Source organism: Luteolibacter rhizosphaerae (assembly GCF_025950095.1).
Lineage (GTDB): Bacteria > Verrucomicrobiota > Verrucomicrobiia > Verrucomicrobiales > Akkermansiaceae > Haloferula > Haloferula rhizosphaerae.
In genome coordinates this window covers 57,672-464,721 of the sequence record NZ_JAPDDR010000005.1, presented here as the reverse complement: position 1 = coordinate 464,721, position 407,050 = coordinate 57,672, and the positions used below count along the sequence as shown (strand labels likewise).

Sequence of the window (407,050 nt, the reverse complement as noted above, 5' to 3'; positions counted from 1 at the left end):
TCCAATCCCGTCGTTTGATCCGCGACCACGAGGTAAGGATCGAACATTCGGAAGCGCTGATCTATCTCTCCATGACCAAGCGCATGCTCGCAAGAATCGACGCCTGACCATTTTTCAGACAGCTTCTTAGAAGGGATTGAAATTCTTGAGGGAAGCAAGGCGTTTCTCGATCTATCGAGGGTTAAGCATTCGATGAATATGCAGGCACATGACCTCAAAGGGGGGAATCTAAGCTGAATGAGCCGAACGAGAGTTGCGGCCGGTTCCTCAAGAGGTGGGGATAGGCAGATGGTGTCCTCATGGATCGAAACGACATCCTGCGCTCTATCGAGAATCACCGCACGGGCCTCGCACCGCTTTTGACGGCGTATGAGGATCTGACGAAGGCCACGAAGGCCACGAAGGCCACGAAGGCCACGAAGGCCACGAAGGCCACGAAGGGGACGGGGGAGGGCGGGAAGGACCGCGCTTTCACGGCCGAGGAGTGGGGGAAGCATGAAGCGCTGGGCCTCGATATCAACCGGCTGAACTCGGCGATCGCGACGGATCGCGCGGCGCTGCGGGCGCTGCGGGCGCTGAACTTGTCGGAGGCGACCGACGATCAAACGGCGGCTGTGATGGGCTTGTCGGATCGCTCGAAGTTGCCGACGGCGACGGACGAATACATTTACTCGTTCCTAGTGTTCGCGCAGGGCGGTTTCAGCGCGCGGGGTTGCGATCCGGAGAAGTACCGGAACCTGACGACGGTGGCGCCTTCGACGGGCGGGGTGCTGATCCCGACGGAGCTGGAGACGACGATCCTGATGGAGGCGGCGGTGCTGTGCGGTGAAGCGATCCCTGGTGCACCGGGCGAGCTCGAAGCCGTCGAAGGGGCTCTTCGGGGTCAAGGTGACGGTGAAGGGCGGGGCGCGGTCGAGTGATCGGCTCGCGCACCGGAAGGGGAATGCGGGGAAGGACTACTACCCCGACGCGGTCGAGCGCTATTACCGCTTCGCCGAGCTCGGCACCAAGTACCATCCGGCGCAGCCCTATCTTAAGCCCGCACTGGAAGGAAAGGCCGACGAGGTCTTGAACGTGGTGAAACGGGAACTGGCCGCGGGACTCGAGCGGGACTCGAGCGGGAAGCGAGGGGCCTTTGAAGTTCCAAGGGAAAAGTTCCAAGTGCCAACGAAGACAATCCGATGAATGAGCTTTTAACGTGGCTGGTGGCGGCGATCAAAGGGGAGGACTCGTTGGCGGCGCTGGGCGGACGGGTGTTTCCGGATGTGGCGCCGGAGGGCGCGAAGAATCCGTGCCTGGTCTATCAGCTCTTCGGGGAGGAGTCGGAGGCGGCGCTAGATGCTGGGGCCTTGAAGCTGGGGACGCTGGCGTATCAGGTCCGGATCTATGCCGACTCGCGGGCGCAGTCGAACGCGCTAAGGGAGGCGTTCCGGCTGCGGTTCCAGGGGATGAGCCCGGTGGCGATCGGCGGCGGGTGGCGGGTCGAGGGGAGTGCCTGGGGGGAACCTGGCGGATGACTATGACGAGCGGCTCAAGGACTATGGGGCCTGGGGGTGGTGGAGGTGCATTTGGTGAAATGCGCCAGGTGATCGCGAATACCCATCGATCTAGCGTCTCTATCAGGGGGTGATCAGATGGAAGAGCTAGCGAGAGGTTAAAAGGAGGTAGATGGACAGGTTCGCCAGCGCGATCGCCGACAACTCAACCCAGAAGCCTTTGGCAGAATTGCGCCGAACAAAGGAGTCGGCGTAAAACCATCTCATCGTAAAGATCGCCATACCGGCGAGGATCATGGACTGGACGCCGTCGATGACCCTGTAGTAATGGATGAGCTCCTGGATCCATGCGACGGATGGAAGCTCGCCGTCGTAGAACCACTTCACCGACCTGGATTGGAGAAGGAGCTCGTATTTGGCCATGTAGGATTTGACCGCCTGCTGGAAGTGGTCCACCCAATGGCCGATCAAAAAGGTGATGCCGATTGAACAGAGAGCCAGCCACCTGCCGAGCCTGCGAAAGATCAGGCTGCCTTTCTGGATTTCGCGACACTCCTCGATCGTCGAGCACCGAAAAAGGCGTGTGACTGGATTGGAGTCCAACTTCGCCGGGGAGGGCTCTTGATGGTTCATAGGCAGCGGACTAGCGGGCCGCCTTGCTGATCTGCTTCGTTTTGCCGCTTTCACCCGGAAAGCCGGTGAAGAGGGCGTCGATCATCGCAGGAAGAGCCACCGAAAGCTCGGAGTTTCTGCCGGTGGCGGCGACGCGACCTTCAAAGACTGCTTGGTCTTTCTGATCCCGGATTCTCAGATTCAAGAAGCTGTCATGGAAGGTCACGCTGTAGGGCATCGAACCCACTACGCCGAAGGTGGCCGGAGTATACGACGTCCCCGAGTAGGTCCCTCGTGTTGAGCCGTAGCTTCCGTAGGTGTTCACCGATCCGCTGTGGTAAGTGGTTCCCCCTCCGGTCTGGCCCATGATGGGTAGAGAACCATGCTCCTGCCGACTCTCGCCCATATTAGCGGCGAAGTTGACCGTATAGTCAGCGGACTCGGAGGCCGACTGGGTCCAGCCGTAAGTCTGGAGGTGAGCAGCCACCAGAGCGGCATAAGTATTAAATTCGAGGGAGTTTGTCCCCGTCGTCGAGAGAACCACGAAGCTCTGCCCGGAGCCTTTGGCGGGAAGAGTGTGGAATCGAGTGACGCTGCTGTTAACTGGCATGCAAGAGGCAAAGGCGAGCGATGCCATAACTGCAAAGAGGGGTTTGAGGAGGGGGTGCTTCATAAGACGCGCACCGAAAAACAACACATGGCCAGAGAACTCAAGTGGATTGAATGGGGCGAACCACGCTGCGCAGCAGTGGGCAGGGAGCAAAGCGGCGGGCTAGCGTGTCGGCAGCATGAAAGGCAACTGCTCGAAGCTTCAGCGATACAACGGCACGAATTGGGACACGGTTTCGGAGAAGGTTTCCATAAGCGGCCCCGGCCTCTCGCGGGAGACAGTCGAAGAAGAACCCGTGATCGATTGCGATGCCAGCGGCGGATTCCGTGCAGGTGACGATGAGGCTGCGGAGGAGGTGCTTGGCCTTGACCGTGGCGAGGTGTTTCTCGAAGTGGGCGGCGTTCGGCGCGTAGCCGAAAATGTCGGTAATTGCGGCGGGGCCGCCAAACCCTACGCAAGGCGGCGAGACAAAGCGGCTTGGCGAGGTGGTATTCGGAGAAGAGGGTTGGCCTCAAGATGCTCTCAGACACTCTTACGGCAGCTATCGAAACGCGACCCTACTGAACCTACACGCTCTAGCGCTGGAGATGGGTAACAGTGTGGACATGCTAAAGAAGCACTACCAAGTGCCGATGGCTCCAGAAGAAGGAGATGCGTGGTTCGGAATGCTCCCGGAAATGATCCGATGGAATCGAGATCGGATAGCGTTCCCCAAAAAATGAGGGGGGTGCCTGAAATACGGGGTGTTTCCTGCTTATCCCGGACTAGCAAGAGTAGTCCCGACAGGAATCGAACCTGTACCTACGGCTTCGGAGGCCATCGTCCTATCCATTGGACTACGGGACCATTTCGGTGGCAGGCGTTGCTGCCACGAGCGGCGGGGCGGAGGGTAGTGGGGGCGCGTCGGGCTTGGCAAGGATAACTCTCGCGAGCTTTCCGGAGGCCATCGCTCAGTGGCGCTCCCGCGCCAGCATCTCGGTCTCCTCTTCGTGGGAGTGGATCTGCAGGTTCACGTTCACGTCCTCGCGCTCGGCGATGGACTTGATCACGCCGCGGATGGCGGAGGCGCTGAAGCCGTTCCGGCCGATCAGCAGGGCCACGTCAGATTGCCGCAGGACGAGCTTGAAGCGGAGGCGTTTCGGGCCGAGTTCGGTGACCTTGAGCTGTGCTTCCGCCGGGAACTCGATGAACTGGACAGCAATGTACTGGAGGAAATTGCGGATCTGGTCGGTCACCACCTGCATGGATGTATGATGGCGCAAAAACCCGGCAGGGCAAGGTTTGAAGCGCCCCGGCCCTGTCAGGCACAAGATCGCGCTTCCCCCACGCGGGAAAGCATTCCAGCGTCGCGCCGTGAGCGGCGATCACCGATGGACCAAGGTTCTGCCGCCGGTGCTGCTCTGCGCCTTGTTGTGGGGGAGCGCGTTCCCCGGAATCAAGGCGGTTTACCGGATCTGGGAGTCGGAGGGCTTGAAGCCGACCGCCTCCGATTGCTGGTGGTTCGCAGGTGTGCGTTTCACGCTGGCGGGACTGATGCTGCTGGCGGTGGCGAGACGGCCGATGGAGGAGTTTCGCGCCACTTCGAAGCGTGCTTTGCTGGGCTTCTGCATCACCCAGACCTTCGGGCAGTATCTGCTCTTCTATCTCGCGATCTCGGCTGCGAGCGCGAGCCTCGCCGGCTTGCTCTCCGCGCTGGGAAGCTTCTGGTGGATGCTGCTGGCGCCCTTGGCGGCAGGTGCGCCGTGGCCGCGCCTGGCCCAGTGGTTGGCGATTGCGATCGGCGGGGTGGGGGTGGCGGTCGCGGCGAGTTCGGAGAAGGCGGGACTGGGGAATCCATGGCTCGGCACGCTGCTCCTGCTGGGCTCGACCGGCTTGGGGACCCTCGGCCTAGTGCAGTTCACGGGCCTGCGCAAGACCATCGGGGCGCGGGCTGCCACGGGCTTCTCGCTTCTTGGCGGGGGGCTGGGGCTACTGCTGGCTGGAGCCGGTTCGTTTCCGAAGGCGGCGCTGCTGATGCCTCCCGCCGCGATGGGCACCACGGTGTGGTTAGCTTTCGTGTCCGCCGCGGCCTTCGCGCAGTGGAATCATCTCTCCACCCTGCATCCGGTGCCGCTGCTGGCAGGCTATCGGTTCCTGATTCCTTTAGCGGCCACGCTCGAATCGATGCTCTTCCTCGGCGAGCGGCCGGGCCAGGGGTTCATTCTAGGTGGAGTCCTGATCCTTGGTTCGCTTATCGCTTCACAGCGCTTGAGCCGCCCGGCGGCAGTTGCTTGACTGCGGACCATGATCTCTCCGGTCGCCGCCCCCGCTCGTCCTGCTCCCGTGGGTGGACGCTTCATCCGCCAGATCCCGCCGACGCCGCTGGTGCCGGTGACCTTGGATGCGGAGCTGGGGCCGATCTGGTGCAAGTTGGAGTTCATGAATCCCAGCGGTTCCACCAAGGATCGCATCGCCCGCCATATTCTGGAGAAGGCATGGCGACGTGGTGAAATCCGGGAAGGGGACACGGTGGTGGAGGCTTCCAGCGGCAGCACCAGCATCGCGCTCGCGCTGGCATGCGCCCAGATGGGCCTGAAGTTCGTCGCCTTTATCCCCAGCAGCGCGACCAACGAGCGCGGGCTGATGATCCGGGCCTATGGTGGCGAAGTCCGACGGATCGAGGGCGGCATGTCGAAGGTGTTGGAAGCCGCGGAGTCCGCGGCGTTGGAGCACGGATGGTTCGCTGCGAAGCAATTCGAGAATCCGGACAACGCCGAAGCCCATCGGATGTTCACCGGGCCGGAGATCCTGTCGCAGATGGAGTGCGGCTGCGTGGACGCGGTCGTCAGCGGCGTGGGCACGGGCGGCACCTTGCGGGGTCTATGGGAAGCTTTCGACGATGCCGGGTGCGGAGCGCAGGCATTCGCGGCGATTCCCTGCGAAGGCCGGGCCTTCGGTGATAACGCCGAATGTGCCAGTTTGATCTTCAGCAAGGAGGTGCCGGGCGTGGCCGAGTGCCTGTCGCTACTCTACAAAGAATGGCGGGAGGGCCCACGGGGTGGTGCAATCCAGGAGGTGACCGTGCGCGAAGAGCTCTGCCTCGATCTCACGCAGCGCCTGTGGGCCCTGGGTTATCCGGTGGGACCGAGTTCCGGTTTGAATTATGCCGCGGCCTTGGAGGCGAAGCGCCGTCTGGGAAGGGATGGAAGGGTGGTCACCGTTTTCCCGGATCGCATGGAGCGCTACTTCTCGCACCGGGTCTTTGCCGGGCTGCGGGAGGATGGTTGAACTGCGCGGATGAACATTCCGACCGAAGTCTCAGCGTCGCGATGACTTGTCTCTCGACCGGAGCTGGCCTTCTGCTAGAGTCCGGGATCGCCATGGAAAACGAGCCCGAGAAGCCGCAATCCTCAACTCCGCCGCCACCGCCGGACATCCCGCCACCATCGCCAGCTTCACCGCTGCCGATGCCCAATCTGGCACCGCCGCCGCCCGCACCGGCCCCGCCGATGCCGGACGTGCCGCCCCCGCCGCCTCCCGCGACGAAGAGCAGCGAGCAGGCACCCAAGGCGAAATTCGATTCCGATGAGAACGACGCCGACGAAAATGAATCCGTGGTCGAACAACTTGCAGGCGAGGCACCTTTCGACACCCGTCTGATCGCTGGCATCATTGATGGCTTCATCGCTGGAATTGCGATCTTGGTCATCGGAAAACTGGGCTGGGTGATCTATTTCGCCTACATGCTTCTGAAGGATTCCTTGCCCTTCCTCGACGGGCAGAGCCTTGGCAAGAAGCTGATGAAAATTCGCGCGGTGGACTCCGAAGGCAGAAGCCTGAGTGGTAACTGGGAACTCGGCATCAAGCGCAATATCCTCATGATGATCCCCTTCGTTCCGCTTTATGAGGCTTATGTGCTTTATCAGAAGAAGGAGGCACATCTGCCGCTCCGCCGCACCGGCGATGACATGGCCAAGACCAAGGTGATCAAGGTCAAGGAGGCCACGGCTGCCTGAACGATCAAGGTTCGGGCTTCGCGAAGACACCCTTCGCTGCTCCGAGCTTGATCCTTTGATTCTTCGCATAAGCCGCGCCCGCTGCATCCCGCAGTGCGGCGCGGTCTTTGTTTGCCAGCCATGGCTCCAGCGAGGCGTGCAGGATAAAGGAGCCGGGATACATGTATTGCGTCGTCGTGAGCACGGGCCGTGCACCGAGATTCTTGAGCCGCGTGTCGAAGTAGGTGTCGCTCATGCAGCAGAGCACCACGGCATCCACTTTGCCCGCGACCTTCGCTGCGGGAGGATCGATCGGAGTGTCCATCAGAACATTGTGGCCGATGAAGGCGACGAGGTCTTGCTTGCCGGAGACCAGCGCTTGCTCGAAGGCGATGTAGCACTCCTTGAGATTCGAACCGCGCCATGCTTCCGCCACCAACACGGCATCTTCCGTGGCATGCCGGAATGTAAGGCGTTCGAGGATCTTCTCGTCCCCCGTCGCGGTCTCCTGCTTCTCGAGTTTCCAGCGTTTGCTCGCTTTGAAGTGGGATCGCAGGCCGTCGGTGCAGCCCCAGTAGAGATTGTCGTCGGGCTTGTTGCCGTCGCCGATCTTTGCCCCGACCTTCACGATGCCTTGGCTTGCATTGTCGCAGAGCCCCACGAAGACCGCGATCCGCTTCTCCGCAGCAGCGAGGGGCGAAAGCATCAGCAGGCAAGAGAGGATCAGGCGCATCGTGAGATAACGTCGCCGCCTGCGATGTTTTGTCCAAACTTCCCATAGTAAGAAATCGCTGTGATTCCCATGGGAAATCTCCCAGCCTTCACGATGATGCACGGGCCGTTCACCATCTTTTCACGCCGGGCATAACAGGCTTTCACGCAGATCCCTCTCCATCGCCGCCATGTCCTTTCCCAGCAAACTGCGTCCCTTCCTCTACCTTGCCGTCGGGCTTGTCGTGGGCGGAGCGGCGGCCGTGATGTTCCGCGACAGCCTGCCCGGTGAAGAAGGCACGCCGGAAGAGCGCATCGCCAAGCTGGAGGTGGATCTGCGGCGCTCCCAGAACCGTGTGCTTGCCCTCGAGGGCAACCGCCGCTCCGGCCGCACGGTTCAGGACGGGCTGCGCGAACTGAAGGAAAGCTATGAGATGGGGCGCCTGATCAGCCCCGATGATCTGCTGAGAACCTTCCAGCCTTGGGTCCGCGATCTCTCCCCGATCTTCGACCGCATCCGTGTGCGGGATCAGAAGCGCCAGAGCGACCGGATCGTGGGTGAACTCACCCGCAAGTATGACCTCACTCCCGCGCAACAGAAAACGCTCGGCGAGTGGTTCAAGCGCAAGGCCGAGGAGGACGCGAAGCGCTTCAGCGATCTGGCCGGGCAGCCGGGCACAACCTTGGAAGACCTCATGCGCGAGACCCGCGACGATCACTGGGACACCGGGCTCGATGCACAGATGGCTACGGTCCTGAGCGGCGAAAAGCTGGAGAACTTCAAGCACGAGCGGCTCACCGAGAAGACCGACCGTGTGCAAGGGGATGCCGACATGCGCCTTGCCCGAGTGGATGCCATCGTGGGCCTGGACGATGGCCAGCGTGACCAAGTCTTCAATATCATGGCCCGGGGCTCCGTGGACTACGATCCCGAAATGCAGCTCGGCGGCCGGGTGGGGGATCGCAATCAGGAGATGCTGTCCGTGCTGAGGCCCGAGCAACAGAGAGCTTGGGAAGCCGAGAAGGAACGCCGCCGCAGTGAAGCTCAGGCGGAGATGGAAGAGATCGGTATGACCCTGCCCTCCGGATGGGATGCCTTGGACGACTATTGAATCCCTATGCTAGCGACCGCACCGCCTGCTATCGACATCCGCGACCTACGCGTGGACTACGGCAACTTCATCGCCGTGGACGATCTGAGCCTGACCGTGCCGAAGGGCGAAGTCTTCGGTCTCGTGGGCCCGAACGGCGCGGGTAAGACCAGCACCTTCCGGGTGATCACCACGCTCATGCAGCCGACCTACGGGGAGGTGATCCTCGATGGCGTGGATGTGCTTGAAGATCTCGAAAGCGCCCGCCGCATCATCGGCTACATGCCGGATCTCGCACCCGTTCCCTCCGATCTCAAGGTTTGGGAGTTCCTCGAATTTCATGCGGATGCCTATGGCTTGGGTAGCCGCTCGCAGCGCAAGGAACGGGTGGCGGAATGCCTGGAGGCAGTGAACCTCACGCCCCAGCGGAACAACTGGTGCAAGGCTCTCTCGCGCGGTCAGACCCAGCGCGTCGTATTGGCGAAGACGCTGCTACATCGCCCGCGAGTGCTGGTGCTGGATGAGCCCGCCAGCGGCCTCGATCCCTTGGCCCGCCGCGATCTGCGCAATGTCCTGCGGGCGATCGCCAAGGAAGGCGCGACGATTTTCGTCAGCTCGCACATTCTCAGCGAACTTTCCGAGATGTGCACCTCGCTCTGCGTGATGAACCGCGGCAAGCTGCTGGCCTCCGGTACGGTCGAGGAGGTGCGGCAGCAGCTTGGCAACAACGAGCGCGGCGTGACCATCGCATTGCTCCGCGGTCACGAGATCGCCTTGGACTGGCTCGGTAGGCATGAGTTTGTCCATGACCTGCGCTTGGATGGCGAACGGGTAAGCTTCGGCTTCAAGGGCACGGATGAGACGCAGGCGGACCTGATCGAGGGTCTGATCGCCGCTGGTGTGAGGCTGCGCTCCTTCGAGGAAAGGCGCAGCTCTTTCGAGGATATCCTGGTGGGTGTGGCCGAATCGAACCGACTGTCATGAATTCCGAGACGAGCACCCTTGCCATTCCCACCCGGCACTCTGCGTGGAATCTGTGGCGGAATCCGATATTCCGCCGCTACTGCCAGTCGCGGCTGCGTCCGCGTGCGCTTGCGATCTGGTTGCTGCTCACGGTCCTCGTGTCGGGCTTCATCAGCGTGATGAGCTACGTCATCGCGATCCAGCAGCATGAGCGCATCGAAGAACGCACGCTCTTCGAGGCGAGCAAGGACGGGACTGCCGTCATCGACAAGTCAGCGGAGAAGATCCAGGCCACCGAGAATATCGCGCGTGGCTTTGTTCAGGGCCTATTCGTCTTCCAGGGCGTTATTCTCTTCATGATCGGCACGGCCATGGTTTCGGGCGGCATGACAGCCGAGCGTGACGAAGGCGTGATCGATTACCAGCGGCTGGTTCCCATGAGACCCATCGCGAAAGTGATCGGGTATCTCTTCGGCCTGCCGGTGCGGGAATATGTGATGTTTTTCCTCACGCTGCCTTTTGCCGGATGGCTGATCTGGCGGGGCGGGATACCGGTCTCCACCTGGCTGCCGGTCTATACCGTGCTACTTTCCTCCGCCCTGCTATACCACTTCACCGGCTTGCTCATCGGCACCGTGGCGAAGAACCGTCGCTGGGCTTTCCTCGCTTCCATCGGCACTGTCTTCGCCCTCTACACGGTCATCCCGCAGCTCTCGAAGTTCGGCCTGGTCTTCTTCAAGTATCTCACTGTGCAGCCGGTCGTGCTGGAGGTCTACCCCTCCTTGCTGCCGAAGGATCTCGGCGCGGCACTGGAGACGGCACGGCGCCTCGCCCCCACGGCGAAGTTCTTCAATCTGGAGTTTCCTGAACTTGTCTTCACGCTTTTCTCCCAACTCGGCTTGGTCATCACCTTCGCCATCATGCTCTGCCGCAAGTGGCGGCGCGCGGAGTCGCACTTGCTTGGCAAGGTTTGGGCGACCGGCTTCTTCGCCTGGATCCAGATCCTGCTGCTCGGCAATGCTCTGCCGCTGATTGATCCCGGCACCCTGTTCCCCAGCCGCGAGATGCGGAAATGGTCGATCGAGTTCCTTGCCGGTTGGAAACCCGATCCCATGGAAGCCGTCGCCCTGTCCGGCCTTTACGGACTTACGACTCTGGCCATGCTGATCGTTCTCGGCGGGATCATCACACCCGATACGGAGAGCCAGATCCGCGGCTGGAGGCGGGCGCGCAAGCAGGGTTCGACCTCGCTGCCCTTGCTATCCGATGCCGCTACCTCCTTCTGGTGGGTCGTCGTCATGGCCCTCGCCGGTGCCTTGGGCTGGTTCCTTTTCACCCGGGGGCTGGTGGAGTCGCGCTGGTTCGGCGCGGTGCTGCCGTTCCAAGTGTTTGGTTATTTCGTCGCGGTGCTGCTCGTCCTCGGCGTCTCCAATCAGGTGCTGTTGGAAGCAAAGGGACTGCGGGCCGTGGCTTTGGCAGGAATCCTGGTCGGCGTGGTGCCGCTCATGCTCGGCGCCATCTGCGTGCCCTTGGAGAAACCGGTGCTCTCGGCATGGTTCTTCGGGATCTCTCCGGCCGCCATGCCTTTCTTCGCCTCCGCGAGCGAGATCCCCATCGCTGAGCTTCCGCTTGAGATCGCCCGGGCGGTGCCGCGTGCCTTCCATTTCTGGCTGGCCATCGGCGGCATGGCCACCCTTTGGCTAGTGGCCCAATTGCGTACGACCCGCAAGGCCATGGCGGACGACGTCCTTTCCGCTCCCGCCGAGAGTGCGCCTCCGCTCGGGTCTTAGGCCTCAGCCTTGGGGTGCTCTCGGATCCTCGCCGGCTTTCAAGCGAGCGACTGCTAGACGTGTCCGCTCCGCCATCAGGACCCGCACCGCGGCCAGAAAGACCAGCAGGCAGAACGCGCCGGCGATGACCTCGAAGCGGGCGGAGGGCACACCTTCCTTGAAGCCCGACCACAGGGCCGGCACGGCACGCATGATCCCGAGGAAACCGAGAATGCCCGCACCGGTGATTCCATGCCATTTCGAGCGGAGGGAAAAGAGTCCACAAATCACGAGCCCGCCACCGAGGGTGAGCCCGCCTTGGAGCAGCGGGAAATTCTCCGCCGTCTTGTAGAAGGCGAAGCCGAGGCCGCAGATGGCAAGTCCGGCGATGAAGATCAGGGCACGCATGGGCGCGGGAAGCTAGGACAGGTCCGGCTCTTCGTCGAAGCCCTAAATCAGGATCGATGATTCCGGCCCGCAGGATTTCACCCAAGCTTGCAGGTCCGGGAAGAAATCGCGGAAACCTGCCTCGAATACCGACCGGTGCCGCTGGAGATCCTCGATGGAATCCTTGATCGGAGCGAAGAGGGGATTCCTCAGGGCGATGCGACGGAAAACACCGTCAAGTCCTTCGTCGGTGCCGTAGTGCTCCAGCCAGTGGTCCTCGATCCGCTGCTCCAGTGAGTCCCCGAGCTCGGGCGGAAGGATCAAGCGATGTTCACGCAGGGCGGCATTGCACGCCGCCACGAAGTCCGGCAGTGCTTCCCGGTGAAACTCGTCCCAATGGCGGGTGAGGAAATGATCGTGAATCAGGTCGGCGATAACTCCCGAGAAGCGGCGTCGCGGTGCCGCCACGTACTCCTTCATCCGCAGCGTCACACGATGGCTGTCCGTGAAGCGGTCGATCGCGCGGTGGCGCACGATCCCGCGCAAGACGGTATCGGGGAACTGCCCCTGCAAGGACTCCGGGCGGCCGGTGACGAAATCGCCCAGCAGGCTGCCGACGCGCGAGGCGGCGTTGTTCTCGGCGAGGAAAAGATGGGCGAGGTAGTTCAAGGCGGCGTGCGAGCATCCCCTCTGGAAACAAGTAGCGCAACTTTGCAAGTTGCGGCGCTGACCCTTAGAGGATCAAATCCGCGGTGTGGCGATGATCTGGTGCAACGGCGAAATCCTCGATGGTCCGCTTGCCGTCTCGGCCGGTGATCGCGGCCTGACCCATGGGCTCGGTGTCTTTGAAACGATACTCGCCGTCGATGGCTCGCCCGTCGCGCTCGACCTGCACCTGCAGCGGATGAGTTCAGGGGCAGCCCGGCTTGGCTTGGATGCCCGCCGGATCTCGGGCGCGACCATCGGCAATTCCATCCGGGATCTTCTCCGCCGCAAGAAGCTGACCCAAGGCCGAGCCCGGGTAAGGATCACTCTAACAGCGGGCTCCGGGGAGCTGCGCGCTCTTGCTCCCGGGAGCGACTCCATTCTTGCGATCACCGCCGCACCCGCTGCAACTCCACCGGTTTCGGTCGCTCTCGTGACCGCGCCTTTCCCTCGGAACGAGGCTTCACCCTTGGCCGGAGTGAAGTGTCTCTCCTATGCCGAGAATCTCCTCGCCCTGGACTACGCCCGCCGTATGGAGGCGGACGAGTGTCTCTTTCTCAATACACGGGGTGAACTCTGCGAGGCCACGACGTCGAATCTGTTCCTAGTGCGCGATGGAGAAATTCTAACGCCGCCGCTATCCTCCGGGTGTCTGCCCGGAACGATGCGCCACCGCGTGATCGCCGCCTGTGCGGATCTCGGGATCGGGGTGGGGGAGCCGGCGCTGCATCCCGCCGATCTGCTTGCGGCCTCGGAGCTCTTCACGAGTTCGGCGATCCGGGGCCTGGTGCCGGTATCGATTATCGACCAGCGCGAGATGCCCGATGCGGTGATGGTGAAGCGCCTCTCTCAGCATCTCGGCAGCCACGCCTAGTCAGCGCTTAAGGTGCTTGTCGGCGAAGGCGAGATACTGCTGCCAGTCGAAGTCTTGAACATCATGTCCACCGCTACGCACGTGGTAGCCGATTCCTCCTTGGACGGAGCGATTCAACTCCGGCCAATTATCGGTGGGGAGTTCCTCCGCCCCAAGTAGCCGGAATACCGGCTCCGCCGCCTTGGCCCCGGCGAACTCGCCTTCAGGGTTGGCATTCTTGTCGTCGATCGCGCTCGCGACGTAGAGTGGTCGCGGCGCGATCAGGGCCATGACCATGTGTTGGTCAAAGGGGAGTTCCTTGTCCTTGCCGGAATACTTGCGGAAGCTCTTCGCATACCAATGCGGGAAGACGGTGTTGAGCCGCTGGATATCCTCGCCCACGCCGCGCCGGAAAAGCTTGGCTCCTCCGGCTCCCGACTCGTTGCTGATGACCATTGCGAACCGCTCGTCATTCGCACCTGCCCACAGGGCGGCCTTTCCCAAACGAGAGAAACCAAAGGCCGCGACACGCTTGGAATCGATCCGCTCTTGCTTCTCCAAGACATCGACAGCGCGGCTGAGCGACCATGCCCAGATGGCGATGGTGCCGAAGTTGTCCTCTCTCTCCTGGAGTTCGGGATAGAGCTCGGGCACGCCGCTTGCGAAGTAGGGCGGGTGATCGGGAGCGACATCCTCGCGATACATCGTGGCCAGCGCATAGCCTCGCGCGATGATCTCCTCGACCGGCCATTGCTTCGCGTTGGTGCCGCGGGCGGCATCCGTGGCGCGGTGGTGCGAGTCGGGGTAGGGAGGAATGTTCGGCTGGAGCTGGTCCACCCAGCTCTCCGTGAGACGGATACCCGGGTCCTTGTGCACCGCGTGATTGCCTGCGAAGTTCAGACCGAGGATGGCGGGAGCGGGCCCCTTCACGTGATTCGGCACATACACCAGCAGATCGATCCGCGGAGCGGGCTTCCCGCCCGGATAGATCGCGATCTGGATTCGGGTGGCGGTGCCACCGAGAGCCTGCTCGTCGCGGTCGAAGACCTCGCTGAACATCCCCTCCGGCTTCCCCGGAGAGCGACCGTACATCTCCCGGGAAAAATGTTCTAACAGCTCTGGCCGGCGCTTCTCCCGCCACTCCTCCGTGCCACGGATCTTCGTGCCATCCTGCGCCGTGAGCACGTCGGGAAGCTCTTCCGCATGCATGGTTACGCAGGTGGCGACGAGGAGCATCGAGGGAAGCCTTCTCATATTCTCCGTGAAGTTAACGCTTCGGGGCCTTGTCGCCGGTCAGCACTTCAAAGGCAGCCTTTGCCATTTCACCGGCACCGGCGGTATCGGGGTGAACTCGATCGGGGAGCATTTCCGGGTGCCTCTTCAATGCCGCGTGCATGTCGATCACGCCGAGGTCCATCTCCTTCGCCAGCTTGTCGATCCGCTTGATCCACTCTTTCAGGTTCTTCTCGTTGATGCCGAAGTTGCCGGGTTCCGGCACCGGGCAGGGGCGGCAGACGTAGATCCGCGGCTTGCTCGGCAGCGCTTGGAAGGACTTCACCAGTTCCGTGTAATCGGCCACGAACTCCTTCTCGAATTTCCAGTTCTGCGGCTTTGTGTCGTTGGTCCCGAGCATGATGATCACCACGTCCGGCTCGGACTTCAGCGCGAATTGATACTTCTCTTCTTTCCAGTAGGGGAAGTCGCCGTTCTTCAGGAGCGTGCGACCACTGATGCCGAAATTGGTTACCTTCCATTTATCCCCGAGCAATTCCTGGAGTTGGCTGGGATAGGCCTTGCCGGGAGCGGCACCGGATCCCTCCGTGATGCTATCGCCGATGCAGGAGACCCTGACCGGGGCCTTGTAGTCATCCGGCTTGATCGGATCCATCGGACCCGCGAGCAAGTTCGACATGGCAAGGAGGCCGGCAGCAAGGGATCTGGAAATGAGTTTCATCGTCTGAGGTAAGGCCAGCTTGGGGCGAAACTTTCAAGGAGGTCGAGAGTCCTGCGTGTCTACCGTGGAAACGGACCACGGATGAGTGTCGGAATCGCTGCGATAGCGCGCACGTTGGGTCCTTGACCGCCGACAGGATTCCCGTCAGAAGGGGTAGATGGGTAATGGAAAGGCGCTTCTACTCCTGTCCGGCGTGGCCGGGCTCTTGTTAGCCGTGCCCCGATTGAAGGATGCCCGCGAGCCCGTTCCGAATGCGAAGGGTGCAAATGAATCTGAGGACTACACCGGGAGATCAGAAGTGCTTGCGGCTCCGTCGAAGTCCGCTCCGCGCAGACAGGGAATCGATTCCTCCCCGAGTGCCGTGGTGACAGGCCTCGAGTCCACTGGAAATGAGGAGCAACAGCAGACCTTGGATCACCTGCTACCGGAATTGATCCAGCGTGATCCCGTGGCGGCAAGTCACCTTGTCATGGGGCTTGCCGCTTGGGAGCGCCGCGAGGAGGCACTGCTCAAGGTTGCCGATGGCTGGGCGATGAAGGATCCCCGCGCCGCTGCCGGATGGGCAGCGGCCTTGGAAGACGAGACCGAGCGCATCATCTGCCTCAGCGCCGCTTGTGAGAGGGCTTCCCGTGCCGACCCGGCACTGGCGCTTTCACTCGCATCTAACAGTCCGGGCTTTGCAAGTAGCGAGCTGGTATGCGGTCTCGCAGGCAATTGGATGGCGGTCGATCGCGGCGCGGCGGAGAAGTGGCTCGCGGAGATCAAGGATAGCCACTTGCGGGACAGGATCTGGGTGGAGGCGGCGCGGAGCATCGGCACCCGCGCACCGGCGGATGCGGCCTTGCTCGCGGTGGAGAAGATCAGCCCCGGGCGCTTGCAGGAGGAAGCGGTGATCTCCGCCCTCCATCAGTGGGGCATGCGCGACCACCAAGCCGCGGTGGCGTGGGTGGAGTTATTTCCGGAGGGTCCCCTGCGCGAGCGGGCGGAAGGTGAACTGTTTGGTACACGCTAACCCTGTGCTATCGGTCGGACTTCACCGGGACCCGAAACCTAACACACAAAACCCAAAAACCATGAAGCAACACATGGGCCGTCTCCTCGGCCTCCTGTTGGCGGCGCTGTCTCCATGCGCCGGAGCCGCGGGGAACAATTGGATGACCCCGCTCGACGGGAATCTTCCCTTGTCCCAATTCTCGATTCCCGGAACCCACGATTCCGGGGCCTTGGTCGAGCCGGTCTCGGGCACCGCGAAGTGCCAGAACCTGAGCATCACCGATCAGTTGAATGCCGGCGTGCGCTTCCTCGATATCCGCTGCCGTCATATCAACGACGCCTTCGCGATCCACCACGGTCAGGTCTATCAGAACATGAACTTCAACGATGTTCTGAACTCGACGATCGGCTTCCTGAACGCGAACCCCGGCGAGACGGTGATCATGAGCGTGAAGGAGGAATATAATCCCACCGGCAACACCCGCTCCTTCGAAGCGACCTTCGATACCTACACCGCGGCGAATCCATCGAAGTGGGTGCTCGGCTCGGCGATCCCCACGCTTACCCAGGCGCGGGGCAAGATCGTGCTGTTCCGCCGCTTCGGTGCCTCGGGGCTGCCAAAGGGCATCGACGCTTCCAACTGGCCGGACAACACGACTTTCAGCACCGGCAGCACGCTGCGGGTCCAGGACCGCTACAACGTTTCTAACAACAACGACAAGTGGAACCAGATCCTTCAGCTCCTCAACGAAGCGCGCTACGGCGGGCCGAACACGCTCTACGTGAACTTCAGCAGCGGCACGACGAGCATCTTCGGGATCCCGAACATCCCTACCGTCTCGAACAACATCAACCCGCGGATCAGCACTTTCTTCAGTAACAATCCGAGCGGTCGCTTCGGTGCCCTGCTGATGGATTTCGCCGATGCCGCGAAGTCCTCGGCGATCTACAACACCAATGCTCCCTCCGGCCGACCGGTGCATCGGCCCGCCTACTTCATGATCGTGAACCGCAATAGCGGCAAGTGCCTCGACCTGATCAGCGGCAATACCGGCAACGGCGCGCAGGTCAACCAATGGACCTACGACTACAACGGGGCGAACCAGCGTTGGGTGCTGGCGCCGACCGAGAACTCCGATCACTTCCGCATCTCCTCATGGGTCAGCGGGAAGTGCGCCTGCATCGAGATGGACTCCACTGCCGCGGGCGCGAAGCTCCATGCCTTCGACTACACCGGGAACAACCCGGGCCAGCAGTTCGACCTGATCGATGCGGGCAACGGCTACTACAAGATCCGCAACGTGAAGAGCGGCCTGATCCTCCAGATCACCGGTGCGGGCACCGCGAACAACGACCGCGTCGAACAGGCAGCGGACACCGGCGCGATCAACCAGCAGTGGCGCTTGCAGCCCTGGGGCGACTACTTCGCCCGCGCATCAACCGGGAAATACATCTGCGTGGAGAACATGGGTAGCACCAATGGCAGCCCGATCATCCAATACTCCTACGAGAACAATCCGTGGTTCAAGTGGCGCTTTGAAAGCGTCACCAACGGCCATCTCCGCGCCTCCAGTCTGAATGCCCTCACCCGCGTGATCAGCGTGGTGAACGGCACCAGCAACAACGGCGAGGACTGCCATCTCTGGGACTACAATGTCGCCAATCCCGGCGAGCAGAAGCTCCGCATCCTGCCGAAGACGAACGGACTCTTCAAATTCTACTTCGTCCACGATGGCATGGCTTGGGATATCCCGGGCGGAAACGCTGCCAACAACGTCCGCCTGGAACAATACCCGAACAACACCAACGTCTGGCAGGACTTCCTGCTGGAGCGCGCTCCCTGAGGATTCGATTCAAGGCGCTGCGTCGTCCTTCGCGGGGCGGCGCAGCACCACGCTCTGGAGGAATCCACCGCGGGAGCCGTCGCTGGAAGTGAAGAAGTCCGCATCGCTCTTCAGCACGATGAACTGGACTTGCTCGTCCTTGCCCACGGTCACGATGTTGTTCTCCTGCAGCTTCCACTTGCCCTGCTTGTCGTAGGAGAGTTCGTAGGTCACCTGACCCTCCTGCGGTTCCGCGAGGAAGGAATCGCGGGTCTTCATCTCCATGGATTCCTTGCCGTTGCAGCGCACCGCGATTTTGATCGGGCTGTAGTTGTGCACCCGCAGCTTGCCGAAGGGAAGCTTGGTCGGATCGTCGTCGATGACGAAGGTCTGGTAAGTCCCGGCTTGGGCAGGCGCGATCAAAACGGTAGCGCGCTTCGAGCCAGCCGGCAGCTTGGCGAGTGCCACCACCGTGGGATCGGTCTCGCGACGCTTCGCGAGTTCGGGCGGAAGCGGCGCGGTGTTCTTGGAGTCCGCCGTCGCCGATGAGGCAGCAGCCGCCTCCTGATGGATCTCCAAGATCGCCGGGCCGGAGTAGGAGACAGGCTTTGAGTAGCGGAATGCCAGCGCGGTAATCGGCTCGCCTTTCCCTGCCGCCTTGAAAGAGAGCCCGTTGATATCCGAACCCCAGGAAACGACATCGATTTTCATGCTCACGGCGTCCTGTGCCCGGACGGCGGGGGCTGCGAGTAAGATCAAGGCGGCAGCGAAGACGCGGAAGAAGGAATCAGATTTCATCAGGAGAGAGCCATTTGAATGAGATGATGGAAAAGCGGCGCCCGAAGCGCGCATTGATGGGATTCAGTTCACTAGGACGATCCTCGACGGAATTGCTGCCGTCAACATAAGCGGGCATCCGTTGCACCACGGCTTCGCACCAGGCCCGGGCGGTCGCCACGCCGGTCTCGGGATCCGTGGCTTCGCCATAGGCGCGGATGCGGAAGGTGTCCGAGCGCACGTTCAGCGCCGGGCCGATGACCTGCAGGACATCCGCCTGTGTCAGCCAGCCGGGGATGCCCGTCGAGCGGAAGCCCTGCTCGCTGCGGTAGCGGGTGTCGGTGAGGATCTGCCGGTCTGCAAGGATCCCGGCGACCGCCCCCGGGTTTTCGTCGAAGGACTTCAGCGGCCATTGACCGTCCGTCCCCTGGTCCTGCAGTTTGGTGTCGCGCGTGCCTGTTAGATCCGCGCGCGGTCGGCTGCTGCTGCCTTCTCGTTGCAGGTTCATCCGGTCCTCCGCCACGCTGAAGTCGGAGGTCGGGAAGATGCTCTTGCTGCCGTCGGCGCTGATGTTGAGGCCGGACTCGTCGATCGCACTCTGGAGCGCTCCGCTGCGGGTCAAGGCACGGGCGGAGGTGGAAGTGATGTTGCCCAGAGAGCGGTTCACGAATTGGGACAGGGACACGAAGGGGCCGCGTATCCGCACCTGTCGCGTGATCTCCAGTGCCAGTTCGTGGATCTGCTGATCATTCAGTCGCCGGAATCCCGAGAACGAATCGGACTCGCTGCCGCTGGGCGGATTGCTCGCTCCGCCGGGTTGCTCCAAGCTCCGCGGGAAGATCGCTTCGTTCGTGGCCGAGTCGGACTTGTGACGCAGGCCGCGGGATGAAGCGAGCAGGGCTTTCCACGCATCGACATCGGTGCTGTTCACGTTGTGGGCACCGTTCACCATCAGCCGGCTCGCCGCCTTCTCGCCGTCGCGCAGCAGATCCGAACTGTCGCCGGCATGGATCTTCACCATGCTGCGGTTCAAGGGAACCCCGCTGGTCCCGGCGGGCAGGGTAGAGAAGAAGTAAGTATCCCACAGGGCCGCATTCAGGAGGTAGGCGATGTCGTAGTAGTTCTTCGACTTGGCCGTGGCGCCGCTGAAGCTTTCGATCGTGAAGTCGGACCGGCTCCGGATCGTGTTCAAGCGCGGCACGAAGAGACTCGCATAGGAATTGCCCACCGCGTTCCCCGGTTGGTGTCCCACCGATACCGCGTCGTCATCCGCAGTAAGATCCGCATGCTGGAATTGCGCGAGCGAGACCAGGCTGGCAGGCGGGCTGAAAAGCACCGTCTGGCGTGTATCCAGGGCGGAGCGCCCCCATGGCAGCGGCGTGGCAGCCAGGTTGCGGGTAAACTCCGGGCCCGTGTTCCCGCCCGGGGTTTGGAAGGGCAGGGTGCCCGGGCTATCCGCGATCAGCATGAAGTAGGGCGGGGGATTGTAGCAGATGATCGGCTTGCGGAAGTTCGCCGCCTGCAGGTTGAAGTCCATGAAGGTCCGCATGGTCGAACTCCTCAGCCCGAGCTGGTCGGCAGATGGCAGGATCGAGGCATAGTCCATTCCCGGTTGGCTCAGCTGGAATCCGTAGTACTGGAGCGGCACCGGCTGGGTGAACCTTGCCGTGTCCTGGGCCGTGAATGCCCGGCGCGTCGCGTTGTGCGGCGCATTGTCGAATTCCATGCGCTCGATGCGGCGGTAGATCGCGCTGCTGCCGGACGGGCGTAGCTCCAGCGAAGCCTGAGACGTGATCGTGTCCTCGCGGATATCCAGCGAGAACGGCGGCGTCCCGATGTGGTTTGACTCCAGCAGCACGCAATTGTTGAAGTTCGCGGCACTCGCTCCGCCGAAGGCCACCATCGGCACGCTCGTCCTGCCTATCGATCCCGCCGGCCGGTTGACCGGCCCGCCGATCGTGAAGGCCTTCGCCTCGCCGGGCTGCAAGGTCGTGTTCGGGATCTGGAAGACCGTGTTGCCGAAGACCGAAGCCTCCTGCGGCACGAACTGCGCGTTCACTCTCGGCAGGACGGCAGGGTAGACCATGGAGTCGGGACCCACACCATAGATCCGTGCCGGTTGGCGCGATGGATGCGTCTCGCACTTGAGTTCCAGATCCATGCCTGACCACACCAGCGGGTAAGGGTAGGGGTTCGCCAGGGAAACCGCGATCTTGGCGCAAGGCTGGATCTTGTAGCTGCTAGACCCTGCTGCTTGGGGAACCAGCTTCACTCCCATCAGCACGCGGAAGTCAACCACCAGCGGGGCGATCACCGTGTCGGTAACCTGAGTCGCGGCTTTCACGTTCATCCGGCCCAGTTGCTTCGTGTTTCTGCCCAGCTCTTGGAAGTCCGCGAGCTGTTTCCACTTCGGGCCGCGCAGACGGCTTGCGACGGTTTGCGGCACGATGTTGGCGTTCGACGTGATGCCGTTTATCAGATTTCCAGGTGCCGTCGCGGGCAGACCTTGCTGGAGGTAGTTGCTCAGATCCAGTTTCAGCCCCCCGTTCAGCGCATCCGTCAGCAGCCCGAAGCTCTCGGTGGTGGCGGAGTGAAATGCTTTCCCCAGTGGTGCGGCATTGCCTCCTAGCAGGGAAGGATCCATCACTCCGGCCTGAGGCAGGGTGATCACCTTGGCCAGCATCAGGTTGTCGCCGCCGCTGCGCTCCGGATAGTTCTCAAAGCCTTCGACGGTTTCCCAGCCACGCCGCGGTGCCGCCAGATCCTCATAAACGAGTTCGTTTTCGGGTGGTTCCGGATCGCTCATGTTCAGCTTCGCCTTCACCCCTTCGTCGCCGATCCACCATGCCTGCCGCCCCAGCGGATGCTTCGCCAGGCTGGAGGGACTCATGATCTTCACCAGCGGGGCACTGACATAGCCGTCACTGGAACTGCTTCCTGCGGAATTTCTGCCCACCAGCACCACCGCCGCTTCCGGATCGGTCGCACGGCCGGCGGAATCCACCGCGACTCCGTTTGTTGCCGGAGTGAAGTCGTTGCTGCCGCTACCCTTCTCGTTGCCGCTCACCAGCCATTTCCGGAAGCTCGGAGTCGGAGTCCGCGTATAGATGGTGGTTCCCGGGTTCGCGCTGTTGGAGTTGGTCCACACCCCGGTCCAGTGCCGCGTTCCCGGCTGCACGCTGGTCAGGCCTTTGTCGGTTCCTCCCAAGGGCACATTGTTCCCAGGGGCCGAGCCGGCAGTAAGTCGACTGCCATCGCTCGTGCCCGCCAGGTCAGCCGTGCCGGTGACCCTCTGATCGGGGCCCGCCTGCTTCTGCAGCTCTCCCAATGCCATCAGCATCGCGACACGGGCATAGCCGCGCGCGGTGACGAGCGCTTCCTCGCGTGTCGAGGAGCGGAGAGAGATCGAAGACAGACCCATCAAGCCGATGGCAAGGACGGTCAGGAGGACCATCAGCGAGAGGGAGATGACGAGAGCGAATCCTTGGGTTTTGGGCTTAGCGTGACATTTGCGGCTTGTCGTGCCATTCATCGTTATCCGTCAGCGGCACGATCCGCAGCAGCGCGGGAATAGGTCGGATTCCCTGCCAACTTCACGTTCGATACCACTCCTAGAGGTATTGACGAAGTATTCGGATCGGGCTAGCGGATTCTCGCCGAACCCGGCCCATTGCTTAAAAAAGATGTGGTTTTCTGCCCGTGCCCTGTGGGCTTCGCTCTCTAATGTGGAGAAATCCCAAATTCAGCCACGATCTCCCACAGCCTGCCTCTAGTTCCCGATCAGGCGCGCCCGGGTCGCGTCGTCCACGATCGTGCAGGAACGATAACCTTCGCCGTGCTCCGCGATGCTTCCGGTGAAGTGGCTTCGCTCTTCCTCACTGGTAAAATCCAGCCCGATCAAGGCTCGGCCGATACGCTCCCCGGATTGCCGGTAGTTGAAGTAGCAAAGGTTCGCACGGCCCCGCACCCGCTTGTCGAGGAAGTCGTGCAAGGCTCCCGCCCGCTCGTAGAAGTCCAGGCGCAAGAACAGGGGGTAGCTCAGCAAGTCACCGCGCAGCGGGATCGCCCGGAAGGCGATATCCACCGCACCCGTGAGGTCCTCCCACACGAAGCCCGCAGCCTCCAGCTTCCCGGGCAGCGCCTCGATCGCGGCAGGATCTTCCGAACCGACCGTGAAGGCCGGCCACGCATCAGCCTCGTCGGTCTTGCCGTATTGGAAGTCCGTGATGTTCAGCCCGGCGAAACAGGTATCGAGCAACTCCAGCATCGTGCCGGGACGCTCCGGAATGCGCACCCGCAGGCTCCGCGAAGCATTCTGGGCGGAGCCTTCGGATTGGGCGATTAGCCCCAGTTGCAGGAAGTCGATGTTCGCTCCGGAGACCACGATCAGCACGCGCTTCCCGACCAATGCCTCGCGATTCTTCATCACCGCGGCCAAGCCCATCGCACCGGAGGGCTCGGACACGCAGCGCAGGCCTTCCCACAGCAGACGGATCGCGCGGCTCACCTCGGCATTGCTCACCGTTTCCATCCGGTCGATCGTCTCGCGGCAGATGTCGAAGGGCAGGGCTCCTGCCTTCCTCACCGCCGTGCCGTCGCAGAAGATGTCCACCTGATCGAGCCCCACCGGCTTGCCCGCTTCGAGCGCCGCCTTCATCGAGGCCTGCCCGCTACCCTCCACGCCCACGATCTCGATCTCCGGCCAATAGGTCTTGAGCCACTCGGAGACCCCTGCCGCCATGCCGCCGCCACCGATCTGCAGGTAAGCCGCATCGAAGGGTCCGTGCCCGGAGAGCACCACTTCATCCGCCAGAGTCCCTTGCCCCGCCATCACCTGCAGGTCGTCGTAGGCATGCACGTAGGTGGCACCGCTGGCGGCCGCATCTTCGAAGGCAGCGGACACCGCCTCGTCATAGCTATCTCCGCTGAGAATGATTTCCACATGGTGCCCGCCATGGTGGCGCACCGCTGCCTGCTTCACGCGCGGCGTGGAGCGCGGCATGTAGATCCGCGCGTCAATTCCCAGCGAACGCGCCGCGAGAGCCACGCCTTGTCCGTGATTACCGGCCGATGCCGTGACCACTCCAGCCGCCTTCTCCTCGGCACTCAGCACCGCCATGCGATTGCAAGCACCGCGCCACTTGTAAGCCTTGATCGGCGAAAGATCCTCGCGCTTCACCCAAATCTCCGGCCCGGGTCCCGGCAGGACCAGATGCTCCAAGGGAGTCGCCTCGCCAAAGCGGTATACCCGCTCGCGGGCAAAAAGGATCTCCTGCCTCAATCGGCGGTCCAGCGGCAAACCATCGCGTTCCACGCGCCCCGTTTCGTTGATCCGCGCCGCTTGCGCAAGGGCAAGACCGAATCCCGATCCCGAATTTAAGATCTCAAATCTCGAATCAAGGATCTGAAATCGTTGCTCCCCGCGTCCCCGCTTGGAGCGCCGCCACCTTCCTGAAATCCTTCACCCCGGGGCTGATCTCCGCTCCCGAAGCTACATCCAGCGCCACCGGACTCACCGCCTGCACCGCCTCTGACACGTTCGCCGGCACGATTCCTCCGGCTAAAATCAGAGGCAGATCGGGATTCTGCGCTGCGAAGCTCCTCGCCAGTTCCCAATCAATCGTCTGCCCGGTGCCGCCATAGATTCCGGGGGCATGAGCATCCAGCAGGATACCCGCCGCGCCGAAGTCTCGCGCCCGCTCCAGATCAGCCAGTCCCTTCACGCCGATCGCCTTCAGAAAGGGGATGCCTGCCTCGCGAAGCACCGCCGCCTCCTCCGGCGTCTCGTCGCCGTGAAGCTGCACCAGATCGATCAAGCCTTCTTCCACCAAGCGCCGCGGAAGATCCGGCCCCGCATTCACGAAAACCCCGACACGCAGGATGCACCCCTGAAGCTCCCTCAGGAAGCCCGCCGCGGCGGGATCCAGATAGCGCTTCGAGTGCGGCCAGAAATTCGCGCCCAAGGCGTCGATTCCCATCGCCACCAGACGTTCCGCATCATCCGCCAGCGTCACGCCGCAGATTTTCAGGGATACAGGGGAGGGGGCCAGGAAGCGCTCGGCGGTCACGGCGCGAACATCGGCGGCACTTGCCACCCTGCCAAGGGGGAAGCGCGGATTCTGCCTCGTCACCTCAATCCCCGAGCCGCTTCCTCACCGACTCGCTCTCCAGCTCCTTCAGCGCGTGCTTCCCGATCCACATCGCCGTCGCATCGGCCGACTTCACCAGCTTCTTCGCGGTCGCTACCGCCGCCTTGTTCAGGGCCAAGCTCCGCTTCCCGATCGCCCGCAGCGCCATATCCACCGACTTCTTCACGAAGTTCCGCTCATCCGTTGCCGCGGCTTCGATCAGCGGAAGCGCCTCGTAAAATGGCTCATCCTCATCGGCCGATCCGGCCAGCGCCCAGATCAAGGCGAAGGCCCCGCGCTTCCCGAACTCGTCCTTCCTGGTGGCCCAAGCACGCACTTTGTCCCATGCAAAGGGCACCCGCTTGAAGAGCGCGAAGCATATCGAGTCGCAGATCGCCCAGTTATCGAATTCCCGGCACCAGCGGTCCATCTGCGCCGGCGTCACACGCGCCGGTTCATCCACATACCCGGCCAGAATCCTTGCCTCATACCAGCCGCTTTCCCAGAGCGCCGCGGCCAGTTCGTGATCCTTGCCAATCTCCTTCGCCAGCTTCTGAATCTTGTTCATCGCCACGCCGAAGGCCTTGTCGGAAGGGATCGCATAGCGCGCCATCCCTTCGAGGTCTTTCGTCGTCGCCTCGCTCTTCAGGCGTTCGATGACCGCGGCGATCCTCGCATCATCCGGCTTGGGCTTCTGCGGCGCAGGCATTCCTAGATCGGAGTGTGTTGTTTCGCCAGCGCCGCCAGATGCTCGTGCCGCGTCTTGGCCATTGCGTCGAAGATCCGCTTCTGTCCCTCGATCACCCGGCGCTTCACCGCATCATCCGTGGTTAGATCCCATTGTCCGCGGTCGAAGGTCCCCCCGAGTAGCAATCCATCGCCACGGGAGAACATGTAGTAGCTGCCTAGGAGCAGGTTGTAGTTCACCTCCGTCTGCGGCTTCAGGAAGCTGAGCTGGCCCTTCACCGGAATCAGCTCCTCGTCCTTGAAGAGCTCGCGCGCGCCCAGTCCCGTGCAGTTGAAAATCGTCTGTTCCGGCACTTTCAGGATCTCCTCCGCGCTCGCGAAGCGGCGGATTTCGATCTCGCCACCCGCTCCCTGCACATCGCGCAGTAGCGTCTCCAGATAGATCGAGGGCTCGATGAGAAGCGTGTGGAAACGCCGCGCATACTGGGCGGGGAAGACGTGTTCGCCCGGGCCGAAGTCCTTGAAGCCCACCTGCGTGTCGTGCAGCACCCCGCCGGGCCCGGCCATCCAGCCGTTGTCCGGCGCCCCATCGCTCAGATAGTAGCTCGGCACCCAGCGCACGCCCCAGCGCGGCCCGACCAGACGCTGGAAGTAGCGGTAGGCGAAGCGCGAGGCTTCCACGAACTGCGCTGCGAATTCCGGCGTGCGCTTGCTGGAGTCGAACACCGACACCGGCCACCAGTGCCCTCCCGCCACGTTCGAGGTCGTGTCGGGGGGCAGATGATCGGTGTAGATCTTCACCTTCGCGCCGCGCAGCTGCAGCATCCGTGCGGTGGTGAGGCCCATCACTCCGCCGCCGATGACCGCGCAGGAGAGTCCGGACACGCTCTCCATCGTTCTCATCGCCTGATCCGCACAGCCCCAGGAAAGCGTGATCCCGCCACCGCCGTGGCCGTAATTGTGCACCAGTGTCTTGCCTTCCCGCTCCTCCCGCCGCACCACATAGCCGGAGGGCCGGAAGGGGCGCAGTCCGGTGATTGTCCGGATCTCCAGCGAGGCATCGATCTTCGCCGGGACCAGATCCGCTCCCTCCAGCGGCTTGACCGGCGCGGGAGGCGGTGCCGGGGTGGGCTCGGCAGGTGCTACCGCGACCTCCTCTTTTCTCCGGCAGCCGGTGGCCAGTGCTAGGCTTCCAAGGGCGAGTGACAGCGAGCGACGGCGGTTCATTGCCATCTAATACGCCCGGAATCGTTGTGGGGATTCAAGCCAAGTTGAAAGCCTGTGGCATCCTCACACCGATATGGCTGCAAAAAGGATGCATGTGAAGGCGTTACCGGATGAGATTGGCTCCAGTTCTGCGTCACCCATTGAGGCCCCGCCGGGCGGAGAATTCCGGACTTGATTCTTATCTAGGATTCGATGGAAAGAATAAGTTGCCTCGCTCCTCAGAAGAAGGCGGCAAGAGGGGTTCCGATTCAAAGCATGAAAGCGTCTCTCGAGCGAGCAAGCGAACCTTCCCCCATTCAGTGCTCTGCTCTAGAGCTTCGTCGGTCCACAACGATGAATCATTACGATCGCTCATTCCGACGATAAACTCACTGAGCTGCCGAATTGATCGCAGTTGCTCAGGAGTCAGATGCTGAGCTTCGGCCGAATCCAAGAACTTCCTTTCCGCTCCCTCATGCTCCAAGACCAGTTCATCTGAAGCGCAAGCAAATTGGGGGAACAGTCGCTTTTGGGCTTCGCTGCAGGCTGCTAGGCTTTGAAGAGCCCAAATGAAAATTAATCTTTCGTTCATGCCTCGGCGTCCGGGCTATATTGACAAGGCCCGGCTCATTGGCGAGCCGGATCAGCCGCGGTGAAAATCTGATCATGCCGCCCTAGGGAGCATGAGAAATCTCGACAGCTGGCCGAACTCGACCCCGTCTGAAGCTGACGGAGGCGGACTGGGGGCGGGATTCATGCTACGCACGAAATTCCTGCCTCTATCGCCGCTTGCCCCCCGTGCCGCGTCCCGTCATGCTGGCCCTGCGCCGCCCCATGAAAGTCAGCCCCTACAAGCGCTTGGAGAAAGCCTTCAAACGCGCTTATCTCAAGCCACTTACGCTCATCCGCTACGGTACCCTGAAGCCGGAACGGGCGAAGCTCCATGGCAGCGACCACTGGATCTACATCGATGCCGCCGACCCCTGCGCCCTGAAAAAGGTCGTGGAGGAGCCGCTACGTGGCAAAGTCTCGGACAATCTGATCTTCTGGCGGGACTTCAACCGTCACCTGAAACCCGATCTGATCGTGGATGTCGGCCTCAATTACGGCGAGTGCCTCTTCGGCACGGACTACGACGACAAAACCCTGCTCTACGGCTTCGAGGCGAATCCCCGCCTGATCTCGCATTTGGAGAAGAGTCAGGCCGAGCACCCCGCCGGTCTCCGCATGACGATCACGAACTGCCTCGTCTCGGACTCCCCGGCCGAGGACATCCCGTTCTACGTGAATCCGGACTGGAGCGGTAGCTCCTCCGCCGTGCGCGAGATGAATACCCGCCCGCAGACCTTGGAGTTCAAGCTCTCCGCGAAGACCATCGATTCCGTGGTTCCCCTCAGCGAGGCGCGCGGCAAGACCCTGCTCTTCAAGATGGATATCGAGGGCTACGAATCGAAGGCGCTCAAAGGCTTCATCGAGACTCTTGCCTCCGTCGGTCGCTCGGTCGGTTTCATCGAGTTTGATGCCCAATACATCCGTTGGGCAGGGGAATCTCCGGAGGAGTATCTGGCATGGCTCCAGCGCCGTTTTGATACCTACCGCGTGGGGAACATCGGTGCCAAGAAGCTGCGCAAGGTCGAGTCCTATGACCAGATCCCGAAGCTTCACGGCGACCCGAACCGCCTCCACACCGACCTCGTCCTCGTCGGCAAGCAAACTCCGGACGGTTGGCTGGCCCCGGAGTGGAGCATCGCGCAATAAAGACCGATTTCGTAGAGCGTGATTCCCGAATTGCCCGCGTCCACCTTGGCCGAAGTCGTTTCACTGGCCGACGACCTCGATGCCCTGATCACCCGCAAACCGCGCACCACCGCCACGCCCTTCGACGAGCGTCGCCGCGCGCTGCTCTCGAAACACTTGGGCCGCGAAGCGCCGCAGGGGATCGAGCCGATCACCTGCCTTGGCGATAGCAATACGATGTTCTTCGCCGGAGCGGAGCGTCTGCGCTTTATCCGCTATCGCCGCAGCGCCTTTTGGAAACCGCATTGGATCAACCGCGGCCTCGATCTCTTGCCTTGCTTCCGCGTCTTTCACGTCGGTCCTGCCACCGCATGGAAGGCGGGCGACCCGGGTTCCTCCACCCGCTCCCGCGAGAAGATCGAGATCCTCCTCAAGAAGGACATCAAGCCCGGCTCGCGGATCCTCATGTCCTTCGGCGAGATCGATTGCCGCATCCACATGGCCAAGGCGGTGAAGGCTGGCGGCAAGATCGAGGAAGTCGTCGAGAAGACCGCGGCGAAGTTCGTGAAGCTCCCGGCGGAGATCGCGGCCCGCGGCTTCAAGCCCGCCGTCTGGGGACCTCCGCAAATCATCCCGAAGGACGAGAAGCTCTCCAGCCCGACCTTTCCCTTCATCGGATCCTATGAAATGCGCCGCGACATCACTTACGCCTATGTCGAGCGCCTGAAGTTCCACTGCGCGGAGCAGGGCATTCCTTTTCTCAGCGTCGCCGGGCTCTATCACCCGCGGGAGGAGAAGGCCGAGCGGGCGCTCTTCCACGACGGCACCCATCTTTCCCAACGCCTGATGCCGCTGGCGCTCCGGGAACTCCAGAAGGCGGGCATCCTCCAGATTCCCTGAACGATGGACACCCTGTCCGATGCCGTCATTGCCGCGATCGCCCACATCAGCAGCACGCCTGATGACTTGGACGCTCGTCTCGATGAGGAGGTGCGGCTGTTGGAGATGCTCACCCTGATGCTGCGCGAGGCCACCCCGGAGGAACGGGAAGCCCTGCGTGAGGCCTTGTCCCGGGCCCGCTCCTTCGCCGAGCGCTCGGGCAACCGCAATCCGGATCTGTTGGAAGCCTACCGTGCGATCGAGGCCGACATTCTGGACCCCGAGTCCGAGTGACCGATGCTGTTCAATTCCTACACCTTCCTTCTCGTCTTCCTGCCGGTGGCGCTGCTCGGCTACCTCGCCTTGCGCCGTGCTCCTTTCCGGCTCGGGCTCGGCTGGTTGGTGCTCGTGTCGCTGGTCTACTACGGCGTCTGGAATCCCGATCCGAGTGAACCCTGGAGCCCGAAGTATCTGGTTCTCATCCTCGGCTCCTGCGGAGCGAATTACCTTCTCGGTCGCCGCCTTTCCACGCTCAAGCACTCGGGGCCCGGGAAGCTTCTGTTAGGCTGCGGTGTTGCCGCGAATCTCGTCCTGCTCGGCTATTACAAGTATGCGGGCTTCCTGGCCGGGATCTCGCAGGAACTCACGGGCTGGCCCGGGGTGGTGCCCCACATCGTGCTGCCACTCGCGATCTCCTTCTTCACCTTCCTGCAGATCGCTTACTTGGTCGATGCGTGGAAAGGCCTGACGGAGGAGTATCACTTCACGGATTACCTGCTCTTCGTGACCTTCTTCCCGCACCTGATCGCGGGTCCGCTGATCCATCACCGCGAGATGATGCCACAGTTCCGCCGCAAGGATCACGGCTGGCATTGCGATTTTCCGGTCGGCCTCGGCATCTTCGTCGCGGGCATGTTCAAGAAGATCGTGATCGCGGACAACATGTCGCCAATCGCGAATCCCGTGTTTGCCTTGGTCGCGGGGGAGGGGCGCGTGCCCACCATGGCGGAGGCTTGGATCGGTGCCCTTGCCTACACGCTCCAGCTGTACTTCGATTTCTCCGGCTACTCGGACATGGCCATCGGCTCGGCCCGCATGTTCGGCATCCGCTTCCCGCTGAACTTCCACTCGCCCTACAAGGCGGTTTCGGTGGTTGAGTTCTGGCGGCGCTGGCACATGACGCTCTCACGCTTCCTGCGTGAATATCTCTACATTCCGCTCGGCGGAAATCGCAAGGGGCCCTCGCGCCGCTACGTGAATCTCTGGCTCACCATGCTGCTGGGCGGACTCTGGCACGGCGCCGGCTGGACCTTCGTCATGTGGGGTGCCCTGCACGGTACTTACCTTTGCGTGAACCACGCCTGGCTCTCCTTCCGCCAGCGCACCGGCCGCTCGCCCCTGCCCATGCCGTTCGCGGTCGCGCTTACCTTCATCGCCGTGGTGGTCGGCTGGGTCTTCTTCCGTGCTCCGGATTTCGCCAGCGCCGGCCGCATGCTCGGCTCGATGATCGGCTTGGAAGGCTTCACCGGCCTGCCGGACAAGGCGACCCGTGTCGTGGCCAGCGTCTCCTCGGTTCACATCATCCTCGCCCTGCTGGTCTGCTGGCTTCTCCCGAATACCCAGCAGATCTTCGCCCGCTACAAGCCCGCCCTGAAGGTCCGCGGCGCGCCCTATCCGGCTCGCACGCCTCACCGCTGGTACCAGTGGCGGCCCACTCCGCTCTTCGCCGCCCTCACCATCGTTTTCATCGTCGTGATCGGCCTGCAGTTCGACAAGGTCAGCGAGTTCATCTACTTCCAGTTCTAGACCGTGCGCCAGCTCCGCCGCTACCAGTGCTTTTTCCTGATCTTCTTCGCTGCCGTGGCGGGAATCGCGCTGGCATTCAATTCATGGGCGAATCCGTGGCGCATCATCCCTTCGCCTCTCAGTTCGCAGAAGATGGAGCCCTACCGCGCCATCGAGCAGAACTGGAACCGCACCTGCAAGGCCGGCCTCGCCAGTTCCGGCTCATGGGATGCCGGGCTCTTCGGGTCTTCCCGCGTCGATATCGGCCTGAATCCGCGGCACGCCGTCTTCAACGGCATGAAGTGCGGGAACTTCGGACTGAATGCGGGACTGCTCGCGGAAAATGAGGCGATGTGCCGCTACTTCATCGAGCATCAAAACCCGAAGCTCGTCGTGCTCGCCATCGATGCCACCGACCTGACTACCCCGGTCGCGAAGAAGCGGCAGGCGGACTTCGACATCTCGCCGCTCGCCGGTGGTCCCCGCTCCTTGGAACAGGAACTCCGCTACCGGGCCGGCATCTCCACGCTTTCGTCCTCGCTCGCCGCCACCGGCCGCATGCTGCGTGGTCAACTCGCCGAGCACACCCCGGAAGGATTCCGCCGCGAACCGGAATATCCTGATGGCCAGCTCCTCTACTTCTCCACCATCTACCGGATGGCCAAGCAGCACATCTCGACCGGCCAGGTCGATGCGGAGAAGATTGCGATGATCGAAAATATCGTCGCCCTCTGCCGTGCGAAGGGCACCCGCCTCGTGATCTTCTTCACCCCGAATCACGGCCTGTTCCAACTGGCTTTCCGTGAACTCGGCGACCCGGACCCCTATTTTGCGGAGGACCGCCGCGCGCTCGCCGATCTGGCCGCCCGCGCCAATGCCGCCGACCCTTCTGCTCCTCCGGTCGAAGTCTGGGACTTCCTTGATGCCCACCCGCTTAACACCCCGCCCATGCCCGATCCGGCCATCAAGAAAGGGCACCCCGCCGGATGGGTCGATCTCTTCCACGTTTTGCCCGAAACCGGAGATCACATGCTTGAGCGCTTGCAGGGCAGGGGAGATTACGGCGAACTGCTCCTGCCGGACGGCGTGGAGGCCCGGGTGGCGAAGGTGAAGGCCCAGCTCGATGAGTATGAGGCGCGGAATCCGGAAGACGTCGCATACCTCCGCAAGTCCTTGGCCAAGTTCCAATCCATTTCCCGGAAGTGAAACGTACCGTTGTCGCCATGATCAAAGGCGGGCTGGGCAACCAGCTCTTCGCCTACGCGGCGGCGCGTGCCTACGCGATCCGCACCCAGCGCGAGCTGATCATCGACGATGTGTCCGGCTACAAGAACGACGGCTACAACCGCTCTTTCAAGCTCGACCAGTTCCCGATCGCCGCGGCCATCGCCTCGCCGCGTTGGCGCTTCGGCGATCCCAAAGGCTTTCACCACAAATCGATCCGTTCCTTCAACAAGCTCCTCCCGAATCCCCTTCGCTCCTACCTCGCCGAGGATTCGGATCAGGATGAGACCCAGCTCACCGGCTTCATCTCGAACCGCCAGGTCGTCCGCCTGAATGGCTACTGGCAGAGCGAGAAGTACTTCTTCGAGCGCGCTTCCACGATCCGTACCGAACTCCAGCCTCCGGCCTTCGAGGAAGGTTCGGCGGATGCCGCCCTCGAGGCGGAGCTCTCGTCCGCACCTTCGGTCTTCCTGCACATCCGTCGCGATCGCTATTCGCCGCGGCTCGGCTCCGGCTACTACGATTCCAGTATCACTTCCGCGCTCTCCACGCTCGGGAGCTGCCAGTTCCACGTCTTCGGCGATGATCTGGACTGGGCCCGGCAGTACATCGATTTCCACGGTGCTTCCGTTCGCTACCACGAAGGCGGCGATGAATTGCGTGACTTCCGCCTGATGGCTGCCTGTCGCCACGCCATCGTCGCGAACAGCTCCTTCAGTTGGTGGGCTGCCTGGCTGCGCCGTCATGCCGACAAGCGCGTCTTCACCCCCTCCACCCCCGGCTGGCCCCTCAAGCCCGCTTCCGAGTGGACCAAGGTGCCGAACCGCCTCGAGCACTGACACCCCTCCGCCCGCAGCTTCGCCGCTTCCAATGTCCCAACGGGACTAGGGAACAGAGCCCGGGGTTGCCGACGCAGGAGGCTACCCCGGGGCTCACGAGTGCAGACATTCTACGCCAAAGGCGTTGCGGACACTAGCGGCCTAATTCTCCCTCAACTCCACCCGGAAGAATCTCATCGGGTCGGAGGCGGGAATCGCGATTTCCACGACACCACCCGCACTCGGCAAGCCTTGGTTGCCCGGAATGTCCCATGGCGTCCATTGACCCAGATTGCCGGATGTCTCGATCCGATACGAGCGGTTGAGGGGAACCTCGAAGGACAGCGTGAACTCGCCTGCCTCGCCCTCGATCTGCGGAACGAAGCGGCTGCTGCCACTCGATGGGTCGGTGCCTGCGAGATACTCTTCTTGGTTCGTGAAGCCATCGCCATCGGCATCCGCACCGGGTTCCCCCGCAGGATCCGCATCCGGTTCAAAATTCGCGATGCGCCACTCGGCATAGCTTTGGCGGGCATCCAGTTCGCCGTTGATCCAAGTGCTGAGCAAAGATGCCGCCGCGGTGTCGATCACGTTGCTGCCGAGCGGCGGCATGCGCGTGAAGCCATTGCTCACCGCCACGCGGTTGAGCACGATCGAATGCGTCGTGTCACCGGGCACGACGAGCTTGTTGGCCGGATTGCCACCGTTGTTCGTCGCATTGCCATTGATCAAGCCGGTCTCGCTAAGCAGAAGTTCGGGACGACCGTCCCATTGTCCCTGCGCGCTGCCGCCGGTCTTGTGGCAGTAGGAGCAATTCACCGCGAGGTAAGAACGAACCCGCGCCTCCACCGAGTAATCCGATTCATCCGCACGCAGATGACGCGGCAGCATATTGGGCGAGCCGGGATTCGCACTCAGGTAACCTTGATTGAAGAGCGTGGTGAGCTGATTCCCGGTGTGCCCGAGGATGTCTTTGGGAAGATTCAGCTGCCGCGTATTGAAGGACAGTGCATATCCGGCCTGCGGCGTATGGCAGCTCATGCACTGGCTCCGTGCCGGAATGCTCCAGACCTGGGGGGCTGGGATGCCACCCATGGTCACCGCGAGAGGGAAGCTCTCACCGGCATCTTGCACTAGCGTCGCTTCCGTGCCCGCGTTGTTCCAGCGGTAGCTCACGCCGTAGGCACCTCCGGCATTCTTCACCAGCAAGCGCGTCTCGAGGCGCTTCTTGCTCGCCGGATTTCCCCGCTCCATCTCCATCTCGAAATGCTTCACCCACAGGGCACCATCGGGAATCGTCCACGCCCCCTCCGCGGATGGACTCAGAGTGGCGCTCGCATTCGGCACGCTGAACCAGCGTGTCTTCACCGCATGATCGCTCCAGAAAGGAAGATTCACATCGTAAGGCACCAACCCGGGAGCGGGCGTCAGGGTCGCCACGTTGCTGAAAAGCCCTGTCTCGCTGAGGGTATCCGGGAAGTTACCGACGGTGGTGTTCGACTTCAGGCGCAGAACCTTGTTGCTGTCCCAATCCGTCACCAGCAGATCTCCGTTGGAGGGATCGGTTCCGAAGGATGAGATGAAGCTGCTGCCCGCAAGTCGTGTGACATTGCGGGTCGGTCCTTCCGGATTCATCGACCAGATGTGGCCGGAGACATGGTCACCGAAGATGTACTTACCATACAGGGAACTAATCCCGCCGCGGTAGATAAGACCGCCGATGATCGATTCACCGCGCAAGGTGTCCGGAACTTCCGACTGCGGCACGCTGCTGCTGCCGGTGCGGGGGTAGGCATGCACCGGATTCTCATGCACGAAGCCCGCGGGCTGCGGCGGATGGCTTCCCAAGGTGCCGCCGGTGCCGAGCCCCTCGCGGTAGATCCAGCCGTAGTTCTTGCCCTTCTCGATCCGGTTCACTTCCTCGCGCTTGCTCCCGCCGACATCGCCGCACCACAGGTCGGCACCATCGAAGGAGAAGCGCCAGGGATTCCTCAGCCCCGTGGCCCAGAACTCCGTCCGCACATACTCGTCCGCTACCGGCAGGCCATTGAAGGTCTCCGCCCCCACGAACGGATTGTCCGCCGGGATCGAGTAATGAGCGATCCCGTTGGTGCGCTGCACCGCATCCGCACGGTTGGTATGCTCGGCAGGATTCGGGTGCGGATTCGGCTCCAGGTTCCCTACCTTTTTGTCGACGTCGATCCGCATGATCGCGGAGAAGAAGTCCTTGTCGATGCGCTGTGAATTCAGGCCGACATCGTTCTGCCCTCCGCCATCACCCACGGAGATATAGAGATAGCCGTCCGGCCCGAAGTGAAGGTCGCCGCCGTTGTGGTTGCCTTCGTCATCGATCTGCTGCAGCAGGATGTGCTCGCTGGTGAGATCCACCGCATTCGGATTTCCTGCCAGCGTCGTGAAGCGCGAGATCCGCTGGTGCAGTTCATACTCGCCGCCGATCTCGATTCGAACCGAATAGAAAACGTAGAAGTAGCGGTTCTGCGCGTAGTTCGGGTGGAAGGCCAGCCCCAGCAAGCCTCCCTCGCTGACATTGCGGAACTCCTCGTCCGTCCGCGGGTTTACCACGCCCGCGAGATTGAAGAAAGCGACTTTGCCCGGGCTTGTCGCGGTGACGTCGGGAATGAGCTGGATCACCCCGGCCTTCTCGCAGACATAGAGCCGGAGCTGGTTGTTCGGCTCGGAAGCCAAGCAAGTCGGAGCCGCGAAGCTGAGAGGGAAGGCATCGACCAGCGAAAGGCTGGTGGTAGGCGGTGCGGCCGGCACATTCAGCGCCGGATTCGGCTGACGCAAGGGCAGGGGATCGGCCTTGAGCGAACCACACGCAAACGGCAGGAGGATCGCGGCGAGGGGGAGGCGACGCATGGCGAGGAAGTTAGAAGAACGGCTCTCCCTGTCAAAGCGTCTGATGTGCCATGTCCGATTGAAAGCGTGTGAGTTCCGCATTGCAAAAAGCCCCGGCATTCGCCGGGGCTTTCAGAAAACAAGTTAAGCGGTCACCGCATCTCAGCGCATCCGGTAGTAGCTGTCCGGATTGTAGAGGAAGTAGACATCCTTCGGCGTCAGGCGCGGCAGGAAGGCGAAGGGCTTGCCGTTCGCATCCACCTTCTCTTCCAGCTGGGCCGCCACCTGCGGTTGGGGTGCAGGAGCCGCATCCGGGTTCTTGGTGAAGGAGCTTTCCTCGATGCCCTGCACGATGTGGTTAACCCACTTCAGCTTCTGCGCATCTTCGCCGAATTCGCTCCAGTCGCCCGAGGTCGAGTGGGCATACATCCGCTGGATGAACTCATCCGTGGTGACTCCCATCTTCTGGGCCACCGGTGTCGCGAGGCGCGTCCACCAGCGCTGGCTCTCTTTCACCACCTCACCTTGCTCGGTCAGGTTCAGCTGGCCGAAGAGGGTGGAGCTGATCTGGTGGTGCAGGATGATCGCGTTCGGATAGGCGTAGGACTCCTTCGCCAGCGTGGTGATCCCCGCAGCCATCGAGGCGGCGAAGGACTTCACCACCACGTGCACCGGCGCATCGCTGGATTCCATGGCCTTCAGGATCCGGTAGCCGGCCATCACCGAGCCACCCGGCGATTGGTCGATCACGATGAAGATCGGCAGCTTGCGGTCGGCGTTGTTGAAGAAATCGATGCGGTCCGTGATGTGGTCCGCGGTCGCCATGGTGATCAGGCCGTTCAGCGCGATCCGGCGGTCGGAGATCACCAGCGTGCCGTCATCCTTCAGCGGGTTCTCCAGGTAGATCGGCTTCGCATCGGCATAGCCCTTGCGCTTGCTCTCCATCTCATAAGAGGCGATCTGGTTCTGCAGCTTGCTGATCTCGATGCCAGACTGGCTTTGCACGGCCTTCAGCTCGTTGGTGAGCAGCTCGGCCTTCGCCTTGGCGATCGAGGCTTCGCGCATGATCTTGGCGCTCTCCGCCTCCACCTTCGCGTTGGCATCTTCTTCGGCGGCCTGACGCTTGGTCGCGGCCAGCGAAATCCGCTCGGCCAGCAACTCCTTCTCCATCTTCAGGCGGGTGATCTCCTCGCGGATCGCGTTCGTCTCGGCCTTCAGGCGCTCGGCGGCCAGGCTGTTCTCCAGCGTCAGCTTCTCCTGTTCGGCCTTGATCGGGTCCGGCTTCGGTGCTTCCGGGGCCTTCTCGGCCGGCTTCTCCACCGCCGGGGTGGCGACTACCGGTGCATCACCGATCGCGATCGGCGGCGTGGTCGCGGTGGCAGGGGCGGGTGCTGCAGGCACCGCAGCCGGTGCCTGCGCGGGCTCTTGGGCGACGAGGGTGGTCGCCATGGCAAGCAGGGCGAGGGTGCTACGGGTGGTCACTTTCATGGGGCGTTCAGGTGTTCGAGAAGCACGGAATATACCGGGTTTCCCGGACATTCCCGCCATCAAGCGCCGCCGCCGTCCCGGCTTGTCTCGCCGGAATTCTGGTTTCGACGCTGTTTGCGTAGTCCCACAAACACCATCGTCCCCGCGAAGGCAAGAAAGACACAGGCCCCGATCCCCAGCCACTTCACCATCCGGCCCCCGCCTTGGCGGAAATCCGCGTCCCCGATCACGTCCGGCGGCGTCTCCCCGGGGATCCGCGACAGCACCAGTTTCCCGGGTTCCAGCTCGGCCCGCGTCAGCGTCGCCATTGCCGGTCCCAGCACCGGATCTTTAACGTAGGCCTCGAGAATCCGCAGGCTGGAGAAATGCTGCATGAATCCGTCCGCCACGATCATCCCCCCGGGCACCGCCAGCGAGTCCACGTGCAGCGCCAGCTCCCGGCGCCCGAGCTGCGGATGCCCCCTCAGCGTGCCGATCAGGTAGCGCGGATCCGATGTGATCGGGCCGTCCTCCCCATCCTTCGCCAGCCGCGGCCTGCCGTTCAGCTTGTAGCAGATGTCGATCACCAGCGCGTCCTTGGTGATTTCCTTCACCTGGAAGCTCCCGCGCAGCTGCTTGCCCGGCTCGTAGGCCGCGATCGCCAGGTTGATGTCCTCCGGGCTCAGCTCGATCCGCGCCGGCTTCTCCGCATCGCCTTGCAGCTCGGTCCTGAAATGCTCCAGCCGCTCGGACAGCGCGTTGACCTTCGCCTCCTGTCCCTCTACCGCCTCGATCGGCAGCGGGACAGGGGATGCCGCCGTGAATTTCTCGATCTCCGATGCCTGCTTGAAGGGCAGCCATGCCGCAAAGCCGATCAAGCTGACCAGCATCCCGACCGCCAGGATCAGGATCAAACATCCGGCGAAAGGAGAGCGGGCGGTGGCTTGCGGAGGCATCGGCGCGGCTTCTGTAGGCCCGGGATTCCGCTTTGTCGAAGGCGGAAATCTTGGAAACCGGCGGGAGGCGGCATTCAACGCTCTTTGGAGCGCTTCCCTGCAGGGGATACCTGATGGAGTCCGGTAGGAGAGACTCCCGTAATCAACTTCCCATCCACAAAGTAAGGATACGTGTAGCCCGAAATTCCCGGCTCTCCATTCTCGATGGCCTTGCATGAACCCCGGACGACTTGGAATTGGACGAGACCTCTCCCCTCGGCATGTGAGAGCTTGAGCATCCATTCATCGCCATTGCCGAGCCTCCAAATGTCGTCGGTCTGACCCATGGAAGTCATCCCGCTTAGAACCACGGCAGTTTCAAACCGAGCGAATACAAGACGATTCATTTCCTCCTCGGGTGCTGATCCGGGCTCGATGCTTGAAATCTCGTCAAGGAGCGCTTGAATCTCTGGAGGGGGCGATTGAGTCGAAAGAGGTGACCGGGAGTTCGCCTTTGATGTTCCTTCGCGATATAGGGTGAAGCTGCTGAGATCTTTGCTGGAAAGGTCCTCTTTAACAAAAGTGATCCGGTCAGGCTCGGAATTCAGGGTCTTTAGCCAGAAGAGACCGCTTTCGCTCAGAATCATCAGCTCTCCACCAAGCAGGAAGGTTTTATCTTTGAGATCGGGCCATCCCTTGGCGGAATGAAATTGGAGAAAACGTCCGTCGATCGTGGCCGATTGTTGGCCATCCGCAGACGACCAGTTCCCGGTAAACTTCGTAAGCGGACTGGAGGAAGTCTCCAGAAGATTGCTGTCTGGGGTGGCGACAGGGGCTGACTCTCGGATTTGCTCCTCAGCCCTCTTGGGTTCACTCGGATGATATTGCTTTCCCGCAAGCCACTTGGCTCCTAGGCAGCCAAGCCCCAGCCCGCTGATAAAGGCAAGAGCGAGTAGGATCTTCATCGGCACCTCTAGAAACGCGAGATCGCCCGCCGATATTCAAGCGATTACTCCTCTTCGTCCCCCTCCTCGAATTTCTCGTCCGCCCGGATCGCCTCCAGCTTTTCCCGGTAGCTCTTCTCGTCGAAGCCTTTCTTGCGCCGCCACATCGCATCGGTTTCCTCGCCCAAGCAGGCCGCGATCCGCTCCTTCGCATCCTTCTCGCTCATTCCGCCCCCGGTCAGCCGCTGCAGCGTCTTCGCCACATACCGCGTCTGCGGAGCCGCCAGCTGCTGTTCCACCGCGTTCAGTAGGTCTTGGAAAAATGCATCGTGATCCATACGGACAATTGCTCCTATTTTCGATTGATGCCGCGATCGGGTGATTGCCGATTGTGTCGGACTGCCATGACCCGAATCGACTCCGCCTTCTCTCGGAAAAGGATGTGGTAGGGGAACCCTCTCATATTGAATCGACGCCATTCTGTAGCGTCGAAGTGAAACCGCTCCGGGTGTTCGCCGATTTCCTCGAATGCCAGCCTGAGCTCGGAAAGAAAACGTGCCGCAACGTTCCCTCCGGCCTCCCGATACCAGTCGGCTGCGGCGGAAATGTCTTGCTCCACCAGCGGGTTGAACTCCACCCGCATCACTTCACCCCGCCCTCGATCCGGGAAAAAAGCTCTTCCATGGAGATTCCGGACACCGCTCCCGATTCCATCTCATCCCATCGCCGTTGGACTTCTTCGTCTGAAACCCGATGGTCGGGCGGCGGCAGCGTGTCCAACACGAACGCGGCAAATGCAGCCCGATCCTTCATGGGGAGCTGACTGACCTCGTTGCGCAGGGTTTCGATCGCGATCACGGGGAAACGCTAGCATCTTGCTCCTGATCTCGAAAGCCCCAAAAACCTTCCCGGCTGGACCGGAAAATGCCTGCCTGTCCCCGAATCCCCGCTAGCATCCCGCCATGCCACGCCTGCTCCTGCTGATCTTCTGCTGCTTCCTCGCTGCCTGCGGGAAGAAGGACAACTCCCTCCGCGTCGGCATGGAGCTGACCTACCCGCCCTTCGAGATGAAAGACGCCCAAGGCAATCCCGACGGGGTAGGGGTCAAGATGGCCGAGGCCCTCGCCGCCGATCTCGGCCGCCCGCTCAAGATCGTCCCGATGGAGTTCAGCGGCCTCATCCCCGCCCTGAAGTCCGGCAATGTCGATATCGTGATCTCCTCGATGACCGCCACCGACGAACGTCGCGAGTCGGTCGAGTTCTCCGAACCCTACGCCTTCACCGGCCTCTCGATCCTCCTCGGCAAGGACTCCACCGTCCGATCCATCGAGGACCTCAAGAAGGATGGCATCCGCGTCGCCATGAAAGCTGGCACTACCGGCGAGTCTTGGGCTGCAGCGAATCTGCCGAAGGCCAAGATCACCGCCTTCACCGAGGAACCCGCCTGCGTCATGGAGGTCGCCCAAGGCCGGGCAGACGCCTTCATCTACGATCAGCTTAGTATCTATCGCTACCACAAGGAGAACCTCGATACCACCCGCGCCCTTCTTAATGCCTTCGTGCAGGAGAACTGGGCCGTCGCCTTGCCGAAGGGTGACACCGAGACCAAGGCCAAGGTCGATGCCTTCATCGCGAAGTTCCGCGCGGAAGGCGGCTTCTCCAAGCTGGCCGATCAATACCTAGGCGAGGAAAAGAAGGCCATGGAAGAGCTCGGTGTGCCCTTCATCATCCGCTGATTGATCCGGGAATGAGCCTCAGCTCCCGTCGTCTCTGGAATTGGATTGCGATCGTCCTGATCGCAGCCTTCTTCGGCGGCCTTTGCACCCTGGTCTTCTCAAAGCTCAGCCCTGGCTGGAATTGGTCGAAGCCCTGGGACTACCGCGGCCTGCTTCTCTCCGGGTGGTGGTGCACGCTCATTCTGTCCTTGGGCTCTCTCGTGGGCAGCCTGCTCGTCGGTGTCCTGCTCATGCTCGGCCAGCGCAGCCCGCTGCCTGCAGTAAAGTGGACCTGCCGCATCTTCCTCGAGTTTGTCCGGGATACGCCGCTATTGGTCCAGTTGCTCGTCGGCTACTTCATGATCTTCGCCCCGCTCATGTCCCGCTCGCTGGAGTCCATCGGCTGGAATGACAAGCTGGTCATCGGTATGATCCTGCTCTCGCTGTTCCAGGGTGCCTACCTCGGGGAGATTCTCCGCGGCGGTGTGGAGAGCATTCCCCGCACCCAATGGGAGTCCGCCCGCGCCGTCGGCTTCAATCGCGGCCAGGTCTACCGCCACGTGATCTTCCCGCAGGCACTCCGTCGCGTCCTTCCGGCCATTGCCGGGCAATTCGTATCCCTGATCAAGGACTCCTCCTTGCTCAGCGTGATCGGCGTCCAGGAGTTCGCCTACCAAGCCCGCGTTTACACCTCCCGCACCTACGGCGGTTTGGAGGCCTACGTTCCGCTTGCCATCGGCTACCTTGTTCTAACAGCTCCGATCGCCTTCCTCGCCCATCGTCTCGAACGCCGCTTCCGCGATGAAACTTGAGATCACCGGCCTGACCAAATGCTTCGGCACTCATGCCGCCTTGGACGGCTTGGATCTCCATGTCGAGGAGGGCCGGGTGATCGTCCTCGTCGGTCCCTCCGGCGGGGGGAAGAGCACCTTGCTCCGCGTCCTCGGTGGCTTGGAAACTCCCGATGAAGGACGCGTTAGCCTGCGCGGCGAGGACCTGCCCGTGAGCGAGTCCGGCCTTCTCGCTTACCGCCGGAAGAACGGCTTCCTCTTCCAGCAGTTCAATCTCTTCCCGCATCTAACAGCACTGAGGAATCTCACCCTGCCTTTGGAGGAAGTCCACGGCATGCCCGCCCCGCAGGCCAAGCAAACCGCGGAAGCCGCCCTTGATCGCTTCGGCCTCCTCGCCCATGCCCACAAGCGCCCTGCGGAACTCTCCGGCGGCCAGCAGCAACGCGTCGGCATCGCCCGCGCCGTCGCCTCCAAGCCGGAAATCCTCTTCCTTGATGAGCCGACCTCCGCCCTCGACCCCGAGATGACCGCCGAGGTGCTGGAGCTCATCCAGGAACTCGCGGAAGGAGGTCAGCGCATCATTCTCAGCACCCACGAAATGGGCTTCGCCCGCGCCGTTGGCGATCTCGTCGCCTTCCTCGCCGCCGGCAAAGTCGTCGAAGCCGCCCACCCGACCAAATGGTTCGAGCAGCCGCAGTCTGAACAAGCCAAGCGCTTCCTTTCCCGCGTTCTCCGCTACGTCTAGCTCTTCGTCCCAACGGGACGGCTCATAACAGCCCGGCACATAGTGCCGGGTAAAAGCCGAGATTCATCGCGTCCTGTAGGGACGCCTCATGCTGGGTTCGTGCCCGATCAACCCCAGCGCTCCCAATCTCTTGGGGCCTTCTGTTCTTCATCTGCGTTCACCCCGGCAAGTCCCCATCCATCGCCAAGATCCACGGCGTATACTCCGGCGGCACCTCCGCCTGAAACTTCAACCGCTCGCCGCTCACCGGGTGATCGAAACTCAATCGCCACGCATGCAGCATCAGCCTTCCCGGCTTCGCCGTTTGCCTCTCCGGCCGCGCATAGATCGGATCCCCGATCAAAGGACAGCCCTTGTGCAGCATGTGCACCCGGATCTGGTGCGTCCGCCCCGTATGCAGATGGCATAGCACCAGCGTGCTGTTGCTCGCCCGGTCGATCGCCAGGATCTCGTAGTCCGTGATCGCCGTCTTTCCGCCCGGCGGATTCACCACCGCCATCTTCTGCCGGTTCACCGGATGCCGCCCGATGTGCGTGAAAACCGTGTCAGTCGCCGGCGTGGGCACACCCTGCACCACCGCCAGATAGAGCTTCTCCATCGTCCGTCCGGAGAACTGCTCGGTCAGCGAGTGGTGGGCTACATCCGTCTTCGCCACCACCATGCAGCCGGAGGTGTCCTTGTCCAAGCGATGCACGATCCCCGGTCGCTCCACACCACCGATCCCCGACAGGCGCCCTTTGCAATGATGCAAGAGCGCGTTCACCAGCGTGCCGTCCGGATTGCCTGCCGCCGGGTGCACCACCATCCCGGAATCCTTGTCCAGCACCACCACGTGCTCGTCCTCGAACAGGATCTTCACCGGGATATCCTGAGGCTGAGCCTCCGCGGGCACCGCCTCGGGAATCGCCACGCTCAGCCGGTCGCCCGCCGCCACCGCGTCCCGCGGCTTCGCCGGTTCCCCGTTCCTCAGGATGAATTGCTCGCGGATCAGCTCTTGGATGCGCGAGCGTGAAAGCTCCGGCAGCTTCGCCGCCAGCCACGCATCCAGCCGCATCCCGGCATTCCCGTCCACACGCAGTTCCATCGGCGGGGAGGGTGGGGGGCGGTGAGCCGGGCTGTCAATGGAGGGCCGGGGATCGGCGGCAGAACACCCGGGATTCTGAACTTCGCCTTCCCTTCCAAGTCCCTGCCTCAAGGCTCCGTTCTCTTGGCTCTCCGCTCTGTTCCCTTCACGCGCATTTCACGGAACTTCACTGAATTGAAGTTTCCAACCCGGCACGCCCGTAGCTACGCTCCTTTATGCCCGAGGGGGAACCGGAGATCGCTTGCTGCCATGCCTGTGGGACGACCATGGACGTGTCCCAAGTCGCGCCCTTTTCAAATGTCGAATGCCCGGCCTGCGGCCAGCAAACTCGCGTGAAGCGCGAGTTCGGCCCCTACACCCTCCTTCGCCGCCACGCCATCGGCGGCATGAGCGTGGTCTTCATCGCGAATGACAACACCCTCGGCCGCGAGGTCGTCGTCAAAATTCTCAATGAGGAATATGGCGCGAACGAGAACCGCATTACCGCTTTCGAGGAGGAAGCCCGCATCACCGCTTCCTTCAGCCACCCGCACGTCGTCCGCGTTTTCACCACCGGGCGAGCCTTCGGTCGCTTCTACATCGCCATGGAGCTCGTCGGCGGCGGCCACTTCGAGCATCACATCCGCGAGCGCGGCTCGATCCCGGAGGCCGAAGCTCTTCCGCTGGCCATTCAGGTCGCCGAGGGCCTCAAAGCCGCCCAATCCGCCGGCCTCATCCACCGTGATATCAAGCCGGGCAATATCCTTCTCGATGTCTCCGGCAATGCCAAGATCGTCGACTTCGGGCTCGCCCTCGTCACCAAAGGCGGCAAGGCCAAGGCCACCGAGATTTGGGCCACTCCCTACTACGTGCCGCCCGAGACCATCGAGGGCATGCAGGAGGACTTCCGCTCGGATCTCTATGCCTTCGGTGCCACCATTTACCACGCCCTCGCTGGCAAGCCGCCCTGCGATGAGGAGTCGATGGACACCAACAAGCTCCGCGAGGCCAAACGCCGCGTGATGCCTCTTGCCAAGATGGCCCCATGGGTCAGCCTGGACACTTGCCTCGCCGTGGATCGGGCCATGGCCCACGACCCGAATCAGCGCTTCCGCTCCTACAACGACCTGCTCTCCGCCTTGGAGACCGCTCGCCAGCGCCTCGCCGCTGGCGCCACCGTCACCCCCGCCTCGGTCGCACGTCACGCCGCGCACCGCCGCCGTGAGAAGATGTCGCTCATTGGCGCGGGCATCATGGTCCTCGTCGCCATTGCCTTCGGGGTCTGGTGGGTTGGCCGCGGTGAGGAGGATGAGCCCGCTGTTACCTCGAATTCTCACGCTTCCGCCCTCTCGCAAGCCGGAGGCAAGGATAACTCGGACAGCCTCCGCGCCGGGGCCAAGTATCGCGAGGCAGGCGACGCCCTCCGCGCGGGCGATTATGCCAAGGCGGGTCTCACCTTCGCCGCCGTCCGCGATGACCGCGGTGTCCTTGAACCCACCGGTTCATGGGCTGCCTGTCAGAGCGTCGTGTGCGCCTATCTCAATGGCTCATCGAGCGACGCCAAGAAGGAAGCAAGTGCTGCCATCACCCATATCTCGAATGCCATCGGAGTCGACGACCAGACGGGCGATGAGCTGATTGTCGCACTCGATAAGATCAAGAGCATCCGCCCGATGGTTCGGCCCGAGTCGGCTTCTCCTCCGACGGGTGCCGCGCTCATGGCCGCGCTCCTTTACGGCCTGAAAAACTGGGAGCAGGGCTCTCCGGACACGGCCCGTCCTCATCTCGAAGCCGTCGCGGCATCCGAAGGGAAGGGGAGCGATGCCTGGATCGAGCCTTATCGCGACATCGTCGCCGCCTATCTCAGCGATCTGCAGACTCTCAAGAGCGCCATACCGGACACGCTTCCGGAAGACCCCGAAACCTGCCGCAGTCTCGCGGATGAGCTTCATGCCGTTCACGCCGGACTGAAAACAAAGGGCCGTGCCCGCTTCAATATCCGCGCCCTTCAACTCGATCTCGAGAAGCGCGCCCGCTTGCTCGAAGCCAAACCTGCGCTTGCTCCGGCGGAACCGTCGGAAACTCAGGAGCAAATGCCCGTCGGCCCTCTTGCCGCCATCCGCGCCGTCGCCGCGGAGTGCCGCTTCGCCGAAGCCGCCACCCTCTTGAAGGACAAGGCTGATGGCGATGAAACGGTCGCCGCCACGCTCATGCTCGCCGAAGCTGCCGAGGCTTTCCTCGGCGAGCTCGAAGAAGGCCTCAAGTCACCACCCGCCGCGCTGGCCCTCGAGCTCCGGGATAGCACCAAGCTCGACAAGATCACCGGCACTCGCCCCGGCGGTCTCCTCACCGTGGATGCCTCCGGCAGCCCCCGGGACATCGCGTGGAGCGAGCTCTCTCCGGACAGCATGATCGCGCTCCATCGCGCGCTGGTCAAAAGCAGCTCCAGCGAGATCGAGCGCCTCCGCCGCCACGAACAGGCCATCGCCTTCGACCTCCTTGCCGGCAATCCCGAGCGTGCCAAGGAAGCGGGCAACAAGCTCGCCGCCAGATCCCCCGCATTCAAGCGCCGATGGGACACCATGCAGCGGGCGCTTCGCTGATCTCCTCTCGCGGATCTCTCTGATTCGCAATTGTTTCAGGGCTTCGGGACCCCGCGCTTGCCACCCGGCCCGGGATTCCTCAGGCTTCCTGAAGCATTCCCCATGGCCGAATACACCGAAGCTGACATCAAGTCCCTCGATTGGCGCGAACACATCCGGCTCCGGCCTGGGATGTATATCGGCAAGCTCGGTGACGGTTCCTCTCCGGACGACGGCATCTACATCCTCCTCAAGGAGGTCATGGATAACTCCATCGACGAGCACATCATGGGGCACGGCAAGGAGATCCGCGTCGAGATCGACGAGGAAGGCCGCGTCGAGGTACGCGACTTCGGCCGCGGCATCCCCCTCGGCAAGCTCTACGACTGCGCCGCCCAGATCAACACCGGTGCCAAGTACGACAGCGAGGCCTTCAAGAAGTCCGTCGGCCTGAACGGCGTCGGCATCAAGGCCGTCAACGCGCTCTCCGGCTTCTTCGAGATCCAGGCATGGCGCGATGGCCAGACCAAGGCCATCGAGTTCTCGAAAGGTATCGTCACCGAGAACATGGAGGCCTCCCGCAAGGAAGAGGCCCCCTCCGGCACCCGCCTCGCTTTCGATGTCGACCGCACCATCTTCCCGGCCAAGACCAAGTTCAAGGAGGCGGTGGTCGAGAAGATGTGCCGCTACTACAGCTACCTGAATCCGGGCCTCACCATCGTCTTCAACGGCAAGAAGTTCAAATCGAAGGACGGCCTGCTCGACCTGCTCCGCGAGGAGATGGAGAGCGAAGCCCTCTACGATCCCATCCACCTCACGGGTAAGGACATCGAGGTCGCCTTCACCCACACCGCGGAAAGCGGGGAGGAGTACTACACCTTCGTCAACGGCCAGAACACCACCCAGGGCGGCACTCACCTCCAAGCCTTCCGCGAGGGCCTCGTGAATGCCATCCGCGGCTTCTACAAGAAGCAGTACGATCCCGCCGATATCCGCGCCGGCATCGAGGCCGCCATCGTCGTCCGCATCGAGGAGCCCGTCTTCGAATCCCAGACCAAGACCAAGCTCGGCTCCGCCACTATCTCTCCGAATGGCGAATCGATCCGCACCTTCGTCGGCAACTTCCTCAAGCAGCACCTCGACAACTATCTCCACAAGCACCCGAAGGTCGCGGAAGCCATCCAGAAGCGAATCCAGGCCGCCGAGCGCGAGCGCAAGGACCTGAAGGGCATCCAGAAGATCGCCCGCGAGCGCGCCCGCCAGGCGAAGGTGCACAACAAGAAGCTTCGCGACTGCCGCGCCCACCTCGATTCCAAGCACAAGCAGCGCCTCGATAGCACCCTCTTCATCACCGAGGGCGACTCCGCTTCCGGCTCCATCACCAAGAGCCGCGAGGTAGAAACCCAGGCCGTCTTCTCGCTCCGCGGCAAGCCGCTCAATACCTTCGGCCTCGCCAAGAAGATCGTCTACGAGAACGAGGAGTTTGCCCTGCTCCAAGCCGCACTCGGCATTGAGGACGGCATCGCCGAACTCCGCTACAACAAGGTCATCATCGCCACCGATGCCGATGTGGACGGCATGCACATCCGCCTGCTGCTCCTCACCTTCTTCCTCCAGTTTTTCCCGGAGATCATCCGCGAGGGCCACCTCTTCATCCTGCAGACCCCGCTGTTCCGCGTCCGCAACAAGAAGGAAACGATCTACTGCTACGACGAACAGGCGAAGGAGAAGGCCCTGACCAAGCTCGGCAAGACCTCCGAGATTACCCGCTTCAAGGGCCTCGGCGAAATCTCGCCCGACGAGTTCAAGTTCATGATCGGCCCCGACATGCGCCTCGATCCCGTCGAGTTCGAGGAAGGCAAGGGCGTCAAGGAGCTCCTCGCCTTCTACATGGGCAAGAACACCCCCGACCGCCAGGACTTCATCATCGGCAATCTCCGTGTCGACGTCGACCGTCAGGTCGCCTGATCCTATTCCTCCGCGAGGGTTCTTCAGCCCCGGCAGGGGCGAAAGATATTAGCCGGTGGCGTGAGTTACCGGAAACGTCGGGTGAATGTCCGAAGCCCCGGTAGGGGCGACACGGAGCCCTCACCCCGTCGCTCGACACCCGTGTCCCCACCAGCCTCAATGCCGGTGTGCTGATACGTGCCCGCATCTCCATCCTCGCTGCGCTCTCCCTCTGTCTTCCCGCCATCGCGGAGACACCCGCGGACATCCGCTTCACCCGTCAGGCCAGCAGGCGCATGGTCTTCGATCGCGATCAGGCGATCCCTCTCGCCACGCTCGATCCCTCCTCGATCGTCGACCTTGAGCTGATGCACCCGCTCAAGCGCCACTCCGGCAGTGCCGAGATCAAGCTCGTCTCCGGGAAGCTCGTCGTCACCGCCGGTGCCGCCTCCGAAACCTCCGTCTGGTTCTCCGGCTTCAATCCCTTCGCCACCTACGAGCTCGAACTCACCTCCGCCGATAACGGCGACGTGGGCCTCGAATTCATCCACGGGGCAGGGGAGGCCATCCGCATCGATCTCCTCTGCGCGAACAAGAGTGTCCAAGGCATCCGCTGGTCCTTCACCAAAGGCGACCAAACCATCCTCAAGGAAGAAGCCCCCGATTTCCGCCCCCGTCCCTTCGAGCAGCCGATCTCCCTCATCGTCCAGATGAGCGCCGTCGGCTTCAATGTCTTCCTCCGCCACCACGACCAAGTCGAACTCATCGGCCGCACCGATGTCGTCCAGCACCTCGATCTCCGCCGCAAGGAGGTCCATCGCGCCATGTCTGCATGGGTCCGCACCTCCACCCGCAGCGGCTTCCACGCCAGCATCACCCGCGCCTCCGCCAGCATCACCCCCGGCATCGGCCAGGCCGACATCCGTGCCATCACCGATGAAGAAGGCACTCCTCTGTTAGAGAACGGCCGGCTCTGGTTCACCGCCACCACCCGCGGCGGAGGCCTCCCTCATCCCGCCCAAGGCGTCTTCAGCCTCGATCCCTCGATCTTCGATCTCCGCTTCGAAGGCCTCATTGCCTTCGACCGTGGCGATGGCCTCCTTCGCAACGAACTCGCCTCCCATCTCTTCCTTCATCGTCCCAGCGGCGAGTGGCGCGGTTGGACCACCGCCTTCTCCGCCTATGGCGACCCCGCCAAACAAGAGAAGAAAGAGATCCTCGCCGTCCGCTCCACGAAGGATCCCCGCTGCGGCTTCTCCATCATGAACTCCGCCCCCATGGGCCTCGTCGGCGATTACGAGGATCCCCACGGCATCTTCGACAAGGCCTCCGGCAAATGGCGCATGCTCCTCTGCCAGAATGTCGGCGGCTACAAGGCCGCCGTCTTCGAGTCCGCCACTTGGGATGCCGGCTTCTCCCGCATCGCCGGCCCCGTCGCATCGGATAGCACCGGCACCACCATTCAGAAGGTGGGGGGAGTGAACTACGCCCTCTTCGGCAACGCGGATCGCAGCTTCCACGTCTGCTCTTTCCCCGATCTCGAGCCTCTTGGAAAACTCTCCCTCGATCTCCCGCCATGGAGCGCGGAAGGCAATGGCCGCGTCTGGCCGAATCTCGTTCCGCTCCCCGCAGGCTATCCGGCACCCTACATCCTCCTCACCTTCGATCGTGCCAATTTCCCCGGCATGAAAGGCCCGAACTGGACTTACGGCGCCTTCCACCTCTACCACGGACATTCCTCCGTCGCCCGCTAAACCACCGGTGCCCGTCTTAGTTAGATTGAAATATCTGTATCATTGATTGATATTAGATAAATGAATTGATCTTCATGTTGGTGTTTCATTGACATGGCGGCGGTAATCTGTTCGAGATCCATCGTATCCTCCCATCCTCCCTGCGACTGGGCAAAGCGCAGGGTTCCATCCCTCCCCGGAATAGCCCGTTTGGATCTTAGCGGAACAAGGTCGTCCTCTCGGCTTTGAGCATCCGTCCTTGGTCGTGGCTTGCTCTCCCGGGGCCTCCCTCGTGTCGCCATGAAGACCAAAGCCATTTGCATTGGAGCCGGGCTCTTGCTCGCAACCTCGATCCGCGCTGCCGAGCTCCCGGGTGTAAAGATCGAGAAAATCGGAGACGATATCCGGCTCTCTTTTCTCTCGGATCCCGATAGTTACTACATCGCCGAATTCGGAGATTCCCTCGCCGCTTTCGATCGTCCCGTGGGACTCACCTTGGGCACCGGCCTTGAGGAACTCTTCGTCGATGCCGGAATTCTCCAGACAAAACCACAGCGCGGCTTCTACCGGCTCAAGCAGATTCCCCGCAATGCCCCCCTCGACCTCGACGGCGACGGTCTCAACGACGTCATCGAGCTCACCCAAGGCTTCCTCAGTCCTCTCAATCCCCACGACGCCGCTCAGGACCACGATCAGGACGGCTTCTCGAACAAGGATGAGATCCTCAAGTTCTCCACCAATCCCCAGTACCCGAACGAACCGACCCTCCCGCCCCGCATCCTCGGACTCAGCCTTCAAGCGGCCAAGGATAGCTTGGCGCTCGGTGGCTTCGGCATCGCCTCGGTGGAAGCCATCCGCCAGGTCCACAATCCCGCCAATGCGGTGCTCTCCCCCGACCTCTCCCCCCACGTCCCGATTCCATCGGGCGCCTCGATTCATGTGACGATCGCCCTCCCGCTCGATGCCAACCTCTTCATCGACCAGTCCAACCTCGTCGACTTCCAAGGCTCGGAGGCGAACTCACTTGCCTACTACGACGCCATCGATCCCTTCGCGCAGAAGACCACCTTGTCCGCTTGGATCACCGCCAATGGCTTCGGCCAATCCGGCGGCACCCAGGCCGCGGCCGCCTACTTCAACGAGGCAGACCTCGGCTTCGGCCGCCGCATGTTCATGCGCCACGATTCGAACCGCATCTCCTACTACGTGGTCAACTACACCACCGCGAACGAAGCGGCCCAAGGCGCCGGAACGGACATTGCCACCGTCGCCATGGAGTATTCCCCGCATCCCATTCAGGGCGGCAGGCCTTACATAAAATTCTTCACCTTCAACGGTCATCACCCCGATCCCTCGAAGCGCGCCGATCCCTCCGCCGGTCCCGGCGCCCGACTCACCAAGATCGACCTCGATGGCCGCGGCGCCAAGTTCCAGCCCGGCATGTGCATGACTTGTCACGGCGGCGATCCCCGCGAGCTCGTGAACAACACCTACCCGGACCTCGGCAGGACCGGCGCGCGCTTCATCCCCTTCGATGTCGACTCCTTCACCTACCCCTCACTCCCCGGCTTCGGCCGCTTCGACCAAACCGAAGCCTTCCGCCACCTCAACTTCGGCGTCCTCGCCTCCATTCCCGCCGAGGTCCGCACCCGCTACACCGGCCCGAGCATCGCCATCCCCGATAACAGCTCCGCCGGTGTGAGTATCCCCATCGTCGTCTCAGGCCATTCAGGCCCCATAGCCGATCTCGACTTCTCCTTCGATGGTGCAGGCCCGGGTTCACTCGATCCGGATGACTCTAGCAACGGCTTGAATCACTCCTACGTGGGCGATCTTACCTTCCGGCTCACTTCCCCGCAGGGAACGACCGTCATCTTGGCGAGCACGGTGGGCGGACCCGCCGAGGGTGGCCTCGGCATCAGTGCCCAGAACTTCTTCAATACCCGCTTCGACGATGACGCACCAACCCCGATTGCAACCGTAGTCCCAGCTCAAGCACCTTTCTCGGCAAGCTGGAGGCCGGACCAGCCGCTCGCCGCATTCAACGGGCAGGATCCCAACGGCACTTGGATCCTACATGTCAGCGATGACTTCGAATTGGACTCCGGCAGTGTCAACCAGTTCTCCCTCCACATCACCCCTCTCCCGCAGAACGATACCACCCTGTCCTCCATCGCTTACACTGGCCCCCCGGTCCCGATCCCGGACTTCAGCGGAAACGCCCCCGGTGTCGCCCAGGTAACCATCCCCGTCGGCAATCTCTCCGGCACCATCGCCGATCTCGATTTCTCCTTCGACTCCAACGGCCCGCCTACCTCCATCCTCAACGACCCGAACGCAGGCTTGACCCACAGCTTCATCGGGGACCTGGAGATCATCCTCACCGCTCCTTCGGGAGAGCAGGTCACGCTCATGCGCCGGACAGGAAGCAGCGGTAACAACCTCTGCAACACCCGTCTCGACGACGAATCCCCGTCGGGCAACGCCATCCAGGTCGCGGGTTCTTCTCAAGCTCCCTTCGTCGGATCATGGTTTCCTCACTCCAGCCTGGATGCATTCGAAGGGCTCGCCCCCAATGGCAACTGGACCCTCACGGTCCTCGATCATGCGGGCGCCGATACCGGCACCATCAACCGCTTCTCCCTCCACATCACCACCCGCACCAGCCCGCCCGCACCTCCTGGCAGCGATGCCGTCGTCGATCTCATCCACGGCTGGTACCAAACCCCCAATCTCGCCAAACCCTTCAACGAAGCCTTTACACCGGAGGGCTGGGCTCCTCCCTACGCTCCCGCGGAGGCCGTTCAACTTTACCATGGTGTCGTCGCGAAGTCCTGTCGCGCCTGCCACGTCATGCAGACCGATCGCGCCCCTCACCTCGACTTCTCCACCTATCAGAAGTTCGATGTCCTCCGCGCCCTTGTGAAGTCCGAGGTCTATGAACGCGGCAGGATGCCGATGGCCAAGCGCACCGCCGAGAAGTTTTGGAAAAGCTTCGATCCCTCCCAGAGCGAAATGCTCGCCGATTGGATCGCCGCGCCCAACCGTTTCCGCTACTCCGGGCCGGTCTCCGAGATCCCCGATGCTGGTCAGGGCGGCCCCGTCACCACCACCATTGATGTCACCGGACTCACCGGTTTCATCACCGATCTCGATATCTCCTTCGATGGCCCCGGCCCGGCCTCTCGGGATACACCGGGCGAGACCAACGGACTCAGCCATCCCTACGTCGGCGATCTCGTCGCTACTCTCACCTCACCGCAGGGCACCGTCGTGCGTTTCCTCAATCGCGAGGGCGGCGATGGCAACAACTTCGGTCGCACCCGCTTCGATGACGAGGTCGGCATCTCCCTTTCCTCCGTCACCGGCAGCCAAGCTCCCTACATCGGCTCGTGGAAGCCGAGCGGCGCCCTCAGCGCCTTCGATAACGAGCTCCCCAATGGCACTTGGATCCTCACACTCCAGGACATGGGCGGCGATGACGAAGGCGACCTCGTCGACTGGTCCTTGCATTTCAATACCACCGGTCATTCCGGTCCCGGCACACCGGTCGCCCGCATGCTCGCACCGCAGACCGGCACCATCGGCGCTCCCGTCTTCCTCGATGCACGCGAGAGTTCCTTCGCCACCGACTTCACTTGGCGCATCATCTCAGCGCCTCCCGGCAGCTCCCTGTTCTTTTACTGGGTCAGGACAGATCCCCAGACCTTCTTCGTTCCCGACCTCAATGGTGAGTATGTCGTCCAGCTCACCGCCAGGAATGGATCGCTCAAGCACAGCACCACCAAGAGCGTCCTCGTAAGCCAGAATCAGCCACCGCTTGTCCTCGCCGGTCCCGACCTCGCCGTCACCCTTCCCGCATTCGCCAATCTCGATGCCTCCGCCTCCGACGATGGGTTGCCGAATCCTCCCGCATCCCTTTCCACCCTTTGGACCCGTGTCAGCGGTCCGGGCCAAGTCACCTTCGGCGCTGCTGCCTCCATCGACACCACCGCTACCTTCTCCGTCGCCGGCACCTACGTCCTCCGCTTGGAAGCATCGGATGGCGCTTTCACTTCCTCGGACGAACTCACCGTCGTGGTCAACTCCCAGCCTACGGGCAACCAGGCCCCTTCCGTAAGCGCTGGTAGTGATGCCGAGATCACACCCACATCCTTGCCCGGCTCCCTCACACTCACGGGCACCGTCACCGATGACAATCTTCCCGCTCCGCCTGCACTCACCCGCACATGGAGCAAGATCAGCGGGCCCGGCACCGTCAACTTCACCACGCCCGGTTCTAACAGCACATCCGCCTCCTTCTCCCTTCACGGCACCTATGTTCTGCGCCTCACGGCTTCAGACGGAACCCTTCAGGCATTCGACGAGGTTACGGTGAAGGTCTTCGTCAGCTTCCCGACTTTCATCGCGCCCATCTTCTCCGCCGGCACTTGCACCAGCTGTCATGGATCGGCAAACTTCGGACAGATGAACTTGGGCGGCAGCGCGGCATCCATCTTCAATGAGCTCACTGTCGAAACTCCAGACGCTGAACCGGGATTCGCCACACGGGCCATTGCGGGCAACCCCGGCTCCTCCTTGATCCTCCTGAAACCTCAGGGAGGCAACTCCCACGGCGGGGGGAATCTTGGCCCCGGTGGATCGAACCAGTTTACCGCCGCCCACATCGCCCTCATCACCGAGTGGATCAATCAAGGCACCCGGTCAAACTGAACTGCCGACGCCCCGGGGCAATCGCATCTGGAAATTTGGACCACGAATTGACGCGAAAAGTCCCCAATTCCCGACGGGATCAGGCAAGCTGCCGACCATGCTGACCGGACCAAAGATCGGACGCCAGGAGGATTGGATCCCATTCGCGTCAATTGTCGTCCATTCGCGGTGATCAGAATCTAAGTGCGATTGCCCTGTCCGGCACCATCCTCATCCTCCCACATCTTCTTCAGCACGATCTTGATCTCGCTCTGGCTGCTGGAGTGATCCGGCTTCATCCAGCCCAGCAGGCAGGATAGCAGCTTCGCGGCTCCCAGCTTGTTGATCCCCTTCAGCGTTCTCCGCTTGCTGCCCTTCGTCTCCACCTCCGTCCACTCCTGCACCAGCAGATCGTCCGGTCCCAGATGCCCCACCGGCGTCATGATCACGGATACCAGGAAGCCCACCAGCTCTTGGTGCTTCAGCGAGCACGCCGCTGCCGCCTCCGCCTGCAGTCTTGCGATCTCCGCCGCCACCGCCGGCTTCCGTGTCAGCGCGGAGGCATAGGTCGCCTCCTTCCGGCCGTATACTTTTTCAAAGGCCGCATACTGCGACATCCCCTCGGCCACCAGCAGCGCGAATTTCCTCTGCCGCGCATTCAGTCTCGTCTCGATCATCTCTGCCATCCCCGCATCATACCGGCGGCGGGGCAGGGGACCTAGCGGACTCTTCCTTGCCGGCCTCAAATCGGAAATTTCTCCTTCCGCTTCGGAAACCTCGAGGCTGGTTCCGACCCGACCGCCGTCACTACGGCCACATCCACCTATCTCTATGACATGGGTGCATGGACCTTCACGACCGCCTCCGCATTGGCAACGACTTTTCGAGCGTCATCCATATCGACAATCTCAGTGTGGACATCAGCGCGATTTCCGAACCCTCGTCCGCCGTGCTTGCCTGCCTCTTCCTCGCCGCTATTGGCACCTCTCGCCGTAGGAAATAAGCTTGTCACCTTGGCCAAATTCGGTCTGGACATGATCTCGGCCCGCCGTTCCACCGGGAAGCCGCAAGCTCCGCCACTACAAACGGCGCTGAACCGTGGAGCGGACCAGCGGCTGGCTCCAGACTTTGCATCAGCTGGGATAATTCGACCGCGATGCTCCAAGTGGCGTGCCCCTACGGGCGATTAGATCCTGATGCGCCGGCGCATTGATCAGCGTTAGAGTCGCGGTCGTCGATTCGCCGCGGTGAATGTAATCCACCTCCACCGCGTGACTCGGCTTGCTGCCGGAGATCGCTTCGCGCAGCCCGTCGTGGGAACCCACCGCCTTGCCCGCAATCCTCGTCACGATGTGCTTCTGGCCAAGTCCCGCCGCCACCACCGGACCGCCTAGATCAAGCGTGCGGATCACTACACCCTCGCCCTCGGCGAGATTGAAATGCTCGGAAATAAGGTCGGGCACGGCGGCACCGCCGACATCGAGATAGGGCAGCACCAGTTCGGCGGTGGGGCCACTTCATTCTCGCGCGGCATCTCTACCGGCAGCGCGTCGGCGGTGCTGCACATCTCGGCATGATCTTCCACTACCACACGCGGCAGCGCAGGAGCGATCTCTACTTGGCTTCTTCGAACTCGCCTGCATGATGATCCTTGCCGGATACTTTTGAAACCACTTCTAGTGTAAAGTGCGCTCCAAACCTCATTGCCGATGAAGACGGAAGTTAGACATGTCGGCACCCCGGGCAAACTTCCGCGCAAAAAAGCATCCAGACTCCCACATATTCTCAATAATTCCCGCATCTAAATCTTTGAATATCTTAGGACTTCCGTGTCCTTTCTCCCAGAAGGTCCACGTCACAGGTCTGCAATGCACCCGATCCTCGAGCGGATATCCTTGAAGCATCAGAACTGTCGAGAAATACATCTCATCAGGTATCTCCACCAGTTCAAGATCCTTCGTGTAATCATTTGCATTAGCCCACAGTGCAGTCTCGCGACTCATCAACCACCATTGGGGTTGGAACCGCCAGCATGAATCAGGAACTGACGGGACGGCCTTTGCCCTAGCTCTCTGCATTAGACTGCAGTAATCCAATCCACTGAAATAGAAACGAGATTTAGGCGAGGCCTCCAGCGAAGCCAAAATATAAGAAAGAGATCTAATAGGCACGCAACTTTCTGAAAGCAAGGCAATGTGGGTTACCTCAGGATCGCAAAGCGCCGTGGACAAAAGAAGCCTAGTCGCCCTGACCAACTCATGTCCCCCCATTTCGTAAGAATGTTACTATCTACGATTGTTCCATGCAAGAACGCATCTACCCCCAAAGAGCGAACTTTTGAATGAGAATGAACTACCACCCGCTCAGGGCATTCATCCACAAAATCTCTCCATATAGACGGGTGATTTACATCGGCCCTAGTCAAAAAGATAAGAGCCAATTTTGATCGAATTCCCTTCACTCCGCCTCCATACATCTTGGTGAAAATATCTTCAGAGCCTTCTCCAACCTCTAACTGAATCCTCTTGCAACTTTGTGAAGACTGAGGGAAATCAGGTTCCCTTTTCCACACCAAAGCCGGAACACAAGTGAAGATAGGACGGGACGTCTGAAAAGCTCCAGAAAGAGCTTCGAGTCCATCAATACGAATCATCTTGCACAACCTCTTCAAGTCCGCCAAAACCACATTAAAATGCCGACGACTTACCATAAACGCAAGAGGCACCCCTTGAAGGGGGTCTTCTATCTTGGCTAAACCAAAACAAACCGGGAGTATGCACTTATTATGATTTCCATCGAGAAGCAGAACACCCCAGTCCTCGGGGAGGGCCAGTCTTGAGAGAAGTCTTTTGAAGTTAGCTCTCAATGTAACGTTGTCGCGAAAAATAGCCACAGCATTAAGCCGCTGTGACCTTGCGTTTCTAATAATAATAATCATCGCAATAAGGATAACGTAAGTATCCAGCGATGCCTTAGACATCGACCTTACACCTCCTCTCCTCACGCCAGAAAATGATCTCCATCTCCGATCTGGATCAACTCCGGCAAAGCGAATCACATCAAGATCGTTCTGCGCAAAATCCCACTCAATCAAACTTCGAAGATGCTGCGCCCTCGCGTTATTGATATAGTAACAAACCGGGAGCTCAGACCCATTCATGGCGATGTTACATTTCTAGCGAATCCCAGATTCCACCCCAACCTTCACCGAGAATGCTTGATAGAAAAAGACCAGAAGAAATGCGAGTTCTAAGATCTGAAGAAGAGGGATTTACATGGACAACCGCAGCATCAAAAGCATCAAACAGCAAAGCATCGCTAGAGGTGGTAGTTAAAACCTCTCCGGCCTCAAATCTGTCCATAGTCCACCCCCGTTTCGATACAATCTCACTTATGATTTCGGATCGCGATTTATCCCAATGCGACTCCACAGCAATCTTTAGTTCTGCCATCCAGATCAAAATAAAATCATGAAAAATTTCAGATCTGAGTGCGAGAAATCCTCCGTCAATTTTTTCGCACCCCTCCGCAATATAACGATGCAAAATCAGTTGACGAGAAGATTTCAGCAGGTGCCCGATATCCCGAAGAAATACAACATCTGCGTCAAATAATAGAATCCATTTATACCTATCGACAGGAATGGTCGATAAAAATTTCTTTAGCCATGTGAAGTACAGAAAAGAACAATGCAAATGCTCCTTCGCAGAAGTATCTCCCAAAGAGAAAGATTCAAGCTCTGCGCTGAAATCAAAATACTCCTCGCTTAAAAATTGGCGTCCGTGCGGAAATAGAGGTTTTTCCCATCCTCTCCAGATCTTGATCTCGCCTTGCCAAGTTGATCGGACCAAAGATGAGACCGCCCATTTGGCCTGCCTAGGCCAATAATGAGAAGTGCTGCCCGTAAAGGCGAACATTACTGCAAGATTCATCTTGCCTATTGGTATTACGCCCCGAGCGCTCCGAGATCTATCAATCCTCCAGCCGACGCGAAGTCAGATCCGATCTGATTTCCGGTAGAAGGATCAAATGCTCCGAATCGCAACTTAAACGTCACAGTATAGTATTGATCACTGGCCACTGCTGGATTACTAAACTTGCCGGCAGCTTGGTATTCCACCCAAACTCTATGGAAAACATAATCCTCCCACGGATCAATAGGAGTGGTCGAGCCGTTCTCATACCAATTCCAAAGCGCAATTTCCAACGAGTCGGAGGTGCTGGAAATATTACAATCGGCATCTCCACCTGAAAGATAACCTCTTACCCACTGCCAAGATCCAACGAAGGATGCTCCTACAGGGTTCTCGCCTGCCAAACGAAACGAAACTTCGCAATAGGAACCATAAGAGCCGCCCGATGGCCAAACTACAATATTCAGCCAACCCTTATAAGGATCAAGGGGAGAGGTGAACACTTGTGAGCACGCCTTCGCCACGTGAGAACTGGGCATGGGTATCACCGCTGAATATGGCCACGCCTCGGCCTTTCCAGTTAGACCATTCCAAATCGCCCAAGTCCCGAGAGATAAGCCGCTGGTTTTCTTTATAAACGCACGTCTATTCTGGAGAATGCTGTTTTGCTCACAGACATCCATGAGATCCACTTTAGGAGGGAGGAATTCTTCGGCTTTCATATATTTCATCAACTAGAAACAATCACTCTTGGTTCATTCTTGCTTTCGCTTCAAATATTTTATCTACCACCTTATGACCGAATCTACTTTGGAAGCTCTCGTGGGTTTCCCGTCCCTCCCTATATTTCTTTCCCGTTGAAGGATCGCTACACGAGTAGTCAACATAATAAACAGGCGTTCCACTGTGGGAAATCCCATCAGTCACCTGCAGTCTAACGTCTTGTTTGCCAAATGCTCCAAAAAATTGGGGGCAATGAAGTCCTCGCATTAGCGCATCCGCGATGGTGGGGCCAAAGCTTGTGGTCAGTTGTTGTCTGAACTCAAGAAGTGCGTTCGCCCCCCCTTGGGGATCAGCTGGGATATGATATACGACATTGCCCTTGGCTGCTTCCGCCTCGTCTTGAACTGCTTGATCAGATATCAAACTACCCATTGTGTCTGTGAGGCGGTCTACGATCGCTTCTAGCTCAGGACGGTTATCTTCGGTTAGGCCTACTTCCCTGAGAGCGTCACTGGGAATTTTATCTCCGACCCCTATAAGAAAGAATGATGCTGCATTCTCATCAGAGAAAACGCCCATGCTTATAAGTTTTTGTTGTTCGGGACTTAATTTCAACTGCGCGGCCCGATTGACACGATTGGATTTTCTTGCCTCCTCCGATTGTTTTAATTGAGATTCGGCTACCCCTGTTGGTTGGTTCCCATACGCTGAACGCTTTGCATAGGCAGCATTTTTCCGATCTGCGAGAATCAGCAAGAGGCAAATGAGCGCTGCTAGGACTATCACCCATCTTGATCGCCAGATTTTCATTTGGGGAAGAGAGTCAGAGTTTCTTGGAGCAAAAGATCTACTTTTCCGATGTCTAGGTTGTGACTTTCCATGATAGGTTTTGCTTTTTCAAGCAGATTCTACTTTTCGGAGAGCCTATCAAGCTCACGACCAGATTTCCGAGGTGAAATGACCATCCCATTTAACTGTAGATCAATAAGCCATGCCGACCTACCGTCGCCTGGGCAACTTTTAGATCTTGGGTCGGATTCCCTCAAAGAGAAGGGGGACAGACAATCCTCCGCTGCTGATAGCTCAACTCGGCGAACATCGGCACGGCGATTGTCCGGTTAGGCGGGAAAGGGGGGAGGGCGGGATCTGAAGCGGGTCTTGAGATCGTTCAGCCAGATCAAGTCGCGTAGATAGGGGTAACGAATTCAGGGCAGGTATCAACTCGGCGCCCCACGCTCATGCACCAACCTCGTTAGGTGGCACGCGACGGCCTTTGAGACGATGGGCCGCGCCACGATGCAGCGCTTAAAGCTCCGGCTTGGCGAAGCCTGCATAGCCGCGATCAGATCCGAGATCCCGACGACATTTCGTCAGAGAATCCCGATTCGATGGTCTGTCCTATTGGAGCATCTCGGTTTCTCACTGAGGAATGCCTGCTGGGATGAGCTGGCTAGGGGAAGGTTCACATAATTCTCTGGCAGAGTTTCTCCCTCCGATCTCTCACCAGCCTCACCACCAGCGAAGTCCAACCTGTCTGGTGCGAAGCCCCGAGTCCTTCCCCTGTCTCCGAGTGGAAGTATTCATGGAACAGCAGCAGGTTCTGCCAATGCTCCACGTCGCTGTAGCGCTTCGCCGTCTCCGCATTGCCGAAGCAAGGCCGGTATCCCGTTTCACACGGACAGAACAAGGAAATCAGCCGGTCGCAGATATCGATCGCCACTTCCTTGAGGGTCTTCTCGACGCCTGAACCGGTCGGATACTCGATCTTGAAGCTGTCGCCGTAGAAGTGGTGGTAACGCTCGAGCGCCTCCACGATCAGGAAGTTCGTCGGAAACCAGATCGGCCCGCGCCAGTTCGAGTTGCCTCCGAACATATCCGTGTTCGACTCCCCGGGAGTATACTGAACTTCGTTCCGTACGCCGCCGTGCTCGAAAACGAAGGGCTCTTTGTCGTGCGCCTTGCTCAGCGAGCGGATCCCGTAGTCCGACAGGAACTCGTTCGGATCCAGCATGCGGTGAAGCGTCTTGCGCAACTGCGCCTCGGAAGGAATCGCCAACAAGCATAGCGCCGACTTCTTGTCCCCGGTATTACGCCGCACGTTGATGTACTTCAACAGGTCCGGACGGCTGCTCAGGAACCAATCCATCCGCTTCCGGAACCCGGAGAGCGATTCGATCGTGGTTTGCTTCAGCACCGTCACCGCGCACATCGGCAGAAGTCCCACCAGCGAGCGAATCCGCAGTGGCACCGGCTCGTCATGGTTCACGATCAGCTGGTCATAGTAGAACCCGTCCTGGCTGTCCCATAGACCCGTCCCGCCCAGCGAGTTGATCGCATCCGTGATGCTGACGAAGTGCTCGAAGAACTTCGAGGCAATGTCCTCGTAAGCGGGCTTCTCGCTGGCCAGTTCCAGCGCCATCGCCAGCATCAGCAGGCAGTAGGACGCCATCCACGCCGTGCCGTCCGCCTGATGCAGCTTGCCACCATCCGGCAACGCATGCGAGCGGTCGAAGACCCCGATGTTGTCCAGTCCGAGGAATCCGCCGCCGAACACGTGACGCCCCTCGACGTCCTTGCGATTGACCCACCAGGTGAAGTTCAGCAACAGCTTCTGGAAGGCCCGCTCCAGGAACAGCAGGTCCCGCTGTCCCTTCGGGTCGGCGATCTTGTAAACCCGCCACACCGCCCAAGCATGCACCGGCGGGTTCACATCGGAGAAATTCCACTCATAAGCCGGCAACTGCCCGTTCGGGTGCATGTACCACTCACGTAGTAGCAAAAGCAGTTGATCCTTCGCGAAGTCCGGATCCACCGCGGCAAAGGGGATCATGTGGAAGGCCGAGTCCCACGCCGCGAACCACGGATACTCCCACTTGTCCGGCATCGAGAGCACGTCTCTGGCGAAAAAGTGTCCCCAATCGGAATTCCGCCCGTTCAACCGCGCTTCCGGCGGAGCCGGGCCGTCGCTGTCACCCTTCAGCCAGTCATCGATCACGTAGTGGTAAAACTGCTTCGACCACAGCAACCCGGCGTAGCCCTGACGGCAGATCAGATTCTCCTCCGGAGAGAGCCCGGAAGTAATCACCTCGCCATAGAACTCGTCGCATTCCGCGATCCGCTCCTCGAACGTCTCCTCGAACCCTGCCAAGCCGGTCACCCCGTCGGCCGAGGTGGTTGCGTGTAAGCGGCATCGGATCGTCACGCTTCCCCCGGCCGGCACCATGAACTTCAGGTGCGGCGCCGCCTTCGTCCCCATCGGCAGCGGGGAAACCGCGTCTTTCTCCCCTTGGATCAGCAGCTTGTGGAAACCGTCCTTCACATACTCCGTCGGTCCGCCAATCCCGTAGATCGCCGGATAATCCGTCTCGTTCTCCGTGAACAGCCACTCCGGCTCCTCCTCCGCATCCGGAGAGTCCGCATAGAACAAAAAGTCCCCCAAGGTCTCATGCGACGCAAACAAGTGGTCACCATGCAATGCAATTGAAGGCTTGCGCAAAGGTGTCTCTCTCTCCGACCCCCACTTCCAAACATTCCGGAACCACAAAGTCGGCAGCACATGAATCTCCGCCGCCTCCGCCCCCCGATTCGTCACCGTGATCCGCCACAGCATGTCCTCCGGCGATCTCTTCGCCACTTCTTGCAGCACGTCAAAGTAACGCCCCCCGTCGAACATCCCCATGTCCGCGAGTTCCAACTCCGGACCCTCGCGGCCGAGTTCGGCATTCTTCTCCCGGATCTCGGTGTAGGGAAACCGGCCCTGTGGATACTTGTAAAGCGCCTTGGTGTAGGAATGGGTGGGGGTGGAATCGAGGTAGTAGTAGCACTCCTTCACATCCTCGCCGTGGTTGCCCTCGTTTCCTCCCAGCCCGAAGAGCCGCTCTTTCAGGATCGTGTCCTTTCCGTTCCAAAGAGCAGGAGCAAAGCAAAGGCGGCATTGGCGGTCGCACCAGCCTTGGAGACCGTCCTCGCCCCAGCGGTAGGCGCGGCGGCGGGCGTGATCGTGGGGGAACTCGCCCCAACTATTGCCGTGCTCTGAATAATCCTCCCGCACGGTGCCCCACTGGCGCTCGCTGAGGTAAGGGCCCCAGCGCTTCCAGTTCTTCCCCCGGGTCAGATCTTCGTCTAGCCGCTCGTGTTCCCTCGTCATCCGAGCCCGTTAGAGCAGAAAGCGTGCAGGAATGCCAAGCCGGGGCAAGTGACGAGGGCACAAAAGATTGAAAATCAGCATCCCATCCAACAACGAAAAAGCCGGACCCCGTGAGGAGCCCGGCTTTTCAGAGAGGATTCAACTAAGCGCGGCTGATGTAGGACGCATCTTCCGTTTTGATGATCAGCTTTTCGCCCGGGTTGATGAAGAGCGGGACTTGCACCACAAGGCCGGTTTCCATAGTGGCGGACTTGTAAGCGTTGTTCGCAGAGTCACCCTTAACACCTTCCGGTGATTCGGCCACGATCATCTCCATCGAAGGCGGCAACTCGATGTCGGCCACCAGACCGTCAGCGAAGAGAAGGGTGTAGGTATTGCCCTCGATCAGATAGTTTCGAACGGTGTCGATGATGTCGTCGTGGACGGCCACATCGTCGTAGGTCTCGTTGTGCAGGAAATGGTAACCGCTGGAGTCCTTATAGGAATACTCGTGCGGGATGCGCTCCAGAAGAACGGACTCCATCGAGTCGTTCGAGGTGAGGCGAAGGTTCGCGACCTTCTTGGTCGCGACGCTGCGGATCGACATCACCACGTAGGACGCCATGCGTGGGGGCGTCTTGAGTTCGTGGGAGATCACGACGCAAACGTCGTTGTTGTGACGGACGGCGTGTCCCTTGCGGAGGTTGATGACGGGCGTGCTGGCCATGGTTGCGGACCGGCGAAATAGGGGTTGCGGAGGCCCGGTGCAAGCCCTGAGTGTACAGGCCCAGTCCTGGTATCCCCGAAACTGCGGATTTGCGCTGAACGGATTCGAATCGCTCAGGATCAAGTCGTTTTGCTTGCCGGAACGCTGCGAATGAAGATCCGAATGATTTATCGGTTTGCCCGGTGAATAGAATGGGGGATTTCTACGTCGATTTATTCGATCATGAAGCTTCTCCGAATTCCATACTGCGCGATCTCCTCGGTCGCACTTCTCGCTGGCAATGCTTACGCTTCTCCTGGCACCGAGTCGCTGGTCACCGTGAGGTTGACGGAGCAATTCTCGGTGGCGGGCACCGTGGTGAGGGATGAGTTCGGGCGGCCCGTATTTCCGACGACGCCGGCGTTCGAGAATGAGTGGACGCGGTATGATTTTCAGGGAAATCCCATCCAAACGAACTATGAGTATCAGTCGCGGATTACGACTTATCGCATGTCGAATCGAGAGTTTATGGGATTTTTAGTGAGTTCAGGTGTCATTCCAAGTATTGCGGGGTGGTCACTGAAGGCGATCTACAACGAGGAGTCGGCGGAGCCGACTTACTATGTTACGAAGCCGGGGAGTGCGCCGATTTATGTGGGCGATTACTTCGCCATGGATACCTACGGCTCGGCCGAGGGAGTGAATGCGACGAGCACGACGCGCTACAATTCCTCCGGCCAAGTGATCTCGTATGTCGCCCGGGACGTGTCGACGACAAAGACGGATGCCTTGCTTACCTTCTCGACCCAATCGGGCGAGGGGACCGAAGGATCGACGATGAACCTGGCGGGGATGTGGCAAAGCAGCCTTTCCCTGCGCCCGGTGCGGGTGGGACCATCCTTGGAATATCGCTATCTCAACGGGGCGGGTTCGATCTACTCCATCTCCGGGACGATTGATGATGCCATCGATGACGGTTCGGGAGGTTTGGATCTGTATCAGTCCATCGTGGAAGGATCCTGGCTCTTCTCTTCGGGTTTTCCGATCAACGATTTGTCGGTGAACTTCCCGGAAGCGGAGCCGATCAACCCTTGATCGCCGGGCAATGAAGCCACGGAACTTCCTTCTTGCCGGTGGTGTCGTCCTTTTGATCGCGGCCGGAGTGATCTTCGTGTCGCGCCCCAAGGGCGAGCCTTTGCCGGGAGTGACGGAGAACAAGCTCGCGCAGGAGCCAGCTACCAAGAGCGAGGGACGACCCGATGCGGTTTCTCCGGAGAAGAGGAAGGAGGCGTCCGTCAAAGCAGAGCCTTTGAGCGACGAGAAGCGGATCGAGATCCTGAACGAGATCGAGCAGGCCTCCGTCACTTACGACGCCAAGGCTCTGCCGCAGATCGAGCCTTACTTGCTGCACCCGGATGCCGAAGTGAGGGCGGCCGCGATGAACGGGATGATTGTTCTCGGGGATTCCGCGGCCGCACCGCTGCTCCGGAAAGCGGCAGAGAGTGCCTCGACGCCGAAGGAGTCGGTCGCTCTCAGCGAGGCGGCGGACTACATGGAACTTCCTGCGGGCACCTTCGTCCCCAAACAGCGGGCGGAGCAGAGCGGGGGACGCAAGCCTTTGGAGGGAAAGCAGGGGGAGAGGAAACGGTTGTCGCCCAAGCCAGCAGGGGAGGCCGTGGAGGAAGCGAAGTAGTGTGCTTGCACTCCTGTGAAAATAAGAAGGGCGCTCCCGTTTCCGGAAGCGCCCTTCAGATGATTGGATCTTAATTCAGCGAGTCGACGCCGCTTCGTGCTGCTCCTCGGCAGCTTCGAGGGCGGCGCGCTCCTTGGCGATCACACGGACGAACTTCTTGAGCGAGTTCGACCAGTCTTCGAGCAACGCCTTTGCGTGGGGGCTACCGGTCTTCTCGGCGTGGTCGGTGATCAACTTCTTGAGTTCCGTGATGTCCTGAGCGCGCTTTACGGGAAGCGGCACGACCATCTCGGGATTGATACGGGAATAGAAGCGGCCATCCACGTCATAGACGAAGGCGGTGCCACCGGACATGCCGGCACCGAAGTTCTTGCCGGTCTTGCCGAGGATCACCGCGGTGCCGTTGGTCATGTATTCGCAGCCGTGGTCGCCCACGCCTTCGACCACCGCCGTGGCACCGGAGTTACGAACAGCAAAGCGCTCGCCGGCGCGGCCATTGGCGAAGAGGTAACCGCCGGTTGCACCATACAGCGAGGTGTTGCCGAGAATGGTGTTCACCGCCGGGTTGAACTTCGCGTCGGGAGAAACCCTCACGACGATCTCACCCGCGGCCATGCCCTTGCCGGTGTAGTCGTTCGCTTCGCCGGTGAGCTCGATCTTCACGCCGGACACCAGGAAGGTGCCGAGCGATTGACCGGCGGAGCCGCGCAGCTTGAGCGTCACGGCGGTGTGGCCGTTGAATCCGCGATCACCATGGATCTCGGCGATACGACCGGAAAGGCGCGTGCCGATGTTGCGGTCGGTGTTCACCACGTCGTAGCTGAGCTCAACCGGCTGACGGTCAGGCAGGGTGCGGATGGCTGCCGCCACCGAATCCGGAGTGGAGGCGGGACCGTATTCCGGTGTGTTCTCCGCAATCTCGACCGTGCCCAGCGCCTTCGCGAGATCGCGCAGGACCTGGAGGTCGAGCGGGGTCTTGGAGATGCCGTCGTTGCGCTCCTTCTTGCAGATGCGGGAGATCGAGGAGTCTTCCACGCCCTGATGCTTGGCGAGATCGGGGATCACGTCCTTCAAGACGGGAGCCAAGTCGATGAGATTCGCCTTCGGGTGCTCCGGCACATGGCGCTGCTTGAGGAACTCGGGACGTCCGATCAGTTCGTCCAAGGTGCGGACGCCGAGCTTGGCCATGATCTCGCGGGCCTCGGTGGCGACGCCGTTGAAGAAGTTGATCACCATCTCGGGCGTGCCCTTGAACTTGGCGCGGAACTTCGGATCGGTGGTCGCGATGCCGACCGGGCAATTGTTCAGGTGGCACTTGCGGACATAGACGCAGCCCATCGCGATCATCGCGATCGTGCCGAAGTTGTATTCCTCGGCGCCGAGAATCGCTGCGATGACGATGTCCTTGCCGTTGCGCAGACCACCGTCGGTGCGGACGATCACGCGGTCGCGAAGATTGTTGATCAGCAGGGTTTGCTGCGCCTCGGAAAGGCCAAGCTCCCAAGGAGATCCGGCATGCTTGGTGGAGGAAAGGGGGGATGCCCCGGTGCCACCGTCATGACCGGAAATCAGGATCGTATCCGCGCTGGCCTTCGCCACGCCCGCAGCCACGGTGCCCACGCCGGTCTCGGCAACGAGCTTCACCGTCACGCGAGCGCGTGGGTTCACCTCCTTCAGGTCGTGGATGAGCTGGGCGAGATCCTCAATACTGTAGATATCGTGGTGAGGCGGCGGAGAGATGAGCTGCACGCCGGGCTGCGTGTGACGCAGACGGGCAATGAGAGCGTTCACCTTTTGGCCGGGGAGCTGGCCACCTTCGCCGGGCTTCGCACCCTGAGCCATCTTGATCTCAAGCTCGTCGGCATTGACGAGGTAGTGAGCCGAAACGCCGAAACGTCCGGAAGCCACCTGCTTGATCCAAGAACGGGCGAAGTCGCCGTTCGGGTAAGGCTTGTAACGCACCGCGTCTTCACCGCCTTCGCCAGAGTCCGACTTGCCGCCGATGCGGTTCATCGCGATGGCGAGGGTTTCGTGAGCTTCGGGCGAAAGCGCGCCGAGCGACATGGCAGCCGTGGTGAAGCGGCGGCGGATGCTCTCGACCGGCTCGACTTCATCGATCGGGATCGCACCGGATGAGGAGGGAACAAACTCGAAGAGGTCCTTGATCGCGACCGGCTTGGTTTCGAGCGAAACCTTCACGTAATCGTCGTAGTCCTCCGCCTTACCGCTCTTCACGAAGGTGTGGAAGTTCTTGATGACGTCGGTGGTCCAAGCGTGGCGTTCGCCCGACTTGCGGTAGCGGTTGTAGCCCGGATCGCCGAGGTCCAGAGTCTCGCCTGCGGGGACCTGGACCTCGAATGCAGCTTGGTGACGGATCAAGGATTCTTCCGCGATCTCCGCGAAGCCGATACCGCCCACCTTCGATTGCACGCCGGTGAAGGCGAAGTCCACAACCTCGCTGCCGATGCCGATCGCTTCGAAGATCTGGGCGCCTTGATAAGAGTTGAGCACCGAGATGCCCATCTTCGACATGATCTTGAGGATGCCCTTCTCGAGTGCCTTGGCATAGTTGGCCATGGCCTTCTCCACGCTGATGCCCTCGAACTTGCCCTTGCCCGCGTCCGCAGCCACGAGCTGGCGCACGGTGGCGAAGCCAAGGTAAGGACAGACGGCGGTGGCACCGAAACCGAAAGCGCAGGAGATCTGGTGAGTGTCGCGGATTTCACCGGACTCCAGCACCAGAGAGCAGCGCATCCGCTTGCGGATACGGTTGAGGTGATGATGCACCGCACCCGTGGCGAGGATTGCGGGGATCGGCACGCGGGCAGTTGAGGCCGCGCGATCGGAAAGGATCACGATGCTCACACCACGGTCCACGGCAGCCTCCACCTCGTCGCAGAGTTCATCGAGGCGAAGCTTCAAGCCGGCTGCGCCGGCCTCGGCGGGCCAAGTGATATCAAGCACGGTGGCGGGGAAGCCTTCTTCATCGAGGTGCTTGAGGCGCTCCAACTGGTGCTCGAAAAGCACGCCGCTCTCGAGATTCACGATGCGGCAATGCTCCGGAGTCTCATCCAGCAGGTTGCGCTCCGGGCCGAGGCCGGCGGAAGCACTCATCACCGCCCATTCGCGGATCGGATCGATCGGCGGGTTCGTGACCTGTGCGAAGCGCTGCTTGAAGTAGGTGAAGAGCAAGCGCGGATAGGTGGACAAAACCGCAAGCGGGATGTCGTCACCCATCGAGAACACGGCTTCCTGAGCGCCCTTGAGCATCGGCGGGAAGACCATATCCAATTCTTCGGCAGAGATGCCGTGGGCTACCTGCTGACGGGAGAGGTCGAGGGCGGCAAAGTCTTCCGCGGGAGCGAGTGCATCCGGGGAACAGAACTTGCGCAGTTCGAGGCGGTTCTCGTCGATCCACTGGCGGTAGGGCTTGGTCTTGGCCAAGGCTTCCTTGATCTCGCGATCATTCCGCATCTGGCCGGTGGAGGTGTCCACAGAGAGCATCTGGCCGGGCCCAAGGCGGCCCTTCCGGATCACCTTGGAATCGTCGATGATCACGGCGCCCGCTTCCGAGCCGATGTAGAGCAGGCCGTCTTCCGTGAGTTTGTAGCGCGAAGGACGCAGGCCATTCCGGTCGAGCGAAGCGCAGATCTTGGTGCCGTCGGTGTAGACGAGACCGGCAGGACCATCCCAAGGCTCCGAGAAGGAGCGGATGTATTGGTAGAAGGCGCGAAGATCATCCGAGATATCCTCGTCATTCCGATACGCGGGCGGCACGAGCATGCACATCGCGTGCTCCAGCGAGCGGCCGGAGAGGACGAGGGCTTCGAGAGCGTGGTCGAGCGAGGCCGAATCGGACTCATGCTCGTTCATCAGCTCGTGCAGGAGGGTGATATCATCGCCCCAGATCGGGCTGGAAAAGAACTCCTCGCGGGAAGCCATCCAGTTGCGGTTGCCTTCCACCGTGTTGATCTCGCCATTGTGGCACATCATCCGGAAAGGCTGGCCGAGCGGCCATGCCGGGAAGGTGTTGGTCGAGAAGCGCTGGTGGTAGAGCGAGATCGCGGTCTGGAAATCCGAGTCCTGCAAGTCGCCATAGAAGGCGCGAAGCGCCGCCGGCATGGCCAAGCCCTTATAGGAGATCAAGCGGCTGGAGAAGGTCGGCATGTAGAAGCCGTTGAGACCCTTCGTCTTGCGTTCGATCTCACGGCGGCAGAGGAAGAGCTGGCGCTCGTAGTGATCGCCGTCCCATGCAGAGGGCTTCTTGAGCAAGAGGTGCTCGATGTGCGGGCGGCTGGCCAAGGCGTTCTTGCCGAGGGCATCCGGATTCACCGGAACCTCGCGCCAGCCGATCAGGGTGATGCCGCGCTTGGCGACCACCTCTTCTGCCAAAGCCTTGAGCTGGACGCGGCCGGCCTGGTCGTCGATGGGGAAGAAGAACACCGCCACGGCGAGATCGCCCTCGTTCTCCAGCTTGGTGCCGAGCTTCTCGGCGGCTTTCAGGAAGAGCGGGTAGGGGATCTGGGAAAGGATGCCGGAACCATCCCCGGTCTTCATGTCGGCATCCACGGCACCGCGGTGGGTCATGTTGCAGACGGAGGTTAGCGCCATGTCGATGACCTCGAAGGAGCGTTTGCCTTGAATCTGGGCGATGGCTCCCATGCCGCAATTGTCGCGTTCGGCAGAGAGGCGGTGCAGGGAACCGGGGACCAGAGGCGTGCTCGGATGGTAATAGGGATTCATCGCAGGGAATGGCAAAAGTAGCCGTGTCCCGCGGAGCCGCGCAGTCTTACCGGCGCGGAGGTCTCCCGCGGGGCGGGGAATTAACGGTAGCTTCGCCCCCCTGCCAAGCAGGATTTGTGCCCCGGCCCGGCAATGACAGAGTGGCGGAAAGGGCGTTCTCCGGCACTTTGGGGCGAAATCGTCCCAACTTGGGAGCAGGAGCCCGTTTCTTTAGGGGAGTTTGCCGCTTTTCACCGTGATCATGCGGGTGGGATCGAGGCGGCGGCGGATCACCTCATTGACCTGATCCGGGCTCAGGGCGGCGACTTGGGCGGGGAATTCGTCCAACCAGGAAAGGGGAAGACCACGGCGAACCGTGGCGAGCACGACCGCGGCAAGATTCTCCGTAGTGGCGAGGCTGACGCGGTGTCTGCCAATCATGGCATTCTGGTGGTAGGCGAATTCCACCGGTCCCAAACCTTCGCGATGCCATTTGCCGAGTTCCCGGCGGACGGAGCCGAGCCCGCGTTCGAGAAGATCCGGGGCAAAAGACCCGGCGATCAGCCAGGTGCCATCCTCCAAGGCGCGGGACGAGAGCTGGGCCTGAACGCCGTAGGTCAGCCCTTCGGTATCGCGGACGGTATTGAGGAGACGGCTGGTGAAGCCTTGACCCAAGGCAGAAGTGGCCAGCGCGAGCGGGAGGTAGTCCGGATCGCCAAAACGGAGGCCGCTGGGCTGACCGAGAATCAGGCTCACGCTTTCCTTGCCGGGAATCGGGACCTTCAATTCCACGGCAGCAGCGAGCGGAGGAGCCGAAGCGGGAGCTTGCGCCACCTTGCCTCCGACCCAACCCGCGAAGGCTTCCGCCACTTCCTTCCGGCAGACGGGGAGATCGAGATCGCCCGCCAAAACGAGGGTGGCGCCGGCGGGGCCAATCCAGTCGCGATGAAAGCGAACGAGGTCCTCACGCTGCAAGGTCTTCAGTCGGGTGATCGTCTCATCGGCACTGGCCTCCCATTTCGGATGGCTGTCCGGGAAAGCGGCGCGGCTGAAGGCGAGCAAGGCTTGGGAATTGGTGTCCGAGCGGCTCTGCGCCGTTTCCGCGAGCATCTGGGTCCGGACCTTTTCGATTTCCTCCGGAGGGAAGCTGGGCTCGCGAAGTTGCCCGGCCAGCAGATCAAGGACGTGGGGCAGATCCTTTTTCATACAACGCCCGGCGAACTCGATGGAATCCTCCCTTACCCCGAATTCCAAAGTGGCACCCACTTCGTCGAGCAGAGTTCCGATCTGCGTGACGTCATGCTTTGAAGTGCCGCGATCGAGCAAACGGGCAGTGAAACTTGCGAGCGCTTGTTGCGCGGGATCGTCGAAAGGAATGCTTCCGCTCAGGATGACGAGATCCTGCGTGCCGGTGGGGCAGAGGAGGAGATCCAACCCGGCGGTGCGACTGCGCGAGATGCGCGGGGCGATCCGTGCCGCCTCCCCGACGGTGGCAGGCGGGCCTTCCGGCAGAATCAAAGGCGGTGCGGGCGTCGAGGCGTGGGTCTCCGGAAGTGCGGGTGCTCCCTCCGGTTCCGCATCCGGGGCCTGAGGGACGAACCAGCCGGTGGTGCTGCGGTCCTTCACCAACCAGCGCCGCGCCACGCGGTTTACCTCCGCGGCCGTCACCTGGCGGACGGCTTCATTCAAAGTGTGATAGAGAGTCCAATCGCCGACGGCGATGCACTCATTCAGGGCAAAAGCGATCTGGCTCGATCCATCCCGATCAAAGGTTGAACGGGCATCCAAGCGGGCGATGGCGGAAGCGACCTCTTCCTCACTCACACCCTTATCAAGAAGGGTGGCGATCGTTTCGATAATCCGCTGCTCCACCTCCGCATGCCCGGCCTCGCCGGTGAGTTCCGCCGTGATGGAGAGCAAGGATGGATCACGGGTGAACTCCGAGCCGGCCATGACTTCGGTGGTCATGCCGGCATCCGTGAGCGCCTTGCGAAAGCGGCTGTTCTTACCCTCGCCGAGCAGCTCGCAAAGCACGGCCAGGGGTGCGTAGTCCGGATCGGTGGCGGGCGGAGATTTGTAGGCAAGGGTCACGACGCCGAGCTCGCCGGGGCGCTTCATCTCAACGCGGCGCGGGCCGGTCTGTGCCGGCTCACGGGTATAAACCTGCGGGAAGGCCTTCGGAGATTTCGGGATCTCCGCATAGTGCTGCTTGATCAGCGGGAGCACTGTTTCCGGCTGGAAGTCCCCGATGACGGAGACCGTCGCATTGTCCGGCCAGTAATAGGTATCGTAGAATTCCCGGAGTTTCTCGATCGGCACGTTCTCCACATCGCTGCTCCAACCCAGAGTGCTGTGGCGATAGGGATGGGCGAGGTAGGCGGTGGCCCAGATCTCCCGCTGCAGCGAGTACATCGGATTGTTCTCAACCTGATCGAACTCATTTCGGACCACGGTCATCTCGGGGCGGCGGTCCTCCTCCCGCAGGCGGAGATTGCGCATGCGATCGGCTTCCAAACCGACGATGACCGGCAAGTCCTGAGGACCAAGGGTGGTGATGTAGTTGGTGCGGTCCAGCCAGGTGGTGGCATTCGTTTCCGCACCGGTGCGTTCAAGGAGCTGGTCGAAGCCATTGCCCGCTTCCTTGTTGTGCCTGGCGGTGCCCTTGAACATCAGGTGCTCCAGCAGGTGGGTGGCCCCGGTGGTGCCGTAGCTCTCGTTCCGCGAGCCGATGCGGTAGGTGACCATGAAGGTCACGGCGGGGACCGAGTGCTCCGGCCGCAGCAGAACTGTCAGGCCGTTCGACTCGAGCCGGTATTCGGTGATTCCATTCAGGGACTTAATCTCCGCAAAGCCCTCGGTGCGGGCTTCGAGCAAGCCGGAGAGTGTGACGAGGCAAACGAGCGAGGTGCGGCCGAACATCAGAAGCTAGCTGGCCAGAAGGAGTGCTCCGGAGCTAGCGGATTTTCCCCGGTGCACTAGTCGAGATGATCGACGAGGCCTTCCTCGATCACCGGTGCCGGCTCCAGAATGCCGAGATCCACGAGGAATCGATCCGCAGCCGCGACGCTGAGTTCGTAGTGGAGATCGGAGACATTAAAATTGAAGAAGGAGTGCTCGGCGTTCTCGAAATCGAGGAGTTCGATCTTGTTCCGCCTCCAGCGCATCGACTTCATGAACTTCTCGACGTGAGCGAAGGGGGCGACGCGGTCCTTCTTGCCATGGAAGAGCATCATGGGCGGGGCCTTGCGGCGCACCGCCTTGAGCGGGCTGAGGCGTTTGGCCGTGGCGGCATCCGGGAAGCGTTCGACGACCGGCCTCACGGTGGAGTCGAGGATCGAGCTAAAGAGCAGCAGGGCCGCGGGGGTATAGACCGCCGGTAACTCACCCTTCTGGAGCTTGGGCAGAGTCATGGCCAAGGCGAGGAAGGCACCCCCGGCCGCTCCGGCGAGGACAACCTTTTCGTGATCCACACCGAAATGGTGTTCGTAGCTTTTCAGCCAAGCGAGGAAGGCCTTCAGATCGGCAAGGGCATCCAGCGGGCCGGTACGATGGGTGGAGAAGACGCGTGTCTCCAAGGTCACAGGCACGGCACCGCGTGCAGCGAAGTGCAGGCAATGCGGGACGAACTGGGTGGCCATGGCGGTATCCCAGAGTCCGCCATGAAGGAAGACCATGAGGGGGCGCTTGTCTCCCGGCTCGAAGCCCGGCGGGGTGAAGAAGTGCGCGTGGAGCGGACCCTCGGGAGTTTCGGAATAGGCGAAGGAGGTGGCCGACTTCAGCATCTCCCGCTGCCTGGCTTGGCCGATCAGCGGGGTTCTTTGGAGCAGACTCATCGAGGGGGACGGGAAGGAAATGCCCGGACTCGTCCGGCGCGCGAAAAGAATTGTTATGTCCGCGTGGCACTTGTCCAATCGATTCCGCCGATGACGCGCTTCCTGACCACTCTCGTCCTTGTTGCCAGCTCCGCCGTGGCCTTCGCCCAAGCCCCGGCAGCGGAGACGGCCAAATCCCTAGTGAGCATTTACGGCGTCTGGCGCACGGCCGTCCTGAGGAAGGACGTTTCCGCGTGGCAGCGGGCCACGGCGCCTCATCGCCAAGCGGAGATCCGGAACCGGCTGGTTTCGGAAAAGCGGCCGTTCCCGGCTGCGGTTTTCGATATGCCGGCGCCTCCGCCTTCTCTGGAGAACCTGAAGATGATCCACCTGTCCCAGAAGGGGGCCACGGCGAAAGCGGCGTTCTTCGGCAAAATCAACTTCGGCGTGGGCGGGGATCCGACGGACAACGTGCTGGTGCTGTCTTTCTTGAATGCGGGCGGATGGAAGTATGACCGCGCGGATTTCGTTAATCTAGCCGCGCTGGAGGATGTCCGGAAGGAGCTGGCGGCGGGCGACTTGAAATATGTTTCCGAGACGCCGGAGTTCCAGGCGGACGGGGTGGTTCCGAAGGCACCTCTGCCCGTGCCCACCGCCAAGTACATTGCCAAGGTGTATGTCTTCTGCCCGGGGCGGGAGATCAACGTGCAGGTGAACCAGCTCAGCCGCCACCGCTTCGCCAATGCCAAGGAGGCGGAGATCGTGACGGGTGGGGCGCTCGACGGGGTGAACTCCGTGACCTATACCGCCAAGGCGCTGCCAGGATCCACCGGCAAGGAAGCCCTTTCGATCCGCGTCTATCTTATGTCGGAGATCGAGGGGACCAAGCCGATCAAGGCGTATGAATATCAGGTCGCGGAGGGCGGCGCGGTGAAGGGCTTCGGAAAGGGAACCTTCGAAGTGGATGCGGCTACGGCTACGAAGCTGGTTCCGACGCGTCGTTAAGAGATACCCTGTCTCTAACCCGTGGGGATAAGCCTGACGGAAATATATTTGCGTCAGGAACAGGCCTTACAAAGCACCCGAATTAGCCTGAGTTATTCACATGACACTTGAGAATCAGCGACGTTCAAAAATTGGACACGGATTTTCTTGTTAAGATTTCCGGATTTTCTACTATTCCGCAAAGGTCAGCCCGTTCTAACGGGGTTTGACCGGTCGGAAAAGTTCCATGAAAAGCCCCGGCATCATCGCGCCAAGCCAACCCTTTCTTTCCGGTTCTCGAGCCGGAAACGTCCCCGGAGCGGGACTGGAGAGTGGACCCCGGGTGCGGCGGATGAGCCTTCAGGGACGCTTCCGAGCAACCCTCTCTAGAATCCGCAATCTCACTGCTCCGTTTCCCCCGGAGTGGCAAGCCGGACGGCCGTCTTGCCGCGAGTTGCGTTTCGCCTGCCCCCTGCGGTCCTGCCCTAGGCCCGCGACAAGTGAAACCGCAAACTAGCCCATAGCAGATGACACCTTCGGTCGCCGCCAAAACATCCTACGACCTCGCGCCGGGAAGAGTCCTGGCGCGATTCCTCTCTCTTGCCACCGTTCTGACCGGTCTCGCGACCGAGGTCCGAGCGGCTGCGGACAAGACGGTTGATCTCGCTTGGAACGCCAATCCCGAGACGAACATCGCCGGTTACCGCCTGCGATATGGCACTGCCAGCGGCAGCTATACCAATACGATCGATGTCGGGAATAGCCTTTCGGCCACGGCTACGGGTTTGGACGGCGGGACGACGTATTACTTTACTGTCGTAGCATACAACACGGGAGGGCAGACCAGCCCGAACGCCGGCGAGGTATCTTATACGGTGCCGGGAACGCCGAACATCCCGCCGGTGGCAGAGGGATTCAGCCTCAGCACGCTCGAGGACGTGAGCGTGGCGGCGACGCTCTCGGCAAGCGATGCGGACGGCGATCCGATCACTTACTCGATCGTAAGCGCGCCGAGCAAGGGGACGCTGACCGGGACCGCACCGAATCTGACCTACCGCCCGGCCACCAATGCGGTGGGCACGGATAGCTTCACGTATCGCGCGAGCGACGGATCGGCGAACTCGGCGACCGTGACGGTGAGCATCGTGATCGAGCCGGTGAACGACGCGCCGATCGCGAATTCCTCTTCGATCAGTACCAGCGAGGATACCAATCTGGCCTTCACCCTGGCGGCGTCCGATCCCGATGGCACGGGGCTGACCTATACGATTCTCACTGCTCCGACGAAGGGGACGCTGACGGGGACGCCGCCGAACCTGACCTACCGTCCGGCTGCCAACGTGAACGGCAACGACAGCTTCACCTTCAAGGTGAGCGATGGGGTGCTGGAATCCGGGGTGGCTACGGTCTCGATATCCATCGCCGCGGTGAACGACGTTCCGGTGGCGACGCCGGGGTCCACGTCCACCCTGGAAGATACCCCGGTGGCGCTTACCTTGTTCGGCAGCGATATCGAGGGAAGTAATCTGAGCTATTCGATCGTAACGCCGCCTGCGAAGGGGGCCTTGAGCGGGACGCCGCCGAATCTCACCTACATTCCGGCGCTGAACAGCAACGGGGCCGATATTTTCGTCTTCCGGGTGAATGACGGCAGCGCGAATTCGGCGAATGCGAACGTCACCATTTCGGTGACGCCGGTGAACGATGCACCGGTGGCGAGTTCGACTTCGATCACGACCAGCTTGAACAATCCGGTGCCCGCGACCCTGTCCGCAGTGGACGTGGATGGGGATCCGCTGACCTATACGATTCTCAACCAGCCGACCCAGGGCACGCTGAGTGGCACTCCTCCCAACCTTACCTATCAGCCCGGGACGGGGAACCTGGGCAGCGATAGCTTCACATTCCGAGTGAGCGACGGCGTGCTGGACTCGGGGGTCGGCACGGTGAGTATTTCGATTGTGCCGGGCAATGCGGTTCCGACGGCGATCTCGCAAACGGTGAACGCTACCGAGGATACCGCGAGGTCGATCACGCTTGGCGGGACGGATCCGGAGAATAGCGCGCTTAGCTATGCGGTCGTGACGCAGCCGTCGAAGGGCACCTTGAGCGGGACGCCGCCGAACCTGAGCTACACGCCGCAGCTGAACTTCAACGGTACGGATAGCTTCACCTTCCGGGTAAACGACGGAGCTGCCAATTCGGCGGCGGCAACGGTGACGATCAATGTCGCGGCAGTGAACGATGCTCCGGTGGCGACGCCGCGGAGCGTGACGACGACGCTCAACAACTCGGTGGCAGTGGTTTTGGCCGGCAGCGATGTCGAGGGGAGTGCGCTGACATTCGGCATCGCCAGCCAGCCTGCGAGCGGCACGCTAAGCGGCACGCCGCCGAACCTGACCTATGTGCCGAACAACAATTTCTCCGGTAGCGACAGCTTCACTTTCCGGGTGAACGACGGGACGGTGAACTCGGCCACGGCGACGGTGAGCATCACCATCACCACCACCAACCGGGCACCGGTGGCGCAGGTGAGATCGGTGTTCACGCTGATGAACAAATCGCTTCCGGTCGTTCTTGCGGGAACCGATGCGGACGCGAATCCGCTTACGTTCCGGATTGTCAGCGGACCCACGAACGGGGTGTTGCTGGGAACGCCGCCCAATCTAACCTACAAGCCGAACACGAGCTACAAGGGCGATGATCGTTTCTCTTACGTGGTGAACGATGGCATTCTGGACTCGGCGGTGGCTTTGGTTGCGATCGATGTCCGCGGCAAGAATACGAAGCCGTCCGCGAACTCCTCCGCGGCGACCTCGCTTCAGAATGCGTGGGTGGGAACTCCGCTAAGCGGGGTGGATCCTGAAGGCGACGCGCTAACCTTCACGGTGGTGAAGGGGCCGAAGAACGGGAAGCTGGTGGGGACATCGCCCCATTTGATGTACATGCCGAACTACGGGTTCAAGGGAAAGGATAGCTACACCTTCCGGGCGAGTGACGGTCTGCTCAGTTCGAATGTGGCGACGGTATCGATCGAGGTAGTCAATCCGAACAACCGGGCTCCGGTGATCACTTCCCGGACTCTGACGACGCCGGCGAACAAGCCGATCGTGGTTACTCTCAACGCGCACGATTCCGATGGCGATCCGCTGACCTACCGGGTTCTCACGAAGCCGGCCAGCGGCAAGCTCTCGGGGAAAGGGAGCAAGCTGACTTACAAGCCCGCGAAGGGATTCATGGGAAGTGTCTCATTTACCTACGTGGCCAATGACGGAGTTACCGACTCGGCGGCCGGGACCGTGACGATCAACGTGGTGAATCCGAGCACCATGGCCTCATCCGCGGCGAATTCGAGTCAGAAGGCTGCGAGCAAGCCGGTGGATCCGCGACTTCTATTGACGACCGAGCCTTCGCGGCCGGATGGCTTGACGCTGACGGCTTCGGGCGGCGCGGGTGACATCTGGGTTCTCGAGAGCTCTCCGGACCTCCTGGAATGGACTCCTATCGGTGAGGTCGAGATCGGCGATCAAGGAGTGACCACGCTGGAAATGCCTCTACCCGCCGGAAAGAAGAGCGAGTTCTACCGACTGAACAGCCCGGTGAAGTGAACCAGACCGGGGAGAGGGCGATCTATCTCACGAAGTCGTCCTCGCTGTACATCTTGCGATCCGGGCCGGCGGAACGGACTTCGGTTTGAGTGGCACTCAGTTGGTGGAAGAACCATGGGGTGCCCCAGGGATCGCAGAGCTCGCCCTTGTCGTTGAGGGTGGAGCCACCGGGGATCTCCAGCTTGAGTTGTTTCTCGTTATCGCCTAGGAGGGCGGCGGTAATCTCGGCGTTGTTGCCGACGGGATTGCCGCGCATGGCGGTGGAGAAGTCGCGAAAGGCGAACTCGATATTGTCGATGGCATCGCGGACCTTCTGGAGATCCTCCGGAGACATCGCGGAGATGGTCGCAGGGGGAGGGGTGGAGGGCGCGGGCTGCGTGGACGGGCCAGCGCGCGGTGGTTCGACTCCGGGAGACGGCCTGGTAGCCGCCTCTCCTGTGGGTGACTGAAGAGCGGGAGTCTCGGAGTCCGACTCGTAGAGGCCCTTCCAAGGACGCCACACCAAGAGGCCACCGATGGCGATGGCCACGACTGCTTTCGACTGCGGGGACATTCTCAGGTATTGAGGAACCCGAGATCGGGATTGCCGAAGCGTCCGAGGTTGGGGAAGACGACCGGCATGTGCGCATCGTCCACGCCGAACCAGCGGGCGAGCGTGGCGCTGTATTCGTCCACGCTGGTGGTGGGAATCCAGCGGCCGGTGCTGGTGTCGTCGGGGCCGTTCACTTGGAGGACGGGGAAGGTGCCGTAGGTGCGCTTGCCGCGGACGGCGCTATTGTTCGATCCGTCGCCACCGAAGATCAGGTGATGGCTGCCCCAGCCGTGGTCGCTGCCTTGACCGTTGGTCGGCATCGTGCGGCCGAAGTCGGAAGCGGTGAAGCCCACGACACTATTCTGGAGCGAGGCACCGCCGATCTGGTTGAGTGCGGCGTGGAAGGCGGCGATGCCGTTGCTGAGTTGTCCCAGCAGGTTGGCATGCGTGCCTGTCAGCGGGTCATCACCGGTGCCAACCTGCGAAGTGTGGGTGTCGTAGCTGCCGAAAGAGACGAAAAAGATCTGACGCTTGATCTTGAGGGTATCCCGTGCCGCGATGATCCGCGCGACCATCTTCATCTGATCTCCGAAGCTGCCGGTGGGGAAGGCCGTCTGCCATACCGTGGTATTGGTCGCAGCGATCGCTTCATTGAGCAGCACGCCGGTTCCGATCGCATCATCGATGATCTCGCCATAGGCTCCCGACTGGAGATTGCCCTGCTGGAGCTTGGCGATATTGCGGATGGCATTCTCGCGATTCTTGGTGGCCGAGCCCGCGGCACCGCCGGTGCCCGACATCACCACGGCACCACCGGTGGAGACGTGGTATTGCTGAATGCTCGATCCCACCTCGAAGGTATTGGCTCCGGCGATGCTGGTGCAAAGGGCGATCTTCGCGCGGTTCACCGGATCGTTGATGAGGGAATCCTGAGAGGGGTGCAGGAGATCGGCCACGCGGCCGCCCCAGCCGGTGCGGGGAGGCTGATCCGGTAGCGAAGTCTGCCAGTGCATCACTTGGTCGGAGTGCGAGAAAAGCTGCGGCGGCAAGGCCACGAGCTTCTTCTGGTACTGGATGCGCGTTGTCGGGAAGAGCAGGGGGCCGACGTTGAAAAGGAAGGCTGCTTTCCCGCCTTCGAACATCTGTGCGAGACCCCCGCAGGATGGATGCAGGCCGTAGTCGTTGCCATCGCCATCCTCGGGCGTGATGGGGAGCAGGACGGACTCCGGGATGGTGAGGTTCTGGCGGATCGCGGCGTAGTTCGCGTGAGCTGCCCCGCGCGGGATCACCAGGTTGTTGCTATCGTTACCCCCGGAGAGGAAGACGCAGACGAGCGCCTTGTAGTCGGGGAAGGCGAAGGGTCCGTTGCCTTGGGCGACGGCCGAGTTGATGAGGCGGAAATCCCGCAGCGTGCTGGAAACCGCGAGCGAACCCAAGGCCGCGGTGCCGAAGTCGCGGAGGAAGCTGCGACGCGTGCGGAGAAACTTGGCGCGATCCTGATCGATGGTGGACATGGCGTGAGGTGGCGAGGTTCGAAGCTCAGTGTTGGACCGCGAAATCGGGGGACACGGCGATCAGGTGAAGGATGGCGCGGACTCGGTTACGTCGCTGGGTTTCCGTGGGAGCGGCAGCGGTGTAGGCGATGTTCGTCGTGTTCGTGGTGAAGTTGTAGATCTCATCCTCCATCGCCGTGCTCATCTGGCCGGCGAGTAGGACCTTCGAGAACTCGCGGATCAACGCGCGCAGGTTCGCATCATTGGTCCAGTAATCGCTGCCACTGGTCCTGGCACCCATCCAGGGGGAGAAGTCCATCATCATGTCATGGGCACCCGCCTTGAAATGGTTGAAACCATTCGTGTAGGTGGAAGACGATGTCGTGCTGGTGGCGTGCGAGTAGATGCCGCCAAAGAGGAAGTTCGCTTGGCGGATCACATTAGTGTCCGAACTGATCTGGAACTCCGGAGTGATCAGGCCGTTCGCGGCCAAGGTGCCCGGGAACTGGTAATCCGGCTCGAAGAAATTGAAGACCGTGGGTGCGCGCAGCGGGGTCTGACCGAGATCGGTGTCGGTGCTGCTGACATTCCAATCAGAGTAGCCGGACACCGCGATATCGGAGGCCGAGCCGCCACGATCCAGCACGGGGGTCACGGCACCGGCATGGAAGGTGCCCGAGCGACCGGTGAGAGTGGATACGACCCCGCTATCCGGCGTGAGGGTGAAGCGCCGCGGTTCGCCCTCCGCGATCGACGCGATGGTATAGAGACCATCCGGCGGCATGGTTGTCTGGCCGGTGACCGGCTTGAAGGTCATGTGCAGTTTGTTGCCGACAGCTTGCTGCGGCAGGGTGCCGCAAGTGATCGTCAGCGTGGTCACGCCCGCGGTGTGGTTCTGCGTGTAGCTTCCACGCAACCATGCCACATCGCAATCCCCCGAGCGGGTCACGGCGTCCGGTGCGGTGACCGTGAAGGTCGAACTCGTGGGTGTGGCCAAGATGGAATAAACCCCGTTCTCCACCACGCCAGCACCACCGGTGCGGAAGCGGATGTAGACCGACTGGCCGGGATCGTAGTCGTAGGTCACCGGGGTGGTCACGGTGATCACATTGCCCGCCTGTGCCCAAGTCGAGCGATGGACGTCGCGGGTGCGGACGGCGAAGCTTGTTGCAGTCGGAGCGATGGCCGAGGTGACCGAGTAATCGCCATCCGTGCTCTTCACGCTCGGGCCGGAGAAGCCGAGCATGACCTTCTGATTGTTGACCAAGCGGTGGACGGTCGGGGCCGTATCGACCGTGATCAGCCCGCCGTCTTGGGCATACAGGCCCGCGAAGTTGTTGTTCGGTTTGAAAGCGCGGACGAACTGCGTGACCCGGACGACCGGTTCACGTTGCTTGCCATAGCCGGGTGCGGATGCGGCCACGATCGAGCGGGCCTCGTAGTCGAGCAGGATGGCCTTGATCACGGCCTTCATGTCACCGCGAACGCCGGAGCCGTTGTCATTGAACTTGCTGACGACGCGATAGATGTAGCCGCGGCTGGGCGTCGAGGTGACCAAGCGCTGGATCAACTGCCGGCAGAGGAAAGGCCCCATATTCGGATGGTTGAAGAGCTGGTCGTGAACCCGATCGAGTTCTTGGCGGGCCAAGCCTTGGAAGCCCGGATCGGCAAGCACGGTGGTATTCGGCGTGGCGTAAGGATCGAGCGGGATGCCGCCGACTGCGGGGAGGCCGGGCAAGACGATGTTATTGAGGAGCCGCTTCCTACCGGTGAAGTGCCGCGCCGGAACCTCGCGCATCGGCTCGATCCAGTTCGATGAAGCGTTGAAGGAGGTCTTCAGATCACCTGTGTAACCATACTCCCAGCCGGTGAAAACATGGGCGTAGCCGATGATCTCTTCCTGCCCGTAAACCGGTATCGGCAAGCCATGGGAGTTCAGGATCATCGATCCGTCCGGATGCATGCGGTTCAAGCCGAGCGAGAAGAGCTGCAGGATCTCGCGGGCGTAGTTTTCGTTCGGAATACGGCCGGCAGTGAGACTCGGCTTGTCGTTCCGGAGCATGTCCAGATAGCGGCCCATGGCCGGATGGAGCGTGACCGCCTCGATCAGGTCACGGGCATTGCCGAAGGAATGCTCGAGCAACATGTCGTAGTAGTCCGAGAGGGCGTTCGCACGGTCATCGAGCGGGCCGTTTTCCGAGACGACCATGATCTCGCTGAGCGCGAAGGCCACGCGCTGGCGGAGTTGGTCGGGACCCTCGATCGAGTTCTTCCACCATGAGTTGAAGGTGAGGGTGCCCGGATACATCGGGCTGTTCGGATCGGTGACGGTCCGGAACTGCTCCACGAAGGGAAGATGCTTGGTAGCAGACTTCGCGAACTCGGCATTGATCCACGCATCGAAGGAAGCGGAACCTTGGAGGGCCGCGATGTCATTGGCATGAGGTCCGAAGGTTGCCTGCTGGAGGAAGCGGGCTGCCGCGGTGGCATTGGTGTGGGAAGCCGCTGGCTGAGTGGTCCAATCCGGCGGAGCGGGAGGCGCGGTGAAGGAGGAAGAACCGTCGAGCGGCTTGAAGTAGCCTTTGATCTCGCCGTTCATGTACTGAACGCTGTGCACGTTCAGGTAGGCATGTTGGGAGATGCCATCCGCGATTTGCTCCGCACTCAGGGTGCCTACCCCGGTGATGTGCCAGATATAGGAACCATCGGCCAGTTTCTCCACGCCCGGCTCATCGAGGTCGAAGACGATGTTCGAGGTGGGCGGCAAGCGGTCGTCATGCACATGCATGGCGAAGAAGTCCGAGCCGAGCCCGGTGAAATTCGGCCGGACCCATGCCGTGGTCTTGTCCGGAGACAGACGCAGGGTGCAGGAGCCATAAGCATTCGTGACCGCACCAGCCTGAGGCGTGAGCGAGGTGAAATAGAGCGTGCCATCCGGAGAGGACCCAAGGGCAACATCCTCAAAGCGGGTCAGCACGTGTCCCGGGACTACCACGGGAGTCGACGCCTCCGGTTGATCAGGGAGAACCCAGCCCAAGGCCAGATGGTCGCTGCCGGTGCCTTCCTTATGGCGGAGTTCAAGATAGTAGCGGCGCCCTCCTTCGAGACGCAGCAGGGGAGATTGCGCCGCGCCGCTCCAATCGGTCGCGATGACCGGAGTGGCAAGCTCGGCCCGCTTCCAGGAATTCACGGGCTCCTCGTCGTCGGAGAGATAGAACTCCGCGGCTTCATCCGCGCGCAGAAAGAAGCGATAGTCTCCGGACATCGGTGCGGTGAGGAAGCCGCGAATCCGGGCGCCGTAGTTGTCCGCGGAATTCGCGGGAGATTCCAAGGAGGTAAGCAGCGAGGTGGAGGTGGGTGGCGTGGTCAGCGGAATCTGCGAAACGCTAGAGCCATTCACGCCTGTCCAGAGCTCCCGGGTGATGCCGCCGCTGGTCCCGATGACGGTGATCTCCAGGAAAGCGGAGCCGGAGCCGAAACCGTTCGTAGCCGTCATCAGCACGCGCCATGTGCCCGGGACTGAAGGCGTGCCCGAGATCAGGCCGCTGAGCGGATCAATGGAAAGCCCGGGCGGGAGGTTGCTGGCAGCATATCCAGTCGGTCGCCCGCTGGCATTGATGCTGTAGTTGAAGTCCGGCCCGCCGATGAAGGTCATGGCATCGTAGGGCCCGAAAATTTTCGGCGCGGTATTCGGGAAGAGCCGGGTCTGGGGGACCACTTGCTTCGCTTGGCTGGCGGACTGCCAGGAAAGGATGGCACGGTGACCGCCGGTGTTGTTGTAGTGCTCGAAGACGATCGGATAGCGCTTGCCGCCTTCGAGAGGAACGACTGCCGACGCTTCACCGGAAAGAGGGATGGCAGGCGGCCAGTTGTTGATGACGAGCTGGCCATTGATCCAGATCCGGCAGGTTTCATTCGCGTTACCGAAGATCGTGTAGGCTTGGGAGAACTCCGGCAGGATCTCGCCGGTCCAGCGGCTGGAGAAATAGTTCGACGTGGTGCCGGAGACCGTGATTGGCGCACCAGGCCAAGCCCCGCTGGTGCCGCCATTGTCGAAATTGATCTGCGGATCAACGCGGCTGATCTGCGGCGTGCCGGTGAAGTAGGGAGCATTCGCCGTGGTGCCGGGATGCTTCCAGAACTCCGCGAAGAGCCCGGTTCCATTTGCTTGGATGCGGTCATGGATCAACACGGACGCGCTGACCTGCGTGCCCAAGGAGTAGGAAGCACCGGAGCCAAGGGTGAGCTGCACCGATTCATCCGATTCGACCACGCTGTCCGGGAGCGGTGTGACGGTCACAATGAGCTCCTTCACCGCCAAGGGCAGCACGATGGTGGAGGGAAGCGCGGTGAAATCCGAGGCGGAGGCCGAGCCGCCGGTAGAGAGATTCACCACCGTGCGTGCGATACCCGCCCTGCGCTTGATCACGAAGCTCGCGGTATCGGAGGAGGGGGCCGTGGCAGGCTCCGTCCCTTCCTCGTCGTTCACGGCGACCGAAATCTCCGGGGTGCCTTGGAGTTCCTCCGTGAGCTGTTCGATCTCGGTCTTTCCGCAGGCGCAATCGGCGCCGCAATTGCAATTCGTGCCGCAGCCGCAGGAGGTGGCGTGATCCACGTTCGGATCATGGCCGGCTTGGATCTCCTCCCAGTCCGTGAGTCCGTCGCCATCGGTATCCACGTCGGCCGCGACTACCCGGAAGAAAGTTTTCGGCGTGGCCGGGCGAGGGGTGGTAGCCGTCAACTCGCCGCCGGTGCCGGAATGCAACCCGGGGATGGGCTGCCAGCTACCGGCGACCGCAGGAGTCGGTGTGGCCTGCAGTTGGTAGCGCTTCCCGTTCTGGGAATCCCAGCGCAGCACCAGATCATTCCCCGAGAGGGCGATCGAGCCGATGGCGAAGATATCCTCCGGAGCCAAAGGGTCGGTGCCGGCCTCGCATTCCTCAAGATTGGTGCGGCCGTCTCCGTCCGGATCAGCGGACGGAACGAGGACGGCGGGCTTGAACTTCGCCTCCCAGACATCGCCTAGACCATTCGAGTCAAGGTCGAGATCGGCGCGGGCAATGGCGACGAGGCAAGATACGAACGCGAGAAGGCGTGCGGCGGTTTTCATGGCGGCTGGCTGGCGAGACCGATCCGCGGGGGGATGCCGGGCCTCGGGAGCAGGTCGACATCGGAGCAGGAGTGAGCGGTGAATCGGATGCCAGAAGCGGCGGGCGATGGCGAGAGGAAAGTCTCCCTTCCCCAAAAATCGGCGGGGACTGACTATTTTTGCGGATCTGCCATGGATAGAACCGCAATGACCGGGTGATGGTCGGATCCCATCCGGTCGGGGTGAACCTGCCTCTGCTCCCCCAGCCAGTCCGGGCTGGCGAGAATGTGATCGATGGGCAACCGGATGCCTGAACTACTCCATGTTCCTTGAAGGCCGCGACCGAGCGCTGTATCCTCCAGCTTTCCTCTTTCGAGGAAGCGCCCAAACCACGGAGAGAAGGGTGTGCAATTGAGATCGCCCGCGACGATCACAGGCAAGGGTGACATGGCCGACACCGAGGCGATCCGATCATACTGCTCATTCCTCTCCAGAAACCGCGGGCCGGAGCGCGGTGTGCGAGGATGCATGCCGACGAAGCGGACCGGGCCAAGCGGGGTGTGGATGATCACCGAGATCCAGGGCTTGTTCTTGGCGAGACCTTCGGGATCGGGCTGATCCAGCGGATGGCGGCTGAGCAACCACATGCCCTCCGCGCCATCGCGGCGGCTGTGGATTCGGTGGGGATAGGTCCGCTCCAAAGGCTCCAGAAACTTCATCCATTCAGAGGTGCACTCCGTTAGGAGCAGCACATCTTCGTTTCCGGTCTGGAGCCAAGCTAATGCATCGCTCTTGTCGGGATTCTCCCATAGTAAGTTCCAAGCGGTGACCTTGAAGGAGAGCCCTTTGCTGCTCCCGGCCGCGACGGCCGGGGATGGCGTCCAGTAAGGCAGCAGAGGTCGAGTTGCCATCACGGCGGCGATCAATGCCAGCAACGAGGTCAGGCGACGCTTGTCCCGGGCAAAGCCCAGCGTAAGAAGCAACAAGAGACCAATCCACCAAAGACGGAAATGGCTCATTCGCTCGATCTGGCTGGACCAGATCCCCAGCGGAGACCCGATCGTGCCGAGGAGCGCAGCCGCAAGTGCGACGAGAGGAAGCGCGCCTCCGATCCGCCGAATGAAATCAGGAGGCTTCATTTGAGACATGCTCCGCTGCCAAGCGGTTCCGGGTCAAGATAAGGCCCGAAAGAGAAGCGCCCCTCCGGCTTGTCCGAACCGGAGGGGCGAAAACACCATCATCAACTTTGAAGCCAGAATCAACGCTGGGGTGTTGATTCAACCGAATCCGCCGCAACGGTGGCGCATTGCGGCGGGGAGCGCTATCCCGTCATCACGTAGGACCTGACTCGCGAGGCATCCGTGTCATTGGCCCCGGTGATATTGACCTTCACAGGGGCTCACAAGATAACATGTCACCATGCCCGCCCGATCTTATCCCGGTTCATTGGTCGCAGTTCTCGCGGCTCTCGCCTGCAGCGGATGGGTCGTCGCCTGGCAAAGCTCCCGGCGAGATGAGCAGGATAAAGACGCAAGTGCCAAGGAGGAGCAGGGCGGTCCACGGACCCGCCCTAGGAGTTACGGGCGCGACGGTTCCGTGGCGAAACTCGTTGCGGATCCGGCGACCTCCCGCCTGCTGGCCACCTTCGACGAACTCGCTTCCGGAACTACCACCGGCGAGCCGAACAAGAAGCTGGTCGAAGCCTGCCGCGGCACGCTGATGGATAACGACGGTGCGCGGCGCAGCCGGAATTTCGCCCTCTTGCTGGAGCTCGCGCGTGCGGAGGACGCCCCCGCGATCCATGCGATGTTCGCGGAGCTTCATCAGGAGGGGAGGGCTTTCGATGAATACAAGACCTTCGCGATGCGCTGGGGCATGGTGGCCCCCACCGAGGCTATGGAGTTTCTCAAAACCCAGCACCAGAACGGCATTGTCCCTCGTGGCGATCTCAGGGCGATTGCCTTCGGCTGGGGGCGGGTGGATCCGGATGCCGCGCTCAAGTGGATGAACGAGAATCCCGGCGAGGCGGAGAGATTCGGCGGGAATGCCGCCGTGGTGGACGGGTGGCTGAAGACGGATCCCGTCGCCGCGGCAGGGTGGGTGGCAGCCAACGGGAAAAACCTGGATCCCAATACCTATCTCGAATGCGTGCGCTGGGGTTTCTCCGCGCAGATCTTCTCCGCGAATACCGATCTCGCCGGCGCTGCGGCTTGGCTGTCGGCTCTGCCGGATGACGAGATCTCGAGCGCTGCGGCCGAGAACGCTTGGGGGCAGATCCAATGGGCCCTGGGCGAACTCAGCTACGACAAGTCCGCGGAACTGTGGGGAAAGGTCGGCAACGAGCCTTGGATGGGCTTCGAGCAGTTCGTCCGCTTTAGCGGCGCGTCGTCGACCAACAAGTCGGCGGACCGGGGTGTGGACGGGTTTCTGGATGCCTTGGGCCGGAACTGGCCGGAAGACAAAGTCTCAAGCCAGTTCGAACATTGGTCCGAAGGAGGCTCTCCCGAGGTGGAGGAGTGGCTGGCCGGAGCGCCCTCGACGCCGGTGACGAAGGCTGCGATCCGCGGGTTGATCCGGAGCCTGGAGAAAAGCAATCCGGATGCGGTGGCAAGCTGGACGCAGAGGCTGGGCGAGTGATTCAGGTGTCAACCGGGCATGGTCATGAATCCGGTCTCATCCAGCGGCATCATGGGATTCCATGCCACCTCCCAGTGGTGTCCATCGGGATCGGTGAAGTAGCCGCTGTGGCCGCCCCAGAAGACGTCTTGGGCGGGCTTGACGATCCGGCCTCCGGCACGTTCCGCCTCGGCGAGGACGGCAGCGACTTCCTCCTTGGTGCGGACATTGTGGGCGATGGTGATGCCGCTAAAACCGCCGCTGGCGGGCCGGGTGTCCGGGGAGATGTCCTCGCAAAGAGCATGCAGGCCGTAGAGACCGAGCTTGGTACCGGAGAGATCGAAGAAGGCGACGCCATCGCCGTCCTTGTAGGTGGTGGGCCAGCGTAGACCATCGCGATAAAAGGCGACGGAGCGGGCGAGATCGGCAACGCCAAGGGTGAGAAGGGTGATGCGGGGTTCCATGCTTTTGGGCGGAAGTGTGGGAGGCTGGCGTGTATGGCGTCGATCTCCTTTCGCGGCACTGGACGGGGCGGGGGCGGGATGGCATGAAGCGGCCATGTCCGACGTGCTGTTCATCCGCCAGGTCCGCGTGGTTTCCGAAGATTCGCCCGAGTTCCGGGATGCCGACGTGCTGGTGGAGAACGGCAGCTTCAAGGCGGTCGGGGCGGGGCTCAGCGTTCCAGAAGGGGCGAAGGTGATCGAGGGCCGGGGGCGACTGCTGATGCCTGCGATGTTCGATGCCCACGTGCACTTCCGCGAGCCGGGCTTCGAGGCGAAGGAGGACATCGCGAGCGGCACGGAGGCGGCGATCAACGGCGGGATCACGGGCGTGGTGATGATGCCGAATACCTCTCCGGCGATCGATTCCGCCACGGTGGTGAAGATGGTTTTGGACAAGGCGAAGGCGGTTTCGCGGATCCCGGTTTACACCTCCGGCTGCATCACGAAGGGCCGCGAGGGCAAGGAACTGGCGGCCATCGATGGCATGCGCAGCCTGGGAGTGAAGATGCTGACCGATGACGGTGACGGCGTGGGCGATGCCGCGGTGCTCTACCGGGCGATGCAGTATGCGAGCGAGTTCGGGATGTTTTTTGCAAGCCATTGCGAAGTCCACGAGCTGGCGGGTCCGCGTGCTTTGAACGACGGGCCGATGGCTTACCGGCTCGGGATCAAGGGCAGCCCCGCCTGCGCGGAGGAGATCATGCTGGACCGGGATATCCGGCTGGCGCATGCGACCGGCGCGCACATCCACATCCAGCATGTCTCCAGCAAGCTGGGGATGGAAACGATCAAGTGGTGGAAGGAGCGCGGAGACGTGAAGGTGACCGCTGAGGTGGCACCGCATCACCTGATGTTCATCGATGAGGACATCGGCGACTACGACACCCACTACAAGATGAACCCGCCACTGCGCACGCGGGCGGACAACGAGGCTCTGTTAGAGGGATTGAAGAGCGGTGTCTTCGACTTGCTGGCGACCGACCACGCGCCGCATACGCCCTTTGAGAAGGCGCAGGATTTCGTGAGCGCGCCGAACGGGATCACCGGGATGGATACCGCGCTGGTGTCGATGTATGACCGCTTCATTTCGCGGGGAGAGCTGGGCTGGGATGTGCTGGTGAAGCGCTATTCCGCCGAGCCGCGTCGCCTGATGGGGCTGGAAGCGGTGCCGGTGGAGGAAGGGAAGTTCGCCGAATTCATTCTCTTCGATCCCGAGGGCAGCACGACCTTCACGGCGGAGTTCATGAAGTCGAAGAGCCGTAACACGCCCTTCCTCGACAAGACGCTGAAAGGGAGTGTGGATCTGGTAGTGCGCGGTGGAGAGATCCTACTGGAGCGCTGATTTACCAAAGGAGTATGGGACTCCAGCTGTGAGGGATGTCGCCGCCCGGGACGGTGCCAGCGACAGTAAGGTCGCTGCTCCTTAAAAGAAAGGCGCCGCCCCTTGCGAGGCGGCGCCTCTGAGTGAAGGCCGGATCAGCCTTGGTCGATCGTCTTCTCCGTGGCGGAGTCGATGATCAGGAAGCGCTCGCGGTGGAGCGATGGATCCGAGCGGAAGATGAGGCGGCCGGAGTGCTGGCGCTCTAGCTCGACGAGGTGCTTGCCGTCTTCGGTCTTGAAGCGGGTGAGCACGTCGGGGTTGACCACGATGACGAGGTCGCCCGCTTGGTCGCGGTGTTTGTTGATGACGGTCACGATGCGACGCTGGATCTCGACGCTCATGGTCATCGGGGTCTTCACGCGGCCGCGGCCCTGGCAATAGGGGCAGGGCTCGAACATGGTGTCGCGCAGCGACTCATTCAGGCGCTGGCGAGTCATCTCCATCAGGCCGATGGAGGAGATCTGCAGGACTTGGGTCTTGGCCTTGTCCTTCTTGAGGCGATCCTTCATCGCCTTGTAGACGGCCTGCTGGTCCTTGCGGTGGCGCATGTCGATGAAGTCGACCACGACCAAACCGCCGATGTTGCGCAGGCGGAGCTGGCGGGCGACTTCCTGGGCGGCCTCGACGTTGGTCTCGAAGATCATCTTGTCGACGTCCTTCGAGCCGCGGTTGCGGCCGGTGTTCACGTCGATGGAGATGAGGGCTTCGGTTTCATCGATCACGATATAACCGCCGCAGGGCAGCCAGACCTGGCGGGAGAAGGCCTCGTCGATCTGCTTCTGGATATTCACCGCCTCGAAGATCGGCTGCGAGGTCGGCAGATGATGGATGCGGCGCTTGGCGCGGCGCGACACCTTGCCGGCGATTTCGCGGATGAACTCGGTGGTTTCCGCGCTGTCGCAGAGCACTTGGTCGACTTCATCGGTGAGGAAGTCGCGGGCGGTGCGCTCGATCAGGCCGGGCTCTTGGAACACGCAGAGGGGAGCCGGGCCGGAGTCGCGCTTGTCTTCCACCGCACCCCACTGCTCAAGCAACATGGCGAGGTCGCGGACGAAGTGGCGGGCACGGGTGCCGTGAGCCACGGTGCGCATGATGATGCCCATACCTTCCGGCACGCTGAGCTTCTGCATGATCTTGCGCAGGCGCAGGCGCTCCTTCGGGTCCTCGATCTTGCGGGAGATGCCGAACTGCTCGGTGAAGGGCATGAGCACCAGGTAACGACCGGCCAAGGAGATATTCGTGGTGACACGCGGGCCCTTGGTGCCGATCGGCCCCTTGGACACCTGGATCATGATCTCCGAGCCGATCGGGTAGATGCTCGGGATGTCCTTGGAGGTGATCTTCTGCTGTTGCTTCTTCTTGTTGCTGCTCGCGCGCTCGATCTCTTCGAGACCGGCATCGAGAGCGGCAGGGATGGCGTCCCAGAAGTGGAGGAAGGCGTTTTTGTCGAGGCCGATGTCGACGAACATGGCCTTGAGGCCCGGTTCGATGTTCTTCACGCGGCCTTTGAAGATACCGCCGACGATGTTCTGTTCGCCTTCGCGCTCGACGGTGTATTCTTCCAGGACGCCGTTATCGAGGAGGGCGACGCGTCGCTCCAAGCGTTCGACATTGACGATAACCGTGTTGCCCTCCTTGGGGTTCGGTCGCCCGATTCCAAGGAAGCGTTTGATTTTCTGAATCATGGATTTGTTAAGACAGGAGGTGGGAAAGGGGATTAGCGGTTGCGCTTGGCGGGCTCCTGCTTCTTGCGAGGAGCCACGGTGCCTTCGGCGTCCGCTTCGAGAGTGATGGTGGGGCTGGGGGCTACTGCGGGTTGATCGTTCTCGGGGTTGCCGGGGACGATGCCGGCCGCTGCGGCGGCGTCGGCAGCTTCGTCGCCGGTCTCGCCGTCGTCCTGGGTGACATCGATCGCGGCGAGGACGTCTTCGGGAAGCGGGATCTCGTCAATGGCTTCCAGCTTGCCGGGGACCGGGTCGAGAGGGTGGAGGGGAAGCTTCATCCCTTCATCACGGGAGAAGAGGCCGCGCATCACGAGGTGGACGAGCGGACCGCAGACCTTGCCGCCGGACTTGCCGTCGTGCACGAAGATGACCACGGCGTAGCGCGGGTCTTCATAGGGGCCGAAGGCCATGGTCCATGAATTGTGGCGCTGGTAGCTGCCCACCATCTCGGCCTGCGCGGTGCCGGTCTTCGCGGCGATCTCGTAGCCGGGGATCTTCACTCGGCCGGCGGTGCCGCGTTGCTCGTTGACCGCCTTCCACATGCCCTTGCGGATGAACTCGATGTCCGAGGCCTTGATGCCTTCCTTGACCAAGTCCACCTTGAGCCGCGGAGCGTCCTCGACCAGCACGTTGCCTCTTTGGTCGACGGCTTTCTTCACGAGGCGGGGGTGATAGTAGCGACCGCCATTGGCGACGCTGCAGATCATGGCGCAAAGCTGAAGCGGCGTAGCGAGCGAGTTGCCCTGGCCGATGGCGGCGAAGCCCATGTTCACGCCTTCAGCCTTTTCGTTGGGGTTCTTGCGGCGCCATGCGCGGTTGCCGATGATCATGCCGGGGTATTCGCCAGGCAAGGGGACACCGGTCTTCTCGCCAAAGCCGAGCATCCTGAAGCCCTCGTTCATCTTCGTGGGGCCGAGCGAACCCGCGAGCTGCATGAAGTAAGGGTTGCAGGAAACCTGGATGGCCTCGGGCAGGCTAAGCGAGCCATGGCTGCCACCGCTCTGCTTGGCGATCCAGCAGCGCACGGCCATCGAGCCGTAGCGCACGGAACCGCTGCAGTTGTAGTTGTTGGTAGCCTTGCCGTAGATCGCCCCGACCAGGGCGGTCGGGATCTTGAAGGTCGAGCCCGGCGAGAAAGCGCTGATCGAGCGGTCGATCATCGGGTGGAGCTTGTTCTCGTCGTATTCCTTCTTTTTGGCGACCGTGATACTAGGAACGTAGTCGTTCGGGTCGTAGTCGGGGATCGAGGCCATGGCCAGGATCTCGCCGGTGCGGACGTCCATCACCACGCCGGAAGCGACGCCGGCACGCCGGAGGACATTTGAAAGGAGGTACTGGACCTCGGCATCGATGGTCAGGGTCACCTCGGCGCCGGTCCCGGGCTCCTGGGCATCGACAAGCTCCCCGATGATCTTGCCCTTCTCGTTCTTGACGATGGTCTTCCAGCCCTCGGCACCGTCCGGATTGTCGGCAGTCACCCCGCGCAGCATGTCGTCGAGGGTCGCTTCGACGCCGGCCACGCCGACATCATCGCCCACATACTGATAGCCGAACTTGTTGTAGGCGTCTTCGGGAATGTCGCCCTTCGCCCACTGGCGGAGATAGCCGAGCGTGTGGCAAGAGAGCGCCTTGTAGGGATATTCCCGCTGCGGGCGGACATTGAGGTAAACGCCGGGCAGCTCGAGCGAGTGTTCCGCGAAGCGCGCGAACTGCTCGTAGTCGATGTCCGTGGTGTAGGTGAAAGGTACAAGTCCGCCGTGGGTCTTGTAGTGGCTGACGAGGGCCTTGGAGTTGAAGTCCTTCGCGAGACCCAGATCCTGGAGCGGGGGGATGATCCGCTTCTTCACGATGGTCAGGATGTCCGCTTCCTTGCGGGTGCGCTTCATCCCTTTTTCCCAAGCGGCCACCTCCACCACCGGGCCGTCGCTCTGCTGCAGACGATAGGCGTCGTGGATTTCCTGGAGATTGAACGAGACCTCATACTTGCGCTTGTTTCGCGCCAACTCGACCCCGTGGCGGTCCTTGATGATGCCGCGGACACCGGGTTCGCGGACCGTGATCTGGCGAGGGCCGGGGACGTCCTTCTGGAACTCCTCGCGCTTCTCGATCTGGAACTCGTAAAGACGACCGAGAAGGACCCCGAAGCCGCCCAACACAAGCGCGGTAAGCAGGTAAACCCGGAGACGATAACGAGGTTCGATGATCATGCCAAAGTGCGTCGACGACGCGGTTTCTTTTTCAAGCCCTCGAACCTGATCTCATACCCGAACTTCTCCGCGATCTGGAACAGGATCCAGAACACGACGGGCGAGAACAGCATCGTGAGCACCGAGGTGAATACGATCTGGAACAGGGTCGCGCGGGGGAAACGGAAATCCCCGCGGACGAAATTGATGATGAGGAATTCCGCGACCAGATAGATGAAGATCGAGACCCCCACGAGGAAGGTCGAGAATTGCCACTTGCCCTGGCGGAACAGGGGCTGGATGCCCTGCATCAGGTAGCCGATCAGACCGTAGAGCACGATCGAGTAGCCGAAGCGCAAGGATTCCGCGGGATACTTGTAGACCTCCGGATCCCCCCCCGCCGGACCTAGCGCTCCCTGTGCGTCCCAAAGGAATCCGCAGATGAAAGCCAGCGCCAGCATCACCGGCGGTCCGACCGTGACCGAAGCGCAGAGGAAGACCAGCGTGACCAGCAGCAAGCGCGAGTTGTAGACCCCGGTCAGCGCAGGGATGAACTGCTGCGCCACAAGGGCGAACAGGATCATCAGGAGTATGCTGAGGGAGTAACGGATCACGGCATCAGATCATGGCAGCGGAAGGAGGAATACCGTGCCCAGATCCGTGAAATCGACCGATGGTCGGACCAAAGCTTCGGTATCCAGCGTGCCGGGTTCAACCGACTCGATGGTGCCCACCAGAACATTCGCGGGAAACAGTCCCCCGAGGCCGGTGGTGAACACGCGGGTGCCCGGACTGATCCGGGCCTTCGCGGAAAGGAAACGGAGACGGAGCAGGGGCTCCCTCTCATATTGCCCGCGCTGGCCGCTGAGGATGCCCACTTCGGGCGTCCCCTCGACCTGCACGGATACCTGACATGCTTCGTCGGTGAGAAGAATCACCGAGGAAAGTTTATCGCCTACCCGGTCGACCTTCCCGACCAAGCCGCCATCGGCGACGACCGGTTGGTGGACCGCCACGCCGCCCTCGCTACCGCGATCAATCTCGACCGTCTGCCACCAGGTGGTGGGCTGACGCCGGATCACGCGGGCCGCACTGGCTTTGAAATCCATCCGCTTCTGGAAATCGAGCGCACGCCGCAGACGGGCATTCTCGGCATCCACCTCGAGGGAGTGGGCCTCCACCTGCTTGAGGCGTTCGTAGTCGGTGCGGATGATGCGGAGCTCTTCCTCCAGCTTCTTCGAGTGATCGACCTCATCGAGGAAGGTGCGGGCTTCCGTCTCCATGGTGGAGCCCGCATTGAGGAATGGCGTGAGCCAGGAGTAGTAGGTGCGCTGGATCTCACGGACCGTACGCTCACTTCTGGTGAGCGCCCAAGCGGCGCCCCAGAGAAAGAGCAGGAATGCGAGAAGATTGAGCGGCCTCATGGCGAGGAGCGCCCGGCGATGCCGGTCAGGTCAGTAGTGGGATGATGTGGTCACCCGCTTCAGCACCTCGATCTCCTGAAGCATCTTGCCGGTACCTTCCGCCACCGCGCTGAGAGGATCCTCGGCGACGTGCACGGGCAGTCCGGTTTCTTCCCGGAGAAGGCGGTCCAAGCCACGGAGGAGTGCTCCGCCCCCGGCCAGCACGATTCCCCGGTCCACGAGGTCGGCGGCGAGTTCCGGCGGGCAGCGCTCGAGCGTCGTGCGCACGGCGTCCACGATGGTCGAAAGCGGATCTGACATGGCCTCGCGGATTTCCTGCGAGGTGATGGTGATGGTTTTCGGCAGGCCGGCGACAAGGTCGCGGCCCTTCACGTCCATGGTGATTTCCTTCGGCAGCGGTGCTGCCGAGCCGAGGCGGATCTTGATGTCCTCCGCGGTGCGTTCCCCGATCATCAGGTTATACGCGCGCTTCATGTAGGACACGATCGCTTCGTCCAGCTCATCGCCCGCGGTGCGGACGGAACGGGCGAAGACGATGCCGCCGAGAGAGATGAGGGCGACCTCAGTGGTGCCACCGCCGATGTCCACGATCATGTTACCGGAGGCATCCATGACCGGTAGGCCCACCCCGATCGCGGCAGCCATCGGCTCCTCGACGATGTGGACCTCGCGGGCGCCCGCTTGCTCGGCGGATTCGCTGACGGCGCGGCGCTCCACCTCGGTGATGCCGGAGGGCACCGCGATGACCACGCGGGGATTGTTGCGGCGGCGATTGTTGTTCGCCTTGCGGATGAAGTGCCGGAGCATGGCCTCGGTCACTTCGAAATCCGCGATCACCCCGTCCTTGAGGGGGCGGATCGCGACGATATTGCCCGGTGTGCGCCCGAGCATGCGCTTGGCATCGTCTCCGACAGCAAGCACCTCATTGGTGCCTGCCTTGACCGCGACCACCGAGGGCTCGCGGAGTACAATTCCTTGGTCCTTAACGTTGACGAGTGTATTTGCAGTGCCGAGGTCGATGCCGATGTCGTTGGAAAACCAGCTTCCGAATAAGCGAGAAAACATTCTGGTGGCGAGCGATTTGGAAAAGGTGAGTGACGGTCTGCACTACCCCGGCGCGGCACCGTCCGCCGTTTGTCGAGGAGCGAAAAACTTAAGCATTCCGAATATTCCGGTAGCCGTCGAACTATGGGGATCAGCCCCCCGCTGGGTCAAGGGGAATCCCCGTTTCCCAAGGACAACCAGCGAGTTCCAGCCGGGCTCCGGGTCGGTCTCAGGCCAAGGCCGGTCCCACCGCCGCGTGGCGGGTCAGGAACTCGTCCGCCAGCCCGTAGTAGGCCTTCGCGCCGATGCCGTCCGGATCGTGTTCGAAGATGGTCTTGGCGTGGCTGGGAGCCTCCCCGAGACGGATCGTGCGGGGGATCACCGTTTGGTAGAGTTGGTTGGGGAAGTAGTTGCCCACCTCGTCCACCACCTGCTTGGCCAGATTCGTGCGTCCGTCGAACATGGTCATCACGATGCCTTCCAGCGTCAGATCAGGGTTTGCTCCTGATTCGCGGATCTGGTCGATAACGTGGACGATCTTCGCCAAGCCCTCGAGACCGAACCACTCGCACTGGAGCGGGATCAGGATCTCATCGGCCGCAGCCAGCGCGGAGGTCATCAGGACGCCCAGGGAAGGAGGGGTATCCAAGAGGCAGAAGTCGAATAAATCATTGGGCTTCAGCCCCTGAAGATGGGTCCGCAGGCGGACCAGATGGTCATCCCCGCGGGCGAGCTCGATCTCCACCCCGGCAAGATCCATGTGCGAAGGAATCACCGAAAGATTATCGCGACCGGAGGCCATGATCTTGTCGCGCACGTTCGCCTCGCCGAGCAGGGCGGGATAGACGGTGGCATCGCCATCCACATCGAGCCCGAGACCGCTGGTGGTATTCGCCTGGGGGTCGAGATCGATCAAGAGGACGCGCTGCCCGCGGAGGGCGAGGGCAGCGGACAGGTTGAGCGCGGTGGTGGTTTTCCCCACGCCACCTTTTTGATTGGCAACGGCGACGACTTTCATCTGGCGCGAGCGGACAGGAGCGGCGCGGAGTCTTCCGCCCCGGGCGTCCCCTTGCAAACAAAACCGGAGCGAAGTGTGACGCGTGGATGCTAGCGCTTGGTGATCGCTTCTTCGATCACCCGACAGCTTTCATTCATCCACTCCTTCACCCGGAAACGCGTGCCGATCTCGCGGGCCCGTTGCTTCAAGGCCGTATCCCCGATGAGACGGTCGAGCATCGCCGCAATCCTCTTCGCCTTGAATTGCCGGGGATGCAGGCCATCTCCGACACAGAGATCCCGCACGCGGCTCAAGGTGTCGAGTTGGTCATGGGCCATCGGCTGGAGAAGATGGGGGATGCCTGCCTGCAGCGCTTGGGCGCAGGTGCCGACGCCGCCATGATAGACCAGCGCTGCAGCGCGGGGCAGTACCTGGCTGAAGGGCACGAAGGGGTAGTGACGGATTCCTTCCGGAAGATGGGATGGAATCGTGTCCGGAAAGCGACTGAGAAGGATGCCTCTCTTGCCAGTCATTTGCAGTGCCTTCACCGCTTCATCGAAAAAGGAATGGCCGCGATCCATCGCGCTGCCCGGTGTGAAGATCACCGGTGCCTCGCCGCCATCGAGGAAGTCCGCGAGATCACCGGGCAGATCGCGGATGCCCGCTTCATCGAACATCGGGAAGCCGGTAATGCGTGTCTGCTGCGGCCAATCCGGTTGAGGAGGGCCGAACCAATCCGGGAAGAGCGCGAGCACCCGATCGGGCGAGTGCCAGCTATGAAGCATGTTCCTCGCAGGTGGAAGCCCGACGCTCTTCCGGAAGCGGTTGAGTCCCGGCAGAACGAGAAAGTCGACCACTCGACCCGCCGCCCACCACTGGGTGCGCTTCATCCATCGCGGCGCATTCTGTGGAACCGGAGCTCCGTGGAGAACGGGTTGCCGATACTCGCTCACGAAGAGGGATGGCGCGAGGTGAACGCTCACGATCGGAATGCCCCACAGGTCTCGTGCGGCGAAGCTTCCCCATGCAAGGGAACTCGCAACGATCACGGTCTGCCCGGGCAGATGCAACTCTTTGGCGATCTCCAGGATCGCTTCGTAGCTCGGGTCGACCGCATTCTTCACCACCGAGGCGAGCGCCTTGCGCGGGTGCCAGATATGCGGATCGCCCTGAACTCGCTCGAAGTCGGCAACGGTTCCCAAGGCGCGGAACTCAAGCCCGGCGCGCTTCACCAACTCCTCGAAAAAGGCGCTGGTGGCCACGAAGACTTCATGCCCGCGGGCCTGAAGCGCACGGCCGAGACCGAGGAAGGGATGCACATCCCCGGCGCTGCCCATGGCGTAAATAAGTATCCGCATTCCTATCGCTTAAGTGCCCGGGCGAGCGGGGCTTGGCAAGCGGACTGAGCTACCCGGCGCTGCTATGACGCAGCAGGAAATACCACGCGGAACAAGGTGCCTCCCGCAGGGGAACTCTCGACTTCGATTTTCCCGCCGTGGCTTTCCACCACCGATCTCGCGATCGCCAGACCGAGACCGGTGTGGCCATTGGCCGGACCGCGGGCCGAGTCGGCGCGGTAGAAGCGATCAAAGAGGTGTGGCAAGTGCTCCGCGGGGATGCCGGGGCCGGAGTCCGAAACCTCAAGCAGCGAGCCTTCGGAACGCAGGAGGGTCCGCACCCTAACAATCCCTCCTGCGGGCGGATGAACCAAGGCATTCGAGAGAAGATTCTGCACCACCATGGCGAGGGAATGGGGATCACCTTGGAGCAGGGCGGGGGAGAGCTCCCGTTCGATCTTGGTCGCATGCTCGTCCGCCATCGGCTGGAGCAGGTCGGCCACGCCGGCAGTGATCTCCGCCAAGTCGCAGGGCACATGCGCGGCACCCACGGTTGGCAGGTCCTGCTTCGCGAGGATGAGCAAGGATTCGACCAAGGCCCGCATGCGCTCCGCCGCAGCGCGGCAGGTGCCGATGATCTCGCGGTATTGTTCCGGCTCACGTTCGCGCTTCAGGGCCCGCTGCGTTTCAGAAAGGATGATGGTGACCGGTGTGCGCAGCTCATGAGAGGCATCGCCGGTGAAACGCTTCTGGCGTTCGATGGCATCCGAAAGCCGGTCGAAGGTTTCATTCAGCACCCGCCCCAGACGTCCGAGTTCGTTGTCGGTATTGGCGATCTCGATGCGTTGGTCGAGGTTACCCGCGGCGATCCGCGTGGCCGTGAGCCCGATGTCGTCGATGGGCTTCAAGGCACGGCCTGCGAGCCACCAACCGCCGGAGAGACCTAGCAACCACAGCGCGCCGCCGCCAAGAGCGAGAAGCAAACCGAAGCGCACCAAGTCGCCTTGCTCCGCACTGATATCGCGGCCGATGATCGAGCTGATTCCATCGGAGCCCTTGCGGTGATGTTCGCGGAAGTTCTTCTTCTCGACGTAGCGCGGCGGGCCATCCGTGGCCTGCACCGGCGGGGTCAGGCCTTCCGGCGCATTCGCGGAAACGAAGAGCGGGCTGCCGTCCGCATCCCAGAAGGCGAGGTAGCATCCGCCGCCCTCACCGGAAAAGAGCGCATGCAGTTCGGGCGGGAAGGCGGAGACATCACCGGGGTTGCGGAGGCGCTCGCGGATTTCATCCATGTCGCTCTTCTTTTCATTCTTCTTTTCCACCGGCTTGGAAGCGAAGAGGGCGCGGAAGAATGTCCCTTGGAAGCCGCGGATCTCGCGGTCGATCTGGTCGGTCTTGTCATTCGCCGCGAGGCGGAAGGCCAGCAGGCAGAGACCTGCGATGAGCACGAGCAGGATCAGGCCATACCACAGCATCATGCTCCACCGCACCGATTGGAAATAGCGCCTCATTCGATGCAGTAGCCGTGACCGCGGCGGGTGGAAATGAAGGATGCGCCCAGCTTCTTGCGCACGTTCGATACGTGCACGTCGAGGAGATTGGAGAGCGTATCCTCGTTCTCGTCGAAGAGGTGTTCGTAGAGCTCCGTGCGGCTCACCACGCTGCCACGGTGATACGCCAGATACTCGACCAAGCGATACTCGCGGGCGGTGAGGGATACCACCTCATGATTGCGACTGATCGTCCTGCCGCCGGTGTCCACGGTGATCTCGCCGATCTCGATCAGATTCGATCCCGCGCCGGAACTGCGGCGGATCAGGGCACGCAGGCGGGCCAGAAGCTCGTCGAAATCGAAGGGCTTGGTGAGGTAGTCGTCGGCTCCGGCATCGAGCCCGCGAATGCGATCAGGAATGGCATCGCGCGCGGTGAGCATCAGCACCGGAGTGGCTTTCTCACGCCGCAAACGGAGCAGCAACTCCCAGCCATCGAAGCCGGGAAGCATGCCGTCCAGGATGATCGCGTCGTAACCGGCATCGCTCGCCTTCGCCAATCCTTCCGGGCCGTCTTCCGCCGCATCCACGGCGTAGTCCTCCTCCCGCAGCCCTTCGGTCAGGCTGTGGCGAAGGAGGGGATCATCCTCGATGACGAGAAGGCGCACGGTGCTGGATGATAGGGATGCTTACTCGTGCCTCAAGGCTTCGATCGGATCGAGCTTGGCGGCACGACGGGCAGGCATGAAGCCGAAGAGCACGCCGATGGCAGCCGAGAAGATGACGGCGATGATATTGATCTTCGGATCGAAGGTGAAGGGCGCGCCGACCAAGGGCGAGAGCACGTAACACAGGCCATAGGCCAAGCCGATCCCGCTCAGCCCGCCCACGCAGGATAGGGTGACGGCCTCCACCAGGAACTGGAGCATGACCTCCCTAGCCCGTGCGCCGATGGACATGCGGATGCCGATCTCGCGCGTGCGCTCGGTCACGGACACGAGCATGATATTCATGATGCCGATACCGCCTACCAGAAGACTGACTCCCGCGACCGCGCCAAGCAGTCCCGTCATGGTCTTCACGCTCGAGCTCATCACCTCCGCGATCTGGCGGGTATCGGTTACCGAAAAGTTGTTGGATACCGTGCGAGCGAGATTGCGCCTTTCGCGCATGAGCGAGGTGATGTCCGCCATGACCGCGTCGGTCGGATAACCGTCCTCCGTGGAGATCATGATCTGGTTGACGTTCTGCTTGAACATCTGGCCGTTCAGGCGGCTCTGCAGGGTGGTGATCGGGATGATGATGTTGTCATCCAGGTCATCGCCCCATCCGGCCTGTCCCTTCACTTCGGTCACGCCGATCACGGTGACGGCGGTATTCAGCAGGCGGATCTTCTCTCCGAGCGGGTCACGTCCATTGAAGAGCTCCTTCTTGATCGTCTCGCCGATGACTGCGACCGGAGCGCCTTCATTCAGCTCATCCATCTCGAAGAAGCGACCACTGGCGATCTTCCAGTTTCCGATCGGGAAGTATTCCGGGTAGGTGCCTTGGACATCGGTCTGGCGGGCTTCCTCGCCGTAAATGGCCTGCACGTTGGTATTCGACATCGGCGTGATGTGACGGATGCCGGGAACCTGGTTGCGGATCATGTCCACGTCCGTGGCGCTGAAGAGCGGCGCGGCGGACGGCCCCCAGCCTTGGCCGGGCCGGAGCGTGAGCAGGTTGTTACCGAGCTTGGAGATCCCTTGCTTCAGAGCCTCGGTGGCACCGCTGCCGAGCGTGACCATGGTGATCACTGCCGCCACACCGATCACCACGCCAAGCACGGTGAGGAAGGCGCGGGTGAGATTCCGCCGGATCTCCCGCAGCGCGATGATGAAAGCATTCCAGAACATGGACGTCATGGCTTCTTGGCCCGGGCCGGGCGATTTTCGTTGACGACGTCCGAGCCGATCAGGCCGTCGCGGACATGGACGATTCGTTTTGCATAGTGCGCCACGTCGTCTTCGTGGGTCACCATCAGGATCGAGATGCCGCGGTCCTCATTGAGACGGCAGAGCAGTTCCATGATCTCCAGCGTGGTTTTCGAATCGAGGTTACCGGTCGGTTCGTCGGCGAAGAGCGTGCCGGGATTCGTGACGATCGCGCGGGCGATGGCGACGCGTTGCTGCTGGCCACCGGAAAGTTCCGCCGGAGTGTTCCGCTCCTTGTCGGGGAGACCCACGCTGGCCAGAGCGGCACGTGCCATCTCATGGCGTTCGCGGCGGGTGTAGCCGCGATAGAGCAAAGGAAGCTCGACATTCTCCAGAGCGGAGGTGCGCGCGAGCAGATTGAAGCCTTGGAAGATGAAGCCGAGGGCGTGACGACGCAGCAGCGAGCGCTGGTCCTTGTTGAGTTGGTCCACGGAGATTCCATCGAAGACGTAGGAACCGGTGGTCGGGGTATCAAGGCAGCCGAGCAGGTTCATCAGCGTGGACTTGCCCGAGCCGCTGGGACCCATCACGGCGACGAACTCGCCTTTGTTGATGTCGAGATCCACGCCCTTGAGCGCTTGGAACTCGGCATCACCCTTGCCGTAGGTCTTGGTGAGGGACCTGAGCTCGATGAGACTTTCCATTCTCAGGCGGCGGTCACGGGTTTCGCGCTCACGATCACCTTCATGTCCTCGCTCAAGCCTTCACCGGAGACCTCGGTGTCATTGCCATCGGTGATGCCGACGGTGACCGGGATCTCGACCGGTTGACCGTCCTTGAGCACCCAGATGCGGGCGCCTTTCTTCGGGTCAGGAGATCCGGCGGCGCCTCCGCCACCACCGGCCAGGCGGCGCCAGCGACCACCACCCGGGGAGAGGTTTTGCACCAGCGTGCGCTTCCCATCCTCTTCCTCCGGCTTGCCGAGCTTGGCCGCCGCGACGGGATCGAAACGCAGGGCTGCATTCGAAACCTTGAGAATGTTCTCCTTCTTCGCGACGAAGATGTTCGCCGTGGCAGTCATGCCGGGACGCAGGCTGAGGTCGTCGTTGTTCACTTCGAGCTCGGTGCTGTAGGTCACCACATTGTTCGTGATCACGGAGCCGAACAGGACCTTTTTCACGGAGGCCTTGTAAACGCGCTGCCGCCAGGTGGAGACCTCGAACTCGGCTTCCTGTCCGGCTTCGAGGCGGCCGATCTCGGCCTCACCCACGGCCACGTTCAGCTCCATCTTGCGCAGGTCCTCACCGATGATGAAGAGCTCGGGAGCGGTGAAGGATGCCGCCACGGTCTGGCCGACCTCCAGCTTGCGCGAAAGCACGGTGCCATCGACGGGCGAGCGGATGATGGTCTTGCCGAGGTCGCGCTCGATCGACTTCAGGTCGGCTTCCGCCTGGGCCACCGAGGCCTTCGCGCTTTCGAGGTCCGCGTGCGCGCGGGTGACGGTGGCTTCGGAAGTTTCCATCTCCGCCTTGGAAGGAGTCTGGCCGCCGCTGAGCTTGTGAAGCTCCTGCAGGCGGGCATGCGATGCCTCGCTTTCCTTCAGGGTGGCTTCGACCTGGCTTACCCGTGCCTTGGCTGCGAGCAGCACGGCACGGCTGCGTTCGGTCTGGCTTTCGAGTTTTGTGGTGTCGAGCTTCGCCAGCGGCTGCCCCTTCTTCACCAGATCGTTGGTGTCGACATAGACTTCCGCGGCAGTGCCGGACAGCTCGCTACCCACGGTCACCTGGTTGATCGGGGCGAGCGTGCCGGTGGCGGTGACTTCGATCGAGAGATCACCCCGCTCCAAGGGCTGGGTGAGGTACTCGGGCCCCTGGGGAGCTTCGCTTTCACGAGACTTGTAGTACCAAGTGCCGGAACCGACCGCGGCAAGGCCGAAGGCGATGAAGAACCACTTTCTAACAGGGCGCGACTTGCCGCGGGCAATAATGGCGGCGAGATCTTCGGATGAATCTTTCTTGGACATTGCGGGTGCGAAGAATGGGTTCAGGAGCCTGCGGACCAACCGCCGCCGAGCGCCTTGTAAAGTTGGATGTGGGCTGCCGCGCGATCCGCGCGGACATTGATGAGGCTCTCTTCCTGCGCGAGGTCGTTGCGCTGGGCATCGAGCACGGTGAGGAAGTCGATCACCCCGGTGCGGTAGCGCTGGGTGGCCAACTTGGATGCCTCGCGACCTGCGGCGGCGGCCTTCTCCACGGATACCATTCGCTCCTCCGTGCGGCGGCAGGCGATCAGGGCATCCTCCACTTCCGATAGAGCGGTGAGGATGCTGGACTCGTAGGAGAGTAGCGCCTGCTGTTCGGCCTCGCCCTGTGCCGCGATGTTTGCCCGGATCCGTCCGGCATCGAAGATGGGACCGGAGATGCCTGCGATGATGCCCGCGGCTGCGGATTCGGGATTGAAGAGCTTCGAGCTTGCCAGGGTGTTCACACCGAGGCTTCCGCTGAGTCGCAGGCTGGGCAGCTTGTCGGCCTCGGCCGAGCGGGTGTTGGCGATCGCGGCGATCCAGTTGTAGCCGGCAGCACGGACGTCGGGACGCTGACGGATCGTGTCCGCAGGGATGCCGATCGCAAGCTGTCTACCCGGAACGGGCACGGACCCGACGCCCAAGCGAACATCTCCCGGAGTGCGACCGCAGAGCAGGGAGAGGCGATTGCGTGACTGGCCGATGTTTTGCTCGAGGCTGGAGATCGAGCCCCGCGCTGATTCCAAGCTGGATTCCGCTTGGCGCAGTTGCAGCGCATCGATTTCGCCCGCTTGATGACGCCATGAGGCGAGCTGCGTGGTTTCCTCCCGGGTCTTCACGCTTTGCTTCACGACTTCCAGTCGTGACTCAAGGGCTCGCAAGTCGATGTAGGCGAGTGCCACTTCGGATGCCAAAGCCGCTTGAGCAGAGTGGAAGTTCTCTTTGGTCGCATCGGCACTTGCCGACGCCGCAAGGATCGATTGCCGGTTCTTGCCGAAGAAATCCAACTCCCAAGAAGCGCTCAGGCCGGCGGAGTAGGAGGTGCCCGAGCCGGTGCGGGTCCAGTCGTTGAAGCCTGCGCTGGTATTGCGGCCGCCGGAGTAGTCCAAGGTGGGGAAGAGCGATGCTTGCTGCGCTGCCTTCCGGGCGAGCGCCTCACGAACGCGGGACATCGAGGCCGCCATGTCGCGGTTTCCGGCGAGCGCCTCGCGGATCAAGCTGCTCATACGGGCATCGCCGAATTGGTTCCACCAGCGCGAGAGATCGTGATCCGGGGCTGCGGTGGGGAAATCGGCAGCATTCCGCCAAGAGACCGGGAGCGTCACGTTTGGCGAGGAAGTCGTGCCCGTCTTCATGCAGCCGGGCAGCAGCAGCGCGCACGATCCCGCGGCGAGGATGAGGGTGAGGCGGCTTCCGGTCGTGATCATGCGGGTCAAATTGTCAGAGGCTACCTTTAGAAAACGTGAAGCCGCCGGTTTTTCTCTCGCTTGCCGCGAAAACGAAAAAGCCGCTCCCGGATCGGGAGCGGCTTTGAAATGCTGGTGCTTAGCGGGCTGCGCTGGTGCTGGAGCCGCGGAAACGACCTCCGCCACCGCCACTCCGGCGTCGGCGTCGACGCCTTGCGGGGTTGGCCGCTTCGCTACCGCCCGGATTGGCTTGGGTCTGATTCTGCGGCTGGCGCTCGCCGCGGTTACCCCGATCGCCTTGGCGCTTCGGTGGCTTGTTCGCATTGACCTTGACCGGGGCCGAAACCCTAACACCCCGAGCGTGGCGGTCCGCCACGGCGTCGTCATGCCAGCGATGGTCGTCCCAGCGTGGCACGGACATGCGGATGATCTTCTCGATGTCCCGCAGGTATTCGAGTTCCTCTTCCGAGCAGAAGGAAACCGAGCGCCCTTCGGCACCCGCCCGGCCGGTGCGGCCGATCCGGTGCACGTAGGCTTCCGGCTCGTTGGGCAGATCGTAGTTCACCACCAGACCCACATCCTTCACATCCACGCCGCGGGCCGCGACATCGGTGGCGACCAGGACGGGCACGAGGCCTTTGCGGAAACGCTCGAGCGCTTTCTCACGTTGTGCCTGCGACTTATTGCCGTGAATGGCATCGGCTTGGAAGCCGGCGGCGGTAAGCCCCTTCGCCAGCTTGTTCGCGCCGTGCTTGGTGCGGCTGAAGACAATGGTGAGCTTCGCGTCCGTGGCGGAGGCTTGCTCCTTGAGCAGTTCCTCCAGCAGCGAGCGCTTGTGCTCCTTGTGCACGAAGGCAACCTTTTGCTCCACACGCTCTGCAGTGGTGGACTGAGGGGCGATCGTCACCTTTGCAGGCTCGGTCAGGATCGTCTCCGCGAGCTTCACGATGTTCGGAGCCATGGTGGCGGAGAAGAACAGCGATTGGCGTTGCTTCGGCAGCATCCCCACAATGCGGGTGACATCGCGTTGGAAGCCCATGTCGAGCATGCGGTCCACTTCATCCAGCACGAAGAACTCCACGCCGGAGAGGTCGAGGAACTTCTGGTCGATCAGGTCGAGCAAGCGGCCGGGAGTGGCGACCAGCACGTCCACGCCGGTCTTCATGGCGGCTACCTGCGGGTTTTGGCCCACGCCACCGTAGATCAGGGTCTGGCGGAAGCGGACGTGGCGACCGTAGGTGGTGAAGCTCTTGGCCACCTGCACCGCGAGCTCGCGGGTCGGGGTTAGCACCAGGGTGCGGGCGGTCTTCTGCTTCAGCGGTTTCGGCTTCTCATGCAGCGCGTGCAGGATCGGCAGGGCGAAGCCCGCGGTCTTGCCGGTGCCGGTCTGCGCGGAGCCGAGGAGATCGCGTCCCTCTAACAAGATCGGGATCGCTTGCGCCTGGATCGGCGAGGGGGTGGTGTATTCGAGTTCGCGCAACGCGCGATGGAGAGGCGCGGCCAACGGCAACGCCTCGAACGGGGTCGGGGTCATGTATTCAGATGCCTGCCCGCGCGGAGTCCCGGCGGCTGGCGGTGTCGATGAGCATCAAGGGAGTCCTCGAACCATCGCTCATCGATGAAGACAGGAAGAGGGGGCGGAACCGTCGAATTGGCTCCTGCCGGTCGCAACCGACGGCCCTTCACTATCCCGGATAATCCCCGAAGGCAAGCGGTTTCCTAGCGGGCCTGCGAGAGGCCGGGCCGCCGGTCATGAGATCATCCCGCGGGCTCCGACCAATTGGTAGACACCGTGCGCCCTGAATGAGAGAAGCGGTGAATGTTCCGCTCCCTGCGTTTCGCCGTACGTGCCGTTTGTCTCCTGACAGTGATATTTTTGGCATCCTGCAAGACCGGCGGGTATCACTACGGGAAGTCGAACTTCACGCTCTCACCCGGCTTTTCGCGCATTCATTCTCCGGGGTCCTTCACTGCCATCACACGCTCGGCCACCAGCCCGGAGATGTTTTCCGTAGTCTGGGCCACCCATGGGCAGGATCCTTTCAAGCTCACTCCTCAGCAGTGGTATCGCGAGGGCGATGCGGCCCTGAGAACTTTGAATGTGCACAAGGGCTTCAGCAATGCCCGCGAGATCAGCCGCAGCATCGGTCAAAGCGGTAGATTCCGCACCATGGACCACGTGTTGTCCGGCACGATGAATAACTCCGCTTATGTCTCCTCCGACATGGTGATGAGTTCGCGGCTCTATCACTCCAGGGACGAAGTTTATTTCTTCTTTCTCGCCCAGTTCCGGAGCGCTCACGCGGCTGACCCCTCACGATTCTCGCGGATCATGGACTCGGTCCACTTCGACGAGTAGTCTGAGCACCAGCCAACTGGCGATGCCGGTGACGGGTGTCGGATTCGACACAGGAAAGGTGAAACGCGGGCCGCTACGGTCATGCTAAACCCTGATTGCGATTCGTTTGGAACACTTGATTATCCATGAGAATTGACATCGTCACCGACACCTTCGCTCCCGACGTCAACGGCGTGGCCATGACGCTCGGTCGCCTCTGCGACGGACTCCGCCGCCGGGGACATTTGGTCCATGTGATCCGCACGGGAGAGGGTGGGGGAAAAGGGGAGACCATCGCCGCATCGGTCCCGCTGCCCGGATACAAGGAAGTCCGCGTCGGGCTTCCCGGGCCTTTCAAGCTCCGCAAGCGCTGGACGAAGCGTCGCCCAGATGCCGTCTATGTGGCCACCGAGAGCCCGCTCGGCAGTTCCGCGATCAAGACCGCCAACGCCTTGGAGATCCCGGTCGCCGCAGGCTTCCACACGAACTTCCATCAGTACATGGAGCAGTATCGCCTCGGCGGACTGCAACCGGCCGCGATGGCCTATCTCAAACGCGTCCACAACCGCGCGGATCTCACGATGGCGCCCACCACCGACGTGGTCGACATGCTGCGCCGCGAGGGCTTTAACAACGTCCGCCTCCTGGGACGCGGCGTGGACACTCTGCTCTTCGATCCCGCCAAACGCTGCGCCACCTTGCGAGCTTCGTGGGGTGCGCGCTCCGAGTCACCCGTTGCCATTGTGGTGGGTCGTGTGGCCGCCGAGAAGAACCTCCCGTTCGCGATGGAGTGCTTCCGCAAGATGCGCGAGCGCGTGCCGGATCTCCGTTGCGTGGTCGTGGGCGATGGCCCCCTGCGCGAGAAGCTGCAGGTGGAGAATTCCTTCGTAAACTTCGCCGGAATGCAGACGGGCGAGGACCTCGCGCGTCACTATGCCTCGGCCGATATCCTGCTCTTTCCTAGCGAAACCGAGACTTTCGGCAACGTCCTCCTGGAAGGCATGGCCAGTGGTCTGGTCACCGTCAGCCATGACTACGCCGCCTCCGCCCGTCACGTGGAGCACGGTGGCAACGGCCTGAAATGCGCCAAGGGCGATGGCTCGGCTTATCAAACCGAGTGCCTCTCAGCTCTGGAACGCTGGCGCGATGACAAGTTCCGGGCCCGCGCCAGACAATCCGCCGAATCCCTCGGATGGGAACAAGTCGTGGAGGCCTTCGAGAGCCACCTTGTCGAGGCCAGCGAAGCGCGCGGCCCAGTCACGCTCACTCTCAAGGAGCGCAAGAAACGGCCGAAGCGAAACTTCCGCACCATCTTCCTCTCCGACATTCATCTCGGCACCGAAGACTCGAAGGTCCACGAGGTTATCGACTTCCTCAAGCACACCCGCTGCGAGAAGCTGGTGCTGAATGGCGACATCATCGACGGCTGGGCCCTCAAGCGGGGCACCAAATGGCGCAAGCGCCATAGCAAATTCATCCGCACCGTGCTGAAGAAGATGGAGAAGGACGACACCGAGGTCGTCTATCTCCGCGGCAATCACGATGACATCCTCGAGCGCTTCCTGCCCCTCGGCTTCGGCAAGCTGCAGTTCGTGAAGGAGCACATCCACAAGGGCGTGGACGGCAAGCGTTACCTGGTTGTTCACGGCGACGGCTTCGACTCCGTCTCCACCAACCACAAGTGGGTGGCCGTGCTTGGCGCGATCGGCTACGACGCCTTGCTTCGCGCCAACCGCGTCTACAACCGCTACCGGGCTTGGCGCGGGAAGGAATACTACTCCGTCAGCAAGGCGATCAAAGCACGCGTGAAGTCCGCAGTGAACTTCGTGGGCGAGTATGAGATCCAACTCCAAGACTTCGCCCGCAAGCGCAACTGCGACGGCATCATCTGCGGCCACATCCACACCCCGGAGGACAAGCAGGTGGGTGAGATCCGGTACCTGAATTCCGGCGATTGGGTCGAGAGCATGACGGCCATCGTCGAGCATCACGACGGACGTCTGGAGCTCGTGCACTACACCGAGTTCATGGCCGCGCTGGCCGCGGAAGTGCGGCCGGCGAAGGACCGGAGCCGGATCGAAGCGGGCTTCGTCCTCTCCGCCTGATTAGGCATCCGCCGGCGGATCCCAGCGCTCTTCTGCAAAGGGCGGAGGCACCGGCTCGCCGAGGTGCGCCGTGTAGCCTTGCTTACCCTGATACCAATCCGCGGGCTGGAGCTGGGAAAGGAAGACCTCGCCGCGGATCACGCTGCCGGTGGCCGAGGTCCAGCAGACCGTGCCCAGCGCGCCGGAGATATCCTCCACCTTGAGCAATCCCGGGAATCCGGGAAGCCTCACCGTGTCACCGATCTTCACGTGCATGGCTTGGAGGGCCGCTCCGGGCCCTATCCCTTCTCCACCCGCATGCCCGGCGAGTCAAGGGCGAGGGCGAAGGATTCGCGGTGGAAAAAGAGAAAAGCTCGGGCGAGTGTCCCAATGCCGCGTCCCGATTCGTCGCAGTATTGAAGCAACCTCATTCAAAGCCATGTCACTCCGCTCCAAAATCAGTCCCTGCCTGTGGTTCGACGGTCAAGCCGAGCCAGCCGCCCGCTTCTACACCTCCGTCTTCAAGAACTCGAAGATCGAGAACATCTCTTACTATAGCGATGTCGGCAAAGAGCACCACGGGCAGGAATCCGGAACGGTCATGGCCGTCGGATTCCAGATCGAAGGCCAGACCTTCACCGCTCTCAACGGCGGCCCGATCTTCAAGATCAGCGAGGCCATCTCATTCCAGATCGACTGCGAAACCCAGGAAGAGGTGGATTACTACTGGGACAAGCTCAACGAAGGGGGAGACCCATCCTGCCAAGCCTGCGGCTGGCTCAAGGATCAATTCGGCGTCTCATGGCAAGTCGTCCCGGCAGCCTTGCTCGAGATGATGCTTGATCCCGACGCCGCCAAGGTCCGGCGCGTGACCGCCACCATGATGGAGATGAAGAAGCTCGATATCGCCGCCTTGAAAGCCGCTTACGACGGCTAAACTTTCCAGCGTCCGATCGAAAGACCCGTCCTGCGTTCCCATTCGTAGGCCGGGCATCGGGTGAGTAAATCCGCTTCGCCGAAGAGGATCACCAGCTTGGGAGGTTTCCTGCCGGTGAAGGCTACGATCTTCTCAAGCTGGTCGGGGCCGTCCCAAGGGATATCCCGAATCCCAACTTCATGACGACCGGCCCCTTCCTCGTAGGACGTCACTCCGTCCATCCAGGCGGGAATTGGGTAGAGGGAGAAGTCAATCTCATCCTCTTCAAACCAGAAGTGAGTCGAGCAATTGGTCCGGTTGTAGCAATCTTTTATCGAAAGGGAGTAGCTCTCCTTGAGCGTCCGAATCACTGACTCGTCCGCAAACCCGGTGTAGTGGATCGTCGTGAACCCGGCGGCTGCGATGATCTCCTGGATCTCGGCCAGCGTGTAAGGATCGACGATGGGGAAATGTGTCCTCATTCCTTCTATTGAGTTCGCTCTCCCAGCCGCACCGCCACCGACCGGGCATACGGCTGAAAACCAAGTGCCTCCGCAGCCTTCATCGAAGGCACATTCGCTACCAAGGTTCGATACTGCGGAACAAGTCCGGCGGCGATAGCCCTTGCGGCCAGATGGCTGGCTGCCCGCTTCGCATGTCCACGCGCCCGGAAATCCGGATGAGTGACCACGCAGATGTGAGCAATCGAATCATCCCAGACCTCGTAACCCGCGAGGGCCGCCAACTCTCCGGCCTCAAAGGAACCCGAACAGGGACTGTCGCCAAGATCGCTCCCGCCGTGTTCCCACTCCATTTCACTGCAAGCCCCTCGAAGCTCATCAATCATGCCGCGATCGAGGCCATCCATCGCGCGCACATCGCCACCCGCATCCCTGACGCTATCCGCATATCCGATAAACGCCGGCCCGATGACACGATAGCCTTGGCCGCTGAAGTGCGATGCGAGGACATCCGGAGACAAGCCCTCCGAAGGCAAGCGTCCGGCCAATTCCTCAAGCCGATCGGCAGGGAATGACACGATCGCACGCCCATCCCGGAACAGCGCGAAGACTCCATTGTAATCCGCGAGAGCCTCGCCATGAGGTTTCATCCACACTGCCGTCGAGAAAAGCTCATCCTCACGGCAACCCAGCTCCCGCGCCCAATAGGCATCGGCCACCGCTCGCCAAGGGGGATTCGTCATCGCCCCTATCTATCAGAATCGTGGCCGGCGGCGAGCCCGAGCTCCGGATAAAATGAAACGGTCCGGCACTTGCGCACCGGACCGTTTGGCACCCGTTGGAAGGTGACCCTTGGCGGGCGAACCCGCCGCCGGTCACAGAAGTTCGTTGAGGATGTTCTCCATCAGTTCCTGGCGGCCGGACGCGATCACCGGCTCGGGATTGCGGAGCACCCAGTCGGTCAGCTGGTCGAAGTCCATCGCCCCGCTTTCGATTTGCTGGCCGATCCCGCTGTCCCAGCTTGAGTAACGGGACTTCACGAAGTCGGCGATGCGGCCGTCCTCGCGGATGGCGGCAGCGGTCTTCAGACCGCGGGCGAAGGCATCCATGCCACCGATGTGGGCGTGGAAGAGATCGACCGGCTCGTGGGACTCACGGCGGCGCTTCGCGTCGAAGTTCAGGCCACCGGTGGTGAAGCCGCCCATCTCGAGCAGCTTCAGCATCACCTTGGTCGTGCCATACAGGTCGCTCGGGAATTGGTCGGTATCCCAGCCCAGTAGCTCGTCGCCTTGGTTCGCATCGATCGAGCCGAGTGCACCCGCGTCCATGGCTACGGTCAACTCGTGCTCCATCGTGTGGCCGGCGAGTGTGGCATGGTTGGTCTCGATGTTGAGCTTGAAGTGCTCGAGCAGATCATACTGCCGGAGGAAGTTCAGGCAGGCAGCCGAGTCCGAGTCATACTGGTGGGTGGAGGGTTCGCGTGGCTTCGGCTCGATATAGAACTGGCCGGTGAAGCCGATCTTCTTCTTGTGAGCGACGGCCATGTGCAGGAGCGTGGCCAAGTGATCCAGCTCGCGCTTCATGTCCGTATTTAGCAGGGTGGCGTAGCCTTCGCGGCCGCCCCAGAAGGTGTAGCCCTCGCCGCCGAGCGCGTGGGTGGCATCCATCGCCGCCTTCACCTGGGCTGCGCCGTAGGCGAAGACCCGGGCATCCGGCGAGGTGCCGGCGCCCTGCGAGTAGCGGGGGTGCGAGAAGAGGCAGGCCGTGCCCCAGAGCAGTTTCTTGCCGGTCGCCTTCTGCAGGCCGCCGAGGTGCTCCACCACTTGGTTAAGAGCCGCCGTGGACTTGGCGAAGTCGTTCAACTCCGGAGCGATGTCGCGATCGTGGAAGCAGTAGTAGTCGATATCGATCTTCTCGAGGAACTCGAAGAAGACGTCCGCCCGCTTCTTGGCGTTGTCCACGGAATCCGACTGGTCATCCCAAGGGGTGACCGCCGTCCCCCCGCCGAAAGGGTCGGCCAGACCGTTCCGCATCACGTGCCAATAGGCTGCGCCGAAACGGAAATGTTCACGCATCGTTTTCCCTTCGATCACCTCGTCGGGATTGTAATGCTTGAATGCGAATGGATTCTTGGATTTGGGGCCCTCAAAGACGACCTTGGGAATGTCCGGGAAGTAAGCCATGGGTGAAATCGCAATACGGTTTCGCACCCCGCGAGTCCATCACTGAATTGTGTATGATTGCGTAATTCCTGTCGGGTGAATCCGAATTAGTGCGCGGGAGTGGGTGGGGGACGGGCTTGCCAAGGTGCTAAACCCGAAGATGGATTGTGACGTAACCGTCACCTGCCGTCGAGCTCGCGACGGCTTCTGCCCCCTTGCAAAAACCCACCCGATGCGACCATTTCTTGTCTCGCTGCTGCTTTTTGTGGCAATTTCGCCCCTCGCGAAAGCCGACCCCGTGATCTCGGAATTTTGCGCCAGTAACCAAAACGGCCTGGAAGATGAGGACGACGATCGTCCGGATTGGGTCGAAATTCACAATCCGGATTCCGTTTCTGCGGATCTCACAAACTGGTATCTCACCGACAACGCCTCCGAGAAGAACAAGTGGCGTTTCCCGGCCGTAACCATCGCTCCGGGGGGCTATCTGGTGGTCTTCGCCTCGGGCAAGGACCGGCGTGTGACCGGGCAGCCCCTGCATACGAATTTCTCCCTCAGCGCGGACGGTGAATTCCTGGGCTTAGTGCGTCCGAACGGGTCCACGGTCGTCTCGCAATATAACCCCTCCTTCCCAGCCCAGTTCCCGGATATCTCCTACGGCCTGCCATCGAATGTGTCTCCGGTGACCTTCTTCACCGAAAGTGCGGCCGCCCAATGGACCGTGCCCACTTCTGCCACGGTCCCCGGCACGAGCTGGATCCAGCGAAATTTCATCCCCGGAGCGGGTTGGACCTCCGCGAACCTCGGTCTGGGATTCGACACCAATACCACCGCGGTGGACTACAATCCGCAGATCGGCGCGAACGGGAACACCCGGACAGCCATGGTCAATGCGGCGAATCGCTCCTGTTATGTCCGGATCCCATTCAACGTTCCCGCGGGAATGTCGATCGCAGGCCTCAAGCTACGCGTGAAATACGACGACGGCTTCATCGCTTGGCTCAATGGCCAGCCTCTGCTCTCCGGGAATACCCAAGTCCGCCGGAATTGCCCGAACCCGGTCCAGTGGAATAGCCAAGCCACCGGGACCCAGCCGGTGGACGCCGATAGCCTCATCTTCACCGACTTCGACGTCACGGAAAGCAAAGGACTGATCGTCACCGGGCAGAACATTCTCGCGATCCAGGCGATGAACGTGAACGCCACCAGTTCAGATTTCCTGATTCGGCCCGAGTTCGCAGGCGAGGAGTTCGCGGCCGGTGACCCGCTCCCCGCCGCCTACTTCTCCACGCCTACGCCGGGTGCCCGGAATTCCGGATCGAGCGGCGTCGTGATCCCTCAGGAGGTTACGTTCTCGCGTCAGTCCGGCACCTTTACGGGCAACTTCAATCTCACTCTCGGCGGAGCGATCTCGGGGCAACAGATCCGCTACACCACCGACGGCAGCACTCCCACCGCCAGCTCCTTGCTCTACTCCAGCCCCGTCCCCGTCGCGGCCAGTGCGCGGATTCGCGCTCGGATCGTGTCGACCACGACGGGGGCGCTCGGGTTTATCGGGGCCCGGCACTATGAACTGATCGATACCACCATCGCGAACTACGATGCCAACGGTGCCTTCAGATCTTGTCTGCCGATTGTCGTGATCAACAATTTCGGCGGAGGGGACACCGGTGAGGCCAAACAGGACTGCCGGGTGCAGCTCTACGACCGTGATGTGAGCGGCTTCGCCTCGCTGGCCACCAATTCGGTACCCATCATCAACCTGCGCGCTGCGGTGAATCGCCGGGGAAGGAGTTCGTCCGGCTTCCCGAAGCGCTCTTGGAATATCGAGTTCCAGGATGAAAGCGGTGCAGGGAAGGATGTCGAGGTTCTGGGTATGCCCGCGGATGAGGACTGGGCCTTGGTCGGCTGCTACGACTTCGACCGCGCCTTCATGCGCAACCAATGGATCTACGAGGTCAGCCGTCAGGCCGGGCGCTGGGCTCCGCGCACCCGATTGGTCGAGGTGGTCTTCAACCAGAATGGCAATGCACTCAGCTTCGATCCGGCCAATAACAACGCGAACAACGACTACCGCGGCGTTTACGTGCTGATCGAGAACATCCGCCGCGGCAGCGATCGGGTGGACGTGGCGAACATGGAGCCCTCCGAGACGACCCTTCCCGGCGTGAGCGGCGGCTTCATTTTCAAAGTGGATCAACCGGAGGCCGATGAGTTCCAATGGCGCACCCAGCGCAACAACCCGGCAGGCGCGGACGCACTGGTGATCCACCGGCCGAAGCTCGCGGACTTGGCCACGCAGCAGAGCAGCTATCTGGTGAACTACTTCCAATCCTTTGAAAATGCCGTCTACACCGAGGCTTCCGCAGGGTTCACCACGCGGACTTACCGCAACTACATCGATTCCGAGGCATGGGCGGACCACAATATCTTCAGCATGGTATCGAAGAATGTCGATGCTCTCCGGCTCAGCGCCTACTACCATAAGGACCGTGCCGGGAAGATGGCGGCGGGTCCTCTCTGGGACTTCGACCGCTCCGTGAATTCCACCGATGGACGCGACAACGAAACCAACACTTGGCATGGCACCGGCGACGGAACCAACTACTTCCTCTTCGCTTGGTGGTCGCAGCTCTTCCAAGACATCGAGTTCCGGCAGCTCTACGTGGATCGCTGGCAGAAGCTGCGCGACGGCCCGCTGGCCACGTCGAATGTGAATTCGATCCTCGACGGTTACCTCGCCCAGTTCCGGCCTGCCGACACGAACAATCCCGCGAAGCGCGACTACGCCCGCTGGTACGGCTCCGCCACTTCCAATAACATCACGACTGAAACCGCCGTGATGAAAAACTGGCTCTCGAGCCGTTCGACTTGGATCGATAGCCAGTTCGCGACCCGCCCGGGCATTCTTCCCGCAGCAGGCCCCGTGACCGCGGGGCAGACCGTGACCTTCACCGTGCCCCCCGGCAGCACCGTCTTCTACACGCTCGATGGCAGCGACCCGCGGGCGGAAGGCGGCGGCACCTCGGCAAGCGCTCTGCAATACACCGGCACCCCGGTCGTGGTCTCCGCCACCACCAAAGTGACGGCGCGAGCCCAGCGCAGCGGCAGCTTTGCAGTTCCCGCCACCAACTGGAGCGGTCCGGTCGAAGCGCTCTATCTCGTCAACGAAAGCTATGCCAGCGCAGCCAATCTGCGGGTGAGCGCGATCAACTATCATCCGCTCGATCCCGACGATGCTGAAGCCCTCGCGATGCCTGAGGCGGAAGGCGGGGATTTCGAATGGATCGAGTTGAAGAACGTCAGTGCCGGCGCGGTGAATCTTCAGAACGTCTCCTTCGGCGAAGGCTCGCCGGCCAGCGCTCTCACGCTTCCGGCATTCACGCTCGCACCGGGCGCCCGGGCCGTGGTCGCGAAGAATGTCCAAGCATTCACGCTCCGCTACGGGGCCGCCGCGGCCGCACGTATCGTGGGCCTATGGACGGGCGACGGAGGCTTGGACAATGCAGGGGAAGCAATCAGCGTGCTGGATCGGAATGGGGCCGTGATCGCCGAGTTCAATTACGACGATGAGGACGATTGGCCGGAACGGGCGGACGGCGACGGCAGCGCTCTCGAGTATGTGGCTCTGGGCAATCTCACCTCGGACTACGAGAATCCTCTCAACTGGAAATCCAGCGTCGCCGTGCATGGGGATCCCGGTATCACCTCGGCACCGGCCCTGTCGGGGGTGGTGATCAATGAGATCCTCGCCAATACCGTGACACCTCAAGGCGACGCCATCGAGCTGCGCAACAATGGTCCGGCCCCGGTGAATCTCGGCGGTTGGTTCCTGAGCCATTCGGCGGATCCCGAGTATGGAGAGGATCTCAAGACTTACCGGATCCCGGATAACACGGTGCTTCCTGCGGGAGGATACCTGCTGATTGGCGAAGCGGCCTTCAGCCCGAATGGGGAGATGAGTCTCGATGGCCATCGGGGGGGGAGCCTCTGGCTGGTCTCCGCGGATCCCGCCAATGGCAAGTTCCGGAACTTCGAGGACGCTCCGGAATGGACTCCGGTTTTGCCGGGCATTGCCTACGGGCGCTTTCCGGACGGCTCGGGGGAGTTCACGCCTTTGGCGAGCTATACGCCTTCGCAGGCGAACTCGGCAGCGCGTGTCGGGCCGGTCCAAATCACCGAGATCCATTATCATCCGGCGGGCGTCACGCCGGAGTTCGTCGAGATCTCGAATACCGGCAGTGCCGTAGAGGATCTGGGCAGATGGACGCTCCGTGGCGATGTCGATTTCGATTTCCCGGTGGGCTTCACGATTGCCCCGGCGGAAGCCATCGTCCTAGTCGCCTTCGATCCGGTTCTGCAGGGCTCCCAAGCCACCAGCTTCCGGAATCAGTATGGTGTCCCGGCGGGAGTCCGCTTGGTCGGGCCTTGGTCTGCGGCGGATACTTTGGGGAATACGGGCGGGGAAGTGCGTCTGCGCAGACTGGTGCCTCCGCCGGAGGAAGAACCGGCCTATGTGGGGCTGATGGTGGAGGACGAGGTGAATTATCTCGCTTCCACGCCGTGGCCTAGCACTGCGTCAGGTACCGGCTCGTCCATTCGCAGGGTGGGCGTCCGTAAATGGGGTAGCAATCCCTTGGCATGGACCGCGGGTGCGCCCGGCCCCGGCAGCGGGGTAGGGGGATACTCCGCGTGGCGCATCGCCACTATCACGTCACCTGCTGGCGGGCCAAATGAGGATGCGGACCGCGACGGCCTCGACAACTTCGTCGAGTATCTGCTCGGTTCCGATCCTAACAGCTTTACCGCGCTTTCCTCGGCGATCGATCCGAACAACGGCAGTCCGCGCTTCGTTCTGAACTATTCGGTGCGCAAGGACCGCGACGACGGCACGCTTTCGGCCTTCCAATCCGGGGCATTGAACCAATGGACTCCCGCCACCCATGATGAGCTGATTTCTACCAGCGGTGCGACCGAGCTCCGCAGGGCTTGGCTGCCCTTGGGATCTCGGGGCTTCTTACGTCTGGAAGCATACGAGGCGCCTTGATCTGTCTGACATCTCGGAGGTATTCAAATATATCGAAGTCCTCTCTAGCAGATTGCTGGAGGAGACTTTTTTCATACTGCTGATCGGCCAGTGCCGGAGCTGGTAGGGCTGCGAGCCCATCATGAGTTCGGTGCGCGGATTACTATGGAGAGCATTGATCGCAATTTTGCGCACCTGCTGGAGCCCTTTGTGCTCCCTCCAACTTGTGATGTGGCTCACCGCCTGCTTTAAGGCAGGTTTCGGTGGTGGAACATTCGCCACCGGGATTCCCCGACCTGTCCCTCAAGGCCATGAGTTTGTTACCGGTGCAATTCGTTGCAAAACACTACATCCCCACTGGCCGGGATGTTCATGGCCGTGTCGCCCAATCAGGCGGGGTTTGGTGGTAGGTAAGAAGCAATAAAACCATATATGACGACCCAACCCGAATCGATAAACCCGATCCCCACGAGCCAACCCGGGCTCGTTCTCACCGCTGCTCGAAAACCCGCCGCGGTGCTTGGCGCACTACTTGGTCTGAGCACGTCCGCCTTCAGCCAAGTAATCACCCAGACTGAGCAGGACGACACCTTCGCCACGGCGAACGCCACCGGTCTGACACCCACTGCGACCGGAATCAAGGTGGCCTATGGTCACTCTGCCGATGGCGACTATGGCGTGACAGGCGACTTGAGCGGGGACTTTGACTTCTTCCGGCTTGAAGCGAATGCGGGTCAAGTGATCTCAGTCGATCTGAAGAACTTCTCCACAAACGACGACTTCGACTCTTTCATCGGCCTTTATGGTCCTGCGGGAACCGTGCTGGCGACAAACGACGATGCGATCGGCCGCGCCAGCAAACTTACTTTCACGGCGGCAGTTTCCGGAACTTACTATGTTTGTGTTAGTAATTGGGTGAATGTGGCAGATCCTCCGGGAGGCTACGCAGCCTTGCCAGCGAATCCCAATGTGGCGGGCACCGGCTACGGCCCCCCGGGAGGCACGGGCGGGCCTTATCAGGTCTTCATCGGCTTGAACGCGAATGTCCCGATCCCTCAATTCAACAGCCTCACTTCGGGCAATCCGGTGCCTACTCCATATTGGTCGCGGATCATTGGACAGGTTGGGTTCACCCAGACCTCCCGGGTGGGCCTGGAGAACACGGGCAACACCCCGTGGACCATCACCGGTTACACCATCACCGGGCCCGATGCCGCGAAGTTCTCCGTCCAAGGTTTGACGACCCCTTTGACGATCAACCCGAACGGAATCTCTAACATCACCCTGGTCTATCAAGGCGATGGAATCCAATCCACTGCCTCAGCAACGCTCGATCTCACCAGCAATGACCCGCTGGACATCAAGTTGGCTCTCGATACCCGGAACCCTCTGGTTTCAGGCGGCGGCAGCTTCACGGTCCGGCAGGTTCACGCGACTCCGGGAACGGAGGTGAATAGCTTTGAAGTGGCTGATGCACTTCTGGCAGGAACGAATGCAGCCACCTCCGCGACCCAGACCAACCCGGTGATCAACTACGCCAACGACGGCGTGGCCCAAGGTTACTTCGGCGCGGACCGTGCCTTCCCCGACACGGCAGGGAGTGGTTCGCAGTTCGTCACGCAAGCCACCGGCACCATCTTTATCCGGCAGACGGGATACTACACCTTCCGTGGTTTGGCGGACGATGGCCAGCGCTTGCGGGTGGATGGTCAGGACGTCCTTCAGAACTTCCAAGCGAACACCCCGATCCTCGGGTTCCTTGAGCTCACGGCAGGCGAGCACACCATCGAATACACCCAGTTCGAGATGGGCGGTGGAGACCAGATGGAGCTCAGTATCGCGCAGACCCAAGGCGAGTACTTCCTCGTATCGGAAACCACATGGGAACTGCTCGAAGCCTACAGCGGCGACTCCGATGGTGATGGCATGCCGAACCAGTGGGAGACTGACAACGGCTTGAACCCGAACTCATCGGTCGGTGCCGAGGGCGCAGCAGGTGATCCCGATAACGACGGTCTGACCAACGTCCAGGAATACGCCCGCGGCACCAAGCCGAAGGATGACGATACGGACGACGACCTCCTGAAGGACGGCGTGGAGACTGATACCGGCATCTGGGTGAGCGCCACCAACACCGGCACCGATCCTTTGACCGGCGACTCGGATAAGGACGGTTTCCCGGATAGCGACGAAGATCCAAACGAAGCGTGGACAGGGCTCTCGCAGCCCGGCACCGATCCTAACAAATTGGATACGGATGGGGACGGCTATCCGGACCGGGTGGAAGTCGCCTTCGCCAGCAATCCGAAGCTGGCCGGCAGCATTCCGGCTCTGGCCTATCAGCCTCTCCTTACCGACAACTTCGACGGGGTGAACCTGAACTCCACCTACGGTTTCACGACCAACGGCGGCACCTTCACTCCAGCGGTGACGGCGACCGGCGTGCCGGCAAACGGAATGGCCGCGCAGATCACCGATGCCACGGGAAGCAACAACAACTCGATCGCTTGGAATCGTGTCCCCGCGAGTGGCACACAGGCACTTCGTCTCAGCTTCGACTTCCGGATGGGTTCGGTAAACCCGGCGGACGGCATCGGAATCGGCTTCTTCCGCACCGGCCAGTATGGTGAGACCGGAGCAATCAACCCGGCCGAGAGCGGCAAGAACTGGGAGAATCCCGCTGCCAACGGCGGCTTCCCGCAGGCGCTTGCATTCGGCCTCGCCAACTATGGCACGGATTACGTCCGGATGATCGGTCCGGTCACTCCGGGCGTCGCTTTGGTCGATCAAGTGGCGCCCTTCGTCCTGACAAATGATGTGTTCAACCGCGCCGTCATCACCGTCCTGACCAATGGTCCCGGCAGCGGCATGGTCAGCATGGATCTGATCGAGAATGTGAATGGAACGCCCATCACGCATTCGATCTTCAAGAACGTGCTCGTGCCCGGCTTCGATCTGCCGAATGAAGCGTTCCGCCTCATCGCCGGCGGACGCACCGGAGGACTCTACGTCAGACAGGATATCGACAACATCAACCTGTCCGTCGTAGGCTCAGGAGCGACCACCCCGACGATTGCCATCTCGAAGGTCGGTAGTTCCTACGTGATCACCTACACCGGGGTGCTTCAGTCCTCGGCCACCCTCGGAGACTTCACCGATGTCCCGGGAGCCAGTTCTCCTTACACGGTGCCCGCAGCTTCGCCAGCGAAGCTGTTCTATCGCGCACGCTGATCGATGCGGCTCTTCACAATGCGGTCCGGCACTACGCCGGGCCGCATTTTTTGTTAGCTCCGGCGCAGAGAAAGAGCTCCGTACTTCGGGCTAAAAAGCCAAGCAGCGAGGAAGAAAACTCCCAGCAGCATCACGATCACCGGACCCGGCGCCAATCCGAGATAGGCCGCAAGCAAAACCCCGGCAACTGCTCCGCCCCCCCCGATCGCGCCACCGCCCCAGAACAGCGCGGAGGTCTTGTCGGTAAGTAGTGAAACGGTCGCCGCCGGCGCGATCAACATCCCGACCGACAGCACACAGCCCACCGCTTGCAATGAACTAACCAAAGCCAGCACCAGCAGCGTGAACTGCAGGTAGTGCATCACTCGGACCGGCACGCCCTGGGCCGCCGCCACGTTCGGCTCGAAAAGCGTCAGCAGCATCGGACGCATTAACAGGTTCGCCACGATCAGCGTAAACGACCCCGTCGCGAACGCGATCCAGAGATCCGCATTCCCCACCGCCATGATGTCGCCGAATAGCCAGTGCTCGAGCTCTTGACGCGTGTCGAGCCGCGGCAAGATCGCCACCCCCGCCGCGAATGCCGTCGTGTAGATCACGGCCAGCGCCGTGCCCTGTGCCACCCGGTTCCCCCGCGCCACCGCCACCGATCCCAGGCCAACCATCAGCGCCGCGAACAGCGCCCCCACAAACGCACTTGCCTGCGTCAGCGCTCCTGTCACCAAAATCCCGAAGGCGATCCCGGGCAGCATGGTGTGTGACAGCGCACTCACCGAAAGCGCGTTCCGGCGCAGGACCACGAACCCGCTGAAGAAGCCATTGGCAAAACCAATGAGCAGCGCCGCGGCAAGAGCACGCTGATAGAAGGGATTGGCGAGCAGGTCCAAGGGATCAGAGATCGGAAGTGACGAGTTGAGGAGCGGCACGATCCTCCGCATCGGTAATGTGCCCGAAGGCCCGGTCGAGATTCTTCGCGCTCAGCGCCTCCTCCGCGGTGCCGAAAGCAATCGGTCGTGTCTTCAGTAGCAGGGCTTCATCGAAAAGCTTCGGCACGGTCGCCAGGTCATGGTGCGATGCCACTACCAAGCGGCCCTCATGAGCCAGTCGCTCGAGCAAGTCGCCCAACTGCCGCGACGCATTCCGATCCAAGCCCGTGAACGGCTCATCCAGCAGAAGCACATGCGCCTCCTGTGCGATCGCTCTCGCTAGGAAGGCCCGCTGCTGCTGCCCGCCGGAAAGTTCCCGGATCTGCCGCTTCTGCAGGTCCAGCAGGTCCAGTGATTGCAACGCGTTTTCCACGGCCGCGTGATCCGCATCGCCGAAGCGCCCGAAGATTCCCGTCTGCGGATAGCGCCCCATCTCCACCAAGCCGCGCACGGTGATCGGGAAGGACCAATCCACTTCCTCGCGCTGGGGTAGGTAAGCAAACTCCCTCGACCAGCGCTTCACCGCGGTCCGCCGCCACGAGATCGTTCCGCCGCTCCGCGGTACCAATCCCGCGATCGCCTTTAGCAAAGTACTTTTGCCAGCACCATTCGGGCCCACCAGAGCGACCCGGTTCCCGCAGGAGGTCGCAAAGGAAACCCCATCCAGCGCCAGCGTGTTCCGGTACCTCACCTGCAGCGAATCGATCACCAGTTCGTGGTGATGCGAGTGATGCGCGCAGCAATCGTGATGTTCCTCGCTCATGGTTCCCAGATGTCGTCGATGTACCCGGATGCGTTGAACACATGCTCCAGTGTATCCCGGCCCGGGATCTCCAGCCGCAGCTTCGCAAAGCGGTGTCCCGGAGAAGCATCTGCCCACTTGATCCGCAGTGAAATCACCGGCTCTTCACCCGTGATCTCAAGCACACCCGTCATCGCGGACGCGGGCTTCCCGCCCGCACCCAGTTCGATCTCCGCCGCGGATGCAGATAGCAGGAGTTCGTAGTTCGCCAATTTTGTCGCCGGGGCAGGGGAGATCACGGCATCCTCCGCCGTCTTCGTCACCGTCGCAACCGGCGTCGACCCGCTCGTAAGACGCGCAAGGGCAAGTCCTGTAGCCAGCAACACGGCAAGGACGATCAAAGTTCGGAACAAGGGCGAGCCGCGCATCGACACGCGATCCTTCGCGCAGGAGGATCGCATTTGCAAGCGATTTGCGATTTAACAACTCACGCTTCTTTCGCCCTTAATCGAACTCTTCAGCGCCGCTTTCAGAAGCCAAAGGCCGCCTTGGCGATTGAATACCATTCCACCGGAACCCGCGGCACCATGCCTCTTGGCAAGGCAAGTCCTGTCACGGGAAAGCCTCTTACTTCTGGGTTTCCACGACCCGTGCTCCCGGTCATACTGGCGTTGACGAGAATTCATACCCATTTCTCTTCCCCATCGGCGCACTTTGAGCGACACCGCCGCCCTGCCATGACGAACCCTTTTCGCGAAGACCTCGTCTCCCGTTCCCGCCCGGAGCCCTGCACCGTGGTGATCTTCGGCGCGACCGGTGACCTGACCCACCGCAAGCTGGTGCCGGCGATCTACAATTTGGCCGTGGACGGCGAGCTTCCTCCCGGAGTCAAGATCCTCGGCTTCGCCCGCCGGGAAAAGTCCGACGAGGAGTTCCGCACCGGCTTGGAAGAGCTGAACCGCAAGGTCTCCCGCTCCGGCCATGACGACGCAATCTGGGGCAAGTTCGTCGAGAGCATCCACTACCACCAGAGCGAGTTTACCGACGCCGACGGCTACAAGCGCCTCGCGGAGCGTCTGGATGAGATCGACCGCGACCGCGGCGGGAAGGGGAACCGCCTCTTTTACGTCGCCAGCGCCCCCGAGTTCTTCGACGACATCCTCACCCAGCTCAAGGACGCCGGGCTGAACATGGCCAAAGACGGCTGCTGGGCCCGCGTCATTGTCGAGAAGCCTTTCGGCACCGACCTTGCCACCGCCCAGCACCTCAACGAGGTGGTGAACCGGACCTTCCAGGAAAAGGACACCTACCGGATCGACCACTACCTCGGGAAGGAAACCGCGCAGAACATCATGGTGCTGCGCTTTGCGAACGCCATTTTCGAACCGCTCTGGAATAGCCGCTACATCTCGCACGTGCAGATCACCTGCGCGGAGAATCTCGGCATGGAAGGCGGACGCGGCGGCTACTATGACAAGTCCGGTGCCCTGCGGGACATGGTGCAGAATCACCTCCTGCAGCTCCTCAGCCTCGTGACCATGGAGCCGCCCACCGATCTCAGCGCCGATGGCGTGCGCGACGAGAAGGTGAAAGTGATCCGCTCGCTGCGCCAGTGGGACACTCCCGAGAAGGTCGCCGAGAACGTGATCCGCGCACAATACACCACCGGTCATGTCGATGGCAAACCGGTCCCGGGTTATCGCGAGGAAGACCGCGTCGATCCCGAAAGCATGACCGAAGCTTACGTGGCGGTCCGCCTCATGATCGATACTTGGCGCTGGAGCGGCGTGCCCTTCTACATCCGCATGGGCAAGCAACTGCCGAAGAAGGCCACCGAGATCTCGGTTCACTTCAAGGCTCCGCCCTGCGTGCTTTTCAATGCCCTGCCCGGCGGCGTGCCCGGCGCGAATGTGCTGGTCATCCGCATCCAGCCGGATGAAGGCATCTCGCTGCGCATGGTCTCCAAGATCCCCGGCACCAGCCTGCGACTGGAACCCGTGAAGATGGACTTCCACTACGCCACCAGCTTCGGCAAAGGGAGCCCGGAGGCCTACGAGCGCCTGCTGCTCGATGCCATGGCCGGAGATGCCACACTCTTCGCCCGCCGCGACGAGGTCGAGGAAGCATGGCGCTTTATCGACAACATCGAGAACGCTTGGCACAAGAGCGACAATCCGCCGCCGATGGCCGAATACGTCGCCGGCACCTGGGGCCCGAAGGAAGCGGACGAACTTCTCCAGCAGGACGGGAACTCGTGGCGCAGGCTGTGAGAGTTGGCGGCTTGCATACGGCCATCTCACTTCTCCCATCTAGAATCTAGCATCCATCATCCACGATCTTCCCATGGCAACTCTGGAGATGCATCCCGAACTCGGACGCGAAGTGCCTGTCGGCTCGATCGACAAGGAACTGCGCAAGCTCTGGGAGGAAGACGAGGCCCGCACGAATGCCTCGCTGATGAATCTGGCCGTGTATTCGGAAGCTCCGGGTTCACTCGAGAAGAACTCCGCGGCTGTCCGCGAACTCACCGCCGAGCATGCCTGCCGGGCACTGCTCATCGGGATCGACCGGAATGCGGCGGACGCCTCGATCCGTGCTTGGATCACCGCTCACTGTCATCTCTCCAGCGGCCGGAAGTCGGTATGCTGCGAACAGATCGCTTTCGCCCTCACCGGCAAGGCTACCGGGCGTCTCAGGAACACGGTCTTCGCTCACCTCGCCTCCGATCTGCCGTTGATCTTCTGGTGGCAAGGAGAGCTCACGCCGATCTTCGAGGATCGCCTCTACAGTCTCGTGGATCGCTTCGTTTTCGATAGCTCGGAATGGTCCGATCCCATTGCCTCCTTCGGGACGATCTCCGATGCGGTAGGAAGCGCGACCCGGGAGCTCGTCGTACAGGATCTCGCATGGACCCGCAGCTTCCAGTTCCGCGTCTCCATCGCCGCGCTCTACGATGACCCCTTGGTCCTCGCAGGACTTCCGAAGGTGGATACGGTGGAGATTATCCATCATCCCGATAACCGCGGCACCGCCCTGCAGATGCTCGCATGGCTCGCCGTGCAGGCGGGTTGGCGCGATGGCATGGAGCTGGATCTCGCGGTCGCCCGCCGCAGCGGGAACAAGGAAGGTTTCTCTTTTGAAGGTCCCGGCGGTGTGACCATCTCGGCCACATTGACCGCGGATGAGTCGTCGGCACCGCTCGGCTTGGTCTCGCTGAAGGGTGGGGATACGGAGGTGTCCGTTTCCCGTGAGGCGGGGGCCGCATTCCTGATTCGCCGGATCAAGTGCGCCAGCCATGTGGTCGAGCTGCCGGGGCCTGTGGACCCCGATAGTTCCGCCGGTCTCATCGGCGAGCAGCTCGCTCGCGGCGGGAAGAACTCGCTGTTCCAGAAGATCCTCCCGCGCTTCCGCCAGTTGCTGGAGCGCTGAGCCGCTTCCCAACTTACTTCCGCCGCCTGCGCAGCAGCAGTGCGGCGGGCAGGATCAGGGAGAGCGCCATCGCGGAAGGCTCCGGCACGCTGCTCGTGGTCAGGGTGCCATTGAGGGACATCGTCGACCAAGTGAAGTAGCCGCTGCTGATCGAGGTCAGATCACGCAGGGTGATCGTCACATCGCTCAGGTCCGTGCCCCAAGGCACCACGAAGGCATGCGATTCTGGATCCGCTCCGAATTGATAGCCATAGACCCCGCCCGCACCGCTCTCAGGGACGATCTGCGGACCGAGAGTCCAAGTATCGGTGAAGCTGAAGATGTTGCCGTCGATATTGATCTCTACCGTGGCGGTCCAAGTCACCGTCAGCTCGCCCGCAGGATAATAAAAGAAACCTTCCCAGAAGGCCGGAGCACTGGGGGTGAACTCCACTTGGATCGACTGACCGGGGGTTAGTCCGGATAGGTTGCTGAGATCGCGCACCTCCGTGTCGGAGGTATTGATCGAGAACGCGGGGGCTCCGGTGTAGTCCGTTTCCAAGCTCACAGCGGTGGTAGCAGCGCTGGCGAAACCGGAGAAGAGGATAGAAACAAGTAGCAGGCGAGGGAATAGAGGCATATCCGAGAAGGGGTTACCCTTGATCCGCCAACGCCCGGCCGGGAGTTTCAAAAGATGTCTTCAGGGGGATCAAGACCCTGTTAATGTACCTGATTGGCTTAACTTCGCAATAAGGGAGACTGGCAATCCGGCTCAATCCGCCAGATAAGTGGCCAGCCGCTCCCTCAAGGTTGTCCTGGCCCGGAAGAGCAGACTCTTCACCGAGGATACCGAGGTCTTCAATACGACGGCGATTTCCTCGTAGGGCAGGGATTCGTAGCTGTAGAGGATCACTGCCGTGCGCTGGGCTTCCGGCAGGGTTGCGATGGCGCGGTCGATCTGCTGATGCATCTCCAGCTTCATGGCCTCCTCTTCAGGCCCTTGGCGCGCCTCGGCTGCCATCTGGAAGCCGCTCTCTTCCTCGCGCTCGTCGGTGGAGACTTCCTTGCGCCGGGTCCTCCGCCGGGACTCGTTGAATACGAGGTTCCGGGTGATCGTGAAAAGGTAAGTGGTGAACTTGGCGTCCGGCCGCCAGCGTTTCGCATGTTTCCACACCCTCAGGAAGGCCAGTTGGGCGATGTCCTCCGCCTCGGTCGGGTCACCCAGCATGCGGGCCACCGTGCCCACCACGGCATTCTGGTGCCGCTCCACCAATTGGCGGAAGGCCTGCTCGTCACCCTCCGCGATCCGATACATCAGGGCCACGTCAATGTCGTCCCCATCCGCGCTCTGGCTCGCTGGGATCGGGCGTGGTGCTGGCATGCGGAAGTTCGGGAAGGTCAGTGCGGCTTCCATTCTCATCGTGGCGAACCGCCGGACGAGTCAGAAGTTGCGCAGCCCCCGGATTCCGGGTTGCCGCGTCTAGGGAGTGGACGCGGCAACAAAGCCCGGGATTCAAATCAATTGCAGCAATTCGCAGGACCGGCGGTCGATCTCGCGGTAGCGGGCTTCGTTTTCCGGCTTCTTTAGATCTTCATCCCAGCCCGGGATCATCTCTTTCAATCGGGCCTTTCCTGCCGGGCTCTCCAGTAACTCGCCGAAGCATTTCTTAATCACTTCCATCACGATGTTCACCGAGACGGAAGCACCGGGCGAGGCTCCTAGCAGCGCGGAGATGCTTTTGTCCTCGTTGGTGATCACTTCCGTGCCGTAGTGGACGATGCCCGCTTCGCCGTCGGTCTTCTTGATCGCCTGCACGCGGATACCAGCATCGATGAGCTTCCAGTCCTCCGCCTTGGCCCCGGGGTAAAAGACATGTAGCACCTCCATCCGGTCCTGCATGCTCTGGGTGCCCTGTTGGACCAGATAGCGGACCAACGGCAGATTGCTCACGCCGATCTTGAGCAGCGTGGCGAGATTGTCCGGCTTCACCGAGAGCGGCAGATCCAAGTAGCTGCCCTTTTTGTGCAGGAACTTGGTGGTCCAGGCTGCGAAAGGACCGAAGAGCAGGGTCTTCTTCCCGTCCAGATAGCGGGTGTCCAAATGGGGCACCGCCATCGTTGGCGCGGAGTCGAGAGGCTGTCCGTAGACCTTGGCCTCGTGTTGCGCCACAATCTCGGGGTTATCACAGACCAGCCACTGGCCGCCGATCGGGAAGCCGCCGAGCCCCTTGGCTTCCGGAATCCCGGCCTTTTGGAGGAGCTTCAGGCTGCCGCCGCCTGCGCCTACGAAGACGAACTTGGCGTTGTTGTGATGCGTCTCGCCCGTGGCGAGGTTTTGCACCGTGACCTCCCAGCCCAAATCGGTTTTGTTCAGGTCGGTCACGCGGTGGTTCGTGGCGATCCCGCAACCTTCCTGCTTGCCCAGCCATGCCAGCAGCTTGCGGGAGATGTTGCCGAAGTTCACGTCGGTGCCGCTGTCCATCTTCGTCGCCGCGATCGGCACGTCGCCGCGCTTGTCGAGCAGCAGCGGGGCCCAGCTCTTGATCGTCTCGCGGTCGGTGCTGAACTCCATCTCGCGGAAGAAATGGTGCGCCGCCATGCCCTCGTAGCGGGCCTTCAGGTAGGACACCATCTTGGCCCCGTGCACGAAGCTGATATGGGGTAGGGGAGTGATGAACTCGCGGGGATTGTCGATCATCCCGCTGCCGATCGCATAGGACCAGAACTGCTTGGAGTGGTCGAAGTGCTCGAAGATCTCGATCGCCTTGCCGACCTTCACCGTGCCGTCCGCTTCATGGGTCGGCGTGTAGCTCAACTCGCAAATTCCCGCGTGACCCGTGCCCGCATTGTTCCAGCCATGGGAGCTTTCTTGCGCGAGTTCCTCGGTGACCTCGTAGACCTGGATGGAGAGTGAAGGATCGAGACGCTTGAGTAGAGCGCCGAGATTGGAGGACATCACGCCGCTGCCGATCAGGACAACGTCGGGATTCTGGATATGGGTCGATTGCGGCATGGGTCTTCGGATGACCCGGACGGTCTAGCGGCTCGGATCCTTTCTGCCAACCCCACGGGAAAGGATTCTTTTGTCATTGGGGCTCGCCAATCCCGATAAATCAACGGTTTGCAGCGAAACCCAATTTGGATTGGATAGCTGGAAGTGGAATCCAAATACGGCGCCTCGATTGCTCGGATTCGGGGAACTCACGCGTTCACCCACAGGCTCTTCAGATAGGGCTCGCCGGTGAAATCCGCGGGCATCGGTGCCAGCCTGGTTCTCACCGCACGCTTCGCCACTCCTCGCACCTGCATCTCGAATGTCGTTGGGCTCAGGGTCCGGCAATTGGTCGAGGCCAGCAGGAATCCTCCCGGAGCAAGGCATGCGAAGGCGAGCTCAGCTAGACGCCCGTAATCCTTCTCCACCCGGAAGACCTTGCCATCCTTGTCACGGGAGAAGGTGGGGGGATCGAGCACGATGCCATCGAACTTTCGCCCCTGCTTCGCGAAGCGGGCCAGCCATTGGAAGGTATCGCCCTTGCAGAAGTAATGAGCTTCCGGGTCGAAGTCGTTCAGAACGAAGTTCCGCTTGGCCCAGTCGAGGTAGGGCTGGGCGAGATCGAGCGTGGTCGTGGTCGCCCCGGCGGCTGCCCCGTAGACCGAGAATGCCCCGGTGTAGGCGAAGGTATTGAGCAGGGTCATCCCCGGCTTCAGGCGGCTGCGGAGTTCCGCTCGGTTGTCGCGTTGATCGAGGAAGATCCCTTGGGAGTAGCCGGATTGGAATGAGATCTCGAAGGCTAGGCCTTCCTCGTGGATGGAGAAGACCTCGTCGCATCGGGGGCCAGCAAGATGGGAAGGGGATTCCTTTTGTTGCTGGTCCAGCCGCTTCCAATAGACCGTCCGCCCTTGATCCCTCAGCCACGAGCCCATCGCGGGCGGGATCTCGCGATCGCGGGTCGAGAGCAACCACCTGCCCGCAAAGTCTTCCAGTTCAATGTCCGGCAGGCCGTCGCCGCTGCCATCGATCAGCCGGAGGGCATCCGTTCCGGGCTGTCGGAGCGGTTCACGCTGGGCGAGGGCGGCTTCGAGCAGATGGCGCATGGGAGGCATTGCCATGCCGGATCGGGCCGCTAGCATCCAGCGCGAAATGAGCGACCTCGCCTCCCGACTTGACGAAGCCCTGGCCCACGGACTCCTGCTGGAAAGCTCCCGAGTGAACATCGACCTGCTGCTGGCAGGCTCCGCTACCAAGGTGGCCTGCGAGGCTGTCCGCGAACTGGCCGAGGCCGGCGAGTGGCAGGAACTCAACGACCGCTTCTTCAAGACCCTCGCTTTCGGGACCGGCGGCCTGCGCGGCCGCACCATCGGTCGCATCGTGACCAAGGCGGAGCAGGGGCAGGGTGGACCCAACGAGCGCCCGGAGCACCCCTGCGCCGGCACCGCGACGATGAATTTCTTCAACGTCTCCCGCGCGGTCCGCGGCCTGATCGCCTACGCCAAGCAGCACGTGGGAAGCTCCCGCAAGGCGAAGCTGGTCTTCGCTCACGACAGCCGCCACTTCTCGCGCGATTTTGCCGAATACTGCGCCAAGGCCTCCGCCGAACTGGGCTGCGATGCCGTGCTCTTTGAGTCGGGCCGCTCGACCCCGGAGCTTTCCTTCGCGATCCGCGATCTGCGGGCCGATGCCGGCGTGGTCCTGACCGCCAGCCACAATCCCGCGCACGACAATGGCTTCAAGGCCTACTTCAACGACGGTGCTCAGATCGTGGAGCCCCACGCCTCCGCCATCATCGCCGAGGTGAACGCCCTCCAGAACGAGATCTACGAGCCGCTGCCACCGGATCAACAAGGCTCAGTCACCATCGTCGGCGCGGATCTCGACCGCCGTTACATGGATCGACTGAAGTCGCTGCTGATGCGCCCGGAACTCCTTCAAGGTAGTAGCACCAAGGTCGTCTACACCAACCTCCACGGCGTCGGCGGCGTGATCATCGTTCCGATGCTGCGCGAGCTTGGTTTCGAGGTTCTCACCGTGCCGGAACAGGATATCCAGGACGGTCGCTTCCCGACCGTGGAATCTCCGAACCCGGAGAACCCGCCCGCACTCAAGATGGCCATCGACCTCGCCATCAAGGAAGGTGCGGAGCTTATGATCGGCACCGATCCGGACAATGACCGCATGGGGGTCGCCGTGCGCGAGGCGGACGGCTCCATGCGCGTCCTGACCGGAAATCAGATCGGATCCCTGATGGCGTGGTATCGCGCCAAGACCGCCCTCGAGATCGGCTGGCTGAACGACACTACCCGTGCCCGCGCGCTGTTCGTCAAAACCTACGTCACCACTGAGCTTCAAAGCGCCATCGCAGATAAATACGGCATCGGAGTGGTGAATACCCTGACCGGTTTCAAATACATCGCCGAGAAGCTCCGCAAGTATGAGGACGCGATCCCGGCCGACAAGAAGGGCTCCGACTACCGCTCGCTCGATGAGGCCACGACCCGTGCCCTGCGCCTCGAATACTCCCGCTTCTTCCTCTTCGGTGGCGAGGAGAGCTACGGCTACCTCGGCTGCGACTTTGTTCGCGATAAGGATGGCAATGGCGCCGCCGTGATGTTCGCGGAGGTCGCCGCCTACGCGAAGTCGGTCGGCAAATCCCTCGCCACGCTGCTGGACGACATCTTCCGCGAGTTCGGCTACTACGAGGAGCGCGGCAAGTCGCTCACGATGGAAGGTGCGGATGGTGCCGCGAAGATCCAAGCACTCGCCGGAACCTACTCGCTCAACCCGCCGGAGGAAGTCGATGGCTCGAAGGTCTCCAGCGTCCGCGATTTCGCAACCCAGGATCTTTTCGATGCCGAGGGCGATCCGCTGCCGAAGGAGAAAATGCTCTTCGTCGATCTGGAAGACGGCCGCGCCTTCGCGGTCCGCCCCTCCGGCACCGAGCCGAAGATCAAGTTCTACCTCTACGGCAAGTCGGTGCCCTCTGACGACCTCGCCGGCTCCCGCTCGAAGGTTGCGGCCTCGCTCGATGGCCTCTGGGCTTGGATCGAGGCTGATGCCAAGGCGCGTCTCGCTTAACCCGCATCATCCCCGGGGCAGGTTCCGCCGCTTTTCATGAGACGTCTTCTTCCCGTTCTCCGTCCCCTTGCCGCCATTCTGAGCGGCACGGGGATGGCCCTGCTTTTCCCGCCGCACTCGATCAGCAAGCTGGTCTGGCTGGTGATGGTGCCGCTGCTGCTGGCACTGTGGAGCCTCGGGGAGGAGAAGCGCAAGCGGAAGGCCTTCGGTCTCGGCTATCTGACCGGCCTTGGCTTCTTCCTCCTCAATCTCGTCTGGCTCCGAACTGTAAGCGATGCGGGCTGGATCGCCCTTTCGCTTTACCTCTCCCTGTTCCCCGCGGCATGGGCGGTCTTCGCCTCCACCTTGGGCAATCCTTGGCGGAAGGAGGCAGGGGAGGAGGGGCTCTTCCATGCGCCGCTTCATGCTTTCGTCTGCGGAGCCACCTGGGCGGGCCTGGAGTGGCTGCGTGGCTGGCTCTTCACCGGCTTCGGCTGGAATCCCTTGGGTGTGGCCTTCCATGAGACCCCGGTGTTCTCGCAAGCTGCAGATCTGTTAGGGGCTACCAGTCTCTCGATCCTGCCGATCTTCGTTCAGGCCGTCCTGATTCAGATCTGCGTCCGCCGCGTCTCCCAATATCATTCCGCCGAGCGTCGCCGCCGGGTCGCGCTTGCCTGCACCACGGTCCTGATGATCTCTTGCTACGGCTACGGCATCTGGCGGATCAGGACGGCCAATCAGGCCGAATCGATCCGACTGAAAGCCCTGCTGGTTCAACTCAACATCCCTCAGGAGGCAGGCAAGGTCGAATGGGAGGCCCTCGATATCCACCTGGGCTACGAGGAAGACACCATCGCGGCTCTCAAGAAATCCCGCCCCGACTGGGTGATCTGGCCCGAGACTTCTCTAACAGGCCGCATCCTCCGGATGGACGATGGCACTTGGGCCATGCCCTCCGACAACCTCATCTCTATCGATCGCGTCCGCGAGGCCGGGAACTTCACCCTGATCCTCGGCCTCAACGAACTCGAAGGTGAGATGCACGGCGAGGAGTATTGGGTGAAGGAGAATACCCGGGCATGGAACACCATGACGGTCATGCCTCCGGATGGCAGTCTCGAGACCTTCCGCAAGCATCACCTCGTGATCTTCGGCGAATACATCCCCTTCGTCGACAAGCTGCCCTTCCTCGCCAAGATCTACGAACAGCAGACCGGCACCCGCTTCGGCGGCGGCTTCTCGGTGGGTGAGAGCCTGGAGCCGATGAAGGCGCAGGTGAGGGGGCAAGAGGTGCAGATCATTCCGACCGTCTGCTTTGAAGACAGCGTGGGCCGTCTCGTCCGGAAGTTCACTCGGGACGCTCCACAGGTCATCGTGAACATCACGAACGATGGCTGGTTCAAGGAGAGCGAGGGAGCCGCGCAGCATTTCGCTAACGCCCGTTTTCGCGCCATCGAATTGCGCCGCCCGCTGGTCCGCGCCTCGAATACGGGAGTTAGCGCCGCCGTATCGACTACCGGGATCACCCTGCATCCCCAGACCAAGAAACCACAGGAACTCCGCGACGCGAATGGCAGCACCTTCACTCGAGGATCCCTGATCGTGGATATCGATATCCCGAAGCATCCTTCGCGGACCCTCTACTCCATGATCGGAGACTGGGGCCTCATCGGACTCTCGATCGCGAGCCTCCTGCTGATGTGGTGGCGTTGCCGTCGAAACACGCTCCCGCCTGAAGAAGCCGAAGCTTAAAAGGGCCAGACGGTGCTCCACACGCTCGCCTTCGCGCAGCGGATCACCTCTTCCTCATCCGAAAGACGCTTCAGCGCCCGGGTAGCTCGGAGCTCTTCCGTACCACGAGCCACGGCACGCCATTCGATCGCCATTCCGGTGAGACGCAGCAGGGTCCACATCGCCACGACTCCGATCGCTCCCGCGACAGCCCATCCGGCCGGGACTCGTTTCGAAAAGATCGCGAAAACCGCCACCACCCCGACCAGAGCAGGCAGAGCCCTTGTTAGAAAAGCTCCTTTCACGCGCGCCTTGGCCAGCCGGTCACCGTCACGTTCGAGAAGCGCCAGGCCGCACTCCCGCACGGCGTTCCCTAAAGCCGCGGCATGCGTCTCATTCCCACCACGACCGCCGGGCAGGCCCATTCGCACCCGCAAGTCCTTTACCGTCGTCTCGCAATTCCGGCGCATCCCCTCGAAACGGACGCGGCTCCAGAACCAATGCCTCCCGGCCCAAGCCCCGGCGAGAGGGATGAGAGAGAGCAGAATGAGAAGCTTCCACACGACCCTGCTAACTCAGCGTTTCCCGCCGCCCGCGGCAAGCCATGCCTTCGGATCATCCGGCCAAGGCTGCTTCGGATAGCGCCCTGCCAGATCCTTCTTCATCTGGGTATAGCCGTTTGCCCAAAAGCTTCCCAGATCCTTCGTCATCTGCCACGGCCGCATGCTCGGTGCCAAGATGTGAACCAGCAGGGGAACCCGCCCGCTCGCGATCGTCGGCGTCTGCCAAACCCCGAAGAGATCCCGCACTCGCAAGGCGATCCACGGATCCTTGCCCATCTCGTAGGTAATTTTCGGATTCTGTCCGTTGGGCAGCGCGATCCGCTCCGGCGCATAGGAATCGAGAGCCGCGCGTTGTGCCCCGCTCAGCCACTCCTTCAGCACCGGCCAGACTTGGCGCTCCTTGATGTCCTTGTAGGACACGGCCCCATGACAGATCTGGGCCACGGCCGCCGCGCGGTCCTCTTCCGACCACCCGGGCAGATCGAGCTCCGGCATCCATTTACCCAAACCGTCGAGACGCGCGCACCACTGGTCCACCGCAGCATCCCAGTTCTTCAAGATCAGTTCACCCGACAATACCTTGGCCGCCAAGATCTCCGCCGCGGCGTCCAGATTCACTCCGTGGTCGCTCTCCTTGGACTCAAGCACCAGATCCCGGAACTTCGTCTCCTTGCGTGCCACCACTCTTCTACGGGGCTCATCGTAGCTCGCGCCGTCGGTGAAACCGAAATCCTCGGGAAACAGCTCCTTCAGCCACTCCGGATCCACCGCGGTAGCCCGCCGCAATTGCACAATCACCTCGCGCCCCTCCACCTCCGTGATCTCCGCGGCCACGAAGGCCACCGCCTGCTTGGCTGCACTCTCGTCATCCAACTTGCCGCGACGCTTGCCGACCACACGGCAGGCGAGAGTAGCCTCCCCGAAGCGCACCGCCAGGCGATCGCTGAAGGATGCCAGCATCGCACGCCCCACAGCCTCGCGGCGCTTCGCGAAGTCCACGCCTTCCCATGGCCACCCGCGCTGAAGTGCCAGACGCTGCAAGCGATCGAATCCCTGAGCCACCTCACGCGCCCCGCGGCCATGAATCCCCAGCGGCGCACATCGCCGCGGATCAAAGTCCATTCCGGCCGCCGAGTCGAATGCCCGCCACTCCGCCTCAAAATCGCTTCCGTCCCCGGGGAACACGAAGTCCTTCCGCCCGATTCCTCCGCGCTTTGAAGTGAAGATTCCTTCTCCCTGCACCGCGGCGGCAATGAAAGCCATCTCGGCCACGCAACCCTGCTCGACCCCTGCCAGCATCAGCCGCGAGTAACGCGGTTCCAAGGGCAGGGCAGCCATCGCCCGCCCTTCCTCCGTCAGCGCGCCCTCCGCATCCAGTGCCCCGAGATCGTGCAGCAGCGATTCCGCCCGTCGGAGGCTGTCTTCCAAAGGGGCATCCAACCAGCGGAAGTCCCGCACCTCGCCGACCCCCGCCGCCTTCAGAAGTAGAACCACTTCCGCCAGATCCACCCGCCGCACCTCCGGCGCATCGAAGGCCTCGCGCCGGGCATGCTCGCCCTCGCTCCAGAGCCGGAACGCCCGTCCCGGCCCGGTTCGGCCGGCGCGACCCGCCCGCTGCTCCGCGGAGGCCCGGGAGATCTTGCGGATCAACAGGGTATCGATCCCGCGGCGAGGGTCGAAGCTCGCCTCACGAGCCAGACCCGCATCAATCACCGTCCGCACCCCCTCGATGGTCAGCGAGGTTTCCGCCACGTTGGTCGAAACAATGATCTTGGGTCGCTTCCCGGGGGAAACTGCCGCCTCTTGAGCCGCTGGAGGCAGCCCGCCATGGAGCGGGAAGATGTCGTGGTTCCGGGTAAAAGACGAGTTCTCCAGCGTCTCCACCGTCTTCCGGATCTCATGCATTCCGGGCAGGAAGCACAGCAGGTCACCGGCATCCGGCAGGGCCAAGGCCTCCTTGCAGACGGTCGCAATCTTCTCCCACACCGGCGTTTCCTGCGGCGGACCGCCCCGGCGGTCGTTGACCTTCGGACGATCCGGACGATAGGCCACTTCGATCGGGAAAGTCCGCCCCCCGGCTTCCAGCATTTTCGCCGGAGCCAGGAAATCCGCCAGACCCCGCGTTTCGAGCGTGGCGGACATGACGAGCACCCGCAGGTCCGGCCTGGCCTGTTCTTGCAGATCCAAGCAACGCCCCAGCGCCACGTCCACGGCCAGACGTCGCTCGTGGAATTCGTCGAAAACCACCGCCCCGACGCCTGCCAGCGTCGGATCCTCCTGCATCCAGCGCTGGAATACGCCATCCGTGAGATAGATCAGCCGGGTATCCCGACCGTATTTGGTGTCGAAACGCACCGCGTAGCCCACTTCACCACCCAAGCTGCTGCCTCGCAGCTTCGCCACCCAGCCTGCCAGCAGGCGCGCCGCCATTCGCCGGGGCTCGATCACGAGAATCCGCCCCTCGATCCCTGCGTCCATGAGCATCCCCGGCACGGCCGTCGATTTACCGGAGCCGGTAGGGGCCTTCAGGAGCACTCGGTCCCGGTTTCCGCCGGCTACCGCGGCTTTCAGATCTCCTTCGATTTCGTGGACAGGCAAACGCACGCCCCGCGCATAGCCAGCTTCCACGGCCTTGGGAACTGCCAAGAACGGATTCCCCGCAAAGCCCGTGACCGCATTTCTCCGCTAATTCGCGAATCGCGGAACGAGCACGCCGATCGGCAGCGCTCACCTGCCGGACGAAAGATGCTCCCGTTTGGGCTCGTTATTCCCATTGCAAGGCAGCCTCCGCCGCCCTATCCTTACGTATATGAACACTTTGCTCGGTTTCATCGGCGGCCTCGGCGGTCAGGAGATGATCATCATCTTCCTCATCGTGCTGCTGCTCTTCGGTGCGAAAAAGCTGCCCGAACTGGCCCGCGGGGTCGGCAAGAGCATGGGAGAATTCAAGAAGGCCCGTGACGACTTCGAGCGCGAGATTACCCGCTCGGAAGACGATGTCCGTCGCCGTGACGAAGCGAAGGCCAAGGCCGACGACGAGATCCGCATCCGTGAAGCTGCGGGCAAGGAACCGGTCGAGAAGGCCTGAACATGAAGAAAGCGACAGCTTTGTTCCATCGCGCCCCGGGTTTACTCGGGGCGTTTTTCTTGTGCCTCGCGCTTCCTGCCTGCCGCGACAAGCAGCAGACCGAGGATTGGTCCGGCCACAAGCAGGAAGCCCCCGCGGTTAAGGAGGCACCTCCCGCGCCACCAGCCGCCGCCCCGACAAAGGCACCGGCACCACCTGCTCCAGCGCCTGCCGCCGCGGCCACGGATCCCGGTTCGGTCCGCTTCGTCGCCTACAATGTCGAGAACTGGCTCACGATGGAGCGCTACGCAAATGGCAAGCGCATCGCATCGCCCAAGCCTGAGAAGGAGCGCCAAGCCGTCGTCAAAGCGCTTCTCTCTGCCAAGCCGGACATCCTCGGCATCTCCGAGATCGGCAACGAGGACGACGTGAAGGATCTCCAGAAGCATCTCGCGGATGCAGGCATGCCCTTGCCACACTCCCACCTGAATCGCGGCGCGGATGACACCCGCAGCCTCGTCATTCTTTCGAAGTTTCCCATCGGCAAGACCGCCGCACGCGATAACCTCGCTTACCGCATTCAAGGCGAGGAATTCAAGATGCAGCGGGGCATCCTCGATGCCACCATCAACACCCCCGTGGGCGCGTTCCGCTTCCTCGGCGTGCACCTCAAATCCAAGCGCGAGGTCGACGAGGGCGATCAGGAAGAAATGCGGCGCAGCGAGGCCCATCTGCTACGCCGCGAGGTCGATGCGATCCTCCGCGATGATCCAGAGGCCCGCCTGGTAGTCTACGGCGATTTCAACGACACCCGCAATAGCCCCACGATCCGCACGGCCCAAGGCCCCGCCCGTAGCGCTGCGGCCCTTACCACGATCCCGCTCAAGGATTCCCGGGGTCAGTTCTGGACCCACCATTGGGACTATCAGGATGTCTACTCACGCATCGATTACGTGATGGTCTCGCCCATCCTCCGGGATTTGGTGGACCGTGATCACTCCAAGATCCTCGATGGTGAGGAAACCGCAGGCGCCAGCGATCACCGGCCCCTCTTGGTGATCCTCAAGCAATAGCCTCTGGAGCGCGGATCTCGATCAACATCGCGCTCAGCGGCTCAAGCGTTGGAAGCGGCAGCCCATCCGTAGGCAGGGAGGCTGCTTCGACTTCCTGCGACCATCCGGGATCAAGACGGTTCATGCATACAAGGCACGGGCCCGCTTGCAACCACTCCAAGGCATTCCAAGGAATCTGGAGCCGGACACCGGATAGGCTCTCACTTCCACTGAAGTTCGCGATCACGAGAAAGGCCTGTCCGGATTCGGCATCGCGGCGGAGATAGGCATAGAGCCAGTGGCCGCTAGCCGTTTCGTCGCCCACACGGCCGTAGCCGGGGTTCTCCTTGTTGGCGTGGTTCAGGCCGTAGAAGTCGCCCCTCTCGAAGGCCGGCTCGTGCATCAGGCGCAGTAGCCGTCCATACCACTCGCGCAGATCCATCTGCTCTTCACTGAGCCGGCCACCGTCGTATCTGCCGCCATTCACCCATTTCGTGAACTCCGGCATCGACCAGTAATCGAAGATCGTCGTCCGGGCATCGTCTCCGCCGAAGCCCTCTTCACCGGCAGCAGGTTCGCCCACTTCTTGCCCCGAATAGAGCATGATCGGCCCGCGTCCCATCCCGAAGAGCACGGCACTCACCGGACGTCCTACCCGCATTCCCCAGCCGCCCCATTCCTTGGGACTGGCGAGACGCACTTCATCATGGTTCTCCGCATAGCGCAGCGAATGATGAAAGCGGCTGCCCGTGAAGGTGAGCGTGTCGATATCATTCGCCCATTTGCCCGAATCGTAGATTCCCTCCAGCACATCGTAGATCGGGTCGTCATAGACGGCGTCGAATCCCGTTCCAAGCAGCACATCCATCACGTGCTCTTCGCTCAGCTTCGCCGGATCGTTGTCATAGGCCTCGGCGGAGAAGAACACCGATGAGTTCCGCGCCCGCGCCCGGCGGATCACCCAGCGCCAGAATTCCATTGGGATCATGTGTGCCATGTCCACTCGGAAGCCGTCCACACCGTGATGCTGCCAATAGGCCAGGATCGCATCCATGGTCCGCCAGGTCCGCGGAACATCTTCCGGCGAAGAATCGCTCGCAGGCAGGTGCGTGGTGTCACGCCCCGAGGTGAAGTCATGGCCGTAGTTCAGCTTCACGGTCTCGTACCAATCGTGGATCGACGGCGACCATGAAACCGAATTGTTGCCCGTCACCCGTCCGAACTCGGCTTCCGCTTCAAAGAGGCCGCTGCAGCCTGCCGTCTCGGCGGTCGGCAACTTCAAGGGAGCCCCGCCTCCGGGATCACTACGGCGCAGATAGTAGAAGTGGTTATCCCGTTGGAAGAAAACGTCCGTGTTGTCGCCGCTCCCGAAGGAGAGTTCGGGCTTCACGTCGGAGTGATAGGATCGCGCGACATGATTGGGCACGAAATCGATGATCACTTTCAGGTACTGCGCATGGCAGCGGTCCACCAGGGCTTGGAACTCCGCCAGCCGCTTCTCCGGGTCCTCCGCATAGTCCGGACATACGTCGAAGTAGTCCTTGATCGCATAAGGACTCCCGGCGATCCCTTTCAGGACATCGGGAGTATCCGCTGGCCGCCCCGGCCAAGATGTGCCGCTCGCCTGTTCCAGCACGCCGGTCAGCCACAGGTGGGTGAAACCCATCTCCCGGAGTGAGATCAATGCCGCCTCGGAGATATCGCTGAATTTACCGCAGCCGTTGACCTCGATCGGTCCGTTGACCTGCCGCGTTTCGACGGTGTTGCCGAAAAGCCTGGGCAGCAGTTGATAGATGACCGGGCGGGGAGGGGAGCTGGCTTGGCTTTCCATCGATGCCGACACGATTGACCCCTTCCGGGTGATTGTCCAACGACAAGCCGGGAAGGGGTCTGGATCGTTCGGTGAAATCCGCTCAAGGGTTCCCCGTAGCCGCGAGGGCCTCGCGATCTTCCGGGATCACCTTCAGCGCGATCGGGCCCATGCGGACATCGGTGCCGGGAAGCACGAAGACTAGGCGGCGGACGCCGTCCTCCGGTTTCCACACACCCGTGTAGAGCGGCTTTTTGGGGGCATCGGATGCGGCGAGGGACACCGGCAGGGCCTTGTCTCCACCGGGGCGCAGGTCCACCGGTTGCCACGAGGGGGGCAGTTGCTTCTGCATCGTGCCGAGCACGACGTTCAAGGGCTTGCCGGTCGCGTTGAGCATCCGGAAAGTGCCCCACGGGAAAGAGGTGCTATTGTCCTCGATCGCGAAACCGCGCAGCCCGCTGGGAGCCTTGGGATCGGGCAGGATCAGCACCAGCGGCTGGGTCATCGCTTCGCCGACTTTCACGGGGACATCCACGGCCTTGCCTTGGGCGTCCTTCTTGTCGAGTGCGCGTAGCACCAGATTGCCTTCGGTGATGGTCACCCCCATCGGACTGGTCCGTTGGAGAGGATGGAGACCCTTGATCGGCTTCTCATCCGAGCCGCCCATCACGGCGACTTGGCGGGCGGCGATGGCGTCATCCCAAGCGAGGAAGCGCACCTCGATGGCCTCGGCCAAGGAGGTGAGGGCGATCAGGGCGGGAACGAGACAGCGGAGAAGTTGCTTCATGACTTGGCGGATATCGGAAGGTCAGACGGCGAGTTCGTCGTCGGCAAGGTCGCGGTAGGAGATGATCTCGAAACGGCGGCCGAAACGGGCGTTGATCGGGTTCAGGTCGAGCGGCAGCTCGGTGGCGTTGTCGTTGGAATCGGGGTCGAGGAGATCGGGGACGCGCTGCACCACCGCCTCGCACCAAGCGCGGGCCAGCACCTTGCCCTCGCCATCCTTTGCTTCACCATAGGCACGGACGGTGAAGGTGTCCGAGCGAACCGTGATGAAAGGACCGAGCGCGGTAAGCAGGTCGGCCTGCGTCAGCCAGCCCGGGGTGCCGGTGCCGGTGAAGGGCTCGGGCAGATTGCTGCGGAAGGGATAGCCGGTGTTGTTGAAACGCTCGACGGTGGCCTGCTGGTTCAGGTTGGCGCGATCGATCGCGGCTTGCAGCGCACCCTTCAGGCCCAGATTGCTCGATGCGAGACGGCGATTGACGAATTCACCCATCGATTGGAAGGGGCCGCGGTCGCGGACTTCCTGCACGATCTCGCGGGCCAGCACGCGGATCTGGTCGTCGGAGAGCTCGCGGAAGCCGTTCCAGAGATCCCCGGGGCTGCCGGATGGGTCGCGCAGGCGCGGCACCGGGGTCGAATTGCCGGAGTCATGGGTTCCCTTGCCGGTCACGTCCAGCTTGCTGCCGCGCAGGCTCGCCAGCATCGCGCGCCATGCGGACTCGTTCACGGAGTTCACGTTGAAGACGCCGTCCACCAGCATGTGCGCCGGGGCCCAGCGGCAGCCCGCGGAGGAGTCCAAGCGCTCGATAACCTGTTCGTTCGTCATTCCGCCGCGGTGGAGGATGTGGCGCGTGTTGCGGAGTGGATTTGCTTCCGGAGATTGGACCCAGTTCTTGATGACATCCGAGGTCTCTTGAGTCGTGCGGGCCACCTTGTTGCTATAGACGGATGGTGATCCGCCGGAGCTTCCCGGTGTCGTGCGAGGAGCGATGGAGGAGAAGTAATAACCATCCCACACCGCCGCATTCATCAGGTAGGAGTGGTCGTAGAGACCGAGACCGTTTGGCGAGATCTTCTCGGCACCGGCGGTCGTCGCCGTCTTGAGCGTGCGTGCTGCCGTGGTCCGGGAAACGAAGCCGGAGGCCCAGGCATTGCCGAACTGGGAACCCGGCGAATAGGCCGAATCGGAAAGGTCGGCGTGCTGGAATGCACCGAGCGACATCATCGGTTCCTTCGGAATCTCGAAGAAGGGCAGGTAGTCGCGGCCGCTGCCGGCGGCATTGCTCATGCCATAGTAGGAGCGCTGGCCGTCACCGGTGACTTGGAAGGCTTCGCTGATGAAGTCCGTCACCTTGTGCATGCTGGACTCGTAGTGAGGACCGGCTACGAAGGTGGTGGAACCGGAGATCATCGCGTTCACGTAGCGTTGCCGCGGGTTCACCGTGTAGACGAGGTCCGCCATCTGCCCGGACTCGCCGGCCGTGCGGTGGAAGGTTTCCAGAATAGCCACCGGACGCGGCTTTTGCTTCAGCGCGGAGCCCGTCAGGGTAGGGGTCTGGACGCTCTGGCTGCTCATCTTGCCGTTATAGATCTGAACCTCCGAGACCGTCTTGCCACGGGTCAGGCCCTTCAATCGGCCGGAGTCCTCCATCCGCACGAAGTAATGGTAGCGGGCGAAGTCGAAATCGAGCTTCGCGGACATGGTGTCGGTATTCGTGATCGTCTTCGTGATCGGGGTCCCGATGGAAGAGTTCAGGGGCACACCGATTCCGCCGCCGATGTCGATGTCGGCCGCAGAGGCGGCAGGGCGCATGAAGATCGAAGTGCGGCTCGCTTCCGGCTGCTGACGTTCGTAGCGGATCACGTCCTTCGTCGCAGGAATGAACACGCGGACTTCCCCGGGACCGATCCGGATCGGAGTGCTGGTATTGTTCGTGCCGCTACCGGTGAGCTTGCAGTAGAAGTAAGGCTCCTTCTGGCGGCCTTCACCCTTGCCTGCGCTGTCCATGCCCATGTGCCAGGACATGATGGTGCTGTAGTTGGTGCCGGTGATGTTGAAGTTGCCGAACATCGGGATGTCCATCCACGGGAAGACCACGAAGCCTTCGGATTCGATGCTCACGTTATACGGATTCCACAGGGTGATTACAGGGGTGAACACCACGTTCGGGACTCCCGCGCTATCGGCGTAGAGGCACACGAAGAAAAGAACACGGTCCAGGACCGGAGACACGGAGGTCTCGCTTCCGCGCGTCGCATCCGGCCAATAGGTGCTGGCTTGCGGGCGATAGAACGCGGAGGTGCCGCTGGCGGAACTGTAGAGGTGCTGGAAGAGGTTGTAGTGCGAGCGCAGCGAGTTGAAGGTCGGTGACGCTCCGGTCTCGAAGATGTGATCGTAGCGAACCGTCCCGTAGTTCATCGATACGGTCACCGGCGTGCCACCATTCAAGGGCTCGTAGAGCGGGACTTCACCGCGGGGGGCAGTGCCGCCGCTGAAAGGATTGTTCACCTGGCCCCAGCGGGACTGGCTGAATTCCCCGTCGCCGAGGTTGAACCCGAGCGAGAGGTCGGTCTTCAAGCCACCTTTCACCACATCCGAGAGGACCCCACGGGCATGAGCGCCGTGCTCGCGGCGGAACGCTGCCGCGCTTTCCTTGTCCAAGCCGTATTCCTCGTCGAGAATCGCCTGGTTCATCCCGAGAACTCGCCCCGAACGCTTATCCCAGCCTTCCTTCGGCTGCTTTGCCAGATCCGAGAGTCCCAGCGACGGGCCGTTCGGAGCATGGATGGCATCGTTATATTTCGCGCGGGCCAGATCGCTCCCCACGTTGATCTTGGCCTTGGTCGCTTCCTGTGTGACCGCCCAGGCCATGTTGCCGGCCATGCCGTTCTCTTCCGCCACCGGGATCGTCAGCGCCCGCATCTCGAAGCCATCCGACTTCTCGGCGAAGAGCCTTACGGATTCATCGCCCACGGGGCTCTGAGCGTAATCGCGGGTACGGAGATCCTCCGGATTCGGGCTGGAAGCCAGCCAAGTGCGGAACTTGTTCCGCTTCCAGCTATCATAATCCGGCGCAGCAGCGGTGGGCAGCGTGGTTTGGGTGCCCGCCATTGAGTCCCAGACTCCTACCAGTTGCTGCTGGCTCGCCCCCGTGCCGAGGATTGCACCATCGGCGGTGACCCGCCGGTCGTCGCCGAGCTCGTTCTGCAATTGGCCGATCGCCATGGCCAAGGCGACTCGTGCATTCGCTTGAGCCGCACGCTTGGCGTCTCCCGCGCTGGAACCGCGCAGCGAGATGTTCGCAAGAGACAGGAGACCGATCGCTAGAACGGAAAGAAGAACCATCATCGTCAGCGTGACGACGAGGGCAAATCCATCGCGACCCCGGGGCAGGGTCTTCCATGTCGGTCGATGATGATGAAATCGGGTGGGTCCGGATGCTTTCATGGCGAGCTGCTTTGTATCTGCTCCGTAATCACGCCGGTCTTGGGGCCCGGGGTTATTGCTTCTTTGCCTTTTAAGGTGTTCTTAAACTCATTTTCCGAGCGATATTCATGAATATGCTCGATAGATTCGCGGTTAATCTCTGGGGGGAGAAGATTGGGTTGGTTTCAAAACGCAGTTTCCATCCTTATCACCTGCTTTTCTGGCGTTCACCATTCTGCGGGTAAGTAAGGATACGCACGGTGAGATCTTCGAGGGCTACATCACCGCCCTCGTCGTTGGAGATGACGACGGAATCAAGCACCGCCCCGGCTTCGACTGTTAGACGGTCGAGCAGGGTGCCTTCAGTACTACTTCCCTCGTAGAAACGCACTTCGCCGGTTCCACTATCGTAGGTCACGGTCAGGTCGTGCGGTTGGAGGGCCGAGGTGCGCGTGCCACGGGAGTGCACCGCATCGGCTTCGCTCTTGATCTGCCAGTGGTGATTGCGGGACGCACGGGCCACGAGGCTGAACAGGAGACCATCCGCGCCTTTGCGTTGGAAGGTGATCCGTTCGGCAGCATCGAGGTAGCCAGCCTTGTCCCAGATGTTGGCCGGTACCCGGGTGGCGAAGTTGACCACGTAGACCTTCCGGCGGTTCGATTGCTGGTCATCGCGGAAGGGAGCCTTGAGCGTGCGCCAACCGGTGGAGGTATCCAGCTTGCCGTTCACCACGGTGGTCGGATTCATCTCCGCTTCCGCCACCCATGGCAGCCCGGTATCCGGAGTCTTCTTGTCGAGCAAGGTGCCGTCGCGGTCATCGAAATCGTCCGCAAACACCGCATCCTCCCAAGGCAAGGCTTGGACGAAGCGGTCGGTGGCATGACGCCCACCGCGGATCGTGCCCGTGCGTGTCCACACCGCGGATTCGCCCGCACGGATCTGGCGCGGCTGCTCCCCGTTGTCGCGATCGATCTCCACGGTGCCTGCGGTCACATGCGTTTCCACGCTACCGTTGCTAGCCACGTGCACGCCGAACTTGGTCCCGATATCGCGGATGATGCCACCGGGAGTGTGGACCTCGAATCCTTTGCCGCCCGGCAGGATCTGCAGGAAGACGCTGCCCTGAAGGATCTCCATCTTGCCCTCGTGAGCAATGAGGCGGACCTTGGCCGGACCCTCCACGCAGGCTTCCACGTGATTGCCGATCGACATCGACATCACGCCGTTCTCCACGCTCAGGATCTCATCCTTCTTCAGCGTGGTGATCGAGCGCGGGGTTCCGTCGATAGAGTAGCTGCAATCCACCGATGCTGTTAGAGAAGCTGCCGGCTGGGTGTTGCGAAAATAGAAGAAACCGCCCGCGCTGAGCAGTACGCAGGCAGCCGCCGCCCAGACGATACCGTTGACCGTTCTGCGCTTGGACTGACGTACCATCCAGTGGTCGTCCATCGTCTTGGCCTGCACCGAGATGTGGGTCGGCACTTCATAGCGGTCGAAGAGCATGAGGTCCAAGCCGACCAGATCGTAGTACTCGGCACGCACTTCGGGATTCACCCGCATGACCCCTTGGATCCGCGTGAAGTCCTCGCGGCTGATCGAGCCGTCGATCAGGCGATTCAGGAGGCGGTTGACTTCGTGTTCTTCCATCGGGATCAGGACTCGCGGGGAGACAGTTGGACTCGGATGCAGCGGCGCAGGTTGCCGCGGAGTTGGAACAGACGTGCCTTGAGGGTGCCCACGCTGCGCTCGGTGGCTCGCGCTAGCACTTCAAGCGAACCGCCCGACCAGTAGTGGTGGCGGATCAATTCGTCGTCCTTCGGGGTGAGCTTCTTCAAACACTCCGCCAGCGCCGTTCGGCGCTCCGGATACTCATCGATCACGGATGGCATCTCGGAAGCGAAGCACTCGATCAGGTCCGCATCGAAGCAGACGGTGCGGTCCTTCTTCTTGCGGCGCAGGAAGGTCATCACCTCGAGCTGGGCGATGCGGAAGGCCCAGTTCTTGAAGCTGGTGCCGGGGCGGAACTTTTCGCGCTTGCGCCAGAGAATCATGTTCACGGTCTGGCGGATGTCCGCGGCCGCATGCGGATCTCCGCACAGTGCCCGAATGAAATAGAACAAGTCACCCTGACAGCGGGTGAGCTCGTGCACGAAGTCTTCGAGATTGTCCTTCTTGCGATCCATTTCGTCTTGGGAACGTGGTTTCACGTGATGCAGGGGGCCTTGGTTTAGCGCGGGAGCCGGGAAAGTCAGCTTTCCCGGGGTTTCGGCAAAAATCGAAGAATCGGCCATCGCTTCGGCACAAGGCAGGATGCGGGCCGTTCTTGGAGAAAACTACCTCGGGACCTTACGTAATTATCTCCAGGGCCCTGTCGGCGTGTGTTCGTTCCAGGGGTTTCAAGCTTGGCTACCGACAACGGCTCTGCGTTGCTTTCGAGTCGAATCCCGGAACTTTCCGGACCACGCGATCTTGTCACCACCAGCGGATCAAACCCATGAGCAAGCCTAACAGCAATAAGCAGGACCTGTCACAGGAACAGCGCGCGAAGCTCTTCGCGTTGCTTGAAGCGCGCTTCGAGAAGAACATGCAACGCCACAAGGGGATCAAATGGGCCGACGTGCAATCGCGGCTCGAAGCCCATCCTGCCAAGCTCTGGTCGCTCAACGAAATGGAGGACAGCGCCGGCGAACCGGACGTGGTAGGGCATGACAAGAAGAGCGGCGAGTATCTCTTCTTCGATTGTTCACCCGAAAGCCCGAAGGGTCGCGTCTCCGTCTGCTACGATCGCGCGGGCCTTGAATCCCGGAAGGAACACCGTCCCGCGAACACCGCCATCGACATGGCCACCGCCATGGGGGTCGAGATCCTCACCGAGGAGCAGTACCGGGAACTCCAGAAGCTCGGCGAGTTCGACCTGAAAACCTCGACTTGGATCCTCACCCCGCCGGACATCCGCAAACTCGGCGGCGCGCTCTTCTGCGACCGCCGCTTCGGCCAAGTCTTCACTTATCACAACGGTGCCCAATCCTACTACAGCGCCCGGGCATTCCGCGCCTGCCTAAGAGTCTAGTTACTACGAAATATCCAGCCCACGCGGGATCTACTGGAGAAAAATCTCACCAACCTACCGGTTTCGAGATGGTGCGCGCTGCAGGGTTCGAACCTGCGACCCCATCCGTGTGAAGGATGTGCTCTACCACTGAGCTAAGCGCGCCTTGTTGCCTTGCGGCGGGGCCGAGGTTTTGCGTGAGCGGGACGGGGATGGCAAGCATTTTGGTTCGCTGAATCGCTCGAAAATTTCGCGCCCGCAGCCGGAGCTTGGCGCGGCCCCTCCGGACGCTAGCCTCGGGCATGGAAGATTCGACCTCGCCGCGCCCTCCCCGGCGGAAACGCTACTCCGGAAAGAATCCCCGGCGTTTCGAGGACAAATACAAGGAACACGCCCCCGGGGCCCATGGCGAAACCGTGGCCAAGGTGCTCGCCTCCGGGAAAACACCGGCCGGCATGCACGTCCCGATCATGGTGACCGAGTGCCTGGAAGCCCTCGCTCTCCAGCCCGGCCAGCACGGCATCGATGCCACCTTGGGCTACGGCGGCCACGCCCGCGAGATCCTCGCCCGGATCAGCCCCGGCGGCCACCTGATCGGGCTGGACGTCGATCCGATCGAGCAACCTAAAACCGAGGCCCGGCTCCGGGAACTGAGCTACGCCCCCGATTCCTTCCAAGCGATTCGCTCGAACTACGCCGGCATCCGCAAGGCCCTCGATAGCGTCGGCTGGGATGCCGCCGACTTCGTCTTCGGCGATCTCGGCTGCTCTTCCATGCAGTTCGACAATCCCTCGCGCGGCTTCACCTTCAAGGTCGACGGCCCCCTCGACATGCGCATGAACCCGCAGCGCGGCGTCCCGGCCTCGGAGTGGCTTGCCAAGGTGAAACCCGCGGTGCTCGCCGAGGCCCTGCGCGAGAACGCCGATGAGCCCCGCGCCGAGGAGATCGCCGCCGCCTTGGCGGGAAAGCATCTCACCGGCACCCTTGATCTCGCCAAAGCCATCCGCTCGCTTCCGCAACTCGCCAAGCTCGATGAGGAGCGCCTCGACCTCACCGTCCGCCGCGCCTTCCAAGCCATCCGCATTGCCGTGAACGAGGAGTTCACCGCGCTCGATTCCTTCCTGCGTGTCCTTCCGTCCTGCCTCAAGCCCGGAGGCCATGCCGCCATCCTGACCTTCCATTCCGGCGAGGACCGCCGGGTGAAAAAAGCCTTCCAAGCAGGCCTGCGCGACGGCCTCTATTCCACCGTCAGCGAGAACGTGATTGTCGCCGGGCCCGAGGAACGCCGCGCGAATCCTCGCAGCATTCCCGCCAAACTGCGCCAAGCCATCCGCGCCTGAGCTTATCTGCTCGCAGCACCCGTCCGTGCCAGCTTCTCTCCCGCCAGCCATGATGCGATTCACGATTCCCGCCATCGTCGCCGTGCTTGCCGCCCCGGCCGCCCTCGGGCAGGAGAAGCCCATGACCGAGCAGCAAGCCGCAGCCTTCTTCAAACTGGCTCTCGCCGGGATCGACCGCGAGTTCCCGAACAAGACCGGACACGTCACCACCGGCGCGGACGACCTGAAGACCCCGCGCCAGATGCACCCGGTCTTCTACGGCCATTTCGATTGGCACTCCTCGGTGCATGGCCACTGGACTCTCGTCCGCCTTCTCAAGCTCTTCCCGCAGGCACCTTTCGCCGCCGAGGCACGCAAGGTCCTCGACGGTCGTTTTACCAAAGAAGCCTTGGAAGGGGAGGCCGCCTACTTCCGCACCAAGGAGAACCGCAGCTTCGAGCGCATGTATGGCTGGGCCTGGGCACTGCGCCTCGCCCAAGAGCTGCGCACTTGGGATGATCCGGATGCGAAGCGCTGGACTGCCCACTATGAAGTTCTCGAAAAGGAGATCACCGGCTTGGCCAAGGGTTATCTCCCGAAGCTCGATTGGCCCGTCCGCTGCGGCTTCCATCCGGAGTCTTCCTTCCCGCTTGGACAGATGCTCGATTACGCCCGCTCCACCGGCGACTCGGATCTGGAGCAACTCGTGACCGCGAAGTCCCGCGCTTTCTACGGTAAGGATCGCAACTACCCCGCCGCCTACGAACCCTCGGGAAACGACTTCTTCTCCCCCGGCCTCAATGCCGCCGACCTCATGCGTCGAGTGCTTCCCGCGGAGGAGTTTTCCAAGTGGCTCACCGACTACCTCCCCGACCTTGCCGCGGGAGAGGCGGGCAATCTCTTCACGCCCGTCACCGTGAGCGATCCGACCGATGGCCATCTCATCCACCTCGCGGGCCTGAATCTGAATCGTGCTTGGACCATGCGCGGCATTGCCTCCGTCCTCCCGGATTCCGATCCGCGCCGTAAGATTCTGTTAGATTCCGCGCAGAAGCACGCTGCAGCCGGGCTGGCGATGGTCGAGACCGGCCACTACGAGGGCGAGCACTGGCTCGGCTCCTTCGCCACCTACCTTCTCAGCGGCGCGGGCATCAAATGATGCGTAGCTACCGGCATTGCACCGTCTCCCCGTTCCATCCATCCTCGCCGCGTGCCCGCCGTCACGAACATCGCCGCCTATCGCTTCGCCCGAATGGAAGGGCTGAAGGAACTGCGCACCGAGCTTCTGTCCTTCTGCAAGTCGCGCGATCTCAAGGGCACCATCCTTCTCGCACCGGAGGGCATCAATCTCTTCGTCGCGGGCTCTGAAGCTCCCGTCGGCGAACTCGTCACCAGGCTGCGCGAGCTACCCGGCTTGGAAGACCTCGCTCCGAAGTATAGCCTCAGCGACGAGCAGCCCTTCTCCCGCATGCTGGTGCGGCTGAAGAAAGAGATCATCGCCTTCGGGGTCGAAGGCATCGATCCCGCCACCTACACCTCACCCCGCATCGAGGCGAAGCAGCTCAAGCAATGGCTCGATGAAGGAAAGCCCGTCGTCCTCTACGACACGCGCAATGACTACGAGGTGAAGCTCGGCACCTTCAAGAACGCCATCCCTGCCGGCATCGATCACTTCCGGCATTTTCCGGATGCAGTCGCCAAGCTCCCCGCGGAGATGCGGGATGCTCCCGTGGTCACCTTCTGCACCGGCGGCATCCGTTGCGAGAAGGCCGCGCCCTTCATGGAGCAGGCAGGCTTCCGCGAAGTGTATCAACTCGAAGGCGGCATCCTGAAGTATTTCGAAGAAGTCGGCGGGGATCACTACGATGGCGAATGCTTCGTCTTCGATCAGCGCGTCGGCGTCGATCCGGCTCTCAGCGAAACCGGTTCCGCCGTCTGCTTCGCCTGCCAAGCTCCTCTCGCCAAGCATGAGCAGGAGGACCCGCGCTACCTCGCGAATGTCTCCTGCCCGCATTGCTATCGCTCGGATCAGCAGCGCTTGGACGATCGTATCGCGATCCGTCGCGCAGCGCTCGCCCGCGTGACCAATCCATTGCCCGGCAGCGTCCCTTACGAGAACCGTCGTCCCATCCGTGTGCCCGCGCACTTGGAAGGAGCCTCGATCCTCGCGATCCTCGAAGCCTTGTTCCCTCAAACCTCTCAGGAGACCTGGTTGGGAATCCTGGCAAGCGGTCTCGTGCTCGACCCGAAAGGCAATCCCGCAAGCCCCGAACAAACCGCGAGGGCAGGGGAGGAGTGGATCCGCATCTTCCCCGGCACCATCGAGCCTGAAGTGAATGCCGATATCCGCGTCCTGCACGAGGATGAGGCCATCATCGTGCTGCACAAGCCCGCGCCGCTACCGATGCATCCCAGCGGCCGCTTCAACCGCAACACGCTTTCCCATTTCCTGCATGAAGCATGGCACCCGGAGAAGCCGCGTCCGGCCCATCGTCTGGATGCGAATACCGGCGGCGTGCTCGTTTGTGCCCGCACACGCCACTTCGCGAAGTTGCTCCAACCGCAGTTCAGCCGTGGCGAGGTGGCGAAAACCTACCTCGCCCGCGTGATCGGTCATCCGCCGGAAGATCGCTTCACCATCGATGCACCCATCTCCGATCAAGCCTGCGGTCTGGGCGCACGTGAGATCGACGAGGAGGGACAAGAGGCCCGCACGCAATTCCGCGTCCTCAGCCGCGATGCCGATGGCAGCAGCCTTCTGGAGGTCACGCCTCTAACAGGTCGCACTAATCAGATCCGCATTCATCTCTGGCACACCGGCTTCCCCATCCAGGGTGACCCCGTCTATCTGCCGCATGCATCCCGCGGTGACACCCAGACCTTGCCACTCAATGCGCCGCCAATGTGCCTGCATGCGTGGAGGATCTCCTTCCTGCATCCGCTCCATGGCACACGCTCCACCTTCACGGCGGAGCTGCCTGCGTGGGCTACACCAGCTTGAGGATCTCCCGCAGATCATGGATCACATGGTCGGCACCGCTGCCATCCAGACTCCTCCCGCGGAGACGCAGGGAGTTCTCGTCTCCGGCGAATAGCGCCGTGAGGAAGCCGCATGCTCGCGCCGGCTCGATGTCGTTGCGCACATCGTTCCCCACATACAGCACCTGATTCGCCTCGATGCCGTTCTGAGCCAAACGTTCACGCACCGCCTCGAAGAGATAGGCATCCGGCTTGGCCCTCCGCTCCAGATAGGAGAAGCAGCAGAGGGCAGGGGAGATTCCCGCGTCTAACAGACCTTTCCCGATGCATTTTTCTAGCACCGGCACCGTGTAGAACTGGGCATTCGAGATCAGCCCCAAGGCCAGCCCTCGCCCCTTTAGAGACTCCAGAGTCTCCGCTGCTCCCTCCATGGCTGTCACCGGATTGCTCCGCTGTTCGGCCTCCATCGATAGCTTCTCGATCTCGTCTCCCGTTCTCCCGGGATTCAGCGCCGCATGGATCTCCCGGATATCCACCTCGGGGAAGGGATGAGGCGAGGCCGCATGAGCCTTCGCGATCTCCGCCCGCAAGGCCGGGTCCGGATGGATCTCACCGGCATCCGATCTCAGCAGCGTGCCGTAGATGTCGAATAGCACCGCCCGGATGCTCACGTGCACAGGAAGTGGAAGGAGCCCGGCTTCAGGAATTGGTTCAGCACCTTGTGCTTCGGCACATACTCCGGCGCCGCCGGCTTCACATCCATCACGGAGCTGTAGAGCTGCTGCAATCTTCCTGCATACGCGTCGGGAGCATACGCCGCCAGATCCTGCGGCTTCGCGGTCGGGCTAGTTTGTTTGAGAGTCCTGCGCAGCCAGGTCCGCAGCGGCTGGGTCTCCGCGCGGGATTCCACCAGCACTGCATCCGCGTCTTCCCCCGCGAGGATCCGGTGGATCACCTGCCGTTGCAGGTCCTCGGGAAGGTTGCCGAAATCGAGATAACCCTTGTGATGCATCGCCGCGAAGGACCGCTCCAGATGCTCGTTGGACATCGCTTGGCCATAAGCCTCAAGCGTTGACCGCAGGCTGCGCACCAAGCGCTGCCGCAGCGTTTCCATCCCGACCCACCCCACTGGAACTAGCAGACGGTCGTAGAGCCTTCCCGGCACGATTCCTGCCTCGGCGAAGTCGTTCGTCACCGCGGGCAAATTCCGTCCGAGCAGAGGCTTACCCATGGCCACAGGTTCCAAAAACCCGAGGCCGAATCCCTCCGCCACCGAGGTGGTGATGCAATGAGTCGAGTGCCGCAGCCAGCCCGCGAAGCTCCGTTGCGCCTTGGGCGCAGGCGACAGACGCCCGACGACATCCAGCATCACCGGCAGCCCGGTATCGTTGGCGAAGGCCATCCACTCTTCATGCACTGCCTGCCAGCGGATATTGTCCGGGCCTAGCGTCACGGCATAGCGGGTGCCTTTCGGTGAAAGTGCAGCGAGCAGGAAGAGCTCGCCCAGATTCTTCCGCCGGATCCCGCGCACCGGGTAGAGCACCAGCGCTTGCTCCGCCGCATCCTCCAGCGGCTTCACCGCCGCAGGCGCCGTGATCGCATTCGGCAGCAGCGCCGCTCGTGCCGCAGGCAGTCCCGCGGAAATCAGATTCGCCCGGTCCCGGGAGTTGATGAAGGCATGCCGGATCCGCGGTGAATGCGGGTAGAGCGTGTCCGCATCGGCGATCACCGGATAGTTCTGCGAGCGCCCGTCCTCGGCGAAGTCGTGGAACTGCAGGATCATCGCATCCCCGGCCTCGGCTAGGATCGCCACCGCCTCCGCCATGGCCCGGTTCCGACCCAGCGAGTGATTGTGGAAGTGCCACACGATCGGACCCGGCCCGAGCACGGAAGAGGCTGCCGCCCGCATCGCTTGCACCAGTTGGATCCCGGTGATGCCGCCTGGCTCCGTTCCGTAGCGCAGTCCCTCCACCACTTGCACCGGCAGCTTGGCCCCGCTCTCGTCCGGTTCCCCGCTCAGGATCACATGCGGCACCCCGGCGTCCGTGAGGCAGCGGGAGGCGGTATGGATCACGCGGGTTACGCCGCCGCGGTGGAGGTGATAGTGAACGATGGCGACGGAGTAAGGCGGGATCATGGCAGAAAGTTCAGCGGTCGAGCGGCCCCAGCGGCTTGACGAAATGGAAGCCCCGGATTTCAAACCCTAGCCGGTGATAGAGACGGTGCGAGGAATGATTCGAAGTATAACTGTCCAGCACCACCAGATTGCAGTCCTCCGCGCGTGCCAATTCCTCCAGATGCCGGATCAGCGCGCTGCCCAGCCCGCTGGAGCGCAGCTCGGGATCCACCACCAGATTGTCCAGCTCCAGATACTTGCCGCACCAGACCTTCGTCGCGATCCAGACTCCGGCCAGTGCGGCCAGCTTCCCGTCTAGGAAGGCACCGAAGGCATGATAGTGCCCATGTTCGGCGAGGATCGTCTCGAAGCGCTGCTTCAGCACCTCCTCGGAAATCCCCGGGTTCAGATGGCAGAGCAGAGCGAGTGCAGACGCATAGTCCTCGGGCACCAGCTTGCGGATCTCAGGCAGGCTCACGCTCTCTTCCTAGCGCGGGAGGCCGCTTCAGGGAAGCGCTGGAGATAGTCCGGCAGTGAAATCATCGGCAGCCGCTCGCCTGCACCTGCGGAGGGCACCGGCACCCGCGAGAAGAATGCTTCCAGGATCTCCGAGGACATCCTCCCGAGCTGGGCTAGCGAGCGGTTCCGATGGATGCGCTCGTCCAGATCCGTCTGGGCGATCGCCCCGATCCCGTGAGCCCGCCAGACATCCAGCAGATGCGCCGTCTCCACCCCGTAGCCGGTGGGGAAGGGGATCGTCTCCAGAATTTCGCGCCGTGCCGCATACTCCCCGGCCAGCGGCTGGTGCAGTCCTGCCAACTCGGGGCAAAAGCGCTGCAAGAGAGGACGCACCAGAATCTCCGTCACCCGGCCGCCGCCGCGCGGATCCACGCCTTCCGCCGCCAGCAGCGGACGCTCGTAGAATCCCTTCACGTAGCCGATCTCCGGATGCCGGATCAGCGGCCCCACGGTACCGTAGACGAAGCGCGGATGAATGTTTCCGATATCACCGTCCACGAAGCACAGGATATCGCCGCGCAATTGGTGAACAGCCTTCCACAGGTTTTCCCCTTTGCCCATCCGATGCCCTTGGAAGGGGAGAATGTCCGCCGCGAGAATCACTTCCGCCCCGGCATCCGCCGCCAGCACCCGCGTGCGGTCCGTCGAGCCCGAATCGATCACCACGATCTCGTCCAACAGGGAATGCTTCTCTAACAGCTCGCTCCGCAGCACGGATACGATACGAGCGATGGTGCCTTCCTCGTTGAGTGTAGGGATGCAAAGCGAGACCCGCAAGCCCACGGCCTCTTTCTCCGCGACGAGAGCCTGCAGATTGTTGAAATCCCGGTGATGGAATGCTGCAGGCTTCATGGTTATTCCAACCCCGGAACAAACTCGATCTCCAAACGCACCAGATCCTCGGAATGAGCCCACTCGATGGGCGACACCGTATCCTGATCGACCGATCCCGGGTTCATCTCAGTTAGATCATATCCCGCGTCACCCGGTACCTCGCCGCACAGCGCGGGCATTGCACCGTGATGACATCGGCATCCTCGAAAAGATCGTCCGGTCGCTCGCGCCAGGAGCCCAGCACCGGCAGGATCTTCCCGAGATCACATCCACAGTGGAATCGGAAGCGCCGCGTCTCCAGCAGATTGGTTTCCTCTGTCTCTTGGATCCGCGCGGCACCTTCTTCATCCAGCGCGGCCAGCCACTCCTCGTCGCAATCCGGCTGCGCCACGATCAGCGAGAAGACCTCGTCATCGTGCCGGAACATCCGCGCCATCCGCTGCTCGGACTGGGCGTAGAACTGCTCCACCCAATGAAGCGGATCGCGGTCATCGACCTCCAAGGTCGAGAGCCGGGGCTCCGGGAGCTGCTTCGCGATGACTTGGGAATAGAAGAAGTTCCGGTCCGGCTCGCGGACATCCTCGGTGAAAAGACGTCCCGTCACTGACTCCTGCAGCGAGCCTCCCGTCACGAACACATTTACCCGCGGGGCCCGCAGGTTCACGGTCCACGCAATGGTCTCCGCCCAGGGACGCGCCACCACATGCAGCGTCAGCCCGGCCATGAAGTCTTTCAGCATCTGATCCAGATCCGCACTGTGGCGGATGCCGTGCTGCATCAGATGCAAATAGTAGTCCGTGTAGATCGGCGTGAACTGCGCCCGCAGCAGCAGGGCATTCCGATGACGGACGAAGATGGATTCGACCCTGACGTATTCCTCGACTTCTACCTGCTCCGGCTCTGGCACGCGGCAGGGTAAGAGCGGAAGCCGCCGAAATCCAAATGAGAAATTGTGCGGATCGGTTGAGACAGGGACGCGCTATCCAGCCGCCACACTTCCCGCATCAGAACAGTCCTGGTTGTTCTTCCTTGGGAGGAGCCAGCCTCTCCCTCGCCACCGAAAGATAATAGTCGTCCAGCTCGATCCCCGTGAACTCCTTCACTCCCATCCGCTGGGCCGCCACCGCCGAGGTCCCGATCCCCAGGAAAGGATCTAGGAGCCGGGTCTCTTCACCCTTCCCGTGAATCCGGATGCACTGCTCCACCAGTCCCACCGGGAAGCTCGCCGGATGCGGCCGCTCCTTGTCGCGCGATTGGATGGTATCGTAGGGGATGAACCAGGTATTCCCGCGGCAGCGCCGGTCCACTCCGCCGGTATGTCCCCAGCGGGCGATGTTCGACTTGTCCTGATAGGGCACCCCGGCCCCGCGGCGGTCTACCGGCACATCGCCGCGCTTGCTCAGGTGGAACACATACTCGTGACAGTCATTCACGAAGCGCTTCGAGTTGATCGGTTTGAAATGTCCCGCACTGATCTGCTCGCCGCCCCGCGTCTCCACCGTGATCGACTTGATCCAGTGAAAAGTATTCTGCAGCACGAAGAGCGGTTCCGGCCCCTCCGTGAAAGCCAGCACGATCTGGTGTGGCAGCAAGGGGTTTGCCGGTGAGGCACCGACGTTCAGGAAGAAAGAGCCCTCATCCACCAGAACCCGTTTGAGCTCCGCCGCCCATGCCTTGCACCACTCGATAAACTCCCCGCGGCCCGCGGTATCGTCGAAGCTCCGGTAGTTGATCCCCAGATTGTAGGGCGGGGATGTTACCACCAGATCCACCGATGCCTCGGGCAGCGTGGGCAGGACTTGCAGGCAATCGCCGTGGTGCAGCATGGGCAAATGCTATTCCTACTTCTTGCCGATGCGAGAGACCTCACCGAAGTCGGGCCATTCTTCTTTCTGACGGCCTTCGTTCCGGAGAAAGTCTTCGATGAGCCTCTCCCGCGTCATCTCGCCGCTCCGGACCAGATCCGGCACGATCTCTTCGCAGATCCAGCGCTGGTACTGCTCGAAGGTCATCTTCGGCGACGGCGGATGGTTGGCGAACGCGGGAAGCTGGATGTCGAGCTCGCTCATGATCTCCTGTGTTAAACCTAGACGAAGGTTTAGCCCTCCTCGAGCTCTTCCCCTTCGAACAAATCCGTGCCCTCGATGCGACCGAATGCCGTGCCCGCCTCGGAGCCCAGATATGGGATGATCGCGGGATCGTAGTTGCAGATCGTGTTTACCTCATAGGCCGCCCAGTTCGACGGGTCTCCCGCGTATTCCTGAGTCTCGTCACCGGAAAAGAAACGCCATCCGGAGTCGCCCTCATCGTCCGCTTCCTCGCGGTACATGTATCCCACCTTCGCTCCGTCCACGGTGATGCGATCTGTGGCGAGACAGGCCCCCATCGGCGGAATCAGATCTTTGATCTCCTCCGCGGGAATCTTGAACTTCGTGTCTTTCGCAGCCATGGCTTTAGATCTTTCCTTTTAGAATGTCCGTCACCTGCTTCGGATTCGGCTTGGTCGAGGAAGCCTTCATCACTTGGCCTGTCAGCCAGTTCAGCAGCTTCTCGTTGCCAGCCTTGATCTCGGCCACCTTGTCCGGATTCGCCGCGATGACCTGATCGCACAGGCCCTCCAGCTCACCAGCATCGGTTGGCTCGAAGCCGAGCTCCTTCGCCACCGCCGCAGGATCCTTCTCCGGTGCATCCAGAAGCACCGCCAGCACTTCCTTCGCCTGGCTTAGTGCCAAGGTGCCACCTTCCACCAAAGTCAGCAGAGCCCCGATCTTCGCGGCCCCCAGCGGTGAGTCGGCGATCGCCACCGAGCGCTCGTTCAGCGTGCCCAGCAGCGTGTTCAGCAGGAAGTTCGCCGCCTTCTTGCCCGGCAGGCCCGGCGTCGCGGCGAGTTCCTCGAAGTAGGTGGCCAGCGGCAGATCCGCGGCCAGCACCGAGCCGTCGTAAGCGCTCACACCGAAATCCTTCTCATATCGCGCTGCCCGCTCGTGCGGACGCTCCACCAGCAGCGGTCGCACCTTCTCCAGCAGAGGCGCGGTCACCACCGGCAGCAGGTCGGGGCAGGGGAAGTAGCGGTAGTCGTGCGCATCCTCCTTCGTCCGCATCAGGGTGGATTCACCACGGTCGTCGTCCCAGCGGCGGGTCGATTGCACCTGGGGAATGCCTGCATCCAGTTCCTCGGCCTGACGCTCCGTCTCGAACTGGATCGCCCGCCGGATCGCCGAAATCGAGTTCAGGTTCTTCAACTCGATCTTCGCACCCAGAGGATCATCCTTCGTGCGCCGCAGCGAGATGTTCACATCCGCCCGCATCTGGCCCTTCTCCATGTCCGCATCGGAGATCCCGCCTTGCTGCAGGATCATCTGCAGCGAGCGGATGTAGGCCATCGCCTCCTCCGCCGACTCGATGTCCGGCTCGCTCACGATCTCCATCAGCGGCGTTCCCGCGCGGTTGAAGTCGATCAGCGAGGAAGTGCCGAGGTGGGTGGACTTCGCCACGTCCTCTTCCAGGTGGATCCGGTTCAGCCGCACCTTCTGGCCGGGGCGGGGGATGTTCTTCCGCATGTCCGTCGGGTAGCAGAAGTCGTAGAGCGGCACCTCACCTCCGATGCACAACGGAAAATCCATCTGCGTCGTCTGGAAATTCTTCGGCATGTCCGGGTAGAAGTAGCTCTTCCGGTCCCAGCGCGAGATCTCCGGCGAGCCGCAATCCAGCAACAGTCCCGCCAGCAACGTCTTCTCGATCGCATGGCGGTTCAGCACCGGCAGCGCCCCCGGCAGGCCCAGGCAGACCGGGCAGGTACGGGTATTCGGTTCCTCGCCGAAGGACGTCTCGCAGGCGCAGAACATCTTCGTGCGCGTTTTGACCTGGCAGTGGACTTCTAGACCGATGGTGACGAGGTAAGGCATGGATTGGGGCGCGGAACGCCGGGAGCTTGGCGGACCGGAGCCGCTTGGCCAACCCCGAATCTTGCCCGCCATGCCTCGCCCCGGCCTTGCCAAAGGCCCCGCTCCCGGTGCATGGCGGGGGCCGTCCACCCCGCACGGGGAGACTCCGCCATATGACTTGGGAAATCGGCCTCACCCTGGGCGTCATCGCCTTGACGCTCATCGCCTTCATCCGGGAATGGGCAGCACCGGACGTCATCGCCCTCACCGTGCTGGTCGGCGTGGTCGCCCTCGGTTTGATCGATGTCGGCGATATGTCGCTGGTCTTCAAGAATGAGGCTCCGCTCGCCATCGCCGCCCTCTTCATCATCGGCGGCTCGCTTGAAGCTTCCGGTGCCGTCGATCACATCGGCCGCTTCCTCCGCGACAAGCTGCCGAGCAATATCCGGATGGCCATTCTGAGCTTTTCGATTCTCGCAGGCTTCTTCAGCGCGTGGATGAACAACACGGCCATCGTTGCCATCCTTCTGCCCGTCGCCTTGGGATTCACACGTTCGCGGGACATGTCCCCGTCCAAGATCCTGATGCCACTTTCCTACGCATCCATCCTCGGCGGCTGCTGCACCCTCATCGGAACCTCCACCAACCTGCTGGTGAATGGCACCCTCAAGGACATGAAGATGGAGCCGATGACCATGTTCCAATTGGCTCCGGTCGGCATCCCGCTCTCCATCGCCGGCATCGCTTACCTCGCCATTTTCGGGCCGAAGCTGATTCCCTCCCGCTCCACCATCTCCGGCAGCCTCGATATCAAGGACCGCACCACGCCGCTCTATCACATCCTCATCGGCGAAAACTCCCCGCTGATCGGCAAGCCCCTCAAAGACACCCCCTTCTTCGACCGCTCGAAGCACGTCCACATCATGGAAGTGCGCCGCAAGGGCACCCGCGAAATGCGCTCCCTCAGCACGCTCACCGTCGAGAAAAACGACCGCTTCCTCGTCGCCCTCCACGGCCGCAGCAGCAAGGCGGTGAAAGCCGAGGAACTCTGCCAGGAGATCGGCGCCAGCCTGCTCTCCACCATCGATGGCGTCGTCACCGAACTCGTCATCCGCGACGAGTCCTCGCTCCATGGCCGCACCCTCGCGAAGTCCGACTTCCGCCAGCACTACAACAGCGTCGTTATCGCCGTTCACCGCAATGGCGTGAACATCACCAACCAGCTCGCCGAGATCCCCCTCGAAACCGGCGACACCCTCCTCGTCATCACCGCGGTGAACAACCTCACCGCCCTCGACGAAACCCGCGACTTCATCCTCACCGATATCGCGGACGAAGCCTCCGGCTCCGATGCCCCGACCAAGCCGCGCCATCACTCTTGGGTTTCATGGGCGACCCTCATCGGCGTCGTCCTCGTCGCCACGCTCACCGACATCCTCGGCGGCGAAGACGGGAAGGGGATCATCTCCTGGCTCCCCGTCATCCCCATCCACTACGCCGCCATGGTCGGCGCGCTCATCCTCCTCTGGTCGAAGATCCTCACCCCGCGCGAGGCCTACGCCAGCATCGATTGGCAGGTGCTTCTCATGCTCTACGGCCTGCTCGGCCTCGGCATGGCCATGCAATCCACCGGCACTGCCAAGTGGCTCGCGGAAAGCATGGTCGAGCTGGCCCAAGGCTTCGTCACCCCGGACCTCATGCCGATCGTCATGCTCTGGCTGATCTTCCTCCTCACCCTGCTGCTCACCGAGGTTCTTTCTAACAACGCCACCGCCGTGATGATGGTGCCCATCGTCGTCACCCTCGCGCACACCCTCGGCGTCAGCCATTGGCCCTTCGTCATGGCCGTCACCGTCGCCGCCTCCACTGCCTTCGCCCTGCCCATGGGCTATCAGACCCACATGATGGTGTATGGCCCCGGGGGCTTCCGATTCTCGGATTTCCTCCGCGTCGGCATCCCGCTGAATATCATCTGCTGGGTCGTCTCCTGCCTCCTCATCCCCCTGATCTGGCCATTCTGAATTACAAATCCAGATCCGCCAGCATCCGCCGCAGATCCGGATCTGCCATCACGTGATCCAGCCGCGGATCCCGCAGGATATCCGCATAACGCTTCGTCCGCGCCAGCTCCCGCAGCTTCGCATCCCCCTCGATCAGCTTCCGAATCTCCGGCTCCTCCATCACCGGAATCGCCTTCGGCGGCGCGTCGGAATCCCCCAGCGCGATCAACTTCGCCAGCGTCACCCGCGCCTCGTCCGCCAGCGGATCGATCGTCTTGAACCAATCCACCGGCAGCGAGCGGTCGATCGCCCCCTTCAGCTCCGCCAGGAAGGCCGACCGCGCTTCCGGATCCTTCCCGTCCACGAAGCTCCGGATCTCCGCCACCGATCCAGCATTGCGCACCAGTGTCACCCCCGTGAACCACAGCAGCGAGGTCGGCACCAAGCTGAAGAGCAGCGTCCAGCCCCGCCTCATCATCGAGGGCCTTTCGCCATCCCCACCGCTGAAAGGCCGCGTCGCGGAACGCAGCACCCACCGCAGCGCCAGAAATGCCACCAACCCCGCGACCACCGGCACCACCATCGGCAGACCCGGCGCATGCCGCCACACCAGGTAGCCCGCATACCCGCTCGCACACAGCACCAAGGATCCCGTCAGCATCCGCAGGAATCCCCGCAGCACCGCCAGCACCGCACACGCCGCGAAGATCAATAGCCCCGCCGTCCCCAAGCTCAGCTGGGGAATCGCATCCAGATCCAGCGCCGCCAGAATCTCCTTCATCACTCCTCCGGCGCAGGGAATCCGCCCACCTGCCCGCGCTGCCGCAGCAGGTGATCGCACAGCACCAGCACCGCCATCGCTTCCACCATCGGCACCGCGCGCGGCAGCACGCAGGCATCATGGCGGCCCCGCCCAGCCAGCTCCGTATTCTCGCCGGTATTCGTCACCGTCTCCTGCGACGTCATGATCGTCGCCGTCGGCTTGAAGGCCACGCGGAACACGATGTTCTCGCCATTGGAAATCCCGCCCTGAATCCCGCCGGAGCGGTTGCTCGTCGTCCGCACCTTGCCCTCCACCATCCGGAAGGGGTCGTTGTGCTCGCGGCCTGTTAGAAGCGTCCCCGCGAAGCCAGATCCGATCTCGAAGCCCTTCGTCGCCGGCAGCGAGAGCATCGCCTTCGCCAACTCCGCCTCCAGCTTGTCGAAAACCGGCTCGCCCAGCCCCGGCGGACAATTCCGGATCACGCACTCCACCACGCCGCCCACCGAATTCCCCTCGGCACGCACCGCTTTGATCCGCTCGATCATCGGCTCCACCATCGCCGCATCACCGGTCCGCACGATGTTCCCCTCGATCTCGTCAAAAGTCACCGTCTCCGCATCCACCGTCGCATTCAGGTCGTGAATCGATTTCACCCAGGCCAGCACCTCGATTCCCGGCGCCAGTTGATCCAGCACCTTCTTCGCCACCGCCGCCGCCGCCACCCGCCCGATCGTCTCGCGCGCCGAAGCCCGCCCGCCGCCGGAAAGCGCCCGCACCCCGTACTTCGCATCGTAGGTATAGTCCGCGTGGGAGGGGCGATACTTCACCGCCATCTCCTCATAGGCCCCGGGCCGCTGGTCCTCGTTCCGCACCACCACCGCGATCGGCGTGCCCAGCGTCACCCCGTCCACCACGCCCGAGAGGATCTCCGCCCGGTCCGCTTCCTTCCGCGGGGTCACGATCTCGCTCTGCCCCGGCCTCCGCCGGTCGAGCTCCACCTGAATGTCCTCCGCCGTCACCTTCACCCGCGGCGGCACCCCATCGATCACCACGCCCACACCGCCTCCATGAGATTCCCCGAAGGTGTGGATGCGGAACGCGTGGCCGAAAGTCGATGACATGCGCGCACTGTAGAAACCCCGCTCCGCCCGCCAAGCGCGGACCCGTCCAAAATCTCAGATCTTGGAGGCCATCCGATTCCTCACACTGAACCGGGTAGCTCCTCCCGACGAAATCCCGAGGCTGTTAATATTTCGCGCCCTTTCGCGATTTTCGCGGTTGAGAACAATCGCCACCGAAGAACAGGAGCGGCCACATCACTCGATACACACCATCAACCTTAAATCCTCTGCGGATGCCTCAGCACCCGGAACGCCCGCGCCTTCGCGGACATCAGATACCGCAGCCCCTTCCTCACCGCCGTCGCCCCCACCACGAGAATAACACCGCCGATCACCCAGTTCGCCGCCGCCACATCACCGATCGATTTCGGCGCCGTATCCCTCCACCCCACCACATGGGAAATATGCGGCCCCATCACCATCATCGCCGCCACGATCCCGATAAGCCCCACCGCCACGATAAGAAACGCCGTCGAGGTCTCGATCTGCGGTGTCCATATCGCCTGACAATAGTTGCACACCTTCGGCGCGAATACCCGCGAGAACCCCGTGGAATAGAAATCCCTCGTCGCTGTCTTCAAATCCTTCCCGCCGCAGAAAGGACATTTCTTCCCGTGCTTCACATCCTTCGTCACATGCGGCTGCTCCTCCCCTTGGATATGGATAAGCTTCCCCAGCGGCTTCCAATCCTCATATCCCTCCATCACCGCCATCGTATGCGGCGTGATCTTATGCTCCGCGATAAGCTGTCCGAGCTCTTCCACCGTAAAGGGGCCGCTCACCTCATCCTCGATCGACACATAGTACATGACAGGGGGCTTGGGTTCGGGTTCGCAAACGCACGCCTCCCTTGAGTCGGAGACGCCCGGAATATCAGGATTCTTATGCCCCTTACGCCCCGCCACTGTCAATCTATCGTCCCCAACACATCCTCATTGTAGCTGAAGGACTCTCGTCCTTCAGGCTGCTCGCCTCCACCCCTCAAATCGCAATCCCCTTCGCCAACCGATCTTTCCCGCAGACCAAGAGCCCCCTCAATCCCTCTTATCCCATTCATCCTATCCATCCCGGTCCCAATCCTCTTCGTCCTGTCCATCTGCGCTGAACCTCCAAACTCCCTCCCATTCGCCATTCCCACCCCACACCTCTCCCGCTAGCCTCCCCCCGCACATGCTGGAGATCACGGAAGACTGGGTGAGGGGACTCACCGGCTGGAAACCCTTCAAGGACGGCAAGTCCCTCGTGGACCTCGTCACCGGCCTCAAGAAATCCGCCGCCGGCGATGTCCTCCAAGGCACCCTCAAGGAAGGCCGCCTCACCCTCCGTCCCACCGTCAAGATCGTCGGCCCCAGCGATGTCCGCGTCCAGTGCGGCTGCCCCGATCACCGCGCCACCGGCGGCATCTGCGCCCACGCCGTCGCCGTCCTCCTCGCCTCCACAATGAGCGGGGGCGTCTCGCCCCCGTCTTCCACCGCTACCTCGTCCTCCAAGCCCACACCCGCCCTCCAGCCCCGCGCCTGGTCCATCCACCTCTCCCCGCGCCTCGCCGCGGAGCTCCCCGCCCGCCGCCTCTCCGTCCGCATCGCCCCCGCGAAGTCCGAGATCCTCCCGCAGGACCAGCTCCTCTCCGCCTGGCTCGCCGCCCGCAAGGCCGCCCTTTCCGAGCCCGCCATCTACCTCCGCCTCACCGACGCCGAGATCCCCGAGTTCCTCGATCTCGTTGCCGGCCACCCCCGCATCCAGCTGGAGGGCGGGAAGGGGGCCTTTCGCGTCGAGCCAGAACCCGGCCCGCCCCTCCGCCTCGCGGATTCCCGCTTGGAGAATGGCCGCGTCACCCTTGAGCTCGCCGCCACCGAATCCCGCGAAGCCATGCCATGGGGCGATTCCCCGGCCTTCCTCGGCCTCACCTCCCTCCAGCGTCTCCCGGCCTCATCCGCGGATCCCGCCTGGTCCGCCCAGCTCACCCAGCTCCTCGGCACCCGCCGCCTGGGCCTCCCGGTCGAGCGCTTCCTGCCGAATTTCGATGCCTGGATGGACCTGCTCGAGCCGCCCCAGCCTGGCTGGCTCGGCTCCCTCCGCCTCGCCGGCGCGGAGCCCGGTTTCGAGCTGGATCTGGATGGCTCGCTCGAAGTCGTGGAGGCCACCCTCAAGGTCCGCTACCCCGGCCTCGCCGCCCTCCGCCTCCCGCCGCCGGAGCTCCCGCTCCCCGGTCTCCCCAGCCTCGCGCCGGATGGCCACCTGCAGGCCCGGAATCCCGCCGCGGAGACCCGCGCCCGCCACCGCCTCCTCTCGCTCGGCTTCCAGCCCTCCAGCCCCGGCGATCCCTCGCGCTTCCGCCTCCGCGGGAAGGACGAGATCCTCGCCCTCATCGCCGATGGCCTCCCGCTCCTCCGCAGCCTCTGGGAGGTCAGGGTAGGGGACCGCTTCCAGACCTCCTCGGCGAAGGTCCATGTCGTCCGGCCGGACATCCAGCAGCGCTCCGGCGGCGGGGATTCGCTCCTGTTTGAATTGTCCTTCCAGACCACCGGCGGCCAGCGCATTCCGGGGGCCGAGATGCGCCGTTTGCTCCGCGGCGGACAGCGCTCGGTGAAGCTTTCCAGCGGCGCGGACCTCGTTCTCAGCCGCGCCTGCGAGGACTTGGTCCAGCCACTTGTCGAAGAGGTCGGAATCGCTCGTCCCGACGAGGCTTTCCAGCTCTCTGGAGCATCTTCGCTCTTATTCCATAATCTCCGTGAAATTCTACTTAACCCGCACTCGATCAATTCGGAAGATTCCGAAGAAAACTCCAGCATACCCCCGATCTCAAACACCGGCTTAAACGCCACTCTCAGGCCCTACCAAGAGCACGGTGCCAACTGGCTTTCAGATCGTTTGAATCGCCTTGGCGGGGCACTCCTCGCCGATGAAATGGGCCTCGGAAAGACCCTGCAAACAATCGCTTCCATCAATCATTTCAATCAATCCGAGCCGGACCAATCAGCCCCCACCTTGGTCGTCGCGCCGACCTCCTTGCTGGGGAACTGGATCGCGGAGTTGAAGCGCTTCGCCCCAGGCCTATCCAGCCTGCTTTTCCATGGCAGCGGCCGCGACAAGCTCCGCACCCAGATCACGGGGGATCGCGTTGTTGTCACAAGTTATGGAACTTTGCTCCGGGACCTCGCCTTCCACCTCCAGCAGGACTACCGCCTCATCGTCGCGGACGAGGCCAGCCTCCTGCGGAATCCGGAGGCGGAGATCAGCAAGGCCATGTTCAAGCTGAAGGCCCGCGGCCGCGTCGCCCTCAGCGGCACCCCGGTGGAGAACCGCATGCAGGACCTTTGGTCGATCTTCCGCTTCATCGCCCCGGGCTACCTCGGCAGCCGCCCGGATTTCAAGGAGCGCTACGAGACACCCGCCGCCGGAGGGCAGGCCCCGCCCGGGCTCCTCCAGCGCCTCCGCCTCCGCACCTCGCCCTTCGTCCTCCGCCGCACCAAGGAGCAGGTCGCGAAGGATCTGCCGGATAAGGTGGAGATCGACGAATGGCTGGACCTCTCCGATTCCCAAGCCGAGCTCTACGCCAGCCTCGCCCGCGCCGGCTTGGAGGAGGTCGAGCGGATCCGCGACAAGCAAGGGGAGGGGGCCGCCCGCATGCACGTCCTCACCCTGCTCCTCCGTCTCCGCCAAGTTTGCGTCGATCCCGGCCTCCTCGATCTCCAGAAGGAGGAAAAGCAATCAGCCGTTAAAATCGAACGTTTGATGACACTGCTAGAGGAGCGCGCCGAACTAGGATTGAAAACATTGGTTTTCAGTCAATTCGCCACGAATCTACGTCGTATTCAGGAACGTCTTTCCTGCGGCCCCGCACAGCTTTTCCGCATCGATGGCAGCACCCGCAAGCGCCAAGAACTCGTCGATTCCTTCCAATCCGCCACCGGCCCGGCCGTCTTTCTCATCAGCCTTAAGGCCGGCGGCTACGGCCTCAATCTCACCGCCGCCGATGCCGTCGTCCACATGGATCCGTGGTGGAATCCCGCCGTCGAAGCCCAGGCCACCGACCGCGCCCACCGCATCGGCCAGACCCGGCCCGTCACCGTTTACCGACTCCTTACCCGGAACACCGTCGAGGAACGCGTCCGCCGTCTCCAGGAATCCAAACGCGCCATCATCGACGCCGCCACCGGCGAAACCGACACCGACAGCGCCCCCAAGAACTGGACCGCCGCCGACATCGAAAGCCTCCTCCAATAAGGCAGAGACCGCCCTCCGCACGATCCGGCTTCTGGTGCCCCGCCTCCCGGACGGCAAGGCAGGGACCGTTCTCCGAACGGTCAGGCTTATGGCGTGCCTCCTCCCAACACCCACCCGAACCCCAGGCAGAACCGCTCTCCAACCGGTCACGCCAGCCAAGGCAGGGACCGTTCTCCGAACGGTCAGGCGTCTGGCGCACCGCTTCCCGAACAACCACCCGAACCCAAAACAAAACTGCCCAACCAAGCCCCCAACAACCCACCTCCGCACAACCCACCTCCGCACAACCCACCTCCGCACAACCCACCTCCGCACAACCCACCTCCGCACAACCCACCTCCGCACAACCCACCTCCGCACAACCCACCTCCGCACAACCCACCTCCGCACAACGCGCCAGCGCCCGGGAGCGCGGCGCCTCCGGCCCGCAGAAGCAACCCCGGCAGCCTTCAGTTCTCAACGCCTCATCCCAGCTCCAAGCTCCAAGCTCCCAAGTCCCAGCGGGACGACACGCATTAGCCGGTGCGCGTAAGCCACCGGACCACAACCACCAACAACCCGCGTCCCGGGGGGCCGCCACGGTGCCCAAAACCCCTCAAACCCCCGAGCCCCGAAATCGCCATCTCCCAAGCCCCGGAAACCCGCACCTCCGGGCTTGGCAGCCCGGAATCAAAACTTGTTACAATGTATGTAATGCGGAATTTAAAATTCGGAATCTCATTGACCTGCTCTTTGCTGGCATCGGCTTTTCCGCTTTGCTCTGCTCCCCCGCACTTGCAGTCCCGTTCAGCTCTGTGCTTACTCCGGCATTATTTCATGCCCTAGAAGTCTGATCGTCCTCTAGGGCTATCACTTACCCCTTTAAAACCGTGGACGATAGATGGAACTCGGAAGTTCTCATGGAACGCTTCAATTCCGACATGGAGGATTTCGAGCGCGATATGGGCATTGATCCCGGATTTTTCAAAGTGCTCGCGAAAGAGCCTGACTGGGCTTTCGTGGTAAAGCTTCAGGCTCTGATGGAGTCAGCAATAAATTCACTTCTGCGCGAGCATTTCCATGAACCAAAAATGGAGGCATTTCTAGGTGTGCTGACTTATAACGGCGGCGCAGCAAGCAAGCTGTCGCTAGTCAGGGATTTGGAGCTACTACCCAATGAGCTCCTCAAGTTCTTCACGGGACTCGCCTCCATTCGGAACAAATGGGTGCACGGGGTTCGAGACGTTGATAATACTCTCCAAGCGCATTACGAAGCGCTCCCCCTCCCTCAGCAAAAGCAATTTCTCGACAATATTTCTTGCTTGGTCGATACAAGATTACCTCTCAAAAACACAATCCGGGACCTCATCGAAGCGGGCGGGTTTCATGCCATCGTGCTTTTGTTTACGTGGAGAAAGGTGCACAAACTCACGAAGGGAGCGACCAGAGACGAGTGGCTGCACTTTATAGAAGATTTCGTAACCAAGACGAAAACTCCTGATTAATTGGCTAACGTTGCCGAATAAATTGGACCAGCACCTTTCGCCTCTTTGTGGTGATCCGGCCTAGCAACCGAGTAATATAGATAGCGGACGCCGGTGAGAATGAGAGAGCACACTATACTTCGCTATCACCAGTTTGATCTCGATTGGCGGCATGCGCTCGAAGAGACGAGGAAACGAGTTCCTGCCCGAAGGATGGGCAGGAACTGTTCAGTAGGGGGAGCGCATAGCCTCAGTGGTGCTTCAGACAGCAGGACACTCAGGAAGACTCAGCAGGTTGTTGGGTTCATCGCCGTCGCTAATTGTTTTGAGATACTTATTCCCGTAGCGGCTTTTACCGACGATCACATCCACCTCGCGGTTATTTGCGCTCACGAAGAACGCCCATTTCCCCGACTCGATGCCTTGGATTGCGTCTTGTTGACTGATTCTCCATCGAGCCCCATTGTCGAATCCTCCTACATGCGTGATGCGTTCGTAGGGATTGTTTCTTTCGTCTTTGTTGATACACCTGATTTGGAACCTTGCGGCCATATGATCCTTATTGGTTTGGTTTGAGATCCAGAGGACTTGCTCCTCTAGATGAGCACCACTTTCGCAATAATTGTTCCAAGCATTATTACCCATGAATAGGTTGATATAAATTTAAGAATTCCGCCCCCTGAGGCGAGCTGAGATTTCAAAAATCAGAGTTGCCAGAAACTCGAAACTAATTCACTTAGCCGCGGATGAATTAATATTTTAAAAGATGCTTGTGATTTTAGTTTCGGAGAATTTCACGACGAATATCGCTATTCCGGTGTCATCGTAAATCACATGGGACATATTGACTCATATCGTGAAAAATTGATCGGATTTAGGCGCGCTGATTTGACACAATTAGTTTGGACCACCAATCGAAGCGAAACGGCTCAAACTCCTGAAGGAACTAGGCAAGCTTCCAACCATACTGAATGGGTGAAAGGCCGGAAGACAGGAGGCTTGAATCCCATTCGCGTCGATTAGCGTCCATTCGCGGTTCTCAATACCAAGTGCGGCCGACCTGCCTCCCCCCACCCTTGACACCCCGCCCCCCTCCACGCAAAAACCCGGCGTTCAATGCATAAGACGCTTCACCTTTCGTCCCCGCCGCCGCCGAGCCTCTGAGCCTCGGTGTTGATAAAATTAGGCGGGCGCAAGCCCATGCGAATCACGGACAGGACCGCTTGAGTCCGATTGGCGCCTCCGGTCGGCATGGGATGATGATCCCTCGCTAGGGTGCGCATGCATTCACTCACGCATCCTGCTGCCGACCCGGGCTGTCCGGCTGCAGAAAGGTGAGTTGAGAACATGAATTCAAAGTCTTCCCGATGGGCGGCCTTCGCCGCGATGTCGACCTTCGTACTGCTCTGGGGCAGCGCGGCAATCTTTACCCGCTGGGCCCTCGATCACGGCTCGGTCTTCGCGGTGCTGATCCTGCGCTATGCGATGGCGCTCGGTGCCCTCCTCCTGATCGGCCTGCGCGGCAGACGCTGGCTACCGGCGGCGGGCACGCGTTGGCAGGTCGCCGGGACCGGCGTCCTCCTGATCGGCGGCTACTCGGTCTGCTACTTCCAGGCGATGGCCCATGGCATCACCCCCGGCCTGCTGGCGACCCTGCTCGGGATTCAGCCGATCCTCACCCTGCTCATCACCGAGCGGCGCTTCTCCTCCTGGCGTCTATTGGGCCTCGCCCTCTCCTTGGCCGGGCTGATCCTCGTCGTCTACCAGAGCCTGATCCTCGCCAAGCTCTCCGCCACCGGCATTGCCTTCGCGCTGGCTGCCCTGCTCTGCATGACCTCCGGGGCAATGCTCCAGAAACGCATCAAGCAAGCCCCCGCCGAAGTCCTGCCGCTCCAATACGCGGTCACCCTCCTCCTCTACTTGGGCTGCGTCCCCTTCCAACCGCTGCACTTCGATCCCGGGATCCACTCGCTCCTCCCCCTCCTCTACCTGGGCTTGGTCATCTCCGTCGGCGCCCAACTCCTGCTCTACCGCCTCATCCAGACCGGCAATCTCGTCAATGTCACCAGCCTCTTCTACCTCGTCCCGGTCGTAACCGTGATCCTCGACTATCTCGTCCTCCACAACGCCATGCGCCCGCTCGCCATCGCAGGCATGGGCGCGATCCTCGCCGGACTACTCCTAGTCTTCCAAGTCCGCCCCCGACCCTAACAGACCCGAATCAACAACAGGCATTGGATGGTGAGCTTCACCATCCAATGCCTTCCTAGACTGGATCCTATCCATTCCATCGATTTGATCATATCCTGCCTCCTGCCAGAACCCGCATCCAAGTCCCCATGCCGGACCCACCGAAAATCCCCCTGCTCCATCCCTTCCCGATTCTTGAGATTCCTACGGATCTCGCGGCTTGCCCATGGGCTCGAGCAACTCTCGGTCTCGACGGAGAGGAACTTCGCGGAGCCATCGCCGGACATTTGCCCCTCCCCGCCGATCCTGCTTTGGCCCGCCTGCGGGAGAAGCTCCTGACCTACCACCCCGCTGGCATCGTCACCTATTCATCCCGCAGCTACCTTCAGCTCGACCACCCGGAGATCGACAAGGAAGACGAGGGCATCGGAGAGAGCTACTACCTCGGCTACCCCGCCCTGCGTGAGGAGGTCGCAGCCGCGATAACCGACGCTCTCCATACCCTCGGCATCGCCGGCGCCGTCAGCGCAGCACTCATCGAGTTCTACGCGCTCTTCCCCGGCCTGCGGGAGGACTTCCAATGTACCGGGCACTTCATTCAACCGGGCGAATGGCACACCCTCGGCAGCATGCTTTCCGACGTCCCTGACATCATTCCCCAGGAACCATGGGCCAGCGCCATTTGCCTCTACCACGCACGAAACGGCGATGACGTCGTCCTGAGTTCATCGGGCGAAGTTGCGTGGTACTGCATCGCCGAAGCCGAAATCATCCCCATCGCTTCCGACTTCAGCGGCTTCCTCGATTACCTCATCGGCTATCTCGACCTACGGTGGCCACTCGACTCATACGGTCCCGATTAGAGCCCGCAGTTCTCTACCGGTTCTCGCGCTTTTTGCGTCTTTTCGCGGCTAAGATCCCCACATCTTTTCTCCCGCGCCCCCACCTCTCAAACGCTCGCGATCAACTTCCCCGCGATCGCCCACATCACCAGCGCGATCACTCCCTCCAGCACCCGCCACGCCGAGGGCTTCGCGAACAGCGGCCGCAAGCGCGTCGCCCCATAGCCAAGCGAGAAGAAGAACAGGAACGAGCCCGCCACCGCCCCCGCCGTGAAGGCCCCGCGCGACCCCGCAAACTGCGTCGAGACCGTCCCCAGCAGCACCACCGTATCCAGATACACGTGCGGGTTCAGCCAGGTGATCGCCAGACAGGCCAGCAAGGTCCGCCCCAACTCATCCTCCCGCCCGCCGGCGGCCTCCACCGCCATCGCCTCCTTCGACCGCAAGGCCGAGCGCAGGCTCTTCGCCCCGTACCAGATCAGAAACGCCGCACCGCCATAGCGCATCACCGGATCGATCCACGGCAACACCGCCGCCACCTTCCCGAAACTCGTCACCCCCACCACGATCAGGATCGCATCCGACAGCGCACACGCCAGGCACACCGCAAAGACATGTCGGCCCCTCAACCCCTGCCGCAGCACGAACACATTCTGCGCCCCGATCGCCACGATCAAACTCAGCCCGATACTCAGGCCCGCAATGAAGCTGGATAGATCCATCATGATCTCGGCAGCACAGCCTCCATGCTCCAATCCACAACAGACCGCAAGCCCATCCAGCATCATCCAGCCCCATCAACAGGCTCTACAAATTTCGCGCTCTTTTGCGTCCTTTCGCGGTTAAAAAACTCCCCTTTCCTCCCCACCACCAGCCTCCAACATCCGCTCCCGGTTTTCGGGCCTTCTGCGCCTCTTCGCGGCTAAGATCTCCCCTCGCGTGCTCTCCCCATTCGCGTCCATTAGCGCCCATTCGCGGTTAAAAACTCCCATCCCCCGCGACCTGATCCGGAACGGGGAAATTTCCGATTTGCGGCCGGCAAGCACTCTCCCCCTGCCCTCTCCCCGCCTGCTCTGCTATCCTCACCTAACAACTCGCATCCGCCGCACCTAAGTTTTCCAAAACGACAGACATTTCATGACCTTTCCGCCCACGCCTCTCCCCAAGGCCGATCCCTTCAGCCCTACCCCCTTGCAGCTCCCGCCCGCCCGCAGCGCTTACTCCGCCGGGATCTCGTCCGAGACGGGCGGCTTGCTCTTGTCGTGCCGGTCGTGGCGGATGTCGCGCGCCTGATCGAGGAAGACCGCGTCCTCCCCGATGTTCTTCGCCAGATCACCGATCCGCTCCAGCGAACGCGCCACGAAAACCAGATGCAGGTAATCCTCCGCCTTCTCACCGCCCTCTTCCAAGCGCGAGGTGAAGGAAGCGATCAGCCGCTTGTGCATCTTGTCCAGATCCTTGTCCCGCAGTTGCAGCGATTGGCCCAGCTCGGCATTGCGATCCGTGTAGGCGGAAAGCGCGTCGCGCAGCTGGTGGTCGGCCAGCGCGTAGAGCGGCTCCAGGAAGGTTACCTCCGGGCACTCCGGCCGGGCGAGCATCTTGCGGGCGCGCTTGGCGATGTTCGTGGCGTGGTCGGAGACACGCTCCAGGTTCGCCGCCACCTTCATCGAGGTGATCACCAGCCGCAGGTCGCTCGCCACCGGGTGGAAGCGCACCAGCGTCTCCATACCGATCCGGTCGATCCGCAGTTCGGCCTCGTCCACCTCGTCGTCATCGGCGATCGCCGCCTTGCACTTCTCAAGGTCGCGGGACATCAGCCCCTGCATGGCGCGTTCCAAGTTCAGCCGGGCCTGGCCGGCCATGGAAATCACCTCGTTGCGGAGGCTGGCAAAGGCTTGATCGAATTCGCGCAAAATATGTGGGGTATCCGAGTGCATGGGAGGAAATCAGCCGAAACGGCCGCTGATGTAGTCGAGAGTGCGTTTCTGGACGGGGTTTTCGAAAATCTTCCGGGTCGTGTCGTATTCGACCACTTCCCCCAGGTAAAAGAAAGCCGTCCGGTCCGAAACCCGCGTGGCCTGCTGCATGTTGTGCGTCACGATCACGATCGTGTAGTGCTCTCGCAGGCTCAGGATCAGGTCCTCCACGTGCGCCGTGGCGATCGGGTCGAGCGCCGAGCAGGGCTCGTCCATCAGGATGATCTCCGGATCCACCGCCATGGTGCGGGCGATACACAGGCGCTGCTGCTGGCCGCCGGAGAGCCCGGTGGCGATGTCATTCAGGCGGTCCTTCACCTCGTCCCACAGCGCGGCGCGGCGCAGCGACTTCTCCACCACCTCGTCCAGCGCGGACTTCTTCTTCTCCCCCAGCGTCCGCGGACCGTAGGCCACGTTGTCGTAGATGCTCCGCGGGAAAGGATTGTACTTCTGGAATACCATCCCCACATGGCGGCGGAGTTGGACCGGGTCGATCGCCTTGTCGGCGATGTTCGCGCCCTCGATGATGATCGAGCCCTTGGTCACCCGCGCACCGGGAACCAGGTCGTTCATGCGGTTGAAGCAGCGCAGCAGCGTCGTCTTCCCGCAGCCGGAGGGCCCGATGAAGGCGACCACCTCGTTGCTCGGGATATCGAGCGAGACGTCCTTAAGAACCTTCTTGTCCCCGTAGGAGAAATCGACCCCCTTCACTTGGATGGCCGGAATACCCGCGGGTGCCGGGTGGCTGGCAGGAGGGGTCGCGGGGGCTTCGTGCGTCATCGGCTCGTGCGTCTGCCGTCTCCGCGGCGGGGCTTCGGTTACCAGTGGCATGGCGGCTTGTAAAGGTCTCGCCGCCCCGCGGATCGGGGCGACCGGAGGCACTGTGGCAAGGAAATCGAACCGTGCGGCTTGCCACGTGTGACGTTTTCGCCACATATCGCGCCGGAAACCTTTCCCATGATCTCCATCCAACGCCTGTTCGGCAAAGAGGACCGCTTTTTCGACCTGCTGATCGCCAGTGCCGAAGAGGCGCGCCAGAGCATCGTGGGACTGACCCACATCCTGCGCCACGAGAAGGCTCCCTCCCTCGGGGAATTCGCCGAGGTCCGCAAGAAGGACAAGGCGATCACTCAGGAAATCAGCGACTTGCTGGTGAAAAGCTTCGTCACCGCCCTCGAGCGCGAGGACATCGAAGCCCTCTCCACCGCCCTCTACAAGATCCCGAAGACTGTCGAGAAGTTCGTCGAGCGCTACCTGATCTCGCAGGAAAAGGTCGCCACCACCGACTTCAACCGCCACGCCGCCATGCTCGATGAGGCCACCGGCCTCGTCGTCCAGATGATCCAAGCCCTCCGCAAGGGGATGGACATCGTGAAGATGAAGGAGCTGAACGACCGCATGCAGCAGATCGAGGGCGACGCGGACAAGCTGATGCTCGACTGCCTCCGGGATCTCTACAGCGGCAAATACGACACCCTGCACGTGGTGATCGTCTCGAACCTCTACGACCTCCTCGAAAAGGTCTTCGACCGCTGCCGCGACGTCGGCAACGTCGCCAAACAGATCGCCTACAAGAACTCCTGAAGCGCCACTCATGACGCTCATCCTTGTCGTCATCCTCGTCGCGCTTGCCTTCGAGTTCATCAACGGCTTCCACGATACGGCGAATTCCATCGCCACCGTGGTTTCCACCAAGGTACTGACCCCGCGCCAGGCGATCATGCTGGCCGCCGTCACGAACCTGATCGGTGCGCTCGTCGGTCACGCGGTGGCGAAGACGGTGTCCTCCGGCCTGGTGGATTCGCAGTTCGTGAACTCGCAGACGATCATCTGCGCCCTCTTCGGCGGCATCGTCTGGAATTTGCTCACCTGGTGGCTCGGCCTGCCCTCCAGCTCCACTCACGCCATGGTCGGCGGCCTCTGCGGCGCGACCCTCGCCAATGCCCAGAACCACTGGGACGCGATCATCTGGTCGCAGGAGAAGGTGAAAGACGGCAAGGTGGTGATGGAAGGCGTCTATCACAAGGTCATCATCCCGATGATCGGTTCGCCGGTGATCGGCCTGGTCGGCGGCTTCCTGATCATGACCCTGCTCTACGCGCTGCTGCGGAATGCGCGGCCGATGTGGGTGAACCGCTTCTTCGGCCGGGCACAGATCTTCAGCGCCAGCTACATGGGCTTTGCCCACGGCCTCGCCGATGCCCAGAAGACGATGGGTATCATTACCCTCGCCTTGGTTACCGCCACCACCGCCGGTTCTTTTGAGCAACTCCCGTCCGCTTTCTCCTTCCTGAAGATGGAGAAGACCCCCGCTGCCGAGCAACTGCTCCTCACCGTCATCGACGGCAAGCATACTCAGGAGACCGCCGCCGCTCTCGAAACCGAAGGCTTCAAGATGCGCTCCGGAGAATTCCGCGAAGCCTTCCTCTCCCTGGCCGCGGAGGTCCACGAGGATCTTGGTGATGCGGAGGGCGCGGCCCGTTCCCGCACCGATGTGCAGCAAGACTACGATGCCAACGTGGCGAAGGAGAAGGCCCGCATTCTGACCAAGATTCCTATTCTCGGCCCGATGGTTGCTGTCAAATACACCGAGTGGCCCAAAGCTCTCGCGGCGGCTGGCGACCACGCCGAGAAAGCGGGTAAGCCCGCCCTGCCAGCGATGGCAAGCAAAGTGCGAGAACTCGCACCGGACGTGCCCGCATGGATCAAAATCGTCTGTGCCCTTGTCATGGCGGCCGGCACCTCCGCCGGTGGCTGGCGCATCATCAAGACCATGGGACACAAGATGGTGAAGCTACAGCCCGTCCACGGCTTTGCAGCCGAGACCACCGCCGCTACCCTCTTGGCTGTCACCGGAAAGTTCGGCATGACCGTCTCCACCACTCACGCCATCACCACGGCGATCATGGGAGTGGGCGCCACGAAGCGCTTCAGCGCGATCGACATGAAGATCGTGCGCAAGATTCTCGGCGCCTGGGTGCTCACCTTGCCTGCCGCCGGCGGCGTGGCCTACGGCACTATGTGGCTCTGGCTGAAGATCGCGGGCTAAGCGGGCACCGGACCCGTCTCCAGACTGGAGGCCTCGGTGATCGTGCCGTCCTTGATTACGAGACGCCGGTCACCCCGCGTGGCCAGATTCTCGTCATGCGTAACGACCACCAAAGTGGTTCCACTCTCAGCGGCTAAACCGAGCAGCAGGTCCATCACCTCCTTGCTGTTCCGTGAGTCCAAGTTGCCGGTCGGCTCATCCGCGAAGAGCACCGGCGGATGATTCACCAAGGCCCGTGCAATCGCGACCCGCTGCTGCTCACCACCGGAAAGCTCTGCCGGGAGATGCTCCGCGCGATCCGCGAGACCGACCCGCGTGAGTGCCGCCAGAGCAGCCTCCGAGGCGTCATGACCCCCGATTGCACCGGGCACGAGCACGTTCTCCAGCGCTGTCAGTTCCGGCAGCAGCATGTAGTTCTGGAAGATGTAGCCGATCTTCGCGTTACGAAAAGCCGCCTGCTTCTTGGGCCCCAGCGAGTAGAGATCCGTGCCATCGATATGGATACTCCCTTGTTCCGGCCTTTCCAAACCCGCCAAAGTGTAGAGCAGCGTGGACTTCCCCGCCCCGCTGGGTCCGCAGAGGAAGATCCGCTCGCCCCGTTTGATCGCGAGATCGATGCCATGCAGCACCTCGATGCTCTTCTTCCCGATGCGGTAGCTGCGGTGCAGGTTGGTGGCTTGGATCACGAAGTCGGACATGAGCTCAAGAGGTAGGAAGAGTGACAGCGAATGCTTTGCGGGAAAATTGGATCTTCTCGTCCCGTGTGTCGAGTGGATGGCTGTTCGAGCGATCCATGGCGGGTTCGAGGCGGCGCAGAAGGCCGACGCCGTTTGCGAGCTGGATGGCGAGGCCGGGCCGGGCATTGACCTCGATCATGAGCGGACCGAGATCTTCATCGATCATGATGTCCACGCCGAGGTAGCCTAGGCCGGTCATCTCGTGGCAGGTGACGGCGATGTCCAAGATCGCATCCCAATGGGGAAGCTGGACGCCGACGACCGGAGTTTTCAAATCGGGGTGACGCTCGATGGGATGGCCGTGATGTACGGCTCTTACCGTACGACCGCTGGCGAGATCGATGCCGATGCCGATGGCTCCCTGGTGCAGGTTCGCACGGCCGTCGGACTCCCGTGTGGCTGCGCGGAGCATGGCCATGACGGGATAGCCGCGCAGCATGACGACGCGAATGTCGGGAGCCCCTTGGAAGCTGATCTCGGTGAGCACTTTGGCCGGGTGCACCCGATACTCGATCAGCGCGACATCCCGCCTGCCACCGAGACTGAAAAGACCGGCCAGGATGTTGGAGCAGTGGTGCTTCAATTCATCGAGGCTAAGACGGTTGCCGCTAGGCTTGATGAACCAGTTGCCCTCCCGTGCGACGATAACGACGACCCCCTTCCCCCCTGACCCACGCGCGGGTTTGATCACGAACGATTCGCGCCCTTTTAGGAAGCGGTCGAGCACCGCGGTATCGTGCGGACTCTGAACCACCCCATAGGTCTCCGGCACTGCCATTTCATGATCAAGCGCGAGCTGTTTCGTGCGGATCTTGTTATCGACGAGATCGTAGAGTCTGCGCGGATTGTTCGGCAGCAAGAAGCGCGCGTTGCGCATGTTGATGCCCACCACACCCATCGCGCGGAGCTCGGAGGGAGTGCGGATCCAGCGGTGCCACCAGCGTTTCATCAGACCTCCTTGAAATCGCGGAAGCGGAAGAGCTCCGAGAGACGGTAGCCGGTGTAGCGGCCGATCAGGATGATCAGGGCCAAAAGCACCAGCAGGAGTTCGGGGAAGTAAAAGGCGAGATACTTTACCTGTCGGATGCTCATGAAAGCGAAAGCGATGACGGCGACGAGAAGCGATCCACCGACCTGCATGAGCGCGCTGCGTTTGCCCTCCTCTTCCCAGATCAGCGACATGCGCTCGATGGTCCAAGCAAGGATGATCATCGGGAACAGAGTGATCCGAAGTCCATCCAGCATGCCGAGGCGATAGCTGACGACGCTGAGGATCATCATGAGCAGGGTGACGATCACCACGCAGGCGGCCACGCGCGGGACCACCAGCATGTTCAGACGCGAAAGCAGGAAGCGGAACCAGAGGCCCGCGGCGACGATCACGGTGAACATGATCAAGCCACTTTCCAGATTCATCTCCAGGAGAGCTAGGGCGAGCAGCACCGGCATGAAGGTGCCGAGCGTGGCGATGCCGATGAGATTCCGCATCACCACGACCACGAAGGCGCCGAGCGGGATTAGCACCACATAGCGGAAGACATCGCGCTCGGATGCCGGGAGACCGAAGATGGTGGAAACCAACAAAGGCGAGTTCCGCAGGCTGGCGAGCTCGTTGGGCCGGATGAAGTCACGGGTGACCGTGAAGGAGAGCTGGGAGGCATCACCGCCTGTCACTTCGAACAAGGCGTCGCCCCCGCGGTGCCAAACAAAGATCTTCGAGGGATCGAGCGTGGATGCCGGATCATCCGGATCGCGGACCTTCCAGTAGGCTCCGTCGTAGTATTCGACCAAGCGGGTCGGTTGCTGGCCGCCACGCGCCTCCTCCAACTTCACCCCGTAGGCGATCCGTGCAGGAACGCCTGCCATGTTCAGCAGATCAATGCCGAGCACCGTAAGCGCTCCCCTGCCCGACTCATCCTCGTAGCGGGCGCGCAGCAGACCGATCTCCTGAGATGTCTGGATCGCCGTGATCTCGCGGAAAAGGCCGACAAAAAGCGAATCTGGATCGGCAGATACCGACTTGGCGCGTTGGATCACGCGTTTCGCGGCATCGTCCATCGATCCGGAGAAACCGGGATTCTCCGGCACCGGGAAGCCTCCACCCGGATGAGTCAGAGGCTCGCCGCCACTCTTTTTCCGCTCCGGGAAATTGACGCGATAGTAGAGTGCTTGGTTCTCGCTCTGCTTCTCGGAAGTCCAGACGGCGGTATACTCGCCCTGATCCTTCTCGACGTAATAATTGTAGCCGACGGAACCGGCTTCGGGGCTCAAGCCTTCATCGACGGCGGCCGAAGGAATCGAGAGTTCGGCCCGGACCTTCCCGCCATCGGCGATGAAGGTGAGCTTGGCCTCGATCATCCACTCCGGCGGCTTGTCGCTGGCGCTGATTGGAAGGCCGAGCTTGACGCTCTTATAGGCGGCGATGCCTCCGCCGATCGCCGTGAGGATGAAGACGACGAGGAGCAGCTTGATGCGGGATGCCATGGGGAGCCGCGGGAAAAGTCAGCGCATGATCTTCTGATCCGCCAAATAGGCACGACCAGGATCGACCCAACCGATTTCCTTGATCGTGGTCCGGCCGATTAGCACGGGGCTGAGCATATTGCTGCGGTTGTTCAGGGTGAAGTCCGCACGCAACTTGCGCTCGCCGATCGTGAAGTTCAACCGCACCACTTCGCGGGCCTCGGACTTGCCGCCGGGCTCCTTGATATGGGCGATGCGCACAAGTGGAGCCTCGATGCGCGTACGCGGGGAATTTTTCTCGCCCGGATCCGTCACAATGAAGCGAACCCACTTCTTGCCATCCCGCTCGAAGAGTTCTTTCTCCTCCGCATGGATCGAACTGGTCAAAGCTCCGGTGTCGAGCTTGGCGGCCAGCTTCATTTCCAGATTTCCGATGTGAACCCATTCGCGCCAGCCATAGACTTGGACCGGATCCGAAGTGACCGGCCTGGCAACGGCGGTCCCGCCATTTGCCTCCTCGCGCTCCGCGGCGGCTTCATCTTCGGATTCGGCCGAGGGTTCCTCAGGCTCTTTCTCCGTAGCGTCCGGCTTCTCCGCAGGCTTGGTGCCGTCCTGCATCTTGCCGTTGTCGGCAGGTGCGGACTTCTCTTTTTCCGGCGCGGCGGGTTTGGACGGAGCCGGCTTTTCCTTCTCCTTCTCCGGAGCAGCGGGTTTGGCGGGAGCTTCGTCCTTGCCCTTCGCCGGGCTCTCGGTTGCCTTCTCCGCCGGCTTGGGCTTGGCAGGCGCATTCGTGGCGGCCTGCCCTGGCTGGGACAGCAGACAAAGTGCCAGCAAGAACGACGTAAGGGCTTTTCTTTCTGCGGTCACGTGCGCCGACTATCAGCAACAGATCTTGGGTAATGCAACGGAATTCCCGAATACACGGAAGCAGCGGATTCGCCTTTAGAATGGGCTCCGGAACCGCGATTGCCTTGGCCGGATTCGTGCTTTTTTCCTGCGAAGGATCGAAGTTCGGGAGCCCGCGCGAGCGCATGGAGGTCTCCGCTCCCGCAAGCTGGCAAGCTGCCTCCGCCGGTCAGCATGGCGAGATCAGCAGCGGCTGGCTGGACGAGTTCTCCGACCGTGGAATGAGCAAGGTCGTAAATGAGGCACTGACTCACAACCAAGACCTGAAGGCATCCTCCGCCCGTATGCGGCAAGCGAAGGAATCCCGCATCTCCGGCAGGGCTCGCACCTCGCCCCGCGTGGGGGTGGATGGGTCAGGCGGCTACCGGGTCTCCGAGAATGGTAGGGATCCCGCCAGCGAGTCCGAAAGCTACGGGCTAGCCTTGGCAGCCTCATGGGAAATCGATCTCTGGGGGCGGCTGCGTGATCTGAATGCGGCGGATGACGCGGACTATCACGCGGCCCAAGCCATCTACCGGGGTGCCCGCTTGTCCTTGGCCGCCAACACGGCGAAGGCTTGGTGCAATCTGATCGCCGCCGAGCAACTGCTGGATCTGTCCCATCGCACGCTGGACTCCAATCGCAAGGTGCTCGGGATCACGGAACGCCTCTTCAAAGGCGGAGCGGGCCAAGGCGCGCTCGATGTCCAGCTCGGCCGCACCAATGTCGCCTCAGCAGAGCGGGCGGTGAAGTCCTCGGAACTGGCCCGCAATGAAGCGGCGCGGAGCCTTGAGCTCCTACTGGGACGCTACCCATCCTCCGAAGCGCGCGGCAGCCGGGATCTACCCTCGTTGAACCCCCAAATCCCATCGGGACTTCCTTCCACCTTGGTGGAGCGTCGCCCGGATCTGGCGATCGCCCGGGCGGAGATCTTCGCCAGTGCGAAGCGGGCGGATGCAGCACGCAAGGAACTGCTTCCGCAGCTTTCCCTCACCGGAAGCAGCGGCACGCCGGTCTCCCGTTTCGCCAATCTGCTTGATCCCTCCTTCCTCGCGACCTCGGTAGCGGCGAATGCGAGCCAAGCGATCTTTGAAGGCGGGGCCCTCGCAGCCAATGCCCGTGGTGCCTTGGCTGCAAACGAAGCCAGCATCCACGACTATGCGCAGACCGCGCTCGAAGCCTTCCGCGAAGTCGAGTCCGCCCTGAATGCAGACCTCTCGCTCGCGGAACAGGAAACTTTCCTGCTTAAAGAAGTCGAGCAAGCGGCGCTCGCCGAAAAGCAGGCTGCCCGGGATTATTCGGACGGCTCGAACGACGACATCCTGCGCGTGCTGGAATCTCAAACCCGCGCCACCAACGCCCGTGCCGGCTTGATCCGGCTCAAAAACCAGCGTCTCCAGAATCGGATCGACCTCCATCTGGCCCTCGGCGGGGACTTCCACACCCGGACTTTCTGACACACCAAGACATAGAATCACCCCGGGTGATCGTATTTGGCAAAGCACCTGAGCCAGTGCATCTTCCGCTCCCCTGAATTCCACGATGCTCCTCCGCATTCTCATTCCTATCGTGATCCTTTGTATCGGCGCGCTGGCGGCGTGGCGGGCCGGCATCCCCGTGGAGGAACCGAAGCCCGAGCCCTCCGCTCCCCAAGTGCTCAAGACGGAGATCCTCGAGCTCCAGCGGACCGACTTCCAGGTGATGCTGAACAGCCAAGGAACGGTGCGGGCCCACTTCACCACCACGCTGACGCCGCAAGTGGCGGGCACGATCAGCACGGTGAGCGCGAATTTCGAGGACGGTGCTTTTTTCAAAAAGGACGATATCCTCGCCGAACTGGATCCGGCGGATTTCAAGGTGGCGGTGTCCGCTGCAGAGTCCGGCTTGGCCCGGGCTCAGGCAGCCCTGATCCAAGAGGAAGCCCGGGCAAAACAAGCCCGCCTGAACTGGGACGATCTCGGTTATGAGGAGGAGCCCTCCGACCTCGTGCTGCGCATCCCCCAGATGAAGGAAGCCAAGGCGAACGTGGATGCCGCCCAAGCGGACCTGGAGCAAGCGCTGCGGAATCTGGATCGCACGAAGATCCGCGCTCCCTTCGACGGTCGTGTGCAGAAGCGCGTGATCGGTCTTGGTCAAGCGGTCGGCAGTTCGACACCGCTGGGTGAAATCTTTGCCACCGACTTTGCCGAGATTCGCCTCCCGCTTTCGCCGCGGCAGCTTCCCTTCGTCAGGCTACCCTCCAAGGAAGGCGACCCGGAATTGAAAGTGACGCTGCGCGATGCCCTCGCAGGCACCGATTCTCAAGGTTGGGACGCGAAAATCGTCCGGACGGAAGGCGCGCTGGATGAAGCCTCGCGGGAACTTTTCGCGATCGCGCGGATCGACGATCCCTTCGGCGTCGAGTCCGGCAAGCGACCGCTGCTGATCGGCCAACCGGTAAGGGCCACGATCCAAGGCGTCATGTTGGAAGATGTCTTCGTCCTCCCCCGCCACGCGCTGCGCGGTGTGAACCGGATCTACCTCGTGGACAAGTTGCAGCCGACCATCGTCCGAAACCAGATCGAACCGGTCTGGTCGGACGAGCAGGTGCTGGTAGTCCGGGATGGCTTGGAGGTCGGTCAATGGCTCTCGGTGACGCGACTTCCCTATGCTCCGGATGGTGCGCCCGTGGAGATCGTAAAGCCCGGAACCGAGGCTGCCTCGGCCGCAGAGAGTGCTGCTGAAAAGCCAGTGCGCGCAGGGTCCTAAGCGTGGGGCTTCAGAAAGAAGCACTTAGAACCTAATAATTAAGGTTTATTAAATTTTCCTTGTCTCGCTCCGGAATTTTTGAAATTCCTTTGGGCGTCATGAGAGCACTGCCGATTCTCGCCGCCATCCTCTGCACCGCCCCGCTCGCCGGAGCCGCCACCTCGGAACTGGATTTGCTCCAGGGCCGCTGCCAAGAGTATGAGCGCCAGATCCGCCAACTCGAAGAGGAGAACGCGCGCCTCAAGTCGATCACCGCGACCGCCGCGAAGACCCCTGCCCCGGTTCAGGCCGAAGCCAAGAAGACCGAAGCTACCGCCGCCCCCGTGAAGGATGCCTCCGAGTATGGCATCGTCCGGAATGGCGACACCCTTCGCAAGGTCGCCAAGCGCTACGGCACCACCCCGGAAACCTTGGCCAAGCTCAACGGCATCAAGAATCCCTCTCTCATCCGTGCCGGTCAGAAACTGGTCTTGCCAGCGAAAACCTCGGCTCCGAGTCGTGAAGCTGAAGCACCCCGAAGCGCTGCGGTGAATACCGGCAGCCACACGGTGAAGTCAGGAGAAACCTTCTACAGCATCGCCCGGCACTACGGACTCAGCGCCAATGCCCTGCAGGCGGCGAATCCCGGCGTGAAAGCTTCCGGCCTGAAGATCGGCCAAACCCTGCGCCTCGGCGGCAAGGTCACTGAAACTCCAAAGGCAGCACCTGCTGCCGCGGCCAAAGCCGCTAAATCGGAGCCTGCTTCGAAGACGATCTCCACCAAGGCCGCCGACTTCAAGCCGGTGTCCAAGCCTGAAGAAGCCGCCCCCGCCAAGGCGCCCGCGGCTGCTCAAGCCAAGTCGGAAAGCACAGCCCCTGCCCCGGCAGCGCAAGCGAGCGAACCGGCCTCCGATGCCCCGCGCATCCGTTCCATTTCCATCGACAAGGAAACCGACTTTGCAGCGTTTGCCGCAGCACACGGCACAAGCACTGCAAAACTGAATGCCCTGAACGGCCTGAACCTAAACTCCAGTACAGTCCTTGCAAAGGGATCGGAGCTGTATGTTCCCGCCCAGCCTTGAGAAAGCGGCTCCGCTTCCTAGGTGACGGCCTTATTTAGGACATGGCACCCGCCCGGGATTCGTCCCGGGCGGGTTTTCCGCGCCAAAGGCAAATGACGAATTCGGAATTTCCGAATGACGAACGAGATCAGGGCGAGACGGCGAGGCGCTCGGGACCGCCCTGCTCCTCGAAGAGGAAGCCGTTTTCCTTGTAGGTCTTCAGACGGAAATGGGTGGCAGTGGAGATCACCCCCTCCATGCTGCTGAGTTTCTCGGAGACGAAGCGGGCGACCTCGCGGAGATCGCTGCCTTCGACCACGACCATGAGATCGTAGCCACCGCTGGCGAGGTAGCAGCTCACCACTTGATCGAAGCGGGCGATGCGCATGGCCAAGCGGTCGAAACCGCCGCCACGCTCGGGAGTGACCTTCACTTCGATGAAGGCGGAGACATCGTCATCCCCTGCTTGTTCAGCATCCACGACGGCTTGGTAGCCGAGGATCGTGCCGTTCTTCTCCCATGCGGCAATGCGGGACTTCACCTCGTCCTCGGAGAGCGAGAGCAGCTCGGCGAGTTCCTGGTGGGTGTGGCGCGCCTTGCGGCGGAGCAACTGGAGCAAGGGGTCGATTGACATGTCGGCAGCGGTTCTAGGCCCTGATCCGCGCGGGGGCAAGGGCGGCATTCGGGCTGAGAACCAGCGGACGGGTCCGTGCAAATTCCCGAATCCGAGATAAATATGAACCGGACCAGCGCTTCACTTGGATTATGTCGCCTTATGAAAGCTCCTCTATACCATCTCATCCCTCTCATCTCGCTGATTCTCCCAGCCACGCTGCAGGCCCGGACGTGGAAGGAAGCGGGCTCCGGCCGCACGGTCGAAGGTGACTATGTGCGCACCGAGGGCGGGCAGGTGCTTATCCGGAAAGCCGGCGGCACCACCCTGAAGATCGCGCTCTCCAAGTTGAGCGAGGAAGATCAGAAGTTCGTATCCGAGCAATCCGCGCCGAAGGAAGAAGCCGTGGATAAGGATGTCTTCAAATGGGAGACCGATTTCGACCTCGCGAAGAAGCGCGCCAAGGAAGAGAAGAAGGACATTCTGGTGGACTTCACCGGTTCCGACTGGTGCGGCTGGTGCATCCGCCTGAAGAAGGAGGTCTTCGATCAGCGCGCCTTCCAGGAATACGCGAAGAAGCATCTGATCATGGTGGAGCTGGACTATCCGCGGAAGAAGAAGCTCCCGGAGAAGGAAGCCGAGCAGAACAAGAAGCTGGCCGAGGAATACGAGATCCAAGGCTATCCCACGATCCTGCTACTGAACTCGAAGGGCCGCGAAGTCGCCCGTACGGGATACCAAGAAGGCGGTCCGGAGAAGTATATCGAGCACGTGAAGGAGCTGCTCAAGTAGCCTCTCCTTCATCAATCATCCCCCACCCCCGGATATCTTGTGAAAACATTCCTGCTTCTTCGTCCGGAGAGGAGCACATGGTATCGGGCTCGGATGTTTGGCCTCGTCCTATTGGCGATTTGGTACGCAGTCTCAGGACATCGTTCGCTGGAGTTCGCGCATCACGTCTTCTTCGCGATGATGGTGGCGTTCAGCGTGGTGCAGTACTTGCGTCTTCGCCGATTGCCGGATCGCAAGGTGGAGATCGATGAACAGAGCATCCGCCTCTACCCCGCCGGATTCTGGGCCGTGGATGTTATCCCCCGCCGCTTAATCTTGGGAAAACGGGACGAAGGCTCGGAACTCTTCGTTCACTTCAATGATGCCGGAACGGAGCGGGCGATGCTTTTTGAAGAGACACTGATCGGCAAGAAGCGCTGGGCCGAGTTCACCGGGCTACTTCGGGATCCTGCCGATCAAGTGCCGGCAATCCCGGCAGGCCCGAGGATGCGTCCGGCGTAAAAACGAAGAAGGGCGACAGTGATGTCGCCCTCCTTGGAATCGTTTGGGACCAGGCCTCAGTCACCCAGGCAGATGCCGACGGCCTTCGCAGCCTTGACCATTTCGCCGTCGGGTTCAACGAGGCGGAGTTGGTTGACGGCTTCTTCGATCGGCACGGAATCGACGTGGTAAGCTTGGTAACTGACCATGCGACCGAAGCGGCCTTCCTCGGCAAGCTTCACGGCCATCACGCCGAAGCGGGTGCCGAGGATGCGGTCGAGCGCCGTCGGAGCACCGCCACGCTGGAGGTGACCGAGCGTGCAGGAGCGAGTCTCCTTGCCGGTAAGTTCTTCCAAGCGGCGAGCGACGATGTCACCGATGCCGCCGAGACGAACTTCACCGCCGGCGTTCTCCGCGATGGTGGCCAGTTCTCCGGAGGGCAGGTGCGCGCCTTCCGCCACCACCACGAGGGTGCTGTGATGGCCTTGGGCATCACGGGCCTTGATGAACTCGGCGACCTTCTCGGTGTTGTAAGGAATTTCGGGCAGGAGAATGACGTCCGCACCACCGGCGATACCGCCCCAGAGGGCGATCCAACCGGCGTGGCGGCCCATCACTTCGAGCACCATGATCCGCTTGTGGCTCTCCGCCGTGGTGTGGAGGCGGTCCAGACCATCGACCACCGTGCTCACGGCGCTGTCGAAGCCGAAGGTCATGGCGGTGGCACGCAGGTCGTTGTCGATCGTCTTCGGCACGCCGATGACCGGCCAGCCTTCACGATAAAGCTGCAGGCCGGTGGTGAGCGAGCCGTCGCCGCCGACGATGATCAGGGCGCGGATCTCAAGCTGCTCCATGGTGCGCTTGGCCTTGGAGACGATATCGGCGGGCACTTCGGCGATGTCGCCCTTGCCGACCTTCGCGGCGAAGTGGCCTTTGTTCGTGGTACCGAGGATGGTGCCGCCGAGCTTGAGGATGCCGAGGGTATCCTGAGGTCTCAGGACCTTGTAGTCGCCCGGGGGCAGGAGTCCTTCGAAGCCGTCCTTGAATCCAATCACTTCCCAGCCGAGTTGGCTGGCTGCTCCCACGACTCCGTGGATCACTGCATTGAGACCGGGGCAGTCGCCCCCGCTGTTGAGAATACCGATGCGCATCGCGGTGGGGTTTGGCGTGTTAGGATTCGTTCGATAAGTCAAAATCGCGCCATTTTTAGCGCGGGTTGGGAACGTCGAGAATTTCCTTCCGGCGATCCTCGATCGGAGCGCCTGCGGCGACCCAGCGATCAAAGCTCGCCCAGCCCGGAGAGATGAAGCCGCGGGCACGGTTGAAGCGGTCGGGATTATTCAGGACGACGATGATCAGGCGGCGCGGCGTGACGGCCTTTTCACCGTCCGGCTTGTCGCGGACGAGCGGGTCGCGCTCCACGGAAACGCTCACGCAGGGGCCCGCCGCGGCGGTCGTACCGGTCTTCACGCCGAGAATGTTCGGCTCGCCGATGAGCTCGTTGGTATTGCGGACGTTGAAGCTGCGCTTCGCGCCATCGGCTCCGGTCACGGTCACCTGGCGATCCTTCTGCCGGACGATGAAGGTGAAGCCCGGCTTGCGCATGGCATAGATCGAGAGCTTCGCGACATCGGCCGCGGTGGAGTAGCCCTTCTGCTTGGGTAGCTCCAGACCGTGGGGATTGGCGAAGCGGGTCTTGCTGAGACCGATGGCCTTGCCGAGCTCGTTCATCTCGTTGACGAAAGCGGCCACCCCATCACCCTCGCGGCCGCGGGCACGGAGGATTTCCTGCCCCACGTGATTGGCCACGGTCATGGCGGCGATATTGTCGGAGCCGAGCAGAGCAGAATAAAGGGCATCCCGCAGCCTGAGGCGGTCCCCCGCCTGGAGGGAAAGAGGATTGGGCCCGCCGATGGCCAGAGCAGAAGGAGGCACGGTGGCGATCACGGCGGAGATATCGGCTCCGGTAGCATCCGCCCAATCGACGGCAATCGTGCCGGTGGCGATCTTGTTGAGGCTGGCTACGGAGCGCTGGACCACCGAATTCGAAGCCATCAGGACTTTGCCGGAATTGGCTTCCACCACCATGTAGGCTTCTCCCTGCTGGCCATGGGCCACGGAGCTAAGGAGGGCGACGAGAGTGAGAAAGAGCGCGCGCATCGTGAACCGGCGCGGACTCTAGCCGGCACGGAGGGAGGGGCAAGCGGAGAAGCCCGGAAAGCGAGTGGGAAGCCCCGGAAGTAAAGATTGGTAGATTCCACTAAACCTGAAGTACTCCGCCCGTTCTTGGGCTGGCCAACGCATCGCCGAGTATCCCAATGAACCGATTCCTAAACCGAGCCGAGATCCGCCCGGAAGTCCCGCCTTGCAATAGGGGCTGGCTCCCGTAAACTTCCGCCCGTCAGGCAGATCCGGGACTCGTTCCGACTGCCCGCCGCCGGCCAAACGCAGATTTTGGCAGCAGCCTCCGCTTGGGCGGAGCGCAATCGGACTCCGGCGGACGCGGACCACGCGGTGAAGCCTGCCAAACCGGGCCAACGCGCGATAACCGCCTACCCCCGGGTCTACGGAACTCCGCCCGTCCCGCATTTGAGTGGCGGACTTCCCCGGTAACATAAAGCCGGCGACCCGGACCGGCCGGTCGAGCCGAGCAGCCCCGCCCGATAAGCGGGCGGCTGCCCTCCATCGCGAGACAGGCCCGCCAATAGAAAAGAAAACATGTCCAACGCCCAACCTGATACGAGAGGCGCCGGAGGCGAACGTCGCAGACATCGCTCCCGCGGAGGCAGAGGCCGGAATCGCAACCGGCAGAATGATGGCAACGAGAACCGCGGAGAACGCGGGGATCGCGGCGAGCGCAACCACAACCGCGGCGAACGCGGGGAGCGGGGCGACCGCAATCAAAGCCGGGGTGATCGCGGCGAACGCGGCCCACGCCCACCACGCAAGGACTACAAGCCGGTCAAGCTGACCCTGTGGCAGAAGATCCTGAAGGCCATCGGTCTTTACAAGGAGCCCGTCCGCCCACCGCGCCCGGAGCGCAAAGAGAGCGTGCGCTTCGAGGAGGGTCCGCCGAGCGGTGCGCCTACGGGCCTTCCGGCCGGTGTGAAGTCGAACACCCGCAATGCGCGCCAAGGCGGTGGTGAAGGCCAGCCTCCGAAGAAAGAGCGCGGTGAACGCGGCGAGCGCCAGGATCGTGGCGATCGCGGGGAGCGTCGCAATCAGGAGCGGGGCGAGGTTTCCGGTTCGCGGATCTACCTTGGCAACCTGTCCTACGACTCGACCGAGGAGGATCTGAAGGATCTCTTCAAGGGGGTGGGCACGGTCCGCAATGTGGAGATTGTTTACAACCGCCGCACGCACAAGTCGAAGGGCTATGGCTTCGTCGACATGCTCAATGTCGATGAGGCGAAGCGCTCCGTGGAAGTGCTGCACGACCAATTCTTCATGGGCCGCAAGCTCGTGGTGAGCGGTGCGAAGAGCAAGGAGCACGAAGACGCGGTGCGCGAGGAGATGGTTGAGCGCGAGCCGCGCCCTGTCGCTCAAGCTGCCGCGGTGGCCACGCCTGTGGTTGCAGCCGCTGCTGCCGCCCCGGTGGTAGAGGAAGCCATCACGGCACCTGCCGAAGAGGCCGCCCCTGCTCCCGCCGCTCCGGCTGTGGAAGCTGCTGCCGAAGAAGAGCAGCCGCCGACCGCTTGATCGTCCGATCCATTTGATTTCAACGCCCTGTCCGGTTTGTCCGGGCAGGGCGTTTTTCTTGCCCGCAAGAATGGCTTGGCGAGACTTCCGCGGCGGATGTCTTTGGTCCTTCCATCACCTGACAGCATGTTCTTCGTCTGTGGTCCCACGGCCTCCGGGAAGAGCGCGCATGCCTTGAAGGTGGCGGCGGAGATGGGCGGGGAGATCGTGAATGCGGATGCCTTCCAGCTCTATCGCGGAGCAGAGGTTCTAACAGCGGCACCGTCGCAGGATGATCAGCGGGAGGTGGCGCATCACCTTTACGGAGTGCTAGAGCCGGAAGATCCGGTCGATGCGATGGCCTACCTGAGAATGGTGGTGCCGGTGATCGAGGAGATCCGCTCGCGGGGAAAGCAGCCGGTCATCACTGGAGGATCCGGACTTTACCTGAAGTTTCTTTCGCACGGACCATCGCCTCTGCCGCCGGGTGAGCCTGGCTTGCGAGCCGAGTTGGATGCTTTGCCATTGGAGGAACTGGTGACGCGCCTGCGAGTAACGGATCCGGTGGAAGCGGCGCGGACGGATCTGAAGAACCGGCGCTATGTCTCACGTGCGCTGGAGGTGTGCATCCTGGCAGGAGTCCCCTGCTCCAGCCTCCGGGATGATTGGGAGGAAGCCACGAGCAAGCGGGCGGAGAAGCTGCGCGGGGTTTTCCTGCAGCGGGATCGCGAGGACCTTCATAGCCGGATCGGCCAGCGGACGAAGGCGATGCTGGAGGGCGGGGCGATTGAAGAAGTGAAATCGCTGCATCACGCGGCACCGGGATTGGAAAAGGCCATCGGGCTCGGGGAGATCCGGCGTCTGCTGGCGGGCGAGATCAATCGCGGGACTTGCGAGGAGCTGATCAACGCGGCGACGCGACAGTATGCGAAGCGGCAGGAGACTTGGTTCAAGCGTGAGAAATGGCTGGTTCATAGCCATCTCGAACGGTAGGGAGACAGGTCTGTGAAAAAAAGTTTCATTCCTATAACCTTCGCCTTCGCGATTGGTCTGATTCCCTGTGTTTCACAAACAGTTCAAGAATCCGCCAAGAAACAGCAGATTGAGAATGAGAAGGGCGGACAAACGAGGCCGGAGCCTACTCCGAAACAGGAGAAGGAGATCCGATCTCTCATTTCGCAGCTAGTGCTAGTAGATCGCCCTGTAACTGAAGAGCTGCTGCCCGCCCCCGGCCTGAACACCGATGACGAGGAATATGGCAAGCGTTACAACGCCTGCCACAAGGCGTTCAAACGGCTCATGGAATTCAAGGAACTTTCACTCCCTTTCTTGGTTGAGCACCTTGAAGACAAGCGTCAGTCGATCCCCTTCCGCAACCATCACATGGGCTTCTCCGTGGGAGATGCCTGCTATTGGAATATCTACTATCAGCTCCAGGACCAACCGGACGACTACTCATCTTACGGCTACCAACGGAGAGGACGGGATGGAGAGAATCATCCCAAGCCATACTGGGCGACAAAGGGATGTTGCTTCGACGAAGTCGGAGGAGCGAAGGAGTGGCTGGAGATCAACAAGCATCTGTCGTATGTCGAGATGCGGATCAAGTGCCTCAGTTGGCTACTGGAGAAGGAGAGGGCAATCGGAGCCTCCGATGTGGAAAGCTACTATGAGAACATCGCTCCACTCGAAGTAAGGATTCTCGAGCGAAGATTGGAGAAAGGAGAGAAGGTCGAGACCGAACTCAAGCAAGCGCGCGCAAACTTGAAGAAAAAAGACCCGGCAGCGGTGCCACCGGGTCTCCTCCCTGCAAAATAGATCCCCTGCTTATCCCATCGCTTTCTCCATCAGCGTATTCATCCGCTTCACTAGGTCGCGGGCGTCATCGAGGAGGCCTGCGCCGATGAGCGCGTTGTCGAGCATCTGGCTGGCGACCATAGCGGCGAGATCCGGGTTCGTTTCCTGGGTCTCGGAGAGCTTCTTGACCAGCGGGTGGCGCGGGTTGATCTCCAGTTCGACTTTCACCTCGTCCTGGAAGTTCTCGTCCATCGCCTTCATCATGCGGCGCATCTGGGCGGTCATCCCATCGGCGGGGACCAAGGCGATGACGGGGCTATCGACGAGGCGTTTGCCAGCGGAGACAGCAGTGACCTTGTCACCGAGCTGATCCTTGAGGAAGCCGCAGAGCTTCTCGGTGGCTTCGGCGCTGAGAGCATCGCCCTCTTCTTCCTTGTCCTCGAGCTCAACACCGGAATGGGCAATGGAGACGAGCTTCTTGCCTTCATATTCTCCGAGGGACTCGACGACGTACTCATCCACCGGATCGGTGAAGTAGATGACCTCGATGCCGCGGGCCTTGAAGGCCTCGACATAGGGGCTGTTCTCGAGCTGTGCCTTGCTCGGTCCGACGAGGTAGTAGATTTTGTCTTGGCCGTCCTTCGCACGGGTCAGGTAATCGGCGAGACTGGCGAGCTTGCTCTCCTCGGTCATGGAGGACTCGAAGCGCAGCAGCTTGGCCAAGCTATCGCGGTTCGCGTGGTCGGTGGCGACGCCTTCCTTGATGAGACGATCAAACTTCTTGTAGAAGGCTTGGAACTTCTCCGGATCCGCCTCGGCCTCCTTCTCAAACATCTTGATCACACGCTTGCTGATCACGCTGCCGAGCTTCCGCACCAGCGCGCTGTCCTGCATGGTCTCGCGGGAAATGTTCAGCGGCAGGTCGGCGCTATCAATGACGCCCTTCAGGAAGCGCATCCACTCGGGGAGGAGACCCTTCGGCGAGGGATCGATGAGCACCTTCTTGCAGTAGAGGGCCACGGAGGGCTCCATCTTGTTCATGCCGAAGCGCTCCATGTTTTCGTTCGGCACGAAGATGAGCGCGTTGATGGCGAGCGGGGCATCCGCGCTGAAGTGGAGGCGGTAGGCGGGCTCGTCGTAGGCGTGGGCGGTGAACTGGTAGAATGCCTTGTATTCCTCCTCGGTCACGTCGGCCTTATTCTTCAGCCAGAGGGCCTCGACCTTGTTGATACGCTCGCCATTCAGGTAGATCGGGAAGCCGACGAAGTTGCTGTATTGCTCGATCAGGCGCTTCACGCGCGCGGACTCGGAAAACTCCTGATGCTCTTCCTTAAGTTGCAGGACGAGCTTCACGCCGCGCTGGGCATCGGCCGCTTCCTCGATGGAGTAGCCGCTGGCGCCATCGCTGGTCCAGAGCAGGCCCTCGCCATTTTCACGCCAACTGCGGGTGAAGACCTTCACCTCGCTGGCGACCATGAAGGCGGAGTAGAAGCCCACGCCGAACTGGCCGATCATGTTCGCCGGGGTGTTGCCGCTTTCCTTCATCGCCTGGAGGAAGGCCTTGGTGCCGGAGTGGGCGATGGTGCCGAGATTCTCGACCAACTCGCCATGGGTCATGCCGATGCCGTGATCGGCGATGGTGATCGTCTTCGCCTCCTCGTCGGTGCTGACGTGGATCTCCAGTGGCAGCGTGGCGTCGTGGATATCCTTCTCCGTGCCCTGCAGGTGGCGGAGCTTCTCCATCGAGTCGGAGGCGTTCGAGATTAGCTCACGCAGGAAGATCTCGCGGTCCGTGTAGAGGGAGTGGACGACGAGATCGAGGAGTTGCTTGATCTCGGCTTGGAAGGAATGCGTTTCGAGAGTGGCTTCGCTCATGGGAAGGAGAGTCGGTTTGGGAGCGCGAAAATACCCATCTCCCCCGCCCTGTCAAAGCCCGGTGTCCACCGATAAATGGGGTGACACCGAGGGCGCCACGAATCTTACGAATCGGAGTTTTAACCGCGAAAGGTCGCGAAAGGGACGCGAAATCTGAAAGGCAAGGAAGAGATGAACCAAGGAGTCGCCAACCTATTATGAACAAAAAAGCCCGCAGGTTTGCCTGCGGGCTCTTGGATAAGAGCTATTCTCAGTTCGCAAGGTAGCTGGAGACGCCCTCGTGGTCCGGGGTCATGGCCTTGTCGCCGCGGCTCCAGTCCATGGGGCAGACTTCGCCGAATTGCTCGAAGTGCTGCAGGGCATCGACAACGCGCAGGGCTTCGCGGATGGAGCGGCCGAGCGGCATGTCGTTGACAATCTGGTGGCGGACGACGCCTTGCTTATCGATGAGGAAGAGGCCGCGGTAGGCGACGAGTTCGCCTTTCACGGTCAGGCTGCCGTTCTCGTCCACTTCGTATTCGCCGGCGAGCACGTCGTAGGCATCGGAGATGGTCTTGTTCACGTCGGCGACGAGCGGATACTGCACGCCCTGGATGCCGCCCTTGGCCTTCGGGGTCTGGAGCCAGGCCCAGTGGGAGAACTCGGAGTCCGTGGAGCAGCCGACCACGGCCACGTTGCGGGACTCGAACTCGGCCAGTTCCTCTTGGAAGCGATGGAGTTCCGTCGGGCAGACGAAGGTGAAGTCTTTCGGGTAAAAGAAGAGGATCACGTATTTCTCGCCGAGGTACTGATCGAGGGAGAAATTATCGAGGATCGTTTCGCCTTGGACGGCCTTGGCGCTGAAGGACGGAGCTTTCTTACCTACGAGTACGGACACGGTGTGTGGATTGGTTGGTGAGGGGGACGAGAGGGCGACCGCGCGGTAGTGGACAGTCCCCCGCCGGGCAACCCTTTTCCGGTTTGCGCGGGGTCAAAGCATCCCCCGCACCAAGGTTCCCCTTGCCTTTCCGCGAGGGATGAAACCTGATCCCGCCCGCCGATGTCCGCCCTTCTTTCCGCGAATGAGATCCGCCTGGCCTACAGCTACCAAACGCTGCTGGACGGCGTGACCCTGGCCGTGTCCGCCGGCGAGAAGGTGGGCTTGGTCGGGCGGAACGGCTGCGGGAAGACCTCGCTGCTCAAGATTCTGACCGGCAGCCAAGCGGCGGATTCCGGCGAGATCTCGATCCGGCGCGGTCTGCGGATCGGCTACCTGCCGCAGGAGTTCGAGCTCGATCCGGAGCTGAGCGTGCACGAGAACATCGCGGCCGGTGCGGCGGATATCGTGGAGGCGATCCGCCGCTACGAGGATGGGGAAGGTTCCGAGGCGGAGCTGGCGGATCTCCTGCATCTGATCGACCATGCGGATGGATGGAACCTCGATGCACGGATCAAGGCGACGGCGACGGCTCTGGGCACACCGGCACTGGAAACCTCGGTAGGGCCGCTATCCGGTGGTGAGAAGCGGCGGGTGGCCTTGTGCCGGGCGCTGGCATCGCAGCCGGATCTGCTGCTGCTCGACGAGCCGACAAACCATCTGGATGCCGATTCGATCCGCTGGCTGGAGGATTTCCTGAGGACCTATTCGGGCGCCGTCATCTTCGTGACCCACGACCGTTACTTCCTCGATGTGATCGCGACGCGGATCATTGAGATCGACAACGGCAAGGCTTACTCGCATCCGGGCAACTACACCGCCTATCTTGAATCGAAGGCGGTACGGCAGCAGATCGCAGAGCAGACGGAGCGGCGTCGGCAGCGTTTCCTGCGAGAGGAGCTGGAGTGGGTGCGTTCCGGGGTAAAAGCGCGCGGCACGAAGTCGCGGCACCGCTTGGATCAATTCTACGAGATCGAGGGTCTGCAGGCACCGCCGGAAGAACGTGAGATGGATCTGCTTATCCCTCCCCCGCCCGATCTCGGGAACATCGTGGTGGAACTGGAACAGGCAGGCGTGAATGTCGGCACGGCGACCTCCCCGCGCTGGCTTTTCCGTCACCTGAATCTGGAGCTGCGACCGGGACAGTGCACCGGCATCGTGGGTCGCAACGGGGTCGGCAAGACGACGCTGCTGAAGCTGTGTCTGGGCATGATCGAGCCGAATGAAGGCAATGCCACGGTGGGCAAGAAGGTGAAGGTGAACTACATCGACCAAACCCGGATGGCGCTCGATGGCACGGGTTCGCTGTTAGACGAGGTCGCGGATGGGAACGAGAAAGTCCAGTTCGGCAACCAGACCATGGGGGCTCGTGCTTACCTCCGACGCTTCCTCTTCGACGACCGTCGGATCAACGAGCGCGTGGACTTGCTATCCGGAGGCGAGCGCGCGCGGCTGATGCTGGCGAAGGTTCTCAAGACGGGTGGCAATCTGATCGTGCTGGACGAACCGACCAACGATCTCGACCTGCCCTCGCTACGGATGCTGGAGGAGGCGCTCGCGGACTTCGATGGCACGGTACTGGTGGTCTCGCACGACCGCTATTTCCTGGACCGGGTGTGCGACCAGATCATCGCCTTCGAGGACAACGGCGTCTTCGTGCAGCCCGGGAACTACTCCTACTATCTGGAGAAGCGGCAGGCCCGCGAGCAGGTGGACCGGCTCCATGCCCAGGCAGCAGCCCGGGATGCGGCGGCAAGACAGAAGGCCGCGGCTCCGGTGGAAACCAAGCCGCGGAAGTTGACCCTGGCGGAGCGGAAGGAACTCGAGGCCATGGAGGAGACCATCATGACCGCGGAAGAAGCGGTGGCTGAGTTGGAGGGCAAGCTGGCTGATCCCGAGTTCCAGGCGAACTACGAAGCCGTCCGCGATGCGCTTCCGCAACTGGAGGTGGCGAAGGCCCAGGTGGCCCGGCTTTATGATCGCTGGGAAGAGCTGGGTAGCTTGGCGCAGTGAGGTCTGTTTTTGTCTGTTGATCTGCCAAAGCGCGCGCAGCCTTCCAGCTCAATAGTTTCAGTATTTACTGAAAGTTTTGATTGATCGCGCGAGGCGAACTTGCCAGTCTGACCGCATGAGATCGGATGCGCGATTAGCTCTTTGAAAACGTGAAATCGAACCGCTCCCTCAGACTCCGGAGGTAAATTCCAACCTACGTTGTGATCTGATATTTCATTATTTCCTGAACTTTTAGAATTAAAATCAAAGAGCATGAATGAGCATGAAGTCCCGCGCATGCTGCCGCGTGATGCAGCAACCAACCCGATCGACGGCCGCGTGGTGTGGTCGCCGGTGAAGTCGCTGTGGTTCACTGCTCACGCCCTTGTCGCGGTGATCGGTGGTGTTCTCACGTTCCGCTGGGACGCCCTGATGGTGTTCTTTGTGTTCACCATCACGACCTTGTGCCTCGGGCATTCGGTCGGGCTGCATCGCCTGCTGATTCACCGTAGCTTCCAGTGTCCGCTATGGGTGGAGCATGTCCTCGTGCACTTGGGCACCTTGGTCGGCATGGGTGGGCCGTCGAAGATGCTCTACCTGCACGACATCCGCGACTGGTCGCAGCGGCACCCGGAATGCCATCCGCTCTTCATCCACAAGAATCCGATCTGGAAGGACTTCCTGTGGCAGAACCACTGCGAGGTTCAGCTTGAGCATCCGCCCGAGTTCCGTCCCGAGGCACGGGTGGCGAATGACCGCTTCTACCGCTTCATGGACCGCACTTGGATGCTGCAGCAACTGCCGTGGGCCATCCTGCTCTACGTGCTCGGCGGAGTGGCTTTCGTGGTGTGGGGGATCTCGGCGCGGATCGTGGTTTCTCTAATTGGCCACTGGTTGGTCGGCTACTTCGCGCACAACGCCGGGCCGCGTGACTGGCACTTGGAAGGCCATGCCGTGCAGGGTCACAACATCCCGCACATCGGGCTGCTGACGATGGGAGAGTCGTGGCACAACAATCACCACGCCTTCCCGGGATCGGCGCGGCTTGGCCTGGATAGCAGCCAAATCGATCCGGGGTGGTGGGCCATCTGTGCGCTGAAGGCAGTCGGTTTGGCGTGGAGTCCGCGACTCCCCGGAGACCTCCCTGCCCGACCGGAGTTGAGCTGCATCAAAGTGCCGGAACGACCGGCACCGACCAAGCCGATCCTCACTCGCTGAAATCAGTATCCGCCTTCTCGATATCGAGCTCCTTGATCCAGATATTGCGGAAGCGGACATCGTGGCCTTCAGCTTGGAGCTTGAGGCCCTGCGGGGTATCGGTAATCCCCTTCCCGCCATCGTTGCCGCCATCCACGCCGGAGTTCGGGCCGCCCCAGACCTGATTGATGGTCTGGTTCACGTGGACCTTCTTGCCATTGAAGAACATGGTGACCATGGGCTTCTCGGCCAGCTTGCCGTCCTTGAAGCGGGCGGCACGGAAGACGATGTCGTAGGCGTTCCACTTCCCTGCCCCGTTGTAGGCATGGTAGGGCGATTCGGTTTCGTTGATGACCGCGCCGAGCCCGTGCTTGGTCTTGTCGCCATCGAGGATCTGGATTTCGTAGCGGTTCTGGAGATAGACGCCGCTATTGCCGCCTTCCTTCGCGATGTAGAATTCGATGTGGAGGCGGAAGTCCTTGTAGGCCTTCTTGGTCACGATATCGGCCGAGCCATACTTGCCACCGGCGGCGACCGGATCGTCGCTCATCATGACGGTGCCCTTGTCCACGGCATCATCCACGATCTTCCACTTGATCGGCAGGGATGACTTGAAGCCCGGACCTTCCCAGTAGGTCCACTTGGCATCGAGCATCTCGCGGGAACCGTCGAAGACCACCTCGGCTCCTTCGACCGGCTTGGCTCCCACACCGGTGCCAGCTTGGGCGATGGATCCTGCGAGGGAGAGCGAGAGGACAAGCGGTGCGAACTTCATCCTGCGACTACTAGCGGGTAGGCAGCCCTCTTTCCAAGTGCGGAGATGATGACAGCACTGGCGGGATCCGCCGATCTGCGCTCCAATCGGGAACGGCGATGAAACGGGAAGCGATTCCTGCAGTGGGACTTGAGGATTACCGGCAGCACGGCCTGCACGGGGACGGCTTCCTTGCGGTGCCCTACCGCGAATCCCGGGCTTGGAACCCCACCCTGCTGACGCCCCACTATCACGATTTCTTCCAGATCTCGCTGATCAAAGGAGATGCCCATCTGATGCACGATTTCCGTGAGACGGACGTGAGCGGGCACACCCTCTTCTTCCTTAGCCCGGGGCAGGTCCACGCCGCCCTGTCCGATGGTGACACGGATGGGACGATCATCTCCTTCACGCGCGAATTCTTCGATGCCGGGGCCGCGGGCTCGACGGGGCTTCTGCTGGACCTGCCGTTCTTCTACGCTGCCGACTTCCTGCCATGGATGAAGCTGGGGCGCGATGCGATCGGACCGGCCTGCGCGATCTTCGAGGAGCTTCAGGAAGAGTTTAATGCGGCGCGTCCGGGATCGCAGGAGATCATCCGGGCACTGCTGCGGATCCTGCTGGTGAAAGCCAGCCGCTGGCGTGAGCCGCTGCAGGAGAAGCCCGGCAAGCGGGCCGGGGTTCTGGTGCGTGACTTCCAGTTACTGGTCGAGCGGCGCTTCCGCGAATGGCAGACGCTCGCGCCCTACGCTCGCGAACTGGGGGTGACGGAGAACCACCTGAACGACGTGGTGAGCGAAGGCACGGACAAGCCTGCCGGTGAGCACATCCGCCAGCGCCGATTGCTCGATGCGAAGCGGCTGCTGCTCTACTCGGAGCTGAGCGTGGCGGAGATCGGCTATTCGCTCGGCTTCAAGGATCCGTCCTACTTCAGCCGCTTCTTCAAGCGCTACCAAGACGGGTCCCCAGCGGAGTTCCGGGCGGAAATCCGAGAAAAATACCAGAAAGGGAGCCGCTAGCACCGGTCTGCGAAATTGCCCGTGGCGACCGCGCAACCGACTGTTCCGCCCCCATGCAGGAAAGCATCGCCACGGACACCCAAGCCGTGCCGGCCCGCCCGGCCACGGATACCGTCTTCGCCCTGATCTTCGCGATCAGCACGGCGCACCTTCTCAATGACACGATCCAAGCGCTGCTACCCTCGATCTATCCGATCCTGAAGAACTCGTATCAGCTGAGCTTCACGCAGCTGGGGATGATCACCTTCACCTTCCAGCTCACGGCATCACTGTTGCAGCCCTTGGTGGGCCTGATCACGGATCGCAAGCCGATGCCATACTCGCTGCCGATCGGGATGACCTTCACGCTGATCGGCTTGATCGCGTTGGCGCACTCCACCAGTTTCGCGACGATTCTGATGTCCGCGGCGATGATCGGCACGGGCTCGGCGGTGTTCCACCCGGAGGCCTCGCGGATCGCCTTCATGGCGGCGGGCAAGCGTCGCGGATTGGCACAGTCGATCTTTCAGGTGGGAGGCAATGCAGGCAGCGCGATCGGGCCCTTGCTGGCGGCGCTGATCGTGGTGCCGCACGGGCAGCGCTCGCTGCTGGTCTTCTCTGCCGTGGCGCTGGCCGGGGTGGTGATCCTGACGATGATCGGACGCTGGCAGGCACGGAACTTCCACCGCATGAAGCCGAAGGGGACCCGAAGCGGAACGGTGACGAGTTTCCCGAAGCGCACGGTGGTGATCGCCCTGTCGGTATTGGTCGCACTGACCTTCTCGAAGTATGTCTACCTGGCCTCGCTCACCAGCTACTACACCTTCTACCTGATCGACCGCTTCCACATCTCGGTGCAGAGCTCCCAGTATTACCTCTTCCTGCTGCTGGCAGCAGTGGCAGTGGGCACGATCGTGGGCGGACCGGTGGGTGACCGCATCGGACGGAAGCGGGTGATCTGGGCCTCGATCCTGGGCGTGGCACCCTTTGCCTTGCTGCTGCCGCATGTCGGTCTGGGCATGACGGCGGTGCTGAGCGTCATCATCGGCCTGGTGCTGGCATCGGCCTTCTCGGCGATCCTTGTCTATGCGCAGGAACTGCTGCCGGGGAAGGTCGGCATGATCGCGGGCCTCTTCTTCGGGCTGGCTTTCGGGATCGCGGGAATCGGCTCGGCGGTGCTCGGCAATGTGGCCGACCACCACGGGATCAACTTCGTCTTCCGGATCTGTGCCTACCTGCCGCTGATCGGGATCCTGACTGTCTTCTTGCCGGATGTGGAGACGGATAAAGACTAGGGCGCGGGCTTCACATTCTCGATGAGGAAGAGCGCGTCTTGGTAGTCTCCATTCGCGGCTTCTTCAAAACCGACGAGCCAAGCGTCCTTCATCTCGCGGCCTTGGAATTGGGTCACGGGATAGACGCGGGCGGTGTGATCGATCTTGGCCTCGGTCGGGAGTTCGGGATCGGTGAAGGAAGTGTATTGATGCGCCTTGAAGTAAAAGGCGAAGGCTTCCTCTCCGGGAGTGAACTCAAGGTTCGAGATCTTGTTCCACGGCGGCATCAGGCACTGGTGGGCGTCCGCCACCTCCTTGGATTCGGCCAAGGCGGCCAACTCCTTGAGCTCGGTGCTGCCCTTCTTCACGATGCCGAAATACTCGAGTCCCGGTGGTGAGAAGCGCGCCACCGGGGTGACCTTCACCGGCGCCTCCCCTGCCCTCTGGAAATATGGGACCGCGATGCTCTGGCCGATGGTCTTCGCCTTGGTGTCGAGCTCCAGCTTGCTACCGCCCACATCCAGGGGAATGCCGAGGGCGTGGACGATCGTCTGCAGGGCGGGTTCGTTCTTCCCCTCGAACGCAGCCAGACCGAGACCCTGCAAGATGACGAAGGCTCCGGTGTCCGCCTGGCCGATGCGCAGCCCGGCGCTGTAGCGATCCGCACCACGAGTCGGGCGGAAGTGCACGTCTACCTCGATGGTCTCACCGGGCGCAACCGAAACGGCGGACGACGATGCGCTGAAGGCGGCGGCATCCTTGCCGATGATCGAGAGATCCGCTTGCAAAGGGCGGTCCAAGGGATTCTTTACCCGGATGGTGCCGCTGCGGGCCGGCTTGTCCTTCACGGCGCTCAGGCTCAGCAGGGTCTTGTCCGGGCTAAGGGGCGCATCGAGTTCGCGGATGCGGATGTTGCGATACTGTACCTCCGCGGCTTCGAATTGCAGTGCGATCTTGCCTTCCTTGAGCGCGCCACCGGTAAGGTGCTGCATCTGCTGGAGACGGACCCGCGTGTGACCATTCAAGATGTGCTCCGCGCGCTCGTCGGCATGGACGATAACGTCCACGCGATTCCAGCCGGCATGATCATGCTCGGGGAAGCGGCCGAAGTAGGTGTAGTTCCCGCCCTTTCGCAGGATGCCGCCGTTCTCCGGCAGCAGCGAGGCATCGCCCTGCCCTGGCGGCGCGAGATCCGGCTGTGGGTGAGCCCAGCTGAATCCGGCCTCGCCGATGAAGATGAGGTCGCCGCTATCGCCCTCCTGGATCTGATACTCCACGGAGGGCGGCCAGATCTTCTCCGGACTGGAGGTGTGATAGAGCAGGCCGGCATCCCGCAGGGCATCCTTGCGGGGAGCGAACTTCTTCTCCATCCAGCGGTATTCGAGCGCCAGATGGAAGCGGGAGAAGCTGTCCTTGTGCGTGACAATGCCGAAGGTAACCGTTTTTGAAGGATCGGTATCCGCATACATATGGATCGAGCCGTCCCGCACTTGCACAAAGCGCTCCGGATCTTGGCCGATGGGAAGCGTGTCCACGGTCACGGTCCAATCCGTGAGGTCCTTGCCGTTGAAAAGGTTCTGCCACTCAGCCTCCGCGAGCGTGACGGAAGAGAAGGCGAGCGAGAGAGCTGAGACGAGCAAGCGGCTTTCCATGGATGTGAAAGGAACAACCCTTCCTACCTCCAAGCAAGGCCAGTGTTGTCAGACAAATTGTCATAAATCTTGGCAAGAAGGCCCGCCGCCCGTGATCGGACGGCGGGCTGATCGAAAGCGAACTCCTTACAAAAGCTCAGGACATGCTGTGCAAGCCGACGCGGTTGCCATCGAGGTCCTCGAAGATCCCGATGAAGCCGTGCGGAGGAATGGACATGCGCTCGAGGATCACCTTGCCGCCAGCGGCGGGAATGCGAGCCAGAACGGCATCGAGCTCCCCTTCCACATTCAGGTAGATCATGGTGCCGCCGGGGCCGGGCTTGCCGCTCTCACCTGCCTGCGAGAGGCAACCGCCGACTCCGAGCTCCTGATTGAAGGAGAAGATCGCCATCTCACAGCCGTGCTCCGAGGGGGGTGTCTTGACCAGTTCGCTCTTCAGGATCGCCTCGTAGAAGGCCTTCGACTTGTCGAGGTCGCTCACGAAGATCTCGAACCAGTTCAATGCGTCGTCTTTCATGGTAGTAGTCGTGTTGGATGTTCTTGCGCCCCACCGGCGGGAGCGATGCCGACAACAAACCAAGGCCTGCTGACAACCCTATGTCAGGAGGGATTTTCGAATCCCGATTTTGTTCCTCCCGCCTGTGCTAGGGCCGGAAATAGCCGAAGCGGAAGAACTCCTTGGCCAAGCCTTTCGGACCGAGGACGGCTTGGCCAGAGGCATCGAGAATGACGACCCGATCCAGCGTCCACTGAGACAGGGCCGCGGAGCGATAGACCTCTAGAATCGCCTTGGGACGGGGATTGGTGATCAGTAGCGCTCCGGCACCGTCCACTTTTACCATCGTCTGAGCCGCCTGCACCGCCGTGAGCGCGCCGGTGCCGTCGGCAGGAAGTGGTGCCGAAAGGAAAATATAGGTGGCGTATCCCAATCCGGATCGCGGAGCCTGTCCGACGCCGAATACCACCTGGCCACGGTAGAAATCCGTTGCTCCCATCAAGTGGTTGAAGTGGGCAGTATCGCTCTTCAGGAGGGTGAGGGCTTGGGCTGCGGTGTCATTAGTGGATCCCGCCATGCTTTCCACATAATTGTTGTTACCCTCGTAGTTAGAGGGGAGAGGATAGGCCTCATTCAATACGCGTTGATTCGACCAAACACCGCTTGGATTCCGGTGCGCGAAGAACTTCCGGGTCTGGGTGTCTTGTGCGTGTTTCCTAGCGGCCCAGCACAGGCGGGCGTCCAGAACGACTTGGACGCGCCGCTGTTGGGCATCGTCCCTAATGAGGCGGTAGAACTCCGCTTCCTTGGCGTTGGGTGTGAAGCTCTGGCCCAAGCAGGCTGGACCGATAAAGGCGAAGAGGGCTGTAAGTATCCCTGTTCCAAGCGTCCTAACTCGTGTTTTCATGGTGCATCATGGGTGAACCACAAAAGTTAAGCGTTATTCACCACATGCAACACACACTTTATTAGATCACCTGTAATTATTGTAACGGATTAGCACAACTGATGTACACGCGATGCCGCAGCCTTCGACAAGGTGAGGAAGCACAATCCAAGCTCGTGACGTTCCACTCTCCGAAGCGATTCGATGTCAGTCACTCATACCCGGGTCAGGCCGCTTTCACATTGCAAGGAGCAGCCCGGCGTTGCTCTCTGCACCTCGAGAGGACGAGTGTTGGGCAATTAGGCCCCGATAATACAAGCCCCGGCTCCGGGCACGTGAGTTGCAGCAGGTTACCCATGAATCGTCCGCGACATCTCCTGCACCCGGTCTTTGCTAGCCAAGCAATCATGACCATCCTCCTCGCGCTCGGCCTTTTCTCGGCAACCGCCTGCCAAGATGGCGAGGAGACCGCGGCCGCTCGTTCTGATCATCCCGAGCGCCAAGAAGCTGATACCGCCGCGAACGCGACCGGACGATATATCATGGAAGCAGTGTGGACACCGCGTCTCGATCAGGAGGATGACCTCGATTGAGCCGCTCCACTACATCGGCACCAGATCCTCCGAGTAGCGTGCTGCCACGGCCATGGCAGCATCTCGCAAGGAATCGCGAAGCTCCTGCGGCTCGATCACCTCGACGAGAGTTCCGTAGCCTAGCAGCCACGAAGTAAGCCAAGGCATGGAGCAAGTCAGAATCTCCACCTCGACACTCCCATCGGGCCGGATCTTCTCATCCAAGGAAGTGCAAGGCATCTCCGAGCGGAAGCGATCGAGCACTTCGCGGCTTACCCGGATCGTGGCGGGAGCCAGCTCATCGCCATCGATCTTCTCCTGCAGGAAAGCTTTTACCGAGAAGTCCGCATGCCCGTGATAGCACTCGGCCATCACTTCCCAGCCCGCAAAGCGATCCAAGCGGAAGTCCCGGAAGGCCTTCCTCAGCCGGCACCATGCGATCAGGTGCCATTGACGCGAGTAGAAGACGAGACCCAAGGGCTCCACGATGCGCGTGGTAATTTTGCCCTTGCTCGCCGCATCGTAACGCAAGGCGAGACAACGGCGGCGCACCACGGCATCCTGGATCGGCATCAGGGATAGCTTGCGATCCTCGCTTCCCCCACGGCGGAACCACACGCCGATCGCGTTCCGAAGGCGCGAGAGGTAATCCTTCTTCTCCTGCGGGAGGACCGACTTGATCTTGAGAAGTGCTGAACGCAGCGATTGCTTGAGCGAATCATCCGCGACCTGCTCGGTTACCTCGCCGCTCATGAAGAGCGCGGCGGCTTCCTCCTCGGTGAACATGACCGGCGGCATGTGATAGCCACGCATGAGGCTGTAGCCCACGCCTGCCTCCGCGATGATCGGCACCCCGGCTTCACCCAAGGCCGAGAGATCGCGATAGACCGTGCGGACGCTGATCTCGAAGTGCTCCGCGATCTGCTCCGCCGTGATCACCCGCTGCCCTTGCAGCAAAAGGATCATCCCCGTGAGGCGGTCGATGCGGTTCATTCTTGGCGAGCGCCTGATTATCCTTCAGCCAGTGGGGCGGCAAGGATCGATTCCGCAGCATGAGGTTCCGGTGAAGCCCGGGTGAAAAATCACCGGCATTCACGTGAGCAAGTTGACTGGAAGATAGATCGATTGCACCAACTCCCCCCATGAAACCCGAATCCTCCCCGCGTTTGTCTAAAGCGGTAGCCTTGGCAGCCGTGCTTGCTGCCCTCTCCGCTCTGCCGGCATCAGGCCAAAATCCGGCACTTTCCACTCCTTTCGTGATCTCCCGGGTGCAACTGGTGTACTCCATGGTCAGCCACCGTCAGAGCCTCCCGGACCGGGTGGCATTCTACAATCAGAAGGGAGCGGGTAACGACCAATACGCCACGCCGATGCTGGTGTGCGACCCCTTGGTCACGCTCTACAATCCGGCCAATACGTCGGCCTCGCGTTCGAAGGTTCGCGTTCTGCTTTCCGATCCGCCCATCGGTTTCAAGTTCAAGAAGAATGCGAACTACCTGCGGAATGAGTTCTCCGCGGCCGCGGGTTTTCATCCAATGGGCCGGTTTCAGATCAACAACGAATCCAACCAGAATGTCCGCAAGCGCTTCGTGATGCTGTTGCGGGAACTCGGGGTGAATGAGACCCCGGGAGCGGCGATCACCCTCGGTGCCGGGGAGTCGCGCACCTTCGCGCCGTGGGTGGAGGAGAACTGGACTTGGGGCTTGGAGACCGCAGTGGGATACATGCCCCATGCCTTCTACGATTGGAACGCGGATCACAATCTCACCACCCAGGACGAGCGGACGGGCAACCTCTTCGGTGTCGAAGCGGTGTCGGGCTGGGATCCAATCGCCGGATTCCAAATGGACAACCTCTCCTATGGCAGTACGCAGAGCCGTCCTGCCTCCACCTACTATAACTTCGAGTCCGCGGACGGGATGAACGGCGGCTGGGTGAACATCCTCAACAACGAGACAGTCACCGTGGAAGCCAAGGCCATGCGGGCCACCCCCCTACCGGGGGCGGACTTCACGGTCGATCTGCTGGGAGGAAACATCCAGGACACCAGCAGGGACATCCTCCGGTCTTTCCCGATGCCGCTCGGTGATCTCCCTTCCCTGCCGCAGATCAACCGGACCTTCCAAGTGGGCGATATCCTGCAGGGACCTGCCGACAATCATCCCGCCGGTAAGTCGCCCTTCGCCGTGATCACGATGATCGCGAAAACCGAAGCGCTGCTGGAGAACCGCTTCTACGAGAGGCCGCCGCTTCCTGCCGCAGATCTCTACGAGATGCATTTCACCGCGCTTACCGACTTCAACCAGAACGATAGGATCTCCGCTTCGGACCGACTGGCATCCGGATTTCAAGTCAAGTCGATGACCCGCTTCGGCGACCAGTTGTTCCTGGACTTCGCCACGGGACCGGAGATCGAAGCGCTGAGGATCGTGGGGACCTCGTCTCTCGAAGAAGGCTTCACGGAAGACCTCTCCGAGCAGACGATCAGTGTCCCGGGACCTCCGGGGTCGGGCCTTCAGAAGGCGATCGTCAACATCGCGGGTAAGGGTCCGCGCTACTTCATCCGATTGGAGGAAGTGGCGGGCACGCCTTGAATCTGCTCAAGGGCCCTCGAAGGCAATGCCATGCTCGGCGGCGATCGCGAGGATGGCGTCCATATCGGGTCCGCTCTCCTTCGCGAACTCCTCACCACAGCGTGCGAAGAAGGTCTCGAAGCCGGACGGCGAGGTGTGGATCAGCAGCACGAGAGGGCTATGCCCGGGATTGCGAAAGGAGTGCACCGATCCGCGTGGCATGAAAACCGATCCGCCTTCAGGGACCATCGTCCATTTGCCATCCCCGTAGAACTCGCCGCTGCCTTCCAAGACGAGGAACCATTCATCCTCGTCATCGTGGCGATGGAGAGGCGGCCCTCCACCGGGCGACACGACATAGCGGAACATGGTATACCTGCCGCCGGTTTGCTCACCCGTTAGAAGGAAGGTGGCTTGATCGCCGAAGGCCACATGGGTCTTCGCGGCGCCGGGCATGACAATGGAGGGAGCAGTCAGGGCACTCATATCGATTGGCTGACTCGCTTGCTAACACGTTCCCGGGGCCCGAGTCGAGATCAGCTGCAGCCGCCTATCCGAAAGTGGCAGCAGCGCTCATGGCGCTTCGCTCTGAACGATCTTGTAAAAGAGACGCGAGGCCTCGGCCTCCGTATCTACCCAGGAGCTGCGCGGCTCGGTAGCCTGGAAAGGCGCCGTGGCAGGACTCCAGGTGAGGAGATCGTCCGTACTCATCACGCGATACCACAGTCCACGCACGGATTCCCATTCCAGCACCACCTCATGGGGTCCGCTTCTCCGGATCCGAGGGACCATGCCCGATTCCACGATACTGCCATCCCAATAGCGGGGCACGAGCTTCCAGACATTCTTGCCACACTGCGAACCGATGATGCGCCCTGGCAGGTCATCCATCTTCGGGTGAATCCCGCCCCAGCGCCGTGACGAACCCGCTTCATCCGCGGCATCGAAGTAGGTGGCCCACTGGAGGGGCACTGCCACGCTGGGGCCGAACTCAAAGCGGAGGTAGGTCTGTGCCGGCGCGGTGAAGCTGCCGAGGCCACCCGGGAAGTATTCGCTGCCGGTGATGGCCGTGAGCACTTCCGCAGAGGCGCGACTGAAGGTGCTGTGGCCTGAAACATAGCCCGGAAAAGCCGGCGTGACGAAGGTGCGATCCTGATAGGGGAACCAGTTGATCCCCTTGATCCAGCGGGGCATGCTACGCATTGATGTGGGATCCTCGGCTCTGCCGGGCCAAGTGAAGATCACGATATCGCCGACGGCGAATCCCATCCCATGGTGCTCCCCGCCGCTGGCGAGGGATTCCGCGGTGACGACCGCCACCAGACCGGGAACGAGCGGTAGTCCTTCCGGATGAAAGCCAGGTAGCGCAGGATCGCTCGATTGCCCTTGGCTGGCCATGAAGCGGATCATCGTGATCGGCCGTGCGGAATCATACTGCCGCTTCAAGGACCAAGCGGCACAGGCGGCATCGTGAGCTGCGCCTGCCAGCGCGAAATAAAGTTTCACATCCCATTCGAGATCGTCGATCACGGGTCCAGTGCCGGCGATGCGCTTCTCCTCTAGCTGTTCGCTCACTTCATTGGCGATCGAATGCCAGTGCCCCGGGGGTGTTTCCGAGTCGGGCCCGTCCGCCCAGAACTCGGCGAGAACGCGCCCATAGTCGCCACGAGGGACAAGATTGGGAGGATAAGGCTGGCCGGTCGCGAGATTGAGCGGATGCCCGCTGCCATCTTCCGTGCCGAGAGAGTTGTTGCCAATGGCGCCGGGAGAAATGTCGATCATCGTCAGATCCCCTAGCATCCGGCTCCGCTCCAACACCTCGATGGCCTCCTGCTTGTACTGCGCCGCCTGCGGACTACGAAGGCGGGCCGGCGGACCGGGGTCGAGCCATGGGATCCCCGCGACGGGACGGGTCAGCGTAAAAGGCCGGGTGCCCCGCCAACTGACGCCCACAAACCGCTGCAAGGTGATGGGTTCGACGCCATTCTGAGAGAGGCCGTCATCGAACGTGAGAGGATGCCAGCGATCGGGATCGCAACTGCTCGGTATCCCGCCAAGAGGCACGCCATTCTCAAGGATACGGAACTCCGGCTGATTGTTCGTATAAGCAGGGTCGGCATAGCCATTCGGCTGGTTGGCCCCATCGGTAAGACCCCATGCCAGAATCGAAGCGGCAATGCGATTGCCCGCGGCTGCCGGACTACTGCCGGTAGTGCTGATGAAGTTCTTGTCGTATCCCAGAGAGGCAAGGCGGGCATCCAGAACCGTAGCCGTGGTTGCGGCGTTCGCCGATCCGGCATAACGTGCCCGGAGTATCCGGTAGGAGGCATAACTGATTGCCTCGCGTCGTGCCGAGACCAGATCCGCGGATGCCGCACGCTCGTGATGGATGTAGCCGATGGCTGCGGTGTCATAGGCTGCCCAGGCATTGTACATGGCGACCGCATTGTGGAAGAGATTGCGGGCGTGAACGGGGGGATTGGGGCGATCGATACGAATTGCCGCGAGATTCTCCTCGTTCCAGACGCGAGCGACGCTGTGGGCACCCGCAGCCAATCCAGAAAGGGCGGAGCAGCCCAGAATCGCCAATACCACGGAGATGCTGCGGGAGGACTTCATCCTAATTACCACCGAATCAGAGGTGGCAGAGCGATGCGAGCGGGAACTTGAGCGGGAACTCTGCCAAAGGAGATACCCCTATTGAAAATCTGATGCTTATGCGATCAATTGGGTGTTGCGATTTATTTAAAACACTTCTATTCGTGGCCTGATCCGGATGGTTCCATCCATCCGGGGAAACTCCTCTCTCACGCTGTGAAACGAACATTCCTTCCCTTGTTCAGTTCCTTTGTTTTCGGGGGCATCGCACAAGCCGGTCTTGTCCTCAGCGAGGTCGATCTCGTGAACAACAAGGTCGAGATCATCAATACCGGAAGCACCGCCGAAGACCTCACCGGCCATTGGTTTTGCAATCTCTGGCAGGGCTCCCCGGTCTATGTGCAGATCCTCGCAAGCCAGATCGTGGCGGGCGAGTCCTCCGTCAGCACCTTGAACATGCCGCCGGGGGCATTGGTAACGATCCAATCCACGACCTCATTCATCACCGATATGCGAGGCGAGTTGGGACTCTATAAGAACGGCAACAACTTCGGGGACGCCAACAACATGACCGACTACCTGGCGTGGGGAGGCGATGCTATCCGTGACTCCACGGCCGCGACACTCGGGATTTGGGGAAACGCCACCTCCGTCAGTGTCACTGGTATTGCCGCTGGCCAGACGATCCAGCTCAAGCAAGGCGAGGACGGGAATGCCTTCACGGACTACGAGCTTGCGGTTTCCACGATCGGCATCAATCAAGTGATCCCTCCCGTCCCCGATCCAAAGATCGTGTCGATCTCGCGGAATGCGGGTGGAGATGTGGTAATTGCTTTCACACCCGGTGGAGCGGGCTTCATCCTGACCTCGTCGAACGACCTTGCATCACCCTTTGCCCCGGAGACGAACGCGGTGCAGGGCCCGCCTGGAACCTTCACGGTCCCGGTCGCATTCCTGAATCCCGGCCGTGACTTCTTCAGGGTGGTGAAGCCCTGAGCGGAACGGGAAAAGGCATCAGTCCGTGTGGCCGCCCAATCTCCAGTGGCAAGGCGGCGCGAGGATCCCTTTGTGGGCGGGTGCACCTTCCACGCTGAAGGGGTAGACATGCCAGTGGTAGTCGTAGGCGTGTTTCCACTCCGACTCGAAGATTCCCACGTCGAGGAAGTAGCTGCCTGCGGCGAGGTCCAATCGATCAATGGAGAAGACGATCTGTCCGGCTCCTTGGACATCGGGGATATCCACCTTGGCCAGATGGGTGCTGGTATCGAGGCAGACGGCTCCATCCTCCCTCGTGATCGAGACGACGAAGACCGGTGCAGGAACCGTGCCCTTCGAGTGATAGGCAAGTGTCACTGCCAGAGGTTCCCCGCTTCTCAGAAGAGTGCCGGGAGAGAAGTTCACGGAGTCAATCTCGATCTCGAAGGTGCCGAAGCGATTCTCCCGTGGCACGAGTTCCAAGCCGCCGCTTGAGCGAGCAGGCCCATCCGGAGTGCGGCGCAGGGTTTCTTCCCGCATCTCGGTTTCGTAGAGGCCGGCAACGACCTCGGCGCTACCCAGGGCTGCGACCTCGCCGGACTTCAACCACAGCACGCGGTCGCAGAGCTGCCGGACCGAGTCCATGCCGTGCGACACCATGACGATGGCGCAGCCGCCATCCCGGAGCAGCTTGATGCGTGCATTGCACTTCGCTTGGAAAGCCAGATCCCCGACGGAGAGGAACTCATCCACGAGCAGCACCTCCGGGTCGGTGTGCACCGCCACGGCGAATGCCAGGCGCATGATCATGCCGGTGCTGTAAGTGCGGACCGGTTGATCGATGAAGTCCTCCAACTCCGCGAAGGCGGCGATCGCAGCGAGACGCTCTTCAATCTCCTGCTTCAACAGTCCGGCCACGACACCGGCCAGCACCGCGTTCTCACGGCCTGTTAGATCACCCAGGAACCCGCCGCCGAGGTCGAGCAGGGCACCGATCCTGCCGGAAACCTCGATGGATCCCGTGGTCGGTTTCCCTACACCGCCCAGCAGACGCAGAAGCGTGGATTTGCCCGCGCCGTTCGCGCCGACCACGCCGAACATCTCGCCCGGCCCCACGCTGAAGCTCACCTCGCGGAGAGCCCAGGGGGCGGAACTCTTGCGTGAGAACCTCCCGGTAGGGCGGTACTGCTTGCAGACCTTGTCGGCGATGATTCTGGACACCTTCACATCTCCTCCACGAAACGATGGCTTTGGGCGATGAACATCTTGCGACCGGCAAGCAGGAAGACGAGGGCCACCGCGCTCAGGATCCACAGCGGCCCCGCTTCCGGCCAGCGGCCTTCTAACAGGACAGCCCGCCACGCACCGACCAGGCTCACCATGGGATTCAGATAAAACCAGTCACGCAGCGGCTCCGGCACCACCGTGATGCTGTAGAAGATGGGCGTGACGAACATCATCAACTGCAGCAGCACCGAGACGATGTGCTGGGTATCCCGGTACAATACGTTCAGGGATGCCAGCGGATAGGCGAGCCCCACGCACAAGAGATACTGGATCGCCACGATGGCCGGCAGCGCCAGCCATGGCAGGGACGGGCGAATGCCGTTGCACCAGAGCAGGATGAACATCAGGGGCAAGGCGATCGCCAGATGCAGGAAGCGCACGCTTACCGTGACGAAGGGCAGCATGGTCAAGGGAAAGCCCGGCTGGCGCGCAAGGGCCGCATTTCCCGTGATCAATCCCACGCTGCTTCCGAGCGAACTTTGGAACCAGCCCCATACCAGCACGCCGATGAAGACGAAGCAGGCATAGGCCGGAATCTGCGAGCCCAAGGCGCCTTGGAAGATCGTCGAGAATACCAGCATCTGCAGCAGCGGGCCGCCGAGTGCCCAACCGAAGCCGAGGAAGGAGCGCTTGTACTGCGCCTTGATATCCCGGTGGGTGAGCACGGTCAGCACGTCCCAGCCATGCCGCCACTTCCGGGCGGAGGATGTCTGGGGGAGGCCGGGGGAGATCGGCTGCAAGCTCATACCGGTTTGGGAGCGGACGGCTCGTGCCGGGCTCCGGCACCGTGTCTAGAGACATGGCGCACGCTTTGCCACAGGGAAAGCGGACCTAGCAGCATTCCCACGATCTCGACGGCGAGCAGGCGCAGGGGGTAGCGATCCCGACCGCGAAGCTTCGACCAGAGGCGGGAGGCCACCGACTGCGGCAGCTCGTATCCCAAGCGCACCAGCGCCCGCTTGTCACGGAAACGGATGAAGGTGAGCATGTGATAGGCGACGTGGCCTTTCGAGTAAGCCATGAGCTGCTTGCGCAGTTCCTTCATGGTCACGCGATGGTGGTGCCAGGCCACGGCGGAGGGCTCGTAGACGATCACGTGACCGCTACGCAGGACCTGATAGAACCACAGCGTGTCCTCACCCACCCCGGCAGGAACCCCGGCACCGAGGCGCTCGTCGAAGTGCCCCACGCGGGGGTCCTCGAAGAGGCTGCGACGGAAGGCAAGATTGCCGGTTCCGCCGAGCTGCCAGGTCGGGGTGGCGCGGCGCTTCCAGCGGTGGAACCAATACTCGTCGAACTCCCGCTGCGAGTATCCACGGCCAAAGCCGCCGTATTCCTCGAACTGGATTTCCGCCTCGCTGTCGAGGCTGGCAGGCAAGGTATTGCCCGTGACCGCGGCCACGTCGTTGCGAGCCAAAGGCGCGACCAATTGTTCGAGCCACTGCGGCGAAACCACCATGTCGTCGTCGGTCATCGCCACGATCCGCTCGCGGGCGGCAGCCATCCCGGCATTGCGGGCATAGGAGGAACCGGGCTTATGCTCCTCCACCAACTCGACTCCCGGAAAGTCCTTCAACACCTCCCGCGCCGAGCCCAAACCCGGCCGGTTATCCACCACGATGTACTGGACCGGACGCGAGGTCTCGGAAGCCATGAGCGAAGTGAGGCAGCGCCTGAGATCATCGGTCCGGCCGCAGGTCGCGACGATGACCGACACTCCTTCCAACTCCGGCGTCGCAACCGTCTCAGGTTCGGGAGGATTCAGCAGGTCCTGCCAGCGCGCGACCTCGCGCGACCATGCCACGGCGGGATTCGACTCGCCACGGGTCACCACATCCCACCAGAGCACCTTAGCGATCTCATCGGCGAGCCGTGAGGGCACCACGGCATATCCTGCGGAGCGGATCTTGATCCGGCCCAGCGGCCTCCCTTTCCACTGCACCAGTACCTCCAACGCTTCCCTCCCCTCCCCTTGATGCAAGGTCGGGAGTGGCTCGGCGATATCGACGGAGACCAATGCGGTCTTCCCCGACTTGGCCGCTGCCGGGGCGGTCAGAGGAATCTTGAACTGATCCGGCCGCTTGGACTCGTCGGGCACGATCTTCTGCCGAGCCCGGCGGTAGCCGCCCTTGCCGCGGATGTAGCCCCGGATCTCCGCCATGACGAGATCTCGCGGGAACCATGCGGGCGCCCAGATCGAACGCAGCAAACGCTCCCATGCCCAATGCCGCCACCACCAGCGGGCCAGCTTGTTGATCGCCGCGCGGTCGGTTGGAAACTCCTCCGCCTCGCGCTCGAAGAAGCAGCGCGTGGCGTGACCGTAACTGTATAGGAGCTTGTTCAACTCCGGCATGGAGCGGCGATGACGGTGACGGACCAGAGCGGTGGGCTCGTAAAGACAAGCCACGCCGGAGCGGATGCAGCGGAAGAAGATCTCATGATCGCCACCACCCAAGGTGGGAGTGCCCACATCCAAGGCGGGATCGAAGTAGCCCATTTCCTCGAAGAGGCTGCGGCGGATCGCCATGTTCGCTCCTGCACCGAGCTGCCCGGCACCGATCAAGGTCCATGGCATCGGCTCACCGCGCTTCGATTGGAGGTAGGTCCGGTTACAGCCTCGGCCAAAGCCGCCGTAGCGCTCGAAGAGCACTTGCGCCTCGGTCTCTTGTTCCGCCGGTTCGATCAGCCCCGTCACCAAGCCGACTGCCGGATCTTCCGCAAAGACCTTGCCCAAGGCCTCCACCCAGCCGGCATCCACCATCACGTCGTCATCGGTATAGGCGACGATCTCGCCCTTCGATTCGACGATTGCCCGATTGCGGGCGTGATCGAGGCCGGGCGTATCCTCACGGACATAGCGGCACTGGGGATAGCGGTCCTTGACCAAGCGCTCGGTGGCATCCGTCGCCGGAGCATTGTCCACCACCATGATTTCAAGCGGCATCACCCGCATCGAGACCAAGGCCGCGAGACACTTGTCCATGTCATCCGGCCGATCCCGCGTGCAGACGGCTACGCTGATAGTGGGCACAGGACGATCGGCAGCCTGAACCGGAGCCGGGCTGCCGTCTTCTCTCATCAGGAAGCGCCGCGCCATCTCCCGTCCCAAGCGAGCCTGGAACTGGGTCATGATGCGGTAGCCCACGTCGTCGGCCCGGACCTTCCCGCCGGTAACGGGAACCTGAAGGACGCCGAGAGGGACGCCATTCCAGCGGACCAAAACTCGGGCGGCCCTGTAGGAATCGCCGACAATCCGGTCGCCCGGTTTGGCGATGTCATAGTCTATCGGGATGATGGGTAACAGCATGTCGGGAGGGGGGAAGGTTCGCGATCCGTGGGGCGGATCCGCCGTTTCTAACAAACTTCAGGGAGCCGTCGAACTGAAGACACTCCCCTGCCGCTCGACTTCCGGGTCCCGGGTTGGAAGCTGCGGCGCTTGGAGTTGGGGGCGGGCAGTGCCAGCCAATTTGTAGATCACCAGCTTCGCGAGGTTCTTCAGCCCCATCCGCTGGAAGCGACGGTTGGCGGTCAGCTTGGGATCAGCCCTGATGGCTTTGGCGAGAGCCCAGAGACAACTTCCGGGATCATTCGCCCCGCTGCATTTCGAAACGAGATAGCTGTAGAAATTGGCGGCGGACCAGCGGAACAGCGCTTCCGGCAACTGCGGATTCCGCTGCCTGACCAAACGCATCACGCACTCGTACGAGCGGCCCATTCCCTTGGCGTCCAAGCTCATGCAGCCCGGCACCTGACGATACTTCACCAGAGTTGCCGGAACCAGACCGGCCCGGTATTTCTCCGCGACCCGCAGGAGAAGCTCCCAATCTTCGCAGCCCTGCACGCCCGCTTGCTCGGAGCGGGCAAGATAAACCCCGCACTCCCTTAGCGCGGAGGCACGGAAGAGCGGAACGCTGGCATTGCCGACGAAGTTTCGGGCGACAAGTTCTTCCAAAACCGACCCTTGGGTATCGAAAGGGTATGACCCGGTGATAAGTCTGCCTTGGATATCGATTTTCTCGGACCAGCAGTAGGAGAAACCCATCTTGTCCCCGCCCTTGTCCATGCATTCGACCTGCCGCGCCAGCTTCTCGGGATACCACAAATCATCCGCATCCAGAGGTGCGATGTAGTCGCCCTGCGCCTCGGCAATCGCCCGGTTACGCGCCGCGCCAACACCGGCGCTACCTTACGTATCACTCTCATTCTCTGATCCTTGCGTGCGAACGCATTGGCGATCTCAACGATTCCGTCCATGGAACCGTCGTCCACAACGAGAATCTCGATCTCGCGCAGAGTCTGCGTACAAGCTGAATCCAAAGTATCAGCCAACCATTCCTCGGCATTGTAGGCGGGAACAATCACTGAAACCTTTGGTCGGCTGGGCGTCCGACGGGGCCGGGGGTGCATAACTCAGCAAGATGTCAAAAGTCCGACATCTTCAAGAAGTGAAGACCTTCCGGTAATATTTGGAGGTTTCCACTACAAGAGGGTGAGGGAAACTTTTCTGGGGGTACACTTGAACTGTAGTAAACCGTTTTGGAAAATGCCAGAACTATCTGTTCAGGTCTTCGTCGTGTGCACTTTGTGAAAAATTTCACAAAGTGCACTTGCCGCCTCCCGACGGGTTTTTCATAGTCCGCCCGCCCGGGGCCTCGCCCCGCGGATTCCCTTGCCCCATGAGCGATACCGCCGCCACCGCAGAAGCCAAGCTGCCCAAGGATCTCGCCGCCGAGAAAGGCCTCGTAAACGTGCAGATCGACGGGGTTTGGCTCCAAGTGCCACGGGGAATGCGGATGATCGAGGCCTGCAAACTGGCCAAGAACGAAGTCCCGCATTACTGCTACCACCCGAAGCTGACGGCTCCCGGCAATTGCCGTATGTGTCTGGTGCAGATGGGCATGCCGCCACGCCCGGCCCCCGGCCAGGATCCCACCTACGATGCCGAAGGCTACCTGCCGATCGGCTGGATGCCCCGCCCGGTGATCGCCTGTGCCAACACGGTTTCCGAGAACATGGGCATCCGCACCACCGGGGAACTGGTGGAGAAGTGCCGCGAGGGCGTGATGGAGTTCCTGCTCATCAACCACCCGCTGGACTGCCCGATCTGCGACCAAGCCGGCGAGTGCCGCCTGCAGGAGTTTTCCGTCGAGCACGGCCGCGGCGGCTCGCGCTTCGTGGACATGAAGGTGAAGAAGCCGAAGAACGTGGACATCGGTCCGCGGGTCCGGCTCGACGACGAGCGTTGCATCATGTGCAGCCGCTGCATCCGCTTCATGGATGAGGTGGCGGACGATCCGGTGCTCGGCTTTACCCAACGCGGCACCCACACCACGCTGACGGTCCACCCGGGCCGCAAGCTGGACTCGAACTACTCTCTCAATACGGTCGATATCTGCCCCGTCGGCGCGCTGACCTCGAATGACTTCCGCTTCCAGATGCGGGTTTGGTTCCTGAAGGAGACCAAGAGCATCGACGTGAATTGCGGCACCGGCTCGAACATCACGATCTGGGCGCGCGGCAACAAGATCCACCGGATCACGCCGCGCCAGAACGACGATGTGAACTCCACCTGGATGCCGGATTCGCACCGCCTGAACTTCCACTACATCGATGGCGAGGCCCGTCTGGTCGAGCCGATGATCAAGGCCGGGGGCACCCACAAGCCGGTGGCATGGAGCGAGGCTCTGGCCGCGGTGGCAAAGGACCTGAAGGTTTTCGCTCCGGGCGAGATCGCCATCATCGCCTCCGCCCGCATGACCAATGAAGAGCTCTTCATGGTCCGCGCGCTGGCCACCGAGATCGGCACCGGTGCCTTCACCGTGGTCCCCCGCTCCGGCGAGAGCGACGGCATCCTGATTTCCGAAGACCGCAACCCGAACACCACCGGCGCGAAGCTGGTATGGGGCACGCAGGATCCTGCCGGTCCGCTGGCCGATATCCGTAGCGGCGTGCAGAGCGGCGCGATCAAGGCGCTGCTGGTCTTCGGCGAGGAACTCACCGCGGAAGCGGGCTTCACCAAGGAGGATCTCGCCAAGCCCGCCTTCATCGCTTCCGTCCAGCTACTGGCCGGACCGACTGCCGAGGCCTCTCACGTGCTCCTGCCCGGTGCCGCCTTCGCCGAGAAGCGCGGCTCGATGGTGAATGTCAGCGGTCGCCTGCAGCGCCTGAACCGCGCGGTGGAGCCGCCGGTGGATGCTCATGACGACTGGGAGATTCTCCGCGATCTGGTGCTGGCGCTGCAAGGTGCCTCCCCTGCTTCCGGCCCCGCGATGATCGAGGATGTCTTCAAGTCGCTGGCGGAAGGCGTGACCGAATTCAACGGCCTGAGCCTCTCGAAGATCGGCGACCTCGGCCTCTCCGTCGTGGAAACCGGCGTGAAGATCCCGCTCCTCGAAAACGAGCGCGCCCGCAAGGCCGCCGGCCTGATCAACGGCTAAGCCTAGCCACTCCCCTTTCATGGACCTCGCCGTCACACTTCTCGTTATCCTCGCCAAGGTCATCGGCCTGACCTTCCTGGTGGTTCTGCCGCTGGTGCCGATCTCGGTTTACTTCGAGCGCCGCTTCTCCGCGATCATCCAAGACCGTGTGGGTCCGAACCGCGTGGGCGTGCCGCTGACCTTGCTCGGCGCGAAAAAGGACTTCTCTTTCTTCGGTCTGATCCAGCCGATGGCAGACGGTGTGAAGCTGTTCCTGAAGGAGGACTTCACCCCTTCCCACGTGCGGAAGGCCTTCTACTGGCTGGCCCCGGCGCTGACCGTGGTGCCCTCGCTGGTGACGGTGTGCGTGGTGCCCTTCGGCGGCAACATCGAGGTGAACGGCCAGATCCACAAGCTGGTCATCGCGGATCTGGATGTGGGCCCGCTCTTCATCTTCGCGATCTCCTCGCTGGCGGTCTACGGCATCACGCTGGCCGGGTGGTCCTCGAACTCGAAGTTCCCCTTCATCGGTGGCGTGCGCTCCACCGCGCAGATGATCTCTTACGAGATCGCGCTCGGCCTCTCCGTGGTGCCGGTGCTGCTCTACTACGGGGACCTGAATCTCTCGAACATCGTGCAGCAACAGTCGCAGAACGGCTGGCTGCTGCTGCCACTGTGGGGTAACTCCGCTCCTTGGAACAACGGTGGCGATTACACCGCGTGGATCTTCTGGATCCCGGCGATGATCGCCTTCCTGATCTTCACCACCTCGGTCTTCGCGGAAACGAACCGCATGCCCTTCGACCTGCCGGAGTGCGAGACCGAACTGGTGGGCGGCTACCACACCGAGTATTCCTCGATGAAGTTCGCCATGTTTTTCATGGGTGAATATGCCGCGATGGTGATCGGATCGGCGATGGTCGTGACGCTTTTCCTCGGCGGTTGGTCGCTCGGCCCTTGGTTCGACAACTGGGCCGCCGGACTGGCGATCGGCTCGGTGAAGATCGGCGGCTTGCTGAACATGGCCGTCTTCATGGGCAAGGTGGTCGGCTTCATCCTCTTCTTCATCCTCGTCCGCTGGACGGTGCCGCGCTTCCGCTACGACCAGCTCATGCGCCTCGGCTGGGTGATCTTCTTCGAGGCCGCCTTGATCAACGTCTTCCTCGCGGCCCTCGTGATCGCCGCGCCCCAGTTCGGCGCTGCTGCTACCGTGGGCGGGCTGATCCTGCTGGTGATCGTCACCGCCGCCTTGGTCTGGGCCCTGAAGGTCTCCGAGAAGCGGCCCAAGCCCATCTCCATCTAGAACTTTTCCACCATAATGGCCGTCGTCAAAGTCACACGTCCGAAGCTCGCTGCCGGGGAGAAGATCTACCTCACCGCGCTTCTCAAAGGCTTCTTCATTACGATGAAGCACGCCGTGAATTCGCTGCGGGGCAAGACCCGCGGTGCCGAGGACCTGGAGTCCTCCGGTCTCGGCGTGACGATGCAGTATCCCGAGCAGAAGTGGGATGAGCACCTGCCCGAGCACTACCGCGGTGCGCCCGCGCTGGTGACGGACGAGCAGGGCCGCGAGCGCTGCGTGTCCTGCCAGCTCTGCGAATTCATCTGCCCGCCGAAGGCGATCAAGATCACTCCGAGCGAGATCCCCTCCGAGGATCCCTGGGCGAAGGTTGAGAAGCGCCCGCTGGAGTTCGATATCGACATGATTCGCTGCATCTACTGCGGCATGTGCGAGGAGGTCTGCCCGGAGCAGGCCATCTTCCTGCGCAAGGACTATGCGATCACCGGCCTGAAGCGCGCCGACATGGTGCACGACAAGGAGAAGCTCTACGAGATCGGCGGCGTGCGCGTCGGCCTCGTGAACAAGTGGAATGAACTGAAGTAACCCCGTCGACCGATGAAAGCGCTATCCTCCTCCTTCGTGATCATCGCCGGGGTCTTTGGCATGCTCAACGCCTACCGCCAAGTCGCCGGACCCTATCCCATGGGAGCCATCGCTTTCGTCGTTTGCGGCTTGGTCCTGGTCTTCGGGATTGGCGGCTGGATCTACAGCCTCAAGAGCGACGACTGACCTGCACCTGTCCCCTTTCCGATATTTTCCCATGCCTCTTCCTCTCTTCTGGTTCTTCGCACTCGTCATGCTGCTCGGCGGCGTGGCGGTGGTCGGCCTGCGCAATCCGGTCGCCTCGGCCCTTTCGATGGTGGCCTCCTTTGTGGGCCTCGCGGGTCTCTTCATCGGTCTGAACGCCTTCTTCGTCGGGATCATCCAGATCCTCGTCTATGCGGGCGCGATCATGGTGCTGTTCATCTTCATCATCATGCTGCTCGACCTGAAGGTGGAGGAGAAGCGCACGCCGAAGCTCGCACCGCTGCTCGGCGGGCTGGGCATCGTGCTCGGCTTCACCATCCAGCTCATCGGCATCCTCTCGAAGACCCCGAGGATGGAGTGGCAATCGCTCGACCTGAAAACGGCGGCCGCCGCCCACGCCCAATCCAGCCCGGGGATCTCCCAGAAACTCTCCGAAGGCCATCTGCCCGACGTGAACCTCATCGGCGACGTACTTTTCAAAGGCTACAACCTGCCGCTCCAGATCGTCGGTGTCCTCCTCCTCGTAGCCACCATTGGCGTGGTCGTCCTTTCCAAGCGTCAAGAGGCATAGGTAGCGAGTAGCAGGTAGCAAGTAGCGAGGGAAACAGCCGTAGACCAAACCAACACTCATGAGCAAGATCGAGCGATTCGAAGACCTCTTAGCCTGGCAAAAGGCTCATGAGTTCGTGCTCGGTGTTTACAAGGCGACACGTTCCTTTCCGAAAGAGGAGACCTTTGGGCTCACCTCTCAAGTCCGTCGCGCAGCAGTCTCCGCTCCTTCCAATATCGTGGAAGGATTCGCCCGTTGGTCAAACGCCGACAAGGCGCGCCATTACAACATCGGCGAAGCCTCCTTGGACGAAGCACGCTACCAACTTCTACTTGCCCACGATCTCGGCTACGCGGACACCACGCATCTTCAAGAACAAGCCCTCGAAACCAAACGAATCCTTGCAGGTCTCGCCAATTCCGTCCGAAACCGCCCCTGAATCCTCTTCGGCTGTTTCCCCCGCTACTTGCTACCTGCTACTCGCTACTTTCCCATGGCCGGTCTCCATTCCTACCTTCTCGTCTCCGGGTTGCTCTTCGCGATCGGCCTTTCCGGAGTCATCCTGCGCCGGAATATCATCGTGGTCTTCATGTGCCTCGAGCTGATGCTGAGCGCCGCGAACCTGACGCTGGTCGCATTCTCCCGCTTCAAGGGCACGAACGGCCTGCCGGACTACAACGGGCAGATGCTCGTGTTCTTCGTGATCACCGTGGCCGCCGCCGAGGTGGCCGTGGGTCTCGCCATCATCGTCGCCCTCTACCGCGCACGGCAGACGATCAACACGGAAGACCTCACCAGCATGCGCGGCTGAGCCTCGTTGGCACCTGGCACTTTTTACTTCGAACTTCGATGGCTTGGCTCCTCCTGTTCCTACCTTTGATCGCTGCGGCGGCGAACCAGCTTTACCTGAAGCGGAACGCCTTCATCGCTTCGATGGTTTCGGTCGTCTCGGTCGCGGTGACCTTCGGCATTTCCCTGCTGCTGCTCGGCAAGAGCGAATCCCCCGCCCCGATCTCCTGGGCGACGATCGGTGACTTCTCGCTGCAGATCGGCATCAAGCTCGACCAGCTCTCCACCGGCATGATGGTGGTGGTCACGGGCGTGGGCCTGCTGGTGCACATCTTCTCGCTGGCCTACATGGCCGAGGATAGCGCGAAGGCGCGCTTCTTCACCTGCCTCTCGCTCTTCATGTTCTCGATGACCGGCATCGTGCTGGCCTCGAATTTCATCATGACCTTCATGTTCTGGGAGCTGGTGGGCCTGAGCTCCTACCTCCTGATCGGTCACTGGTATCAGAAGGACTCCGCCGCGGACGCCGCGAAGAAGGCCTTCATCACGAACCGCATCGGCGACTTCGGCTTCATGATCGGCATCCTGATGCTCTGGGGCATCACCGGCACGCTGACCTTCGACGAGATGAAGATTCCCGCGGGCATCTCCACCGGAGTACTCGGTGCCGCGCTGCTCTGCGTCTTCTGCGGTGCGGTCGGCAAGTCCGCCCAGATGCCCCTGCACGTGTGGCTGCCGGACGCGATGGAAGGGCCGACTCCCGTGTCCGCCCTGATCCACGCCTCGACGATGGTGGCGGCCGGCGTCTACATGCTCTTCCGCGTCCAGCTCTCGGTCGGCGCGGAGGCCTTCGACAACTTCGCCGGCACGACGATCGCCTGGATCGGTGGCATCACCTCGCTCTGCGCCGCGCTGATGGCCACGCAGCAGGATGACATCAAGCGCATCCTTGCTTACTCCACACTGTCCCAACTCGGCTACATGGTGATGGCCGTGGGCCTCCTCCACGGTGAGGCCGGGATGTTCCACCTCTTCACGCACGCTTGGTTCAAGGCACTGCTCTTCCTCGGCTCCGGCGCGGTCATCCACGCTTGCCACCACGAGCAGGACATCTGGAAGATGGGCGGCCTGCTGAAGAAGATGCCGATCACCGGCTTCACCTTCCTGATCGGCTTCCTGGCCCTGATCGCGGTTCCCGGCACCGCGGGCTTCTTCTCGAAGGAGATGATCCTCCACGCCGCCGAAACCTACGGCCACAAGGAAGGCAACACCATGGCCCTGTTCTGGATTGCCGCCGGTGTCGCCGTGCTCACCCCTTTCTACATGACCCGTCTCTTCGTGGTCGCATTCCTCGGCAAGAATCGCTCGGAGGATGCCAGCCACGCCCATGAAGTCGGTCCGCTCATGTTCCTGCCGCTCGCGATCCTCGCGGTGCTGGCCTTGGCTGCCGGATATAAGTTCTCTCACGGTCTTGCCCCCGCCGTTCCGGCTCATACGGGCGAGTTCCACGTGAACTTCCTCTTCTGGGTTTCCGTGGTGGCGCTGGTCGTCGGTGCCGGCGCCGGCTTCGCCCTCTATTCGGGCAAGGACAAGGATCCCGTATCCATCCCGCTCTTCCGCGACCGCTTCCGGATCGATGCCTTCTACGACAACTTCGTGGTGCGTTACTTCCAGAACGCCTTCGCCGCGATCGTCCACTTCTTCGACGAGTTCCTGATCAACGGCCTGATCGTGGGCGGCTCCAGCCGTCTCGCGGAAGGCTTCGGCGGTCTCTTCCGCCGCGTGCAGTCCGGCAACCTGCAGGGCTACGCCTTCGCCTTCGGCCTCGGCGTGATCCTCGTCATCTACTTCACCGCGTTCTAACACCGATACTAGCAAACTTCCCATGCTACTCCTGCTAGTCCTTATCCCCATCGCCGCCTTCCTCGCCATCCTCGGCGGGGCGCCCGCCCGCAAGACCGCGGTGGCGGCCGGCGTGGCCAATCTCGTGCTCGGTGTCTGGGCCGCCTTCACCTGGAAGGCAGCCATGTGGTCGATGTCCGTGCCGGTGCTCGCGAAGCCCGCGCTGAACCTCGCCTTCGGTCTCGATGGCATGAGCGCGGTGATGGTGCTGCTCTCGGTGATCGTCACCCTGGCCGCGCTGCTCTCCGGCAAGTCCCCGGAAGGCCGCGAGAAGCTCTACTACGGCTCTTCCCTTTTGATCGCCGCCGGTGCCATCGGTGCCTTCGCCGCGACCGACCTGTTCTTCTTCTACGCCTTCCATGAACTGGCGCTGATCCCGACCTTCCTGATGATCGGCATCCTCGGCCGCGGGGAGCGGAAGGAGACCGCGTGGAAGATCACGATCTACCTCGGCCTCGGCTCGGTGATCCTGCTGGCCGGCCTGGTCTGGCTGGCCTCGCTGGCGGGCACCTTCGACATGCCGAGCATGGTGAAGGCGGTGCAAGATGGCTCGCTGGTCATCGACGCCGCCTCGCAGAAGGGCATCGCCGCGCTGCTCATCATCGGCTTCGGCGTGCTGGTCTCGCTCTTCCCCTTCCACTCCTGGGCCGCCCCGGCCTACGCCAGCGCCCCGGCCCCGACCGCGATGCTGCACTCCGGCGTGCTGAAGAAGTTCGGCCTCTACGGCCTGCTCCGCCTCGCGATCCCGATGGTGCCGGAGGGCATGAATGCCTGGCTGGTGCCGCTGCTGGTCCTGCTGCTCGGCAATATCCTCTGGGTGGGCCTCGTCACCGTGAACCAGAAGCGTCTCGACCTGATGCTCGGCAATTCCTCGGTGATGCACATGGGCTACATCTTCCTGGCCATCGCCGCACTCGCCGCGAGCCACACCGGCAGCCCGGCGGTCGGCTACCTCGACGCCGCCGGCAACGCGGTCACGACCTACACGCTCGGCAACTTCACCAACACCATCGCCCAGCCTGCCGCGATCCTGCTGATGTTCGCGCACGGCATCTCCATCGCCATGCTCTTCGGCCTGGCGGACAAGATCGAGCGCAGCACCGGCACGCTGGAGCTCACCGATCTCGGCGGTCTTGCCAAGTCCGCTCCCGGTCTCGCCTTCCTCTTCGGCATGGTCGGCATGGCTTCCATCGGTCTGCCCGGTCTGGCGAACTTCGCCGGTGAAGTGATGGTCTTCCTCTCCGGCTTCCAGAACTACGATCCTGCCAAGGGCCTCGGTCCGGTACAGATCGCCTGCATCCTCGCCATCTGGGGCGTGGTCATCAGCGCCGTCTACATGCTGCGCGCCTACCGGAATATCTTCCAAGGCCCGCAGGTGAAGGCCACCACGGATGCCGCCGACCTGAGCTTCGCAGACCGCATCCCGGCCCTGATCCTCGCCATCGCCCTGCTCGCCGTCGGCCTCTACCCGAACCTGCTTCTGAATCTCCTCAAGTGACTTTCACTGATCACCGATCACTGAGCACTTTTCACTTCTTCCCATGCCCGCCTACTACCTCGAAGCCCTCACCGTCACGCTCGGCCTCGCCCTGCTGATGCTGGAAGCATTCGGCCCGCGCAACTCGAAGGCACTGGTCAGCGGTTCCGCCGTCGCGGGACTCGCCTTTATCCTGGTGCTGCTCTTCTTCGCGGTGGGTCCGGAAAAGGCCGATGCAGGCGACAAGTGGGGCAGCTACGCGCTCTGGAACTTCTACCAGTTCGATTCGCTGGCGCGTTTCTACAAGGGCTTTGCGCTGGTCTGCACCATCTTCGTGGTGCTGATGTCGATCGACTTCCGCTCGATCCTCACCCGCTTCACCGACGACCAGGAGTCCGAGAACGGCACCGGCGAGTTCTACGCCCTTCCCGTCTTCGCCTGTGCAGGCATGATGTGGATGGCCTCCGCCAAGGACCTTGCCGGGGCCTTCGTGGCGCTGGAGCTGGTCACCATCACCTTCTACATCCTCGTCGCCTACCTGCGGCGGAATGTCGGCTCGCTGGAAGCGGGCGTGAAGTATCTCATCCTCGGCGCGCTTAGCACCGGCTTCCTCGTTTACGGCATCGCTTGGATCTACGGCGCGACCGGCACGATGAACCTAGCGGAGATCGGAGCGAAGGCGCACACGCTTCAGAGCACCGCCCCTCTCCTCTTTGGTGTCGCCCTCATCCTCATCGCCATGGGCTTCAAGATCGGTGCCGTGCCGATGCAGGTGTGGATCCCGGACGTTTACCAAGGTGCCCCGACCCCGACGACCGCCTTCCTCTCGGTGGGTTCGAAGGCCGCGGGCTTCATCCTGCTGATCCGCTTCCTCACGCCTCTAATGGAGGCCGGCTCGCCGATCGCCTCGAAGATCGTGCTGATGCTCGCCATCATGGCCGGTGCCACCCTGCTCTTCGGCAATCTCGCCGCCATCAGCCAGACCAACTTCAAGCGCCTGCTGGCTTACTCCTCGATCGCCCACGCGGGCTTTCTGGTGCTGGCGCTGGCCGCATGGAAGGGCGTGAGCCCGGAAGGCCTCGGCTCGGTGGAGACCGTCTCCTTCTACCTCGCCACCTACCTGCTGATGACGCTCGCCAGCTTCTTCGTGCTGGCCCAGGTGCGCATCCAGAACGGCTCCGAGCAGATCGATGCCTTCAACGGCCTCGGCAAGCGCAACCCGACCCTCGCCCTCGGCCTCACGATCATCATGGCCGCGCTCGCGGGCGTGCCGCTCACCGCGGGCTTCATCGGCAAGTTCTTCGTCTTCACCCTCGCGGTGGAGGCCAAGCTGTGGTGGGCTGTCATCCTCGCCTTCGTGGGTGCCGCCGCCGGCTTCTACTACTACTTCAAGATCATCCGCGCCATCTGGTGGGAGACGCCTGCAGAGGACTCCAAGCCGCTGGTGCTGCCGCAGATCACCCGCTACTGCGTGGTCGGCCTCACCCTCGCCGTCATCGTGCTGGGCGTATGGCCGCAGCCGGTGCTGTGGCTGCTGGGTTGATCCATCCTGCGGAGATCGCAGCCTGACCGAGGGGGGTATCGCTTGCCGCGTGCTCCCCTCTTGTGTGTCCATCCATCTCCCGCTATCGCTTCCACATGTCTCGAAGAAGCGACCGGGAGATCGCCGCGCGGGTTCTCCTGCTCGCGGCCTTCGTCTGTCTCATCGGCTTTCATGTCCTTCCGATCGATGAGGTTCGCTCCGATGGTAGTGTCGAGCGGGGGTGGATCATCTGGCAGGCGCTATGGGTGTATCGCCGTGACTTGGATGCACTCTTCCATGCAGCAGCCCAAGAGCCTTTGGTCGGGATGGGCCTGGTGGCCGCGGTCAGTTGGTTGCTTCTCGCACTTGTCTCACCATTCATCGTCCCGCTTCTCCTGAGGTCGCGGCCACTATGGGGCATCTGCACCATGATCGCGGGTCTTTCGCTGGTCGCTTGGCTCATCATCATAGGCTCGGCGGGCGCTCCGTCCAACTTCTCCGGCATCCCTCCGGCGATGCTCTCCATGCTCGCCTCCGTGCTGCTGAATTTCCTCGGCCTCGCCGTGCTTGCCCGCATCAAGCCGCTGGACCCGGTGCTACCGGAGTCACCGGACAATCCGCTTGCACCGTGAGCCTGCTTCACGATCCTCGATGACGATGGAGCGCGCCCGCCGGATGAACCTGATCGCCCTTGCGCTGCTGATCACGGCACTCATCGCCTACATCGCTTTTCATTTTCTCCCATTGGAAGTTTACCCTCCGGACCTCTACGGAATCGAGCCGGATCGAGGCTATGAGGTCTGGGGAGAGGTCGTCGAATTCGCCAAGGATCCCTCCGCGAATGACCCGCAGGACATGATCGCGCTCGCGGGCTTTCTCTGCGCGGCCTTTCTTATCATCGTCAGTCCCTTTCTGGTGCCCCTGCTGCATCGTTCGCGCTGGATGTGGTGGACGGTGGTGTTGGTCTCCGGTGCCACGCTTTGCGGATTGGGAGGCGTCCTGCTGCTCATCTTCTTCCACGATGGTGAGGCCATCCCGGGATCGGGCATCCATTGCCTGCTCGCGGCGCTGGCGCTGAACTTCCTCGGCCTGCTCTTCATCCGGCGGGAGAAGTCTCCGCTCGAAAGTGAATCATTCGCGCCCCCTCCCGTGGTATGAACCGGAGACGACTCGCCATCATCCTGCTCACGCTGGCCCTGGTCCTCTTCGTGGCCTTCCACTTCCTGCCTTGGAACAACGACCGCCACTCCATGCCGGGCTGGGAAGTCTGGCGCTACGTATCGCGGATTCCAAGATCGGCCGGTGATCTCAAGGATCTGCTTCCCACCACCGGCTTCTTCACCTCGAGCCTCATCCTGGTCGCCAGTCCCCTGCTGGTGCCGGTCTTCGAGACCTCGCGACTCGCCCGGAATCTGGTGCTCGTCATGTCGGGCCTCGCCCTTATCGGGGTCACCGGCTTCCTGCTCTACGTCGCCGCAAACTTTGGCCGATTCCTCGCCGGTAGCGGCATGATCTGCATGATGCTCGCCCAAGCCCTCCACCTCGCGGGCATGGTCGTGGTGAAGCCCCGCCCGAAGCCCTCCACCTCGCGGGTATGATCGTGGTGAAGCCCCGCCCGAAGCCATCGCTGCCGGGCGATGATCCCGGTATTGCCGCATGAGAAATCGCATCGCTCTCGCCTTCTTCATCCTGGCTCTCATCGCCTTCACGGCCTTCCACTTCCTGCCGTGGTCCAAGACTTCCGATCGCACCAGCTGGGAGCTCTGGAAGGTGGTTGCCAGCCCCTTGGGAATGAGACCCATACCAGATGCCGGCTTCCTCATGAGCTCGCTGCTGTTCGTCTCCAGCCCTCTTCTTGTCGGCGTCTTCCGGCGGTCCGCGCTCGCGCTCTGGGGCACGCGGGTCATGTCCCTGCTCGCGCTCGCCTGCCTCAGCGGGGCCTTGGCCTACCTCGTCGCCATGGAGCTGGTCCCCTTGAAGCCAAACGCGGGAGGCTACGTTCTGGTCGCCGCCCAGATCCTCCATCTCGCGGGCAGCTTCATTGCCCGCATCGACCGTCTACCGGCGGGTCCGCCACCGTAAGACCTGCCTCACGCCGCGATTGCACCCGCGCCCGGTCCTGCTAGGAATCCCCCGTGGCCGATCAAGGTGATGTCAGGGCGGTTCTGGAATACGTCCCGCGCTTCCGCGGGAAGATCTTCGTCGTGCTCATCGAGGCCGGATTGCTGCCCGAGCCCGCCATCGCGGAAAGCCTGCTCGACCTCGCGGCGATGGAAGACATCGGCGTGAAGCTGATCCTGGGCGTGCTGGGCGGCGACCTGAAGGACCTGTACGACTGGACCCTGGAGTGCGAGATCATGTCCGCGCGCCTGAGCAAGCCGCTCGGTGAACCCGGTGCGATCGAGGAGGCGAAGGCGATCCTCGCCCGCGGCCAGACCGTGGTGGCGGATGCGTCCTTCCAAGACCCGCTCGATCCGAAGGTGGTGGACTTCACGCTCGGCATCGGCGCGGTGAAGCTGATCGCCCTGTTAGAGGAAGCCATCCTCATCGATGGCGAGCCGGTGCCCGCCGTCCGCGCCGCGGAGGCCGATGTGCTGGCGAACTCCGGCACCGTCACGGGAGCGCACCTGCTCACCGCCGCTGCGGAAGCCTGCCGCCGCGGCGTGCCCCGCGTGCACGTGCTGAACGGCCGCCGCCAAGGCGTGCTGGTGGACGAACTCTTCTCGAACGAAGGCGTGGGCACCATGGTCCACGCCGACAGCTACCGCCAGATCCGCCCGCTGCGCGAGGAGGACATCCCGGAGCTGCTCGGCATGATCGGCCGCTCCGTGCGCCGCACCAAGCTGCTGGCCCGCACCTACGAGGACATCTACGAGAACGTCGGCGACTATCACGTGATGACCATCGACGACAACGTCGTCGGCTGCGTGGCCCTGCACGAGTATCCCGGCGAGGACACGGCGGAGGTGGCCTGCCTCTACGTGAAGCTGAATCACGAAGGCCGCGGCTATGGCGTGGACCTGGTCCACCATGCGGAGGAGATGGCACGGCAGCGGAAGATCCCCCGCGTCTTCGCCCTCACCACCCGGGCGGCGGACTTCTTCGAGAACCGCGTGCACTACACCCTGCGCGATCCCTCCGTGCTGCCTGCCGGGCGGCGGAAGCAGCTCGAGGATAGCGGCCGGGATTCGAAGGTATTCGAGAAGCGGCTCCAGGAGTCGGCCTGATATCCCTATCTGCCGGGCAAGCAGGTGAGCGCCCGATAGATATGCGCCATCGCGGAGCGCAGGCGTCCGCCTTCAGGGCCCGTTAGTCCGGCCTTGATCTTCAGGCCACTATCACCCCACTCTCCACGGCGACGCTCCAGCATAACTTAGTTTAGCCGATCCGTGGCCGAACTTGGATGACTTGGCACCTTGGCCGGATTCTCCCGGAAGCACTTCTCCCTGCCTCCGGAAGCAGATTGGGTCGATCTAGAACCGCGACTAACCATGAGCACCCGCCTCCTCCGTCCGCTGTTTCTCCTCCTCGCGTGCATCGGCCTGATCTCCGGTCTCCGGGCGGCCATCCCCGCCATCTCCGCAGGCGACTCCCATAGCCTGTTCCTGAAGAGCAACGGCAGTGCCTGGGCCTGTGGAAAGAACTCCGACGGCCAAGTCGGTAACGGCTCGTTTGGCAACGTGCTCACCCCGGTGCAGGTAATGACCGATGTCCAGGCCATCTCCGCAGGAAACGCGCACAGCTTGTTCCTGATGAGTAATGGCAGCGTCTGGGCCTGCGGAGCCAACAACCACGGCCAGCTCGGCAATGGCACGAATACCAGCAGCAACACCCTGGTGCAGATCACTTCCCTAAGCGGAGTCAAGGCCATCGCGGCGGGGTATCAGTTCAGCTTGTTCTTGAAGACCGACGGCAGTGTCTGGGCCTGCGGAAACAATGGCGACGGCCAATTCGGCAATGGTGGCTTCTCTAACCAAAACGTCCCGGTGCAGGTGTTCACCGGCGTGCAAGCCATCTCGGCCGGAGGTGGTGAGAACGGGCGCTACACCCTGTTCCTGAAAACCGATGGCAGCGTCTGGGGAGCCGGAGACAATGGCTCCGGCGTGCTCGGCGACGGCAGCACGGGCGACCGTGTCATCCCGGTGCAGGCCACAGGGCTGAGCAGCGGTGTGACAGCAATCTCCGCGGGAGAGTCCCATAGCTTGTTCCTGAAGAGCGACGAAAGCGTGTGGGCCTGCGGAGCCAATTCGCAAGGCCCCTTCGGCACCGGCACGACGAGCGGCTCCAACACCCCGGTGCAGGTCCAGACCGGCATCCAAGCCATCGAGGCGGGATACCGCTTTAGCTTGTTCGTGAGGATTGACGGCAGCAGCGCCCGGGCCTGCGGTTACAACCAGAGCTACCAGCTCGGAGATAACTCCAACATGACCCGCCTTGCCCCGGTGCAGCCGATCGGGATGACCAGCGGCATCCAGGCGCTCTCCGCGGCCGGAAGTATCCAAGGGAGTCACAGCCTGTTCATGAAGTTCGATGGCAGCGTCTGGGCCTGCGGTGAGAACGGCAATGGCCAACTCGGTGACGGATCCTTTGATGACCGCAGTGTCCCGGTGCAGGTGCTCCAGCTCATCGATACGCCGGTCGTCATTGCGCCCAGCTTCACCGCCGTCACCGCCACCAGTGCGACGCTCGGCGGGAATGTTTTCAGTGCCGGACTCAGTGCCGTCACCGCGCGCGGCGTGGTGCTCGCCCCCACGGCCACCAATGCAAACCCCGCGCTCGGCGGCAGCGGGGTGACGAATCTCAGCACCACCGGCGGCAACGGCGTCTTCACCGTGAATGCCACCAGCCTGGTGCCCGGCACGGCCTATAGCTTCCGCGCCTACGCCACCAACAGCCAGGGCACCGGCTACTCCAGCACGGTCAACTTCACCGCGCCCAGCAATGTCGCCACGCTCGCCAGCCTTTCTCTGGATGTCGCGTCGCTCTTCCCCGGCTTCGCCAGCGGCACCCTCTCCTACACGGCCACGGTGCCTTACTTTTACTCCAGCGTCACCGTCACACCGACCCGCACCCAGGCGAACGCCAGCATCACCATCAATGGTAGCGCCGCCACCTCGGGAAGCGGTCGGTCCATTCCCCTGAGCTTGGGCAGCAATACTATCACCATCGTAGTAACGGCGCAGGACGGTGTCACCACGCGCACCTACACCATCGCGGTCACCAGGCCCGGGTATCCTCCCACCATCAACACCCATCCCCTGAGCCGGAAGGTGAATCCCGGACAAGCCGTTACCTTCACCATCGCCGCCACCGCCTCCGGAGAAGGTCCGCTCACTTACCAATGGCGGAAGAACCACGCGAACATTCCCGGTGCCACCGGCACGAGCTACACCATTGCCAGCACCGTGAGCGGGGACAACGGCTTCTACTCCTGTGCCGTCAGCAACTGGGGCACGACCATGGTGAGCCAGCCGGCCTTCCTCGTCGTAGGACCCTACAATCCGGTGCTGGAGACCGCAGCGATCTCGGCAGGCTATTCCGAAGGCGGGGGAACCCACTGCTTGTTCCTGAAAACCGATGGCAGCGCATGGGCCAGCGGCGGGAACGCGAACAGCCAGCTCGGCGACGGCACGACCAGCTTCCGCTATAACCCGGTGCAGGCGCTGAGCGGCGTGAAAGCCATCGCCGCGGGATACGGGCGCAGCTTCTTCCTGAAGACCGACGACACTCTCTGGGCCTGCGGACAGAATGGCTTCGGCCAATTCGGTGACGGCACGACCACCCAACGCAGTACCCCGGGCCAAGTGATGACCGGTGTGAAAGCCATCGCATCGGGAAAATTTCACAGCCTGTTCCTGAAGACCGACGGCAGTGTCTGGTCCTGCGGAAGCAACTCTTACGGCCAGCTCGGCGATGGCACGACCACCACCCGCAGTGCCCCGGTGCAAGTGATGACCGGCGTGAAAGCCATCGCTGCGGGATACGGGCACAGCCTGTTCCTGAAGACCGATGGCAGCGTCTGGGCCTGCGGACGCAATAACCGCGGCCAGCTCGGCAACAACGACACGGCGCTCAACAATCTCGATCTCAGCACCCCGGTGCAGGTAATGTCCGAGGTCCAAGCCATCGCCGCGAGCGGGCCGAGCTATGACGTGGGTCACAGCCTGTTCCTGAAGTACGATGGCAGCGTCTGGGCCTGCGGGGACAATGGCTTCGGCCAGCTGGGCGAACCCGCCTCGTATTCCAATCGTCGCGATGCCCCGGTGCAAATGATGACCGGCGTGCAGGCCATCGCGGCGGGAAGCCATCACAGTCTGTTCCTGAAAACCGACGGCAGTGCCTGGGGCTGCGGCAGCACTCAATCCGGCCAGCTCGGCGATCCCAACTCGACCATCACCCCTCGTACCTCTCCGGTGCAGGTGCCGGGGATGACCAACGTCCAAGCGATTTCGGCCGGTGAACTTGACAGCTTGTTTCTGAAAACCGACGGCTACGTCTGGGCCTGTGGCTGGAATACCTCCGGCCAGCATGGCACCGGCTGGAACGACATTCACTGGAGCCCCGTCCAATCCCTGCAGCTCATCACCTATCAGCCGGACCCATGGCAGCAGGCGAACTTCGGCGCGAATGCCACCAATGAGCAGATCTCCGGCTGGGACGCCGATCCCGACCGCGACGGTCTGGTGAACCTGCTGGAGCGCGCCTTCAATCTCCCGCCGCTGACACCCGGCGTGCCCATCCTCACCGCCAACGGCACCGCTGGATTGCCGCGCATCTGGGTTTCCCAAGGCCCGGGCGGCCCGGTGCTCAATGTCCAATACCTGCGCCTGAAGGCCGCCACCAACCCCGGCCTCACCTACACGCCGCAGTTCTCCTCCGCTCTCACGGGAGCCTCCTGGTCCGCCGCCAGCGGCACCGAATCCGTGGTCTCCATCGATCCGAACTGGGAGCGCGTCACGATCACCGACACCGTCACCAACACCACGCGCTTCGCCCGGGTAAAGGTGCTGAAGCTGCCCTAGCCGCAGCGGATGCCGCGATTCACTGGTAGCTTTCGCCCCCATGCCGCGTAAGCTGCTGCGATTCTCTCGCTCCGCTTCGCATGAATGACCTGCCGCTGCTCGAGCCCCTGCTGGATTTCTTCCAGTCGGTTTCCCGCACCTCGCTCTTTCTCGCGCTGCGTTATGCCATGCTGGCAGGGATCGCGTGGTTGCTGGCCTATGTGCTCTTCTACCGCCGCTGGAAGCATCGCAAGGTGGTGCAGAAGCTCCCGGCGGGCTCGGACATCCGGCGCGAGATGCTCTACTCCGCCACCTCGGTCGTCATCTTCGCCGCGGTCGGCGCGCTGACCTTCGTGATGGCGCGGGAGGGTTGGACGCAGCTCTACTTCAAGCGCGGCGATTACCCGGTGGCGTGGTTCTGGCTCAGCATCGTGGCAGCGATCTTCATTCACGATGCGTGGTTCTACTGGACGCACCGGCTGATGCATCACCGCAAGCTCTTCCGCCACTTCCACCGCGTGCACCATCTCTCGCACAATCCCAGCCCGTGGGCAGCCTACGCCTTCGATCCCGCAGAGGCGGTGGTGCAGGCGCTGATCTTCCCGCTGGTGCTGGTCATCATGCCCATGCATCCCGCCGCCTTCGGCCTCTTCATGGTCTGGCAGATCACCTTCAACATCGTGGGCCACACCGGCTTCGAGATCTACCCGAAGCGGATGATGGATTCGTGGATCGGCAAGTTCCTGAACACGCCGACCAACCACGCGATGCATCACGAGAAGATGCGCGGGAACTACGGCCTCTACTTCAATATCTGGGACCGCCTGATGAAGACCAACCACGCGGACTACGAGAAGCGCTTCCGCGAAGTGACCACGCGGGTAAGGGAGTAGCGGGCGGAGGCTGCGTACGCGCTCCCGCGTATTGTCAGGTTCACGGCACCTGATTATAAGGCGGGGTGATATTCCCGTGTCTTCCCTGACCCGGAAGACTGCTTCCATCGCCGTCTGCAGTCCGGAGCCCCGCTCCGCGCTTGCCTCGGCAATCCCTTGCCCACCATGAAGCTCCTCCTGCCTCTCACCCTGCTCTCGCTCGGCACGGCCTGCGCCCAAGGCCCGCTGACCCCGCCGAATACCACCGGCCCGGAAGTGGGCCCCACCGCACCGCTCGATGGCAGCGGCAACCCGCAGCCCGCGATGAAGACGCTGCACCAGGTGGAGCCGCGCATCCCGCTCGCAGGCGGCACCATCGCGCACGTCATCAGCCAGCCGGGCTCCTATTATCTCACCGCCAACATCTCGCAATCCGGCACTTCCAACGGGATCACCGTGAACGCGCAGAACGTGACGCTGGACTTGAACGGCTTTGCCATCATCGGGAACGGCACCGGCTTCTCGATCTGCGGGATCCTGGTTACGGCCAATCACTTCACGGTCATGAATGGCAGTCTGCGCGGCTGGAGCGGCTTCGGTCTACAGGCCAATGGGGAGAGCAACCGGGTGGAGAACATCCGCAGCCACGACAACCCCGGCTCGGGCATGTACACCGGGAAGAATGCCTGGATCCACGGATGTCAGTTCCGGAACAACACCGCCTCCGGAATGGGCGCGGGAGATAACTCGGTGGTCAGGAACTGCAACGCCGTCGGCAACGGCTTCAAAAGCATCGTCCTCGGCGCGAACTGCCTGGCAGAAGCTTGCATCACTTCCGGCGGCTTCAGCGGTATCGAGATGGGCGATGGCGGCACGGTCCGTTTCTGCAGCGCCGCTGGTGCGGATGCCATCGGGATCGCCACCGAGGATAACGGCACCGTGAGTGATTGCTCGGTGGAGGGCAGCACCGGCACAGGCTTCGGCCTGCGGACGATGCACGGCAGCAAGGTGGAGCGCTGCCGGGTCACGGGCTCCACGGTGTCGAATGGCATCGGCACCGGCAATTCATCCATCGTGACCGACTGTCTCGTGAAATCATGCAGCGGCACCTTCGGCATCAAGACCGGAACCGATTGCATGGTCACCGGCTGCCAAGTCAGCGAGAATAGCTCCACCGTCAACGAATCCGGCGGCATCTCCGTGCTGGAGAATTCCAGCGTGATCGACTGCAACGTCTCGCGGCAGACGAATACCGGCGGCCTGCCCACGGAGCGCATGGGCGCGGGGATCATCGCGGCGAACATGGTCACCATCCGCGGCTGCACCACCTACCGGAATCACGGCGCGGGCATCGTGGTCGGCTCGCTGTGCTCGGTCATCGGGAATACCTGCAACGAGAACGGCCCCTCCACCGGCAACGGTCCAGGCATCTTCAGCGCCAGCTTCAACAACCGCATCGAGGGCAATACCCTTCAATTCAACGACACCGGCATCCGCCTCACGAGCTTCCCGAACGTCGTGATCCGGAACGTCTCGCGCAACAACGGCTGGACCATCGCCGCAGGCAATCGCGTGGCCCCCATGGTCACCATGGCCGCCACCGCCGCCGCCATCAGCGGCACCAGCGGCGGCCTCGCGCTCGGCACCACCGATCCGAACGCGAACCTGATGTATTGATCGCGAGCGACCATTCCAGAGCTCCAACGGAGCGGCGAGGAGTCGCGCTTGATCCCGCGTGTCCCGCCGGTTCCTCCTCTTCAGCTCCAACGGAGCGCCAAGGAGATAGCCCGGTCGGGATCTCTAAAGCTCCAACGGAGCGGCAAGGAGATAGCCGGTCGGGACCTCTAAAGCTCCAACGGAGCGACAAGGAGATAGCCGGTCAGGAGTTCTAAAGCTCCAACGGAGCGACAAGGAGACAGCCCAGGGTAAGGAGCAAAGCGACGCAACCCTGGGTCACGCACCGCACAAGACCGGCCCTCTGAAGGAGGGCGAGGAGGCGGGCTTGCTCCCGCGTGTCCGATCAATCCATCCTCCTCGCGTGCCGCAATCGCTTGCATCCCTCCTTGTTCATCTCGTCTTCTCGACCAAAGGCCGCGAGCCCTTGCTGTCGGATGAACTGCGCGATGACCTCCATGGCTACATCGGCGGTATCGTGGGGCATCATTCAGGCCCCCTTCTGGCGGCGGGCTCCGTGACCGATCACATCCACCTCTTCATCTCGCATCCGCGCACCATCGCGCCGTCGGATCTGGTGAAGGAGATCAAGATGAGCAGCTCGAAATGGATCAAAGCGCGGGACAAAAGGCTGGCCTCATTCCATTGGCAACATGGTTACGGCATGTTTTCCATTAGCCCTGCGCATCGGGAGGCGCTGGAGAAATACATCGCGAATCAGGCGGAGCATCATCGCACGACCACGTTCCAAGAGGAGTATCGCAAGCTCCTGAGCCATTACGGCATGGAGTGGGATGAGCGATACGTGTGGGATTGAGAGGGACGGGGATCGCGGGTCGTGCGAATCCTCCTCGCCCTCCTTCAGAGGGCCGGTCTTGTGCGGTGCGTGACCCAGGGTTGCGTCGCTTTGCTCCTTACCCTGGGCTATCTCCTTGCCGCTCCGTTGGAGCTTTAGAATCGGCTTGTCGAGCATGGCCAAGTGAGGAGGCCTGTTCGACTTCCCCACCCGAGTCCAAAGCTATCCTAAATCTCAAAACTCTCCCCGAGCACCGCGACGTCGATGGCGCCGTCGTGCTCGTTGGCCAGCGCGGCGCGCAGGGCGTTCGCGCGTTCGGGTTCGCCGTGGACCAGCCAGACGTTCTTCTTCGGGCCGGTGATCTTGTGGAACCAATCGAGCAGCTCGGAGTGATCCGCGTGACCGGAGAAGGAGTCGATGGTCTCGATTTGCGCACGCACCTTCACCGGCTTGCCGAAGATGTTCACCTCCGGCCTGCCATCGCGGATCGCGCGGCCCAGCGTGTTGTCCGCGCAGTAGCCCACGAAGAGCACGGTATTCCGCGGGTCATCCAGACCGTTCTTCAGGTGGTGGCGGATGCGGCCCGCCTCGCACATGCCGGAGGCGGAGATGATCACGCAGGGGCCTTCCACCTGGTTCAGCTTCTTGGAGTCATCCACCGCGCGGATCAGGTGCAGGTCCGGGAAGATGAAGGGATCGCTCTCCTCGAAGAGGAACTTGTAGACAGTCTCGTTGAAGCACTCCGGGTGGATGCGGAAGATCTCCGTGGCATTCACCGCCAGCGGGCTATCCACATACACCGGCACCGGCTGCACCTTCCCGGTGCGGAAGAGCTGGTGGATGATGTAGAGCAGCGCCTGCGTGCGCTCCACGGCGAAGGCCGGGATCATCACCTTGCCCCGGCGGGCCAGCGCGGCATTCAGCAGATCGCCGAATTCATCCGTGGCCCCGGTCGGCAGCTCGTGCTCGCGACCGCCGTAGGTGCTTTCCATCAGCACGTAGTCCACGTCCCGCACCACCGCGGGATCGCGCAGGATCTCGTTCCCCCCGCGCCCGATATCCCCGGAGAAGAGGAAGCGCTTCTTCTTCCCGCCGTCTTCCCGATCGACGATCTCTAACAAAACCTGCGCGGCCCCGAGGATGTGGCCGGCATCGTAGAAGGTCACCGTCACGCCATCCGCCACCGGCATCGGGCGCTCGTAGTTCATCGTCACGAACTGGCGCAGGCAGCGCTCCGCATCCTCCTTCATGTAGAGCGGCTTCACCGGCGGCAGCCCGTCCTTCGCGCGGTCCTTGTTCAGGTACTCGGTGTCCTGCTCCTGGATGTGCGCGCTATCCGCCAGCATGATCTGGCACAGGTCGCGGGTGGCGAAGGTGGAGTAGATATTCCCCGTGAAGCCCTGCTTGCAGAGGTTTGGCAGGTTCCCGCTGTGGTCGATGTGCGCGTGCGAGAGTATCACCACATCGATCTCCCGCGGATCGAAGTGCGGGAACTTGCAGTTCACCTCGTAGCTATCATCGCGGCGGCCCTGGTAGAGCCCGCAATCGAGCAGGATGCGGGTGCCATTGATCTCCAACAGATGCTGGGAGCCGGTAGTGGTGCCGGCGGCACCGCAGAATTTCAGTCTCATGGGTTAGAGCGGAAGGTTCACCTGATGAGGGATGAACTTTGAACTCCTAATAAAGGGGAAAAATGGAATGGCGCAATCCTTCCCTGAGGGCCCCGATCGAGCCGCAGGCTCCTTGGACTGCGTGCAGCCTGCTGCAGCTTTCACGAACGCAGCCTGCTGCGGAGCACGGTTGATGATCCTCACATCCCCGGTCATCCCGGACCAGAAGGTGTCTAGCTTCCCGACCAAGCGGCTTCCTAATAAGCTGATGCCAAGTCGATGCAACCAGGTGACTTTTCGGTGCTTCGGGCAGTAGCGACGGATTTACGGATTCCAACGGATTTACGGATTTGCGCGGGCGGTGAGTTCTGGCCCGTTCATCGGTTCAAAATCCGTGTAATCCGTCCAATCGGTAAATCCGTGATCGATTGGTCCGCAGTAACAAAAAGTCACGTGAACTATGGGAGATGGTAGGACACGCCCCCCAAGAAAAACCCGCGACCTTCCCCACCGCTTCACGGTAGCAGGGCTGCCTGCCGAAAGCGGCAGCAGGCTGCACGCAGTCCAAGGCGGCGGTGCCGCGTCTCGTCTTGTCCGTTTCCCTAGGGGGGTGACACGAGACGAGACAGACCATCACGCCGAGCAAAAGCCTGCTTCTTCCCCGTCCCTTCGCGCCAATCGAGCCGCAGCCTCGTCTTGTCTTGTCCATTTCCCTAAGGGGGGTGACACAAGACGAGACAGACCGCGCCGGGGATGGAAGGGCAGGAGAGATGTCGCGCACAAGTAGGGGCTCGTGGTTAGTACGATAGTAATAGTAGAATATAGTAATATTCTATTTCTTCCTATTCTCCCTTTACCTGCACGCGACCTTCCCTCCGCCTTCCTCCGGCAGGGCCGCGCCGTATCATCTCGACTCACCCCCCTAGGGAAACGGACAAGACGAGACGCGGTTCCCTGTCACTTAGCCCTCCTTCCACCACAGCTTGCCCTCACTGTCCTCGATGATGTGGTCGGGGAACTGTTTGAGCACACGATAGGCCGTGGCACGCGAGCAGACATCAGCCTCCACGAGACGCGCTGCCGCCCGCCCGGTGCTTTCACCTCGCATGCCCTGCAGAGTCTCCCGGATCTCCGCGAAGGGAACCCGGGTGCCCTTGTTGGAGATCGTCTCCGCGCCCTCCAGGAACCCCGCCATATCGAACTCCGGATTCGGCTCGAACAACCCGTTCCGCCGGAACCACGCGCTCGGCGCGCCTTCCACGCCGTCGTTGTTCTTGCAGCAGGTCAGCACCACCGCGTTGTCGCAGGTGTCGTTGCTCGCCGCCTCCAGCACGAAGACGCAGCGCGCGGCACTGCCGATCTGGTAGCTGCCTGCCAGCTCGTGCAGCAGGTCGCGACCCTGCTTGCGGCTGACTTCCCCGCTCTTCTTGCGCATGTGGTGGATGACCAGCAGCGCGGGCTTCTCCGCCGGGTCCTCCGGCAGGCACTCGAAGATCGAGTCCAGCGCCGTGCGGTAGTCCGCCTGCTTGTCGCCATCCGCCGCGCGGTTCCAGGGATCGATGATCACCAGCCCCGGCTTGAAGCTGGCGATCTTCTCCCGCAGTTCCTGACGGAAGCCCGCCTCCTGAAAGGCCAGCCCGTAGGGCGGCGGCGGCGTGATCAGCAGCGAATCGTCTAGCACGGTCCCCTGCCCTTGCAGCGCCTCCGCCAGCTCTTCCTTCAGACGGTGCGGCCCGTTCTCGCACTGGATGATCAGCGTGCGGAAGCGCGCATGCACCCGGTGCCCTAGCCACGGCACGCCCCGCGCCCCGGCGATCGCCAGCGCCAGCGCCGCCCGGCTCTTGCCCACCCCCGGCCAACCGCCCAGCACGGTGAGGCTGCCGCGGGTGAGATGGCACTCGCCCATCAGCTTGAAGTCCGGCGGTGCCTGGAAGTTGATGAAGTCCCGCGTGGTCCAAGTCTGGAGCCACTGCCGCTTCTTCGTCGCCGGGGCGGGCGTGTAGGGCTGCGAAGCCCGCGCAATCTCCGCCTCCGCTTCCGCATCCGCCGCGGCATTGGCCGCCAAGTATTCCGCGATCTCCTCCTCCGACTTGCCCGCCCCGCGCATGAGCAACTCCACGGTGATCGGCTTCGCGTTCTCCTGTCCCGGGTAGTAGGGGATATTGAAGCTGAAGCTCATGCCTCACCTCCTTCCTGCGCAGCGGCCTGCTCCTGCGGAGCTTGCGCTTGTTGCTCCGCCGCCAGCTGGTCCAGATAGGCGCAGAGGCTCGGGAAAGAGATCAGGCGCGTCCCCGTCGCCTTGCCCGGCGGGCACAAGCTCACCGACTTCACCCGCCCGTCCCGAATCATCTGCGCCACATGCGCTTGGCCGATCCCGAACAACTCCTTCACCTGCCGCGGGCGGATCCACTCCGGATCCCGCACCTCGTTCTTCAATCCTGCACTCGTTCCTCCTCGTTCAATGTGTCGTCCTGACATGTGTTCATATGAACACCTCCATTCGGACCTTGGCTAGGGGGAGAATCCTTGCCGGCCGCAAATCGGAAAAAAGTGATTTGGGTGTGGGAAGCACGTTGACGACGAGGGGCTAACCGAAACCTCAGTTGGGATGCTTGCCGACACCATTACAGGAAAAGCTATCTGCGGTTTTCTACCGTAGTGCTTGTGACAGATGGATGAGCAAGATATCCCTATCAGCTGCATTTGTTCGAACTGCCGCCACTTGGATAAATCGCGTGGTCCTCCTCCTCAGACACAATGAAACGACTCCTCATCACTGCGTTCATGATCCTGTTTGCGGCATGCGCATCCGCGATCGAATTGAAGGATCTTGCTGGCAACTGGTCCGGGCTGCACATCGAAACCGTTAAAGGCCGAAAGACAACCTTCATCTCCACTTACAGCGGGACGATGCCTGAAACGGCGGACTCCCTCTATTTGGTGGAAACAACCACGTCGCCATATCCGGTCACCGGAACCTATACGCTCTACAAAGGTGGGGCATTCAGTTCCACCGCGATGGTATCAGGGGTGATTCTCTCCGCCTACTATGGCACTTGGAAGATCAAGAAAGGGAAAATCATCCTCTCTGGAGTAGGAACGAATGGAAAATTCAAGGCACTTGTCTCGGTAGACGGCTCCAGCTTCCAAGTCAAAGGCAAGGCCGGGCGGCTCAAACTGCTCATGCAGGCGAACAGGGTGCCCTGAGAACCGAGGCCACCAACTAGCTGCCAGCGACACCACTTCCCTTACCCCTCATCCCCATCCCCCGGCTGCTGATCGGCATACCAGGCGTTGCGGCGGAGGGCGTGCTTGTAGCTCCGGATTAGACCGAGCCGGTAGGAGTATCCGATACAGGTCACATCCTCCAAGGCACGCGCTTCATTCAGCTTGAAGAGAAGGTAGGTGCGCACGCGCGGATCCGACTCCGGAATCCAACGCTGCCGCCGGGTGAGATACTCCTTACTGAAGCAGAGGCCGCGCTGGTCCATGAGCACGCAGCGATAGGGAATCTGCACCCATAGGTCCCCGCGCTCGGCAAGGGCTACGATGGTGCCAGGCGTCAGGCTCGGAGCGTCCGGATACGGACGAAAGCTGATCTCCGACGAGATCCAGCAACGGGCTCCCGGCCACCGGCACTCCCGGGTGGTGGCGAAGCGATTGGCTAGCATGTCAGTCCTCCCCAATCACCTCACCCGCTTCCACACCCGCAGCGAATGCCTGGTCCCACCCCGGACGAGCGGGTGGTCGTGGCGTTCAAAGATCCAGACGGGCAGGCTGCGGTCGAAGCAGGCGGGATCGAAGGGGTGCTTGCCGCCGGGTTGGTAGCGGCGGGTGCCGGTGAGGCCCCACCACTCGAAGACATCCGCAGGGTAGATCCAGTCCCCTACCCGGCATTGGCCGAGTAGGCCGCGACAGTGGGGCGCGTCCTGGCCGACGGCGACGGCGGGCGTATCACCACGGGAGATCGACATCGGGGGGCGGGGTTGAGGGTTTCGCAGAAACGGGGAACGGGATCAGGTTGGCGGGGTTATCGAGCGGCTCCTGCTCCAGCTCGGGAGGCGAGAACCTTGGGTCCTGCCAATAGGGCTCCTGCATTTCCAGCACGTTATGCGGTTTTGCGAGGTGATCGTCGGAGGAATGCATGCAGTGTTCACTAGAACACCATCGCCCCTTCGTCAAGGCCTCTCGCGCTGAACGATTGCGGATTGAGGCGTTTGAGAGCTGAGGGAGGCCATGAACACGGATTGGACGGATTTTACGGATTTAGAAACAGGAGCCGGGTCAGTTGGAATGGGCGCTCCCTCCCACGGAACAAACTCATTCTCATCCGTAAAATCCTTAGAATCCGTGCAATCCGTGGTCGATCGGCCCGAGGTCTGGAGCGGATTCCGTTTCACCCATGAGCCCTCAAGATCCTCAGGGCGGGTGCCTCATGCCACAGCCCGGCGGAATTTCCCTCGAACCTTGCCCTCCCAGCAAAATCCGGCTGGCATGGGCGGTATCCAATCGTTCCGGGCTGGCCGGAGCTCCTCGCGCTTCCCTGCCAGCCCCTAGCCCACGCATTGCCGCAAATCCCATGAAATCGCTTCTCCTCAGCTTCGCCCTCGCCGCCACTGCGGCGGGGACCGCATTCGCCGCCGATCCGCCGAACCCGCCGGTGCTGGCGATCGGTTCCCCGGTGCCGGATTTCTCGCTGCCCGCGATCGATGGCAAGACCTACAAGCTGGAAGACTTCTCCAAGGCGAAGGTGCTGTGCCTGATCTTCACCTGCAACCACTGCCCGGACGCGATCGCCGCGGCACCGCGGATGGAGGAGATCCACCAGGCCTACAAGGACAAGGGCGTGGCGGTGGTGGCGATCAATAGCAGCAGCCCGCTGGGCCTGACGCCGGACGAGCTAGGCTACGGCGCGCACGGCGATTCCTTCGAGGAGATGCCGGACTTCGCCAAGGACAACAACTGGACGATGCCCTATCTCTACGATGGCGAGACGCAGACGCTAAGCCACACGGTGGGCGCGCAATCGACGCCGCATGTCTTCATCTTCGGCGAGGACCGCAAGCTGGCCTATACGGGCCGCATGGACGATGCCGCGCGCAAGAAGGGTGCGGTGGAGAAGAGCTACGTGAAGAACGCGATCGACTCGCTGCTGGCCGGCACGAAGGTGGAGGAGCCTGTGACCCGCTCCTTCGGCTGCTCCACGAAGTGGAAGTGGAAGGAGGCATGGCGCAAGAAGGACCAGGAGAACTGGGTGGCCAAGCAGGTGACGATGGAGAAGCTGGATGACGCGGCGGCGAAGAAGCTGCGCGAGAACGCCTCCGGCAACATCCGCGTGATCAATTTCTGGTCCACCACCTGCGTGCCCTGCGTGGCGGAGCTGCCGGAATTCGTGGATGCCTACCGCCGCTTCCAGAACCGCGAGTTCGACTTCATCACCATCAGCACGGATCCGGTGGAGGACCAGCCGAAGGCGACGAAGCTGCTGCAGAAGCTGAATGCCGCGCTCTCCGACAAGACCAAGCCCTCCGTGGAGAAAGAAGGCCGGACGACGAACAACTACATCTATAGTGGCAGCAATCCCGACAAGCTGGCGGAAGCGATCGACAAGGAGTGGAGCGGCGCGCTGCCGCACACGGTGATCCTGAACCCGAAGGGCGAGATCGTGTGGCGCAGCGCCGGCCAGGTGGAAGGCGTGGAGCTCCGCCGCCAGATCGTGAAGGCGCTGGATGACGCGGGGAAACCGTGAGGCTTCGCAATCACCCGATCACCAATCCTCCAATCATCAAGCGGACTGCGCTTCGCGGGGTGAGGGAGAAGAGATTCTAACAAGACGCCGTCCGGGATTGCCGGGCGGCGTTTTTGGCTTCGCGGTAATTGGGTGCAATCGGCCTGTGACTTGACTGATCTGATTAAAGCTAGCGCGTGGAATACAAACGTGCTGTTATCAACACCCCTGCCAAGGCATCACAGGACAAGCCCCCCGTCGCACGTACCCTTGCTGGCGTGGTCGTCGGAGCGCTCGTGGGTGTGGCTCTGATCTACGTGCGCGTCGCCAGCCTCTTCCACTGGCCGGATCTCTTCGGTGCCCCGATCTTGTTTCACCTCATCTGGGTCGAACTTCTTTTCTTCATTCTGGTCGCCCGCCGCATCGGGATGAGGATCGCCCGCGGTCCGGGCCGAGCCAAATGGGCGATCCCGCTCGCTGCGGCCGTGATCCTGTTAGCCGCGGAGGTGACGCTGTATTACAAGGCCGTGCTCCCGGAACGGGCCCGCAAGAAGCAGGAGACCCGACAGCGGCTCGGCTACTGAGGACCGAGCGCAATCGCGCCCGGCAGATCAGCCCCTCACGCCTTCAGCGGCGGGAAGAGCCGATGGCCGGGCTGGAGGGTGCGCGGATAGGGCTTCGGCTGGAAGTGGGCGGGCCGCGCCGGGTGACCGGCACGCAGCGACTTGGCCTTGGCCCCGAGCTTCGCGGCTTGGCTTGCTTGGCCGGTCTTCGCGAGGGCCTCGCGGTACTGTTCTAACAACTCGGCATAGCCGACCGGGTCGATCCGCTCGATCTGGCGCTTCTGCAGCTCGGCATCGGCGAGCTTGAACTGGGCTGCCGCTTCCCGGTAGCGGCCCTGCTCCTTCAGGAAGCGGGCGTATTCCGAACGGGCCGGGGCCTTCAAGCGGTCCGCACTGCCACCGCTGGCCGCAATCAGCCTGAAGGTCTCGCGGAAGGCTTCATCCGCGGCCCGGGTATCCCCGCCGTGACCGCTCAGGCGCGCATACTCGTAGACGGCATAGGCGGTGTCCTTGTGATCCGGCTGGCCCCGCACTTGCAGGTAGCCCTGGTAGTTCCGCTCGCGGGCGGTGACCAGATCGCCCTGCCTCTCCGCGGACCTCCCGGAGCCATAGACGGGAGCGACGCAGGAGCTGAGCGGGAGGAGCGTGGCCCCTGCGAGCAGCAGGGCGAGCGGCATGGAGGGGAAGAAGTTCATGGCACCCGGATGATTCCCTCGCGGGTGTCGATCATGGCATCGCTTATCCCGATGATCACATCGGCGGAATGGATGCAAGACACTGGCCGCTCACTCGGTGACCAGTGCGGGCGAGGAGCGACGGCGCTCGAAAGCGGGCGAGGGATTCTTCGCGAAGCTGTGGATCGACTTGGGATGATAGCGGCGCTGGCCGGGCTGAAGTTGGCGCGGATAGCGGCGGCGGGTTTCGCGCGCGGTCTGCCCGGGATGATCGCGACGCAACTGAGCGGCCCGCGATCTCTCCTTCGCGGCCTCCGCTCCTTTCCCGGTGTGCGAGAGAGCAGCCGCATACTCTTCCAGGAACTCCGCGAAGCCGATCGGATCGTGGTCTGCGAGGTAAGAGCGGGCGATGGCAGCGGCGGCTTCCGCGTAGATGGGGATCGACTCGCGGTGGCGCCCTTGGTCGTGCAGGAAGCGGGCATACTCGATGACGATCATGTCGCGTGAAGTCAGGCTATCGGCGGGATAAGGCGGCTCACCCTTCTCACGCAAGAGGTGGCGGAGGGCATAGTCCGCGGCACGATGATCGCCCGCATAGCCGCTGGTGCGCGCATAGGCGAGCCCGGCGAAGGAAGCTGGCAGGCCGTCGCTATCGATCAGCACGGCTTGGCGATAGGCGGTGAGGTAGTAGCGGCGGGCGAGGTCGAGCTCACCGCCTTGCTCCGCGGCGCTGCCCGCGCGGAGATCGCTGCGAGCGGCCTTCACATCGGTGAAGCTGCAGGAGGAAGCCAGCAAGGAGCAGAGCACGGCGAGCGGAAGAAGGTGGCGGATCATGTGGGGAAGTGTACGGATCACTCGGACTGGGGGGTGACGGAGGGCGAGAAGCGGCGGCGTTCGGCTTCGGGTGAATTCGCTTTCGGGAAGGGCCCCTTGGGATCGTAGATGCGCTGGCCGGGCTGGAGTGTGCGCGGGTAGTGGCGGCGCGGATAGTCGGCCTTCTTGCCGGGGTGATCGCGGCGGAGCTGCGCGGCCCATGAGCGGGCGTTCGTCGCTTCGGCTCTCTTGCCGCTGTGGGAAAGCGAGACGGCATACTCTTCCAGGAACTCCGCGAAGCCGATGGGATCGCGGGCTTGGAGATTGGACGGTGTGACCAACGAGATGGCTTGCTGATAGTGGCCGATGGCCTCACGGTGGCGGCCTTGGTCGTGCAGGAAGCGGGCGTATTCGATCAGGATCACATAGCGCAGCCTGAGCCGGGTCTCGGGATCCTTCCCGGCATGCTCGAGGCAACTGCGGAAGGCTTCATCCGCTGCCCGGTGGTCGCCGGCATAGCCGCTCAGACGGGCATACTCGTAGGTGGCCTGCGCCGCCATGAAGGGCCGGTCTAACAGCAGGGCCTGACGATGGTAGGCGAACTGATGTTCCCGCGCCCGCGCAAGGTCCCCCGCCTGCTCCGCCGCGAGTCCCTGCCGGTAGTCCGACCTCGCGGCATTCACCGCCTTGAAGCCGCAGGATGGGAGAAGCAAGGCAAGCGCGAGACAGGAGAACGGACGCATCATGAAGACGCGCAGCATGCCCTCGGGTGCCCGCGCCGGGACAATCGATAATTAAGAGGGCATCATCGAGGAATTTGATGTCAGGCCGACCCAGACATCAAACAGACCGTCACCTGATTTGAGTGATGTAAGATTCCCGTGGTGCACTGAATTCCTCAAGGCTTTCAGATGGCTCTGTAAATGCAGCTATCGCGCCTCCCGTGGCGGGATGCGAGATCGTGATTCGCGCCATCCTCCAGTTGCTGAACTTGGGTCGGGCATCCACCCAGACACCCCACTTGCCTTCCTTCCGCTCTCGCCAGCGAACGGTGAGCACCTCGGCCTGCCAGTTGCCTCCGACCCTCTTGAAGGAGAGACTCGGCGTTTGGTATTGCACGCAGCTCCCGTCTCTCTTCTGAAGGAACCAGTCCCCTACTGGCAAGCGCAGGGCATGTTTGTCCAACAGCTTCTCCGCTGCGTTTCGAGTGCTCCAAGCGGGATCTTCGTTCGCGGAAGCTGAAAGGCTGAGAACAAGCAAGACGGCGACTGGTGACATGCGGGGAGAAAGCATGCCTCCTTCTACCGGAAGGAGAGTTAAGGACAATAGTTTACATTACATATCTCCAGACTACCCATAATTTACCCGATAGGCAGCTTTATCAAATACTCTCGATGAACTCTCCCGGCACGACCTTCCACACCGGGCCTTCCGGATCGTAGGGCGGTGAGCCGCGGTTCTCCTTCGGGCTGGTGGGCAGGCCGGGGTCGAGACGGAAGAGCGGCAGGATCGGCGAGCCGTTGCTGTCCTTCTTGTACTCCGCACCCTGCTCCTCGATGAGCAATGAGGCCCCAAAGAGACCACCGAGCTCGCTGAGCAGGATCTCCACCGGGTAACGCTGCCCGGCACGCACGGTGATGTCCTTGCCCACCATCACGCCGCCGCGTTCGTTGTACTGGCCGGTGGTCGGGTAGTCGTAGCTCTTCACCGGGATGTCGAAGCCGCCGCGTCGCATCTCGCGTTCCAGATCCTTGTTCCCGGAAGTGCCTCTCAGCACCGAGATCGAGGTGGGGTCCCAGATCGGCTTCGAGACACCGGCGGAGTAGTCGCCGCCATCGAGCACGATCTTGCGGTTGAAGCGAACGACCATCACATTATCCGCACGGCCGACGAAGCGGTACTTCCCGGACTTCGGCGGGGTGATGTAGCCGCGGTAGAGCGCCACCCAATTCACCGGCTTCACCTTGTCCGCGCAGCCGAAGGCCTCCGGCGCGAGCGCGGCGCTCATGATCGGGATGTAGAATTGCGTCTGATAGAGAGTGTTCGGAGCCTTGTAGTAGTCCTCCAGGATCTTGCGGTTCCAGCCGCCCTTCGTGACGAAGTCCGTGATCACGCCGAGCGCTTCGTTCTCGCCGTAGTTCGTGGGCGTGCCGTCCTTCTTCTGCTTCAGGTCGTAGAACTGGCCGACCAGTGCATTGCTATCCGCATCGATGAGTCCGAAGGGATTCCGCAGGCCGCTGCCATTGCCCGCACCGGAGCCCCTGCCATCGCCGAAGCCATCGCCGGTGCCGCTCCCCTTCCCTCCGCCGCTGCCGGATCCGCCGAGGCCACCGGACAAGCTGCCTCCCAGCGATTCCACCGCAGCGAGCGCACTGAGATCCGACGACTCCGGAAGTACGATGCGCGCCGGAGCATCCATCGCCACGATGCGCGCGAGATCCGGCTTCATGATCCGGTTGAGCGGCTGCTTGGTCGGCTTCGCGGCTTCTGGCGATCCGCCACCGCCGCCGCTGGGCATGAAGTCCACCACCTTCTCCGGCGGATGGATCACGCGCAGCACCCAGAAGGCCCCCACGGCCAGCAGGATCACATGGAAGAGCACGGAGATGGTCAACGAGCCCGCGCCGAAACGTTGCCACAGGGTGAGCTTCTTCTTCGTCGGCGGATGCTCGGCGGCTTCGGCTGCCTTCGCTTCCTTAGCTGCTTTCGCCGCCGCGGCCTTCGCTTGCTTCTCGGCTTTCAGGTCCTTCGCGGACTTCCCTGCGGGCGCGGCCTGACGTGCGGCAGGTGTGCGGGCTTGAGGTCTATGGGCATCAGGTCGGCGCGCGTTCGGCTGAGGCATCGCTGGGGCGGGTGGGGTTTCTTGAAACATGGACACGGCTGTCCATGTATCGGTGGAATGTGCCCGAGCAAGATGGCGCAGAGGGAGAGAAAACGGGTCTTCCTATCTATAATGATAGTGCCTTGGCGCAGCCTGGGTGCGCGGACATGTCCGTATCCTCCGCGATGGCTTCAAAAGGCTATCCGGTAATCACAAAAGACAGGACACGCTCGTCTAACAGATGCTCACTGCTGGTTCAAGCCGGCACGCCATGCGGCGGCAGCGGCGGCGTCCTTATCCTTCCAGAAGATCTCCAGACGCTCCGCCGCGGCCTGACGGTTGGCGGGGTCCTGGATCATCTCCACCGCGCGCGCCGCCTCCTCGAATTTCCCGTTCCTGCCCAGCGTGGGGATGGTGGCGGAGGCCAGTGCATCCCGCTGTGCGGAAGGCGGCTGTTCCTCGAACCACTGCAGCACTTTCTCCGGATACTTGTTCGTCCAGCCGGACATCGCATCGCGCATCGGTGCCGAGGTCTCGCGGCTATCGGCATAGCGCTCCATCCACCACTCCAGCGCCGGGCGATCATACTCGCGGTAGATCGCGGCGGCCACGGCGGTGCCATCCACCTGCGGGCTCTTCTCCCCTGCCACGGCTCCGGATTCCAGATAGTCCCGGAGCTCGTACATGTAGGTCATCATCCCCATGGCATCCTCCTGCGGCCACTGCTTGAGCAGGCTCTGGTTCAGCGCCGCGTAATCCTCCGGGCGGCCCGTGGTCTTCGCGAAGGCGACGAGACGCTCGCGCATCGCCGGATCATCCGCATACAGATGTCCCCATACGCCCATCGGGTCCCTGAAGCCGTGGTCGCCCATCTTGTTCTCCTTCATCTTGAGGAACTCCGTGGTCGCGAGCTCGAAGTCCCGCTCCACCAATCCGATCACCGCTCCGCCGCGGAGACTCTCCGCCAGATCCGCGGGCTTCTCCGGCAGCGTTGCGGTGTTCAGCCACTCGATCGCGGCCCGGGGTTCATCGGCCGACCATGCGGCGAAGATCCTGTGTGCGAAGCTCCCGCGTCCATCCGGCGTCTTCACCAGAGCGGCCCGCAGCGCGGCATCCGGGTCCTTGGCCATCCACGCCACCCCCACCTTCTCTCCCAAGATGTAGAGTGTGGGCCCTGCCTTCAATCCGGCGAAGACCTCGGCCAGTTCCGCGGCATTGAGCTTGGCGATGATCGCATCCATCTGCATCTGCGCCTCCCAGTCGATGGTGTAGTTCGGGCTGCCGCTCGCCAGCGCTTCCAGGCGCTTGAGCGCGGATGCGGCCACGCCCTCGCGTGCCGGCTCGCTGGTGGTCCGGCTCGGTGTCGACGTGTCCGCGCCCGCCGTGGCCTTCGCCTTCGGCACGGGCCGCGCGATGATCCCGGAGCGCGCGATCTGCTGCCCCGCCTTCTTGCCGCCATAGGCCAGCAGGCCGAGCAGCGCGATCATCAGGCCGCCTTTGAGCAGTGTCTTAATGCGTGGCATGATCTTGGGAAAGGTGTTGGCGGATATCGGAAGGCATCGTCTGCAGCCACTGGTCGGCGGCGCTGGTGTCCCTCTCCCGCCAGGCTTGGAATTGGTCCACGATCCCCTTCTCCCAGGGGTTCATGCTCGGCGTGGATGCCGGTTGCCAATTCGAGCGCAGCAAGTTATTCGAGTTCCTTCTCACGCTCTCCGCCAGCGTCTCCAGATTGCCCTGCTTTTTTGCCCAGGCGAGGGCCTTGTCCGGCTGGTTGGTCGCCCAGTTTGAGAAGAGCCGCTGCTTCTCCTCCGCGCTGGCCGTCGAGTCCGGGCCGAAGGTATTCGTGATCGATCTCTCCCAATCGCCGTGGCGGACGCGTTGCTCCATGCGCTGCGTGAACTCCTTCAACTCCGCCTCAGGCAAGCCCGCCTGCTCGAGGTCTTTCACCAAGGCCGTCAGGACCTCCGGCTTATCATCCACGAACCAGCCCAGTTGGGACAGGTAGCTCCGCAGATAGCGCTTCTCCTCCAAGGCGGCCAGTTCGGTGACGACCTTGCGGCGGGCTTCCTCCTTGTTGGCCGTCTCCGACACCAGTCCGGAGATGACCCCGTGGGTGGCGAAGGGAAACTCCGCCAAGGCCCGGCTCAAAGCCTTCTCCGGATCCTGACGAACCAGCAGGCGACCCGCCGTGAGCCCGATCATGTTCTGCGCCGTATTATCCGGCTGGCTCTTCCCCCAACGCAGCGCGGCCTCCACATCGCGCTCCGCCCAGGAAATCCCGATCGCGAGCATCACCGAGTAATCCTGATCGTAAGGCGGCTTGGATGCCACCTCCGCCGCCGCCTGGGGATCGAGCTGGCCCCAGCGCTGGAAGAGCATCTGGGTGATCATGGCATTCACATGACGCTGCGGCTTCTGCGGGATCTCGGCCAGACAGGCCTGCACATCCTCGATCCCGAGCGCGCGGATGATCTCCCATGCCTCCGCCGCCTCCCGCGGGCTCGCCTCCAAGCGTCCTACCAGATGGCGGATCTCATTGATCCGGTCCAGCGTCTGCCGTCGCTCCTTGGGCGCGGTGACCCGCCGCACCACGGACTGCACCGTCAGTGGCTTGTTCCCGGCGGAATCCATCACCCGGCACTCCGCCCGGTAGCCGATCCAAGTGGCGGCGACGAGAATGCCGGCGGAGAGCAGCAGGAGTTTTTTCCGGGAGAGCATGTTAGATCAACGCATCGCTTATCAGAATGACCGGCTCCAAGCTATCAGGAATTCACTCCGTTCAGCGACGGGCATCATGGGACGTGAGGAATTGGCGCATGTCCAGCGGCATGGTCTGCAGCCAGGCTTCCGCCGCAGCGGCATCGTGCTTGCTCCAGGCCTCGTATTGACCCCGCACGTTCGTCTCCCAAAAGGAGGCGGAGCTATCGCCGGGCTGCCACGACGAGAGGAGCATCTCCCCGGCACGGCTTTTGACCTGCTCCACGATCAGGTCCTCGCGCCCGGACTTCTGCACCCAGGCGAGCGCCTTTTCCGAATCGATGGAAACCCATTGGCGATAGCGATCCCGCTGCGTTTCCAAAGCGGCGGAACTCCCCGGCCCGAGCAGGCCCTCCGTCATCTGCGTGTAGTCCGTGATCTGGCTGCGGCGCTCGATATCCATGCGGAACTCCTGGATGAGCTCGCCTCCGATTCCGGCGCTTTCCGCCAAGGCAATCATCTTCTCCCGCTTCTCCGGATCCTGCACCGTGGAGCGGTTGATCAAGCCTTCGAGATAGGTCGAAACCAAGCTGCCGTTCTTACGAAGTGCGGCCAGATGCCTCCGTCGGACCTCATCACCCACGTCGCCGCGGCGGGACAAGGTCTCGACGACCGCATACAGCGCATAAGGAAATTCCGTCGCCACGGTCTGGATCGCGGTCTCCGCATTCTGCATCGCCAGACTTCTGCCGGCGGATTCGCTGATCAGATTCGTTGCCACGCCGGGCGTAGGATGCGTCCCCGCCCAACGCAGGGCCGCGATCGGATCACGCGAGCCCCACTGCGCGGCCACCGCCCGGATCGGCGCGAATTGCTCCTTATAGGGAGGCTCCATCGCGGTTCGTGCCGCCTCTTCCGGATCGAGCTGCGCCCAGCGGCTGAAGAGCATCTCCACCAGCATCCGGTTCGCCGGATATACGGACTCCGGGGGGATCTCCGCCAGGCTGGCCTTCACATCCTCCAGCCTCATCTCGCGGATGATCTGCCATGCCTCGGCCTTCTCCCGCGGGCTCGGCTGGCTGCGACCTGCCGTGTGGCGCAGGCGGTTGAGCCGGTCGATCCGTGCGATCTGCTCCCTAGGTGCCGTGACCCGCCGCACCACGGACTGCACCGTGAGCGGCTTGTTCCCCGCCGAATCCATCACCCGGCACTCCGCGCGGTAGCCGATCCAAATGGCGGCCCCGAGGATCCCGGCAGCGGAAAGCAGGAGGTATTTCCGGGAAAACATGTTAGACCGATATATCCAAAAAGGGCCGTTTCGTTACCCGGCTTTTCGATCCCGCGGCACATTTGCCCGTGGACCTGACGCGTTATCTAAGAAAGAACCGGGCCGCCGGAACGCTCTCAGTCCGTCAGCGGGAGGAGAGTTTCACCGGCGGGGGGGCGATTCAAACACGGGTTCCGGCCCGGACTCGCTCCCGGCACGATCCTCAGCCCCGTCTTTCAAACGCATTCCTTATAAAAAACAGACACGATTTTGTGTAAACCTACCCCCCGTTCTGTTGCGTATAAGGCACGCCCACCGGCACCCCATCGAAGAGAAATCATGAATCACGCATCCATGCGCACCATCCTGACCACCTTGGCCCTCGCCACCGCTGTGCCCGCTTACGGGCAGAAGTGGTTCGAGGAAATGCAAATCGGCCCCGCATGGAGCAACACCTTCGCCGCGACAATTGATGGCAAGGAGCAGGCAGCCGCGGTCAAGGGCATCCTCATCGACGTGGGTGGAGACATGCACGCCCTCTTCGACACCGAGACGCTGCGCGTCGTGTCCATCTACAAGGGCTTCGTCCACTGGGGCGGCACCCCTTGGACCGGCGATCACGGCAAGCTCGTGCGCATCGCCAATGAAGGCGAGAACGGCTTCTTCACCACCGCCGCCGGTCCCGGCTGGGCGGACAATTCCGGCAACTTCGCCGACAAGCGCTCCAAGGATCTCCACGGCTGGGGCAACCTCGAGCACGCGAAATTCAAGGGCCACTACCGCGACGGCAAGAAGATCGTGCTCGCCTACGAAGTGAACGGCGCGCTGATCTACGAATCCTTCGCCTCCGCCCCGAACGGCGTGACCCGCCAGTTCCAGGTCGCCCCGCACAAGGGCGCCCTCAGCTTCATCGCCGGTGGCGAAGCCACTTCCGCGAGCAACACCGAGGCCGAGCTGGCCGGTGGCGTGACGGTCGCCGTGGGCGGTAAGGGCGTGACCCTCTCGAAGGGCAAGGAAGGCCTGGTCGCGAAGCTCTCCGCCGCGAACGCTCCCACCACCTTCACCATCACCTACGCCAAGGGTGGCAAGGCCGCCGCGGCCGAGCCCGTGGATCTGGCCGCCCACACCAAGGGCGGCGAGGGCATCTGGAAGGACGCCATCACCACCACCGGCAACACTTCCTCCGACAAGGAAGCCGCCTGGGTCACCGACAGCATCGGCCTGCCGGAGAACAATCCGTGGAAGTCGAACATCCGCTTCAGCGGCTTCGACTTCATCGATGAAGACACCGCCGCGATCTGCACCTGGAACGGCGACGTCTGGACCGTCTCCGGCCTGAAGGGCGACTGGAGCAAGTTCACCTGGAAGCGCTTCGCCTCCGGCCTCTTCGAGCCGCTCGGCCTGAAGGTCGTCGATGGCGTCGTGATGGTTCACGGCCGCGACCAGATCACCAAGCTGCACGACCTGAACAAGGACGGCGAAGCCGACCGCTTCGAAGCCTTCTTCCGCGATGAAGCCGTCTCGCCGAACTTCCACGAGTTCGCTTTCGAACTGCAAACCGACAAGGCCGGTAACTTCTACACCTGCAAGGCCTCCCCGGTCCGCGGCGGTGGTCGCGGCTTCGACACCATCTACCCGCACCACGGCACGATCCTGAAGATCTCCCCGGACGGCTCGAAGTATCAGGTCATCGCGACCGGCCTGCGCGCTCCCGGCGGCATGGCCGTGGGCCCGAACGGTGAGATCACCACCGGCGAGAACGAAGGCACCTGGCAGCCGCGCTGCAAGATCAACTACTTCACGCCCAAGCAGGCTCCCGTCTTCCTCGGCACCGAGCCCAGCAAGCACGATGTGAAGAAGCCCTTCCACGAGCCGCTCTGCTACCTGCCGATGGAAGTGGACAACTCCGGCGGCTCCCAGGTCTGGGTGCCGGAAGGCGTGGACTTCGGCCTGAAGCCGGGTGAACTCATCCACCTTTCCTACGGTCAATCCGCGCTCTACCGCGTGCTCTTCTCCCCCGCTGCCGATGGCTCCATGCAAGGCGGCGTGGTGAAGCTGCCGGTGAGCCTGGGCTCCTCCGCCATGCGCGCCCGCTTCCACAAGGATGGCTCGCTCTTCGTCTGCGGTCTCCGCGGCTGGCAGACCAATGCCGCAGCCGAGACCTCCTTCCAGCGCGTCCGCTACAACAAGGGCGTGACCGTGCCGATCCCGGACAAGGTGGAACTCACCAAGACCGGCGTGCGCATCCACTTCGAGCAATCCGTGGATGCCGAGCTGGCCGCCGATCTGGAAAGCTACAGCGCCGAGCGCTGGAACTACGTGCGCGGCCCGCAATACGGCTCCGGCGAGTTCTCCGTGGACAAGCCCGACCGCGATGCCGAGAAGGTCGCGCTGGAAAAGGAAATCCGCCCCAGCAACCACGACAAGATCGAGATCAAGGCCGCGCGCCTCTCCAAGGACGGCCAGTCCGTAGAACTCGATCTGGACGGCCACAAGCCTTCCGACCAGCTCAAGGTCTCCTGGGATCTCGAGGACAAGGACGGCGAGGTCATCAAGGGCGACTACTACGGCACCTATCGCAAGGCCGGCAAGTAAGCGCCGGAACCGTCCGCTTCAGCGGATTCACATTCACAAGAAGGCCGGGCATTTGCCCGGCCTTCTTCGTTTCGGGGTGGGAAGCCCTCAGTGCGATCCGGTGTTCTCCAGCGGTGTGGAGAGCGGCGCGCCCTTCGGATTCACGACGAAGGCGATGATCACCGTCTTGGTCGCGTTATCCGGATTCTTCGCCACCATGTGATGGCTCCCCGCCGGTTCGAAGAAGGTGTCGCCCGTCTTCAACTTCAGCAGCGGCCCGCCCTTCAGCTGGAACTCCAGCTTCCCGCTCTCCACATAGCCGGTCACCATCCCCGGGTGCACGTGCGGCGGAGCTTCTGCGCCGGGCTGGAGCTCGATGCGTTTGACCAGGATCTCCTTGTCCGCTTGATCGGGATGCTCGCGCTTGAAGATCTCGGTGATCTTCACCGGCTCTTCCGCCGCGGTGGAGAGCCCGAAGGATGCGAGGGCGAGAATGTGGATACGAATTGGGGTCTTCATGATGTTTTGTTAGATGGTGAATTTCCGGATCAGCGGGCCGCCAGTGCTTGGCTCAACCACTCGTCGTAGCGGATCGACCCAAGCCGGGGATTTGCTCCGGGGGTGAGTGACGTGTCGTCCACGAAGGTGCCGAAGTATCCGGCCTGCAGGTCCTCGATCACCTCGCGCTTGTCTCCCGTCGCCTCCAGATGACGGCGGACCAGCGCAGCGAGACCGATCTTCTCCGGACCTGCCACTTCACTGATGCCATTGAGCGGTGCCCCCAGCGCGGCATCCACCACCGCCGCTGCCACGTCATCCGCCGCGATCGGCTGGAAGAGCGCCGGCGAGACCCGCACCACATCCTCTCGGGTGGCCGCTTGGGCGATAGCCCCGACGAACTCGAAGAACTGGGTGGCACGCACGATCGTGAACGGAATGCCGCCTTCCTTGATCCCCTTCTCCTGCTCCAGCTTCGCAAGGAAGTAGCCGCTATCCGGCAAGCGGTCGGTGCCCACCACCGAGAGCGCCACGTGATGCTTCACGCCCGCAGCGGTCTCCGCCGCCACGATGTTCTTGCCCGCGATCTGGAAGAACTCGAGCACCGCCTGATTCTCGAAGAAGGGTGCATTCGCCACATCGACCACCACATCCGCACCGGCCATCGCTTCCGCGAGGCCTTCACCGCTGATCGTATTCACCCCGGTGGACGGAGAAGCCGCGATCGCATTATGGCCGAGATCGAGCAGGCTTCTCACCACCTTCTTCCCGATCAGCCCGGTCCCGCCGATCACCACGATCTTCAGGATCCTGTCACTTCCAGAGGCATTGTTGTTCGTACTCATCACCGCCCTGACGAGGCAGGGCCCGGGAGTGTGACACGAATCGGATGATTTCTTCCGAGGAGAGGTTTTTCAGCACAGCGCCCAGAAATCGACGCCATCCTCCCTACCCTGCTCCAGCGCCATCCGGCTGATATCTTCCCGCGCGCCTGGCACCCCCACCGCCGAAAGCAGCACCGCCTCGCGCCATTGCTGGCCGAATTCATCGAGCCCCTTCACCTCCGCGCCGTGGATCTTCTCGCCGATCCGACGCGGGTGGACTTCGAAGAAACCCTTCACCGCGATCCCGCGCATCAGCAGCTCCTGCGCGATCGCTTTGCCGATAGGGCCCGCACCCGCTACAACCACGCCGCTCTCCTTCACCCGCGTCATCCGTGCCAGGAAGTGCGCCCGCATCTTGTTCCGGAAGGTATCGCCATAGCGCGGATCGTTGCGCGTCAGCCGTCCCGGGGAATCCCGCCACTGCAGCAGTGTTTCCGAAACCTTGCCGAAGATCGAGCCGCCCTCCAGCAAGCGCAGCCATAGGTCGTGATCCTCCGCCCAAGGCACCTCGCGATAGCCGCCGGCCTTCGCAATCGCGGACTTCCGCATCAGGGCACTGGGGTGCACCAAGGGGTTCTCGATGAAGCGGGCATTCGCGATCTCACGCGAGCCTTGGAGCGAGTTTACCCAGTCCACATGCCGCGCCATGCCATCGCCGAGCGGGGTGAGAATCTCCACGCCGCAGCCGATCACATCCAGCTCCGGACGCTCCTCCGTCATCCGCCACTGCCACGCCAGCCGTTCGGGGTGGCTGATGTCATCCGAATCCATCCGCGCCAGCCAAGCCCCCTTTGCCGACCATCCGGCGGTCTCCGAAGCACCCACCACCCCGCGGGAGGATTTGTTCGCGAGAAGCGTCACCCGCCCGTCCCCGGCCGCCACCGCCGCGACGATTGCCGCCGAATCATCCGTCGAGCGGTCATCCACCGCCAGCAGCTCCCAGTCCCTGAAGGTCTGGGCCCGCACGCTCGCCAGCGCCTCCGGCAGCGTCGCCGCGGAGTTCCGGAAGGGCATGACGATCGAAATCTTCGGCATGAATCGATGGTTATCAGCAAGTTTCAACTAATCTCCGAGACCCCGGGCAAATGCCCCCGACTCATCGAACACGATGATCATCGGGCGGCAGCAGATCTCGCAGTCGTAGTCCACCTCCGTCGGCAACTCGTCGGGCGAGGGCATCACCACCTCGAAGCTCTCGAAACAGGTCGGGCACTGCACCAGCACGGTATCCATGCGCCCAAGCTGCTACAATCCGCAGGAATTCGCCAGTTTGACCCGCGGGAAAATGATGTTAGATTCTCCAGTTGCCGGTCCGCAAAGCGGCGGGCCAGTAACCCAAGAAACCAAAGATACCAGCCATGAAGATCCACCAACTTCTCGCCCTCGCGGCACTTCCTCTCGCCTTCTCAGCCTGTAGCGAGAAGGAAAAGGCCGATGCAGAGGCCAAAATCGAACAGGCCAAGAAAGACGCCGAGGCCAAGATGGAGGAAGCCAAGAAGGACGCCAAGGCCGGCATCGAGGATGCCGAGAAGGCGGTCAAGAACGCCGCTGCCGATGCCAAGGCGGCCGGGGCCGACGCCGCCGACAAGGTGAAAGCCGCCGGCGAAGACGCCAAGGACAAGGCCGCCGACGCTCTTGACAACGCCGCTGACAAGCTCCGCGAAGAGTAAGCGCACGGCGACCGGATTTCAGGCCCGGTCCCTACCCGGGACCCGGCCCACTAACCGATCCCCGTCCCGGCGGGAATGGGGTGATTCCCGTATATCCCGCTAACAGCTTTGACGAGCGGCTTTCCAACAGGCATTCTCCGTGGCGGATGAAGGCCCTCCAGTTCGAGCAAGCAGTCGAATCGATTCTCAAGCGCGACAAGCGCTACGATCCCCTTGCCTACCTTTTTCTGAAGGAGGCGCTCGATTTCACCCTGAAACGGGCGGCGGATACCAACAACGGTGAAGGTCGGCATGTCTCCGGAGTCGAGCTTTGCGAAGGCTTCCGTGACCTCGCGATCCAGGAGTTCGGCCCGATGGCCGCCACCCTGATGACCGAGTGGGGCCTGCGCGAAAGCAAGGACATCGGCGAGATGGTCTTCCACCTCATCGAGGAGCAGATGTTCGGTCGTCAGGAGAGCGACACCCGCGAGGACTTCGTCGGTGCCTTCGACTTCGACGACGCCTTCATCCTGCCCTTCCAGCCCAAGAAGCTGCGCGAGCAGGCGATGGCACTTTGAGTCCGGATCTCTACGAGAGGCTGAGCGACCGGGCGACCATGTGGGCAGCCCAGAAGGAGTTGCTTGGCATGGGCGAGGAGGCGATCCCCGTCTTGGCAGCACTGCTTGGCGGCGAGGCCAAGAACGAGTTTGGCGTGCCATACCGCGAGCTCCCGCCTAATCTCAGCAGCGCGCTCGCCCTCACCAAGGCTCTTGGCATGCATGCCAAGCCCTTGGAAGCATTCTTACGCGCGGAACTGAATGGTCCCGCAGCGGCTTTTGCCGCCGCTGCCTTGGCCGCTTTGGAGTCCTTGGAGGATGCCAGCATCCCGCCCTTGGTCGCCTGCCTGGAAGGCCCGCAGGACATCGCCTTCGAGAGTGCCGTAGCTTTGATCCAACACGGTCACGCCGAGCACCCGGCCGTGCTGGCGGCACTTGAAAACTCAGCCCGCGCCCGTTTCGTCTGGCGCAGCATCATGGCCTCGCAGGGCTAGGGCACCGGCTTGTCCACCTTCAGCACCGGCTCGAGCGTTTTCCACACGTTATCGGCTACCTTCTTCTGGCCCTCGGCGGTCGGGTGGATCCGGTCGGCTTGGTTCAAATCGTCCACCCCGCCCACGCCCTCCAGCAGGAAAGGCACGAGACCGGCCTTTTTCTCAGTGGCCACCTTCGGGAAGACCTCGCGGAACTTGCTCGTGAATTCCGCGCCCATGTTGTCCGGCATCTGCATCGCCGCGATCACGATCTTCATTTCGGAATTCTTCTCCCGCGCCTTGTCCACGATCCCCTGCAGGTTCTTCTCGGTCTGCTCCGGCGCGATCCCGCGCAACCCGTCATTCCCGCCCAAGGCGATGACCAGAACATCCGCCCCCTCTTTGCCAAGCGCCCAGGTGATCCTCCGCAGTCCACCCGCGGTAGTATCCCCGCTCACCCCGGCATTCGATACGGTGTAGGGCAGAGCGGCGGCATCGATCTTCTGTTGAAGCAGCGCCGGGTACGCTTCCTGCGGGTCCAGACCGTATCCGGCGGTGATGCTGTCACCGAGAATCACGATCCGCATTTTCCCGCCATTTGCATTCTGCGCGCTTGCGGAGAATAGTGCGCCGACGGTCACCAACAGAAGCACGAGTAAGCCTTTCCAAGATGTCATCCTTTTCGCCCTCCAGCCTGAATCACGAGCCCGACCCTGTCAAACGACCCATCCTTGAAGTGCGGAATCTGAAAAAGATTCACCGCACCCACACCCACGAGCTCACGGTGCTGAAGGACGTCAACTTCGCCCTCGAGGAGGGCGATAGCTGCGCGATCATCGGGCCTTCCGGCAGCGGCAAGACCACCCTGCTCGGCCTCTGCGCCGGGCTCGACGACGCCACCAGCGGCTCGGTTCTGCTCAATGGCACCGCCTTGGAGACCCTGAGCCACGACCAACGCGCGGCCCTGCGGAACCGCCTCGTCGGCTTCGTCTTCCAGAGCTTCCAACTCATCCCCACGCTCACCGCGATCGAGAACGTGCTCGTCCCCTTGGAGCTCCGCGGTGAAACGGGTCGCGAGAAAGAAGCGGCCGAACTCCTCGCCCAAGTCGGCCTTAAGGACCGGCTCGATCACTATCCGCTCCAACTCTCCGGCGGCGAGCAGCAGCGTGTGGCCCTGGCCCGCGCCTTCATCCACCGGCCCAAGATCCTCTTCGCCGACGAACCGACCGGCAACCTCGACGCGGACACCGCAGGGCCGATCGTAGAGATGCTCTTCCGCCTCAATCGCGAGGCCGGCACCTCCTTGGTATTGGTCACCCACGACCCCGCCCTCGCGGCGAAGGCGCACCGGGTGGTGAAGATGAGCGGCGGGAGCATCATTTCGGAGGAGATCCATGCCAGCCTCTGAGCCCAAGTTCCTGCCGGGCAATCTTATCACCGCCCTGTTCCACCCGTGGACCTGGCGGATGGCATGGCGCGACAGTCGCTCGCAGCGGCTCCGGCTCGCCATTTTCTCGCTCGCGATCGTTTCGGGCATCGCCGCGCTGGTCGCGATCCACTCGCTCAAGGCCAGCGTGGAAAACGGCATCGCCACGCAGGCCAAGGCCCTGCTCGGCTCGGATGTCCAGATCACCTCGCGCCGGGCCTTCACCGATGAGGAATACCAGCGGCTGCAAGGCATGGCCGCGAGCACCAGCCGGGAGATCAGCTTCCCCTCGATGGTGAAGTTCCCGAACGGCTCCGCGCGTCTGCTACAGATCCGGGGCATCGAAGGCGCCTATCCCTTCTACGGCAAGGTGGAAACCACACCTCCGGAGGCCTGGCAACAGCTCCAAGCCGAGCAGGGAATCCTGGTCGAGCAAGCGCTTCTCGACCAGTTCCAAGCCCGCCCCGGCGATACCGTCGAGCTGGGCAGCATCCGCCTGACGATCCTCGGCGTGGTCAACAAGCCCGCGCCCCGTTCCAGCCGCTTCAGCGGCTTCGCCCCGGAGGCCTATGTGCGGCTGTCCGATGTGATGAAGACCGGTCTGCTCGGCACGAACAGCATGAGCTCGCATGCCGTGCACCTCGAGCTCCCGCCGGGCAGTTCTGCCGAGGCGGCCAAGGCGAAGATCCGCGCGGATTTCAACAACACGCCTTGGCGGCTCGAAACACCGGAAGACCGCCGCGAGAATCTCGGCGATGCGCTCGATAACTTCCAGCGCTTCCTCGGCATCATCGCGCTCGCCTCGCTCGTGCTCGGTGCCATCGGCGTGGCCGGTGCCGTGCATGCCCACGTCAGCCGCCGTGTCCCGACCATCGCGATCCTGCGTTGCCTCGGCTGCCCGCGCCATCTTGCCTGCGCGATCTACTTTGCCCAAGCCGGGGCCTTGGGGCTGATCGGCGCGATCGCCGGAGCCCTGCTAGGTATCGCACTGCAGACCGGCGTGCTGCTCGCCTTCCAAGACCAGCTCCCGCTGGAGGTGAGCCCGAGCCCCGAGTGGAAGGTGGTCGCGCAGACCACCGCCGCGGGCTTTGCCGTCTGCTGCGGCTTCGCCTTGCTCCCCTTGCTGAAGATCCGCCGGATCTCCCCGGCGGCCACGCTGCGCAGCGGTGCGACGCTTGAAGGTCGCCCTCTGCGCGCGATTCCCCTCTACCTGCTCCTCGGCGGCCTGCTGGTGCTGCTCGCCTTCAACAATGACTCGGATTGGAAACGGGCCCTCGCCTTGGTCGGTGGCTTGGGCGTCGCCTTCGTGGTGCTCGCCTTGGTCGCCAAGCTGCTGATCCTCGTGACCCGCAAGTCGGTGAGCCCGGCATGGCCCTATCTCCTGCGGCAGGGCATCTCGAATCTCCATCGCCCGCGCAACCAGACCCTGCTCTTCCTGCTCTCGCTCGGGCTCGGCACCTTCCTCCTCGTCACGATCCTGCTCACCGGCAGCCTGATCAACAAGCGCCTCGATATCACCCAGTCCGCGCAGAGCCCGAACATCTATCTGGTCGATGTCCAACCGGACCAGGTGCAAGGCGTGAAGGATGTGCTGGCCCAGCAGAGCCTGCCGCTGCTCGAAGCCGCACCGATGGTCACCATGCGCATCGAATCCGTCCGCGGCGTGCCCGTTCGCGACGCGAAGGGCATTCCCCGCTGGGTGTCCCGGCGCGAGTTCCGCTCCACCTACCGCGACTACCTGAATCCCACCGAGACCCTGACCGCCGGGGAATGGCACAAGTCCGCCCCCACCGATGGCAGCCCTGTCCCGCTCTCGCTGGAGGAAAAGATCGCCACGGATATGGGGCTCTCGATCGGCGACGAGATCGTGCTCGATGTCCAGGGGGCCTCGATCCCAGCGAAGATCACCAGCCTGCGCAAGGTGGACTGGAGCCGCTTCAACCTGAACTTCTTCATGGTCTTCCCGCCGGGCGTGCTGGAGGACGCTCCGGGCTTCCATGTCGTCACCACCAAGACCGCCAATCCTTCCCAGTCCGGCGAGTTGCAGCGCGCCTTGGTCGGCCCCTTCGCGAACGTAACGGCCATCGACCTCACGTTGATCCTCGAAACGGTGCAGGACATCCTCGGCAAGATCTCCGCGGTGGTCTCCGTGCTGGCTGGCTTCACCGTATTGGCCGGCGTGCCGATCCTGATCGGCACCCTGCTGAATGGCCGCGACCTCCGCCTGCGGGAGAGCGTGCTGCTGCGAACGCTCGGTGCTTCCGCCAAGCAGGTCCGCGCCATCCTCACCATCGAATACACCGCGCTCGGCCTGCTCTCCGCGCTCACCGGCATCACCCTCGCCGTGGCTGCGAATGCCGGGCTCGCGATCTATGTCTTCAAGGCCGATCCGTGGCCTGACCTCGGGATTTTGATGGCCGCATTCGGAAGCACCATCGGTCTTTCCGTGATTGGTGGTCTCCTGCTCAGCCGTGGCGTCTGCAATCACCCTCCCTTGGAGATCCTCCGCAGCGGGATCTAAGTGGGGTATCCTCAGGGGGTTCCGGGGATCGCGCGATCGCGTAGACGCGATCCCGGAGTGGTGCAAAATCAGCCATCTGACATGCTCCCGACATGACCCCCACGCTCTTCACCGCCCTCAACTTCTCGGTAATCGCGTCCTCCACCACGGCAGCCGTGCCTCTCAAGCGCAGCTCCGATGTCGTCATCACCTCCTCGCCGAACCTCCACTGCCTCGAGACCGAAGCAGTGCTGGCGGCTAGCAAGAAACTCCTCGGAGCCAGCGTCGCCATGATCGGCGATGTCGCCCGCTCCACCCACCACCTCGGCGGCTACGAAACGGCCATCGAGCTGAAGGGACTCACGATCCGCGAGATCGTGGCAGCCCCGCTGTCCGAAGAAGATCGCGCCAAGGGCGTGACCCGCCGCTACCTCGCCCATGTCTCTTACAAGTCCCACCGCATCTGGGACGAGCCCATGCGCTCCTGGACCGAGTGGCGCGAGACCAGCTACGGCTTCTTCCCGTCCCAAGTGATCGTCGAGGAAATCGCCGGCAACTTCAGCGCCCGGGCCAACCGCATCGCGGACTTCGTCCCCGGCATCGAGACTGGCCTGGCCCTTCCGTCCTGAGTTTTCCCGCAGCCTGCCTGCGAGATCCCATTTCAAGGCTCCGGCCCGATGTCCGACACCATGGCTGGCTTCCGGCGCTTGGCCGGGCCTTGAAAATCCCTTTCCCGCTGTTGAAACCCCACCCGCGAGCCGGGCACCGGAACCTTGATCCGGTGCCCGGTGTCGTTTTTACGCGCAGGTGTATGACAAGGGCACCGGGAATAGGAATCCGGGGGAAACCTCATAGCGGCGGTGTGTCATCGTGCAGGAAAGCTTCGTTCCGGAGCGTTCCCGGCATGGCGACTTTTGCCGATCCCGAGTGTTTCCCATGCCAGTGCCTTCCCGCTCTCTCCTCCTACGGACGGCCTCGATCCTGTGCCTCTGCACGGGGGCGAGGGCGGACGACCATGCCGCCGTCTACGAGGACAAGATCCTGCCGATCCTGGAGGACCATTGCTTCAACTGCCACGGCGAGGGCGAGGACAAGGGCAAGGTGAGCTTCGACACCTACGGCTCCGTGGAGGAGCTGATGAAGCAAACCACCCTGTGGGACCACGCGCTGCGGAACCTCCGTTCCGGCATGATGCCGCCTGCCAAGAAGAAGCGCCCCACCGCGGAGGAGCTCGCGACCCTTGAAGAATGGATCAAGAGCGGCCCGCTCCGCTTGGACCCGGCGAATCCCGACCCGGGCCGCGTCACCCTGCGCCGCCTGAATCGCGAGGAATATCGCAACACCGTCCGCGAACTGACCGGCTACGATTTCCGCACCGACGAGGAGTTCCCCGCCGACGACACCGGCTACGGCTTCGACAACATCGGCGACGTGCTTTCCACCTCCCCCCTCCTGCTGGAGAAATACATGCAGGCGGCGGAGACGATCGTGGACAAGGGCATGCCGCTGGAAAACCGGGTGACCCCGCAGCGGAACTATCCGGCAGGCATGTTCCGCGGCGAAGGCCAGCGCGGTGAAGGCGATTGGGAATACCGCCTGTCCCTCTACGAGCCGGCAGACCTCACGGCCCAACTCGAAATCAAGCAGGCGGGCACCTACCGCATCCTGCTTAATGCCACCGCCCACGGATCCTTCTCCTACGACCCCGGCCGTGCGAATGCCGCTTGGTATGTGAACGGAGCCAAGCAGATCGAGCAAGAGATGAAGTGGAGTCCGGCCCAGAAGCTGGAATCCAGCCTTGAACTCAAGTGTGAGCCCGGAAGCTATCCCTTGCGGCTCACGCTGGCTCCGCTGGTGGATAAGTCCGAGCAACCTCCGGACCTGGGAGATGGACCGCCAAGCGTGCACCTGCACTTGAGAGGCATCACCCTCATCGGCCCCTTGGAGCCGGAGTTCACCGTGCATCCGCCGAACTACGAGAAGTTCTTCACGCGGGACTCGGTGCCGCAGGATGCAAGCGAGCGCGATGTTTACGCCCGCGAGATCCTGCAGCGCTTCGCAAGCAAGGCCTTCCGGCGCCCGGTGGATGAGGCGACCGTGACCAAGCTCTCAGGCTTCGCCAAGCAAACGATGGAGGCTCCCGGCGGAACCTTCGAGAAGGGCATCGGCCGCGCGATCTCCGCGATCCTCGCTTCCCCGCGCTTCCTCTTCCGCATCGAGGACACCCTGCCCGTCGGGACTCCTTCCGAGCATCCCTTGCTGGATGAATATGCGCTGGCCTCGCGTCTCTCCTACTTCCTCTGGTCCACCATGCCGGATGAGGAGCTCTTGCGCCTCGCGGAGAAAGGCGAGCTGCGGAAGAACCTGCCGCAACAGGTCGAGCGTCTCCTGAAAGACCGCCGCTCCGGGGAGTTCGTGGAGAACTTCGCCGGCCAATGGCTTCAGACCCGCGATGTCGAGGGCGTGAGTATCGATGCCCGCGTCGTCCTCTCCCGCGATTCTGGCACGGAGAAGGAGATGAACGAGCGCTTCCAAACCTTCCGCCGTCTGAACCGCGAGATCGATGAAGCGGAGAAAGCGGGCGACCAAGGGAAGGTCGCCACCCTGCGCGAGGAGATGAAGGCGCTGCGCGCGAAGTTCCGCGGCCGCCGGATCGAGTTCGGCGGCTCCCTGCGCACCGCCATGCGTCGCGAGGCGGAAATGTATTTCGAATACCTGCTGCGGGAGGACCGCAGCGTCCTGGAGCTGGTCGATACCGACAGCACCTTCCTCAATGGCGAACTGGCCTCCCACTACGGCATCCCCGGCGTGGAGGGCGGCGACATGCGCCTGGTAAAGCTACCGCCGGACAGCCCGCGCGGCGGCGTTATTACGATGGGTTCCGTACTTGCGGTGACATCGAACCCCACCCGCACCTCACCGGTGAAGCGCGGCCTCTTCATTTTGGACAACATCCTCGGCACCCCGCCGCCGCCCGCACCGCCGAATATCCCCTCGCTGGAAGCCTCGGAGAAGGGCGCCAATGGTGAGGAACTCAGCCTCCGCGAAGCGCTCGCCCTGCACCGCGAACAACCGCTCTGTTCCTCCTGCCACAACCGCATGGACCCGCTCGGGCTCGCGCTGGAGAACTTTAATGCGATGGGGCTCTGGCGCGACCAGGAGCGCGGTCAACCGCTCGCCTCCCCGGAAGGCCAGCTCATCACCGGTGAGAAGTTCGCCGACGTCCGCGAGTTGAAACACCTGCTGGTCACCTCCCGCCGCACGGACTATTATCGCTGTATCACCGAGAAGCTTCTGACCTACGCCTTGGGCCGCGGTCCGGAGCCCTGCGACATCACCACCGTCGATGCCATCGTCGAAAAACTCGAGGCAAGCGGCGGCAAGTTTTCGACCCTGATCACGGGCATCATCGAGTCCGCCCCTTTCCAAAAACGCCAACGACCCTCGACATGAACGACGCCGCCTTGAACCGCCGCCGCTTCCTCCGCGGGATGGGAGCCCTGCTCGCCCTGCCCTCGCTCGAAGCCTTCATGCCGCGTGCCATGGCCGCCAGTGCCACCGGCCGTGCTGTCGCCACCACCGCCAGCGGCGCACCGCTGCGCATGGCCTTCCTCTACTTTCCGAACGGCGCGATCCAGAGCCACTGGACTGCGGAGGGTGCAGGAGCCGACTTCAGGCTCGCCAACACGTTGGAGCCCTTGCAGGCACTGAAGCACCGCGTGCAGGTCATCTCCGGGCTGGAGCATCTCAATGCCGACCCGGGCAATGACGGTGCGGGCGACCATGCCCGCGCCAACGGCACCTTCCTCACCGGCGTGCGAGTGAAGAAGACGGCGGGCAGCGACATCTACGCCGGGATCTCCGTCGATCAGATCGTGGCCCAGAACATTGGACGCGGCACCCGTTTCGCGTCGTTGGAGATGTCCTGCGATCCGCATCGCAAGTCGGGCGGCTGTGACTCCGGCTACTCCTGTGCCTACGAGTCGAACCTCGCCTGGCGCACGCCGACCTCGCCGCTCTCACCTGAATCAAATCCGCGTCTGATCTTCGAGCGTCTCTTCGGCTCCGGCAATCCGGGTGAACGCGGCGAGAGCCTCGCCCGCCGCCGTGCCCAGCAGCGCTCGATCCTCGACTTCGTGATGGAGGACGCGAAGGCGATCCAAGGCCAGCTCACTCATCGCGACAAGGCGAAGATGGACGAGTATCTCACCGGCATTCGTGAGATCGAGCAACAGATCGAAACGGCCGAGGGCTTCAAGGACATCCCGGACCCTGCCATGGTCACCCCCGACGGCATTCCGCGCGCCTATGACGACTACATCAAGCTGATGTTCCAGATGACCGCGCTGGCCTTCGAGACCGATGCCACCCGCGTCGCCACCATGCTGTTGGCCCGCGATGGCAGCAACCGCTCCTTCCCGGAGATCCAGGTCGCCGAAGGTCACCACTCCCTCTCGCACCATCGCGAGGACAAGGACATGATCGACAAGGTCACCCGCATCGACCGCTTTTACGCGGATCGCTTCGCGGAGTTCCTCGCCCAGCTTGAATCGAAGCAGGACGTGGATGGGAAATCGATTCTCCACAATTCGATGATCGTCTACGGCTGCGGCAACTCGGACGGCAACCGCCACACGCACTCGAATCTCCCGGTGGTCTTGGCGGGCAATGGCGGCGGTGCGCTCAATCCCGGACGTCACATCACCCACAAGTCGACGCCGATGTGCAACCTCTACCTGAATATGCTCGATAGCATGGGCGTGCCGCAGATGGAGCGCTTCGGCGATAGCACGGGCCGCCTCGGGGAAGTTTGAAGCCGCCTGCATTTTGGCAGGGAGATGGAATCTGATTAAATCGTCACTTTCCGATCTCGTCGGCAGACTCCCCCACGTCTGCCCATGACCACCTCCCTCTCCCCACTGTGGCGCGGTCTCGCGCTCCTGACCTGTAGTCTCGCGACTTCGAATGCCGTGGTTCTCTTCACGGACAACTTCGACGCGACCGCTCCCGGCTCTCCCAACGACCAGATTACCAACCCGGGCCGCCAGGGTGGCACCTTGGCGACCGTGGGTTACCAGCAGCTCAACAACGTCCAGATCGGGAACCTCACGACGCTGCCGCCCAGCCCGGGAAGCGATCTCGGCGACGAGTTCCTCGCGGCCTTCAGCGGACGCGCCTTCGTGAATCACAACTTCTCCTCGGAGACCCTGCCGCTCGAGATCAGCTTCCGCGGATTGATCTCCAGTACCAGTGCGACCGGCTTGGACAACTGGGTCTCCGTGACGGTCGGGGATGTCTCAGGCATGCCCTTCGTTAACGGCGCCAATGTCGCCTCGATCCTTTTCCGCGCGAACGGCGGGACCGAGGTCTGGAACCACGGCTCGAACAGCGTGGGTGGCGCCGGAGCATCGGTCGGCTACAACGCGTGGACGGATTACCGGATCGTTCTCTCGGACACGGCGGGCACCGGCTCCGCATTCGCCGGCAATGGCAGCCGCATCGACTACTATGCCAACGGTGTTCTGCTGGGAACAGCGAACATCAACCAGCTCACCGCCCAAGACGGGTTCATCGGTTTCGCATCGGACCGGATCGTCGGTTACGACAATCTCTCGATCGTTACGGTCCCGGAGCCGTCGGCCATGCTGATTGCTCTCGGCGGCTTGGGCAGCCTGTTCCTGCGCCGTCGCCGGAAGTAAGGCACTCTCAGTGGGAGTAGCGCTCCACGTAAAGAGTGGAAGTCCCGGTGAATGCCACGGCGAAGCCGGTCTTGTCATTGCATTTCTCTTGGGTTCCCTCCATCAGGCTGAGTGCCCGTTCGGAACTCAGGGTGGTGAGGTTCGCATCCAGCTCTCCCCCCTTTTTCGCCGTGTAGCGGCGGAGCGAGTAGATGTTAAACGGAGCCAATTTCGTCATGATGTAAAAACGGGTGGGCGAGATCATGAGGGGAGATCCCTGGTCGTTTGCCAGACTGGCGACGACGGACCCTTTCAAGATCCCTTTATTACTAAACCAATAGTAGACGGCGCTGCCTGAGGTCGTGCCTCGGACTACCCCGCCTCCGACCCCGTCGCTGTAGAACACGGGACTGGCAAAGTCCGAATCCGTGGCGATCTCGGCAGTCCACTTGAGCTTCTGCGCGTGGGTCACGTGGCACAGTGCAAGGAGGGCAAACAGTATGAAGATCAAGGATTTCATGCAATTCACCCCTTAAACCTAGCCCGAGCTTCTTGCAAGCCGGGGAATACGGCGACACATGGCGGCAATCGGCAGCTTTTCATTGAATTTCCCCGCCCGAGGATCCCACGCTGGCTCCGTGCCGACGGTCCGCCTCAAATACTTTAGCTACCACCCCGCGATCTGGCCCCGGATGATCGGGGAGGTTTCCCGCGACGCCAAGGCGGGTTCCTTGGTCCAAGTGATCGACAAGGAGGGCAAGCCCTTCGGCAGCGCTTTCTGGAATCCCAAGGCCGGCATGCCCTTGCGCGTCTTCGCCCACGGCGCCGAGGTGGTCGGCGAGGACTTCTTCATCGGAGCCATCCAGCGCGCCGCCGAGCTGCGCCGGAACATCATGAAGCTGGATGAGACCACGGAAGCCTACCGCGCCATCCATGCCGATGCCGACCAGCTTCCCGGCTTGGTCGCCGACAAGTTCGGCAAGGTGCTTTCACTGGAGGTCACCAACCTTGCCGCATGGCAGCGACTCGACGCTTGGATCCCCGCGCTGCACGAAGCCTTTGGCACCGAGAAGGCACACGTCCGGGTCGATCCCGATCTCGGCCGTATCGAGGGCATCCCCTCGCTCGGCCATTCGCTCTCCGAGACCATCCGCCCGCTGAAGATCCGCGAGCACGGTGTGACTTTCCAGATCGATCCCTCCGGTGGTCACAAGACCGGCTTCTTCTGCGACCAGCGTGACAACCGCAAGAAGTTCGGTGCCCTTGCCGCAGGCAAGAGCGTGCTCGACCTCTGCTGCTACACCGGCGGCTTCTCCGTGAGCGCCGCCTTGGGTGGAGCCGAGGAAGTCACCGCCGTGGACCTCGATGAGAACGCGGTCGAACTGGCCAAGCGCAATGCCAACCTGAACCAGCAGCGCGTCAAGTTCACCCACGCGGACGCCTTCACCTGGACCCGCACGATGATCGAAAACGGCCGCAAGTGGGATCTCGTCATCGCCGATCCCCCGAAGTTCATCCACGGCCGCGAGGACCAGCTGGGGCACAACAAGTATCACGACCTGAACAAGCTGGCCCTGCAGCTCGTGAAGCCCGGCGGACTCTTCGTCACCTGCTCCTGCTCCGGCATGCTCTCCGCGGATGAGTTCGAGAAGATCGTCGTCTCCGCCGCCCACCGTCAGGACCGTCGTCTGCAGATCTTCGATCGGACCGGTGCCGGCCCCGACCACCCCACCCTCTCGAACTACCCCGAGTCCCGCTACCTCAAGCTGCTCTGGTGCCGGGTGATCTGATCGAATGACTCAAGGGATCGCCATCATACCCGCGGATGAATCCCACATCGCAGCGGTCTGGACGATCTTCCAAGAGGTGATCGCCGCCGGTGATGCCTACGTCTTCGAGGCTGGCACCACATTGGATCAATTTGGCGCTTACTGGTTCGCACCACAATTCCACCCACAGGTCGCCCTGTTAGATGGCGAGGTGGTCGGCAGCTACGTGGTGAAAGCAAACCAACCGGGCCGCGGCTCACATGTGGCGAATGCGAGCTACATGACCGCGTCCGCCGCGCGTGGCCGTGGCATCGCAGGAATGATGTGCGAACACTCGCTGCGCTACGCGAAGTCCCTCGGCTTCCGCGCGATGCAGTTCAATATCGTGGTTGCCACGAACACGGTCGCGGTGCGGCTCTGGCAGAAGCACGGCTTCCGCATCATCGGGACGTCCCCGGGCGCATTCCGCCACGAACAACTCGGCTACGTGGACGCGCATGTGATGTTCCGCGAGCTCGACGATATCGGCTGACTTCAGCGGCCGCCCGTAACGATCACGCGCGGTGGGACACCGTTGGGAATGATCGACACCTCTTGCAGCTGGAAAGAGGTCAGGTTGCTCACGTTCGGAATCGTGTAGAGCAGCATGCCTCCTACCGAATACTGTGTGACAGCAGTGCCGTTGTTTGTGGCGAAGGGACCGACGATCGAGGGATTGGCGCCTGCTCCGGCACCGCTACCTACCAGCGACGAGGAATCCAGCGAGATAGTGCCTTGCTCACCCGCCGCATTGTACCAAACGATCTGATGCTGGCTGCCCTCGGCCAAGGCCGGGACTTGGTCGATCACCACCTCCGTCTGATTCGTCAACGGATCCTCGATGACGAAGCCTTCCGGTGCCGTGCGCGGGCCTCCCAAGGTCGCCACGCTGGTATCCTTGTCGGTGTCGTCAGGCTGCCGGTAAGCCGCGAGATCAAGATCATCCGGCATCTTGCGGCCTACGAACACGCTGCCATCTCCTTCCCGGGTCCAGACGATCTGGCGTGCCTCGTCCAGGTAAGATCCGTCGTCGGCACGCAGCAGATGGTTCTCCCGCCAAGCTTCCTCGGGGAAGTTCAAGTGACGGATGCTCTTGCCGTCATCCGGAGCCACCAGCCCTTGAGGCAGCCACCCGCGCTGGATCACCAGGGAGGCGGGATCCAGCGGTGCACCACTCTGCGCCTGCAGGGAGTTCTTCAGCGCCTCCACCAAGGCAGAGGAAAGCCTTTGATTCGTTTCCTCCGGAGAGCGCCGCGGCATCCCCGGCGCGGTGAGGCTCATGATCCGCGGCGCTGCCGAAGACTTGATATCGTTCAGACTCGCAAGCCGCTTCTTCAGACGCTGGATCTCGCGCTGTTCTTGGGAATCATTGTCAGGCTCGGCATGGGATGGACGCGCAAGCTCCGGTGCTTCATCCCGGGTGCTGGCCTTGGACTTCGGAGCTTCCTCCGCGATCACTCCGCCGGGCTGTTGGATCTGGGTTCCGCGCGGCCAGAGGCAGATCGCAATTGCCGCAGCCGCGGCCCACCCGCTCGCGGCCAAGAGCGGAGCAAGTCGGGTGATCCCGCGCTGCGGCACCACGGCCTGAGGCAGACCGATCTTATCCATCACCGAATGCAGCACATCCGGCGGAGCGGCACGCAGCGGCGAAACCGCCAGCCACAGATCCGCCGCAGTCTCGCGGGCGGCACGAGCCTCTTCCTGCAGCGCGGGATCGCGCAGCAGACGAGGGTCGCTCGTCGCAGGATCGCCCGGTGGCAAGATATCCAGCGCTCGGGCAAGGGCGTCTTCGCGGTCAGTCCTGCTCATCGACCACCCCTCCTTTCCGTAAAGCGTCGCGCAGCTTCTGCATCGCGCGGTGCACGCGGATCTTCGCCGTGCCGAGCGGTACGCCCCAGCGTGAGGCATGGTCCTGCAAGGTTCCGGGGTGAAACAAGGCCATCCGGATGCTCTCCGCCTCCGTTTCGTCGAGCTGCTCCAGCGCGGAGTGCACGCGTGAAACGGTATCGCGGAAAAACAGATCCTCCACACCGCCCCGCGATGGGATCTCCAGCGCCGGCATGCGCTCCCAGTCCTGCCAGACCGCAGCGCGACGCCGCTTCTTCCGGAGATGGTCGAGGCAGAGCCCGCGCAGGATCATCGCACACCAAGTGAAGCCGCGGCTCTTGTCCGAATCGAAATCCCCTGCCCGCTTCCAAATCCGCAGGAAGCAATCCTGCAGCGCTTCTTTCGCCGCGCCCTCGTCGTTCACCCAATTCAAAGCCATGCTGAAGAGGCGGTCGCCCCACATGCGGTAAAGCTCCGCCAGAGCCTCGGAGTCCTGGCGGGCGATCCGGCCGAGCAGCCACGAACCGTCCCAGGCATCCGCCTGACCGTCCGTTCGCGGGGTGATGGAGATCTCTCCCATGGGGCCTTCGCTTTCTCGCATTGGATTCGACGGGGGGAAAGCGCGTTTCAACCGCACAAAGCAATCAAGGCTTCAGGGCGATAGCCGGATAGGACCCTCATCTCACCGGCTAGCGCCCCTGACCCATGTACCAAGAAACACGTGCTCTGGAACGGTAAGCCGGACGACGTGTCATGATCTCCTGTCAGCATCGCAGCGCCTCCCAACGCCATCGATACCTCCTCCGACCCGTCGTCCGGCCAAGCCGTTCCTAATGAAATCCGGGAGCGCCGGATCCCCGCGCGCAGCGGTCCCGCCAGCCACAGCCGGGAACCACGGTCGGAGATTCGGTCGCTCATCACGGGTAAATCCGCCTCCGGGCGAGGAAGGGTTTCAAATTTCTCCGAAAAGCAATTTGCGCCCCTAGGACGCGGAGGAAGTTTGACGGTCCACCCTTGTGGCCTGTAAGTTTGGCGGCCCAAGCGACCGCATTTCAAACCTGTTTGCCAAATGAAACCCAGTCTGCGACTTCTGACCTGCTGTGCCCTAATGACTTCGTTTGCCTCCGCCGGAGAGCAATGGACCGCCGAGAGGGCTCAGGAATGGGCGAAGGGGCGGCCATGGCTGGCCGGTTCGAACTTCACCCCGAGCACGGCGATCAACCAGTTGGAGATGTGGCAGGAGGAAACCTTCGACCCCGCGACCATCGACCGGGAGCTGGGCTACGCCGCGGGCTGTGGGATGAACACGGCACGGGTATTCCTGCACAACCTTCTGTGGGAGCAAGATTCGGAAGGACTGCTCAAGCGCATGGACCAGTTCTTGGGAATCGCGGAGAAGCACAAGATCGGCGTCATGTTCGTTCTCTTCGACGACGTGTGGGACCCGAGCCCCAAGCTGGGCCGCCAGCGCGATCCGAAGCCACATGTCCACAACTCCGGCTGGGTGCAATCCCCCGGGAAGGAAGTGCTGCAGGACGAAGCGAAGCGCGCGGCCTTGGAGCCCTACGTGAAGGGCGTGCTCACCCGCTTCAAGGACGACAAGCGGGTCATCATCTGGGATCTCTACAACGAGCCGGGCAATCCGAACAAGAGTGCCTACGGCCCGGTGGAACTCGCGGATAAACCGAAGCACTCGCTCGATCTGGTGCAGAAGTGCTTCAAGTGGGCTTGGGAGGTCCGGCCATCCCAGCCTCTGACCATCGGCGTGTGGGCCAACGACTGGAGCACCAAGGAGAAGCGCGACGCGCTGAATGCCTACCAGCTCGACCACTCCGACGTGGTCAGCTTCCACGTTTACAAGGATCTCGCAGAGACCAAGAAGTTCACCGAGCCCCTCTTCGAATACGGTCGTCCGGTGCTCTGCACCGAGTTCCTCGCCCGCACCGCCGGGAGCCGACTGCAGGACATCCTGCCCTACTTCAAGGAGAAGGGCGTGGGTGCCTACCAGTGGGGTCTCGTGGCTGGCAAAACCCAGACGCAGTATCCTTGGGAAAGCTGGAAGCAGCCCTTCACCGAGGAACCCAAGGTCTGGTTTCACGAACTCTTCCATCAGGACGGCAAGCCCTTCGATAAGGAAGAAACCGACCTCTACAAGAAGCTCACCGCCGCACCCTGAGCCGGACTCACCATCAATCTTATGAGAACCACACCCCTATTCGCCCTCTTGCTCACGCTGCCCGCGGCCCACGCCGAGTGGAAGCCGGTCGAGGGCAAGATCATGACCAAGTGGGCCAAGGAAGTCACCCCGGCGAATGCCTGGGACGAGTATCCCCGCCCCCTTCTGCAGCGCGAGAACTGGACCAATCTGAACGGTCTGTGGAGCTACGCCATCGCCGCCAAGGACGCCGCCCAGCCGGGCGAGTGGGCCGGTGAGATCCTAGTGCCCTTCGCGCCGGAAGCCGCGCTCTCGGGCGTCGGCAAGCAGCTCGAGCCGAACCAATCGCTCTGGTACAAGCGCTCGATCAAGGGAGCCAAGACCGCGGGCAAGCGCACGATCCTGCACTTCGAAGCCGTGGACTACGAGACCACCGTGTGGCTCAATGGCAAGGAGATCGGCAAGCACGTCGGTGCCCACACCCCCTTCTCCTTCGACATCACCGATGCTCTGAAGGACGGCGACAACGAACTGCTCGTGCGCGCGCATGATGCCACCAGCGGCTACCAGCTCGTCGGCAAGCAGAAGCTCGATCCAGGCGGCATCTGGTACACCCGCGTCTCCGGCATCTGGCAGAGCGTGTGGATGGAAGAAGTGAACGCCCGTGCGATCGATGACCTCGATTACGCCTGCGACATCAAGACCGGGAAGATCTCGGTGACGGCCAAGCTTTCGGGCCCCGCCGTTCAGGGCGAGAAGCTGAAAGTCACCGCCGCCTTCAAGGGCAAGCCTGTGGCCGAGAACGTCGGCAGCGGCAATGTCGCACTGCAAATCGCCGAACCGCAACTGTGGTCTCCAGATGCGCCGAATCTCTACGACATCAAGGTCGAGCTACAGGATGCCAGCGGCAAGACCATCGACCAAGTCGTCTCCTACACCGCGCTGCGCGAACTTGGCAAAACCCAGGACAAAAACGGCAACTGGCGCTTCACGCTGAACGGCAAGTCGATCTTCCACTGGGGCCCGCTCGACCAAGGCTGGTGGCCGGATGGTCTGCTCACGCCGCCTTCCGACGAGGCGATGATCTCCGACATCGATTACCTGAAGGCTGCGGGCTTCAACATGATCCGCAAGCACATCAAGGTCGAGCCGCGCCGCTACTACTACCACTGCGACAAGGTGGGCATGCTGCTGTGGCAGGATCAGGTCAGCCAAGGCTACGGCCCGAAGACCGAACCGCTCGGCTCCAACCCGGAGTGGACGCGCATGGCGCCGAATCCACCGGAAGGCAAGTGGTCGGATGAAGGCCACGCGCAGTATGTGACCGAATACAAGCGGATGGTCGATCACCTGAAGGATCAACCCTGCATCGTGGTCTGGTCGCCCTTCAACGAAGCCTGGGGCCAGCACCGCACCATGGAAGTCGGCAAGATGGCGGCGGACTACGACAAGAGCCGCCCGATCAACATCGCTTCCGGCGGTAACTTCTGGCCCGTGGGCGACATCGCCGACGAGCACGCCTACCCTGACCCGAACTTCCCGCTCGGTGACAAGCGTTTCAACGACTACGTGAAAGTCGTGGGCGAGTTCGGCGGCCACGGCTGGCCGGTGAAGGGCCACCTTTGGGATGCAACCAAGGAGAACTGGGGCTACGGCGGACTACCGCAGTCGCTGGACGAGTGGAAGGGCCGCTACACCAAGTCGATCGGCGTGCTCAAGGGACTCCGCCGCCAAGGCATCTCGGCCGGCGTTTACACCCAGACCACGGACGTGGAGGGCGAAATTAACGGCCTGCTGACCTACGACCGCGTCGAGAAGGTGCCGGCCTCCTGGCTGAAGCCGATCCACGACTCGCTGCTCGCCACCCCGGACGCCGCGGCCTATGCGCCGATCGTCGCTACCTCCGAGCAACAGGCCCAAGAGTGGAAGTTCACCACCGAGAATCCCGGCAGTGGCTGGGAAGCCGCGGGCTTCGACGACAAGGCCTGGAAAGAAGGCAAGGGCGGCTTCGGCACCCGCGACACCCCGAACACGAAGGTGAACACGGAGTGGAGCGGCCCCTCCATCTGGCTGCGCCGTGAGTTCAGCGTCTCCGCCGCGCCCAAGGGCAAACCGGTGCTGCGCATCTATCACGATGAGGACGCCACCGTCTTCCTGAACGGCCAAGAGATCGCCAAGCTCAGCGGCCACACCAGCGGCTACGTGCTGATCGAGTTGGACGACAAGGCGGCTGCCGCTCTCAAGACCGGCAAGAACCTGCTCGCCATCGAGGTCAAGCAGACCCGCGGCGGCCAGTATATCGACGCCGGCATCATGGACGAAACGGTGGTGAAGTGATCACCCCGGATCCCATTCCCTGAATTCCCGGGCGGGCCTCATCATGAGGCCCGCTCTCGTTTATGCCGGATTGGGATGAAAGATTGTAGCTTGTCGGAACGGGCTGCTCACCTAGTCTGCGCGGGGTGAAACAACCTCTTCCGCGTCGCGTTCATGCCACGCTCCGTTCCCGACTCTTGGACGGGACGCTCCTGCCGGGGACCCGTCTCGACTACAAGCAACTGGCCCAGGAGCTCGGGGTTTCCACCACTCCGGTGCGCGAAGCGGTGACCCAGCTCGCCAGCGAAGGCTTCGTGGAACTGGTGCCCCGTCTCGGTGCCGTGGTGCGCTCGCTGAACCAGAATACCGCCGCCGAGCTATTCGAGGTGCGGGAGGCTATCGAAACCTTCGCCGCCTTCAAAGCGGCGGAACGCCTGTCATCCCGTCATCTGGACCTGCTCAAGCAGCAGATGGGCGTCATGCAGCGCTTGCTGGAAGGATTTGAAGAAGCCGGCCAACTCAGTCTGGAATCCACGGCCTTGGACGAGTTCCTCGATGCCGATCTTGCTTTCCACAAGACCATCCTGCTGGCAGCCCGGAATACCGCGCTCGCCCGCACCGTGGAGGAAAGCCAGGTGCAATCCCGGATCTTCTTCGCCGACCTCGGGATCCACGAACTCGAGCGCCTGCTGATGGCCTATCAGCAGCACACGGAAATCTACAACGCGCTGGAGAAACGCGATGGTGCCGCAGCTTCCGAAGCCATGCGCCGCCACATCCGGACTTCACTGCAGCTCACGCTGGATCATTTGGAGAACTCCGTGACAGTCTAAGCTGGCGGCTTGCCCGCCCGGATCGGATCTCATCTTACCGAGGGGAGCATTCAGGATCTGGCAAACGCGGCCTTTTCGCGCTCGTCCCCAACCTCGGGACGCAGCTTTCTCGCCCCCAGCACCCCGAGAACCGCACCGCAGGCCCACCCGGCGAAGTGGCCGGACACATCGATCCCCTCTCCGCCCACGCCGTACATCCCGAGCATCATGGCACCCGCAAAGATCGGCGCGACGAGCGGCCGGAATTCTTTCGGTGAGCGGAACCTCCATGCGGCAGACACTGCAGCGCCGGTGAGAATGCCCAAGGCTCCAAAAGTCGCTGTCGAAGCACCCAGTGAAGCAAAGTCCGAGGGATAGCGCAGCCAAGCGTTCAGAGCGTTGCCCAAGGTTCCGCTCGCGAGAATCAAGAGCCATGCCCGCCATGCTCCCACGGTATGGGCCACCATCACACAGAAGATGCCGCCGATCCCGATATTGCTCAGAAGATGGCCGCCGTCCGCATGAAGGAAAAGTGCCGTGAAAGGCCTCCACCATTCCCCTTTCTCCACCAAGGCCCGGCTTGAATTGCAGAAGTCCTCGGTGAAGGCCGGATAACGCTCCTGCACCATGAATGCAGCGGTGAGCGCGATGATCCACAGCAGCATCAACTCCACGCCAGCGGGAAACAAGGGCGGCTCCACGCGCTCGCGACGCTCTGCTTGCTCCTCCGCATAGAGCGCGAATTCCCGCCGGATCGCAGGGGCATCCTCCGGAGTTGCCAGTACCAGAAAGGTCCCGTCACCCGGTTCGATCCAGCATTCGCGATCCATCGCCAAGACGACAAGCGCATGCTCGTCCGCCTCGTCAAAGGAATCCCACTCCCCCACCGTGACCAGCGGGGAGGTCGGGAGATCAGGGCCAGTCTCCATGCGCCGCATCATCGTCCCTTTTGCATTTCGTGCAAACGAAGTCCTGCGCCTCTTGCGTGCATTATGCATCCACCCCGGCGTTGCAGCCTGCCCGTTTAGGGGAAGTTTCCGCAGGGCAGCGACCGGGTAGAGCGCAACCATAGATCAATAACTACCAATAACTAACAGCTTTATCGAAGCTGCGGGCACGTGGTGTGCAATAAAGCATCCGTGGTCGATGCCCGATGGACACCATCGGGACTAAGCGACAAACGGCGGACCAATTAAAGCCCACGGCCACCACTGGGAAACCCGTGTTTCTAACATCTCAACTCCGAGGTTTCCGGACTTTTGGAGATGGAGAGCTGTTGTCCTCACCTGCGACCCCATCACCCCCGAACTTCATCACCACCCGCATCATGGCTCCCGTCCCGGGGATCTCCAGATCCGTGAAGTTTGCAAGCACTGCTTCAGCGAAAACTTCATCGACCCGATCTCATGAAATCCCTCGTGTTTCTTCTCGCCATGATCATGGCGTCTTCCGCAGCGGCGGCATCGCTCAGCGGCGAACTGCGCAAATGGCATAAGGTCACGCTCAGTTTCGACGGGCCTAACAGCAGCGAATCCGCAACTCCGAATCCGTTCACGAACTACCGCTTGGATGTGACCTTCCGTCACGCGGCGAGCGGCAAGGTCTACCGGGTGCCGGGCTATTATGCAGCCGATGGCAATGCGGCGAATACCTCTGCTACCTCGGGCGATGTATGGCGGGTTCATTTCGCGCCGGACGAGACGGGCACTTGGACATGGAATGCCTCCTTCCGGTCCGGATCCAATGTGGCGATGGCGGATCTTCCCGACGCCGGCAGCAGCGCGGGCTTCTTCGATGGCGACAGCGGCAGCTTCCCGATCTCTGCCACGGACAAAACCGGGCGGGACTTCCGGGGGAAAGGCCGCTTGCAGTATGTGGACAAGCATCACCTCCGCTTCGCGGAAAGCGGCAGGTATTTCATGAAGGCCGGCGTGGATGCGCCGGAGAACCTGTTGGCCTACACCGACTTCGATGGTGAATTCAAAACCGATGGCCGGGAGGACGACTACGTGCGCCCCTACACGCCGCACATCCAAGACTGGTCGAACGGCGATCCGGTCTGGCAGGGCAGCAAGGGCAAGGGCTTGATCGGTGCGGTCAACTACCTGGCAGACCAAGGATTGAATGCCTTCTCCTTCCTGACCATGAACATCGATGGGGATGACAAGAACGTCTATCCCTACACCTCCTACGGTGAGCGCCTGCGAATGGACGTCTCGAAGCTGGACCAGTGGGAGATCGTCTTCGAGCACGGCACCCGTAACGGGATGTATCTCCACTTCAAGACCCAGGAGACGGAGAACGAGCTCATGCTCGACAGCGGCAACTTGGGCAACCAACGGAAGCTTTACTATCGCGAGCTCATCGCTCGCTTCGGCCATCATCTCGCACTGAATTGGAACCTCGGCGAGGAGATCAACGGTGCCTCCCTCCAACAGAAGCAAGCGTGGGCCCAATATTTCTACGACAACGACCCTTATCGCCATCACCTGGTGATCCACAACGGAGCCACCCACTACAACATGATGGGCGATGCCTCGAAGCTGACCGGCTTCTCGCTCCAACTGAATGCCTACGACTTCACCGATAACTTCGCGATGACCAAGGACTACATCGACCGCTCGGTGGCGGCCGGAAAGCCTTGGGTGGTGGCGACGGATGAGCCTGGAGACTCCCGCTACAGCCTGCGGCCGGATAGCGATCCCGGCACCAGTCACACCGATGCCCGCAAGGACGCCCTCTGGGGCAACATCATGGCAGGCGGCGCAGGGGTCGAGTTCTACTTCGGCTACGCCCTGGAGCAGTCGGACCTCACATGCGACGACTTCCGCAGCCGGCATTCCTTCTGGCCCTTCTGCAGGACGGCGGTGCAGTTCTTCGAGAACAACGACATTCCCTTCGACGAAATGTCGAACGCGAACTCGCTGGTGAGCAACAACGGCAACAATGCCAACCGCTGCCTCGCCAAGCCGGGAGATGCCTACATCGTGCAGCTTCGCTCCGGTGGATCACACACACTGAACCTTTCCGGCCAGAGTGGAAACTTCCGCGTGCGCTGGCTCGACCCTCGCAACGGAGGCGCTTTGATCAGCGGCCCGACGCTCAGCGGCGGAGGCACCCGCAATCTCGGGAGCCCGCCCGATTCCACCGGCTCGGATTGGATCGCCTTGGTCGAGTCGACATCCGGCGGCACGCCTACGAACGAGGCTCCGGTGGTGAGCGCGGGTTCCGACAAGTCGGCAAGCCTCTCCGGCGGCACGGTGAGCGTCACCCTGAATGGCTCGGCCTCGGATGATGGTTTACCCTCCGGCTCGACCTTGACCCGCACTTGGAGCCGCGTCAGCGGGCCTGCTGCGGTCAGCTTCTCCAGCACCACCAGCGCGAGCACCTCGGCCACCTTCACCGCAGCCGGTGTCTACGTCCTCCGCCTCAGCGCCAGCGACGGCACCTTGAACAGCTCGGATGAGGTGCAAGTGACGATCACCGAGGGGCAACCGAATAACCAAGCTCCGCAAGTGACAGCAGGTCCCGATCGCTCCGCGACTCTTTCAAGCGGCTCTGCCCAGATCCCCCTCGCCGGCAGCGCCAGTGATGACGGCCTGCCCACCGGCAGCACCCTCGCCGTGAGCTGGAGTTCGGTGAGTGGTCCCGCTTCCGTCACCTTCTCAAACGCCGCTTCATCTAACAGCGCGGCCACCTTCAGCGCGGTCGGCACCTATGTGCTGAGACTCACCGCCACCGATGGCAGCCTCAGCGCCTCGGACGAGACCACGGTGGTCATCAGCAGTTCCGGTGGCGGCGGCACCACCGTCACCGTGGCCGCTCAGGATGCCTTTCTCCAGAATGGCAGCAACGTGAACAATGCCGACCTGCGTGTGGAGAACTCATCGCGGAAGCGCATCTCTTACCTGCAGTTCGATACCAGCGGATCCTCGGGCCCCTTCACCTCCGCCACCTTGACCATAACCCAGCGCGGCGATGTCCCTAGCGGCAAGATGCAGCTCCGTCTCTTCGCGACTTCCAACAACTGGAATGAGGCCACCATCACCGGTTCCAATGCACCGGCCAAGGGTGCCGAAGTCGCCGCCTACTATGGCGATATCCCAGCAGGAGTAGCCTTGAACTTCGACGTCTCCTCCGTGGTAACCGCTCCGGGCATCTACAGCTTCATCCTCGATACGGATACATCCCGTGATGTGACCTTTGCCTCCTCGGAGAATACCCTCTTATCCGCTCGCCCGGTTCTGACGACCACCGGCAGCGGCGGCGCTCCCGCGAATGCCGCACCGGTTGTATCTGCCGGACCCGATCGCTCCGGCTCCTATCGGAACGAGCCGGTCAGCATCCCGATTACCGGTTCGGCCTCCGACGACGGGCTGCCGCAGGGCTCCACCCTCTCGCTGTCTTGGACGATGGTGAGCGGTCCCGCACCGGTGTCCTTCTCGCCCGCCAATGCCGCGGCGACGAATGCCACCTTCAATGCCGCGGGAAGTTATGTCCTGCGTCTCTCGGGCAGCGACGGCGCTCTTGCTTCGAGCGATCAGATGACCATCGATGTCGTGGCCGACATCATCGACAACGAGATCCCCACGGTGAGCGCGGGCCCGGATCAAGCGGCTACTCTCAGCGGCAGCGCGGTGAGCATCGCGCTCAACGGTAGCGCCAGCGACGACGGACAACCCGCGGGCTCGACACTCGTTACCACTTGGTCGCGGGTCAGTGGCCCCGGTGCGGTGACATTTGCAGATCCTGCATCCGCCACCACCACCGCCACATTCAGCACGGCGGGCACCTATGTGCTCCGTCTCACCGCCTCCGATGGTGAACTGAGCGAGAGCGATGAGATGAGCGTGGTAATCGAAGATGCAGCCCCGGGAGGTGGATCCCCCGTCACCTTCGCCGCCACTCACGACGCCTACACGGAGAATGGATCGAGATTCAACAGCTCGCTGCTCCGCCTCGAGAACAGCTCCAGGAAGCGCATCATCTACCTTCAATTTGATACGCGCGGCGTCGGTGCCGTGACCGCACCCGAGCTCAAGCTCACCCAGAGTGACGACGTTTCATCCGGCTCCATGACTCTGCGCCTCTACGCCGCGACCTCGAACTCTTGGACCGAAAGCACCATCACCGGCACCAACGCTCCCGCGAAGGGCCCTCAGCTCGCCGTCTTCACCGGGGACATTTCGAAAGGCAAGGTCCTGAGCTTCGATGTCTCCTCGCACGTCGGGGCCGGAGCGATCTACAGCTTCATCTTGGAAGCAGATTCCTCCTCGCTCGATGTCTCCTTCGCTTCGGCTGAAAACTCTGCGACCTCGGCCCGCCCCTCGCTGATTGCGACGAGCAGCGCCGCCGGTGCCGCGCCGCTTCTCCCCGGCGCAGGTGCAGAAGATCCGGGCGGATTCGCCTCCATGCTCTCCAGCATCGAACGCGATGCCGCCGGGCAGATCACGCTCACCGCCAGCGGCACTCCGGGATACACCTATGCAGTCCAGCGCTCCACCGACCTGATCGAGTGGTTCCCGATGGGACTGGCGGAGGCGGATGCCGAGGGCCGGGTGCGCTTCGAGGATAGCGCGCCGCCCCAAGGCAGCGCCTACTATCGCCTCACCGAGCCCTGAGCCGAGCTCGACCGCTCACTTCGGTGCGATGCGGATGCAATCCATCGCCACCTCCAGACCGAGATCGTGTCGGCGCTCGCCGACCCACTTCTCGATGTCCGAAACGGCGGGATAGTCCACGGCTCCCACATGGCGGAAGCAGCGGGCATCGTCGATCAGCACCACGAAAGGCTGCTTCATGCCGGCGAAGATTGCCTCCAGCTCGCCCCAAACCGGGCAGTTGAGGTCTCCCTGGGCGGTATCGCCGCCCGAGTAGTGACCATCCAGCCAGAATAGGGTCGGGGCATCCAGCTTCGCCACCACCTGGGGCATCACCTTGCCGCTGTCGCCTTGGTGGAGCTCCACGTTCGCGGCGCTGGCGAAACGCTTCTTCGCTTCCGCATGGAACTTATCGGAAAGCTCGATCGAGTAGACCTTGTTGAACTCGCCGCGCATCGCTTCCACCGTGTCGCCCTTGAAGGTGCCGGTTTCCACGAGGAGCTGCAGGTTGTGCCTCTTCTTGTAGTCCAGCAGCATCTCGCGCTTGGCGAGCGGCGGCGGCGGGTCGGGACGTCCGTCCTCGATCCACTTGCTGTATTTCCGTTTCTCTTTGAGCTGCTTGAACCAGGCCATGGGCAGGGGCAGGCTAGGCGCGGATACCCCGGGGTCCAAGCGCATTTTCCGCGCTCGGGGCTTGCCGGTGGTGGCCGGTCCCGGTCCATCCTCCCCGCGTGCCGCTCCCCTTCTTCCGCCCCAAGGACGCCTACATCACCTGCCGCGATCGCGATGATGGCGGCGGGGCGCAGGTTTCCGCGCGGATTTCGACCATGATCCTCGCCCGGCTGAAGGGCCTGACCTACGCCCACACCCCGCTGAGCGATGTAGCCCACGCCCCGGCCGGAGTTGCGCAGGAAACCTGGGCCCGGGACTGGGAGGACTTTTTCAATCTAGGCGCCGGGGAGGCCTCTGCCGCGAGTATCCCCTACCCCGAACGCGCGGTCGCCAAGCCCCACCGCTTCTTTCCCCGCTCCCGGCGCCTCCATGTGGTCGCCCACTGCCACAAGGTCACGGATCATCACCCGGCGGCTTGGAGCGCCATCGCCCCGGATCTGGCGGCGAAGTATGAGCTCTCCCCGAAACCCGGGCTGGGGGGGTATGCGGACGGCAAGGTGCAGATCGCCGTGCATCTCCGGCGGGGAGATGTCGGTTCCAGCGGTCGCTTCTCCGAACGCTACACCGGCGATGAGGTGGTGCTGGAGCGACTGGAGAAAGTGCTACAAGTCACCGGCAAGGAAGGCGCGAAGATCCGGCTCTTCTCGGAGGGCGATCCCGCGGACTTCCAAGCCTTCGCCGATCTCGGCGCGGACCTGCATCTGAATGACGACGTCTTCGAGACCTTCCACCACTTCGTGAAGAGCGACCTGCTCTTCCTGGCGAAGAGCACCTTCAGCTATCTCGGCGGGGTCATCGGGCGGAACGCCTGCGTCTACGAGCCCTTCTGGCATCCGAAGCTGCCGGGCTGGCTTTCCCCGGATGAGCTGGATGGCTGGCGGATCGAAGCCGCGTTGGCCTCACGGCGCTAGGAGCCGCCCGGACTTCTCCAGAATCGGACGGAGCTTGCCGAGTTCCAGCACTGCCTTGGCCTCCAGCTCGATGGGCAGGCGGAAGCTCCAGTTGTGGGGACCCACCGTACCCGGGGAATTGAGCCGGTCTGTTAGATCGCAGAGATCCGTGATCATGAAGGCGGCGTATCGGGAGCGTGAGCTCAGCAGCGCGGAGAGCAGGGACTCTTTCAGAGCAGGACCGTAGGGAGCACTTTCTTTCACATCAGCGAACTCGGCCATCAGACGCAGGTATTCCTCCGCCCTCTCCTGCTCGTCGGGATCCGCATCGGGATCGGCAATCAGTTGGTGGAAGCTGGCCCACAGCGCGGGGATGGAATCGTGATCGTGGGTCGAGTAGGTGGCGAAGGAGCACTCCGGCAGAGCTTCCGGCGGAATCACGTGACCCTTCTCGTCCGAGTCCCAATGCGGAATCCGGAAGCCGGCCACATCGAGGGATGCGAGATGCGGGCGCACGTAATCGGGCACGCTGCCCAGATCCTCACCCACCACCGCGGAGCTACCCGCGGCTTCGATCGCCATTCGGAGTCGGATGTCACCATCAGCTCGATTGGCCGCCTTGTTCTCCGGCGTGTCATCCGGACGCGGTGCCCATTCCGGCAGCAGCCCTCCCGTGAGCTTCGCAGCTTCCTTCTCGGAAAGCGGCAGGAACTCGGCATTCCGCTGGGGCTGCCAAGGGAAAGAATAGATCCGGTAGAAGCCGAGGACGTGATCGATCCGGAAGATATGGAAGATGTCGGTGAGCTTGGCGATACGCTGCCGCCACCACGGGAAGCCAGCGGCCTGCATGCGTTCCCACCGGTAAAGCGGGATGCCCCAGTTCTGGCCCCACTTCTGGATGAAGAGGTCATGCTTGAAGATCAGCTCCGGAGGCGCGCCGCCGCACCATTCGAGATCGAAGTCCTCGCGCTGGAAGAAAACGTCCGCGGAGTAGCGGCTTACCCCGATGGGAATGTCTCCCATCAGCTTCACGCCCTTGTTGTCCGCATGCTGGCGCACGGCCCGCCACTGGCGGAAGCAGAGCCACTGGACCCATGCGTAGAATTCCAGGCGATCGTCCACCGCCGCCGGATTCTTGCTCCGCTCGCCAGCCAGATAAGCCAGCGCTCCCGCCACCGTCTTGCGATCTTCCGGCCACCAGTCCCATGCCTCGGAGCCACCGCTCTGATCCATCAACCAACGATAGATGCAGTAATTGCCGAGCCACGCCGACTCCTCGCGACGGAAGCGATAGAATGCGATGTCTCCCTTCCCCGCCTGAAACCTGAGCCATGCCTTCTCCAGAAGACTGCGCTTCACTTTCCTCACTGCGGCGTAGTTCACGCGGCTAGCGGTAAGCGCATCTCCGAGTTCGACCCGCGCCACCTCCAGATCCTCCGCTTCCAGCCCGGGGATATCCTTCGGCTCGAAGCTCAGATAGAGCGGCTCCAAAGCCACCGATGAAATGGCATTGTAGGGACTGTCGTCGCCACCGGTCTCGTTCAGCGGAAGGAGCTGTAGGAAGCCGATGCCGCTCTTCGCGCAGATATCGATCCAGTGCCTCATCGCACGCGTGTCGCCAATCCCCAGATCCCCCTCGCGGCGGGGGGTGAAGGCGGGCAAAAGGAGACCTGCAAGACGCTCTGGCATGCGTGGGAGGGTGGCCGCGGCAGTAGCTCCGATCCAGCACGAAGCGTGCCCGGAGCTCCGTCTCAGCGCAGGGGAAGCTTGGTATCCGCTCCCCGTTCACCTCTCAGCATCTTGCCGATCTCTCTCGTCAGCCACAGATAGTGGTCGGACTTCAGCCCGGGCTCGGACAGGAATCTCACCTCTCCCACCGGCGGATTCTGCGAGGTCTTGAAGATCGCGGTGGCCTCATCCACCTCGTCGAACATCGCGATGTAGAGCGACTTCGCCCCCGCGTCCTTGGCAGCGATGGCTTGGCTCCAAAGGAACTGCCCCCCGAGCCTTGGAACCTGATCGAACTTCGCCTCCTGCTTGCGGCTCTTCTGGAGATTGTACCAGCTAAAGCCGGGGAAGCCCACGGGCAGGTAATCCAAGCCCCGCTCACGGCACCAGGCGATGTCCGGCTTGAGCAGCTTCTCCACGCGGTTCGCCGCATCTTGAGGCGTGCCGAAACGGCCCACCGCCCACGGGCTCACGATGTCCGCCATCCGGATCAATTCGTGAACCTTGGGATCGTTGATCGTGTCGCGATCCAGGGTGCGCCAGTAGCAGGGCACTCCCAACATCACCGCATAGTCCTTCTCCTTGAAGAAGCGGATCAGCGTCTCCCATTCCGCAAGCGATGGCGCGCGATCATTGAAGCCCATGCCCCACAAGGCAACCAACGGCTTGCCCCGATAGCGGAGGTAAGCGGGGTCATCGCGGGATATCCTCTTCTCGGTCTCCAGCCGCGTCCAGTCATCGGACACCGTTCCGAAATGCTCGGTCTTCAAGCCAGAGAGATCATACATCAGCACCCACTTGCGGCCCTCCGCATTCGCCGCCGTCCGGCAATGCCCGAGCACCATATCCATCGACGCTCGATGAGCGGGATTCCGCGACAGACCCGCGAAGCGCTGAACGAATGCCGCATCGATTCCATACTCGCGCATCCAGCGGAAATGCCGGAGTACCGTCGCCTCCTTCACCGAGCTGAAGACCTCCGCCACACTGCCATCGGCATGTCGCAGTGGCGTCGGAAAGCGCTCGTCCGGACCCAGTTCGCTCATGTCCGGCCACATCTCGATCTGCGTGCTGTCCTTATCGAAGCGCCCTCCCGCCGAATAGTGGAACCAGCCATTGCCCGATCCATCCCCTTCCGCCCGGAACCATCCCTGATACCCACACACCACCATCCCGTCCAAGCCACCCTTCATCCCCTTCCAAGCTGCCATCGACTTCGCCAGATTCTCCCGCTGGTCCCCCTTCACCCCATACGCCTGCAATCCGATCGGACCATCCCACTTCGCTTCCCGATGCAATCGCGACAAAAAGCTACCAACATCGTAACTCCCCTCGCCCAGAGGCCGGATCAAGCGATCCCACCCCATGGCCTTGGTATCACCTCCATCCGCCCCGTTGATCGTGACGAACTGCAGACGCTTCGAAGCCCGCTGGACTTCCGGAATCGGATCCCTGTCACCCTCGACCTTGAGCCAATGGCAGAGGTTGAAGGTCACTCCCACATCATCCCGATCCACCTTGTCCGCGATCCTGCAGGCATCGGAGAAGCGCTCTAGCCAGAAGCCGGTGTGTGGATACAAGGAGATCTTCACTCCCGACTCGCTAGCAACCCCGGCAAATTCTGTTAGACCGGCGATCGCCGTTTCATCACTCTTGTCAGCCACCTCGGAGATCGCAATCCAAAGCGTCGAGTCGTGCCGTTTCAGATCCGAGATCAGCCCCCGCAACTCCGGAGTAAGGGCCGGGGTCCCCTTCGCAAACTTCAGCGTCAGATAGACATTCCACAGCTTCAGGCCCTTGGCCTCCACCGCGCTGCGCAACGGCTTCACCGCCGTCCCGCTGCCACCGATCCCATCGTAGCCGAGTTCCCGCAAGGTTTCCGCCACCTTCCCCGGCTCGCCCGTGATCCCCGTATCCATCGCGAAGAACGGAGCGGCCCTCGCCCAAGAGGCGAGAACGAGCATCCACAGGAGAATCCGGAGCGGTGAACGACAAAGCATCGGTCCGACTTAGCGAAAATCTGCCCCGGCAACTCAAGCCGGGAGACCAATTTACCCAAAGAGGGGACAAGCGCAGGCCCCGAAATAAAGACGCCCCGTCCCGGCAGGGACGAGGCGCTCTTGAAAAATACGATGCCAAGCCGCTCAGATCTCAGCCACCGGCAGGCTCGCGACTTCCTCGCGCACCTTCTCGGCGAGAAGCGTCGAAAGGTAGCGCTCGGTGGACGAGCAACCGACCGTAACGATGCGCTTGCCTTGGAACTCAGGGCGCTTCGCCACCTGAATTGCAGCCCACACGTTGGCTCCGGTCGAGATACCAGCCGGCAGACCTTCCTCTTGATTGAGGAACTGCGCCGTGGCGAAGGCGTCCTCATTCGTGACCAGTACCACCTCGTCGATGATGTCCACGTTCAGGTTCTTCGGGATGAAACCGGCACCGATCCCTTGGATCATGTGCGGACCGGGCTGGCCGCCGGAAATCACCGGGCTGGCCACGGGCTCCACCGCGAAGGTCTTCATCGCCGGGTTGCGGCCCTTGATGACCTCGGAGACTCCCGTGATCGTGCCGCCGGTGCCTACGCCCGCGACGAAAGCATCGATGTTGCCTTCGGTATCGCGCCAGATCTCTTCCGCCGTCGTCTTGCGGTGGATCTCCGGATTCGCCGGATTGTCGAACTGGCCGGGACCGAAGGAGCCCGGGTTCTCTTCGATGAGTTGCTTCGCCTTCGCGATCGCCCCGCCCATACCACGAGCACGCGGCGTCAGCACGATCTCCGCACCCAGCAGGCGCAGCAGCACGCGACGCTCGATCGACATGCTCTCCGGCATGGTCAGGATGCAGCGGTAGCCCTTCGCGCGCGCCACGAAGGCCAGCGCGATGCCCGTGTTGCCGGAAGTCGGCTCGATGATCAGACCGCCCGGCTTGAGCTGGCCGTCACGTTCCGCAGCTTCGATCATCGCCTTGCCGATCCGGTCCTTCACGCTGAAAAGCGGGTTGAAGAATTCGGCCTTCAGCAACACCTCCGCACCGGTATCGGCAGAGATCTTGTTCAGGCGGATCAGCGGCGTATTGCCGATCGTGTCGGCGATGGATTGTGCGATTGGCATGGTTTTGTGAGTCTGGGGTTACAGGAAATTCAGTTCGGGCGAATGAGGTGGATACGGCCTTCCAGCGAATCAGCGCTTGATATGTTTCAGCGCATCGGAAGCATACGGGAACCAGCCGGAAACTCCCATAGGGGCGTAGTTGAAGCGGCAATAGCCTCCAGGAGAAGGTGCCCCATCAACCCAGAAAAAACCGCCCGACGAGGTTCGGCCGGATCGGAGATTCCGGATGTCCGTCTCTTTGTTGGCGTACACCGTCGCTTTACCCATGCGGCGAAGCGGTGAATAGACGCCCGGATCCAAGGCCCATTCATCGTCGACCGCAATTTGCTTCTCAAGCGTCACGGAAGGACGCGGAGCAACCTTCGCGGCATTCTCGGGACTGTTGCGATAAGCTGGCGCGCAGGCCGCGAGAGCCAGCAGACAATTAGCGGCGACTGTGAGTTGTATCAACCGGCTCATGGAATGACTTGGATCTACCGAAGCAAGCTGTCCGAACACTCCGATGATGGTTAGATTTGGAAATCCGTATTCCCGGAGTCAAGATGCAAGCCGCACTCATACTTCTCGCCGTTGAAGCGGGTATCCTCGGCGGAGAGCCCATTCATCGCAGGCCGCGTGCTGTGCCAGTCGCCCATCGTCACGTAGCCCTGCTCCTCCAGCGGGTGGCGCGGCAAGCCGCGTTCGTGCATGTAGACGGAGACTTGGGCGTCGGCCCAGTCGAGGATCGGGTAGACCTTCAGGGTCTTCTTCTGCTGCTCCGCGTAGGGCCGCTCGACCCGGGTGCTGGATTGGCTGCGGCGCAGGCCGCTGATCCACACATCGGTTCCCAGCTCGCGCAGCGCACGATCCATCGGCTCGACCTTGGTCAGCACTCCATACTTGTCCATGCCCTCCTTGCCCTGCTCCCAGAGCTTGCCCCACAAGGCCTCCATCCGGGCGGCCGAGTGGGTGGGATGATACACCCGCAGGTCCGTGCCCAGGCGGGACACGAGTTCCGCGCCGTAGCGGTAGGTCTCCGGGAAGTGATACCCCGTATCGATGAAGATCACCGGGATCTCCGGCGCGTTCTTCGAGATGAGGTCGAGCATCACCGCCGCCTGCAGGCCGAAACTGGTTGAAGCGACCAGCCGCTTGCCGTAGCGTTCGTGGAGAAGCTTGAGCCGGTCCCCCGCCTTCAGACGGGCGAGTTCGGCCGAGAGTGCCTCGGCTTCGGTGCTGGGAGCGGCGATGGAAGAGATTGTGGACATGGTGTGAAACCGCGATAAACGCGAAGGAATGAATGAAAGTTAGAAACGGGAACACGGAGCTGCGGGTGTCGGCCTAAGGTCGACACCGCTGGTATCCCGTTTCACATTCCCTGTTCATCGCCGGTTCAGCTCTTGAGCGCCTCTTCCTTGATGTTCTTGTGGAAGTCGGAGCCCTGTTGGGTGGCCGCCACGTAGCCGGCACGAATGACGAAATCACCGAAGTGCTCGCCGTCAACTCGCTCCTTCGCGTAGCGTTCGAAGATCGGCGCGAGCAATGCGCGGATCTCGCTCGAGTGGATATCTTGGCGGTAAAGCTTGCTGAGACGCTGTCCTGCGTGCCCGCCACCGAGGTAGAGGTTATACCGGTCCGGTCCGCGACCGACGAAGCCGATCTCGGAGATGAAGGGACGGCCGCAACCGTTCGGGCAGCCGGTCATGCGGATGGTGATGGAGTCGTGGCGCAGGCCGGCCTTCTCCAGTTCATCCTCCAGTTCCGTCACCACTTCCGGCAGGTAGCGCTCGGCTTCCGCCAGCGCCAGACCGCAGGTTGGCAGGGCCACGCAGGCGATCGAGGCCAGGCGCAGCGCGCTGCGTTCGTGACTATGATGCATGCCGTATTTCTCCAGCAGCGCTTCGATCTCCGAGCGCTTCTTGGCCGAGATGTTCGCGATGATCAGGTTCTGGTTCGCCGTCAGTCGGAAGTCGCCGTCATGGATCTTCGCGATCTCCAGCAGGCCCTTCCGCATCGGATAGGCTGGCGTGTCCAGCACGCGCCCGCCTTCCACGAAGAGCGTGTAGTGGAAGTTGCCGAACTCATCCTCCACCCAGCCGAAGCGGTCGCCGTTATCCTTGAATTCATACGGACGCACCGGTCCAAGCTCGTAGCCCAGATACTCGTTCAGCTTCGCCAGGATCCACTCCGGACCGCGATCGTCCACGGTGTACTTGAAGCGCGAGTGCTTGCGGTCCGTGCGGTCGCCGAAGTCGCGCTGCACCAGCACTACCTTCTCCGCCACGTCCACCACTTGCTCCGCAGTGCAGAAGCCGATCACATCGGCCAGACGCGGGTAGGTCGCTTCATTGCCGTGCGTCGAGCCCATGCCGCCGCCCACGGCCACATTGTAGCCGACCAGCTTGCCGTTCTCCACGATCGCGATGAAGGACAAGCAGTTCGCGAAGATGTCCACGTCGTTGCTCGGCGGCACCGCGATGGTGATCTTGAACTTCCGCGGCAGGTAGGTCTTGCCATAGATCGGCTCCTGCTCCTCCTTCTCGCTGGTCTCGATTTTCTCACCGTCCAGCCAGATCTCGTGATAGGCCCGCGTCGCCGGTGTCAGGTGCGTGGAGATATCCTGCGCCGCCTTCAGCACCTCGGCATGCACCGAGGAGAGATAGGGGTTGGGATTGCACATCACGTTGCGGTTCACGTCACCGCACGCCGCGATGGTATCCATCGCCGCTTGGTTGATCTCCTTGATCGTCCGCTTCAGGTTCGTCTTGATGATCCCGTGAAACTGGAAGGCCTGGCGGGTCGTCAGCTTGATCGTGCCGTTGGCAAACTCGGTCGCCAGACGATCCGTCTCGATCCATTGCTGCGACGTCGCCACGCCACCCGGCACACGGATCCGGATCATGAAGGAGTAGGCCTTCTCCAGGCGGTGCTTGCGCCGGTCCGGGCGCAGGTCGCGGTCATCCTGCTGGTAGGTGCCGTGGAATTTCAGCAACTGCTGGTCATCCTCCGACAGCGAGCCGGTGGATAGGTCGGCCAAGCCCTCCTGAATCGTACCACGCAGGTAGTTCGACCGGGTCTTGATGCCTTCGTTTGCAGAGAGTTTCTTTTCGCTCATGGAAAGTGATCGGTGATCGGTAGTAGGTGATCAGCGTCTGTGACCAATGGGATCTTTCCACTGCTCACTGATCACTGATCACTTGGCACTTCAGTAAACGTCGCGTTGGTATCTCTTCGATTTCTTCAGGTCTTCCACGTAGGCCTCGGCGGCCTCACGTGGCAGCTTGCCTTCTTTCTCGACCACGGAGATCAGCGCCTCGTGCACGTCGCTCGCCATGCGGGAAGCATCGCCGCAGACGTAGAAGTGGGCACCCTCTTGCAGCCAGCCATACAGCTCCTTGGCACGTTCCAGCATGCGGTGCTGCACATACACCTTCTCCGGTTGGTCGCGGGAGAAGGCCACGTCGAGCTTGCTCAGGTTTCCATCCTTCAGATGCTCCTGCCACTCGACCTGATAGAGGAAGTCGTAGGTGTAGCGCTGGTCGCCGAAGAAGAGCCAGTTCTTGCCACCCTGCCCCAGCGCCGCACGCTGCTCCACAAAGGCGCGGAAAGGTGCGACCCCGGTGCCCGGCCCCACCATGATCACCGGCACATCGGCCGAGGCTGGCAGGCGGAAATTCTTGTTCTGGTGCGTGTAGACCGGCACATGGCCACCCTTCTCCACCAGGTCGGCCAGATAGGTGGAGGCCACTCCCTTGCGCGGCTGCCCGTGCGCCTGGTAGCGCACCGATGCCACCGTCAGGTGCACCTCGCCCGGATGAGCCAGCGGGCTCGAAGCGATCGAGTAGAGACGCGGCGGCAGCTTGCGGAAGATCGTCACGAGATCCGCGGCGGAGAGCCCGCCCGGAGCGAAGTCGGCGATCGCATCGGCGATCCAGCGTCCCCATTGGTAGTCCTTCAGGTGATCCTTCGCGTCTTCTGCCAGCAGCGCACCCAGCTTGTCGGAGGAAGCATAGCCTTGCAGCTTGGTCAGCACCGCGCGCGACAGCGCGGTGATGTCGAAGTCTTCGCGCAGCGCATCCGCCAGCACCTTTTGTCCGACACCTTTTACCTCCACGGACTCGCTACCGGAGAGCTTCGAAGCCTTGAGAATCCCTTCGACGATATCCGGCGAGTTCACCGGGATCACCGCCAGCGCGTCACCCGCCTCGTAGTTCAGACCGGAGCCATCCAGCGAAAGCTCGTAGTGCCAGGTTTCCTTGGTCGTGCCACGGCCGTTCAGGATCACCTTCTCCAGCAGTTCGGAGGGGAATGGGTTCTTCTTCCCATACTCCTCCGTCACCGGAGCGGCAGCGGCAGCCACCACGCTCACCGCGGCAGCAGGAGCCGCCGCCGGGGCGAAGGCCTTGAGCGCGCCATCCAGCCAGGCGGCGTAGGGTTCCTCATACTCCACATCGCAATCCTGGCGCGGCGTGACCCGCTTGCCGCCGAGCTTCTCCAAGCGCGCGTCGAAATCCTTACCTGTCTGGCAGAACTTCTCGTAGGAAGTATCGCCCAGCGCGCACACCGTATAGCGCAGGCGCGGCAGCTCCACCGACGAGCCGTTCATGAACTCCTTGTAGAAGGAAGTGGCGCTTTCCGGCGGCTCGCCGTCACCCCAAGTGCTCACGATCACCAGCAGGTTTTCCACCTTCGCCAGATCGGCAGGCGCGATGTCGGCCATGTTCTTCACCGTGGTCTGGAAACCACGCTTCTTGGCTTCCTTCGCCGAAAGGTCGGCCAGCTTCTCGGAATTCCCGGATTCAGTTCCATACAGCACCGTCAGCTTGGCGGAAGTCGCGGGCACGGCGGCAGCAGTTGCCGCAGTCGGAGCAGCGGATAGAAAGCCAGCCAGCCAGAAGCGCTGGGCCGCATCGAGACCGGCCAAGGCGATGTCCACCGCGCGGCGTTGATCGGGAGAAAATGGAGCGTGCTCGGGAAGCATTACCTTAGTTCTTTGCTCAGTTTTATATGGTTTCGGGCGGGACAATCCACGGACCCGGGTCGGAGTGCAAGGGAAATCCCCGCAATACGTGCTTGTCCACTTTTCCAACGGAAGGCTGCTCTGTGCCATACAAGCGCGAGGATTAATTCCGGGGAGCCCCCGAGAGAAGGTGGCACCCCACAACATACGCAAAATCCGCCATAGACGAATCCAAGGTTTTCATTCACAAGCGGTAACCTCCCTTAATGAAGCCTCCCTCTCAGCCTGCGCGGTTTCGTGCCCCCGTCCGCCATTATCATCGCCACACTTCCAAGTCGGAACCCTCTTGGGACTCTTGGATCGGAGCCGGGCAAAAGCCACGATCCCGCTTCCTGATCCCCTTGGCATCCTTGGTGATCGTGATCCTGATTTCCGCTCTTTTGGTCCTCGGCTTCGCGATCGCCTAAGCGGCCTGTTCTCAAGGACTCCCGCTCCCCATTTGGGGTGCTTTTGCGTGTCGTCCGGACTGCCTCAAGCCCGGGGTAATCCTCTCAGCAGCGTCAGGCTTTTGTATTACAAGCATCCGTAATTTCGCGTAGCTAAGAGCTTCACGGCAAATCTGTCTGACAAATCACCCTTGCCTATCTGGGGGGCTTGGGTCAATTTGGCATCTCAACGGTGTTCGACGCACAGCCCGGCGTCCTGCGTCCGAGAAGCCCTAATTACCCCGTATGAAATCCCAAGACCTCCGCTGTGGCGGAACTCGGGGGCGTCTCATCGCCCTCGGCATGTTCGCGCCGATCTGCCATCTCCACGCTGCCAACGGCACTTGGACCGCCAATGCTCCGGGGAACTGGAGCAATCCCGCAAACTGGTCCGGCGGCGTCATCGCCTCCGGGGTCGGCGCCACTGCTGACTTCAGCACCTTGGACATCACTGGCGACCACGCGGTCACGGTGGACGCCCCCTACACGATCGGGGGCCTGACCGTCGGGGACATCACGACTCTCAGCAATAGCTGGCAGATCGGGGGCACGGGTCCGCTCACTCTCGATAACGGCGCTAGCCAACCGGCGCTTAACGTCGTCAACCGCACCCCCACCCTTTCGACCCCGCTGGTCGGCACGAACGGTCTTTCGAAGACGGGTCAGGGCTTCATCACCCTTTCCGGGAACAACAGCGGCCTCAGCGGCACCCTGAATCTTCAGAACGTCACGGGCACGAATGCCTCCGGTCTCGGCCTCTCCGGCACCCAGGCACTGGGTGGTATGAAGACGATCAACATCAACGGGACCCCGACCACTGGGCCCTACCTGAGCCTGAGCAACAACATCGAGATCCCTTCCGATGTAACCATCAACGTGACCTCGCAGGGCGGTAATGCCGGTCCTCCGGGAGCGATCCGGAGCGAAGGCGGCAATACGGTGACAAACATCATCAACGCCCCGATCAACATCAATGGTGCCGGCGTCCGCATCGGCAACAACAACTCGAAGTTGCTCGTGCTGAACGGAGCGATCACCGGCGGCTCGAACGGTGTGGTCTTCCGCACCTCGGTCAACGATGGCATCCACGTGACAAACACCGGGAACACCTGGGGCGGCGTCACCAACCACTCGGAAGGCATCCTGTGGTTCAAGCCCGGCACGCTGCCTGCCACAACATCCTTGGTTATCGCAGCCAGCGCCGGTGGCACCGTGCACACCAGCGGCACCTTCAACCGCGCCCTCGGCATCAACGCCGGCGAGGTCCGTCTGGGCAGCGCCGAGACCACCGTCGCCACCCGCCCGCTCGGCCTGAGCGCGCGCGATGGTGCTCTCTCCGTGAACTTCGGCGGAGCCGGTGCGGAAGTGTTTTTCAACAACTTCACCACCAACACCACCGGCACCCCCGGGACGATCAACACGAACATCTTCGTGCTCAACGGTGCCCAGGCGAATGCCAAGCTCACCCTTGCAAACCCGCTCAACCTGAACGGTGCCGCCCGCACCCTGCAGCTTGAGAATAACGTGGTGGAACTCACCGGCGGTCTCCGCGGCGGAGCCTTCACCTACAGCAAGACCGGCGCGGCCACGCTGCTGCTGCCGAGCGCGAGCACCTGGCTCGGCGACCTGACCTTCGGCACCACCGGCGACTCGGTGAATGGCGGCATCATCCGTGCCTCCCATGCCGAAGCCTTCGGTGGCGTGGGCGCAACCAAGAACATCAATGCCCAGGGTAACAACCGCGGCATCTCGGTGGTCGAGCTCGAGAACAACATCACCATCGATTCGAGCAAGACGCTCCGCATGTGGGGTAAGAACTTCGCCATGACCGGCTCCACCGGCAGCGGCTTGCAACAGTCCTTGCGCAACCTCTCCGGCAACAACGGCTGGGATGGAAACGTCTTCATCTTCAACCAGGGCGGTTCCTACGCCATGGAGTCGGTGACCGGCACGCTCACGGTCGGCGCGAACAACGCGACCACCTCGGTCATCCGCAACGAGGTGGCGAACAGCACCCGCACGATGTCCCTCTACGGACCCGGGAACTTCGTCATCAACAACAAGCTGGCGGACAACGGGAACAACAACCTGATCCTGACGAAGTCCGGCTCGGGCAACCTCACCATCACCCGTGCCGACAACGACTTCGACCAGACGCCAAACCTCCTCGCGGGCACGACGGACATCAGCTCGCTGACGGGCGTCGCCCTGCCGAGCTCCCTCGGTGCCGGCACCACGGTCAATCTCGGTGCCACGCTCCGCTACAATGGCGCGGGGGACAGCTCCGACCGCACGCTCAGCCTGTGGCCGAACGGTGGCACGCTGGATGCCTCCGGCAGCGGAGCGCTTCAGCTCACCTCGCCGACCTTCAACAACAACGCGGGAATCACGGCGACCATCGCCGCCCCCTTCGCGCTCGGTGCCACCGAACTGGTGCTGAACGAAACCGCCGGTATCGCTGTCGGCCAGACGATCGCCGGCACCGGCATTCTCGCGAACACCACGGTGAGCGCGGTGAATCCTGATACCCGCACGGTCACGCTGAGCCAAGCGACCTCCGCCGCTTCCACCACCGGTGTGGCGATCACGCTTGGCGGAGCCGGCACGATCAGCCGCGCACTCACCCTCACCGGCTCGAATGCCGGGAACAACTCGCTCGCCGCTCCCCTGGCAAATGCGGGTGCTACCGGCCTGCTCTCGGTTAACAAGACCGGCAGCGGCAAGTGGACTCTCACAGGGCCTACCCAGACCTACACCGGTGACACCACGGTAAGCCAAGGCACGCTCGGCTTCGACGGTGCCTTCCCGAGCGACAGCAATCTCACCGTCGCCGCTCCGGCCACCCTCTCGCTTGCGAACCTTTCGCTTCGCGTGGACGAGGACACGAACCGTGCGCTGGATATCGACGGGACCCTGTCGATCGACGGACCGGTCAATATCGTCCTGCCGGAGGCCAGCCCCAGCGGCAGCCAAGTGGTCCTGGACTACGGCTCGATCACCGGCGCCGCCAACCTGATCTCGAACTACCGCGGCAGTTCGTTCACTCCGGGAGCGACCTCCGCTTCTCTTAGCGTCGGCAACGGTGTTCCTCTCACCTGGACCGGCTCGAACGACAATACCTGGGATACGAAAGGAACCCAGAACTGGAAGAATGCGAGCAACACGCCGCTGACCTTCTTCTGGGCCGATCCGGTCCGCTTCGATGACAGCGGATTCAACAACACCTTCATCTCGATGGTCGGCGAGCTTCGACCGGCATCGGTGACGGTTGATACCAGCAGCGTCGAGTACTTCATTGAAGGCTCCGGCACGCTCAGCGGTCCCTTCCCGCTGACCAAGACGGGTAGCTCGATTCTCCACCTCGGGGGTGCGAACTCCTTCTCCGGCGGTGTCACCGTCAACCAAGGGACTCTCCGCGTTCTCGGTCCGCAGTCGCTCGGTGCGATCGGCCAGAACATCACGGTGGCCAACGGCGCGACGCTTGATACCAACAGCGCCCTTACCTCGAACCGTGACTACAACCTGACGATCGCGGGTAGCGGCCTGGATGGTGCCGGTGCCGTCGTGAACAACGGCTTCGTCGACACCCTCTTCGGTTTCGGGTCCCTGACCTTGTCGGGCAATGCCACCATCGGTGGCGCGGTGCGCTGGGATGTCCGCCCGATCACGGCAGGACTCGGCTACGTCGATCTGGCGGGTTTCAACCTGACCAAGACCGGCCCGAACCTCGTCGCCCTGATCGACAGCACCTTGTCCGACACGGGTAACATCATCGTGAACGAGGGCACGCTCGCACTCACCCGCCTGACCGCGAATCCGGGCGGTCTGGTGACGGTGAATACCGGAGGCCTGCTGCGCTTCGAGAACTACACGGCCGGCTACTTCGACCGGGATTTCGCCGTGAACGGCGGCACCGTCCGCCTTCAGGGCAGCAACCTGAGCACTCAGGGCTCTGCGGCCCTCACGGGTATCGCCACCTTCGACATCGAAGCCGCCCGTAACCTGACCTTCAACGGTCTCGCTACCGGCACCGGTGAACTGGTGAAGTCCGGTGGCACCGGCACCCTGACCTTGGCAGGCCAGAACACCTACTCCGGCACGACCACGATCAACGCGGGAACCCTCGCCATCGGCACCCAGATCACCACCGGCACCTTGGGTAGCGGAGCGGTGGTCAACAACGGCAACCTGGTCATCAACCGCAGCGACACCAGCTACGTGGTGAGCAACGCTATCAGCGGCACCGGCACGGTCGGTATCGGCCAAGCCAATGGTGGCGCGCTGAACTCCTTGGTCACCTTGGCCGGGGCTAACAGCTTCACCGGCAATGTCTCGGTCGGCTCCGGCGGCTTGAAGATCTTCAGCGCCAGCGCCCTCGGCACCGGCCCGAAGGCAATCAACGTGAACGGTCTCAACGGTCGTCCGCAGCTCTACCTCGACGGCACCGGCGGCAACATCACGCTGCCGGCCGACATGGCCCTGAACACCAGCAACGGCACCCCGGCGGAACCGGCCATCGGCAACATCGCCGGTAACAACGTGATCTCCGGCCCGATCACCATGACTACCGGTGCCGGCGGCACCGCGGTCTCGGTCTTCGGCGGCAGCCTCGCACTGAACGGCGATATCACCGCCAATGCTGCCGGCCGTCGCCTGATCCTCGGCGGCACCGCCGGCACGGGTTCGGTGGCTGGCGTCGTCTCCAATGCCGGCGCCAACCCGGTCGGTCTCGATAAGGTCGGTCCGCTGACCTGGACCCTGAGCGGAAACAACAGCTACACGGACACCACCGTGGTGAGCGAGGGCAAGCTCCTCGTGAACGGCAACCAAGGCAGCGCCAGCGGCGCCGTCTCGGTGGCTGCCGGAGCCACTCTCGGCGGCACCGGCACGATCGGTGGCAATCTGACCACCGTGGCCGGATCCGTCCTCGCACCGGGCACCTCGATCGGCACGCTCACCACCGTGGCCCCGGCCATCATCGGTGGCTCGCTCGCGATCGAAGTGGATGCCGCCAGCGCGGACCGTCTGACCGTCGGAGGCTCGCTGGACATCAGCGCGGCCACCCTCGACATCACCGCCCTCGCCGCGCCGACCCAGGCGGCCTATGTTATCGCCTCCTACGGTGTCCTGAACGGCACCTTCGCTGGTGTGACCGGCCTGCCCTCCGGCTACACGCTGAACTACAACTACAACGGTCTCGGCCAGATCGCCTTGGTTCAGGGCGGTGCCGATCCTTACGGTAGCTTCGAAACCCTCAACGGCATTGTCGGTGCGGGGTCCAACGCTGACTCCGATGGCGACGGCATCCCGAACGGCATCGAATTCGTGATCGGCGGTGATCCCTCCGGCCCGGGCTCGGCCTCGAACGGCCTGCTCCCGACCACCACGCTGGACGCCACCTACCTGAACTTCGTCTTCCGCCGCACGGACGAGTCCTCATCCTACAACCCCTTCGTGCAATACGGCAGCACCTTGGGCGGATGGACTCAGGCGCAGAACGGGGTGAACGGCGTGATCGTCACCGTGGATGACAACTTCTACAACGGCACCACCGACCGGGTGACCGTGCGCATCCCCCGCTCGCTGGCGGCCCCGGATACGAAGTTGTTCGCCCGCCTCCGCGTGAACATCCCCTGACCCTCTAAATCAGAACTCAAGCGCCGCCTGGGAAACCGGGCGGCGCTTTTTTGTTTTCAACAGACATTTCCAGACATCCGGGAGGCATCCGCCTCTCACCACTTCGCCTGCCCGTTCCCGCGCACGCGATATTGGTAGCTGGTCAGCTCGCGCAGCCCCATCGGCCCGCGCGCGTGCAGCTTGTCGGTGGAGATCCCGATCTCTGCGCCGAATCCGAACTCTTCGCCATCCGCCAGGCGGGTGGACACGTTGTGGAAGACACAGGCCGAGTCGCAGCCGGAAAGGAAGGCATCAGCAGCCGCCTGATCGCCCGTCACGATGCTGTCGGTATGGTGCGAGCCGTGGGTGTTGATGTGATCGATCGCCTCTTGCAGCGAATCGACGATCTTCACCGAAAGGATCAGGTCGAGATACTCGGTTTCCCAATCCTCCTCGGTCGCCGGGATCGCATCGATGATCTGCCGGGTGCGTTCGCAGCCGCGGATCTCCACGCCCTTCTCGACCAACACCTCGGCAATCGCAGGCAGATGCGTGGCTGCCACGGCGGAGTGAACCAGCAAGGTCTCCAGCGCATTGCACACGCCGGTCTTCTGCGTCTTGGAATTGACCGCCAGCTTGATCGACATGTCGAGGTCCGCCGCCGCATCCACGAAGAGATGGCAGATGCCGTCGTAGTGCTTGATGACCGGCATCCGCGCTTGGGACACCACGGTCTCGATCAAGCCCTTGCCACCGCGCGGGATGATCAGGTCGAGCCACTTGTCCATCTTGCACAGCGCGCTCACGCTGGAGCGGTCCGTGAAGGGAATGAGCTGGATGGAATGTGCGGGAAGCCCCTCGGTTTCACCGCCGGCCTGGAGCGCCGCGGCGATGGCCGTGTTGCTATGAAAAGCTTCCGAGCCGCCGCGGAGGATCGTCGCGTTGCCCGTCTTGAAGCAGAGCACCGCCGCATCGCTCGTCACGTTCGGACGGCTTTCATAAATGATTCCGATGGTCCCGATCGGCACGCGGGTCTGATGGATGTGCATCCCGTTCGGGCGCGTCCACTTCTCCATCACCTGACCCACCGGATCCGGAAGATCCACCACTTGATCGATTCCCTTGGCGATGGCTTCCACCTTGCCCGCATCGAGGCGCAGACGATCGAGCATCGGCTTCGACAGATCCTTCTCTTCACCTGCCGCGATGTCGAGCGCGTTGGCCGCGACGATCTCCGCCGTGCGGGCACGGAGTTCCGCAGCCATGGCACGCAGGATCGCGTTCTTCTGATCCGTGCCGAGTTGGGACAGCTTGTAGGAGGCCGCCCGCGCATTGCGGGCGAGTTCTTCAACGGCAGAGAAGACTTCGGCTTCGGTCATGGTCAATCAGTCGAAAGCAAACGGGACACCACCCATGGCACGATTTCCGAAGATGGCAAAGGCCGATCACCCGGTCACTTCGCCACGAAGCGGGTCGAGACGCCACGCTCGCCCGCGAGAATTGCCCCCAAGCGCTCCGGCTTCCGCCCGTGAGCGATATGCACCGTGATTCCGGAATCCACCGAGTTCTTCACGGCCTGAAGCTTCGAGGCCATGCCGCCGATCGAGAAGCGCCCGCGCTCGTCCTTGGCGAAGCCGAGCACCGCATCCACATCCGGCACTTCCTCCACCAGTTCGTTGGTTTCCGGAGACAGCAGCCCGTCCACCGAAGTCAGCAGCACCAGAGTCTTCGCGCCCAGCAGCTTCGCCACTTGAGAAGAGAGCATGTCATTATCACCGAAGCGGAGCTCCTCCACGGCCACCGAGTCATTCTCGTTGATGATCGGCACGATCCGCGGCGAAGCCAGCAGCCGCTGGAGCGTGTTCGAGACGTTCTGGCGGCGCTCCGGGGTCTGAAGGTCTGAGGCGGTCAGAAGCACCTGCGCCACCGCCAGATCGAAGTTCCGGAAGAGATTCTCGTAGGTGTGCATCAGCCGCGCCTGCCCGACCGCGGCGCAGGCCTGGCGGGTCGTCAGGTCGTTCGGGTAGCCCTCCAGATTGAAAGCGGAGACCCCGGCGCCCACCGCACCGGAGCTGACCAAGAGGCAGCGATGGCCGCTTTCCACAAGCCCGGCGATGGCGGTGACGAGACGGACCAGCGAGGCGCCGTCGAGGGTGCCATCGCTGGTGCGGGTGAGAACGCCGGTGCCGGCCTTGATGATGGTCAGGGATTCCATGGCGGAAAAAGCGGGCGCGGCTATGGCCGGAAATGACGCCGGATGCCACCGCAAACCGTGGCAACACGCTAGCATCCCCTCCCCACCCGGGACAAAGCCCGCACTTGCCCCCGGCGGCTTGCGGCACTACAGCCCCGCGCATGGCCACATTCCCACCGCCCGGCGACAAGAAGCAGCTCGAAGATGGCCTCGTCTTCACCCCGAAATTCGATGCCGACGGCCTCGTGCCCGCCATGGCCATCGACGCGGCCACCAAGGAGCCGCTCATGCTGGCCTACATGAACGCCGAATCCCTAGCCCTCACTCTGGAGCTCGGCGAGGCCGTCTACTGGTCCCGTAGCCGCAAGGAAATCTGGCACAAGGGCAAGACCTCCGGACAAGTCCAGAAGGTCGTGGAGATCCGCACCGACTGCGATCAGGATGCGCTTGTCGTCTACGTGGAGCAGATGGGCGGCGGCTGCTGCCACACCGGCCGGAACGACTGTTTTTACCGCCAAGTGACCGGCCGTGCAGAGGATGGAAGCGCCCTCCTGAGCTTTCGCGAAGGCCACATCAAAGGAAACGGCTGAACTTTCCTTGAAATTCCCCCAAATTTGGCGAATTTCGCGGTTGCAATCGGAGGATCGTTCCCCTAGTTCTCCCGCCCCTCGCGCCACCGGGCGCGATTAATTCACTTTCCCAAAGTAAGGAGGACGCCATGGACATCATCAAGAAGATCGAACAAGAGCAGCTTAAATCGGACGTCGTTGACTTCCGCGTTGGTGATTCCGTGAAGGTTCACACCCGGGTCGTTGAAGGCGGCAAGGAGCGCGTCCAGATCTTCGCCGGCATCGTGATCGCCCGCCGCGGCACCAGCGTGAACGCTTCCTTCACCGTCCGTAAGATTTCCTACGGCGAAGGTGTGGAGCGTGTGTTCCCGCTGCACTCCCCCCGCATCTCGAAGATCGAGGTCGTGGGCAAGGGCAAGGTCCGCCGCGCCAAGCTGCACTACTTGCGCGAGCGCGTTGGCAAGAAGGCCATGCTCGTGAAGAGCGCCGACAAGTAATTGCGGCCGCCAGAGTTTTTTTCGAGACGCGCCCCGGCATCTGCCGCGGCGCGTTTTTCGTATCCGGGCCCCGCATTGAATCTTGGCGGCAGCAAGGGATTCGCGAATGCTCCGCCCCGTGAAACGGGTTCCGATTCCGGTGGTCATTCTCCTCTCCGCGGCGGCGATCGCTCTGCCGTGGTGGCAGGGCACCCGGCACATGGATTTCCTGACGCCGCCGAGCGAGGCCACGCTGGCCCGGGCAAGGGCTCGGATCACGGCCTCCCAGGCGGAAAAATCCCGTCTCTTCTCCATCGGCCGGGACTATAAGGAAAAGGCTGCGATCGAGAGCCCGATTCGTGCGGCTCCGGCAATTAACCCCGGAGATCCGACTTCCCCCGCCCCTTTGAATGCCTATGCCGAACATGCGGCGGAAGGACCTAGCGCTTTCATCATTCTTGCCGTTCACCTGGAAGAACAGGGCGGGAATGCCCGCGCCCTGCTTGCATGGGAGCGGGTGCTCGACGTCTGCCGTCCGGACGATGCCCAGCGCCAAGCCGCGCTTTCGGGAGTCCAACGCCTCCGGCCTGTGGTGGCACCGTGGAATATCGATCCCTTGGCCGCGAAGGCACTGGTAATCGAAGCGACCGTCCCCGCAAGCATCCCGGCCGATGCTTTGGAGGAAGTGCTCACCAAGTGCGCCCACGAGCTGAACCGGCATTCCTCCGGGCTCTTGAAATTCGAACCGCGGGTGGAACGCCCCGAGCGCAAGGGCCAGCAGGCTCCGGTGATCTCGCTCCAGCTCACGGCGGAGGAGCCGGGCGGGGCCTCCACAGGCTTCTTGGATTTCCCTCTGCCCGCGGAGCCGGATCAACTGCGGCGGGAGATTCTCTCGGGAGCCTACAAGCTGATTACTTCCCAGCTCGCCGCGACCCGCGACTTCACGCCACCGCTACCGTTGAGCGAGGGAGAGAGTCCATCGATGGCGTTGGAAACCAAGATCACGCGGCTGTGCTGGTCGGAGTTCGGAAAATCGCTGCTTCCGGGAAATCATCCCTAAGACAACGCTGGACCTGTCCGTTTCCGGTGGGAGACTCTACCGCATGCGACGAGGTTTCCTCCTTTTTCTAGCCGCCGTCGGCCTGCTCCATGCCGAGCCGGAGGCCGAACGCGCGCCTGTAGAGCCCAAGACGCTCCCCACCCCGGACCAAAAAGTCGAAGAGGCCGAGCCCGCGGTGAAGGAACTCGATGCCGAGCGACTTCAAGTCGGCGAGATCATCTTCAATCGCAAGACCCGCGAGATCCGCTTTCCTGCCTCGGTCAACATGCGGGACGGCGAGATCCTCGAATACGCCATCGTTCACCAGAACGGGAAAGTGCATGAGGCGCTCCTGGTCACAAACATCTCCGCCACCGAACTGAATCTGGCCTTCAAGCTCCTGCGCTACAAGGCCTCGCCGGAGTTCTACGCCGCCTTTGAGGAAGACGGCAGCCTTTCAAACCGCTTCCCTCAGGTTCCGCAGGACGTGAAGGACGCTGCGCGCATCGATATCGCCGTGGAATGGCAGGAAGAAGGCAAGACCCGCACGGCTAAACTGCACGAGTGGATCTCGCACGGCACCACCGGTGAATCCATGCCTGCGGACCCGTGGGTCTACGGTGGTTCGATGTTCTACTCGGGGAGCTTCCTCGCCCAGTCCACGGGCGATATCGCCGCGATCTTCATCACCAACGCCTCGCTCATCAACTATTCAGGCAAGGACAACAAATCGGACGAAGTCTGGTTCCCCTTCCCGAAGCGCGTTCCCCCCGAGGGAACAAAAGTCAGCGTCATCATCTCTCCCTTCAAGAAAGCAGCAGCAGCCGAAAAACCATGAAGACCGCCATCTGTGTCGCACTAGCCTCCACCATGGTCCTCGCCCAAGCGCAGGACTCGAAGAACCGCTACCTCTCGCTCCAAGTCGAGATGAAGGCCGCCATCGCCCGGGGAAATGCCTGGCTGGCCAAGCAGCAAAAGGAGGACGGACACTGGGACAATGCCGAACTTCCCGCCTTCACCGCGCTGGCGCTCACCGCCGCCGTCCGCGACCCCGCCGTGGATCGCAAGGCCGACCTGCCGCCGCACATTGCGAAGGGCTTTGAATGGTTGATCGCCCAACAGAAGGATGATGGCGGCATCTATAACAAGGGCCTGAGCGTTTACAACACTGCCACCGCCGTGACCGCGCTCACCGGGGCCGAGAAGGAGCGCTACGAGCCGATGATCGTGAAAGGTCGCAAGCACCTGATCGACCAGCAGTGGGACATCGGCCAAAAGAAGGAGACCGACAACAAGAACGACGGCGGCATCGGCTACGGCTCGAAGAACGACCGCTCGGACATGTCGAACACCTACCTCGCCATCGAGGCAATCGCGCTTTCCCGCAAGGTGATCGAAGACGGCAAGCACGGCAACCAGCCGGATCTCGACTGGGATGCCGCCGTTACCTTCCTGTCCCGTTGCCAGAACCTCACCGAAACCAATGACCAGCCCTACGCCTCGGATGACGAGAAGAACAAGGGCGGCTTCATCTACGGCCCCGGCGAAACCAAGGCCGGTGAGGAAACGCTGCCGGACGGCCGCGTGGCCCTGCGCTCCTACGGTTCCATCTCCTACGCGGGCCTGCTCTCGCTGATCTACGCCAAGCTCGGCCCGGATGATCCGCGGGTGAAGACGGTCAAGGAGTGGCTCGGCAAGAACTACACGCTGGAAGAGAATCCGGGCATGGGTGCCGAGGGCCTCTACTACTACTACCAGACCATGTCGAAGGCGCTCTCCGCCGCCGGCATCGACAAGCTGCAGCTTGCCGACGGCAAGGAAGCCGACTGGCGCACGGATCTGGCCGGAGCCATCCTCAAGAAGCAACGCGAGGACGGTTCGTGGGCAAACGCGAACGGTCGCTGGATGGAGTCGAATCCCGTGCTCGTCACCGCCTACTGCGTGATGTCGCTCGAGCAGCTCTACTACTCGATTCCGGACGCACCCTGAGAAGCGGACCAGATCTTGTTCTTTATCGCGAGGCGGTCCCGTTTGGGCCCGCCTCTCGTGTTGAGGGGATCGTCTCTAATTTTTCAGCGCCCGATGATCCCGGGACCCATGAAGGTAACAGCCAGAAGGACCAGCCCAGCGATCACGCCCCAAGCGCCCTTCATCGGATCGCCCTTCCCCATAAACTCCAGGACGCTGCGGAAAATTCCGAGTGCCCCGAAAAGTCCGAGCATCAACCAGTTCCCGGAGTGGGATGGATCCAAGACCGAAGCCGGGGCTTCGCGAGCGATGTCAGTGAACGACAAGGCGGGGGCCTTGGCCTTGTCGGTGATCGCGATGGCTGCGATAACCGCTTGGAGGATATAGGCGAGAATAACGAATTTCATGTAGGAAGGGAGTTCCACCTGACCCTAACAAAAGAGTCGGAGGCAAGCCCTAATCCGGCGCCCCGCTACTCATCCGCGGAGAATGGAAGCGCTGCGAGCGGTAGATTCCGACTTGGCCGCTGCAGAGGAAGGCCACAAAGCAAGCCATCGCGAGAGGAAGCGCGTGCTCCATCCCGAACAGCTCGATACCCATCAAGGTGCAGGCCAGCGGGGTTTTGCTCGCCCCCGCGAAGACCGCGACGAAGCCCATGGCGGAAAAGAAGCCGGGAGGAGCTCCCATCACGCCCGCCAAGGCATTGCCCAACGCTGCCCCGATGAAGAAGAGCGGCGTGACCTCGCCCCCCTTGAAGCCCGAACTCACGGTCACGGCGGTGAAGACAAACTTCCACCACCAACTCCAAGGATGAATTTCCCCTGAGTTGAAGAAAGACATCAGGGACACGGCACCCGGATCGGGCGACCACACGCCCAGCCCCAGATAGTCCGCGGTGCCGGTTGCAAAAAACAAACCGATGACCAGCAAGCCGCCGACTGCGGGCCGCAGCAGCGGCAGGGAGATCCACCGCTTGAAGGCAGCGGAGAGCGCATGGCACGCGTGCGAGAAGATCCGGCTCATCAGTCCGAAGGCCAGCGAGGCCAAGAGCAGCTTCCCTAACAAGATCAGTCCGGCGGTCGAACCCGTACCTGCCACCACTTCCCGGATGTGGTAGTGAGTATGCCCCGCACCGACCACACTACACGACCAATCCGCCACATAGGATGCCAGCAGGCAAAGCGGAAGTGCATGAAGCTTCGGGCGTCCGACTACCGCTACTTCCACCGCGAACACCGCTCCGGCCAAAGGCGTCCCGAAGACCGCGCCGAACCCCGCCGCCACCCCGGTCATCAGGAGAGCTTGGAGCTGTACCGGTGTGAGCCGGCAATGCCGCCCAACCGCGCTCGCAATACTGCCTCCCATCTGGACTGCCGTGCCCTCCCTCCCGGCAGAACCGCCGCAGAGATGGGTGGCCAGAGTGCCGAACAACACCAAGGGTGCCATCCGCCGAGGAACACCACCGCCCGGGTCGTGGATCCGGTCGAGTATCAGATTGTTCCCGCCTTCCGATTCCCCGCCATGGCGCTGGTAAAGCCATGCCACTGCCACCCCGGCCAAGGGTAGGAGGAAGAGCAACCACGGATGCCCGAAACGCAGCTTGGTCACGGCTTCAAGGCTCCAGAGAAATCCGGCACAAGCCACACCGATCAAGATGCTACCCGAAAGAGTAAGGGCGATGAGCTTCGGGGCAGAAACCTGCCGCCCGATGCTTTCTTGATCCGTGTTCATCCGCGGTGGCGGTCACTCCGCAGGGAGAAGGCAACAGACCGGAGCCGCTATCGTCAAGGCGCTGCCTTGCTCACGGAGAGCTGCAGAGATTCAGGATGAAAGGTCCGAATTTCTTACAATTCCTTTACACAATGTTAGATCATCGTCGCGATTCTGCTATCTCGGCTTGACGCAGGGGGGACGCGGAAGGCCATGATGAAAGCGTTGAAAAGGCCGGTTGCCTCCGGCACCTCGACCGTCTTTCTCCCCCGGAAACGCCGTTCCGATCTGATGATCGCACTACGTGGGAGGCGTCGGCACGGTGCGGCTACCCCGGCCTGTCACGGAAATCGTCCAGCCATGTCCAGCATCGCTACTTTCTATCTCATGCGGGAATCCGCCCGGAACGAGTTTGAGGAAGCGAAGCGGAACGAGAAGACGATCACCTACAAGCGGGGGTTTTTCCGAACCAAGGAAGTCGTGACCGGCGAGCGCTTTCTCTGGGAGTATCTCGACGAAGCTGCGGAAGAGCGGATCGAATTCCCCTACTCCGGGTTCATCATGATCGACTACCTCTTCACCTTCCTCGAAGGCGCGGAGCCGATCCAAACCGACTTCGCCGCGGCGGCGATCGACGCCAACTACTACGCCATCCCCGGCCGGATGGCCGAGCGTGTGGCAGGCTTCTTGGAATCCAATCCTCCCGACGGCAAGGCCTTGGAGAGCTTCGCCGACCAGCATGGTGCTCAGTCACCGAAGGAGCATGCGGTGCTCCTGCGCGAGACGCATGAAACCCTCAAGCACTGGCTCGGCAAGATTTCCAAGGAGCGCTTCGGGGTTTTGCAACTTACCTTCTAGGCACTTCCTCCGCACCCAAGTCCTTGCCACTGGCGGCTTTCCAGAAAAGCAAGAAAGGACCGCTGATTCTGCGGGATCAAATTACCATTGGTCGCTCTGAAATGCATTGCCAGCAACGGCTGCAGGCATACAATCTCCCCCGACTGCTGTGTGCGTCCGCTAAGGCAGCGTGCCCGGACCGATGTATTAAAACGGGGAGAAAAAACCGAGTTCGTAACTACAGCCATGCCTTTTTAGGACGGCTTAACAGAACCGGCACTCCCACTTGTTGAGCAACTGGAACGTGGCTCACAAAGCCTAGGACGGCACAGCGGTTTCTCTTGTACTGATGGCTAGGCTTCGACCGACTCGAAGACTCCGCCACCGAGCAGGCGACCGCCATCGTAAAAGGCGCAGATCTGACCGACGGCCACCGCGCGCTGCGGTGTCCGGAAGCGCAGGTGCAGTTTCCCTTCTTCCAGCGGTGTGATCTCAGCCCGTTCCGCCTTGGCCCGGTAGCGAGGTTGCGCTTCCAAGCGCCGCGGTGCGTCGAAGTGGACTCCGGGTGTCGAGACATTCCCGATGATGCACTCGCTGGCATAGAGCCCGGGCGTCTCGCTCTCGTCCCAACCGACCACCAAACGGTTCTTCTCCAGATCCTTTCCGACGACCACGTAGGCCATGCCTTCACGCGGGGAAGCCACACCATGGCCCTTGCGCTGGCCGAGGGTGTAGAGATGCAGCCCGCGGTGAGTTCCCATCACCCGGCCACTCAGGTCCACGATCTCACCCGGATTATCGGGAATGTAGTGGCTGATGAAATCGCTCATCTTGATATCCCCGATGAAGCAGATCCCTTGACTGTCCTTCTTGGCCGCCGTCGGCAGGTCGAAGCGCTTCGCCACCTCCCGAACTTCCGGCTTGAGCAACTCGCCCGCCGGAAACATCGCATGATCCGCTTGGAAGGCGGTCATTAGCGCGAGGAAGTAGCTCTGATCCTTGTTTGGATCGGCACCGCGGAGAATCGCCGCATGTCCGTCGGAGAGAGTCCTTTTCCGCGCATAATGTCCCGTGGCCACGGCTTCGAAGCCCTGCTCCAGCGCGTAGTCCAGGAAGACACCAAACTTCATCTCGCGGTTGCACCACACGTCCGGATTCGGCGTGATGCCTTGGCGGTATCCTTCCACGAGGTAATCGACGATGCGCTCCTTGTATTGGTCGATCAGGTCGACCACCCGGAACTCGATCCCAAGTTTCCGCGCGACGGCCAGCGCATCCTCGAGATCCGTCTCCCACGGGCAGTCGCCGGGCAGGCCCTCAGCGTTGATCCAGTTCTTCATGAAGGCTCCCGCCACCTCGTGGCCCTGTTCAATCAATAGGGCCGCCGCAGCGGAGCTATCCACTCCGCCGGAGAGTCCCACCAGCACCTTCGCCATGCGGGGAATGGGAAGCTCCAGACCCCAAGTGCCAAGCCCCAAATTCCCGGATACGGAATTTCGCCAAGGGCCATTCGACAAGCGGACCGGAACATGCCAGCTTTCCCCCTTATGACCCGACGAGACAGCATCCGAGTCTTGGCCGCAGGCGCTACCAGCATGCCCGCGATCGCGGCGGACGATGCTTCCCCGCAGATGAATACCCGCGCGATCCCATCCAGCGGCGAGAAACTCCCGGTGATCGGGATGGGCACTTGGCAGACCTTCGATGTCGGGCCGAAGGAAGCCGCACCCTTGGAGATCATTTTGCAAGAGTTTGCCTCCCGGGGAGGAAAGCTGCTCGATTCGTCCCCGATGTACGGTCGCTCCGAGGAAGTGGCCGGTGCGATGATCCGGAAATTCCGCCTATGGGACAAACTGTTCGTCGCCACCAAGGTGTGGACCACCGGGAAGCAGGAGGGCATCAAGCAGATGGAATCTTCGATGGAGAAGCTTGTCGCCAAGCCTCTGGATCTGATGCAGGTCCACAACCTTCAGGATGTCGCGACTCATCTTCAAACCCTGCGCGATTGGAGAAAGGACGGCTTGGTCCGCTATCTGGGGATCACCCACTACACTGCCAGCCAGCACGGGGCGGTGGAGAAACTCTTGGAATCCGAAACGCTCGACTTCGTGCAGATCAACTACTCGGTCGGGGAGCGGGATGCAGAAAAACGCCTCTTACCCCTCGCCAAGGACCGGGGGGTGGCGGTGATCGCCAACCGCCCCTTCGCGGGTGGAGAACTCATCAAGGGCCTCACCAAGAAACCGCTGCCGGACTGGGCTGGCGAGCTCGGTTGCACGACTTGGGCACAACTGCTCCTGAAATGGGTGGTCTCCCATCCTGCGATGACCTGTGCGATCCCGGCCACCTCGAAGATCGGGCACCTTCGCGACAATATGGCGGCGGGACGCGGTGCGATGCCCGACGAGAAGATGCGCGCTGAGATCGCCGCGGCGGCGCTGGCTTAGGAAGACGATGTTTTCACCAGCAGGCCCTTATCCCGAGCGGTGCGCAGCACCTTCGAGAATAGCAAGCCGGCAAGGGTGAGGTAGACACCGTTCAGCCCCAGGGCGATGCCGAACTGCCGGAAGTCGAAGCTGCCATCCAGGATCGAGGCGCGCATTCCCTCGAACACGTGGGACGGCGGCAGAGCCATGGCCACGCCCTGCATCCAGCCCGGCAACTCGCTCATCGGATAGAAGACGCAGGAGAAGGGCTGCACCATGAAAGGCAGCGCCCACGCGAGGGACTCCGCACCGTGCCCCCAGCGCAGGATCAGGGCGATCGAGACGATCCCGAGCGCCCAGCCGAAGATCATCAGGTTCGCGTAGTAGGCGATCAGGCCGAAGTGGAGCTGGAATAGATTGAAAGAGTAAGCAGTGGCCGCCACCACGATCAGCATCACAGCAGTGATCCCCACCCGCAGGAGCCCCACGCCGAAGGTCGCGGCGATGTAGTCGGTCATCCTCACCGGTGCCGCGAAGATGTTCAGCAGGTTGCGGGTCCAGACGTCTTCCAGGAAGGAAATCGAAACGCCTTGCTGGGCGCGGAAAAGGGCATCCCAGAGGATGATCGAAGCGATGAGGAAGGTGATGTATTGGGGGAAAGCTCCCCCGCCCTGCTTCTGCAAATACATCGTCAGGAAGCCCCAGACGAGCAACTGGACCAGCGGCCAGAAGAAGAGCTCGAAGGTCCGCATCGGATTCTTCGCGTAGAGCAGGACGTAGCGCGTCAGCAGCGCGCGGATGACGGATGGCTTGAACATGGCGGAGGCGCGCGAGTGAGCCCTCCGCGTGCGGGGAGAATCCAGCGAGGATCCGTGCGGCGTCAAAAAGAAACAGCGCCCCCGGCACATCGCACTTTGCTGGACGAGTGCGGGCACCCGCGCCGATAGTCCGGTGAACTCATGAAAACGCCGCTCGTATTCATCGCCGGAGCCGCCACGGGAGCCTTGGCCATGTGGCTGGCCTATCCGAAAGCGGATCCGGTGGCGCAATCGCCCTCCGCGCAGACCAGCACTGGCAAGCCGGTGCGGGCCGCCCACGAGGATGCCAAGGGCACGATGGGCAAAACGAAGACAGAACGGACAGCGAAGGCCGAGGACGACGACGAGACCATCGTGCTCGACGAGGATGACGAGGACTCCCCCGAAATGGCCGCGATCCGCGAGACGATGACCAAGGAGCTCCTCGCCCGCAAACAGCGCCGGATCGACGAGCGGCTCGCGGCGATGAAGACGCGCTTGAATCTGGATGAAGCCCAAGCCGCGAAGGTGAGAGTCCTCCTGGAGGCCGGGGATGAGGAGGACGACATGGTCAGCAAAGCCATCGCGGGGGAGTCGACATTGCCACTGGCGCCCGGCGAAGCCGTCAAGAAGAGGACCGAGCTGGAAGATCAGATCAGCAGCCTGCTCAAACCCGAGCAGGCGAACGCCTTCACCGAGTTCCGCCAGGAGCAGCGTGAGAATCGGATCGAGGTTGCGACCGGTCGCGAGATGACGCGCCTGCAGCAGTCTCTCACCCTGAGCCCCACCCAGAAGGATCAGGTCTATCAGGCACTCGCTACCATCGCCTCCACAGAGGAGGAAGGCGGGAATGCGGGCGTGACCATCGACCCCGCGCAGATCAAGGCTCGTCGCCAGGCCCGCTTGCAAGCCCTCAAGCCGATCCTCACTCCGGAGCAGTACAGCACCTACGAACGCAGTTCCGGCTCGCTGATCAATCACGAGGGCAGCGTGATCACCATCGAGGAAGCGCCGGCGGAGTAAATCGGCTCAGGGTTTCGACTGCTTGTAGCCGAGAGGCGAAACCTTATCGCGATAGATTTCCCCGGCCGGGGTCAGCGACCCGTCGTTACGTTGTAGCATCCGGCCGTCCTCCACCCAATTGTAGAGGGCGTAGCGCTCCACATAAGGGGCCTTGTCGAGCATCTTGATCATCTCCTCGATCGCGTCGGCCTGCTCCTTCTCGTTCGGGTCGCGACCACCGGTCCAGTTCGCGCCGTTATTCCACTCGGTCACCCAGAGTGGACGCTTGGTCCGCTCGTGAATGCCTTTGAGGAAGCTCTCGAACTGGGCGGCTGCCGCCTTGCCGTCACCGGGGTCTCCCACTGCCCGGTAGTAGTGTATGGCCACGAAATCGACGCGCAGATTCGCGGCGTCCGCCTTACCCATGAACTCGTATAGCCAGCCCAATCCGCCATCCGAGACCGCGGGCGAGCCCAGGCGCAGGCCGGTGCCCAGCAACTCCGGCCAGCCGGAGATTGCTTCATCCGGGCTCATCTTTGCTTGGTCCGGGCGGTCCGGTTCATTGTAGCCGAGCAGGTGGGTCGATCCGCGGGCTTTCCAGTTCTGGTTCAGGCCCGGCCAATGGCGCTTCTGCTTGATCGGGACATACTCCAGATCCGGCGTGGAATTCTGGCTGATGTTCCAATCGTAGTACCAGCCGAGCTTGAGCTTCTGGTGAATGCCACCGGCAATGCCCTTCTTGCTGGTCCAGCGCCATGGGAAAATCCGGATGAACCTCACCTTGTCGTCCAGATCCTTGCCCAAGTCCTTCACCTCGATGTCCTGATCCTGCGCGACGTAGTTCCGGCTGATCCCGGTCCCGTTCTCCTCCTCCGCGATGGTCGCCATGTAGCCGCGCTTCAGGCGAAAGGAACTGATCGCTCCCTTCATCGTGCCGAGCTTCGCATCGTTGTAGGGAACGTGGCACTGCAGCGCCATGGATGACCCGCTCAGCCCTTTGCTCTCGAACACGGTCATCGCCGCGTAGTCAGGGCGATGCGGGATCACGACGGTTCCGGACTCGTGGGCAGTCACACGCACATTCCCGTCCGGCACCGCTGGCTCGTAGTTCACCAGGATCCGGTCCATGTAGGAAGAAATCACCTTGGAGGGCGCAATCCCCTCCAAGAAAAGCCATGCATCCGGCGAATCGAAATTGTAGGCGCTCTTGTCCAGCATCTCGCCCTTCTCCCGGACATGCTTGGAGCCGCTCAGGATCACCTTGCGGGTTAGCGACGCAGGATCCAGTTCGGCGTGGAGCGGAGCCGCGACGGCGCAGGCGGCCACCATCAGCAGGAAATGCAGGGGCGGAAGCGGGCGAGTGAACATGGAAGGATAGTTCTAGAACCGCCGCCCACCCATGCCAGCCCAAGTTCTGCCCTCCCCCTTCCGTGGGAGATTGCCCGAGGAAGCACCGACTTGTCGAAATGCCAAGACTACCGGCATTTCAGCTATTAACAGCATGCCGGAGCTGGCTCTAGGAAATGAACACCATGAGATCCTCCACACTCCTCGCTGGCGTCCCTCTGCTCTTCATCGCCACGGCCCAAGCCGGACCGGGTAGCGCCAATCCCTTCGGAGGAAAGCGGGCTCTCGTGATCGGCATCGACGGCCTTCGTTCCGATGCCTTGAAGCTCCAAGTCGAGACCGGCCACGCCCCGAACATCGCAGGCCTGATCACGGAGGGCACGGTGACATGGAGCGGCGTCGCAGGAGGCCGTTTCGGCACCCCTACCCAGCAACCCACGATCAGCGGCCCGGGCTGGACCAGCATTCTGACCGGCACTTGGACCAATCTCCACAACGTGGTGGACAACTCCACCCCCGCCTACAATCAGCCCGGTGTTTCCGGTTCCTACCTCGTGAACCAAGCGCCCCACTTTGCCCGTCGCCTTGAAGAGGCGGCACCCGGTACCTATTCGAGCTCGATCACGAGCTGGAATTGGATCGAGGACTACTTGGTGGCCGCACAGCCAGCCTATCTCGACTACCACACCAAGGGGACGGGCGCGAATTACGCCGCTCGCGATGCGGATGTGAAAACCAAGGCCCTCGCCCATCTCTCCAACGCCGATCCCGATGTCCTTTTCCTCCATTTCGATCAAGTGGATGGTGCCGGTCATTCCTACGGCTTCTCCACCACGGTTCCGAACTACTTGAACGCGATCGAAACGGTGGATGGCTTGATCGGCGAGGTCAAAGCCGCCATCGCCGCCCGGCCCGAGCGCGCCTCGGAGCAGTGGCTGATCGTCCTGACCACCGACCACGGCGGGACCGCCGGTGGTTCTCACGGTGGCCAGAGCGATGGCGAACGGACCATCCCCTTCATCGTTTCAGGAGACGGTATCCCCGTAGGCCTCAGCACCGCGACTCCGGGCCAAGCCGCCGTGCCGCCTACGGTCATGCGCTACTTCGGGCTTGGCTTGCCCACCGCATGGAACTTCGCCGAAGACGGCTTTGTCACCGGCGCTTCCCTCGATGCGGTGCCCGGGGAGGGAGCGGTGAATCTGTCCTGGTCGCTGCCTACGTCCGGGATCCCCGGCTTGAGCGGTTTTGAACTCCTGCGGGATGGCTCCGTCATCGCCACCCTGCCCCTCGGCACAAGCACCTTCAGCGATACCTCGGCACTGCCGGGCATTCACCTCTACGAACTCGCGCTCGGCGGCACGAACGAGGCGACCTTGAAGAAATCGGTCACCGTCCCGAATCCGGGGCAGCGGGTATGGGACGATTCCCATGCCAACAACAACTGGAACACTGTCGATGCGAACTGGAGTTCCGGCACCACCTTCACTCATGGCAACGACGCACTCTTCGCCGGCGCGGGTGAGACCGTGACCGTGGATGCCGCGGGAGTGATACCCGCGGCATCCATCGTAAGCAGCGGCTCCTATGGATTTGGTGGCGGCCCGATCGGTGGCACGCTCGCGAAAAGCGGCTCCGGAAGCCTTACGCTGTCGTCTGCAAACGCCTTCACCGCGACTAGCATCGGTAGCGGTCCGGACAGCCAGTCCGCGGGAGCCATCCACATCGGGAACGTCGGAGCCCTCGGCGGCGGCCCGGTGAGCATCGGGAGCACCAACATGACGGCGCTGTATTTCCCACCTTCAGCCGGGAGCGGCACTCTTCCGAACGACATCCAGCTGCCCGCGCCTTCCACCGCCGTCACGACCCGGCTCCTCACCGATGAAACAAACCTCACCGTCACCTTGGGCGGCGTGATCTCCGGCGGCGGCAGCAGCCATGAGATCCTGATCGACAACGATTCCCCGAGTAGCGACCAAGGAAAGATCCGGCTGACGAGTGCCTCCAATAGCTTCACCAGCTCCCGCATTCGCATCAACCGCGGCGGCTTGGTGGTGACCGCGGATGGTGTGCTCGGAAACCCGGCCAACGATCTCTTCCTGGACGTGACCGGCAATCTCGCCAACTCGGGCCTAGTCCTGGAGGGTCCCCTAACACTCGGCTCCGGGCGGGCGCTCACGATTGCCTCCCAGACGGTGATCGACACCCAAGGCACAGCCGATACCATCGCCGGTCCCCTGACCTACACCGGCCAGATGGTGAAGCGGGGCAGCGCCGCCCTGCGACTGGACGGGGCGGGAAGCGGCACGGGAGGAACCAGCCTCACGGAGGGCAGCATCACCCTCGGGAATGCCGCGGGGCTGGGTAACGGCACGCTCCATGTCGCCGCCACCGCGAGCCTTGGTTTCCTCAATACCACTCCTCTAACCGGCAGCACCACGCTGGCAAACCCGATCATCCTGCCCGCGGATACGAGCGCCACGAACCGGACCGTGCTGATGGCAGGCGGGAGCGGCCGAGAGCTCGCGCTCAATGGCGTGATTTCCGGCGGCAGTGCCAATACCACGCTCTACCTGAATACCTCTCTCTCCGGCGACACCGCCGCGACCTTCCTCCTGAACGGGGTGAACACCTTCACCGGCAAGACCCAACTCAACCGGGGCAGCCTCACGATCAATTCAAACGCCTCGCTCGGCGCTCCGGCCAATCCGCTCGTCATCGATGCGAACATCGGCTCGAAGCTGAGCTTCACCTCGGGCATGGGCTTCACGCATCCCCTCACCCTCAGCACTACCACGGTGCTCGACACGGCGGACCATACGATCACGACCAGCGCGCCCGTCGCCGGTACCGCGGCATTCACGAAACTCGGCACCGGAACGCTCGCACTGGCCGCATCCAACACCCACACGGGAGCCATCACCATCGGTGCCGGCACCCTCGCGGTAAATGGATCCGTCGCGAGCTCCACCAACCCACTCACCGTTGCAAATGCGGCAAGGCTCTCCGGAACGGGCACCGTGAGCCGGCCGGTAAACGTCTCCGGCACCCTTGCCCCCGGCGATGGTACCGGGACCCTCACGATTTCCGCCGGGCTCACGATGGGCCCGGCCTCATCCCTCGATTTCCAACTCGCCGATTGGACCGGCACTCCGGGTAGCGGCCACGACACGCTCGCGGTTTCCTCTCTCGCGCTGACGGCGACCCCGGCCGCGAAGTTCACCGTGAACTTGAATGCCTCCGGGCTGACGAACTTCAACGGTTCATCCAAGTCCTTTGTTCTCGCAAGCGGCACCGTCCCTGTCAGCGGCCTTGCCGCCGACAATTGGTCAATCTCCACCAGCGGTTTCAGCTTCAGCGGTATTTGGTCTCTCGAGGCCTCGGGGAATGACCTCTTGCTCCGCTATACTTCCGCCGATGGCTTCAGTTCGTGGGCCGCCGGTTCGCAGCTCGAAGGGGCGGACGCCGGCTTCTCCGCCGATCCCGATCAGGACGGGATCCCCAATGGGCTTGAATTCATCTTCGGTTCGGTGAACGGCCAGCCGTCGGCAACGGACCTTCCGACCCTCCTCGAAGCGGACGACCACGTCGTCTTCTCATTCAAGCTTGCGGATGCAGCCGCCTACCTTGAGCCGCTTGTCGAGTATAGCACGAGCCTCTCCACCCCATGGACCACCGCCCGAGATGGCGTCCTCGGTGTCTCGATCGTCACGCTCCCTGCCGATGCCGATGGCAAGACCGTGCAAGTCACGATTCCCAAAAACGCTGCCGCTTCCCTTTTCGCCCGGCTGCGCGTCGAAGCACCCTAGTCCCCTCAGACCGCGTCGCCGGAACGGGCGATCTTGATGAACACGTCCTCCAAATCGTCTTCCTCGAAGTGCTTGGTGATCTCCTCCGGGGTCCCTGCCGCCAGGATCTTCCCGGCGTGAAGGAAGAGCACCCGGTCGCAGACTTCCTCAATGTCCCGCATATTGTGGGAGGTGTAGAGAATCGCCGGATGTCTCTCACGCTGAACATGACGGACCAGTTTCCGGACCTTGTCGGCGATATCCGGATCGAGCGAAGCGGTCGGCTCGTCGAGCAGGAGCAGGTCCGGGTCGTTGAGAAGCGCCTTGGCCAGATTGACCCGGGTGGACTCCCCCGCGCTGAGCTGGCCGGTGGATTTCTCCGCGAGTTTCGTGATCTCAAGGAGCTCCAGCAGTTCCGCCACCTTCTGCTTGGGCTTCGGGACCGAGTAGAGCCGGGCGAAAATTTCCAGATTGTTCCGGACCTTCAGGTTTCCCGGGAGAGTCGCGTAGGTGGTACAGAAGTTCGCCCGCTGCAGGATCTCGAGCCGGTGCTTCTGCAGATCCATCCCGAAGGCCCGGATCGCGCCGCCGCTCGGCGTGGTCAGGCCTAGGATCATGTTCATGAGCGTCGTTTTCCCAGCACCGTTCACGCCCAGCAGCCCCACGGTCTCCCCGGCGTTCACCTTGAACGACACGCCGTCCACCGCCGTGAAGTCGTCGAATTTCTTCACCACGGCGTCCACATCCAGAATCACTTCGGCCACGCGCCGGAGCATCGGGCGGATTCCGGCGGCGTCCAGCAAGCAATCCGGCGTGCCACCTTCATATTGCTCGCGGGCCGGAATCAGGCTATCGGTAGCCCATGATTGAGCTGGCAGAAATCCGGCAACTACCGCTCCACGAGAAGCTCCGTCTCATGGAAGCCCTCTGGGACGGAATTGTTCCCGAGGAGGCCGAACTGCAGGTGCCGCAGTGGCACAAGGATTTGCTTGATGAGCGCGAGGAAGCAATTCGCGAGGGCCGGGCCGAGTTTATCGATTGGAGTACAGCCAAGCAGCAAATCCGCGGTTCTATTTCATGAGCATCCAGCTCCTCGATCTCGCAAGGAACGACCTGCTCGAGGGCTATCGTTTCTACGAGCAGCAAGAGTCGGGACTCGGCGACTACTTTCTGGATAGCCTGTTTTCGGATATCGATTCGCTCCGGCTTCACGCGGGCATTCACCGACGGGTTCACAGGGATTTACATCGTTCGCTATCAAAGCGTTTCCCGTTTGCCATCTACTACAAGATGACGGGAGACAGGATCCAAGTTCACGCAATTGTGGACTGTCGGAGAAATCCTGCCTGGATCCGGCGTCATTTAGGCGGGACCTGAAAGCCACAACCTACCGCTTTTGGCAGAAAATCCGCGAGTCCGGGGTTGCCATTTGCTGCAAGGCGAATATGGAAAGCGCCCCGGCGCATCCCGCCGGTGCCCAACGCATTACACCTACGAGCATGAAGGACCTCACCAAATACCGCAACATTGGCATTTTCGCTCACGTGGATGCGGGCAAGACCACGACCACCGAGCGGATTCTGAAGCTGACCGGCAAGATCCACAAGATCGGTGAGGTTCACGACGGTGCTTCCACCATGGACTTCATGGAGCAGGAAGCCGAGCGCGGCATCACGATCCAATCGGCCGCCACCACCTGTTTCTGGAAGGGTCACCAATTCAACGTCATCGACACCCCGGGGCACGTGGACTTCACGATCGAAGTCTATCGCTCGCTGAAGGTCCTCGACGGCGGCATCGGCGTGTTCTGCGGATCCGGCGGCGTGGAGCCCCAATCCGAAACGAACTGGCGCTACGCGAACGACTCGAAGGTCTCCCGCGTCATCTACGTCAACAAGCTCGACCGTATCGGCGCGGACTTCTACCGCGTGATCGGCCAGGTGAAGCGCATTCTCGGCGCGCATCCGCTGGTGATGGTCCTGCCGATCGGCACCGAGTCCGAGTTCGTCGGCGTGGTCGATCTCCTCACCCGCAAGGCGCACATCTGGGATGACTCCGGCCAGCCGGAAAACTTCAAGATCGAAGACGTGCCCGCCGACATGGTGGACAAGGTCGAGGAATTCCGTGCCGCCCTCATCGAAACCGCCGTCGAACAGGACGATGCTCTGATGGAAGCTTATCTGGAAGGCAACGAGCCCTCCATCGAGGACGTCAAGAAGTGCATCCGCAAGGGCGCGATCAGCATGGCGTTCTTCCCGACCTACTGCGGTTCCTCGTTCAAGAACAAGGGCCTGCAGCTCGTGCTCGACGCCGTGGTGGACTTCCTGCCTTCCCCGCCGGAAGTGGCCCCGCTCCCGGAAGTGGACGCCGAAGGCAACGAGACCGGCGAATTCGCCGTGAGCGACCCGACCAAACCGCTCCGCGCGCTGGCCTTCAAGATCATGGACGACAAGTTCGGAGCCCTGACCTTCACCCGTATCTACTCGGGCACGGTCAAGAAGGGTGACACGATCCTGAACTCCTTCACCGGCAAGACCGAGCGCGTCAGCCGCATGGTGGAAATGCACGCTGATGACCGCAACGAAGTGGATTCCGCCCAGGCGGGAGACATCGTGGCGATCGTGGGTCTCAAGAACGTGCAGACCGGTCACACGCTCTGCGACGAGAAGAACCCGGCCACGCTGGAGCCGATGGTGTTCCCCGAGCCCGTGATCTCGATCGCCGTGGCGCCGAAGGACAAGGCCAACGCCGAGAAGCTTGCCACCGCCATCGGCAAGATGGTGCAGGAAGACCCGTCCTTCCGCGTCGAAACCGACGAGGAGACCAATGAGATGATCCTCAAGGGCATGGGCGAGCTTCACCTCGACATCAAGATCGACATCCTCAAGCGCACCCACAAGGTGGAGGTGACCGTCGGCGCCCCGCAGGTGGCCTACCGCGAAACCATCACCAAGCCGGTGACAGACAGCTACACCCACAAGAAGCAGTCCGGTGGTTCCGGTCAGTACGCGAAGATCGACTACACCATCGAGCCCGGCGAACCCGGCTCCGGCTTCATCTTCGAATCGAAGGTGGTCGGCGGCAGCATCCCGAAGGAGTTCATCCCCGCCGTCGACAAGGGCTTCAAGACCTCCGTCGACAAGGGACCTCTGGCCGGTTACCCCTGCTTGGACTTCAAGGTCACGCTCAACGAAGGTGGTTTCCACGCCGTGGACTCCAGCAACATCGCCTTCGAAATCGCGGCCAAGGCGGCCTACCGCCAGACCATGCCGAAGTGCGCCCCGCAGATCCTCGAGCCGATGATGAAGCTCGATGTGTTCGCGCCGGAGGAAAAAGTGGGTGACGTGATCGGCGACCTCAACCGTCGCCGGGGCATGATCCAAGGCCAGGAGCCGACCCCGGGTGGCGTTCGCGTCAAGGCCGAGGCCCCGCTCTCCGCCATGTTCGGCTACATCGGTGACCTGCGCACCATGACCTCCGGTCGTGGCCAGTTCTCCATGGAGTTCAGCCACTACGCTCCTTGCCCGAAGAACGTCTCCGACGAGGTCATCAAGGCCGCCAAGGAGCGCGAAGAGGCGAAGAAGAAGTAAGCTGCTTCGGATTCCGATTCTACCAGACCCCGTCGTCCGCAAGGGCGGCGGGGTTTTTCTTTCTCGCTCACCGCACAGCCCTCACAGTCCCGCCAGCTTCTCCATGAATCTCGGTTTCCTCGCATCCCACGGCGGCTCGAACATGCAGGCCATCATCGACGCCACGAAGAGCGGTGCCCTGAGTGCTCGCCCTGCCCTGCTGATCTCGAACAATCGTAACTCACAGGCTACCGCACGAGCGCAGAGCGAGGGCATGCCCTTCACGGTTTTGAATTCGGTCACCCATCCCGATCCGGCCGAACTGGATCGTGCCATGCTCGCCAGCTTGGAAGAACACGGCGTCGACCTGATCATCCTCGCCGGATACATGAAGATGATCGGCCCGGAGGTCTTGGCGGCCTACGAGGACCGCATCCTGAACATCCACCCCTCCCTGCTGCCCAAGTTCGGCGGTCACGGCATGTTCGGCCAGCATGTCCATCGCGCGGTCCTCGAAGCAGGAGAGAAGACAACCGGGGTGACCATCCACCTGGTAAACAACGAATACGACCAAGGCCGGATCATCGCGCAAACGGAAGTTCCCGTTCTACCGGATGATACTGTCGAGTCTTTGGCAGCCCGGGTCCTGAAGTGTGAGCACGAGTTCTTCGTGGAAACTCTCGCCCGGATCGTAGCGTCGGGTTTGCACGTGTCTTAGCTCTCATCTGGGTTACCACGCGATCATCCGGGTCACCGGACGATGGTCCGAACCCAAGTCCGGCCCTACAATGAAACCCTGATCCTCGATCGGCCCCGCATTACCGGCACGGTAGAGCAGATGATCGATCGGCACGGCGAGCAGAGGATTGCTCCGCGACCAAGTCGGCACTGCCTCCCAGCCTCTCAATCCGGCATCACGAAGCGGCTTCACCCCGTAGCTCCACGGCGTCGCATTCAGATCACCCGCGACGATCACCAGGCCCTTCTCTTCATTCATCTCGGCCGCAATGATCCGGAGGAACTCGTCCCGCTCTCCGGCCCAGAACTCGTTGGCCGGCGGCACCGGATGCGCCCCGAGGAAGACAAAAGAACCGCTCTCTCCCTGCACCCGGATCTTCAAGAGCGGCAGCTCCATCGCCCCGCAGGGAATGATCTCCCGCTGCAAGATCGGCAGCTTGGAGTAGCATGCGAAGCCGAAGTTCCCTTCCACCGGGTGCTCCACGGCATGGGGATGGGACTCTAACAAGGGCCTGAGTTTTCCTGCCCAGACTTCATCCACCTCCGGCAGAAAGATTACATCCGGATCTGTTTCGCGGATCCATCGCACCACGTCTTCATAACCTTGGTTAGCGGTTAGCACGTTGAAGCAGGTGAACTTCATGGGTGACCCCGGTGAAGGCTTCTGCGGAACGCTGCGGGTTCCCAAGTGAATGCGAAGGAGTGGGATGCACAATAGAATCCCGGCCACTGCAGCAAACCGCCATTGTCTCATGAGCAGCAGCGCGATCACTGCGATTCCTAACAGACCGGCATACTGCCACTGAAAGTGATTGAAGAGATCGAGCAGCCAGTAACTGCCACCGCACCATCCGAGGATAGGCAAAAGGCTCCCGAGCACCGCCAGGCGCAGGACGAGCGCCTTCGGTTTTGGCAGGAGAAAGCTTCGCCACTTCATGACTCTGTCACCAAATAAACACCCCCGTCACCGGCCTGTGATCCGAGCCGAGATCCGGTCCGATCTCGAAACTACGGCAGCCGAATCCCGCACCCCGATAGAGCATGCGATCGATCGGGATTCCGAAGATCGGGTTCAACCGCTTCCAGGTCGGGCCCGGCGACCTGCCTTTGGCCGCCTCGATTAATCCTGCTTTTACCAAGGGCTGCGACTTGAAGCTCCAGCGGCTCGAATTGAAATCCCCTGCGACCACCACCCTTCCCGGCTCGGCTTCCACATACTTCGCCGTCTCCGCCATGAAGATGTCCATGGAGCGCGCCCAGTGCTCCGTAACCGGCGGCAAGGGATGTCCGGCGATGTAGGTGACCGGACCACCCGCCGTCTCCAGCCTCACCCGCAGGATCGGATAGCTGTGGGAACTCACCCTGTCCGCGGATCTCGACAGGATCGGTAGCTTCGAGAAGAACGCGAAGTCCGGCCCTTCATTGATCCAGTGCGGATACTCGTCCTCCAGCGCCTTGAGCTCATCCGACCAATTGTCATTCACCTCGGTGAAGAAGACGGCGTCCGGAGAGCTCTCCCTCACCCAAGCGATCGTGTCTGCAAAGCGGCCATTCGATGCCAACACATTGAAAGAACACAGCCGGATGGACCCGGTGCCGCCCGCTATCTCCGTAGCTCCCACAAACCAAGGTGCCAGCTGCACCAGCGGCACGAGCAAAAGAGCTCCCGCCAGCGCCGCAGACTTCCACTGCTTCGCGATCAGCAGCGGCAGCAGGCAGAGCGCCAGGAACCAAGCATACTGGACTTGGAAGTGATTGAAGAGATCGGCGAACCAGAAACTCCCGGCGACCCACCCGGCGATGGGTAGTAAGCCGGCGAGAACGGCAGCAATGGTGATGAGCGGAAGAAACTTTCGCATCGGCAATCCCCTATCATCCTCCATACTTCGCCATTGTGGGCAAGAACTCACGGCACCGCCGAAAAAACATTAGAAAAGCCGTCCGGTCCGGGCTTCCGGCGGTGCTTTACCTCACATAATGGCAGACGATTCCCTGGAACTCCTGCGGCTCTTCGTGGGCAACCGCTCGGAGGCGGCATTCCGCGATCTGGTGAGGCTCCACTCTCCTCTGGTCTACGCGACCGCGCTACGCCGGCTGAACGGAGATCGCGCCGGAGCGGAGGACGTGATGCAGGAGGTCTTTTCCTTGCTGGCACGGAAGGCCGACACGCTGCACTCCGCCCCCCTCCCGGTCTGGCTGCACCGTCAGACCTGCCGCCGCGCCGCCAACCATATGCGGGCGGAGAAACGTCGGCGCAGGAGAGAGCTCGTTTCCATCCAAGCCATGACCGATCACCAGATTCCAGAACTCCGCGAGTCGGTCGCCTCAGAGGTGGACGAGGCGCTTCTCGATCTCCCGACCGGCGATCGCGAGATCCTGCTTCACCGTTATTTCGAAGAGCGCGACCTGCGCACGGTCGGTAGCCGACTCGGCATCAGCGAGGACGCCGCACGCAAGCGGATCGAGCGTGCACTTGAGAAGCTGGCCGCTCTTCTCAAGCGCCGCGGCATCGCCGTAGGCGGAGCTTCTCTCGGCACCACCATGAGCGGGATGGGCCGCTCCGTGGTACCGGAAGCTCTGATCTCCCAAGTGACCTCTCAGGCCCTCAAGGGTCTGCCTCTCGCAGGAGGGACAGCCTTGCTGTCCTTGCTCAAGCCCTTCCTTTCAGGGGTTGCGCTGAGTTCGCTGCTGATCGGGTCCACTCAGGCGATTCTCGGGGACAAGCCTATCCCCAATGGACCCCCTAATAGATCCGACCGCCCCGTCGCGGAAGCCAAGAGCAGTCGCTTCGATAGCTTTGCCTCCCTACCTGCCACCGGCTCTCTGGAAGCGGTGATCGCGGAGATCAAGCGGAGCAGCAGCGGCCCGCGGCACGAGTTGGGTAGCCTGCGCCTCAAGGCCATCTTGAGCCGCGTCTCCAATGAACAGATACCGGAGTTCGTGGTCCTCGGGAATAGGGAGTTGAGCGCGTCCGAGAAGACCACCGCCTACCCTATCCTTATCCACCGCTGGGCCGAAGCCGACCGGGAAGCAGCAGTCACCTTCGCGATCCTGGGGGATACCATCACCAAGCATATCGACATCTCCCTCGGCGAGAACATCCGGGGCACCTTGCTGGGCGACTGGTCTGCAAGCGATCCTGCCTCAATGGCCGAATGGCTCGGTCGATACTGGGATCACGAGTCACTCCAGTATGTTCCCTCGAAAACGATGGGAGATCTTTACAGCAAGTGGTCCCTGAGAGATTCGATCACGATGTCGCTTGCGCACGATCACCTGCGCAACCGCGGATCGGAAGGAATGCTGGCCTATCTCAAGTCCCTGCCAAGCGATGAGAGCCGAATAACCGCACTGAGGGTTTTCTCCGGGGATCTCTACTGGCGGGCCCCGGTGGGAGCACCGCTTCAGGAGCAGGTGGAGGTTTTCAAAGCCATTCAGGGCGTCTCCCAAGAACAAGTCCGCACCCCGGCCCTCGATGGATTCCTCATCACCTTGGCCAAGGAGGCACCTCATACCTTCTCCGATCTCATGGGCGCCCTGTCCCCATCGGATCGCTTTCATGCCATGGCCCGGCAGCTCTCCGTTCCCAGTGCCCATGTCCGCATCGAAGGAATCTCCGGCTCCAGCTACATCGATGAGGAAGCCCAGCCGAGTGCTCTGCTGCGGGAGGCGGAAGTCATCCAAGCAGGCCTTGCGGCAGGTCTAACGGAGACCGAAGCTGTTGAATCAGTCGCTTCGTCGATCATCCCCGCCCTCTCCCGAGGAGATCTGGCGGTTTGGCTGGAACGACATCGGGATCATCCGGGACTCGATGAGATGCTTGCAGATGGAGCCCGCGCTGCCGGAGATCCGGAAAGAGCCGTCGACATCGCGTCCGGCATCTCGGATCCGGCACTGCGCCAGCAACTGGCCCGCGCCGCCTTCCGTCGGATGCTCGTGGTGAATCGCCAAGCTGCCCTCGCCTATCCCTCGCAGTCCCACCTCCTCTCCGATCTCGCCGCAGAGTTCCACCTTATCCTCCGGGAGGCACCATGAAATCCTCCTCTCGCTCGCTCGCCATCTTCCTCACCGGCTGCGCTGTCACCTTCCTTGTATGGGATCTATTTCACGGTGGACCGCCGTCGACCGACAGCCAGGTTCCCGAGATTGAGCAGAAGCCACGCGAAGACTCGTGGTCGCAGGAGAATGTGGTCTCCGGAGTCAAGGCCCTTGAGGCAGCAGAGGATGACCCCTCCCGTCTCCGGGCAGCCTTGGAATTGTCCCGGATCCCCGTGAAGGACATTCCGGCAGTCTTGGAGTCCTTTCTCAACCACGAGCGGGCCGCCGCGCTTCCGGCCTTCAAGACACTCCTGATCCGCTGGGCCTCCAGCGATGGGGAAGCGGCGATGAACTGGGCATGGACGCACTTGCGTGAGAAGCGCGATTGGAACGAAGCCTACCACGAGATCATCGCGGCTTGGGCTTGGCAAGATGGGCATGGGTTCCACCGCTGGTGCCTGGCCAGCCCGCACCTCGGTTACATGGAGCGGCATCAGGTGGCCGGTGCTGCGCAGAAGAGCGCCATGCCCGTCATCGACATGTTTTTTGTCGTCCAAGCGGTCAACCATCTGGTCGAGATCGACCCCTACCTCGCCTACGACCTTATTGCGAAGCGTGGCGGGGGGTTCTACGGACTCTATCCCCGCTACGCCGAGAGCTTTGAAAGCGCGGACCAGATCCGCGACGCCCTATCCGCGTTGCCCGATCCCGGGAATCTGAAGGCGAAGGATCTGAGCGATAGCCAACTCGCGACCAAGGCCTTGCTCGAGCATTGGCGCAGGATCGATCCCGATGACTTCGCTGATTCTTCCTACGCCCACACTCTGGCACCTGATCCGGCCCAAGTGCTTGCCGGGTGGAAGGAGCTCGACTTCCCCGAGCGAAGCACGCAGGCCAATTCCTTGCTCTCCAAGCTCGACGGCGAGGCGCGGGAAAAACAACTCGCGACCATCACGCTTCGCTGGGCTGCCGAGTCCCCGCAAGAGGCCGCACGGTGGTTGCGCGAACTGCCGGAAGCGGCAAGCGGATACATCGCCTTGGCGGGCCTGCGCGCCCCCCGGGATCTGGACGGAACCTTGGATTGGGTCGAATCGCTTCCTCCGGTCGACGAGGCGGCAGGCATTGCCAAGGCCTATGAGGCATGGACCACCGCTCATCCGGGACAAAGCCCGGATACCGCCGGCTGGAGCGCATCCCGCCTGCAAGCATGGCAGGACATGGCCGCGCTGGCGCAAGGGGGTGGCGGATAAAGGCTTCCTCGACCTTCCCGGTGGAATAGGGCAGATTTTTTGTCCGCTCGGGCCGGGCCTGCGGTGTTTCCATGGTGACATGAGCGAGAAACCGGGCACCACACTCCAGCGATACCAGCGCGACCACTCGGAGACCGCCTTCCGGGAACTTGTGCGCCTGCATTCGGCGCTCGTTCACGGTAGTGCCTTGCGGCTCCTCGGAGGAGACCGGGCTGCGGCGGAGGACGTCACCCAGGAAGTCTTCACGCTCTTGGCGCGGAAGGCGAAGGGGCTCGATGAGGCATCACTCCCGGGCTGGCTTTATCGCCAAGCCTGCCGCCGGGCATCAAACCACCGGCGCGCTGAAGCCCGTCGCAAGCATCGTGAACTCGTCTCCGTGCAAGCTATGAACTCTTCCGAATCCTCCTCAAGGGAACGCCAGGCGATCGCAGATGAAATCGACGACGCGCTGTTCTCCCTGCCCGGCAAGGATCGGGATGCGCTCGTCCTCCGCTACTTCGAGGATCGGGATTTCCGGAACGTGGGAGCTTTGCTCGGCACCACGGAGGAAGCTGCCCGCAAGCGGGTGGACCGGGCCCTCGAGCGGCTCATCGGCTTGCTGAAACTCCGCGGCGTCAACGTGGGCAGCGCCGCGCTCGGCAGCACCATGACCGGCTTCGGCAGCGCGCCGCTGCCACCCGCGGTCATTTCGCAGATCTCTTCCCGGGCGATGGAGTCCATCGCCGTCGGATCAGGCTCGGGAATCACATCGATCCTCAGGCCTTTCATCGGCGGCGCTCTGCTCACCTCGCTCGTCGCCGCGGCCACCTTGGTCGCCAGCCGTAGTGGGTCTTCCTCTCACGATGGACAAGCTGCCCCTCGAACTGCCGGGAATGGCTCGCGCACTGACCTGCGCCGGGTTGAAGATTCCGCGCCGATCGACCTGATCAGCCGGATCAAGCGTATCAAGGCAGGGCCTGACCATGCGATGACGACGCTGCGTTTGAGCGCCCTGTTAGACAGCATCACCTTCGATGAGATCCCCGGCTTCATCGCCGAGGCGAACAAGCGGCTGACCTTGGCGGAACAGAACGCCTGCTATCTTCCGCTCCTCAAGCGCTGGCTGGAGAGCGATCCCGGTGCCGCCGCGGCCTTCGCCCTGAAGTTCGATTCCGAGCTGAAGCCACCGGGTTTCGGATCCACCGACATGGTCCGCTTCCTCCTCCATAGCTGGGGGAACCGGGACTTGGACGCGCTTGCCCGTTGGCTCGGTGAGAATTGGGAGCAGCCGACGATGAAGAATTCCACCTTCTCGGGGGATCTCCGCACCTACTTTGCCATCGATATCTCGGATGTCCTGCTGCGGGACCGTTCCGCGGCGGAGGCCTTCGCTTACCTCCGGACTCTCCCGGATCAGAAAACGGTGAATGCCTGCATGAGGGCCATGACCGGTGACTCCGTGCATGCGAGCGCCTACATGAACATCGGACCAGACCGCTTGCTCGAACTCTATCGCGAGTTCTCCCGCCTGCCGGATCCCGTCTTGGCAGGGCAATTGAAGGTGAAGCTATGGCAAACCCTCGCCCAAAACGAGCCGGAATACGTGGAGACGATGCTTGCCGCGATGGATGCACGCGAACGCTTCGAGGCCACCCTCCATCGCATCGGCAAATACAGCAAGCAAGTGAGCCGCGTGCAGACACCCGGCGGCGAAAGCATGAGCTTCGAAACGGTGGATAATACGGCCCAGGGCGAGGCCGATGCGATGACGGCGGGGCTGGAAGCCGGTCTCTCCCGCAGCGAGATCCTGCAACAAATCGGTATTGCCATCGTCATGAAGGAAGAAGGCAAGACCGCATTGGAGTGGCTGGATCTGCACCGCGGTGAGTTCGACGCGGACCCGATCTTGCTGGCAAAGATCTCTGGCATGCAGCGGGACAACTTTCCCCCGAGCTTCATGACACCCTCCGAAGGGGGATTGCTACTTTGGGCCACCCGTCTTCAGGATCCCGAGCTTCGCATGAAGCTCTGTCGCGCAGGCTTCCGACTCATGATCGCCGGGTCACCCGGACGGGCCGGGGAATACCTTTCGCAACCGGATCTCCCGGAGGATCTGAAGGCTGAATTCACCCGAATCATCTCCTCCTCCGCGCCATGAATGCAAAGATCCTCTCCCTGACCTCTTTCGCCGCGTCTTGCCTGATCACGGCCGGCACTTGGTGCCTCCTCTGGCCGCAACGGCAGATCGAAGCTCCCGCACAGGAGCCGGTGGAATCCGCGCGTCCCGCCCCGGATGCCAAGCGTATCGCAGCCATCATCGTCGAGATCAACACGGCGACCTCGAACCAAGCCAGCCTGCACGCCACGGAACAGCTTGCCGATCTACCGATCGAGGCATTCCCCGCTGCCTTCGACTCCGTGCCGCTTTTTGAAGGGAGGGAGCTCACGCGCGCGGGCAAGATGCTCTTGATCCAATGGGCATCGATGGACGGCGCCGCGGCGGCCCAATGGTCCTGGATGCAACTGCGCGGAGAGGGACTCTGGAGCTACGCATTCAAGGAGATCGCCGCCTCATGGGCTTGGCACGATCCTGCCGGGCTCTGCGCATGGACCCTGGAACAAATGAAAGGATACAAGCCCGGTTCTGACAGCCTGTCGCTGGAAGAAGCGTTGCGCACCGGTGCGCCGAAGCTTGAATCCGGCGACATCGACAAGGCGACCCGGGCACTGGTCAAGGAAGAGCCGGGTCTGGCCTACAACCTGATGGTCGCGAAAGGCAGCCAATGGAGCCACGACAACCTGGCCATGAATATCGATTCACCGGAAGGCATCCGCGAAGCCCTGCTGGCTTTTCAGAAGGTGGAGATCAAAAAGAACGACGACGGTGACCTCGTGCGCCAGCTGCTCAAGCGCTGGCAGAAGCTCGACCCGGATGACTTTGCACGTTCGCCTCATGCCGGCCTGCTGGAGGAGGCACCGGATAGCGAGCCGCCCCATCAAGTCATCACCGCCGATGGGTGGAAGGATTTGCCGCCCGGCGAGCGCTCGTCGGGCGCGAAGCCGCCGCCATGCAAGCCGGACTTGATGCAGGACTGTCCCGAGAAGAGATCCTGCAATCGATGGGTGGAGTTCTTGTCGGCATCCTCGACCACCACGAACTGATGGACTGGCTCCACCGGCAACAGGAGCAGATCGACCTCGATCCCTTGCTCGCCGCGAGGGCCCGCCGCGATGTCAGCATCAATGGCAAGGTCGGAGACGAGCGCTTCGAGCTTATCGGAATTCTCCGGGCCTCCCGGATCGTCGATCCCGAATTGCGGGGCAGCATCTGCCGAGGCGCATTCCTCCGCATGCTAGGCAATGACCGCGATGCGGCCATCGCCAGCCTGTCCCACCCGCGGCTTCCTCAGGATCTGGCCGCGGAGTTCCGTAACCTCATCGAGGGAGAGAGCCCATGAAGCCCGGCATCCGCACGCTTTCGATCTTCTTCTGTGGCGCTGCCGCCGGAGCACTCGTCTGGCCAGCTCTCATCAGATCCAGCAGCCGCACCCAGGTCACGGTGGCTACTCCGCCCCCGATCGCCGCGCGCGAACAATGGACGGAGGCAAGCTTGTCCTCCGCTCTAGCAGCCATCGCTTCAGCCGGGAGCGACGAAGCTCGCATCGAAGCCGCCATCCGCCTCGGCAAGATCCCTGCCGCTGAGATCGAAGCCGCCTTGGAGGGCATCCCGCTCACCGATAGTAACGGACTCACGCTCGCCTGTCGCACCCTCCTCATCCGCTGGGCCGAGGCCGATGGTGAGGCCGCAATGCGTTGGGGCTGGGCCAAGTTCTACAAGCAAGGCATGTGGTACGCCGCCTTCCGCGAAATCGGTCCGAGCTGGGCATGGAATGACCCGCAGGGCTTTTACCTCTGGACTCTCGATTCACCGCGCAAGGACATGTCCGACGAGATCGCGCAAGACCGCAAGGCCGCTGCAAGCGATATCCCCTTTCTCGACTACTCGGAGCTCAGCCAAGCCAGCGGCTGGCTCCTCAAGGAAAGACCCGACCTCGCCCTCGATCTCCGCAACCGATCCGGCGGCTGGAGCACTTCCGACTACAAGCTGGTCGAGCAGATCGACTCTGTGGAAAAGGTCCAGCAAGCCCTGCAAGCCTGCAAAGGACTCGACCAACTAAAGCCTGGCATCGTTCAGGGGGACCAGATGATCGCCTGGTCTCTGCTCGAACGTTGGAAGGAATTGGATCCCGTGGGCTTCTCCAAATCCCCTCACGCGAATCTTCTGATGAGCGACAACTTCAGCGCCTTCGCCGCCAAGGCCAAGGATTGGAGCAAGACCCCGTCCGGCGATCGGGAGGAGGCCGCCGCCGCACTCCTTACGAACCTCACCGGCATCGGACGTCAGTCCCAGATCTACACCCTTGCTCGGGAATGGGCCGCCATCTCGCCGGTCGAGGCCGCCGCTTGGCTCGACGCCCAAGAGGAGGGAACGAAAGGCATCGCCGCGATCGCCCAAGGCGGCATCCTGAAGAACAGCACCGGGACCATGCAATGGATCGCCACCCGCCCCCCGGCGGATCAGGCCAAGCTCATCGTCGCCAGCTACGATGCTTGGAAGGAATCCGGCCTCTCCCAAGCGCCGGACATGAGCGACTGGACCCCAGCTCAAGTCGAGGCCTGGCGAGACTTGGATTCCTTGGCCGAGTAATTCCGCCAGGCTCCCACCACCATACCCAAACCACCGACCACGAAGATCCCGGGAAACCACAGGGAGTAGCCCGGTGCCTTCGATTCCTTCTCCAGCACCGCCTTCCCCGGGTCCTCCGGGTTCACATGGCACTCCTGCCGCGAGCCCTCGGGATACTTCGCCACGTAGGCCTCCACCACGTCCTCCTTGCTGCTCCAGCCGCTGCCCCGCAGCCGCACCAGATCGCTTTCATACGGCTGCCCCTTCCATTCGTAACCGAAGAGAACCGCGAAACGGCGCTCCACCCCGCTGTTCGGGTCCACTTGCCGCTCTTCTTCCCCGGAACTCAGGATCATGCAAGGCACCACCGGCCAGTGTTCCACCGCCCGGGCCCGCTGGAAGCTCCTCCACATCAGGGCAAAAAACAGCCCTCCCGCCGCGGCCAGGACCAGCCCGACCGAAGACAAATACACACGGGAACCGATGGAAACGCGGGCCATGCGCCTGCCATAGCGTCACCCCGCCCGATGGGCCACTGCTTTCCGTCCCCGGCGGGCAAGGATTCCACTTTCCCGCCGGGCCGCCCCCGGCTACCAAGTCCTCCCTATGAGTGACCTCGCCAGCCGTATCCCCGAAGACCTGAAAGCCGCGATGAAGGCGAAGGACACCGTCGCCCTCGCCGTAATCCGCGCCCTCAAGACCGCCATGACCAATGCCTCGATCGAAAAGGGCGGCCTCGGCACCCCGCTCGACGATACCGAAGTCACCGCCCTGATCCGCAAGCAGATCAAGCAGCGCCAGGATTCCATCACCCAGTTCACCAATGCCGGCCGCACCGAGCTCGCCGCGAACGAGGAAGCGGAAGTCGCCGTGCTGGAGAAGTATCTGCCCGCCAATCTCTCCGCGGAAGAGATCGCCGCTATCATCGAAGCCGCCATCGCCGAGACCGGCGCATCCTCGAAGGCCGATATGGGCAAGGTCATGAAGCTCGCCCAAGAGCGCACCGCAGGCCGCGCCGACGGCAAGACCCTCTCGCAGGAAGTTGCCAAGCGCCTGTCCTGAGATGCGCTGCGCCGCCATCATCGTCGCCGCTGGCAGCAGCCGCCGCATGGGCTTCGACAAGCTCGCGGCGGAGATCCGCGGCAGCTCCGTGCTGCGCCGCAGCGTGGATGCCTTCATGGCCACGGAGGGCATCACCCGCGTCATCGTCGTCGCTCCGGAGGATCGCTTCGCCAGCCTCGGCAGTGATTTCCCGAAACCGCTGCTGCGCATGGATGGCGGTAAGGAACGGCAGAACTCGGTCGAGAACGGCCTGTCCCTCGTCATGGAGGAGCTCGTGGCCGTTCACGATGGTGCGCGCCCCTTGGTGAAGCCGGAGACCATCGCCGCCTGCATCCTCGCCGCCCGTGAGCACGGTGCCGCCACCCTCGCCCGCCAGGTCACGGAGACGATCAAGCGCTCGGATGCGGATGCCTTTTCACGCGAGAGCGTCAGCCGCGAGAATCTCTGGTTCATGGAGACCCCGCAGATCTTCCGCTCCGACCTTTTGCGCGAGGCCTATGCGGAAGTCAGCAAGCGCGAGCTCGTGGTTACCGACGAAGTCTCCGCCGTGGAGACCATCGGCATCCCGGTGAAGCTGATCGCCTCCCCTTCCCCCAATCTGAAAATCACCGTGCCCGCGGACATCGAATTGGCCGAGGCACTCCTGAAATGAATCCGGCCACCTACGAGTCGCTCGAGCTGCCATCCGGCTTCCGCCTGGCCGTCGCCACCTTGCCCCAGAGCGAGTGCGCCGCCTTCTCGATCCATGTTCCTGCCGGCAGCCGCGATGACCTCCCCGGTCTCGCCGGCACCGCCCACTTCGTGGAGCACATGGTCTTCAAAGGCACGGCCCGTCGCGATGCCCGCGCCATCAGCCTGGAGGTCGAGGATGTCGGCGGTTCGCTGAATGCCTGCACCACCGAGGACCAAGTCGTCTACGAAGCCCGCGGCGATGCCGAGTCGCTGCCGCTGCTGGCGGATATCACCGCGGACATCGTCTGGAACGCCGTCTTCCCCGCAAAGGAGATCAAGCTCGAGCGCGAGGTCATCGCGGAGGAAATCGTGATGTATCGCGAGTCCCCGGGCGACCACATCGGCGATCTGATCTCCGCCGCCCTGTGGAACCCGCATCCGCTGGGCGAGTCCGTCTCTGGCAGCGAGGAAAGCATCGCCGCCATCAAGAAGACGGAGCTCACCGCCTTCCGCGATCGCCACCATTTCCGCAAGGATACCGTGATCGCCGTCGCTGGGCCCTTTGCCGCATCCGCCGTTGCCGAGATTCTGACCGCCCACCTACCGCAGTCGAAGGACGTCGTGGCCACGACTCCCGTGCAGGAGCTGCCGAAGCCCGGGCACGTGATCGACGAGCGCGATACCGATCAACTCCAGCTCGCGCTGGCATGGCGCACTCCCGGCCGCTTCGACGAACGCCGCCATGCCTTCCGCCTGCTCTCCATGATTCTTGGTGAGAGCGCGGGCTCCCGTCTCTTCCAAGAACTGCGTGAGAAGCGCGGCCTCTGCTACCATGTCTCTTGCGATGCCAGCTTCTTCGATGAGGTCGGCTCTTTCGAGATCCACACCGGCCTCTCCCCGAAGGGACGCGCCGAGGCCCTCGGCTGCATCGAACGCGAGCTCGAAGATCTCGCCAAAAATGGCCCTCGCCCTGAGGAGCTCGCCCGCGCCAAACGCCTCGCCGCCAGTCAGAGCAAGATGGCCATGGAAAGCACCGGCTCCCACGCCTCATGGGCGGGCGATAGCCTGCTGCAATACAACCGCATCATCACTCCCGCCGAAGCCCTCGCCATCTGGCAAGCGGTCACCGCGGAGGAGATTCAGGTCCTCGTGAACGAATTCTTCGCGAAGGACCGCGCCATCGCCGAGATCCGGCCGGGCTGAAGACACTTCCAGACCTTCACTCCATCGGGGGATGTGCCATGCTGCCGGATCGTGAATACTCGATGTTCTCTTCCCGATGACTCTCGCAACCCGCTTCATCCTACCCTACGTCCTCGCCTCGCTTCTTAGTGCCTCTGCCCAAGAGAAAATCGCATGGCTCGATGACTACGATGTGAGCGAGATCGTCACCGGCTTCGGCAGCGCGCAGAAGAATCGCTCGCTCAAACAGGAGCCGCTGAAGATCGGAGAAACCACTTACACCCGGGGTATCGGCACCCACGCCCCGAGCCAAGCTTACTTCCTGAATGAAGCAGCAGGCCCGCTCCGCTTCCAAGCATCCGTCGGCATCGCCGATTCCGCCAGCGGCCCCGGTTCCGTCGCCTTCCAAGTGGTGGCTGACAACCAAGTGGTCCACGATACCGGAGTCATCCGCAAAGGCGAAGCCGCCAGGAAGATCGACGTCGATCTCAGCGGTAAGAAGGTGATCGAGCTCCGCGTCACGGACGGCGGCGATGGCAAGAACTACGACCACGCGGACTGGGCGGAGGCGAAGTTCGTTCACGGCGGCAAGCCTCCCTTGATGTCGCCTCGCTGGGTGATGGAGCTACCTCATCACACCTCGGTCAACGACCGCCTACCCTTGCTGGCGCTCAATCAAGCTCTCGCAAGTCCTGACGGCCAGGTGGCGGCGGGCGTGCTGGAAGGCGATCAACTCATGCTCCAAGCAACGCTCGCGAAGCGCCCCATCCTCCTTCCCTCTCTGATCGGCCTCACCGTGGGAGGACACGAAGTCGGTAAGAAGGCTAAGATCGTCGGCATGGACGAGTACACTGGCGACAGCACCTATCCTTGGATCGGCAATACACGGACCCTGCGCGACCACTTCAAGGGCTTGAAGGTCCGCCTTAAATCGGAGGGCTTTCCCGGGACCTGGCTCCTCGACCTCCGGGCCTACAATGATGGCATCGCGTGGCGTTACATCGTGCCCGGCAGCGGCCCTCGCAAGGTAAACGGGGAAGCCACTTCCTTCCTGCTGCCGGAAGGGGCCACCTACTGGAGTCATCATAATACCGGCAACTACGAAGCGAATTACCTGCGCTTCACGACGGAGAACAATGCCCCGACACGGCAGATCACCATGCCGGTGACCGTCGAGTTGCCCGGCGGCGGATACGCCTGCATCACCGAGGCGGACATGTTCGGCTACAGCGGCATGACTCTCGGACCGCGCGGGCGGATCCTCAGCGCCATCTTCGAAGACGACCCGAAGGGCTGGACGGTGGAGGGAGAAATCACCAGCCCTTGGCGCATCGTCATCGCCGCGAAGGACCTGACCGACCTGGTCAACCAGAGCATCGTTTACAACGTCGCCCCCGTCCCGGACCCCGGGCTATTCCCGCAAGGAGCGAAGACGGATTGGATCAAACCCGGCCGTGCCTTCTGGACTTGGGGCTTCGGCCAGTGGGACACCGCGCAATGGGATCGTATCAGGGGCTTCGTGGACGACGCGGCGAAACTGGGCTGCGAATACTACACCATCGATGACCCGTGGCGGGAGCCGAAGATGGGCTGGCACCGCAATGGCAAGGACGAGTGGGCAGGGCTCAAGGAGGTCTGCGACTACGCCGCGACCAAGAAGGTGAAGATCATGGTCTGGGAGCACTGGGAGCGCCTTCGCGAACCAACCAACCGTGAGGAGTTTTTCAGGAAGGTATCGGAGGCCGGTGCCGTCGGCGTGAAGATCGACTTCATGGATAGCGAGAGCCAGGAGCGCCTCGCCTTCTTCAAGTCCTGTCTCGAGATCGGAGCAAGGCACAAGATCCTCATCAACTTCCATGGCGCCAACAAACCCGCAGGAGAGGAACGCACCTACCCGCACTGGATGACCCGCGAGGCGATTTACGGGATGGAGCAGGGCGGCAATATCGCCCGCTACCATCTCGCAGCCCTACCCTTCACCCGCCTCGTCACGGGTCCTGCGGACTTCACCCCGATGGCCTTCCGCAGCGGCCCGATGGGCAAGACCACCGCCGGATCCCAGATGGCCACCGCGGTGGCCTACAACTCGCCTTTGAACCACTGGGCGGATAGCGCGAAATCTTACTTGGCCCAGCCTGAGGAGATTCAGACTTTCATTCGCACTAAGCCGGTGATCTGGGACGAACTCCGCGTCCTGCCGGGGAGCAAGATTGGCGAAATCGCCGCGCTTGCCCGCCGCTCGGGCGGCCAATGGTGGATTGCCGTGATCAACGGGACCGACTCACGGAAAGAATATCCCCTCGCTCTCGACTTTATCGGATCCGGAGACTGGAAACAAACGAGTTACTCCGACTCACACGAATCCAAAACCAAGCTGGTGATCGGACAAGGCGCCGTGAAGCCCGGCGACCGGGTCGCGGTAAGCATGGAACCCGGCGGCGGTTTCGTCATGATTCTTGAGAAACGTTGATCTGGCGCAAGATTCGGGCGTTTTGCTACGAATCCGCTGCCATGCTCCTTCAAACGCTTTCTGCGGGCCAATTCCGGCGCGCATTCGCCATCCTCGCCCTGAGCCCCGCGATCGCTCAGGCCGACCCGGATAAGGTCCCTACCCCACCCTTCAAGGACTGGGGGAAAGAGGCCATGGAAGTGCTGCAGAAGGATCTCTGGCTCCCCGACAAAAAGCTCTACGCCGAGAAGGCGAATGTGGCCCAGAACAAGCAGGATCATCCGGCCTTCATGTGGGGTGTGGGCGTGCAGCTCTCTGCCATGGCCGCTGCCGCGAGCTTGGAACCGGAGAAGTATCTCAGCCCCATGCAAGAGTATGCGGATGCCATCCAAGTCTACTGGTGGAAGCATGACGGCATCGAGGGCTTCGACGTGCAGCCAGGACCGAAATCATCCGACCGCTATTACGACGACAATGCGTGGCTCGTGCTGGCTCTGGCCGAAGTCCACGAGCTCACCAAGGAGAAGAAGTATCTCGATCGCTCCGAAGCCACCTTCCGCTTCGTGATGAGCGGCGAGGACGACAAGCTCGGCGGAGGTCTTTATTGGCGCGAGGTGGAGAAGAGCTCCAAGAATACCTGCACCAATGCTCCGACCATCGTCTCTGCCCTGAGGTTGTATCAGCTCACCAAGGACGAGAAGTATCTGGAAACGGCAAAACGGATCTACGCATGGACAAACAAGACGCTGCAGGACGAGGACGGGCTATTCTGGGATAACATCCGTCTCAATGGCCGGGTCGACCGCCGGAAATTCACCTACAATTCAGCCCTCATGATCCGGGCCAACTGTCTCCTTCACGAGATCACGGACGAAGCCAAGTATCTGGATGAGGCAAAGCGGATCGCCACCTCGGCCGAGAAGCTTTGGATCCATCCGACCGGTGCCATCTCGGATAGCGGGCGCTTCGCGCACCTCTTGTTAGAGGCGCTGCTGGAGCTTGAGGACCGCGATAAGAACCCGCACTGGCATGAAACCGTGAGCCGTTGCCTGGTCCACCTGCGTGAGAAGATGCGGGATGAAAACGGCCGCTATCCCCACCGCTGGGACCGCCGCCGCCCGGGACCGATGGAGGAAGTCATGCTGCTCAATCAAGCTAGCCCGGCGCGGGCCTACTTGATGGCCGCCCGCGAAATTCCCTCGCGCTGAGACTCCTTTCGCCGCTTGGTTCGCCCGAGCCAGGCGGCGATCTCCGCTCCCGCAAGGAAAGCTTGGATCGAAACGAAAAGCCAGAAGAGGAATAGCAGCAGATTCAGGCCGCCACCGATGAAGGAGCCCCAGAAGGTGTGGCGCAGGTAGACATCGAGCACGCTCTTTAGCGAGCCTGTCGTCACCGCAGCAAAGGCAGCTCCGACAAAAGCATACTTCCACTGCGGGCGCCGGCGCGGCAGCACCTTCATGATCAGGGCGAAGGCGATGGTGAGCAGGAGATAGGTGGAGACCCAGCCGAAGCGTTGCAACAGATCCAGATCCGCCAGCCACGGCGCATCCATGTAGGAGGCCACGTAGGAAGCGAATCCCTGCGCGGCCGTGGCCACCACCAGTAGGATGCCGAAGGAGAGGATCAGACCGGCACAGAGCATCCGGGCCCCGAAACGCCGTAGCCATGGGCGGGAAGGATCCGCAGGCGCGGCCTCGTTCACCACGTTCAGGGTTTTGCGGAGCTTTGAAAGCACATGGGATCCCGCGTAGGCCAGCGTTACCATGGCCACGACGAAGGCAAAAGGCTGCGACCGTGGCGCGATTCGTGCGCTCTGAATGATGTTCTCGATGGTCTGGGCGAGTTCACTTCCCAGTACCGCCGTGAGCTGCTTTTCCAGCTCGCCATGGGCCGCCTTCTCACCCAGCACCAGACCTGCCACGGTCACACCGATGAGCAGCAGCGGCGGCAGGGAGATCAGGGCATAGAAGGCCAGCGCGGCGGCATTGTCCGTATGACGATGATGCACCCAGCGGCGGCTCATGCGCCGCCAGAAGAGGATGGATCGGAGTCGTCGGATGCGAAACACCCGCGAAGTCTAACACCCGAATCGCGCGGCGAAAGAGTGGAAATGCCCTTTAGCGCAAACGCAGGTCGAGCAGCGGCAGGATGCTCGAGTGGTCGTCCGTCCAGACCTTCAGGCCCGGGCTCGGCTCCAGCGGCGACCATAGCGGGGACTTCCCCGCTTCACCCAAGTCGCCGGTCTCCCTTGCCATCACGGCCCAGCGCGAGGGCCAGCGCCCCTTGACCTGCTCCTCCTCGGGGAAGTCCGCATCTTCACGGAAGACGCAGGCCAGCCCGGCATCCGCCGCCAGATTCGCGATGACCGGCCTCAAGTCGAGGTGCAGGTTCGAGATGTGGAAGGCGATCGCCCCGTCCGGAGCCAGTTTCCGCAGATAGAGCGCCATCGCCTCCCGGGTCAGCAGATGCACCGGCACGGAGTCGGAGCCATACGCGTCCATCACGATGAGCTGGAAATGTCCGTCCGGAGCATCGTTCAGTTTCAGGCGGGCATCACCGATAGTCACTATGATCCGTGCGGGGGAATCGCTCAGGTAGGTAAAATAGGCGGGATTCAAAGCGATCTCCTTCACCGCGGGATCGATCTCGTAGAAATGCATCTCCTGCCCGGGTCTGCCGTAGGCTGCTACCGCCCCTGCCCCCAAGCCTACCGCGGCAACAGGATTATCACCCCGTTCCGCAAAGACATCGCCCAAAGGCCCGGATGGATGATAGTAGCCCAGTGGTGTGCGCCGTTCCACTTCCTTCCGGTTCTGGATCCCGTGCACCGTCTTGCCGTGGAAAAGGTAGTGAAACCCGTTCTTTGAATCGCTCGTCACCCGATGAATGCCGAAGAAACTGCGCGTCGCGTGCACCAGCGACATGCCGCGGGCAGGAAGCAAATGAGCCGCAAGCAGAACTCCCGCGATGGCGACGGCATAGCGATAGCGGTCCCGCGAAAGCGTGAAGCATAGCAACGCCGGAATGCCGAACACCAGCAACTGCCGGAGAGAAGGATTACCTTCGCCCGCCCCGGTAAAGCTCACCCCGGCGGCAAGGAGGCCGGGCAGGAGCGCCATGAGCAGAAACTTCGGCCGCGTCTCAAGCTTGGGAAACACCAGCAGGATCGCCGCGACCAGCATGAGCGGATACTCCGCGGTCGAAGTAAGCAGCAGCGGCGCGATCAGCGCGGTGAAAGCCCCACCGACAACTCCGCCGAATGACATCCAAAGATAGAATCCGGTGAGAAATCGTGGCGCGGGCCGGTCCGCGGCAAGCAAACCGTGACAGGCCAGCGCGGCGAGGAAGAAGCAGATGAGATGGAGCGCGACTAGCAAGGGCATCGGCGTGGTGGCACCCATTGCCATCGTCATCACCACCGTGGTCATCGCAAGAGCCAGCATGCGCACGACCCAGCCCGAGGGAAGGAATGCCTTCCGCGAGAACGCGATGATGAATGTCGCCAAATAGAATGCGAGCGGGATGACCCACAGTAGCGGCACGGCGGCGATCTCGCTCGAGATGTGAGCTGTCACGCTCAGCATCAGGCTGGATGGCACGGCACCGTAAGCAACCCACCGCAAACGTCTGGCTAGCGTGGGAACGACTTCTCCCCCTGACGACACGGACACCGCGGGGTCCGTCCCTTGCTTTCGCGCGATGAAAGCGCAGAGAATTGAAAGCACACCTAACAAGGTAAAACCCAGCATCCAGGCCTGTGACTGGATTCTCAGGCTTGTGTGGGGTTCGATCAGGAACGGGTAAGCCAGCAATCCAAGCAAACTGCCCGCGTTGCTCGCGGCATAGAGAAAGTACGGGTCCTTGGCCGCGGAATGACCCGTGCTGGCGAACCACTTCTGCAGGAGAGGACCGGTGGTGGATACGGCGAAGAAAGGCCCGCCCACCGCGATCGCAAGCAGGCCCAGCAGCCAGACCACCGGCGAACTCCCCGCAGGCGAAAGCCACCCGCCGGGAATCGCGAAGGGCAGCAGGACCAGGGGCAACAGCATCACAACGCCATGCACGACGATTCGATTCCACGAGGCGGGCCGCATACCCATCCAGTGCGCATATCCGTATCCCGCCAGCAGCACGGCTTGGTAGAAGACCATCGCGGTGTTCCAAACCGCAGGCGCGCCCCCCAGCAACGGCAACGCCAGACGTGCGAAGACGAGTTGCAGCAGGAACAGCAGCGCGGCTCCCAAGAAGATCGTGAAGCCGTAAAGGGGCAGTATGGCGGAACCGGCTCGCATCCGTGGCCGCCAGACAAGCCCGCCAACTCCTCCGGAGCCAACCCAAAAAGGCCGCGGATTCGATCCGCGGCCTTTGCCAAAACCAGAGGATGTTCGGGATTTTCAGGACCCGCTCTGCACGCTGGCCACCGCTTGGGGTGCCCCGCCCTCCTTGGTTGGCTCGGGCTGCTTCGAGAACTTCCCGAGGAAAAGCGCCCGGAACACCGGCGAGCGGCAGATGAAAAACTCATAGCCCAGCATGGTCACCACGGTGGTGGTGAGCGTCACCAGCAGGCCCAGCGTGAATTGGTCACCGACATAAGGCCGGATCGCGAAGGCGCAGAGGTAGATCGCCAGGTAGTGGAAGAGGTAAACCGTGAAGGCGGACTCCGCGATGAACTTCATCACCGGCGTCGGCTTCGAGAAGAACTTCTCGAAGGAAGCGAAGAGCACGCTCGCGAACATCAGCGCAAAGTAGACTTCCGCCAGCAGGCGCACCACCTCGCCGACCTTGTTCGGGAGCTGCGGCTGGATCGTCTGGGCACCCCAGAGCAGCAGCGCGGACGCCACGATCTGGATCCAGTTGAAGCGATGGAATGTGGCTAGCAAACGCGGCGAGGCAAACATCAGCATGCCGAAGCAATAGAAGCCGGCATAGTAGCCGATCGCCCGCAGCGGGAAATGGAAGGACTCCGAGACGTTAGGCTTCACCGCCGCCTCATAGCCCACGCGGGCCGTCAGGGCGGCGGCACCCACCACGCAGGCGGCTGTGAGAAGCAGCGCTCCGTCCGGTAGCTTGCTCAGCTTCGGACGCAGGAAGTTCACCGTCGCGTCCATCCAGCGCATGGCCGTCGTCGAGAAGATTGCCGCCAGGCAGAGCAGCACGCCCAGGAACCAAATATGCAGGTGCCAGTTCCACGTGCCGTGCATGCCTTCCGGAATCCGTCCCATCATGAAGTCGGGGAATGACGGAGCCGTGGCGGCATTATGATACTTGAGGATCAGGTAGTTCGTCAGCGGGTTGAGCAGGACCAGCACGCTCAGCAAGGGAATGCCCACCGCAGTCAGGCGCCGCTTCATGATCGGCTTCGCCCCGTAACGCTTGATCAGCATATAGGAGAGCAACCCGGAAATGATGAAGAAGGCCTCCATCCGCACCCATCCCGAGATCTCCGCCACTTTGTCAAAAAACGCGGAAGTGCCGACGGTACTGGCATGAACGGGGATACCCCAGAGGATCATGACGCCCTTCAGGGCATCGAGATGGAAGTAGCGCTTGGAAGGGCTCTTCGCGGGTGCGGGTGCCGGCGCCGTTGTGACGGAGCTCGCCGGGACCTCGGAAACTTGCATGTGCATGGGAAAGGATCGGGGGAACAGTTTGATTGGCTCAGGCGGCTCCGGCCGGACGGTGAAGCGCGGCGCCATTGCCGCGATCGCGCAGCGCTTGCAGCGCGTCTGCAGCGGAAGGAATCGGGAAAAGCCCGCCCGAACGGGGGCAGTCGGCCCCTTCTTGTTCGATCATCCGCTTGAGCTCGCAGTAGTCGACCTTTCCATTGGAAAGCAGCGGAAGCTCCGCCACTACCCTGACCGAGCAGAGGCTGCCCTTGATGTGGTAGGTACGGCGGATAAACTCGATAATCGCTTCTTCCGGGCCGGAAGCATCGGTCGCCACGGTCATGTGGGAATCGGTGCCGATCACCACGCACCGCTGCCCGAACTCGCTCGAAAGCTGGCGCTCCACGTCGTCGCAGTTGATCCGCAGCCCCATGATCTTGATGAAGCGCTTCTTGCGCCCGACGATGTAGCAGAAGCCGTTCTCGTCGATTCTCGCGATATCCCCGGTGTGCAGGCGCCCGCCCAGTTCATCGCCTTTGGCCAGATCCGCACGGCTCTCGGCGTAGCCCAGCATCACGTTCGCGCCGCTATAGACCAGCTCGCCATCCACGATATCGATCTTGCCTCCCGGGATCGGAACACCGATCGAGCCACGGCAATCGTCGGCTCGGTCCGGCGGGACATACGCGATGCGCGCGGTGGCCTCGGTCTGGCCATACATCGTGTAGTAGCGGACGTTGCGCTCGCGGGACCACTTCATGAAGTGCTCCTGTAGCTTCACATCGAGGTGTCCCCCGGCCTGGGTCAGGGTCCGTAGCGTGGGCAGCTCCATGTTTTCAAAGCCGAGTTCAGAGAGCATCTGATACACATAGGGCACTCCCGACATGGAAGTGGCACCGTGCTCATTGAAATGACTCCAGAACTCCTGCGAGCGGATCTTTCGCCCGGTCAGCAGGATCGTCGCATCCGCGAAGAGGTGGCTGTTGATCACCGATAGCCCGTAGGAGTAGTGCATCGGCAGCGAGGTGATCGGCCGCTCGTCCGCGCCGAGTCCCAGATAGTCGGCGATGGAAGCGGCGTTTGCCTGCAAGTTCGCATAGGACAGGCGCACCAGCTTCGGATTCCCGGTCGAGCCGGAGGTCGAAAGTAGCAACGCGAGTTCCGGATGGATCGGGGGATGATCGGCGTTCCGCTTGAGGCGGTGCAGGCGATGTCCATCCATCAACAGGCCGTTCGGCATGAATCCGGCGTGCCCCTCGCTGCGCGGGGACCACACGAAGTCCGGCTGGTAGGCCTCCGCAAGTGGATCGAGCAAGCTCGCCTCCATGTCATGTGGCAGCAGCAGCACCGCGTGCCCTTTCTGCAAGCAGGCCAGATAAGCCGCGAGCGAAGGCAGGTCGTTCCGGCACAGCACGAATCCGAGAGCCTTCCGCGGGAAGTTCAGGTGGGCCTTGATGGCATCCACATGCGCCTGCAGTTCCGCCTTGCTCAGCTTCTTGCCATCGTCGGTCACGAGGCAGCTCGAATCGAAAGCGTCCGCAGCGATCTGCCAGAACGGGCGCCGGGCCGGAGCCGGAGCTCCGCCAAGGGGTGGGGTGAAATTCATCTGGGGGGATGGGGGCTGGGGGGGACTTGCCGGTAACCGTAGGAGGACGGATACAGGAAAGATGGGGCATCGGGAGGAGCTCACCCGTGAGTCGTCCCCCCCCGGGTATTACACCATGGATGAACCCTCCGATGCGTTAGCAAGGAGGGTGCCTTGAAATGGGAAATCGGTCTATCAGCTCAGCCCATGATTCCCCGCCATGATATCCCTGATCACCTTGTAAGGCATAACCCTACAAAGTCTGGTCTTACTCGTTGGGATGATCGTGCTTCCACGCGATCGCCTTCCGCAGGAGTTCGGAGGCATCCCGGATCTCCAGCTTCTCCTTGATCCGGGAGCGGTAGGTTTCCACCGTTTTCACGTCCAGGCCGAGCTGCTCTGCGATCTGACGGGTCCCGAATCCCTGCCCCACCAGATCGAACACCTGCAACTCGCGGTCGGAAAGAACCTCAAGCGAACGAATCGCGCCCTTGGACTTGCCGAGCATCCGGGAAAGGATGTCCGCGGAAATCTCCGGGCTCAGGAAAACCTTCCCGCCCAGAACCTCGCGGATGGCGTTCAGGATCTTCCGGGTGGCCTCCTGCTTGGTGATGTAGCCATGCGCACCGGCCCGGATCACCCGCTCCGCATAAAGGGTTTCGTCCTGCATCGAGAGCACCAGCAGCAGCAGCTTCGGGTGCATCACGTGCAGGTCCTTGATCAGGTCGAGGCCATTGGAACGCTTCAGCGTCAAATCCACGATCGCGAGGTCCGGCAGCTCCCGCCCGATCACGTCGAGGGCGCTGCCTCGGTCTTCCGCCTCGCCACAGACGACCATGTCGTCCTCGCGGTTGATGACTTCGGCAAGGCGCTCGCGGACCATCGGATGGTCATCGACAAGGACGATTCGGGTGCGGTTGGGGGACTCACTCATCGGACTCGGGCTGGCCGGTTGAAACACAGCGGATGCGGGTTCCGCCAGTCTTTCCTTTCGAGACCGAGAGCGCGGCCTCGATGGCGCGCGCCCGGTACTCCATGATATGCAGTCCCATACCTCCCCCATTCGACTCGTCGGCATTGATGCCGCGGCCGTCATCTTCCACCATCAAATCGAAGCTCTCCCGGCTGGACTCCAAGCGTATCTCGATCCGCTCCGCCTCGGCATGTTTGAGCGCGTTGTTCAAGGCTTCCTGGGCAATCCGGTAGAGATGGATCGCGACCTCGATCGGCAGCTGCGAGGGCGGCCCGTCACCGGTCACCACGCACTTCACACCGGTGCGTTTTTCGGTGTTGGCAGCCAAGGCGCGGAGTGCGGTCTCAAGCCCCTCTTCCTCCAGCGGAACCGGATAAAGGCCCTTCGCCAGGTCGCGCGCCTGCGTGATCGACTCGTCGATCATCGACACGATCTCCCCCGCGTCATCCGCACCGGGTGTCCCGCTTTCCTGCAGCTTTCGTTGCAGCATCCCCGCCGAGAACGCGGTGGCTACCAAATGCTGGCAAAGCCCGTCGTGAAGATCCTGCCCGATTCGCGCCTGCTCGGATTCGCGGGCCTCAATGATGCGGTTCTCCAGCTTCAGGCGCGCCTTCACTTCAGCCTGCAAACGGGAGGTCCGATCCCGCACACGTTGGTCGAGCGAGTCGTTCAAGGCGCGCAGGGAACGCACCAGCCAGATCATCAGGGACATCACTCCCAGACGCAGCGCGGCGTTCCCGTAGGGAACCCAAGGTGCTCCGTCCCGATAGTCCGAAGAATAGTTCGCCACCAGTGACATCAGGGTCGCGGCCAAGGCACAGATCACGGTCGCCAGGAACCCCGCGTGCCGGCTGACCAGCAGCACCGGCAGGAGGTAGAAAATCGTAATGCTAAGCGGCGCCTGGACCTGGAAATCGATGCTGCCGATGATCAGGATCATCAGCGACGCCAGCACCACCGCCGCCCACGGACGGGACCGGGTGGTGAAAAGTCCGGCGGGACTGCTGCCATCCATCGCCGCCGCGTTTGCTTCTTCCATGCCTCAGATCAAGATCATGAGGCACTGAATAGCAATGCGAATGACCGTCTCCGTCCAGCCGGGCTCAAGCCTCGGCCTCGGGATCGTAGTCCTTCGGCGCGCGCACGATCCGGTCGATCGGCAGCTTGGTCACGATGTTCCCGCCGCTGCTGCGGCCCTTGATCGGCACCTCGCCGAAGTTGAAGGGTCGGCTCACATTCCGCAGGCGCAGGGCCGGCTTGATGTGCACGATCAATACCTGTTCGGAGCTCTCCGCCTCGCTGCGATGAACGGCGAAATAGAAGATCCGGCTCCCGGGCGTGCCCTTGGTCAGTTCGTAGTCCTTGTCACGGGTGATCCCGCCGACCCGGAAACGCTTGGCGAGGATGGCACCTTCCTTTCCGTCCCGATAAATCAGCGAATAGATCAGGTCCTCATCCTTCTTCCAGATCGCCACACGCATCGGACGCGGGCCCACGAAGAACTTCTCCGCCACCTTCACGATCCGCATCTTGCTGTCCTGCCCGAAGATGATCACGTCATCGAGCGTGGAGCACTTCTCGACAGGCGTCTCCTTCTTGAGCCCGTAGCCAGCGAAGCCGTTCTTCTCGTCGAGATAGAGTGTCTCGGTGGCGAGGATCACCTGGCTGCGATCCACGCGATCAAAAGAAGAGATCTCCGTCTTCCGCTCACGGCCCTTGCCATACTTTTTCTTCAGGTCCTCGAACCAGCGGATGGTGTATTTGGTGAGCTGCTTGAGGTTCTTCTCGGTTTCCGCGATGTCATTCTCCAGCCCCCGGATCTCCTCGTCGGCCTTGAAGGAGTCGAACTTGGAGATCCGCTTGATCTTGATTTCGGTAAGGCGGACGATGTCCTCCTCGGTCACCTCGCGCTTGAGCAGCTTCTTGAAGGGCTTCAAGCCCTTGTCGATCGCGCCGATCACGCCTTCCCAGGTCGTCTGTTCTTCGATGTCGCGGTAGATGCGGTTCTCGATGAAGATCTTCTCCAGCGAACTGAAGTGCCACTTCTCGGCCAGCTCGGCCAAGCGGATCTCCAGCTCTTGCCGCAACAGGTCGCGGGTCTGCTCGGTATTGCGCCGCAGGATCTCGGACACCCCGAGGAACTGAGGCTTGTCATCCGCGATGACGCAGGCGTTCGAGGAGATGCTCAGCTCGCAATCCGTGAAGGCATAAAGCGCCGAACGCAGGTTCTCCGCATCCACACCGGCGGGCAGATGGACGAGAATGTCCACGTGTGCGGCGGTGTTGTCTTCGATCTTCGCGATCTTGATCTTACCCTTGTCCGCCGCCGCCACGATCGAGTCCATCAAGGCACCCGTCGTGGTCCCGAAGGGGATCTCCGTGATGCGCAGGATGCCCTTCTTCTCCGTGGAGATCCGCGCCCGGACCCGCACGCGCCCACCCCGCAGGCCGTCCCGATATTCGCTCGCATCCATGATCCCGCCTGTCGGGAAGTCGGGGAGCAGTTCGAAGGGGGCCTTCCGCAGCACCGCGATCGAGGCGTCGATCAGCTCGATGAAGTTGTGCGGCAGCATCTTGCACGCAAGACCCACCGCGATCCCCTCCACCCCTTGGGCGAGCAGGAGCGGGAACTTCACCGGGAAGGTCACCGGCTCCTTGTTCCGGCCATCATAGGACGGAGTCCACTCGGTGGTCTTCGGATTGAAAGTGATGTCGAGGGCGAACTTCGTGAGCCGCGCCTCGATGTATCGGGGTGCCGCGGCACCGTCACCGGTCAGGGTGTTGCCCCAGTTTCCCTGCGTATCAATCAGCAGTTCCTTCTGCCCGAGCTGGACCATCGCGTCGCCGATCGAGGTATCGCCGTGGGGGTGATACTTCATCGTATTCCCCACCACATTCGCCACCTTGTTGTAGCGCCCGTCGTCCAACTCCTTCATGGAGTGCAGGATACGGCGCTGGACCGGCTTCAGGCCGTCATTGAGGTGCGGCACCGCGCGCTCAAGGATGACGTAGGAGGCGTAATCGAGGAAATAGTCGGAATACATCGCCCCGAGGGAGGCGTGCTGGTCCGGGTCGTGCATCATGTCGGGCGGATCAATGGCGGGTCCGGGGGGTAGGCGCAAGACCGGATGCGGACAGGCCGCCCGGACCGGCCGGGTGGAGGGCCCTAACCCCAACGGGGAGTGGCTACAGGCTTGGTTCCAACGTAGTTTTCGACCGGCACCCCGCTTCCGATTCTATTGAAACCAGCGTTTTACTTTCGATTCCTTGCCTCTCTGAGTCTCGCTCTCACCCCTCTCGCCCGGGCGGCGGTCGAAGTGCGCGACGAAGGAAAGACCTTCCTCCTCCGAAACGGAAAGATCTCGGCCCGGGTCGACAAAGCGAAGGCGACCTTGGTCTCGCTCAAACGCGGTGATCTGGAGCTGATCCGTGGCGGGACGGGCTACTGGTCCTTCAGCGGCGGCTCCGACAAGGGCCGGATCCAAGGCTCCCCGGGATCCGGCGGCGGCAGGATCACCCTGACAGGCGGAGCGGTGGGAGAAGTCGCCATCGATTGCCTCTACGATGGAGCCCCGGGCACCCTGCCCGCGCATGTTTCCTTCCGCTACGCCCTCACCGAGTCTGCCGAAGGCGTCTACATCTACGGCATCTTCGAGCATCCCGCGGAGCTACCCGGCTTCGGCATCGGGGAGGCACGTTACGTGGTGAAGCCGGATCCGCAGGTCTTCGATTGGTTCACGGTGGATGCCCCCCGCTCGCGCCAGATGCCAACGGGTCAGGACTGGGACCGCGGCACGGAGGCGAATCTGAAAGAAGCCCGCCTCCTCACCAGCGGCATTCACAAGGGAGAGGTGGAGCACAAGTATGGCTACTCCGCCCTCTTCTCCGATTCTCCGGCCTACGGCTGGTCGTCCTCGGAAAGGAAGATCGGGCTGTGGATGGTAAACCCCTCGCTCGAATACATCGCCGGAGGACCGACCAAGCCGGAACTCACGGGACATCTCGACGTGAATCCCGGCGGTCGCCCCGTGCTGCTGAACATGTGGCACGGCAGCCATTACGGCGGAACTTCGCTGAGTGTCGCGAAGGGCGAGGATTGGTCGATGCTCGTCGGCCCCTTCCTGCTGCACACCAACCAAGGCGACAACGCCCTCGGCATGTGGCGCGACGCGATGCGAACTGCTGTCACCGAGATCAAGCAATGGCCCTATCCCTGGGTGGATAGCCCGCTCTATGCGGCGAAGGAACGCGTCGCGGTAACGGGCAAGCTGACCCTGAAAGACCCGCTCGCCGCCAACAAGCCGGGCACAATGTGGGTGGGGCTTACGGCTCCCGACTACGAAGTAAGATCACGTTCCGGCAGGGAGAAGGTAAGCTGGCAACGCAATGGCAAACATTACCAGTATTGGGCTAGGGCCGCAGCAGATGGCAGCTTCCGGATCGCCTCGGTCCGGCCCGGGACCTACACGCTTCACGCTTTTGCCGATGGAATACTCGGCGAGTTCAGCAAGGAGCAAGTGCGGGTCGAGCCCGGCAAGGCCATGAGACTCGGTGATCTCGCATGGCAGGTGGAGAGATCGGGCCCCGTGGCGTGGGAGATCGGCATCCCGGACCGCAGTGCGGCGGAGTTCCGCAACGGTGACCGCTATTGGCTCTGGGGCCATCATCTCCAGTATCGGAAAGAGTTCCCGCGAGGCGTCGATTTCACCATAGGCAAGAGCGATTGGAAAAAGGATTGGAACCTCTGCCAGCCTCTTGAGCTCGATGACAAAGGCAAGGTGCTCGGAGCCTCGACATGGAGAGTCCGCTTCGATCTCAAGGACGCGGTCGACCATCGCTTGCGGATCGCGCTCTGCGGCCATCGTGAGAATGACAAGCTCGTCATCACCGCCAACGGCCAAGCGATCGGCGACAGCGGCCGCTTGCATGAGAATGGAGTAATGCACCGGGACGGTCACCGCGGCCTGCTCACGGAACTGAGCTTCAGGATCCCGGCCGAGGTCCTGAAAAAGACCGGCAATGTCCTCGAACTCCGGCTCGAAGGCCGCGTATGGCATCAGGGACTTCTCTACGATTACCTGCGTCTGGAGCAGATCGACTCGACACGCGCGGGCGGAACCCTCTAACAGATTATCCCGGTGCGCATTCTCGTTCCCTTCTTTCTGATGATCACGCTGCTCCACGCGGGTCCGCTCGGATTCGCATCCCTGGATGGCGGCACGGACGGAGGTGGAGATCGAAAGCCCGTGCTGGTGAAGACCGCGGAGGAGCTACGGAGCGCTGTCGAGCGCTTGGATCAACCGAAAGAGCGGAGAGACTCCACACCACGGGTGATCCGGCTGTCCGGAGATATCGATCTCGGTGAGCTGGCGAACGAGAAGTCGGGCAAGGTCCTGACGAAGGTGGGCGTTATTCGCCCGCGTTCGCACACCACCTTGGAAGGTCCTCCCGGCGGGGCCACCTTGCGCGGCGGGACCATCGAGCTGAAGGGCGTGGAGAACCTCATCATCCGCAACCTCCGCTTCCGCGACCTTTGGGAAGAAGATCCATCCGGCGAATACGATGAAATGGGCTGGGACTACATCCGCATCAGCTCCGCCGGGAAAAAGGGCTCGCGACGCGTGTGGGTGGACCACTGCGATTTCGGCAAGGTCTACGATGGGCAACTCGACATCATCCACGGCTCGGACTTGGTGACCATCTCGCACTGTATTTTATCCGGCGGCGGGCAGACACAGAAGAAGGGCATGCTGATCGGGAACTCCTCATCGGAGAACGCCAGGGCTCAGGACAAGGGCCACTTGAATGTCACCATTCACGATTGTTGGTTCAAGGAGCTATCTTCACGCGCACCCCGGCTCAGACACGGGAATCTCCATTTCTTCAACAACCTCGTCGAACACGTCGGCACCGCCACCATCTCGGTCTGCGGTGCCGCCACTTTGGTTGAGGGCTGCGTCTACCGGGATTGCAAGGTAGCGGTGAGCAACTCCCACGCGGACGACTCGAAGGAAAACAACCGCGGCGGCATCACCCGTGTCGTCGACTCCCTGAGCCTCGGCAAGAAGCCCGGCCCGATGGCGGATGATAACACCGGCTTCCGCTTCAATTCGGTCGGGGGATTCGAATGGAATGATCCGCTGAAGCTCCCCTACCCTTACCAAGCCAAACCCGCCGCCGAAGTGGAAGTATCGATCCAGCGGGATGCCGGTCCGAAGTAGTTCGCCATGATAAAGCCCACTTTGCTTCTCGCTCTCCTCGTCGCCCCCTTGGCAAGCGCCGATGACACCGCATGGCCAGCCGTGACGAGGGAGGCGAAACCCTGGACCCGCTGGTGGTGGCTTGGCAGCGGCGTGGATGCCCCCGGCTTGAGCAAGCAGCTCGAAGACTTCTCGAAGGCTGGGCTCGGAGGCGTGGAGATCTGCCCGATCTATGGCGCCAAGGGCTACGAGAAACGCGACCTTCCCTTCCTCTCCGAAGCATGGACCCGCGCCTATGCCCACGCCGCATCGGAAGCCGATCGACTGGACCTCGGCCTCGATCTCACCACCGGAACCGGCTGGCCCTTCGGCGGACCTTGGGTGGGCGAAGACCTTGCCTCGGCTTCCCTCATCGACGTGAAGATCACAGTCACGGATGGGAAGCAGGTGGAACTCCCCCTCCCGAAAGGCCGGGTGGAAGTGTTGAAGGCATGGCCGGAGTCCGGCGAACCGCTCGACCTCTCCGACAAGATCACCGGCGACCGCCTGCTCTGGACACCTCCCGCGGGCAAGTGGTCGATCCATGGCTGGATCTCGAAGCACGGCATCCAGAAGGTGAAGCGCTCCGCACCGGGAGGAGCCGGATTGGTCCTCGATCCCTTCTCCACAAGTTCGATGGAAGCCTATCTGAAGGCCTTCGACACCGCTCTGGATCGTCCCGATATTCCGGAGCCACGCGCGCATTTTCACGACTCCTTCGAATACTACGGCGCGGCCTGGACCGATGATCTCCTCGCGCGCTTCCAAGAACTCCAGGGATACGACCTGCGCTCGCAGCTACCCGCACTCCAAGGCGAGGGAGATCCCGATACGATAGCACGGGTCCGCGCCGACTATCGCGAAACCATGAGCGACCTGCATCGTGGTTATCTGGCGAAGTGGCACGACTGGGCGAAGGACCGGGGCAGCCTTACCCGCAATCAAGCACACGGCTCTCCGGGCAATCTGTTAGATCACTACGCCGTGGCCGACATCCCGGAAACGGAGATTTTTCGCCACGTCGATGAAGCTCAGATCCCGATGCTTCAATTTGCCTCTTCCGCGGCGCATCTGAGTGGCAAGAATCTCGTCTCCGCCGAGACCTTCACTTGGCTCGACGAGCACTTCCGGGTAACTCCCGCAAAGCTTAAGGAAGCCGCCGACTTCGTGTGGCTGGGTGGGGTGAACCACATCTTCTTCCACGGCATTCCCTACTCGCCTCAGGATGCCGGCTGGCCCGGCTGGCTCTTCTACGCCTCCACCCACATGGGCCCGAATGGCGGTTTGTGGAGGGAGATGCCCGCCTTCACCTCTTACATCGCGCGCTGCCAGGCAATGCTGCAATCCGGCACGCCGGACGCCGAGGTGCTGCTCTACTTCCCCATGCACGATCTGTGGCACGATGGCGCCGCGGGCCTGCCGCTCTTCACCGTGCACAATCAGGACAAGTGGCTCCACCCCTCGTCCTTCTACCGTGCGGCCATGGCCATGTGGCAGCAGGGCATCCCGTGTGACTTCGTCTCCGATCGTCTCCTCTCCGGAGCCAAGGTAGAAGGCGGCAGCATCCGCATGGGCACAGGCAGCTACAAGACCCTGCTGATTCCGGAAACGCGCTTCATGAGTGCGGCGACCGCCAGGCATCTACTCGACCTCGCAGGAAAGGGCGCCCGCATCGGCATCCTCGGTGATCCGCCGCAGGAGTCTCCCGGCTTCCACGGCAAGGGTGAGGGCAGCCGCGAGCTCACCGCACTCTTCGCCCCTTATGCGAACAACACCGATTCAGCGGTAGGCGCAAGCTTCATCTCGCGTGGCGACCTCGCCCGCCTTCTGGATGGCGCCGCAGTGAAAGTCGAGCCGATGGCCGGGAAGAAACTCCGCTTCGTGCGACGCAAGCATGAGGACGGTTGGAGCTACTTCATCGTGAACTCATCCGGCGCGGACATCGACACCAAGCTCACTCTGGCGACCCCTTGCCAGTCAGCCACCATGTTCGACCCGATGCGCGGGAACAGCGGAATAACCTCCACGGAAGGCGGGATCAGACTCGTCCTCGCGGCGGGAGAGTCACGAATCCTGCGAACCTACCGCGCCAAGCAAGCCGAAGGCCCCTCGTGGCTCGACCGGGAAGTTCAGGGCGAGGCGATCACTCTCGCTGGCGACTGGCAGATCGAGTTCATCGAAGGCGGCCCCGAGCTCCCAGCCGCCTATCACAGCAAGGAACTCTCCTCATGGGCCAAGCGCGAGGGCGATGCTTACCGGAACTTCTCCGGAACCGCCCGTTACCGCTTGGAGTTCGATTGGAATGGTGAGTCCCCCGCCCTGCTCGATCTTGGCGCGATCGCCCACACTGCGCGCGTAACTCTTAACCGGACATCGCTCGGCTCCTGCTGGGCTCCCCCGCACCGCTTGATGACAGGCGATGCGCTGAAACCGGGGAAGAACCTTCTGGAGATCGAAGTGACGAACCTCGCGGCGAACCGCATCGCCGACCTCGACCGCCGGAAGGTCTCATGGAAATCCTTCCACGAGATCAACTTCGTCAACATCCACTACAAGCCCTTCGATGCGGCCGGATGGACCTCCATGGATTCAGGCCTACTCGGTCCCGTGAAGCTCATCCCCCTTCGCTAGGGCGCGATGACAGGGACTACAGCAACTTTCCCCGCACCGACACGGTTCTATCGGGATGGACCGGAAAACCGCACAAGATTTCCCGCAGGAGCTGCTCGATCTATACGATGAATACGTGCACGGCCAGGTCGGCCGCCGCGGCTTTCTCGACCGCGCCTCGCGCTTCGCTGTCGGCGGGGTGACGGCTGCCGGGCTTCTCGCCGCCCTGAGCCCGAAGTATGCCCTCGCCGAGCAGGTCGCAAAGGAAGACGAACGGATCAAGGTCTCCTACGAAACCTACGATTCGCCCGCAGGCGGCGGCAAGATCAAGGGCTACCTCGCCCGCCCTGCGAAGGCGGAGGGCAAACTGCCCGGCGTGATCGTCATCCACGAGAACCGCGGCCTGAATCCCTACATCGAGGATGTGACCCGCCGCCTCGCCGTGGACGGCTTCGTCGCGTTCGCGCCGGACGCACTTACCCCGCTCGGCGGCTATCCCGGCAACGACGACGAAGGACGCACCCTGCAAGCCCAGCGCAAGAAGGAAGAGATGGAGGAGGACTTCATCGCCGCCACCAAGTGGCTGCATGCCCACGAGTTCTGCAATGGCAAGGTCGGCGCGGTCGGCTTCTGCTTCGGCGGCGGGATGGCGAATACCTTGGCAGTCCGTCTCCCTGATATCGTCAAGGCTGCCGTCCCTTTCTACGGTGGTCAGCCCGCTGCCGATGATGTCCCTAAAATCAAAGCAGCCCTCCTTCTCCAGTATGCGGAGAACGACCAGCGCGTGAATGCCGGATGGCCCGCCTATGAGGAAGCCCTGAAGAAAGCCGGAGTGAAGTATGAGGCCTTCATTTACCCCGGCGTAAATCACGGCTTTCACAACGACACCACCCCTCGCTACGACGAAGCCGCCGCCAAGCTGGCATGGCAGCGCACGATCGATTTTTTCAAGAAAGAGCTAGGGGCGAAATAGGGTGCCGGTCGTCGTCTTTACCCCAAGCGGGTAAGCGACAAAAATGCCCGGCAGATTCATAGTACCGGGCATGCGTAGTCTTTTCCTGCTTTCCCTCTTCAGTTGGCTGATCGCAGCTCTGGGGGCAAAGCCGACCCTCTTCATCATCGGCGATTCCACCGTCCGCAATCAGACCACCGGTCAGGAGGGCTGGGGCGATCCCTTGGTCGCGGAGTTCGATCCTGCCAAGATCGAGGTGATCAATCGCGCGATCGGCGGTCGCAGTAGCCGCACCTTCCTTACCGAAGGCCGCTGGGACGCCGTGATGGCAAACCTGAAATCGGGTGACTTCGTGCTGATGCAATTCGGCCACAACGACGGCGGACCGATCAATGACGAGCGCTGTCGGGCCTCGATCAAGGGAGCCGGCGAGGAGACCGAAGAAATCATCCGCTCCACCGATGGCAAGCCGGAGACCGTTCACAGCTATGGCTGGTATCTGCGGAAATACGTCGCGGACGCGAAGTCGAAGGGCGCCACCCCAATCGTCGTCTCCCCTATCCCCCGGAATCTTTGGAAGGATGGCAAGGTTGGTCGCTCCCAAGACAGCTATGCAGGCTGGGCTCGCATCGCCGCCGAACAAGCGGGAGCCGCCTTCATCGACTTCAACTCCCTGCTCGCCGACCGTTACGAAGCGATCGGCCCCGAACAAACCGCGACTCTCTTCGCCGGAAGCGACCACACGCACACCAGTCATGCCGGCGCTGAATTCAACGCCGCGGAACTGGCCAAAGCCCTGCGCACCACCGGGCTTGGCCCCTCTCTCCTGCCCGCCAACCTCTGGCTACCGAGGATCTTCTCCCGCCACATGGTGCTCCAGCGCGACTCCGCCAATCCCATCTGGGGCCGCACCGCACCCGGCGCCGAAGTGAGAGCCTCGATCGCCGGGAAATCCACGAGCACCAAGGCAAACCAAGAAGGCCACTTTCGCTTGGAACTCCCCGCGCTCCCCGCCGGAGGACCGCATGTGCTGGAGGTGACGGCGGGGGTCCCCAAGCGCTTCGACGACGTGTATGTAGGAGAGGTCTGGCTTTGCTCCGGCCAGTCGAACATGGACTTCACCGTGGCAAAGACGGAGAAGCGCTACTTCTCCGGAACCACCAATTGGGAGGACGAAGTAGCCCAAGCAGATCACCCGCAGATTCGGATGTTCACCGCCGAGTGGACGATGCGCGAAGATCCCCAGCGCGAGATCGAAGGAGAGTGGAAACCATGCTCCCCGCAAACCGTCGGCGACTTCTCCGCTGCAGCCTACTTCTTCGCCCGCGAGCTCCAGTCCACGCTCAAGGTCCCCGTGGGTCTCATCACCTGCGCCTACGGAGCCAGCACCGCGGAGGCATGGATCAGCGATCCGAAACTGCGCGAGGAGAGCAGCCTCAAGCCTCTGCTGGATGCCTTCGGCAAAAAGTTCATCGCCTATCGCGACGATCCGAAAGCCTTCGAGAAATACGGCAGTTCGCAGGCGAAGTGGTTGGACTCCGGCAAGAAAGGCCGTGCACCGAAGCACCCCGACCCGCTACAGGACCAGCACAATCCCGCCGTGCTCTACAACGGCATGATTGCACCCGTCGTGGGCTATGGCATGCGCGGTGCCATTTGGTATCAGGGTGAGTCGAATGGCGGCACCCGCAAACTCTACCCTGTACTGCAGAGAAACCTGATCGAAGACTGGCGCACTCGCTGGAATCGCGGCGATTTCCCCTTCTACTTCGTCCAGCTTGCCGCGCACAATGCCCCGCCTTCCGCTCCGGGAGACAGCCGCCTCGCCAGCATGCGCGAGGCTCAGGCTACCTCGCTCGCCTTGCCGAACACCGGCATGGCCGTGACCATCGACATCGGCGACGAAAAGGACGTCCATCCGCGCAACAAGCAGGATGTCGGCAAGCGCCTCGCCCTTCTCGCGCTGGGCGGAACCTATGGCCAACAGCTTGAGCCCTGCGGTCCCGTCTTCAAGATGGCCGAGATCGAGGACGGCCGCGTGCGCCTTCACTTCGATCACATCGGCGGAGGCCTCGTGGCGAAGGATGGGCCGCTCAAACAATTCGCCATCGCGGGCGATGACCGCAAGTTCGTCTGGGCCGATGCCGAGATCGATGGCGAGATGGTAGTCGTCCACAGCGCCGCCGTCCCACGCCCTGCCTACGTGCGCTATGCCTGGGCCGACAATCCCGTCGGCGCGAATCTCTACAACTCCGCGGACCTCCCCGCCGCCCCCTTCCGCACCGATCCGTGAAGTCTCTCCTCTTTCTTCTCCTTGCCCTCACTGCGGCTGCCCAAATCCCCGCATTCCCCGGTGCCGAAGGCTACGGGGCCTATGCCAAGGGCGGGCGCGGCACCACCTCGGGAACCGGAACCGGGGATGTCTACATCGTCACGAACCTGAACAGCAGCGGCGCCGGATCGCTTGCCGAGGGCATCGCCACCGCGCCCTCCGGCGGTCGTACCATCGTCTTCGCGGTCAGCGGATACATTCACGTGCCGGGATCGAACCTGCGGATCACGCAGAACAAGATCACCATCGCCGGCCAAACCGCGCCGGGCGATGGCATCGGGCTGAGAAACGGCACCTTCCGGATCTCCGCGGATGACATCGTGATCCGCCATCTGCGCTTCCGCCACGGCAAGAACGGCTCCGGCGGCGATTGCATCGACCTCGATAGCGGCTGCCAGAACGCGATCCTCGACCATATCTCGATGGCCTTCAGCACGGACGAGAACATCTCGTCCTTCGGCAGCCCGCCGGAGAATCTCACCATGCAGTGGGCGCTGAATGCATGGGGCCTGGAGAGCCACTCCTGCGGCGGACTCTGGGACCAGAACCACGCCACCTGCCATCACACCCTCTGGGCCCACAATCACACCCGCAACCCGAAGGCACGACCCGCCGGGCTGTTAGAGTGGGTGAACAATGTCACCTTCGACTGGGACATCGGCTTCATCATGGGTGACTCCCAGACTCCCGCCGGATGGAAGTCGAACGTCGTCGGGAACTACTTCATCTGCCCGCCGGGGAATATCAGGAATACGCCGTTGGAGAAGGCCAGCCTCGATCGCAACGGCTATCCGAACTTCTCGGTCCACGTCGCGAACAACCTCCACGACCGCGATGGCGACGGCCTCCTCAATGGCACCGACCGCGGCTACAGCATCGTCGGTGGATCGGCCTACAACGCCGCAACCAACCCGACCGGCAACTACATCCAGCTCGCTTCGCCTTACGCGAATACCGGCTCGCTCACCGTCACCACGGATCCCGCGCTGCTCGCCTACAAGAAGATCCTCTCGAATGCCGGACCACTCCGCCTGGATGCCTCACACCCCGGCCCGCTCCGCGATGAGGTGGACACGCGCCTCCTCCAGAACCTCGCGAACCAGACCGCGAATCATATCACCCGTGAAAGCGATCTCGCCGGTGTAAGCAACAGCGGTTTCGGAACCCTCGCTTCCGCCACCGCTCCGATCGACACCGACCGCGACGCCATGCCGGATGCCTACGAGACCGCGCTCGGCTGGAATCCCGCGACCCAGGACCACAACACCACCGTCAGCGGCACCACCTACTTTCCGGCAGGCAGCGCGAGCGGATACACGCGGCTAGAGGAATACCTCCACTTCAAGGCGGTGCCCCACGCATTCGTCGTAAAGAGCGGCTCCCTCATCGTCGATCTCTCGCGCTACACCGCCGGCTTCACCAATGCTCCAGCCTTCACCCTCACCGGCATTGGCGGCGGTAGTGCCACCCAAAGCGGCCCGGGCAACCGCATCGTAACCTTTAACACCCAAGCCAGTGCCGGACGCGGTGGCTTCCTCTTCACCGTGACCGATACGGAGGGCAGCACTTGGACCCAGCAGTTCCTCATCTGCGTCACCAACAACAGCGCCCCTGCCGATCTCGATTGGCGCGGCACAGCCGGCGATTGGGACACGACTTCGAACAACTGGCTGAACGACGGCACCCCCGTCGCCTTCACCAGCGGAGATCGCGTCCGCTTCGGCGACACCGGCTCCGCATCGCCCGCGATCAATCTCCCCGCCGCAGTCCTCGCCACCACCGTCGAGGTCGACTCCTCCGCGAACTATAGTTTCAACGGCGCCGGTGCCATCAGCACCACCAATGCACTCACCAAGCGCGGCAGCGGCAATCTCACCATCAATAACACCGGCACCAACAGCTTCAACAGCGTCTCCATCGAGCAAGGCACCCTCGCCCTGAATACCGCCGCTGCCGCAGGCACCGCGAAGATCTCCCTGAACGGCGGCTCACTCGCCCTCGCCCCTCCCTCTAACAGTACTCTCGGCAACCTCCTCGAGTTCAACCAGCCCGCCACCATCACGATTGGCTCGCAGCACGCGATCGGCGGCAGCTGGACCGGCACACAGCCACTCACGCTCCATGCAACCGCCAACCAACTCTGGACCATCGGCGGCACTTGGTCCGGCTTCACCGGGCGGATCGTGGCAGGCAGCGGCAATCCCCGCATCCGTCTCAATGGCAACTCGAACCTGAACTTCGGCAGCGCCGCCGTTGCCGTCGATCTCGGCAGCGGCACCTCGCAGCTGATGAACCGCAATGGTAGCGCGACCACACCCTTCGAGATCGGCGAACTCACCTCCACCAGCAGTGGCACCACCCTGAGCGGCACCCAGACCGGCACCGTCGTCAGCACTTACAACATCGGCGGCCTCAACACCACCGCCACCTTCGCCGGTGCCATCGTCAATGGCGGCGGAGCAACCAACCTGAACAAGGTCGGCAGCGGCACCTGGACCCTCACCGGCTCCAGCACCTACAGCGGTATCACCGGCGTGAATGCAGGCACGCTCCGGGTGAATGGCACCTTGGGCAATACCGCCACCACCGTCGCTAATGGCGCAATCCTCGGTGGCAGCGGCAGCATCGGCGGACTCGTCACCGCCGCCTCCGGAAGCACCCTCGACCCCGGCCCTTCCCAAGGACACGCAGGCACTCTCAGTACGGGCGCAGGCCTCACCCTGAACGGCACCAGCAACATCCGCTATGATCTCTCGGGCTCCCCCGCCGGAGCCAACGACCGGATCAACGTGAGCAGCGGCACCCTCACGCTCTCCGGTGCCACCGTGAATCTCCACGTCAGCGCGACCGAGGGCGTGCTCGGCAATGGCACCTACCCCCTCATCGACGGCGCAGCGACCATGGCCGCGAATCCGGCACCCGCCCTCAATCTCGTCGGCCTCCCTCCCGGCTCCCGCCAGACCTTCGCCGTCCAGCGCCAATCCAGCGGCGGCAGTCCCGCCTTCGTGAATCTCGTGGTCAGCGGCACCCCACCGGCCTCGCTCGTCTGGAGCGGCACCGCGGGTGGTGGACTTTGGGATCTCGATACCACCGCCAACTTCACCAGCGGCCCCACGCCCACCTTCTTCAACCTCGATGCCGTCATCTTCGACGACAGCTCCCCGGTCGGCACCGTCATGCTCAACGGCACCCTCCAGCCCCGCGCGATCACCATCTCTAACAGCACTCGCGCCTACACCTTCGACGGCATCGGCATGATCGCCGGCAGCACCTCGCTCGTGAAAACCGGCAACGGTTTGCTCACGCTCCTTCCTGACATCTTGAGCCTTAGCAGCACCACCACCTCGGGAAGCAATCAGGTAACGGTAACGGATGCCGCAAGCCTCGCACCGGGCATGGTCGTCATGGGCGGTGGTTTCCCCTACGGCACCACCATCACCGGCATCTCGGGCAATACCCTCACCATGTCCGCCACCACCGCCACGGCGGCCACTGCTACACTCACCTACCACACCCGCCATAGCTACAGCGGCGGCACCTCCATCGCTATCGGCAGCACCATCCAGCTCGGCAACGAAGCCGCGAACCGCTGGGGCCTCGGCACTGGCGCGGTGACCTTCCTTGGCGGCACCCTCAGGATGCACGATTCCGGCACCGGCCTGCCCGGCGCAGGCGATCTCCCGAATGCACTCATCGTTCCCGCGGGCCAGAGCGGCACCCTGCACAGCCCGCAGCGCGGCTCGCTGAGCGGCACCCTCAGCGGGGCCGGCACACTCAATCTCGTCGTCAGCTACGTTCGCGGCGACTTCTATGGAGATTGGTCCGCATTCACCGGCCAGCTCAATGTCAGTTCCGCGACCGGCAGTGAATTCCGTATGGCGGAGAACTACACTCCCGATGGCTTCCCGAATGCCTCGCTGTATCTGGGAGCAAGCGTCGCGATGAAGCACACCGGCATCCTCAATCAAGGCGCGGGCACTTCCATCCGCATCGGCCAACTCTCGGGTGCTTCAGGTTCCACCCTCTTGGGCGGCGTCACCGGCGGACGTGCACTTACCTATCTGATCGGAGCGAAAGGTGGCTCCACGACCTTCGCCGGAACCATCGCCGAGCAGATCCCTGGCTCCACACTCACCAATATCGTCAAGCAAGGCTCCGGCACCTGGACCCTCAGCGGCACCGGTGTCTGGGCAGGCGGCACCACGGTGGAGCAAGGCACCTTGGAAATCACCGGCAGTGTCACCAGCAATAGCGCCGTGAATGTCGCATCGGCGGCCTTCCTGAAGATCAGCGGCGGAAGCCTCGCCACCGATGTTGTCTCGCTCGACTCCGGTGCATCCATGACAGCCTACGGAACACTCTCCGCGGATCTCAACGTCAACGGCACCCTCGAAGGTCGCGGCTTCGCGAGCGGTCCCTCCGGCACTCTCGCAGTTCACGGCAGCGCCTTTCTCGGTGCCGGTTCCCTCACCAAGCTACGCTCCACCGATCTGCTCGCCGTCTCCGGCGATCTCGCTCTCGGCGGCACCATCCAGATCGCCCTCGCACCCGGCACCGGATTCGGTCGCTACCCCCTCATCAGCTACGGTGGCACCTTGAGCGGCAGCGCATCCCTCATTGGCATTCCCTCCGGCACCACCGCCCATCTCTCGACCCTTATGCCCGGCCAAGTGGTCCTCGTGATCGATGACAGTGACGAAGACGGTCTGCCGGATTCTTGGGAACTCTCCTCTTTCGGCAATCTCGCTCAAGCATCAACCGATGATACCGATCTCGATGGCAGCTCGAACCTCGTCGAATGGCGTCTCGGCCTCGATCCCGCCCACGGAGGCAGCGCCTTCCGGACCAGCGTGAGCGGCCGCACCCTCGTCTGGCCCAGCGCACCCGGTGTGGTCTTCACCGTGAAACGTCGCCTCGCCCTCGGAAGCGGCACATGGGAGCCCATCGGCACGGTCACGGGTGGCATCGGCAGCACCGCCAGCTTCACGGATCCTGCCTCCTTCAGCCGCGCCTTCTACCGCGTCGAGTTTACTCCTTAGCAGCTTCGAGTGCTTTCCTCGACAAGTTCCGTAGCCCCGGTGCAAGCTGTTCCCGTGCGTCTCTATCTCCTCGTCTTGCTTCTCTTGCTGCGCGTCTCCATCGCGCAGGGTGAGAGCCGCTTGCTGGTGAGACAGTGGCAGTCCGAGGACGGCCTGCCGGGAAACGTCGTCCGTTCCGTGATCCAGTCCCGCGATGGCTACCTCTGGGTCGCGACGGCGGAGGGAGTCGCGCGCTTCGACGGCATCGAGTTCGAGCCGATCGAACTCGATGGCCGGCAGCGCCGCAGCCGCTTCGCCTTCTGGCGCCTCTACACCAGCGGGAAGAACGACGTATGGGTGGCCACCTTCCAGGGCGGGCTCTTCCTGATCCGTGATGGGAAGTTCGAGCGCGTCTTGCCGGATGCCATCAAACCCCGCCCCCCTCTCGTCACGCAACTGCTGGAGACGAAGCAAGGCGAGATCCACATCAAGCGCGGCGAGGAATTCCACCGCATCGAGAACGGCATCGCCATCGAAGTTGCCCAGCCTGCCGACGCCATCATTGAAAGCTTTCACCGGGACTTCGCGGACCAAGCACGGAAAGGCAGGCGCGAGGAACCCGCCGCCACACCACGCCTGGAGGACCGCGACGGAGGCACTTGGGCGGAAGCAAGTTCGGGCGGGCTGGAACTGAAAGCCTCCGATGGCACCGTTCTGCCGGTGTTGCTTCCGGGCGCAGGTTCACCCGTAGCGGCGAATGAACTGTTAGAGGACCGGGAAGGAAATGTCTGGGTCGCTTCTCCGATCAATGGCCTGATCCGTGTGAAGACTAGCCGGGTCGAAGTCCTGGACAAGACCGGCGGACTCTCGGACAACGCGATCTTCGCGGTGATGCAGGCCAGCTCCGGTGAGTGGTGGCTCGCGAACCGCAGCGGCGGCATCACGCGCTGGACTCCGCAAGGATCCGAGCAGATCGATCTCGTGCCCGGCGGCTACCACCGCGCCATCGGCACCTTGTTTGAAGACCGCGATCGCACCCTGTGGGCCGCAGCCCGCGAAGGCAGCGTCTTCACTGGCAAGGACGGCGTGTTCAAGACCCCCTTCGCCAAGACCCAAGTCCCATCGAAGGTCAGGACCATCCATCAGGATTCATCGGGCACCCTCTGGTTCGGCGGTTCCCAAGGCTTGGCCTCGCTCAAGGACGATCAGGTCCAACAGCACGCTGCCACCGCGAACATTCCCGAGCCCGACATCACCGTAATCGGGAATGGCGGCAAGAGTGGCATCGTCTTTGGGACTGCGGATGGACAAGTCCTCCTCGGCAGCCCGGGACGCTTCAGGCCGCTCGGGGCAAGCAGCGATCTCCAGCACCGCTGGATCTCCGGCATCCACCTCGCGGCGGAGAACGAGGTCTGGGCCAGCACCCTCGGCAGCGGACTCTTCCTCTGGAATGGCAAGCGCTGGCACTCCTTCGGCTCCGGCGAGGGCCTTCCTGACGAACGTCTCACCTGCCTGCTCGACGACGGCCGCGGGCAGTTCTGGTTCGGCTCGCTCGGTGGCATCCTCCGCGCCAACCGGAAGGAACTCCTCCAGCGAATCAAAGACCCCGAAGCCCCGCTCCATTGGCTCAGGCTCGATCGTTCCGATGGCCTGCCATCGCGCGAATGCATCGGCGGCTATCAGCCCGCCGGATGGAAGGCCAGCGACGGTCGACTCTGGTTCCCGACCGGCAACGGCATCGTCCGCGTCCGCCCCGAACTCGTCGAGATCAACAAGGTCGCCCCGCCCGTCTACCTGCGATCCATCCGCGTGAATGGCATGCAGCACGATGCAACCGGCGGCAACATCGAAGCCGGCCCCGGCCGCTCCCGGGTGGAGTTCCGCTTCGTCGGTCTCGGCTACAGCGCCCCTGAGAAGATCACCTACCGCGCCCGCATGAGCGGCCTCGACGATGTCTGGCGCGAGCTTGGCACCCAGCGCATCGCCGCCTTCGAAGCCGTGCCTCCGGGCCGCTACACCTTCGAGGTCATGGCCGTGAATGGAGACGGCATTCGCAGCGACCGCATCGCCAGCGTGAAGATCGTGATTCGTCCCCATTTTTGGGAAACGGCATGGTTCCTCATCTCGGCCAGCCTCTGCGTCCTCCTCGTCGCCGCCGCTGCCGGATGGCTCTTGGCACGCCGCAAGATGAAGCGCCGCATCGAGAAGCTCAGGATCCGCAATGCCCGCGAGGCCGAGCGCTCCCGCATCGCGCGCGATCTTCACGATGACCTCGGCGCGAGCCTCACCGAGATCTCCATCCTCGCCGCGCTCGCCGCGGAGGACGCCACCGGCAGCCCTTTCCACCCGCCGCTCGACCAACTCTCATCGAAAGCGAAAGGTGTCGTCGGCGCTCTCGACGAGATCGTCTGGGCCGTGAATCCGCGTGAGGACACCCTGCGCTCGCTGGTCGAGTACATCGCCGCCTTCGCCCGCGAGTTCCTCGATATCGCCCGCATCCCGCTCCGCAGCGAGGTCATGCGCGAGATCCCGGATCGTCCCCTCGCTACGACCGAACGCCACAGCATTTTCCTCGCCGCACGCGAAGCGCTCAACAATGTCGTGAAGCACTCCGCCTCCACCGAGGTGAAGCTCAAGATCGTCTTGGAGAACGACACCCTGGGGATCCATATCGAGGACAATGGCAAGGGCTTCCACCTCGACTACGCCCGCGGGGGCGATGGCCTCGGCAATCTTGAACGCCGCATGGCCGAAGCCGGTGGCACCTGCCACATCGAAACCGCCAAGGGCCGCGGCACCACGGTCATCCTCAACGTCCCGCTGCTTGATAGACCCGGCGGCGAATCCTAGTCTTACTCACCATGCCCAAGGAACCCGCCACCGATGTAGCCATCGTGGAAGACAACGCCGCGCTTGGCTCGAGCCTCCGCAAGATCGTCGAATCCGCGCCCGACTGCCGCTGCGTCGGAGTCTGGACCACGGCCGAGGATGCCTTGAAGAAGATCGATGCCTTCCGCCCGCACGTGGTGCTCATGGACATCAATCTTCCCGGCATGTCCGGTATCGAGGCCACCGCCCGCGTGAAGCAGCATCTCCCGGACATCCAGGTCATCATGGTCACGGTCTATCGCGATCACGACAAGATCTTCGCCGCCCTGAAGGCCGGTGCCTCCGGCTATCTCCTCAAACGCTCTACTCCTTCCGATGTGCGAGATGCCATCCGCGATGTCCGTTCCGGCGGTGCTCCGATGAGTGCCGAGATCGCGCGCCGCGTCGTCGAGGCCTTCCACCAACCGGCGAAGCCCGAGCAATCCAGCGATGACCTCAAGCTCTCGAAGCGCGAGACCGAGATCCTCGAACTGCTCTGCGAAGGCCTCGCCAACAAGGAGATCGCGGACCGTCTCAATATCTCCGTGGAGACCGTCCGCGTGCACCTCAAGCACGTCTACGAGAAGCTCCATGTCCGCTCTCGCACGGAGGCCGCCATGAAGTTCCGCGACTCCAAGGAGGAGCCGCGCTTCCCTATCTAGCCCCACGCGGGAGTCATACCCCCCTTGGGGTAATCGACGCTTTCTCGTCCGTCATGGATAACGATTCTTGTAACTGCGGAGAACCCCCGCGGTGCCCCGCCCGGGGCTAACCCAAGAATCGCCAAACCCATGAAAAACTCCCCTTCCGGGAGCGGTGTCCGCGCCGCCCTGCTTGCCTGCGCCACCGCATGCGCCTTCACCTCCGCCCACGCCCAGAACGGCACTTGGACCGGCACAGCCAGCCCCGGCCTCTGGAGCGATAGCGCCAACTGGTCCGGCGGCACCATCGCCAACGGCGCTGGCAATACCGCGAACTTTAGCACCATCGATATCCCGGACGGGACCTTCATCGCCGCCCTTGATACCCCGCGCACGATCGGCAGCATCACCTTCGGCGATACCAATACATCTTCCGCCGGATTCTGGGTGATCGATAACAACGTCGACCCCCTGAACATCCTCACCCTCGACGGCTCGCCGGTCATCACCGTCAACGCTCTCGGCACCGATGCCCTCGCCGAGATCAGCGCACAGATCACCGGCACGGCCGGCCTCGCGAAAGCAGGCCCCGGCACCCTTACCTTGAGCGGCGCGAATACCTACAGCGGTACCACCGCGGTCAATGCCGGCACCCTCAATCTCAGCAATGCCACCGCCATCGGCACCAGCACCCTGACCATCTCCGGCGGCAATATCGGCAACCCGGTCGGAGCCGTCACCCTGACCAATAACAACGCCCAGAACTGGAACTCGAACTTCAGCTACACCGGCCCAGGAAATCTCGCCCTTGGCGCAGGTGCCGTCTCCATCCCCTCCGCCATTACCCTCACCTCCCATTCAGGCAGCCTGAATGTCGGCGGCGTCATCACCGGCGCGGGGAACTTCACCAAGGACGGCAACGGCGAAGTCCTCCTCTCCGGTCTCAATGCCGCCACTTTCACCGGCCCCATGACCATCAAGGGCGGCCTACTCCGCATCCGCGGAAACCTCGCCAGCAGCGCCGCCGGTGCAGCCCTCAATCAGGAACCGATCGGACCCGCCACCAAGACCATCACCTTTGAAGGTGGCTCGGTCATGCTGAACGGTGCCACCGGCAGCAACGGCCCCACCGTGGTCGGATTCACCAATCCGCTCGTCGTCCCCGCCGGCCAGACCGGCGCGGTCTTCACGATGCAGCGCGGCGACTTCAATTCGACCATCACCGGCAGCGGCTCGCTCAATGTGATCTGCAACTATGTCCGTGGTAACATGAACGGCAACTGGACCGGGTTCACCGGTACCGTCACCGCCTCATCCGCCGGCACCGGGAATTCCGAGTGGCGCTTGAACGGCACCAACATGCTGCACGCCGGACTCTCCCTGCACGTTACCAATGCCGGAGTCTTCCAGATCTTCAATCCGCCGAACAACGCCATCGGCACCACCCACGCCATCGGCAAGCTCAGCGGCACCGCCAGCGCCTACATGGGCGGCAGCACCGTGAACGGCCGCTTCGTCAACTGGCAGGTCGGTGCGCTGAACCAGGATTCCGAATACGCCGGCATCATCGCCAATTCCACCGGCGCCGCCCGCCTCTACAAGGTCGGCACCGGCACCCTCACCCTGAGCGGCCCGAACACCTACACCGGCGATACCCAGCTCAACGCTGGCACCCTCAAGGTCGGCAACGGTGCCACCGGCAGCCTCGCCGCCACCAATGTCATCACGACCGCTGGCACTACCCTCGTCTTCGATCGCGACAACTCCGCGGACAGCGTCTACCCCGGCATCCTCTCCGGACCCGGCACCGTGATCAAGCGCGGCAACGGCCGTGTGAACTTCAACGGCATCAACACCTACACCGCCGGCACTTCCATCGAAGGCGGCACCATCGGCATCAATAGCACAGCCTCCTTGGGCGATGCCGCAGGCGCCGTGAGCTTCACCGTCTCGAATGGCGGCATCATCGCCACCGCGCCGGGCATCGTCACACCACGCAGCTTCACCGTCGCCTCCGGCATCACCGCCAGCTTCGGTGCCGCTACCGCCGCGGACTCCTACGAGATCACCAGCCCGATCAGCGGTGCCGGTGCGCTTGCGGTGAATGGAAGCGGCGTCGTCACCCTCTCCGCCGCGAATACCTATGGCGGCAGCACCGCCATCAGCTCCGGCACCTTGGTTGCAGCAAACGCTAGCGGCAGTGCCACCTCCACCGGAGCTGTTAGCCTCGCGGGCGGCGCCACCCTTGGCGGCACCGGTAGCATCGCCGGGGCCACCACCACCACCTCCGGATCCCATCTCCGCCCCGGAGCAGTCACTCCTGCAGCGACCGCCGTCGGCACCCTCACCACCGGCTCGCTCGCCCTCGCAGGCGGCACCACCCTCCATGCCGAGTTCACGGATAGCACCGTCTACGATAAGATCGTGGTGAGCAATACCAACGGCCTCACCGCCGCCGCATCGCTCGCGAATCCGGTCATGGTCGATCTGCGAGTCGCCAATTCCACCGCGAAGTGGACCACCCCCGGCACCTACGATCTCATCCAGTTCGCCGGCAGCTTCACGGGTAATGCGAATGATCTCTTCGAGGTCGATCCCGCCAGCCAGCAGGCCGGACTCACCTACACCTTCAGCGTCGCAGGCAACTCGATCCGCCTCACCGTCGGCGGCGCTCTCCCCTCGATCTGGAATGTCGATGCCGCGGGCAACTGGAGCATCGCCGGCAACTGGCTCAACGGTGCGCCCAATGGTATCGGCGCCACCGCCACCTTCGGCAGCACCATTACCGGACCGCGCACCGTCACGCTCGATGCCAGCCGCACCGCCGGCATCCTTCAGTTCAACAACGCGAACTCCTACACCATCACCGGCAGCACGCCCGTTCTCACGCTCGACCAAAGCACCGGCAGCTCCGAGATCAATATCCTCCAAGGCGATCACACCATCGCCGCCAAGCTCGCGCTCACCGACCCGCTGCTCGTCACGCTCGCCAATGCCGGGGATTCCATCGCCCTGCTCGGGGACATCAGTGGTGCCGGCAGCATCACCAAGTCCAGCCCCGGCGATCTCTCCCTCGGTGGCTCGAACACCTTCGCCGGAGCCGTCAACTTCAGCAACGGCTTGCTTACCTTCGGCAACAACAGCCTCGGCAGCGGCAGCCTTACCCTCAATGCCGCCACCCTCGCTTGGTCACCATCGAATACTCAGGACATCTCGAACCGCGCCATCACCTTTGGCGATAGCCCGGTTACCTTCCTGATGGATAGCAACGTCACCCTCGCCAATAACTTCGGCCTCACCGGTCTCGCCCCCTTCAACAAGGACGGCGGCGGCACCCTCACCTTGGCGGCGGACACCACCTTCCTCGGGAATGTCAGCGTCCTCAATGGAGCGCTCACCCTTGGCAATGGCGGCACCACCGGCTCGGTTCTCGGGGATATCGCCCTCACCGCCGTTGGTACGACGCTTACCGTAAATCGTTCGGATTCCCCGCTGATCGGAAACCTGATCACCGGCTCCGGCGATCTCGTCCTCACCGGCGCGGGGGACAAGGCCCTCAGCCGCGCGAATACCTTCACCGGGACCACCGCGATCCTAGGCGGGAAGCTCGTGCTTCTCGAAGCCCTCGCGCTTCAGAACAGCACGCTGCTCTATAACAACGGTGGCGGCACGCTCGACTTCGACAACCTCTTCGCCGCCACCATCGGCGCGCTGGAGGGCAACAAGGACCTCGCGCTGGATAATATCTTCACCACCCCCGTCGCCCTCACCGCGGGCGGCAATGGTGCGACCACCAGCTACACCGGCATTCTGAGCGGCAGCGGCTCTTTCGTGAAGACCGGCACCGGCACGCTCTCTCTCAGCGGCGTTCACACCTTCAGCGGCAGCACCGCCGTGAACGGCGGAACCCTCGTCATCGAGCCCACCGCCGTGCTTAACAACTCTGCCATCAACGTCGGAGCCACCGGCCGCCTTGTGATCAATGGCGGCACCATCACCTCCGTCGGAACCGGTAATGTCGCGAATAGCCCCGCCGGTCCCGCCACCTTCGAGCTCGTTACCGGATCCGCCAGCTTCCCCGCAGGACTGAACGGCACCGGCAACTCCGCGAACAACTACCTCATCTCCGCCATCGGCGGCACCCTCACCGCCTCATCCATGAGCATCGGCCGCGGCGGACTCATCTACACTGCCGAGCCCGTCGAAGGTTCCACCGGCATCGGCTTCTACGTGAATGGCGCCGATGTCGATATCGCCGGCGGTCTCTCGATGGGCGTCACCTCCGGAGCGAATTCCTCGGTCTCCGCCCGCATCGATTCTGGCAGCCTTGATATCGGCGGACCGATCGTCGTCGGTCTGAACAACGGCGGCCGCTGGTCGGTCATCGATGTCAACGGTGGCACCTTTACCAGCAGCGATGCCGCCGCAGGCATCACCCTCGGCGGACCGCTTCAGGGAAATGCCGCCCTGCTTGCCCGCAACGGCGTTGCCTCCGTCGAGCGCATCCAATTCGGCCAAGGAGCCATCGCCGGCACCAGCACCGTGAATGTGATGAATATCGGCGAGCTCTACGTCGGCTCCGGCGGCATGGTGCTCGGCAGCACCGCTCCCGGCTTCGTCGCCACGCTCAAGCTCTCCGGCGGTATCCTCGGCGCGAAGGCCCCGTGGTCCACCTCACTCCCCGTCGTGACCTCCGGTAACTTCACCGTGAAAGCCGCAAATGCGTCCGGCACCGCGAACAACATCACCTTCACTGGCGCTCTCAGCGGCACCGGCAATCTTGATAAGACCGGTGCCGGCACGCTCGCCCTCAATGGCGGCTACTCCCACACCGGCACCACTACCGTCTCGCTGGGCACCCTCACCCTGCCCACCGCAACCCTCAGCGATACCGCGGCAGTGGAAGTGAAGACCGGCGGCACCTTGAATCTGACCCACGGTCAGCAGGACACCGTCGCCGCCTTCCTCGTGAATGGCACCGCCCAGGGCACCGGCATCTTCACCAGCACCTCCCACCCCGGTCTCATCACCGGCAGCGGATCGCTGCGCGTCGTGTCGGATCCCTTTGCGGGCTGGATCTCGGGCTATCCCACCCTCACCGGGCCCGATGCCGACAAGAGCGCCGATCCCGATCGCGACGGACTCAGCAACTTCGAGGAGTTCGCGCTCAATGAGAACCCCACCCTCCGTGCAGCCAGCGGTAAGATCCGCTCCCGCATCGAAACGGTCGCGGGCAATCAAGCCCTCGTCATCACCCTGCCAGCCCGCAATGGTGCCACCTTCGACAACCTCCCTGGTCCCGCCGCCGATGCCACCATCGACAAGGTGATCTACACCATCCGCGGCGGCAATAACCTCAGCGTTTTCGACCAAGGCGTCAGCGAGATTGTAGCCAGCACCGCCGGCATGCCCTCCCTCGATACCGGCTGGACCTACCACAGCTTCCGCCTCAACGGAAACATCGGCGGCGGCACACCCCGCGGACCCAAGGGATTCATCGACATCCAGATCACCGAATCCCCCTGACCATCATCTTCCGGGTAAATATTGGGCTGAAGGCCGGGAGCGAAATCTCCCGGCCTTCTTTTTTCCCTTCAGGGTAGCGGAAGGACTCTCGTCCTTCCGGCTGCTCGCATCAGCCCTAACAGCATCACACTTTCCCACCGATACGCAGCTCCCAAACCATCCCCACCCCGCGCCTCCAGAGCCCCAAAGGGGCGGCAAGGAGAAAGCCCAGGGTAAGGAGCACCGCGACGCAACCCTGGGTCGATCTTTCTTGCAAGTTTGCACCCTGAAGGGGTGCAAGGAGTCCCCGCCACCTCACCACGCTCCCACCCCACCAAAAAAGAAGAGGACCGGCGCACCCGCACCGGCCCTCTCCAGAAACCTTCGTCCACCTCTCCGCTCAACGCGGCTTGATCGACTCCGAAAGCACGCTGATCCGCCCCGTGTCCAGACGGTAGATCCAGCTATGGATCTCCACGCCCTGACCACGATCCCAAGCATCCTCGATGATCGTCGTGCGGGCCACGTTCTCCGCATTCTTCAGCACGTTCAGCTCGCACAACCGGTCAACCGCCGCCTCGTGCTGCAGTCCTTCCAACTCCGATTCATTCCGGCGTGCCGTGTTCTGGATGTGCCTCAGCCAGTTATCCACCACCCCGTGGCGTTGGTTCTCCAGCGCCGCACGCACCCCGCCGCAGCCATAGTGGCCCACCACCAGCACGTGCTTCACCTTCAGCACGTCCACCGCGAATTGCAGCACCGACAGCAGGTTGAAGTCCGTCTGCACCACCACGTTCGCCACGTTCCGGTGCACGAAAACCTCGCCCGGTGCCAGACCCGTGATCTGGTTCGCCGGCACCCGGCTGTCCGAGCACCCGATCCACAGGTATTCAGGAGTCTGCTGTCGCGCCAGCCGCGCGAAAAAGTCCGGGTCTTCCGCGATCTGGGCCTCCGCCCATTGGCGGTTGTTCTCCAGCAAGTGTTTGAGAGAATCCATCGGCGGCGATGGAAAACGAGGATGCCCGACTTGTCCACCCCCGCGAGGTCCCATCGCTGTCAGCCCCGCCGGATTTGCGGTTCCACTTGGCACCCGCAGCCCCCCGCTTAAGCTCCCCCCGTGCCCGATCTCTTCGATGTCCAGCCCTCAGGCCCCGTCCCCGGCGAACCCCGCCGCGATGGCGAGCCGCTGGCATCCCGCATGCGCCCCCGCACCCTTCAGGAGATCGCCGGCCAGCACCACATCCTCGGCGAGGGCAAGCTCCTCCGCCGCGCCATCGAGGCCGACCGCTTCACTTCCCTCATCTTCTACGGCCCTCCCGGCACCGGGAAGACCACCCTCGCCAGCGTCATCGCCCGCAGCACCGGCTCCCGCTTCGAGGCCCTCAATGGCGTCGAGTCCAATGTCGCCGAGATCCGCGCCAAGATCGACCAAGCCAAGACTTGGCGCGACCTCCGGAACGAAACGACCGTCCTCTTCATCGACGAGATCCATCGCTTCAACAAGGCCCAGCAGGACGTCCTCCTCCCCCACATCGAGCGCGGCACCGTCCGCTTCATCGGCGCCACCACCCACAATCCCTACTTCTACGTCAATTCCCCCCTCGTCTCCCGCTCCCAGATCTTCCAACTCGAATCCGTCTCTACCGAGGACCTCCTCCCCGTCCTCCACCGCGCCCTCACCGATCAGGAGCGCGGCTTCGGCGGCATGAGCATCATAGCCGACCCGGAGGCCATCCACCACCTCGCCCTCATGTCCGATGGCGATGTGCGCAAGGCCCTCACCTCGCTCGAACTCGCCGTCCTCACCACCCCGCCGGAGGCGGATGGAAGCATCCACCTAACCCTCGCCGTCGCGGAGGAATCCATCCAGCGCAAGGCCATCGTCTACGATGCCGATGGCGACGCCCACTACGACACCGCCTCCGCCTTCATCAAGTCCATCCGCGGCTCCGATCCCGATGCCGCGCTCTACTGGCTCGCCAAGATGCTGCACGCAGGGGAGGACCCGCGCTTCATCGCCCGTCGCCTCGTCATCTCCGCCAGCGAGGACATCGGCCTTGCCGATTCAAATGCCCTCCGCGTCGCCATGGCCGCCCAGCAGGCCTACGAATTCGTCGGCATGCCGGAGGGCCGCATCCCCCTCGCCCACGCCACCGTCTATCTCGCCACCGCGCCCAAATCGAACACCGCCTACGCCGCCATCAATGCCGCTCTGGCCGATGTCGAAAAGGGCCGCACCCTCGCCGTCCCCGAGCACCTCCGCACCAAGACCCGCAAGAAGCTCGCCGCCGCCAGTGGCACCGACGAGGAGAAGATGCGCTACCTCTACGCCCACGACTACGAAGGCGGCTACATCCCCCAAGCCTACCTCCCCGAAGGCCGCATCTACTACCACCCCGGCGAGAACGGCCTCGAAAAGCGCATCAAGGAACGCCTCGACTACCTCCGGGAACTGGCGAGCAACTCCGCCCCACCTCCCGCTTCCAAGTAAGCCGTCGGAGAGCGCCGATCTTGCGCAGCGAAGCAGTCCAGGCCCGACAGAAAAACGCCCGCCCCGGCCTAAACCGGAACGGGCGTTTCGCCTCCTGAACTACCTAACTATCTTCCTCTCTCAGCGTCGGTCACGGGGACCCATCTGGAGACGAATACCATTACCCTTGAAATCCATGTCGATGTTCAGCCGGTCGATCCGCTCGCGAACATCCTCCGGCACGGCTGCCTTGTCCTCGTCCGTGTTGTAGGCACCTTCCCACTCGACCTTGCCGTCCTTACCGAGGACTCGCACTTGCTTGTCCCCGTTCTTGGACTTGATCTCCACGCTGCCGTTGTCATCCAGCATGCGGATCGAGCTCGAGCTATTGCCGCCGATGTTGATGCCCGGCTGCGGCGCTTCATTGAGATCCGGAATCTGCATCTCCATGCCCTGCAGCATCTGCTGCATGCGCTGGTGCATCCCCCGCCCGATCGCCAGACCGGGATCCATCAACTCCGTGCCTTGATCATCCTCGAACATCCGCATGTTCTGCTCGATCGCCTCGCGAATCCGGCGCGCCTGGTCTTGCGGCATACCGTCTTCCCTCAGTCGCTCCAGCGGAGGCATGCCGCCGCGTGCGATCTGGTCCTGATGCGCCGGCGCCTTGCTCAGCGTTAGCGTCGCGGTCTTCGATTCGCCGCGGTGAATGTATTCCACCTCGACCTGGTCACCCGGCTTGCTGCCCGAGATTGCTTCGCGCAGCCCGTCGTGGGATCCCACCGGCTTGCCCGCGATCTTCGTCACGATGTCGTTCTGGGCCAGCCCTGCGGCCACCGCCGGACCGGCGGGATCCAGCGTGCGGATCACCACTCCCTCGCCTTGGGCGAGATTCAGGTGCTCGGAAAGCAAATCGGGCACGGTGGCACCACCGATCCCGAGATAGGGCCGGACCAGTTCGGCCGGTGGGGCCACTTCATTCTCGCGCGGCATCTCTACCGGCGGTGCGCCGGCGGTGCTGCGCTCCTCGGCATGATCTTCCACTACCACCCGCGGCGGCACCGGAGCGATCGCCTGCGGCGGCTCGATCGCCAGAGCCGGCGAAGCGAGACTCAATAGGGTTGCGAATCCGTATGTGAAACGTTGGTTCATCTTGATTGGCGTTAACATACTAGAAGCGTAGTAGATGAATCCTTTTATCTTGCCTTTCAGTCGATTTTTTCTGGAACGAAGAGATATTCGAATCGCGGCACCTCGACCTCGACGGGCTTGCCGTCCTTGTCGAGAACCTTCACGCGGTCCTTGTACTCCACCTGCACCATCCGCATCGGCTTGCCGTCCGGCGTCCAACGCACTCCTTGATCGGTTGCCCCTTGCAAGCCTCGCGAAGCGGATACGATCCCGTTCGGGTTCGCGTTGCCCGCCATCTTTGGCACCGGCGCGAATTCCTTCGGCTGGGGATTGGATACCACCGCGTTCGTCGGCGTCTTGTCCACCATCATCGCGCTGAAGGCACCAGCCACCGCCACGGCAGCCGCCGCCGCATACCACGGGCGACGGGAAGCTGCTCTCTCCTTCGCCGCCTTCGGAGCACCGGGAAAAAGCACCACCTTGTCGCTGACCGGGAAGGGAACACGGGACACCGTCTCCAACATCTTCTCGAAGGCCTGCGGCGAGGGCGCCACCGGCTGCATCGCGGCCAGACGGCTCTCGATGCCGCTCGCGGACATCTCCGGCTTCTGCAGGCGACCTTCCACGGCCGCCAGCAGGCGGCTCATGCAGGCATCGTCCGGCGAAGCGGGGCGGAGGCCCTTCAGCGCGTTCTCAAGGTCTTGGAATTCGGAGTCCATGCAGTCGAATCAACAAATCGTTACCGTAAGTTAGATGGAGAGGTCGCCTTTGCGGCGGGCCGAAGAGAGCTTTTTCTTCAAGGCTTCAAGTCCATAGCGATACCGCGAGGCCGCGGTGTTTGGAGAAATATCGAGAGCTTCACCGATTTCCGCAAAAGTGCGCTCTCCCCACACCTTCATCACCACCACCTCGGCAAATTTCGGCGGCAGTTCCTTCAAACCCGCCTCCAACAACTGGCGGGTCTCGTCGTCCGACGACTCGCTCTCGAACCACGGATGAAAGGCATCCTTCTGGTCGGTTTCCGCCTCCCCGCCGACGAAGTCCTCGCGCCGCTTGCGACGGTCGTCACGGCGACCTAGGTCAATCGAAAGCCGACGGATCGCGGTGAAGAGATACGGCATCCACGCCTCCTGGCCGCCGACGAATTCGCCCGCATCCAGCTTCTCCACCAGCTTCACCAAGGCGTCCTGAACGATGTCCTCGGCATCCTCCGAGGAACGCGACTGCTGCCGGGCGAAGAGGATCAATCTCGGGCCATGCTCCGCCAGCCACTCGCGCCAAGCGGCGGTGGAGGGCGAGAGGCTTTCTGCGGGGGCGCTGCTCACGTTGTCGTCGGAATCCATGGAATAAGCGCCGGTAACATAGCTCTTTGTCTCACAAATGGCGAGTTCCGCGCCGCGCAAGCGCCCGGCCCGTAGGGGAATCTACGATCTTCGCCACCTGCTCGGGCCGTCCCTCCGCCACCACCAGCCCCCCTTCCCGGCCGCCACCCGGCCCGAGGTCGATCACCCAGTCGGCCATGGCGATAACATCCAGGTGATGCTCCACCACCAGCACACTGTGCCCCGCCTCCCGCAGACCCCGGAATGCGACCAGCAACCGCTCCACATCGCCGAAGTGCAGGCCCGTGGTCGGTTCATCGAAGAAATAGAGGGTATGGGGCGCCGCCGGCTTCGAGAGCTCCACCGCCAGCTTCAGTCGCTGGGCCTCGCCGCCCGATAGGGTATTCGCCGCCTGCCCCAGACGCAGGTAGCCCAGCCCCAGTTCACCCAGCACCTCCAGCCCGCGCTTCAACTTCGGCACCGCTGCGAACGCTGCCAGCGCCTCCCCTGCCGTGAGGTCCAGCGCATCCGCGATACTCATCCCCTTGAACCGCACCTCGAGCGTCTCGCGGTTGAAGCGCTTCCCCCCGCAGGCCCGGCAGGTGATCCAAGCGTCGGGCAGGAAATGCATCTCGATCTTCAGGCGCCCGGCGCCCTCGCAGTTCTCGCAGCGCCCGCCGTGGGTGTTGAAGCTGAAGCGCCCGGCCCCATATCCACGTTGCCGGGACAGCGGCAGCTTCGCATAGAGATCGCGGATCGAGTCGAACATCCCGGTGAAGGTCGCCGGATTCGAGCGCGGGCTGCGGCCGATGGCAGACTGATCCACCGCCACCACCTTACCCAGCAGCCCCATGCCCTCCACCGCCCGGTGCCGTCCCGGCGGATCACCGCTGCCGTTGAAATGCCGCTTCAGAGCTCGCAGAAGAATATCGTCCGCCAAGGTGGACTTGCCGCTACCGCTCGGACCGCTGATGCACACAATGCCGCCCAGCGGGATTCGCACGTCGAAATCGCGCAGATTGTGCTCGCTCGCCCCCCGCACCCACAGGGAATCCCCCAGCAGAGAGAAACCTCCCGCAGCCGGCTGCGCCGCCGGCGGAGCCTCCAGCCACTGCCGGGTCGGCGAGCTGGCAGGAAAATCCTCCGGAGTGCCGACACCCAGCAGAGCCCCGCCGTCCCTGCCTGCGCCGGGCCCCAGCTCGATCATCCAATCCGCCGCGCGGATCATCTCCTCGTCGTGCTCCACCACCACCACCGTGTTTCCGCGGTCGCGCAGGCGCTTCAGCGCGGCAATCAGACGCCCCGTGTCCTCCGCGTGCAGGCCGATGCTCGGTTCATCCAGCACATAGAGCACACCGGTGAGTCCGCTGCCCAGCTGGGTCGCCAACCGGATTCTCTGGGCCTCCCCCCCGGACAGGGTGGCGCTCGAGCGATCGAGGCCGAGATAACCCAGGCCCACTTCGCACAGGAAACCCAAGCGTTCCGCCACTCCTCCGGCAAGCTGCCCGCAGACCTCCGCCCGATCCTCCGGCAAATTCAGTTCCCGGAGCCAGCCATCCGCCTCCTCCACCGGGAGCGAGCAGAACTCCTGGATGCCCAGCCATCTGCCCCCCTCGCCCTCGATCCGCACGGCCAGGATCTCGGGGCGCAGGCGCCGCCCCTGGCAGGCACTGCAGGGCCGCTCCGCCATCACCCGGGCCACCCGCCGGCGCACCGCCTCGCTGCGGGCCTCGCGCAACTTGCGCTCCGCTTCCACGCATAGCCCCTCGTAGCGTTTGACCTGCTTCTTCTTGTCCGGGCCGATCTTCCAACCGGTATCCAGCATGCCGCCGTGGAAAAGCAGCTCGCGCGCTTCTCCGGATAGATCGGTGTAGCTGGCCTTCTCCGGCAGCTCGAACATCCGCAGGATCGCCGCGGCCTCCTTGGCGAAGGCCTTCCCCCGCTGTGCCCCGACCTTCCACCAGCCCTTGATGCCGCCGCTCGCGATCGGGAGGGCAGGATCTGCCAATAGCAGTTCGGGATCGCAAAAAGTTTCCGTGCCCAGACCCTCGCAGGCCGGACATGCCCCGAGATGGGAGTTGAAGGAGAAATGCCGCGGCGTCAGTTCGCCGATCATGAATCCCGTGGAGGGATTCCGGTAGCTGGTCTGGAAGGAGATTTCCCGCCAATCCTTGTCCTCCGGCGCTTGGACCAGCGCCCGGGCTTCGCTACCGCAGATCCGCAGCGCCGTTTCGACCGAGTCCGCCAGCCGGGCCTCGCCGCCGGGCCTTACCACCAGGCGGTCCACCACGACTTCCACGATCGTCGCCCGCTCCGGCCACGACTTCAGCGCATCCTCCAGGTCGTGGATCTCGCCATCGACCCGCACCCGCACGAAACCCTGCCGCCGCAGGTCGCCGATCAGGCGTTCCGGCTCGCGGGACTCTTCCTCCGGCACGGGCGCGAGCAGCACCACCTTGCTCCCCTCGGCCATCGCGGAAATCGCCGTGACGATGTCCCCGGCCCCCATGCGTTCCAGCTTCTCTCCGGTGACGGGGTCGTGGGGAACACCTGCTGCCGCCCAAAGCACTCGCAGATGCTCGTGAATCTCGGTCACGGTCGCCACCGTCGAGCGCGGGTTGAGCCCGCCGCTTCGCTGTTCGATCGCGATCGCCGGGCTCAGGCCTTCGATGGAGTCCACATCCGGCTTCTCCAACTGGTCGAGGAACTGCCGGGCATAGGCTGAGAGCGACTCGACGAAGCGCCGCTGGCCCTCGGCGAAGAGCGTATGGAAGGCGAGCGAGGACTTGCCTGAACCGCTCGGCCCCGTGACGACCACGAGCTTCCCGCGCGGGATATCCACGTCGATGCCCCTCAGATTGTGCTGCCTTGCCCCCCGGATGCGGATGCTGTCCACCCGGGGAGGGAAAAGCTCCGGGCCGGAAGTTCCAAGTTCCAATCCCGGCCTCCGCGGAATATCCCGTGCACAAGCCGATGCTCCGCTTCCTGCTTCTTCTGCTCTGCCCCTTGGTGCTGCACGCTCATCAGATCGCGGAGATCGCCATCACCTTGGAGATCGAAGGTGACACCGCGGTCTGCACGGCGGAGGTCGATGCAGCCTACATGCTGCCGGAATTCCAAGGCGACGAGGACGAGGAGCCGAAGGATCTCGTGTGGCTGCGGCAACAGGGCCCGGAAGGCTGGGCCAAGATCAGCGAAGCGACACGCACCTTCTGGAAGGATTGCCTGAAACTGGAAGCGGACGGCAAGGAACTGGACTGGAGCCTCGATATTCCGGAGTTGAAGGAAGCTTCACCGCCTTTCATGACCGAGGGTGAGCCGGAGGAATTGCCGATGATCGAGGCGGTGATCCGTGCGACTCTTCCGGAGGGAGTCCACAAGCTGGACGCGGCGTGGAAAGAGCCATTCGGCGTGGTGCTCGTTGTCACCGTTCGGAAAGATGCGGAGGCCGAGGTGAAGCCGATCGTGAGCGGTGAGCGCATGACCCTCGCCGAGCGTGGCGATACCGACCTCGCGCCGGTGCCCCGCTCCATTGGCGATTGGATCATCTTGGGCTTCCATCACATCCTGCCGCTGGGAGTGGATCACATCCTCTTCGTGCTTGGGCTGTTCCTGTTAGCGCCGAAGTGGCGGCCCCTCCTTCAACAGACCATCATCTTCACGATCGCTCATTCCATCACGCTTGGCATGGCCTCGCTGGGATGGGTGGATACCTCCTCCGACCAAGCGTCACGCTGGGTGGAGATCCTGATCGCAGCCAGCATTGCCTGGGTCGGCATTGAAAACCTCCTGGTGAAGGAACTCGGCAAAGGGCGTCTGGCACTCGTCGGTCTGTTCGGCCTCATCCACGGTCTCGGCTTTGCCAGCGTCCTCTCGGAATGGCTGCCGAAGGATCATCCCGAGCAGCTCGCCGGTGCACTTTTCGGCTTCAATGTTGGGGTCGAGGTAGGCCAGATCACCGTTCTGCTCGGAGCCTTCGCCCTCTTCGGTTGGTGGAAGGACAGGTTCGTGTGGGTCAAGTGGACCGGCTCCGTGCTGGTCGGCCTCGCGGGTTTGATCCTCGTGATCGAGCGGCTGATGGAGGTGGAGATCCTAACCTTTCTCTAAGCCGTCAGATGGATTCGCCCTACGCTCCCCCCTCCTCCTCCCCCGAGGTCCCCGATAGGAGAAAAGGAGGGCACCCCAAGCGCCTGTGGTTCCTCGCCTACATCATCGGAATCACCACCTTGTTCCTTGCGGGGACATTGATGTTCTTCACCGACAAGCTTCGCACGATGGAACATGAGCTCGGCATGAGCTTCTCCCTGTGCACCAAGCTACTGCTCCGGCACCGTCGGCTGACGAGCCTTGTCCTTGGGGCCTGCGGTCTGCTTGGAATTCTCGGCTCTTTCACCAAGTCCAGATTCACGATGCTGGCACTGGTTGTTCTGTCGGGAATAGCCGCGACAACGATTGTCGCTCTACTCGGCATGGCATACCAGGACCTTCGCTAGGCACTCTCCCCCTTGCTCAACTAACCGAAGGCACCCGAGACATACTCCTCCGTCTGTCTCACCGAAGGGTTCGAGAACATTTTCTGGGTCGTCCCGAATTCGATCAGCTTGCCGAGATAGAAGAACGCCGTCTTATCGGAGCAGCGGCTCGCTTGCGCGAGATTGTGAGTCACGATGACGATGGTGTAATCGTTCTTCAACTCCAGCAGCAGCTCCTCGACCTTGAGCGTCGAAAGCGGATCGAGCGCCGAGCAAGGCTCGTCCATCAGGATGATGTCCGGCTTCGTCGCGATCGTGCGGGCGATGCAAAGACGCTGCTGCTGGCCACCGGAGAGACCGAAGGCGCTGGACTTGAGCCGATCCTTCACATCATCCCAAAGGGCAACACGGCGCAGGCAATACTCGACCCGTTCGTCGATCGCCTTGCTGCTCTTCTCCCCATGGATGCGGAGACCGTAGGCGATGTTGTCGTAGATCGATTTCGGGAAGGGATTCCACTTCTGGAAAACCATGCCGACGCGACGGCGGAGCATCTGGATATCCAGATCCGGCCGGGCAATATCGATCCCGGCGATCTTGATCGTGCCCGCGGTGACATGGGCTCCGGGAATGCGATCGTTGATCCGGTTGAAGCAACGCAGCAGCGTGGACTTCCCGCAGCCGGAGGGGCCGATAAAAGCGGTGATCTCGCGCGAGGCGATCTCCAGGTTCACGTCATGGATCACCTGCTTCGCACCGTAGTTGAAGCGGAGATTGTCCACGGCGATCGCCGGGGTTCCGTTGGTGGAGGAGCCGTTTACCATTTGAGCTTCGAGCGGACGCGGTGACGCAGGACGATGGAAACCGTCGAGAAGAGGAAGATCATCATCAGGAACACGAACACCGAACCATACTGGGCCCGCTGGGTGTATTCGGAGGTAGGGATCTTCGAAAGCGTGTAGATGTGATACGGCAATGCCTGGACCTGGCTCTGGAGCACGGCCAGGGGATTCGAGACCCCTTCCCACGGCAGGCTGTCCTTTGCGGCCACCGCGGCGGTGAACATGATCGGCGCGGTTTCCCCGGCGGCTCGCGCGAGCGAGAGCACCGAGGAGGTGAGGATGCCCGGCGTGGCGAAGGGCAGGACACACTTGCGGATGGTGTGCCAGCGGGTCGCACCCAGCGCTAGGGATGCCTCGCGGAAACCTTGGGGCACCGCCTTCAAGGACTCCTCGGAGGCCGTGATGATGACCGGCAGGATCATACAGGCCAAGGTGGCGGCACCCGCGATCAGCGAGGAATTCCAACCCTGGAAGCTGAGGTAGGTGAAGCCCAGCGGAACCGTGAACAAGCTGCGGTCGATCGGATTGTCCGTGAAGACCGGCGCGGCCAGCACGAAGACCGCGAAACCGAAAAGGCCGAATACGATCGACGGCACCCCGGCCAGGTTGAGGATGGCAAGCCGGACGAGATTGATGAACTTCCCCTGCTTCGCGTACTCGCTGAGATAAATCGCAGCCGCCACCCCGAAGAACAGCGCCAGGACCACGCTCAACAGGGTGAGCAGGGCCGTGCCGACGATGGGACCGATGATCCCGCCTCCGGAGTAGGAGTAGGTCTGCTCGTTGAAGATCGATTCCGCGCCGTTCTTCTCCACCCAGGCGTGATACTCGGTCGAGGGAATGCTGTGGCGGGTGCCCGCCGCATCATCGAAGACGTGCAAGGTCTGTGTCCGCTCGGTGAGGAAACTGACATCGATGTAGGGAAACTCCGGCTTCATGAGCGCCGGGGCGCCGTCCCAGCAAATGCGGCCGAAGATCAGCAGCGCGATCAGGACGATGCCCCAGGTCAGCCCGCCGAGCAGGCTCTTCACGGCACCCTGTTTGAGTGCTCCGTGGTGGACACCCTTGCGGATAAGTTGTTCCGGATTATCCATCAGTCGTGGGCGGTGCGGAATTTGTGGAGGATGCGTTGGGCGGTCCAGTTGATGCCCAACACGATCGCGAAGAGGACCATGCCGACGACGAAAAGCGCACGGTAGTGAACGCTGCCGAAGGGCACCTCACCCAGCTCCTGCGCGATGATCCCGGTCAGGGTGTGCGCCGGCTGGAAGAAGACCCCGAGGCCTTCGGTAAAATCGGGAATTTCGATCCGGTTACCCGCCACCAGCAGAACCACCATCGTCTCGCCGATCACACGGCCGAGGCCTAGCAGCACCGCCGCGAGGATGCCCGAGACCGCGGCCGGGAGAACCACTCGGAAAATGGTCTGGAGCTTCGAGGCACCGAGCGCATCGGAAGCTTCCGCGAAGGCCGAGGGCACGTTGTTCAGCGCGTCTTCCGAAAGGCTGAAGATCGTTGGAATCGCCATCAGGCCGAGCAGGCAGCCGGCGGTGAACATGTTCAGGCGCTGCTGGATCGGGAAGCCCGGCACCCAGGAGAAGGAGTCCTTCATCGAGGTTTCCTGCAGGATTGTGCCCAGCACCGCGATGCCCAGGAAGCCGAGCACTACGGAGGGAATCGCTTGGAGGAACTCGATCGTCGGCTTGATGAAATTCTGCTCGCGCCGGCCGGCCAACTGGTTGGTGTAGATCGCTGCACCGACACCGAGCGGAATCGCAAGCGACAGGGCGATGAGAGCGATCAACAGGGACCCCGCGAATAAGGGCACGATGCCGTAGAAATCCTGCCATTCGCCACCGGTGATCCAGTCCTTGCCGGTGATGAAGCCCATGATGGTCGAGCCGAGGCCCACCGGCGCATCGAGCTTCCATGCCTCCATCTTTGCGGTCGTGTCGGAGAGCTCTCTCTTATACTCGTCGCTGGCCTTGCGGAAGGTGGACAAGTAGCGATCCGCCTTCTCGTCCTCCAGCTTGGCGGGCAGCTTCGGCAGAACCTCCTCCGCCGCCCTGGTCATGGCGGCATTCGCATCGCGGAATTCCTGCAGGCGCGCGAGCACCGGCTCCATGGCGACCTTGAAATCAACCGGTTCCGTGGTCACCGAGGCTAGGGCGTCCGCCTTCAAGGCGGCTTTCGCCTCCGCGGTCTTGGCGGTCTTCGCCGCTTCGAGAAGCGTGTTGCGACGGGTGATTTCAATCTCGTGGAGGGTAGCCCCCTCCTTGGAGGCTTTCACCACATCCCCCGTCTCGGACACGAGCGTGTCGAGGGCTCCGGAGGACTCGGAGAAGGCATCGATGGTCGCGCGCAGCTCGACCAGCGGCTCGCCCGCGGCGGCTTGTTTGAGCGAAAGTTGTTCATCGATCGCCGCGATCTGCGGCGGATCGTCCGTGGACATGGGATCGCGGGCTGCGAGCGCGGCCAGCAGGCCTTCGCGCTCCTCCTTCGTCAGGTGCGGTGTGGGCGGGATCCCGTCGCCGCGCTTGCCGGCCAGCACCTCGGCGAGCAGCTCCTTGTATTTGGCCGAGAGCGTGTCCTGAAGTTCCTTCGGAATGCCGGTTTCGCCGGCATTCTCCTGCACGCGCAGGAGCGCGCTCTGGGCCGGGGTGACGGCTTCGTTGATGTAGCTCACCACCGCGGTGGCTTCCGAGGAACGGAGGAACTCGGTGCGGCAGGCCGCATTCACCTGCGCGTAATAGGCGCGGTTGAGCAGGGATGTCATCTGCTCGTGCGCCTTCAGGTCATGGCGCGGGATGTCTACGAACTCGAGACCCGCCCTGCGGTAGATCTCGAGCTCCTCCCGATACTTCGGGAAGAAGCCCGCCCCCTCGCGGATGAGGAAGACGATGATCAGGATGAGAATGACAATGGTCAGGCCGGCATTACCGGCGAAGAAGGCTTTGAAAAAGCCGTCCGTTCCCCTGCCCTTCCGGCGGAAGGGATGACCAGCGGGAACTGTGTTGGAGCTTGGGGATTCCGGCATGCGCGACGTGCGGGGGCAAACGTGAAGGCCTGTCGTGAAAATGGCAATCCCGGCGGGGCTTCCCCTCGCCGGGATTGCGTGTCGAAATCGTCAGCCGTGAACCTTAGTTCGGCACGAAACCGAGACCCTTGGCGATTTTCTGGCCTTCCGGGCCGGTGGCGAACTCCACAAATGCTTTGGCGGTGGCATCGGCATTCTCCGGGATGTAGTAGTAGCAGGCGCGGCTGTAGACATACTTCTTCGCGTTGGAAGCTTCCGGAGCGACGTTGTCGATCACGACCGACTGAATGCCGCTCTTCTTGGCGTAGGCGAGGCCGACATAGCCGATACCGTTCTTGTTCTTGGCCACTTCCTCGGCGATCTGCTCATTACCCGCCAGTTTCTGGGAGCTACCGGGGTAGTTCTTTCCGCCCATGGCGAGGGTCTGCCAGTCCTTGTAGGTGCCGGAAGCCGTGTTGCGGGTATAAACGGAGATGGCACCCGGGGCACCGCCGACTTCGCTCCAATCCTTTACCGCGCCGGTGAAGATCTTTTGCACTTGGTCCTTGGTCAGGCTCTTCACCTTGCTGCTCTTGTTGACGATCACCACGAGCATGTCGTGGCAGGCTTCCACTTCATTCAGTTTGACGCCCTTTGCGCGGGCAGCGGTGATTTCTTCCGGCTTGGCCTTGCGGGAAGACATGCCGATGTGGGCGGTGCCGTTGGCAAGGGCCGGGAAAGCGGTCGAGGAACCTTCGGCGGCAATCTCGAACTTCACGCCGCCGTTCTTCGATTGGAAGCTCTCGGCAAGCTGGGGGACGAGCTTGGCGCCCAGGGTGTCGGAACCCTTGATGCTGATGGTCTGCGCACCGGCGGTGGCGGCGAGCATGGCTCCCGCGAAGAGGCTGGCGGCGGCGAATCGAATGGTATTGCGCATTGGTGTGATGATGGATTTCCGCGCCGCAGGCGACGCTCGACGGCATGGATGCCAGCATCGTCACAAAGGTCCAACGGCTCTTTGTGACGGGTTTGTCACGAAACCGCCACGTTCCTCTGGGCGGATCAGTCCGAGTCGTCTCACCCTGAGGCTCTTGGACTTCCAAAAGCCAATGTGACGGGAGTGTCACACTCCGGTTCTGTCACACCACCGTCACATTCGTTGGATTCCCGCCGTCGAGACGCAGGCTATCCCAAGCACTGGCCCGCCTTGTCTTACCACAATCCATGAAACACCACACCATTTGTAAGCAGACCGTGGCGCTTGCCGTCGGTTTCTCCAGCCTCGCCTTCGCCGGTGAGCCACCGGCCGCCCCCGCCCCGGCGGACAGCGGCTCGATGTTCTCGGACTTCGACTTCTGCTCCTGGCTGTCCAGCAAGCCCGGCACCGTCAAGCTCCCGGAAAACCCGGTGGTGCAGAGCCTCGTCTTCGAAGGTCGCTACCACTGGAACGCCGCCTATGTGGATGGCGAAGGCACCAATGGCCAGGACTTCAGCGAGGACTACACCGACGCCCGTCGCTTCCGTCTCGGCGGTAAGATCGGCTTCCTGAACTACTTCTCCTACAAGGGCGTGGTGAACCTCGTGGACGACCAGCGCTTCAACGGCGGTGAACTGGACTACGACTACATCGATTTCGACGAGTCCTACTTCACCTTCGACGCGCTGAAGGCATTCAACCTCTCCGGTCTCGATGCCCTGACGCTGAACTACGGCCGCATCAAGTGGCACGGCGGCCTGGAGGCCCGCACCTCCTCGAACGCCCTTCTCACCGTCGAGCGCTCCGCGATCTCCAACAAGCTCTATCAGAGCGCACGTCCGACCGGCCTCTTCGTGAATGCCGTGAAGGGCCAGTGGAATGCCATCGCCGGCATCTACAGCACCGACGAAGGCACCGACGACGCCGGCGTGGACGACGGCAACGTCGAAGGCTGGGGTGGCTACAACGATGATCTCATGTATAACATTGAGTTGATCTACTCCGCCACGGACGATCTTCGCTTCGGTTGGGAATTTCTCTACAACAACGCCGACGAGCGCTTCGCCAACGAGGACTCGCTGCTCGACTACCGCTGGGCCACCACCTTCTCCGCCGAATACGCCATCGGCGCGGGCGGTATCAACGTGGAAGGCTTCTACGGCGACAATGGCGGCTCCGAGATGCAGTCCAACGCGGCACGCCGCGGCAACTTCTGGGCTTTCGTCGCGACTCCTTACTACTGGATCGTGCCGGCCAAGCTGCAGGCGGTGGTGCAATACACCTACGCCGGTGCCGAGGAAGACCAAGGCATCCGCGTGAACAGCCGCTACGTGCGCGCCACCAACTACGGCGGCGGTGGCAATCCGAACGTCGTGAACGGTGGCCGCGGCGACGAGCTGCACACCCTCTACGCAGGCCTGAACTACCTGATCTGCGGGGACAACCTGAAGATCCAGGCCGGTGCGGAATACACCAATCTCCAGACCCCGAATGCGGGAGACGGCGATGTGGACGCCCTCACCTGGCTGGTAGGGTTCCGCTCCTCCTTCTAAGCAAGCGATTTCATAGCTGCATCACGGTTGGGCACCGGTCCGCAAGGGCCGGTGCTTTTTCGTGCCGGGGAAGAAGCTGGAATCCGGAGGAAGATATGGACTAGGGTTGAACGATCCCATGTTCAGGTCCTTTCTCCATTGTCTCGTGCCGGTAGCTATCGGCATATTCTCAGCTTCGGCCATTAGATCGATGGCGGAGCAGGCACCGATTGTCATCGTTGATGGCAAGGTGGAGGGGTTTGCCGTTAAAGCGGATTCCTCTCAGGTGGCCGCGGAAAAGAGCTCAGGAGGAATCGAGGTGAAGATCGCGCCCGGTGCTGACGGCTATCCCGGGCTCTCCATCACGCGCGCGGATGGCAAGCCATTCGATCTATCGGCATACGGACACCTGAAAGCGGCCATCGCCAACACCGGCAGCACGGATCTGGATCTCGGCCTGCGGGCGGACAATGCCGGTGATTGGAAGGACGAGCCCTATAATACGGAAAACCTCATCCTGAAGCCGGGGCAGAAGGCCGACATCCATCTGATTTTCGGGCACTCCTTCGGGCATAAGAAGGGCTTCGCGCTCAATTCCTCCGCGATAGTTAGGCTGCTGCTCTTCACCGGCAAAACCGAAACCGCGAAGTCTTTCCGAATCGAGTCGATCACCGCGGGTGGCGAGCCGGGAGAGATCCCCGAGGCAGAGCCTGCCAGCATCCGCCTAGTGCCTGACAAAGGTCTAATCTTCAAGCCAGGCGAGGAGCTACCTCCACCTCTGCGCTTGGAAGGTAACGGAGGCGCAGTGCCCAAGCTGGTGCCGAGCGAGGGGATCGTGATTCGGCTTCCGGGCAAAGGCTCCGAAGCCGCGATCAGACCCGAGCGAGGACGCTGGGATCTCTCCCGATCCCTACGAGTCGTTGTCTCGCTTCACAACCAAGGTGAAAGCGCGGCGAGCCCGAGCCTTCGACTGGAGAGCAACGGAGGAGCCACGGCCACAGTCCCGGCAGGAGAGATCGCCGCGGGAGCCAGCAAGGATGTGGCCATTTGCTTCTTGGCAGAGAAGCCTTGGCGGGGACGTCCGGACTTCGATGGAAAGGGACAAGGCACGATGGAGGGAAGCGGAACGTCCTTCGGGAGTGATGCCGTATCGGAGGTGGTGATCACAGGGGATCGGGAGAGCACTTTCGTCATCCGCTCCATCCGTGCCGATGTCCCACCAGCGCCCAAGCTTCCGGACTGGCTAGGCAAGCGCCCGCCGGTCGAGGGGGAGTGGACGCAGGCTTTCAAGGAAGAGTTCGACGGGGATGGCATCGATCCATCGAAGTGGAATGTCCATGCCGCGAACTACTGGGATAAGGCGAGTTGGTTCAGCCGTGACAACGTGAGGCTGGGTGGAGGCGTGGCCAAGCTGCGCTACGAGAAGCGGACGGGCCGCCACAACGATGATCCGCAGGGCAAGGAGTTCCACTACGCCACCGGTCTGCTGGATACCTACAACAAGTGGACCCAACGCTACGGCTACTTCGAGGTGAGGGTAAAGCTCCCGACGGCGCCGGGGCTCTGGCCTGCCTTCTGGCTGATGCCGGAGCGCGGGAAGGAGGCGGGCGAGCAATGGCAGCGGCAGGATACCGGGAATGGCGGCATGGAATTCGACGTGGTCGAGCAGCTGACCCGCTGGGGACCCTATCGCAACAACATCGCGATGCACTGGGACGGCTACGGAGAGCAGCACAAGCACTTCGGCAGCGACCGGATCTACATGCAGCCGGATGCGGAGGGCTTCATCACCGCCGGGCTGCTGTGGCTGCCGGGGCAGGCGATCTACTACATCAATGGTAGCGAGACGGCGCGCTGGGAGAATGAGCGGATCTCCTCCGTGACCTCCTGCCTGCTCTTCACCCTGCCCCAGGGCGGCTGGGACAACAGCCCGATCGACGACAGCAAGTTGCCGGACCACTTTGTCATCGACTATGTGCGGATCTGGCAAAGGGAGGATCTCTGAAGAAGACTTGCGATCATGAGTCCCGCCGAGACCGCCAGCCGCTATGACCGGATCGCCCGCTGGTGGCAGGAGAATGCGCCTCCGGTTTACGGTCTGAGCGCCCTACGGCTCGCGCTACGATTCGCGCCTACGACCGGGATCGCCCTGGATGTAGGCTGTGGCAGCCAAGGTCGCTTCATGGAAGCCCTCAGGGCCCATGGTTTCCAGACGGAGGGACTGGATGCTTCCGCCGAGATGATCGCTATAGCCCAGGAACGTGATCCCCTCTCGCGATATCACACGGCCGACATCAGCGGGTGGATCTTCCCGAAGCGGTATGACTTCATCTCCGCGTGGGATAGCACTTTTCACCTTCCCTTGGCGCTACAGGAACCGGTCCTGCGGAAGCTCTGTGCCGGGCTAAGCGCTGGCGGAGTCCTGATCTTCACCTGCGGCGGGGGTGAGGCCGGTGAAATCCGTGGTTCCTTTCAAGGCGAGGAGTTTGGCTACAGCACACTCGGCGTGGAGAGCTTCGTGCGGATCCTCGATGAAGAGGGATGCCTGTGCCGCCATGTGGAATACGACCAGTATCCCGAAAAGCATGTGGTCATCATCGCAGAGTCTTACGGACGCAAGAAAGCCAGTTGCGCACCCTCACAGGGCGCACAACTGGCCTAAAGCGATTGTCCTCAGCGCAGGAAGGCCTCGTGCAGGCCACCGTCCACGGTGATCACCTGACCGGTGGTCTTGCTCAGGCGGCTGGTGACGAGGAGGAAGTAAGCTTCCGCTTGGTCTGCCGGAGTGATCGGTGCCTTGGTGAGCGTGCGATCCGCGTAGAACTGAGCGAGCTTGCTCACGAGCGACTCGGTGGCCTCGTCGTCGGTGTAAGCGATGTCGTACTTCGCAAGCGAACCGATCACCCGGTCGCGCGGGAACATCGCCGAACCCTGGACCACGGTGGCAGGTGCCACGCCGTTCACGCGCACCAGCGGCGCGAGCTCGATCGCGAGTTCGCGGACCAAGTGGTTCGCGGCGGCCTTCGAGGTGTCGTAGGCCAGGCTGCCCTTCTTCGCCACGGCGGCATTCGCGCTGGTGGTTAGGACGAGGTTGCCCCTCAGGCCCTGCTCCTTCCAGGTCTTCGCCGCTTCATCCGCCACGAAGTAGGAACCGGTGACGTTGATGTTGAAGGTGAGCGCCCACTTGTCGTCCGGGATGTGGCCGGTGGTGTCGCTCGGCACGAAGATGCCCGCGGTCACGCAGATGTGGTCGAAGCCGCCGTAAGCAAGGGCCACCTGATCAAGCATCGTCCTGATGCTGGCGCGATCGGTGATGTTCGCCGCGAGGCCGATGGCCGGGCCGCAACCGGAGATACCGCTCCCCGCCACCCCGATGCCTAGGCCATACTTGTCCGTGATCTCTTTCGCGGTCGCTTCTGCAGCCTCCTTGTTCAGGTCCACGCAAACGATGTGCGCACCTTCCTTCACCAAGCGGTGAGCGGTCTCCTTACCGATCCCGGAGCCGGCACCAATGACGACGACCACCTGGCGCGCCAGTTCCTTCTCGGCCGGCATGCGCTGGAGCTTCGCTTCTTCCAAGAGCCAGTATTCGATGTCGAATGCCTCCTGCTGCGGCAGGGCGATGTATTTGTCGATCGCCTCGGCACCGCGCATCACCTCGACCGCGCAGTTGTAGAATTCCGCGGTCACGCGGGACTCGGACTTATCCTTACCCCAGGCGATCATGCCGAGCCCCGGGATCAGCACCACGGTCGGGTTCGGGTCGCGCATCGCCGGGCTGTTGGCGTGCTTGCAAGCCGCGTAGTAGGTGGCGTAGTCCTTGCGATACTGTTCGAGGCCGGCAGCCAGCTTGGCCTTCAGTGCGGCGAGATCCTCGGACTGCGGATTCCATGCGACGTAGAGCGGCTTGATCTTCGTCCGCAGGAAGTGGTCCGGACAGGAAGTTCCCAGCTCGGCGAGGCGCGGAGCCTCGGCGGAGTTCACGAAACGCAGAATCTTCTCGTCGTCCTGGATGGTGCCGATGAAGCGCTTTTGCTGCGAGACCTGACCGCGCAGCCAGGGAAGGATCGCGGCCAGCGTGGCGCGGCGCTGCTCTTCCGGGAGGGTCTGATACTTCTGCCCGCCGAAGGCTGCGGCATCCCCCCCTTTGGCCTGATACTTGGAGTCGATGTAGTCGGCGGCCTTCTCGATGAATTCGAGGGTGCGCTGGTAGCAGACCTTCTCGTCGTCATCCCACGAAATGAAGCCGTGCTGGCCCATCATGATCGCCTTCACGGAAGGGTTTGCCTTCGCGATCTCCTGCATGGCGAGGCCCAGTTCGAAGCCCGGGCGCATCCATGGCACATAGGCCATCTCTCCGCCGAAGATGTCCTGCGTGAGCTTCTCGCAGTTTGCGGAAGCCGCGATCGCGATGATCGCGTTCGGGTGCATGTGGTCGACATGCTTGCCCGGCAGGAAGCTGTGCAGCGGCGTGTCGATCGAGGACGCGCGCGGGTTCAGGTTGAAGGTGGTGTGGAAGTACATCGCCACCATCTCGTCCTCGGCCTGCGACTTCAGGCCCTTGTCGGCGCGGGCACCATAGAGGCCCTGCATCGCGATGAGCTTGTCCTGGTAGAGCGAGGAGAAGTTGTCGCGCTTCGAGGTGCGCAGGTCACCGCCGGATCCCTTCACCCAAAGAACTTCCACGTCCTCACCGGTGAGCGGGTCCTTCTCGATGATCTTGGAAGAGGTGTTGCCGCCGCCGGTGTTCGTCACGCGCTGGTCGTCTCCGAGGATATTCGAGCGGTAGACGAGGCGGCCGACGGGGTCGAGAGAGGCGGCTTTGGCGTCATCCCAGGAGAAATTCACATGCTTGAAGTGCGCGGACATGGAGTGCTATTACGTTTGCGATTGACGAGACGGGGGAATGCTGAACAAAACCCACGAAAGCAAGCAATTTCCCACAGAATCCCACATGCTGGCCGCAGAACGACAACGTCAGATCCTAGAGAAGGTGCGTCGACATGGAACGGTTCGTACCACCGACTTGGCAAAAGGATTCTCCGTCACCGAGGAAACCATCCGCCGGGACTTGGACCTTTTGGGGAGACGGGGGCACCTCCGCCGAACCCACGGGGGCGCCATGGATGCCACTGCCCCTCTGGGCGAACTTTCTCAGCAGGAGCGTGAATCACGGCAGCTTGAAGAAAAGCTGGCGATCGCCCGCGAGGCGGTGCGGCTGCTGCTCCCCGGCGAGACCATTCTGCTTGACGCCTCGACGACGGCCTTGGAATTCGCGGGTGCCCTTCCTGAAGGTCTCCCGCTCCGGGTCGTCACTTACTCCCTCGCCGTGGTAGAGCGCTTGTCCTCGCGGGACGAGGACATCGAGCTGGTGCAGCTCGGCGGAATCTTCGAGCAGCGTGGACGGCGTTTCTCCGGAATGATCACTGAGAATTCGCTGCGCTCCCTGCGCATCGACCGCTTCTTCTTCTCCGGCGGTGGCTTGCATCCGACCCTCGGTGTCAGCGAGCCGAATCCGGAGCAGGCCCGGCTCAAGCGCATGATGCTCGAGCACGCCACCTGGAGCTGCGCGCTTCTCGATCACACCAAGTTCGGCGTGAAGACCGACTACTTTTTCGCCGCGCCGAATGAATTGGAAGCTCTCGTCACCGACCGGGAATCCCGCGCCTTCGCGAAGAGCCATCTGAAGGATGCTCCCTTCGATCTGCGCTTCGCGAGGTAAGCCCTCCCCCGCCCTCTCCCTGTCTGGATTGTTTCGTGTCTCTCTGAACCCATGTCTGTTTTCCTTGCTATCGACCTCGGGGCCGGCAGCGGTCGCGTGATCGCCGGTGTCACCGACCTCAACACCCTGAGCCTCGAAGAAATTCACCGCTTCGACAATCCCGGCACGGACCTGCCGGGCGGCTCTTACTGGAATATCCTCGGCCTGTTCCGCGACATCCTCGAAGGCCTGCGCCGCGGGGTGGAGAAGTATGGCAAGGACATCCGCGCCATCGGCATCGACACTTGGGCGGTGGACTTCGGATTGCTGGACGAGCACGGGCGTCTGTTAGGCATGCCGCATCAATATCGCGACCCGCGCCACGAAGGCATGCCGGAGCTGATGCATGCCCTGCTGCCGGAGTCGGAGATCTATGCCCGCACCGGCATCACGACGAATTTCTACAATACCTCGCTGCACCTGATGGCGGAGAAGAAGCTCGGCTCACCTGCCCTCGCGGCGGCGGATCGATTGCTTTTCATCCCTGACCTGCTCGCTTACTGGCTGAGCGGAGTGATGGCGGTGGAAAGGACCAACGCCTCCACTTCCCAACTCGTCGATCCCGCGACCGGTGAATGGTCTCTCGAAACCATTGAGGCACTGGGCTTGCCCGCGAAGATCTTCGACAAAATCGTCCCTCCCGGGACGATTCTCGGCCCCATCCGCAAGGAAGTGGCACGGGAAATCGGAATGGAAGGCATCCCGGTCGTCGCGGGCGCCACACACGATACCGCTGCCGCAGTGGCGGGCATCCCGATGGAGGGAGAAGATGCGCTGTGGCTCTCCTCCGGCACGTGGTCGATCATGGGACTGGAGACCCGCGAGCCGATCCGCACACAGGAAGCATTCGCCGCCCGCTGCTGCAATGAACTCGGCGTCGAAGGCACCGTCCGTTTTCTCAAGAACATCGCAGGGCTCTGGTTGATCCAGGAGTGCAAGCGCCAATGGACCTTGGACGGTGAGGCGATCTCGTATGGAGAGATGGCCAAGCTGGCAGAAGCAGCGCCGGCCTTCTCCGCCTTCATCGATCCGGACGATCCGATCTTCGCGGCACCGGGTGACATGCCCGAAAAAATCCGCGCTTGGTGCGAACGGAGCGGTCAGGCCGTGCCGATCGACAAAGGCACGATTCTCCGGGTCGCCTCCGAGTCGCTCGCGCTGAAATACCGCGTGGTCTTCGAGAACTTCTGCAAGCTTTCCGGCAAGCGCTTCACGCGGCTTCACGCCGGGGGCGGCGGGATCCAGAATGCCTTCCTTGCCCAAGCGACCGCCGATGCCCTTGGCATCGAAGTCATCGCCGGACCGATTGAGGCCACCTCATGTGGCAACATCGTGGTCCAGATGATCGCCACCGGCAACTTGCCCGACCTCGCCGCCGGGCGAGCGCTGATTCGGCGCTCATTCGATTTCCAAGTGTATCAGGCCCGCAACGGCGACCAGTGGCAGCAGGCATACGACCGATTCAAATCGGTCATCGGCGGCTGAGGGATTCGGCTAAGCCTTGCCAACGGAATGCTTCCTCTCTCCCTCTCATGATCGACCCGGAACGTATCTTCGAAATGGACTTCCTCCGTGCCACGGAGGGTGCTGCGATCGTAGCCCACCGTTGGATGGGACGCGGCGACAAGGAGGCCGCGGATGCGGCTGCCTGCGATGCGATCCGCGGCATGTTCGACCTAATGGACATGCGCGGTGAGGTCGTGATCGGCGAGGGCATCAAGGACGAGGCTCCCGGGATCTTCAAAGGCGAGAAGGTCGGCACCTGGGAGGAAGGCTCTCCACAATTTCATATCGCCCTCGATCCCGTCGATGGAACGACTAATGTCTCCAAGGGCATGGCGAACTCCGTCTCATGCATCGCCGCCGCGATCCCCATGGATGGCGAGGCGAGCGCGCTCGAGGACATCCCGGCCTTCTACCTCGAAAAACTTGCTTACCCCGAGAAAGTCCGGAAAGCCTTCATGGCCGATCCGAAGCTGCCGATCAGCGTGGAGGCGCCCACGGAGGAAGTGATCAAGATCACCGCGAAGATCCTGGAGAAGGACATCCGCGACATCGTTGTGATGATCCTCGATCGCCCCCGCAACGAGCCCTACATGGACGCCGTCCGGCGCATCGGCGCGAAGCTGCGCATGATCTCGGATGGCGATATTGCAGCAGCCATTGCTCCTGCCCTGCCCGAAAGCAATGTGGATCTCTATGTCGGCATCGGAGGCTCCCCGGAAGGCGTGCTCTCGGCCGCCGGGCTGCGATGCCTTGGGGGTGGACTCCAAGCAAAGATCTGGCCGAAGGACGGTTTGGAAAGACGCCTCTTGATCGCCGAGGGCTACGAGAAGCTGCTCGACCGGGTCTATCTCTCGAAGGACCTAGCCAAAGGGGATCGCATTCTCTTCAGTGCGACAGGGATCTCCGACAGCACCCTGCTCCGGGGAGTGAGGGTCGAAGGCAAGATTGCACGCACCCACTCCGTGCTCATGCGCGTGAAGAGCCGCACCGTCCGCTCGATCAAGGCCGCACACGATCTCTCCGCGAAGACCTTCCGCCTGCGCTCCGCTAAGGGAGAGGTGCTGCTGGTGGATTGAGCCGAAGCTCCGCAGGAGCCCGCATTGACCGCGGCGCGCGAGGCTGAAAGAGTGCGCGTTTGCTGCTCTACCTCCATATTCCGTTCTGCCACCGGGTTTGCCCTTATTGCTCGTTCTACAAGCACACGCCGGGCAACACCCCGGTAGGCGAGTTTGTGGAGGGTTTGCTACGGGAAGCGAAGCTCCGGATCGAAGCTTTGGAGGAAAAGCCGCGCACGCTCTACCTCGGCGGCGGCACGCCCTCGATGCTCTCCCCCACCCACTTGCGGAAGCTCTTCGGCGGCTTGGGCGAGTTGCTGGATCTGCAGGGCCTGGATGAAGTGACCTTTGAGGCGAACCCGGCGACCTTCGATGTGGCGAAGGCTCGGCTTTTCAGGGAACTGGGCGTCACTCGGGTCTCGCTGGGCATCCAGTCCTTCACGCCCCATGTGCTGGAGAAGCTGGGACGCGAGCACTCGGCCGAGGAGGCGGCTGCGGCCGTGGGTATCTTGCGGGAAGCCGGAATGCCGGAGGTGAACATCGACTTGATGTTCGCGATTCCCGGTCAGTCCGAGGAGGACTGGCGATCCACCCTGAAGACTGCGATCGCGCTGCAACCCGATCACATCTCGGCCTACAACCTCACCTACGAGGAAGACACCGCCTTCTTCGAATCGCTGAGACGCGGCGAGGTGAGCGAGAGCGAGGATGTGAACGCGCGCTTCTTCCTGCTGGCGGACGAGATGCTGAAGGCGGCTGGCTTCGAGCACTACGAGACTTCCAATTATGCCAAGCCGGGACATCGGTCTTCCCACAACCGGGGCTATTGGCGGGGTGAGGACTATCTTGGGCTCGGGCCTTCCGCAGTGTCCACCGTGGGCAACCTGAGAAGCAAGAACATCGCTGACACGGCGGGCTATGTAAGGATGGTGGCTAGCTTGGGCAATGCGGTGGAAGAGGCCGAATCGCTGGACGCCGAGCAGCGGCGGTTGGAGCGGATCGCGCTGATGTTACGAACCGACGAGGGCGTTCCGCTTTCATTGGTCGATGGGGCGGGCGTAGGGCGCCTGATCGAGCATGGGCTGGCGGAGGAGAAGGACGGGCGGCTGGTGCTGACGCTGGCCGGTTCGCCGCTGGTCGATCCGATCGCGGCAGAGCTGGTGTGAGGTCTGGAAATGTCTGTCTTGACGAGTTTCCGGAAGACATCGATTCAAACACTAAATACCGTTGAAACATCGTCGAAAACGATGTTTTGAGACGCGGTTCGGGATTGGAGAATGGAAACGGGACGTGCAGGGTCCGGGGGTGCCCGACGCCTATTCGATTGCCCGTAGCCTGCTGTTCCAACTGGACGCCGAGAGTGCCCACCATTTGAGCCTTCGGGGCTTGCGACTGGCAGAAAAAGTCGGAGCGCTGAAGCTCATGTTCCCCGAAGAGGAGTTTCTCGCTCCGGTGGAGGCGATGGGCCTGCGCTTCCCGAACCGGGTCGGACTTGCGGCGGGGTTGGACAAGGAAGGCAACACGATCGACGCGCTGGGCCGGCTCGGCTTCGGTTTCGTGGAGATCGGGACCATCACGCCGCGGCCGCAGGCGGGTAATCCGAAGCCGCGCCTGTTCCGCTTGGTCGAGCACGAGGCGATCATCAACCGGATGGGCTTCAACAATCCCGGGATCGAGGCAGGGGTGGAAAACGTGCGCCGATCCAAGCACTTCGACGGAGTCATCGGCTTCAACATCGGCAAGAACAAGGACACGCCGAACCAGAATGCTGCGGACGATTACCTGGCCTGCCTGCGGGCCGCCTATCCGGTGGCGGACTACATCGCGGTGAACCTCTCTTCCCCGAACACGCCGGGGCTACGCGATTTACAGAGCGAGGAAGCCTCCGCCCGGCTGCTAGAGCGGCTCAAGAAAGAGCAGGCCGCGTTGGAGAAGGAGCACGGGAGGCATGTGCCCCTGCTCTTCAAGGTGGCGCCGGATCTGGATCCCCCCCACGTGAGTTCCTTGGCACGGGTGTTCTTGGAGGGTGGCCTGGACGGGCTCATCGCGACCAACACCACGTTGGCGCGCGAACCTGTAGCAGGCCATCCGCGGGCTCATGAAGCGGGCGGGCTCTCCGGTCGCCCCCTCACGCAGCGCAGCACGGAAATCATCCGGGCCTTTGCGGGAGAGTTCGGCGGACGTATCCCGATCATCGGGGTCGGCGGGATCTCCTGCGCCCAAGACGCGGTGGATAAGATCAAGGCGGGCGCGAGCCTAGTGCAGATCTACTCGGCCTTCATCTTCCAAGGTCCGCGGTTGGTGACCGACTGCGCCCGGGCGCTTGAGGGCATGAAGGCCTGAATAAATGAGGACGGTATCACGTCGATTCAGACGGGAATTGCATTCCGCCTTGCGAAAGCAGGGATCTAGCGGACTTTCCCCCGCAACTTGATCCGAACACCATGAACAAATCCCTTGCACTCATCGCCTTGGCCACGGCCGGGGTCCTCAGCAACTGCGCAGCACCGGCCGGCCCGAACACCCAGCGTGGTGCTGTCATCGGAGCCCTAGGCGGAGCCGCCGCAGGTGCCGTCATCGGCAACCAGTCCGGTCGAGCCGGAGAAGGTGCCTTGATCGGCGCTGGCGTGGGTGCAGCCGGCGGTGCCGCGATCGGCAACGCGCAGGATCAGGAGAACCGCCGCCGTTACTACGAGGGCTACTAGATCTTTCCCCTGTTTCGCCTTTCAATACCGGTCGGGTCTCCAAGGCTCGTCCGGTATTTTTTTGGGCCAAGATGGATCGGATGAATAGGAGAAGAACGGGTGCCGTGGAGGAGGAGGCTGGTAGAGGGCTCGAAATTTTTGGATGAAGCGACGGGGCATCTTCTCTAGCCTGACACCGCCGGTCGGCATGCTCATGGCCATTCATCTTCCATTCCTGCGTCTTTTCCTCGCTCTTTTGCTGATCTTTCCCGTCGCGGCGCAGGAGGAGAAAATGAGCTTCGGCCTGCCGGGAGCGGAGTCCGCGGGCGGCAAGGCGAAGAGCACGGCCACTTTGGTCTCGGAAGTTTATTCGATCGCAGCGGGCAAGCCATTCACGGTGGCGCTGCGGCTGGGCCACCCGGAGGGTTGGCACAGCTACTACCAGAACTCCGGCGGGATCGAGCAGGGGCTGAAGATCGAGTGGGTGCTGCCCGAGGGATTCAGCGCCGGGCCGATCCAGTGGCCGGCGCCGAAGGTCGAGGTGGGCCTGCTGGAGAACCAGAGCTTCTACTTCTCGGGCAGTCCGGTCTTCATGGTGGAGATCACCCCACCGGCGACGCTGGCGAAGGATTCGGTGGCCGAGATCAAGGCGAGTGCGACCTGGCAGATTTGCAAGACCGGCCAGTGCCTGGATGAGGCGGGAAGCTTCACCCTTTCGCTGCCGGTGAAGGACAGCGCAGAGGTGGATGCCAGCCAGACAGCGCTCTTTGAAGCGGCCCGCACGACCGCGCCGATCAAGGCGGACGGCTGGGAATTCAAGGCCACGAACGATGGCGCCAATGTGCTCCTGACGGTGACTCCCGCCTCGGGCTGCACGCTGCCGGACGGTGTCGATTTCATTCCGGCGGCCCCTTTCTTGGCCTCGGTAAGCGAGGGCAGCACGGTGAAAAAAGAGGGTGATTCTTGGGTCTTCACGCTGAAGCGGAAGACCAAGGACATCATCGATACCCCGATCGAACAGGGTAAGGACGTGGCGGGCATCCTGATCGCCAGCAGCCCCTTCGACGCGAAGAGCGGTTGCCATGCGGTGCTGGTGCCAGCGACGGTGATCGAGCGCGCACCGGCGAAGCCGCTTTCGATTGCGGCACTGCTGCCGATTCTGGGCGGGATGTTCGCAGGCGGGCTGATCTTGAACTTGATGCCCTGCGTGTTCCCGGTGATCGGCTTGAAGATCATGGGCTTCGTCCAACAATCGGGCGAGGACAAGAAAAAGATCGTACTCCACGGCATCGCCTTCACGGTGGGTGTGCTGGTGTCTTTCTGGGTGTTGAGCGGCGTGCTCTTCGCGTTGCGCTCGGCAGCAGGCCCGGGGCAGGAGGTCGGCTGGGGCTACCAGCTCCAGAACCCTTGGACGGTGCTGGTGCTGATGCTGCTGATGTTCGTGCTGGGCCTGAGCATGTATGGCCTCTTTGAGATCGGGGCCTCGGCCACGGGTGTGGGCGGCAAGCTGCAATCGAAGCAGGGCGTGAGCGGCTCCTTCTTCTCGGGCATCCTGGCCACGGTGGTGGCGACGCCCTGCTCCGCGCCTTTCCTGGGTGCGGCAATCGGCACTGCGATCACGCTACCGCCTGTGCAATTTTTCGCGGCCTTTACCGCGATGGCGCTGGGGCTTGCCCTGCCGTATCTGATCCTTTCGATCTTCCCGAAACTGGTGGACCTGCTCCCCCGCCCCGGTGCGTGGATGGAAAGCTTCAAGCAGGCGATGTCCTTCCTGCTCTTCGCGACGGCGGGTTTCCTGCTATGGGTTTATGCCGGGCAGATCGGTCTGGAGAACACGCTGAACGTGGTCTTCGGCCTGACGGCTATCGCGATCGCGGCCTGGGTATTCGGACGTTGGTTCACGCCGATCCGCACCAGCCGGGCGAAGGGTGTGGCCGTGCTGGTCACGCTGATCTTCGCGGCGGCTGGTTTGAAACTGACCATGCCGCCGGAGAAGTCCGCCCTGACTTGGGAGAAGTGGAGCGATGCGCGGGTGAACGAGTTGCTGGAGGAAGGCAAGCCGGTGTTCGTGGACTTCACGGCGCAGTGGTGCGCCACCTGCCAGCTCAACAAGAAGCGGGCCTATCCCAAGGAAGTCGCCGATCTGATGAAGGCACGCGGGGTGGTGACCCTGAAAGCGGACAAGACCAATCCGGACCCGGCGATCGAGAAGAAGCTGGGAGAGCTGGGACGAACGGCGATCCCGGTGAACGTGCTCTACGTGCCGGGGAGAGAGCCGATCATCACGCAGGAACTCTTCGGCGCGGACTACATGAAGGAGCTGATCACGAAGGAAGTGCCGCTGAAGGATGGGGAGAAGGCACCGTGAGGTCTTAGGGCGGCCGCCGCCTTCTTCGTCCCGAGGGATGCTTCATAGAAACCCGGCACGCGGTGCCGGGTAGCACCTCGGGATTCATCGCATCCTGCAGGAATGCTTCATGCGGGTCTGTCCCCGCTTCTCCCGACCGGCTCGCATTAGGGAGCGATTCCAGGGACACGGGACGTTTCCTCTCCTTGATAGACGCACTCGTGGCTTTGCACTTATGCCATTTGCGTCCATGCTCGCGGGGTGAGCGAAACGCCGAAGCTAGTCCTCGATGATCCATGGCTGGAACCCCAGAAGGAGGTCATCGCGGGGCGGCTGGAGCGGCTCCGGAGGACGCTGGCGGATATCGACGGGCGCAGCGGCAGTCTGCCCGCGCATGCCAACGGCCACAAGCTGACCGGCATCCACCGCCAGGCGGACGGGCACTGGATGGTGCGGGAGTGGCTGCCGAAAGCGAAGGCGGTCTCGCTAATCGGGGATTTCAATGGATGGAACCGCGAGAGCCACCCGCTGGCTCCGGCGCGGGGCGGCGTGTGGCAACTGCGCCTGGACCCCGGCACGCTGGCCCACGGGCAGCGGGTGAAGCTGCACATCACCGGTGCGGATGGCTCAAGCCGCGACCGGATCCCGGCCTGCATCCTGCGGGCGGTGCAGGACCCGCAATCGCACGACTACTCCGGGCAGATCTGGGAGCCTGCAGAGCCTTACGTGTGGAAGCACGACTTCGACCCGGCGACGGTAAAGGTGCCCTTCATCTACGAGGCACACGTGGGCATGTCCGGCGAGGAGGGCCGGGTGCACAGCTACCGCGAATTTGCCAATGCGACCCTGCCCCGGATCGCGGCGGGCGGATACAACGTGGTGCAACTGATGGCGGTGCAGGAGCATCCCTACTACGGCTCCTTCGGCTACCACGTGTCCTCCTTCTTCGCGCCGAGCTCGCGCTTCGGCACGCCGGAGGATCTGAAGTATCTCGTGGATACCGCCCACGGGCTGGGGATCGCAGTGCTGCTGGATATCGTGCACTCGCATGCGGTGAAGAACTATGCAGAGGGGCTGAACGACTTGGACGGCTCCGGCAATCTCTACTTCCACTCCGGCGAGCGCGGTGATCATCCGCAGTGGGACTCGAAGGTATTCGACTATGGTCGGCCGGAGGTTCGGCAGTTCCTGCTCTCCAACGTGCGGCACTGGCTGGAGGAGTTCCGCTTCGACGGCTTCCGCTTCGACGGGGTGACCTCGATGCTCTACTGGCACCGGGGCTCGGCTTCCTTCGATGACTACTGGAAGTACTTCGGCGACGATGCAGACGCGGATGCGGTGCTGTATCTGCAACTTGCGACGACGCTGGCGCGGCAGATCCGGCCGGGCGCGATCCTAGTGGCGGAAGACATGTCCGGGCTGCCGGGCCTCTGCAAGCCGGTGGCGGATGGCGGCGTGGGCTTCAGCCACCGTCTCGCGATGGGCATCCCCGACTTCTGGATCAAGCTGCTGAAGCATACCCGCGACGAGGACTGGGATGTGGGCGAGATCTGGGGCACGCTGACGAACCGGCGTCACGGCGAGGCGAACATCGCCTATGCGGAGAGCCACGACCAGGCGCTGGTGGGCGACAAGACGCTGGCCTTCTGGCTGATGGACCAGGCGATGTACTGGAACATGGGCAAGGAGGATCCCAGCCCGGTGGTGGAGCGAGGGATCTCACTGCACAAGATCATCCGCCTGCTCACCTTCGCTCTCGGCGGTGAAGGCTGGCTGAACTTCATGGGCAACGAGTTCGGCCATCCGGAGTGGCTGGATTTCCCGCGCGAGGGCAATGACTGGTCCTATCACTACTGCCGCCGCCAGTGGTCGCTGGCGGACAATCCGGCGCTGAAGTATGCCTATCTCGGAGCCTTCGACCGCGCGATGTTAGAGGCGGGCAAGAACCACGGGCTGCCGGGGAATGAACCGGCTGAACTGCTGAATCTGGACATCACGAACAAGGTGCTGTGCGCGCGGCGCGGGGACCTGATCTTTGTCTTCAATCTCTCGGTGGACCGCTCGATCCCCGACTACGAGTTGAGGGTGCCGGGAACGGGCGAATACCGGCTCGTGCTGGATACGGATGCCTCCAACTTCGGCGGGCAAGACCGGGTGAATGCGGAGATGACCTACCCGGTGCAAAAAGGCGGTATCCTCTCGATCTACACCCCGGCCCGGACGGCGATGGTCTTCGCACCGGTGTGATGAGAGCAGTCCCATTTCGGGAACTTGCAGACCGGTCTCCTAACAGGCCACCGGGCGAGTTGACAAAAAGAGGCGGACGCTGACCTATCAGTGCACCCCCTCTTATTCATGAGTTCCCGCTCGAAGAAGATTATTTCGATCACGATTGCATGTCTCAGCGCTCTTATCTGGGGCTTGAATTCAGGACCTAAGGAGCGACCGATCTCCGGAGGAGAGCAAAAGAAACGCACCCCGGACCTAGCTCCCGGAGAGTCCGGTCCGCGCGCCGGGAACGAGGCGCTGGCGGGGATAAAGATGCTGCCGGATCCGCTTCAAAGGGCACTGGAGCAGGCGCGCCGAAATGTCTTCCCGCTCTCCACGGAGGAAGCCTCTCAGGCGGAGAACCGGGGAGTCACGCATTTCGCGAGGAATGCGGATGAGGGCATCGTGGCGCGGTTCATGGAAAGGAGCGTGAGTTTTGAATCCGACCTTGAGGAGAGCGGATTCACCATAGGCTATTCAGGAGATAGCACCGGCCCTCCTCTCCTCCGAACCGAGGGATCCCGAGCCGAGTATCATCATGACGATGGCGTGGTGGAATGGTTCCAGAACCACCCCGACGGCATCGAACACGGATTGACTCTAAGTTCCCGGCTTCCG

At 62.3% G+C, this 407,050-nt stretch carries 322 protein-coding genes, 2 tRNA genes and 4 pseudogenes (1 of these 328 running past the window's edge); 160 read left to right on the top strand and 168 right to left on the bottom strand.

Annotation, left to right across the window (positions count from 1 at the left end; all coding sequences use genetic code 11):
• The first annotated feature begins 299 nt into the window (after positions 1 to 299).
• Genes OJ996_RS12190 through gp17 form a run of 3 tightly spaced genes read left to right on the top strand, consistent with a single transcriptional unit; the run spans position 300 to position 1,517 of the window.
• Positions 300 to 920, top strand: coding sequence for a hypothetical protein (locus tag OJ996_RS12190; RefSeq protein ID WP_264513866.1), 621 nt, complete (start codon positions 300 to 302; stop codon positions 918 to 920).
• Positions 826 to 1,185, top strand: a complete 360-nt coding sequence (locus OJ996_RS12185) for an HK97-gp10 family putative phage morphogenesis protein (protein WP_264513865.1) — start codon at positions 826 to 828, stop codon at positions 1,183 to 1,185. Before OJ996_RS12190 ends, OJ996_RS12185 begins: the two co-directional genes overlap by 95 nt.
• Positions 1,182 to 1,517 carry a tail completion protein gp17 gene (gp17, locus tag OJ996_RS12180; protein WP_264513864.1) on the top strand — a complete coding sequence of 112 codons (336 nt, stop codon included), beginning with the start codon at positions 1,182 to 1,184 and terminating at the stop codon, positions 1,515 to 1,517. Before OJ996_RS12185 ends, gp17 begins: the two co-directional genes overlap by 4 nt.
• Positions 1,518 to 1,643: 126 nt before the next feature.
• Here gp17 and OJ996_RS12175 read toward each other — a convergent pair whose 3' ends face one another.
• From OJ996_RS12175 to OJ996_RS12160, 4 genes are all read right to left on the bottom strand, one after another.
• Complete coding sequence (locus OJ996_RS12175; RefSeq protein ID WP_264513863.1) at positions 1,644 to 2,129, bottom strand: hypothetical protein; 486 nt, start codon at positions 2,127 to 2,129, stop codon at positions 1,644 to 1,646.
• 10 nt (positions 2,130 to 2,139) lie between these two features.
• A complete protein-coding gene (locus OJ996_RS12170) occupies positions 2,140 to 2,745 on the bottom strand; it encodes a DUF4136 domain-containing protein (RefSeq protein ID WP_264513862.1) in 606 nt (201 codons plus the stop codon).
• Between the two features lie 747 nt (positions 2,746 to 3,492).
• Positions 3,493 to 3,564, bottom strand: a tRNA-Arg gene (locus OJ996_RS12165).
• 104 nt (positions 3,565 to 3,668) lie between these two features.
• On the bottom strand, positions 3,669 to 3,962 hold the full coding sequence (locus OJ996_RS12160) for a KH domain-containing protein (protein WP_264513861.1): 294 nt from the start codon (positions 3,960 to 3,962) through the stop codon (positions 3,669 to 3,671).
• Between the two features lie 109 nt (positions 3,963 to 4,071).
• Between OJ996_RS12160 and OJ996_RS12155 the strand changes: the two genes are divergently transcribed.
• The 3 genes from OJ996_RS12155 to OJ996_RS12145 all read left to right on the top strand — a co-directional run bounded on the left by OJ996_RS12155 (position 4,072) and on the right by OJ996_RS12145 (position 6,713).
• Positions 4,072 to 4,992: a DMT family transporter gene (locus OJ996_RS12155; RefSeq protein ID WP_264513860.1), complete on the top strand. Its 921-nt coding sequence runs from the start codon at positions 4,072 to 4,074 to the stop codon at positions 4,990 to 4,992.
• Positions 4,993 to 5,001: 9 nt separating this feature from the next.
• Positions 5,002 to 5,985 (top strand): PLP-dependent cysteine synthase family protein, encoded by a 984-nt coding sequence (locus OJ996_RS12150; RefSeq protein ID WP_264513859.1) that lies wholly within the window; start codon positions 5,002 to 5,004, stop codon positions 5,983 to 5,985.
• A 92-nt stretch (positions 5,986 to 6,077) separates the two neighbouring features.
• On the top strand, positions 6,078 to 6,713 hold the full coding sequence (locus OJ996_RS12145) for an RDD family protein (protein ID WP_264513858.1): 636 nt from the start codon (positions 6,078 to 6,080) through the stop codon (positions 6,711 to 6,713).
• 4 nt (positions 6,714 to 6,717) lie between these two features.
• Here OJ996_RS12145 and OJ996_RS12140 read toward each other — a convergent pair whose 3' ends face one another.
• Positions 6,718 to 7,425 carry a hypothetical protein gene (locus tag OJ996_RS12140; protein ID WP_264513857.1) on the bottom strand — a complete coding sequence of 236 codons (708 nt, stop codon included), beginning with the start codon at positions 7,423 to 7,425 and terminating at the stop codon, positions 6,718 to 6,720.
• Positions 7,426 to 7,594: 169 nt separating this feature from the next.
• Here OJ996_RS12140 and OJ996_RS12135 point away from each other — a divergent pair, with 169 nt between their 5' ends.
• The 3 genes from OJ996_RS12135 to OJ996_RS12125 are packed head-to-tail and all read left to right on the top strand — an operon-like array spanning position 7,595 to position 11,247.
• Complete coding sequence (locus tag OJ996_RS12135) at positions 7,595 to 8,515, top strand: hypothetical protein (RefSeq protein WP_264513856.1); 921 nt, start codon at positions 7,595 to 7,597, stop codon at positions 8,513 to 8,515.
• Between the two features lie 6 nt (positions 8,516 to 8,521).
• Positions 8,522 to 9,478: an ABC transporter ATP-binding protein gene (locus OJ996_RS12130; protein WP_264513855.1), complete on the top strand. Its 957-nt coding sequence runs from the start codon at positions 8,522 to 8,524 to the stop codon at positions 9,476 to 9,478.
• A complete protein-coding gene (locus tag OJ996_RS12125; RefSeq protein WP_264513854.1) occupies positions 9,475 to 11,247 on the top strand; it encodes an ABC transporter permease in 1,773 nt (590 codons plus the stop codon). Before OJ996_RS12130 ends, OJ996_RS12125 begins: the two co-directional genes overlap by 4 nt.
• Before the next feature lie 3 nt (positions 11,248 to 11,250).
• Here OJ996_RS12125 and OJ996_RS12120 read toward each other — a convergent pair whose 3' ends face one another.
• On the bottom strand, positions 11,251 to 11,634 hold the full coding sequence (locus tag OJ996_RS12120) for a hypothetical protein (RefSeq protein ID WP_264513853.1): 384 nt from the start codon (positions 11,632 to 11,634) through the stop codon (positions 11,251 to 11,253).
• A gap of 42 nt (positions 11,635 to 11,676) precedes the next feature.
• The gene (locus OJ996_RS12115; RefSeq protein WP_264513852.1) at positions 11,677 to 12,282 is read right to left on the bottom strand and encodes an acyl carrier protein phosphodiesterase; all 606 of its coding nucleotides are present in this window, start codon (positions 12,280 to 12,282) and stop codon (positions 11,677 to 11,679) included.
• Between the two features lie 91 nt (positions 12,283 to 12,373).
• On the opposite strand from OJ996_RS12115, the gene OJ996_RS12110 reads away from it, so the two are divergent.
• Positions 12,374 to 13,192 (top strand): aminotransferase class IV, encoded by an 819-nt coding sequence (locus OJ996_RS12110; protein ID WP_264513851.1) that lies wholly within the window; start codon positions 12,374 to 12,376, stop codon positions 13,190 to 13,192.
• Here OJ996_RS12110 and OJ996_RS12105 read toward each other — a convergent pair whose 3' ends face one another.
• Together OJ996_RS12105 and OJ996_RS12100 are read right to left on the bottom strand one after the other, a co-directional pair.
• A complete protein-coding gene (locus OJ996_RS12105; RefSeq protein ID WP_264513850.1) occupies positions 13,193 to 14,425 on the bottom strand; it encodes a glucuronyl esterase domain-containing protein in 1,233 nt (410 codons plus the stop codon).
• Positions 14,426 to 14,438: 13 nt separating this feature from the next.
• The gene (locus OJ996_RS12100; RefSeq protein WP_264513849.1) at positions 14,439 to 15,125 is read right to left on the bottom strand and encodes a GDSL-type esterase/lipase family protein; all 687 of its coding nucleotides are present in this window, start codon (positions 15,123 to 15,125) and stop codon (positions 14,439 to 14,441) included.
• 214 nt (positions 15,126 to 15,339) lie between these two features.
• Here OJ996_RS12100 and OJ996_RS12095 point away from each other — a divergent pair, with 214 nt between their 5' ends.
• The gene (locus OJ996_RS12095; RefSeq protein WP_264513848.1) at positions 15,340 to 16,137 is read left to right on the top strand and encodes a hypothetical protein; all 798 of its coding nucleotides are present in this window, start codon (positions 15,340 to 15,342) and stop codon (positions 16,135 to 16,137) included.
• A gap of 61 nt (positions 16,138 to 16,198) precedes the next feature.
• On the top strand, positions 16,199 to 17,962 hold the full coding sequence (locus OJ996_RS12090) for a phosphatidylinositol-specific phospholipase C domain-containing protein (protein WP_264513847.1): 1,764 nt from the start codon (positions 16,199 to 16,201) through the stop codon (positions 17,960 to 17,962).
• A 9-nt stretch (positions 17,963 to 17,971) separates the two neighbouring features.
• On the opposite strand, the gene OJ996_RS12085 is transcribed toward OJ996_RS12090, so the two are convergent.
• From OJ996_RS12085 to OJ996_RS12060, 6 genes are all read right to left on the bottom strand, one after another.
• Entirely contained in the window at positions 17,972 to 18,739 is a 768-nt protein-coding gene (locus OJ996_RS12085; RefSeq protein WP_264513846.1) for a hypothetical protein, read from the bottom strand.
• Positions 18,729 to 22,172, bottom strand: coding sequence for a hypothetical protein (locus OJ996_RS12080; protein WP_264513845.1), 3,444 nt, complete (start codon positions 22,170 to 22,172; stop codon positions 18,729 to 18,731). Before OJ996_RS12080 ends, OJ996_RS12085 begins: the two co-directional genes overlap by 11 nt.
• Positions 22,173 to 22,487: 315 nt before the next feature.
• A complete protein-coding gene (locus OJ996_RS12075) occupies positions 22,488 to 24,032 on the bottom strand; it encodes a pyridoxal-phosphate dependent enzyme (protein ID WP_264513844.1) in 1,545 nt (514 codons plus the stop codon).
• Between the two features lie 82 nt (positions 24,033 to 24,114).
• Positions 24,115 to 24,786 carry a phosphoribosylanthranilate isomerase gene (locus OJ996_RS12070; protein ID WP_264513843.1) on the bottom strand — a complete coding sequence of 224 codons (672 nt, stop codon included), beginning with the start codon at positions 24,784 to 24,786 and terminating at the stop codon, positions 24,115 to 24,117.
• 64 nt (positions 24,787 to 24,850) lie between these two features.
• On the bottom strand, positions 24,851 to 25,555 hold the full coding sequence (locus OJ996_RS12065; protein ID WP_264513842.1) for a DNA alkylation repair protein: 705 nt from the start codon (positions 25,553 to 25,555) through the stop codon (positions 24,851 to 24,853).
• Between the two features lie 2 nt (positions 25,556 to 25,557).
• Positions 25,558 to 26,760 (bottom strand): FAD-dependent oxidoreductase, encoded by a 1,203-nt coding sequence (locus OJ996_RS12060; protein WP_264513841.1) that lies wholly within the window; start codon positions 26,758 to 26,760, stop codon positions 25,558 to 25,560.
• An 813-nt stretch (positions 26,761 to 27,573) separates the two neighbouring features.
• Between OJ996_RS12060 and OJ996_RS12055 the strand changes: the two genes are divergently transcribed.
• The 6 genes from OJ996_RS12055 to OJ996_RS12030 are packed head-to-tail and all read left to right on the top strand — an operon-like array spanning position 27,574 to position 33,203.
• Positions 27,574 to 28,497 carry an FkbM family methyltransferase gene (locus OJ996_RS12055; protein WP_264513840.1) on the top strand — a complete coding sequence of 308 codons (924 nt, stop codon included), beginning with the start codon at positions 27,574 to 27,576 and terminating at the stop codon, positions 28,495 to 28,497.
• 18 nt (positions 28,498 to 28,515) lie between these two features.
• The gene (locus tag OJ996_RS12050) at positions 28,516 to 29,376 is read left to right on the top strand and encodes an SGNH/GDSL hydrolase family protein (protein ID WP_264513839.1); all 861 of its coding nucleotides are present in this window, start codon (positions 28,516 to 28,518) and stop codon (positions 29,374 to 29,376) included.
• A gap of 3 nt (positions 29,377 to 29,379) precedes the next feature.
• On the top strand, positions 29,380 to 29,649 hold the full coding sequence (locus tag OJ996_RS12045; protein ID WP_264513838.1) for a hypothetical protein: 270 nt from the start codon (positions 29,380 to 29,382) through the stop codon (positions 29,647 to 29,649).
• Between the two features lie 3 nt (positions 29,650 to 29,652).
• Positions 29,653 to 31,161, top strand: a complete 1,509-nt coding sequence (locus tag OJ996_RS12040; protein ID WP_264513837.1) for an MBOAT family O-acyltransferase — start codon at positions 29,653 to 29,655, stop codon at positions 31,159 to 31,161.
• Positions 31,162 to 31,164: 3 nt separating this feature from the next.
• Positions 31,165 to 32,346, top strand: coding sequence for a hypothetical protein (locus OJ996_RS12035; protein WP_264513836.1), 1,182 nt, complete (start codon positions 31,165 to 31,167; stop codon positions 32,344 to 32,346).
• Positions 32,343 to 33,203 carry an alpha-1,2-fucosyltransferase gene (locus tag OJ996_RS12030; RefSeq protein WP_264513835.1) on the top strand — a complete coding sequence of 287 codons (861 nt, stop codon included), beginning with the start codon at positions 32,343 to 32,345 and terminating at the stop codon, positions 33,201 to 33,203. Before OJ996_RS12035 ends, OJ996_RS12030 begins: the two co-directional genes overlap by 4 nt.
• A 141-nt stretch (positions 33,204 to 33,344) precedes the next feature.
• On the opposite strand, the gene OJ996_RS12025 is transcribed toward OJ996_RS12030, so the two are convergent.
• The 7 genes from OJ996_RS12025 to OJ996_RS11995 all read right to left on the bottom strand — a co-directional run bounded on the left by OJ996_RS12025 (position 33,345) and on the right by OJ996_RS11995 (position 40,245).
• Positions 33,345 to 36,062 carry a PQQ-dependent sugar dehydrogenase gene (locus tag OJ996_RS12025; RefSeq protein WP_264513834.1) on the bottom strand — a complete coding sequence of 906 codons (2,718 nt, stop codon included), beginning with the start codon at positions 36,060 to 36,062 and terminating at the stop codon, positions 33,345 to 33,347.
• 141 nt (positions 36,063 to 36,203) lie between these two features.
• Positions 36,204 to 37,529, bottom strand: a complete 1,326-nt coding sequence (locus tag OJ996_RS12020; protein ID WP_264513833.1) for an ATP-dependent Clp protease proteolytic subunit — start codon at positions 37,527 to 37,529, stop codon at positions 36,204 to 36,206.
• A gap of 59 nt (positions 37,530 to 37,588) precedes the next feature.
• Positions 37,589 to 38,464, bottom strand: coding sequence for a hypothetical protein (locus OJ996_RS12015; protein WP_264513832.1), 876 nt, complete (start codon positions 38,462 to 38,464; stop codon positions 37,589 to 37,591).
• 74 nt (positions 38,465 to 38,538) lie between these two features.
• On the bottom strand, positions 38,539 to 39,408 hold the full coding sequence (locus OJ996_RS12010) for a hypothetical protein (protein ID WP_264513831.1): 870 nt from the start codon (positions 39,406 to 39,408) through the stop codon (positions 38,539 to 38,541).
• A gap of 44 nt (positions 39,409 to 39,452) precedes the next feature.
• Positions 39,453 to 39,686: a hypothetical protein gene (locus OJ996_RS12005; protein WP_264513829.1), complete on the bottom strand. Its 234-nt coding sequence runs from the start codon at positions 39,684 to 39,686 to the stop codon at positions 39,453 to 39,455.
• Between the two features lie 53 nt (positions 39,687 to 39,739).
• A complete protein-coding gene (locus OJ996_RS12000) occupies positions 39,740 to 40,030 on the bottom strand; it encodes a type II toxin-antitoxin system RelE/ParE family toxin (RefSeq protein WP_264513828.1) in 291 nt (96 codons plus the stop codon).
• On the bottom strand, positions 40,030 to 40,245 hold the full coding sequence (locus OJ996_RS11995) for an addiction module protein (RefSeq protein ID WP_264513827.1): 216 nt from the start codon (positions 40,243 to 40,245) through the stop codon (positions 40,030 to 40,032). Before OJ996_RS11995 ends, OJ996_RS12000 begins: the two co-directional genes overlap by 1 nt.
• A gap of 104 nt (positions 40,246 to 40,349) precedes the next feature.
• Between OJ996_RS11995 and OJ996_RS11990 the strand changes: the two genes are divergently transcribed.
• The 3 genes from OJ996_RS11990 to OJ996_RS11980 are packed head-to-tail and all read left to right on the top strand — an operon-like array spanning position 40,350 to position 42,638.
• The gene (locus OJ996_RS11990) at positions 40,350 to 41,123 is read left to right on the top strand and encodes a transporter substrate-binding domain-containing protein (RefSeq protein ID WP_264513826.1); all 774 of its coding nucleotides are present in this window, start codon (positions 40,350 to 40,352) and stop codon (positions 41,121 to 41,123) included.
• An 11-nt stretch (positions 41,124 to 41,134) separates the two neighbouring features.
• On the top strand, positions 41,135 to 41,914 hold the full coding sequence (locus OJ996_RS11985) for an amino acid ABC transporter permease (protein ID WP_264513825.1): 780 nt from the start codon (positions 41,135 to 41,137) through the stop codon (positions 41,912 to 41,914).
• Positions 41,904 to 42,638: an amino acid ABC transporter ATP-binding protein gene (locus OJ996_RS11980; RefSeq protein WP_264513824.1), complete on the top strand. Its 735-nt coding sequence runs from the start codon at positions 41,904 to 41,906 to the stop codon at positions 42,636 to 42,638. Before OJ996_RS11985 ends, OJ996_RS11980 begins: the two co-directional genes overlap by 11 nt.
• Positions 42,639 to 42,795: 157 nt before the next feature.
• Here OJ996_RS11980 and OJ996_RS11975 read toward each other — a convergent pair whose 3' ends face one another.
• Positions 42,796 to 43,722, bottom strand: a complete 927-nt coding sequence (locus tag OJ996_RS11975) for an RluA family pseudouridine synthase (protein WP_264513823.1) — start codon at positions 43,720 to 43,722, stop codon at positions 42,796 to 42,798.
• Between the two features lie 215 nt (positions 43,723 to 43,937).
• On the opposite strand from OJ996_RS11975, the gene OJ996_RS11970 reads away from it, so the two are divergent.
• The 4 genes from OJ996_RS11970 (at position 43,938) to OJ996_RS11955 (ending at position 54,676) form a co-directional block, all read left to right on the top strand.
• Complete coding sequence (locus tag OJ996_RS11970) at positions 43,938 to 46,304, top strand: serine/threonine-protein kinase (protein WP_264513822.1); 2,367 nt, start codon at positions 43,938 to 43,940, stop codon at positions 46,302 to 46,304.
• 102 nt (positions 46,305 to 46,406) lie between these two features.
• Positions 46,407 to 48,251, top strand: a complete 1,845-nt coding sequence (locus tag OJ996_RS11965; RefSeq protein ID WP_264513821.1) for a DNA topoisomerase IV subunit B — start codon at positions 46,407 to 46,409, stop codon at positions 48,249 to 48,251.
• 167 nt (positions 48,252 to 48,418) lie between these two features.
• Positions 48,419 to 49,984, top strand: coding sequence for a hypothetical protein (locus OJ996_RS11960; protein WP_264513820.1), 1,566 nt, complete (start codon positions 48,419 to 48,421; stop codon positions 49,982 to 49,984).
• Positions 49,985 to 50,263: 279 nt separating this feature from the next.
• On the top strand, positions 50,264 to 54,676 hold the full coding sequence (locus tag OJ996_RS11955) for a proprotein convertase P-domain-containing protein (RefSeq protein ID WP_264513819.1): 4,413 nt from the start codon (positions 50,264 to 50,266) through the stop codon (positions 54,674 to 54,676).
• A gap of 179 nt (positions 54,677 to 54,855) precedes the next feature.
• On the opposite strand, the gene OJ996_RS11950 is transcribed toward OJ996_RS11955, so the two are convergent.
• Positions 54,856 to 55,341: a hypothetical protein gene (locus OJ996_RS11950; RefSeq protein ID WP_264513818.1), complete on the bottom strand. Its 486-nt coding sequence runs from the start codon at positions 55,339 to 55,341 to the stop codon at positions 54,856 to 54,858.
• Positions 55,342 to 55,499: 158 nt separating this feature from the next.
• Between OJ996_RS11950 and OJ996_RS11945 the strand changes: the two genes are divergently transcribed.
• Entirely contained in the window at positions 55,500 to 55,658 is a 159-nt protein-coding gene (locus OJ996_RS11945) for a hypothetical protein (RefSeq protein WP_264513817.1), read from the top strand.
• A 130-nt stretch (positions 55,659 to 55,788) separates the two neighbouring features.
• On the opposite strand, the gene OJ996_RS11940 is transcribed toward OJ996_RS11945, so the two are convergent.
• The 8 genes from OJ996_RS11940 to OJ996_RS11905 form a co-directional block, all read right to left on the bottom strand.
• Entirely contained in the window at positions 55,789 to 56,151 is a 363-nt protein-coding gene (locus OJ996_RS11940; protein WP_264513816.1) for a PDZ domain-containing protein, read from the bottom strand.
• Between the two features lie 204 nt (positions 56,152 to 56,355).
• A complete protein-coding gene (locus OJ996_RS11935; protein ID WP_264513815.1) occupies positions 56,356 to 56,925 on the bottom strand; it encodes a beta-1,6-N-acetylglucosaminyltransferase in 570 nt (189 codons plus the stop codon).
• Positions 56,856 to 57,815, bottom strand: coding sequence for a hypothetical protein (locus OJ996_RS11930; RefSeq protein WP_264513867.1), 960 nt, complete (start codon positions 57,813 to 57,815; stop codon positions 56,856 to 56,858). The genes OJ996_RS11935 and OJ996_RS11930 overlap by 70 nt, the downstream gene beginning before the upstream one ends.
• 7 nt (positions 57,816 to 57,822) lie before the next feature.
• Positions 57,823 to 58,587, bottom strand: coding sequence for a hypothetical protein (locus OJ996_RS11925; RefSeq protein WP_264513814.1), 765 nt, complete (start codon positions 58,585 to 58,587; stop codon positions 57,823 to 57,825).
• 14 nt (positions 58,588 to 58,601) lie between these two features.
• Positions 58,602 to 59,291, bottom strand: a complete 690-nt coding sequence (locus tag OJ996_RS11920) for a hypothetical protein (protein ID WP_264513813.1) — start codon at positions 59,289 to 59,291, stop codon at positions 58,602 to 58,604.
• A 22-nt stretch (positions 59,292 to 59,313) separates the two neighbouring features.
• Positions 59,314 to 60,102: a hypothetical protein gene (locus tag OJ996_RS11915; RefSeq protein WP_264513812.1), complete on the bottom strand. Its 789-nt coding sequence runs from the start codon at positions 60,100 to 60,102 to the stop codon at positions 59,314 to 59,316.
• A gap of 652 nt (positions 60,103 to 60,754) precedes the next feature.
• Positions 60,755 to 63,439: an MGH1-like glycoside hydrolase domain-containing protein gene (locus tag OJ996_RS11910; RefSeq protein ID WP_264513811.1), complete on the bottom strand. Its 2,685-nt coding sequence runs from the start codon at positions 63,437 to 63,439 to the stop codon at positions 60,755 to 60,757.
• Positions 63,440 to 63,581: 142 nt separating this feature from the next.
• Positions 63,582 to 64,145 (bottom strand): elongation factor P, encoded by a 564-nt coding sequence (locus OJ996_RS11905; protein WP_264513810.1) that lies wholly within the window; start codon positions 64,143 to 64,145, stop codon positions 63,582 to 63,584.
• A 222-nt stretch (positions 64,146 to 64,367) separates the two neighbouring features.
• On the opposite strand from OJ996_RS11905, the gene OJ996_RS11900 reads away from it, so the two are divergent.
• Together OJ996_RS11900 and OJ996_RS11895 are read left to right on the top strand one after the other, a co-directional pair.
• On the top strand, positions 64,368 to 65,219 hold the full coding sequence (locus OJ996_RS11900; RefSeq protein ID WP_264513809.1) for a hypothetical protein: 852 nt from the start codon (positions 64,368 to 64,370) through the stop codon (positions 65,217 to 65,219).
• Between the two features lie 10 nt (positions 65,220 to 65,229).
• Positions 65,230 to 65,817, top strand: a complete 588-nt coding sequence (locus OJ996_RS11895) for a hypothetical protein (RefSeq protein ID WP_264513808.1) — start codon at positions 65,230 to 65,232, stop codon at positions 65,815 to 65,817.
• Between the two features lie 75 nt (positions 65,818 to 65,892).
• Here the strand turns inward: OJ996_RS11895 and gltB are convergent, their stop codons facing one another.
• The 3 genes from gltB to OJ996_RS11880 all read right to left on the bottom strand — a co-directional run bounded on the left by gltB (position 65,893) and on the right by OJ996_RS11880 (position 74,372).
• Entirely contained in the window at positions 65,893 to 70,560 is a 4,668-nt protein-coding gene (gltB, locus tag OJ996_RS11890; RefSeq protein ID WP_264513807.1) for a glutamate synthase large subunit, read from the bottom strand.
• A gap of 210 nt (positions 70,561 to 70,770) precedes the next feature.
• Complete coding sequence (locus OJ996_RS11885) at positions 70,771 to 73,458, bottom strand: M16 family metallopeptidase (RefSeq protein WP_264513806.1); 2,688 nt, start codon at positions 73,456 to 73,458, stop codon at positions 70,771 to 70,773.
• A 56-nt stretch (positions 73,459 to 73,514) separates the two neighbouring features.
• Entirely contained in the window at positions 73,515 to 74,372 is an 858-nt protein-coding gene (locus OJ996_RS11880; protein WP_264513805.1) for an alpha/beta hydrolase family protein, read from the bottom strand.
• A 90-nt stretch (positions 74,373 to 74,462) separates the two neighbouring features.
• Between OJ996_RS11880 and OJ996_RS11875 the strand changes: the two genes are divergently transcribed.
• Together OJ996_RS11875 and OJ996_RS11870 are read left to right on the top strand one after the other, a co-directional pair.
• Positions 74,463 to 75,356 (top strand): hypothetical protein, encoded by an 894-nt coding sequence (locus tag OJ996_RS11875; RefSeq protein ID WP_264513804.1) that lies wholly within the window; start codon positions 74,463 to 74,465, stop codon positions 75,354 to 75,356.
• A gap of 506 nt (positions 75,357 to 75,862) precedes the next feature.
• Entirely contained in the window at positions 75,863 to 78,943 is a 3,081-nt protein-coding gene (locus OJ996_RS11870; protein WP_264513803.1) for an Ig-like domain-containing protein, read from the top strand.
• Between the two features lie 22 nt (positions 78,944 to 78,965).
• Here the strand turns inward: OJ996_RS11870 and OJ996_RS11865 are convergent, their stop codons facing one another.
• The 4 genes from OJ996_RS11865 to OJ996_RS11850 form a co-directional block, all read right to left on the bottom strand.
• The gene (locus OJ996_RS11865) at positions 78,966 to 79,496 is read right to left on the bottom strand and encodes a hypothetical protein (RefSeq protein ID WP_264513802.1); all 531 of its coding nucleotides are present in this window, start codon (positions 79,494 to 79,496) and stop codon (positions 78,966 to 78,968) included.
• Between the two features lie 2 nt (positions 79,497 to 79,498).
• A complete protein-coding gene (locus tag OJ996_RS11860) occupies positions 79,499 to 80,989 on the bottom strand; it encodes a DUF1501 domain-containing protein (RefSeq protein WP_264513801.1) in 1,491 nt (496 codons plus the stop codon).
• Between the two features lie 25 nt (positions 80,990 to 81,014).
• Complete coding sequence (locus tag OJ996_RS11855) at positions 81,015 to 86,078, bottom strand: DUF1800 family protein (protein ID WP_264513800.1); 5,064 nt, start codon at positions 86,076 to 86,078, stop codon at positions 81,015 to 81,017.
• Positions 86,079 to 86,230: 152 nt separating this feature from the next.
• On the bottom strand, positions 86,231 to 87,196 hold the full coding sequence (locus tag OJ996_RS11850) for an endonuclease/exonuclease/phosphatase family protein (RefSeq protein ID WP_264513799.1): 966 nt from the start codon (positions 87,194 to 87,196) through the stop codon (positions 86,231 to 86,233).
• Positions 87,197 to 87,653: 457 nt separating this feature from the next.
• Here OJ996_RS11850 and OJ996_RS11845 point away from each other — a divergent pair, with 457 nt between their 5' ends.
• Positions 87,654 to 88,694: a hypothetical protein gene (locus OJ996_RS11845; protein WP_264513798.1), complete on the top strand. Its 1,041-nt coding sequence runs from the start codon at positions 87,654 to 87,656 to the stop codon at positions 88,692 to 88,694.
• An 8-nt stretch (positions 88,695 to 88,702) separates the two neighbouring features.
• Here OJ996_RS11845 and OJ996_RS11840 read toward each other — a convergent pair whose 3' ends face one another.
• On the bottom strand, positions 88,703 to 89,137 hold the full coding sequence (locus OJ996_RS11840; RefSeq protein ID WP_264513797.1) for a VOC family protein: 435 nt from the start codon (positions 89,135 to 89,137) through the stop codon (positions 88,703 to 88,705).
• A 94-nt stretch (positions 89,138 to 89,231) separates the two neighbouring features.
• Between OJ996_RS11840 and OJ996_RS11835 the strand changes: the two genes are divergently transcribed.
• The gene (locus tag OJ996_RS11835) at positions 89,232 to 90,518 is read left to right on the top strand and encodes a dihydroorotase (protein WP_264513796.1); all 1,287 of its coding nucleotides are present in this window, start codon (positions 89,232 to 89,234) and stop codon (positions 90,516 to 90,518) included.
• A 134-nt stretch (positions 90,519 to 90,652) separates the two neighbouring features.
• Here the strand turns inward: OJ996_RS11835 and OJ996_RS11830 are convergent, their stop codons facing one another.
• From OJ996_RS11830 to OJ996_RS11765, 14 genes are all read right to left on the bottom strand, one after another.
• Positions 90,653 to 92,242, bottom strand: coding sequence for an Rne/Rng family ribonuclease (locus OJ996_RS11830; protein ID WP_264513795.1), 1,590 nt, complete (start codon positions 92,240 to 92,242; stop codon positions 90,653 to 90,655).
• Between the two features lie 32 nt (positions 92,243 to 92,274).
• A complete protein-coding gene (locus OJ996_RS11825; protein WP_264513794.1) occupies positions 92,275 to 94,488 on the bottom strand; it encodes a peptidoglycan D,D-transpeptidase FtsI family protein in 2,214 nt (737 codons plus the stop codon).
• Positions 94,485 to 95,081: a hypothetical protein gene (locus OJ996_RS11820; protein WP_264513793.1), complete on the bottom strand. Its 597-nt coding sequence runs from the start codon at positions 95,079 to 95,081 to the stop codon at positions 94,485 to 94,487. The genes OJ996_RS11825 and OJ996_RS11820 overlap by 4 nt, the downstream gene beginning before the upstream one ends.
• A 9-nt stretch (positions 95,082 to 95,090) precedes the next feature.
• Positions 95,091 to 95,891, bottom strand: a complete 801-nt coding sequence (gene mreC, locus OJ996_RS11815) for a rod shape-determining protein MreC (protein WP_264513792.1) — start codon at positions 95,889 to 95,891, stop codon at positions 95,091 to 95,093.
• A gap of 30 nt (positions 95,892 to 95,921) precedes the next feature.
• Complete coding sequence (locus tag OJ996_RS11810; RefSeq protein WP_264513791.1) at positions 95,922 to 96,956, bottom strand: rod shape-determining protein; 1,035 nt, start codon at positions 96,954 to 96,956, stop codon at positions 95,922 to 95,924.
• Between the two features lie 208 nt (positions 96,957 to 97,164).
• Complete coding sequence (locus tag OJ996_RS11805) at positions 97,165 to 97,953, bottom strand: ParA family protein (protein WP_264513789.1); 789 nt, start codon at positions 97,951 to 97,953, stop codon at positions 97,165 to 97,167.
• Positions 97,954 to 98,042: 89 nt separating this feature from the next.
• Positions 98,043 to 99,290, bottom strand: a complete 1,248-nt coding sequence (locus OJ996_RS11800) for a glycosyltransferase (RefSeq protein WP_264513788.1) — start codon at positions 99,288 to 99,290, stop codon at positions 98,043 to 98,045.
• A 62-nt stretch (positions 99,291 to 99,352) separates the two neighbouring features.
• On the bottom strand, positions 99,353 to 100,780 hold the full coding sequence (locus OJ996_RS11795; RefSeq protein ID WP_264513787.1) for a sensor histidine kinase: 1,428 nt from the start codon (positions 100,778 to 100,780) through the stop codon (positions 99,353 to 99,355).
• Positions 100,777 to 101,427 (bottom strand): response regulator transcription factor, encoded by a 651-nt coding sequence (locus tag OJ996_RS11790; protein WP_264513786.1) that lies wholly within the window; start codon positions 101,425 to 101,427, stop codon positions 100,777 to 100,779. Before OJ996_RS11790 ends, OJ996_RS11795 begins: the two co-directional genes overlap by 4 nt.
• A gap of 21 nt (positions 101,428 to 101,448) precedes the next feature.
• Positions 101,449 to 102,654, bottom strand: a complete 1,206-nt coding sequence (locus OJ996_RS11785) for an ABC transporter permease (protein WP_264513785.1) — start codon at positions 102,652 to 102,654, stop codon at positions 101,449 to 101,451.
• Positions 102,655 to 102,659: 5 nt separating this feature from the next.
• Entirely contained in the window at positions 102,660 to 103,376 is a 717-nt protein-coding gene (locus OJ996_RS11780; protein ID WP_264513784.1) for an ABC transporter ATP-binding protein, read from the bottom strand.
• 2 nt (positions 103,377 to 103,378) lie between these two features.
• The gene (locus OJ996_RS11775) at positions 103,379 to 104,695 is read right to left on the bottom strand and encodes an efflux RND transporter periplasmic adaptor subunit (protein WP_264513783.1); all 1,317 of its coding nucleotides are present in this window, start codon (positions 104,693 to 104,695) and stop codon (positions 103,379 to 103,381) included.
• A gap of 20 nt (positions 104,696 to 104,715) precedes the next feature.
• Positions 104,716 to 106,122, bottom strand: a complete 1,407-nt coding sequence (locus OJ996_RS11770; protein WP_264513782.1) for an efflux transporter outer membrane subunit — start codon at positions 106,120 to 106,122, stop codon at positions 104,716 to 104,718.
• Positions 106,123 to 106,240: 118 nt separating this feature from the next.
• Positions 106,241 to 107,635 carry a DEAD/DEAH box helicase gene (locus tag OJ996_RS11765; protein ID WP_264513781.1) on the bottom strand — a complete coding sequence of 465 codons (1,395 nt, stop codon included), beginning with the start codon at positions 107,633 to 107,635 and terminating at the stop codon, positions 106,241 to 106,243.
• 333 nt (positions 107,636 to 107,968) lie between these two features.
• On the opposite strand from OJ996_RS11765, the gene OJ996_RS11760 reads away from it, so the two are divergent.
• On the top strand, positions 107,969 to 108,460 hold the full coding sequence (locus OJ996_RS11760) for a hypothetical protein (protein WP_264513780.1): 492 nt from the start codon (positions 107,969 to 107,971) through the stop codon (positions 108,458 to 108,460).
• 125 nt (positions 108,461 to 108,585) lie between these two features.
• The gene (locus tag OJ996_RS11755; protein ID WP_264513778.1) at positions 108,586 to 110,544 is read left to right on the top strand and encodes a glycosyltransferase; all 1,959 of its coding nucleotides are present in this window, start codon (positions 108,586 to 108,588) and stop codon (positions 110,542 to 110,544) included.
• Here the strand turns inward: OJ996_RS11755 and OJ996_RS11750 are convergent, their stop codons facing one another.
• On the bottom strand, positions 110,545 to 110,799 hold the full coding sequence (locus OJ996_RS11750; protein WP_264513777.1) for a hypothetical protein: 255 nt from the start codon (positions 110,797 to 110,799) through the stop codon (positions 110,545 to 110,547).
• Between the two features lie 163 nt (positions 110,800 to 110,962).
• On the opposite strand from OJ996_RS11750, the gene OJ996_RS11745 reads away from it, so the two are divergent.
• Entirely contained in the window at positions 110,963 to 111,460 is a 498-nt protein-coding gene (locus tag OJ996_RS11745) for a VOC family protein (protein ID WP_264513776.1), read from the top strand.
• Here the strand turns inward: OJ996_RS11745 and OJ996_RS11740 are convergent.
• From OJ996_RS11740 to xylA, 3 genes are all read right to left on the bottom strand, one after another.
• The gene (locus tag OJ996_RS11740) at positions 111,457 to 111,921 is read right to left on the bottom strand and encodes a hypothetical protein (protein WP_264513775.1); all 465 of its coding nucleotides are present in this window, start codon (positions 111,919 to 111,921) and stop codon (positions 111,457 to 111,459) included. The genes OJ996_RS11745 and OJ996_RS11740 overlap by 4 nt on opposite strands.
• A 5-nt stretch (positions 111,922 to 111,926) precedes the next feature.
• Positions 111,927 to 112,643, bottom strand: a complete 717-nt coding sequence (locus OJ996_RS11735) for a GNAT family N-acetyltransferase (protein ID WP_264513774.1) — start codon at positions 112,641 to 112,643, stop codon at positions 111,927 to 111,929.
• A 132-nt stretch (positions 112,644 to 112,775) separates the two neighbouring features.
• Positions 112,776 to 114,083, bottom strand: coding sequence for a xylose isomerase (xylA, locus tag OJ996_RS11730; protein WP_264513773.1), 1,308 nt, complete (start codon positions 114,081 to 114,083; stop codon positions 112,776 to 112,778).
• A gap of 211 nt (positions 114,084 to 114,294) precedes the next feature.
• Here xylA and OJ996_RS11725 point away from each other — a divergent pair, with 211 nt between their 5' ends.
• On the top strand, positions 114,295 to 119,109 hold the full coding sequence (locus tag OJ996_RS11725) for a lamin tail domain-containing protein (RefSeq protein WP_264513772.1): 4,815 nt from the start codon (positions 114,295 to 114,297) through the stop codon (positions 119,107 to 119,109).
• 411 nt (positions 119,110 to 119,520) lie between these two features.
• Entirely contained in the window at positions 119,521 to 122,319 is a 2,799-nt protein-coding gene (locus OJ996_RS11720) for a pre-peptidase C-terminal domain-containing protein (protein ID WP_264513771.1), read from the top strand.
• Between the two features lie 53 nt (positions 122,320 to 122,372).
• On the opposite strand, the gene OJ996_RS11715 is transcribed toward OJ996_RS11720, so the two are convergent.
• The 3 genes from OJ996_RS11715 to OJ996_RS11705 are packed head-to-tail and all read right to left on the bottom strand — an operon-like array spanning position 122,373 to position 124,448.
• Positions 122,373 to 123,206 (bottom strand): metal ABC transporter permease, encoded by an 834-nt coding sequence (locus OJ996_RS11715; protein WP_264513770.1) that lies wholly within the window; start codon positions 123,204 to 123,206, stop codon positions 122,373 to 122,375.
• A 4-nt stretch (positions 123,207 to 123,210) separates the two neighbouring features.
• Complete coding sequence (locus OJ996_RS11710; RefSeq protein ID WP_264513769.1) at positions 123,211 to 124,008, bottom strand: metal ABC transporter ATP-binding protein; 798 nt, start codon at positions 124,006 to 124,008, stop codon at positions 123,211 to 123,213.
• Positions 124,005 to 124,448: a hypothetical protein gene (locus tag OJ996_RS11705; RefSeq protein ID WP_264513768.1), complete on the bottom strand. Its 444-nt coding sequence runs from the start codon at positions 124,446 to 124,448 to the stop codon at positions 124,005 to 124,007. The genes OJ996_RS11710 and OJ996_RS11705 overlap by 4 nt, the downstream gene beginning before the upstream one ends.
• A gap of 276 nt (positions 124,449 to 124,724) precedes the next feature.
• Between OJ996_RS11705 and zwf the strand changes: the two genes are divergently transcribed.
• Both zwf and OJ996_RS11695 read left to right on the top strand, forming a co-directional pair.
• Complete coding sequence (gene zwf / locus OJ996_RS11700) at positions 124,725 to 126,257, top strand: glucose-6-phosphate dehydrogenase (RefSeq protein WP_264513767.1); 1,533 nt, start codon at positions 124,725 to 124,727, stop codon at positions 126,255 to 126,257.
• Between the two features lie 73 nt (positions 126,258 to 126,330).
• The gene (locus OJ996_RS11695) at positions 126,331 to 127,416 is read left to right on the top strand and encodes a glucose-6-phosphate dehydrogenase assembly protein OpcA (RefSeq protein WP_264513766.1); all 1,086 of its coding nucleotides are present in this window, start codon (positions 126,331 to 126,333) and stop codon (positions 127,414 to 127,416) included.
• Positions 127,417 to 127,429: 13 nt separating this feature from the next.
• Here OJ996_RS11695 and OJ996_RS11690 read toward each other — a convergent pair whose 3' ends face one another.
• The 4 genes from OJ996_RS11690 to OJ996_RS11675 all read right to left on the bottom strand — a co-directional run bounded on the left by OJ996_RS11690 (position 127,430) and on the right by OJ996_RS11675 (position 131,490).
• Positions 127,430 to 128,035 (bottom strand): PEP-CTERM sorting domain-containing protein, encoded by a 606-nt coding sequence (locus OJ996_RS11690; protein WP_264513765.1) that lies wholly within the window; start codon positions 128,033 to 128,035, stop codon positions 127,430 to 127,432.
• Positions 128,036 to 128,167: 132 nt separating this feature from the next.
• A complete protein-coding gene (locus tag OJ996_RS11685; RefSeq protein WP_264513764.1) occupies positions 128,168 to 128,815 on the bottom strand; it encodes an RNA polymerase sigma factor in 648 nt (215 codons plus the stop codon).
• Between the two features lie 93 nt (positions 128,816 to 128,908).
• On the bottom strand, positions 128,909 to 130,408 hold the full coding sequence (mqo, locus tag OJ996_RS11680) for a malate dehydrogenase (quinone) (RefSeq protein WP_264513763.1): 1,500 nt from the start codon (positions 130,406 to 130,408) through the stop codon (positions 128,909 to 128,911).
• A 188-nt stretch (positions 130,409 to 130,596) separates the two neighbouring features.
• The gene (locus OJ996_RS11675) at positions 130,597 to 131,490 is read right to left on the bottom strand and encodes a class I SAM-dependent methyltransferase (RefSeq protein ID WP_264513762.1); all 894 of its coding nucleotides are present in this window, start codon (positions 131,488 to 131,490) and stop codon (positions 130,597 to 130,599) included.
• A gap of 46 nt (positions 131,491 to 131,536) precedes the next feature.
• On the opposite strand from OJ996_RS11675, the gene OJ996_RS11670 reads away from it, so the two are divergent.
• Both OJ996_RS11670 and lnt read left to right on the top strand, forming a co-directional pair.
• Complete coding sequence (locus OJ996_RS11670; protein ID WP_264513761.1) at positions 131,537 to 133,468, top strand: phospho-sugar mutase; 1,932 nt, start codon at positions 131,537 to 131,539, stop codon at positions 133,466 to 133,468.
• A 36-nt stretch (positions 133,469 to 133,504) separates the two neighbouring features.
• Complete coding sequence (gene lnt, locus OJ996_RS11665; RefSeq protein ID WP_264513760.1) at positions 133,505 to 135,199, top strand: apolipoprotein N-acyltransferase; 1,695 nt, start codon at positions 133,505 to 133,507, stop codon at positions 135,197 to 135,199.
• Here lnt and OJ996_RS11660 read toward each other — a convergent pair.
• Together OJ996_RS11660 and hrpB are read right to left on the bottom strand one after the other, a co-directional pair.
• Positions 135,196 to 135,741 (bottom strand): hypothetical protein, encoded by a 546-nt coding sequence (locus OJ996_RS11660; protein ID WP_264513759.1) that lies wholly within the window; start codon positions 135,739 to 135,741, stop codon positions 135,196 to 135,198. The two genes, lnt and OJ996_RS11660, sit on opposite strands and share 4 nt — an antisense overlap.
• Before the next feature lie 12 nt (positions 135,742 to 135,753).
• Positions 135,754 to 138,345 carry an ATP-dependent helicase HrpB gene (hrpB, locus tag OJ996_RS11655; RefSeq protein ID WP_264513758.1) on the bottom strand — a complete coding sequence of 864 codons (2,592 nt, stop codon included), beginning with the start codon at positions 138,343 to 138,345 and terminating at the stop codon, positions 135,754 to 135,756.
• Positions 138,346 to 138,571: 226 nt separating this feature from the next.
• Between hrpB and tatA the strand changes: the two genes are divergently transcribed.
• Both tatA and OJ996_RS11645 read left to right on the top strand, forming a co-directional pair.
• Complete coding sequence (gene tatA / locus OJ996_RS11650) at positions 138,572 to 138,829, top strand: twin-arginine translocase TatA/TatE family subunit (RefSeq protein ID WP_425605561.1); 258 nt, start codon at positions 138,572 to 138,574, stop codon at positions 138,827 to 138,829.
• A gap of 2 nt (positions 138,830 to 138,831) precedes the next feature.
• A complete protein-coding gene (locus OJ996_RS11645; protein ID WP_264513756.1) occupies positions 138,832 to 139,881 on the top strand; it encodes an endonuclease/exonuclease/phosphatase family protein in 1,050 nt (349 codons plus the stop codon).
• Here the strand turns inward: OJ996_RS11645 and OJ996_RS11640 are convergent.
• From OJ996_RS11640 to OJ996_RS11620, 5 genes are all read right to left on the bottom strand, one after another.
• Positions 139,871 to 141,691 carry an alpha-amylase family glycosyl hydrolase gene (locus OJ996_RS11640; RefSeq protein WP_264513755.1) on the bottom strand — a complete coding sequence of 607 codons (1,821 nt, stop codon included), beginning with the start codon at positions 141,689 to 141,691 and terminating at the stop codon, positions 139,871 to 139,873. The genes OJ996_RS11645 and OJ996_RS11640 overlap by 11 nt on opposite strands.
• Positions 141,692 to 141,773: 82 nt before the next feature.
• Positions 141,774 to 142,457 (bottom strand): hypothetical protein, encoded by a 684-nt coding sequence (locus OJ996_RS11635; RefSeq protein ID WP_264513754.1) that lies wholly within the window; start codon positions 142,455 to 142,457, stop codon positions 141,774 to 141,776.
• 21 nt (positions 142,458 to 142,478) lie between these two features.
• Complete coding sequence (locus tag OJ996_RS11630; protein WP_264513753.1) at positions 142,479 to 145,901, bottom strand: pilus assembly PilX family protein; 3,423 nt, start codon at positions 145,899 to 145,901, stop codon at positions 142,479 to 142,481.
• Between the two features lie 187 nt (positions 145,902 to 146,088).
• Complete coding sequence (locus OJ996_RS11625) at positions 146,089 to 147,528, bottom strand: FecR domain-containing protein (protein ID WP_264513752.1); 1,440 nt, start codon at positions 147,526 to 147,528, stop codon at positions 146,089 to 146,091.
• A gap of 5 nt (positions 147,529 to 147,533) precedes the next feature.
• Positions 147,534 to 148,088 carry a sigma-70 family RNA polymerase sigma factor gene (locus OJ996_RS11620; RefSeq protein ID WP_264513751.1) on the bottom strand — a complete coding sequence of 185 codons (555 nt, stop codon included), beginning with the start codon at positions 148,086 to 148,088 and terminating at the stop codon, positions 147,534 to 147,536.
• Positions 148,089 to 148,375: 287 nt separating this feature from the next.
• Here OJ996_RS11620 and OJ996_RS11615 point away from each other — a divergent pair, with 287 nt between their 5' ends.
• Positions 148,376 to 148,951, top strand: coding sequence for a DUF4256 domain-containing protein (locus OJ996_RS11615; protein ID WP_264513750.1), 576 nt, complete (start codon positions 148,376 to 148,378; stop codon positions 148,949 to 148,951).
• A 69-nt stretch (positions 148,952 to 149,020) separates the two neighbouring features.
• Here OJ996_RS11615 and OJ996_RS11610 read toward each other — a convergent pair.
• Positions 149,021 to 149,095: transfer RNA gene (locus tag OJ996_RS11610), tRNA-Val, on the bottom strand.
• A 137-nt stretch (positions 149,096 to 149,232) separates the two neighbouring features.
• Between OJ996_RS11610 and rsmH the strand changes: the two genes are divergently transcribed.
• From rsmH to OJ996_RS26635, 4 genes and pseudogenes are all read left to right on the top strand, one after another.
• Positions 149,233 to 150,270 (top strand): 16S rRNA (cytosine(1402)-N(4))-methyltransferase RsmH, encoded by a 1,038-nt coding sequence (gene rsmH / locus OJ996_RS11605; RefSeq protein WP_264513749.1) that lies wholly within the window; start codon positions 149,233 to 149,235, stop codon positions 150,268 to 150,270.
• 49 nt (positions 150,271 to 150,319) lie between these two features.
• Entirely contained in the window at positions 150,320 to 151,408 is a 1,089-nt protein-coding gene (locus tag OJ996_RS11600) for a DUF2891 domain-containing protein (protein WP_264513748.1), read from the top strand.
• 51 nt (positions 151,409 to 151,459) lie between these two features.
• Positions 151,460 to 152,281, top strand: a pseudogene (locus tag OJ996_RS26640) (sulfurtransferase); the annotation flags it as partial.
• 48 nt (positions 152,282 to 152,329) lie between these two features.
• Positions 152,330 to 153,250: an RluA family pseudouridine synthase gene (locus tag OJ996_RS26635; protein ID WP_486624554.1), complete on the top strand. Its 921-nt coding sequence runs from the start codon at positions 152,330 to 152,332 to the stop codon at positions 153,248 to 153,250.
• Here OJ996_RS26635 and OJ996_RS11590 read toward each other — a convergent pair.
• The 9 genes from OJ996_RS11590 to gatB form a co-directional block, all read right to left on the bottom strand.
• Complete coding sequence (locus OJ996_RS11590) at positions 153,237 to 153,899, bottom strand: HAD family hydrolase (RefSeq protein ID WP_264513746.1); 663 nt, start codon at positions 153,897 to 153,899, stop codon at positions 153,237 to 153,239. The genes OJ996_RS26635 and OJ996_RS11590 overlap by 14 nt on opposite strands.
• On the bottom strand, positions 153,896 to 155,365 hold the full coding sequence (locus OJ996_RS11585; RefSeq protein ID WP_264513745.1) for a glycosyltransferase family protein: 1,470 nt from the start codon (positions 155,363 to 155,365) through the stop codon (positions 153,896 to 153,898). Before OJ996_RS11585 ends, OJ996_RS11590 begins: the two co-directional genes overlap by 4 nt.
• 10 nt (positions 155,366 to 155,375) lie before the next feature.
• Entirely contained in the window at positions 155,376 to 155,822 is a 447-nt protein-coding gene (locus OJ996_RS11580; RefSeq protein ID WP_264513744.1) for a GNAT family N-acetyltransferase, read from the bottom strand.
• Positions 155,819 to 156,715 (bottom strand): glucosyl-3-phosphoglycerate synthase, encoded by an 897-nt coding sequence (locus OJ996_RS11575; protein WP_264513743.1) that lies wholly within the window; start codon positions 156,713 to 156,715, stop codon positions 155,819 to 155,821. Before OJ996_RS11575 ends, OJ996_RS11580 begins: the two co-directional genes overlap by 4 nt.
• A 112-nt stretch (positions 156,716 to 156,827) precedes the next feature.
• Positions 156,828 to 157,604 carry an Hsp33 family molecular chaperone HslO gene (locus OJ996_RS11570; protein WP_264513742.1) on the bottom strand — a complete coding sequence of 259 codons (777 nt, stop codon included), beginning with the start codon at positions 157,602 to 157,604 and terminating at the stop codon, positions 156,828 to 156,830.
• Between the two features lie 97 nt (positions 157,605 to 157,701).
• Positions 157,702 to 158,523, bottom strand: coding sequence for a DNA-methyltransferase (locus OJ996_RS11565; protein WP_264513741.1), 822 nt, complete (start codon positions 158,521 to 158,523; stop codon positions 157,702 to 157,704).
• A 15-nt stretch (positions 158,524 to 158,538) separates the two neighbouring features.
• A complete protein-coding gene (locus OJ996_RS11560) occupies positions 158,539 to 158,766 on the bottom strand; it encodes a hypothetical protein (protein WP_264513740.1) in 228 nt (75 codons plus the stop codon).
• A gap of 29 nt (positions 158,767 to 158,795) precedes the next feature.
• Positions 158,796 to 159,146, bottom strand: coding sequence for a DUF2185 domain-containing protein (locus tag OJ996_RS11555; protein ID WP_264513739.1), 351 nt, complete (start codon positions 159,144 to 159,146; stop codon positions 158,796 to 158,798).
• A gap of 4 nt (positions 159,147 to 159,150) precedes the next feature.
• Complete coding sequence (gene gatB / locus OJ996_RS11550) at positions 159,151 to 160,602, bottom strand: Asp-tRNA(Asn)/Glu-tRNA(Gln) amidotransferase subunit GatB (protein WP_264513738.1); 1,452 nt, start codon at positions 160,600 to 160,602, stop codon at positions 159,151 to 159,153.
• Positions 160,603 to 160,754: 152 nt separating this feature from the next.
• Between gatB and OJ996_RS11545 the strand changes: the two genes are divergently transcribed.
• On the top strand, positions 160,755 to 162,602 hold the full coding sequence (locus OJ996_RS11545; RefSeq protein WP_264513737.1) for an SLC13 family permease: 1,848 nt from the start codon (positions 160,755 to 160,757) through the stop codon (positions 162,600 to 162,602).
• 1 nt (position 162,603) lies between these two features.
• On the opposite strand, the gene OJ996_RS11540 is transcribed toward OJ996_RS11545, so the two are convergent.
• The 3 genes from OJ996_RS11540 to OJ996_RS11530 form a co-directional block, all read right to left on the bottom strand.
• Positions 162,604 to 163,362 carry a hypothetical protein gene (locus tag OJ996_RS11540; RefSeq protein ID WP_264513736.1) on the bottom strand — a complete coding sequence of 253 codons (759 nt, stop codon included), beginning with the start codon at positions 163,360 to 163,362 and terminating at the stop codon, positions 162,604 to 162,606.
• Complete coding sequence (gene aroC, locus OJ996_RS11535) at positions 163,362 to 164,465, bottom strand: chorismate synthase (protein WP_264513735.1); 1,104 nt, start codon at positions 164,463 to 164,465, stop codon at positions 163,362 to 163,364. The genes OJ996_RS11540 and aroC overlap by 1 nt, the downstream gene beginning before the upstream one ends.
• A 218-nt stretch (positions 164,466 to 164,683) precedes the next feature.
• Positions 164,684 to 165,274 (bottom strand): DUF4339 domain-containing protein, encoded by a 591-nt coding sequence (locus tag OJ996_RS11530; RefSeq protein WP_264513734.1) that lies wholly within the window; start codon positions 165,272 to 165,274, stop codon positions 164,684 to 164,686.
• 361 nt (positions 165,275 to 165,635) lie between these two features.
• On the opposite strand from OJ996_RS11530, the gene OJ996_RS11525 reads away from it, so the two are divergent.
• Both OJ996_RS11525 and OJ996_RS11520 read left to right on the top strand, forming a co-directional pair.
• On the top strand, positions 165,636 to 168,692 hold the full coding sequence (locus OJ996_RS11525; protein ID WP_264513733.1) for an SNF2-related protein: 3,057 nt from the start codon (positions 165,636 to 165,638) through the stop codon (positions 168,690 to 168,692).
• Between the two features lie 899 nt (positions 168,693 to 169,591).
• A complete protein-coding gene (locus OJ996_RS11520; protein ID WP_264513732.1) occupies positions 169,592 to 170,176 on the top strand; it encodes a hypothetical protein in 585 nt (194 codons plus the stop codon).
• A 240-nt stretch (positions 170,177 to 170,416) separates the two neighbouring features.
• On the opposite strand, the gene OJ996_RS11515 is transcribed toward OJ996_RS11520, so the two are convergent.
• Positions 170,417 to 170,707, bottom strand: a complete 291-nt coding sequence (locus OJ996_RS11515; RefSeq protein WP_345783786.1) for a DUF3892 domain-containing protein — start codon at positions 170,705 to 170,707, stop codon at positions 170,417 to 170,419.
• A gap of 795 nt (positions 170,708 to 171,502) precedes the next feature.
• Here OJ996_RS11515 and OJ996_RS11510 point away from each other — a divergent pair.
• Positions 171,503 to 172,366, top strand: coding sequence for a DMT family transporter (locus OJ996_RS11510; protein WP_425605559.1), 864 nt, complete (start codon positions 171,503 to 171,505; stop codon positions 172,364 to 172,366).
• A 128-nt stretch (positions 172,367 to 172,494) separates the two neighbouring features.
• On the top strand, positions 172,495 to 173,208 hold the full coding sequence (locus OJ996_RS11505; protein ID WP_264513729.1) for a hypothetical protein: 714 nt from the start codon (positions 172,495 to 172,497) through the stop codon (positions 173,206 to 173,208).
• 86 nt (positions 173,209 to 173,294) lie between these two features.
• Here the strand turns inward: OJ996_RS11505 and OJ996_RS11500 are convergent, their stop codons facing one another.
• The 3 genes from OJ996_RS11500 to pstB (OJ996_RS11490) all read right to left on the bottom strand — a co-directional run bounded on the left by OJ996_RS11500 (position 173,295) and on the right by pstB (OJ996_RS11490) (position 175,943).
• Complete coding sequence (locus tag OJ996_RS11500; protein ID WP_345783785.1) at positions 173,295 to 173,909, bottom strand: LysE/ArgO family amino acid transporter; 615 nt, start codon at positions 173,907 to 173,909, stop codon at positions 173,295 to 173,297.
• Positions 173,910 to 174,404: 495 nt separating this feature from the next.
• The gene (phoU, locus tag OJ996_RS11495) at positions 174,405 to 175,124 is read right to left on the bottom strand and encodes a phosphate signaling complex protein PhoU (RefSeq protein WP_264513727.1); all 720 of its coding nucleotides are present in this window, start codon (positions 175,122 to 175,124) and stop codon (positions 174,405 to 174,407) included.
• A 9-nt stretch (positions 175,125 to 175,133) separates the two neighbouring features.
• Positions 175,134 to 175,943 (bottom strand): phosphate ABC transporter ATP-binding protein PstB, encoded by an 810-nt coding sequence (gene pstB / locus OJ996_RS11490; protein ID WP_425605560.1) that lies wholly within the window; start codon positions 175,941 to 175,943, stop codon positions 175,134 to 175,136.
• A 177-nt stretch (positions 175,944 to 176,120) separates the two neighbouring features.
• Here pstB (OJ996_RS11490) and OJ996_RS11485 point away from each other — a divergent pair, with 177 nt between their 5' ends.
• Both OJ996_RS11485 and OJ996_RS11480 read left to right on the top strand, forming a co-directional pair.
• Positions 176,121 to 176,747, top strand: a complete 627-nt coding sequence (locus OJ996_RS11485; protein WP_264513725.1) for a DUF47 domain-containing protein — start codon at positions 176,121 to 176,123, stop codon at positions 176,745 to 176,747.
• A gap of 10 nt (positions 176,748 to 176,757) precedes the next feature.
• Complete coding sequence (locus OJ996_RS11480) at positions 176,758 to 178,212, top strand: inorganic phosphate transporter (protein ID WP_264513724.1); 1,455 nt, start codon at positions 176,758 to 176,760, stop codon at positions 178,210 to 178,212.
• Here the strand turns inward: OJ996_RS11480 and OJ996_RS11475 are convergent.
• Genes OJ996_RS11475 through OJ996_RS11460 form a run of 4 tightly spaced genes read right to left on the bottom strand, consistent with a single transcriptional unit; the run spans position 178,209 to position 182,279 of the window.
• The gene (locus OJ996_RS11475) at positions 178,209 to 178,910 is read right to left on the bottom strand and encodes an ABC transporter ATP-binding protein (RefSeq protein WP_264513723.1); all 702 of its coding nucleotides are present in this window, start codon (positions 178,908 to 178,910) and stop codon (positions 178,209 to 178,211) included. The two genes, OJ996_RS11480 and OJ996_RS11475, sit on opposite strands and share 4 nt — an antisense overlap.
• 4 nt (positions 178,911 to 178,914) lie before the next feature.
• Entirely contained in the window at positions 178,915 to 179,898 is a 984-nt protein-coding gene (locus OJ996_RS11470) for an alpha-L-glutamate ligase-like protein (protein ID WP_264513722.1), read from the bottom strand.
• A complete protein-coding gene (locus tag OJ996_RS11465) occupies positions 179,898 to 181,433 on the bottom strand; it encodes a UUP1 family membrane protein (protein WP_264513721.1) in 1,536 nt (511 codons plus the stop codon). The genes OJ996_RS11470 and OJ996_RS11465 overlap by 1 nt, the downstream gene beginning before the upstream one ends.
• Positions 181,434 to 181,451: 18 nt before the next feature.
• Entirely contained in the window at positions 181,452 to 182,279 is an 828-nt protein-coding gene (locus OJ996_RS11460) for a putative ATP-dependent zinc protease (RefSeq protein ID WP_264513720.1), read from the bottom strand.
• An 80-nt stretch (positions 182,280 to 182,359) separates the two neighbouring features.
• On the opposite strand from OJ996_RS11460, the gene OJ996_RS11455 reads away from it, so the two are divergent.
• From OJ996_RS11455 to OJ996_RS11445, 3 genes are all read left to right on the top strand, one after another.
• Positions 182,360 to 183,754, top strand: a complete 1,395-nt coding sequence (locus tag OJ996_RS11455; RefSeq protein ID WP_264513719.1) for an efflux transporter outer membrane subunit — start codon at positions 182,360 to 182,362, stop codon at positions 183,752 to 183,754.
• 85 nt (positions 183,755 to 183,839) lie between these two features.
• The gene (locus tag OJ996_RS11450) at positions 183,840 to 185,045 is read left to right on the top strand and encodes an efflux RND transporter periplasmic adaptor subunit (RefSeq protein ID WP_264513718.1); all 1,206 of its coding nucleotides are present in this window, start codon (positions 183,840 to 183,842) and stop codon (positions 185,043 to 185,045) included.
• A 98-nt stretch (positions 185,046 to 185,143) separates the two neighbouring features.
• A complete protein-coding gene (locus tag OJ996_RS11445; RefSeq protein ID WP_264513717.1) occupies positions 185,144 to 186,106 on the top strand; it encodes a LysM peptidoglycan-binding domain-containing protein in 963 nt (320 codons plus the stop codon).
• Between the two features lie 127 nt (positions 186,107 to 186,233).
• On the opposite strand, the gene OJ996_RS11440 is transcribed toward OJ996_RS11445, so the two are convergent.
• Positions 186,234 to 186,719 carry an Lrp/AsnC family transcriptional regulator gene (locus OJ996_RS11440; protein ID WP_264513715.1) on the bottom strand — a complete coding sequence of 162 codons (486 nt, stop codon included), beginning with the start codon at positions 186,717 to 186,719 and terminating at the stop codon, positions 186,234 to 186,236.
• Positions 186,720 to 186,860: 141 nt separating this feature from the next.
• On the opposite strand from OJ996_RS11440, the gene OJ996_RS11435 reads away from it, so the two are divergent.
• Positions 186,861 to 187,490, top strand: coding sequence for a thioredoxin family protein (locus OJ996_RS11435; RefSeq protein ID WP_264513714.1), 630 nt, complete (start codon positions 186,861 to 186,863; stop codon positions 187,488 to 187,490).
• A 93-nt stretch (positions 187,491 to 187,583) separates the two neighbouring features.
• Entirely contained in the window at positions 187,584 to 187,991 is a 408-nt protein-coding gene (locus OJ996_RS11430; RefSeq protein ID WP_264513712.1) for a hypothetical protein, read from the top strand.
• Between the two features lie 56 nt (positions 187,992 to 188,047).
• On the opposite strand, the gene OJ996_RS11425 is transcribed toward OJ996_RS11430, so the two are convergent.
• Both OJ996_RS11425 and OJ996_RS11420 read right to left on the bottom strand, forming a co-directional pair.
• Positions 188,048 to 189,121 (bottom strand): 6-phosphofructokinase, encoded by a 1,074-nt coding sequence (locus OJ996_RS11425; protein WP_264513710.1) that lies wholly within the window; start codon positions 189,119 to 189,121, stop codon positions 188,048 to 188,050.
• Positions 189,122 to 189,176: 55 nt separating this feature from the next.
• Entirely contained in the window at positions 189,177 to 190,130 is a 954-nt protein-coding gene (locus OJ996_RS11420) for a D-alanyl-D-alanine carboxypeptidase family protein (protein WP_264513708.1), read from the bottom strand.
• A gap of 558 nt (positions 190,131 to 190,688) precedes the next feature.
• Between OJ996_RS11420 and OJ996_RS11415 the strand changes: the two genes are divergently transcribed.
• From OJ996_RS11415 to OJ996_RS11405, 3 genes are all read left to right on the top strand, one after another.
• Positions 190,689 to 191,669 (top strand): hypothetical protein, encoded by a 981-nt coding sequence (locus OJ996_RS11415; RefSeq protein WP_264513706.1) that lies wholly within the window; start codon positions 190,689 to 190,691, stop codon positions 191,667 to 191,669.
• 126 nt (positions 191,670 to 191,795) lie between these two features.
• On the top strand, positions 191,796 to 192,641 hold the full coding sequence (gene miaA, locus OJ996_RS11410; protein WP_264513705.1) for a tRNA (adenosine(37)-N6)-dimethylallyltransferase MiaA: 846 nt from the start codon (positions 191,796 to 191,798) through the stop codon (positions 192,639 to 192,641).
• 12 nt (positions 192,642 to 192,653) lie between these two features.
• Positions 192,654 to 193,466, top strand: a complete 813-nt coding sequence (locus OJ996_RS11405; protein WP_264513703.1) for a hypothetical protein — start codon at positions 192,654 to 192,656, stop codon at positions 193,464 to 193,466.
• Between the two features lie 9 nt (positions 193,467 to 193,475).
• On the opposite strand, the gene htpG is transcribed toward OJ996_RS11405, so the two are convergent.
• Together htpG and OJ996_RS11395 are read right to left on the bottom strand one after the other, a co-directional pair.
• On the bottom strand, positions 193,476 to 195,320 hold the full coding sequence (htpG, locus tag OJ996_RS11400) for a molecular chaperone HtpG (RefSeq protein ID WP_264513701.1): 1,845 nt from the start codon (positions 195,318 to 195,320) through the stop codon (positions 193,476 to 193,478).
• A gap of 250 nt (positions 195,321 to 195,570) precedes the next feature.
• Entirely contained in the window at positions 195,571 to 196,197 is a 627-nt protein-coding gene (locus OJ996_RS11395) for a peroxiredoxin (RefSeq protein WP_264513699.1), read from the bottom strand.
• Between the two features lie 162 nt (positions 196,198 to 196,359).
• Here OJ996_RS11395 and OJ996_RS11390 point away from each other — a divergent pair, with 162 nt between their 5' ends.
• The gene (locus OJ996_RS11390) at positions 196,360 to 198,249 is read left to right on the top strand and encodes an ABC-F family ATP-binding cassette domain-containing protein (RefSeq protein WP_264513697.1); all 1,890 of its coding nucleotides are present in this window, start codon (positions 196,360 to 196,362) and stop codon (positions 198,247 to 198,249) included.
• A 252-nt stretch (positions 198,250 to 198,501) separates the two neighbouring features.
• The gene (locus OJ996_RS11385; protein ID WP_264513696.1) at positions 198,502 to 199,446 is read left to right on the top strand and encodes an acyl-CoA desaturase; all 945 of its coding nucleotides are present in this window, start codon (positions 198,502 to 198,504) and stop codon (positions 199,444 to 199,446) included.
• On the opposite strand, the gene OJ996_RS11380 is transcribed toward OJ996_RS11385, so the two are convergent.
• Positions 199,436 to 200,200 (bottom strand): 3-keto-disaccharide hydrolase, encoded by a 765-nt coding sequence (locus tag OJ996_RS11380; protein WP_264513695.1) that lies wholly within the window; start codon positions 200,198 to 200,200, stop codon positions 199,436 to 199,438. The two genes, OJ996_RS11385 and OJ996_RS11380, sit on opposite strands and share 11 nt — an antisense overlap.
• Before the next feature lie 98 nt (positions 200,201 to 200,298).
• Here OJ996_RS11380 and OJ996_RS11375 point away from each other — a divergent pair, with 98 nt between their 5' ends.
• Both OJ996_RS11375 and OJ996_RS11370 read left to right on the top strand, forming a co-directional pair.
• Complete coding sequence (locus tag OJ996_RS11375) at positions 200,299 to 201,198, top strand: helix-turn-helix domain-containing protein (protein ID WP_264513694.1); 900 nt, start codon at positions 200,299 to 200,301, stop codon at positions 201,196 to 201,198.
• Positions 201,199 to 201,251: 53 nt separating this feature from the next.
• The gene (locus tag OJ996_RS11370; RefSeq protein WP_319800689.1) at positions 201,252 to 202,472 is read left to right on the top strand and encodes an MFS transporter; all 1,221 of its coding nucleotides are present in this window, start codon (positions 201,252 to 201,254) and stop codon (positions 202,470 to 202,472) included.
• Here the strand turns inward: OJ996_RS11370 and OJ996_RS11365 are convergent.
• From OJ996_RS11365 to OJ996_RS11355, 3 genes are all read right to left on the bottom strand, one after another.
• Complete coding sequence (locus OJ996_RS11365; RefSeq protein WP_264513693.1) at positions 202,469 to 204,103, bottom strand: 3-keto-disaccharide hydrolase; 1,635 nt, start codon at positions 204,101 to 204,103, stop codon at positions 202,469 to 202,471. The genes OJ996_RS11370 and OJ996_RS11365 overlap by 4 nt on opposite strands.
• 136 nt (positions 204,104 to 204,239) lie before the next feature.
• Positions 204,240 to 204,620 (bottom strand): VOC family protein, encoded by a 381-nt coding sequence (locus OJ996_RS11360; RefSeq protein WP_264513692.1) that lies wholly within the window; start codon positions 204,618 to 204,620, stop codon positions 204,240 to 204,242.
• A 127-nt stretch (positions 204,621 to 204,747) separates the two neighbouring features.
• Positions 204,748 to 205,506, bottom strand: a complete 759-nt coding sequence (locus OJ996_RS11355; RefSeq protein WP_264513690.1) for a CAP domain-containing protein — start codon at positions 205,504 to 205,506, stop codon at positions 204,748 to 204,750.
• Between the two features lie 386 nt (positions 205,507 to 205,892).
• Here OJ996_RS11355 and OJ996_RS11350 point away from each other — a divergent pair, with 386 nt between their 5' ends.
• Positions 205,893 to 206,078 carry a hypothetical protein gene (locus tag OJ996_RS11350; protein ID WP_264513688.1) on the top strand — a complete coding sequence of 62 codons (186 nt, stop codon included), beginning with the start codon at positions 205,893 to 205,895 and terminating at the stop codon, positions 206,076 to 206,078.
• A gap of 9 nt (positions 206,079 to 206,087) precedes the next feature.
• On the opposite strand, the gene OJ996_RS11345 is transcribed toward OJ996_RS11350, so the two are convergent.
• On the bottom strand, positions 206,088 to 207,050 hold the full coding sequence (locus OJ996_RS11345; RefSeq protein WP_264513686.1) for a helix-turn-helix transcriptional regulator: 963 nt from the start codon (positions 207,048 to 207,050) through the stop codon (positions 206,088 to 206,090).
• A gap of 149 nt (positions 207,051 to 207,199) precedes the next feature.
• On the opposite strand from OJ996_RS11345, the gene OJ996_RS11340 reads away from it, so the two are divergent.
• Positions 207,200 to 208,651, top strand: coding sequence for a hypothetical protein (locus OJ996_RS11340; RefSeq protein ID WP_264513684.1), 1,452 nt, complete (start codon positions 207,200 to 207,202; stop codon positions 208,649 to 208,651).
• Between the two features lie 6 nt (positions 208,652 to 208,657).
• Here OJ996_RS11340 and OJ996_RS11335 read toward each other — a convergent pair whose 3' ends face one another.
• On the bottom strand, positions 208,658 to 209,116 hold the full coding sequence (locus tag OJ996_RS11335; protein ID WP_264513682.1) for a dimethylsulfonioproprionate lyase family protein: 459 nt from the start codon (positions 209,114 to 209,116) through the stop codon (positions 208,658 to 208,660).
• A gap of 87 nt (positions 209,117 to 209,203) precedes the next feature.
• Entirely contained in the window at positions 209,204 to 211,249 is a 2,046-nt protein-coding gene (locus OJ996_RS11330) for a vanadium-dependent haloperoxidase (RefSeq protein WP_264513681.1), read from the bottom strand.
• Positions 211,250 to 211,444: 195 nt separating this feature from the next.
• Here OJ996_RS11330 and OJ996_RS11325 point away from each other — a divergent pair, with 195 nt between their 5' ends.
• On the top strand, positions 211,445 to 212,224 hold the full coding sequence (locus OJ996_RS11325; protein ID WP_264513680.1) for a hypothetical protein: 780 nt from the start codon (positions 211,445 to 211,447) through the stop codon (positions 212,222 to 212,224).
• Between the two features lie 18 nt (positions 212,225 to 212,242).
• On the opposite strand, the gene OJ996_RS11320 is transcribed toward OJ996_RS11325, so the two are convergent.
• The 5 genes and pseudogenes from OJ996_RS11320 to OJ996_RS26565 form a co-directional block, all read right to left on the bottom strand.
• Complete coding sequence (locus tag OJ996_RS11320; protein WP_264513679.1) at positions 212,243 to 213,424, bottom strand: ABC transporter ATP-binding protein; 1,182 nt, start codon at positions 213,422 to 213,424, stop codon at positions 212,243 to 212,245.
• Between the two features lie 2 nt (positions 213,425 to 213,426).
• A complete protein-coding gene (locus tag OJ996_RS11315) occupies positions 213,427 to 214,236 on the bottom strand; it encodes an ABC transporter permease (protein ID WP_264513678.1) in 810 nt (269 codons plus the stop codon).
• On the bottom strand, positions 214,233 to 216,797 hold the full coding sequence (locus OJ996_RS11310) for a glycosyltransferase family 2 protein (RefSeq protein ID WP_264513677.1): 2,565 nt from the start codon (positions 216,795 to 216,797) through the stop codon (positions 214,233 to 214,235). The genes OJ996_RS11315 and OJ996_RS11310 overlap by 4 nt, the downstream gene beginning before the upstream one ends.
• Positions 216,798 to 216,854: 57 nt before the next feature.
• Positions 216,855 to 217,655, bottom strand: a pseudogene (locus OJ996_RS11305) (glycosyltransferase family 2 protein); the annotation flags it as partial.
• Between the two features lie 32 nt (positions 217,656 to 217,687).
• Positions 217,688 to 217,897: pseudogene (locus tag OJ996_RS26565) on the bottom strand (glycosyltransferase family 2 protein); the annotation flags it as partial.
• A 269-nt stretch (positions 217,898 to 218,166) separates the two neighbouring features.
• On the opposite strand from OJ996_RS26565, the gene OJ996_RS11300 reads away from it, so the two are divergent.
• The 19 genes from OJ996_RS11300 (at position 218,167) to tnpA (ending at position 238,599) form a co-directional block, all read left to right on the top strand.
• Complete coding sequence (locus OJ996_RS11300) at positions 218,167 to 219,927, top strand: NADH-quinone oxidoreductase subunit G (RefSeq protein ID WP_264513676.1); 1,761 nt, start codon at positions 218,167 to 218,169, stop codon at positions 219,925 to 219,927.
• 19 nt (positions 219,928 to 219,946) lie between these two features.
• The gene (locus tag OJ996_RS11295) at positions 219,947 to 221,209 is read left to right on the top strand and encodes a complex I subunit 1/NuoH family protein (protein ID WP_264513675.1); all 1,263 of its coding nucleotides are present in this window, start codon (positions 219,947 to 219,949) and stop codon (positions 221,207 to 221,209) included.
• A gap of 15 nt (positions 221,210 to 221,224) precedes the next feature.
• Positions 221,225 to 221,791: a NuoI/complex I 23 kDa subunit family protein gene (locus OJ996_RS11290; RefSeq protein ID WP_264513674.1), complete on the top strand. Its 567-nt coding sequence runs from the start codon at positions 221,225 to 221,227 to the stop codon at positions 221,789 to 221,791.
• Positions 221,792 to 221,803: 12 nt separating this feature from the next.
• Entirely contained in the window at positions 221,804 to 221,977 is a 174-nt protein-coding gene (locus tag OJ996_RS11285) for a hypothetical protein (protein ID WP_264513673.1), read from the top strand.
• A 31-nt stretch (positions 221,978 to 222,008) separates the two neighbouring features.
• On the top strand, positions 222,009 to 222,566 hold the full coding sequence (locus OJ996_RS11280; RefSeq protein ID WP_264513671.1) for an NADH-quinone oxidoreductase subunit J family protein: 558 nt from the start codon (positions 222,009 to 222,011) through the stop codon (positions 222,564 to 222,566).
• Between the two features lie 58 nt (positions 222,567 to 222,624).
• Positions 222,625 to 222,984 (top strand): four helix bundle protein, encoded by a 360-nt coding sequence (locus OJ996_RS11275; protein ID WP_264513670.1) that lies wholly within the window; start codon positions 222,625 to 222,627, stop codon positions 222,982 to 222,984.
• A gap of 54 nt (positions 222,985 to 223,038) precedes the next feature.
• Positions 223,039 to 223,356, top strand: a complete 318-nt coding sequence (gene nuoK, locus OJ996_RS11270) for an NADH-quinone oxidoreductase subunit NuoK (protein WP_264513668.1) — start codon at positions 223,039 to 223,041, stop codon at positions 223,354 to 223,356.
• Positions 223,357 to 223,394: 38 nt separating this feature from the next.
• Positions 223,395 to 225,197, top strand: coding sequence for an NADH-quinone oxidoreductase subunit L (nuoL, locus tag OJ996_RS11265; RefSeq protein WP_264513667.1), 1,803 nt, complete (start codon positions 223,395 to 223,397; stop codon positions 225,195 to 225,197).
• Between the two features lie 22 nt (positions 225,198 to 225,219).
• On the top strand, positions 225,220 to 226,734 hold the full coding sequence (locus OJ996_RS11260; protein ID WP_264513665.1) for a complex I subunit 4 family protein: 1,515 nt from the start codon (positions 225,220 to 225,222) through the stop codon (positions 226,732 to 226,734).
• A 43-nt stretch (positions 226,735 to 226,777) separates the two neighbouring features.
• Positions 226,778 to 228,256 (top strand): NADH-quinone oxidoreductase subunit N, encoded by a 1,479-nt coding sequence (locus OJ996_RS11255; RefSeq protein ID WP_264513664.1) that lies wholly within the window; start codon positions 226,778 to 226,780, stop codon positions 228,254 to 228,256.
• A 95-nt stretch (positions 228,257 to 228,351) separates the two neighbouring features.
• On the top strand, positions 228,352 to 228,867 hold the full coding sequence (locus OJ996_RS11250) for a hypothetical protein (RefSeq protein WP_264513663.1): 516 nt from the start codon (positions 228,352 to 228,354) through the stop codon (positions 228,865 to 228,867).
• A gap of 25 nt (positions 228,868 to 228,892) precedes the next feature.
• Positions 228,893 to 229,393, top strand: a complete 501-nt coding sequence (locus OJ996_RS11245) for a hypothetical protein (protein WP_264513662.1) — start codon at positions 228,893 to 228,895, stop codon at positions 229,391 to 229,393.
• Positions 229,390 to 229,833 (top strand): hypothetical protein, encoded by a 444-nt coding sequence (locus OJ996_RS11240; protein ID WP_264513661.1) that lies wholly within the window; start codon positions 229,390 to 229,392, stop codon positions 229,831 to 229,833. The genes OJ996_RS11245 and OJ996_RS11240 overlap by 4 nt, the downstream gene beginning before the upstream one ends.
• A 58-nt stretch (positions 229,834 to 229,891) precedes the next feature.
• Entirely contained in the window at positions 229,892 to 230,317 is a 426-nt protein-coding gene (locus tag OJ996_RS11235) for a hypothetical protein (protein ID WP_264513660.1), read from the top strand.
• Positions 230,318 to 230,370: 53 nt separating this feature from the next.
• Positions 230,371 to 231,462, top strand: coding sequence for a GNAT family N-acetyltransferase (locus tag OJ996_RS11230; protein ID WP_264513659.1), 1,092 nt, complete (start codon positions 230,371 to 230,373; stop codon positions 231,460 to 231,462).
• Positions 231,463 to 231,726: 264 nt separating this feature from the next.
• On the top strand, positions 231,727 to 235,257 hold the full coding sequence (locus tag OJ996_RS11225; RefSeq protein WP_264513658.1) for an RCC1 domain-containing protein: 3,531 nt from the start codon (positions 231,727 to 231,729) through the stop codon (positions 235,255 to 235,257).
• Between the two features lie 80 nt (positions 235,258 to 235,337).
• Complete coding sequence (locus tag OJ996_RS11220; protein ID WP_264513657.1) at positions 235,338 to 236,129, top strand: sterol desaturase family protein; 792 nt, start codon at positions 235,338 to 235,340, stop codon at positions 236,127 to 236,129.
• A 165-nt stretch (positions 236,130 to 236,294) separates the two neighbouring features.
• Positions 236,295 to 237,785 (top strand): right-handed parallel beta-helix repeat-containing protein, encoded by a 1,491-nt coding sequence (locus tag OJ996_RS11215; RefSeq protein ID WP_264513656.1) that lies wholly within the window; start codon positions 236,295 to 236,297, stop codon positions 237,783 to 237,785.
• 361 nt (positions 237,786 to 238,146) lie between these two features.
• Positions 238,147 to 238,599 (top strand): IS200/IS605 family transposase, encoded by a 453-nt coding sequence (gene tnpA, locus OJ996_RS11210; RefSeq protein WP_264513655.1) that lies wholly within the window; start codon positions 238,147 to 238,149, stop codon positions 238,597 to 238,599.
• Between the two features lie 206 nt (positions 238,600 to 238,805).
• Here tnpA and OJ996_RS11205 read toward each other — a convergent pair whose 3' ends face one another.
• The 3 genes from OJ996_RS11205 to OJ996_RS11195 all read right to left on the bottom strand — a co-directional run bounded on the left by OJ996_RS11205 (position 238,806) and on the right by OJ996_RS11195 (position 242,666).
• Entirely contained in the window at positions 238,806 to 240,209 is a 1,404-nt protein-coding gene (locus OJ996_RS11205) for an MBL fold metallo-hydrolase RNA specificity domain-containing protein (RefSeq protein ID WP_264513654.1), read from the bottom strand.
• Positions 240,210 to 241,149: 940 nt separating this feature from the next.
• Positions 241,150 to 242,367 carry an AAA family ATPase gene (locus OJ996_RS11200; protein ID WP_264513653.1) on the bottom strand — a complete coding sequence of 406 codons (1,218 nt, stop codon included), beginning with the start codon at positions 242,365 to 242,367 and terminating at the stop codon, positions 241,150 to 241,152.
• Complete coding sequence (locus OJ996_RS11195; protein WP_264513652.1) at positions 242,364 to 242,666, bottom strand: hypothetical protein; 303 nt, start codon at positions 242,664 to 242,666, stop codon at positions 242,364 to 242,366. The genes OJ996_RS11200 and OJ996_RS11195 overlap by 4 nt, the downstream gene beginning before the upstream one ends.
• A 279-nt stretch (positions 242,667 to 242,945) precedes the next feature.
• Between OJ996_RS11195 and OJ996_RS11190 the strand changes: the two genes are divergently transcribed.
• Positions 242,946 to 243,395, top strand: a complete 450-nt coding sequence (locus tag OJ996_RS11190) for a hypothetical protein (RefSeq protein WP_264513651.1) — start codon at positions 242,946 to 242,948, stop codon at positions 243,393 to 243,395.
• Positions 243,396 to 243,436: 41 nt separating this feature from the next.
• Here the strand turns inward: OJ996_RS11190 and OJ996_RS11185 are convergent, their stop codons facing one another.
• From OJ996_RS11185 to OJ996_RS11175, 3 genes are read right to left on the bottom strand one after another with little or no spacing between them, the layout of a single operon-like run.
• Entirely contained in the window at positions 243,437 to 243,859 is a 423-nt protein-coding gene (locus OJ996_RS11185; RefSeq protein WP_264513650.1) for a hypothetical protein, read from the bottom strand.
• Positions 243,860 to 243,874: 15 nt separating this feature from the next.
• Complete coding sequence (locus OJ996_RS11180; protein WP_264513649.1) at positions 243,875 to 244,162, bottom strand: hypothetical protein; 288 nt, start codon at positions 244,160 to 244,162, stop codon at positions 243,875 to 243,877.
• Positions 244,143 to 244,334, bottom strand: coding sequence for a hypothetical protein (locus OJ996_RS11175; RefSeq protein ID WP_264513648.1), 192 nt, complete (start codon positions 244,332 to 244,334; stop codon positions 244,143 to 244,145). Before OJ996_RS11175 ends, OJ996_RS11180 begins: the two co-directional genes overlap by 20 nt.
• A 433-nt stretch (positions 244,335 to 244,767) precedes the next feature.
• Here OJ996_RS11175 and OJ996_RS11170 point away from each other — a divergent pair, with 433 nt between their 5' ends.
• Positions 244,768 to 245,937: a redoxin domain-containing protein gene (locus tag OJ996_RS11170; protein WP_264513647.1), complete on the top strand. Its 1,170-nt coding sequence runs from the start codon at positions 244,768 to 244,770 to the stop codon at positions 245,935 to 245,937.
• Between the two features lie 176 nt (positions 245,938 to 246,113).
• The gene (locus tag OJ996_RS11165; protein WP_264513646.1) at positions 246,114 to 246,500 is read left to right on the top strand and encodes a hypothetical protein; all 387 of its coding nucleotides are present in this window, start codon (positions 246,114 to 246,116) and stop codon (positions 246,498 to 246,500) included.
• 35 nt (positions 246,501 to 246,535) lie between these two features.
• On the opposite strand, the gene OJ996_RS11160 is transcribed toward OJ996_RS11165, so the two are convergent.
• The 7 genes from OJ996_RS11160 to OJ996_RS11130 all read right to left on the bottom strand — a co-directional run bounded on the left by OJ996_RS11160 (position 246,536) and on the right by OJ996_RS11130 (position 254,772).
• Complete coding sequence (locus OJ996_RS11160) at positions 246,536 to 247,174, bottom strand: hypothetical protein (protein WP_264513645.1); 639 nt, start codon at positions 247,172 to 247,174, stop codon at positions 246,536 to 246,538.
• Between the two features lie 90 nt (positions 247,175 to 247,264).
• The gene (locus OJ996_RS11155; protein WP_264513644.1) at positions 247,265 to 247,987 is read right to left on the bottom strand and encodes a hypothetical protein; all 723 of its coding nucleotides are present in this window, start codon (positions 247,985 to 247,987) and stop codon (positions 247,265 to 247,267) included.
• A 17-nt stretch (positions 247,988 to 248,004) separates the two neighbouring features.
• Positions 248,005 to 248,712, bottom strand: coding sequence for a hypothetical protein (locus OJ996_RS11150; RefSeq protein ID WP_264513643.1), 708 nt, complete (start codon positions 248,710 to 248,712; stop codon positions 248,005 to 248,007).
• Positions 248,713 to 249,347: 635 nt separating this feature from the next.
• Positions 249,348 to 250,808: a PA14 domain-containing protein gene (locus OJ996_RS11145; RefSeq protein WP_264513642.1), complete on the bottom strand. Its 1,461-nt coding sequence runs from the start codon at positions 250,806 to 250,808 to the stop codon at positions 249,348 to 249,350.
• Between the two features lie 224 nt (positions 250,809 to 251,032).
• Complete coding sequence (locus OJ996_RS11140) at positions 251,033 to 252,310, bottom strand: hypothetical protein (protein ID WP_264513641.1); 1,278 nt, start codon at positions 252,308 to 252,310, stop codon at positions 251,033 to 251,035.
• Positions 252,297 to 253,505 (bottom strand): hypothetical protein, encoded by a 1,209-nt coding sequence (locus OJ996_RS11135; protein ID WP_264513640.1) that lies wholly within the window; start codon positions 253,503 to 253,505, stop codon positions 252,297 to 252,299. The genes OJ996_RS11140 and OJ996_RS11135 overlap by 14 nt, the downstream gene beginning before the upstream one ends.
• Before the next feature lie 61 nt (positions 253,506 to 253,566).
• Complete coding sequence (locus OJ996_RS11130) at positions 253,567 to 254,772, bottom strand: hypothetical protein (RefSeq protein ID WP_264513639.1); 1,206 nt, start codon at positions 254,770 to 254,772, stop codon at positions 253,567 to 253,569.
• 318 nt (positions 254,773 to 255,090) lie between these two features.
• Here OJ996_RS11130 and OJ996_RS11125 point away from each other — a divergent pair, with 318 nt between their 5' ends.
• Positions 255,091 to 257,346 carry a DUF6797 domain-containing protein gene (locus OJ996_RS11125; protein ID WP_264513638.1) on the top strand — a complete coding sequence of 752 codons (2,256 nt, stop codon included), beginning with the start codon at positions 255,091 to 255,093 and terminating at the stop codon, positions 257,344 to 257,346.
• An 87-nt stretch (positions 257,347 to 257,433) separates the two neighbouring features.
• Here OJ996_RS11125 and OJ996_RS11120 read toward each other — a convergent pair whose 3' ends face one another.
• The 4 genes from OJ996_RS11120 to OJ996_RS11105 all read right to left on the bottom strand — a co-directional run bounded on the left by OJ996_RS11120 (position 257,434) and on the right by OJ996_RS11105 (position 259,940).
• A complete protein-coding gene (locus tag OJ996_RS11120; protein ID WP_264513637.1) occupies positions 257,434 to 257,844 on the bottom strand; it encodes a cupin domain-containing protein in 411 nt (136 codons plus the stop codon).
• A 29-nt stretch (positions 257,845 to 257,873) separates the two neighbouring features.
• Entirely contained in the window at positions 257,874 to 258,629 is a 756-nt protein-coding gene (locus tag OJ996_RS11115) for an SDR family oxidoreductase (protein ID WP_345783784.1), read from the bottom strand.
• Positions 258,630 to 258,737: 108 nt separating this feature from the next.
• Complete coding sequence (locus OJ996_RS11110) at positions 258,738 to 259,742, bottom strand: glycosyltransferase (protein WP_264513635.1); 1,005 nt, start codon at positions 259,740 to 259,742, stop codon at positions 258,738 to 258,740.
• A gap of 27 nt (positions 259,743 to 259,769) precedes the next feature.
• A complete protein-coding gene (locus OJ996_RS11105) occupies positions 259,770 to 259,940 on the bottom strand; it encodes a zinc ribbon domain-containing protein (RefSeq protein WP_264513634.1) in 171 nt (56 codons plus the stop codon).
• Between the two features lie 125 nt (positions 259,941 to 260,065).
• On the opposite strand from OJ996_RS11105, the gene OJ996_RS11100 reads away from it, so the two are divergent.
• The 3 genes from OJ996_RS11100 (at position 260,066) to OJ996_RS11090 (ending at position 261,407) form a co-directional block, all read left to right on the top strand.
• Positions 260,066 to 260,377 (top strand): hypothetical protein, encoded by a 312-nt coding sequence (locus OJ996_RS11100; protein WP_264513633.1) that lies wholly within the window; start codon positions 260,066 to 260,068, stop codon positions 260,375 to 260,377.
• A gap of 146 nt (positions 260,378 to 260,523) precedes the next feature.
• Entirely contained in the window at positions 260,524 to 260,934 is a 411-nt protein-coding gene (locus OJ996_RS11095; protein ID WP_264513632.1) for a Minf_1886 family protein, read from the top strand.
• The gene (locus tag OJ996_RS11090) at positions 260,931 to 261,407 is read left to right on the top strand and encodes a hypothetical protein (RefSeq protein WP_264513631.1); all 477 of its coding nucleotides are present in this window, start codon (positions 260,931 to 260,933) and stop codon (positions 261,405 to 261,407) included. Before OJ996_RS11095 ends, OJ996_RS11090 begins: the two co-directional genes overlap by 4 nt.
• Here the strand turns inward: OJ996_RS11090 and OJ996_RS11085 are convergent.
• Entirely contained in the window at positions 261,404 to 262,063 is a 660-nt protein-coding gene (locus OJ996_RS11085; protein WP_264513630.1) for an arylesterase, read from the bottom strand. The genes OJ996_RS11090 and OJ996_RS11085 overlap by 4 nt on opposite strands.
• On the opposite strand from OJ996_RS11085, the gene OJ996_RS11080 reads away from it, so the two are divergent.
• The 6 genes from OJ996_RS11080 (at position 262,057) to OJ996_RS11055 (ending at position 271,011) form a co-directional block, all read left to right on the top strand.
• Positions 262,057 to 262,794 (top strand): ABC transporter ATP-binding protein, encoded by a 738-nt coding sequence (locus tag OJ996_RS11080; RefSeq protein WP_264513629.1) that lies wholly within the window; start codon positions 262,057 to 262,059, stop codon positions 262,792 to 262,794. The genes OJ996_RS11085 and OJ996_RS11080 overlap by 7 nt on opposite strands.
• Positions 262,781 to 265,333, top strand: a complete 2,553-nt coding sequence (locus tag OJ996_RS11075) for an ABC transporter permease (RefSeq protein ID WP_264513628.1) — start codon at positions 262,781 to 262,783, stop codon at positions 265,331 to 265,333. The genes OJ996_RS11080 and OJ996_RS11075 overlap by 14 nt, the downstream gene beginning before the upstream one ends.
• A 92-nt stretch (positions 265,334 to 265,425) precedes the next feature.
• Complete coding sequence (locus OJ996_RS11070) at positions 265,426 to 265,941, top strand: hypothetical protein (protein WP_264513627.1); 516 nt, start codon at positions 265,426 to 265,428, stop codon at positions 265,939 to 265,941.
• A 307-nt stretch (positions 265,942 to 266,248) separates the two neighbouring features.
• Positions 266,249 to 268,765 carry a DUF1592 domain-containing protein gene (locus OJ996_RS11065; RefSeq protein ID WP_264513626.1) on the top strand — a complete coding sequence of 839 codons (2,517 nt, stop codon included), beginning with the start codon at positions 266,249 to 266,251 and terminating at the stop codon, positions 268,763 to 268,765.
• Entirely contained in the window at positions 268,762 to 270,126 is a 1,365-nt protein-coding gene (locus OJ996_RS11060) for a DUF1552 domain-containing protein (RefSeq protein ID WP_264513625.1), read from the top strand. Before OJ996_RS11065 ends, OJ996_RS11060 begins: the two co-directional genes overlap by 4 nt.
• 84 nt (positions 270,127 to 270,210) lie before the next feature.
• The gene (locus OJ996_RS11055; RefSeq protein ID WP_264513624.1) at positions 270,211 to 271,011 is read left to right on the top strand and encodes a PEP-CTERM sorting domain-containing protein; all 801 of its coding nucleotides are present in this window, start codon (positions 270,211 to 270,213) and stop codon (positions 271,009 to 271,011) included.
• 7 nt (positions 271,012 to 271,018) lie between these two features.
• On the opposite strand, the gene OJ996_RS11050 is transcribed toward OJ996_RS11055, so the two are convergent.
• Positions 271,019 to 271,510, bottom strand: coding sequence for a hypothetical protein (locus OJ996_RS11050; RefSeq protein ID WP_264513623.1), 492 nt, complete (start codon positions 271,508 to 271,510; stop codon positions 271,019 to 271,021).
• Positions 271,511 to 271,628: 118 nt separating this feature from the next.
• Between OJ996_RS11050 and OJ996_RS11045 the strand changes: the two genes are divergently transcribed.
• Positions 271,629 to 272,780 (top strand): class I SAM-dependent rRNA methyltransferase, encoded by a 1,152-nt coding sequence (locus OJ996_RS11045; protein ID WP_264513622.1) that lies wholly within the window; start codon positions 271,629 to 271,631, stop codon positions 272,778 to 272,780.
• 4 nt (positions 272,781 to 272,784) lie between these two features.
• Entirely contained in the window at positions 272,785 to 273,291 is a 507-nt protein-coding gene (locus OJ996_RS11040) for a GNAT family N-acetyltransferase (protein WP_264513621.1), read from the top strand.
• A 2-nt stretch (positions 273,292 to 273,293) separates the two neighbouring features.
• Here the strand turns inward: OJ996_RS11040 and OJ996_RS11035 are convergent, their stop codons facing one another.
• Together OJ996_RS11035 and OJ996_RS11030 are read right to left on the bottom strand one after the other, a co-directional pair.
• Positions 273,294 to 274,607 (bottom strand): hypothetical protein, encoded by a 1,314-nt coding sequence (locus tag OJ996_RS11035; protein ID WP_264513620.1) that lies wholly within the window; start codon positions 274,605 to 274,607, stop codon positions 273,294 to 273,296.
• Complete coding sequence (locus OJ996_RS11030) at positions 274,594 to 275,205, bottom strand: RNA polymerase sigma factor (RefSeq protein WP_264513619.1); 612 nt, start codon at positions 275,203 to 275,205, stop codon at positions 274,594 to 274,596. Before OJ996_RS11030 ends, OJ996_RS11035 begins: the two co-directional genes overlap by 14 nt.
• Positions 275,206 to 275,694: 489 nt before the next feature.
• Between OJ996_RS11030 and OJ996_RS11025 the strand changes: the two genes are divergently transcribed.
• The 3 genes from OJ996_RS11025 (at position 275,695) to OJ996_RS11015 (ending at position 279,929) form a co-directional block, all read left to right on the top strand.
• Positions 275,695 to 276,801, top strand: coding sequence for a cellulase family glycosylhydrolase (locus OJ996_RS11025; protein ID WP_264513618.1), 1,107 nt, complete (start codon positions 275,695 to 275,697; stop codon positions 276,799 to 276,801).
• Positions 276,802 to 276,822: 21 nt separating this feature from the next.
• On the top strand, positions 276,823 to 279,117 hold the full coding sequence (locus OJ996_RS11020; protein ID WP_264513617.1) for a glycoside hydrolase family 2 protein: 2,295 nt from the start codon (positions 276,823 to 276,825) through the stop codon (positions 279,115 to 279,117).
• A gap of 125 nt (positions 279,118 to 279,242) precedes the next feature.
• Entirely contained in the window at positions 279,243 to 279,929 is a 687-nt protein-coding gene (locus OJ996_RS11015) for a GntR family transcriptional regulator (RefSeq protein ID WP_264513616.1), read from the top strand.
• A 50-nt stretch (positions 279,930 to 279,979) separates the two neighbouring features.
• Here OJ996_RS11015 and OJ996_RS11010 read toward each other — a convergent pair whose 3' ends face one another.
• On the bottom strand, positions 279,980 to 280,837 hold the full coding sequence (locus OJ996_RS11010; RefSeq protein WP_264513615.1) for a rhomboid family intramembrane serine protease: 858 nt from the start codon (positions 280,835 to 280,837) through the stop codon (positions 279,980 to 279,982).
• Positions 280,838 to 281,314: 477 nt separating this feature from the next.
• Between OJ996_RS11010 and OJ996_RS11005 the strand changes: the two genes are divergently transcribed.
• Positions 281,315 to 285,529 (top strand): PKD domain-containing protein, encoded by a 4,215-nt coding sequence (locus tag OJ996_RS11005; protein WP_264513614.1) that lies wholly within the window; start codon positions 281,315 to 281,317, stop codon positions 285,527 to 285,529.
• Between the two features lie 15 nt (positions 285,530 to 285,544).
• Here OJ996_RS11005 and OJ996_RS11000 read toward each other — a convergent pair whose 3' ends face one another.
• The gene (locus OJ996_RS11000) at positions 285,545 to 286,141 is read right to left on the bottom strand and encodes a hypothetical protein (protein WP_264513613.1); all 597 of its coding nucleotides are present in this window, start codon (positions 286,139 to 286,141) and stop codon (positions 285,545 to 285,547) included.
• Positions 286,142 to 286,239: 98 nt separating this feature from the next.
• Between OJ996_RS11000 and OJ996_RS10995 the strand changes: the two genes are divergently transcribed.
• Positions 286,240 to 287,091, top strand: a complete 852-nt coding sequence (locus OJ996_RS10995) for a hypothetical protein (RefSeq protein WP_264513612.1) — start codon at positions 286,240 to 286,242, stop codon at positions 287,089 to 287,091.
• Here OJ996_RS10995 and OJ996_RS10990 read toward each other — a convergent pair.
• The 7 genes from OJ996_RS10990 to OJ996_RS10960 form a co-directional block, all read right to left on the bottom strand.
• Complete coding sequence (locus tag OJ996_RS10990) at positions 287,080 to 288,759, bottom strand: 4-alpha-glucanotransferase (RefSeq protein WP_264513611.1); 1,680 nt, start codon at positions 288,757 to 288,759, stop codon at positions 287,080 to 287,082. The two genes, OJ996_RS10995 and OJ996_RS10990, sit on opposite strands and share 12 nt — an antisense overlap.
• 62 nt (positions 288,760 to 288,821) lie before the next feature.
• Positions 288,822 to 290,798, bottom strand: a complete 1,977-nt coding sequence (locus OJ996_RS10985) for a TIM barrel protein (RefSeq protein WP_264513610.1) — start codon at positions 290,796 to 290,798, stop codon at positions 288,822 to 288,824.
• Positions 290,799 to 290,942: 144 nt separating this feature from the next.
• Entirely contained in the window at positions 290,943 to 291,905 is a 963-nt protein-coding gene (gene cysK / locus OJ996_RS10980) for a cysteine synthase A (RefSeq protein WP_264513609.1), read from the bottom strand.
• A gap of 69 nt (positions 291,906 to 291,974) precedes the next feature.
• The gene (locus tag OJ996_RS10975; protein ID WP_264513608.1) at positions 291,975 to 292,364 is read right to left on the bottom strand and encodes a hypothetical protein; all 390 of its coding nucleotides are present in this window, start codon (positions 292,362 to 292,364) and stop codon (positions 291,975 to 291,977) included.
• A 50-nt stretch (positions 292,365 to 292,414) separates the two neighbouring features.
• Complete coding sequence (locus tag OJ996_RS10970; protein ID WP_264513607.1) at positions 292,415 to 293,152, bottom strand: phosphoadenylyl-sulfate reductase; 738 nt, start codon at positions 293,150 to 293,152, stop codon at positions 292,415 to 292,417.
• Between the two features lie 125 nt (positions 293,153 to 293,277).
• A complete protein-coding gene (locus OJ996_RS10965) occupies positions 293,278 to 294,999 on the bottom strand; it encodes an NADPH-dependent assimilatory sulfite reductase hemoprotein subunit (RefSeq protein ID WP_264513606.1) in 1,722 nt (573 codons plus the stop codon).
• A 90-nt stretch (positions 295,000 to 295,089) separates the two neighbouring features.
• Entirely contained in the window at positions 295,090 to 296,865 is a 1,776-nt protein-coding gene (locus tag OJ996_RS10960) for an assimilatory sulfite reductase (NADPH) flavoprotein subunit (protein WP_264513605.1), read from the bottom strand.
• A 245-nt stretch (positions 296,866 to 297,110) separates the two neighbouring features.
• On the opposite strand from OJ996_RS10960, the gene OJ996_RS10955 reads away from it, so the two are divergent.
• Positions 297,111 to 297,311 (top strand): hypothetical protein, encoded by a 201-nt coding sequence (locus OJ996_RS10955; RefSeq protein WP_264513604.1) that lies wholly within the window; start codon positions 297,111 to 297,113, stop codon positions 297,309 to 297,311.
• Between the two features lie 264 nt (positions 297,312 to 297,575).
• Positions 297,576 to 302,966 (top strand): beta strand repeat-containing protein, encoded by a 5,391-nt coding sequence (locus OJ996_RS10950; RefSeq protein WP_264513603.1) that lies wholly within the window; start codon positions 297,576 to 297,578, stop codon positions 302,964 to 302,966.
• Positions 302,967 to 303,061: 95 nt separating this feature from the next.
• Here the strand turns inward: OJ996_RS10950 and OJ996_RS10945 are convergent, their stop codons facing one another.
• On the bottom strand, positions 303,062 to 304,324 hold the full coding sequence (locus OJ996_RS10945; RefSeq protein ID WP_264513602.1) for a glutamate-5-semialdehyde dehydrogenase: 1,263 nt from the start codon (positions 304,322 to 304,324) through the stop codon (positions 303,062 to 303,064).
• 74 nt (positions 304,325 to 304,398) lie between these two features.
• Positions 304,399 to 305,160 carry a glutamate 5-kinase gene (gene proB / locus OJ996_RS10940; protein WP_264513601.1) on the bottom strand — a complete coding sequence of 254 codons (762 nt, stop codon included), beginning with the start codon at positions 305,158 to 305,160 and terminating at the stop codon, positions 304,399 to 304,401.
• 140 nt (positions 305,161 to 305,300) lie between these two features.
• On the opposite strand from proB, the gene hisI reads away from it, so the two are divergent.
• From hisI to OJ996_RS10915, 5 genes are all read left to right on the top strand, one after another.
• Positions 305,301 to 305,729, top strand: coding sequence for a phosphoribosyl-AMP cyclohydrolase (gene hisI, locus OJ996_RS10935; RefSeq protein WP_264513600.1), 429 nt, complete (start codon positions 305,301 to 305,303; stop codon positions 305,727 to 305,729).
• Positions 305,730 to 305,857: 128 nt separating this feature from the next.
• Positions 305,858 to 306,205 (top strand): 50S ribosomal protein L19, encoded by a 348-nt coding sequence (gene rplS / locus OJ996_RS10930; RefSeq protein WP_264513599.1) that lies wholly within the window; start codon positions 305,858 to 305,860, stop codon positions 306,203 to 306,205.
• Positions 306,206 to 306,323: 118 nt separating this feature from the next.
• Positions 306,324 to 307,244 (top strand): hypothetical protein, encoded by a 921-nt coding sequence (locus tag OJ996_RS10925; RefSeq protein WP_264513598.1) that lies wholly within the window; start codon positions 306,324 to 306,326, stop codon positions 307,242 to 307,244.
• 43 nt (positions 307,245 to 307,287) lie between these two features.
• The gene (locus OJ996_RS10920) at positions 307,288 to 308,061 is read left to right on the top strand and encodes a YdjY domain-containing protein (protein ID WP_264513597.1); all 774 of its coding nucleotides are present in this window, start codon (positions 307,288 to 307,290) and stop codon (positions 308,059 to 308,061) included.
• Positions 308,058 to 309,212, top strand: coding sequence for a prenyltransferase/squalene oxidase repeat-containing protein (locus OJ996_RS10915; protein WP_264513596.1), 1,155 nt, complete (start codon positions 308,058 to 308,060; stop codon positions 309,210 to 309,212). The genes OJ996_RS10920 and OJ996_RS10915 overlap by 4 nt, the downstream gene beginning before the upstream one ends.
• Positions 309,213 to 309,295: 83 nt before the next feature.
• Here the strand turns inward: OJ996_RS10915 and OJ996_RS10910 are convergent, their stop codons facing one another.
• Together OJ996_RS10910 and OJ996_RS10905 are read right to left on the bottom strand one after the other, a co-directional pair.
• Positions 309,296 to 309,598, bottom strand: a complete 303-nt coding sequence (locus OJ996_RS10910) for a hypothetical protein (protein WP_264513595.1) — start codon at positions 309,596 to 309,598, stop codon at positions 309,296 to 309,298.
• Positions 309,599 to 309,647: 49 nt separating this feature from the next.
• Positions 309,648 to 310,922, bottom strand: a complete 1,275-nt coding sequence (locus OJ996_RS10905; RefSeq protein WP_264513594.1) for a chloride channel protein — start codon at positions 310,920 to 310,922, stop codon at positions 309,648 to 309,650.
• Between the two features lie 339 nt (positions 310,923 to 311,261).
• On the opposite strand from OJ996_RS10905, the gene OJ996_RS10900 reads away from it, so the two are divergent.
• Complete coding sequence (locus tag OJ996_RS10900) at positions 311,262 to 311,759, top strand: hypothetical protein (protein ID WP_264513593.1); 498 nt, start codon at positions 311,262 to 311,264, stop codon at positions 311,757 to 311,759.
• A 332-nt stretch (positions 311,760 to 312,091) separates the two neighbouring features.
• On the opposite strand, the gene mnmA is transcribed toward OJ996_RS10900, so the two are convergent.
• The gene (mnmA, locus tag OJ996_RS10895; protein ID WP_264513592.1) at positions 312,092 to 313,174 is read right to left on the bottom strand and encodes a tRNA 2-thiouridine(34) synthase MnmA; all 1,083 of its coding nucleotides are present in this window, start codon (positions 313,172 to 313,174) and stop codon (positions 312,092 to 312,094) included.
• Between the two features lie 111 nt (positions 313,175 to 313,285).
• On the opposite strand from mnmA, the gene OJ996_RS10890 reads away from it, so the two are divergent.
• Complete coding sequence (locus tag OJ996_RS10890) at positions 313,286 to 314,185, top strand: aldo/keto reductase (protein WP_264513591.1); 900 nt, start codon at positions 313,286 to 313,288, stop codon at positions 314,183 to 314,185.
• Here OJ996_RS10890 and OJ996_RS10885 read toward each other — a convergent pair.
• The gene (locus OJ996_RS10885; protein ID WP_264513590.1) at positions 314,182 to 314,982 is read right to left on the bottom strand and encodes an ABC transporter permease; all 801 of its coding nucleotides are present in this window, start codon (positions 314,980 to 314,982) and stop codon (positions 314,182 to 314,184) included. The genes OJ996_RS10890 and OJ996_RS10885 overlap by 4 nt on opposite strands.
• A 141-nt stretch (positions 314,983 to 315,123) precedes the next feature.
• Here OJ996_RS10885 and OJ996_RS10880 point away from each other — a divergent pair, with 141 nt between their 5' ends.
• Positions 315,124 to 315,984: a hypothetical protein gene (locus tag OJ996_RS10880; protein ID WP_264513589.1), complete on the top strand. Its 861-nt coding sequence runs from the start codon at positions 315,124 to 315,126 to the stop codon at positions 315,982 to 315,984.
• A gap of 6 nt (positions 315,985 to 315,990) precedes the next feature.
• Here the strand turns inward: OJ996_RS10880 and OJ996_RS10875 are convergent, their stop codons facing one another.
• Entirely contained in the window at positions 315,991 to 317,331 is a 1,341-nt protein-coding gene (locus OJ996_RS10875) for a glycosyl hydrolase (RefSeq protein WP_264513588.1), read from the bottom strand.
• A gap of 164 nt (positions 317,332 to 317,495) precedes the next feature.
• Here OJ996_RS10875 and OJ996_RS10870 point away from each other — a divergent pair, with 164 nt between their 5' ends.
• The gene (locus tag OJ996_RS10870) at positions 317,496 to 321,116 is read left to right on the top strand and encodes an alkaline phosphatase family protein (protein WP_264513587.1); all 3,621 of its coding nucleotides are present in this window, start codon (positions 317,496 to 317,498) and stop codon (positions 321,114 to 321,116) included.
• A 5-nt stretch (positions 321,117 to 321,121) separates the two neighbouring features.
• On the opposite strand, the gene OJ996_RS10865 is transcribed toward OJ996_RS10870, so the two are convergent.
• The gene (locus tag OJ996_RS10865) at positions 321,122 to 321,859 is read right to left on the bottom strand and encodes an ABC transporter ATP-binding protein (RefSeq protein ID WP_264513586.1); all 738 of its coding nucleotides are present in this window, start codon (positions 321,857 to 321,859) and stop codon (positions 321,122 to 321,124) included.
• Between the two features lie 98 nt (positions 321,860 to 321,957).
• Between OJ996_RS10865 and OJ996_RS10860 the strand changes: the two genes are divergently transcribed.
• From OJ996_RS10860 to purN, 4 genes are all read left to right on the top strand, one after another.
• Positions 321,958 to 322,176: an addiction module protein gene (locus OJ996_RS10860; RefSeq protein WP_264513585.1), complete on the top strand. Its 219-nt coding sequence runs from the start codon at positions 321,958 to 321,960 to the stop codon at positions 322,174 to 322,176.
• Positions 322,173 to 322,472, top strand: a complete 300-nt coding sequence (locus OJ996_RS10855) for a type II toxin-antitoxin system RelE/ParE family toxin (RefSeq protein WP_264513584.1) — start codon at positions 322,173 to 322,175, stop codon at positions 322,470 to 322,472. The genes OJ996_RS10860 and OJ996_RS10855 overlap by 4 nt, the downstream gene beginning before the upstream one ends.
• A 122-nt stretch (positions 322,473 to 322,594) precedes the next feature.
• Complete coding sequence (gene fusA / locus OJ996_RS10850; protein WP_264513583.1) at positions 322,595 to 324,685, top strand: elongation factor G; 2,091 nt, start codon at positions 322,595 to 322,597, stop codon at positions 324,683 to 324,685.
• A gap of 103 nt (positions 324,686 to 324,788) precedes the next feature.
• Entirely contained in the window at positions 324,789 to 325,382 is a 594-nt protein-coding gene (purN, locus tag OJ996_RS10845; RefSeq protein ID WP_264513582.1) for a phosphoribosylglycinamide formyltransferase, read from the top strand.
• Positions 325,383 to 325,394: 12 nt separating this feature from the next.
• Here the strand turns inward: purN and OJ996_RS10840 are convergent, their stop codons facing one another.
• Together OJ996_RS10840 and OJ996_RS10835 are read right to left on the bottom strand one after the other, a co-directional pair.
• Positions 325,395 to 326,339 (bottom strand): endonuclease/exonuclease/phosphatase family protein, encoded by a 945-nt coding sequence (locus tag OJ996_RS10840; RefSeq protein ID WP_264513581.1) that lies wholly within the window; start codon positions 326,337 to 326,339, stop codon positions 325,395 to 325,397.
• A gap of 7 nt (positions 326,340 to 326,346) precedes the next feature.
• Positions 326,347 to 327,261, bottom strand: a complete 915-nt coding sequence (locus OJ996_RS10835; RefSeq protein ID WP_264513580.1) for an endonuclease/exonuclease/phosphatase family protein — start codon at positions 327,259 to 327,261, stop codon at positions 326,347 to 326,349.
• Positions 327,262 to 327,379: 118 nt separating this feature from the next.
• Here OJ996_RS10835 and OJ996_RS10830 point away from each other — a divergent pair, with 118 nt between their 5' ends.
• The 6 genes from OJ996_RS10830 to OJ996_RS10805 all read left to right on the top strand — a co-directional run bounded on the left by OJ996_RS10830 (position 327,380) and on the right by OJ996_RS10805 (position 335,377).
• Complete coding sequence (locus tag OJ996_RS10830) at positions 327,380 to 329,437, top strand: RNA polymerase sigma factor (RefSeq protein WP_264513579.1); 2,058 nt, start codon at positions 327,380 to 327,382, stop codon at positions 329,435 to 329,437.
• A complete protein-coding gene (locus tag OJ996_RS10825) occupies positions 329,434 to 330,690 on the top strand; it encodes a hypothetical protein (RefSeq protein ID WP_264513578.1) in 1,257 nt (418 codons plus the stop codon). The genes OJ996_RS10830 and OJ996_RS10825 overlap by 4 nt, the downstream gene beginning before the upstream one ends.
• Before the next feature lie 79 nt (positions 330,691 to 330,769).
• Positions 330,770 to 332,827, top strand: coding sequence for an RNA polymerase sigma factor (locus tag OJ996_RS10820; protein ID WP_264513577.1), 2,058 nt, complete (start codon positions 330,770 to 330,772; stop codon positions 332,825 to 332,827).
• On the top strand, positions 332,824 to 333,831 hold the full coding sequence (locus OJ996_RS10815) for a hypothetical protein (protein WP_264513576.1): 1,008 nt from the start codon (positions 332,824 to 332,826) through the stop codon (positions 333,829 to 333,831). Before OJ996_RS10820 ends, OJ996_RS10815 begins: the two co-directional genes overlap by 4 nt.
• Positions 333,831 to 334,127, top strand: coding sequence for a hypothetical protein (locus OJ996_RS10810; protein WP_264513575.1), 297 nt, complete (start codon positions 333,831 to 333,833; stop codon positions 334,125 to 334,127). The genes OJ996_RS10815 and OJ996_RS10810 overlap by 1 nt, the downstream gene beginning before the upstream one ends.
• A complete protein-coding gene (locus tag OJ996_RS10805) occupies positions 334,124 to 335,377 on the top strand; it encodes a hypothetical protein (protein ID WP_264513574.1) in 1,254 nt (417 codons plus the stop codon). The genes OJ996_RS10810 and OJ996_RS10805 overlap by 4 nt, the downstream gene beginning before the upstream one ends.
• On the opposite strand, the gene OJ996_RS10800 is transcribed toward OJ996_RS10805, so the two are convergent.
• A complete protein-coding gene (locus OJ996_RS10800) occupies positions 335,335 to 335,856 on the bottom strand; it encodes a DUF3592 domain-containing protein (protein ID WP_264513573.1) in 522 nt (173 codons plus the stop codon). The genes OJ996_RS10805 and OJ996_RS10800 overlap by 43 nt on opposite strands.
• Before the next feature lie 106 nt (positions 335,857 to 335,962).
• Here OJ996_RS10800 and OJ996_RS10795 point away from each other — a divergent pair, with 106 nt between their 5' ends.
• The 5 genes from OJ996_RS10795 to OJ996_RS10775 all read left to right on the top strand — a co-directional run bounded on the left by OJ996_RS10795 (position 335,963) and on the right by OJ996_RS10775 (position 341,929).
• Positions 335,963 to 336,418: a GatB/YqeY domain-containing protein gene (locus OJ996_RS10795; protein WP_264513572.1), complete on the top strand. Its 456-nt coding sequence runs from the start codon at positions 335,963 to 335,965 to the stop codon at positions 336,416 to 336,418.
• A gap of 1 nt (position 336,419) precedes the next feature.
• Positions 336,420 to 337,070: a 2-C-methyl-D-erythritol 4-phosphate cytidylyltransferase gene (gene ispD / locus OJ996_RS10790; RefSeq protein ID WP_264513571.1), complete on the top strand. Its 651-nt coding sequence runs from the start codon at positions 336,420 to 336,422 to the stop codon at positions 337,068 to 337,070.
• On the top strand, positions 337,067 to 338,293 hold the full coding sequence (locus OJ996_RS10785) for a M16 family metallopeptidase (RefSeq protein ID WP_264513570.1): 1,227 nt from the start codon (positions 337,067 to 337,069) through the stop codon (positions 338,291 to 338,293). Before ispD ends, OJ996_RS10785 begins: the two co-directional genes overlap by 4 nt.
• Positions 338,294 to 338,369: 76 nt before the next feature.
• Positions 338,370 to 340,742: a glycoside hydrolase family 97 N-terminal domain-containing protein gene (locus OJ996_RS10780; RefSeq protein ID WP_264513569.1), complete on the top strand. Its 2,373-nt coding sequence runs from the start codon at positions 338,370 to 338,372 to the stop codon at positions 340,740 to 340,742.
• Between the two features lie 41 nt (positions 340,743 to 340,783).
• The gene (locus OJ996_RS10775; protein ID WP_264513568.1) at positions 340,784 to 341,929 is read left to right on the top strand and encodes a glycoside hydrolase family 76 protein; all 1,146 of its coding nucleotides are present in this window, start codon (positions 340,784 to 340,786) and stop codon (positions 341,927 to 341,929) included.
• On the opposite strand, the gene OJ996_RS10770 is transcribed toward OJ996_RS10775, so the two are convergent.
• From OJ996_RS10770 to OJ996_RS10740, 7 genes are all read right to left on the bottom strand, one after another.
• On the bottom strand, positions 341,893 to 342,744 hold the full coding sequence (locus OJ996_RS10770) for a YihY/virulence factor BrkB family protein (RefSeq protein ID WP_264513567.1): 852 nt from the start codon (positions 342,742 to 342,744) through the stop codon (positions 341,893 to 341,895). The genes OJ996_RS10775 and OJ996_RS10770 overlap by 37 nt on opposite strands.
• 94 nt (positions 342,745 to 342,838) lie before the next feature.
• Positions 342,839 to 345,013, bottom strand: coding sequence for a fused MFS/spermidine synthase (locus OJ996_RS10765; RefSeq protein ID WP_264513566.1), 2,175 nt, complete (start codon positions 345,011 to 345,013; stop codon positions 342,839 to 342,841).
• 102 nt (positions 345,014 to 345,115) lie between these two features.
• Positions 345,116 to 346,348, bottom strand: a complete 1,233-nt coding sequence (locus OJ996_RS10760) for an acyltransferase family protein (protein WP_264513565.1) — start codon at positions 346,346 to 346,348, stop codon at positions 345,116 to 345,118.
• Positions 346,349 to 346,379: 31 nt separating this feature from the next.
• Positions 346,380 to 347,933, bottom strand: coding sequence for an AMP-binding protein (locus tag OJ996_RS10755; RefSeq protein WP_264513564.1), 1,554 nt, complete (start codon positions 347,931 to 347,933; stop codon positions 346,380 to 346,382).
• 247 nt (positions 347,934 to 348,180) lie between these two features.
• Positions 348,181 to 348,846: a response regulator gene (locus OJ996_RS10750; protein ID WP_264513563.1), complete on the bottom strand. Its 666-nt coding sequence runs from the start codon at positions 348,844 to 348,846 to the stop codon at positions 348,181 to 348,183.
• Positions 348,839 to 349,924 (bottom strand): ATP-binding protein, encoded by a 1,086-nt coding sequence (locus OJ996_RS10745; protein WP_264513562.1) that lies wholly within the window; start codon positions 349,922 to 349,924, stop codon positions 348,839 to 348,841. The genes OJ996_RS10750 and OJ996_RS10745 overlap by 8 nt, the downstream gene beginning before the upstream one ends.
• 64 nt (positions 349,925 to 349,988) lie before the next feature.
• Positions 349,989 to 351,968, bottom strand: coding sequence for a DNA gyrase/topoisomerase IV subunit A (locus tag OJ996_RS10740; RefSeq protein WP_264513561.1), 1,980 nt, complete (start codon positions 351,966 to 351,968; stop codon positions 349,989 to 349,991).
• A gap of 156 nt (positions 351,969 to 352,124) precedes the next feature.
• Here OJ996_RS10740 and OJ996_RS10735 point away from each other — a divergent pair, with 156 nt between their 5' ends.
• From OJ996_RS10735 to OJ996_RS10695, 9 genes are all read left to right on the top strand, one after another.
• Positions 352,125 to 354,011 carry a polysaccharide lyase family protein gene (locus tag OJ996_RS10735; protein ID WP_264513560.1) on the top strand — a complete coding sequence of 629 codons (1,887 nt, stop codon included), beginning with the start codon at positions 352,125 to 352,127 and terminating at the stop codon, positions 354,009 to 354,011.
• Positions 354,012 to 354,050: 39 nt separating this feature from the next.
• The gene (locus tag OJ996_RS10730) at positions 354,051 to 355,106 is read left to right on the top strand and encodes a pectate lyase family protein (protein ID WP_264513559.1); all 1,056 of its coding nucleotides are present in this window, start codon (positions 354,051 to 354,053) and stop codon (positions 355,104 to 355,106) included.
• A gap of 6 nt (positions 355,107 to 355,112) precedes the next feature.
• Positions 355,113 to 357,755, top strand: a complete 2,643-nt coding sequence (locus OJ996_RS10725; protein WP_264513558.1) for a glycosyl hydrolase — start codon at positions 355,113 to 355,115, stop codon at positions 357,753 to 357,755.
• Positions 357,756 to 357,810: 55 nt separating this feature from the next.
• Entirely contained in the window at positions 357,811 to 358,707 is an 897-nt protein-coding gene (locus OJ996_RS10720) for a dienelactone hydrolase family protein (protein ID WP_264513557.1), read from the top strand.
• Between the two features lie 70 nt (positions 358,708 to 358,777).
• Positions 358,778 to 360,979 carry a sialate O-acetylesterase gene (locus OJ996_RS10715; RefSeq protein WP_264513556.1) on the top strand — a complete coding sequence of 734 codons (2,202 nt, stop codon included), beginning with the start codon at positions 358,778 to 358,780 and terminating at the stop codon, positions 360,977 to 360,979.
• The gene (locus OJ996_RS10710; protein WP_264513555.1) at positions 360,976 to 366,057 is read left to right on the top strand and encodes an autotransporter-associated beta strand repeat-containing protein; all 5,082 of its coding nucleotides are present in this window, start codon (positions 360,976 to 360,978) and stop codon (positions 366,055 to 366,057) included. The genes OJ996_RS10715 and OJ996_RS10710 overlap by 4 nt, the downstream gene beginning before the upstream one ends.
• 54 nt (positions 366,058 to 366,111) lie before the next feature.
• Entirely contained in the window at positions 366,112 to 368,886 is a 2,775-nt protein-coding gene (locus tag OJ996_RS10705) for a sensor histidine kinase (RefSeq protein WP_264513554.1), read from the top strand.
• Positions 368,887 to 368,897: 11 nt separating this feature from the next.
• A complete protein-coding gene (locus OJ996_RS10700; protein WP_264513553.1) occupies positions 368,898 to 369,566 on the top strand; it encodes a response regulator in 669 nt (222 codons plus the stop codon).
• Between the two features lie 129 nt (positions 369,567 to 369,695).
• The gene (locus OJ996_RS10695; RefSeq protein WP_264513552.1) at positions 369,696 to 375,071 is read left to right on the top strand and encodes a beta strand repeat-containing protein; all 5,376 of its coding nucleotides are present in this window, start codon (positions 369,696 to 369,698) and stop codon (positions 375,069 to 375,071) included.
• Between the two features lie 379 nt (positions 375,072 to 375,450).
• Here the strand turns inward: OJ996_RS10695 and can are convergent, their stop codons facing one another.
• Positions 375,451 to 376,047, bottom strand: a complete 597-nt coding sequence (gene can / locus OJ996_RS10690; RefSeq protein ID WP_264513551.1) for a carbonate dehydratase — start codon at positions 376,045 to 376,047, stop codon at positions 375,451 to 375,453.
• Positions 376,048 to 376,167: 120 nt separating this feature from the next.
• Between can and OJ996_RS10685 the strand changes: the two genes are divergently transcribed.
• The gene (locus OJ996_RS10685; RefSeq protein WP_264513550.1) at positions 376,168 to 377,541 is read left to right on the top strand and encodes a replication-associated recombination protein A; all 1,374 of its coding nucleotides are present in this window, start codon (positions 376,168 to 376,170) and stop codon (positions 377,539 to 377,541) included.
• Between the two features lie 120 nt (positions 377,542 to 377,661).
• Here the strand turns inward: OJ996_RS10685 and OJ996_RS10680 are convergent, their stop codons facing one another.
• The 4 genes from OJ996_RS10680 to uvrA are packed head-to-tail and all read right to left on the bottom strand — an operon-like array spanning position 377,662 to position 382,869.
• The gene (locus OJ996_RS10680; protein WP_264513549.1) at positions 377,662 to 378,672 is read right to left on the bottom strand and encodes a S1C family serine protease; all 1,011 of its coding nucleotides are present in this window, start codon (positions 378,670 to 378,672) and stop codon (positions 377,662 to 377,664) included.
• Between the two features lie 56 nt (positions 378,673 to 378,728).
• Positions 378,729 to 379,370: a hypothetical protein gene (locus OJ996_RS10675; RefSeq protein ID WP_264513548.1), complete on the bottom strand. Its 642-nt coding sequence runs from the start codon at positions 379,368 to 379,370 to the stop codon at positions 378,729 to 378,731.
• Positions 379,371 to 379,400: 30 nt separating this feature from the next.
• Positions 379,401 to 379,994, bottom strand: coding sequence for an RNA polymerase sigma factor (locus OJ996_RS10670; RefSeq protein ID WP_264513547.1), 594 nt, complete (start codon positions 379,992 to 379,994; stop codon positions 379,401 to 379,403).
• Positions 379,995 to 380,025: 31 nt separating this feature from the next.
• Positions 380,026 to 382,869 (bottom strand): excinuclease ABC subunit UvrA, encoded by a 2,844-nt coding sequence (gene uvrA, locus OJ996_RS10665; protein WP_264513546.1) that lies wholly within the window; start codon positions 382,867 to 382,869, stop codon positions 380,026 to 380,028.
• Between the two features lie 77 nt (positions 382,870 to 382,946).
• On the opposite strand from uvrA, the gene OJ996_RS10660 reads away from it, so the two are divergent.
• Both OJ996_RS10660 and OJ996_RS10655 read left to right on the top strand, forming a co-directional pair.
• Positions 382,947 to 384,080, top strand: coding sequence for a HupE/UreJ family protein (locus OJ996_RS10660; RefSeq protein ID WP_264513545.1), 1,134 nt, complete (start codon positions 382,947 to 382,949; stop codon positions 384,078 to 384,080).
• Positions 384,081 to 384,088: 8 nt separating this feature from the next.
• Complete coding sequence (locus tag OJ996_RS10655) at positions 384,089 to 384,466, top strand: hypothetical protein (RefSeq protein ID WP_264513544.1); 378 nt, start codon at positions 384,089 to 384,091, stop codon at positions 384,464 to 384,466.
• A 20-nt stretch (positions 384,467 to 384,486) separates the two neighbouring features.
• On the opposite strand, the gene pstB (OJ996_RS10650) is transcribed toward OJ996_RS10655, so the two are convergent.
• From pstB (OJ996_RS10650) to OJ996_RS10635, 4 genes are all read right to left on the bottom strand, one after another.
• Positions 384,487 to 385,269, bottom strand: a complete 783-nt coding sequence (pstB, locus tag OJ996_RS10650) for a phosphate ABC transporter ATP-binding protein PstB (protein WP_264513543.1) — start codon at positions 385,267 to 385,269, stop codon at positions 384,487 to 384,489.
• Complete coding sequence (pstA, locus tag OJ996_RS10645) at positions 385,263 to 386,381, bottom strand: phosphate ABC transporter permease PstA (RefSeq protein ID WP_264513542.1); 1,119 nt, start codon at positions 386,379 to 386,381, stop codon at positions 385,263 to 385,265. The genes pstB (OJ996_RS10650) and pstA overlap by 7 nt, the downstream gene beginning before the upstream one ends.
• Positions 386,381 to 388,324, bottom strand: coding sequence for a phosphate ABC transporter permease subunit PstC (pstC, locus tag OJ996_RS10640; RefSeq protein ID WP_264513541.1), 1,944 nt, complete (start codon positions 388,322 to 388,324; stop codon positions 386,381 to 386,383). The genes pstA and pstC overlap by 1 nt, the downstream gene beginning before the upstream one ends.
• A gap of 103 nt (positions 388,325 to 388,427) precedes the next feature.
• Positions 388,428 to 389,240, bottom strand: coding sequence for a phosphate ABC transporter substrate-binding protein (locus OJ996_RS10635; protein ID WP_264513540.1), 813 nt, complete (start codon positions 389,238 to 389,240; stop codon positions 388,428 to 388,430).
• A gap of 287 nt (positions 389,241 to 389,527) precedes the next feature.
• Here OJ996_RS10635 and OJ996_RS10630 point away from each other — a divergent pair, with 287 nt between their 5' ends.
• From OJ996_RS10630 to OJ996_RS10620, 3 genes are all read left to right on the top strand, one after another.
• Complete coding sequence (locus OJ996_RS10630) at positions 389,528 to 390,832, top strand: porin (RefSeq protein WP_264513539.1); 1,305 nt, start codon at positions 389,528 to 389,530, stop codon at positions 390,830 to 390,832.
• A gap of 190 nt (positions 390,833 to 391,022) precedes the next feature.
• Positions 391,023 to 392,816, top strand: a complete 1,794-nt coding sequence (locus tag OJ996_RS10625) for a glycoside hydrolase family 16 protein (RefSeq protein WP_264513538.1) — start codon at positions 391,023 to 391,025, stop codon at positions 392,814 to 392,816.
• A 15-nt stretch (positions 392,817 to 392,831) separates the two neighbouring features.
• Positions 392,832 to 393,473: a class I SAM-dependent methyltransferase gene (locus OJ996_RS10620; RefSeq protein WP_264513537.1), complete on the top strand. Its 642-nt coding sequence runs from the start codon at positions 392,832 to 392,834 to the stop codon at positions 393,471 to 393,473.
• 11 nt (positions 393,474 to 393,484) lie between these two features.
• On the opposite strand, the gene OJ996_RS10615 is transcribed toward OJ996_RS10620, so the two are convergent.
• Positions 393,485 to 395,680, bottom strand: a complete 2,196-nt coding sequence (locus OJ996_RS10615) for a bifunctional rhamnulose-1-phosphate aldolase/short-chain dehydrogenase (RefSeq protein ID WP_264513536.1) — start codon at positions 395,678 to 395,680, stop codon at positions 393,485 to 393,487.
• Between the two features lie 37 nt (positions 395,681 to 395,717).
• Between OJ996_RS10615 and OJ996_RS26560 the strand changes: the two are divergent.
• The 10 genes and pseudogenes from OJ996_RS26560 to OJ996_RS10570 form a co-directional block, all read left to right on the top strand.
• Positions 395,718 to 395,921: pseudogene (locus OJ996_RS26560) on the top strand (DeoR family transcriptional regulator); the annotation flags it as partial.
• A 12-nt stretch (positions 395,922 to 395,933) separates the two neighbouring features.
• A complete protein-coding gene (locus OJ996_RS10610; RefSeq protein ID WP_264513535.1) occupies positions 395,934 to 396,533 on the top strand; it encodes a DeoR/GlpR family DNA-binding transcription regulator in 600 nt (199 codons plus the stop codon).
• A gap of 51 nt (positions 396,534 to 396,584) precedes the next feature.
• Positions 396,585 to 398,057: a rhamnulokinase gene (locus OJ996_RS10605; RefSeq protein WP_264513534.1), complete on the top strand. Its 1,473-nt coding sequence runs from the start codon at positions 396,585 to 396,587 to the stop codon at positions 398,055 to 398,057.
• Between the two features lie 47 nt (positions 398,058 to 398,104).
• Positions 398,105 to 399,154 carry a class II fructose-bisphosphatase gene (gene glpX / locus OJ996_RS10600; RefSeq protein WP_264513533.1) on the top strand — a complete coding sequence of 350 codons (1,050 nt, stop codon included), beginning with the start codon at positions 398,105 to 398,107 and terminating at the stop codon, positions 399,152 to 399,154.
• A gap of 59 nt (positions 399,155 to 399,213) precedes the next feature.
• Positions 399,214 to 400,299, top strand: coding sequence for a radical SAM family heme chaperone HemW (gene hemW, locus OJ996_RS10595; protein WP_264513532.1), 1,086 nt, complete (start codon positions 399,214 to 399,216; stop codon positions 400,297 to 400,299).
• Between the two features lie 139 nt (positions 400,300 to 400,438).
• Positions 400,439 to 401,476 (top strand): quinone-dependent dihydroorotate dehydrogenase, encoded by a 1,038-nt coding sequence (locus OJ996_RS10590; RefSeq protein WP_264513531.1) that lies wholly within the window; start codon positions 400,439 to 400,441, stop codon positions 401,474 to 401,476.
• 101 nt (positions 401,477 to 401,577) lie between these two features.
• Positions 401,578 to 401,838 (top strand): YMGG-like glycine zipper-containing protein, encoded by a 261-nt coding sequence (locus tag OJ996_RS10585; RefSeq protein WP_264513530.1) that lies wholly within the window; start codon positions 401,578 to 401,580, stop codon positions 401,836 to 401,838.
• 193 nt (positions 401,839 to 402,031) lie between these two features.
• The gene (locus tag OJ996_RS10580; protein ID WP_264513529.1) at positions 402,032 to 404,185 is read left to right on the top strand and encodes a protein-disulfide reductase DsbD family protein; all 2,154 of its coding nucleotides are present in this window, start codon (positions 402,032 to 402,034) and stop codon (positions 404,183 to 404,185) included.
• Between the two features lie 240 nt (positions 404,186 to 404,425).
• Complete coding sequence (locus tag OJ996_RS10575) at positions 404,426 to 406,411, top strand: alpha amylase C-terminal domain-containing protein (RefSeq protein ID WP_264513528.1); 1,986 nt, start codon at positions 404,426 to 404,428, stop codon at positions 406,409 to 406,411.
• 108 nt (positions 406,412 to 406,519) lie between these two features.
• Positions 406,520 to 407,050, top strand: partial view of a hypothetical protein gene (locus tag OJ996_RS10570; RefSeq protein ID WP_264513527.1) — the 5' end (the start) only. The gene runs 3,249 nt beyond the window's last position; 531 of the gene's 3,780 nt are visible here — the first part of the coding sequence; the start codon lies at positions 406,520 to 406,522; the stop codon falls past the right edge of the window.

Coding starts and splice junctions, on each gene's coding strand:
- OJ996_RS12190 (WP_264513866.1), top strand. CDS start 300: ATGGATCGAAACGACATCCTGCGCTCTATCGAGAATCACCGCACGGGC.
- gp17 (WP_264513864.1), top strand. CDS start 1,182: ATGAATGAGCTTTTAACGTGGCTGGTGGCGGCGATCAAAGGGGAGGAC.
- OJ996_RS12175 (WP_264513863.1), bottom strand. CDS start 2,129: ATGAACCATCAAGAGCCCTCCCCGGCGAAGTTGGACTCCAATCCAGTC.
- OJ996_RS12170 (WP_264513862.1), bottom strand. CDS start 2,745: ATGGCATCGCTCGCCTTTGCCTCTTGCATGCCAGTTAACAGCAGCGTC.
- OJ996_RS12160 (WP_264513861.1), bottom strand. CDS start 3,962: ATGCAGGTGGTGACCGACCAGATCCGCAATTTCCTCCAGTACATTGCT.
- OJ996_RS12150 (WP_264513859.1), top strand. CDS start 5,002: ATGATCTCTCCGGTCGCCGCCCCCGCTCGTCCTGCTCCCGTGGGTGGA.
- OJ996_RS12145 (WP_264513858.1), top strand. CDS start 6,078: ATGGAAAACGAGCCCGAGAAGCCGCAATCCTCAACTCCGCCGCCACCG.
- OJ996_RS12140 (WP_264513857.1), bottom strand. CDS start 7,425: ATGCGCCTGATCCTCTCTTGCCTGCTGATGCTTTCGCCCCTCGCTGCT.
- OJ996_RS12135 (WP_264513856.1), top strand. CDS start 7,595: ATGTCCTTTCCCAGCAAACTGCGTCCCTTCCTCTACCTTGCCGTCGGG.
- OJ996_RS12130 (WP_264513855.1), top strand. CDS start 8,522: ATGCTAGCGACCGCACCGCCTGCTATCGACATCCGCGACCTACGCGTG.
- OJ996_RS12125 (WP_264513854.1), top strand. CDS start 9,475: ATGAATTCCGAGACGAGCACCCTTGCCATTCCCACCCGGCACTCTGCG.
- OJ996_RS12120 (WP_264513853.1), bottom strand. CDS start 11,634: ATGCGTGCCCTGATCTTCATCGCCGGACTTGCCATCTGCGGCCTCGGC.
- OJ996_RS12110 (WP_264513851.1), top strand. CDS start 12,374: ATGATCTGGTGCAACGGCGAAATCCTCGATGGTCCGCTTGCCGTCTCG.
- OJ996_RS12105 (WP_264513850.1), bottom strand. CDS start 14,425: ATGAGAAGGCTTCCCTCGATGCTCCTCGTCGCCACCTGCGTAACCATG.
- OJ996_RS12100 (WP_264513849.1), bottom strand. CDS start 15,125: ATGAAACTCATTTCCAGATCCCTTGCTGCCGGCCTCCTTGCCATGTCG.
- OJ996_RS12090 (WP_264513847.1), top strand. CDS start 16,199: ATGAAGCAACACATGGGCCGTCTCCTCGGCCTCCTGTTGGCGGCGCTG.
- OJ996_RS12085 (WP_264513846.1), bottom strand. CDS start 18,739: ATGAAATCTGATTCCTTCTTCCGCGTCTTCGCTGCCGCCTTGATCTTA.
- OJ996_RS12080 (WP_264513845.1), bottom strand. CDS start 22,172: ATGGTCCTCCTGACCGTCCTTGCCATCGGCTTGATGGGTCTGTCTTCG.
- OJ996_RS12065 (WP_264513842.1), bottom strand. CDS start 25,555: ATGCCTGCGCCGCAGAAGCCCAAGCCGGATGATGCGAGGATCGCCGCG.
- OJ996_RS12060 (WP_264513841.1), bottom strand. CDS start 26,760: ATGAACCGCCGTCGCTCGCTGTCACTCGCCCTTGGAAGCCTAGCACTG.
- OJ996_RS12055 (WP_264513840.1), top strand. CDS start 27,574: ATGAAAGTCAGCCCCTACAAGCGCTTGGAGAAAGCCTTCAAACGCGCT.
- OJ996_RS12045 (WP_264513838.1), top strand. CDS start 29,380: ATGGACACCCTGTCCGATGCCGTCATTGCCGCGATCGCCCACATCAGC.
- OJ996_RS12040 (WP_264513837.1), top strand. CDS start 29,653: ATGCTGTTCAATTCCTACACCTTCCTTCTCGTCTTCCTGCCGGTGGCG.
- OJ996_RS12025 (WP_264513834.1), bottom strand. CDS start 36,062: ATGCGTCGCCTCCCCCTCGCCGCGATCCTCCTGCCGTTTGCGTGTGGT.
- OJ996_RS12020 (WP_264513833.1), bottom strand. CDS start 37,529: ATGAAAGTGACCACCCGTAGCACCCTCGCCCTGCTTGCCATGGCGACC.
- OJ996_RS12015 (WP_264513832.1), bottom strand. CDS start 38,464: ATGCCTCCGCAAGCCACCGCCCGCTCTCCTTTCGCCGGATGTTTGATC.
- OJ996_RS12010 (WP_264513831.1), bottom strand. CDS start 39,408: ATGAAGATCCTACTCGCTCTTGCCTTTATCAGCGGGCTGGGGCTTGGC.
- OJ996_RS12000 (WP_264513828.1), bottom strand. CDS start 40,030: ATGCGGGTGGAGTTCAACCCGCTGGTGGAGCAAGACATTTCCGCCGCA.
- OJ996_RS11990 (WP_264513826.1), top strand. CDS start 40,350: ATGCCACGCCTGCTCCTGCTGATCTTCTGCTGCTTCCTCGCTGCCTGC.
- OJ996_RS11985 (WP_264513825.1), top strand. CDS start 41,135: ATGAGCCTCAGCTCCCGTCGTCTCTGGAATTGGATTGCGATCGTCCTG.
- OJ996_RS11980 (WP_264513824.1), top strand. CDS start 41,904: ATGAAACTTGAGATCACCGGCCTGACCAAATGCTTCGGCACTCATGCC.
- OJ996_RS11975 (WP_264513823.1), bottom strand. CDS start 43,722: ATGGAACTGCGTGTGGACGGGAATGCCGGGATGCGGCTGGATGCGTGG.
- OJ996_RS11970 (WP_264513822.1), top strand. CDS start 43,938: ATGCCCGAGGGGGAACCGGAGATCGCTTGCTGCCATGCCTGTGGGACG.
- OJ996_RS11965 (WP_264513821.1), top strand. CDS start 46,407: ATGGCCGAATACACCGAAGCTGACATCAAGTCCCTCGATTGGCGCGAA.
- OJ996_RS11955 (WP_264513819.1), top strand. CDS start 50,264: ATGAAGACCAAAGCCATTTGCATTGGAGCCGGGCTCTTGCTCGCAACC.
- OJ996_RS11950 (WP_264513818.1), bottom strand. CDS start 55,341: ATGGCAGAGATGATCGAGACGAGACTGAATGCGCGGCAGAGGAAATTC.
- OJ996_RS11945 (WP_264513817.1), top strand. CDS start 55,500: ATGGACCTTCACGACCGCCTCCGCATTGGCAACGACTTTTCGAGCGTC.
- OJ996_RS11935 (WP_264513815.1), bottom strand. CDS start 56,925: ATGGGGGGACATGAGTTGGTCAGGGCGACTAGGCTTCTTTTGTCCACG.
- OJ996_RS11930 (WP_264513867.1), bottom strand. CDS start 57,815: ATGAATGGGTCTGAGCTCCCGGTTTGTTACTATATCAATAACGCGAGG.
- OJ996_RS11925 (WP_264513814.1), bottom strand. CDS start 58,587: ATGAATCTTGCAGTAATGTTCGCCTTTACGGGCAGCACTTCTCATTAT.
- OJ996_RS11920 (WP_264513813.1), bottom strand. CDS start 59,291: ATGAAAGCCGAAGAATTCCTCCCTCCTAAAGTGGATCTCATGGATGTC.
- OJ996_RS11915 (WP_264513812.1), bottom strand. CDS start 60,102: ATGAAAATCTGGCGATCAAGATGGGTGATAGTCCTAGCAGCGCTCATT.
- OJ996_RS11910 (WP_264513811.1), bottom strand. CDS start 63,439: ATGACGAGGGAACACGAGCGGCTAGACGAAGATCTGACCCGGGGGAAG.
- OJ996_RS11905 (WP_264513810.1), bottom strand. CDS start 64,145: ATGGCCAGCACGCCCGTCATCAACCTCCGCAAGGGACACGCCGTCCGT.
- OJ996_RS11900 (WP_264513809.1), top strand. CDS start 64,368: ATGAAGCTTCTCCGAATTCCATACTGCGCGATCTCCTCGGTCGCACTT.
- OJ996_RS11895 (WP_264513808.1), top strand. CDS start 65,230: ATGAAGCCACGGAACTTCCTTCTTGCCGGTGGTGTCGTCCTTTTGATC.
- gltB (WP_264513807.1), bottom strand. CDS start 70,560: ATGAATCCCTATTACCATCCGAGCACGCCTCTGGTCCCCGGTTCCCTG.
- OJ996_RS11885 (WP_264513806.1), bottom strand. CDS start 73,458: ATGTTCGGCCGCACCTCGCTCGTTTGCCTCGTCACACTCTCCGGCTTG.
- OJ996_RS11880 (WP_264513805.1), bottom strand. CDS start 74,372: ATGAGTCTGCTCCAAAGAACCCCGCTGATCGGCCAAGCCAGGCAGCGG.
- OJ996_RS11875 (WP_264513804.1), top strand. CDS start 74,463: ATGACGCGCTTCCTGACCACTCTCGTCCTTGTTGCCAGCTCCGCCGTG.
- OJ996_RS11870 (WP_264513803.1), top strand. CDS start 75,863: ATGACACCTTCGGTCGCCGCCAAAACATCCTACGACCTCGCGCCGGGA.
- OJ996_RS11865 (WP_264513802.1), bottom strand. CDS start 79,496: ATGTCCCCGCAGTCGAAAGCAGTCGTGGCCATCGCCATCGGTGGCCTC.
- OJ996_RS11860 (WP_264513801.1), bottom strand. CDS start 80,989: ATGTCCACCATCGATCAGGATCGCGCCAAGTTTCTCCGCACGCGTCGC.
- OJ996_RS11855 (WP_264513800.1), bottom strand. CDS start 86,078: ATGAAAACCGCCGCACGCCTTCTCGCGTTCGTATCTTGCCTCGTCGCC.
- OJ996_RS11850 (WP_264513799.1), bottom strand. CDS start 87,196: ATGAAGCCTCCTGATTTCATTCGGCGGATCGGAGGCGCGCTTCCTCTC.
- OJ996_RS11840 (WP_264513797.1), bottom strand. CDS start 89,137: ATGGAACCCCGCATCACCCTTCTCACCCTTGGCGTTGCCGATCTCGCC.
- OJ996_RS11835 (WP_264513796.1), top strand. CDS start 89,232: ATGTCCGACGTGCTGTTCATCCGCCAGGTCCGCGTGGTTTCCGAAGAT.
- OJ996_RS11830 (WP_264513795.1), bottom strand. CDS start 92,242: ATGATTCAGAAAATCAAACGCTTCCTTGGAATCGGGCGACCGAACCCC.
- OJ996_RS11825 (WP_264513794.1), bottom strand. CDS start 94,488: ATGATCATCGAACCTCGTTATCGTCTCCGGGTTTACCTGCTTACCGCG.
- mreC (WP_264513792.1), bottom strand. CDS start 95,891: ATGAGGCCGCTCAATCTTCTCGCATTCCTGCTCTTTCTCTGGGGCGCC.
- OJ996_RS11810 (WP_264513791.1), bottom strand. CDS start 96,956: ATGTTTTCTCGCTTATTCGGAAGCTGGTTTTCCAACGACATCGGCATC.
- OJ996_RS11805 (WP_264513789.1), bottom strand. CDS start 97,953: ATGAAAGTCGTCGCCGTTGCCAATCAAAAAGGTGGCGTGGGGAAAACC.
- OJ996_RS11800 (WP_264513788.1), bottom strand. CDS start 99,290: ATGCGGATACTTATTTACGCCATGGGCAGCGCCGGGGATGTGCATCCC.
- OJ996_RS11795 (WP_264513787.1), bottom strand. CDS start 100,780: ATGAGGCGCTATTTCCAATCGGTGCGGTGGAGCATGATGCTGTGGTAT.
- OJ996_RS11785 (WP_264513785.1), bottom strand. CDS start 102,654: ATGTTCTGGAATGCTTTCATCATCGCGCTGCGGGAGATCCGGCGGAAT.
- OJ996_RS11780 (WP_264513784.1), bottom strand. CDS start 103,376: ATGGAAAGTCTCATCGAGCTCAGGTCCCTCACCAAGACCTACGGCAAG.
- OJ996_RS11775 (WP_264513783.1), bottom strand. CDS start 104,695: ATGTCCAAGAAAGATTCATCCGAAGATCTCGCCGCCATTATTGCCCGC.
- OJ996_RS11770 (WP_264513782.1), bottom strand. CDS start 106,122: ATGATCACGACCGGAAGCCGCCTCACCCTCATCCTCGCCGCGGGATCG.
- OJ996_RS11765 (WP_264513781.1), bottom strand. CDS start 107,635: ATGACCCCGACCCCGTTCGAGGCGTTGCCGTTGGCCGCGCCTCTCCAT.
- OJ996_RS11755 (WP_264513778.1), top strand. CDS start 108,586: ATGAGAATTGACATCGTCACCGACACCTTCGCTCCCGACGTCAACGGC.
- OJ996_RS11750 (WP_264513777.1), bottom strand. CDS start 110,799: ATGCACGTGAAGATCGGTGACACGGTGAGGCTTCCCGGATTCCCGGGA.
- OJ996_RS11745 (WP_264513776.1), top strand. CDS start 110,963: ATGTCACTCCGCTCCAAAATCAGTCCCTGCCTGTGGTTCGACGGTCAA.
- OJ996_RS11740 (WP_264513775.1), bottom strand. CDS start 111,921: ATGAGGACACATTTCCCCATCGTCGATCCTTACACGCTGGCCGAGATC.
- OJ996_RS11735 (WP_264513774.1), bottom strand. CDS start 112,643: ATGACGAATCCCCCTTGGCGAGCGGTGGCCGATGCCTATTGGGCGCGG.
- xylA (WP_264513773.1), bottom strand. CDS start 114,083: ATGGCTTACTTCCCGGACATTCCCAAGGTCGTCTTTGAGGGCCCCAAA.
- OJ996_RS11725 (WP_264513772.1), top strand. CDS start 114,295: ATGCGACCATTTCTTGTCTCGCTGCTGCTTTTTGTGGCAATTTCGCCC.
- OJ996_RS11720 (WP_264513771.1), top strand. CDS start 119,521: ATGACGACCCAACCCGAATCGATAAACCCGATCCCCACGAGCCAACCC.
- OJ996_RS11710 (WP_264513769.1), bottom strand. CDS start 124,008: ATGAGCGAGGAACATCACGATTGCTGCGCGCATCACTCGCATCACCAC.
- OJ996_RS11705 (WP_264513768.1), bottom strand. CDS start 124,448: ATGCGATCCTCCTGCGCGAAGGATCGCGTGTCGATGCGCGGCTCGCCC.
- zwf (WP_264513767.1), top strand. CDS start 124,725: ATGACGAACCCTTTTCGCGAAGACCTCGTCTCCCGTTCCCGCCCGGAG.
- OJ996_RS11695 (WP_264513766.1), top strand. CDS start 126,331: ATGGCAACTCTGGAGATGCATCCCGAACTCGGACGCGAAGTGCCTGTC.
- OJ996_RS11690 (WP_264513765.1), bottom strand. CDS start 128,035: ATGCCTCTATTCCCTCGCCTGCTACTTGTTTCTATCCTCTTCTCCGGT.
- OJ996_RS11685 (WP_264513764.1), bottom strand. CDS start 128,815: ATGAGAATGGAAGCCGCACTGACCTTCCCGAACTTCCGCATGCCAGCA.
- mqo (WP_264513763.1), bottom strand. CDS start 130,408: ATGCCGCAATCGACCCATATCCAGAATCCCGACGTTGTCCTGATCGGC.
- OJ996_RS11675 (WP_264513762.1), bottom strand. CDS start 131,490: ATGCGCCATCTGCTCGAAGCCGCCCTCGCCCAGCGTGAACCGCTCCGA.
- OJ996_RS11670 (WP_264513761.1), top strand. CDS start 131,537: ATGAGCGACCTCGCCTCCCGACTTGACGAAGCCCTGGCCCACGGACTC.
- lnt (WP_264513760.1), top strand. CDS start 133,505: ATGAGACGTCTTCTTCCCGTTCTCCGTCCCCTTGCCGCCATTCTGAGC.
- OJ996_RS11645 (WP_264513756.1), top strand. CDS start 138,832: ATGAAGAAAGCGACAGCTTTGTTCCATCGCGCCCCGGGTTTACTCGGG.
- OJ996_RS11640 (WP_264513755.1), bottom strand. CDS start 141,691: ATGGAAAGCCAAGCCAGCTCCCCTCCCCGCCCGGTCATCTATCAACTG.
- OJ996_RS11635 (WP_264513754.1), bottom strand. CDS start 142,457: ATGAAGCAACTTCTCCGCTGTCTCGTTCCCGCCCTGATCGCCCTCACC.
- OJ996_RS11630 (WP_264513753.1), bottom strand. CDS start 145,901: ATGAAAGCATCCGGACCCACCCGATTTCATCATCATCGACCGACATGG.
- OJ996_RS11625 (WP_264513752.1), bottom strand. CDS start 147,528: ATGGAAGAACACGAAGTCAACCGCCTCCTGAATCGCCTGATCGACGGC.
- OJ996_RS11615 (WP_264513750.1), top strand. CDS start 148,376: ATGAGCAAGCCTAACAGCAATAAGCAGGACCTGTCACAGGAACAGCGC.
- rsmH (WP_264513749.1), top strand. CDS start 149,233: ATGGAAGATTCGACCTCGCCGCGCCCTCCCCGGCGGAAACGCTACTCC.
- OJ996_RS11600 (WP_264513748.1), top strand. CDS start 150,320: ATGATGCGATTCACGATTCCCGCCATCGTCGCCGTGCTTGCCGCCCCG.
- OJ996_RS11585 (WP_264513745.1), bottom strand. CDS start 155,365: ATGATCCCGCCTTACTCCGTCGCCATCGTTCACTATCACCTCCACCGC.
- OJ996_RS11575 (WP_264513743.1), bottom strand. CDS start 156,715: ATGAAGCCTGCAGCATTCCATCACCGGGATTTCAACAATCTGCAGGCT.
- OJ996_RS11565 (WP_264513741.1), bottom strand. CDS start 158,523: ATGCTGCACCACGGCGATTGCCTGCAAGTCCTGCCCACGCTGCCCGAG.
- OJ996_RS11560 (WP_264513740.1), bottom strand. CDS start 158,766: ATGAGCGAGCTCGACATCCAGCTTCCCGCGTTCGCCAACCATCCGCCG.
- OJ996_RS11555 (WP_264513739.1), bottom strand. CDS start 159,146: ATGGCTGCGAAAGACACGAAGTTCAAGATTCCCGCGGAGGAGATCAAA.
- gatB (WP_264513738.1), bottom strand. CDS start 160,602: ATGCCTTACCTCGTCACCATCGGTCTAGAAGTCCACTGCCAGGTCAAA.
- OJ996_RS11545 (WP_264513737.1), top strand. CDS start 160,755: ATGACTTGGGAAATCGGCCTCACCCTGGGCGTCATCGCCTTGACGCTC.
- OJ996_RS11540 (WP_264513736.1), bottom strand. CDS start 163,362: ATGAAGGAGATTCTGGCGGCGCTGGATCTGGATGCGATTCCCCAGCTG.
- aroC (WP_264513735.1), bottom strand. CDS start 164,465: ATGTCATCGACTTTCGGCCACGCGTTCCGCATCCACACCTTCGGGGAA.
- OJ996_RS11530 (WP_264513734.1), bottom strand. CDS start 165,274: ATGTACTATGTGTCGATCGAGGATGAGGTGAGCGGCCCCTTTACGGTG.
- OJ996_RS11525 (WP_264513733.1), top strand. CDS start 165,636: ATGCTGGAGATCACGGAAGACTGGGTGAGGGGACTCACCGGCTGGAAA.
- OJ996_RS11520 (WP_264513732.1), top strand. CDS start 169,592: ATGGAACGCTTCAATTCCGACATGGAGGATTTCGAGCGCGATATGGGC.
- OJ996_RS11515 (WP_345783786.1), bottom strand. CDS start 170,707: ATGGCCGCAAGGTTCCAAATCAGGTGTATCAACAAAGACGAAAGAAAC.
- OJ996_RS11510 (WP_425605559.1), top strand. CDS start 171,503: ATGAATTCAAAGTCTTCCCGATGGGCGGCCTTCGCCGCGATGTCGACC.
- OJ996_RS11505 (WP_264513729.1), top strand. CDS start 172,495: ATGCCGGACCCACCGAAAATCCCCCTGCTCCATCCCTTCCCGATTCTT.
- OJ996_RS11500 (WP_345783785.1), bottom strand. CDS start 173,909: ATGGATCTATCCAGCTTCATTGCGGGCCTGAGTATCGGGCTGAGTTTG.
- phoU (WP_264513727.1), bottom strand. CDS start 175,124: ATGCACTCGGATACCCCACATATTTTGCGCGAATTCGATCAAGCCTTT.
- pstB (WP_425605560.1), bottom strand. CDS start 175,943: ATGACGCACGAAGCCCCCGCGACCCCTCCTGCCAGCCACCCGGCACCC.
- OJ996_RS11485 (WP_264513725.1), top strand. CDS start 176,121: ATGATCTCCATCCAACGCCTGTTCGGCAAAGAGGACCGCTTTTTCGAC.
- OJ996_RS11480 (WP_264513724.1), top strand. CDS start 176,758: ATGACGCTCATCCTTGTCGTCATCCTCGTCGCGCTTGCCTTCGAGTTC.
- OJ996_RS11475 (WP_264513723.1), bottom strand. CDS start 178,910: ATGTCCGACTTCGTGATCCAAGCCACCAACCTGCACCGCAGCTACCGC.
- OJ996_RS11470 (WP_264513722.1), bottom strand. CDS start 179,898: ATGAAACGCTGGTGGCACCGCTGGATCCGCACTCCCTCCGAGCTCCGC.
- OJ996_RS11465 (WP_264513721.1), bottom strand. CDS start 181,433: ATGGCATCCCGCATCAAGCTGCTCCTCGTCGTCTTCATCCTCACGGCG.
- OJ996_RS11455 (WP_264513719.1), top strand. CDS start 182,360: ATGGGCTCCGGAACCGCGATTGCCTTGGCCGGATTCGTGCTTTTTTCC.
- OJ996_RS11450 (WP_264513718.1), top strand. CDS start 183,840: ATGCTCCTCCGCATTCTCATTCCTATCGTGATCCTTTGTATCGGCGCG.
- OJ996_RS11445 (WP_264513717.1), top strand. CDS start 185,144: ATGAGAGCACTGCCGATTCTCGCCGCCATCCTCTGCACCGCCCCGCTC.
- OJ996_RS11440 (WP_264513715.1), bottom strand. CDS start 186,719: ATGTCAATCGACCCCTTGCTCCAGTTGCTCCGCCGCAAGGCGCGCCAC.
- OJ996_RS11435 (WP_264513714.1), top strand. CDS start 186,861: ATGAAAGCTCCTCTATACCATCTCATCCCTCTCATCTCGCTGATTCTC.
- OJ996_RS11430 (WP_264513712.1), top strand. CDS start 187,584: ATGTTTGGCCTCGTCCTATTGGCGATTTGGTACGCAGTCTCAGGACAT.
- OJ996_RS11425 (WP_264513710.1), bottom strand. CDS start 189,121: ATGCGCATCGGTATTCTCAACAGCGGGGGCGACTGCCCCGGTCTCAAT.
- OJ996_RS11420 (WP_264513708.1), bottom strand. CDS start 190,130: ATGCGCGCGCTCTTTCTCACTCTCGTCGCCCTCCTTAGCTCCGTGGCC.
- OJ996_RS11415 (WP_264513706.1), top strand. CDS start 190,689: ATGTCCAACGCCCAACCTGATACGAGAGGCGCCGGAGGCGAACGTCGC.
- miaA (WP_264513705.1), top strand. CDS start 191,796: ATGTTCTTCGTCTGTGGTCCCACGGCCTCCGGGAAGAGCGCGCATGCC.
- htpG (WP_264513701.1), bottom strand. CDS start 195,320: ATGAGCGAAGCCACTCTCGAAACGCATTCCTTCCAAGCCGAGATCAAG.
- OJ996_RS11390 (WP_264513697.1), top strand. CDS start 196,360: ATGTCCGCCCTTCTTTCCGCGAATGAGATCCGCCTGGCCTACAGCTAC.
- OJ996_RS11385 (WP_264513696.1), top strand. CDS start 198,502: ATGAATGAGCATGAAGTCCCGCGCATGCTGCCGCGTGATGCAGCAACC.
- OJ996_RS11380 (WP_264513695.1), bottom strand. CDS start 200,200: ATGAAGTTCGCACCGCTTGTCCTCTCGCTCTCCCTCGCAGGATCCATC.
- OJ996_RS11375 (WP_264513694.1), top strand. CDS start 200,299: ATGAAACGGGAAGCGATTCCTGCAGTGGGACTTGAGGATTACCGGCAG.
- OJ996_RS11370 (WP_319800689.1), top strand. CDS start 201,252: ATGCAGGAAAGCATCGCCACGGACACCCAAGCCGTGCCGGCCCGCCCG.
- OJ996_RS11365 (WP_264513693.1), bottom strand. CDS start 204,103: ATGGAAAGCCGCTTGCTCGTCTCAGCTCTCTCGCTCGCCTTCTCTTCC.
- OJ996_RS11360 (WP_264513692.1), bottom strand. CDS start 204,620: ATGAAAGACGACGCATTGAACTGGTTCGAGATCTTCGTGAGCGACCTC.
- OJ996_RS11355 (WP_264513690.1), bottom strand. CDS start 205,506: ATGAAAACACGAGTTAGGACGCTTGGAACAGGGATACTTACAGCCCTC.
- OJ996_RS11350 (WP_264513688.1), top strand. CDS start 205,893: ATGACCATCCTCCTCGCGCTCGGCCTTTTCTCGGCAACCGCCTGCCAA.
- OJ996_RS11345 (WP_264513686.1), bottom strand. CDS start 207,050: ATGAACCGCATCGACCGCCTCACGGGGATGATCCTTTTGCTGCAAGGG.
- OJ996_RS11340 (WP_264513684.1), top strand. CDS start 207,200: ATGAAACCCGAATCCTCCCCGCGTTTGTCTAAAGCGGTAGCCTTGGCA.
- OJ996_RS11335 (WP_264513682.1), bottom strand. CDS start 209,116: ATGAGTGCCCTGACTGCTCCCTCCATTGTCATGCCCGGCGCCGCGAAG.
- OJ996_RS11330 (WP_264513681.1), bottom strand. CDS start 211,249: ATGAAGTCCTCCCGCAGCATCTCCGTGGTATTGGCGATTCTGGGCTGC.
- OJ996_RS11315 (WP_264513678.1), bottom strand. CDS start 214,236: ATGAGCTTGCAGCCGATCTCCCCCGGCCTCCCCCAGACATCCTCCGCC.
- OJ996_RS11310 (WP_264513677.1), bottom strand. CDS start 216,797: ATGCTGTTACCCATCATCCCGATAGACTATGACATCGCCAAACCGGGC.
- OJ996_RS11300 (WP_264513676.1), top strand. CDS start 218,167: ATGAGCGATACCGCCGCCACCGCAGAAGCCAAGCTGCCCAAGGATCTC.
- OJ996_RS11295 (WP_264513675.1), top strand. CDS start 219,947: ATGGACCTCGCCGTCACACTTCTCGTTATCCTCGCCAAGGTCATCGGC.
- OJ996_RS11290 (WP_264513674.1), top strand. CDS start 221,225: ATGGCCGTCGTCAAAGTCACACGTCCGAAGCTCGCTGCCGGGGAGAAG.
- OJ996_RS11285 (WP_264513673.1), top strand. CDS start 221,804: ATGAAAGCGCTATCCTCCTCCTTCGTGATCATCGCCGGGGTCTTTGGC.
- OJ996_RS11280 (WP_264513671.1), top strand. CDS start 222,009: ATGCCTCTTCCTCTCTTCTGGTTCTTCGCACTCGTCATGCTGCTCGGC.
- OJ996_RS11275 (WP_264513670.1), top strand. CDS start 222,625: ATGAGCAAGATCGAGCGATTCGAAGACCTCTTAGCCTGGCAAAAGGCT.
- nuoK (WP_264513668.1), top strand. CDS start 223,039: ATGGCCGGTCTCCATTCCTACCTTCTCGTCTCCGGGTTGCTCTTCGCG.
- nuoL (WP_264513667.1), top strand. CDS start 223,395: ATGGCTTGGCTCCTCCTGTTCCTACCTTTGATCGCTGCGGCGGCGAAC.
- OJ996_RS11260 (WP_264513665.1), top strand. CDS start 225,220: ATGCTACTCCTGCTAGTCCTTATCCCCATCGCCGCCTTCCTCGCCATC.
- OJ996_RS11255 (WP_264513664.1), top strand. CDS start 226,778: ATGCCCGCCTACTACCTCGAAGCCCTCACCGTCACGCTCGGCCTCGCC.
- OJ996_RS11250 (WP_264513663.1), top strand. CDS start 228,352: ATGTCTCGAAGAAGCGACCGGGAGATCGCCGCGCGGGTTCTCCTGCTC.
- OJ996_RS11245 (WP_264513662.1), top strand. CDS start 228,893: ATGGAGCGCGCCCGCCGGATGAACCTGATCGCCCTTGCGCTGCTGATC.
- OJ996_RS11240 (WP_264513661.1), top strand. CDS start 229,390: ATGAACCGGAGACGACTCGCCATCATCCTGCTCACGCTGGCCCTGGTC.
- OJ996_RS11235 (WP_264513660.1), top strand. CDS start 229,892: ATGAGAAATCGCATCGCTCTCGCCTTCTTCATCCTGGCTCTCATCGCC.
- OJ996_RS11225 (WP_264513658.1), top strand. CDS start 231,727: ATGAGCACCCGCCTCCTCCGTCCGCTGTTTCTCCTCCTCGCGTGCATC.
- OJ996_RS11220 (WP_264513657.1), top strand. CDS start 235,338: ATGAATGACCTGCCGCTGCTCGAGCCCCTGCTGGATTTCTTCCAGTCG.
- OJ996_RS11215 (WP_264513656.1), top strand. CDS start 236,295: ATGAAGCTCCTCCTGCCTCTCACCCTGCTCTCGCTCGGCACGGCCTGC.
- OJ996_RS11205 (WP_264513654.1), bottom strand. CDS start 240,209: ATGAGACTGAAATTCTGCGGTGCCGCCGGCACCACTACCGGCTCCCAG.
- OJ996_RS11200 (WP_264513653.1), bottom strand. CDS start 242,367: ATGAGCTTCAGCTTCAATATCCCCTACTACCCGGGACAGGAGAACGCG.
- OJ996_RS11195 (WP_264513652.1), bottom strand. CDS start 242,666: ATGTCAGGACGACACATTGAACGAGGAGGAACGAGTGCAGGATTGAAG.
- OJ996_RS11190 (WP_264513651.1), top strand. CDS start 242,946: ATGAAACGACTCCTCATCACTGCGTTCATGATCCTGTTTGCGGCATGC.
- OJ996_RS11185 (WP_264513650.1), bottom strand. CDS start 243,859: ATGCTAGCCAATCGCTTCGCCACCACCCGGGAGTGCCGGTGGCCGGGA.
- OJ996_RS11180 (WP_264513649.1), bottom strand. CDS start 244,162: ATGTCGATCTCCCGTGGTGATACGCCCGCCGTCGCCGTCGGCCAGGAC.
- OJ996_RS11175 (WP_264513648.1), bottom strand. CDS start 244,334: ATGCATTCCTCCGACGATCACCTCGCAAAACCGCATAACGTGCTGGAA.
- OJ996_RS11170 (WP_264513647.1), top strand. CDS start 244,768: ATGAAATCGCTTCTCCTCAGCTTCGCCCTCGCCGCCACTGCGGCGGGG.
- OJ996_RS11160 (WP_264513645.1), bottom strand. CDS start 247,174: ATGAACTTCTTCCCCTCCATGCCGCTCGCCCTGCTGCTCGCAGGGGCC.
- OJ996_RS11155 (WP_264513644.1), bottom strand. CDS start 247,987: ATGATCCGCCACCTTCTTCCGCTCGCCGTGCTCTGCTCCTTGCTGGCT.
- OJ996_RS11150 (WP_264513643.1), bottom strand. CDS start 248,712: ATGATGCGTCCGTTCTCCTGTCTCGCGCTTGCCTTGCTTCTCCCATCC.
- OJ996_RS11145 (WP_264513642.1), bottom strand. CDS start 250,808: ATGCCTCAGCCGAACGCGCGCCGACCTGATGCCCATAGACCTCAAGCC.
- OJ996_RS11140 (WP_264513641.1), bottom strand. CDS start 252,310: ATGCCACGCATTAAGACACTGCTCAAAGGCGGCCTGATGATCGCGCTG.
- OJ996_RS11135 (WP_264513640.1), bottom strand. CDS start 253,505: ATGCTCTCCCGGAAAAAACTCCTGCTGCTCTCCGCCGGCATTCTCGTC.
- OJ996_RS11130 (WP_264513639.1), bottom strand. CDS start 254,772: ATGTTTTCCCGGAAATACCTCCTGCTTTCCGCTGCCGGGATCCTCGGG.
- OJ996_RS11125 (WP_264513638.1), top strand. CDS start 255,091: ATGAATCACGCATCCATGCGCACCATCCTGACCACCTTGGCCCTCGCC.
- OJ996_RS11120 (WP_264513637.1), bottom strand. CDS start 257,844: ATGAAGACCCCAATTCGTATCCACATTCTCGCCCTCGCATCCTTCGGG.
- OJ996_RS11110 (WP_264513635.1), bottom strand. CDS start 259,742: ATGCCGAAGATTTCGATCGTCATGCCCTTCCGGAACTCCGCGGCGACG.
- OJ996_RS11105 (WP_264513634.1), bottom strand. CDS start 259,940: ATGGATACCGTGCTGGTGCAGTGCCCGACCTGTTTCGAGAGCTTCGAG.
- OJ996_RS11100 (WP_264513633.1), top strand. CDS start 260,066: ATGAAGATCCACCAACTTCTCGCCCTCGCGGCACTTCCTCTCGCCTTC.
- OJ996_RS11095 (WP_264513632.1), top strand. CDS start 260,524: ATGAAGGCCCTCCAGTTCGAGCAAGCAGTCGAATCGATTCTCAAGCGC.
- OJ996_RS11080 (WP_264513629.1), top strand. CDS start 262,057: ATGTCATCCTTTTCGCCCTCCAGCCTGAATCACGAGCCCGACCCTGTC.
- OJ996_RS11085 (WP_264513630.1), bottom strand. CDS start 262,063: ATGACATCTTGGAAAGGCTTACTCGTGCTTCTGTTGGTGACCGTCGGC.
- OJ996_RS11075 (WP_264513628.1), top strand. CDS start 262,781: ATGCCAGCCTCTGAGCCCAAGTTCCTGCCGGGCAATCTTATCACCGCC.
- OJ996_RS11070 (WP_264513627.1), top strand. CDS start 265,426: ATGACCCCCACGCTCTTCACCGCCCTCAACTTCTCGGTAATCGCGTCC.
- OJ996_RS11065 (WP_264513626.1), top strand. CDS start 266,249: ATGCCAGTGCCTTCCCGCTCTCTCCTCCTACGGACGGCCTCGATCCTG.
- OJ996_RS11060 (WP_264513625.1), top strand. CDS start 268,762: ATGAACGACGCCGCCTTGAACCGCCGCCGCTTCCTCCGCGGGATGGGA.
- OJ996_RS11055 (WP_264513624.1), top strand. CDS start 270,211: ATGACCACCTCCCTCTCCCCACTGTGGCGCGGTCTCGCGCTCCTGACC.
- OJ996_RS11050 (WP_264513623.1), bottom strand. CDS start 271,510: ATGAAATCCTTGATCTTCATACTGTTTGCCCTCCTTGCACTGTGCCAC.
- OJ996_RS11040 (WP_264513621.1), top strand. CDS start 272,785: ATGACTCAAGGGATCGCCATCATACCCGCGGATGAATCCCACATCGCA.
- OJ996_RS11035 (WP_264513620.1), bottom strand. CDS start 274,607: ATGAGCAGGACTGACCGCGAAGACGCCCTTGCCCGAGCGCTGGATATC.
- OJ996_RS11030 (WP_264513619.1), bottom strand. CDS start 275,205: ATGGGAGAGATCTCCATCACCCCGCGAACGGACGGTCAGGCGGATGCC.
- OJ996_RS11025 (WP_264513618.1), top strand. CDS start 275,695: ATGAAACCCAGTCTGCGACTTCTGACCTGCTGTGCCCTAATGACTTCG.
- OJ996_RS11020 (WP_264513617.1), top strand. CDS start 276,823: ATGAGAACCACACCCCTATTCGCCCTCTTGCTCACGCTGCCCGCGGCC.
- OJ996_RS11010 (WP_264513615.1), bottom strand. CDS start 280,837: ATGGAGACTGGCCCTGATCTCCCGACCTCCCCGCTGGTCACGGTGGGG.
- OJ996_RS11005 (WP_264513614.1), top strand. CDS start 281,315: ATGAAATCCCTCGTGTTTCTTCTCGCCATGATCATGGCGTCTTCCGCA.
- OJ996_RS11000 (WP_264513613.1), bottom strand. CDS start 286,141: ATGGCCTGGTTCAAGCAGCTCAAAGAGAAACGGAAATACAGCAAGTGG.
- OJ996_RS10990 (WP_264513611.1), bottom strand. CDS start 288,759: ATGCCAGAGCGTCTTGCAGGTCTCCTTTTGCCCGCCTTCACCCCCCGC.
- OJ996_RS10985 (WP_264513610.1), bottom strand. CDS start 290,798: ATGCTTTGTCGTTCACCGCTCCGGATTCTCCTGTGGATGCTCGTTCTC.
- cysK (WP_264513609.1), bottom strand. CDS start 291,905: ATGCCAATCGCACAATCCATCGCCGACACGATCGGCAATACGCCGCTG.
- OJ996_RS10975 (WP_264513608.1), bottom strand. CDS start 292,364: ATGAGCCGGTTGATACAACTCACAGTCGCCGCTAATTGTCTGCTGGCT.
- OJ996_RS10970 (WP_264513607.1), bottom strand. CDS start 293,152: ATGTCCACAATCTCTTCCATCGCCGCTCCCAGCACCGAAGCCGAGGCA.
- OJ996_RS10965 (WP_264513606.1), bottom strand. CDS start 294,999: ATGAGCGAAAAGAAACTCTCTGCAAACGAAGGCATCAAGACCCGGTCG.
- OJ996_RS10960 (WP_264513605.1), bottom strand. CDS start 296,865: ATGCTTCCCGAGCACGCTCCATTTTCTCCCGATCAACGCCGCGCGGTG.
- OJ996_RS10955 (WP_264513604.1), top strand. CDS start 297,111: ATGAAGCCTCCCTCTCAGCCTGCGCGGTTTCGTGCCCCCGTCCGCCAT.
- OJ996_RS10950 (WP_264513603.1), top strand. CDS start 297,576: ATGAAATCCCAAGACCTCCGCTGTGGCGGAACTCGGGGGCGTCTCATC.
- OJ996_RS10945 (WP_264513602.1), bottom strand. CDS start 304,324: ATGACCGAAGCCGAAGTCTTCTCTGCCGTTGAAGAACTCGCCCGCAAT.
- proB (WP_264513601.1), bottom strand. CDS start 305,160: ATGGAATCCCTGACCATCATCAAGGCCGGCACCGGCGTTCTCACCCGC.
- hisI (WP_264513600.1), top strand. CDS start 305,301: ATGGCCACATTCCCACCGCCCGGCGACAAGAAGCAGCTCGAAGATGGC.
- rplS (WP_264513599.1), top strand. CDS start 305,858: ATGGACATCATCAAGAAGATCGAACAAGAGCAGCTTAAATCGGACGTC.
- OJ996_RS10920 (WP_264513597.1), top strand. CDS start 307,288: ATGCGACGAGGTTTCCTCCTTTTTCTAGCCGCCGTCGGCCTGCTCCAT.
- OJ996_RS10915 (WP_264513596.1), top strand. CDS start 308,058: ATGAAGACCGCCATCTGTGTCGCACTAGCCTCCACCATGGTCCTCGCC.
- OJ996_RS10910 (WP_264513595.1), bottom strand. CDS start 309,598: ATGAAATTCGTTATTCTCGCCTATATCCTCCAAGCGGTTATCGCAGCC.
- OJ996_RS10905 (WP_264513594.1), bottom strand. CDS start 310,922: ATGAACACGGATCAAGAAAGCATCGGGCGGCAGGTTTCTGCCCCGAAG.
- OJ996_RS10900 (WP_264513593.1), top strand. CDS start 311,262: ATGTCCAGCATCGCTACTTTCTATCTCATGCGGGAATCCGCCCGGAAC.
- mnmA (WP_264513592.1), bottom strand. CDS start 313,174: ATGGCGAAGGTGCTGGTGGGACTCTCCGGCGGAGTGGATAGCTCCGCT.
- OJ996_RS10890 (WP_264513591.1), top strand. CDS start 313,286: ATGACCCGACGAGACAGCATCCGAGTCTTGGCCGCAGGCGCTACCAGC.
- OJ996_RS10885 (WP_264513590.1), bottom strand. CDS start 314,982: ATGTTCAAGCCATCCGTCATCCGCGCGCTGCTGACGCGCTACGTCCTG.
- OJ996_RS10880 (WP_264513589.1), top strand. CDS start 315,124: ATGAAAACGCCGCTCGTATTCATCGCCGGAGCCGCCACGGGAGCCTTG.
- OJ996_RS10875 (WP_264513588.1), bottom strand. CDS start 317,331: ATGTTCACTCGCCCGCTTCCGCCCCTGCATTTCCTGCTGATGGTGGCC.
- OJ996_RS10870 (WP_264513587.1), top strand. CDS start 317,496: ATGAGATCCTCCACACTCCTCGCTGGCGTCCCTCTGCTCTTCATCGCC.
- OJ996_RS10860 (WP_264513585.1), top strand. CDS start 321,958: ATGATTGAGCTGGCAGAAATCCGGCAACTACCGCTCCACGAGAAGCTC.
- OJ996_RS10855 (WP_264513584.1), top strand. CDS start 322,173: ATGAGCATCCAGCTCCTCGATCTCGCAAGGAACGACCTGCTCGAGGGC.
- fusA (WP_264513583.1), top strand. CDS start 322,595: ATGAAGGACCTCACCAAATACCGCAACATTGGCATTTTCGCTCACGTG.
- purN (WP_264513582.1), top strand. CDS start 324,789: ATGAATCTCGGTTTCCTCGCATCCCACGGCGGCTCGAACATGCAGGCC.
- OJ996_RS10840 (WP_264513581.1), bottom strand. CDS start 326,339: ATGAAGTGGCGAAGCTTTCTCCTGCCAAAACCGAAGGCGCTCGTCCTG.
- OJ996_RS10835 (WP_264513580.1), bottom strand. CDS start 327,261: ATGCGAAAGTTTCTTCCGCTCATCACCATTGCTGCCGTTCTCGCCGGC.
- OJ996_RS10830 (WP_264513579.1), top strand. CDS start 327,380: ATGGCAGACGATTCCCTGGAACTCCTGCGGCTCTTCGTGGGCAACCGC.
- OJ996_RS10825 (WP_264513578.1), top strand. CDS start 329,434: ATGAAATCCTCCTCTCGCTCGCTCGCCATCTTCCTCACCGGCTGCGCT.
- OJ996_RS10820 (WP_264513577.1), top strand. CDS start 330,770: ATGAGCGAGAAACCGGGCACCACACTCCAGCGATACCAGCGCGACCAC.
- OJ996_RS10815 (WP_264513576.1), top strand. CDS start 332,824: ATGAATGCAAAGATCCTCTCCCTGACCTCTTTCGCCGCGTCTTGCCTG.
- OJ996_RS10810 (WP_264513575.1), top strand. CDS start 333,831: ATGGACTGGCTCCACCGGCAACAGGAGCAGATCGACCTCGATCCCTTG.
- OJ996_RS10805 (WP_264513574.1), top strand. CDS start 334,124: ATGAAGCCCGGCATCCGCACGCTTTCGATCTTCTTCTGTGGCGCTGCC.
- OJ996_RS10800 (WP_264513573.1), bottom strand. CDS start 335,856: ATGGCCCGCGTTTCCATCGGTTCCCGTGTGTATTTGTCTTCGGTCGGG.
- OJ996_RS10795 (WP_264513572.1), top strand. CDS start 335,963: ATGAGTGACCTCGCCAGCCGTATCCCCGAAGACCTGAAAGCCGCGATG.
- ispD (WP_264513571.1), top strand. CDS start 336,420: ATGCGCTGCGCCGCCATCATCGTCGCCGCTGGCAGCAGCCGCCGCATG.
- OJ996_RS10785 (WP_264513570.1), top strand. CDS start 337,067: ATGAATCCGGCCACCTACGAGTCGCTCGAGCTGCCATCCGGCTTCCGC.
- OJ996_RS10780 (WP_264513569.1), top strand. CDS start 338,370: ATGACTCTCGCAACCCGCTTCATCCTACCCTACGTCCTCGCCTCGCTT.
- OJ996_RS10775 (WP_264513568.1), top strand. CDS start 340,784: ATGCTCCTTCAAACGCTTTCTGCGGGCCAATTCCGGCGCGCATTCGCC.
- OJ996_RS10770 (WP_264513567.1), bottom strand. CDS start 342,744: ATGAGCCGCCGCTGGGTGCATCATCGTCATACGGACAATGCCGCCGCG.
- OJ996_RS10765 (WP_264513566.1), bottom strand. CDS start 345,013: ATGCGAGCCGGTTCCGCCATACTGCCCCTTTACGGCTTCACGATCTTC.
- OJ996_RS10760 (WP_264513565.1), bottom strand. CDS start 346,348: ATGCACATGCAAGTTTCCGAGGTCCCGGCGAGCTCCGTCACAACGGCG.
- OJ996_RS10755 (WP_264513564.1), bottom strand. CDS start 347,933: ATGAATTTCACCCCACCCCTTGGCGGAGCTCCGGCTCCGGCCCGGCGC.
- OJ996_RS10750 (WP_264513563.1), bottom strand. CDS start 348,846: ATGAGTGAGTCCCCCAACCGCACCCGAATCGTCCTTGTCGATGACCAT.
- OJ996_RS10745 (WP_264513562.1), bottom strand. CDS start 349,924: ATGGAAGAAGCAAACGCGGCGGCGATGGATGGCAGCAGTCCCGCCGGA.
- OJ996_RS10740 (WP_264513561.1), bottom strand. CDS start 351,968: ATGATGCACGACCCGGACCAGCACGCCTCCCTCGGGGCGATGTATTCC.
- OJ996_RS10730 (WP_264513559.1), top strand. CDS start 354,051: ATGATCACGCTGCTCCACGCGGGTCCGCTCGGATTCGCATCCCTGGAT.
- OJ996_RS10725 (WP_264513558.1), top strand. CDS start 355,113: ATGATAAAGCCCACTTTGCTTCTCGCTCTCCTCGTCGCCCCCTTGGCA.
- OJ996_RS10720 (WP_264513557.1), top strand. CDS start 357,811: ATGGACCGGAAAACCGCACAAGATTTCCCGCAGGAGCTGCTCGATCTA.
- OJ996_RS10715 (WP_264513556.1), top strand. CDS start 358,778: ATGCGTAGTCTTTTCCTGCTTTCCCTCTTCAGTTGGCTGATCGCAGCT.
- OJ996_RS10700 (WP_264513553.1), top strand. CDS start 368,898: ATGCCCAAGGAACCCGCCACCGATGTAGCCATCGTGGAAGACAACGCC.
- OJ996_RS10695 (WP_264513552.1), top strand. CDS start 369,696: ATGAAAAACTCCCCTTCCGGGAGCGGTGTCCGCGCCGCCCTGCTTGCC.
- can (WP_264513551.1), bottom strand. CDS start 376,047: ATGGATTCTCTCAAACACTTGCTGGAGAACAACCGCCAATGGGCGGAG.
- OJ996_RS10680 (WP_264513549.1), bottom strand. CDS start 378,672: ATGAACCAACGTTTCACATACGGATTCGCAACCCTATTGAGTCTCGCT.
- OJ996_RS10675 (WP_264513548.1), bottom strand. CDS start 379,370: ATGGACTCCGAATTCCAAGACCTTGAGAACGCGCTGAAGGGCCTCCGC.
- OJ996_RS10670 (WP_264513547.1), bottom strand. CDS start 379,994: ATGGATTCCGACGACAACGTGAGCAGCGCCCCCGCAGAAAGCCTCTCG.
- OJ996_RS10660 (WP_264513545.1), top strand. CDS start 382,947: ATGCTCCGCTTCCTGCTTCTTCTGCTCTGCCCCTTGGTGCTGCACGCT.
- OJ996_RS10655 (WP_264513544.1), top strand. CDS start 384,089: ATGGATTCGCCCTACGCTCCCCCCTCCTCCTCCCCCGAGGTCCCCGAT.
- pstB (WP_264513543.1), bottom strand. CDS start 385,269: ATGGTAAACGGCTCCTCCACCAACGGAACCCCGGCGATCGCCGTGGAC.
- pstA (WP_264513542.1), bottom strand. CDS start 386,381: ATGGATAATCCGGAACAACTTATCCGCAAGGGTGTCCACCACGGAGCA.
- pstC (WP_264513541.1), bottom strand. CDS start 388,324: ATGCCGGAATCCCCAAGCTCCAACACAGTTCCCGCTGGTCATCCCTTC.
- OJ996_RS10635 (WP_264513540.1), bottom strand. CDS start 389,240: ATGCGCAATACCATTCGATTCGCCGCCGCCAGCCTCTTCGCGGGAGCC.
- OJ996_RS10630 (WP_264513539.1), top strand. CDS start 389,528: ATGAAACACCACACCATTTGTAAGCAGACCGTGGCGCTTGCCGTCGGT.
- OJ996_RS10625 (WP_264513538.1), top strand. CDS start 391,023: ATGGCGGAGCAGGCACCGATTGTCATCGTTGATGGCAAGGTGGAGGGG.
- OJ996_RS10620 (WP_264513537.1), top strand. CDS start 392,832: ATGAGTCCCGCCGAGACCGCCAGCCGCTATGACCGGATCGCCCGCTGG.
- OJ996_RS10615 (WP_264513536.1), bottom strand. CDS start 395,680: ATGTCCGCGCACTTCAAGCATGTGAATTTCTCCTGGGATGACGCCAAA.
- OJ996_RS10610 (WP_264513535.1), top strand. CDS start 395,934: ATGGATGCCACTGCCCCTCTGGGCGAACTTTCTCAGCAGGAGCGTGAA.
- OJ996_RS10605 (WP_264513534.1), top strand. CDS start 396,585: ATGTCTGTTTTCCTTGCTATCGACCTCGGGGCCGGCAGCGGTCGCGTG.
- glpX (WP_264513533.1), top strand. CDS start 398,105: ATGATCGACCCGGAACGTATCTTCGAAATGGACTTCCTCCGTGCCACG.
- OJ996_RS10585 (WP_264513530.1), top strand. CDS start 401,578: ATGAACAAATCCCTTGCACTCATCGCCTTGGCCACGGCCGGGGTCCTC.
- OJ996_RS10580 (WP_264513529.1), top strand. CDS start 402,032: ATGGCCATTCATCTTCCATTCCTGCGTCTTTTCCTCGCTCTTTTGCTG.